Below are 461,373 nucleotides of genomic sequence, written 5' to 3' on the forward strand. Positions count from 1 at the left end.
AGCGGATAAACCTGCACGTCATCATTATGGTGGATAGGCTGTTGAAACGCAGCGGGTTTGTTGTTGATCAAGATCACATCCACCTCCGGATGGGGCACGCCACTGGCTTCGATGGCGTCTTTTACGGCCGGGGCACCCTTGAAAACATAGCTTATCGGCTGCTCCCTATCCCGCTTTTTCAGGAAGTCCTGTAGGGCTCCATGAAAGTTAAACTGAGCGGTATGCTGCTTTTCCTCCTGCATGTTTCCTCATACGGTGACTTATGCTGCTACTGCTGTACCAAGTATGGAATTACAGCAGCAGCGTTGATACAGCAAGCGACACCAAACCTTAAGCCGCTGGCTAGAAAGCTCTATTCAGGAGGAAAGATCAAGCAAAGAGCTTTGGAATTTGCTGCCACAGTGTATAGCCGCCGAGGTAGGCCATCACCAGCACCACCAGCACACCAAATACAGTAAGCAGCAGCGGGTGGCGGTAGTCTCCTACTATTTTTGGTTTATAAGCGGCAAACAGCATAGTACCCAACGACAGCGGCAGGATGAGCCCGTTTAACGCGCCGGCAAGTATAAGCAGGCGTACCGGCTGGCCGATGGTGATGAAAATAGCCGTGGAGACAAGTATAAACCCAATGATCACCCAATTCTCATGCTGCTGGATTTTGGGGCTGAACGACTTGAGAAACGAAACGGAAGTATAAGCCGACCCGATCACAGACGTGATGGCGGCAGACAGCATCACCACACCGAACAGCTTATAGCCTAAGTTTCCCGCAGCCTGTTGAAACACCGATGCAGGAGGATTGGCAGGATCAAGGGTCAAGCCTTTGCTCACGACACCCAGCGCCGCCAGAAACAGAAACACCCGGATAAGTGAGGCGACGCTGATGCCCATCACAGCACTTGTACTCACTTCAGACAAGGCATCCCGGCCCTTTATGCCCGCATCAAGCAGGCGGTGGCCTCCGGCAAACGTAATATAGCCGCCCACGGTGCCTCCAACAAGTGTAATTATCGCGATGACGTCTACTTCATCCGGCATAAACGTTTTGGCCACGGCCTCCCCCACTGGCGGTGCCGACGTGAAGGCCACGAACAAAATCAGCAGGATCATCAGGAAACCCATCACCTGCGCAAAGCGGTCCATCACCTTGCCTGCTTCCCGCATCAGGAATACCCCAATGGCCACGGCAGCGGCAATCATAGCGCCGGTTTCTGCCGAAATACCAAACAGCACATTCAGCCCCAGGCCTGCGCCGCCCACATTGCCGATATTAAAAGCCAAACCGCCCAAGACGATAAGTAGGGAGAGCAGCACACCCAGCCCCGGCAGCACAAGGTTGGCTATGTCCTGCGCCCGCCGCTCCGACACCGCAATCACGCGCCACACATTCAGCTGCACCCCAATGTCAAGTATAATCGAAAGCAGGATGACAAAACCAAAGCTGGCCATCAGTTGCTGCGTGAATACCGTGGTTTGGGTCAGGAAGCCGGGGCCAACGGCGGAGGTGGCCATCAGGAAGGCGGCGCCGAGCAGTACGCTCCAGTTTCTCTTTTGTTTTTTCATGCGATGCTACAGCGCGGTGATCCGGATTTTTTCTTCTTGAAGGACTTCTTGAATATGGCGGGCAAACTCCAGCGCATGGGCGCCATCGCCATGAATGCAAACAGTATTCGCCTGTATCTCCACCTCCGTTCCCTGCTGCGAGAGCACCTTGCCCTCTTTTACCATCCGCACCACCTGCCGCACCGCAACGTTATGGTCGGTGATCAACGCGTTCGGCTGGCGACGTGAGGTCAGGGTGCCATCCTGTTGGTAGGTGCGGTCGGCAAAGACCTCGTTCGCTGTGCTGATGCCAAGCTTTTTGCCAGCCTGTATCAGCTCGCTTCCGGCTAGCCCGTAAAGTATAAGCTCCGGCTCCACGCGGTAAACAGCTTCGGCAATGGCCTCGGCAAGTGCTGCGTTGGTGGCGGCCATGTTGTAGAGCGCCCCGTGCGGTTTCAGGTGATGCAGCCTGGCTCCCTCCGCTTTCGCAATGGCCGTTAAAGCCCCTAGTTGGTACACCACCAGGTCGTACACCTCTTCAGCGGAAACCGCCATTTCGCGGCGGCCGAAACCCGCCAAATCCGGCAGGCCCGGGTGCGCCCCGATAGCCACGTGCTGTGCCAGGGCCTCCCGCACCGTTCTTTTCATGGTGGCCGGATCCCCGCCGTGGTAGCCGCAGGCAATGTTGGCAGAGCTGATGTATTTCAGGAGTTCGCTGTCGTTGCCCATGCGCCAGGCGCCAAAACTCTCGCCCATGTCGCAGTTCAGGTCTACGGCGTAGTTGCTCATACTTTGTGTAGCTTGTGATAGATGGCTTGCTTGAGGCCGCTGATGTTTTGTTCCTGCTGGATGTACAGGCGCTGCGCCTCCTCCAGTGTCACTTCTTCGAAGCGGATAGTTTTGGTGGGCTGCACCTGCGCCAGTTGCGGCAGGTCGGCACTTATCACCTGCGCAATGTGGGGATAGCCGCCCGTAGTCTGAGAATCCGCCATTAAAACGATAGGACTTCCTTCTGCGGGTACCTGCACCGCCCCAAAGCTAACCGCAGTGGACAACAACTCCGCTTCCTGCTCTAAGGCCAGGATTGCTCCCTGCAGCCGCAAACCCATCCTATCCGACTGTATGGTGACACTGAACTTTTCATTCCAAATATAGTTCTGGCTGTTTTCCGTGAAAAGGGTGTATTCAGAGCCCCGCAGTGCCCGCAGCACCGGATTTGGCTTATAGGTTGGGAGTAGTTCCGGCTCTGGAAACCAGCTGGCCACCGTGAAAGCGGTCTGCTCATCGCGCAGCAGCAGCCTGCTTAGCACCAGCCTGTTTAGCTCGTTCGGCTCCCCGGCGTGCAGTACATCACCGCTCCGCAAGGCCCTGCCCTCCAGGCCGCCGATGCCGGCGCGCAGATAGGTTGCGCGGCTACCTATTACTTCCGGCACCGCCAGACCTCCTGCCACGGCTAAATAGGCATAATTTCCGACCAAGGGCTTTCCAAAGCTCAGCACGCTGCCTGCCTTTACCAGCACCGGCCGCCACAGGTATACCCGTTCTCCGTTTATACTTGCTGAGAGGTCAGCGCCGCCCAATGCTATCAGTGTCTCCTGCTCAAAAGCTAGCTCAGGCCCCTGCTGGGTGATCTCAAGTGCCGCGGCATTTTTCTCGTTCCCCAGCAGCAGGTTCGCCAGGCGCAGGGCAAGCTTATCCATGGCTCCTCCCACAATTACACCTTGCTTCTGGTAGCCATAGCGCCCCAGGTCCTGCACCGTTGTCAGTAGCCCCGGCTTATGAACTGTTATGCCCATGCCACCTCCTTTCGCTTCAGGAACTCTTCTTCAGAAATCGGCACAAAACGCACTTTATCGCCGGCCTGCAGGAGGCTGGGCATTTCCCGTTTTGCGTTGAAGAGCTGCACCGGTGTTTGCCCGATCAGCTGCCAGCCTCCGGGGGTGCTGATGGGATAAACCCCCGTCTGCTCGCCTGCAATGCCCACACTGCCTGCCGGGATGCTTTGCCGCGGCGTGGCTTTGCGAGGTGTGGCAATGCTTTTATCCATGCCGCCTAAGTATGGAAAGCCCGGAGCGAAGCCGATCATGTGCACCAGATACTCCTTGCTGCAGTGCCTGTCTACTACCTCGCCCATACTTAGCCCGCAGTGTGCGGCCACCGCCTCCAGATCGGGACCATAAGCTCCGCCATACACCACCGGAACCTCCACCAACTGCACGGCAGGTGTCTCCTTTTCTTCCAAATGAAACAAAAGCTGCTGCAGCTGTTGAACCACCTCGCTATAAGCATCTTTTTTTCCCTTCTGGCTTATCACCCAAGGGTCATAATACACGGTGATGGTGGTAAAGGCAGGCACATACTCCACCAGTCCCTCAAAGGGCTGTTCTTCTAAAAGCGCGGAAAAGGCACGGATGCTGGCGTGTGTGCCGGGGTCTATGGTGTGCCCGAACTGCAGCACAATGGCTGTATCGCCGAGCGGGCACAGCTGAAAAGGTAGTTTCTGAATCGCTTCCTGTGGCATAGGTAGGTTATACTTGCTGCTCCTGCCGCGGGTTCAGGTAGTAGGCTTTATTCTTGAAGGGCACCAGCGCCAGCACCACAGCCTGCTCATACAGTTCGCGCCGGTCCAGCGCATTTTGCGTAAGCAACCCAATGGCGCCTCCTTTTTGCTTGGAGTTGGAGTGGCCGAACACCTGGTCATCGGCATCGCCCAGCTCCAGCCCCTGCTCTACCAGCTCCTGCACCGCCTTGGGCAGGAAGAAAGCACCCGAGCGCGCTTTGCCCGTCTGCTCCCGATCCTGCACCACCACCCAGGCAAAAGCCGCGAGTTCGCCGTTAAACTTTTCGATGCCGCCTTCAATGCCAATCCAGAAATCAGCTTCCGGGTGTGACGCACGCGCATTTTCCACCCGGTTCAGTGCCCCATGCAGCGTCTCCTGATCCGACATAGGTTGGTCAGCCACGCCAGAAGGCACCGACACCGGCGTTGGCATGAAGGCATCCTCCGGAAACATTCGCTTCAGCCCATCCAGCGCAGCATTCACTTTCACCGGGTTTTTGGAGGCAACTACTACGTTGTATTTCATCTTTTAAGACCTTAGTATCTAGACGATAGATTTTAGATTAAACTGGCGCAGGCATTCGCTTTAGCTTATCAGGTAAAAAGTATAGCATACCGCCAGTGTGAGCATGCGCCATCACCTAAAGAAAAGAAAATATTCTGAACTAGCCTCGAACACCAGCGGCAGAAAGTATAGGTCCGCAAGTTTCGTCGGCTTATGCGTATATTTGAGAAGTATGAAAAAGACAAAAAGACACTTACTTATAGCCAGCATCGCCTTGCTGGGCGCTGGCAGCCTTGGCTCGTGCAGCAAACCGACAGCAACATCCAACTCCGCTTTGCCTGTTGAAGCCGGTGTATCTGCGGAGCTGGCCACGTATCGCAAGCAGGTGCTTAGCCAGATCGCCTACAACATCAGCTTGACTATTCCTGCATCGAAACAGGAGCCGATCCTAGGAAACGAAACCATTACATTCCGGCTGTCAGACAACAGCCAGCCGCTGCAGCTCGACTTTAAAGAGCAGCCCGATCATCTGAAACAAGTATGGGTGAACGGCAAAAAGATAGCGGCAAGTATAAACCAGGAGCATATTGTGCTTCCTGCAGAGCACCTGAAGAAAGGAGAAAATGAGGTAAAGGTGGAGTTTATTGCCGGCGACCTATCGCTGAACCGCAACCCCGATTACCTCTACACGCTGCTCGTGCCCGACCGTGCCCGCACCGTGCTGCCTGTGTTCGACCAGCCTAACCTGAAGGCCACCTTCAAACTTTCGCTGACAATGCCAAGGGAATGGAACGCGCTAGCGAATGGAATTTTGCAGGATTCAACAGTGTCGGGGCAAGCCAAGACCTATACATTTGCCACGTCCGACACCATTCCTACTTACCTTTTCTCTTTTGCTGCAGGCGAGTTCAAGCACCTGCAGCGCGACATGAAAGGGACGACCATGCACTTTTACCACCGCGAAACCGATACCTCTAAAATAAAGGAAAGCCTGGACCCGATCTTCAACATCCACCAGGAGGCCCTCACCTTCCTGGAAGATTATACCCAGATTCCGTACCCGTTTCAGAAGTTTGACTTTGTGGCAATTCCCGATTTCCAGTATGGCGGCATGGAACATGTGGGAGCAATACAGTATAAAGCCTCTAGTTTATTCCTGGATGAGGGCGCAACCAAAGACCAGAAAATCTCCCGCTCCAACCTGATTGCGCATGAAACGGCCCACATGTGGTTTGGGGATTTGGTAACGATGCAGTGGTTTAACGATGTGTGGATGAAGGAAGTATTTGCCAACTTTATGGCCGACAAAATCACGCAGGTGGCCCTCGAGGATTCCAATTTTGACATGAAGTTTCTGGTCGATCATTTCCCGGCCGCCTACAGCATCGACCGCACCACCGGGGCCAATCCTATCCGGCAGCCGCTCGACAACCTGAACAATGCCGGCTCGCTTTACGGCAGCATCATCTACCACAAAGCCCCGATTATGATGCGCCAGTTAGAGCGATTGATGGGCGAAGCAGAATTTAAAAAGGGCCTGCAGGAGTACCTGAAAACTTACGCCTTCCAAAACGCCACCTGGCCCGACCTAATCAAAATTCTGGATGCCCGCACCCCCGCTGACCTGCAGCAGTGGAACCAGGTGTGGGTTAACGAGCCGGGCCGCCCGATAATCAGCCACAACCTTGAAACCGACAATGGAAAAATAAAGGCACTGACGGTAAAGCAGCGAGGCGAAGATGGATCAGACAGAATATGGCCACAGTTCTTCGAGGTAGCGCTTGTTTACCCGAACCGAGTGGAGGAACTGACGGTGGACATGACCAAAAGCGAAGTGGCCGTGCCGGAAGCCGTGGGCAAGGAAGTGCCGCTGTATATACTTTTCAACTCCTCAGGCCAAGGCTACGGCGTGTTTCCGGTAGAGGACGATATGCTGCAGCACCTGTACAAACTGGAGAATCCGGTGCAGCGCGCCTCGGCCTACATCAACCTGTACGAGAACATGCTGAACGGGCGCGAGATCAGCCCTACCGAACTGCTAGCCTTTTACCAGCAGGGCCTCACAAAGGAGCAGGAAGAGCTGAACATCAAGCTCATCACCGGCCAAGTGGGCGACATCTTCTGGCAGTTGCTCACGCCGACTCAGCGCCAGGCGTATGCCGCTGAACTGGAGCAAAGCTTGTGGCAAGCTATGCAGCAGCAACAGGCTGCCAACGTGAAAAAGCTGCTCTTTAAAACCTACCAAAGTATAACTCTCACGCAGCAGGCACAGGACAGGCTGTACACCATCTGGAAGGAGCAGAAAGCCCCTGCCGGTGTAAAGCTGAATGAGGATGATTATACCTCGCTGGCCCTTGCGCTGGCCGTTCGCGATTACCGTAGCGATATCCTGCAGCAGCAATTAGCCCGCATCCAGAACCCCGACCGGAAAAAGCGGCTGGAGTTTATGATGCCGGCTTTGTCTTCTAAGGTACAGGAGCGGGATGCCTTTTTTGCCTCTTTAGCTGATGCCGAAAACCGCGAGAAAGAATCTTGGGTTGCCTCAGCTTTGGGCTATCTGCATCACCCACTGCGTGCACAGGCTTCGGGAAAATACCTACCCAAGAGCCTGGAACTGCTGGAGGAGATTCAGCAGACAGGCGATATATTCTTTCCTTTTAATTGGCTCAGCGCCACCCTCGGCTCTTACCAGTCGCCAGAGGCAGCCAAGGTAGTGCGCGATTTTCTCACAGCAAACCCCGACTACAACCCAAAGCTAAGAGCAAAGATCCTGCAGGCGGCAGATGGCTTGTTCCGTGCTGTGAAACTGGTGACGACACAGCAAACTGGCAGCTAGTTTATACTTGCAGTACATGCAAAAGGGGAAGCCAAATTGACTTCCCCTTTTGCATGTACATCCTATTCAAATTTGATTCCCATCCGCCTGGCTGCTTTGCACAGCAAATGATACTTGCTTCAAATAAGAATGAAGGGTTTTTTTAGCTGTATAAGTTGTTTCTCTTTCCTGTCATTTCGACGAAAGGAGAGATCTTTACATGATTCCAGATAGATTTCTCGCCTTGCTCGAAATGACATTGGTAAATACAGGTTGAAATTTACTTGATTGACGGATCGGCGTCAGAAGAAACCAAACTCATCTACAAAACAGAAAAGGCCCGGCAAAACCGGGCCTTTTCTGTTTTATATTAGTAGCTTTTATTGCTTGATAATGCGAACTGTCTGGCTGTTGTTCTGGCTGATTACCTTCAGGTAATACAGGCCTGCCTTCAGGCGGTTGCTGTTCAAGTCGAGCTTAAAGCTGCCGTCTTTAGTGCTGATCTGCTTGCTCAGTACCTCATTGCTGAAGTGGTCATAAAGCACTACCTGCACATCGCCATTCACCATACCTTCAATCTTCACCTCAGCGAAGTCCTTCAGTGGGTTCGGGTAAACAGTTATTGAGAATGGCATAGAAGGTGCCGGCTCCACGGCTTCCTCGCCGCAGGCTACTGTACCACAGCTACCAAGGGTTGCGCCAAGTTTCAGCATCGGTTCCACTGCCTGTACCGGCACACATAGCGTGCGTGCACTTTCCATGGAGCGTCCCGGAGGTCTGAAGCAAATTTCCACCATCGGAGTGCGTGCGTTTTTCGTGCAGACAACATTCACCACACAAACCTGTACTTCATCCGTTCCCGTGCGTCCGTTGCTGTCTGTTACCGTTACCGTGTAGGTTGTGGTTTCATCAGGGCATACTTGTATGCTCTGGCCGGTCTGGCCGTTGCTCCAGGTGTAGGTATACATGCCTGATCCATCAGTCGGCGTGCTGGCGGTAAGCGTAGCACAAGCCTGTGGTGCATAGCCAAAGTATACGGTCTGGTTGGTGCCGGCATCCACTACTAATGGCGCAGGTGCCGTTAACTCAAACCGCACCAGTACCGGCAGGTGGTCAGAGGTCGTGTTTCCGTAATTCTCGATGTAGGAGAAAGGAATTATAAGTCGCTCTGACCCTTCAATATACTCCTCATAAAGCTCGTCGCTGATGGTGATGTGGTCGATTACGTTCTCCTGTGTGATGTAAGAGCGCAGGCCCGCCTCGCTAAGCGAAAGAGTCACTACATCGTAATCTATATCCTGCACAAACAACTGGTATACAGTTTCGCCGCTGCCAATTGAGGCATCCACGTCATCGTTGTAATCACCCAGAAGTATGAGGTTTGCGTTGGCGTAGTGCGTGTCCAATGAGTCTTTCAGCACCTGCACATCGTAAGCACGGCGGGCCAGGTCGTTGTTGTTCGAGCCTGATTTTGCGTGGATGTTGATGAGCTGGATACGCTCCGTCACGCCGTTGATCGTCGCATCCACCGTAACCATGTAAGGCAGGCGGCCACTCGACCAGAACGAGGATGCCTCGCCAGACGGATAGTTATTGAGCAGGTCCGTCTGACCAGCGCGGGCGGCATCGTACAGTTCCTCAAACAGCACACGCTCATCCACCACAGTCACTACCTCGGTGTTATAGATAAAGCACAGCTTCTGCGCCGGGAAGTTCGGATCTTCTCCATTGAAGGAATAGGAATAACGATCAGAGCAGATCCGGGCGTAACCGGGAAGCATGTCCACGAGTTGCTGCAGCTGGTTCTCATCCGAAACTTCCTGCACTGCAATGATATCGGCACGGATGCTATCGAGCAATTCAGCGGCATTCTGCAGCTGCAGCAACTCATTGTTCGGGCCGAAATCTTTTTGCGTAGCGCCAAAGAACTCCATGTTCCAGCTCATCACATCCAGCGTCTGGGCAACCGGAATATCGCTTCCGGCTTGCACGTAGGCTTCTGTGCCTGGCAAATCAGCCATAAAGCGCGGCAACAGCTGCAGGCTTCCCCTGAAGCTGCTCACGATACCCGTTATGGTTACCGGCTCCTGTGGCTTCAGGCGGCCTACCAGGTCTTCCACATCGCCATCAATGCGGAGGGCTACAGTGCCTGTGCCGTCCGTTATCTCATAGTTGCTATCCGGGAAAAGCAGGCCTTCCGGGTCCGTAAATGAAATACCAGGTATGGTTACCAGCATGCCTTCATACTGGTTCAGGTCTGCAATGGTGGTTGTTATTGGTGCCAGCGTGGTGGTAGCCGGTCCGAAACTTTCGATGGAAGTGATGTTCACTAACTCCGGCATCTGGTTGAACAGCTCCACAGAGGCCGTGATCTGGATAGAATCGCCAATAGCAAAGGCTCCGTCTCCATGCACCTGCGGATCAAACACAGCGATACCCGCCGTGGCATCCTGCAGGTAAGCCGGGCCGCCAAACTGGTTGGTAGCCGTTAACACACCGCTTACTGTTACGACCGTACCAACAGGCAATGTTCTGGCTTCGGCTATACTTCCCTCTACCGGTACTTCCGGCTCTGGCTCCTGGGTGCTGCCGCCAAAGCTTTGGCCAGTGTTGATCAGGTTATAGGTGCTTGTAATCGGGCCACCCCAGGTAAAGTCGGCATAGCTGGTACCGGTACCGGTTAGCTGGAGCGAGTAGTTAAGCGGTGTGGAGCTGCTTTCCATTACACCGATATCTTCGCTGGTCACACCTGCTGCAAGACCATCGGTTGCCGTAAAAGAGCCCTCATAGCTAAGGAACTGTACTACTTCGCCATCTGGGTTGATCAAGGCAACACCATCAGGTGCGCCATTCTGCAAGCCGGTAATTGCGAAGAAAAGAGTGCCATAGCCATTATCCTGATTCGGAATGGTACCGCTAAGTTCTAGGGCGGAGTAAGCTGTGCCGCCATTGCCGTTGTAGAGTACCAACTGCCAGCCGCTTAAATCAGCGCCTGCATTGCCCGCTATTTCTACTCCCTCACCGGCATCTGCGCCGTCATTATCATAATGCAGCTCGTTGATGAACACCACATCCTGAAGCGGCAGAAATGTCTGTCCATTGTTTACTTCGTCATAAGTAGCAGTGCTGCTGGCAGCCCAGGTAAAGGCATCATAAGATGAGCCTGAGCCAGTCAGTTGCAGCGAGTAGCCGGTAGGAGAATCGCCTGCCTCTGCCACACCGATGTCTTCACTCATCATGCCATCGGCAGGGCCTCCCACAGCCGCAAAGGCTCCTTCATAGCTTAAAAACTGCACGACCTGGCCCTCAGAATTTACCAGCGCAATACCGTCCGGAGAACCGTTCTGCAATCCTGGAATTGGAAAAAATACTGTCCCGAAACCTGACTGCTGATTCGGAATAACACCACTCAGGCTTGTGGTGCTGTAGTTGGCGCCGCCGTTGCCATTATATCCCACGAGCTGCCAACCCTCCAGGTTAGTGCCGGCAAGACCTGCAATCTCAACGCCCTCTCCCGTATCCGTGCTGGCGTTATCGTAATGCAGCTCGTTGATGAAAACAAGCGTGATGGCTGGTTCAGGTTCAGGCTCTGGTTCAGGCTCCGGATCTGGAGTGCCCCCACCCAACGGAAATACCTGGTTGTTATTTATCTCGCCGAAAGTGCTGGTTGCTGCTTCCTGCCAAGTGAAATCTGCAGAGGCGTTCCCATCGTCAATGTTTCCCAGTTGCAGGGAATAACCGGCTGGCGTTGTACTGCTTTCGCTCACACCGATATCCTCGCTCGTCATGCCGCTGGCCGGCCCGTTAACTGCGGTAAGTGTGCCCTCGTAACTCAGGAACTGCACCACCTCGCCTGCTGCGTTTACCAAAGCAATGGCGTCTGGTGATCCATTCTGAATGCCTGGCGTGTTTACTGATAAAAACCCGTAAGAGATGGAAGATGCCGGAACCGCACCAGTTAAGGGTATGGTTTGGTAAGTTTCGTTATTGGAACCGTTGTAGAGTACAAGGCTCCAGCCAGTCAGATCGGTGCCGCTGGGAGCGGCAATTTCAACGGCTTCGCCGGAATCTGTACCGTCATTGTCGTAGTGGATTTCGTTGATGAATACTTGCTGAGCCATTGCTGCCGTAGAAAAGAACAAACAGACCAGAAAACTCAGCAGCCGAAGCGGGAGTAATTTTTTTTTCATGCGTAAGAGAGGTATAAGTATGAGTAAAAAAGAAATTACACGTCAGCTTACTACAACCCATCCACCTTCATCACTACCAACACGTTACGGCTATAGCACCCTTGCTTTTACTGCATCCCGGCACTTTAGTTCCCCCGAATCTATTTCCTTTATGTTAAGAAACGAGTCTTCAGTGTGGAGCATACTTTCCTGTATGCAAAAAGCCGCCTCTCCTTTGCAGGAGGGGCGGCTTTTTAGGCGGGTACATACCATTATTTTAAACCAGTATCCTTACCGGGTTTTCCAGCAGGTTCTTGAACGTCTGCAGGAAGGCTGATCCTACTGCGCCGTCTACTACACGGTGGTCGCACGACAGGGTTACCTTCATCACGTTGCCAATCTGGATATTACCGTTCTTCACCACCGGTGTCTGCTTGATGCCTCCAACTGCCATGATACAGGCATCTGGTGGGTTGATGATGGCTGTGAACTCTTCGATACCGAACATGCCCAGGTTGGAGATGGTGAAGGTGTTGCCTTCCCAATCCGACGGCTGCAGTTTCTTTGTTTTGGCTTTGCCACCCAGATCCTTCACCTCTGCGGAGATGGCAGAAAGTGACTTGAAATCAGCATTGCGTACCACCGGCACCAGTAGCCCTTCTTCTACCGCTACCGCCACACCGATGTTAATGTGCTTGTTGTAACGAATCTTATCGCCCAGCCACGAAGAGTTTACTGCTGGGTGCTGGCGCAGTGCCGCAGCCGCAGCCTTAATAACTAAGTCGTTGAACGATACCTTCACCGGTGAAACCTCGTTGATGCTGGCGCGGGCCTCAATGGCTTTGTCCATATCGATTTCCATGGTCAGGTAGAAGTGCGGCGCAGAGAATTTGCTCTCGGCCAGACGGCGGGCAATTACTTTGCGCATCTGCGATACTGCTACTTCTTCGTAGGCATCGGCTGGTGCACCCGGTATGGCAGCGGCAGGTGCCGAAGCAACCTGTGGCGCCGACGCCTGCTGTGGTGCTGCAGATGGGGTGAATTCTTCCACATCGCGCAACACAATACGACCACCCTCGCCCGATCCTTTGATCTGAGACAGGTTATAGCCTTTCTCCTGAGCCACGCGCTTGGCCAGTGGAGAAGCCTTTATACGGCCACCGTCAGCCCTGGTGTCTCCACCTGCATGCCCTGTGCTTTCAGCACCCGGCACTTTTGTTTCTTCTACTTTATCAGATGTGGCAGCGTCTACGCCTGCCTCTATGGCTTCATCCGTTTTGGCGTTCTCCTGCCGATCTTCCGTGTTAGAAGAGGCACCGCTCAGCAGGGCTTTGTAATCAGCGCCTTCCTCCCCAATGATGGCAATGATGGCATCCACTGCTACAGAATCACCCTCGTTAACGCCCAGGTATAACAGCGTTCCGTCCTCGTACGACTCCAGTTCCATGGTAGCCTTGTCGGTCTCCACTTCTGCCAGTATATCGCCTGATTTTACTTTATCGCCTTGTTTCTTCTGCCAGCTTACAAGCACACCCTCTGTCATGGTGTCGCTCATCTTGGGCATGCGGATCACGTTGGCCTTGATGTTGCTTGTATCGGCTACCTTGGCAGGAGCCTCCTCTTTGGAACCAACGGCTTTTGTTTCCTCTTTCTTTTCTTCTTTGGCTGCAGGCTTCTCTTCCGTTGCGGCAGGCTTTTCAGCACCGTTCTTCGCCCCATTCAGCAAGCCTGAGATATCCTCGCCTTCTTTTCCGATAATGGCGATCAGGGAATCAACCGGTACAGAATCTCCCTTCTTTGGACCAATGTACAGCAGTGTGCCATCCTCGTACGATTCCAGTTCCATGGTGGCCTTGTCGGTCTCCACTTCTGCCAGTATATCGCCAGCGCTAACTTTGTCGCCCTCTTTTTTCAACCAAGATGCAATCACCCCCTCTGTCATCGTGTCACTCATCTTGGGCATTCTTATAACTTCAGCCATAAATATCGTGTTGTTTGTTCGCCCAATAGGTCTTGTAATATCCGCCCAAAAATAGATGTAAAAACTTTTTATTCAAACTATGCAGGCACACAAATGATGCGTAATGGCGTGAAAGCAAATTTTAGCATGGTGCTGCGTCTGCACGTACCTGTTACTGGGCAAGTTACGAAATCGAGTGTAATTAATAAAGTTAACGGAGATTAGTTCTGTGTTACAGCACCATTTCCGGCTGCAGGTGCGCCACATCACAGTATTTGCGCACCGAAAACATACTTCCGGTGTAGTCAAGCTCATACAGGCAGAGGTTCTCGTGCCGGAAATTGTCCATGCAGCGCAGGGGGTAACGCAGCAGCTGGCAGAGCAAAATACGCATGGCGCGGCCGTGCATGCAGACCAGAATCGTCTCCTCCTCCGGCCGGCTCAGCATCAGATCCACAAACACACGCTGCCGGTCCGATACCATCTGCGGACTTTCCCCACCCTCTATCGGCTGGTCGGTGCCGCCCTTGGTCCAGGTTTCCAGCATGTTGTAGTAATAGGCATCTTCTTCGGGGGTAATGCGGGTGCCCTCGCGCGTGCCCCAGTTAATCTCGTTCAGGCCGGCGTGCTGCTCGTGCGGCAAGCCCAGATCCAGGAACTTTTGCACCGACTGTATGCTGCGCTGTAGCGTGGAGGTATAGACTTTATCAAAGGCCACGGCCTTATACTTGTCGAAAAACAGGGATGCCTGCCGTTGCCCCTCTGCGTTGAGGCTGGAATTTACGCCGCTGCCCTGCACAATGCTCTGCAGGTTATAGTCGGTCTGGCCGTGGCGGATGAGGTATACTTTCTTAATACTCAAAATTCTTCTACTTTTGCTTTCCTACGTAAATCAGCGCGCAAGTTAAGACATCACACCGAATGGATAAAAATACTGATACGGTAGACCGGGTAAATGAGTGGTGTAAAAATACCATGATCGAGTACCTGGGCATCGAAATACTAGAGGCTGGCCCTGATTTCCTTGCCGGCCGCATGCCGGTGGACCACCGCACGCACCAGCCCATGGGCCTGCTGCACGGCGGCGCCTCAGTGGTGCTGGCGGAGTCGCTGGCAAGTATGGGGGCGGCATTGCAAGTGGATTTAACTAAAAAAGCCTGCGTTGGTTTAGAGATAAACGCGAACCACCTGCGCAGCGTGAAGGAAGGATGGGTGTACGGCAAGGCTACGCCAATTCACGTGGGCCGCAGCACACAGGTATGGGAAACAAAGATCACGAACGAAGCCGGAGAACTCCTGTGCATCAGCCGTATGACCGTGGCCGTAATCGACAGAAAATAAAACAGGAGCCAACATGGCTCAGGAGAAGACACCATGGGTACACAAACCCGAACTTATAGGGTAGCACAGTTTTTTAGAGCAGCCATCGCCGGAGAAAAGGCGGTGGCTGTTTGGCGCCTGCCCAACACACCAGAAACACAGGCTTGTGTGCAATTGACTCACGGCTTTACCACCGGACAGCCGCAACTGGAGCGCAGCCCCTTTGGCTTCCTCTTCTGCCCTTTCCAGACAGCTGCCCAACATCAGAACATTTTCATCAAAGCCGATGTGCAATTGGTGGATGGCGAACTGAAGACTGCCGCCGATGTGCCCCCCCCAACTGCAGCCGATTTTCATACTTTGCTGAATGCTGAAAACCCTAACACCTGGCACAGAGGCGGTATAACCCAGGAGGCGCACTACCAGACAGAGCAGGGCTTTACCTCGGCCGTAGCCAAAGCAGTGAAAGCGATTCAGGCGGAGGAAATGGAAAAGGTGGTGCTCTCGCGCAACAAACTGGAGGCACTGCCGCAGAATTTTTGCCCGGTAACCGCCTTTGAGGCCATGGCACAGGCCTATCCCCGTGCTTTTGTCTCGCTGGTTTCTGTACCGGGTGTGGGCACCTGGATGGGCGCCTCGCCGGAGGTTTTGGTGAGCGTGAATGCGGAGCAGGTGTTTCATACTATCGCATTAGCTGGAACCCAGCCTGCCGTCGAGAAAGTGGGTGAGGCCATCTGGCGGCAAAAAGAGATTGAGGAGCAGGCGATGGTGGAGCGCTATATCCTGAGCTGCTTTAAGAAACTGCGCCTGCGCGAATATACTGAGGTTGGTCCCCGCACCATTATTGCCGGTAACCTAATGCACCTGCGCACCGATTTCAAAGTGGATCTGAAGGAGGTGCATTTCCCCACGTTGGGAACGGACATGCTGCAGTTGCTGCACCCCACCTCAGCGGTATGCGGCCTGCCGAAGGAGCCTGCGCACCAGTTTATACTTGCCCACGAAGGTTACGACCGCAGCTACTACAGCGGCTACCTCGGGCCCGTTGGCAGCGAAACCGGCTCGCACCTGTTCGTGAACCTGCGCTGCATGGAACTGCTGGATCAGGAGGCCATACTTTACGCCGGTGCCGGCATAACAGGCGAATCAGACCCGCAGAAAGAGTGGCAGGAAACGCAGCACAAAATGCAAACCATGCGGCAAGTGTTGGAAACTTTGAGTAACTGATTCTTGAATAATTGAATTCTATTATCAGTAACTATTCACGTATAAATTCAGTCATTCAATTATTCACGCATTCAAAAATCATAAAGTGATTCTTCAACCTGTTGTCAATATAGCCGAGATTTGTGCCCGCAAGGGAGTGGAGCAGGTGGTGCTGTCGCCTGGCTCCCGGTGTGCCCCGCTGACCATTGCGTTTGCCCGCCACCCCAAGCTTACCGTGCGCACGGTGAGTGACGAGCGCGCCGCGGCATTCATCGCACTTGGCATGGCACTGACAACAGGCAAGCCGACGGTGCTGGTGTGCACCTCCGGCACAGCGGCGTTGAACTACGCCCCCGCCGTAGCCGAGGCTTTTTTCCAGCAGGTGCCCTTGCTCCTTCTTACCGCCGACCGCCCACCTGAGTGGATAGACCAGTTAGATGGGCAGACGATCCGGCAGCAAAACGTGTACGGGCAGCACATCAAACAGAGCTATACTTTCCCGGTTGATTTTGCGCACCCGGACGCGGTGTGGCACAGTGAGCGGATGGTATCGGAGGCGCTGAACACGGCCAAGGCTTTTCCGGCTGGCCCGGTGCATATTAACGTGCCGCTGCGGGAGCCCTTCTACCCTGCTCCCGGCGAGGAACTGGTGTTTGAAAAGCAGGTAAAAATTATTGAGGAGGAGCAGCCGCTGTTTGACCTGAGCCAGATGCAGGCCCTGAAGCTGCAGTCGGGCATACTCAAGTATAACAAGGTGCTGGTGCTGGCCGGACAGGGGCAGCGGGACGAGGCGCTGCTGCAAAGTTTACGCGCTTTCGCCGACTCCACCGGTGCTGTGGTGGTGGGTGACAGCATCAGCAACGTGCATGAACTGGAGGGAGTAATCCGCCATCAGGATGTTTTTCTGGCGAACGAATCAAAGGAAAAGTTGGCACAGCTGCAGCCGGACCTGCTCATCACCTTTGGCAAGTCCATCATCTCCAAAGCACTTAAACTGTACCTGCGCCAGCACAAGCCGAAGGCGCAGTGGCACCTGCAGCCTGCAGGTCAGGTGGCCGACACTTTTCAGGCGCTGACCAAAATTATACGCTGCTCCCCCCGAAGCTTTTTTGCAAGTATGGCCGGGAGCACTAAAGTGGACCCCACCTTCTCGAAGGCCTGGAAAGGAGCCGACAGGGCTGCCGGCGAATTCCTGAAGACTTACGCAGCAAGCGCCCCTTATAGCGAATTGCCGCTGGTGGCGCGGTTGCTGCAGCAACTGCCCAAACTCAGCAACCTGCACCTGGCAAATTCCATGGCCGTGCGCTACGCCAACCTTGTCGGTTTGCAGCCCGAGCAACAGGTGGAGGTTTACGCCAACCGGGGCACCAGCGGCATCGACGGCAGCACCAGCACCGCCGTCGGCTGCGCTCTCACCAGCGCCGGCATCACCACGCTGCTCACCGGCGACCTGGCCTTTTTCTACGACCGCAACGGCTTGTGGCACAATTACCTGCCGCCAAACCTGCGGATCGTGCTGCTCAACAACCACGCCGGAGGCATTTTCCGGTTAATTGACGGACCGAAACAACAGCCGGAACTGGCGCCATACTTCGAGACAAAGCAAAATCTGGATGCACAGAACACTGCCAAAGATTTTGGAATGTACTATACCTCGGTGGAGACACTGGAGTCGTTGGAAGAGGTTTTGCCGCAATTTCTAGCTCCTAAGGCCGGGGCTGGCATTCTGGAGATTTTCACGGACAGCCCATCCAACGCCGAGGCTTTCGAAGCTTACCGCCAGGCGGTGAGGAAAATCAGGCTCTAAATTACTTATTGGTAAGTATAAAAAAGGAAACGCCTGCTGCTATACATAATAGTGGCAGGCGTTTTTTTCGTCATGTCCGTTTCAGGCTGGCCTGCTACAACTTATGTTACTTTTATTGGCCGTGGTTCAGGCAATAAGCGTATATTTATATAACAGCATGTTTTACCTAAACCTCCTGTGCCATGAACCTCTCACACGAAATCAGCCACTCCTCCGAACGTATTAACAGTGCCAACAACCCCTTGTGGATGGACGGCCTAAGAATCATACTTGGGCTTTTCCTGTTTGTGAAAGGCATTATGTTTCTGGAAAACTCCAGCGATGTGTTCTACATCTTCAGCCAAAGCCAGGACTTCATCAGCCTTAAAAAAGCCTCGATGATTACGAGCGGCGTGCACATTGTGGGCGGCTTGATGCTTGCTTTTGGTTGCCTTACCCGCCTGGCGGCACTTTGCCAGATGCCTGTTATTTTGGGAGCAATGCTTATCGTGAACCCGCAACGTGGCGCGACTGAAGGTAACGGTGCCCTCCTGCTGTCCATTCTTGTGTTTGGGCTACTGGTTTTCTTTATGATCGTTGGCCCCGGCCGCTATTCAGTTGATAACAAAGTCCTGCGACAGAAGCGCACCCCGGATCAGGCATAATGTACCTTTCTTACGCGCTCAAACACTTGTAAACGTGTGGTTTGTGTTTCTATCAATTCTAAGCTCAGGGTGATCTAGAATAGACTTGTATTCTTTCTCATAGTTATTGTCCGGTTTTATCTTAAAATCGTTTAAATAAGTATAAATCAGTTACTTACTTAAATTTTAATGCTATGAACCTGACACACGACATGCACCGCGTTGAGCACTGGGCGGATAAGCACCACCCGATCTGGATAGATTTCCTGCGCGTGGCGCTGGGAGTGTTCTTGTTTGCCAAAGGTTTTATATTTATCCAGGATACGGCGGCCCTACAGGCTATTCTCCGCAAAAGTGAATTTCCATGGGTATCTATGGGACTGGTACATTATGTTGCGTTTGCGCATTTGTTTGGCGGCCTGCTGGTGGCAGTGGGACTGATCACACGTGTCGCGACGTTGTTCCAGATCCCGATCTTGCTGGGTGCCGTTTTCTTCATCAACCCGGAGCGCGGCTTCTACTCTGAAAACACTGAACTGTGGTCCTCTATTATCGTGCTGGCGCTCCTGATTTTCTTCCTGATTTTTGGCTCCGGCCGCTTCTCCGTAGACCGCCTTATCCGAAAGCCAAAACGCGATTGGCTTTATTAGATGGAGAAATAGGGAATGAGGGATTTTGAAGCAGGTTATTGATTGTTCCAACTGCAGCAACTGTTTCAAGTACACTCACTTACCGCTATTGTCATTTCGAACACTCTTGAGGCGCGAGCCGAAGAGAGCGAGCGTAGCTTTGAGAAATCTATACAGAATTCCAGCTAGACTTATCACTGCGTTCGAAATGACAATAGCTGGAGTTTACGCTTTCCCCATCACCATACTTGTAAAGCACCAACCAGCCTATTCCTCATTATCCATTCCTCATTATCCATTATTCATTAATCATTTAAAAAACCGTTTGTTATACTGCCGCTTTGCTCCGATTTTTGCAGCAGAACGTAGGTACTTGATGTATAACAAACTTTAATCGAACACTCCTGCATTTCCGGCTACCAAGGCTGCGACATGTTAACTTATACTTGCATATGGCTGAACAGTACCTGACCCTTAACGGCAACAAGTTTTACTATGATGAAATAGCAGATTACTCCTTCCGCAACAGCATACCGCTGAATGGGTATGAGAGCAAAACGCTGGAGTTTTGCCGCAGCTGGCTAAACGGTGTGCAGGAGTTTCCTATCCAGACATCCGGCTCCACGGGCGTACCCAAAACCATTATACTTACCCGAAAGCAACTCGAAACAAGTGCCCGCCGCACCGTTAAGACGCTGAACTTAAAGGCTGGCGACTGTACGTTCATATGCCTCAACACCGAATACATTGCCGGCATGATGATGCTGGTGCGCGGGTTTCTGGCTAACCTTCAGATCATTATCGTGGAGCCCATCAGCAACCCGCTTACGCTGGTGAGCCCGGAGGAGAATATAGCTTTTGCCTCTTTTGTGCCGATGCAGCTGCACGCCATTCTGAGCGAAACACCGGAGCGCCTGGAGCAACTGAACAGCATGAAAGGGATACTGGTGGGCGGCGCCCCGCTTACACCCACACAGGAGCGGGAGTTGCAGCAGGTGTCAGCGCCTATTTTCCATACCTACGGCATGACCGAAACAGCCTCGCACATTGCGCTGCGCAAGCTTAACGGCCCCGATGCCGCCGCCTATTACAACGTACTGGACGATATAACGGTAGGGCTGGACAAGCGCGGCTGCCTGACTATCAAGGGAGACATCACCAACAATGAACTGCTGGTGACAAACGACATTGTGGAGTTGCTCACCCCTACCCGTTTCCGCTGGCTGGGCCGTGCCGACAACACCATCAACACGGGTGGCGTGAAGGTGCAGGTGGAGACGGTGGAACTGGCGATTTCAAAAGCCATGATCGGCATGGAAAACCCGCCCCGTTTCTTTATTGCCCCGCAACCCGACGAGGTACTGGGCGACAAGATTGTGCTTTTAGTGGAAGGCGCACCACTGCCGCCGGCGCAGGAACAGGAGTTGTTCGAGCGCATGCGCGACCTGCTCAGAAAGTTTGAGATCCCAAAGGAAGTATACTATGCGCCGGCTTTTTCACAAACAACCACAGGGAAGCTATCCAGGTTGAAAACACTGCAGAAAATGGGCCTGTACACCGATCCGACCAGATAAACGGAACGGCAGGCGCCCTGACGCGTAAGCATAATAAACAAAAACACTATACATGAACAGGAATATACTTACAGGTTTTTGCGCGGCACTTTTAGCAGTTGGATTCAGCAGTTGCGGCGGTGGCGGCGTATTCTCAGCCAAAGCCCCGGTAGCGTTAGAGCAGGCCTGGGCAACAGACAACACCCTCAGAACCCCGGAATCAGCGCAATACGATCCGCAGCGAGACGTAATCTATGTGAGTAACATCAACAAAACATCCCGCCCTCAGAAAGACGGCGACGGTTTTATTTCGAAGCTTAGTCCGGAAGGGGAAATACAGGAGCTTTATTGGGTGTCTGGCCTGAACGACCCGCTGGGAATGGCCCTGCACAACAACGTGCTCTATGTGGCCGATATTGACGAGGTGGTGGCTGTCTCCACGCAATCTGGCTCGGTTCTGGGCCGCTACAAGGCTGACAATGCCAGAATGCTGAACGATGTGGCCGTGGACAACAGGGGCAATGTGTATATAACGGATACGGAGGAAAAGCGCATTTACGTACTGCGCAACGGCCGCATCACACCTTGGGTTGAGGACACTAAAATAAGCAGGCCAAACGGCATTTTTGTGGACGGCAACCGCATGATCGTTGCGTTTTCCGGCAATGGAGACGTGAAGCTGGTGGACCCTGAAACAAAGAAATTCACGGAGTGGGTAGAGGGCATTCCGTCGGCGGATGGCATTGCGGCTGTGCCCGGCGGTGGCTATTTGATATCGAGCTGGAGCGGGGAGATTTTCTATATCGATGAAAAAGCGAAAAAGTGGAGCCTGCTCAATACCTCTGAACAGAAAATAAACTCGGCTGATATTAGTTATGCCGAACGCCCCGGCCTGTTGCTGGTGCCTACCTTCAACGATAACCGCGTGGTGGCTTACAGACTTAAAAACAGATAACTTCGTTTAGAAATTAAATAGCTTTAGAAAAGGCAGTTGTCGCGTAAACAGGACAGCTGCCTTTTACTTTTTAAAGTATAACAACGAGTGCCGATGAAAAAACTGCCTACACTTCATATCCTGAACGGTGACGCCTCTGTTGCTGCCTTTGAAAAAGCCGATTTGCCAGGCCAGGTGCTGGTGTGGCGTGAGGTGCTTTCAGAGGGGCCCGTTACCGCTACCCTGCCCGAACACGAGTTCTGGCAGCAAAGGCAGGCGTACATAACATCAGCCTACAGCGAGCCCGCAAATGCGTACCAGGAGAAGGTGCTGGATACGGTGGAGCGACTTAAAACAACCGGTAGCGCCTTTTTTGAAATTATACTTTGGTTTGACACGGACCTAATGTGCCAGGTAAACCTGCTGTACCTGCTGCAGCTCGTGGGAACACCCAAGGCCGGGGTGGTGTCTGTTTGCACCCCAGCCCCCGGCGAAAACGTTGGCCTGTTGCCCCCTGATAAACTACAGAAACTGATGGAAGAGCGCCAGGTGCTGCAGGCAGAAGAATTAAAACAAGCGCGCGCACTATGGCAGCTTTATACTTCTCCCGACCCGCTGGAATTGCAAGCTTACCTGCACCAAACCACCCTGGCGCTGCCCTACATGCGGCAGGCGCTGCAGTTGCACCTCCGCCGCTTCCCCGACTGCGCCGATGGGCTTAGTGAACATGAGCGGGCGCTGCTCCATTTTGTGCAGGCAGGCGCTAAAACAATTGAGGAGTTAATGCAGCAGTTCTGGCAACACGACCCCGGCTACGGCTTTGGCGACAGTCAACTGCACCAATTGCTCGATCGTCTGCAGCCAGACCTGATTCAAACCACCAACCCCCTTAAACTTAGTTTTTTCGGCGATAGGGTACTGCAGGGCCGCGCCATGTACAAACCCAAGCCACACTGGTTAGCCGCCGTGAAAGTTAACAGCAAGTATGGCTTCTGCTTCAACAGCGAAACAAATTCACTCCAAAAAAAACATTAAATTAAAAACTGGCCCCAAAAATGCAGTAGCAGGCATACATGCACCCTAAAACTAAAGGAGATAAGAGATGAAGAGAAAGCAAACCATCGCCATGGCCACCGCCATGCTAGCCTTTGCCACTGCAACCTTTGCCCAGACAACAGCCTTACCGAGCCAGCAAAAGGAGCACATTTTAGTTAGTGCCGATATCCCTGAGGAAAACACGGAAACACTTTCCGGCATCAACCTTAGCCCCACAAAAAAAGGCACTTTTCAGCTTGATTTCACACAGCAACTGGAAGAAAACGCTGTATTGAATATTACTAACACTGCTGGAAAGCTGGTATACCAAAAGCCTGTTAGCGTGGAAGGCAACCGCAATTCCTGGCGCTACCAATTGGGCAAACTGAAGCCCGATGTCTATTTAATCGAGGTCAAAACCAGCGACACCACGTACTGGACGAAATTCCGTGTAAGCAAGTAAATCATACGTCCTAAATCAGAACGCCTCAACAGTATATACTGTTAAGGCGTTCTGATTTACAGGTCAGTAATCCCTCACGAACTTGAAGGTAAAGTACAGGTTATACCAATAATTTGCTCAGGCGGAATCGTATTTTAGTTAATGCCTCTGCCATCTTTTAAAAACTTTATACTTGCTTTGCTGACCCTATTTCATCCAATAAGTCAATGACTTTGTCTGTCGTGGTGCCCAGTATCAGGTGGGCAAAAAAACCTCTGGCATGTGCCTGCCATGGATACGCAAACGGTCCCGAGGCATAGCCAAGCCCTGGCACCACTACCTCATCAAAAACAATGAACAGGCCTATACCGTAAAGTGGCCCTCGCCAAAACCCAAACCTTTCCAGGCGGTGCCTCCCTAAGGCGTACAGTGCTCCCGGCGCAACTCCCATTAAATAATGAATGCTCCTGCCAACCTTGTACTGCTGCTTCTGCGTCAGATTAATTTGCATAGCATCCGTTAGGTGCTTTCCCGCAGCGTTTGGTGCATACCTTCCGCCTTTCTGTGCAGTCCGCTCCTGTACCAAAGTAGCTGTAGACGCGTGACTGTACCAGTACCAGGTGAACCTGTCCATCAGCCATACCCCAACAGCTCCGGCCAATGCTCCTTTCAGGAGGCAACCTGCAATGCTATCCATAGGAAGTTCAGACTAATCGGTTTAAAAACAAGTTATAATTGTAAGCAGCTTATTTGGGCAAAGCACCATCCAGCACTTTCAGCACGCCATCAGTTACGACGCCAACCGCTAAATGACCGGCCAAACCCCTTGCATGTGCTTGCCAGGGGTATGCCATTGGGCCGGAGGCCAGACCCGCTGCAGGTCCAACAATCTCGTCCATCACCACAAATAAACCAAAGCCAAACAGAGACCCTCCGGCAGTGTCCAGGTTCTTCACCCTGTGCCGCATAACGGCATAAAGCATGGCAGGCGCTATTCCCAAAAAGTAGTGCACGCCCTGTGCGGCAGCTTCATACTGCTTGTGCGTTAGTTCTTTCCCCGTGGCATTCAAAATTTTATCAACGGCTACCTCCGAGACATACTTGCCATCTACCTGCGCCTCTTTTTCCCTCAGAAATGCCTTGCGGTCTTCGTTTCGGTACAGGTACCACGTGATGCGGTCCATTGCCCACACAGATATCGCTCCGGCAACGGCCCCTTTTATTAATTCTACTGCTACACTGTTTGCTCTTTTCTTCATACCCTTCGATCAAGTTTGTTTCATAATGTATAGTTATGCTACGGGACTGTGAAGCAGTTGTTTGAAGAAAGTGACTGATCAAGAGACGATAGTATAGCCCGTAGCGGTAGGAATGCCCACAGGAATCTTTGGCAGCAGCCAACTGCTAAATCAGGAACGAAGATTTCTTTTCATTTAGAAGATGCCTAGCATTCGAGTTTATACTTTTTGCCACTCCCGCACTACCTTATAAAGTAGGGCTGCTCCCAACTTAGCTGTCCTGTTGTCGGTGTCGAAAGCGGGATTCAGTTCAGCGATATCTAAGCTTAAAAGCTTGCCGCTCTGCGCCACATACTGCAGCAACTCCAGCACTACCTCCGGCTGCAGTCCAAGCGCGTTCACAGCACTCACACCCGGTGCATAAGCGCCGGCAAACACATCCAGGTCCACGGTGACATACACCTGATCTACTTCCTCTAAATACTCCTGTAGTTCCTGCTTTAGTTGCCCTACCCGATGTGCCTGCACATCCTTTGCGTAAGTATAACGCACCTGCAACTCATCTGCCGTCTGAAACAGGATACGCGTGTTAGCATGCTCCTGCAGCCCCAGCACTTTATACCTGAAGGGCTTTTCTTGCGCTTGCAGGGCATCTGCTATCTGCAAAAATGGTGTGCCGGAACTTGCCTGCTGCGCGTAACTGCGCAGGTCAAAATGCGCATCGAAGTTAAGGATACCCAGCTGCCGCTGTGCCGTAACTTGCTGCAAGCCCAGAAAATGACCGTAAGCAATTTCGTGGCCGCCGCCGAGCACCAACGGACGGTAGCCGTGTGTTAAGAGCAGCGCCACTTTCTTTCCCAGTTGTTCCTGCGCCTCCTCCAGGTTGCCGCCCGAGCAAAGCACATCGCCCGCATCGTACAGTTGCACAGAACCGTGCAGGTGATAGGCAAAAGATGCCATGGCAGCTCGGAGGGCAGCCGGACCGCCCCCGGCTCCAGGCCTCCCCTGGTTTCGCCGAACGCCCTCCTCGGAGCAGAAACCCAGGAAGGCAAAGGCAACGGCATCAGGCGCTGCTTCTGGCAAACCCTTAGACAGATCCAGTAGCTGCACGGCCTGGTGCCACCGTAGCCCTAGTTCGCCGTCATGCACATCTACACGGCCTTTCCAGAATTCTTTTGTTGCGGCTCTATACATGCTGACCTCGCTTCCAGATTTTAGCAGGCTTTAGCTTTCCCTGCAAGTATAAAATTTCTTTGTAGTTATTAGTCGGAAAGGCTATCATGTCCGCTAGCTTCCCTTTTGCCAGGCAGCCGCGGTCGGTTAGGTTCAGCGCAGCGGCGGCACGCGTGGTAACAGCTGCCAGCGTTTCGGCGGTGGACAGTTTTTCTGCGGCTCCAAGAATGGCGGCCTGCAGCAATAAGTCGCCCATGGGCGCAGAACCCGGGTTCCAGTCTGTTGCGATGGCCAGGCAGAGGCCGCCATCCAGCATCTTGCGGGCAGGCGCAAAGTGCATCCCCAAACCAAGTGAGGCACCCGGCAGTACGGTTGCCACAACACCCGCTTGCTTTAACAGGGCGATCTCCTCGTCGCCGCTTGCCTCCAGGTGGTCGGCGCTCACAGCACCTGCTTCGGCGGCTACTTTGCTGCCGCTGGTACTGAACTGGTCTGCATGCACTGTCACATCAAAACCAAGTGCTTTAGCCGCCAGCAGGTACTCCAGCGCTTCCGCTTCTTTGAAGGCCGTCTCCTCTACAAAAATATCCACCCGCGTAGCAAGACCTTGTTCCTGTAATTGCGGCAGCAGTTCCTTTAGCATTTCCTGCAGGTATAGGCTGCCATCGGAGTGCTCCGGGGGCAGCATGTGTGCCGCCAGGCAGGTTGGAATCAGGTCGAGGCGATGGTGCCTGTTCACCAGTTTTATAGCCTCCAGCATTTTCAGTTCCTCTTCCACCGTCAGCCCATAACCGCTTTTTACCTCGCAGGTGGTTACGCCTTCGTGCAGGTGCCGGTCGCAGCGCTGTTTTAGCAGGGTCACCAGTTCCACAAGGGTCGCTTCTCGGGTTTTGCGCACGCTGTCGAGAATACCGCCGCCGCTTCGGGCTATATCCAGGTATGATTTTCCGGCCACGCGGAGTGCGTAATCGTTGGCGCGGCTGCCACCGAAGCAGATGTGGGTATGGGCATCCACAAGCCCGGGAAGCAGCACCATTGGCTCCTGTATGAACTGCAGCTCATATTGCTGCTCCATGGCTTCGCGGTGCAGTTGCTCATAGCTGCCGACTCTCACTATTTTCTCCCCTTGCACCAGCACGCCTGCCCGCTCCAACACCTGCAGTTGCTCGTCTTTTAGAGCGCCTGCTTTCGGTAAGTCCGTCATCGGCAGGATTTGGCTGAAGGGGCCGATGAGGGTTGTGGTGGTTTTGTTCATAGTTTGTGGTGTTTGATGATTCGATTCGTAGCTTTTGTACTTCATACACAGCCATGCTTTCGCTATACTTGTACGCTTATTACCTAGCGTTTAAACATTATCCTTTCTGACGCAAGCGTCCGCTTGTGCCGTCGTCAGCTTCAGCTATACTTCCCTAGCCACAGCTTCCGCATCTGCAAACAAGCTATCCTTTCTAGCTGCGGCTGATCCTCCAGCTCCCAAATACCTATCGTTTCACCTTTGGCTTTGGAGCGCTCACGGCCGCGGGGCCTCGTCCTCGGGCATCGCGCTGGGACCTTTTCTTTGCTCGCTTCGCTTTGCAATCCCGCTCCCGCGGGACCGAAAAACTCCAAAGGCGCTCAACCCAAGGACTGGAATCGCTTCAGATAGCAAAGGCTCATGCAATGCAACAAAGGCCAAGTCCCCCTTTGAAGGGGGTAGGGGGATGTTTCACTCCTGCTGACGCTTTAGCCATTTTTATTCTGATTTACCTCTCTCACCCCTATTTGTCATCTTGGAAGGATCTCGGTGGAAGCGATATCAAGCCGCTACAACGGAGCTTGTACATGAGGCAAGCCAACAGCAGCACCCATCCCTACCCCTCCGAGGAGAGGAATTATTGACTGGAGTACTCACAACTCTTCCGTCCTTGAATAAGAGGCGACATCACAATTCTAGCCCAAATTCTCGCGCATTCTCCTGTGCTGTTTCATAGCCTGCATCAGCGTGCCGGAAAATGCCTATAGCCGGGTCGTTGTGCAGCACGCGGCGCAGGCAACGCTCGGCTCGGTCGGTGCCGTCTGCCAGAATAACCATACCAGCGTGCTGGGAGTAACCAATGCCTACGCCGCCGCCGTGATGGAACGATATCCACGTGGCCCCGCCGGCTGCATTCGACATCAGGTTGAGCAGCGGCCAATCCGAAATAGCGTCAGAGCCGTCTTTCATGCCTTCTGTTTCGCGGTATGGCGAGGCAACAGAGCCGCAGTCGAGGTGATCACGGCCGATTACAATCGGGGCTTTGACCTTGCCTTCGCGCACCAGTTGGTTAAAGAGCAGGCCCGCTTTCTCGCGTTCGCCCATGCCCAGCCAGCAAATGCGGCACGGCAACCCCTGAAACGCTACTTTCTCCTGTGCTTCATCCAGCCACTTGATCATATGCGTGTTCTCCGGGAACAGTTCTTTCAGCGCTTCATCGGTTACTCTAATATCTTCCGGATCGCCGGAAAGGGCAGCCCAACGGAAAGGGCCTTTGCCTTCGCAGAAAAGGGGACGAATATACTCCGGTACAAAGCCGGGAATTTGGAAGGCATCGGGCTCACCTCCCTGCTGCGCAAACTCACGCAGGTTGTTGCCATAGTCGAAGGTTTTGCTGCCGCGTCCCTGCAGTTCCAGCATAAAGCCCACGTGCCGCGCCATACTTCGCAGCGACAGTTCCTTATACTTCACCGGGTCCTGCTCCCGAAGCGCTTTTGCCTCTTCCAGGCTCAAGCCATTCGGCACGTAACCGTTCAGCGGATCGTGGGCAGAAGTCTGGTCCGTCAGTATCTCCGGCGTGATGTTATCTTGAATCAGACGCTCCAGCACGTCCCCGATATCGCCCACCAAACCAACTGAAACTGCCTCTCCCCGCTCCTTCGCTTCCAGCACCCAGGCCTTTGCCTCTTCATAATCATGCGTCATTTTGTCTATGTAGCGGGTTTCCAGACGCTTTTTTATGCGATCCGGGTCCACATCAACACCCAGAAAAGTAGCACCTGCCATGGTTGCCGCCAATGGCTGAGCGCCTCCCATGCCCCCCAGGCCACCGGTCACCAGCAGTTTGTGGCGCAGATCGCCCTCGAAGTACTTATCGCCGCAGGCAGCAAACGTCTCAAATGTGCCCTGCAGAATGCCCTGAGAGCCGATATAGATCCAGCTTCCTGCCGTCATCTGCCCGTACATGATCAGGCCACGCTTGCGCAGGTCGTTAAAATATTCCCAATTGGCCCAGTGCGGCACCAGGTTAGAATTTGCTATCAGCACGCGCGGCGCCTCAGGATGCGTGCGTACTTTGCCCACCGGCTTGCCCGACTGCACCAGCAAACTCTCATCCTCTTCCAGCTCCAGCAGTACCTCAATTATCTTTCGGGCATCTTCCGGCGTGCGGGCTGCCTGGCCGGTTCCACCGTACACCACCAAGTCAGCGGGCGCTTCGGCTACTTCATCAGTAAGGTTGTTGAGGAACATCCGCAAGGCCGCCTCTGTCTGCCAGTTTTTAGCGTGCAGTTCCGGCCCGCGTGGCGGAATGTAGGTGGGGTGATTGGCGTATTTCTGAATAAACTCCTGTGTGCTTAACTTTGCTGCAGGCGTTGATGTGGCTGTATTCATAGTTTTGGTTTGTTGAATCTCGATTTACTCAAGTATCCGAAAATTTTAGGAGAAAGTATAGTCAAAGCATGATAAATTGCCGCAAAAGCAACCTTTCACAATTCAATCTTCATGCTACTCCCCTCACTCCCACAGCTTCCGCAAATTTTCGGAAACATCGATATATACCTGTTCGACCAGCTCCTGAAGGGACGCATTCAACCGGGCATGAAGTTGCTGGACGCGGGCTGCGGCGGTGGAAGGAACATCCAGTACCTGCTGCAAGCAGGCGTGGAAGTATACGGAGCCGATGCATCTGAAAAAGCCATTGAAAAAGTCCGGGAATTGGCCGCCCGTGTTGCGCCAGAGGCACCGAAAGACAATTTTGTACTTGCAGACCTAGCCAGTTTGCCTTACCCGGCGGCTGCCTTTGACGTGGTTCTTTGCTCGGCTGTACTCCATTTTGCAGAAAATGAAGCCCACTTCAGGCAAATGCTGCAGGAGCTTTGGCGTGTGCTGAAACCGTGTGGCATGCTGTTCTGCCGCTTCAGCACTACCATTGGCATGGAAGGGAAACTACCTGCGGTAAGTCCTCAGAAATACCAGATGCCGCATGGGCCGGTGTGGTTTCTGGCCGATGAGGCCTTGCTGCGGGAGATGGTCTTATTATTGAATACCGAACTGTTGGAGCCATTGAAAACGGTGCTGGTAGAGCAGGAACGAAGTATGACTACGCTGGTGCTGGGTAAGGTATAAGGCTACACTTCCCCTTTGAAGAAGTTGACCTTCCTGCCCCGCACACCAGGTTTCACTTCAAACAGAGAACCGCTTAGCGGATATTGCTCCAACTGCGCTGCTGGCAGCCACTCCCGGGCAGTAGTAATGTAAAGCGTATCTAAGTTTAGGCCGCCGAAAGTGCAGGAAGTAACGTTTGTAGCGGGCACCTCAATTTTGTGCAGTTGCGCTCCTGTTCTCGGATCATAACAGGCCACGGCAGCGCCGCCGTGCAGGGCCACCCACAGGTTTCCGTCTGAATCGATCGTCATGCCGTCTGGTTTCCCCTCCTGCTCCGAAACATGTACCACTTCCCTTTTATTGCTGATCTCACCTGTGGCAACGTTGAAATCAAAGGCTTGAATGGTCTGCGTGGGGGTGTCGATAAAGTATAGAATCTTCGCGTCTGCAGACCAGGCGAGGCCGTTGGAGATGGTGAGGTGCTGGAGCAACCGGTTTACCTGCAGCTTCTCGTCCAGCCGGTACAACTCCGCTGCCCCGGTGCGCACATCCAGGGCCATGGTACCCACCCAAAAGCGCCCGGCTGGATCACATTTGCCATCATTCAGACGGATAGTGGCATCATTGAGCGGCTTAGCCATTTCTTTTAATTTGCCGGTGGCTGTTTCATAGGTGCAGATGCGGTTGTGGAGCGCCACCAGCAAACCGCCTCCGGCGATAGGCACGACGGCATTAATCCGCTCGGGCATCAGGTATACTTCCACTTCAGCTGTGTCGGGGTTATACTTGCGCAGCGCATGTCCCTCAATATCCACCCAATACAGCACCTGCTCCTCCGGGTGCCAGCAAGGTCCTTCGCCCAGCCGACTTTCGGTGCCGGGTATAGCGGTAGCTTTTAGAGTAAAGAGGTTCGAGGTGTCTGCCATACTTCAGATTTCTCTTATAAAGATGCTGCGAAACCACACGGCATCGCCATGGTCCTGCAGCGCAATTTTACCTGATTTAAACGTGCCGAAGTCTGGCATGTCTTTAAACTTACTGTTCCGGATCAATTCCTGCCATGCCTCATTCCAAAGCTGCAGGGTTAAGGTTTCTTCGCCGTTCAGGTATACTTGCAACTTGCCTGCTTCGCACCGTATTTCCAGCTGGTTCCACTCTCCGGCTGGATTCACGGATTCTTTGCTGCTGGAGAGCAGGTCGTACAAATCGCCGGCGCGGCGTTTGGGGATCATGGCATCGGCATGCAAAGCGTTGTCCAGGAGCTGAATTCCGGGCCCCGATTGCCAGCTTTTCTCATACTTACCCGGCTCCTCCTGCACATAAAACAAGAGGCCGCTGTTGCCGCCTCTTGCTATTTTCCATTCCAGCTTCAGATGGAAATCACCGTACGATGCATCCGTCACCAAGTCGCCGCCAATAGCACCGTCGCGCGCTATTGCACCTGAATTCAAGTATAGCGCACCGTCCTGCACCTGCCAGGCATCGCCCGCCTCGCTTTGCCCGTAACTGTGCCAGCCATGTGTACTTTTGCCGTCAAACAGCGGTTTCCATTCAACCTGTTGCGTCACTACTTTTTCTTTACATTCAGCACATACTTCGCCATCTCGCGGGCATCTTCGCGGCTAAGGTCCGGGTGTGGCGTCATCGGCACCTGTCCCCATACACCGGCACCGCCTTCAATAATTTTGCCTGCCAGGTAGTCCACATTTTTGTCGTTGAACTCATACTTTTCAGCCACCTCCACATAGGACGGACCAACAATACGCTGCTCCTCGTTGTGGCAGGAGAGACAGTCAGACATGGCAATTAGCCTTTCGCCCTTCGCAAAGGATGCACCTTCTGCTTTTACCTGGTCCCCTGCCTGGGTGCTATCCGGCACATCGTTTACGGCTGCATCCGCGCCGATTTTAGTTTGATCTACCGGGCTTTCACCGCCTTCTGCCTGGCTCTGTTCCTGATTGTAATATTGCTCGCCCTCCGACTCATTGCTACCGCCACAGGAGGCAAGTATAACGCAGCTGCCAAGGACAGTCAATAATTGGTTAACTTTCATGGTGTGTGATGTTGTTTCTGCAAAGCTATACCATTCGCAGTCTTTTTTGTTGCAGCCCTTGGGCGGGAGCGTAATCTTGGGTCCAGATTTACCCACTGTGGCATTGCTACAGCCTGACCGAGCCCATAGAGTCGCTAGCGCATCCCCGAACGAAAAGAAGCAGCAAAGGGAGGAGTGACAAATCCAGCTAAAAATCCCTATCTTACTACATCAATCAAACGCTACACTCAAAAATGACCGCATCTTTTACCAAGCTTCTCTGGCTGCTTCTGCTGCCCCTATTCCTAAGCAACTTAGCCCAGGCCCAGAGCCTTCCAAGCATTGCCTCCAAAACAGAGGGCATGCAGCGCTTCCCCGGTTACTTCACTTATTATGATGATGATGCGACAGGTAAAATCTGGCTGGAGATAGACAAACTGGAGCAGGAGTTCCTGTACGTCAACTCGCTGCCGGCCGGGCTCGGCTCCAACGATATTGGCCTGGACCGCGGGCAATTGGGCGACACCAAAGTGGTTTACTTCAGCAAGCAAGGGCCGAAGGTGATGCTGGTGCAGCCCAACCTCTCCTACCGTGCCTTGTCCCAAAACCAGAATGAACGGCGGGCCGTGGAGGATTCCTTCGCCAAGTCCATCATCTGGGGATTTAAGGCAGAGGCTGCTGACGGTAACCGCATACTGGTAGATGCTACAGACTTCCTGCTCCGCGATGCGCACGATGTAATCGGTAGCCTGAAACGCTCGAAGCAAGGAAGCTACCGCCTCGATGCCAGTCGTTCTGCCCTATACTTGCCCCGCACCAAGAGCTTCCCAAAAAATACTGAATTTGAGGCCACGCTTACTTTTACCGGTGGCGAAGATGCCGGACGCTTCGTGCGCGAGGTGGCCCCGGACGTGCAGGCACTCACGCTGCGCCAGCACCACTCCTTCATCCAGTTGCCCGACAGCAAGTATAAACCGCGCCCTTCAGATCCGCGTGCGGGCTATTTTGGCATCTCCTACTTCGACTATGCCACACCGGTAGGCGAAGACATCGAGAAACGCTTTATCGCGCGCCACCGCCTGCAGAAGAAAGACCCAAGAGCAAAGGTGTCTGAAGCCGTGAAGCCCATCATTTACTACGTCGATAACGGCGCACCTGAGCCCATCCGCACTGCGTTGGTAGAGGGCGGACGCTGGTGGAACCAAGCTTTTGAAGCGGCTGGCTACAAGGATGCTTTCCGTGTGGAGGTGCTGCCTGATACGGCTGATCCGATGGACGTGCGCTACAACATTATCCAGTGGGTGCACCGCAGCACGCGCGGCTGGTCTTACGGCGCTTCGGTGGTTGATCCGCGCACAGGCGAGATTATCAAGGGGCACGTTTCGCTGGGTTCTTTGCGCGTGCGCCAGGATTACATGATCGCAGAAGGCTTGCTGGCTCCTTACGAGGATGAAAAATCAGAGAACAAGGCGATGATGGACATGGCGCTGGCGCGCATCCGGCAGTTATCGGCGCACGAACTGGGCCATACCCTGGGTATTATGCACAACTACGCCGCCAACAACAACGCCTCCGTAATGGATTACCCGCACCCGCAGGTAAAGTTAGACCGAACCGGGAAAATTGACCTGAGCAAGGCGTATGATACCGGCATCGGCGCCTGGGACAAAGCTACCGTTACCTACGGCTATCAGGACTTTCCGGAAGGCACAGACGAAAAGAAAGCTCTTAACGAGATTTTAGCTAAAGGCCGTTCCGAGGGACTGCTGTTTATCGCCGACCGCGACGCCCGCTCTCCCGGTGGCGTGCACCCGACCGCCCACCTGTGGGACAACGGCAAAAACGCGACGGAAGAACTGCGAAATGTGCTGCAGGTACGAGACGAGGCTTTAGAAAACTTCTCGGAGAAAAACATCAAACCCGGTGCCGCCATGAGCACGCTGGAGGATATGCTGGTGCCTATTTATAATTATCACCGCTACCAGACCGAGGCCGTGGCAAAGCTAATTGGGGGTGTGAACTACTCCTATGCCGTGCGTGGCGACAAGCAGGTGGTAACCGAGGTAGTGGACAAGCGAGAACAGCAGAAAGCACTCACCGCCCTGCTGGAAACAATATCCCCGGAAGTGCTGACAGTTCCCGAGCGCATTATTGCCCTGATTCCGCCGCGCGCACCGGGCCTGCGCAACAGCCGCGAGCTTTTCGAGAAGCGCACTGGCCTCACCTTCGATCCGTTGGCCGCCGCTGAAGCTTCTGCCGATTTCACGCTGTCGTTTCTGCTGCACCCGGAGCGCGCCTCGCATTTGGTGGAACTTGGAGCCCGCAGTAATAGCCTAAGCCTGCAGGATGTAACTCAGCAGCTCATCACCAACACCTGGAAGAGCAACCGCAAGAAGGGTCTGGAGGAAATTGTGCAGCTGCAAACAGAGCAGGTGGTATTAACGCACCTGCTGGCGCTGGCGCACAACGAAAACGCTTCGTACCAGGCACGCGCCGTCGCCACCGCTACCTTGAAAGACCTGAAAGGCTACATCGAAAGCAAGCTGCGCAGCAAAAGTCAGGATGGCTACCAAGCCCACCTGACGCTCGCTTTGGCCCGCCTGAACAACCCGGTAGCTGAAGAGGTAAGCCCTAGCCGCGCTTTGGATTTGCCACCGGGTTCTCCGATTGGCAGTGGGGCTGTAATCGGGTGTGACTAAGTAGCTTTACCAAGTATAAAAGTCTCGTTCCTGCCGGATATAACCTGGCGTGGGCGAGACTTTTTTATAGGCGGGAATAAGTACGCCCAATTCAGCATCTACTCGATCCGTTCTAATGATCACCTCAGAAAAGAAGCTTAAAACTATGGGAGCTTTGATAAAACAAAACATTGGCTTCTCTCCCAAACATTCACCTCATTTAAGCTTAACTTAACCGTGGACTAAACCTTCGCCCCTGTTTTGCTTCTAAGGTGCAGTACCAACAATCCATTTAATCATTCCTTATCTAACAGACATGAAAAGAAAATTACACGCCTTTGTTTTCCTGCTCCTCCTGACAGGCACACTGGCACAGGCGCAGGTGAAAGATCCTGTGGTGGAAGGCATTGTGAAGGAGGCAACCGAGAACTCTCATCTAGAGGGACTGGCGCATGAACTGCTCGACGGCATCGGTCCGCGCCTGGTGGGCACCCCCGAGATGCAGAAAGCACACGATTGGGCAGTAGCCAAGTATAAAGATTGGGGGATCGAAGCAAAAAACGAGCAGTGGGGTGAGTGGCGTGGCTGGCAGCGCGGCACCACGCACGTAGACATGGTGCACCCACGGGTACAGTCGTTAGAGGCAACGCAGTTGGCCTGGAGCCCCGCCACCAAAGGCAAGGGCGTAACAGCTGAATTGATAACCCTGCCGGATGTAAAGGATTCGGCAGCTTTCCAGAAATGGCTGCCAAACGTAAAGGGCAAACTGGTGATGATCTCGATGCAGCAGCCTACCGGAAGGCCTGATTATAACTGGGAGGAGTTCGCCACGAAAGAATCGCTGGCCAAAATGAAAGAAGATCGCGATGCTCAGGCTGAGGCGTGGAATGAGCTGATGAAGAACACCGGCTATAACTCCCGCACCTTGCCGGCAGCGCTGGAGAAAGCGGGTGCAGCGGGTGTGGTCACCTCTAACTGGTCGCGTGGTTTTGGCGTGAACAAGATATTCGGAGCCTACACCAAGAAGATCCCATCGATCGATGTGGCCCTGGAAGACTACGGCATGCTGTACAGGCTGGTAGAGTCCGGCAGCAAACCGCAGATTCGCATTCAGGCCGAGTCGAAAAACCTCAAAAACGCTCCTGCCTTTAACACCATTGCTACGATTAAGGGTACTGAGAAGCCAGAGGAATACGTAATCCTGTCGGCCCACTTCGACTCCTGGGACGGCGGTACCGGCGCCACCGATAACGGCACCGGCACGATTGTGATGATGGAAGCCATGCGCATCCTCAAAAAGATGTACCCTAACCCCAAGCGCACGATCATCGCCGGCCACTGGGGCAGCGAAGAGCAGGGCTTGAACGGCTCCCGCGCCTTTGTGGCAGACCACCCGGAGATTGTGAAGAACGTGCAGGCAGTTTTTAACCAGGACAACGGCACGGGCAGGGTTGTGAATATTTCCGGCCAGGGATTCCTGCACGCTTACGACTACCTGGGCCGCTGGCTAAGTGCCGCTCCAAGGGAAATCACCAGCGGCATTGAAACGAACTTTCCAGGTTTCCCGGGTGGTGGCGGATCAGACCACGCCTCTTTTGTGGCTGCCGGTGCTCCGGCCTTTATGCTAAGCTCGCTTAACTGGTCGTACGGTACCTACACCTGGCACACCAACCGCGACACTTATGATAAAATAGTGTTTGATGATGTGCGCAGCAACGCCATTCTGGTGGCCATACTTGCCTACAAAGCAAGTGAAGACCCTGAACTGTCGAACCGCGAGCGCATTGTACTGCCTGTCGATTCCAGAACGGGAGAGCAACGCACCTGGCCTGCGCTAAGAGAGCCAACCCGCAAAGGCGGCTTGGATTAAGCTTCTGCAACTATAAACATGAACACAGACGAGGCTGCCCCGCAAAGGCAGCCTCGTCTGCTGAAAAAGGTGCCGAAAATCATTCTTAATGCTGATTTTACTCCTGTCCGTTGCCCTTGCTGTCTGCTACCTTTACCCTATAGCTTGGCGATGAATAAAGTCCTGCTACTTGTAAAACATAAAATCCAGCAGCCATGAAAACCATTCTCGTACCCATTGATTTTTCTGATAATTCCGGAAACGTGCTGGCGCATGCACTCGGCTTAGCCAGCATTGCAAACGCCGAAGTGATCCTCTTTCATGCCTTCTTCCCCGTTATCGCTCCACCCGCCGCCTATGATGCCCAGAGCGTAATCACTGCGCTGGAGCAGGGAAAGCAACTGGAACTGGAAGAGTTTGTTGCTCGGGCAAAAAAGGAAATCAAGCAACAGTATGGGAAGGCACCGGATGATGTTAAAGTTACCTGTGTGGCCACTATGGGCGGACCGTTTGAGCAGGTGCTGGCAGCCATTCAAAAATACAAGGCAGGCTTGGTGGTAATGGGAATGCAGGAAGGCGAAGCGGTAAGCCAGGCAATCCTGGGCAGCACCACCATCTCCGTGATGCTGGAGAGCCCGGTTCCTGTGCTGGCGATTCCCAAGGGCGTTCCGTTCAGAAAACCAACCTCGGTGGTGTTTGCGGCGGCACTGCACAAACTGCCCGCTCACGCAAACCTTCAGCTGCTGCGGGATTTCATACAGCTTTTTCAGGCAAAGCTCCAGGTGCTGCACCTGTACCGCACCAACGCGCACTACGATAAATTTAACGCCGCCACTTCGCTGGAGGTGCTACAGCGGAATTTTGAAGGAATTGACTATGACTTCTCCTTTGACCTGCGCCACAACATAGCCGCCGGCATTCGGGATTACATTCAGGAGGTGCAGGCAGAGCTGCTGGTCCTGATTCCGCAGAAACACAGCTTTGTTGAGCGGCTGCTGGACAGAAGTATAACCGGGCAGCTAACAGCCCACCCGCTGGTGCCCCTGCTCACCTTGCCTGCTGCTTCGCTGCATACCGCGGCAAGTGTAAACAGCGCAGCCGCTACGGTGTGATCTTATAAATTTAAAAAAGAGGAGGCAATGGTGACACTGACCCTTTTTTATACTTCAAAATTTCCTTTTACAGCAGGCACAGGTACATATGGGCTAACCTCCTATGCCTGCCTCCGTTTCCGCTGAAATAGGTTAATCACTCGCTTTCCCGTACTTTTGATGGAAGAAGCGGTGCCGGCACAATGTAATGCAAGGGTACTGTTTCAGGAGATGGTATCGTAAAGATCATTCTTCTGGCTCCCAAACATCAAACATATGGAACCGATCAGATTAAATAAATTCATTAGCGACGCGGGTATTTGCTCCCGTCGTGAGGCAGATAAGTTAATTGAGCATGGCCGCGTGACAGTTAACGGCAACAAGCCTGAGGTGGGCGCCAAGGTAACGGCCAAAGATAAGGTGCGCGTAGACGGAAACCTGGTGCAGGTGGATGCCGTGGAGCCGGTGTACCTGCTTTTGAACAAGCCCAAAGGCATCGAGACCACCACGGACACCTCGCAGCGCGACAACATCATCAGCTTTACCAATTACCCGGAGCGCCTCTTCCCTGTTGGCCGTCTCGACAAAGACTCTGAAGGCCTCATCATCCTCACCAACGATGGCGACATTGTAAACAAGATCCTGCGGGCGGGCAACAAGCACGAGAAGGAATATGTGGTAACGGTGAACAAGCCCATAGACGAGGACTTTGTGGAGAAGATGAGCGGCGGCGTGGCTATACTTGGCGTGAACACCCGCAAATGCTTTGTGGCTCAGGAAGGTCCTAACAAATTCCGCATTATACTTACCCAAGGCATGAACCGCCAGATTCGCCGGATGTGCGAAGCCCTGGGCTACGAAGTGCAGACGCTGCAGCGCACGCGCATCATGCACCTTTCGCTGAACAAAATTCCGCTCGGCCAGTGGCGCAACATGACGGAACGGGAGGTAGAGGAACTGCAGCGACTGGTGGCTGGCTCCACGAAAACAGAGGAAGGCTCCGCGGCCAAAAAACGTACTCCCGACACCCCAGCTCCGGTCAGAAGCAACAAACCCAAGCCAAAAACCGGCGGTGCTGCAGGCAGGCCAGCTCGTGCAGGCGGTGCGCCAAAAGGAGGCTCTAAAGGCGCAGGAGCTGGCAAACGGGAGAAACCAAAGGCAGGCTCTGCCAGTGCCAGGGGCTCCCGTGGCGCTTCGAAGGGAAGTATAGCCGGCGGCAGAGGAAAAGGTGCTTCTGGACGAAGTGGCACTGCTAAAGGCGGAAAAAGACGGTAGTTTTTCTCACAGAAGATTACCGTCTCAACCTGCGCCTGCAACCAGGCAAGTGCCGCCACCACAATAGGTAAAGCAATCCTTTTCCCGTAATTTTGCCGATTCACAAAGATCGGCGTAACAAAAGGCTACAGAACCAACTACACACCTGTAGTATCATGCCACTCAACACCATGGAACCAAAGCGATTAAATAAATTTATAAGCGATGCGGGCTTCTGCTCCAGGCGCGAGGCAGACCGCCTGATTGAGGAGGAGCGTGTTACCGTGAATGGAAAGCTAGCGGATGCCGGAGCCAAAGTAACCGCCACAGACAAAGTACGCATCGATGATCAGATCCTGAGGGTGCGGGAGGAGCTGCCGGTATTCCTTATTTTTAACAAACCTGCCAACATGTCTGCCAAAGCAGATCCATCGGTGCGCGACAACGTGGTGCGGGCCATCAACCACCCTGCCTCGCTACAGCCCATCGGCCACCTCGACCGGGATGCGGACGGCCTGCTCTTCCTGAGCAACGACAGTGACCTAGTGAGCCGCATGACAAAGTATGACAACAAGTATGAGCAGGAATTTCTGGTGACGGTGAACAAGCTGCTCACATCAGAGTTCCTGACCAAGCTTAGCGGCAGCGAAGACAATGCATCGGGCGAGAAAACGCAGAAGACGTTTATAGCCAAGGAAGGCTCCAACCGCTTCCGCATCATCCTGAAAGCCTCCACCAACCACAACATCAAACGCATGGTGGAAGAGCTGGGGTACCGCGTGGAGCACTTATCCCGCATACGCATTGAGAAGTTCACGCTTGCTAAGCTGCCTTCGGGCCACTGGCGCGCGCTGAACCCTGCCGAAGTAGAAAGCCTTGCAAGCATAGCTACGACTGCCCGAGCCAAAAGCAGGGAACGCAATTTGGAAGCAAAGAGCTCTTATACTTCCCGTGGTGCCTCCTCCGGCGCGCGTGTCGGCAAAAGCAGACCTACGGATGCTCCTTCCAAAGAAAGAGACGGAAAAAGCAGCCCCGCAGCGGCTTCATCATCCAGGGAGCGTGTGGGCAAGAGCAAGCCAGCCGGTACCGCAGCTAAAAGTAACACAGGCGGATTCTCCAGAAGCACCCCAGGTCCGAAAGGCGCGCCAAAAGGCAGTGGCCCTGCGAAAAGCGGCGCCCGCAGCAGCAGCAAAAGCCCCGAGAACAAAGGAGGCAGCAGAGGCGGATCGGCTCCGAAGGGTCCTTCTAAAAGAGGGCGCTAAGAAGTATAAAACAGTAAAAAAGGCACTGTGGCTGTAATAGCCGCAGTGCCTTTTTGTTTTCCCGGTTACTGGTTCAGACACTCGCTGGGCCTGCGGAAGCTGCGAGCCCTTTTGCCTGGGCAGCTTTACTGCCAGCTGCCCATTTTGCCTGCCTGGTAATCGCGGAAGGCATCATGTATTTCCTCTTCGGTATTCATCACAAATGGTCCGTGCGATACCACCGGCTCATTAAACGGTTGGGCATGGCCGAAGAGAATGTAGCTATTCTCCTGCGCCTCTACCTTTAGCTCATTTCCTTCGTTTTCAAACTCCACCAGCGTCAGCTTTTCTGCTGTCTCGCCGTTTACTTTTACCGCGCCGCGCACCACGTAGAAAAAGATATTACGCTCCGCGGCCACCGTGGTGGTAAAGCTGCCGCCCTGCTGCAGTTCGATGCTGGCCATGTGGATGTCGCTTAAAGATGGTATCGGTCCCTCGGTATCGCGCCACTTGCCGGAGATTACGTTCACTTTTACCTTGCCTTCATCCTCGGTTACGGTTGGGATCTGGTCTTTCTGCAAACCCACATACTTGGGCTGCGTCATTTTATACCTGGCGGGTAGGTTAAACCACAGCTGCAGAATCTCCAGTGGGCCTCCCTCCTTCTTAAACTTATCAGAAGACACTTCAGCATGGATTAAACCGCTGCCGGCCGTCATCCACTGCACGCCGCCTGCCTCAATCACATCTTTGCCGCCGCCAGTATCCTGGTGCATGATATCACCTTCCAGAATAAACGTCAGTGTCTCAAAGCCACGGTGCGGGTGCGGCCCGAAAGGCAGGCCGCGGTTGTTGCTCTTGTAAACCTGCGGACCATGGTGGTTCAGGAACAGGAACGGATCTATGTACTCCACCTCGCGCGTTGGCAGTGCCCGGTAAGTGACCAGGTCGTCCATCGGGGCGTAGGCTGCTTTATACTTTTTCTTGATCTTTCTCATAGCATCTTTATTCAATGTACATACACTAATTTAAACAATCCCTGGCACCTTTACAAGTATGGGTACTGGTTTTATACTTGCAAAGGGTGATTCTGAAAGTATAAAGCCATACGGCTTATTCTTTGTGCAGCAGGGTTTATGCCCCAAAAAGGTTTGAGGATAAGTAGCGGTCGCCGCGGTCGCAGATAATGCACACTACTACGCCCTCCTCTATTTCTTCTATCAGTTTGGTGGCTACGTGTACAGCGCCGCCGCTGCTCATGCCGGCAAAAACACCTTCTTCCTTTGCTAGCCGGTGCGTCATGGCGGTGGCTTCGGCCTGGCTCACATCAATGGTACGATCAACCCGTTCGGCTTCGAATATTTTGGGCAGGTACTCCTTCGGCCAGCGGCGGATGCCGGGAATCTGGGAGCCTTCCACAGGCTGTGCCCCGATGATCTGTATCTTATCGTTCTTGTCCTTCAGAAAGCGCGATACGCCCATAATGGTGCCCGTTGTACCCATCGACGAGACAAAATGCGTGACTTCTCCCGCTGTATCGCGCCATATCTCAGGCCCGGTGGTGCGTACGTGCGCCATGTAATTATCAGGGTTGCCAAACTGGTTCAGTACCAGGTAGCCGCCCTGCGCCACCTTCTCTGCCACCAGGTCTATTGCCCCTTCCATCGACCTTTCTGCGGGCGTAAGCGTAACCGTGGCACCGTAGGCCTCCATGGTCTGCACCCGTTCTTTCGTGGCGTTGGCAGGCATTACCAGTTCTATCTCCAGCCCGAAAAGGCGCGCAATCATGGCCAGGGCGATACCGGTGTTGCCGCTTGTTGCCTCAATCAGCTTCATGCCGGGCTTCAGGTCTCCCCTGTCCAGCACACCTTTAATCATACTATAGGCGGCACGGTCTTTTACGCTGCCACCGGGGTTGTTTCCCTCCAGTTTGCCATAGAGTTTTACGCCAGGTTTTGTATTTATGTGCGTCAGCTCCACCAAGGGGGTATTGCCGATAAAATCAAGTAAAGTAGCCATGCGGTGTGTCAGGTTATTCTCTTTTAAACTGCAAAAGTAAGCGATAGTTTTATTGCCTGCACAAAAGAGAAGATAAGCCTTGATTTACTTAACTATTGTATCGCTGGTCCTAATCCGGTACTTAACTAAAAGTCCCACCAGTTTTTAACACCTGGTGGGACTCTTTTTCTAGATAAATTAAGTTATTATTTCTGTAAGAGTTTTAAGAGCTCTTCTGCCACACCTGCTGAGGAAGCGGGATTCTGCCCTGTGATTAAGAGGCCATCGCGCACCACATGCGGCTGCCAATCGGCTACTTTAGAATAGTTACCCCCAAGTTCCTGCAGTTTCTCCTCAACCAAAAAAGGCACCACGTCCGTGAGCTTTACCGCCTCTTCCTCTGAGTTCGTAAAGCCCGTCACGTTCTTTCCCTTCACCAGCGGCTGCCCGTCCTGCCCTTTCACCTTTGCAAACACGGCGGGCGCATGGCAAACGGCTGCCACAGGCTTTTGCTGCCTGGCAAAGCTTTCAATCAAGTTAATGGAATCCTCGCTGTTGGTCAGGTCCCACAGTGGTCCATGGCCTCCGGGGTAGAAAACAGCATCAAAATCATCCGCCTTCACCTGGCTTAATTTAGTTGTGTTCATCAGTTTGTTCTGTAGTTCCTGATCTCCGTTGTAGCGGTCGGTGGCTTCTGTTTGGGCGCCTGGGGCCTCGCTGCTGGGATCAACTGGCGGAGCGCCTCCAGCAGGCGAAGCCAACGTCACGTTCACGCCCGCATCAGCCAGTACATAGTATGGCGCGGCAAATTCCTCTACCCAAAAACCAGTCTTTTTACCGGTATCTCCCAGTTCTGAGTGGGATGTCAAGACAAATAATACGTTCATAGCTTTTATATTTTTGTAGGTTATGATGCTTTCGTTTTCCGGGAAAACAATGGCAAGCATGCCTCACTTCTGTCTGCTTTCCCGGCAATCCTCTTTTAACCAACACAGACAGCAGAAGGTTTTGTCATTCCATCCTGTGCGGCTTAATGAGAACCAGGTACAAAGGGCTGGAAGACCTGCCCTCCAAGGACTCTCGCTCTGTACATCCTGCCGTTGATTTTGTACCTTTGCCCGCACAGCCATCACACGTTGGAACAGCCCATCCGCAAAATCATACACGTAGACATGGACGCATTTTTTGCCTCCGTAGAGCAGCGCGATAACCCCGAGCTGCGTGGGAAGCCTGTGGCGGTGGGTGGTTCCAAAGCGCGCGGTGTGGTGGCTGCGGCCAGTTACGAGGCCCGCAAGTATGGCGTGCATTCGGCCCTGGCCTCCAAAATAGCGGCACAGCGCTGCCCGCAGTTAATCTTCGTGAAGGCTCGTTTTGATGTCTACAGTGCCATCTCCCGGCAAATCCGCGACATCTTTTATTCTTATACCGACCTGGTGGAGCCGCTTTCGCTGGATGAGGCCTACCTGGATGTGACGGAAAACAAGATCGGCATGCCCTCGGCCAGCATCATTGCCAAAGAAATCAAAAAGCGCATTTTGGAGGAAACAGGCCTGACGGCATCGGCAGGCGTTTCTTACAATAAATTCTTGGCCAAGATCGCCTCCGACATGAACAAGCCGGACGGCTTTACGTTGATCACCCCGGACAAGGCCGAGGCGCTGGTGGCGGGATTGGAGATCGAGAAGTTTCATGGCATCGGCAAGGTGACGGCAGCCAAAATGCAAAGTATGGGCATTCTCACCGGGGCTGACCTGAAGCTGCGCTCGGAGGAGGACCTGGTGCGTCATTTCGGGAAAGTGGGCCGTTACTATTACCGCATTTCGCGTGCGCAGGACGACCGGAGCGTGCAGCCACACCGGGTACGCAAGTCCATCGGCTCAGAGCGTACTTTTGATGACGACCTGACAGAGGAAGATGACCTGCTGGAGCGGCTGCAATACCTGTCGGAGGAGGTGGCGCAGGACATGGCCCGGCTGCAGGCCTCGGCAAAAACTGTAACAGTCAAGATCAAGTACTTCGACTTCACCCAAAACACCCGCAGCAAAACGTACCTAAGCGATTTCAACTCGGCCAGCGCCATCTTCACCATCGCCCGCGAACTGCTGCGCACGCCCCAGCTTCCGGCTTATCCTGTGCGCCTGCTCGGCATTGCCGTCTCCAGCCTCACCTACCAGCACGACCGCCTGCAGGAAGGGTATCAGCTGACGCTGGAATTGTGAGTTTTGTGATGAAGGATAAAGGAGCTGTTTAGAAATGATGCTGCAGTATCCGTAGAAAATCAAACCCCATGCTACTTCTTTTACTTTCTGATTTTTGTCATCCTGAAAGAATCTTGTGGGCAAACAGCATTGGCTTAACCTCCTGGGGAGAAGAAACCAAGTTTCTTTAGAGAACAACAGTAGGTCTTTCGCTTTTGAATTTGATTTGAAACCACCTTGCTCCATTTAGCGGAGCTAGGTTTGGGTTCCTTAACTAAAGTATTAATTTCTAAGGATGAGAACACATTCAGTGCTTCTCTAGCTTGCCCACAAGATCCTTTCAGGATGACAAAATAGTTGAAGTTATTGGTGACCTCAAACTTATCCTCAATATATTGCCCTGTATCACCCCCTACCCGCCAACTGCGCCACCAACGTGGCGATCTCCTCTGGCTTTTCTTCCTGTAGAAAGTGCCTTGCCTCCAGTTGGTGTACCTGCATAGGCGTGGCAGTATTGATAATCTGGTTGCCGTAGTGGGCATAATCCAGCGCAGGGTCTTGCATGCCCCAGATAACCTGTATAGGGTACGGCACGTTTTCTACCGCCTGGTAGCACAGTCGCTTAAACTCTTCTGACTTCTGGAAATTACGCATGATCTTCAGGAAAGCGGCACCACCGTCTTCCCGCTTAAGCAAATCGACGTAAGCGTAGATTTCTTCCTTCGGAATCGGGTTCGCATTCACCACACCCATCTTCGAAAATAGCAGGTGCCAGCTCGGGTGAATGATCGTCTTCAGTTCGGCCTCGCCTAACACCGGCATCTCGAACGGGCGCATCGGCAACGGCTTTTTAAAAGTATCCACATCAATCCAGGTATTCAGAATGTTCAGCGAAAGAACCTTTTTCCGGTTCTCGGCAGCCATCGCAAAGCCGATGGGGCCGCCAATGTCGTGGATGAGCAGGTGGTAACGATCAATGCCCAGCACCTCAGCAGCGCGGGCGCAGAAACGGGCGAAGTTGTGAAAAGTGTAGTCGAAGTCTTCGGGGCGGTCAGACAAACCCAAACCGGGCAAATCAACACAGACACCGCGCATGCCTTTGGCGGCCAGCGAGGTGATCACGTTACGGTAGAGGAAAGAGGATGTGGGCACGCCGTGGATGCAGAAAACCACCTCCCCCTCTCCCTGGTCCAGCACAAAGGTCCTGATGCCATCTACGTCTATAAACTTGCCCGCTGCCTGATGGGCTGCGATTACCTGATCTACTGTTCTGCCTTCGCTCATACTTGTGCTTTTAATTGATGTTATTATCGCTTACGCATGCTACTGTTAAGTATGTTACCTCTTACTGAAAAGCAGCGACCAAAACACTAGCTACAAGTATAAACTTGCCTGTAGGAGCTACGCCTCTTCTTCCCGGGCCTTTTTATAGTCTATCACAGCGCCGATCAGCGAGGCATGCACAAACGTTTGAGGTATGTTGCCCAGAAACTCACCCGTCTCTGGGTCACCCTCTTCCGGCATCAGGCCCACATCGTTCATTAAGGCTAGCGCTGCCTCCATTATCTGCCCGAACCGCTCCCAATTGCGGCGCATCACGTAGTACTGAGCCACCCAGAACGTCCCGGCTAGGAATGCACCCTCCACGCTGGAGTCGAAATCCACGAGGTGGCGGCGAAACAGGTTGTGCTGGCAGTAGTCGCGCTCCAGCACTTTGATGGTTTGCAGTACTTCCGGTGCATCGGCATCGGTGTAGGCCCAGATGGGGAAAAGTATGGCACTGACATCCACTGCCTCCGAGCCCGGAAAAGCAGCATAGGCTCCCTCGGAAGTCAGACATTCCTGCGCCACAAAAGCTCTGATGTCGGTGGCCGCATTTTTCCATCGTTCCTGCTGGGCCTTGTCCTCACTGTGCTCGGAGATGTACTCCAGGCTCACAGCCACAATAACTTTGCTCGAAGTATAATGCTGCTTCTGCGTTTCCTCCCAAAGTCCGTGGTCCTGCTCGTACCAGTGGCTGGCAAGGTAATCTGCTAAATAGCACACCAGTTCCCAGTGCTCTTTGGTGTCGAAGGTGTTGTAGATAAGCTTTGCCGCGAGCAGCACGTTGCTGATGGCATCCAGTTGCAACTGGTTGTTGGCGTTGTTGCCAACACGGACCGGAAGGCTGTCAGCATAGCCGCGCAGGTGCTGCAGTTCCTCCTCGCCCGGAGCAGGTTGCTTTTTCAGGGTGAAGAAAGGCACCACCGGCTCCTTTACCTGGTGCATGGCATCGCAGATAAAACTAAGGAACTTGCGCTCTTCCTCCCCATCAGAGCCTGCGCGCGTGAGGGCGCTGGCAATCATGGCGGCATCGCGGAGCCATACGTAGCGGTAATCATAGTTGCGGTGGCTACCCTTTACCTCGGGCAGTGAAGTGGTGCCCGCCGCTATGATGCCACCATTTTCGGCAAAAGTCATCAGCCGAAGCACACGCAGCGAATTCCGTACTTCGTCCTCGTAAGGCCCGTGGTAGGTGATGTGGCTGGTTACCTCCTTCCACTTTTCCTTTGTGGCCTCATGCGCCTGCTGTAGCACCTCCCAGTTCATTTCCTGCTCCTGCTCACTTAGCACAAACCAGGATTTTTCACCTGCCGGAACATCACAAAATATAGTGTTTTCATTTAGCCGCAGCGGATGGGAGGCGTACAGGAAAAGGATGCCGTCTATACTTGCCACGCCTTCCTGCAGTTGCAGCTTGGGTTTCTGACGGGCAAAGTTCGGGCGTGGTGCTAAAATGATTTGCAGCTTTTCCGGGGCGGCTGAAAGGGTGCGGCAGATGCCGTTAAAGCTGGCCTGCATCGGCATCCAGTCCTCCACCTCCAGCTCTCCTGCAGCACCGCTCAGGGTAGTGCACAGCACGGTGCTGTCGCTGCGGTAACTGCGTTTGATAAAGCGAAGGGATGGTGCCCCTATTCGCCAGTGGCCGCCTTTCTCCATATCCAACAGACCAGCAAAAATAGCGGGGGCATCAAAAACGCTTGGGCAGTACCACACCACACGTGCAGATTTATCTATATAAGCGCAGGTGCGGCGATCGCCTATTACGGCCAAGTCTTTTATGTCGGGTGGTGCTATCTCCATAGGCTAGGCTCCCTGCCCCACATGTTGGCTTAGGGCGCCGTCCATGGTATAAGTGGCGCCAGAGCAGTAATCGGAATCCGGGGAGGCCAGAAACAGCGCTAGTTTTGCAATTTCCTCTGGTTGGGCAGCTCTTTTCATAGGTATACTTTGTACTTGCTTTTCACGCGCTTCCGGATCATCGATGGCCTCCTGGTTGAAAGGCGTCAGGACCATACCGGGTGCTAGGTTGTTCACATTAATCCCCTGGGCTGCCACCTCCAGGGCTAGCGTGCGGGACAGGTTCATTACAGCGCCTTTGGTGCAAGTGTAATCGGCGGCACCCTCCCGGGGCAGGCGCTGGTGCACGGAGGTAACGTTGATGATTTTCCCCTTGCCTCCCTGCTGCAGGCGATGTTGCACAAACCGGCGGGCACAGAAGAAGTAACCATTCACATTTACGGCAAACGCCCGCTGCCACTGTTCTGTGCTCATCTCAGCCACCTTAGTCTCTGCCTCTCCTACGGCTGCATTGTTCATTAAAATAAAAATGTCGCCGAATTGTTCGATCGCCCTGTCAAACATCTCCTCCACCTGCTGCTCATCGCTCATGTCCGCCTGTATCACAAGGCCCTGCTGGCCTGTCTGCATCACCTGCTGCAGGGTGTATTCAGCCCCATCCTCATCGTGCAGGTAGTTGATGATTACGTTAGCGCCATTTCGGGCAAATTCAATTGCCGTTGCCTGTCCTATACCTGAGTCTGACCCAGTAATTATGGCTGTCTTCCCTTCTAATTTCTTTTCCATGAGCTTGTTTTCCTAGCGGCTCAGCCTGACGATTTGCAAGGAGCCTGTCCTACTTACGGAATACAAAAAAAAGGGCTGCAGAATGTATTTAAAATAAGAATATTTATAACATACTTGATTTAACAAAGAAGAAAAGCGGGTTAGAGAAGATAAAAAACAGCAGGCTAAAAATATCATGAAGCTGTGCTGGAGCACTTTATGCCTTACAAAGACAGTAGCTTTGCGGGCAGGTACGGAAAGCTACTAAAGCTTAGCCCATTGTTTCACCAGTGGCAGTCCTTAAGGCTTCATCTAATTTCTCCTGCAACTGCGTCAGTGATTTTATGTGGTTTAGCTCCTGTGCCTCCAACAGCACCTCAACTCTGTTTTCGCCAGTTTGCAGGGCTATTAGCGGATAGGTGTTGCGTATGGGGGCAAACTTCCATTCGTTTTTGTAGACAAAGGACACTTCCAGCGGTAAAGCCTGAAGGTAGGCCGCCCACTCCTGCCGCATGGTAAGTTTGCCATAGGTGAGGGCACAAAGACTGCAGGCGTAGGTTTTAGGGGAAATGATTTTGTGCGCGAAGTCTGTTAGCTTGTTGAAGAAGCCTGTTTCGGCGTTGTAGACGAATACCAATTTCTGCTTTGCCTCGCTCATGCTTTTCGGTAGGATTGGAAAGAGTGGTAAAAAACAAGCAGGTAGCCGGTGGCCAGCATCATGTGCAGGAGCAGGAAAGCATACTCTCCCCGGGCAATACTCCACGCAGCCACGCCCAGGAACAACAGCCCTAGCAGTCCCTCCAGGTAAGTGGTAAACGGTACTTTCAGGCTGAGGTACATGTTCTTCTGCCACGGGTGCTGCCTGGCCTCCAGGTTAAACTTGGGCGTCCGGATGAAGGCGGATTTACGACCGCTCCAGCCCTCTAACACGGCAAGAGCATTGTGCAGCGCCAGCCCCATCGACACAGAAAGGAAAAGGGGGTAGTAGACTATAAAACTGAGCACACGTCCCACCAGCGAATTTGTTTGCAGCGCATTGGCCTGAAAGTACACCAAGCTTATTACCACAAAACTAAGCAGCATCCACTTCCCGACTTCAAACACCACATAGGGCAGCAAACCGTTTACCTGTGCCCAAACCAATGGGACACTTGCCAGCGAGGCCAGCAGCACGGCCACATACACTGAGCTATTAAGCAGGTGCGCCAGGGCGTGGTATTTTGCCTGCAAGGGCACACCGGATCGCAGCACGGTGGCCAAGTGCTTCACCGCCGATTCTGCCCCCCCTTTTGTCCAGCGGAACTGCTGCGACTTCAGCGCACTCATCACCGGCGGCAGTTCTGCCGGCGACGCTACATCTGGCAGGTAGGTAAAATCCCAGCCCCTGAGTTGGGCGCGGTAGCTAAGGTCCAGGTCTTCGGTGAGGGTGTCGTACTGCCAGTTGCCGGCATCCAGTATGGTGGCTTTTCGCCACACTCCGGCAGTTCCGTTAAAGTTAATGAAAGCGTGAAGGCTGTTGCGCCCCACCTGCTCCACATAGAAGTGCGCATCCAGTGCCAATGCCTGCAATTTGGTGAGGATGGAGTAGTCCCTGTTCAGGTGCGTCCAGCGGGTTTGCACCATGCCGGTTTTCCGGTTGGCGAAGTATGGGATGGTTTCTTTCAGGAAGGAGGGCGCGGGAACAAAATCGGCATCAAAAATGGCAATAAACTTTCCTTTCGCCAGTTCCAGCCCATACTTCAGGGCACCTGCTTTGTAGCCGCTGCGGTCGGGCCTGCGGATGTACTTAAATGAGAGTTGCGGGTACTGTTGTAGCTTCTGCTCAATGAGGGCGGAGGTTTCGTCGTCACTGTCGTCGAGCACCTGGATCTCCAGTTTTTCAGTGGGGTAATCGAGGGCTGCAACGGTTTCGAGCAGCCGCTCCACCACATACTTCTCGTTATACACCGGCAGTTGCACCGTTACCATTGGCCATACTTCGGGCGCAGGCGGCACGGGCTTTTTATCCTGCCTGAGGTAGCGCCGGAACCTGTACAGCAGATGCGCCTGCGCCAGACTGTACAGGAGTATGAACAGCATGGCACCGGCATATACCAGCACGCACAGGGTGATCAGAAACATCATTAATTCAATACCTTTATCGACTCGTTTCCTGTAAGTATGGGAATGTCGGTGATGCGGCCCTGCTCCGGGCCATTTTCCAGCTTTAATACGCCCCGTGGGCAAACAGAGGCACAAATACCGCAGCCCACGCAGGAAGCCCGCACGATGTTCTGCCCGCGCTGTGCATACCAGCGCACATCAATGCCCATCTCGCAGTAGGTAGAGCAGTTGCCGCAGGAGATGCACTGCCCGCCGTTGGTTGTGATGCGGAACCGTGACTTGAACCGCTGCACAATACCGATGTAGGCCGCCAGCGGACAGCCGTAGCGGCACCACACGCGGTTGCCCATCAGCGGGTAAAAGCCAACCCCGATCACACCGGCAAAGGCAGCACCGATGATAAAACCGTACCACTGGTGCAGCATGTCGGTGGATTGCTTCAACAAAGCAAAATTCATAAAGTAGTTGGCAATGGTCAGGGCCGTGATCAACGTGATGATCACAAGTATAGGATATACCATCCACCGCTCAATTTTCCAGGCTTTCAATGATTTGTCGGACAGGTGGCGGTACGGATCTCCGGCTGTTTCGGCCAGGCCGCCGCAGCCGCACACCCAACTGCAGTACCAGCGCTTGCCATACAGGTACGTAAACACCGGCACGCCCACCAGGGCCAGCACTGTTCCCCACACCAGCATAAAAATCCCGATTGACCCGCCGCCCAGCATACTTGCCACGCTGTAATCAAAATAGAAATCGTAGTCGAGCGGCCAGATATTCTTGAGGTCCTGCCAGGGGTTGTTGAGCATCACCAGTATTTCAGGAATGAGGAAGGCGAAACTCAGCTGGAAAAACATGACAGAGGAAGTGCGCACCAGCTGGTATTTGTTGCCCCTATACTTGCGAAACATGCGCACCCCCATCACCAGGATAGCCAGCGTATAGATGGTGCCGTAGAAAAACCACTGGCTAGCTGGCCCGCCGGACAAGGCGTAGCTCAGCGGATCGACTAGCATCGTCCAGTTTACGAGATACTCTGGATACCAGTAAAGCAGCACGTACAGCGCCGTCAGGTAAATGCCGATCGTAATGCCGATGATCCCCCTAGACTTGTTCGAGGAAAACATCACGCCGTTGTTTTTAACACCAGCCGGCTCGCCCCGGTGGCTCGGCAGGATATATACTAAGGCTCCCGCCGCCCCCACCACAATCGTCAGGAAAAGGAGGAGCAGCTTGTTATTTTCCACAAAGCCCTGGCTTGCCACTTTCGTGAGGGCAAAGGCATAGTCGTCCCAGATCACGCGGTCCCATTGCTGGCTGCGCTGCTGCTCTTCGTTGTAGTTGTCGAGGTACTGGTTAAAGTCGTTGGCAAAGGCGAAACTGGACGTATAGGTCTGGCCCAGCATAGGCTGTAGCTTCTCCCGCAGCACCTCCACATGCTCGGACTTCACCACATCCTGCAGTTGCTGTTCCGTGAGCTGAAACTGCCCCATAAAAAGCAGCACGTTCAGCAGCAGCAACGCAGCCAGAAAAACGCCCAACCCAATTTTTTGTATGCTTGTCATCTTGTGGTTCTACTCCCTAAAAATGCCAGCAGCCCTTTCTTCTTCTTTTTTGGCTGCAAGTTGGCTTCAAATTGCTGATTGTATGCCTGCAGTATGCTGTGCTCGTGTTTGTCGTAAAACTCCGGATCGAAGTTGGCGCGGCGCATGTCCTGCAGTACTTCCTCCACCGTCCAGTTCTCCCGCAAGGCTTTGTCAAAAAACTCGTGCCTCAGGCGCATTCCCAAAGCGTTGACACCATGCAGCCGCTTGTCATTGCCATTGAAAACTGCCCTGAAAGCTATATTGCCACCCGGATGCTCCCAATAAAAAGACTGTACCGGCTCCTCCCATCTATAAGGCACCATACCGTAGGTTTGGTACTCAATGTCGAGGAACTTGGCGGAGTTGAACCAGGGGCCGGGGTTATACTTTACCGGCTCCCGGGTCAGGTTATGCGCCAGCGTTTCGCCGTGCATGCGGCCGGTGTACCATACCTGCTCCACACTGCGCCTGTTCGGGAGCGGCACGCGGTACTCCACGCAATCCCCGATGGCAAACACGTTGGCAATGTTTGTGGCAAAATACTGATCCACCAGAATTCCCCTGTTCACTTCCAGCTGCGTTTCCTTTACCAAATTAATGTTCGGGTGCACCCCGACGCCCAGCCCTACAAACTGGCACGGAATCTCCTCGCCTGCCGTGGTGACCACCGCGCGTACGCGGCCCGATCCATCATCTAAAACCTCCTTCAACTCTGTCTCCACGCGCAGGTCGATGTGGTGCTCCCGCATGTGGCGCATCACCAGTTCTGACTCCTCCTTCGGAAGTATACTTCCCCAGAAGTGGCTTTCGCGCACCAGGAAAGTAACGGGTATGTTTCGGCTAAGCAGCATTTCGGCCAGTTCAATCCCAATTAAGCCTCCTCCCACCACTACGGCACGCTGGCAGTTAACTGTGCTGGCGTTCATCGTCTCCAGGTCCTGGTACGTGTACAGCCCCTGCACGCCCTGCAGCTCCTGTCCAGGCCAGTTAAACATGTTCGGTTTAGAGCCCAGGGCAAGTATGAGAATATCGTAGGCAAGCGGCTCCTGCTGTTGCAGTTGCAGCTGCTTTTGCTCAAAATTTATACTTGTTACCCAATCGTGCACCAGGCTCAGACGGTTTTTCTCCCAGAAGTTATCCTCGTAGGGCTTTGTGTGCGCATACTTCAGCTGCCCCATGAAAATATACATAAGCGCCGTGCGGGAGAAGAAATGCTCTGCTTCGCCGGAGATGATGGTGATGTGCGCCTGGCTGTCGCGCTTGCGGATATGGCGCGCGCAGGTGACGCCGGAGATGCCGTTGCCAATGATGACGATGCGGCGGCCCGGGGTTGTGGTGCAGAAATTACTCGTAGCGTCTGTCTCCTTCATGCCAAATAAATCACCTGTCGGGCCTCTTCTGGCAACAGGACATGTTGGAAGAAAGCCTTCATAAGTTAGTTAACCGTAAAGACCGGTACTTTCTCAAATTTACCTTTAATTAAAGAGGAATGTATGCTTTCCCGACAAAATCATGTTATTCCCCGTCCGATGGCCATCTGCGGAAGGTTCTTCCGATGTTTGCACAAACCTATAACTGTGGCAATTGTTCCCGCTGCACAACCTTCCGCCAAGTCAACCAAGCCCTGCTTGGTGAAAAATTCCGCTTGAAAATAAACTTACATGCAAGCTATAAGTATAGTATCTAACATTAACCCGTTAGAAAATGCAGGACGAAAGAAAAACAGCAGAAGAAGCTGCTTCAGTGGCGACAAGAGTAGCCGGTGCCATCGGCAAAGGATTGGTGGCAGGCCTGATCGGTACCGCCGTCATGACGATTGCTCAGATGGTGGAAATGGAAATGTCCGGGCGCGACGCCAGCAACACACCCTATAAGGCAGCCAAGAAGGTATTTGGCGTGAAAGCAAAAGACAAAGAATCCAAGAAAACGATTTCGAACCTGATGCACTTTGTCTACGGCTCCTCCTGGGGTATTCCGAGAGCCCTGATGGCAGAGTTCGGCACAAAGGGCACCACCGGCACTTTTATCCATTTTGCGGCAGTTTGGGGCACAGAACTGGTGTTGCTGCCATCGTTGCACGTGGCCAAGCCCGTAACCGAGTGGAAGCCAAAAGCCATCAGCGAAGATATCCTGTTTCATAGCATCTATGCCGTTGCCACGGGCCTTGCCGCCGATGCCCTTGTGGGAGGAACAGACGACGAAGAAGGGAAAATACAGACCGCTTCTGAAAGGTGGGAAATCCCTGAGTAGGCACCGCATTTCTGCTTTCAACAATACCCTTGTTCGACTACATAATTTGTAGTTCGAAGAAATTACTTCCCGCTACTGTCGTTTCAAACACAGTGAGAAATCTAACTGGAATAGGTAAAAGATCTCTCGTCGAGATGACAATAGCGGGAAAACAGTTTTACAGATAAGTTTACAGCTGTTTTCTAAGCGTATCTGTTCATCTGGATATGCTGTACCTCTTTCCCAGGCTCTACCAAATTCCAAGACAGCCTCCATCTTCCCGCACAGCAATGATATTACCTGCAAATTCTGTAATATGCACCTTTGTTGACGTTCACTTTATCGTTTAAGATGCGATACAAAGCCATACTTTGCCTGCTGTTACCTTTTGCCTTCGCGATGAATAAAACCAATGCCCAGGAGCAGAAACTAAGCCTGGTTACCTGGCAGCAGATAGCAGAAATGCCCGTGCCTGCCGCTGACCATACAATTCAATATGGACCCGATTCGCTGCAGTTTGGGGAGCTTCGCCTGCCGGAGGGTAAAGGTGATTTCCCGGTGGTGGTGGTGGTGCACGGCGGCTGCTGGCTGAATGCCTATAACCTGCAGTACATGAGCCACCTAAGCGAGGAACTCTCCAAAGCGGGCTTCGCCACCTGGAATATCGAGTTCAGGCGTGTAGGCGATGCAGGAGGTGCCTGGCCGGGCACGCTGCAGGATGTGGCGCTGGCAACAGACTACGTGCGCGAGCTGGCAAAAACATATCCAGTTGACGCAAAAAAGGTGGCTGTGATCGGACACTCTGCCGGCGGACACCTGGCCCTGTGGTTGGCAGCGCGCCATCAGTTACCGAAGTCAAGCCCGCTCTATGTCAAAAAGCCTTTAAAGCTGAAAGGCGTTGTTTCACTTGCTGGCATAACCGACTTAGCCACCTACAGTGCTCAGGAAGGCAGCTGCAACGCGGCGGTGGAGCAACTGATCGGTGGCGCTCCCGCTGCCTTTCCCGAACGCTACGCACAGGCCTCTCCCCTGCAGATGCTGCCCTTGCGGGTGCCAAGTATACTCGTGCAAGGCGAACAAGATCCTATCGTACCTGTGACACAAGCTACAAACTTTGAGCAGCAGGCTAAGACTGCCGGCGACAACACCAGCTCAATACTTTTACCGGATGCCGGTCACTTTGACCTCGTGGTGCCTGCCTCACCTGCCTGGCCGGCTGTGCTGCAGGCAGTACAGGACATACTCTAGCAAATCCAAGTACACGAATAAACCTTTACAAGTTATTCCGCTCTAAGCTGAATAAAATCTCAACTCCAACCTAACCCACCATGAAATCTAAATTAATAGCAGCAGGCCTTTGCCTTGCCCTGGCAACACCGGGTGCTTTTGCCCAGAAAGCCAACGTGCCGAAACCTGTCGCCAAATCGATGAGCAAAGTGAAGCCAGCCGACATAAAGGCGCACATTGCTTACCTGGCCGATGATAAATTGCTCGGTCGCCAGCCCGGCACGCCGGGTTACCAGATGGCCGTAGATTATGTAACGGACCAGTTCAAGGAATTGGGCGTAACCCCGGCAGGCGAGAACAACACGTACCTGCAGACGGTTCGCCTGCGCACCGCTACCACCAATCCGGATGTCTCCCTTCAGTTAAAATCAGACATGGGCGACGCAGTGCAATTAATTAGCGGGCAGGACTTCACTTTCTATCCTAATCCAGGTCAGGCTCAGGTAGCACTGAACGCTCCGCTTGTGTTTGCCGGTTACGGCATCAGCGCGCCGGACATGAACTACGACGACTACGCCAACATCGACGCCAAAGGCAAAATAGTGGTGGTGCTACGTGGCACCCCGGAAGGCTTCCCGGCCACCGTGGCCTCTTACAGCACGGACACGCAAACGTTGCTTAAAACCGCTGCCGAACATGGCGCCGTGGGTGTGATGATAGGTTCCACCAACCCAAGAGGTGGTGTTCCGAACTTCTCGAGGGGTGTGAGCAGCGTGATGGGAGCTGACGGGAAAGTGGCTACTTCGCGCAGTTACCACGAGGCCATTGATGTGCTGGGAATGATTAGCTATAACACGCTGCAAAAGTTGCTGGCTGGTGCCGGAACGGATGTGCAGCAGGTGGTTGCGTCTATCAGCGCCGGAAAACCCGCTTCTGCTCCGCTCCCTTTTAATGTAACGGGCAGCTACGGCAGCACCTATAAAGACTTTGAAAGCTACAACGTGGTGGGCAAGATTGAAGGATCTGACCCGAAGCTTAAAAATGAGTATGTGGTGCATAGCGCGCACCTCGACCACGTGGGCATTGGCCGCCCCATAGACGGTGACTCCATCTACAACGGTGCCCACGACAACGCCTCAGGTGTAGCCAGCCTGCTGGAAATTGCCAACGTATACTCTAGGCTCGACAAGAAGCCGAAGCGTTCTGTCCTGATTGTGATGGTTACGGCTGAGGAAATGGGCCTGCTGGGCTCTGCCTACTTCGCGAAGCACCCGACCGTGCCCGCAGCTCAGATTGTTGCAGACGTGAACACAGACATGCCGACGTTAATTGCGCCACTGCTGGCGGTGGTGCCGCTGGGTGCCGCGCATTCTTCTTTGGAGGATGAGGTGAAGCAGGCAAGCAAGTACCTGGGGCTGGACGTGGAGCAGGACCCGGAGCCGGATCAGAACCGCTTTGTCCGCAGCGACCAATACAGCTTTGTAACGCAGGGCGTGCCGGCGCTGCACATCAAGTATGGCAACAAAACCGCCGACGGTAAAAATAACCTGGACGAGCAGGTGAAAGTATGGCGCGAGAAATATTACCACAAGCCACAGGATGGGTTGGAGAATGGCATTTTTGATTTCGAAGCCGCTAAAAAGTACGTGCAACTTAACTTCCTGATCGGTTACCTGATCGCACAGGATGCTGAACGACCTAACTGGAACGAGGGCGATTTCTTCGGAACGCGCTTCGGGAAAGTGCAGTAACATAAGCAGGTATAAACCAAGTATAACAGGAGCCGGAAAGTTTGTTTTCCGGCTCCTGTTTTGTTTCAGGCCATACTTAATTCAGCCCCCGCAGGAGCTGCGTACGCTGCGAGATCAGAACAGGCTCCTACACATGGGTAAGTCCGCACAATCTATCTTTTATACTTTCCTCTCCTGCTTCTGGTATAGAAGTCTTAAGAGAGGAAACTCTCCTCCTTGGACAAGGAGGGGCTGGAGGTGGTTTAATACAGTATAACCTCCTGATTCCATACACTCATTACCATCGCCCTAAAAACAAAAAGCTTCCCTGCACTATCAGCACAGGGAAGCTTTTATGAAGTATAAAATGGCTTAGTAGCTCAGCGTGATTTTGTCTTTGTCGTTTTTGATGACGAAGCTTTGCACGTTGTAGCCCTCTTTCGGGTTGGCGCTTCCCTGTGGATCAAAGCGGGAGATCGGATCGATAAACGAAGCAAAGTCCTGCTGCGCCTTCTGGTTCTTCCCGTTCAGCTTTAATTTGGCTTTCGCGTCAAAGCCGTGCAACATCACCTTGATGTTCTTGAAGTTAGAGTTGTAGGAACCCTCTACTTTATCAAACGTGATGGCTTTGCGGCGTGCGTCGTAATTGATGGTCCGCTTGTAGTACTGACCGTTCTGATAGTCGTAGCTGGCACCATCGTCCTCGTAATACACAAACGAGTTATTCACGTCGCCTTTGTAGATGTGCACGGTCAGCGTGTCGGTTGGCTTCTCAGACGTGCTCTGCACCAACGACTGCATTGGAATAATGCTGCTTTCCTTCACATAAATAGGGAGCTTGTTGTAAGAAATCGGAATGATCTCCTCGCGGTTGCCTGTCTCCACCTCGCCGGTATACAGGTTGTACCACTTGCCCTGCGGGAAGTATACTTTACCGTAGTTTTTACCGCTCTCAAATGGCATGATCAGGAAAGACTCGCCGAACTGGTACTGGGTGTCGAACTCGCCGTTATACACCTTCGGATCGTGCGTGTAGTCGATGGCAAGCGTACGCATCAGCGGCAAGCCTGTTTCGGCGGCCAGGTAGAAGTTAGAGTAAATGTAAGGCAACAGCTTGTAGCGCAGGTTAATGAAGTTGCGCGCGATCTCGGTCACTTCCTCGCCGTATGCCCAAGGTTCCGACGATTTAGAGTTTACACCCGTGTGGTTACGGAAGTATGGCGTAAAGGCTCCCAGCTGAATCCAGCGGGCATACAGGCCAATAGAAGGGTTTCCGGTGAAACCACCAATATCCATGGCAGAGAACGGAATACCGCTTACGCCCATGCTGTTCAGCAAGCGAATGCCCAGCAGCATGTGGCTGTCCTCAGAGCGGTTATCACCCGTCCAAAGGGCTGTGTAACGCTGCGAACCGGCAAACCCGGCACGCGACAGCAGGAACGGGCGCTGCTTTGGCAGGTGCTGGCGGGCACCCTCGTAGCTGGCGCGGGCCATCTCCAGGCCGTACACGTTGCGGCCCTCTTTATGCGAAGTCAGGTGGCCGTCGTACTGAAACAGCACGTTGTTCGGCATTTTCTGACCCCAGGTAGCAATCTCGTTCATGTCGTTCCAGAAGCCGTCCACGCCCGTCTCGGCGAAGTACTTCAGCTCCTTTTTCCACCACTCACGGCCCTTCTCGCTTGTAAAGTCAGGGAAGTGCGTCCAACCCGGCCATACTTGCCCGGAGTAGTTCACGCCGTCCGGATACTTCAGGAAGATATCGTCTTTCAAGCCACGCTCATACGCGCCATAGCCTTTCTCTACTTTGATGCCCGGGTCCACAATCACCGTGGTTTTGAAGCCCATTTCCTCCAGCTTCTTGTTCATGGCGGCTGGATTTGGGAAACGGCTGTCATCCCAGGTAAAGAGTTTGTAGGCATCCATGTAGTGAATGTCCAGCGTAATGCCGTCGGCCGGAATCTTCTTCTCGCGCAGCGTCTGGGCAATGCGCATCACCTCTGTTTCCGGGTAGTAGGAATAGCGGTTCTGCTGGTAACCGAGACTCCACAGCGGTGGCAGATCCATGCGGCCGGTAATGTCTGTGTACGAGGTGATGATGTCCTCCAACTGGTCGTGGTAAATAAAGTAATAATCCATTTCGCCGCCCTGTGCCCCGAAAGACGAAAAGCGGTCGTTGCTGGCCCCGAAGTTAAAGTCGCTCTGATAGCTGTTGTCGAAGAAAATACCGTAATTCAGTCCACTGTGAATGCCAATATAAACAGGTATGGTGGCATAAAGCGGATCCTGGCCCGTGCTGTACCCGTACGCATCGGTGTTCCAGTTGGTATAGCCGCTGCCCCTGCGGTCGAGGCCGCCGGTTTTCTCGCCAAGGCCAATAAAGCGCTCACCCTCCTGCATTTCTTTGTAGGTGGTTACCTCCTCGCCAATCCAGGAAGTGGTTAATCCCTCTTCATCGCGGTTGATCACCTTTCCGTCTTTCGTCAGGAAGGCAATGGCAAAGGGATTCTTGCTAATGCGCGTCACCAGCGAGTCCGTGGTGATGGTGATGGCGTCGTTGTCCTGGGTAATGTTGGCTTTTGTCTGCTTTGGCTTGCCCACCACGGCATAGGAGAAGTTCTCGCCGAGCGGCTTTTTATCCATGCGCACATGCACCACACTTGGGCTGTATACCTGCACTTGCACGTGCTCATTCTCATCGGTAGTAATGTTTACCTGCTGTCCGTTGATGGTAACGTTGCTCACCTTGCCTATTCTGTTCACGGGGCCGTTGTTCTGCCCAAAAGAGGCAAAACTAAGCGCCGACAGTACCAGCAGGGAAGCAAGCGGTTTGAAGGATATGTTCATTATAAGGAATGTTGATTTATCTGAATGAAAGTCTCAAAAAAAGCCCGGCCGTGCCATACTGCCGGGCTCTTCAGAAGCTTTAAGTACTAAAACGCTTTATTTTTTGGTAACAGAGTACGTTACACTGTCATCATCATTTTCCAGGTCCAGCACAATATCATATGTACCGGGTGATGTAATGTTGATGTCGGCACCACCCTGGTTAAGCAGGTTGTTAGAAGTATCATCATCACCATAGTTTAACTCCCAGGCATCGTTAAACCTGAACTTAATTTTGCCTGCCTTCAGTGTAGTCGTCAGTTTCCAAACGCCTTCCGAGTTAATGTACTTCATGTTGGTGTCATTATCCCATCCACCTGGCGTGGCATCGCCTATCAATCCCCAGGAGTGCTTGGCAGCAGACCAGGTCATGTTGTTCAGATTAGCCGTAATCATGTAGGTATCCGGTGCAGGCACACTTAGGTTACCCCCTTTTTCGGCAAGTGTTCCAGGAGCGGCGCCCATGCCATAATCCATATCCCAGTTGCGCTGCGGCGTAATTTTAAACTCCAGGCCGCTTGCATCCATAAAGCTTACAATGCCCATGTAGATGCCGTTGCTCTCAACAGAAGCCAAAGCAGGCGCAGTTTCCGGGCTCCATCCCTGGTGTGCACCAGGCACAAACACATACGATGGCTCCACATAAGTAGAATAAGGCGTTACGTTGATGGTCGCGGCGTTAGAGTAAATAGGCTCCACCAGGTCAGAAACGGTGGCTTTGATGCGGATTTTAAGTTCATGCGCCTCTTCTGCTGTATACTTTAGTTTCGTTAGCAGCGTGTTCAGTTCCTCTACGGTAAATACCTTCTTCGGCTGATTGCCTGACTCCTGACTGAAAGAGCCCAGATCCATACTATAAGGCTTCACAAAGTTATCACCAGCGGTGTCTATCTGCAGCGAATATTTTACCGCGGCATTATAGCCGAAGTCTGCTTCGCCCCAGGTCAGGGTAACCGCCTCGTTGGCAGCCTCCTCCTCTGTTAGTACAAGCGTGTTGGTAGATGCCGAAAGGACAGGGGCTTCCCCTGTCTTCAGTATCGCCATGTCCTCGTCTTTCTCACAGCTCATCAGAGCCAGCGAAGCAACAAAAAAGATGAACGTTTTATTTAACCAGTTTTTCATAAAAACATGTTTTAGAAGTTTGATGGCACCACCTCCCGCAATCCTTTCAGGAGAGGCAGGAGGCGGTGTCCTTATTTTAGTAACCCGTGTTCTGCTTCAGGTTCGGATTCGCCGTCAGGTCAGAGGTTGGAATCGGGAAAAGCGTACGGTACGAGGCAACTGCCTGTCCTTCTTTCACGCCGCCTTTCCAGGCCCACAGGTAATCGGCCGTGGTGAACTGCTTGTAGCGGATAAGGTCCGTACGGCGGTGTCCTTCCCACTTCAGCTCACGGGCACGCTCATCAAGTATAAAGTCGAGGTTCAGCTGGCTTTGGGTGATGTTTCCGGAAGTTCCGTTGTAGGCGCGCTCACGCAGCTCGTTCACATAGGCCAGGGCCTGCGCCTCACTGCCACCGCTACCGCCACGCAGCACCGCTTCGGCATACATCAGGTACACATCGGCCAGTCGGAACATCGGAAAGTCCGTATCCGGGTGGTTTCCTGTTGGGTCTGAACCAACGGCACCGGTAGAGGTTATGTTTTTCCACTTCGTGATCGGGTAGCCGTCTGTGAAGGTAGACATGTTGTTGATCTCCAGGCTTTGACCCGCTGTGTAGAAGTTGGCCCGCTCGTCTGTGTTGCCCGATACATCGTCGAAAAGGGTTACTACCTCAGGTGTGGTACGCAAACCAGACCAGCCACCGTTGATGCCGAAATTAGCCGGGTTCATGGAGCCGCCCACCGGTGCATGCACCAGGTATGTCATACCACCCCAGGTAGTCGTGCGCAATCCATCGAACGTAATCGGGAAAATAATTTCGTTGGACTTGTAGTTATCCGCCAGGAAAAGGTGGTCATAATCCTCCTCCAGATCGAAACCAGCATCAATCACTTTCTTTGAATACGTGATGGCGTCGGTATAGCGTGGTGTACCGGTGTATACCTCTGCGTTCAAGTATAACTTGGCAAGCAGCGTCCAGGCAGCAGCCTGGTTGGCACGGCCATAGTTGGTCAGGTCACCGGGGGTGGCTGGGATCAACTCATCCTGTACGGCCAGCAACTCAGATTCTACAAAGGCGAAAAGGTCCTGCCGGTTGATTTGCTCAGGCAGTGCCGAACCCACCATATCTTCCTCTGTTGTGAAAGGAACGTTACCATACAAATCCAAGGCATGCCAGTAGCTCAGCGCACGAAGAAAGCGCGCCTCTGCACGGTAGAACTTTGCTTCCTCTAACTGTGCACCCGTTACCCCACGCTCGCTTAGTTTTGCATCGGTTGTCTCACGAATGAACTCGTTGGCCAGGGCTACCTGATAGAAGATTCGGTTGTAGATCTCGCGCAGGAACTCGTTGGCTGGCGTCCAATCCATCTGGTGCAAGTCTTGGATCGTTCCGTCATTCCAGGCAATAACCGCCTCATCGGTGGTTAATTCCTGAGCCTGCCAGTACTGGCGCAGGTAGTTGGAGGCACCCTCGTCACCGCCCAGAATGTCTGGCTTACCGGCAGGGCCTTGCTGTCCTGTCACTGCATACCCAGCGTAGAGCTTTGCTAAAACCAGTTTGTAGTTTGCAAAGTCTTTGTACACGTTGGACGACACCACATCATACTTAGGCTCTATATCCAGGCTCTGATCGCAGGATACGGCAAGTATGGAAATGACTCCTGCCAGTGCTATATTTTTTATGTATTTTATCTGCATGATTTTGCTTTTAAAGAATTAAAGTTCAACGCTTACCCCCAGCGTGAAAACACGCGGCCTTGGATAAAAGTTATTATCAATACCTCCCGCTATTTCAGGATCCAGGCCCCTGTACTCGGTGATCACAAAAGCATTCGACACGTTCGCGCTTACACGAAGTCCCATTCTATCGTTCATCACTCTGCCGAAGTTGTAGCTCAGGTTCATGTTCTCCATGCGCAGGAACGACGCATTCTCCACATAATAGTCAGAGAAGTACTGGTAGGTCTGGAAATTCGTCTCCAGCACGTTTGGCGATATGTTCGTCAGGTAGTTCGGGAAACGGAAGGCCTGGTAAGCTCCGTTGTTAGAGTACACGTTGTTATACATGTAATTACCCAGGCTGGCACGCGCCACCAGGCTGAAGTTCCAGTTGCCATACGTCAGGCTGGAGTTAAACCCCAGGTTTACGTTCGCCTCCGGATTCTTGTAGCGGTACTTGTCATTCTCATCAATCACGCCATTGCCATCCAGGTCCGCATATAATCCTTCGATAGGCTTTCCAGACTCATCATACACCTGCTTGTATACATAGTATGTGAATGGAGCATAACCTACTGTGTTTACCTGTATTCTGTTACCAGTACCGCCTGCGATAGTGCCTTCCATGTTGCCTATCGAACCCTCCACCTCTACATTAGAAAGCTTGGTGATTTCACGCGTGATGTAAGTGGCATTCACTCCCACATCCCACACCAGCTTCTCATTGTCAATAGCAGTAAAGCCTAATACAGCCTCAATACCCTCGGCTGTCAAATTGCCCACATTAGTAGGCAAACGGTTAACCAGGTTAGACCCAGCGGCGACATCTACCGTAGCTAACAAATCTTCTGTATCCTTCAGGAAATAGTCGAGGCTACCGGTGATTCTGTTGTTGAAGAATCCAAAGTCTAAACCTGCGTTGTACGTTTTTGTCTCCTCCCACTTAAGGCCTACATCATATCCTTCTGGCCGGAAGGTAGTGTAATAAATTGGTCTTCCCTGTGCATCAAATCCGAGTTGGTATTGTGCCGTGTTATCACCCAATGTATAACGCGCCAGGTAAGGGAATACACTTTCGCCAATGTCCTGCTGCCCTGTTACACCGTAGCCTACGCGAAGCTTTAAATCAGATACTGTGTTTGAGGCGCTAAGGAAGCCTTCCTCAGAGATTCTCCAGGCAAAGGCAAGTGCCGGGAACGTACCCCAGCGGTTGTCTTCGCTGAATCTGGAAGATCCGTCTGTACGCACCGTAGCAGTCAGCAGGTAACGGTCCATCAAAGAGTAGTTCACACGGCCGAAGTATGATTTTAAGCGGTAAGCTATCTGTCCCGGTCTTCCTGCTTCTGTGATCAGTGCGCCAGTGGCGTTCAACACAGGGAAAGCAGGATTGTTTGTCTCGAAATCCTGGAAAGAATAACCAGCCGTCAGGTCCACTCTGCTGCTGATAGAAGTAAGTTCTTTTACATAGTTCAGGTAAAAGTCCATCAGGTGGTTTCGCTTCGACTGCTCATACCTGGTCAGCCTGCCGCCTTCCACGGCATTCGGTGCAAACTCGGCAGGGAAAAAGGTTCTGCCGTTGCTGCTCGAAATGTCGTAGCCCAGGTTCAGGTTTGCCCGAAGGTCTGGCAGAAAATGAAATTTGTAATCGAACTGAGCGTTACCGATGCTGCGTTTTGCGAATCCCTCGTCATCACGCTGCTCCAGCATGCTAAGCGGGTTTCGGGTAGCCAGGGTGTTGTAGTTTCCGTTCGCATCCGTCCACTGGAAATAGCCGCCAAAGGCGTTTTCTGAATTGTATACAGGCTGTGTCGGGTCAAAGGCCACAGCGGCACCTATCGCGCCAAAGTCAGCAAAGAAGCTGTTGGTGATGGCTCCCTTCACGTTCAGATTCACCTTCAGGTGATCATTGAAAAGGCTTGGGCTAAGGCTTACGGAGCCTGACGCCCTGTTAAACTTTGACGTTTTCAGGATACCTTCCTGGCTCAGGTAACCCACCGATACGTGGTACGGCAGATTATTGTCTGCGCCTGTCAGGCTAAAGTTATTGTCGGTTGTTAATGCCTCCTGGAAGATCTGGTCCTGCCAGTTTGTATTGGCATCTCCCAAAAGCGCGATCTGCTCTGGCGTGCCCTGCTCGTTTACCACCTGGCGGTACTGGTCAGCCGAAAGCACGTCGTTCTGCTCCTTGATTTTTGCCACCGAGAACTGGGTGCTGAACTTCACCTGCTGCTTCTGCCCTGCTTTGCCTTTTTTGGTGGTGATAATGATAACACCGTTGGAAGCTCTGGAACCATAGATCGCCGCAGCCGAGGCATCCTTCAGGATGTTGAAGCTTTCGATGTCGTCCGGGTTGATGAAGCTAAGTGGATTTGCCGCACCGGCCACAGAAGTGTTCTCAATCGGAACCCCGTCAATCACGATAAGCGGGTCGTTGCTGGCAGAAAGCGAAGCGCCTCCACGGATACGGATGCGCGAGCCTGCGCCCGGCTCTCCGCCATTGGAGGTAACTTGCACACCTGCTACTTTACCTGTAATAAGCTGCGCCGCAGAGGTTACCTGGCCTTCTACAAACTCCTCAGAGCTTACCGAGGTTACCGAGCCTGTTACGTCGCTTTTCTTCTGCGTACCATAGCCCACTACCACCACTTCCTGCAGCGATCTGGTATCGGTTTGCAGCGCGATGTTAAAGACGGCCTGGTTGCCTACAGCTATTTCCTGCGTCTGAAAACCCAGGTAGTTGAACACTAGGGTTGAATTGGCGGGTACTGCCAGTGTAAAGTTACCGTTCAGGTCGGTAGAGGTGCCACGCGAAGTGCCCTTCACTACCACGGCCACGCCTGGCAAGGCGTTACCTGCACCATCTGTTACGGTGCCGCGCACAGTCTGATCCTGGCGGGAGGTAGAAGTTTTAGAAGGGGCTGCTTTCAGCGGAGCTACACCAGGCACTGCTGTCTCCTTTTTGATGATGATGTACACATCGTTCACCTTTTTGTAGGACAGGCCGCTTGGCGCAAGAATCTTCGTTAGCAGCACGTCCACATTTGGCTCGTTCTCCAGGTTCTCCGGCACCTGCAACTGCAGGTTCTTGGCCACCTGTGCTTTATACGAAAACTGGATGCCATACTTGCTGCGCAGGCCTACCAGTACGTCGTTGAGTGTTTTGGAGGTAGTGCTTTGGGCACGCACGCCTGCATGGGTAGCCATGGCCACCTGCGCGTTATAGTGATCCTGGGCATTCCCCGAAAAGCAAAGGAAACAGGCAGCCGCAATGAGGCTACTGGTCCTTTTTCGGTTTGTAGAATTTTTACGCATAGGTTGTTAGTTAGTGATCGTTAGGTCGTGTAATGCTTTTGTTGTGTAGTCCTTAGTTAATGGTAACAAGCTTATCCTCTTTGTTTATTTCCACCTGCAGGGTCTCTGACAAGGTGGACAGGATGTGCTCCGGTGAGTTCTTATCCAAATAAGCCGTAATTCGCTCGCTCTTCAGCGCTGCATTCTTAAACAGCACTTTGTAGCCGTAGCTGTGCTCCAGCACCTGCGCCACCTGTGCCAGGCTGATGTCCTCTAATATCAGCTTCTCGTTTTTCCAGGCTGTATAGAGGGCTGTGTTCACCTGCTTCTGCACAATGCCTGCAGCCTGGTCTGCCTCTACCAGATCGCCTGGAGCCATGATTAGCTCCTGTTGCTGCCCGTTCTGGGTTATGTTCAGTTGCACTTTTCCCGCTTCAAGCACCACCTGCTTTTTATTCTCTTTGTTCGACACGCTGAATTCGGTTCCCAGCACCTCCACTTCCAGTCCATCCTTTGTCTGTACCACAAAACGCTGGTTGTTTTGCTTGTGCGTTACCGAGAAATAAGCCTGCCCTTCCAACTGCACCACCCGGTCCTTGTCTGCCGACCAATTTACCGGGAGCGTCAGGGTGGAGTTAGCGTTGAGTATAACACTGGAGCTATCCGGCAAAAGCAGGAACATGCGTTCTTTGGCTTGGGTCATGTATACTTTAGTGGCCTGTTGCTGCCATTGCTGCACAAGCAAAACCCCGCTTACGAGCAGTAGGGCTGACACGGCCGCAGCAACCAACCAGGACATTTGCCTCCCGGAGTTTATCGGAATTACATTGTCTTCTTTGTCTTCAGCAGTGTCGCTGAAGGGCGTTTGTCCTACTTGTTTTTGCTCCAGGTCCAGCCACATCTCCTCCAGTTCCCAATCCGGAACCTCATCCACATCCATACTAAGGTGCTGCACCAAAACGTACGCCTCCTGCACCGCCTGCTGCATGTCAGGGTTTTGTAGCTGGAAATTTTGCCAGAAGGCTTTTCGCTCCGGTGTTGGCTGCTGTACCCATCGGATGAACTCTTCGTCTGCTGCAAAATCTGCGGCTTTGTAATTGATGTATCTCATTTAAATTTGTTTGAGGCTTTTGTTGCAGCCCTTTTGTGCTTACTCGTTATTGATAGCCGCAACATTCCTGGTTTATCCCTCCCCGCTTCCTTTTTTTTTCACGTACATTTTCCAGATCCTGCGGCAGCTGAACCGTGCAGGCAAGCCAGGTACAGAACTATAGAACCCTTAGTTTCCCAGTTTCACCAGCTTGTCAACCACGCGCTTCTCTCCTGCCGTTACCTCCAGGTAATACAATCCGTTCGGGATAGTGCCTAACTCCAGCGGCTGCTGCAGCACCTCACTTGTTTTGATAAAGTTGCGGCTGTGCACACGGCGGCCGGTCACATCCAGTACCTGCACCTGAATAGGGCCACGGTAGGCATTGTCCATACTTATGGTGACACTTTCAGGTGCAGGGTTCGGGTACAGGACGAGTCCCTGTCCTGCGGCAAAGTCATCCTCTACCGACAGCACCGTGCGCGACCAGGGGAGCAGGTTGGGCACCGATGCCTCCAGCGGTTGGGTGGAGAAGAGCCTGAACTCGCCCGGCTGCAGCACGATGGTTTCGTTTGGGTTGCTTACCTGCACTTCCTCTCCGCTGAAATAGTCGTACCAAGTGCCGGCTATGGGAAATTTGGTTGCCGGGCTTTGCTTCTTTACATCAAAGTTACCGATCAGGAAAACCTTCATGTCCGGGGTTACCAAAGTCAGGCGCTTTACAAGTTCACTGAAATCCAGGTTGTAGTCGTCGGTGGCAAACACTGGCAGTGTTGTTTTCAGGTGAATCAACTCTGAGTACACTTGGAAAAGCTTGGCGCGCTCCGGGTCGTTCTGGTACTCCCAGCGCAGCGGCTTATTTCCGGTGCGTCCGTTTTCATCAATAGAGACATCATAGCCCAGCTCCCCAAATTGCCAGATCATTTTTGGGCCCGGCACGCTTAAACCGAAGGCGGCTGCGAGTTTGGCTCGGTTGAGCGCCGTGGTAAGGGTACGGGTGTTGTAGCCGTTTGCAGATAAGCCATTCTGCTTCACATCGAACAGGATGCGCTCTTCATCGTGGCTTTCGATGTAGTTGATCAGGTGCGGTTGCGCCCAGCCACGCTGGCGGTAAGAAATCCAGTTGGGGTTCGCATTCTGTCCTTTGGCCAACTGCCGGAAATCATGGTTGGCATTTGCCCAGAATAGCATGCCGTAGCTTGCCAGCTCCTTCTCTTCCGCATTGTCGGCGAAGTGCTCCAGGATGACGTAGGCCGTCTCGTCCACCGCCCGAATTTCGTTGTAGATGCGTTTCCAGGTAGCCACGCGGCCGGCATCATACCTTCCCCAGGCATCCACATTACCACCGGAGTTGGTCTGGGTAAAACCTTTGGACAAGTCAAAGCGGAAGCCGTCCACATTGTACTCCTCCAGCCAATACTCCGTCACACGCTGCACCAGTTGTTTCGTGGCGGCTTTCTCGTGGTTAAAGTCAAAGAAAACACTGAAGGGATGGGTTGCCGTCTGGTTGAAGTAAGGGCTGTTGGCACTCGGCTTATCGCCGTCCCAGTACAGCTTCACGTAGGGGTTTTCATAGTCAGCCTGGTTCAGCACAATGTCAAGAATCACGGCGATGCCTGCCTTGTGGGCCGCATCGATAAAGGCCTTCAGCTCCTCTTCGGTACCATAGGCTTTGTCCGGCGCAAAAAAGAAAGTCGGGTTGTAGCCCCACGATTCATTGCCTGTAAACTCCATAATGGGCATCAGTTCGATAGCGTTAATGCCTAGGTTCTTCAGGTAGCTAAGCGTATCGGTGAGGGTTTTGTAATTACGGGTAGCCACAAAATCGCGCACCAGCAGCTCGTAGATAACCAGGTGATCAACGGCAGGTCGCTCGAAGTTTTTGATTTTCCAATCGTATGCCTGCTGCTGCGTCTGCAACAGCGACACAATGCCGTTGGCCTCGCTTGGGTAGGGTTTCAGGTTGGGATAGTTGGCAGCTGTAAGGAATTTATCATTTGCTGGGTCCAGTATCTTTTCGGTGTAGGGGTCTGCGACAGCGATCGCGCCATCCACCAGGTACTGGTACGCCACCTCCCGGCCAGCCGGTAAACCCGTCAGGCGCAGCCAATACCGCTCCCCGTCCGGCGTGCGGTTCATGAGGTACTCTTCCGCAGGCAGCCAATTGTTGAACTCACCGATCACGTACACATTCTCCTTGTGCGGCGCGTACAGCACCAGCGTCACCTCATCGGCATCAATGTAGTTGATACCATCCTTCAGGCCCGCAGGCAGCGCCGCCACACGCGGCTGAGGCTCCACCATGTAGTAGAAGGTGTCGGTGGCTACCTCAGTGGCCGTTCTTGCTTCCAATACCACCTGCTGGCGCTTTCCTGCCTCGGCGCCCACAGGTAAAGTATAACTTAGGCTTTGCGCATTGGCGGCACGCTGCAGTTCTGTACTGTTTCTGAGCAGGCGCAGCGTAGCAGGTGCCGAGGATGCTCCTGTTACCTGGATGCTGCTGTTTGCTTCTTTGAACAGGAAAGACTGAGTTGGTTGCTGAAAGCTTGCCGTGAGTTGATCAGGGTATACGCTGACAAAAAAGTCTTCTGTCTGGGCCGTTCCATTGGCGTTTTTAAGCAGCAGGCCCAGTTTGCGGATGGGGGTGCCTGCGGGCACGCCAAAGTATGTGCGGGGCACGAGCGTAATGCTCCATTTGCTGCCGCCGAGGTACGTCATGCGTCCGGGCGCAAAGGGAGCCGCAAAATTAGTCTGGCCGCTAGGCTGGTACTGAAAAGCGTCGCCTGTCTCGGAGGTGCCGGCTCCGGACCACAGGTATACTTCGTTCGGGGCAGTAAGCAATCCCTGGGACCTGGTGTCCTTTGCCTTGGAGATGTCGAAGACCAGCGTCACCTCCCGGTCTGCCGTGGGGAAGACCGGTGTGGTGGTTACTACCTGCGCTACCGAAAGCTTGGCCAGCAGGAGCAGAGAAAGAAAAAGAAAGGTACGCAGTTGAGTAAAAAGATTCATAGGCTGATACAGGTTATGCTTTTTCGAATTATGTTCTTCAAGTGTCGTTAATATTTACTGCCCCTTTCGCGCGGTATCAGGCAGTACAGCCACACCGTAAAGGGACATGTCTCGTTGGTTCCGGTTGTTGGTGGAGCCCTTATGTCCGCACGTGCTGCAGTTCCTGATCAAAATATATTTCATCATTTGTGATGAATTATATTTGTATATTAATATATTTACAACCCGGCTTTATACTTTGGCAATCAGCAGCGGGGGTTATTCTAAGTAGCAGCGCCCTACCAGAATTATCCCTTCAAACTGAAAATTATTTAGCCGCGGCATTCATGCGTTTGCCTTACGCTTCCCAACTCCAGCAAAAAACGGATTAAAAAAACTTGCAACCCTCTGTACATACCCCCACCACCCCTACTCAGTCGCTGGAGTTCTACCGTTCTATCGTAAGCAAGAACAAGGACCTTTTTTCAGTTATAGACAGGCATGGAAACTATGTGTTCGTAAGCGAGTCGGCGGAGACGATCTACGGCTACAAGCCTTCTGATATGGTGGGAAAAAGCAGTTTGTCCTTTATCCACCCGAACGACCAGCCGACGATTCTTGCCTGCATTGCGGCGGTGCTGGCCGGGGAGTCGCCACAGGTGCCGCCGTTTCGGTACCGCATCAAGAGCGGGGAATGGCGTTGGATACAGTCGGCAGCCACAAACATGCTGGCTGACCCGCATGTGCAGGGAATTCTGGTTAACTCGCGCGATGTGACAGAGGCTTTCCTACTTTCGAAGGAACGCGATTACCACCAGGCCTACTACAAGTCCCTGTTCTTTGAGCACCCTGATACCGTATTCACCCTGAGCAACGAAGGTCGTTTTCAGCGGGTGAACCAACATATACAGAAGCTCACCGGCTACAACGTCACCGATCTGGTGGATTCCCAGTTTGGGGAGATTGTGCACCCTGACAGCATCCCGGCTGCAAATGAAGCTTACAAACGCGTCATGCAGGGCGAGGCACACACCATGGAGATCCGCATCATCACTAAGCAACGGCAGGAAAAGCATATCAGCGTATCGGTGATGCCGGTATACTTCGGGGGCGTGATGAAGGGCATCCAGGGCATAGCACGGGACGTGACGCAGGCCACCCACACACAGCTGCTGATCAAAGAGCAGGCGCAGCAACTAAACAACATTCTGGAGAGTATTTCAGAGCCGTTTTATGTATTGAACAGCTCCTGGTGCTTTACCTTTGTGAGCGCCGCCTTTGCCTCTTTCATGCACAAAACGCGTGAGGAACTGGCCGGAAAGCCGATTTGGGAGCTATTCCCCGCGCTTGTGAACACCAAGCTGTTCAGAGCCTGCAACGAGGTATCGGAAAAACGCAACACCATCCGGTTCGAAGAAACCTACACCAAAACATACCTCCAGCCCTGCACCCTGCACTTCACGCTGTACCCGACCGTAGATGGCATTGCGGTGCATTTTGTGGACGTCACTGAATCATACAAGACACAACTGGAGTTGGAGAAACTGTCGTTGGTTGCCAGTAAGACCATCAACGGTGTAATCATTATGGGTCCTGACCGCAGGATAGACTGGGTAAACGACGGCTTTTGCCGCCTGACCGGCTACGATCGGCAGGAGGCAATTGGCCTGGTTCCCGGAGAGCTGCTGCGCGGCCCCGACACAGACCCTGCTGTATTGGAGCGCATCCGGCAGAAGTACAAAGCCCTGCAGCCGTTTTCGGAGGAGTTGCTCTGCTACAAGAAGAGTGGCGAGCGCATCTGGTTGTATATTGACATGACCCCTATCTTCAACGAGGCGGGGCAACTGGTAAACTTTGTCGCCATTAAGACGGATATCTCCGAGAAAAAGGAGGCAGAGGTGAAACAGCTCAAGCTTGCCGATGACCTTTTCAAGCAGAACCGGGACCTGCAGCAATTCACCTACATTATTTCGCACAACCTCCGTGCGCCCGTGGCAAATGCACTGGGGCTGGCACGGCTCGTAAACAAGCTCCCAAAGGCCGAACCGGCTTTCGATCATGCCCTGGACAAGCTCCATACTTCTGTTTTACAGCTGGACTCGGTGATTAAGGACATTAACAACCTGCTTTCCATCCGGGACTCGGGCCGTGTAACCCCGCGTGAGTTAGTAAACCTAAACCAGGTGTGCCGCGAGGTGCTGGAGAGCTTTGAGACCGAGATAACCCAATGCCGCGCCACCTTCACAATCGACATCAATCCGGGGCACAGCCTTTTCTCCATTAAGGCATACTTGTTCAGCATTCTGCACAACCTCATCTCCAATGCCTTGAAATACAGGTCTGAAGAGCGGCCACTGGAGGTACTAATCAAGGTAGAGCCTGATATGCGGGGCTATGTACTGACCGTTTGCGACAACGGGCTGGGGTTGGACATGCAATTGGTAAAGCACCAGCTATTTCAGCTCTACAAGCGCTTCCACCCCTTCATTCACGGCAAGGGAACCGGCTTGTTCCTTGTAAAAACACAGGTAGAGGCATTGGGAGGCAAGATAAAAGTAGACAGCATGCCAGACCAAGGCACCACCTTTAGCATTTACCTGGGCGCTAAATCATACAGCTAAACACTGCCCCGCACCAGTTTTTAACCAAACTGAATGCCCCTTCTGCGCAGCCACAAGGCACTTATACTGGTTAGCATTTTTTTATGATGCAGCACGTAAGGTAGCACTACTTGGAGGATACCACTAATTTATTAATTTTCGCTCAAGCAGAATATCCATATACTATAATATACTCAAATCCACTTCGAGGCAAAACGGCACCCCTTCCTTCTATCCCTACTATACTTAGGTAGCCCAATTTCATTTTACTTCCACACCAGATTGCACTTTTACAACAAAACACATTTCAGCGTCTGCAAACGCAGGAAACAAGTTTTAAAACGTATACAAGTTCAACAGGAATCCGGTACCTTTGTGCCCGTTCAGGTAAAGGTGAAGAAAGGGGAAATGAAGGATGCTGCTATGAGATCAAAACTTACCTGTAACGAGGTTCCTCTCCCGGTTCAACTACCCTGACTAACCCCGCAACAGCCACCAGAGGAAAGAAGAATCTTTTCCTGCCAGCGCTTGCCACTTATATCCAACGCACAAGTACCCTTAGATTAGTTTAGCGCCCACCATGTACAAGAAGGTTTTTATAATTGACGATGACGAGGTAAGCGTTTTTCTGACCGAGATGACTTTGGCAACTGAAAACTTTGCCCTCCGCTACGACACGTTTCTGAACCCGACCGATGCCTTGGAGCTGCTGCTGCCCTTGCTTACGGAAGAGAACCGAAGCTGCTTGCCAGATATCGTGTTTCTGGACTTGAACATGCCCTTTATGAGCGGCTGGGATTTCCTGGAAACGCTGCAACCTTACAGCCACCTGCTACAAGGCAACTGCAAAATCTATATCCTTTCTTCGTCGGTTGATGCCTATGAGATGGAGCGCGCAAAGAACTATAGCCTTCTGACCGGGTTTCTGCACAAGCCCATTTGCGAGAAAACCATACACCAGTTGACAGCTGGCCAGTAGAGGGCTGTTTATACTTGTTTCCTCCCGCTTCACAAAAACTTACTGGTGTGCTTTTACCGTAAGTTATACCTTTGCCTGCCGCCCGTTAGCGGCGTAAAAGAATACAGGAAGCGACAAGTATAAATGCCGGGATTCGCAGACATGTTCGCCCGCGTGGGCTTAACCCTCCAGATCGTGAAGACGGCGCTGGCCGCAGCGGTGTCCTGGATGCTGGCCACAGCCGTGCTGGATTCCGGCTTTCCATACTTCGCGCCGCTTGCCGCCATACTTACCGTGCAGGTAACAGTAGCTGACTCTGTCGAGAAAGCCACCCAGCGCATAATCGGCATTGTGGGCGGCGTGGCGGTCAGTTTGCTTATCGGGCACTGGCTCAGCATCAGCAGTTTCTCTATTTTCCTGGTGATACTGGTGGGCATGGCTATTTCCAAGGCGCTCCGCATGAATCCGCAGATCGTGTCGCAGGTGGCGGTGAGCTCTTTTCTGGTGCTGGCTTTCGGGATGAAGGAAGAAGGCTATGCGCTGGAGCGGGTGGTGGAAACCCTGATGGGCTCAGTGGTGGCAGTGCTGATCAACGCGCTGATTGTGCCGCAGAACGCGATTCCGGAAGTAGAGAAAAGTATCCTTACGATGGGCGAAAAGGCTACGGCTACCTTAAGCTTTCTCTCGCAACAGCTCCACCAGACAGAGAAAGGGCAACTGGTGGGCAGGCAGGAAACAGATGCACTCATTGCGGCACACGAGGCAAGTATAACGGCCCTGCAGCTTGCCGAGCAGAGCCTCAAGTATAACCCCTTTCTAACGCAAAAGCGCACGTACCTCAGCCGCCTGACCATCGTGGTGAAGCGGCTGGAGCACATCACCACCCAAATCCGGGGCATCCGCCGGGGTATAGCTGATCTCAACTCTGCGCGTATTTTTCAGCATGAACTGCAGGACACGCAGGCGCTGCAGGAAGCCGTGGCGGCAACTGCCAACTGCATCAACCTTTTCAGCCATGCCATGGTAACGCCCACCGAAGCGGAGCGCCAGGAACTGCTGGCAGCCATCAGAGAGGCGCAACTACTGCAGAACCGCTGCCTCGACACCCTCCGCAACATCAACTCCAACCGCACACTCCGCGATGTGGGCAGCATTCTCACCGACCTGAACCGCATCTTGAAAGAAGTAGAACGCTGATGCTGCCATACGTATACGTATACTTGCTTTGCAGCCACAACAAAGGCAGGCTGCAGCTGTTGCTATACCATTAATAAAAAACAGAATCAGAAATGTCACTACTATTTTCCCCGTTAACGCTCCGCGGCATCACGCTCCGGAACCGCATTGCCGTATCTCCGATGTGCATGTACAGCAGCCAGGATGGTTTTGCCACCGACTGGCACTTGGTGCACCTGGGCAGCCGTGCGGTGGGCGGTGCCGGATTGATCATTGCTGAGGCCACGGCCGTTGTGCCCGAGGGCCGCATCACGCCCCACGACCTGGGGCTTTGGAATGATGCACACATTGAGGGGCTGCAACGCATCACGAAATTCATAACCGAGCAGGGAGCCGTGCCGGGCGTGCAGTTGGCGCATGCCGGCCGGAAGGCCAGCCACCACAGGCCCTGGGACGGCGGCGGCGCTATTTCGCCGCAGGAGGAAAACGGCTGGCAAACAGTGGCTCCCAGTGCCGTACCGTTTGATGAGGGCGAACCTACCCCTACTGCGCTTTCCGAAGAAGGCATTCAGCAGGTGATCGCTGCCTTTGAAGCCTCAGCGAAGCGTGCCTTGGAAGCTGGCTTTAAGGTGATTGAAATACACGCCGCGCACGGATACCTGCTGCACGAGTTTTATTCGCCGCTCAGCAACCAGCGCACAGACAAGTATGGCGGCTCCTTTGAGAACCGCATCCGGCTCACGCTGGAAGTAACCGAGCGCCTGCGTAAGGTATGGCCGGAGGAGCTACCGATCATCGTGCGTATTTCCGCCACCGACTGGACAGAAGGCGGCTGGACGGGCGACGACTCCGTGGCCCTGGCCAAAGAGTTAAAAAAGCTGGGTGTGGATTTGGTTGACTGCTCTACGGGCGGCAATGTGCCCCGTGCTTCCATTCCGGTGGGGCCGGGATACCAGGTGCCCTTTGCTGAGCAGGTAAAGAAAGAGGCAGATGTTTTAACCGGAGCCGTAGGCATGATCACAGATACACAGCAGGCGGAGGAAATTCTGGCCAGCGGTCAGGCTGACATCGTACTGCTGGCCCGTGAGATGCTCCGCGACCCGTATTTTGCCCTGCATGTCGCTCATGAACTTGGTGCCGAGCAGGCGTGGCCGCCGCAGTACGAGCGGGCAAAACCGAGAAAATAATTAACACCCCGCGCCCCGACACGTAAGTGCTAGGGTATCAAATATGAAATCAAGATGAGCCAAAACATAATTCACGACGAAGAAGATCTCCGCTTTTACATCACGTTTGAGAGCGACGATGCGGAACTGACTTACACGTACCCGGAAACCGAGGTAATGGACTTTGACCATACTTTTGTTCCGGAGGACCAGCGCGGACAGGGAGTTGCCGATAAACTGGTGCACGAGGGGCTGGAGTTCGCTAAATCAAACAACTACAAGGTGATTGCCTCCTGTCCGGTGGTGGAAGCCTACATCAAGCGCCACAAGGAGTACCAGGACATGGTGCATCCGGTGTAGCAAAATCTGTTCCGCCTCTACAGTTAAAACAGAAAGTATAAATCAGCGTTGGTGTTACCAAGTATAAGTTCTGTGTAAGAAGCCGCAATCGCATCAACAACTTTGGTAAATCAACCGAAAAAGCTATCTTAGCTACTGCATCCTGCCCAGAAATTAATCGTCGGGGCAGGATGTTTTGTATCTGATTCACCCAAACACAACCCATGACTACACGCCACTTAATCAAATCGCTGGCTCTTGGTGCCGTACTTAGCCTTGGTGCCACAGCGGCACAGGCCCAGGAGTTCAGCCGCCAGGACACCCTGCGGGGCAGCATAACACCAGAGCGTGCCTGGTGGGACCTCACTTTTTACGACCTCGACCTTGCCGTCAACATCAAGGACAGCACCTTTTCAGGCAGCAACGTAATCCGTTATAAGGTGCTGGAGCCGAAGCAGCGCATGCAGGTAGATTTGCAGCCGCCGATGCGCATCGAGAAGGTAACACAGAATGGCAAAGAACTGAAGGTTGAGAATGATGGCAATGTGTGGTACGTGAACCTGCAGGAGCCGCAGAAAGTGGGCGAGGAAAAGGAGATAAAAGTATTTTACAGCGGCAAACCCCAGGTCAGCGAAAACCCACCCTGGAGCGGCGGCATTACGTGGCAGCGCGACCAGAACGGCCGACCGTTTATTGCCAGCTCTAATCAGGGCGACGGCGCCAGCCTCTGGTGGCCGAACAAAGACCATATGTACGATGAGCCCGATAGCATGCGCATGAGCGTGCGTGTTCCCAAGGGGCTGATGGACGTGAGCAACGGACGCCTGAAAAAGGTGCAGGAGCACGGCGACGGCAGCAAGACATTTACCTGGTATGTCACCAACCCCATCAACAACTATGGCGTGAATGTGAACATAGCCGATTATGTGCACTTCTCTGACAAGTATAAAGGCGAAAAGGGGGTGCTGGACCTGGAGTACTATGTGCTGCGCAACAACCTGGAGAAGGCAAAAGAGCAGTTTAAGCAGGTACCCCTGATGCTGCAGGCCTTTGAACACTGGTTTGGCCCCTACCCTTTTTATGAGGACAGCTACAAACTGGTGGAGGCGCCTTACCTGGGCATGGAGCATCAAAGCTCGGTAACCTACGGCAATGGTTACCAGAACGGCTACCTGGGGCGTGACCTAAGCGGCACGGGTTGGGGTAAGAAGTTTGACTTCATTATCATACATGAGTCCGGGCACGAGTGGTTCGCCAACAACATCACCTACAAGGACATTGCCGACATGTGGATTCACGAGAGCTTCACGAACTATTCCGAGTCCCTCTTTTTAGATTATCACTATGGCACCAAGGCGGCAAATGAGTACATCATCGGCCTGCGCAACCTTATTCAGAACGACAAACCGATCATCGGCAAGTATAACGTGAACCACTCGGGCTCAGGCGACATGTATCCGAAGGGGGCCAATATGCTGCACAACCTGCGCCAGATTGTGAACAACGATGAAAAGTGGCGCAGCATCCTGCGTGGCCTGAACAAGGATTTCTACCACCAGACCGTTGCCACACAGCAGATAGAGGAGTACCTGAGCCAGAAGATTGGCCGCAACCTCACCCCTGTTTTCGACCAGTACCTGCGTGATGTGCGCATTCCGGAACTACAGTATAAAATTAATGGTAAGGAGCTGCAGTACCGCTGGGCCAACACCGTAAGCAATTTCGACATGCCGGTGAAGGTAACTGTGGATGGCAGGGAGCAATGGCTGGAGCCAACCACCACCTGGAAAGAATTGAAAACGGCAAAGAAAAACCCGAAGGTGGAGGTAGACAAGAACTTCTATGTAACAGCGCAGAAAGTAACAACTTCCTAAGTATAAAACTAAGCATCAAGTATATGCACCGCCTTTACCACAAGGGCGGTGCTTTGCTTTTTAGGAATGAGAGTTGCAGGTGCTGCCCCAATTCAACATATTTATACTTTAACCCTCAATTTATACTTCGCTATGCTCCGGATTCTAACCTTCGCTATACTTCTGCTTTCCTGCTACACACCCACTTTACTTGCCCAGGATTCTTATACCCTGCTGAAACCGGACCGCGTTTTTGATGGCGAGAAGATGCAGGAGAACTGGCAGGTGCTGGTGAAGAATGACAAAATTGAAGCCGTAGGGCCGCAGCTGCAGGCACCGAGCAATACAAGGGTTCGCGACCTGAAAGGAATGACGCTGCTGCCAGGTTTGATAGAGGGCCACAGCCACCTGCTGCTGCACCCGTACAACGAAACGCCCTGGAACGACCAGGTGCTGCGCGAGTCCCGTGCGGAGCGAGTGGCCCGCGCCACCGTGCACGCAAACAAAACGTTACTTGCCGGCTTCACCACCGTGCGCGACCTGGGTTCTGAGGGAGCCGGTTTTGATGATGTGGGTCTGAAGCAGGCAATTGAAAAGGGTGCCATACCCGGACCGCGGATGCTTGTAGCCACCAAGGCGCTTGTGGCCACCGGCAGCTACGGCCCCAAAGAGCTTAGCTACGACATCGAAACGCCCATTGGCGCGGCAGAGGCCGATGGGCTGGAAGGTGTAACCCGCGAAGTACGCGACCAGATTGGCCACGGCGCGGATATCATCAAAGTATACGCCGACTACCGCTGGGGCCTTAACGGGGAGGCTGCTCCTACCTTTACCCTGGAAGAGCTTAAGAAAATAGTGGAGATTGCAAGCAGCAGCGGCCGCCCCGTGGTAGCCCATGCCGCTACGCCGGAGGGAATGCGGCGCGCCATACTTGCCGGCGTTGCCACCATAGAGCATGCCGATGGTGCCACGCCAGAAATTTACCGCCTCATGAAAAAGAACAACGTCGCCTTGTACCCAACGCTGGCCGCCGGCGATGCCATCTCTCAGTACCGGGGCTGGAACAAAGGCCAGGACCCGGAGCCAACACGAATCAAGGAGAAAAGAGACAGTTTTGCCGCAGCCCTGAAGTCAGGTGTCACGATTGGAATGGGTGGCGATGTGGGCGTGTTCCCCCATGGCGATAACGCGCGGGAGATGGAGCTGATGGTGGACTACGGCATGAAACCACTTCAGGTGCTACAAGCCGCCACCTCAGTAAACGCCGATGCTTTTGGCATTGCAGGCAAAGTAGGCCGCATCAAACCGGGCTTGCTGGCCGACCTAGTGGCCGTGCAGGGGAATCCTGTGGAGGATATCTCTAAAGTGCGGGAGGTACAACTGGTGATGAAGGGCGGCGAGGTCTACAAAGACTAAAGCGGCTCCGCCGGTGGCGGCTCCTGCCCTGTTTCGCCGCGGTAAAAGCGCGTGGCCGGATAGGCAAACTGAATGTCGGGGCTGGCCAGGAACTCGGTTAACACGTCTTCCCAGATCAGGTGGGTACTCTGACGCCGGCGCAGCACACTGCTCATGTAGCGCATCGTCAGCTCAATTCCGTTTTCCTGTACTTTGGTGTACAGGCGGGGCTGCAGGTCCTCGTAAAAGATCAGGTGCCGCTGCGACTGCCGCTTTACCTGCTGCCGGGCCGCCTCGGTGAGCTGCTCGGCATGCCGCTGCATAATGTCTCGAAGTATGGATTTGGCCTTTTGCCAGTTGCTCTCAAACGTAATGCGCACCGGTATCTCCTGCCATATAAATGGAAAGCCATAGTTATAGTTGGCCTGTGCCTCCGTAAATACCTTCAGGTTGGGGATATTCACCACACGGCCGGAAGCCTGGTCTGCCTCCACCCAACCCCGCACCTCGTTAAGAGTAAACTGAAAAAGCCGAATATCAATCACATCGCCAATGTGCTCCCCCACCTGAATGCGGTCGCCGACGTGGAAGGGCCGTTTCCAGATAAGGTACGCCCAGCCGGCCATGTTCAGCAGCGGCTCGCGCAGGGCCAGCACCAAACCGGCGGACAGCAGGCCCAGAAAGGTGGCGATAGACGCGAACCCATCAAACCAAATATAGGAAAGCAACAGCAGCGACAGCCCGGTAGCAACATAATTCGTGATTTTGCGCCACTCGTACTGCTTCCGCAGGTCGCTGTTTTGTTTAGTGACCAGGTACAGCAGCAGCCTGCTTAGCAGCCACAGCACCCCCACTACCACGAACGAATACAACACCTGCCTGTAAAAACCAGCAGTGAGGCCGGTTGCTTCGGCTAACCATTCTATACTTTTCGTCATCGGCGATACGCTTCTCTACCTGCTTACGTGCTGCATCCGCTAAAATGTTCCTGACTGATTTTTCCCGAGTAACAGAACCTGCACATCTTCTGCACCCGATTTCCGTATGCATACATACTAACTGTAGCACAACTATTTAGAACATCAGTTGGTATTTTATTCAAATAAGTGAGTACTAACTTATTTTATTTCAAACTTGTTTTTGTACCTTTATCCACCAAAATGTGCCGCAAGTTTGAAGCCTAAATCTGTGTTTTAACAGCTTTTATCGCCGAAAGCCTGACAAGAACCTGGTTCTTTATGGCATCGGAAAACAGACTTACATTGTTCCAAAGCAACCCGCTTATAACAGGAAACAAATTTAAGAGGTAGTTTTAAGTACAGCGTTAAAACTACTGGTGGCTTTGGTGCACTTTGGCTAGTGCTAAAAAGCAATTCCTTTATGCCTGGTGCCCTATGCGAAGCCGTTCGCTTCCCCTACAGGCAAGCGGGCACCGGAAGATGGGTTTTAAGTTGGTAAAGAAGTAGTCTGCATGGAAGATCTGGAAGTATGGCGACGGTTTAAAGCAGGAAGTGAGGCAGATTTTACGCTGCTCTACAAGCTTTATGCCCCTGTGATGCTGCGCTACGGCTGCAAGATGACGCACGACCGCGATTTAGCCAAAGACTGTGTGCAGCAGGTTTTCTTCCAGGTTTGGAAAAGCAGGGAGAACCTCTCTACCCCACCAAGTATAAAAAACTATCTTTTAAAGGCCCTCCGCTGTGAGTTGGGCAAAAAAGCCACTTTCAAAAGCAAGCATGAGCCTATTTCCGACGATGCAGTGCTGGGATCAGAGGCATCGTATGAAGCGACGCTTATAAAAGACCAGTCGTTCGAGTTCACCCAGAAAAAATTAACCCATCTGCTCACACTACTCCCCGAGCGGCAGCGCGAAGTTATTTTTCTGAAATATTACACTGGCCTGCAGTACGAGGAGATCGCGGATATCATGGAAATTGACCAGAAATCAGTGTACAAGCTTACGTACAAGGCCATCGATAAACTGCACCGGCTCTATAAAGAAAAGCCGCAGCCAGAGGCGCTTTCTCTCAGAGAGCGCATGAGCGGATTAGCCAGCACCTTCCAGCAAAAGGCCGGAGACATACCTACAAAAGTGGACGGTCTGCAAGTTTCTGGCAGCGGCACACTATTGCTGGGGCTAAAAAAACTGTAGCTTGTTTTGTTTTGACTCCATTCGTTTCACATGTATACCGCACCTTATTGATGAACAAGTATGTATACCGGCATCTCTCTGCTCTATGAAAGCAGGAAGCACCGGCTACTCATTGCGCAGGAAAACGTGTCGTAGCAGATTTCAGAACTCCACCATCTAAAAGGACAGTATAGCTGTGCTTGCCATAACTCATAGTTGCAGTTACTATGCTGCCCCTGGAGCTATCTAAGCGCCTCGAAAATATCAAATCACACCTACACCTGAACCTTAACCAATTTAAAACTTTCGTTAAACTCTATGGCCGGATCTATACAAACCGATGTAAATGCTGCAAAAGCCAGCCACGCCAATTCCGTAAATGAAAACTACAGGGGCCCGCTGGTAACGGTAACGCTGCTTTTCTTTATGTGGGGCTTCATCACCTGCTTAAATGATATCCTTATTCCCAAATTGCAGCAAGTGTTTACGCTGGAACTGTGGCAGGCTATGCTCATCCAGACGGCCTTTTTCGGGGCTTATTTTATCGTTTCGTTGCTGTACTTTGTGCTGTCCATTACCAAAGGCGACCCAATACGCCGCATTGGCTATAAAAACGGCATCATTATCGGGCTGGTAGTGGCGGCCATCGGTTGCGCTTTGTTCTACCCGGCGGCTGACCAGCTGAGCTATACCTTCTTTCTGGGCGCCTTGTTCGTGCTGGCTTCGGGCATCACGTTCCTGCAGATCGCGGCGAACCCCTACGTTACCATACTTGGCCCGGCCGAAGGCGCCGCCAGCCGACTGAACCTGACACAGGCCCTCAACTCCCTAGGCACTACAGTGGCCCCCATTATTGGCGGATACCTCATATTTGGCGCTGTGAACGCGCAGGACACGGGTGCCGACTCAGTTAAAATGCCTTACCTGGGCCTTGCTGCTGCCCTGCTCGCTATTGCCTTGCTCATAAAGATTGCGAAGCTGCCAAACATTCAGGGCGATGGCGATGGCGACGGTGACGCAAACCTCTCCCCGGACGCAGGCGCACTGCGCTACCGCCACCTCGTGCTGGGCATCATCTGTATTTTTGCCTATGTAGGTGGCGAAGTGGCCATCGGCAGTGCACTGATCAACTTCTTCAGATTACCTGAGATCGCCGGTCTGGATGAGACTCAGGCGGGCCACTTCCTTGCCTTTTACTGGGGTGGTGCCATGGTGGGTCGGTTCTTCGGCGCCGTAGCCCTGTCAAACATGCGCAATACGAGCTACAAGTACCTTATTATTGCCGGCATTGCGGCCGTGGTTTTTGTGCTGCTGTACACCATTTACGGTATGGATGAAGCGCTGATTGTACTGGGACTCATCGCGCTTAATTTTGTCGTGCTGATGCTGGGACGCTTTATTCCAAGCAAGACGCTCGGTTATTTTGCAGGCACTGTAGTAGTGCTGCTGCTGTTCACCATCTTTGCCGAGGGCGCTGTAGCCATGTGGGCTGTTATTGCCATCGGCCTTTTCAATTCCATTATGTTCCCTACTATCTTCACGCTGGCCGTTAAGGGCTTGGGCGTTCACACCAGTCAGGGCTCCTCGCTACTGGTGATGGCCATTGTAGGGGGCGCCATCGTGCCACCGCTGCAAGGACTTGTGGCTGACTTGTCGGGCAGCCTGCAACTCTCGTTCCTGGTGCCATTAATTTGCTACCTGTATATTCTATACTATGGCTTTGTTGGCTCAAAGGTAAAAGAAACTGCCATCTAAAGGTTCTACCATCATACATGAAGAAGCCGGACTATACCCTAGTCCGGCTTTTTTTATGCGTGTGCTGCGTAAGCCTGATTTGCCGCTAAGGATTTATACTTGTACTTGCCTCCGCTTCCGTAAGTATAAGCATTGAGCGGATACAGCTTCTTTGCTAATACCGAAGTATAAAATCCGTGAGGTTGTCGCTGCGGTCCAGGCCAAGTCGTTTGCGCAGGCGGTAACGGCTTATTTCTACCCCGCGGACCGATATACTGAGCAGTTGCGCAATTTCCTTTGTCGTCAGGTTCAGGCGCAGGTAGGTGCTAAGCTTTATTTCCTGGGGCGTCATGTCGGGGTACTGTTCCTGCAGCCGCTTTGTAAAGTCGCCGTGCACGTGGTTGAAGTGCAACTCAAACTGGTTCCAGTGGGCATCGCTGGTAATGTTCTGCTCAATATTGCGGATAATCTTTTTCAGTTCATCGCTATGCCCGTTTAGCTCGCCATCTTTCAGCATGCTCTGCAGTTCCTGCTTCACGCTGCTTAGTACCTCATTTTTATTGATGAGGTGTATGGTGGAAGAGGTAAGTTCACGGTTCATGTGGTCGATCTCCGACTGCTGCTTCTCATTGCGGAGCCGGTTTATCTCCTGCTCGCTCATCTCGGTTGCCAGGCGCGCCTCTGTTTCCTTCTGGTTCAGCTTTTGCTCCTGGGCAAGTATAATCTGGTTTTTCTCGCGCTTAAACCGCTTGTCAACCTGATAAAAGAAGGTGCCCAGCATAAAAAAACCGGCCATGATGTAAGCGGCAAAAGCCCAGCGGTTGCGGTAGAAAGGCGGCTCTACTTCAAATCTGAAACTCTCTGCCTCACTCACGGTTCCGTAAATGTTGCGCGCCTTTACATGAAATACATAGCGCCCCTCCGAGAGGTTGGTGTATTCCTTCTCTGTCTTCTCCGTCCATTCCGACCAGTTTTTATCGAAGCCCTCCAGGTAGTACTGGTATTCTGTTTTCTCCGGGCTCTCGTAATAGGAAGAAGAGTAGACAAAACGCAGGGAATTAAACTGGTACGGCAGCGTCAGGCCCTCTATCTCGGCTATCCTGCGCTTTGACAGGAGCAGCGAATCTGACTCCTGTGAGGTGTTGATCACTTTGGTCAGGTGGGTCCTGAAATCGGCCATGGCTTTTCCTTTGGCCGCGTTAAAATGTATAAACCCGTCTTTCGCACCGAACAGCACGTTGTTCAGGTCCAGCACCCGGATGTACTGCAGGTCATCGTTAAGCCTGGAGCGGATGTTGTTAAAAAGCCTGTCCTCAATAAGGGGTTTCCCGAACTTATCGAAGGTTATCTTTCCCACCCGCTCATCCGAGATAAAGTAGATGTTCCCCTGTATGTCCTCCTCCAGGTCGATGATGTGCTCCTCCTCATGAAAATAGCCTGATATTTCCTCGTCCCGCTGAAAATTGTCCGTGGCCGGGTTGTAACGGTACACGCCGTAAAGGGCCGGAAACACCAGCTCGTTGCGGATATGCTCCAAGCTTAGGAGCTGGTCTGATGGCAAGCCGTCTTTCGTGCTGTAAAAGCGCTTGGCAGCGATTTTCTCAAAAGCCGCATCAAACCTTATCCTGAAAATGCCTTTGTAACCGTGTGCAATCCAAAGCGTGCCTTCCCTGTCAAAACTTAGCACCCGCGACGATTCCTCAAAGCCCTTATACTTGCGTATCAATTCCATCTTGCCGTCTACCTCCCGCAAAAGGCTAATTCCGTTGTAGGAGCCAAGTATAAAATAGCCGGGCTTGCCCGGTATCTTCACGAAGTCCCAAGCTCCCTGGCCCGCAAACATTTCTGAGGCATAGTGATCGGCTACCACATAGGGCCCGTTATGGTGCCCCACGAGCAGTTTGTTTTTGTGGTTGCGCAACTGGTATACTTGCCCGGTACTGTTGGGCACGAGCGAAAAATCCATCCTGTCGCTTTGGGGCTGGGAAGCGAACAAGCCACTGTTTGTGCCCAGGTAGAGCCTGTCCTGGAAGTACAGCGCGGTATAGCCCGCCCCGGAAATTCCCTTCGTGCCATCTACGCGGCTGAAAGGTGAGCTAAGCTCCACCAGCGAAATGCCGTTGTTCAGCCCAAGCCACAGGTTCTCGTGCACATCCTGGTACAGGGTATGGATGGTGTTGTCAAAAAGCCCCTCCCTGCGCGACAGGTGCAGCAGCAGTTCCCCCTTTTTGTTCATCAGGTACAGCCCATTGTCCTGTGTCGCGATGGCAAACGTGCCATCTTTGAGCATAATTGCCTGATTAATGACCAGTTGGTTCAGGCCACTGCCTTCTGCCACGCTAAAAGGCCGCACCATGCTGCCATCGTACAGGAAAATCCCGTTTTGTGCCGTAAAGACCAAGATCAGGTTTCGGTCGTAAGGCAGGATGGAGGCAATGCGCTGCTGGGCAAACACTTCCCCGCCTGGCAGCAACCGAAGTTTTTGGCCATCCACCAGACTTAGCCCTACGTTCCACTCCAGCGTATAGAGGTTGTCGTGCAGCGGGAAAGACAGTTCCAGCGGGTTTGCCGGTTCTATTACCTGTATGGGTTTACCAGGTTGGTAGATGTAGATGTTCTTGAAGGTCAGGAAATAGATTTTCCCTTTGATTTCATAAATGCGCCATACTTCGTCGAAGTTCTGGTGCCGGAGAGGTATCTTGTCTTTAAGGGAAGTATACTCCAGATTGCCGGTGGCATTAGGCGAAAAGTAACCGAAATCAGCCTGGCTACCCACATATACTTTCTTGTCAGCGCTGGCATAAACTGAGCGTACTTTAGTACCGTTGTTGACGGGGTAAAGATTCCAGACAGCGCCATCAAACTCAAGCAAGCCAAAGTTATTCGCCACATAGACAACCTCACGATTATCCTGTATGATGCCCCAGCTCTGGATTCCCCCCTTAAAATCCTCAGTGCTGTAGTTCTTTACAAATGGATTCCCGAAGAAGGCAGGCTGTCCCATTCCCGTTACCGCGTAGCAGAAGCAGAGCAGAAGCAGCCAGAACCGATGCAAAGACAACAATTTTCTCATATACTGAACTATCGATTAGTTAAAGCTACAAAATTGTTGATGATGTATTAAAAAAATCCTTAGAAAAGTTTTATCAAGCCTGAACACACCGCATTTAAAGGCTGCTAGAGCCCTTTTTACCTCTTTGATGTAGTCATGATGTAGTGGGAAAACAAGGGTTGATGTAGTCGTGATGTAGTCTTTTTATTGCCTAAAGCAGGAAAAAACCTGTATTTGTACCCATGGAATTTGATAACTAATCACTCACTCACTTATGAAAAAACTATTACTCATCCTGCTACTCCACATCACCGGAATAGCATATGCCCAGAACACCATCACCGGGCGGGTAACCACTGCCGGGGAGGGTATACCGCTGCCCGGCGTAAGTGTGGTGGTAACGGGTACTTCTATCGGCACCACCACCGACGCGCAGGGTGCCTACTCGCTAACTGCCCCTGCCTCCGCATCAACACTAAGCTTTTCCTTTATCGGTTTTGTAAAGCAGGAGGTTCCTATCGGAAACCAGGCTACCATTAATGTGCAGTTGGCCGAAGATACCAAAGCCCTGCAGGAAGTAGTGGTAGTGGGCTACGGCACCCAGCTCCGGCGGGAGGTGACCACGGCCATTTCTTCCGTGAAGCCCGAGGAAATAACACAGACGCCTGTGCAACGGGTAGAGCAGGCGCTACAGGGGCGCGTGGCCGGTGTGCAGGTAACCAATATCTCCGGACAGCCTGGCGATGCGCCCACTGTGCGTATCCGCGGTATCGGCACTTCAGGCAGCGCCGCGCCGCTCTATATAGTGGATGGTTTTCCGGTGGGAGGCATTGACTACCTGAACCCGGCAGACATCGAGTCGATGGAGGTGCTGAAAGATGCGGCCTCTGCCGCCATTTATGGGGCACGCGGCGCAAACGGTGTGGTGCTAATCACAACCAGGAGCGGCTCCAGGGACGGTAAAATGCATGTCTCCTACGACGGCTACGTGGGTTTCCAGAACCCATGGCGCAGAATGGAACTGCTCAATGCCCGGGAGTATGCCGTGATGATGAATGAGGGAGCGGCAAACGCAGGAAACGCCTTACCCTACCCCGATGTAACTCAATTTGGAGAGGGCACGGACTGGCAGGAAGCGCTTTTCGAAAAGAATGCCCCGATAATGAACCACCAGATTTCAGTTAACGGCGGCACTGACAAGAATGCATATGCGGCAGCTTTTTCGCTTTTCGACCAGAATGGCATTGTGGGTGGCGACAAGTCAAACTTTAAGCGCTACACGGCCCGCATCAACTCCGATAACAAGGTGAAAGAATACCTGCGCGTGGGCACAAATCTGGCCTACTCCCATATCGACAGAAGAGCCATTGATCCAAACCAGGAATTCGGCGGACTGCTGAGCAACGCCATCAACCTGGACCCGCTCACGCCGATTATTGTCTCTGACCCGAATTTATTGAACATGTCTCCTTACAACAACCCCAATGTGGTGAGAGACGCTAACGGGAATCCTTACGGTATCTCCTCTGCCGTAGCACAGGAAATTGTGAACCCATTGGCGCGACTGGCCGTGCTGAATGGCCGCACAAGAGTAGACAAGCTGGTGGGTAACCTTTATGGAGAGGTTGACATTACGGAAGGATTATCTTTCCGCTCGACTTTCGGTTTGGACCTCGCCTTTGTCTCAACCAACAATTTCAACCCGCTCTACTACCTCAACCGCTCCACAGCCAACAACAACTCGCTTGTTTCGAAGGGCGTGGACCGCTACTACAACTGGCAGGCTGAGAACTACTTCAAGTATAACAAGACCTTCGGTGAGCATGATCTGGGCCTGACGGCTGGAACATCGGCGCTGCGCTTTAACTACGAAAGCCTGTTTGCGTCCAATACTGGTCTCGTGTCGAACGACCCGAACCTGGCTTACCTGAACACGGCCGTTGACCGCGGCGCAGCCATCGCGAATGGTGCTTTCAACGAGCGCGCTTTGCTTTCCTTCTACGGGAGGGCCACCTATGGCTATAAGGGCAAATACCTGTTTTCGGCAAGTATAAGACGCGACGGTTCCTCCCGCTTCGGGTCTAACAACCCCTATGCCACCTTCCCTTCCGTATCGGCAGGCTGGGTGATCTCGGATGAGGACTTCTTTCCTGAGTCTGACCTGCTCAATTTCGTGAAGCTGCGTGCTTCCTGGGGCCAGAACGGAAACGAGGAGATTGGCGGGGCCTACCCGTGGGCCTCTACAATCGGTGTGGGCAGAGGCTACAGTTTCTATAACCCCGGTGGCGTTGGCTACCAGAGTGGCGCTGCACCCGAGTATATCGCCAACCCAGACCTTAAATGGGAAGCATCCGAGCAGACGGATATCGGCCTGGACCTGGCACTCTTCAACAACAACCTAAGAGTAACGGCAGATTATTACATTAAGCGCACCAAAGGCCTCTTGCTTTACGCACCGATACCGGCCACACCGGGCAACAACCCGCCGCTGGTGAATGGTGGTGAGGTGGAGAACAAGGGCTTTGAGCTTGCCATCAATTACAGCAACGAGATTAACGACTTCGGATACGCTGTTGGCCTGAACGGAAGCATCAACAAAAATGAATTCCTGAGCATCAACAACGCAGAAGGCGTACTGCAGGGAGCGTCCATCTCTACCTACGGCACCGTGTCCCGAAGCGAAGTAGGCCAACCCATCGCCTACTTCTGGGGCTACCAGACCAATGGTATTTTCCAAACGCCTGAAGCGGTTGCGGCCCATGTAAACTCGGAGGGAGCCTTACTGCAACCGGCGGCACAGCCCGGTGATGTGCGTTTCGTGGATTTCAACAACGACGGCATCATCAACGACCAGGACCGCACCAGGATCGGCAACCCTACGCCTAAAGCGGTGCTGGGCTTCACGCTCGACCTGAACTACAAAGGCTTTGACATCAATGCTTTTGTGAATGGGGCCTTTGGCCATCAGATCTTCAACGGTACACGCCGCCACGACCTTTCCACCTCCAACATGCAGTCTATTTACCTAAACCGCTGGACAGGCGAGGGCAGCACCAACGAGTACCCGCGCTTTACCTGGAACGACGCCAACGGCAACTACAAGCGCATCTCAGACCTGTACATCGAGGATGGTGATTACGTGCGACTGAAGACGCTGCAACTGGGTTACAACTTTGCCCCTGCTATGCTGGAGACACTGCACCTGCAAAAAGTACGCTTGTACATAGCAGCTGACAACCTCGTGACCTTAACCGATTATACGGGCTTCGACCCTGAGATCGGAGCACGTGGTAGCCTGGATATCGGTATCGACCGGGGCATATATCCTCAGGCAAGAACTTTCAGACTAGGCGTTAACGCAACATTTTAAGAAGCCAAACCATGAAAAATATACTTAGAAATACTCCTAAACTGTTGCTGGCGGCCATACTTGTCTGTGGCTCCACCGGCTGCGAAGATTTCCTGGACCTACAGCCAAAGGACACCCGAACAGAGGATAACTTTTTCAGAACAGAGGCGGATGCAAGGGAAGCGCTCATCAGCGTGTATGATGTGCTGCAGTGGAACACCGTTATTGGCTTTCACCCTACTCCCATGCTGCTTGACATTGCCTCCGATGATGCCTTTGCTGGTGGTGGCAGCCGCACAGACGCGCCTAATATCATCGAAGTTGACAACCACAACATCCTTACCACCAACCCGGAGATACAGGGCCTTTGGAAGAAACACTTCTTTGGTATTTCTCGGGCAAACCTGCTGCTCTCCAAGATGGAAGGCATAGAAGCCAGCAAGGCTTCGAAGGCACGCATTATAGCAGAGGCGAAGTTTTTAAGAGCCCAATTTTACCTGGACCTGGTGCGCTTCTTTGGAAATGTGCCCCTGGTGCTGGAGCCCCTCGTAAGCGCTTCAGAGTTCAACCAGCCACAGGCAACGCCAAAAGCGGTGTACGACCAGATTGCCAAGGACCTGGAGGAAGCCATTCCGGACCTGCCAGAGGCAACGCTGGCGGCATCGCAGGGGCATGCCACGAAATGGGCTGCCAAAGCGCTCCTTGCCAAAGCTTTCCTTTTCTACAACGGCGTGTACGGACAGAACCTGCAGGCAGGTGACGTGACAGTGGATGCGAACCGTGCCCTGCAGCACCTGCAGGACGTGATCAACCAAAGCGGACACGGCCTGGTGCCAAATTATGCTGACATCTTCACGCCGGAAGGTGAATTTAGTGTGGAGTCTGTTTGGGAGATCGCTTATTCGGATGAGAATCCTTGGTTTGACTGGGGCTTTATACACGGAGGTGAAGGCAACATACAGCCGCAGATGCAGGGACCACGCCTGCAGGACCCGGCTGCCGAGCAGTACCTGAGCGGATGGAGCTTTGCCCCCGCCACTCAGTCGCTTTTCGAAGCATTCGAAGCAAACGACCCTCGCAAGGATGCCACCTTGCTTACCGTGTCGGAGCTGAACGGTGGACTGGACAGAGGCTATCAGCATACCGGCTACTTCAGCCAGAAGTATACTACCTCCAAGGCGTATGCACCCTCAGCAGGCCAGACAGAGCTGAACTGGGGCAACAATTACCGCGCTATCCGTTTTGCCGATGTACTGCTGATGGCCGCCGAACTAGGGTTAACTGCAGGAGGAGGCACGCCGCAAGTATGGCTTGACATGGTGCGCGACCGGGTGGACCTGCCAACTAAGCCAGCCACGCTGGAGAACATCTACCAGGAGCGGCGCGTGGAACTAGCCCTGGAGGGCCAGCGCTACTGGGACTTGCTGCGCCGGGGAATGAACGTGGCGGATCAGGCCATTTCCACCACGCAGCGCGGCCCGCTATATTCCGGTGATCCGGTGGACTACAACATCACCTTCAACCCCGCCCGAAACGGTTTCTTCCCGATACCGCAAAGTGAGCTGGACTTGTCGGCTGGGGTACTCAACCAGAACGACGGGTATTAATTCTTTAAAAGTATAACGGCATACAAGATGAAAAGACATATAAACTTTATAGCAACCCTGTTGCTGCTGGCCTTCACCTGGACGGGTTGTGAAACAGAAGACCCGGAGTTAGGTCCTGCCCCTACCGCAGAGCAGGTGCAGTTTACAGTGCAGCCGGATGCTGAGAATGAGAACATCGTGCACTTTGTTTCTACCTCGCCGGGCTTTAAGGCTGTGTGGGACTTTGGAAACGGTGCAACCGCCACTGGCAAAGAAGTAACAGGCACTTTCCCAATAAAAGGAGAGTACACTGTAACGCTTACGATCTTCACCGAAGGTGGCTTTGCCTCCAACAGCAAAACCATCACCATAGAGAACACTAACCCGCTGATGCTGAATCGCCCGGACTACAACTTCCTGACAGGTGGCGCAGACGCACTGGAGGGTAAAACTTGGGTGGTAGACAAAGAGGCTGCCGGGCACCTTGCGCTCGGCCCGGTGACAAGCGCTGCGCCGGAATGGTACAGGGCCGCGCCCAACGAAAAAGCGGGGGAAGGTCTTTACAACGATGAGATGACCTTTAACCTGAACGGGCTGGCGTACACCTACAACAACAAAGGCGATACGTTTTCAAACGGAGCAAACTTGGCAGGCTTAGGCGGCACTAATGGAGGCGATGCGACAGTGGCTTATACGCCACAGCAAAACCTGACCTGGAGCATTGTGGACGAAGGGGATCAGAAGTTCCTGATCATCTCTAACGGCGGCTTTATGGGCTACTATACGGGGGTGTCGCGCTACGAAATTCTGGCGCTTAGCGAAAACGAACTGTACGTCCGTCACCTTAGTGCAGCCGCAGGCGACCAGGCCTGGTACCAGCGCTTTGTGCCAAAAGGGTACAGCGTTCCAAAACCTGTCAAGCCTTATCAGGTGGCCGAGCTGCAGGATAACTTTGACGAGCCGGGAAATATTGTGTGGCAGACAGATCAGGTTATGTTCAACGAAAGCTACGACAACCCAGCGCCCGTTCCGATCAACACCTCAGCCAAGGTAGGGCAGTACATTAAAGGCAGTGGCCAGGCGCACGAGTTCGACAACCTGTACACCACCCTGCCCTACAAGATAGACCTGACCACCAAAAACAAAATCCGCCTGAAGGTATTTATGCCAACCTTTAACGACTACACCACAGAGGCTGGCGAGGACTGGGCGATCAAGAACCTGCTGAAGCAGGTGTCGGTGAAGCTGCAGGACTCTGAGGCTGCCCAACCCTGGGCAAACCAAGTAGAGGTAAAGCAGCAGGTAACTAAACTCGGGGAATGGGTGGAACTAACCTTCGATTTCAGTGGGGCAGCCGCACGAAAAGACCTTGATCGCGTGGTTATCCAGATTGGCGGCGAGGGCAACTTTATTCCGGGCATCTTTTACATCGACGACATCGCATTATACTAAGCACCCAAGGTACCAGGGCTCTCCGGCTAAACTGCCATGCGGCTGGGGAGCCCGTACCGCTGCTTACTCCTGCTTATGAATAAATTTTACAAAGCATTTCTCACGATTGTCACCTGCTGTGCTGCGTCTACTGTCTTTGGGCAGGCAACCGGTTATAACGAACTGGTGTGGAGCGATGAGTTTGAGGGCGAAGGCCTACCCAACCCAACCTACTGGGGCTACGATCTGGGCACCGGGCAAGGCGGCTGGGGAAACAACGAAGTGCAGTCTTACACCAACGAAACCGCCAATGTGCGCCGCACAGGTGGCAAACTGGTGATAGAAGCCATCAAGCAAAACGGCAACTGGACTTCTGCCCGTATCCATACCCAAGGCAAGTATAACTTTACCTACGGGCGCATTGAGTTCCGGGCAAAGCTGCCAAAAGGAGCCGGTACCTGGCCAGCCTTGTGGATGCTCGGAGAGGACATTAACACACTTGGCTGGCCTGCCGCTGGCGAGATAGACGTGATGGAGCATGTAGGAAGGGACGCGGGTAAGATTCATGCCACCCTGCACACGCCCTCCAGCTATGGCAATTCCCAGAATTCTGGTACCATCCTGGTGAATGACTACGCGGATACTTACCACGTGTATGCAGCTGAGTGGAGTGCGGACGCCTTCAAGTTTTATGTGGATGACAACCTGTTTTACACGTACGCCCCAGCCAACAAGAACAGCCAAACCTGGCCATTCAATGATCCTGCTTTCATCATCATTAACCTGGCCATGGGCGGCAACTTTGGCAGCGATCCGAGGTATGAAACGGGCGGCAAAAAGAACGGGATTGACCCTGCCCTGAACAGTGTGCGGTTTGAGGTGGATTATGTGCGGGTATACCAGCAGTTCCGGGAGTTGGAGCTAAGCGGGCCAACCGTAGTGGCCCCCAATGCACAGAACCTAAGTTTCAAAGCCAGTAAAGTCTCCGGCGCCACTTATACCTGGCAGGTGCCCGCGGGTGCAACCATTACAAGCGGTGCCAGCACATCAGAGGTCAAGGTGAACTGGGGAAATACAGGCGGTGTGGTTCGGGTGCAGATGCAGCTGGACGGACAGCAGTTTGTAAAGGAAATAACCGTCAACACCACCCAGGTTCCGCAAGGCGAAAGCTTCCTCATAGAGGATTTCAACGACCTCCCCACCTCCCAGCTTTCGAGCAGTGGCGGCACGTTTGATTTCGCACAGGAAGAAGGAGCACTGCTGGTAAACTATGCGGTAACAAACCCAAACGGCCTGCCGCAGATTAACTATACCCTGGCTTCTCCCCTTAACATGACGACACATCCTGTGCTGGCTGCCCGCATTAAAACGAACAACGAGAGCGGCTCTGTGGTGCTGCGCATTGACTTGAAGGATGTGGCAGGCAATATTTCGGGCACCAGCAAGGTGTTCACGCTCATGCCGCTCATCGATGACGGGGAGTTTTATACGTACTATTTCGACTACAGCAGCATTTTTGGAAATGGCGCAGGCCAGATAAACGCTGCCCAGGTGAAGGAAATCAGGCTGCTGGTGGACTACGGCATCTACGGCACTCCCGGCCAGGATACCTTCTGGATCGACAACTTTTCGGTGCTGCAACAGCTGCCTGCGGTGCCAAACCGCCCTTCGCACCTTCATATAGCCGCACATCCCAATGAAGCCAAAATCAGTTGGCAGGACAATGCAACAAACGAGGCTGGCTTTAAGATTTTCCGTGCCAACTCTAAAGCTGGTGCCTTCACTGAAATAGGCAGCGTGGCAGCCAACGTGCGGGAGTTCACAGTTGCTTCCGCAGGCCAGGATGAGGTGGTGTATAAAGTGCAGGCTTTCAACAACGCCGGCACCTCCGCTTACTCCAACGCGGCTTCTGCTGCCGATGCACCCCTGGGTATCCGCGACGCTTTTGATAACCCGCTGGTGCAAGTATACCCGAACCCCAGCTCCGGCAATTTTACAGTTCAGTTTCCTGCAGGTTTGCTGGTGCAGCAGGTGCAGTTGGTAGATGCCATTGGCAGGGCAACCAGGGTGCAGGTACACCAAGGCGGACCCGGAGAACTTTCGGTGGTGCCACCGCCCGGCATGGCGGCCGGCCTATACTTCTGCCGCCTTACAACGCGAGATGCTGTCATCATAAAACGCATCCTTATCCATTAAAAACAGACGAACAACGACGCCTTTTTCCATTGCCACACAGGCCATGGACAGGCTAACTTATACTTGATCATCATGAAAAAGACATTCATTCCGGTATTTATACTTGCAGTGGTAGGTGCCCTCGCAGTTCTTTCCTCGTTCCGAAAGGCGGAGCAGACAGACCCTACTGCCAAACGCATTGAAGCTTTGCTAGCCAAAATGACGCTGGAAGAAAAAGTTGGGCAGCTGAACTTTGTAGTGGGCGACCTTTTTAACACAGGCCCTACCGTCCGCACCTCGGAATCAGACAAATTCAATGAGGGAATAAAAAAAGGGGAGATTACGGGCATCTTCAACATACATGGTGCAGCCTATATCGGTAAATTGCAGAAGCTGGCGGTGGAGCAATCGCGGCTGGGCATTCCGCTTCTGATCGGCGCCGACGTGATCCATGGCTTCAAAACTGTTTTCCCGATTCCGCTGGCTGAGGCGGCCAGCTGGGATCTGGAGGCTATTGAGAAGGGCTCACGTGTTGCGGGCAGGGAGTCTGCCGCCTCCGGAATCAACCTCACGTTCGCCCCGATGGTGGATATTGCCCGGGACGCCCGCTGGGGTAGAATGGCAGAAGGCGCCGGTGAGGACCCTTACCTGGGATCGTTGATTGCAGCCGCCCGCGTGCGAGGCTTCCAGGGCAAGGACCTGTCTGACCCGCTAACAATTGCCGCCTGCGTAAAGCACTTTGTGGCCTACGGGGCAGCCGAGGGTGGCCGTGACTATAACACCGTTGACATATCGGATTACGAATTGCGCAACACCTACCTCCCTCCTTTCAAAGCCGCCATCGATGCTGGCGCAGCCTCCCTGATGAGTTCTTTCAACGAGCTGAACGGGATACCTGCCACTGCCAACATGAAGATTATGCGTGACATACTTCGGGATGAGTGGGGCTATAAGGGCGTGGTGATCTCTGACTGGCAAAACATCATGGAGATGACCGAGCACGGGTATACCCGCGATAACGCACACGCCGGTGAACTGGCCATCAAAGCAGGAACCGACATGGACATGATGGCAGAGATTTACCTGAAAGAACTTCCGAAGCTGGTAAAGGCCGGAAAGGTGGATGAGAAATTTCTGGACGAGTCGGTGCGACGGGTGCTTTGGCTTAAATTCAAGCTAGGCCTTTTCGAGGATCCGTACCGCTACAGCAATGTGAAAACCGAGAAAAAAGAAGTGCGCTCGAAGGAGAACTTGCAGGCAGCCTTCGAGGTGGCACAGCGCTCCATTGTGTTGCTTAAAAATGAGAACAACCTGCTGCCGCTGTCAAACAAAACACAGAAGATTGCTGTCATCGGCCAGCTGGCAGACAGCAAAGCCGACATGAACGGCACCTGGTCTTTCTTCGGTGAGGCACAGCACCCGGTAAGCTTTTTAGAGGGCATAAAGAAGTATGCGAAAGGCGCCGAGGTTACGTACGCACCGGGTTACGAACTTTACAACGATTCTAAAGCAGGGTTCGGCGCCGCAGTGGCTGCCGCGCAAAAGGCAGATGTGGTCATTATGGCCGTGGGTGAAAGCGCTGTGATGAATGGAGAGGGCGCCTCACGGGCCGATGTGGCGCTGCCGGGCGTGCAACTGGATCTGATGAAGGCCATACATGCCACAGGCAAACCGATTGTTGCCCTCGTGAGCAGCGGCCGCGCCCTGGAGTTAAGCTGGCTCGATGAGAACATCCAAAGTATACTTGCCACCTGGTCGCTTGGCTCTGAGGCTGGCAACGCGGTAGGCTCAGTGCTCTATGGCGCTTACAACCCTTCCGGCAAATTGCCGGTTTCGTTTCCGCGCGCTGTGGGCCAGCTGCCCATCTACTACAACCAGAAGAACACGGGCCGCCCATACACCGGCACGCACTCCGAGCCGGGTGAGGAGCGTGTGTACAAGTCGCGCTACCGCGATGTTCCCACCACGGCCCTTTACCCTTTCGGCTACGGCTTAAGCTACACCAACTTCAAGTACGACAATCTGAAGCTCAGCAAGCAAAGCTTCCGCCCGGGCGAACCGCTGCAGGTAAGTATAGAGGTGACGAACACAGGCAACCGTGCTGGTGAAGAGGTGGTGCAGCTCTATACCCGCGACCTTGTGGGCAGCATCACACGCCCGGTAAAAGAGCTGAAGAAGTTCCAGAAGCTTTCCTTCAAACCCGGTGAAAAGAAAACCGTCACTTTCAACATCACTGCAGAGGATCTGGCTTTCTGGCGTGCCGACCTGACCTACGGTTTCGAGCCCGGTGACTTTAAAGTTTTTGTAGGCCCTAACTCCCGCGATGTGCAGGAGGCGGCGTTCACGCTTGTAACGGAAGATACCCTATGAGCGGGCTTAACTTTATACTTCCGCTGGCGCTGCTATACTTCCACTCAGCAGTACAGGTGCAACAGAAACCACGCCTGCTCTGGAGCGATGAGTTCAACTACACCGGCGCCCCCGACTCCACCCGGTGGACCTACGACCTGGGCAATGGCTGCCCTAACCACTGCGGCTTTGGCAACGAGGAACTGCAGCACTACACCAACCAGCCGGAGAATGTGCATGTTGACGGTGAAAAACTGATCATCGAAGCCCATAAGGTTGCCGGCCAGGACAGTGCCTATACTTCCACCCGCATCAAAACAAAGGGCAAGGCAGCCTGGAAGTATGCGTATGTGGAGGTCCGGGCGAAACTGCCCAAAGGCCGCGGCACCTGGCCTGCCATTTGGATGCTCCCCGACACCTTACGCTACGGCGGGTGGCCGGCCAGCGGCGAAATAGACATCATGGAGCATGTCGGGTTTGATCCGGGGGTTGTCCATGGCACAGTGCATACCAGCAGCTTCAACCATAAAATCGGCACACAGGTAGGAAAGCAGCAAACGGTAAAAGACTTTTCGGATGCTTTTCACCGCTATGCCGTCAACTGGACCGAGGAGGAGATACAATTCATCATCGATGACAAAGTATACCACACCTTCAAAAACAACGGCAGCGGCTACAAAGACTGGCCCTTCGATCACCCGTTCCACCTGATTCTGAACATTGCGGTGGGTGGCGGCTGGGGCGGGCAAAAAGGCGTGGACCCCGCTATCTGGCCACAGCGCATGGAAGTGGATTATGTGCGGGTGTATGAGCCGCTCCGTACCAGGGCACAGAAGAAATTTATTTTACATAAAGGTTGATTAGTGAGTCGTCTGCTGCTTAGGGGCAGACCCGCCAAAAGCCGCACTCCCCCTGGGTTTGCGGCTTTTTCTTTTCTAAGGCACCTACCTTTAGCAGTGCTGTCTTTGTAAAAAAAACACCAGTTCATCCGTAAGTTTACAATTTCCATTATTAAACCGTATTTATTTTGCCAATAGATAAATTTATACTTGCATTATATATATGTATTATAAATATTTGCTTCGGGTTTTAAAATTATAGCAACACAAATAAATATTCATTAACAAAAACGCAATTCAAGTTATGTCTCCGAGAGCCAAAGCCTTTTCACGTATTCCGATGCTGCTGCTTTTGCTGGTAGTGGCTGCCACGTTTATCCTTCCTTCGGTGCCGCAGGTCGTGCAAACGGTAGAGCTTAATGCCGCTGATACGGCCTGGATGCTTTCTGCCACAGCCCTGGTGCTGCTCATGACACCCGGCCTGGCTTTCTTCTACGGTGGCATGGTGCGCAAAAAGAACGTGCTCTCCACCATGTTGCAAAGCTTTATCTGTATGGCCATCGTAACGGTGCTGTGGGTGGTATTCGGCTTCAGCCTGGCTTTCGGTGAATCCGTGGGAGGTATAGTGGGCAATCCGCTCACCTACTTCATGATGAACGGCATAATCGATGGTGCACCCTGGCCGGCTGCCCCAACCATTCCGCTGCTGCTGTTTGCCATGTTTCAACTTAAATTCGCCATCATCACCCCAGCACTTATTACGGGCGCCTTTGCCGAACGCATCCGGTTCATATCGTACACGCTGTTCCTCGTGCTCTTTTTCATCTTTATCTATGCGCCGCTGGCCCATGCCACCTGGCACCCGGATGGTATTCTCTTTAACCTGGGCGTGCTCGACTTTGCCGGGGGTACGGTGGTGCACATGTCGGCGGGTTGGGCTGCCCTGGCTTCAGCCATTTTCCTGAAGCGCCGCCATGAGGAGAGTCATGCACCCGCCCATATCCCCTATGTGATGCTGGGTACCGGCCTGCTTTGGTTCGGCTGGTTCGGCTTTAACGCTGGCTCGGCCATGGGAGCCAATCCGCTCGCCGTGGTGGCTCTGGCTACTACTACCACCGCCTCGGCAGCTGCCGCACTTGCCTGGATTTTCTTTGACGCTCTGCGCGGACGAAAGCCCTCTGCCATGGGCACCTGCATTGGTGCAGTGGTGGGCTTGGTGGCCATCACCCCGGCGGCAGGATTTGTCACCATTCCGCATTCCTTAACTATCGGCGTAGTGGCCGCCATCATAAGTAACCTGGTGATGGAATGGCGCACCACAAGCTCCAAGTTTGATGATACCTTAGACGTTTTCCCCTGCCATGGCGTGGGTGGCATGGTAGGCATGCTGCTGACCGGTGTATTCGCTAGCCAGGCTGTAAACCCAGCGATAGAATTGAGCAATGGCTTGATCTTCGGCGAATACAAACTGTTTCTGGTGCACGCTGCTGCCCTGGCGGGAGTCTCTGTTTTTGCCTTCGGTGGCTCCTGGCTCCTGCTAAGATTTACGGATATGATTACGCCGCTTCGGGTATCGCAGCAGGAGGAAGCCCTTGGGCTGGACTTAAGCCAGCACAACGAATCGCTTGAGGCCGAAGAGCCGGAGCGGGTGTACGCACCTGCCACTGCCTGACACAACTTAAACTTACACCAAGTATGAGGAGAAGTTTATCAGGAATATGTGCAATGCTATTTTATCTTTTGGCCATGATGCTGTGATATGTGCAGGCACACCGGCAAACAGCCGCAGCAAGCACTTATGACAAGAATCACTTTTAAAGGCGCAGGATTTGTCGATATTTGCATTACTCATCAAGTAGAAGGCAGTATGCTAGTAGAACAGATATATACCGGATGCCTGGCTCAGGGCGCTTATTACATCGAAAGCAACGGCGAAGCGGCCATCATCGATCCGCTGCGCGAGATAAAGCCGTACCTTGAAAAAGCAGCTCGTAACGGAGCGAAAATAAAGTATGTGCTCGAAACGCACTTCCACGCCGATTTTGTATCCGGCCACCTTGACCTTTCCCGGGCAACGGGTGCCCCCATTGTATTCGGCCCAAATGCCAGACCTACCTTTGAGGCACACATCGCCACAGACGGGGAAGAGCTAACTGTAGGAAACCTGAAGCTAAAAGTGCTGCACACACCAGGCCACACGATGGAATCCACCACGTATCTGCTGCAGGATGAGAATGGGAAAGACTACGCCATCTTCACCGGCGACACACTCTTTATCGGGGATGTGGGCCGCCCGGATCTGGCAGCAAAATCAGATCTGACACAGGAGCAACTGGCCGGACATCTTTTCAACTCGCTTCGAAATAAGATCATGCCCCTGGCTGATGAGGTAATCGTGTATCCGGCGCACGGTGCGGGATCTGCCTGCGGAAAAAACATGAGCAAGGAAACCAGCGACACTCTGGGCAATCAGAAGCAGACAAACTACGCGTTGCGCGCTGACATGACAAAGGAGGAGTTTGTAAAAGAGGTAACAGATGGCCTACTGCCTCCTCCAAACTACTTTCCCCTGAACGTGCAACTGAACCGCGAAGGCTACGAAAACATAGAATCGGTAATGCAACAGGGGCTTCAGGCGCTCTCGCCGGAGGCTTTTGAGGCAGCGGCAAACGAAACGGGTGCATTGGTGCTGGACACCCGCAAGCCCCAGGAATTTGCCAAGGGCTTCATTCCCAAAAGTATAAATATTGGCATCGACGGGGGCTTTGCCCCCTGGGCCGGGGCTTTGATTCCTGACATCAAGCAGCCAATCCTGTTCATTGCCGACCAAGGCCGCGAGGAAGAAGTGGTGATGCGCCTTGCCCGTGTGGGCTTCGATCATGCAATTGGTTACCTTAGCGGTGGCATGGAGGCATGGAAGACAGCCGGCAAGGAACTGGACACGATTACGTCTATTCCTGCGGCAACTTTGGCAGACCTTTTTGCGCAGGATAACAGCATTCGCATCATAGATGTGCGCAAGCCGGGCGAGTACCAGGCCGAGCACCTGGAGGCTGCCTCCAGCAAACCGCTTGACTTCCTGAACGAACACCTGGCAGAACTGCCGAAAGACGAGACGCTGTACATCCACTGCGCCGGCGGTTATCGCTCCATGATCGCCGCTTCCATACTAAAGGCACGCGGGTTTGATAAACTGGTGGATGTGATGGGAGGCTACGGCGCCATCAAAGAAACAAATCTGGCACGCACCAACACTGTTTGCCCCAGCACACTGAAGTAAGAGCATCACCCATAACAAGTATAAACATGAACGGGCGGTTACTTTTTAGTACCGCCCGTTCATGTTTATACTTGCCAGCGCTTACTGGTCCTGCACTTTATCCAGCGTTTTGCGCCTATCGTCCTTTATCTGCTTGAAATGGCTTGGCGTTAGCCCGGTTACTTTTTTAAACTGGCTGGAGAGGTGCGCCACGCTGCTGTAGCCCAGTTGGAAAGCGATTTCCTTCAGGTTCAGCTCATCATACACCAGCAGCTCCTTCGCTCTTTCGATACGCTGCAGAATAAGGTACTTTTCGATCGTGATGCCTTCGGAGGAAGAGAAGAGCGTACTGACGTAGTTGTAGTCCAGCCCAACCTTATCCGCAATATAGCTCGAGGTGTTAATGTGGCTATCCTGTTCCCCGGCCCTATGCACCAGCTCAATTATGGCCAGTTTCACCTTTTCGATTAGCTGCGTCTTTCGGTCATCGAGCAGCTCAAAACCGTTCACTTCCAGCACCTCGCGCACCCGCTCCAGGTCTACAGTTGCGTTGGTGGTGGATAGCTCAGCCTCCCCCAGCCCAACCTGCAGCACTGTATAACCCAGGTTCTCCAGTTCTTCGGCAACCACCCGCTTGCAGCGGTCGCATACCATATTCTTTATATTGATTTTGATTGTTGCCATACTTATACTTTTAATCTGCTAACCAAAGCTACGGGTTCTGCCACGTAAAACAAGAGACAGCTGCAAGAGGATTCCCCTCACCTGATACGCTCCTGAACGTAGAACATATATTCACCTCCTATAATGCGCTATATATGATTTTATACCTACTTTTGAGTTAAAGTTAGAGCTTATGGTACCTGAAGCGCCTGATTACATCGTCATCAAAATAAAGGAAGAAGACAAACTGCTCTCCAACGTGTGGCAGCGGAGCGTAACCAGCGAGGAATACAGAGCCGGCCTGTCTCTTGTTAAGCAATACCTCCTGCAGCACGACATTCACCTATGGCTGGCCGACTCCAGGAAACTGGCCAACGTAACTTTTGAGGACCAGCAGTGGCTCATTAAAAAATTGGTACCGGAGCTACTCACCAGCAAATTGCAGAAAATAGCGCGTGTGATGCATGCGGATGTGTTTACGTATATCTCGTTTGAGCAGCAGATGGAACGTGCCTACCAAAACCACCCAATTCTGGCAGAAACGGCACAGTTCACCTCTGTTGAGGCCGCCCTTAGCTGGCTATACCTGAAAGGGTAAGTTAATCCTCGATCAGAATCCCCATTTTACCCATGCGGTAATCGCGCATGGCCTGCATCACCTCTGTTTCGGTATTCATCACAAACGGTCCGTTTGCTGCCACTGGTTCCTGCAGTGGCTTGCCCGCCAGAAGCAGCGCACGCGTCTGCTCCTTTGCAGTTAGAGTCACACCGTCGCCGTCGTTTTGGAACACCACCTGGTGCAGGCCTTCCACCAGCCCAAAACCGGCTACCTGCACAGCACCATCCAGCAAGTATAAAAAGGCATTGTACTCCCCCGGAACGGGTATGGCTATACTTGCACCGGCTTCCAGGTCCAGGCGAAGCGCCAGCAAGGGTGTATAGGTTTTTATCGGACCTCTCACGCCCTGAAACTCACCGGCTACTATTTTTACCTGCACCCCTTCCGCATTGGCAGTGGGTGTATTTTCCGCGTGCAGCGGGAAGTAGGCCGGCTGGTCCATCTTGTGGGCGGCGGGAGTGTTTACCCATACCTGTATGATTTCCTGAACGCCTCCGTGGTCCAGAATATCATGGGGCGGCCGCTCGCTGTGCATGATACCGCGGCCAGCGTTCATCCATTGCGTGCCACCGGTATACACTGTACTGTTGTTGCCCCGGGAGTCGCGGTGATGCACGCCGCCCCGGTAAACGAAGGTAACCGGCGAAAAGCCACGGTGCGGATGTGGATCTACCCCTGTTCTGTGCGGCCCAACGCCTTCCGGAATTTGGGTGATGTGGTGGTGCAGCAACAGGAAAGGGTCAATCCGGTCAACCTGCTGCGTGGGAAAAGGCTGGCGTACCGGGATTCCCCCCATGTCCACGGTGTCGGCATACAGTATACGTGCAACCGTTCTGTTTTTCATACACAGTTTGTTAGGCGATGCGGTTGCTGGAAAAAGAGTTTCACACCCCATCCTTCGGATACAATGTGTACCCTGTATACGTCACCCGGAGCAGTCAGGCTAAGAAAGCAATTATCAACGCCTTTCCGTAGCAGCAGCTAGAGATGCAGGTCAGGAAATAAATCCGTTTTGCATGGCATACTTTACCAGGGCCGCCGTATTGCGGGTCTGCGTTTTCTCGAGCAGGTTCTGGCGGTGTGTTTCGATGGTGCGCTTGCTGGTAAATAGCTGCTCAGCAATGTCAGCGTTGGTGTAGCCTTCCGAGATAAGGTTCAGTACTTCCAGCTCTCTTTTCGAAAGCTCCTTCTGGGTACGCTCCTGGAAGGAACGGCCATCGCGAAAGGCAGGCACGAAGCTGGAACTATTTGCCTTGCGCAGCAAATCCATGGTGAGCATAGAACTAATGTAGGGGGTGCCCTTTGCCACCAATTTGACAGCCATTCTCAGTTCCTCTTTCCCTGCGCTCTTGGTGATATAGCCCAGTGCCCCCAACTCCATCATCTGGTGCACAGAACGCTCGTCCTCTAACATGGAAAGGATCAAAGGTTTCACCTCGGGATAGTGCTGTCTCAAGTAGCGCAGGCAATCAAAGCCATCCATTTCCGGCATGCTGATATCAAGCAGTACCACATCCGCCTGAGTATACGTAAGCAGTTCCACTAATTCGTTCCCTGTGGCGACCTCGCCGGCAATTACCAGTTCTTCGTCGTTCAGCAGCGCCTTTACTCCATCACGAATCAACTTATGGTCATCCGCCAGAATTAATCTAATCATCAATCTTCTATAGTCTTTTTGGTTGTTGCCCCTCCCGCTCAAGCCATGGCAAAACCGAAGGATTTTAGATAAACTTATTCCTGTTGCAGTTTCGCCGGCAGCTCTTTCGAGTAACGTATGAAAGCAGTGCTATTTTACCTCAGACTGCTTTAAAGGGAGACAGCTGCTTCCAACCTCTAACCCCACTACATGATTGAAACAGGATCAAATTTAGGACTATCAGCGCTTAATTAGAAGTCTGGAGTCAAAATCAGTATTAAAACAACAATTTTACGTATTTACCTTGAAAATAGGATTTATGAGCTTAGGTTTTTAGTGAAAAAAATCACGCATCCGGCTTTCCTTAGCTCCGGCACATACACTCAAGCTTGCCGGACAGCATATGCAGAACAGTCTTAACAGGAGCATACAGTGCAGGTTTCATATGATTCCCCCAGCTCCTTTCGCCTGCTAACCCGTACGGCGGATGCCGCTTAAGCCGCTCTGCATCCTATAGATTTGTGAGGGGCTCCCTTTCCTCAAGTATAACCATACTTCTTCAACTATACTTCAGTTTGCATCTGGCTGTTGGTTATACTTACAGGCACAAAAAAACCTGCCCGAAGGCAGGTTTTTAAATGAACTAGTTCGTGCTAAGCTTAGCGGTTACGATCTTCGTTGAAGTAGCCGCCCCGGTCTCGCCGGTTATTGTTGCGGCTGCCATAGCGGTTGCTTCCCATGCCATAATCGGAGGAGCCATAAGCGCTTCCCCTGCCGCCATAGCCGGAGTTGTCATTGTCACCGCCTCCGTAGCCGGAGGTGGATACATAACGATCCATGTTACCGTCTGTACCACTCATGGAGTCATAGTTCGAGGAGCCTCCAAAATCGCCATCGGAGCTGTAGTTGGAGCCACCGAACCGCGAGCCGCTGTAGCCACTCATTCTGCCGGATCCGTATCCCTGGTGCATTTGTGAGTTGCGTTCGCGCTGCATGTTGTTCATTCCTGAACCGTAACGGTCCGAATTTTGGTCAAAGCTGGAAATGCCGTAGCCCTGGCGAATATCGCCTAACCTTCCCTGCTGGCCGCGGGTGTTATCGCGGTAATTCCGCTCCATGTCGTAATCACGGCTACGGTAGTCCTGGAAGCGGTTGTTGTCATTGTTCAGCACGCCTCTTTCGCGAAAATCTTCCCTGCTTTCCTGAATCCAGCGGCGGTTATCCTGATCGCGGCCATAGTCATTGTCCCCGCGGCCATAATAGTTGTTTCTATAGGCGTTGCGGTCGTAATCCCTGTCCATGCGGTTTTCGTCGTTCTGCTGGTAATATCTGTTTCTTTCGTTCCTTTCCATAGTGTTTAGTGTTTTAGTGGTTTAAAATAGTATGTACTAATTGTAACGATGCTGTGCCGCTACGGTTACCCATAATAGCAAAGGCTTGCCATACAGCAAGCCTTTGACTGATATAACGTGCGCACGAACAACTAGCGTCGTCGCCCGTCGTTTTCGCTGTAGCGACTGATTGGCTCTGCCTTGTAGGGCGTGCCCTCGTTTGCACTTCCGTAGGTGCTGTTTTCACGATTTGTATCGCGGTTGTTGTAGCGGGTAGAGCCGTAGCCGGTTTTCCCATAGTTGCCGATGCTGTTATCGTACCCGCTCTTGTAACGGGGCAAACTACTGCTGCTGCGGCTGCCGTAGTTGTGGTTGATAAAGTCGGAATAAGACTGGCTGCCACCCTGTCTGCCATAGTTGTTGCGGCTGCCAGGGTTGCTGTTATCGCCATAGCCGTTTTGCACATTTTCAGCCTCGTTGCCGTTGCGCTGGCCAGCGTAGCCTCCGTGGCTGCGCGATGTTCCGTAACGGGAATGTCCGTAGCCAGACCCGCCGCCAAAAGGGCTGCCCCCCTCACCGTAGCGGGTGCCCCTGCTATAATCGCCGCGCGCACCTGCACCAAACGTAGAGTTGCTGTAGTTTCCGCGGCCATAGTCGCTGTTAATGCCCTGGCTTCCGTAATAGTCGTTGCCACGCATACTTGCAGTGTCGCGGCCGTAGCGGAAATTTCCCTGGCGGCTCCAGTTGTTACCCTGGTTTAAGGTTCTTGGATTCATTTCTCGCTCCTGTGCCCTACTGCCGAACGCTTCGTTGCGATCATTTTGATTGTTCGATTCCATAATGTTTTTGCTTAGGTTGAGTATCAATTGGGTGGCTTACCCTATTTAACGACTTCTTTTTAGGCTGGTTTTGATTTTACCTCCAATTATAGCTGCTTTTACACCTTAAAAGGATTCATTTATACTTTATTTCGATAATGATTGGCTAAAAGAGCGAAACCTTCCGTAAGAATTTAGATTATACGCACTGCATCCCAAAAATTTCCCTTAGCGTATTGCACTCCTTTTGTACTGATTGCCGGCTTAACAATATCTCCCTGGTTTCAGTATAGCTGCTGATAAAACATAGCAGCATGGCGCAACAGATTTACATTGGTACTTCGGGCTGGCATTACAACCACTGGAAAGGCAATTTTTACCCGAATGGCGTAAAGCAGAAAGGCTTCACCGAGTACTATACCCGCTTCTTTCAGACGGTAGAAGTCAACAACTCCTTTTACCGGCTACCTACACCCGAGACTTTTTCCAACTGGCGCGATGCAGTGGCTGACGAATTCATTTTTGCAGTAAAGGCCAGCCGCTACATCACTCACATGAAGAAGCTGAAGGACCCGCAGGAGGGCCTTGCCCGCCTGTTTGCCAGCATGAACGCGCTGGAGCACAAGCTTGGGCCGGTGCTTTTCCAACTCCCGCCCATGTGGCACCTCAACCTCGAGCGCCTGCGCGATTTCCTCTCCCTGCTGCCACCTTATTACCGGTATACGTTTGAGTTCAGGCACCCGAGTTGGTACACGGAAGAGGTGTTGGACCTGCTCCGAAAACATAATGCCGCCTTTTGCATTTATGAACTGGATGGACACATGTCGCCGCTTCACATTACGGCTGATTTTGTGTACGTGCGCCTCCACGGCCCCGCTGGCAAGTATGCCGGCTCGTACACGGAGGAGGCGCTGCAGTGGTGGGCGCAGCAGTGCAAAAACTGGCAGCAGCAGGGCTTGGATGTGTATGTATACTTCGATAACGACCAGTTGGGGTATGCGGCCTTCAATGCGCTTCGGCTACAGGAAATTGTCAGGTTGGCAGGGGCTTAAACTGGTGCGGAAATTGCACTAACCTGTCTCGGTAAATGTTGATTTATTATGTAAGCTGCCATTTGGAGGCTATCTTTACAACTACATATAATTGCAAAAAATAATTAAACAATGAAGCACATAACAACGGATATATGCATTGTGGGTGCCGGCCCGGTCGGTTTGTTTGCCGTGTTTGAGGCAGGCCTGCTCAAAATGCGTTGCCACGTGGTAGACGCGCTGCCTGCCGTTGGCGGTCAGCTTTCTGAAATATACCCTAAAAAACCGATATACGATATACCTGGCTTCCCTGACATTCTGGCCGGAGACCTGGTGAAGAACCTGGAGAAGCAGATTGCCCCCTTCCACCCTACCTTTACCTTGGGTGAGCGCGTGGAGGATCTGGAAAAACAAGAGGACGGCTCCTTTATCGTGCGTACAGTGGATGGCACCAAGATAGCCTGTAAAGTGGTGGTAATAGCCGGTGGCCTGGGTTCTTTTGAGCCGCGCAAGCCCGCTATAGAGAACCTGGAGAAGTATGAGGGTTTTGGCGTGACCTACATGGTGCGCGACCCGGAACACTTCCGTGGCAAGCGCGTGATCCTGGCCGGTGGCGGCGACTCTGCCCTGGACTGGGCCATTTACCTGGCCGACATCTGCGAAGAGCTGACACTGGTGCACCGTGGCACCACCTTCAGAGGAGCGCCTGAGTCGGCGGAGAAAGTGCTGAAGCTGGCCGAAGAAGGAAAAATACAGCTGATCCTCAAATCCAATATCACAGAGGTGCATGGTGAGAACGAGTTGAAGGCGGTAACGGTAATGGTAGACAATACTACGCCGCACCTGGTAGACGTGGATTACTTTATCCCGCTGTTCGGGCTGGTACCTAAGCTGGGACCGATTGAGAACTGGGGCCTGGAACTGGAGAAAAATGCCATCAAGGTGAACACAGAGGATTACTCCACCAACGTCCCCGGCATCTATGCTATCGGCGACATCAACACCTACCCGGGCAAGCTGAAGCTTATACTTTGCGGCTTCCACGAGTCTGCCCTGATGGCGCAAAGCGCCTACAACATCATTTACCCGGACAAGAAGTTCGTGTTGAAATACACCACGGTTAACGGTATTCAGGAGCTACAGCAATGAAAGACGCCATCAACATTTATGTAAAACAGGACAACGGGGAGCAAATTACGCTGGAGGCCCCCCTCGACATGAACCTCTCTGTGATGGAAGTACTGAAGGCGCATGAGTTCCCGATTCAGGCGGTATGTGGCGGTATGGCCATTTGCGCCACCTGCCATGTGGAGGTGCTGGAAAGCGGCGAACTGCCTGAGATGAACGACGATGAGGCCTACATGCTGGAGACCTTGCCGCATGCCACCGACAGCAGCCGGCTCTCCTGCCAGCTCCGCGTGAATGAGGAGATGGAAGGGCTGGTGGTACGAATTATGCCGGAGGCCTGACCAGAAGATAAGGATTCCTACTTTATACTTGTGCGAAAGTCGCTGCCATGGCAGCGACTTTCGCATTTTATACTTGCTGCCTTTTCCTGTGCTAAGGCTTTTTATAACTAACCACATGCACCAGCACGCTGTCCTGGGGCTCCGTATTGCTCCGGAAGTTTACCCAACCCTCGCGCTGCGACTCCTGCGGCGCAAACGGGAATCCCAATTCCGACTCCTCCAGCACCTCCCCGTTACGAAGCAGCCTCACCTCCACCTTTACTTCTTCGGCGGTTTCGCCGCCCTTGTTGTGCAGCACAATGCGGTAGCGGTTGGGGGCATTGTCACTTGGGTCATGGAACTTCTCTGCTGTTAGTTTTGGCGTGACGGGTTTGTGAATATACGCCTGATACCCCAGATAGGTCACAATGCTTAGCACCAGCACCAAACTGACACCGAAGACCACCCACTCCAGCCAGTTCTTCTGGTCTTTTATGTCCTTGTTCTTCTTTTCGTTTTCATCCATGTTTTGTTACTTAATCAGCAGGCGTCCTGCCGAGGCACCCAACGATGCCACCAGCCCCAGGGTAATGACTTGTGAAAAAGCTACCGCAAAACTAACACCGGCGAATCTGCCAAAGAACCAAAGCAGAAATGCCGATGAGACAAGCGCCATCAGGTAGCTGATACAGGTATCTATCGTCACCTCAAAGGCCAGTTCCTGCCTTGATACACCAGTGCTACTACCCTTAAATTCGCTGAAGTACACTATTACGATGCTCAGCAGCAAGGAAGCCACGGCCATGGCAAATATATGAATTGGAGAGGCTTCCAACGCAATTACGATCACCTCTTCCGTGGGTGCTATGTTGCCACCGATAATAATAGCACCGCAAACAGACAGCACCGCCACTGCCGCTCTTACCCGTTGTTTATCTGGAACGAATGCTGCCTCTGCCAGGTCTCTTTCATCCTCTTCCGCTTTATCCTCGCTCACGCCCCCCTCACCCAGTTGCGCTGTACCGATAGATACTCCGATCGAGACTGCCATTGCCTCTATGATTACCTTTCCCATAATCTCATCAATGGACATGTCCGCGAAATCAATGCGGCTGATCATGAACAGCACGCCAAAGGCAAGCAGCAGCCCAATGCCCATCTCCTCCACCGAGTCAACGAGTACGCTCTTCCACGATACATCGGGGCGCATGCCGGCGAAACGGTTATAGCCCAGCAGCAGCACGTAAGTGGCCACTACCAAAGCCAGTAGTTTAAGTGGTCCCGCACTGAAACCGGCCCACCATACCTCCATGGTGTACAGCATCGGAAAGCTGAAGAGCAAGCCACCTGTTATCCCCCGCGCATACTCCTTCAGCGACTGCCGAAGAGGCCGGTTATTCTGCGTCTGTTGTGTCTGAGTCTGATTATCGCGCACTAAAGCTACTTTTTTGGCTGTATACGGTGCCGGGTGTTTCGGGTGGACAAAATCTACATGCACCCTGTGTTTGTATTCCTGGTGAGCCTCCTGCTCTCTACACGCAGGGGCTGCATTAAAAATAACGGGAGGACGCTGCTGCCAACTCTACACGAGCTTCTGGTAAACAGCTACTCTATACTTGCCTCCGGGGTATTCTTTATAATATATTTTAAGATAGGACCTTTGAAATTTATTGCAATAACATTTTATTTATATATTAGAACATTAAAATAATAGATCCTGTGTTATCATAAACTAAAGAAAACAAACATGAAGAAGTTATTCGTATCTGCCCTTTTCGCCCTGTTAGGTACAGGTGCCTTTGCTCAAACCGCCCCGGGAACAGTTGTTGTGTCTGGCCAAGTGGGATTTGGTGTTTCATCAACGGATGGAGAAAACACTGGAAATTTTCCCAATACAACAGAGTTTAGTATTGGTCCGAGCATAGGTTATTTATTGAGTGATGGACTCGAACTGGGCCTAAACCTGCGGTATAGCCACTCAAAATATTCTTATGATAGAGAAGGAAATAACCTCTCAGTGGATTATGTAAACAACGGCTTCCGTTTTAGTCCCTACTTAAAAAAGTACTTTATGGTCTCAGACAAAGTAGCTTTTACTGGCAGTGCTTTCGCTGGCTATGAAATTTCTAATTCGAAGAGGGGATCTGATAGTGTTTTTATGACTGATTCAGAAACTAAATCTAATACGTTTGATATTGGAGTTGCACCCGGTATCGTATTCTTCCCAACTGAGAAAATTGGTATAAGTGGTTCATTAGGCAGGCTTAGCTACAGTACAATAAAGGCAAAGTCATCAGAAGGCGAAGTGTCAAATGAGAGAACAACAAATAACTTCGGATTTGACTTTAGCAGCAGTTTATACCTGGGCTTTAGCTACTACATCAGCCGCTAGGCATGCATCACAAGTATAAACAGAACGGCCTGCGCAAGTATGAATTGCGCAGGCCGTTCTGTTTGTACTTCGCCCAACTTACCAGCCACTGGCCAGCACGTCGGCAATGTGCATGGTTTTGATGTTTTTGTTCTGCTTCTGGATGTACGCTTCCAAGTGCATCAGGCAGCTGCTGTCGGTAGAGATGATGTACTCTGCCCCGGTGGCGATGGCATTGTCTACCTTCTGCTCGGCCATGGCAGTGGAGATCGCCTCAAACTTCACGGCAAAGGTACCCCCGAAACCGCAGCAGGTTTCCACGTCTTCCATCTCGATGAGCTCCAGCCCTCTTACATTGCCCAACAGTTCGCGCGGACCCGCCTTGATGCCGCACTCACGCAGCGCACTGCAGGAGTCGTGGTACGTATAGCGGCCCTGCAACGAGGCACCCTCAATGCGCGTTACGCCCAGCACATCAGTTAGAAACTCCGTCAGCTCATACACTTTCTTCTGCATGGCACGATACTTCACGAGTTTCGACGATTTCACGAAAATATCCTGGTAGGCGTTGCGCACCATGCCCACACACGATGCAGAGGGAGCCACAATGTAATGCGAGGTATCATTCGAGAAGTCATCCAAAAACTTATCGGCTACCTCGCGGGCCTCGTTAAAGAAACCGGCGTTGAAAGCAGGTTGTCCGCAGCAGGTTTGGTTCGGGTTGTAACGCACCTCACAGCCCACCTTCTCCAGCACCTTCACCATGTTCATGGCCGTATCGGGGAACAGCTGGTCCACGAAACACGGTATAAATATATCTACTATTGTTCTGCTTGCCATAGGTTATAAAAACACTGCACCGGACTCAGCCATGGCGGCTTGCAGGGCAGCTTTGTTCAGGCCCAAATTTACACCATTATTTTCGAAGTAGCCTACCATATTCTCCGTCGGCATATTGCCCACCAGCTCGTCCTTCGCCATGGGGCAGCCGCCATAGCCGCGCAGGGCACCATCATATCGGCGGCATCCTGCCTGATAGGCAGCGGCTATCTTCTCCTGCCAGGTAGTGGGCGTGGTATGCAGGTGCGCCCCAAACTCAATCTGCTGAAATGCCGGAATGAGGTTTGAGAACAGGTAGGTGATGTTTTCGGGAGTGGCCACACCGATTGTATCAGATAGCGACACGATCTTCACCTGTAATTGGTCGAGGTCCTGTACAAAACGGATCACCGTTTCCACGTTCCAGGGGTCGTTATAGGGGTTACCGAAGCCCATGGAGATGTAGGTCACCAGCGTTTTATCATGCTTATGGCAGATATCCTGAATCCGGGCCAGCTGCTCCATCGCCTCGGCGATGCTTTTGTTTGTGTTGCGCTGTTGAAACGTCTCCGACACCGACAGCGGGAAGCCCAGGTAATCGATCTGCTGGTGCTGTGCTGCGTCTCCCGCACCGCGGGTGTTCGCGATAATGGCCAGTAGTTTGGAGGTAGTGGTATCCAGCTCCAGCTTCTCCAGCACCTCGGCTGTGTCCTGCATCTGCGGAATTGCCTTCGGCGAAACAAAACTGCCGAAGTCGATGGTGTCGAACCCTACTTTCAGCAGTTGGTTGATGTAACGGATCTTTACCTCGGTTGGTATAAAATCTTTGATGCCTTGCATGGCATCGCGGGGGCACTCAATTATCTTCATAAAGAAACGGCTAAATATGAGGGCCTTGCCGGCCTCACCCAAAGATAAGGTTTACGCACGCGTGTTAAAAATATGGGTCTATACTTTTATATATAGGTAATTACATATAGCTTATTCACTCAAAGCAAACACCACCAGGCCAACCATGACAAAGCTCAGGAACAGTACCATACTTATTACCGGGGGCGCCTCTGGCATCGGGCTGCTGCTGGGCCAGCAGGGCCTGCTCCGCGGTGCCCGGCGCCTCATTATCTGGGACATTAACCCGCAAACGCTGCAACAGGTTACGCAGCAACTGACTGCGCAGGGCCACGAGGTGCATGCCTTCGTGGTGGATGTAGCCAGCCCGGATGCAGTGGAAGCGACAGCCCAGCAGGTGATTTCCACCATCGGGGTGCCGGATGTGCTTTTCAACAATGCGGGTATCGTGGTGGGCAAGCTGTTTGCAGAACACTCCTATGCCGAGATACAGCGCACCCTCGATATAAATGTACTCGGCGTGATGACGGTGGCCCGCGCTTTTCTGCCCGCCATGCTCCAGCGCGGCAGCGGCCACATTGTGAACATTGCCTCGGCGGCAGGCCTGATTCCGAACCCGCGCATGAGTGTGTACGCCGCCAGCAAATGGGCGGTGCTGGGCTGGTCGGAGAGCCTGAGGCTGGAACTGGAGGCGCTGCGGCAGGACCTGCACGTTACCACCGTTACCCCCAGTTACATCGACACGGGCATGTTCGCGGGCGTAAAAGCGCCCCTGCTCACGCCTATCCTCAAACCTGAGGCCATTACCGAAGCCATACTTGCCGCGGTGGAGAAAAACAAAGCTATCCTGCGGCGGCCCGCCCTCGTGCACCTGCTGCCCCTGCTGCGCGGCGTGCTGCCAGCCCGGCTCTTTGATACCATCGTAGGACGCGGATTTCGCGTATACACCTCTATGGACAAGTTTGCAGGGCGCCCGGCTACAACCGCTGTTCCAGCACAACCAGAAGAAGACACCACCAACACCTAAGCTATGGCAACACCAGCAACTATCACCGCCACTCCCGAGGCAGACCAACGCTCCGTTCAGAAACTGGTGCAGCGGCAGCGCGCCTTTTTCGCCAGCGGCAAAACTTTGGATGTGGAATTCCGGAGAGAACAGCTAAAGCGCCTGCAGCAGGCCATCCGGAAGCACGAGCAGGACCTGTTCGACGCCATGTACTCCGACTTTCGCAAACCAGAGATGGAGACTTACTCCACCGAAGTGGGTTTTGTGGAACTAGAGTTGAAGCTGACACTGAAGAACCTGACGAACTGGGCAAAGCCCCGAAAGGTGAGCGAGTCAATCATTAACTTTCCGGCCAGCAGCTATGTATATTCGGAGCCCTACGGCGTGGCCCTGATTATCGGTCCGTGGAACTATCCGTTTCAACTGCTGCTCAACCCGCTGATCGGGGCTATGGCTGCCGGCAACTGCGCCGTGGTGAAGCCATCCGAACTAACACCTGCCACCTCCGCTGTTGTTGCCCGGATGCTGCGTGAGAATTTTGAGGAGGACTATGTGGCGGTGGTGGAAGGAGGCGTGCAGACAACCCAGTACCTGCTGCAGCAGCGCTACGACTATATCTTTTTTACCGGAAGCACCCGTGTGGGTAAAATTGTGATGCGCGCCGCGGCCGAGAACCTGACGCCGGTTACGCTGGAGCTCGGCGGTAAAAGCCCCGCCATCGTGGCCGAGGATGCCGATCTGGGCCTTGCCGCCCGCCGCATTGCCTGGGGCAAGTACCTGAACGCCGGGCAAACCTGTGTGGCGCCGGATTACGTGCTGGTGGAGGAGCAGGTGAAAGAGGAGTTTGTGCACCTGCTGAGCCAGACCATTCAGGACTTTTACGGAGAAGACCCAGCCAAGAGCCCTGACTACGCCCGCATTGTGAACGACCAGCATTTCAGCAGGCTTAGCAAGCTGCTGCAGGACGGTGTTACCCGTACCGGAGGGCAAACAGATGGGAACTCCCGGTACATCGCACCTACCGTGCTGGACCAGGTGACATGGCAGCACCCCGTGATGCAGGATGAAATATTTGGTCCCATCCTCCCGGTTATTCCATTCAAAGGCATTGATGAGGCCGTGAAAATGGTGAACAACCATGAGAAGCCGCTTGCCTTGTACTTTTTCTCCTCAAGTAAAAGCAAGCAACAGCAGTTGCTGCAATATACCCACTTCGGCGGAGGCTGCATTAACGACACCATTTCGCACCTGATCAACCCCAACCTGCCCTTCGGTGGCGTGGGTGCCAGCGGCATGGGCAGCTACCACGGCAAAGGCAGCTTTGATGTGTTCTCGCACCAGAAAAGCGTGTTGCACCGCGGCACCTGGATTGACTTGCCCCTGCGCTACCCACCGTACAGGAACCGGCTGCCGATGCTACGAAAGCTCTTCAACTGGCTCTGATTTTCCGTTAAGTTTCTGAGTCAGCCGCCGCTGCAGCATGCATGTAAGTTGATAAGTTTACCCTATGTTTTAATTTTTGTTGAAACCCTACTTTATACTTGGCGGCAGCCCCGATCAGCCAATATTTCAGCTAATTTTTCCCGCTTGCGTTAAAGTTTAGCTATATTCACGTAATAAGCGCTTAACATGCACAGCTACGGCCCATCTTGCCGCATGCAGCAACTACACCTGACACCTTTATCCGTTCCATGGGTTTACTGCTTTTATACTTATTTATTGCCCTAGTATTTTCTTTCCTTTGCTCCATGCTGGAGGCTGTTCTGCTAAGCATAACGCCCGCCTATTCCAGCATCACCTCCCAAAAATCGCCCGAGCTGGGCAAAACGCTGGAGGAGTTCAAAGATAATATCGACCGGCCGCTGGCTGCCATCCTTACCCTGAACACCTTTGCCCATACCATCGGGGCAGCAGGCGTGGGCGCGCAGGCACAGCTGATCTGGGGCGATGAGTACCTGTCGCTTACCTCTGGGGTACTGACCATTATCATACTCATCTTTTCAGAGATAATCCCGAAAACAATCGGGGCCAACTACTGGCGGCAGCTCGCCCCCTTTACCGTGCGCACACTCAAGGTGCTGATCTACTCGCCGCTTTACCCAATCATTATCTTATCTCAGTTCATCACCAAGCGCCTTAAAAAAGACAAAGACCGCAGCGTACTTAGCCGCGCCGATTTTACAGCGATGGCGGAGTTGGGCATCAAGCAGGGAATTTTCAAGAAAGGTGAATCACAGATTATCAGAAACATCCTGCGCTTTAACAGCATCCTGGTGCGCCACATCATGACGCCCCGTACCGTGATCATCAGCGCACGGGAGGATATGTCGTTGTCTGATTTTTACCGCAATTTTCCGGACCTGCGCTTTTCCCGAATCCCCATTTACTCCGAGAACCTGGATGATGTGAAAGGCTATGTACTCAAGGAGGAGGTGCTGTCAGGCATCATCAACAACAAAGGGCACCTGCCCCTCAAATCCGTTGCCCGTAAAATTCAGGTGGTGCCCGAGCACATGGCCATTCCGACGCTGTTTAACCGCCTGTTGGAGCAGCAGGAGCAGATTGCGCTGGTGGTGGATGAGTATGGCGGCACGGCAGGCCTTATAAGTATGGAGGACATGATCGAGACGCTGCTGGGCATGGAGATAATAGACGAGCTCGACCAGGTGGCCGACCTGCAGAAATGGGCCCGCCAGAACTGGGAAAAACGCGCCCGCCGCCTCGGCTACACCCCAGAGTAAAGGCCGCTACCCGGCCTCAATTCCTAAGGCTATACTTATACATGGGTGTCTGTTTATACTTATACCCCGATGTCCTCGTTCCAGAGAGCCGGCTTTTCCTGTATAAACTTTTGCATCAGCTGGTAGCATTCGTCATTGTCTGCCACCTCCACGGTTACGCCGCGCGAGCGCAGCAGTTCTTCCTCGCCCATAAAAGTACGGTTCTCCCCAATCACCACTTTTGGTATGCCGTACAGCAGCATGGTGCCCGTGCACATGGGGCAGGGAGACAAAGTAGTATACAGTACGCACTCCTGGTACACCGAAGCTGGCTGGCGGCCTGCGTTCTCGAGCGCATCCATTTCGCCGTGTAGCACCACACTTCCCTCCTGCACGCGCTTGTTATGTCCACGGCCAATAATCTTGCCGTTGTGTACCAGCACTGATCCAATAGGAATGCCACCTTCTGAATAGCCCTGCTTTGCTTCGTCTAACGCTGCCTGTAAAAACTGATCCATAGTATAATATTTGTGTGAGAGCTTATACTTCAATTTGACGGGCTGTGTTCAATACAAGAATTTATACTTGCTATTTTATGATTTTGCAGTTACTGAACCTTATCTGCCAACTAATCACCCGCAGGTCTGTTCTGCAAGTGTAAAGCGGCGGCTTATCTAAAAACACGGCCTATGAAAATACTTTTAACAGGAGCCAATGGCTACATCGGCAAGCGGCTGCTGCCTTTGCTGGTAGAGCAGCAGCATGAGGTGGTGTGCATGGTGCGGGACATGCGCCGCTTTGCCCTGCCTGAACCGCTGAAGGAGAAGGTGCAGGTGGTGCAGGGCGACCTGCTGCTCCCGGAGGGGCTAAAGCAACTCCCCACAAATTTAGATGCTGCTTACTACCTGGTACACTCCATGGGCTCCAACCGGGATGACTTTTCTGAAGCGGAAAGAATCGGGGCAGAGAATTTTGTCGCCTACCTTAACACCACCTCCGCAAAGCAAATCATTTACCTGAGCGGCATCTCCAACGACGTGAAGCTTTCCAAGCACCTGGCCTCGCGCCTGTTCGTGGAAGAGGTGCTGGACAAGGCAAACGCCAGCCTCACTGTGCTGCGGGCGGCCATTATCATCGGTTCCGGCAGCGCCTCTTTCGAGATCATTCGTGACCTGGTGGACAAACTGCCTGTGATGGTGACGCCTAAATGGTTAAAGTCGAGGTGCCAGCCAATTGCCATCCGGGATGTGCTTTTCTATTTAGCCGAGGTGCTGGGCCGCAAAGACTGCTACAACCGGAACTTTGAGATCGGAGGTCCGGATGTGTTGACTTACCGGGAGATGCTGCTGAAGCTGGCCCAAATAAGAAACCTGAAGCGCTACATCCTTACCCTGCCGGTGCTCACACCGCGCCTCTCCTCCTATTGGCTATACTTTGTAACCAGCACCAACTACACCCTTGCCCGCAGTTTGGTAGACAGCCTGCGCAACGATGCTGTGGTGCAGGACCATGGCATCAAAGCCGTTATTCCGCACGAGTGCCTGCCTTACGAGCAGGCAGTGCGGCTGGCCTTTAGCAGAATCGAACAGAACTCGGTGCTGTCGAGTTGGACGGATGCATTGGTGAGTGGCACCATGCCGGTGAATTACATGAACTACATACAAGTGCCGGAGCACGGGCTGCTGACTGACAAAAAGCGGCTGAAGTTTGACCGTGACCCGGAAGAGGTGCTCGCCAACATCTGGCGCATTGGCGGGGAGCGCGGCTGGTACAAAACCGACTTTCTGTGGCGCATGCGCGGGCTGCTCGATAAAATGGTGGGCGGCGTTGGTTTGAGGCGTGGCCGCCGGAGCCCGAATGAGCTAAAGGCCGGCGACACCATTGACTTTTGGCGCGTGCTGGTGGCCGATAAGCAAAACAGGCGCCTGCTGCTGTACGCGGAAATGAAATTACCCGGAGAGGCCTGGCTGCAATTCAGGATCTGCCAGGAAGCAGACGGGAATTACCTGGAGCAGTTGGCGGCATACCGCCCCCACGGGTTGGTGGGCAGGCTGTATTGGTACTCCGTTCTGCCGTTCCACTTTGTTATTTTCGGGGGAATGATACAGAACATCATCAGTTATGGCAAAAGCAAGCCAGCAAACAGGCTCCTACAGGAAAGTCAAAAATCATAGTTATATACAAGTATTAGGTGCCATAGTGTAAAACCTAAGCCTTTCCCCCTAAGTATACTTCAATATCTTTTGCCAACTATGTTTATGGGCTGCAAAAGTATTTGCAAAAGGCTTACTTTTATTTCCTGACCTCTAAAATATGGCTAACTTTGCCTCGCTATAACGATACTTACTTGATGGAGGCTATCAAAGAAACGAACTTCTCCTTTGCCGGTCAAACCGGCTTCTACAAAGGGAAGGTGCGCGATGTTTACTATTTTGAGGATAAACTGGCCATTGTTGCCACAGACCGCATCAGTGCATTCGACGTGGTACTGCCACGTGCCATCCCCTACAAAGGGCAGGTACTGAACCAGATCGCCAGCATCAACCTGAAAGCCACTTCCGATATTGTGCCTAACTGGGTGATTGCCACCCCAGATCCCAACGTGACCATCGGCTTTAATTGCACTCCTTTCAAGGTGGAGATGGTGATTCGCGGGTACCTGGCAGGACACGCCTGGCGCGAGTACAAAGCCGGCAAGCGTACCGTTTGCGGTGTAGCCTTGCCTGATGGGCTGCGTGAAAACGATAAGCTGCCCGAGCCCATCATCACCCCGACCACCAAAGCCGATGAGGGCCACGACGAGGACATCTCGCGGGAAGAAATTTTGGCGAAAGGCCTTGTATCTCAGGAAGATTACCTTAAATTAGAAGGCTATACCAGGGCGCTTTTTGCCCGGGGAACAGAACTTGCGGCGCAAAGGGGGTTGATTTTAGTGGACACCAAGTATGAATTTGGTAAGTATAAAGACCAGATTTACCTGATTGACGAAATCCACACCCCCGACTCTTCCCGTTATTTTTACAGCGAAGGCTACGGGGAGCGCCAGCAGCAGGGCAAGCCGCAACGCCAGCTGTCGAAGGAGTTTGTACGGCAGTGGCTTATTGAGAATGGCTTTCAAGGCAAAGATGGGCAGCAGGTTCCGGAAATGACAGACAAAGTAGTGCAAGGAATATCCGAACGCTATATGGAGCTATATGAGGCCTTTACGGGTCAGAAACTTAAAAAAGAACCTTATAATAACGTGCTTCAACGCATTGAGCAGCACGTAAGTGACAATATTTTTACTGCCGAAAATTGAGTTAATTAAAGTAGTTTTTGGTACATTCGCATTATAATCCTTATTGGTAGACCATGAAGTACACGATTGATAAAAAAGAAAACTATACAATTATCACGATCGATGAGAAGAAGTTGGATACTTCAATCGCGCCGGACCTGAAGTCTGAGTTCGTGAAATTGAATGCTGAAGGGATCACCAACCTGATTCTTGACCTGAGCAATGTGAAGTACACTGACTCTTCCGGGTTGAGTTCTATCCTGATCGCAAACCGCCTGTGCAACTCTTCAAACGGCTTGCTTATACTTACAGGATTGCAGGACCACGTGATGAAATTGATCACGATCTCTAAGCTGGAGTCTGTACTCAACATCCTGCCTACAGTAGAAGAAGCAATTGACCGTGTGTTTCTGCACGAGATTGAGCAGGACCTTACTAACAAGGAAGACTAACCATACCTGCCCGTTGTGGATTTCGAACTCAGGATACTGGGCAGTTCGTCGGCCACACCTTCGGCAAACAGACACCATACCGCACAGGTACTGACCATAGGGAACCAGTACCACTTGCTAGATTGCGGTGAAGGCACGCAGATGCAGCTGATGCAATACAAGATAAAGTATCAGCGCATCTGCAATGTCTACATCAGTCACCTCCACGGCGACCATTATTTTGGACTGGCTGGCCTGCTTTCTACCATGCACCTGAAAGGCCGCCAACTTCCCCTCCACCTCTACGGCCCTCCCGGCCTTGCTGACATTCTAAGCCTGCAGCTGAAGTATTCTGGTACCAACCTCTGCTACAAGCTTGTTTTCCATGAGTTGGACACTACGGTTCACAAAAAGATATTCGAGGACAAGACTGTTTCGGTTTATACCATTCCGATGGAGCACCGCATTCCCTGCTGTGGCTTCCTGATCCGGGAAAAGCAGAAACCGCGTCCGCTCATCAAGGAAAAACTCCCCTCCTTCCTCACGCCGCCGCAACTCGTACGCCTGAAATGGGGCGAGGATATCCGCGACGAGCAAGGCAACGTGGTGCTGCATAATAAGGACGTAACGATGGAGCCCAAACGCAGCCGCAGCTACGCCTACTGCGCTGACAGCCGCTACAAGCCTGCATTGTTGCCATACCTGCGCCACGTGGACCTGCTTTATCATGAAGCCACCTTCACTGACGAGCTGCGCGAGCGTGCCGATTATACCTTTCATAGCACCGCTAAGCAAGCCGCCGAACTGGCCGCCGCTGCCGAGGTACGCCAACTGCTAATCGGGCACTTCTCGGTGCGCTACAAAGACCTGACGCCCCTGCTCGAAGAGGCCCGGGAGGTTTTTTCAAAAACAGAACTGGCCATCGAAGGCAGCATCTTTTGCATCCGGGAGTAGCCATACTTCCTGCACCCCTCTTGTTAGCCATACTTCAATACGCTATTTTCTGTGATACCGCCAGCCGCACCAGGTATACTTCATGTCTTTCGAGATGCGCTTCTATATATGCTGCAGCGTTAACAGGCACAGCCTGATTGTGCGGAAGAAGTTTGGATTCGCAACATCCATCTTGTAAACTTGTTGTGGCATAAAATCACACGTATGGCATCCATTCCTCACGCTGATAAAAAGCGGACGCAGCTGTTCCTGGTTCTTAGTGGCATCTTTATCTCTAACGCCTTGCTGGCTGAATTAATAGGCGTCAAGATTTTTTCCGGGGAGGCACTGTTCGGTTTGCCCGGTGCGCAGCTCCCCTTATTCGGTGGCACTCCGCTGGACTTTAACCTGACAGCGGGCGTGATCATCTGGCCGGTGGTCTTCGTGACAACCGACATCATTAATGAATATTTTGGTAAGGAAGGAGTAAAGAAAGTAAGCATCCTGACGGTGCTGCTTATACTTTACGCTTTTGTAGTGATCACCGCCGTGACAGGCTTGCCTCCTGCCCAGTTCTGGCTCGATGTGAACAGCACCGATGTGCAGGGAAACCCATTCGACATTAATTACGCCTATAACAGCGTGTACCGCCAGGGGCTTGGGATTATACTTGGCTCAGTCGTGGCCTTCCTGATTTCCCAGTTCCTCGATGCCACCGTGTTCCATTGGCTCCGCCGCTTCACCGGCAGCAGCAAGATCTGGCTCCGCGCCACCGGCTCCACCCTCGTCTCGCAGCTCATCGACTCGTTTGTGGTGCTCTTCATCGCCTTTTTCCTGTTCGGCAACTGGTCTATGGAGCAAGTGCTGGCCGTGTCGCTAATGAACTACATCTATAAGTTTGCCATCGCTATTTTGCTCACGCCGGTGCTTTATCTCGCCCATTTCCTCATCGACAAGTACCTGGGCGAAAAGCAGGCAGCGGAACTAATGGAAGAAGCGGTACTGGAAAAGTAATGGATTGCTTTATCAGCGGTTTTGCATCAGCTAGTCTCTCCTATCCTTGCATTAGTTTTACTGTCATTCAATACAATTGTCATCTCGACGATAGGAGAGATCTTTTTTAAGTTTCCGATAGATCTCTCACTCCGTTCGAGATGACAATTGTATATTAGTGCTTTAGTGAAGCTTCAAACTGCTGTTCGCTGTAATACCAAAGTATAAACATCAAAAAACATTTGCACAATTCGCAAAAGGAAGCTTACCTTTGCAACCTTGCAAAATAGCAAATGCCGCATCATTTAGCACATACACAAATCTTTATTACAGGATACGAACTACACGACCTGTAACAGTACCCCACTTCTGCATTTGGGGCTGCTGCAGCCCCTCCTTTTCTATTTTTTGGTTGATTATTTTTTAGACTGGAGGACAATTATGTTCAGAGGAGTCGCCTTGGTATTTCTTGGCGCGTGTAGTTTCGGTGTGCTATCTACGTTTGTAAAGCTAGCTTACAAGGAAGGTTTTGGCTTGGGTGAAGTAACGGGCACCCAGGTCTTTTTTGGGTTGATTATTCTTTGGACTATCGTGTTGTTGCGCAAGTTGCTTAGCAGCAAGGGCAACGGCACGTCGTTCAAGGAGGCCTTGAAACTGGTTGCCATGGGCACTGCCACCGGGCTTGTGAGTATTTTTTACTACAAGTGCGTGCAAACCGTTCCGGCATCCATCGCCATCCTGCTGCTGATGCAGTTTACCTGGATGAGCCTGTTGCTGGATGCTATTATCAAGCGAAAACTGCCCGGCTTGCTGCAGGTGGGCATGGTTATACTTATCATACTGGGCACTGCCCTGGCTGGCAGGCTTTTCTCCAGCGACATCCCAGATTTTGACCTGACCGGCATCCTGTTCGGCTTACTGGCCGCACTGTGCTACACGTTCTTCCTGATGGTTAACGGTGCTGTGGGCAACCACCTGCACCCGGCCACTAAAAGCGCCCTGCTGCTGACAGGTGCGTGCATCTTGGTTTTCAGTGTTTTCCCTCCTTTGTTTCTCGTGAACGGTGCGCTTTTTAACGGCCTGCTGAAATGGGGCATTTTGCTGGCCTTGTTTGGCACTGTGATACCGCCCCTGTTTTACGCCTACGGCATTCCGAAAACCGGCCTTGGGTTAAGCGCCATCGTGAGTGCAGCGGAGCTTCCAGTGGCCGTGCTCATGTCGAGTCTGGTGCTGCACGAGGAAGTATGGGCGATTCAGTGGCTGGGGGTGGGGCTGATCCTGCTGGCCATCGTGCTCTCCAATCTCGACTCCGTCAGAAAAAGAAAAAAACAAAAGGCGGCCACTGTCGCTTTATAAAGTATTGGTTGATTGATAGGATGGTTAGGTTCTGCCCGATGCAGCTACCTAACCATTTCTATTTTGAGAAAGCTTGATCTGCTCTATCCCCATACTTGAAGCCGAAATCTGAAAGAGCAACGGCAGAAGCCAATTTATACTTCCTGCTTTCGGGCAATTTCGCTTAATTTGCAACTGTAACAAGAACACCCTACCCTATGGCACGATATCTAACAGGAATCCAGAGCACGGGCCGACCGCACCTGGGCAACCTGCTGGGAGCAATTTTTCCTGCTATCAAGTTTTCCCAAGCCTCTGATGAAGCGGCTTTATACTTCATTGCGGACATGCACTCGCTCACTACCATCCGCGACGCTGAGGTGCTGCGGCACAACACCTACTCTGTGGCCGCTGCATGGCTTGCTTTTGGATTTGATACGGACAAACACATTTTCTACCGCCAGTCGGATGTGCCGATGGTGACTGAGCTTACCTGGTACCTGAACTGCTTCACGCCGTTCCCGATGCTGGCCAACGCCCACTCGTTTAAGGATAAGTCAAACAGGCGCGGACTAGCCGATGTGAACGCCGGACTCTTTACGTACCCGGTGCTGATGGCAGCCGACATCCTGCTGTACGACGCAAACTTTGTGCCCGTAGGAAAAGACCAGATCCAGCACCTGGAAATTACGCGTGACATTGCCAGCGCCTTCAACCATGTGTACGGCGACACTTTTGTGCTGCCCGAAGTGAAGGTAGACGAAACGGTGATGACGGTTCCGGGGTTGGATGGGGAGAAAATGAGTAAGTCTTACGGCAACATCATCGACATTTTTGAGGCTGACAAACCCTTGCGAAAAACCATCATGAGCATCGTGACGGACAGTACCGCGCTGGAAGAACCAAAGAACCCGGAAACCGATACTGTATTCAAACTGTTTAGCTTACTTGCCTCGCCCGAACAGATTGAAACCATGCGCATGAATTACATTACTGGTGGCTACGGCTACGGACACGCCAAGCAGGCGTTGTATGAGCTGATTATCACCAAGTTTGCCAAAGAGCGCGAGCTGTTTAACTACTACATGAACAACCTGCCTGAGCTGGACAAGAAACTGCTGGAAGGCGCTGCCAAGGCAAAGGCTATTGCCCAGCCGGTGCTGGAGCGCGTACGCCAGAAACTGGGTTACTAAGTATAAAATGGGGCTTTTACCTAATGCGGCAGCTGAGAGATCGGCTGCCGCTTTTTCTTTGATCATACTTGCCGCTACACTTTAAAGTATATTTTTTAAATTAAGCCTGCAACCATACTTCCCCGGCATGAACAGCAGACAAGCAGTGGCAGAAAGTCCAGCGGCAACGCACACGTACACAGCGCAACGCTACCTGTCGCTTGATGTGCTGCGGGGGCTGACGGTGGCCTTGATGGTGGTAGTGAACACCCCTGGCTCCTGGAGCACCATCTACGCGCCGCTGCGGCACGCGCCCTGGCACGGCTTTACCGTAACCGATCTGGTGTTCCCGGCATTTCTTTTTGCGGTGGGCAATGCCATGAGTTTCAGCATGCGCAAGTTCTCTATTCAACCCGACAGCGTTTTTCTGCAAAAGGTATTTAAGCGCGCGGCGCTGATCTTCTTGATTGGCGTGCTGCTCCGTTGCTTCCCCTTTGTGGCACATGCCGAAGGCGGCGGTTTGGAGCTGATCGATTTTTCTGCCGTGCGTATCATGGGGGTGCTGCAGCGCATTGCTCTCTGCTACCTGGTTGGCGCGCTGGTGGTGCATTACCTGAAAGTGAAAGGAGCCATCATCTTCAGTGCCGTGGTGCTGCTGGGCTATTGGGCGGCACTATACTTCTTTGGTGATCAGCCAGCCCCTTACAGCTTAGAAGGAAACGCGGCCCTGAAATTTGACCTGCTCTTCTTCTCCCCCGAAATCCTTTACAAGGGCTACGGTATTCCTTTCGACCCGGAGGGATTGCTTAGCACGCTGCCTGCAGCAGTAAACGTGGTAGCCGGATACCTGGCAGGCTTGTTCGTTCAGCAACGCGGAAACAACACGGGCACCGTCTGGAGGCTTTGTCTGACGGGGGCAGTGCTGGCGGCGGTTGCGCTCGTATGGGATGTTGTGTTTCCCATCAACAAAGCCCTCTGGACAAGCTCCTACGTAGTTTACTCTGTCGCCTTAGTTATACTTGTGCTGGCCATGCTGATGCTGGTGATAGAGGTGCTGAAGTATAAAAAGTGGGTTTACTTTTTTGAGGTGTTCGGCAAAAACCCGCTGTTCATTTTCTGCATGTCCATTCTGCTCGTCAAAACCCTTAGCTTTATCAAAGTGAGCGACGACACACGCCTGGACAGTTGGATTTACCAGAACTGGTTCCTTAGCTGGGGCCAGGGAGAATTTGCCTCCCTGATGTTTGCACTAGCCTACATGCTGCTGCTTTGGCTAATGGGCTACTGGATGGACCGCCGCAGAATCTACATCAGGGTATAAAATGCACTAAAGCAAAAAGGCCTGCCGGATGTTCCGACAGGCCTTTTTCATATATTACTTTACTAGGCTTACGATCCGTAATAACGGGTATAGTTCTCGTTATATTCGTTGTCGTCCAGCATGTTATCGTTGTTTGCATCCCACTGCCCAAATATGCCGTCAGAATACTCACGCTCGTCAATCATGTTGTCCTGGTTTCTGTCCCACTCGGTACGGAAGTTACTTTTGCCCATACCTGTTCTAAACTCATTCTGGTCCAGGTTGTTATCGCGGTTAGTATCCCAATCTTGCCAGTTCTGGTTTTCCATTCCGAAGTTGTTGGCAGATGTACGCCACTCGTTCTCATCCAACATGTTGTCGTCGTTTTCATCCCAGGTGCTGAAGAAGCTGTCGTTAAACTCGTTTTCGTCCAGCATGTTGTCATCGTTGGCATCCCAGCCACCAAAGCGTTGGGTTGAGGTGAAATTGCTGTTGAAGTTCTCGTTATCGTAGGTGGTACCCATTGCCTCATCCTCCACTTCTGTTTCAACTGCAGCAGCATCCGTTGTATCAAGCGTTGTATTTTCGCCACCACAGGCTACTAAACCAGCTAAAAGTGTAAAGCAAAGTCCGTTTCCGATGTATTTGAATAATTTAATTTCTCTCGTTTTCATAGTTTTAGTGTTTTTCGTTTACAAAATTATACATACTTGAATGTACGAGTGTAGCCCCTCCAAGGGTTATAAACTCTCCTCAGCAACAGCAAAGCAGCAGCTTTGGCAAACACCAAATCCAATAATATCAAATAGTCAAGCTGTTACAATTCAAGAAGAGGCACCTTTTAACACCCGCTACTGCCTTCAGCGGGTAAAGGGCGTAAAAAAAGCACCTACTGCTGCCGGGGCAACTGCAAGTGCAACCTTTATACTAGAGTAGCTGAATTGCTTATTCCTCCAGTATCACTAGATCGGCGGAGGCACGGTTAAGTGCAATTGGAATATCATTGATTACGGCCGTGCGTATGAGTGTCTGGATATCATGCTCGTGGCCGTGGGGCGTTTCGGCATCGATAAAGAAGATAATCTTCTGTACTTCGCCCTGTAGTATTTTAGCAGCCAACAGAATATCGCCGCCGCTGGGGCCATGCCCAAAAGGCTGCACATTCAGGTCGAGCATGTCGTTTAGCAGCTTTGAGGTGTTCGACGTACCAATGAGGTTATGCTCTGCCAGCACGTCACGGTGCATCTTGGCCCAGTTCAGCAATTCATTTTTACGTCCGTTGTGCGCTATGAGAGCAATGGTAGTTTTCATGTGGGTTGAGTTTTTAGATTGGCTCTGTTCTGAATGGCTCGCCTTAAATATACAGCTTTTTTATTACTGAGGGCATGGAACAAACTTAGAAGGTATTTTAAAGATGCCTTCACCTGGCTTAGCTGCACAGTATGATGGCTATACTTGTCTTCGCAGTAACGGTAGCCAGGTGGCAACCGCCGTCGTACTTTCTAAATTAAGGCCGCCATTTTACTTTCCATCCGGGAAAGAACATCCAGAAACTCCTCCGACCTGTTTTCCAACTCGCGGAAGCCTTCGTGGGCCTCCTCGATTTTGCCTCCCTGGTACAGGCTAACCAGGTGCCGCACCATGCCATCAATCTCCTGCTGCAGTTTTCCCAGCTTTTTCAGCTCCGGCACATCCTGGTAACGCACAAAACCGATCGTGCTGAACCAGGAAGACACAGGTCCTGCGCTGGAGAAAAAAGCACCGTCGTAGTTGCCGCCATAAAGCACTGACCTTACCTTCGATTTGAAAAGGATGTGCTTTATTCTCAACTGCTGGCAATCTATCTGGGCCTGGTTCATCTATTCCTTACCTGTCCGTATCCGTTCGTTAATTCAGGCGTTTTGCGTGTCCCTTTGGTTAAGCTGACGTCTCAGCAGTACCCGCTCAGTTACCTCGTAGCCGAACACAATAATGCCGGTAATTTTTCCCTCCTCGAGCAAAGGCTGATAGGTTGTGGTAAAGAACCGCTCCTCCTCTTTTCCTGTCGCCTCCCAATCCATCCAAACGGATATCTCGTCGGCTACAAAAGCTTTGCCCGTAGCATAAACATTATCGAGAATGGCAATGTAGCCTTGCTCTCCCACCTCAGGAACCGTCTCTGCCAGCGTACGGCCGATAAACTCCCGGTTAGGCCACAGCCGCTGAAAATGGGGGTTCACGAGCGTAAACCGATGCTCAGGGCCTTTCATGATGGCAAACACGGCAGGGGTCTGCATCACTATTCTTTCTAAAGTTAGGCGCTCAGCCTCGGCTTTCTGGTAGGCCGCAGCCACCTGATCAGAGAGTGCCGCCATCTGCTCGTTGGAGGCCAGCAATTCCGCTACCATCAACTTAGTGTCATGTATGTCGGCGGTGCTGCCAATCCGCATCACCAGCTTCTGCTTCTCATCCAGCATGGGCTGGCTCTTGATCAGGTGCCAACGGTAGCGCCCATCTTTTCCCTTTACCCGGGCCTCCACCTGGTACTCGCCGTTGTTTTGAAGCGCCACGTTCACCTGCCGCATCATCCCTTCCAGGTCATCCGGGTGAATCACTTTCTTCCAGGCATTGCCCAGCAACTCCTCAAAGGCAAGGCCGGTATAATTCAGCCATCGCTGATTCACAAAATTTACCTGCCCGGCACCATCGGCCGTGTGAATGAGTTGGGCCACCATGTCCGTCATAAACCGGAACTTATCTTCGCTTGCCTCTTGGGCGCGCTTAGCCAGTTCCCGCTCGGTTACATCATCTGTTTTCTGGATCAGGTATTTCACCTGCCCCTGCGCATCGAGCACCGGTGTATGCGATGCCTCCCAATACCGCTCCTCAAAGGAGCCGTCGGGCCGTTTAAGGTCATAGCGCAACAGTGCCAGATAATCAACCTTCTTTGTCTGCAGGGCCCTGTCCAGCGATTTCTTCACCGGGTTCTCTTCGTAGGGTATATCCTTTTCGGGAAATGCATCCAGTATAAATCTGAGCCCAACAATATCGTCCCGCTCGCGCATAGTCACGCGGAGGTAGGCATCTGTCGCAGCCAGTATGGTATAATCAGGTTCTGGTGCCAGTATGACCAAGGTATCTGGAACACTCGCGAACAGCTCTTCAAAATTCATAAGATTCAGGCTTGCGTACGAATAAGCGACGGTATTTGCGTTGATAGAAACCTTCGGGAAAACCCGAAAGATCAAACAAACACCAGCGCGTAAGTTGTGCTTGCAATAAGTGTGTAAAGGTACAGCAGATATTTTACTTTATGCCTGCCGCTTTTGTTTTGATGAAAGCCCCAACGCAATACATTCTCCGCGAAAGCAAGCATAAAAAAACCGTACGCACCCACACCAAAAGGTAAGGATGCGTACGGCAAGTATAGGGAGCGGCAAAAATCTTTCGCCGCCGGGATGATCCTGCTATAATAATTTACTCGGCGGTCCAAAGAACGCGCTCCTGGTCAGACAGGATAAGCAGGATTCGGGGCGGGTTGGCCACCAGCACCAGGCGCATCTCCACACCGGGGAAAGAGTCAGACTCCACCCACACGCCTTCCTTCTCATCTTCCTCTAGGGCAGCCTCAGGATCCAGGGTGCTGGCCAGGTAAGCGGTCGGCAGCAGGATGTCGGCATCAGACTTTATCTTGCCGTGCACATCCTCCAGCACATCCTCCAGCTCGTCGCCGTATTCTTCGTTAAAATCGTCTTCCAGGTCGTGCAGCTCTTCTTCTATGTCATCATAGCGTGCATCGTTGTAGTCAAGTTTGCCTAGCTCTTGCTTTTTCTCCAGGATGGCCACAATGGACTCGTTCAGGGCTTTTGCGTTCATGTTGTCTCGTTTTTTTACAAAGTTGACAACATGCCGTAGCAATTGCAAGTATTCGGATTGATAATTTGCCCGACCGGCGCTGCTTTTAATACTGGCAAAAAAACAGTATTTTTACCCTAACATCACCTAAAAACCACTCAAAACTATGGCAACAGATACCTTACAGGCCAAAGCAACGGCTACTGATATTCTCCCCCTCAACGGCACCGATCACATCGAGTTTTATGTGGGAAACGCTAAGCAGGCGGCTCACTTTTACCAGACCGCCTTCGGCTTTAAACTCGTAGCCTATGCCGGCCCGGAAACAGGCGTGCGCGACCGTGCCTCCTATGTGCTGCAGCAGGAGAAGATCCGCTTTGTGTTCACCACGGCTATCAGCCCTGATTCTGACATTGCGCGCCACGTGCACCAGCACGGCGACGGCGTGAAGGTGCTGGCCCTGTGGGTAGATGATGCCGAAGAAGCGTTCAGGGGAACAGTGGCGCGTGGCGCAAAGCCTGCCCTGGAGCCGAAGACTCTGACAGACGAGCACGGCGAGGTGAAGCTGGCCTCTATCCAAACCTACGGTGAAACCATCCATACCTTTGTGGAGCGCAAAAACTACAGCGGGCCGTTTATGCCCGGCTATGTTGCCCGCACCACCGAATTGGAGGTTCAGCCCGCCGGCCTGAAGTATGTAGACCACTGCGTGGGAAACGTGGAGTTGGGTAAGATGAACGAGTGGGTGAAGTTTTATGAGGATGTGATGGGCTTTAAGCTGCTGCTCACCTTTGACGACAACGACATCAGCACTGAGTACACGGCCCTCATGTCGAAGGTAGTGTCAAACGGCAACGGCTACATTAAATTCCCAATAAACGAGCCGGCTGAAGGCAAGAAAAAGTCGCAGATTGACGAATACCTGGAGTTTTACCGAGGGGCTGGTGTGCAGCACATCGCCGTCGCTACTAATGATATCCTGGAGACGGTAAGCAACCTGCGCAGCCGCGGTGTGGAGTTCCTGCGCGTGCCGGACACCTACTACGAGGACCTGCTTGACCGCGTGGGCCACATCGACGAGGACATGGAAGACCTAAAGCGCCTGAACCTGCTGGTAGACCGCGACGATGAAGGCTACCTGCTCCAGATTTTCACCAAACCCGTGGAGGACCGCCCGACAGTATTCTTTGAGATTATTCAGCGAAAGGGAGCTAAATCCTTTGGCAAGGGCAACTTTAAGGCGCTGTTTGAGGCCATAGAGCGCGAGCAGGCGCTGCGAGGCAACCTTTAGGCTAAAAATGGAGTATAGCCGCGTGTAATTGTGGCTTAAATCTATTTATTTTGATATTGTAATATTTCACACCAGTTCTTCCGCTGCACGGGTTGCAAAGCAAGGGCTGGTGTGATTTTTTGTCTTCTCTTCATTCCGATTTTATACTTTAAATCACCTGCCGCCACGGCAGCAACTTATACTATGATCGAAACATCCATCAAACAGAAAATTGACCAGTGGTTGTCCGGCAACTATGACGAGGCAACGAAAACAGAGATAAACGGCATGCTGGAGCGCGAGGAGCACGAGGCACTCTCGGATGCGTTTTACCGCGACCTGGAGTTTGGCACCGGCGGCCTGCGCGGCATTATGGGTGCAGGCAGCAACCGCATGAACCGCTACACGCTGGGCATGGCCACACAGGGCCTTTGCAACTACCTGAAGCAGAATTTTCCGGACCAGGAAATTAAAGTGGCGATTGCCCACGACAGCCGTAACAACTCACCAGAATTCGCGCGCATCTCTGCTGATATTTTCTCGGCCAACGGCATCACGGTATACTTGTTCGAGGAGCTCCGCCCTACTCCTGAGTTATCATTTGCGATTCGTTATTTAGGATGCCAAAGCGGTGTGGTGGTAACGGCATCACACAACCCAAAGGAGTATAACGGCTACAAAGTATACTGGAACGACGGCGCGCAGGTAACGGCGCCGCACGACAAGAACATCATCGGCGAGGTTGGCAAAATCACCTCCATTGACGAGGTAAAATTTCAGCCGGACGCCAGTAAGATTCACATGCTTGGCAAGGAGTTGGACGAGGCCTATATCGAGCAGGTGCTGCAGCTGTCCGTTTCAAAAGAAGCCATAAAAAACCAGCATGACCTGAAAATCGTGTACACGCCGCTACACGGTACGGGCATTACGTTGGTACCGGAAGTACTGCAGCGTTTCGGGTTTACGAACGTGCACATTGTGGAGGAGCAGGCAAAAGCCGATGGCAACTTCCCAACCGTGGTGTACCCGAACCCGGAAGAGAAAGAGGCCATGACGCTGGCCCTGAACAAAGCCAAAGAAATAGATGCGGACTTGGTACTGGCTACCGACCCGGACTCTGACCGCGTAGGCATTGCCGTGAAAAACCAGAATGGCGAATTTGTGCTGCTGAACGGCAACCAGACAGGTGCGCTGCTTATCAATTACCTGCTGCAGGCCTGGCAAAAAGCCGGCAAACTCACAGGCAAAGAGTTCGTGGTTAAAACCATTGTGACAACTGACCTGATAAAAGACATCGCCGATAGTTACGACGTGACCATGTATGAAACGCTGACTGGCTTTAAGTACATTGCAGAGGTAATCCGCGAGAAGGAAGGACAGGAAGTATACATTGGCGGTGGCGAGGAAAGCTACGGCTATATGATCGGTGATTTTGTGCGCGACAAGGACGGCATCTCAGCCTGCGCCCTGATTGCCGAAATGGCCGCCGTGGCCAAAGACAATGGCCAGAGCCTGTTCGAGATGATGGTGAGCATGTACGAGAAGTATAACTTCTACAAAGAAGAGCTGGTATCCATCACTAAAAAAGGACAGCGCGGCGCCGAGGAAATTCAGCAGATGATGGCCGAGATGCGCAGCAACCCGCCAAAGCAGATTGCAGGCTCTGACGTAGTGGAAGTACGCGACTACAAAATGAGCACCCGCAAACTGGTCATGACCGGTGAAGAGCAGAAGCTGACGCTGGAAAGCTCCAACGTACTGCAGTATGTGACGGAAGATGGCAGCAAAATATCTGCCCGCCCATCCGGCACCGAGCCAAAGATTAAATTCTACATGAGCGTGAACGAGCCGCTTGCCTCCGCAAGCAACTACGAAGCCACTGAACATAAGCTGGATCAGAAAGTACAGCAAATACTTGTCGACCTGAAACTGAAGTAAACTGGACACAAGTATCAGGACACAGGATTTTCTGATACTTTATATTCAGCAAAGTATGGCTTTACCTGTATGAGTGCCTAACACAGGTTTATATCTTTATAGATGGCTAAGCTGCTGGTTTATACTTCCGGCTGCTTAGCCATTTTTCTTAAGCTGATGTGTTCGGAATATCGGTTGCCTACGTAACCTCTTAACAGCATCGGCCACAATTGCGATTTAGCACATGAACAACCAATTCCAAAGTATAAAAGAAGTTATCCTGACCCGCCGCACCACCAAACCGCAGCAGATGAACGGGCAGGTTATTCCCGATGCACTTGTAGAGCAGTTGTTGCAGCTAGCCGACTGGGCTCCGACGCACGGACACACTGAGCCCTGGCGCTTTATCGTGTATGCCGGCGATAGCGTAAAAGAATTTTGCCGCCAGCACGCCGACCTTTACCAGCACAATTGCTCAGCAGACAAGTTTCAGCAGGCGAAGTATGAAAAGCTGCTGCACATGGGCGACACAGCCTCCCACATACTTGTTTCTTATATGCGCCGCGGCGATTTACCCAAGATTCCGGAACTGGAAGAAATTGCCGCCACTTCCTGCGCAATCCAGAACCTGCTTCTGGGTGCCAACGCTCTGGGAATGGCCAGCTACTGGGGCTCGGGCGGAATGGCATACCACCCGAGTATGAAAAAAATGCTGGGGCTGCGCGACGAGGATTTGGTGCTGGGAATTTTATACTTGGGCTACGCTGATAAATCCGCCGGGGAAGGAAAGCGGCAGGTCCCGCTGGCGCAGAAGGTGACCTGGCACAGGTAGAACGGCTGAAGTTGCAGCCCCCGTTTGCCCTGCCTTTTGTGCCTCCACCAAATGAAGCATCGCTCGTAGCAAGTATAAAAATAGCAAAATCACTATATTTGTAAAGCAACCTAATTCTGCCAAAAACGAAAAACGACTTAACGCTTTCACGAAAAAACAACCATACGCATGACAACGATAGACCAGTATAACTTTGCCAGCAAAAAGGCATTGGTGCGCGTAGACTTTAACGTACCGCTCAACGACGAGCACCAGATCACAGACGACACCCGTATCCGGGCTGCTGTGCCCACTGTTCGCAAGATTTTGGATGATGGCGGCGCCGTGATCCTGATGTCGCACCTGGGCCGCCCGAAGTTGGGGCCGGAGGAAAAATATTCGCTGCGCCACCTGGTGCCACACCTGGAGCAGGTGTTCAATACAAACGTGCTGTTCGCGCCTGATTGTATTGGCCCTGAAGCAGCCCAGATGGCACACGACCTGCAGCCAGGCCAGATCCTGTTGCTCGAAAACCTGCGCTTCCACAAAGCCGAGGAAAAAGGAGATCCTGACTTTGCCCGCGAACTGGCCCGCCTGGGCGATGTATACGTAAACGACGCCTTCGGCACCGCACACCGCGAGCATGCCTCCACAGCTGTAATCGCACAGTACTTCCCGAACGACAAGATGATGGGCTATGTGATGCAGTCGGAGTTGGATAATGCCCGCCGCGTACTGGGCAATGCCGAGCGCCCTTACACAGCCATCATGGGGGGCGCCAAAATTTCAGACAAAATCCTGATCATCGAGAAGCTGCTGGACCGCGTTGACAACCTGATCATCGGTGGGGGCATGTCTTATACCTTTGTGAAAGCAGATGGCGGTGACATCGGTTCTTCCTTGGTGGAGGAAGATAAACTGGACCTGGCACTACGCCTCATTGGTATGGCCAAAGAGAAAGGCGTAAATATCATGATTCCGGTTGACTCTGTGGTAGCTGATGGCTTCAGCAACGATGCCAACACCGACATTAGCCTAAGCCATCACATCAAGCCAATGTGGATGGGCCTGGACATAGGCCCAACTGCTCGGGAGCAGTATGCCGCCGTTATCGCTAATTCTAAAACCATATTATGGAACGGCCCGATGGGTGTGTTTGAGATGTCGAACTTTGCTGTGGGTACTGAGGCTGTGGCCGAAGCCGTGGTGGCAGCCACCGCTAACGGTGCTTATTCGCTGATAGGCGGTGGCGACTCTGCCGCAGCCGTAAACCAGATGGGCTACACCGACCGCGTATCCTATGTTTCTACGGGCGGTGGTGCCTTGCTGGAGTACATGGAAGGCAAAACTTTGCCGGGCGTGGCCGCCTTAGAGCGCCGCGATTACTAAGGCAACCGCATTAACAGAAAATTTATATTTAAATCCCCTGTCGCTGTAGAGCGGCAGGGGATTTTTGCTTACATTGTATTCATTTAATATTACTGGTCAATCAACCCCCGCTGTGAAAACCACCCATGTCTAAATCAATCTACTTTCTTTGGCAGGCAGCTGTCTGCCTACTGCTGCTGTTTGCCGGCTGCAGCCCCGAAACGAAGCAGGCTTCCTCCTCTGCCACAGCCAAAGTTGTTCCCTTCGAACTGCAGGAAGCAACTATTTCAGAGATTCATCAAGCTTTCAGGGAAGGCACCTGCAACTGCCAGCAACTCGTGGCGGCTTACCTCGAGCGCATCGAGAAGTATGACCAGCCCACAAAACTCAATGCCATTGTCGTTACCAACCCAGAGGCCATGGCACGTGCCCGGCAACTCGACGAGGAGTTTGCTTCTACCCGACGCCTGCAACCGCTGCACTGCATCCCGGTTATCGTGAAAGACAACTACAACACGGCAGGTCTGCAAACAGCTGCGGGCTCATTGGCCATGAAAGGCTATAAACCCGCCACCGATGCTTACCAGGTGCAGGAACTGAAAGAAGCAGGCGCTATCGTGTTGGCAAAATCAAACATGGCGGAGTGGGCCTTCAGCCCGATGGTTTCCATCAGTTCCATCGCCGGTGAAACGCTGAACCCGTACAATTTAGAACACGTGCCTGCAGGTTCCAGCGGAGGAACCGCGGCGGCCGTGGCAGCCAACTTCGGCACCGTTGGCCTGGGCACCGACACCGGCAACTCCATCCGCGGCCCATCTTCGCACAACGCCTTAGTCGGCTTTCGCACCACTATGGGCCTGACGAGCCGCGCCGGCATTGTGCCGCTCTACCTGCGCAACGATGTGGGTGGGCCGATGGCACGCACGGTGGAAGACGCTACGCGCGTGCTGGAAGTGATAGCCGGTTACGATCCGGCAGACCCGCTCACTCAGCACAGCCAGGGAAAAGTGCCGCAGAATTACCAGCAGTACCTGGATAAAGATGGTCTGAAAGGTGCCCGCATTGGCGTGTTGCGTATTCTAAGTGATAAAAACCCGGACCCGCAGGTGAAGGCGCTTTTTGAGCAGGCCATTGCAGATCTGAAAGCGTTGGGAGCAGAAGTAGTGGATGTGAGCGTACCTGATTTTGATGCTTTGAGCAAAGACCAGTGGTGTGATGTGTTTCAGGCCGACCTGAACGCTTACCTGGCAGCTCAGGGCGAATCTGTTCCGGTGAAGAACCTGGATGAAGTAGTAGCCTCCGGCAAGTATGCGCCCTACATTGAGGAGAACCTGAAGTACTTTCAGCAAAACCAGTTCACGGCAGAAGCAGGTTCTAATGCCTGCGGCGATGCCTATACTGACCCCAAACGAATAGCTTTTCGGGAGGCGGTGGAGAAAGCCATGGACAAGTATAACGTTGGAGCCCTTATCTACCCAACCTGGAATAACCCACCTGCCAAAGCCGGCGACTTTGAAGGCTACAAAGGCGATAACAGCCAGATCATAGCTCCGCATACAGGCCAACCTGCTTTTACTGTACCAATGGGCTTCACCTATGAAAACTTGCCGGCAGGGCTTCAGTTTCTGGGCCGCATGTACGATGAGCCCACGCTGATCAAGTACACGTACAGCTATGAGCAGGGTACGAGGCACCGGAAGCCTCCTGTGAAGTTTTCGAAGTAAACTGTTGGCTTCAATGTATGTTTAACCCTTCGAGGAGGTAAATGCTCTTTCGTACTACTGGCGCAAGTTTCTAAACTTGTGTCTTTTAGTGATGTCGGGTTTGTAACCCGACGGGCTCGAAGAGACCTATAATTGCGGCTGCAAAGTATAGAGTCTGACAAATAACCCCTCACCCTAGCCCTCTCCCCAAGGGGCGAGGGGACCTAGTAACTAGTGCTGATAATTCCCCTCCTCGGAGGGGCAGGGGTGGGTTCTTTCACTCTGAAAACATATTGACGTAAAACAGCTAAAGCAACAAAGTATGGCAGGAGAAACAAACTTAGCCGCGCTGCTCCGAACCATGGCGCCCGAACTGAACAGCGGCGACTTCGTTTTCTGTACCGTGCCTGACTTAGCAAGTATAGCAAAGGCTGACATCATCTGCCTTTTAAGGGAGAAAGAAGGTGCTACTCTTATTCTGGAGAAAGATAGAGCCGATGCGCTTGGCCTCTCCTACAGCTTTGTTGCTGCATGGATCACATTAAAAGTGCATTCTGCTTTAGAGGCCGTTGGTTTAACTGCTGCCTTTTCGAAAGCGCTTGCTGAAAACAGTATCAGCTGTAATGTTGTGGCGGGATATTACCACGACCATCTTTTCGTAGCAAAGGAGGATGCTACGAAGGCGATAAATGTGCTGCAGCGGCTTTCGCTTGAAAGTTAAAACTATTCTTAAAAAGAAGGGCCCCTATTTACAGAGGGGCCCTTCTTTTATCAGCTATCCTGTTTCTTATGCTTTCTTAGGATTCAGGATGTTCTCGATTCTTACAATGGCATCGTCGATATGATAACGCGACAAATCATTGTTGTAACGGCCTTGAACGCTTTTTAATTGGCGCTGCAGCTTCACCAATTCACCTCTGGCTATTGAGCGGATGTCTGACTGGCTGATTTCCACCGGCGTGTTATTTCCACGGGCAGGTCTGGAAGTTTCCTCGTTCAGCAGGTAGTTCATTCGGTCCAGGTAGGCCTTCTGCAAGTTACGGCGGAAGATGTCAATTTTAGCACCGCTGTATACTTCGCTCCAGATGCCGCGCTGTAGTTGGCGCACCATGTCCAGGGCATTGTAGTTCACCCCGTTTACCTCGTTCTCCATCAGGCGGGCCAATCTGTCTGATGAGAGCAGGTTGTTCAGGTGGCGGGCCTGCAGGCTGCGCACACTTTCCACGTACCGCGCATGGTGCACGTTACGCGTAATGTCCGTTTGGTGCAGCCACTCCGGCGATGTAAAGGCATTCTTCAATAGCCAGTCCAGCGACTCGGCCTGCTCCTTTGCCGACACTGGCGTAAAGATGTAGCCTTTCTGGCTTGGCTTCAGGCGGTTTTCATGCACGCCCCCCACATTCGTAACTACATGGCCGATGTAGCGGCTCCAAACACCAAACAACTCTCCATTCAGCTCTTCCAGGTCATCATACTCGTTTGTTTGGGCAGCCGTCCACTCGTATAGCTTCGGGGCCACGCGCTTCAGGTTAGCGAGGCCGTACGTACTGGCTTTCACCACATCGGCACCGATACCTTCGGTCTGGCTTTCCGGGTCGTAGCCACCGCTGCCGCTGCCAAACTGGTACATAGGGTTACCTGTTTTTTCATTTATCCACTTGTTCAGCGTAGGCACTTCTGCCTCGGCGCTATGCGCTTCCGGTAAGTAGCGGTAGCCCCAGTTAACGGAGTAATGATCGTAAGGGCCTAGCTGGCGAATGAAGCGGATATTTTCGTCATTTGGCTGCGCCACGTAGTTGTAGCGGGCATAATCCATGATGGTGGCGGCGATGCCATACTTCTGCGTGAACTCACCCGAGCGCAGGGAATCTGTTGGGTAAGCGGCGCTGGCCTTCATGTTGTGCGGCAAACCTAATGCGTGCCCCACTTCGTGTGTGATTACTTCCTTCATCATCTCCCCCAAGTCTTCCATCGGCGTGTCCAGTGTGCGGGCACTAGGGTTGGCTGCGCCTGTCTCCAGCAGGTAACGGTTGCGGTAAGAGCGCAGGTGGTTGTGGTACCAGACAATATCGCTTTCGATGATCTCACCGGAGCGCGGATCAGAAACACTTGGGCCCATGGCATTGCGGGTTGTGCTGGCCACATAGCGGATTACAGAGTAGCGCACGTCCTCCGGGCTGAAATCAGGATCTTCTTCGGCTGTTGGGGGATCTTTGGCAATAATAGCATTTTTAAAACCAGCCGTTTCAAAAGCCTCATTCCACTGTTCTACTCCGGCCTTGATGTAAGGGCGCAGTTTCTCAGGCGTGGCCGGATCGAGGTAGTACACAATCGGCTTCACCGGCTCCACCAGTTCGCCGCGCTTATATGCCTCCACGTCCTTGGGCACCAGCTGCCAGCGGCGGATATACGATTTCTCATCGGCTTTGTACGCCTCAGAGCCATAGTCAATCTGGTTGATGTTAAAGTAGCCCACGCGGTAATCGTTAATGCGGGGCTGCATCGGAACGGCAGGCAACAACACCATCGACTGGTTCATCATCAAACTGATAGAACCTGTGGCAGCGTTGGACGGCGGCTCAGCGGCATCGTAGGTAAAGTCCTGCTTCACCTCAATGTTCAGCGGAAAGCTTTTGGCGCTGTGTATAAAGCTGCGGCTCTCATCCAGCTTGCTTACTTTATATTCTTTGCGCATGTCAGCATCCAGCCCGCTGATGGCCTTCACATCGCTTTGCAGAAATTTAGTTACATCGATAACGTAAGCAGAAGAGTCGTTAGAGCGCGCGGCAATATCGAAGGCGTAGATGGTGGGCTGGTAATTGTTTGCCTGCACCGACAGGTTGATCGGCAGCGAATCGGCGGCCACGGCGTTGTAGGATTTGGTTTTAAGCAAGAGCTTATCGCCAAATTTCTGCCACTCCACCATCTGCTCATTTACAGAAGAGCCCGCATTCACGTAGCCTCCGCCTAAACCTGAAGGCAGGTTGGCAAAGCGGCTGATCCACAGGAAATCGCGCTGCAGCAGCGAATCAGGAATCTCGTAGTAGTATTTGTCCTTTACCTTATGAATGGTAAAAACACCTTGGTCTGATACAGCATCTTTGGTGATAACCTCGCTGTAGCTTTTGATTTCGGATTTAGAAGAAGGCTTGGCTTTTTCAGTTTTGGCCGTCTCCCCCTGCTGCTGCTGCGCCGCTTTAGAACTGGAGCAGGATGTTTGGGTGACACCCAAAAGCAACGCGAGCCCTAGGGCCGGGTAAATTTTTGGCATTGGTTAGAAAATTAGTAGAACGTAAGGGTAACAGCATAAGTGCGAAGGCATCTTATACTTGGCAGTTTAAATATAACCTTAAATCCATAAAGTTTTAAATTCTGGCGGAGCTGTTCGCTTATTTTCTGAACAGAATATCTGAAACAGCCCGTACAGCAGGCAAAAGAAAACCCATACGGCAAGTATGGGTTTGAAACTCGGGAGCAGAACATGTCGTTGCAGCCTGACTCAGACTGGGACTCCATGTCGCAGTACACGCGCTGTTACCAGCAGCTGCCCCACATGCCGCTGGGTATGCTCAGCCGCGTGCACCAGCAGCCCCAATACCGTCGACGGAAGCTGGGCACGGCCAACAACGCGTGATTCCTTTAGCGTATGCTCCGCCGTACTTCTAAGTTGTTCTAAGGCTTCATGGACCTGCGCATTGAAAGCCTCCACCAGAAAATTTACCGGGCGCTGCTGGTCTATGGCTTGTCCTTCTGCCTTCAGACTGGCTAATTGCGCCCTTGTCAGCGCCTCGCCACGGGCGTAGGTAAATAGCCGGTCGAGCACACCTTTCAGGTGCTGCAGATGGAAGCCAACAGATGCCACACCGGCAGGCTTTTCCCACAGCAGATCTTCCGGAAAACCCTGCAGCAGTTCGTTCACTTCTTCGCGGGCCTGCAGCAGGGCGTGCGCCACCGGTTGCAGCAGCGCCGGCATATCCGGCAGTGGCCCTGTTAGCCATACTTCGGGTTTAGTCGGTGTTGCCATTTGTCTCTAGCTTTTTGAGTTGAGGTTAGTCTAGGATTACCACAACTTTGCCTCTCGTTTTGCGCGTTTCCACCTGCTCGTGCGCCTTGGCCATCTCCTCAAACGGAAACGTGTGGGCCACATGCGACCGCAGGTGCCCCTGCCGCAGCAGATCGGCCAGTTGCGTCTGATCCTCGCCGCTGGAATGCACCAGGTAGCTTTTCGCTTCGATATTACGTTTCTTTGCCTCGGCCTGCACCGCTTCAGTAGCCCCGCCCAGAATAGAGACAATCGTCCCTCCTTCTCTTAATGTGGCCAGGGACCTGCGGGTATTTTCCTCTCCCAAAGAATCGAGCACAATATCGGCATCCATCACCACATCCTCCACATTATACTTGTGGTAATCGATCTGCTCGACTGCACCCATGTTGCGCAGGAACTCGTGGTTTTCTTCAGAAGCAGTACCAATCACAATGGCCTTGTAATAATTCGCAATCTGTACGGCATAATGCCCCACGCCACCTGCTGCAGCGTGAATCAGCACGCGTTGCCCTGCTTTTATACCTGCCTGATGCACCAGTACTTGCCAGGCCGTAAGGGCGGCTAATGTGGCCGCAGCTGCCTCTCCGTGCGAGATGTTCGCAGGCTTGTGCGCCAGATGCGATTCCGGAGCGGCGACATACTCAGCATAGGCCTTGCCGTGTCCCGGGAAGTTTACCATGCCGAACACCTCGTCGCCCACCTTGAAATATTTCACGTCATCGCCCACGGCCACCACCTCACCGGAAATATCCCACCCAACAATAATTGGGTTCTCCTCCTTCAAAGAATTGTAAAGTGCCTTGCCCTCCCGCACCTTGGTATCGACGGGGTTTATGCTGATGGCTCTTACTTTTACCAGCACCTCGTTTGGCTTGGGCGTTGGTGTGTCTATTTCCTGTAACTGTAGATTTTGCGGGGCACCGGGCTCTTGTAGTATGTATGCTTTCATAGTTTTTGAATTTGGAGTATGATAAATGCTACTTATTCAAACCCGGGCAAGTATAAAAAGTTGTGCCGGTACAAAAGAAAGCCTGACTCAACAGCTCTGCCGTAGCCTCTTCAGTTTCTTTCAACCAACTGCTATAGCCGTACTTATACTTGCTGCCTTAAATTTGATTTCTGTCCCGCCTGTGCAAATATTCCAGCACCTCTTCCGCATAAGCCAGGTCACCTTTTTGGTTGTATTTGTGGATACGCTCTATTTCCCCGGCTATCAGCCCTGCACGGGTATCTTCTACTTTTCCCTGCGAATGGTTTGCTTCCTGGCACCAGGGCAGTGGCTCCCCAGCCTGGCTGTGCAGGCGCAACGACGGGTAATGTGCGAAGGCAGCTGTAACGGCAGCCATAAAAGCACGGGGCTGCTGAAAAGGCGATGCCACTACAATAACCGTTTTATAAGCTTGTGCGATGGCATGTTTTGCCATCGCACAAGCTTCGATGCGGGTGTGCAGTATTTCTGTTTCAGGAGAAGGAACGGCCTCTATTTGCTCAGGTTTGATGCCGATTTTTGTTAGTTCCTGCTGCCAGCTCTCAAAGCCCGGATAGCCGCTTTTCGGTTCAGAATTCAGGAACATGACTTTCTTTGCCTGCCCCTGCTCCAGGAGCTTTTTGGCAGTAGCGAATACGGAGCGTTGGTTATCTTCAGTTTGCCCGAACAGGAAAACAGCATCCGCTGTTTCGGGCGGCAGGGTATCGGCTAGGCTACGGATTATAAGTTCTTCCAGCATAGCTCCACTTATACGCTTTTGTTTTTAAAGGGATAGCTACACGTGCGCCTAAAGCCATTAAGCTTTGAAAAATTTGCTACTTTAGCCTTAAAATTAAGCTGCTTATGAAAGTCTACTTCTCTTTTACCCTCCTGATGCTTTTCTCTATTGTAGCGCAGGCGCAAAACCTTGCCCAAGATTCAGCAGCGGTAGTGGCACCAGCGGCCTTGCAGCTAAAAGGTTACAACAACCGCGACATTGAGACATTCGCTAAAGCCTACAGCGACACGGTGAAAGTATACAGCAGCCCGGGCAAGCTAAGCTACCAGGGAAAGGAGGAGTTACGCAAACGCTACGGCAGCAAGTTTGCCAGCACCCCAGACCTGCACTGCGAACTCGTGAACCGGATCGTGTCGGGGAATGTGGTGATTGACCATGAGCGGGTACAGATAAGCAAAGACCGCCCACGCATGGAGGCTATTGCTGTTTACAGAGTGAAGGATGGGTTGATCTACGAAGTCACCTTTATTTCACCGAACAAGAACTAACGCGGCTAACGTTACCTGCGCCTTTTCTGCGTTGCCTGGTAACAACGGACTTACATTGTTATACATTCTGCTCCTGCGGTTTATTTCAGAAGCAACAGCTTTTCATTTGCCCGCATGCATAGCTGGCCGTATACTTTAGCAGCAATTTCCTACTTTTGTACCTATGGCAGAAGAACAGAAAAACAACCCGCTTCACGGTAAAACGCTCCAGTCGATATTGGAGCACCTGGTGGAGGTATATGGCTGGGAAGAACTAAGCTACAAGATTAACATCAACTGCTTTAAGAGTAACCCAAGTATAAAATCAAGCCTCACCTTTCTGCGCCGCACGCCCTGGGCCCGCGAGAAAGTAGAAAGCCTTTACCTGTACACTCTCCGCAAGTTTGGTTGAAGTTAGGTTTGAGATTTTCTATGAGTGCTTTTTTTACACACCAGCAGGAAGCAAAGGTGTTGTAATAGTTCAGTTGGCGAAGCGCATCCTGGGCTAGTGAGTGTTTTTAACTTCCGTGTTACCTCCCGCTACTACTGAGTAGCTTGTCTTGCTACTTTTTTACTGTTGGCACCAGCCAGGTTTACACTCACTACTGATTACAATAGCTTAACCGTTTTACGCCCTACACCAGCTTTACTTTTAAAGTATAAATTCTCATTTTGGCTATACCAGGATAAGTTATCATTCAACCTAACAAGCCATTATGCAGATAGAGCTACAAAAGAAACTTACTGCAGCAGCACCAGCAGAGGGGTCCTTTGCTCCTCTGCACATTAACCTTCTTCACCAGCAGCCATCAAGAATTTATTCCCACCGCAAGTTCTTTGCCGTTGCAACCGCGGTCCTTGCAGCATGCTTGCTTGTGTCGCTTCACTTAAACTTTGGTTGGCTAAATTTATCGCTTTCGCTGTTTGTCGCCCTGCAGGGGTATAATTTTTTCTGCTACCTATCCGGGAAAAGCCCCTTGTGGTTTATGTTAGGATCAAGCTATTTGATACTGAACAAAAAGGGAATAACATATAAGCAGCGCAAAGGGAAACACCATAAAATAGACTGGGAGGAAATTGATATGCTATACGTGCACCTGTTTTCTGCTGAACTGATCCTGAAAAACGACGGTACCCTGACAATTGACCTGGAGAGCCTGACAGATGAAAACCTGCAACTTGTTACATGCAGGCTACAGGAGGTAAAAGAGCAGTGGCAGATTTAAGAGAGTTGGTTTAACTTAACTCCAACTTCCCCGACTCCATACACCTGAACCTGCCCACATCCAGCAGTTCCCGAATCAGCTCGGTTACGGTTTCTGCATTCTTTGGATCAAACTGCTCCACCAGTTCCTTAGGCAAGTAGGACTTCACCTGCACTAACTGCAGCAGCTTTTCCCGCAGCGCCTCGTGCTCCTGGTTTTCGCGTGCCTTTTTCCGCTCTGCCAGGCAGTAATCACAAATGCGGCAGCTTATGTCCGTCACTTCCCCAAAGTACACAAGCAGTAATTGCGTACGGCAGCGGTTCGTTGCCTCCACATAGCGGCCCACTTCTTTGGCCTGTTGCACGGCTCTTTCCCGGAGCGTGTTCAGCTTTTTCGTGTCCAGCAGCAACCGGCTCACATCTTCTCTTGGAGCCGTGAAAGTGAGTTGCGGCGAGTCGTGCTGCGGCTCATAACTCAGTACCCCAAGCTTGTGCAGGTACTCCAGCTTTTTGCGCAACTCCTGCTCGTTTACCTGCAGCAACGAGGCCATCTTGCGCTCCTGCAGCTTCACGTAGTTCACAAACGCTTCTCCGCCATATAACCGAAGTATAAGTTGTATGAGTTTATCGTGCTCCGGGTTCTTTAGTTGAAAACTGTGTAGCTCGGTATTTTCCAGCAGCAGCAGCAACCGGGAGGGCATGAAGTAGCCTTCGTTCAGTTGCACGTACCCCTCGCCTTCCAGCCGCTTGATGGCGTGGTGCGCTTCCAGAGCCTTGAGCTTGTACTGCTTCGCGAAGACAGCCAGGTCAAAATCAAAGCTGCTGAACTGCCCGCTGCCCACCGCTAACTGAAAGTAATTTGCCAGGCACTGGTATACTCTTTTGATGTAGTCCACAGCCGGATGCGCCTCCTCCACCTTCCGTTGCAGTTCGGCCGCATCGTTCGGTCCGTAGAGGATGGTGGCGTAGGCATACTTCTCATCGCGGCCCGCACGGCCTGCTTCCTGGTAATAAGCCTCCAGGCTTTCGGGTAAATCCAGGTGCACCACCAACCGCACGTCCGGTTTATCGATGCCCATTCCGAAAGCGTTGGTCGCTACCATCACGCGCACTTTATCCTGCACCCACTGCGCCTGCGCAGCACTTCGCTCCTCAAACTTCAGCCCGGCATGGTAGGCAGCGGCAGAAATACGGCGGCTCTGGAGGAACCTGGCAATTTCCACCGTTTGCCGGCGGCTGCGCACATACACAATGCTCTGCCCCGGCATGCGCTGCAAAATCTCCAACAGTCGGCTTGTTTTATTTTCGGTGTACAGGCAGGAGTAGGAAAGATTGGAGCGGGCGAAGCTCTTCTGAAAGATGTTCGGTTTCGGGAAATTCAGCTTTTCCTGTATATCCTTTTTAACCTGCTCGGTGGCGGTGGCTGTCAGGGCAATGACAGGTACACCAGGCAGTGCCTCCCGCAACTCCGCCAGTTGCAGGTAAGGCGGCCGGAAATCATAGCCCCAGGCCGAGATGCAGTGTGCCTCATCCACAGCCAGCAGCGACACGTTCATACGCTTAACCCGCTCCTGGAACAAATCTGTAAGCAAACGCTCCGGCGATAGGTATAAAAACTTTACCTGACCGTACACGCAGTTGTCAAATGCAATATCTATTTCCCGGCGGCTCATACCAGAGTAAATAGCTATAGCCGGGATACCGCGTTTTTTCAGGTGCTCCACCTGGTCTTTCATCAGGGCGATGAGCGGCGTGATCACCAGGCAAATCCCCTCCTGCGCCAGTGCCGGCACCTGAAAGCACACCGACTTTCCGCCGCCAGTCGGTAAAAGCGCCAGCGTGTCCTGCCCCGCCAGCACCGACTGTACAATCTCCTCCTGCAGTGGCCGGAAACTGTCGTACCCCCAGTAGGTTTTTAGTATGTGGTGGATGTCTTGCAAAGAAGTATAGCTTCAGGTAGCGAAGATAATTCATCCCGAACAGAAGTCAGCAAGGGAGCCGTTTTAAAATCAACTCAAAGGCACTGGAAGTATGGCTTAGGAAGAACTGTAGTATAGCAAACGAGAGCAGATTTATACTTCCTCAACCAGCATAAAATTAACCTTCCGGAAAGGGCATAAAAAATCCCCGCCTCTTGCGAAGCGGGGACTATACGTTTTGTAAATGTTTCAATTACGCTGCGGCTGACTGTCCGTCCTCGCGGTCTTCGATCACCTTCTTCAGTTTCTCAATCGCCTGCGCGGCACGCTCCTCATCAAAGCGGTTAATGTTCAACAGCATTTTTGTCTTTTCCTGGCGCGTAATGGTCGGGTTGTTCAGCAGTCGAATAATCTCCTCTTTCTGCTTGGCAGAGGCATAACGCACGCTGGCAGATTGCTCTTCCTTCGGCGCCTCGGCTTCCGCAGTGTTTGACGATGATTTCATCGTCGCTTTCTTCTCCGTTGGCACCGCAGGTTTAGCCGCCTGATCGTTGCCACTGTAGTCCATTTCCTCTACCGGCGTTGGCTCGTAGCCAGCTGCCCTGATAATCCAGGCCAGAATGTTACGGTATGCCTTACCGATAGCGCGGGTCTGCGCCATACTTGCAATAGCGAATTCCTGGTAGTACTTCTTGCCCTGCTCACGGTTAGAGCAAATGGCAAAACCGGCACCCACCACTTGCTGGCTACGCAGATCAAGCAAATTCACTTTAGCCTGATACTTTATCTCCTCATCTGTGCTGATGTTCACCACATGCTCTACGACAGGCAGAATACCCAAGCGCGAGCCGGCATACTGCCAGCCTTCCACGTTCACGTACTCCTTGCCCTGAATATTCTGGTAAAGCTTGTTCTCTTTTATAAACTTTGCCAGATCAACAGCAAGGTGAAGCGTTTCATCAGATTTAGCAATATCATAGCTTTCGATCTTTGCTTTCTTCTGCACTTTTATCTCTTTAGTTGATTGATCCATACTTTATAGCTTTCATAGTTATTGTACAAAATATAAACACAGCTGTCCTATAAATGGTGCAAAAATTCAATAAAAATAATAAATTAATGTATCTGATAATCAGGTATTTATAAATTATTTTCAAAAATATTTTGATCACCAGTTTTCACAGCTGAAAAAGCTAAAAGTTGAGCAAAGGGTGAAGTATACTTACGAGAAAACAAGAAGAAAAGGTATGGATAAATACTAATACAAAAACAGAAGCAAAAAAGGCAATGGCCCGGAAGTGCATTCCTGGGCCATTGCCTTTTTGGTATAAGTATAAACTCTAAGGATTGATGCCATTACAGGCTACAGCACCTCAGAGCTTCTGTTTTCGTTGGCTTCCAGGTGACCGGAAACAATCTGGCCGTCCTTCATCACCAGCGTACGGTCTGCCATGGTGGCCAACTGCTCGTTGTGCGTCACGATCACGAAGGTCTGGTTAAACTCCGCGCGCAGGCGGAAAAAGATGTCGTGCAGTTCCTGTGCATTCTTGGAGTCGAGGTTACCGCTGGGCTCATCGGCAAATATCACCTTGGGCGAATTGATGAGGGCACGGGCCACGGCGGTACGCTGCTGCTCGCCACCCGAAAGTTCAGAAGGCTTGTGGCGCAGGCGATGCGACAGGTTCAGCATGTGCAGCAACTCCCCGGCCCTTTCGCGCACTTCCTTCTCTGGCTTGCCCGCCAGAAAGCCGGGCAGGCAGGCATTTTCCAGCGCGGAGAACTCGGGCAGCAGGTTATGGAACTGGAAGATAAAGCCAATGTGCCGGTTACGGAAGCGTGCCATCTCCGCCCCGCTCATCCTGGCAATGTTCTTATCATCAAAAATCACCTCACCGGTATCTGCCGTATCCAGCGTACCCAGTATGTGCAGCAGCGTGCTCTTGCCTGCACCCGATGCCCCCACAATCGAAACCACTTCCCCGGTGCCAATAGTCAGATCGATGCCTTTAAGCACATCCAACACACCGTATTTTTTATGAATGTTCTTTACCTGCAGCACTGTGTATGTTTTATCTAAAATTTGGCCCTGATAACTACTGTTAATCTTCCAAAGCTACAAATTTTCCTGATAGTTGGTAAGCCAGGGCAACTGGTACAGGCTATATTTATACCCTGCACAGGCTACGGCGCATCTGCAGGAGCGTTCGGTGCCGCACGCTCCAACACATCTTTCACATACAACTCGTTTATCACCACCATAAGCACGGCTAACAGCGGCGCGGCCAGCAACAAGCCCAGAGCGCCCTGCACCAGGCCTAACAACACCTGGAAGAAAAGCAGCAGGGCTGGCGGTAAGTCAACAGTTTTATGAAAGATGATGGGAGTGAGCATGTAACTCTCCACTAGCTGAATACCAGCATATAGCAGGAGGACATACAGTGCCATCTGCGGGCTGACTGTCAGGCCGATTAACACAGCAGGAACACCCGCTAGCAACGGCCCAACATTTGGCACAAAGGCAAAAAGAAAAGCAATAAGCGCCAGGGCAAAAGGCAGCGGCAGGCCCAGCAAACTATAGCCTACAGCCGTACTAACGCCCACTACAGCCATCGCCAGAAACATGGCAAGCAACCACAGCTTTAGCGAATGGTAGCACATGCCCAACACCTGCATTATTCTGGAGCGATGCCTAACGGCAAAAAGCTTGGTGAAGCCTACGGTATAAAGCTTGGGGTTTGCAGCAAGGAAAAGTGCTGTTACAATAACGATGAGGAGATCGGCCAGTATACTTAGCGTTGAGGAGAAGATGGTCGTTACCCTTGATAGTAACGCTTGTTGTTTGGGGAGCATCTGGCTCATGTCGTTGGGCACTTTTTCGATAACCTGCTGCCCCCAGCTATAGTCGCTCAACCAGTTTTCTACTTGCGATAACGCCTCCGGAAAACTCGTTTTAAATTCCTTTACCTGACCGCCCACTGTTGGCGCAACCAAATAAATCGCACCTCCAATTATGCCAAAGAAAAGCAACACGGCAAACAACAAAGCAAGGCCATCTTTTAAATGTAACTTTGCCTGCAGCATTTCTGCAATACCACTAAAAAGCACAGCCAGAAGTATACCGGCAAACACAAGCAGGAAGAAATAGCCGTGCCTGCCAAGCATGTAAAATCCTGCAGCAACCAGCAACACAACAGCAGCGGTAAGGGCAACGCGTTTTGAGTAAGTATAGATGTCCGTCATAGTTTACATGTAGGTATTGCTGCCTTGATGGCTATATAGCATAAGTATATTGGTTTACTTTGATTGCTGCATACGCGTTGCAAATAGGCTTATAGCCACCTCAGCACAGCACGTGTGGCAACGGGTGGCTGCCACACGCGTATGAATATTTTAAAAATTCATTACTTGAAATTAAAGCGATAAAGGCGTACTTTCGTGCGTCCAATAAAACTGAAAGCATGAACATACACGAATATCAGGCTAAAGAGATTTTAAAAGGCTATGGCGTACGCATCCAGGAAGGGATCGTGGCTGAGACGCCAGAGCAAGCCGTAGCGGCTGCAAAGAAACTCACCGAAGAGACGGGCACAGGCTGGCACGTAATCAAGGCGCAGATACATGCAGGTGGCCGTGGCAAGGGCGGGGGCGTAAAGCTGGCCAAAAACCTGGAGCAAGTTAAAGACATTGCTGACCAGATTCTAGGCATGACGCTTGTAACGCACCAGACAGGCCCTGAAGGCAAGCTGGTGAACAAAGTACTGGTGGCACAGGATGTTTACTACCCTGGCGATTCAGAGCCGAAAGAATTCTACCTGAGCATTCTGCTGGACCGCGCCAAGGGCCAGAACGTGATCATGGCCTCAACTGAAGGGGGTATGGACATTGAAGAAGTAGCTGAGAAAACACCAGAGAAGATCATCAAAGAGTGGATTGACCCGGCTGTAGGTTTGCAAGGTTTCCAGGCCCGCAAAATCGCTTTCGCGTTTGGTTTGCAGGGTGAAGCTTTCAAGGAGATGGTGAAGTTTGTAACTAACCTTTACAAGGCTTATGTTGAAACCGATTCCTCTATGTTCGAGATCAACCCGGTGCTGAAAACATCTGACAACAAAATACTGGCCGTTGACGCCAAAGTTGACCTGGATGACAACGCACTTTTCCGCCACAAAAACCTGGCTGACCTGCGTGATGTATCAGAGGAAGATCCGTTGGAAGTGGAAGCTGGCGAGTATAACCTGAACTACGTAAAGCTTGACGGTAACGTGGGCTGTATGGTGAACGGTGCTGGTTTGGCCATGGCAACCATGGACATTATCAAGCTTTCCGGTGGCGAGCCTGCCAACTTCCTGGACGTAGGCGGTAGCGCCAACGCGCAGACAGTGGAAGCTGGTTTCCGCATTATTTTGAAAGATCCGAACGTAAAGGCAATCCTGATCAACATTTTCGGCGGTATCGTACGTTGCGACCGTGTGGCAAATGGTGTAGTGGAGGCTTACAAGAACATCGGCGACATCCGTGTTCCGATCATCGTTCGTCTGCAGGGCACGAACGCTGAAGAAGGTGCGCGCATCATTGATGAGTCTGGCTTGAAAGTATACTCAGCTGTAGTGCTGAAAGAAGCTGCCGAGAAAGTGAAGCAGGTGCTTGCCGAGCAAAACGCCTAAATCATTATACTTATAAAACAGAAAGGGCTATCGATTTCGGTAGCCCTTTCTGTTTTAGGTAATTGTGTAGCTGAAGTATAGTTCTCGGCTACCCAACTTAAACTTTTTAGTTGATTAAACCACTTCCAGTTCTACCTCAATGTTTCCGCGTGTTCCGACAGAGTAAGGGCAAATCTGGTGCGCCTCGTCCACCATCTGCCTTGCTTTCTCACCGTCAACGCCTTTCAGGTCCACGCTTAGCTTCACGCCAAGTCCGTAGCCGCCATCATCGTTCTTTAGGAGATCCACGTGTGCCGTTACGGTAGATTCAGGATTAAGGCGCTCTTTATGCTTGCCTGCCACCACGAGCAGTGCGCTTTGGAAGCAAGCAGCATAGCCTGCCGCAAACAATTGCTCCGGGTTCGTTTTTTCATTGTTCCCACCCACTCCCACGGGCAAAGCCAGTTGCATATCAATTATGCCATCATCAGATTTTACCTGCCCTTGGCGGCCTCCTGTTGCAGTTACCACTGCCGTATACACTTTTTCCATAGCTATTTGCTTTTATTGTTTGACTCTCATATAGATACCTAAACTCCATAAGCAGGGGTAAAGTTTTAGAATAAAAGTTTGTGCGACTCCCTCTCAAAAAATCAGCTCGAATGTTTCGTATTCCGCGCATACTTGCTATTTTTGCAATCGTTCTGCACCCGTAGTTCAACTGGATAGAATATCGGATTTCGGCTCCGAGGGTTAGGGGTTCGAATCCTCTCGGGTGCACCACCAAGTATAAAAGCCTTGTAAGCCTACGTTTGCAGGGCTTTTTTTCGATCATCGGGATGTAGCGTAGCCTGGTATCGCGCCAGCATGGGGTGCTGGAGGTCGCAGGTTCGAATCCTGCCATTCCGACAATCAAAAAGGCCTGCTTTCTATAAAGCAGGCCTTTTCTGTTAATTGCTTCTTCGTAATCGGGCACCGCCGATATTCCTACTATGGAATTAGCTCTATTAATTTCTGTACGCCCTCACTGATGCGTTTCTGCAATTTGGCGGTATTATCGTCTGGCACCACACCCGCGGCGGCACCCTGCCAAACCATCTCATTCCGGGCATTATCTACCAGGTGCACCGACAGTGTACCCTGCTGGTAACGTCCTGTTTCCACCTCACGACTCCGCCAGGAATAGCGGCGCTGCCCCATGTAGAAAGGCGGATCGGTCTGTATGTTCGTCTCACGTGTCTGTACTTTCTCGGCCACCACAATGCCAAGGTTTATCTTCAAATCGGGGTTGGAGGAGGTACGCGTAAGGCCGCGCTGCTGCAGTTGCTGAGTTATTTCCTGCTTCAGGAAAGCAAGCTGAGGGCCATACGGTTCCAGGGCATCGCCACTGGCCTCCACCTGGTAGAAGTCAAACGTACTGTAGTTCCTCAGCTGGAAGCCTGCATCGGCCTCTGTATCCAGCACACGTATGGGCGAGCAGGCGGCTAGCGCGCTTGCAATTAACAGTAACGCAAAGTATAAGCTAAACGAACGTAACATAGCACATCGGTAAAATGGGGCAACATAGAGCCGTTAGTTGCTATACGCTGCAAAAGTACAGGCGTTTATGTTATGCCATCTGCCCCTAATGCAGTAGCGTTTGGTGATCAAAAGTAGGTGTGGCATTTCCGCTCATACTTGCCATTAACCTCCCTCCAAAGCTTTTGCAATTTGTGCTCCCCATAAGATCAGCACTGTGCACCTGTAAAGTTTTCTGTATTTGAAGCTTTATCCTTAAAGCCGCGGCTCTGGAAGCACCAAACGGATACAGGTGATTAAAATAAATTGGTGCCTGGTCTGCACCAGCGCCGCACGATTTCCGTATCAGCAAGCTTATGCGAACAAACTACAAGCATCATCCCTAGTTTCAGGTTTGATTCTGTATCTTTAGGTGCTAATTAATGTTATTCTCTAAAATCACACCTATCCCCGCCAACTGGTAAAGCCAATATGAACACTACTGCCCAACTATTACACGATTACAAAAAGAACATCCTGGAAAACTGGATGCAAAACCAGTTAGCAGATGCTGCCCTTCGCGACGACCTTATCTCGAATGATGAGATGCGCCGCCAGTCTGAAGAACTGCTGGAAGGGCTTGCACGTGCCGTTTCGAACGGAAATGTGGACAATGTATATGCTCCAGAGTTTGAGCAGGTAACTGATATCCTAACAGATATTTCCATCACCAGAGCCCGCCAGGGATTCAGCCCACGCGAAACCGGCATGTACGTACTGAGTCTGAAGCAGGCGCTGTACCAGGTGCTGGAAGAAAAGTATAAGTCGCAGCCAGAAGTGCTCTATAAAGAACTACTTGTTATTAATAACTTGCTGGACAAGCTGAGCATGGTGACGTTCGACACCTACATCAAAGGCCGTGAGGAGGTAATTCTGCGCCAAAACGATGAGATAAATGAAATATCCACTCCGGTAATCCGCGTGTGGGAAGGCATTCTGGCCCTGCCGATCATCGGTACACTGGACAGCGCCCGCACACAGATCGTGATGGAAAACCTGCTCCAGGAAATTGTGAATACCGGAAGCAGCATTGCCATACTTGACATTTCTGGCGTACCAGCTGTAGATTCTCTGGTGGCACAGCACCTGATCAAGACCGTTAGTGCCACACGCCTGATGGGTGCCGAGTGCATCATCAGTGGTATCCGGGCAGAAATTGCGCAGACAATCGTGCACCTGGGCATCGACCTTTCCAACATCAAGACAAAGGCAACACTAGCCAGTGCATTGCAACTTGCCTTTAGCATGCGCAAAGTGGAAGTAAGAAAAATAGCCAGTAACAACGGGTTCAACCAACCAAGATAAAGATTGCGATGGAAAGAATTCCAATATTAAAGATGGGCCCCTTTCTGTTGGTTACCATTCAAGTAGACCTTTACGACCGGCTTGCCCTCAACCTCGAAAACGACCTCATCTCCATGGTGAGCAAGACTGGGGCAAGGGGCGTGCTAATCGATATTTCAGTAGTAAGTATAGTTGACTCCTTTATGGGCCGCATTCTGGGCAACATTGCCTCCATGTCGCGTATAATGGATGCTGAAACGGTGGTGGTGGGCATGCAGCCTGCCGTGGCCATTACACTGGTAGAGCTTGGCCTTACGCTACAGGGCGTCCACACTGCACTGGATGTGGAGAAAGGCATGGAGCTGCTCCATGACAAGATCGGTTTAGGCCTGAATTCTGAGCAGGAAGAGGAGGGCTCGGATGATAGTGATGAGTAAAGATACGATGCCCATTTTGCGTGAGCAGGATGTGGTGCCGTTTCGAAACAGGGTGCGTGAGTACAGCACCAAAATAGGCATGAGCCTGGTAAACCAAACCAAACTTATAACAGCAGCCAGCGAACTGGTGCGAAACATGCTCAAGTATGCGGGAGGCGGACAAGTGAAACTGGAGATCATCAGTAAGAATGCCCAAACGGGAGTACGCCTTATTTTTGAAGACAAAGGGCCGGGTATAGCCGATATAAAGCTGGCTATGCAGGATGGGTTTACAACCGGAAAGAGCCTGGGCCTGGGCTTGCCCGGGGCAAAGCGCCTTGTAAACGAATTCGATATCGTGAGCAAGCTGAGTGAAGGCACCACCGTTACTATTACTCACTGGAAAAATGTACGTTAAGCAGCACCAGAAATACGCTGTGCCCGATAAGTCTTACGCCAGTATGGCCAAGCGTGATATCAGCCGCATGGCTGAGGCGCAGGGCTTTTCCGCCAGTGAGGTGGGCAAGGTGAACATCGTGGTGTCGGAGCTTACTTCGAACCTGATGAAGCATGTTCCCGAAGGGGGTGAATTGTTGGTGCGGCCGCTTGGAAAGGACGGACTGGAGATTATCTGCCTGGACAACGGGGAAGGCATGCGCGATCCATCCCGGATGCAGGAAGACGGCGTATCGACCTACGGCTCTGCTGGGGAAGGTTTAGGGGCCATCAAGAGGCAATCCGATGAATTCGATCTCTTCTCCCAGGCGGGCGTTGGCACCATCATCCTATCCAGAATATTCAAAGCCGGGAAGTACAATGCCCGGACAGCTCAGGACGCAAACCACGAACTGGGCTATGTACTGGTGGCGAAACCCCACGAAACACTGTGTGGCGACAACCTGGCTGTTATAGAGAAAGGACCCGAACTGTACCTGCTGGCCCTCGACGGCCTTGGCCACGGCGAGAATGCCTACGAAGCGGCTCAGCTGGCGGCAAAGGTGTTCAACACCTCCCCTATTCTGCCGCCCGACAAGTCGCTGCGCCACATTCACGAGCAGATCAGGCGAACACGCGGTGCGGTGGGCTTTGTGGCCAATATCAGCGGTGCCACCCAATCATTATCATACTGCGGCATTGGCAACATAGCCGGTAAGCTTTATTCGGCTGATGGCGTCTGGACCGGTTCCGGCTACAAGAACATCATCTCCTACAACGGTATACTTGGCCACAACATACCGAACACGACGAGCAACCAACAGCTGGAGTGGGGCAGGCAGAAATTACTTATCCTGCACTCTGATGGCATAAAGTCGAGATGGGAACTAACTAAATACCCGGCGCTTGTGCGGCACCATGCCGCTGTTATCGCGGCCTTGCTGTACAAAGAGTATAGCCGCCAAACGGATGATACCATGGTAGTAGTTTGTAAAGGTAAATTTTAGCAGCCCATGCAGCGCACCATACTTAAGATCAACATCAACAACGAGCTGGATGTAGTGCTGGCTTACAAGCGCGCCATGCAGCTGTCGGAGCGGCTCGGAATGCAGCAGGCCAACCAAACCAAGTTTGCCACGGCCGTGTCTGAGATCTGCCGCAACGTGGTGGAGCACGTGGGCAGCGGCGGCATTCAGTTCAGTATGCTGGACGAAGTCGGGGTAAATTACCTAGAGGCGCTCATTACGGACAGGGGCCGGGGCATCGGCAACCTTCCTTCCATACTTGCCAGCCACACCTTTATGAGTGGCAGCCGCGGCTCAGGCATCAGCAACTCCAGAAAGCTGGTGGATGTGTTTGATATACAAAGCGATTCGGAGAAAGGAACGCGGGTGATGCTGCGCAAAAAGCTGCCCTCGCTCGGAGCGGCCGTCTCAAAAGCAGTGCTGGACAACTGGACAACCGAATTTGAGGAGGATGCAGATATATCGCCCTACGCTGAGATAAAAAAGCAGAACATGCAACTGCTGGAGGTGATGGAAAAGCTGCACCTGCAGAACCTGGAGGCCGAGCAGCAACTGCTTGAGATCCGCCGCCTGAACGTGCAGTTGCAGCAGTCGAACCAGGACATCAGCCAGCTGCTGGAGGACCGCGACAGAAAGAACCGCATGCTCGAGGAAATCAACCAGAACCTGGATGCCTTTGCCCACACCGTGACACACGACCTGCGTGCGCCGCTGCAAAACATCGACGGCATCAGCACCGCCCTGGAAGCCTGCATCCAGACCAACCACCTGGATGAGGCCCAGGTAATGCTCCCGATGCTGCGCCACCAGACACAGAAAATGGACCGGCTCATTACCGGCATCTTGGCTTACTCGCTGGCGGGCCACCAAAGTATAGCCAAAAAGGTACTGGACCTACAGGTGCTGGTACCCCAAGTCATCAGCTCACTCGATGTACCTCCCTCCATCACCTTTGAGCTTGCGGACGAACTGCCCATACTTTACTCGCAGGAGATTTACCTGTACCAGGTATTCAGCAACCTGATTGGCAATGCCATCAAGTATTACGATAAACCTGACCAAGGCTTGATCCGGATCAGTTTTGAGTCAGGAAAGGAGTGGCTGCATTTTTCAGTGGAGGACAACGGCCCGGGAATACCACAGGAGGTGCAACATCAAATCTTCTTTATGTATGAAATAGGCAAAGCTATTCCGCGCGCTGACAGTTCAGGGCTTGGCTTGTCTATCATCCGGAAAATAATTGAGGAAAAGGGAGGCAAAGTATGGGTAGAATCATCGGGACGCGGAAGCCGCTTTTCCTTTACATGGCCCGCCCAGGAACTTGTGAACGAAGTATAAATAAATAAGGCGCTTCAGTACTGAAGCGCCTTATTTATTTATACTTGTGTACCCGTGGTATTCTATATTTGCTTTATCCGGAAGAACTCCTGCATCACCTCCCGCACATCGTGCTTGGTGAGCGACTTGGAAAAATGCTTCTTTACCTTTTTGTAGCTCTTTAGCTTCTCCAGGTCGTAGAAACTGGCGGAGGAGGTAAGCATCAGGATGATCACCAGATTCGCCTCATCTATTCCGCTTTTCTGGTACTGCTCCAGAAACGTGAAGCCGTCCATCACAGGCATTTTAATATCCAGGAAAATAATATCCGGCTGCTTATACGCTGGGTCTGGCTCAGGACCGTATGCCTTGGTTAGATAGTCTATCGCTTCCTTCCCGTTTTTGAGTATCCGAACCTCCTTGGATACCTGCATTTCGCGCAGAAGGCGCTGGTTCAGAAAGTTTGTGGTATCGTCATCGTCTACCAGCAGTACAAGGTCAAGCGGCGTGTTATAAGGCTGCATCAGTTTCTTCTCTTCTCATAGGTGTAGTTGCGCCAGCAATCAGTGGCATAAAGTTACAGATTTGGCAGTGCCCGTAAAAGACATGCAGTAAAATAAGTGTTTAAACTACTGCTTTTCTTTTGCAACTCCCTTGTATATCATATAAATCAGAACCTTTAGTTCCGTGCCGCCAGAATAAATCTGCACCAGGGCTAGAACGGCTTTCTTAAGAATAGCACTTTGCGCAAACCAGTGGGGTTCTACCATACGTGCATGGCCTGGGCATAGAACTATTTCATATTTCGTTTCCGGCGCACTCTTTTACATCCTTTTGCCGATTTTACAGTATTACCAGTAGGCGCCCGGCGCAACATGTGTTACCAACAAACGAACGATATGGATAGATACCCTTTGAAACCCGAGCATATGCGCGCACCTGAGCACCTGACAAAGGGCGAGGTGCAGAAGAGCCTGGATGAGTTGGATCATAAAATAAAGACGCTCAAGGGCAGGCTAAACGCCACCACTGCCGATTCCAGCAACAACTACCAGCAGCACATAGAGGCGCTGGAAAAGAAACGGGCGCTCATTGCCCAGAAAATCGGCGATTCTCAAAACGAATCGCAGCACTGGAAAGACCTGCACGACAACATCGGCAACCTGCACAACGATGCAGACAATATGCTGAAATAGAAAACGCCCCTGCAGCGCAAATACTGCAGGGGCGTTTTGCTTGATTATAAAGTATAAACTAGCCTTGCACCGGCTCACGGAAGCCAACCCAGGTAAAGCGCTTGATCACAAACTCAGGGTTGGTGAAAGAGGCATTGCCCGCCGGGTTTCCACCTGTTACGTGGAAGTCGGAGAAACTGGCGTTCTGGTTCACGTAAATGCCCCCCGTCAGGTTAAACGACACTGGCGTTCCCGCTAGGCTCATCTCATCCATTATCTTCTCCTTTATCTCCGAATCAGTAGTATAGGCGCCGCAGGAAATAGCACCATGGTTAGTGGCCATCTCTTTGGCAATCTCAATGGATTGGTCCGTGCTTTTTGTCTTGATGATCAGCACTACCGGGCCGAATAGCTCACGGCTGTAGCTCTCCTTGTCGGTGGCATCCACCTCGTAGATAACAGGCGTGCAGGTGCGGGCGTTGGCAAACACCGGATTTTCAAAATCGCAGGAGCTGAGCACCTCGCGGCTGTTCGCCGATTTAGCACCTTTTAAACGCTCCGTAGTTGCCGGGTTCTGGATGGCGCCAAGTATGTGCGGCGCTGCCTTCGGGTTGTTGACCAGCGCTGTTACGGCACCGGCAATTTTCTCCACCACTTCCTCATACGGCACCTGCTCGCCACCCACTTTCACGCCTGTTTCAGGCACGAAGAAGTTCTGCGGCGCCGTGCACATCTGCCCGGAGTATAAAGTAACAGAAAAGGCAAGATTCTGCGCTACCTTGTCCAGGTCATCCATAGAATCCAGGATGATGGAGTTAACGCCGGTTTTCTCGGTGAAGGTAACCTTGCCCGGAAGGCCCTCCACATAGTTGCCGAATTCGTTGCCACCTGTATAATCTATCAGCTTCACCTTCGGGTGCTCTGCCAGGTCCTTTGTGATCAGGCGGTCATCGGCATCCACCGCCAATTGGCAAATATTCGGGTTCAGGCCGTTTTCCTGCAGCACCTTCTGCACCTCAGCCACCACGATGGCAATTGGCAGCACGGCCTTCGGGTGTGGCTTGACGATAACCGGGTTGCCGGTTACAAGGCTGGCAAACATGCCCGGCACGGTGTTCCAGGTCGGGAAGGTAGAGCAGCCGATTACGAGCCCCACGCCTTTCGGCACAGCTCTCCAGCTTTTGTTCAGCTTCAGGTTATACTTGCCCATCGGCTTCTCCCACTCGGTGCTTTCCGGGAAGCGCGTCTGCTCCTCAAAGCCAGAGGCAATCGCTTCCAGCGCTCTGTCGGCAGCATGCGGTCCTGAGGCCTGAAACGACATCATGTAAGCTTGTCCCGTGGTGTGCATGGTGGCATAGGCGATTTCGAAGAAGCGCGTCTTCATCCGCTCCAGCGACTCCACCAGCAGGGAGGCACGGTCGGCCGGCGATACCTTTCGCCATTGGTGGTAGGCTTCGTCAGCACGGCTCACCAGCGTTTCGGGCGAGAAGAAAGGATACGTTACGCCCAACGGCTGCTGCTCATACGGCGACTCCTCCTGCCCTACCCAGCTTTCCGGGTTTTCCTGCAACAGCTCCTCAAACTTGCTGTTAAGGTGCGTTTTATATTTCTCGCGTCCCTCTTTGTCAGCATTCTCGCCATACACGTCAGGCTGTGGGTTTTCCGGGTATTGCGCGAAGAACGTACGCTCGTGCAATGCCTGCACCGCCTTATCGATTATCTCTTGATGCTTGTCCATCAAATTTAAGTTCATAGTTAGTTTTTTATGGATTTAAACACTTGATTTCAATTGCTTGCTTTAGGAAAGTTACGCAAAAATCATGAAACAGGAGAATGTAGGCTAAATTCCTGGTGCACCGCTAATCTTGCTATTGTATCCCATTCCTGAATAAAAACCATCACATAGCCCACGCCTTTGCTTAGTGCTGTATCCTAAGTACGGGGATGATTGGATACTTCATTGAGATTAGCGGTATATGTTTCCTGTTTAAGACGGGAGCAGCGGGAAATAAATTCTATTTTTACTATATTTTAAATTAGTTTTATACATGCAAGCCGCTATTACTTTTTAGTCTAAAGTTGATGTTCCTACTACCCCTCCTGCTCAAGCGAAGCGTATACTTTGCTGCCTTTTTCCTGCTGCTGACACCCATGCTACAGGCACAGGAATTCGGCAACAAGACGGTGCCCCACAAGGTGGTGTACAAGCTGAAGCAGGCGCAGCTACAGAGCGCACTACCAGCCAATGCACTTTCTATGACCCAGGCGCACCAACTGATAGGGGCAGAAAAGGTGCGGCAGAAGTTCCCGCACGCTACTGGAGTCCGGGTGCCGGAAAACGCCCGCTTGAAAAAACCAACCGTGGACTTAACGTTGATTTACGAACTTAGCTATAACGCTGCCTTTAGCTTTGAAGAAGTACAGACGGCGCTGCTGCGTACAGGGCAGGTGGACTATGTAGAACCGCTTTACATCCGGGAGCCGCTCCACCAGCCCAACGACCCAGCCTCCGACTCCACCAAAACGACACAGTTTTACCTGAAGCAGGTGCAGGCCTATGGCGGCTGGACCGTCGAAAAGGGAGATACAACTATGGTAATCGGCGTATTGGATACGGGTTTCCGGCTAACGCACCGGGACCTGCAAGCCAAGGTGAAGCATACTTATTCAGATCCAATAGATGGAATTGACAATGACGGCGACGGCTTTATTGACAACTTTACGGGTTGGGATTTCGGCGATGACGACAACAACGTGAGCTTTGCGGACAAGGCAAACGGATCGGCAGAACATGGTACGGCAGTAGCGGGCGTCGCCGCTGCCGCTACCAACAATGGCTCAGGTATGGCGGGCATGGGTTACAACGCCCTGTACATGCCGCTCAAAGTGTTTTCATCTAACCCGGGCGGATCTTTTGGCGGCTACGAGGCTATTGTGTATGCCGCCGACAAGGGGTGCAAGGTCATCAACATCTCTTGGGGCGGAACCGGTTCCTCTAAATATGAGCAAGACATTATCAACTATGCCGTGCTGGAAAAGGACGCGTTGGTGGTTGCAGCGGCTGGTAACACAAACGCCCATGTCTACATCTACCCCGCTGCTTACGATAACGTGCTGTCGGTGGGCGGCGCCAGCAGCACAGACCTGAAGTACAGGACGCACACCTACAACTACAACATCGATTTGATTTCGCCAAGTGCAGGCATCTACACCACAGGCATCAACTCCGACTCTGCGTACTTCGTCGTTGGCGGCACCTCCTTTGCTGCCCCAACTGTGGCTGGTGGCGCCGCACTGGTGCGCACGCACTTCCCTGAGTTGAACGCCCGGCAGGTGGCCGAGCGGCTGCGCGCCTCCACCGACAATATTTACACGCTGCCTGGCAACAAACCCTATTTCGAGATGCTCGGCACCGGGCGATTCAACCTGAAGAAGGCGCTGAAACTGCTGAACCTGAAATCAGTGCGCTGCCTGACTTTTGCTCCACGGCCAAAACAACGCATGGCAGCAGGCCAGAGCATAGTGATAGATGCGGACTTCGTCAATTTCCTGGCTCCGACCAGTGCCCTGCAAATTACGCTTACCTCCCTCTCCCCCTACGTCAGCATTGAGCAAGGCAGCTTAGCGCCCGGTCAGTTGGGAACCATGGCGGGTGCCGCGACAGGCGAGCGGCCCTTTGTCATCCACATTTCGGAGGATGCACCGATGAACCACACCGTGTACTTAAGGCTTGGCTATGCGGACGACGGCTATGCTGATTTTCAGCATTTCGAGTTACTCGTTAACCAAGGCTTCGCCACACTTACCGCTAACAACCTGCACCTGTCGCTAAACAGCGAGGGGAACCTGGGCTATGACCGCAACAGGAAGCTGGGCATAGGCGCAAAGTATAGAGGGCGCATGCCTGTTCTGTTTGAAAGCAGCCTGATGCTTGCCACCGAGGGCGGCTTGGTGGCTGACAACCTGCAAGATTCAAAAAAGAAGTATGACCAGGACTTTGTTCCGTTACAGCTGGCGCGGCTACATGAAAACACGCCTCTCGCCGAACAGGAAGTGCGCAGCCTGATGCAAACCAATTTAACAGGCTTTCCGAAGCTGGAGGTAAAAACGGTGGGGTATGCGTGGAGCAGCGCTCCGGATCAGGACTATGTGATTGTGGAATACCAGATCACAAACAAGTCAACCGACACAATACAGGAACTACACGCGGGGCTTTATGCCGATTGGAATATTTACAACTACTTCAAGAACGCCGTTGTCTGGAACGACTCCCTTCAAATGAGCTATGCCTTCAGCACGATAGCGTCATATCCCTATGCAGCTATTAAAATTCTAACGCCTGAGCAGCAGATTTTCCACGCCACGGCCGATGACACAGCCGAAAATGACTCGACGGTACTGAAGGATGGCAGCTACACGAACGCCGAGAAGTATAAACTGATCGCTAACGGAAAGCGCCGTTTAAGCGCCGGCGGGACTACCGGTGCCGATGTGGCGCATGTGTTCGGCGGCACCACCTTGAATGTGGCCCCAGACCAAACGAAAACCATTGCCTTTGCCATACTTGCCGGTGAGGACCTGAAGGCGTTAAAACTACACGCAGAGGCAGCACAGCAAAAATACAGAAGCATTAAATCCGGCGCCGCGCCAGCCGCCGCCACCTTCAACATTTGTGCTGCTGATACCGTGGAGATAGTCCCGGCAGGAGGGCGTAACTTTCACTTCTACGCCGATGCCGCTGGCAAGAACCTGCTCGCCACAGGATTCCGTTATACCGTAGCCGCTTCCGCTCAAAGCTCCACCATTTATGTAGCAAACGCAGATTCAGTTCTTACAAGTATAGCCGTACCGGTGGAGGTACAGGTTGAACCGGCTCCCAAAGCATCCTTTGCTGCACCCTATGCCCAAACTAACACAGCCCTGCAGCTAACAGACAAAAGCGCCTATGCCACCGCCTGGGAGTGGGACTTCGGAGACGGCGGCACCTCAACGGACCAGCACCCCATACATACGTTCCGAAAGCCCGGCAGCTACAACGTGAAGCTGACGGTAACCGACAAGCTCAACTGCCAGCGCCATACCTTAACCCAGACGCTCCAGGTTTTTGCTACGGCACCGAACCTGTACCCCAACCCGGTAAAGGACTACCTGGCGCTCGCACTGACAGAACCGCTTACGCCAGCCACAACTCCGGTTCTTACCCTGCGGGATGTTACGGGCAAAGTGGTAGCCGCCCCATTTTCTTCCGCCGACGAGTTCCATGTCTATTACGACCTAAGGGCGCTGTCGCCCGGTGTATACCATGTACACGTTACGTACTTGGGCACATCCTACACCAGGCGGGTGCTTGTGCGGCGCTAGCTCTCAAAGCACAAATTTTATAGTGGCACAGCAGAAAAGGTTTATCAGATGATAAGACCTTTATGCTGTGCCACTGCGATATTCCTATAGTTGCTTTCTAAACTTCAGGGTGCTTTAACAGACAGCAAACCAAATTACCTTAACGCGTCTTGCTTTCCCTCTCCTTCTAGGTTCAGCTCAATGCGGACAAGAAACCCAAGGATGGCTAAGCTACTCAAGCCGATGCCCTTACGTGCATTTTACACCTATAGTTAATATTTAATATTTTATTGTAAAAAAGAAACATTATTTATAAAACACCAGTTGAAGCTAAAGTAGAAAAAGAGCCCGGAGGCGCTCCCCATACTTGTTTGGGTAACACACGCGCCTGTCCCTTCTTTTTTTCACCTTAACCTAAAGTATTGAACCTATAGTCTAACTTCTAAGCTACATCCAGCAGATGCCTACCCTATCTCCGCTGCAAAGGTGCAGCCTATGCCTCCTGCTTATGTGCCTGTTGCACATACCCTTATTATATGCACAGCGGCCCGAAGCAGACTTCGGTACAAAAACAATTCCTAATAAGGTAGTGTACAGGCTAAAACCGCAGCAGCCACGGCTCATGCGCAGCGGCCAGGAAAACGGCATGCGGCAGGCACTGCAGCGGATAGGAGCTGAGCAGGTTCAGCCAAAATTTCCGGCCATAGCCGCTAAACAAGCCATTGCCACCGCCCGACAGGCAGCCCCCTCCGCCGATCTTTCCTTGATATATGAACTAAAGTATGGCACAGCCCATACCTTCGAAGAAGTGAAAACAGCCCTGATGGCTACAGGACAGGTGGCATACGTGGAGCCGCTCTATATCCGGGAACCGTTCCACCAGCCCAACGATCCGGCCTCCGACTCCACCAAAACGACACAGTATTACCTGAAGCAGGTGCAGGCCTATGGCGGCTGGGCCGCAGAGAAGGGAGACACAACCATGGTGATCGGTATACTGGATACCGGTGTGCGGCTCACGCACCAGGACCTGCAATCCAAAGTGAAGTATAACTATGCCGACCCGGTGGATGGGATTGACAACGACGGCAACGGCCTGATTGATGATTTTGCAGGTTGGGATTTTGCCGACAAAGACAACAACGTTGCCGATGATTCTCCCTGGACCGGCCACGGCACAGCTGTAGCCGGCGTGGCTGCCGCAGCCACTAACAACGGCACGGGCATGGCGGGCATGGGCTACAATGCCAGGTTTATGCCGCTCAAGATATTTTCCTCTCACCCAAATGGCCCTTTTGGCGGCTACGAAGCCATTGTGTATGCGGCTGACAATGGCTGCAAAGTCATAAACCTCTCCTGGGGCGGCACAAGTTACTCGCAGTTTGAGCAGGACGTGATCAATTACGCGGTACTGGAGAAAGACGTGCTCATTATCGCCTCGGCCGGTAACACCAATGCCGATCTTGACTTCTATCCTGCCTCCTATGAAAATGTTGTGTCGGTGGGCGGCGCAAACAACAAGGATGTTAAGTACAAGGACCACACTTACAGTTATAAAATTGACCTCATCTCCCCCAGCATAAACATCTACGCCCCATCTGCTGCCGGCGACACCAAGTATGGCAATGTGGGCGGCACCTCCTTTTCGGCCCCTACAGTGGCAGGTGGCGCGGCCCTGGTACGCCATCATTTCCCTGACCTGAACGCCCGGCAGGTAGCTGAGCGGCTGCGCTCCAGCACCGACAATATCTATACATTAGAAGGAAACAAGCCTTACCTGGAGATGTTGGGAACAGGACGCTTCAACCTGAAAAAGGCACTGACAACACCAGACCTGAAGTCGATAAGGTGTACAAAACTTGCCCCAGTTGCCAAGCAGAACCTGGCGGCCGGTAAAACGATTCGCTTTGCTGCGGAATTTATAAATTTACTCGCCCCAACCACAGCGCTGGAAGTAACACTCACCTCGCTGTCTCCTTACGTCACGGTGAAGCAGAGCGACGTAAACCTCGGAAGTATAGGCACAATGGTCAGTGCTTCGACCGAGGGGAAGCCTTTTGTGTTGAAGATTGAGGACAACGCGCCGATATTCCATAAGGTTTACCTGCGCCTGGGCTTTAAAGACGGAGACTATGAGAGCTTTCAGCACTTTGAACTGGTTATCAATCCTGATTTTGCCACGCTTAATGCCAACAATTTGCGCCTGACTCTGAACAGCCTTGGTAACATTGGCTATAATGGCCTTAAGATGCAGCAGGGTGTGGGGGTAACGTACGGAGAGGGTGCCTCGATGCTGTTTGAGGGTGGCTTGATGGTGGCAACGGAAGCCGGTGTGGTGGCAGATAACCTGCACAACGCGGATTGGCAGAACGATAATAATTTCACGCCGCTGCACCTCACGAGCCAGCATTTTGAAACACCTCAGGCCGACCAGGAAATCCGTAGCCTGATGGAAACGAAAGTGACAGGACACCCGCTGGTAGAGGTGAAAACAGTCGGGTTTGCCTGGGCAGATGCAGCCAACCAGGACTATGTGATCATTGAGTACCAGATCACCAACCGCTCCTCCGACACTATACAGCAACTGCACACCGGCCTCTTCGCGGATTGGGATATTGGCAGGTACACCAGAAACATTGCCGCTTGGGACAGCCAGCTGCAACTGGGCTACGTCTATAACCCGGAGGTACAACTCCCCTACGCCGGCATAAAATTATTAACTCCGGAACAGCAGGTTATCTACCACGCCATCGATAACATTGGCGGAAACGATTCTACAGTGTCGGTGGATGATGGTTTTACGAACGAGGAGAAGTACAAAATCATCTCCAACGGCACCAGCCGTCTGCGGGCCGGTGGTAAAACGGGTAACAACGTATCGCATGTGGTGGGCGGAACAAGTATAAACCTTGCGCCGGGCCAGGTGAAGACCATCGCCTTTGCCGTGCTGGCCGGCCACAACCTGGAGGCGCTGCAGCAGCACGCACAGGCCGCACAGCAGAAATACATCAGCATCAGGACCGGCCCGCTGCCGGTAGCCACGGCTTTTGAGGCATGTCTATCAGGCCCCGCAGTGGTGGCCCCTGAAGGAGGCAGCAACTTTAACTTTTATGCCGACGCTGACGCGAAAAACTTTCTCGGAACCGGAAAGTATTTCACCATACCTTCCACCGCCCAAAATACAACCATCTACGCGGCCAACGCAGACTCCATGTTTTCAAGTATGGCCGTGCCGATGGAAATCCAGGTGATACCAGCTCCCAAAGCGGATTTTAGTTTTCTGACAGAGTATCCGCAGGTAAACGCTGTTGTGCAGCTGAAAGACCGAAGCCAGGATGCTACCGCCTGGGAATGGGATTTTGGCGACGGTACCACGTCCACGGCCCAGCACCCACAGCATGCATTCCAAAAGCCTGGTAGCTATAATGTGAAGCTGACGGTAACAGATAAGCTCAACTGCCAGCGCCACACCATCAGCCAGACAATTGCGGTTTTCGATACTGCTCCGAAGCTCTACCCTAACCCGGTACGTGACTACCTGGCTATCACCCTCACCCGCCCGCTCACCGCTGATGCCAGTACGGCGCCAATGCTACAGCTCACCGATGTGACTGGCAAGGCAGTCTCCGTGACGTTCTTATCCGCCGACAACACCAATTTCAAATATGACCTGAGTACTTTGGCACCCGGCGTGTACTTTGCCCGTATTACGTACCTGGGTAAAACATTTGTGGAACGGGTGCTTGTGCAGTAGTGGTGAAACAGATTTGTAGCCTTGCTCTTATAAGGAGCGCTAAGAGGTTCCTCCGAACGTGTTTTTGCGGGGATATCACAAGTATAAAACAGAAAGGCCTCACCGTTTGGTGAGGCCTTTCTGTTTTATTTCCTGGAGCGCTGGTGCTTACGCGCCTGCGTTCTGCTTCTGCTGCAAACGGATCAGGTTCAGTGCAGATCCGGCTTTAAACCACTCGATCTGTCCTTGGTTGTACGTATGGTTTACCATGAAGCTGTCCTGGCTTCCGTCGGAGTGGTGCAACACCACTTTCAGCGGCTTGCCTTCCTGGAAATCCTCCAGGCCAAGGATGTCGATTGTATCGGTTTCTTCGATCAGGTCGTAGTCTGCTTTGTTGGCAAACGTAAGACCCAGCATGCCCTGCTTTTTCAGGTTTGTTTCGTGGATACGCGCGAACGACTTCACGATAACGGCACGAACGCCTAGGTGCCGTGGCTCCATGGCCGCGTGCTCACGGGAAGATCCCTCGCCATAGTTTTCGTCACCCACCACCACTGTACCGATACCGGCAGCCTTGTACGTACGGGCAGTAGCTGGTACAGTATCGTAGCCACGCGTCATGTCGTTGTACACGTTGTTAGACTCACCGTTGAAGGCATTAATGGCACCGATCAACATGTTGTTAGAGATGTTGTCGAGGTGACCACGGTACTTCAACCACGGGCCAGCCATGGAGATGTGGTCTGTCGTACACTTGCCCTGCGCCTTGATCAAAAGCTTCAAACCTTTCAGGTCTGTGCCTTCCCATGGCTTAAAGCCTTCCAACAGTTGCAGACGGTCCGAAGCCGGGTCAACCACAACTTCTACTGTGCTGCCATCTTCGGCTGGTGCAGTATAGCCTGCGTCTTCCACGGCAAAACCGTTGAGCGGCATCTCTACACCTCTTGGCTCATCAAGTTTCACCTGCTGGCCATCTCTATTTGTCAGGGTGTCAACAAGTGGATTGAATGTCAGGTCACCGGCAATGGCGAACGCCGTTACAATCTCTGGCGAAGCCACGAACGCGTGCGTGTTCGGGTTACCGTCGTTACGCTTGGCAAAGTTACGGTTAAAGGAAGTGATGATCGAGTTCTTACGGGTAGGATCGTCAGTATGGCGTGCCCATTGGCCGATGCACGGACCGCAAGCGTTTGCCAGTACCACGCCACCCATTTCTGCGAACGTATCCAACAGGCCATCGCGGGCAGTTGTGTAACGCACCAGCTCAGAACCAGGGGTGATGGTGAACTCGGCCTTTGCCTCCAGGTTCTTCTCCACCGCCTGTGCAGCGATAGAGGCAGAACGTGTGATGTCTTCATAAGAAGAGTTAGTGCATGAGCCGATCAAACCCACCTCCAGTTTCGCTGGCCAGTTGTGCTCCTGCACTACAGCGGCAAATTGAGAGATTGGCCATGCTGCATCCGGTGTAAAAGGACCGTTTACGTGTGGCTCCAGCGTAGTCAGATCAATCTCGATTAGTTGATCGTAGTAGGCAGCCGGGTCAGCTAAAACCTCGTCATCAGCACGAAGTACGTGTGCCACTTCATCAGCCAACTGCACAATCTCCTCACGGTTAGTACCGTTCAGGTACACGCGCATTTTCTCATCGTAAGCGAATACGGATGTGGTAGCACCAATCTCCGCACCCATGTTACATATAGTGGACTTACCTGTACAAGACAAGTTCTCAGCTCCTTCGCCGAAATATTCTACAATGGCACCGGTACCGCCTTTCACAGTAAGTATACCAGCCACTTTCAGGATAACGTCTTTCGGTGCAGTCCAGCCGCTCATCTTGCCTGTCAGCTTCACACCGATTACTTTCGGGAACTTCAATTCCCAAGGCATACCGGCCATCACGTCCACGGCGTCAGCACCACCAACACCAATGGCGATCATACCCAAACCACCGGCGTTCGGTGTGTGGGAGTCTGTACCGATCATCATACCACCCGGGAAAGCATAGTTCTCCAGTACTACCTGGTGAATGATACCTGCGCCCGGCTTCCAGAAGCCAAGGCCATACTTGTTCGATACAGAAGCCAGGAAGTCATAAACTTCTTTGTTCTCGTCGTAGGCGTCCTGCAAGTCAGAGTCTGCACCCACACGTGCCTGGATCAGGTGGTCGCAATGTACTGTGGAGGGCACTGCTACCTGCGGCTTTCCAGCCTGCATGAACTGAAGCAGGGCCATCTGTGCCGTAGCATCCTGCATGGCCACTCTGTCGGGCGCAAAATCCACGTAAGACTTGCCACGCTCAAATCCCTGCTTTGCTGCACCATCGTACAAGTGTGCGTAGAGAATTTTCTCTGTCAGGGTAAGCGGACGGCCTACTGCCTGGCGGGCAGCATTTACGCGCTCTTCCATGCCGGCATATACTGCCCTGATCATTTCTAAATCAAATGCCATAGTTTGCTATTATTAGTGTTTTATACTCTATTTATTTAAGTCTACAAATGTACGAAATCTATATATCTCTAAAAACATTAGCACATATGAATATAGGTCGGTACATTAATATGCATGCAGAAGTGGCGGTACGAGGAATTTAAAGACATTAGCGCTACTTTTGCATCGCAATATTTCAAAAGGTTTACCACATGAAACATCACTTTATTAATACCCATACAAGCCTCTTTTTGTTATTAGTATTGATCATTACACAATTGGCAAGCTCTTGTTCTTCTATGGAATCTACCGAAAACACCATCCAAACCGGCACCTGGCGCGTTGCTCTGCAGCACGCCGAAGGAAAAGAAATCCCTTTCACCATGGAAGCCGAAGCGCAGGACGGGAAAACTGTTTTGTACCTGGTTAACGGGGAGGAGCGCATTCTGGTGGATGACGTGCAGCAGCAGGGAGACTCTGTGAAAATAGGACTGCATATTTTTGATGCCGACCTGATCGCTAAAGTAGACGGAGATAAAATGGCCGGTCGCTTTGTGAAAAACGACACGCCAGAGCCGTACAGCGTGCCTTTCACCGCGGAGCACGGCAGCAAGCATCGCTTTACCACTGACCCGGCTCCCGCCACTTTCGATTTCGGTGGCAAATGGGAAGTCGTTTTCTCTGACCGCGAGGGCGGCAGCTACAAGGCCATTGGTGTGTTTGAGCAGCAAGGCAACCAAGCTACCGGCACCTTTCTGACCGAAACCGGCGATTACCGTTACCTAGAGGGGCAAGTGGCCGGAAACGAGCTGAAACTTTCTACTTTTGATGGCAACCACGCTTACCTCTTCACTTCCAAGCCAAACGGCGACAGCACCCTAACCGGTGATTTCTACTCTGGCATGAAAGGCTACGAGAGCTGGACGGCCAAACGCAACCCCAATGCTCAGCTAGCCAGTGCCGACACGCTGACGTACCTGAACCCTGGCTTCGAGACACTGTCCTTCACGTTCCCGAATCTGGAGGGCAAGAACGTTTCACTATCGGATGAGAAGTATAAAGGCAAGGTAGTGGTGGTGCAGCTACTGGGCTCGTGGTGCCCGAACTGCCTCGACGAGACACAGTTCCTGATCCCTTACTACAACGAGAACAAGGACCGCGGCATGGAGGTAATCGGACTTGGCTTTGAGCGCAGCGCCGAGTTTGAGAAAGCCGCCGCCCGCCTGCAGAAAATGAAAGACCGACTCGGCATTAACTATGATTTGCTGGTTGCCGGCACATCAGACAAGGAAGCCGCCGCGAAAGCCCTTCCAGCCCTTAACCATGTGCTCTCTTTCCCAACAACAATCTTCATCGGGAGAGACGGCAAGGTGCGCAAGATCCACACAGGCTTTTCCGGACCAGGTACCGGCAAATACTACGAGGAATTTGTGGCTGATTTCAACAAGACAATGGATGAACTGCTGGCGGAAAATAGATAGCTAAATTTAGATCAGCATGAAGTACAACCTCCCCCTCCTAAAAACAGGAGGGGGTTCTTTTTTTATGCATCTATGGTCTAATTTATACTTTCTGATACCCCTCTCCTGTTTTTGAGCCACAGCTAGTGTAGGATTAAAACGGCTTACGCAGCCGCACAATCCGAAAAGCACCTCCCAGGGCAGCTGGCTCGTTTAGCTCCTGCTGTAGCGAAGTATGGCTGATGATGCTGCCCATACTTCGGTTGATGTCGGAGAAGAGGGTGCTGGCAACCTGGTTGAGCAGGCGGCGCAGTGCGGACGGCTTCTGTCCGTCGGGCAGGAATTTATCAAACACCATCACGGTGCCGCCTGGCTTCAGCACCCGCTCCACTTCCTTTATACAAGCCACTGGGTCCGGAATAACGGCAAGTATGAGGTGAAGCATGACAGCGTCGAAAGCGGCATCAGCGAAAGTCATTTTCTGCCCGTTCATCACCTTTGCATCCACAGGTATTTGTAGCTTCTCCGCCCGCTGCTTCAGCTTGAAAATCATACCTGGAGTGATGTCATTAGCCGTGAGGTTGGTGCAGCCTTGCAGGTAGGGCAGATCGAGGCCGGTGCCGGCACCAAGTATAAGTATAGCATCCTCCGGCTTTGCACCCAACAGCTGCACTGAGCGCTTTCGATATTTCCGGAAGATACGGTCGGCCACAAAATCGTAAATGGGCAGGTATAAGGTATACCGCAGGCGGTTCCAGGTGTTGGTGTTGAGGCTCATTTTTTCATAGGTTTGTTTGCGTATGCAATACTACCTATCATCCGGTGTACCTCTGTTACAGAATTTTGGCGGATGCTTACAGAAATTTAAGATTGATGTTTCATCCACCTTACACGTTGCGGACACAGAAACAATTAATAATCAACAAGCAGCAATTTACTTCTCGCGCTCAATTGTGTAGGCAATCAGCTCCTCAAGCGAGCGACGGGATGGCGTATCGGGGAAAGTATGAAGTATGGCCAGTGCCTCTGCATGATAGTGATTCATCAGTTGCACCGTGTAGGCAATGCCACCGGACTTCTTCACGAAGTCAATCACCTGTTGCACCCGCTTGCTTTCGCCGTTGTTGTTTTTGACGTTATAGATCACCTTTCGCTTCGTCAGCCAGTCAGCCTCGCGCAGGGCGTGGATCAGCGGCAGCGTCATCTTCTTTTCTTTGATATCGATGCCCACCGGTTTGCCGATTTCGGCCGTGCCGTAATCGAACAAGTCATCTTTTATCTGAAAGGCGATGCCTACTTTCTCACCGAAGAGGCGGGCTTTTTCCACATCCTCTTTACAGGCGCCGGCAGAGGCGGCTCCAACGGCGCAGCAGGAAGCAATCAGCGAAGCCGTTTTCTGGCGGATAATATCGAAATACACGCTTTCGTCGATGTCCAGCTTGCGTGCTTTTTCTATCTGTAGCAGCTCGCCTTCGCTCATCTCCTTCACCGCATTCGATACAATCTTGAGCAGTTCGTAGTCGTCGTTTTGGAGGGAGAGCAGCAGGCCTTTGGAGAGCAGGTAATCGCCCACAAGCACGGCAATTTTGTTTTTCCAGAGGGCGTTAACGGAGAAAAAGCCACGGCGGTAGTTGGCGTCGTCCACCACGTCGTCGTGCACCAGCGTGGCCGTGTGCAGCAACTCAATCAGGGCGGCGCCGCGGTAGGTGGCTTCTGTTATACTTTGGTTGAAGAGTTTGGCGGAGAAGAACACGAACATCGGCCGCATCTGTTTTCCCTTGCGCTTGACGATGTAGCTCATAATCCGATCCAGAAGCAGTACGCGGGTCTTCATAGAGGCCCTGAACTTCTTTTCGAACTGCTGCATCTCGGGCGCAATAGGCGCCTGTATTTCTTTTAGGCTTATGCTCATGTGTTACGTCCGCAATATTACTGCCTCCCAGAGTGGTTTCCAAACCTGCACCCGCAAAACATTCCCGGCGCCGGCAATTGATTAACCCGTTTCGCTGCGAATGGTTAAGTTTAAGCCTGGAGTTAATCTGAGGCTGTGATTTTCCGGGGGTTATACTTGTGCGGGCGCTGCATGTTTTACTGAAGCGTTTTTAAAGAAGGAGACTATCGATGTTAAAAAATGTAGTCTTGAAAAATAACACGCATGATTTGACACTCCGGTTTCTATACTTCGTCATCCTGAACAAAAGAATCCCGTATCTTAGGCTACCTAATGCTATCACTCAAACTACCCGGGGCACCGGAATCGGGTAGATCAAAATAAACATCAGAATGAAAGTTGATTTTGTAGTATACCCCGACCACGGACGCGCCTTCACGGCGGATGCAACTTACTGGCCAGACGACACACCCAAACCCATCGTTATTTTTGCCCACGGGTTCAAAGGCTTCAAAGACTGGGGCCATTTTAACCTGTTGGCTACCTACTTCGCGGAGCAGGGTTTCGTGTTCCTGAAATTCAATTTTGCCTATAACGGCACCACGGTTGAGGATGCCTCCGACATGCACGACATGGAGGCCTTTGGGCAAAACAACTTTAGCCTGGAGCTGGACGATATGCAGGCCCTGATCGAGCTGCTGCACACAGACAACCCACCCATTCAAAAAAAGGAATTGGATTTAAGCCGCATCTACCTGATCGGGCACAGCCGTGGCGGAGGCGCCGTGATTTTAAAAGCCGCTGAAGAACCACGTGTAAAAGCTGTGGCTACCTGGTCGGCTGTAAGCGATTACGACAGCCGCTGGGATGAGCTGCAGATGGAGCAGTGGAAGGAGAGTGGTGTGCAGTACGTGCTGAATGGCCGCACCGGGCAGCAAATGCCGCTCTACTACCAGCTAGTGGAAGATTATTACCAGAACCAGCACCGCCTCGACATTCCAACGGTGATAAAAAAGATGCAACAACCGCTGCTTCTGCTGCACGGCGAACAGGACGAAACCCTGCCCGTCCAGATGGCCCACGACCTGAAAAGCTGGAAACCTGATGCGGAACTGCACCTCATACCGGAGGCAAATCACTCTTTTGGCGGGCAGCACCCTTACCCGGAACAGGAGCTGCCTGAGGCAGCACGGGCTGCTGCGAATCTAAGTATAGCTTTCTTTCGCAAACATGCCTAAGCTATACTTGCTTCTTGGCGGCAACCTCGGCGAGCGCACCTCCTACCTGCAACAGGCCCGGGAAAGTATAGCCGCACAGGTTGGAGGCATTCAGCACTGCTCAAAAATTTACGAAACTGCCGCTTGGGGAAAAACAGATCAGCCCAGCTTCCTGAACCAGGTACTGGAGGTGAAAACTACGCTTGCCCCGGAGCAGGTACTGCAACATATAAACAATATTGAACAGGAGCTAGGGCGCGTACGGCTGGAGCACTGGGGCAGCCGCGTCATCGACATCGATATTCTTTTCTATGATTCCCTCGTGCTGCAAACACAGCGCCTCACCATTCCCCACCCGCAACTGCACAAGCGTAGATTCACCCTACTGCCCCTGGCTGAAATTGCGCCCGAGCTGGTGCACCCGGTGCTAGAGACAAGTATAAAGCAACTGCTGCAGGAGTGTTCAGACACGCTGGAGGTGTGGGAATACAAAGTATAGCGTCTCGCGCTGAGTCTCAACAAAGTTCTTTCGAATCATTGCTAAAATATTCTCCAAAACGCACCTACTTGAAAACTGAAAAAGAGAAAATGCATTCAGGGGAGCTCTATGATGCTCTCGACAAACAGCTTTCGAAAGAAAGATTACAGGCCCGGCTACTTTTGAAGGCGCTGAACGACAGCCGCGAAGACCAGGAAACGGAACGCGCTAAATTACTGAAAGAGCTTATTCCCAATGCCGGAGAAGGGCTGTGGATTCAACCTCCTTTTTACTGTGACTACGGCACCAACATCCAAATTGGCGAGAGAGTGTTCTTTAACTTCAACTGCGTTGTACTTGACGTGATGCAGGTAACTATTGGCAGCAGATCACTATTTGGGCCAAACGTACAGATTTACACCGCCACGCATTCCATGGATTATAAAGAAAGAGCATCAGGGCTAGAGTATGCAAAACCCATCACCATTGGCGAAGATGTATGGATAGGCGGCAGCGTGGTTATCTGTCCCGGCGTTACCATCGGCGACCGCAGCGTAATAGGCGCCGGCAGCGTCGTCGCCAAAGATATTCCTGCCAATGTTTTTGCAGCTGGTAATCCTTGCCGAGTTATTCGTGATTTAGCTAGAGAATGATAAGGAGAATCGTTGGTAGCACACATCTAAAAATAGTATTGCGTAGCAAAGCTGAAGGCTATACCTAAATTCAACATAAGGATTAAACAACCGCTTGCTCCTCCGTCACTTGTTTTAATGTGCGAGTTGATTCCCTCCTGCCCCGAAGTATAAAGTATACGGCTGGCAGCATTAGCGCCGTGATAAGCAGGCTTACATAATTATACAGCGGCGCTTCCTGCACGTTTTCCAGTTGCCACATGCCTTGTCCGTCGAAGCCATACATTACCCTGTACATCATGTTGCCTCCCCAGTGCAGGCCCAGCGACATCCAGATAGCGCCGGTTTTATGAACAGTGTAAGCGAAAGCAAGACCAAGTATGGTAGAGAATGTTAGGTTCAGAAAATCAAAGCCAGCATGAATGGAATCATCGAGGGCGTAAAGTACAGTGGCCGCGAAAACGTACCAGGCCAGCAGCTGCCGCCGCTGAAAATACGCAAACCAGTAGCCACGAATGGTAATATCGTTTAGAATAGAGGAAAAGAACATGGCCAAAAGCGCCTGCCCCAGCATAGGAAGTACAAACGATGGTTCGGCCATGCCCGCCACATCGAACTTGCCGAACTCATAAAAAACCAGGTACTTCAGCGCGTATACTGAAGAACCTAACACGAAGCCGATTCCCAGGTGTCGCAGCCATCCCCGCTGCCGCTGCATTCCAAGCGCATTCAAGCCCTCCAGCCTCAGCAGGTACTTGCTCACCAGAAACGCCAGTATAAAAAAGCAAGCCCAGTAGGCAAACCATGCCGGTACATTGCCCGCATCAAACATGTCTGTCGTAAGGTTTACGTACAGGCTCAGCAGCAAAAAGTACCCGATCCAAATTGTCGTGGCAGGTCTTCTCTCCATTGTATAGGTGATAGAGTACAGGCTTTAAAAATAGTAAATTTCGTGTTTTTTTTTAGCCCTGAACATATCATAAATGCCCTCCCCGGCACCAGGCCAGAGAGGGCATTTACACGCTGAGTTTGCGTTGGAGCTTACTCCGCAGAGCTTACTTCCGCGGTGCGTTCAATTTTCTTCACGAGCCCCTGCAACACCTTCCCCGGTCCGCACTCTACAAAATGAGTGGCGCCATCCGTCACCATCTGCTGCACTGACTGAGTCCAGCGCACGGGCGCCGTGAGTTGCCGAATCAGGTTTTGCTTGATCTCTTCCGGATCCGTGTGCGGTTTGGCGTCTACGTTCTGATAGATTGGGCAGATACCCTGGCTAAAGGTGGTTTCCTTGATGGCCTGGGCTAGTTCTACCTCAGCCGGCTTCATGAGCGGGGAGTGGAACGCACCTCCTACCGGCAGTGGCAAGGCACGCTTGGCTCCGGCTTCCTTCATTTTCTCACAGGCAATCTCAATGCCTCTGTTTGAACCGGAAATCACCAGCTGGCCCGGACAGTTGTAATTGGCTGCCACTACTACTTCGCCTTCCACAGCCGCACACACCTCCTCCACCTTCGCATCCTCCAGCCCAAGTATGGCAGCCATAGTAGATGGGTTTGCCTCGCAGGCAGCCTGCATTGCCAGCGCGCGCTTAAATACCAGGCGCAGTCCATCCTCAAAACTTAGCACCTTGCTGGCAACCAAGGCAGAGAATTCGCCCAGAGAGTGGCCAGCCACCATGTCCGGGGCAAAGTCTTTGGCTACGGCAGCCTGCGCTACCGAATGCAGAAAAATTGCAGGTTGGGTTACTCTTGTCTGCTTCAGCTCCTCGTCGGTGCCGCTAAACATAATCTGGGTGATGTCGAAGCCAAGTATCTCGTTCGCCTTGTCAAAGAGCTGCTTTGCTTCTTCGTGCTGCTCGTACAGGTCTTTGCCCATCCCTACAAACTGTGATCCCTGGCCAGGGAAAATGTATGCCTTCATTCGTTATCCGTTTATCGTTATTTGTCTTTCTTTTTCAAGACACTGGATTTCAGACACAAGACGCCAGACTTGGTAATAATGACAGTGGTGGTATACCAGGTATACCTGATGCTATCAACTCATACTTAATCTAACGATTCGAGACTGACACCCAGCGGCCTTCTAACCTACAAACCGGGCCCGTTGTGCAGGGCTTGGCAGCAGGCAGCTTTCTGTGCGGCCGGCTATCCTGTAGCGGTTTCTGGCTACAAAGCGGTACACAAAATCGCGGAAAGATAAAGGAATAATGCGAAAAACTGAAAGTATGGACAGCGGAAAATTAAGGTACCCGGCAATGCGCAAGGCCGCCTCAGACTCAGCGTAAAGCCTGCCCTTTTCATAAAACAAGATAGAATCCGGCAGCACCTCAGGCAGTTGCTGGCCGGGCACAAGCGCCTCCAGCATACCTGACTGCAAGGCCGCAAAGTATAAATCCTGCTTTTTATTGTGCCTCAGAACCAACTGCACGGTGCCCTGACAAAAGCCGCAGGTGCCATCGTAAAACACAATGGCCTTGTGCTCCAGTTGCTCTAAATCTGCTGGTTCCATCATCTTACAATTTCTACCCAACCTTTGTAGGTGGCGCGCGCCTGCGAAGGATCTAATCTAAAGAACTCCACTTCGGCCTCGTAATAGTAGGTGCCATCAGACAGGCGGTTTCCATCCTTGTCCACTCCGGGCCAGTTAATGTTGCTGTCATTGCCCTCGTATACTTGCACGCCCCAGCGGTTAAACACCTTAAACTTCAGGCTCTTGATAAACGCTCGGTTCTTAGGGCGGAACACATCGTTTAAATTGTCCCCATTCGGCGTGATGATGTTCGGAAGTATAAAGGAGATACAGTTGTCTTTGCACACTTCGTTGCTGAACACGCTTTCGCGGCCTGTCACATCCGTAGCAGTTACCACATAGCAGCCCGCAAAAGACTGCAAGCCAGTATGGGTATAGGTAGTGGCCGAGGTGGTATCCAATTTTGTAAACTCGTCCTCCAGCGTCGGCTTAAAGTAGATGGTGTAATAGGCAATGTCCTGCGTACAATCCGGCGAGGCATCTGGCACCCATGTTAGCACGTTCTGGAAAGGCGGCTCTGTTGGGTTCTGGTTAAACACCGCACAGTTCAGTTGGTCTATACTTAGCACCGGCGGACAGATCAGCTTCGGCAGCGCCACGCAAACCTGCTGGCTGTTGTTCAGCAATGGCTCCGGCAGACCTTCAATCTCATAGCTGCCGCGCGTCTGCACGTAGTAGCAGTAGTCTTCACCCCGCACCAGTTCTTCGCCACCAAAAGCACCTTGGTCGGTATAGGAGCCACTGCCACCTGTTGCCGTTACACTGTCTATCAGGGTAAAGGTATTGTCTATGCGGCGGTAAATCAGGTGCGTGTAAACGCTGTTATCCCACGGCACATCGTAATTCCAGGTGAGCGTAAACTGCTTCGCATCGCCCGTTGCCGGAGCGGCGGCCGTCAGGTACACGCTGCTGGCCTCGGTACTGTCACGCAGCGAGGTAGGCTGTGCGCCCGCCGATGGGGCCTGGTAGAACTCCAGTCGGTAGCGGTATGCATTCGCAACGGTGTTCAACCCTCTGTCCACAAAGGTAGTATCAGCCATGTTTCGGGTTCTCTTCACTTCCGTGAACGTGCCGCCCGGCTCCATTCCCACAGCACGGTACAAGCGGTACTCCAGCGGCGGTGTCAGATCCTCCACCTCTATGGGTTGTGTCCATTTCACGGTTATCTGGCCGTTGGTTTCATCGGTCTCATCCACCGTCACATTGGTCAGGTACGGGATGTCCTGATTGATGACAATACAAACCTCGTTCGAGGCAAGGCTTTCGCCGAAGCCACGCGCAGGGAAGGTTGCGTAAATAATGTAGCAGTACTCCACACCAGCCTCCAGGCCGGCACCACCGTTATTATCGAAGAAGGTCACATCACCGGCATCTACTTCACCAATCAGCACATAACCCGTGGAGGCGGGCACACCCGTCTGGCACTCATCCGGCACAAAGTTGCTCGGCCCTTCGCGGCGGTAAATCCGAATCTTGTCGGCGTTCTCGCACAGGTAAGGGTCCCAGGTCAGGGTTACGTTCCGGTCAGCGTTTTGAGGTTCGTTCAGCACGGGCGGCGGACCTATCACCCGTATGTTCCACGCCTGCACATCCGCCAGTCGCTCGGCGCCATCAGCACGGATGTCCTCTGCACGGAACACCACCTGGTACGGGCTCTCGCGCACGTCGTTGCAGGTAGTAGCCCACTGGAAGGTGCCAGTGGTTAGGCCAGGTGACTGCTGGATGTTAGTTAGCGTAGCCGGGTTATTCACTCTGGCAGGGGGTACAATGCCACCTCCCGCTATTGTCAGGTTAATTAGGTCGCCGTCAGGGTCTGTTGCCCTGATCACTGAGCGTAATACTGTTCCTGCCACCACGCAGGTATCACGTAACTCAATTCGCGGCGGTTTGTTTTTCGTGTCCTCCACCGTAATGCGCATATCGCGTATTACCTCACCTATCTTCACGTAGCCGCCATTGGCCCCTCTGCGCCACTCCTCCACCACAAAGGCAATGTTATACTTACCCGCCACGCAGGGGGCATTCCATTCAATCTGCCCTGTCAGCACATCCATGGTAAAATAGGCAGGAGCGCTGCCATCTGCCGTGGTGCACTGAAACGTGTTTGAGGGAAGGGAGTAGCCTGGCACCACCGTAATGTCGCCACTTGGATTGGCGCGGTGCTGCGGGGCAATCAGCTTAAACGAAAGGCTGTCGCCGTCGGCATCGTATGCGCCGGGGTTGTGGGTGAAGCGCTGGAAAAGTACGGCGTCATCAATTGGCTGCACCGTAAGCACAGGCGTGCTGTTGAGGGCGCGCAGGGAGTTGATATTGATAGTGGTGGCGATGAAGAACGAGCGCTGGTCAGACGGGGCTGCCATGTTCAGAATGTTGTTGTCGCGGTTCTCCCCTACCCAGTAGGTAGTGAATTGCCCATCGGAAGGGTACGTGTACTCCCACTCAAATATTTCCTCATCCGTCTCAGGGCTTATCTGCCTTACACTTTTCCGGGGCACTTCCAGCGTAACACCACCCGCGCCAGTATTAATAATTGCCACCAGATCCTCCGCTGTAGAGTTCCGGTTGGTGTAAATGGTCATCCTGAAGAAAAACCGTCGGGGATTTGGGTTGGCCGTTGTATCCTTTCTGGCAGTTATGTCCCCCGCTCTGATGTGTGTGGCCTGCACCTCGTTAAAGGACCCGGCCAGCAGCAAAAGTAACACCCACAACAGACTACCACTCAGCAGGTAATTTAGGCGTAAACGGTTCGGCATATATCGTAAGGATTAGGCAATAACAGGTATATATATAGTAAACTTAAGAAAAGCAGCTTTATTATCAACAATTAGAGATATTGTTGGTTTATATTATATAGGTTTTAGTGGTACGCAGGGCAATTTAGATTGATTCAAAATATGATATTAATATTGGTTTATATAACACCTGCTTGTACCTTTGAGTATTAAAAAGCTTCTTAATTTAACCTATAACTAATACAAATGAATTGGTTTACTAAAACGTTTTCCAGTACAATTGGGCGCAAGATCATCATGTCGGTCACGGGTCTTTTTCTGTGCTCTTTCCTGGTGGTACACCTTATCGGTAACCTGCAGCTATTTAATGACGACGGTGGTGCGGCCTTCAACCTTTACTCGCACTTCATGGCAAATAACATCGTTATCCGCATCATGGAGATCGTGTTGGTGCTTGGCTTCCTTTTCCATATCTACGACGCCATCATGCTGACACGCAGAAACAAGGCTGCACGCCCCATTGATTATGCGGAAACGCGTCCTCAGGAAAACAGCACCTGGTCTTCCCGCAACATGGGCCTGCTGGGCACTGTAATTCTTGTTTTCCTGATCATCCACCTCTGGAACTTCTTTGTTCCTGCACGCTTCGGCGGTTTGGAGGGAGTCGTGATTGAGGAGGTGGAATATGATAACCTTTACCTGAAAGTAGTGCAATCTTTCCAGGTGTGGTGGTATGTGTTGATTTATGTTATTTCCATGATCGCGCTTGCCTATCATCTGATTCACGGCTTTCAAAGTGCCTTCCAGACCCTTGGCCTGGACCATAAGAAGTATACGCCGTTCATTCAGAGCTTCGGATATGCTTTCTCAGTTTTAGTGTGCCTGGGCTTTGCGGCCATTCCACTATACTTCTTCTTTAAATTCTAACTGTCTATTATTCTACTATGATATTAGATTCTAAGATCCCGGAAGGCCCGATAGCCGAGAAGTGGGACAAGCATAAATTTAATGTGAAGCTGGTAAACCCGGCAAACAAACGTAAATACGATATTATTGTAGTTGGTACGGGGCTGGCAGGCGCGTCTGCCGCAGCAACCTTTGGTGAGCTTGGCTATAACGTGAAAGCGTTCTGCTTCCAGGATTCACCGCGCCGTGCGCACTCTATTGCGGCTCAGGGTGGTATCAACGCAGCAAAAAACTACCAGAACGACGGTGACTCTATCTACCGCCTGTTCTACGACACAGTAAAGGGTGGTGACTACCGCTCCCGCGAGGCAAACGTGTACCGCCTTGCCCAAGTATCGGTTAACATCATTGACCAGTGCGTGGCCCAGGGTGTTCCTTTTGCACGTGATTACGGCGGGTTGCTTGCCAACCGCTCCTTCGGTGGTGCCCAGGTGTCGCGTACGTTCTACGCACGTGGCCAAACCGGACAGCAGCTGCTGCTAGGTGCCTACTCTGCCCTGAACCGCCAGATAGCCTACGGAAAGGTGAAGATGTTCCCTCGTACCGAAATGCTCGATCTTGTTGTGATCGACGGACAGGCACGTGGTATTGTGGTGCGCAACCTGATCACGGGTAAGATTGAATCGCACAGCGCACATGCGGTTGTGTTGGCCACAGGCGGATACGGCAACGTGTTCTTCCTATCTACCAATGCGATGGGTTCTAATGCCACAGCGGCCTGGAGAGCACACAAAAAAGGTGCTTTGTTCGCGAACCCTTGCTTCACCCAGATTCACCCAACTTGTATCCCTGTTTCGGGTGGTTACCAGTCTAAGCTGACGCTGATGTCTGAGTCGCTGCGTAACGACGGACGTGTGTGGGTGCCGAAGACGGTAGAGATAGCAGAGCGCTTAAGAAAAGGCGAGATTACTGTCAATGACATTTCAGAGGCTGACCGCGATTACTACCTGGAGCGCAAATACCCTGCGTTCGGTAACCTGGTGCCGCGCGACGTGGCTTCCCGTAACGCCAAATTGGTGTGCGACGAAGGCCGCGGCGTAGGATCATCCGGACTGGCTGTGTACCTCGACTTTGCCGACGCCATCAAGCGTGACGGACAGCCGGCAATCGCCGCCAAGTATGGCAACCTGTTTGAGATGTATGCCAAGATCACGGACGAGAATCCGTACGAAAGGCCAATGCGCATCTACCCTGCCGTACACTACACCATGGGTGGCCTGTGGGTAGACTACAACCTGATGACAAACATCCCTGGCCTGTACGCCGCCGGAGAGTGTAACTTCTCTGACCACGGTGCAAACCGCTTGGGTGCATCTGCCCTGATGCAGGGTCTGGCCGACGGTTACTTCGTGCTGCCTTACACCATTGGTGATTACCTGGCTAAAATGCCTTCTACAAAAGTTGCGACGGACCATCCGGCGTTCCTTGAGGCAGAGCAGGCGGTTATTGCAAAAAACAACCAGCTGCTTTCTATCAATGGTACCCGCACCGTGGATGAGTTCCACAAGGAGCTTGGCCTGATAATGTGGGAGCATTGCGGTATGGCCCGCAACGAAGAAGGCCTGCGCCTTGCCAAGCAGGAGATTCGCAGAATACGCGACGAGTTCTGGCGTGATGTGAAAGTGACCGGTATCGGTGAAGAGCTGAACCAGACACTGGAGCGTGCTAACCGTGTGGCTGACTTCCTGGAGCTTGCAGAGCTGATGGTGGACGATGCACAGAACAGAAGAGAATCGTGTGGCGGACACTTCCGCGAGGAGTCGCAAACGCCGGAAAACGAGGCACTGCGCGACGACGAGAACTACGCATATGTGGCAGCCTGGGAGTTTACGGGTGTCGGAAACGACCCTATTCTTCACAGAGAAGAGCTCGAGTTTGAAAATGTCAAACTGACGCAGCGTAGCTACAAGTAAATTGATAATGAATAGTTATGAATGGATAATTATACCTCATTCGTAATTTTTAATTCGTAATTCATAATTAAAATAAGATGGCTGGTAGTAATCCAAATGCTAAACCGATGGACCTGATTCTGAAGGTTTGGCGCCAAAAAAATAGAGAGACGGCAGGTCAGTTAGTCACTTACCCGGTAAAGGGAGTATCTCCGGATATGTCTTTCCTGGAGATGCTGGACGTGCTTAACGAAGACCTGCAGATCAAAGGGGAAGAGCCGATTGCCTTCGACCACGACTGCCGCGAGGGTATCTGTGGTATGTGCAGCCTGTTCATCAACGGCCGTCCACATGGCCCTGAGCGCGGCACCACCACTTGCCAGCTGCACATGCGCCACTTCAATGATGGCGATACCATTACCATTGAACCATGGAGAGCAGCTGCTTTCCCGATTCATAAGGACCTGGTGGTAGACCGCTCCGCGTTCGACCGCATTCAACAGGCTGGTGGCTACATCTCCGTAAATACGGGTGGTGTACCGGATGCCAACGAGATCCCGATCCCGAAGACCATCGCGGATAAGGCTTTCGATGCGGCAACCTGTATTCAGTGCGGTGCCTGCGTAGCGGCCTGTAAGAACGCCTCTGCCATGCTTTTCGTGAGTGCCAAGGTATCGCAGCTTGCCCTGTTGCCGCAAGGTAAAACAGAGCGCAAAACACGTGTGGAAAACATGGTGGCTCAAATGGATATCGAAGGATTTGGTTCGTGCACCAACACAGGCGCCTGTGCCGCAGAGTGTCCGGTGGGTATCTCGATGGAAAACATCAACATGCTCCGAAGAGAATACATTTCTGCCAAGGCTACTTCCGAGAACTTGTAAGTATAAGTTTAGCAAATTTAAAAGGCAGGGCAGCTGGTGTTGCCCTGCCTTTTTTGCTTTTATAAGTATAGACTTACGGCAGCCGGACTTAAAATCGCGTTACGTATAACCAAGTATAGACAAAGCTGTTTAGCTACAAACTAAGCGCACATTATGATCACATTGATATCGGGCACGAACAGGCCCTCTTCCAGATCCATCGCCATGGTAAACCTATATGCTGCGCATCTTCAGGAGCGGGGCGTTGCGTACCAGGTATTGGATCTGGCAGAATTACCGGATGACTTTATCGTGTCGGCACTTTACAAAAATACGGGCAAGAGCGAGGCCTTTAACAGGCTAAGCAGCATGATCAGCGAAACGGATAAGTTTGTATTCGTGGTACCGGAATATAATGCATCTTTCCCCGGCGTGCTGAAGGCGTTTATTGATGGCCTCGCCTACCCCTGCACCTTCAAGGACAAGAAGGGCGGGCTGATAGGTTTATCCTCGGGCATGCAGGGTAGCGGCCTGGCCCTTAGCCACCTCACCGACATACTGCATTACCTGGGCATGAACGTAATGCCTCTTAAGCTTAAATTCGCCCACATCGATAAGCACTTCGATGGCAAAAGTATCTCTAACAAACTGTACCAGGAATTGCTGGAGCAGCATGTGGAGGAGTTCATCAAGTATTAAACTACCATACTTGCGGGGGTTGGTATAGTACAGCAAGTATAAGTATAAAGCGTTTGGGCGTAGAGCAAGTATAAAACAAGTATAAAAAGAGAGGGGCTGCCAAGTATGGCAGCCCCTCTCTTTTTATACTTCAAGCGAATTGCTTAGTCTACATTGTCGTGCAGAAAGCGGTTATCGCCTAGGATCTCATTGTCATCGTTCAGGTTGAAGCGAGAAATGTTGCGCTCTGATGAATGGGCCACTCTGTCCAGCGCCACGTTGCGACGAAGGTAAGCCGGCGTATCCAGCTTCTCTTTGATTGCTTCCGTGGTGATCTCTGAACTAAGCATACGCAGGCGCTCACGGCGCTCTTCCGCACGGCGCTGCATCAGCTCACGCTCATCAGCCAGGCGCTGTGCAGCTTCGCGCTCACGCATGGCCTGCTCGTTCTCACGGGCGTAGTCGTTGTTCTGGAATGTATCGTTAAATGAGTTGTTGCTGTTTCCCTCCAGTTCAAAAACAATGCGCTGCGGCTGCTGTGGCTGCTCCACAGGGCGGCGCGCGGCGTTGTTGTCTGTTCCCTGCTGGTGCTGCTGTGGCTGTTGCGCAGGCGCCTGAGGCGCTGCTACAGGTGCCGGGGCAACCGGCTTCGAAACGAAAGCCGCCACCTCCTGCACCGGCTCTGGCGCAGGCTGCTCAACTACTTCAATTTTTTTTTGGCTGTTCAGGTCAAAAACCGTTTTTTTCGGCTCTATGATTGCCTCTGCATCTCTTGCGAAGCCAGTAGCGATTACGGTTACACGGATGCTCTGACCTAGCGTGGAGTCGATTCCATGGCCAAAGATAACCTCAGCTTCCTGACCAGCTTTGTCCTGGATGTATTCTGTGATTTCAGTTAACTCATCCATCTCCAGTTCAGCCTGCTCGCCAGACATAATGGAAAGAAGGATCTTCTGAGCGCCATGAATATCAGTATTGTTGAGCAGTGGCGAAGAAAGCGCCTCTTCAGCGGCGCGCAGGGCACGGCCCTCACCTTCTGTTGTTGCAGAACCCATCACTGCAGCGCCAGAGTCTTTCATCACTGTTTTCACGTCTTCAAAGTCAACGTTTACCTCAGCTGTCACCGTAATGATTTCAGCGATAGATTTGGCGGCAGTTGTCAATACGTTATCAGCTTTCGCGAACGCCTCACGGATAGTCAGGTTTCCGAACATCTCACGAAGCTTGTCATTCAGGATCACCAGGATCGTATCGCAGTTTTCGCTCAGGTCCTTCACCCCGTTTTCGGCGGCAATTTGCTTCTTCTTGCCTTCAAAGGCGAAAGGAGCGGTTACAATGCCTACTGTCAGGATACCCAGTTCCTTGGCTACACGGGCAATTACAGGAGCCGCACCAGTTCCGGTACCACCACCCATTCCGGCCGTGATGAACACCATCTTAGTATCGTTGCTCAGCATCTCTCTGATCTCTTCCTTGCTTTCCAGCGCAGCCTGCTTTCCTTTTTCAGGGTTTGCACCGGCACCAAGGCCCTCTGTCAGGTTTTCGCCAATCTGCAAACGGTTAGGCACACCACTGCTTTTCAGGGCTTGTACATCCGTGTTGCAAATGATGAATTCAACATCCTTGATCCCCTGGTTATACATGTGGTTGACGGCATTGCTACCACCTCCACCTACACCAATAACCTTTATGATAGACTTGTTGCTGGCTGGCAAGTCAAATGTGTAAGCTGATGTCATACTGATTTCTCCTGCTCTAATGATGGGTTAATAACTTTGTTTGTTGTCTATGTCGTCTGATAAGAAGCCTTTCAGCTTCTGCAGCAATCCCCCGCCGCTGCTTGAACCAGAACTTTTTTGTTGCTGCTCCACCGGCTTTGAGAAGACCTGCTCCTCTACGTCCGAATGGCGCTCTACACGCTGGTCCAGCGGCTGGTATCCTGCCAGAACAAGACCTACGCTTGTGGCGTACATCGGGCTCTTTACAGATTCCACTTTGGAGCGGCCCAGGTGCTCGTTTGGATAGCCGATGCGGGTGTCCATGCCTGTAATGTACTCTACCAACTGCACTAAGTTCTGCAACTGGGCTCCCCCGCCCGTAATCACGATACCGCCTGCCAGGCTATTCGCATAGCCTGAACGCACGATCTCGGCGTAAACCAATTCCACAATCTCCTCCATTCTGGCCTCAATGATATAAGCCAGGTTCTTCAGCGATATTTCCTTTGGTGTCCGGTCGCGGAGGCCGGGTATAGAGACAATCTCATTCTCAGATGCCTCGTCGGCTATGGCTTTCCCGAACTTCACTTTCAGCTGCTCGGCCTGGTTTTGCATCACCAGGCAGCCCTGCTTGATATCGGAAGTAATAATGTTTCCTCCAAAAGGAAGAACTGCCGTATGGCGGATGATATTGTCTTTAAAGATGGCTAAGTCTGTCGTGCCTCCGCCGATATCCACCAGTGCAACACCGGCTTCCTTCTCTTCCTCACTTAAAACAGACATGCTTGATGCCAGTGGCTCCAGTATAAGTTGCTCTACCTCAAGGCCTGCACGCAAAATGCACTTGTTGATGTTGTTGATCGCATTTGACTGCGCTGTGATGATGTGGAAGTTTCCTTCCAACCGTACGCCTGTCATGCCAACAGGATCCACAATTCCTTCCTCGTAATCCACCTTATACTCCTGAGGCATCACATGGATGATCTCGCTGCCTGGCGGTGTCACCAGCCGGTACATGTCGTTGGTGAGGCGGTTTACATCCTCCACCGTTATCTCATGATCCGTTACCTGGCGCGTGATGCTGCCGTTGTGCTGCAGGCTCTTGATGTGCTGCCCGGCAATACCCACGTTCACCACGCCGATGTTGATGCCCGATTGTCCTTCCGCCTGGCGGATCGCCTTTTTAATGGCCTCGACAGTCTTATCAATATTGCTCACCATGCCGCGTACCACCCCCTCTGACACGGCTTTACCCATGCCCAATATCTCTAACTTGCCAAACTCATTCTTCCGACCTACAAGTGCGCAAACCTTGGTTGTCCCGATGTCCAAGCCTACTACTATTTTGTCGTTCTGCATATTGTTGTTTGTGTCTGTTATTCGCAAATAATCTGATCTTCGTACTCTACGTTAACCCGCTTGTAGCGCTCCCAACCCATGGTGGGGAGCACCTCTTTGTAGAGGATGGCTAACTTTTTAAACTTCTCCTCCACCTGCACCGGCTTTCCAAACTCTATGGTATGGTCGCCGAGTTGGGGCAGGAAGAAAACCTTGCCACTGCCGTCGATGTGCATCTGCACAAGTTGGGCTTTCCAGAACTCATCCCGCTCCACGAACTGTAGCAGGTCAAGGTAAGACTGCCCCAGGGAATCCCTGAAAAAGCCTTTGTCAGATGGTTTGATTAGTGCTGACTTGGTTATTGGTATTACACGAGCGGTATATCTATCGGAGAGCGGAAGTAAGTTTCCCTCTGCATCGATGTAAACATCTTGATCTGATCGTATAATTCTGGCAATAGGCCTGTTCTGTTTTACACTTACCTGAATATTTCCATCTAAGCCCCTGTACACCTCCGCATCTTTTACAAACTTATGCGCTTCAATGCGTTTCTCAAGGTTTTTCAGGTTGATGAATTGGTTTGAAAGGCCTTCAATTTTCCGCTCTCCCTCGCGGGTTAGCAGGTCCCTTACTTCCTTATCACCAATAAAGTAATTATTGTACTCATTATCAATATTTATTGAAACTTTTTCACAAGTTTTTACATTTTGTCTCGACGATGCAAAACCTGCCAAAGCCCCTATTGATATAAGGCTACAACCTGCAAAAATTAGAGATTTTATTCTACTATTCAAGCCCATCTCTGTTATTTTCTAAAATATTTTTAATAGGCCTAACCAGCGTATCAATGTCACCGGCGCCAAGCGTCGCTAAAACATCGAAATCTGGCTCCAATCGCAGTTTTTCCACTACTTCCTCTTTTCGCATCAGCCTTTTAACCGGGCAATTTACCTGGCTCAGAATGATGTCGGAAGTCACGCCCGGAATCGGTTTTTCACGCGCCGGGTAAATGTCGAGCAGCACCAGCTCGTCCGCCTTGCTCAGGCTCTCCGCAAACTCGCTTGCGAAATCCTTTGTGCGGCTGAAAAGGTGGGGCTGAAATATCACTTTAATTCTCTTGCTCGGGTATAGTGCCCGCAGTGAATTCATGAACGCATCAATCTCTTTGGGGTGATGCGCGTAGTCGTCAATATAAACTTTTCCGTTGCCTTCGTACACAAACTCGAAGCGGCGCTTCACACCGGTAAAGGCCTCGACTCCCGCTCTGATTTTAGCTGCCGGCACCTCCAGAACCTCGGCAGCAAGTATGGCCGCGAGCGTGTTCTCCGCATTGTGAAAACCGGGTACGCCAAGCTTCATACTTTGTATGTTACCGTAAGGGCTCTGCACATCAAACTCAAACCAACGCCCGTTAATATTCAGGTTCTCTACATGGGCCGCTCCATTGTCTAAACTATACTTCACCACCTGCACTCCCTCCTGTACTTTTTCTGTCAGGCGAGAATCCACTGAGGCATGTATAAACAGGAATCCACCCGGCTTTACCTGGCTAATGAACCGCTGGAAAGTCCGGATCAGTTCCTCGCCGTCGCCATAAATATCTAAGTGGTCTGGGTCTGCGGAAGTTACAATTGCCACATCCGGAAACAAGGTTAGGAAAGAGCGGTCGTACTCATCAGCTTCCACCACTACCACCTCTTTCGCCGCCGAGCCGTTTCCGATCAGCAGGTTGGAATTGAGGTTGGTGGAAATGCCACCCAGAAACGCCGAACAGTCCACCCCTGCGTGGTGCAGCAGGTGCGCCACAATGCTGGAAGTGGTCGTTTTGCCATGCGTTCCGGCCACCGCCACCGTATAGGCCGAGCCGGTAATAATGCCCAGTACCTCCGATCGCTTTTTGATGGTGTATTGCTGTTCCTTCAGGTAATTCCACTCGTTGTGCTCGGCAGGTATGGCTGGCGTAAGCACGACCAACGTTTCCTCCTTATGCTGCAGTAATTCCTGCGGCAGGTTGTTTATATCGTCCTCGTAATGCACAACTATTCCCTCCTGCTCCAGGGCCTCGGTCAGTGCGGTGCGGGTTTTATCGTATCCCCACACCGGAAAGCCCTTGGCTTTGAACCAGCGTGCTATGGCGCTCATGCCGATACCGCCAATGCCCAAAAAGTAGATATAGCTGTAGTCCTCGAGTTTCACTTGATTAACTTTAACAGTTCCGTTACAATATCTGAGGCCGCATTTGGGCGGGCCATCTTCCGTATGTTTTGCTGCAAGCGCTGCTGCTCCTGCTCATCTTTCGCCAACTGCAGCGCTGTGGGCACCAGTTTCTCGTTTGCCTCCACGTCTCGCACAAGTATAGCGGCCTGCTGTTGCACCAATGCCATCGCGTTCTTTGTCTGATGGTCTTCGGCCACGTTGGGTGAAGGCACCAGCACAGCGGGTTTCCCGGCCAGGCAAAGCTCTGAGATCGAAAGTGCACCGGCTCTGGAGATAACCACATCCGCCGCGGCATAGGCCAAATCCATTTGCCTGATAAAATCAAACGCCCGGATTCCCTGCTGCTTATACTTGCTCTCCAGTTCCTGTGCCTGGGGGTAAAAAGCCTTTCCGGTTTGCCAGATCAGCTGATAACCCGCGGCGGCTATACTTTCCAGGCCAGCGGCCATACTTAAGTTGATCGTTCTGGCACCCAGGCTTCCGCCAATCACCAGTATTGTTTTCTTCTCTGCACTTAGGCCAAAGTGCTGCAGTGCCTCTTGTCTTTTTCCTGCCAAGTTCATGATGTCCGCACGCACCGGGTTTCCGGTGAGCACCAACTTATCAGCCGGAAAAAAAGCCTCCATGTTCGGGTAGGCCACACATACTTTCTGCACCCGCTTGGCCAGCACTTTATTCGTGATACCGGCATAGGAATTCTGCTCCTGTATCAGCGCCGGAATACCTTTAGAAGTGGCAGCATACAATAGCGGCCCGCTGGCATAGCCTCCCACGCCAACCACGGCATCCGGCTTGAACTCTTTGATGATTTTGTGCGACGCACGCACGCTTGAAATCACTTTGAACGGGAAAGACAGGTTGTCCAGTGTCAGGCGGCGCTGCAGACCGCTGATCCAAAGACCAACGATTTTATAGCCTGCCTCCGGCACCCGCGTCATTTCCATTCGCCCCTGGGCTCCCACAAAAAGTATTTCAGTAGCAGGATTCACCGTGCGCAGTTCATTCGCAATCGCCACAGCCGGGTATATGTGCCCGCCCGTGCCGCCGCCACTGATTATCACGCGATATGGTTGACCCTGCTTAGGCATTTACCTGTGTTTTCAAAGTTGAATTTACAGCTGTGGCATTGCGCTTTTCTTCCATGTCAGTTCGGCTCACGCTAAGTATAATGCCGATGGAAATGCCTGTAAAGATCAGCGAAGTTCCTCCCATACTTAAGAGCGGCAGCGGCAAACCCGTAATGGGCCCTAAACCAACGGCCACCGCCATGTTCACCATCCCTTGCATCACCAGACTAAAACAAACACCGGCAGACAACAAGCTGGCAAAGGCGCCATTGCTCTTTGTCACCGTTACCAACCCGCGATACAGAAAAGCCAGGTACAGGAAAAGCACCACGACTCCGCCCACCAAACCATACTCCTCCAGGATGATGGCATAGATAAAGTCAGAGTATGGGTGCGGCAGAATATCGCGCTGGTCGCTGTTGCCTGGGCCTTTGCCCAACACACCGCCCGTTGCGATGGCAATATAGGATTGCTCTAACTGGAACGGAACCTCCGACGGGTCCATGAAATCTTCGAAGCGGCTAACGGCGGTGTCCATTCGCTGGCCCAAAGCCAGGGCTGTGGTGCCCACCACCCCAACTACCAGCACCATCACAGCCAGTTGTTTCAGGGGAACTCGGCCGATAAACATCAGCAGCACACAGGTAATGAACAACAGTACTGCTGTAGACGTGTTGGTCAGCGCAATCAGGCCACAGATGAAACCGGTCCAGAGTACCATCGGTAACAGGGCGCTTTTCCAGTTATCCACCCCATCCTGCCTTTTGGAAAGCATACTAGCCAGGTAAGAGATCAGGGCCAATTTTGCCAAATCCGAAGGCTGGAACGTTTGGTTGATTACCGGGATAGTGATCCAGCGGGATGCCTCGTTGATGTTAGAGCCGTAGAAAAAGGTAAAGATCAAAAGCGGAGCCGATACAATCAGCGCCACCAGCGACAGGCGCGAGTAATAGCGGTAAGGCACTTTGTGTGCAATCCACATAAAACCAAGGCCGACCAGGATCAGGGATGTGTGCTTAAACAGGAAATACTCCGTATTCCCCTCCATCATCTTGTATGCCAGCGTACCTGTGGCAGAGTAAACCACCGCCACGCTGATCAGCGAGAACGCGATTACGATACCCCACAATACGGGGTCGCCTTTCAGGTTTTTCTGTAACCACTGCTTTATCATACCTTTGGCTTTAACTTGAATTCTTTATTTCTTCAGCACTATCTTCTCCACAGCCTCTATAAAGCGCTGTCCACGGTGTTCGTAATTGTTAAAAAGATCGAAGCTGGCGCAAGCCGGCGACAGCAACACCACATCGCCGGGTTCAGAAAGCGACCGGCTCAGGCGCACCGCATACTCGATGGATGTTGTTTCGGCTACAATCGGCACTACCCGGCCAAAAGCCTCCTGCAGCTTCTTGTTGTCCTCGCCCAGGCAAATCAGCACCTTCACTTTTTCGCGGGCCAAATCGACTAGCGTACTGTAGTCGTTGCCTTTGTCCACGCCGCCGGCAATCCAGACAATCGGCTGCTTGATACCTTCCAATGCGTACCACACGGCCTCCACGTTGGTGGCTTTGGAGTCGTTGATGTAGGTTACCTCTTTCGCCTCTCCAACCAACTGCATCCGGTGCTCAGCATTCTCAAAAGTGGCCAATGCCTGCTCAATAACTGCATCTTCCACGCCCAGCAGTTTGGCTACCGCTACGGCCGCCATGGTATTGTACTGGTTGTGCATGCCTATCAGCGGCGAGTTGAACGTGTCTATACTTGCCTCGTAAAACTTCTCGTTTACTTTAATCTCGTCGCCTTCAAAGTACACCTTTGCACTTTCAGCTCCCTTCAATGAAAACGGCACAGCGGTGCCGGCAAAGTCTGACGCATTAAATGTCCTGGCTATATTCTCGTCATCTGCGTTAAACAGGAAAAAATCTGCGCCGGTCATATTCTGCGCCACACGCAGTTTAGAGTCCGCATATTTCTCCATGCTGTATTCGTAGCGGTCGAGGTGATCGGGCGTGATGTTTGTGAGCACCGCGATGTGCGCCTTGAACTGGTACATATTGTCCAGTTGAAAGCTGCTCAGCTCCACCACGTAGTAGTCATACTTGTTCTCGATCACCTTTTCGGCCAGACTCTCTCCTATGTTTCCCGCCAAGCCTACATTCAGGCCTGCGCTTTTCAGCAGGTGGTAAGTTAGCAGCGTTGTCGTAGTTTTGCCGTTGGTGCCCGTGATGCAGATAAACTTCGCAACGGTGTACCGGCCTGCAAACTCAATCTCCGAAATAACAGGAATCCCTTTTTCAACGGCCTCTTTTATAATCGGCGCCTTATCCGGAATACCCGGGCTTTTGATGATCTGATCGGCGGCAAGTATGCGCTCAGTGGAATGTGTCCCCTCTTCGAACGGAATATTTTCCGCAGTCAACCGCTCTTTATACTGCTGCTTTATTTCTCCTTTATCAGACACAAACACCTCGAGCCCCTTTGCCTTTGCCAGCAAAGCGGCTCCTACACCACTCTCTCCTGCTCCTAGTATCGCTAGTTTCATAGTTCGTTGTTCGTGTTTCGTTAGGTCCTACTTATCTTAATTTTAAAGTTGCCAGGGTGAGAATGGCGAGCATGATGCCCACAATCCAGAAGCGCCCAACAATTTTCGACTCGTGGTAGCCTAGCTTCTGGTAGTGGTGGTGCAGCGGCGACATCTGAAAAATGCGCCTGCCCTCGCCATACTTCTTCCGGGTATACTTAAAGTAGCTCACCTGCAGCATCACCGACAGGCTCTCCACCAGGAAAATGCCGCACAGAATTGGGATAAGCAGCTCCTTGCGCACGATCAGGGCCAACACCGCGATGATGCCCCCGATGGCCAAACTGCCTGTATCGCCCATGAATACCTGCGCCGGATAGGTGTTATACCACAGGAAACCCACGCATGCCCCCACAAAGGCAAGGCAGAAAATAGCCAACTCACCAGAGTTAGGGATAAACATAATGTCGAGGTAATCAGCAAAAATGGTGTTACCAGACACGTAAGTAAAAATAGCCAGCGTTGTGCCGATAATGGCAGACGTACCTGCCGCTAATCCATCAATACCGTCTGTCAGGTTTGCGCCGTTTGATACCGCCGTGATTACCAGGATCACGAATGGAATGTAGAGGTAGCAGGACCAGTTCTGGAATAGCGGACCAGCAAAAGCAAACAGGTTGCAGTAGTCCAGTTCGTTGTTCTTCCGGAAAGGAATGGTAGTGATCATACTGTGCACGTCTAAAAATCTGCCCGAGGCATTAACCGCTGAGGTAGAGCCATCACTGAACAGGTACTGGCGCACCACCACATCCTCGTTGAAGTATAGCGTCAGCCCCACGATTAAACCTAACCCTACCTGGCCTAAAATTTTGAAGCGCCCGGCAAGACCTTCCTTATTTTTCTTGAAAACCTTGATGTAGTCATCCAGAAAGCCAATCGTGCCCAGCCATACAGTAGAGAACAGCATCAGCTGGATGTAAATATTGTCGAGTCGGGCAAACAGCAACACCGGCACAAGTATGGCCATCAGGATAATGAGACCGCCCATGGTTGGCGTGCCTTTCTTCTGCATCTGGCCTTCCAGCCCCAGGTCGCGAATGGACTCGCCTACCTGCTTGCGCTGTAAAACCTTTATCAATCTGCCGCCAAAAATCATCGCTATCAACAGCGAAACGAGAGTCGCCATACCTGCCCGGAAAGAGATGTATTGGAATACACCCGCTCCAAAAAGATCGAATTCGCGGTCGAGGTATGTAAAGAGGTGGTAAAGCATCTAAATGGTGTTCGGTAATTCTTTGGCTAAATTTTAAGTTGATTAGAGTGGCTACTTTCCAAGTTGCTGAAACATCTCCCGCAAGACCTGCTTGTCGTCAAAATCATGCTTCACACCTTTTACCTCCTGGTAAGTTTCGTGCCCCTTGCCCGCCACAAGTATGATATCGTTCGGCTCAGCCAGCATGCAAGCAGTTTTAATTGCCTCCCGGCGATCGAGTACCGACAACGTCTTTTTAAAATCCAGTGGCTTTACGCCTTTCTGCATATCCTCTAAGATCGCCTGCGGCTCTTCGAAGCGCGGATTATCGGAGGTAAGTATAACTTTATCGCTTAGGCGGCAGGCAATATCTGCCATCAATGGACGCTTGGCTGCGTCGCGGTTGCCACCACAGCCCACCAGCGTAATCACTTTCTGGTTCGGGTTACGGATTTGCTGGATCGTATTCAGCACATTCTCCAGCGCATCAGGCGTGTGCGCATAATCCACGATACCCGTTATAAGCGCATCCGAAACTAGGTAATCAAAGCGGCCTGCAGCTGAATCGAGGCTGGAAAGCACCGTTAGCGCTTCAATCTTGTCTTCGCCCAGCAAAACGGCCACGCCATAGGCGCCCAGCAGGTTGTAAGCGTTAAAGGCACCGATCAGTTTACACCAAATCTCCTGTCCGTCCACCTCCAGGTGCAAGCCCTGAATGGTGTTGTCGATGATTCGCGCCTTAAAGTCCACCACCTTGCGCAAGGCATAGTAATGCACAGCTGCTTTCGTGTTCTGCACCATTACCGGTCCGCGCTTGTCGTCCGCATTAATTAGGGCAAAAGCGCTTTTCGGAAGCATGTCAAAGAATGACTTCTTCGCTTTGATATACTCATCAAAACTGCCGTGGTAATCCAGGTGGTCGTGTGTGATATTAGTAAACACCCCGCCGGCAAACGTTAGACCTGCCACCCGCTGCTGCACCATCGCATGCGAGCTCACCTCCATAAAGCAATGCGTGCAACCTGCTTTCACCATCTGCGCCAGCAGCTCATTCAGTCGCACAGCATCCGGTGTGGTGTGTGTGGAAGGAATAATTTCCTCGTCAATCTGGTTCTGCACCGTGGAAAGCAGGCCTACATGGTAGCCCAACTCACGAAACAGCTTGTGCAGGAGCGTAACAGAAGTAGTTTTGCCATTTGTGCCGGTTACGCCCACTAACTGAAGCTTCTTGGACGGGTGCCCGTAGAAAGCCGAAGCCATCTGGCCAAGCGCCTCTCCTGAATTCTTTACCTGCACATAGGTAATGCCCGGCTGCAGTTGCGCCGGAAGCTCTTCACATACGATCGCTACGGCCTTTGCTTCTTCGGCTTTTGGAATAAACTCATGGCCGTCTGCCTGCACGCCGCGCATCGCCACAAAAAGTACTCCCTCGCCTACCTTCCTCGAATCAAACGTAATGGACTGCACCTGCACCTCCAGGATTCCCTGGCTGCTGAGTACCTGTACCCCTTTAAGTATATCCTGTAGCTGCTGCATTAGCTCAGTGTAATCGTTATCGTTTTTTCCTCGTTTATCTCAGTGCCAGGTTCCAGCGACTGCTCTTTCACGCGTTTGCCGGCACCAGACACTTTCACCTTCAGGTGTTGGTTACCCAGGATGTACAGCGCATCGCGAAGCGTCATACCCTGTACATCAGGCACGGTGTTCTTCATCACTGGTGTAGCTTCAAAGCCCAGGGAGCGACGCAGCGGCACCACTTTCACCCACTCGTCATCCAGGTTTCCGTTTCTGGTGCTTACCCCAATGGTGTTGCAAATTGTTCTGAGGTCGTCGAAGCTGCCTGCCTCCACCTGCGGTATACTTTCCCTGTTCGGCACCACGCGCTCGTGCATGGGCTTGTGCATGGCCAGGTCGCGTGCGTAGGCTTTATCAGCCAGTTCCTTAAACACCGGTGCTGCCACATCACCACCATACACGTTCACGCCACGCGGACTGTCGATGATCACAATGCAGGAATATTTCGGGTTATCAGCTGGAAAGTAACCAGCAAACGAAGTGGAGTACTCCTTCACGTAGCGGCCATTTTTCACCTTTCGGGCTGTGCCTGTTTTACCGGCAATCTTATAGTCGGCGCTAAGCACGTTCTTTGCCGTACCGTTCGCCACTACACCCTCCAGCATCATGCGCAGCTTTTTCAGCGTTGCCTCCGAGCATATCTGGTCGTCCAGCACACGGGTGGAGTAGGAATGGAGTACTTCATCAGCCTTTCGGATTTCCTTTACAATTATAGGCTGGATCTTCACTCCGTTGTTTGCCACCGCATTGTAAAAAGCCAGCGTTTGCAGGGGAGACAGCTTTAGCTCGTAGCCAATGGACATGGACGTTAGCGTGGTGCCATACCAGTTCTTGTCGCGCGGGTCCTTCATGTAAGGCCGCGCCTCCCCTTCCATCTGGAAGCCGAGGGTGCTGTTCAGGCCAAACTTATTCAGGTAATCTATATATGCTTGCTGATCATTGCTGAAATGGGCCTCCATCAGTTTGGCAACACCCACATTAGATGACTTCTCAAACACCTGCTGCACCGTCAATTTGCCATAGCCGTTTATCTTGGCATCCGTCATCACTGTATTCTTGATGCGGTAGCGGCCATCGCCGGTATCAATTGTATCCGTTAGCTTTACCTCAGGTGCGTGCTCAAACAAAGCCATCATCGAGGCGAGTTTGAACGTGGAGCCGGGCTCGGTACGTCCCTGGTTTCCTACCGCGTAGTTATAGTCCTCAATATAGCCGCCGGTGGTCTTGCCCAGGTTTGCGATCGCTTTGATCTCGCCTGTTTTGACCTCCATCAATATCACGCAACCATACTCGGCATTCGTTCTCTCCAGCGCCTTATAAAGGGCATTCTCTGCCACGTCCTGCAGGTTGATGTCCAGGGTGGTTTTGATGTCATAGCCGTGCTGCGGTTTCACCTCGGTGCCGTCGTAGATCGGTTTGCTGCCGCCCGCAATGCGCTCAAACAAGGCCTCACCGTCTGCGCCTGTTAAATCACCGTTAAAGCTAAACTCCAAACCAGCACCATTTTTATCTTCGTTGATAAAGCCGATCGTACGGTCGGCCAGCAGGCCGAACGGCTTGAAGCGCTTCTCTACTTTCTCGAAAATTACACCGCCTTTGTTCTTTCCGTCGCGGAACACGGGCCACTTGGCCATCAGTTTCTTGTCCTGGTAGTTGATCTGGCGGCTGTTTAGCCTGATGTACCTTCTGCCGGCATGGCGGGCGTTCTTAATCTTGCGGCGGTAATAGTCCTCTGACCTGTCGCCGTAGAATTGCGCAAGCAACATAGCCAGCGAGTCAACGCCGTTGTTAAACACTTCTGCCTTTGCCACAGTGGGATCAAATGCGACACGGTAAAAAGGCAGGGAGGTAGCCAGAATGCTACCGTTGTCGGAAAAGATATTGCCGCGCGTGGCGTGCACCGGCTTGTAGAAAATGCGGCGCTCTTTGGAGATGCTCTTCCACTTTTCGCCATCCAGGTACTGAATCGCGATAACTTTATACACGATGGCACACGCAAAAAGGCATACCAACAGGAATGCCAAACGAACGCGGACAACTATGGATTTCTTAATATTCATCTGGAGACACAATCACTTGGTAAGGTGGTGTTGAGCTTTCTTCCAGGCCAAGCGGCGCCACGTTGCGCGCCACCTCCGACTGTTTACTAGCCTCCATATAATCAGACTTGAGCGTAGAATAGTCGGCCCGCAGGTCTTCCACCTCCACTTTTACTTTATCGATCTTGCGAATGGTTTTCTCGGCGAAGTGCGTGTTGCCGATGTAGAAAAGCGTAATGCCCGTCAGAAAGAGGATGCGCGGCATAAAACGCAGCGGCACACCTTCCTCAAACAAGGCATCGACATTTGTATACTTGTCCAGCAGTGCGAAAAGACTGAACCCTCTTTTCTTTTTCTGCGGCTCCTGTACCACCTCTGGCTTCACCCGCTCCGCATTAAATCGGGGCGAGTCTGATTTCTTCACCAATACATTTGAAGCCATACTCAATTTCCTTTAGCTAGTAATTCATTTTACTTTTCTACCCTTCGTCCCTCTTCTCAGCTACCCTTAGTTTGGCACTTCTGGAGCGGCTGTTCTGCAGCAGCTCCTGCTCTGGCGGCGTGATCGGCTTGCGATGCACGGCCTCCAGCGGTTTTATCTCGTTTCCGAAAAGGTCTTTTTCCACCTCCCCGAAAAATCTGCCTTTGGCAATGTAGTTCTTCACCAACCTGTCTTCCAGCGAGTGGTAAGAGATCACCGAGAGCCTTCCACCCGGCTTCAGCACTTGCGTTGCCTGCTCCAGCATCTCCTCCAGGGCCTTCATTTCGTCGTTCACTTCTATGCGCAGCGCCTGAAACACCTGCGCCAGGTACTTATTCTCTTTCCCCTTCGGTGTGCAGGAACTGATGGCCTGCTTAAAGTCACTTATTGTCTGCAGCGACTGCCTGTTGCGTTTCTCCACCACGGTGCGGGCCAGTGTTTTAGCGTTTTTCACCTCCCCGTAAATGCCGAAGATGCGGTGCAGCTGCTCCTCCGAGTAAGTCTCCAGCACCTCACTTGCCGTGATACCTGCTTCAAAGTCCATCCGCATGTCCAGAGGACCATCAAAGCGGGTCGAAAAACCCCGCTCCGGCACATCGAACTGATGCGATGAAACACCCAGGTCAGCCAGCAAGCCATCCACCTGCTTTACCCCGTACAGGCGCAGGTACTTTTTAAGGTCGCGGAAGTTGGCGCGCACAAACTGAAAGGTTGGCCCCTCCAGCTTCTTCGACTGCTCTTCTGCATCCTTGTCCTGGTCAAAACTATAAAGCTTACCCGTTGTAAGCTTCTGCAGGATGTGCAATGAGTGGCCCCCGCCACCAAACGTCACATCCACGTATATTCCGTCCGGCTTAATAGCCAACGCTTCTACCGACTCCTCCAGTAATACCGGGCGATGATACTCCATTACACAAGCGGCTCCTCGGCCGGTTTATCACCCAAAAACTTTTGGGCAAGCTGTGAGAAATTCTGCTGGTCTTTGATCAGGAATTCCTCGTAACTATCAGGATTCCAGATCTCCACGCGGTTACCAAGCCCCACCACAATCGCTTCCTTCTCCAGGTTGGCAAACCTACCCATAGACTTCGGAACGATGAAACGACCAGCACCATCCAACTCAATCTCGGTGTTGCCCCGAAAGAAGTTCCGCTGAAAATGACGGTACTCCTCGTTGAATTCGTTCAGGCCGGCCACCTTGTCGTAAATCACTTTCCATTCTGCCTTTGGGTACAAAACCAGGCAAGGTTCAAACCCTCTCATCAGCACCACATGATTGCCCGACGCCTCCGGCAGATTGGCTTTTATCTTTGCAGGTAAAACCAACCTTCCTTTCGGATCGATCTTGCATTCATACTCGCCAGAGAGAAAGTTCATAGGCAGCCAGGGTTTAGCCCATATAGACTTAGGACTATACAAATGTAGCGATTCAGCAAAACTACACAACCACTATCTACCACTTTTTACCACTTTGTGGATAAATTATGGTAATCCACACCACTTATCCACATTATCCACACCACCTCCCCTTTATTTTGGGTATAACTTTATTTGCAGCAGACGCTGCTTTTAGCTAAAATACGAGCACATACTAAATTAACTTATTGATTACCAATAGATTATTTATTAAGTATAGTAAAATTACTATTTTATATAGCTATTACACTTAATCCTGAAATGCATCTGTAAAAGTGGGGGAAAGTGGCATAGATTTACCACGGGTGGAGCAAAGTGGTAGAAGATTTCGTATATTTGCAGTGTGAGATACACCCACAGACATATCGCTGTTTTACTCCTTGCTTTCAGTGTATTGCTGGGCTCGGTGGGTGTTGCGCTCAGTGAAACAATCTGCCGTATGGCTGGCACGGATACTCGTATCGCAGCCAGTGCAGATGCGTGCTGCAGCAAGCCAAGGCAAGCCGAGGAAAAAGACAGCTGCTGCGAAAAGGAAGTGTCGTATGACAAACTGGAGCCTGTGGCAGCCCAGAAACAGCATACCCTGCTGGTGCCGGTGTTTTTCCTGACTCCTTTAAAGCCGCTGCTACCACAGCAGATAATCGCCGCCGAAGCCAAAGTTTATACTTATACCGACTCTTCTCCGCCGCTCCACGGCCGAAATTTGCTGCACCGTATCCAGGTGCTGATTGTCTGATCCTGCCATTTATTCTGTATAGCGCTAAAATTCAGTTAGCGTTGTGAATCAATTCCAGCAGTATTCAACAATCAACATAACATGTCTATCATACAAAAAGGTAAATTCTGGCACCTGACTTTGGCCCTGCTTGCCATACTTAGCCTGCCTTCCCAAGCCACAGCTCAGCGCCTGCAGGGCAAGGTGGTCGATAAAAACAACACTTCCCAGCCACTTATAGGTGCGAACGTAGTATGGCTGGGCACCGACAAAGGCACTGCTACAGACGCCTCCGGCAGTTTCTCCCTGGCACTGGCTGATGCCGTGTCTCCTACTATTGTGGTGACATACATTGGCTATACCCCTGACACGATAGCCGTGCAGGGCAAGAGCACCGTTACTGTGGCACTTGGTTCGGCCAGCGGCCTGAAGGAAGTGGTGGTAGAGGGCCAGGTGGAGCGGCATTCCGCGCTAACATCTACCCAGACGGAAATCATTACTGTTCGGGACCTGGAGAAATCAGCCTGCTGCAACCTGGCGGAGAGCTTTGAGACGAACGCCTCTGTGGAAGTTTCTACCACCGATGCCGTTTCCGGTGCCAAGCAGATACAGATGCTGGGGCTGGACGGTGCTTATACTTTACTCACTACGGACAACGTGCCGGCGTTGCGCGGCCTCGCCACGCCTTACCGCCTAAATTACCTTTCGGGCACCTTCATCGGCTCTATTGACATCATTAAGGGAATGGGCTCGGTGCTGAACGGCTATGAGTCTATCTCGGGGCAGGTGAACGTGAGCCTGCGGGACCCCGCCAAAACCGAGCGCCTGTACCTGAACCTGTATGGCAACCACCTGGGCCGGTACGACGCTAACCTGAACCTATCCACCAACCTAGGCAGCAAGTGGAGCACATTGCTGATGCTGCACACCGACCAGCTGCACCACCGCGTGGACCGTAACAACGACGGGTTCATGGACCTGGCGGTAGGCTCGCAGTATAACGTATACAACAAGTGGAAATATGAGCACGGCGACTGGGTATCGGAGTTCGGAATTAATGCCTTGACCGAGGAGAAAATAGGTGGTCAGTTAAAGTATAGCGAAAACCAATCTATCGCGGCGCAGCCATACTACGGCACCGAGTCGGATGTTGACAGGCTGTCTGGTTTTAACAAGACTTCCTACACTTTCCCGGGCAAGCCTTACCAGAGTATAGGGCTCATCACGTCGGCCACACACCATGCGTTTACCTCGCAGTATGGCTGGCGCGCCTATAACGGGGAGCAGAACAGTGCCAATGCTCGGCTGATTTTCCAGTCCATTATTGGGGACACCCGCCACACGTATAAAACTGGGCTCAGCTATACATTAGAGGATTATTCCGAGAGCCTGTCCGATTCTGCCTTCAGCAGAACGGAGCGCATACCGGGTGCCTTTGCAGAGTATATATACAACAATGCCGCCGACTTAACAGTGGTGGCAGGCGCCCGTGTGGATTACCACAACCTTTATGGCACCGTCTTCACGCCAAGGCTTAACATCAAGTATGATTTCTCCCCCACCTCCATTGCCCGTATCGCGGCAGGCCGTGGCTTTCGAGTGGCGAATCCCATTGCAGAGAACACCGCTGCCTTGGTGAGCTCCCGCCGCATACGTGTGGAAGAGGCGCTAGACCCGGAGGAGGCCTGGAGCGTTGGCGGGTCGTTTACGCACTACTTCAAACTGGCCAACCGCCCCGGCTCTTTTGTAACGGATTTTTACCATACCAGCTTCACAAACCAGGTGGTGACGGACATGTACAGTTCCCCGGGGCAGGTCCTTTTTTACAACCTGAAAGGCCGCTCGTTCTCCAACAGCTTTCAGGCGGAGGTGCAGTATGAGATTCTGCGGGGCTTTGATGCCAAGGCGGCTTACAAGTACTACGATGTAAGGACCAGCTACAAAGGCGACCTGCTGCAGAAACCGATGATCCCGGAGCACCGCTTTTTTGTGAACCTAGGCTTTGCTACACCTTTTGATAAATGGCGCGCTGACCTGACCACCCAGTTCTTTGGCCTGATGCCACTGGCCACGCTGGAGCATCAACCGGCGCCGACAGAAATGCAGGAGCGCACCTCTGACCGCTTTATGACGGTGAACTCACAGGTGACGCGGGCGTTTAAGCGTTGGGATGTGTACCTTGGCGTGGAGAATCTGCTAAATTATCGCCAGCCTAACCCAATTATCGGTGCGGATGAGCCTTTTGGCAACAATTTTGATGCTAGCATGGTATGGGGTCCGATTACGGGCCGCACGGTGTATGCCGGCCTTCGTTACAGAATTGATTAATCAATAATATTTAGAAAATATCATCCTCTTAAACACAGAAAAATGAACAAATTCAAAGCACTTCTTTTCTCCATAGTTTTAGCTTTTATGAGCTTTGGCGTGCAGGCCCAGCAGGGAAACAAAGAAACGGTAAAGATCAAAACATCTGCCGTTTGCGACATGTGCAAAGCCACCCTGGAGAAAGCCATGGCGTATGAGAAAGGTGTTAAATCATCCAGCCTCGACGTGAAATCTAAAGTATTGACGGTGGTGTTTGATAGCCGCAAGACAAATGCAGCGAACATTGCCAAGGCTGTGACGGAGACAGGGTATGATGCCGATGACAAGCCGGCACAGGAAAGAGCGTACAACCGCCTGGACGACTGCTGCAAGAAAGAGGCAGGCGACCATTAGACAACACAGGCATTAAAAACAGGAACGGGGAGCTGCAAGCAGCTCCCCGTTCCTGTTTTTAATGCCTGTGTGAAAGCTATTTAGAAGCTGAAACCCAGGTGTATGCCAATGGATAGCACTGCTGTGCCTTTTGTGTAGTAGAAGTAGCCAACACGGCCACCCGCCACCCCATTTCGTAAAATACTGAAGTCGTTTTCAATAAAAGCATCAACACCAATATCAGTGGTCTTAATGTGTGTCACGGAGCCATCCTGCGTTCCCTGGTCTTCCGGGTCAGAGCTAATTTCCGAACGGTGCCGCACCGCCGGCCCCACCCCTAACCTGAAGGCAACGGACTCATTCTGCATTAGGTCGAACGTGCCCTCCACGGAGGCCATGTAGAATGCATTCTGTACCGTGTAAATCTGCATTGCCTCGTCGTAGTTCTTTGCTGAAAGCAAACCTAGGTTTACCCCCACGCCAAAGCGCTTGCCCACGTAGTGGTGCAGCGTATTTTGAAACAGAAGCCCCTGGCTATCAGAGTCAGAAAGAAAAACATAGTTAATACCAGCTCTTAGTGAGCCAGGGTTACTGCTTCCTCCTATCTGGGCCTGCAGCACAGGCGCCTGAAGGCATAAGAGTACAAAAAGAATAGCAGAGGCGAGTAAAGGCTTCATAAAGATTAGGGAAGATATATATAGTACGACGGGTTTAAACCCTATAGCATACGCACAGCACCCATCGGCTGTTACACTTCTTTCTTATCATTGCCCTTATACTTAGCCCTTATACTTGGCGGGGCAACTTCAGGTCTTTGCTTTATACAGCTGCCACCAAGGCAGATAGGGCTTGTCGTGGTGCTCGTAGTGATAGCCAAAAAAATAACAACTGATAAACGCCCAGAGGTGGTTCTTGGCTTGCGTGCCCGATTTGTGCCTGTTGTCCGCAGGATGTTCTCCGCGGTGCGGCAGGAAGGTGCCGAAGTAAAAAAGCTGGAAAGTGGCAAGTATGGCCGGCAGCATCCAGAATAGAATCACGTTCCACAGCGGGAAATACAGCTTCAGCACATTAAACGTAATGGCCATCAGCGCAATTTGCCACCAGGTAATGTACTGCTTCAGAAAGCTAAGGTACCAGGGCCAGAAGCTGCCTGAGTGGTAATCGGGATCCTTGTCGGTGGCTACGTGGCGGTGGTGCTGGTGGTGCTTGGGCAGCAGGCGCGGATACCAGTTGTAGGCAAACAGAAATGCTGTCACCGTGCCGATAGCTTTGTTCAATTTCGGCTTTCCGGGCGCTACAACACCGTGCATGGCGTCATGGGCGGTAATAAAGAGGCCGGTGTAGAGGTGGGTTTGCACCAGTATAAACAGGTACGTCAGCGGAGAGGAGAAGTCAAACGAGCTCTGCAGCAGGTACGCCAGCAAAGCAAACCAAGCTACCAGAATAACTGCGGCTACGGCTACTCCCCTGTAATCACTGCTCCTTTTTATGGCCATGCATGAAACACTACTGGTGGTGGTACTTCTTAACGTGAACGCGCTGGTTAAAATTCACCTTTCAGCAAAGCATCGCGCACCTGCTCCATCAGCCACATAGGTGTGGAGGTAGCCCCACAGATGCCAATGCTGTCGCCGGGGCTAAACCAGTCCGGCTGCAGTTGCTCTGCCTTGGAAATAAAGAAGGTGTTCGGATTCGTGTCTTTGCACACGTGGTACAGCACTTTGCCGTTGCTGGACTTGGTACCCGATACAAAAACTACCTTTGTAAACTTAGAGGCAAACTTACGAAGTTCCTTGTCACGGTTCGATACCTGCCGGCAAATAGTATCGTTGGCGTTCACCTGATAGCCTAATTCCTCCAGCTGTCCCTTTATACTGTAGAAGCTGTGCGTGCTTTTGGTTGTCTGGCTGTAGAGCGTAATGTTAGCCGGAAGCTCGTGCCGCAGCAACTCTTCCATACTTTCAAACACCACGGCCTCGTTACTGGTCTGGCCAAGCAAACCCATAACCTCTGCGTGGCCGTGCTTGCCATAGATAAAAATCTTATCTTTTTTGTCATAGGATGATTTAATGCGGTTCTGAAGCTTCAGCACCACCGGGCAGGAGGCATCTACTAATGTTAGATTGTTCTTCAAAGCTGCCTGGTACGTTTCCGGTGGCTCGCCGTGGGCACGGATAAGCACAGTTTCGTCCTGTAGTTCCCGAAATTGCTCGTGATTTATGATGCGCAGGCCCTGCTGCTGCAGGCGTTCCACCTCCTCGTCGTTGTGCACGATATCGCCCAGGCAATATAGGTACCCGCGCTCCGCCAGGATGTCCTCGGCCATCTGGATGGCATAGACTACTCCGAAGCAGAAACCAGAGTTGGAATCGATTGTGACGCTGAGGGTTTCCATATACCTATTATACAACTACCCGGGAATATTGTTTAGCCGACTTTCGCGCTTTAATCCCCTCATACACAGAAATAGTGAGCAGCAGCATCAGCATGGAATACATGGAGTCTTCCACCGGTATAGATACAATCCGCAGCCCCAGGTTGTAGCTGTCGTTGTACCACACAATGGGCAGGTATGTCAGCACGCCGTTCACGAGCAGGAATGGCACCAGGTGCACCAGGTACGCCAGGTAAAAGCGGCCCAGGTGGCGGGTGCCGAACAGGCGCAGATGCACCAGGTGCAGCAGGGCAAGCAGCATGAAGGTGATAGAGGTATAAAGCGCTGAGATGTTGAAAACGGCGATCAGCGGAAGTATAATGATCAGTGCCACGGCAATGCTTTTGGCATAGGGCTGCAGCAGGTCTTTGCTGATATAGGCATTCAGCACCTCGTAGATGAATACGCAGGCATAGGGCACGGTAATAAAGAAAAGAATCTCCTCAAGGGGCAGGTTAAAGAAGTAGATGCCTGTCAGGTACTCCTCGTTAAAGCCCCACACGCCCATGGAAGTGAACAGCGCATCCCAAACTATAAAGAAAACAGCGTTGGCAAGTATGGCCGGAAAAAGGGCGCCCCAATTTTTATAAAAGGCCACTTTCTTATCGAAAGACAACAGGAAGGGGAAAAGAATGGTGAAGATATTCAGGTACAGGTACAGATACATGAAGCAGGATTATAAAAAGGGTGTATGTGCTATCAGCGAAATCATCAAGAAGCAATCCCTTTAGAAAACCGAAAGCACCAAACACTGCCGTTTAACTCCTCTCCCGCAGATCAAATGTCGATGCGCTGCAATACCTTCTTCTCCGCAGGCGTAGTGTGTTCTTTCGAAATCATGAAATCAAGTATGGTGCGTGCCAGCTCCGTTGGCATACCTGATTTTGGGTGCTCTTTTAATGCCTCAATTACTATTTTTTTGTCTTTCTCGATATTCGGGCTTAGGTTCAGGTAACGCGGCACATAATACTCCACCGTAAACCTGAGGAAGCGTATTTCCGGATTATCCGCGTCCTTCTCCACCGCTTTCTCAAAAATGGCCGCCGCAGACTTCACCTGCTTTAGCTTGCTGTAAGGGTTCCAGACATACTTGGCCATCACAGCCTCCGACGCTGCTTTGTAAGCCAGCACCGAGGCATCTTCGCCTTTGTAGGCCATCATCTTCTTGTTGAAGCGCGAGGCCACGTCAGCGTCCAGGCTGGCTGCCCGATACTCCTCCCTCAGCACCGTCAGCTTGTAACTGGAGGGGTTGTCGGCAAGGGCTATCTGAACTATAAAAAGTAAAAAAAGAAACGGTAATTTATTCAGCATTTAGATTGCATTAAGTCTGTACTTGACGTACGAACCCAACAATAGTGCCAGCTTCGTATTATCAGGTACTCTTACGCGCTCTTCCAGAATATGGGTTGCAGGCAGTGCCTGTATCTTCCGGAAAAGTTTAAGATAGTAAACGTATGCCAGGTACACCCCCATCCGCGCCGTGCGCGGAAGCGCCATAATGCCGGCGTAGGCCTCGTCAAAATCTTTCCGGATGTCTGCCTCTATCTCCTCTTTGCACTGGTTGCTAAACTTCTGGTACTCCACTTTCGGAAAGTACACCCGTCCGCGCTCCTTAAAATCGCTTTTCATGTCGCGCAGGAAGTTTACTTTCTGGAACGCCGCGCCCAAACTGCAGGCAGGCTTCTTCAGGCGCTCAAACATTTCATTGTCTCCCTCGCAGAACACCTTCAGGCACATCAGGCCCACTACCTCGGCAGAGCCGTAGATATATTCCTCGTAAAGGGAGCGGTCGTAAACTTGATCATCTAGATCCATCTCCATACTTTTCAGGAAGGCCTGGATGTAAGATTTGTCTATTTTATACTTGTTTACCACACACTGAAAAGCGTGCAGCACCGGATTCAGGCTTAACTGCTGGTCAATGGCTTCGTAGGTTTGCTTCTCGAAGTCCTGGAGCAGTTTGCGCTTGTCATGGCCATGGAAAGTATCCACAATCTCATCGGCGCAACGCACAAACCCATAGATGGCGTAAATGGGCAGGTGGAATTTTTTATGCAGCGTTTTGATACCCAGCGTGAACGAGGTGCTGTAGGCCTGGGTAATTACTTTGCTGCACTGCATACAGGTATCTTCGAAAAGCTGCTCCATTCACTTGCTGTTTAAAATCTTTTATACGGTGACAACGGCGGGCAAGGCAAACTCCTTCGCCACTTCCTTGGCCACCACCTGCCCCGAGATAAGCGAGGGCGGCACACCCGGGCCCGGCACCGTTAGCTGCCCGGTATAAAACAGGTTCTTTACTTTTTTGCTCTTCAGGCTTGGCTTAAGTATGGCGGTTTGCAGCAGCGTGTTGGCCAGGCCGTAAGCATTGCCCTTGAAGGCGTTGTAATCTTTTATAAAGTCGCGGTGGGCGTAACTTCGCTTGTACACAATGGCACTCCGGATTTCCTGCTTCGTAAGCCGCTCCAGGCGGTCCATCACCAGGTTAAAATATTTCTCGCGCAGTTCCTCAGTATCCTCCAAGCCAGGGGCCACTGGTATAAGTATAAACAGGTTCTCGCAGCCTTCCGGTGCCACAGCAGGATCCGTAACGGAAGGCGCCGAAACATAGAACAGCGGCTTTGTCGGCCACTTCGGGTTTGTGTAGATCTCCTCGGCATGCGGCCCGAAATCCTCATCAAAGAAAAGGTTGTGGTGCTGCAGGTTCTGCAGCCGCTTGCTCACGCCCAGGTAAAACAGCAAAGACGACGGCGCCATCACGCGGTCTTCCCAGTAGGCATCGGTGTAGCTTCGGCTGGTTTCGGGCAGCAGTTCCTTCTCCACATGATGATAATCGGCACTGGCCACCACCACATCGGCCTGGAAGGCATCGGTAGAAGTCTGCACCCGGTGCACAACTTGTTTCTCCACCTGCAACTGCTGCACATCCTGGTTATAGCGGAACTTTACGCCCTTTTCGGTAGCGAGCTTTACCATGCCCTCCACTATCTTGTGCATGCCGCCCATCGGGTACCATGTTCCAAGGCTGATATCGGCATAGTTCATGAGGCTGTAGAGGGCGGGGGTATTTTGCGGCAAGGCGCCCAGAAACAAAATCGGAAACTCCATCAGCTTGATGATCTTATCATGCCGAAAGAAACGACGGATATGTTTGTGGAACGACTGAAAAACATCCATCCGGATCACATCCAGCAGCAGGCGCGGGCTCATGAACTCGGTTAGGGAGCGGCCTGGCTTGTACACCAGTTGGTTGATACCCACCTCATACTTGTATGCGGCCTGCTCCAGGAACTTGTCGAGCTGCTCGGCGCTTCCCTTCTCCATACTTTCGAAAAGAGCATGCATTTGCGGCATTTGAGCTGGGATGTTTACAAAATCATTTTCGCCGAAAATAACGGCGTAGGAAGGATCCAGCCTCTTGAGATCATAGTAATCAGAGGTGCTTTTGCCGAATTTATTGAAGTATGACTCGAACACGTCGGGCATCCAGTACCAGCTTGGGCCCATATCAAAGGTAAACCCATCTGCTGAGAAGCTTCTGGCCCTGCCGCCGGGGCTGTCGTTCTTCTCCAGTACGGTTACCTCATACCCTTGGTCGGCCAGGCTGGTGGCAGCGGCTAAGCCGGAGAAACCAGACCCGATCACAATCACGCGTGTTCCTATCATACTACAAGATACTCTTTTAAACGTCTTGTTGGTACACCTTCAGCGCCTGCTTCAGCTCTTTACGGGCAATGTGTATGCGGTTTTTCACGGTACCGATAGGAATACTTAGTTTATCGGCAATCTCCAGGTACTTGTAGCCTACATAGTACATCATGAAAGGCGTGCGGTGCTCCTCGCTTAAGTTGGCGATGGCTTTGTTTATATCATTCATGACGAAGGTTGCCGTGCCTTTGTTCTGAGTTACATAGCTTTCGTCAGTGTTCAGGTACTGCAGGTACTCGGAGCTGTCAACTTTACTGCTGCGCTTGGTAACCTTGTTGTAGTTGTTGATGAAGGTATTGCGCATGATGGTGTACAACCATGCTTTCAGGTTGGTGCCGGCCTTGAACTTGTCGCGGTTAGTCAATGCCTTCAGCATTGTTTCCTGCACCAGGTCCTTGGCATCGTCCGTGTCGCGCGTGAGGTTCATGGCAACCGGCCGGAGCGACTGTGCCACATTTTGTACGAGATTGTTGAATTCTATTGCAGTCATCTTGTTTAATGTATCAAGGTGTAACCATAAACAAATATACGATGTCTACTGAAATAAAAACAGTTTTGTCTAACTTATTTTGTAAATACCTTAAACATTATCGATAAACAACCTATCAAAGCCTGTGTATGTACACTTTATTATGGTAAACGACAAAACGAGTCCGGGCCCCTGCCGCTTTCGAAACAAACGAAAACAGCCGGAGCCCGGATTGGGTGCTGAAATAATTTTTTACCCTTTAAAAAGGGCGATAAAATCAGCCATGCAGGGGATGCGTACAACATTCTGCGGCAGAATCAACCCCTCCTGATGCACCTGATAGCCATACACATAGATGGTACTTCGGGTAAATCTGTCGGATAGCTTATTGATGTAACCCTGCACCTGGTCGCGCTCCGGCGATGTGGTGAAGGCCGTGCAGATGTGCGCAGTTTTGAATTGTTCGTGCGTAAGCTCCAGATCCTTGAAAGGCAGGTTTTGCCCCAGGTAAATTACCCGCTGCCTGTTAGCCCGAAGAATGTAGTTCATGTACAGCAGCGCCAGCTCGTGCAGTTCGTTCTCTGGCAAGTATAAAATGAAGGTGTCGGCGTTGTCTTTCCAGCGCGCCGGCTGCCCGTCGATGGCCACCAACAGCTTTTGCCGGATCAGGTTGCTTACAAAGTGCTCGTGGGCAGGCGTGATGTTGCCTGTTTGCCAAAGGATACCAATCTTGTTCAGGAAAGGATACACGACGTCCTGCATCGTGTTCAGGAAGCCCATTTGGATGGTGGCGGTGGAAAGGGCCTTGTCGAACTTTTCCTCGCTCATATCGATCATGGCTGATACCAGTGCGCTTACCTGGTGCGAGCACACACAGGGTTCATCGCAGAGCTGCTGCACCTTCTGCTGTATCTGCTCCGAATCCATCTGCGCTATCTTCGATATCTTATAGCCCCTGTCGTTGAGCAGCGAGATATTAAGCAGCGACTTCAGGTCTTCATCATCGTAGAAGCGAATGTTGGTGTCAGTCCGTTTGGGGTTCAGGATGCTGTAACGCTGTTCCCATATCCGGATGGTATGCGCCTTGATACCTGATAAATGTTCGAGTTCCTTAATAGTGTACTGAGCCACGTTTCTCCTGTTCCTGTTTGTTCACAATTTCATAGGCTGACCGGAAGTAGCGCGGAGCCACCCACAGCATACCAAACGATTCGGAACCATGCTTGCCCTGCTCCTTGTGGTGCACCTTGTGCGCCATGTTTAAAGCTTTGAGGTAAACATTAGACGTTTTGCCAAACAACCTGATGCGCCGATGTATAAAAATATCGTGTATCAGGAAGTAAGCCACACCATACAGCGTAATGCCCGCTCCTATCCAGAACCTGTAATCTATGGGGTCGGTGCCGAATATAAAAAACAGCATCGACAAAAAGCCATAGTAGGCAAAAAACAGGTCATTTAACTCAAAAGCGTGATTGTGCCTGGTGTGGTGTGACTTGTGGAGAAACCAGAGAAAACCGTGCAGCACATACTTGTGCATTACCCACGCCACTCCTTCCATGGCCACAAACGTCAAAAGCATAATTCCGATGCCTGTCAGCATACTCACAGAACAGTAAGTTTAACCAATAGTTTTGAATAGTAAACAAAGTTTACCACTTTATCTGCTCCTTGTTCAGGAAAGCGGCAATACCGCGCTGGCAATCCTCACTGCTGCGGGCCACGGCATTCATCTCGGCGGCGTACTGCAACCCTTCCTCCAGGCTCATTCCCTGCACCCGGGCAATCATCTCCTTCGTAGCCTCCATCGACTGCTTTGAGTTTTCGGCGCAGAGTTTTTGGGCAAAGGCAAAAACGCGCGACTCCAGTTCCTCGGCAGGCACCACCCAGTTCACCAGGCCAATCTCCTCAGCCTCGGTAGCCGAAATCAAATCGCCGGTTAGCAGGAGTTGTTTGGCTTTGGCCTCACCTATTTTGCGCAGCAGGAACACTTTCACGATGGCCGGAATAAAGCCGATCTTTACTTCGGTATAGCCGAACTTCGCCTCCGGCACCGTAAATCCGAAATCACAAATGGCAGCCAGCCCGCAGCCGCCCGCAATGGCGTGGCCGTGTATCTGGGCAATCACTACTTTTTTGAGGGTATAGATCATCCGGAACAACTCCATCAGGTGGGTGGAGTCCAGCAGGTTCTCGTGGTAGTCATTTTCCTGCAGGCGCTGCAGGTACTCCAGGTCGGCGCCGGCGCAAAACACCTTGCCCGCCGCACGGAGCACAATCACCTTGCTTGCCTCGTCTTCCTCGGCAAAGGCAAAGGCGCGCTTCAACTCGGTTACAACTTCAAAATTCAGTGCATTTCTTTTTTCTGGGCGCGACAGGGTGATAAAGCCCACTCTGTCTTTTACCTCATAGTTTACAAATTCCAGTGTTTGCTGTGCAGCAGTGTTGGACACGTCAGTCATGGTAGCTCGTCTTTATATCTTTCGGAAATAATTAGCCTGGAAAACAAATATACGCAAGTATGGGCGCAAAGCTTTCTTTACTCCCTCTTAATACGGCTATTCCCCAAACGCGCACGCACGCAGCTCTTTTAAAAGTATAACCAGGCACATTCCGTCAGTATCAACCTTTTACCAGACGAAACGTTTAAAAATATATTTGCTAACGAACGTTAGGTTGCATATATTTGTTAGATATATATGGAGGTACTATTGAGCAGAAAAGAACAGATAGAGAAAACAGCCACGGCGCTTTTTAAGTCAAAGGGTTTTTCAGCTACTTCCATGCGTGACCTGGCGAATGCGCTGGGTATTGAGGCCGCCAGTATTTACTCCCACATCAAATCGAAAGAGGAAATACTGCAGCGGGTTTGCTTTAAGATGGCGCAGGAGTTTTTTGAGGCCATTGATGCCGCCGAAGCGAATGCGGGCACTGCTACAGACCGACTGAAACGTGCCATTGCCGCCCACGTGCAGGTGCTCACTCAGAACACAGAGGCCTCTGCCGTGTTCCTGCACGAGTGGCGCCACCTGAGTGAGCCGATGCTGGCAACTTTCCTTTCGCTGCGCGACAAGTATGAGGCCCGCTTTCGGAACATCATCAGCACGGGCATCAGCAGCGGCGAGTTTAGTGTGCCGGACGAGAAATTTGCCGTGCTCACGATACTGTCGGGGCTAAACTGGATTCATACCTGGTACAAGCCGGAAGGCAAAATGACACCGGCTGAGATTGCCGAAAACCTGACACAAATGCTACTAAATGGCCTGACGACAAAAAAGCAGGCTTTGTACGATACACACGCTCACCTTAATACACCTAACTAGTCTACCTTTATCAGCTGGGCCGGAAACGGCTCAGCAACCTTTTATTCTTGAACCTTTAAACTATAGATATTATGTACGGAGGAGGAAACGTTTTCGAGGCTACTAAATTCGACGACCTGCAGACAGAAGACCCTGCAAAAATGGCCGAGTTCGAAGCCCGCATCGCGCGCGGTGAGAAGATCGAGCCGAACGACTGGATGCCAAGTTTGTACCGCAAGCAGCTGATCCGCATGATCGAGCAGCATGCGCATTCTGAAATTATCGGTGCCCTGCCAGAAGGCACCTGGATTACGCGTGCCCCCGGCTTCCGCCGCAAAATGGCGCAGATGGCTAAGGTGCAAGACGAGGTAGGACACGCGCAGTTGCTTTACTCTGCCGCTGAAACACTCGGCAAGTCGCGTGAGCAAATGCTTACGGACCTGATCAATGGCAAGTCGAAGTACTCCAACGTGTTCAACTACCCAGCCTATACTTGGGCAGATTCCAATATTATCTCCTGGTTGATTGACGCGGGTGCGATTGTGAACCAGATGGCGAATGCCAAAGGCTCTTATGGTCCTTACTCCCGCGCACTGGAGCGTATTTGTGCCGAAGAGGCTTTCCACCTGAAGTATGGCCACGATGCCGTGGTACATATGGCAACAGGATCTCCGAAGCAGCGCGAAATGATTCAGGCAGCGCTTAACCGCTGGTGGCCTCCGATCATGACCTTCTTCGGTCCGTCCGATAAAATGAGTACGCATACTGAAACGCTCATGCGCTGGAAGGTAAAAATGGCTTCCAACGACGAATGCCGTCAGCAGTTCCTAGACATGTACGTGCCGAAGATCTGGGAGCTTGGATTAACCCTTCCTGATCCGAACCTGAAGAAGAATGCTGCCACCGGCGAGTGGGAGTTTACAGAGCCGGATTGGGATGAGTTTAAGCGCGTGATCAATGGCGATGGCCCGTGTAACGCCGAGCGCCTTGCTGTACGCCGTACTGCTGAAGAGCGCGGTGCCTGGGTACGCCACGCCCTGCTCAACCCAAAAGCGAAATACGTGAAGCCGCTAGCTTAGCGGCAATTATAAAATTAGAAATCTTGAATTATGAATGGCAGTATGAGAAAAGCCCTTGTGCAGTTTCTCATACATCATTTATAATTCATCATTCATAATTCAGAAAGATGAGCTTAAAGTCCCTTGACCCGAGAGTAACACGGTTAAACCTGCCCGAGGGCGAGGTGCCGCCGATGGAGGAAAAGTCCGAACTAGACCAGTTTGAAACGTACGAGGTGTTCCATCAGAAGAAGGACGGTGCCGCCCACACCTATGTTGGACCGGTGCATGCCCCGAACGAAGATGTGGCTTTCCTTTTTGCCAAAGAGCAGTATAGCCGCCGCTTTGCGTGTGTTGGCCTCTGGATTGCCCGCACCGAGAACATACAGGTAACGCCTTATGGCAACGATGGTGAAATCGTGTATGACATGCTGCGTGTGGAGGAGCCTGCCCAGAGAAGCGAGCAACCTGAGCCTTACGAGATTTTCCACCTGAAAAAGCGCGGCAAAGCGCATGCCCACGCCGGCCGTGTGATGGCAACTTCGTACATAGAAGCGTTACAGGAGGCAAAGCAGCAATTCGGCGACAAAGGCCCAATCGTGAATGTGTGGGTAGTGAAGTCAAGCGATGTGCTGCAGTCGGCCGAGGAAGACAAGGACATGTGGACGACGGTGCCGGACAAAAAATACCGCGAGGCCATTGCCTATAAGGTAATGGACAAGATCACAAAGTATAAAGAAGCCCATAAAAATACACCTGCCTAATGAACGAGCAAGCGATAAAAGACCTGTTATACAAACTGGCCGACGACCAGCTTATACTTGGCCACCGCAACTCCGAATGGACCGGCTTTGGCCCTATCCTGGAGGAGGACATTGCTTTCTCTTCCATGGCGCAGGACAAGATCGGCCACAGCCTGGCCTTTTACACCTTGCTGCACGAGCTTGGCGAAGCAGACCCTGATACAGTTGCTTTTACCCGCAACGCCAATCAGTTCCACAACAGCCAACTGGTGGAGTTGCCGAACGGTGAGTATGACTTCAGCCTGATCCGACATTTCCTGTACGACAACGCCGAGATCATCCGGTTTGAGATGCTGTCGCAGTCTGCGTATGAGCCGATTGCCAAGGTGGCCATGAAACTGAAGGGCGAGGTAAAATACCACGTGCTGCACGCCAACACCTGGATCAAGAACCTTGGATCATCCACAGAAGAGGCAGTGCTTCGCCTGCAGTCTTCCCTAAATGAGGCGCTGCCCTATGCTTTGGGTATGTTTGAAGTATCCAAGTATGAGCAGGAGTTGATTGATGCTGGAGTGTATGCAGGCGAGGAAGCCGTAAAAGCTGAGTGGCTGCAGCGCATCCAGACAGTGCTTGACAAAACTGAGCTAACGCTGCCTGATCTAGCGAGTATAACTCCCAAATTCGGCGGACGCTACGGGGAGCACACTGAGCACCTGCAGCCACTGGTAGAGGAAATGTCAGAAGTTTTCAAGATCGACCCAACGGCTGAGTGGTAGTTTTTGATGCGTAGCACGACATACGTATCAAGTAGCACGATTTTATCGTGTAATTAAACACTCCTATCATATTCATTAAATCGTGGTACGTGCGTCGTGCTACTTGATACGATCACTAAAAATGGAGCTAACCAAAGAACACATACTAACGCTGCTTGAGGAGGTAAAAGACCCCGAGATTCCGGTGCTCTCGCTGGTGGACCTGGGGGTGATAACGGGTGTGGAGATTTCGGAAGACGAGCACGTAACGGTGAACATGACGCCCACCTTTGCCGGTTGCCCTGCCATGGATTACATGAAGAAGGATGTGGAGCGCACCCTCGACAAGCACGGCATCAGTAAGCACACGGTGATTATGTCGTTTGATAAACCCTGGGACAGCAACAAAATTTCAGACAAGGGACGGCAGCACCTGAAGGAGTTCGGCTTAGCTCCGCCCCCCAAGTATAACATGGTGCTGGACCTGGATATTCTGGAATACGCCACCTGCCCCTACTGCAACAGCGACAACACGAGCATGCGCACACCATTTGGACCTACCCTTTGCCGCTCCATGCACTACTGCAACGATTGCCGCCAAATGTTCGAACAGTTCAAGCCGCTGTAGCAACAGCATCAAGTATAAAAGAGGAGCGCCTGCTATAGTGTTATAGCAGGCGCTCCTCTTTTATACTTAGTTTAATCTTATATCTGCGCCATTTCCTCTTTCACAAAATCAACAAGACTTTTGATGTAGTCCGTGCTGAAGTCGAATTTAATGCCAGCTGCCTCGTATACTTCACCAATGGATACGGTATAGCCCAGGCTCAGGGCACGCTTATAAGCAGCCAACCCTTCAGCTGGATTCTCTTTGTAGTTCTTCCAGACAGCTATCGCACCAAGCTGCGCCATGGCGTACTCAATGTAATAGAATGGCACCTCGTAAATGTGCAGCTGCTTTTGCCACATGAAAGGCTTATACTTCTCCAGCCCTTCCCAACTCACCTCTTTGTGGTTGAAGGTGTTGAAGATGGTTACCCACTCCTGGTGGCGCTCCTCTTGCGTCTGCTCCGGGTGCTCGTACAGCCAATGCTGAAACTTATCGACGGTGGCTACCCATGGAAAAGTTTCCAGCACACTTTCCATGTGCGTTTTTTTCGCACGCTTCAGCTCGTCCTCATCCTCGAAGAAGGTATCCCAGTAATCCATCGAGATCAGCTCCATCGACATGGAGGCCAATTCGGCCACTTCTGACGGTGGGTGCTTAAAGGCGTTCAATCTCAAGTCGCGGGTCAGAAAGGAATGTACCGCGTGGCCGCCTTCATGCAGCATCGTGATCACGTCGCGCAGGCTGGAGGTGGCGTTCATAAAGATAAACGGCACGCCCACCTCATCCAGTGGGTAGTTATAGCCGCCAGGTGCCTTGCCCTTTCTGGATTCCAGATCCAGGTGACCCATGGCACGCATCGTGGCCAGACAATCGCCTAGAAAAGTATCCAGTTTATAGAACACCTGCACCGTCTTCTCCATCAGCTCCTCGCCTGTCTGGAACGGCTCCAGCGGTTTTCGTCCTGTCGGGTCCACATCTAGGTCCCAGGGCCGGAGCTCGTCAACACCTAACTGTTCTTTGCGCTCCTGATCAATTTTGGTGAGCAGTGGCACAATCGTCTCCTCAATAGAATCATGGAAGTCGAAGCAGTCTTGTGGAGTATAGTCGAAGCGCCCCATGGCGGCAAACATGTAATCACGAAAGTTTTCAAAGCCAGCATTCTTGGCCACCTGGTGGCGCAGCTTCAGCAGCTCGTCAAACAGGTCGTCCAACTTCTGGTGGTCTTCGAACCGCCGCTCCTGCACCGCACGCCACGCTTCTTCGCGCTGGGCTCTGTCTGTGCGTTTCAGGCGATCGGCAGCACGTTGCAGCGTTACCTCTTCCCCATCCAACGTCACCGTCATGGCGCCCGTAATGGCGGCATATTGCTGTTGTTTTGTGCTGATTTCAGTCTGCAGCGGGATATTCTCTTCCCGGAAAATTTCCAATGCGCGTTCCACCCCGCGCAAATAGATTCTATACTTTTCCTTGTCCAGCGCTTCCCTGTATGTCGAGTTGATCAGCTTCAGATTAAGCTCATGATCGAGCGGTGCAATATTGGGCTCTATCTCTGAAATAAAATACTGAAAAGCCTGTGTGGTTTCCTCATTCTGAGTGTCACAAGTCATGCGGATATAGCGCCACCCCAAGTCCTCTGAAAGCACGCTTTCCAGTTCACTTCGGTCTTGCATCCACTTTTCGAGTTCCTCTACGCTGTTCACCCCACGCGCCTGAAGTTCCTCGAAGTATGGCTTGATAGTTTCCCATTTGTCTACCCTGAAATCCTCCGAAAGGTAGGCCCGTGGTTTACGCCTGGGAATGATTAGGTTTGTTGTTTGTTGCGTTGTCATTTTGGCGAGAGTGTTTTAGAAGTACAATATAGCTAGTTCTTATGAAAGTACAAAAAAAGAGCAGCGCCATAAGAAAAATCCTCTGGCGCTGCCCTTATATACGTTTCAAAACCCCTATCCGATCTCTATCACCACATTTCCCGTTAAGGGATGCCCCACGCAGTTGAGCACATAGCCCTCTTCCATTTCTGCGTCTGACAGTCCTTCTCGCTCATCCAGGTGCACTTTGCCGCTAAGGCACTTGCCACGGCAGGCGGTACAAAGGCCAGCCTGGCACGAGTACGGCAGGTCTATATCCTGCTCCAGCGCCGCCTCCAGTATGGTCTGGTCTGGCTCCACCGCGAAGCTGTACTCCGCGCCCTCGTAAATGACCGTTACCGTTTGTGTGGTGATCTCCCCGTCATCGTCTGTAGAAGCAACATCGCCATGCTGTGCCTGCTGTTGCTGTTCTACTAGTTTGTTGCTCACAAAGCTTTCCCGGAAGATACGGTCAGCGGCCACGTGCAGCACATTAAGCGCATGGCGCACCTCCTCCATCATTCCCTCCGGGCCGCACATAAAGTATACCGCGTCCTGCAGCTTCGTCAGCTTCAGGCGTTCCATTATCTTGAGGATCAGGCTCTGGTTCAGGCGGCCGCGGTGGTCGCAGTCGTGGGTGGGCTGGCTGTACACGTACTCAATCTGCAGGCGCCCTTCGTACTGCCGCTGCAGTTCTTCCAACTGCTCTCTGAAAATAACCGATTCCTCGTTACGGTTACCGTACACCAGCGTCACCTTACTGTTAGGCTCCTCGCGCAGCACTGCTTTCAGGATAGACATCAGTGGGGTAATTCCACTTCCTGCCCCAAACAGCAATACATGCCGCTGGTTATCCGGAGCGCAGGTCAGGCAGAAATTTCCGAGTGGCTCCATCACCTTGAGCTCCTGCCCCACCTCCAGGTTATCGAGCAGGTAGTTCGACATCATGCCACCGTCTACGCGCTTTACGGTAACAGACAGGCGCGGCGCCTCATGCGGCGTACTGCTCAGGGAGTAAGAACGGCGAATTTCCTTTCCCTCCACAGGCAGTATCAGGGTAAGAAACTGTCCGGGCTTGTAATCTATGGGCTTTTTATCTGGATGTTCGAAATGAATGGTGGCGGCATCGGCCGTTTCTTTGGTGATTTCTACAACCTTTAAATGAAGGTATGGGCTACTCATGCTGTTATATTTTTTCGCTGCTATATTGCTTTAAAACTAATTCCAGGCCCGAAAGTTACGATATTCCTGTTTGTACCGGGAATAATAAATCACAATTATGGTACTAAACCATGTACATACGTGTAAAATATTTTGAATATTAGTTGTAAAATATATAAAAAAAAAGCCGCAACTTTACAGCATGTAACTCAGGCAAGCAGGCCCTCAAGCTTAATTACCCGTGTTCCCTTACCGTACTCCCACTAAATGAAAACAAAATGCTGTACAAACTGACCCTAAAAAACTGTGAAAAAACAGTAGTTGTAGACGACACAACCTACGACTACATTCAGAACAACGCCTATCTGCAACAGATAGAGTTTCTGAAGCACCTGCGCATCCACTCCAACGGCTACGCCTTCTTCCAAAAGAACTGGCCGCTTAAGAATGGCAAGTACCGCAACGAGACGATTTACCTGCACAAGATGATCGGCGAGCAATTGCTGGAGCGGCCGGAAAGCGAACTGAAGCTTTACGTGCACTTCAAAAACGGCAATAAGCTGGATTGCCGCCGCGAGAACTTGGAGTGGGCACCGCTTTGTAAAATCGTGCGCAATACCTCTAAAACAGAAAACAAGCTGGGCGTTCGCGGTGTGCACAAGGAGGCGCAGAAATACCGCGCCATCATCCACCACAACAAGCAGCGCATTAACCTGGGCACCTTCGAAACCCTGCAGGAGGCCGCCCTTGCCTACAACAAGAAGTCGGAGGAGCTGTTTGGCAAAACAAAGAGCCTGAAGACCTACAATAAGGCATTGGAAGAGGAAGCGACTGCGCCAATCAGCTAATTTCTGCTTATACTTGCACTGGCCGCCATATAAAGCGGCCAATGCAAGCTTATGGAAAACTCGCAAGATCTTAGTGCCCTGCTAAGCAGGCACAGCCATGCCTTCGCCCCGGTGCTGGATGCTGACCTGAATTCAGACCAGGTGTGTGTGCTGGATTTCTCAGCCAATAACACGCTGCTTCAGAACACGAACCTACAAAACACCTCTGAATTTGATGCGGCTGTGCAGCAGTTGCTGCGGCAGCAGAACGCCTCTATCGGCGTAGGCGGCTATCTGGAGGATCGTTTTATTTACCGCCGCAGCGCTCATTTTGATGTGGCAGCCGAGAGCCGTAACCTGCACCTGGGTGTGGATGTGTGGCTGGAGGCGGGCACAGCAGTATTTGCGCCGCTGGATGGCACCGTGCACAGCTTTCAGGATAATGACAACTTCGGCGACTACGGACCGACTATAATACTGCAGCACAAACTGGAGGAGGTAACTTTTTATACCTTATACGGCCACCTGAGCCGCACCTCGCTGGAGGGGCTGCAGGATGGAAAAGCTCTCAAAAAGGGCGAAAAAATTGCAGAAGTTGGACCTTTCCCCGAAAACGGCAACTGGCCGCCGCACCTGCACTTCCAGGTTATCCGCGACATGGAGGGCAGGTATGGCGACTTCCCAGGAGTTGCCGCCTCCAGCGATCGTGCTAAGTATAAAGCGCTTTGTCCCGACGCCAACCTGATCCTCAAAAGCCGTCATCTTTCAAAATAGCGCTAAAAAGTGTAGCTTTGTTTTAATGCCTTTATGCAGGCGCTGCTTTAACCGGCAGCGCCTTTATTTTTAAAATCAAACCACAAGTTAACATGACGCCCGACATTGACACCTACCGCGACATGGTCGTAAACTTTGCGATTGTGTACGGCATGCGCCTGCTGGTGGCCCTCGTAATCCTGGTAATCGGCATCTGGGTTATGAAGCGCCTGAACCGGTTTATACAAGCTGTGATGCTCCGTAGAGGAGTAGACGAATCGCTGCGGCCTTTCCTGACCAGTATTTTCAGCGTAATGCTTTGGGTACTCCTGATCGTGATGGTGATTTCGCAGCTGGGGGTCGAGATGACGTCCTTTATCGCCATACTTGGTTCTGCGGGTTTAGCCATTGGCCTCGCATTGCAGGGCAGCCTTTCCAACTTTGCCGGCGGGGTGCTTATACTTACCATCAAGCCGTTTAGGGTGGGTGATTACATCGAGGCACAGGGCCAGGGCGGTACCGTGCACATCATCAACATCTTTAACACGGTGCTTAAAACGGCTGATAACAAAACCATCTATCTGCCCAACGGACCGCTGGCCTCAACGGTGGTTGTCAACTACTCGGTGGAGCCTACGCGGCGTGTGGAGCTGATCTTTAACGTTTCGGTGCACAACGATATCGGAAAAGTACGCCAGCTGATTCAGGAGCTCATCAGCCAGGATGAGCGGGTGCTGCCTGAGCCGGAGCCGGCCATTGTCGTCACCAATTTCGCAGAGCACGCCATCACCATCAGTACCCGCATCTGGTGCAACCGCCCTGATTACTGGAGCCTTTTCTGGGACATGACTGAACGGGCCAAAGCGACTTTCGAGCAGCACAACATCGCCTTGCCCGTACCGAAGCGCGAGGTGCTCTCCTACCCCGAAAGCGGCCAGCAAGCAGCGGCCTTACCAGTTTAAGTATAAACTACATCAACTAAAAAGAGCGACTTCCGAATAGAGGCCGCTCTTTTTAGTTATTAGCGCAAAATGCTTAGTCGAACTTGATGGCTTTTACAGGCTTGATGCGGGCAATCATGGCGGCCGGGATAAGTATAGCCAGCATGGTCAGCACAATTGTCAGCACGTTTAGGATAATAATAACGCCGATATTCCAGCTGATCGGCACGCGGTCCATATAATAGTTTTCAGGATCGAGCGGTATCAGCTCAAAATAATACTGCAGTGCGCAGAAACCCAGGCCAATGATGTTTCCCCACACCATACCCTTTATTGTCAGGTTCAGCCCTCTGAAATAGAATACCTGCCGTATCTGGGCATCGGTCGCTCCTACGGCCTTCAGCACCCCAATCATGTTTATTCTTTCAATGATCATGATGAACACGGTTGATACCATGTTGAACGTGGCCACGAAAATAATGAGCACCAGAAAGATAATAACGTTTTTGCGGAGCAGCTTCAGCCAGTCGAACAGCTGCGCGTGGCTGTCCGTGATTTTCTCGAGCTGCAGGTCATACAGCATCTGCTCAAAAACCTGGTCGGCCGCCTGGTCAATCTGATCAAAGTCATTCAGCACAATCTCCACGCCGCCCACCAGGCTATCAGGCCAGCCGTTCAGCTCCCGTATCAGCTGCAGATCGCCGAGCACAAACACTTCGTCAAACTCTTCTAAGCCAGTATTGTAAATTCCCTTCACCTTCAGCTTCCGGGCTCGTGGCGGGTTCTGGATAAAATAAAAGATCGCCTCATCCCCCACCTCCAGCTTAAGCTGGCTGGCAATTTTCTGGCTTAACAGCACCTCCTTCGAAGAAGTGGAATCGTTGAACGTGATCAGCTCCCCCGCCTCCAGGTTATTTTGCATCGAGCTTAGGTCATAGTCCTGCTCCACTCCTTTCAGCACCACGCCCAGCACTTCCTCATCGGTTTTAATGATGGCTGTTTTGCGCGCAAAAGCCTGCACCTGCTTGATGCTCTGGATGGAATCCGTAATGCCAATGTTGCGGCTGATGGGCGAGCCTTCGTATGAATTGTTCGTATCATACTTGCTAACCTGCAGGTGCGCCCCAAAGCTGAAGATTTTATCGCGAATCTCGTTTCGGAAGCCCTCCAGTATGGCAAACGACACAATCATGATGGCGATGCCGGTGGCTATACTTATTATTGCTATTTTTGTAACAGACTGGGTGAAAGAGCCAGCCTGTACTTCTGATATTTTATCAGATATGTATTTGGAGATGTTCACTCGCTTCGATTGAATCTTTATCAGCTTTAAAGATAGGTATGAATTTTGACTTATACCTCACAAAAACTATGATACAGCCTTTCTCACTTCTACTCACATCGCTGCTTCTCTCGCTGGGTGGCTGCAGCACCAACCAGGCCCCCGCTACAAGTCAGGAGCCGGCCCAAATGGCCGCACCTGCCCCTGAGCTGGTTTCGGAACCGGTGGCCGAGCCACTGAAAACGGGTGCCGAGCGCATGGAGTTGTACTTGCCAAAGCTGCAGGGTAAGCGCGTGGGACTTGTGGTGAACCAGACTTCTACCATCGGCAACACGCATTTGGTGGATACCCTGATTAGCCGTGGCGTAGACGTGAACATTATTTTTGCGCCTGAGCACGGCTTCCGGGGTGAGGCCGATGCGGGCGCACATATCAAAGATGCGAAGGACCCTAAAACTGGTTTGCCCATTATCTCCCTCTACGGCACCAACAAAAAACCGCTCCCTGAGCAGATAAAAAACCTGGATGTGCTGCTGTTTGACATTCAGGATGTGGGCACGCGCTTCTATACCTACATCAGCACCATGCATTACGTAATGGAGGCTGCGGCCGAAAACGGCAAAGAGGTGTTTATACTTGACAGGCCAAACCCGAACGGGCATTATGTGGCCGGGCCTGTGCTGGAGAAAGAGCAGAAGTCGTTTGTGGGCATGCACCCCATTCCGATTGTGCACGGCCTGACGGTGGGTGAACTGGCCATGATGATTAACGGGGAGAAGTGGCTGGAGGGACAGCGCCAGGCAAACCTGACGGTGGTGCCGATGACGGGCTACACGCACAACACCGCCTATGACCTTCCGGTAAAGCCGTCGCCCAACCTCCCGAACGCACAGGCGATTGCGCTGTATCCATCCCTGTGTCTTTTTGAAGGCACGAACGTGAGCGTGGGCCGCGGTACAGACGCTCCTTTTCAGCTAATCGGCAGCCCGAACTATACGAACAAGGATTTCTCGTTTACACCGCAAAGCACGCCGGGCGCTTCCAGTCCGCCGCACAAGGGCGTTACCTGCTACGGCATGGACTTACGGGCTCCTGCCGATGCGCAGCCCTTCACCCTGGCGTACCTGCTGGAAATGTACCAGAACTCATCCGACAAAGAGAAGTTCTTTAACTCGAACAACTTCTTCGACAGGTTGGCGGGCACCAGCAAATTGCAGCAGCAAATTAAAGCCGGTAAAACAGAGGCCGAGATTGTGGCCAGCTGGGAGCCGGCTTTGTCCAAGTATAAAACATCCCGTAAGCAGTACCTGCTTTACCCTGATTTTAACTAAGCATGACCCAAGAATTGCGCATTGTGTTTATGGGTACGCCGGATTTTGCCGTGCCTACCTTGCAGACACTCGTGGAACACAAGTATAATGTAGTAGCTGTTATCACGGCACCGGATAAACCCGCTGGCCGTGGGCAGAAAATAAACCAGTCTCCGGTGAAGGAGTATGCGGTGGCACAGGGAATTCCGGTGCTGCAGCCTACCAATCTTAAATCAGAGGTATTCCTGGAGGAGCTGCGCAGCTACAGAGCAAACCTGCAGATCATCGTGGCTTTCCGGATGCTGCCTGAGGTGGTGTGGTCGATGCCGGAGTTGGGGTCATTTAACATTCATGGCTCACTGCTGCCAAAGTACCGCGGTGCAGCCCCTATTAACTGGGCCATCATCAACGGCGAGAGGGAAACAGGCGTTACTTCATTTTTCTTGAAGCACGAGATTGATACTGGAGATTTGATCTTTCAGGAGCGCATGCCCATACTGGAGGAGGATGACTTTGGCAGCGTGTATGAGAAGCTGAAGTATAAAGGCGCGGAACTGGCGCTCCGCACCGTGCAGGCAATCGAGCGCAGTGAGGTGCAGACACAGCCGCAGGTGGTGGACACCGAGACAAAACATGCGCCGAAAATCTTCAAAGAAACCTGCGAGATCAACTGGAACCAGCCGGCACAGCAAGTGCGCAATTTTATCCGTGGGTTAAGCCCTTACCCTGCTGCCTGGGCGAAACTGGGAGGCAAGACTTTTAAGATATTTAAAGTTGAGGCGCTGAAAGACGCAGCCTATACCTCCGCGCCCGGCCAGATGCATACCGACAACAAGACCTTTCTGCATGTGCAAACGGCAGACGGAGCCATCGCCATACTTGACCTGCAGATGGAAGGGAAAAAACGCATGCCGGTGCAGGACCTGCTGCGTGGGTTTAGCTTTGAAATTGCACAAGTATGATCGCACTCGTAGTAGCCGCCGCTGAAAACAACGTGATCGGCAAAGACAATGACCTGATCTGGTACCTGCCCGCTGACCTGAAGCACTTTAAAAGCATCACCATGGGCCACCCGATGCTGATGGGCCGCAAAACGTATGAGTCCATTGGAAAGCCGCTGCCCGGCCGCACCTCCATCATCATCACCTCCCAAAAGGATTTTAAAGCGGAAGGGTGTGTGGTGGTGCACTCACTGGAGGAGGCCCTAGAGAAAGGGCGTGAACTGGATGATGACTTATGTATTATTGGCGGAGCAAATGTGTACCAGCAGGCGCTTCCGCTTGCTGATAAAGTATACCTCACACGAGTACACCATTCATTCGACGGCGATGTATTTTTCCCGGAATTATCTCCTGCTGAGTGGCAGGTGGTGGAGGAGGAGCACCATGAGCCGGATGAGAAAAACAAGTACAGCTATACCTTTCAGACGCTGACACGAAAGTAAATCAAGTATAAAAGAGGCGGGCCGCTACAGTGTAGCGGCCCGCCTCTTTTATACTTGCCTGATTCCTTAACGCAGGATGTACAGCTTGCCATACCCGTTTTTGAAGGCTTTGTCTCCAAATGTTATCCGGTGCTTCATCTCCTCCTGGCCTTTGCTCATGATCACGCGGTAGAGGTAAACGCCGTTTGCCAGCTTGTCGCCATACATGTCAGTGCCATCCCAGGCATACTCAGTTTTATTGTTGCCGATGCGTAGCGGGCCGAGTTCTTCCTTCATGATCTCCTTCACTACCTTCCCCGTCACCGTCAGAATCTGGATCTTCATGTGCTCCGGAATTGTGCTGCCGGTCAGGGTGAAGATAAAGTTCGTTTTGGTGGAGAACGGGTTCGGGAACGGGTAAAAGTTCGTCACGCTCGATTCACTGATCACCTCAAAGCCGATGCGGTAAGGCGTTACGCCAGATTCTTTCCCTACTGCATCCTTTGCCCGCACTTCCAGCCTATATTTACCATCCTCAAGCTTATTAGGCTTGTACTCCAGCTTGAAGTCGCTTTTTTCGGTTGCTGGCACGTACTTCACCTCCTGCGGATTGTTCATCAGGTTTATTTCCGTGGCAACCTCAAATTCATTCACCATCACCACCGACATCTGCGACGGGTCCTTCAGGAACACATAATCGTTCTCGTCTTTCACCACAACACTAATCAGCGGGCTTGGCGACACAATATCGCCATCCAGAATCTGGATACCGTCAAAGGCAACATTCATGATCGGGTGCAGTTTCGACTTCACATTAAAGCTCACCTCGTAGATGTTGTTGCCATACTCCTGCTCAGGCAGGATACGCGGGTTCACGTACAAGCTGACTTTGTAATTTCCTTCAAATTGCTTTGTATTGAGCATATGGCTGAACATAACTGTTTCCTCTGGGCCTGCAGGCTTAATTTTAAAAGTAGAGGTAGTAGGTTGCAGTCCATCGCCAGACAAAGTTACCTCTACCGTCAGCGAGTCAGAGAAAGCAGTAGAAGTCAGGTTCTGGAAGGCCATCGGTATCGTCAAACTTCCCCGACCGGCTATCGGACTTAGATCATCGGTACCGGCTTTCACCAGGTCTGGGCGAATTACACCCTCTGGCGCGGCCTCATACAGCACAAACCACTCCTTCAGTTGCGGCGCTGTCCGTGCAGTTGAATCCGATAGAAAAGCAGATAACTTTAGGTTTGGATAGGCTGTGGCATCAATGTTCGATATATCCAGCGACTTCGCCTGCACCCGCTCCTGCAGCACTGTTTCTGCGCCGGTAGCGTCCACACCGATTAGGCTCAGTTTATACTTGTCATCACCGCCCTTATACTTTTCAATATTGTGGTGCAGCGACCCCCATTTCAAAGCCGGACCGATAGTGGTAGAGGTAATGGTACCTGCCTGGCGTGTGGATTCCAGCGTTACGTTCAGTTCTATACTTTGTGCTTTAGCAGGTGTCCCCCCTTCTCTTTCGGCCTCTTCCTTCGAATACGTAATCTCCTGAGCTGTTCCAGGAGCCGCTCCCTTACGGCCTACAATGGCGAAGGGATCACCGGTTTTCAGATCATTAATCAGCACGGATCCGATGCTTCTGAAAACTTCTTTCGCCTCTTCGGTAAAAGTGCTAAAAGGAACATTCTGCATACCTAACACTGCCACATGATAACCTTCAGGCACTACATCCATAAATTGCTTGAGCTTTGCAAGATTGGCAGTAACTACCTCTCCCCTTGAATTCAACAATGGACCCGTATCGAAAAGAAAGTTAACGTCATTACAAGTTGTTTGTCCCGGCAGATTAGTCACAGGTTCCAGGGTGACGTTATTGAAAACGAACATGTAAAAACGTGGCTGACTATTCCACCTACCGCAGTAGAACCCTAATTGCTGTGCACCATCTATAAAGAAACCATAGGGCGGATCTATAAAGCCTACACTTCCGCCTGCTGTTTTAAGATCTAGGAACTTTCGAACAGTACTGAACTTCCATTTACCGTTATCCTGGTCAAGCGAATCAACACCTACCAATTTCGCTTCTTTGAACTGCCCTTTATGGCTCTGCGACCAGCCAGAAGTTACTTCAGGTATATGCCTGAATGAGCTATTTACCCACACCGTGTCCTCTTCAGCACTATAGCTATCAAAGCGTGCACGCCAATAATATACGATGCTGTCTCTCGAACTATTATTATTGATTAGGTCTACATCCCAGGAGGCGAAAGCAGCCGAAGCGCTCTTGCTGTTTTTAACCCAAGGGCTATCAAACGTGCTTGTTGTATCTAACTCAAAGTAAACGGCTCTATCCTCTTTCTCAACATTGGCCTGTACCGTTAAGGCTGCCCTTTGCTTGCCAACTATACTATACTTTAAGGGATATACAACTGACAGACCACTTGAAGAGAGGTAGTGTTGAAATATACTTGTGTTATTATCTTCGTTCAGCTCATCAATTACTTTATCGCTGTCTACGGTTACCTCAAAGATGTTGATACCTAAGGCAGAAACACCCTTGTTAGGCAAGGTTAATTCGACTTGCTTGCTTCTGTAAACAGAGCCTATTTTAAAGTTTTGTGTCGGGCTGACAGTATTATCGGGGAACGTCCTTTTGACTGAAACACTAATAGAGTCTGTTATTGCCTTACCAAGATTCTCAACATTAAAAGACAGCTTAAGCGAGTCTGACGATACAGTTGCAAGGTCTCCAGTGCTGTTCCTTAATTTGAGACTATTATTAGTAACAAGGTAATCAGGCTTGCTTGGGTTGTACAGGTGTACGGCTGGATCACCTTGTAATGCAATTTCCAAAACCAAGGCTACTTCTGTGTTATTTAAATAGCCTTGTGCCATTCTATTTATTACCTCGCGCTGCACCATGCCAAGGGTTTGTCCATAGTATTTTTCACTGCTCAAGCCGATAGAGTAAAAATTAGAAGCATATATGTGCAGCTTATCCGGATAACCAGCACCAACATGCGCAATCATGGCAATAGCACCCTTTTTAGGTGTATTTAGCCAGTCTTCTCCGAATGAGGTATAATTATTTATATAGGCATTCCCGACGTTACACCCATTCATTAATATTACAGGATACTTACCTTCATTACTGTAATTGCTAAGTGCACTGGACACGTAGCCGATGTTGAGGTCTGTATAGGTAGGTGAACTGTGCCCAAAAAAAGTCAGAAGTGACAACCCGGAGTTTACTTCTTTCGAAACATCCAACTCTTCTATAACCTCGCTAAGGTTTTGCCGGGTTTTCTCGGTTACGTTAGCACCCAAAAAAGGACCTTCAGCTATTCGGGTATAAGTGTCTATGTAATTTGAAATATCTCTTATTTCTCTTGCTGTTTTTCCTCCACCTAGATGTAACACATTTTTACGCCAAGGAATACCTGCAGGAGTTGCCTCATAGACTTTAAGTTTATCTAAATAATTGATAATTTCTAAAGCACTCTTGGAAGATACCCGTCCTGTTGCCATTTTGGGAGTATAGTCATTACTTCTGAAATCTACAGAGAACAGAATATCAGAAGCAGGAAACCCTCCTGTAGGAACGATATCCTGAGCTCTGGAAGCAACATTTCTGTAATTTACCTTATCTGCCTCCACTCCTTTGCCGAGCAACAGCAAGTGCTTTTCACGTGCAGATGTGCTCATATAAGAGCAAAACTTTTTGATGCTATTGGAGGAGAACTCGCCGTAGTGAAATTGATTGACAAGATCATCCACGAAAACCAGAAGGGTATCGTATCCTCCTCCGGCTGCTGAACCTCTGTAAGCCGCATATGCTGCAGGGGCTGCAAGATTGCTTGTCCCAACCTTCTGCATCAACACCTTATTTGAAACAATCAGGTAGTTATGTTCTTCCGGTTTAATGTTTCTAAACTTGATTCCCTTGGTACTACCAGCAGGTATGAGTGCTGCGGCGGTGTTAGCCAAAAGCACTTTGCGGCTTATACTTGTTCCATCGATCACAAACCCTTTTCTGCCATCTGCCGCATGGCCTTCAATTCTTCTTACCTCCCCCTTCTCAGTTACATCATAGGCCACTACAGTGGATGGAGCTCCCGCTAACTCATAGTAATATGCTGCCTTTGTTAAGGAGTCAGTATAAATAGTCATACTACCACCTATAAAAACACTCTTCTGTGGATACAGAAGTTGCGCATAAGCAAGGCCAACTGCCCCTGTAGAACCGCTCACGGCTTTTGGGACAAGCTGCAGCGTTAGCGTATTGTTGGTTCTGTTGACGTCTGTTATGGCTATTGGCTGAGTGGCTTTGGCAAAACTATAGCTCCCATATGAAAGGTTGTTTATGTTTCTGGAAAAGGTGCCATTAATTAAATTGATATCAACATTATGCGCTTTACTGTCTGGACCAACTATAGCATAAGTTAGAATGGGTACAGGCCCTGTTGTCTCTACATTTGATACACCTGATACTATAAAGTTTTGAGAGTTAGTAGATGGAGATGAGGAATAGCCCTCGCCAGCATCCATCCATGGCATCCAGTTTTGTTCGTATTGCCTGCCTTGGCTGTATCTGTTTGCCTGCACCAGCAAAGCCTTCTGCAAATGATAAGGCTCGGGGGTGCGTCCAGCCACGGCAGGGTTCACTTCGCGCATGCGCTTGTTGTTGCCTGTTGTGTTAATAGTCAGAAAATAGGCGGCGGTGTCGGTGTACATGCTGTGGAGCTGGTGCACCTGGTGCGCCGGATTTTTATACAGCTCCTGGTCCAGCACACCGTCGTTACGCTCCCCGAAAAACTCTACAAAATCCTGCGGGTCCAGGCGTCCGTCAGACTCACCGGCCACGTAAATGGCTACCTCCTTGCCGCGGCGAAACAACTGCAGGTGCTGCGGATTCGCTCCCGCTATGCCCAGGCTGCTCAGGTACGCATGGTCGAGCTTGTAAAGGCCCGTTTCCGTTACCTTCAGTTTATAGTAGGTCTTAGAGTAGTCAATCCACTCGTTGCCGTACAATTCCTGGGCCTGCGCCGCGCCTGCGGTAAGGCAGGAAATGCAAACTAGAAGCAGGAATAAAAATCTTTTCATACGTGTTGCTGTTTTCTGTGCAATGTTGTTGAGCGCGTTCATCTTAATCGAAGGCGTAACCGAAGGAGATGATGACGGACGAGGTGTTAGAGCCTCCTATCGCATTACTCTCGCTGTTACTGATCCGGGACATGGCCAAATCAAGGCTCAGCCCTTTATTTAAAATACCCACTCCAAAGTTCGGCTGTATGCGCTTGGTGGTCCCACCGTCAAAATTGGTTGTTTCCTGATAGTTGTTCAGGCCTCCTCTTATAAAAACAGAATTCGCGTAAGCCAGTTCCAAACCGAAATGCGGGTCCACTGAAACAACATCGGAACTTAGCAGCACATTGCGCCTGCCATCGAAGGTAAAGTCGAAATCAGTGGCAACCAGGGCGGATAGCTTATCGGTTAGCTGCCATGACTTCCCTACCCCAAGTATAATTCGTGGTAGGGTAAGCTCAGCTGTGTTTTCGGGAAGATCGTTGCCGGTTTGCAGGTAAGCCTCCTCCAGTTCCTCTACATTATGGGTCCAGGCAGTGAAAGTGGTCGAGATGTCTTTGGCCATTACCCCAAATTGCCAGGTGCCGCGCTGAAGCTGCGCCCCCACATCAATGCCAAAACCATAGGCATCTGCAAAATCACCTACGTTGCGATAAATCACCTTGGCGGTTGCTCCCAGTTGTAGTCCTTTGATCAGGTTGCTGCGGCGCGCGTAGGAAACCAGCATGGCGTAGTCAGCCACCGAGAAAAATTTAATGCTATCGTATTGTATGTAGCCATACTCGTTCTGCAGGCGGCGGGTATCGGCAATATCATCTACACCTACACGAATAATGGAGACGGCGAGCGCGCTGCTGGAGTCTATAGGCATGGCGAAGCTTCCGAAATCGTTTTTGGCGATGCCCGCGAAAAGCTCGGAGTGCATCAGGCTAACATTATACTTGTGCGGCAGGCGCAGCAAACCGGCCGGGTTCCAGTAACCGGCAGTGGCATCGCTTGCCAGGCTTGCCTGCACATTTCCCATACCCAGTGCACGGCCTCCCACCCCTATGTTCAGGAACTCGTTGCTATACTTCGGAGTGGCCACCTGGGCAGATGCTGCCGACCAAGTAAACAGGAAAAGTAATGCCAGCAGGCTACGAAGGGTAAATTTGCTCATATGTGGCCGTAGTATTAATTTATAGCACAAAAAAATAAATTCTCCAGTATCCCCACAGCGCCAGCTACACCCCTGCCAGTGAGCAATTTGCCCTCCTAACACAGAAAAAGCCTTTTTAGTTGATTTTAGGATTCTATTATTTTTTCATCAAAAATACTCATTTCTACTATTAATGCTCCATGCCCATAACTATTAAATGCATTAGTCGTAAATATTTCTAAACAGTACCTTGCTTTACATAGTACCTTATCATATCTTTACCTCAACATTATAAAGGAATCATCATGAAAGTAGAAAACACACAAGTGCAGATGAGGAAGGGAATTCTCGAATTCTGCATACTGGAGATTATCTCTCGTGGTGAAGTCTATGCGTCCGATATGTTGGAGGAGCTTACAGCGGCCAAAATGATCGTTGTGGAGGGTACGCTCTACCCCCTGCTCACCCGCCTAAAGAATGCTGCGCTTCTGGAGTACAACTGGGTAGAATCTACCTCGGGGCCTCCACGCAAGTACTACAGACTCACCGAGACCGGCCGCGAATTTCTCGAACAGCTCCGGGCAACCTGGCGCGAATTAGTTGACTCCACCGAACACATTATCCGAAATCAGAAAGCTCAGTAATTATGAAAAAGAATATAAGTATAAACCTACAAGGCATCATCTTCCAGATAGAGGAGGATGGATATGAGCAGCTTAGCCGCTACCTCGCCTCTATTAGAACATACTTTTCTAATTATGAGGGCCATGAGGAGATTGTGTCAGACATCGAGGCGCGCGTAGCCGAGATATTCGCTGCACGTATTTCGCCTGCCAAGCAAGTAATAACGCAGGAGGATGTTGCCTACCTGATGACCCGCATGGGCAACGTGACGGACTTTGAAGTGGAGGAACCGCTGGAGGCAGAACCTATTGGGGCTACTGCTGGAGCAGGTTACGAGGGTACTTATACCCACACAGCCGCCGCCCCTAAAAGTCTGTACCGCGACGTGAACCGCAAAGTAATTGCCGGCGTGTCGGCTGGCTTAGCCAACTATTTAAGCATAGATCCGCTCTGGATCAGGCTTTTCTTCGTGCTGCTGGTGCTGCTGGGCATTGTTTCAGCGGGCGTATCGGCGGCCACGGGCATCATCATCTACATTGTGCTCTGGATTGCCATGCCGGAGAACGCACAGTTGCCGGAGACGCAGGTGCGCAAGCTTTTCCGCGACCCGGAAGACAAGAAGCTGGCTGGCGTTTCGAGCGGCATCGCCAAGTACTTTGGGGTGGATGTGGCTGTGATACGCGTATTGTTCCTGATCTCCATCTTCCTGGGCGGCTTTGGCATCATCGCCTACATTGTGCTCTGGATTGCCATGCCGGAAGCCGTTACCCTTACGGAGCGCATGCAAATGCAGGGCGATCCGGTAACGCTGGCGGGCATTGAGCGCACGCTAAAGGATAACCTGAATATGAAGGACAGCAACGGCGAGGAAAGCACGCTGGCTAAAATAATCCTGTTGCCTATCCGGCTGATTTCCCAGATCATTAACTGGGCCGGAAAAGCACTAGGTCCCATACTTGCCTTCCTGCTGACGTTGATCCGGGTGGCAGCAGGCGTGATACTGCTGGTTGTTTCCACAGGACTCACCATAGGCCTCATTTCTGCGCTCTTCTTTTCACTCGGCATGATCGAGGAGTCACAGAGTTTTGGATTTACTTCAGGTGACTTTCCTGCGGCTGTGTTTATTGAAGGTTTTCCCAGATACGGATTGGTGGCAGGCTTTTTTGTAGGGCTGATTCCGCTCCTACTCCTGATCGTACTGGGAATAAGCCTGCTGCTGAAGCGCACTTTCCTAAAAGCAATTGTGGGCTGGTCGCTGTTCGGCGTGTGGCTGGTGGCCCTGTTCATCATGATCGCCTCCATTGCCGCTTACAGCAACAACTTCCGCCGCACGGGCGAGGTGGTAACAACCAAAACAGTGCCTGTAGCAGACATTGGAACGCTTACGCTGGATGCCTATGATGTAAACGACGACTGGGAGGACGTGTACATTGAAGTACAGGAAAGCAATGGACCGGATGTGCAGGTGCTACAGCGCGCTGAGGCCAAGGGCAGAACAGAGGAAGATGCCAAGCAAAACGCCCGCATGATCTCTTACCGCGTGCTGCTGCAGGACTCAACACTGCGTTTCGACAACAGCATGGAGTTTAAGGAAGGTGCCGTGTTCCGCGACCAGGAACTTAGCCTGGTGCTGAAACTACCGAAAGACAAGCCGCTGCGCCTCACCCGCGATTTCATTTACCTACTGCCTGGCGCTGCCCTGGAAGGCGACTATAACTATGATACCATAGAGCGCAATACCTGGCAGGTAAACGGTAATCGCCTGACATGCCTGACCTGTGCCACAGACAGCCTAAGTACCGAAGGTGAAAACAAGTATGAGGAACGTGATGACTTCAACATTGAAATGGATGTGGATGACGAAAATGCTTCGCTCGATATAAGTGGCAGCGCGCTGCTGAAAGATAATGAGTACAGCTCCAATCGCCGCACCATGGACTTCCGCAACTTCAGCAAAATCAGCATCAGCGGCCCTTACCACCTGCAACTGAAGCAGGGCAACTACAGCGTGGTGGTACGTGCTGGTAATGATGAGTTTAAGCGGATGAATTTTGAGTTGAACGGAGACAAGTTGGAGATTAGCACGCAGGAGAAGTATTTTCGCCTGTTCGATGACCGGGAGCCGGTGTTGATTCAGATCACGGCCCCGAACATCAGCAACATCGACCTGAGTGGCGCCATCAAAGCAGACATCGTGAGCCTGGAGGGCGAGAGCCTGCGCATGAACTTCTCCGGAGCCATTCAAACAGTAGCGAACCTGAACGTGCGCAACCTGCAGGTTGATGCCTCCGGTGCCACCATAAGCAAGTTCACGGGCAAGGCGAACAGGTTTGAGCTGGATGCCACCGGCGCCAGCGGGGTGGACGCCGGCAACCTAGAGGCTGCCTACGTGGATGTGGATGTGACAGGAGCCGGCGTGGCAGAAGTATACGCCACCTCCACCCTGCGCGCCGATGCCACCGGCACCAGCCGTATTGTGTACCGCGGCAACCCCACCGACACCATTATTGACAGTTCCGGCCCAAGCAGCGTAACCCGTAAAAGGGCCAGGTAACACAGTGGCTGGCCGTGCTGTTAAGTCCGGCCAGCCCTATATCCCAACCGCCATCAGTACAAAATAAAACTACCCCTTTTGCCACAAGACCGCTTCCTCACTATGAAAAAAACATGGTTCTTTCTTCTTCCCATTCTCTTCGTATTCGCTTGCAACAGTATAAATAAAAGTGACAGCAGCACTCCACCCTTACCGCCGGAGCCTACCACTAAAACACAAATTCTGCTGCTGGGTTCGCTACACTTTAATCAGTTTCAGGATGAGAGCAGCCCTGCCAGCAATTTTCTGGGGCAAAAGCGGCAGCAGGAAATAGACGAGGTGAACCAACTGCTGGAAAAATACCAGCCAGACATGGTTATGATTGAACGCGCCCCTGCTGAGCAGGCGAAGTATGACAGCCTGTTCCAATTGTTTAAAGCAGGCAAGTTGGATTTGAACGAATTGGAAGGTGGCACAGGCGAAGTGTACCAGTTTGCCTTTAAGCTGGCCAGGAACCTGCGGCACGGAACGGTCTATTGCGTAGATTATGACCAGAGCACCTCGCAGGGCCTGTTGAGCACCGGCGACAATATCGAATTATTTGAGGCCGGGCTCCAGAACTTCAGGAATGTATCCAGAGGCGTTACGGCAGATTTTATGGATGGCAACTTGACTTTCCGGAAATTTTTCATCTTCCTAAACAAGCCAGAAATCATTCAACTGTCGCATCAGCAGTTCTACAACTTGCCCGCTTACGTGCAAAATGGCTCTTTCAGAAGCTACGAAGGTCTGGATAGAAATGCCATTGACACAACACAGATTGGGGCAGAGTTTATCTCCTTGTTCTACGAGCGCAACCTAAAGATTTACTCCAACATCCTGAACACCCAACTAAAGCACAAAGGCAAACGGATATTGCTCATTATGGGGCAGACGCACATTGGTGTGCTGCAGGATATTATCGAAAACAACCCTGCCTATGAGATAGTACCTGCTAACAATTACCTTAGCAGCAGTATATACTAAAAACCTATACTTGTCCGTTCTTTAGGCAAGTATTAGAGCAATTGTTTAGTTGTTTGATGAGTGCCTGTGGCGAAGCCCTAGTTCCGCTCCTCTTTCCAGGAGGAAGGCAAAGGCTTCGTCATACTCGTTTTTAACCTTCCCCTCCAGTATCGCTTCCGTTAGGATGTGCTTCAAATCACCTACAGTTTTGGATGGCTTCAGATCAAACGTCTCCATAATCACCTCACCCGTAATCACTGGCTGGAAGTTGCGCAGTTTGTCACTCTCCTCCACCTCCACCAGGCGTTTCTCCACCTTATCAAAATTCTGCAGGTAGCGCTTTACCTTGTTATCGTTTTTGGAGGTGATGTCGGCGCGGCATAGTTTCATGAGCGCATCCACATCATCGCCGGCCTCGAACAGCAGCCGGCGGATAGCTGAATCGGTTACGGTTTCCTTTACCAGCGCAATGGGGCGCAGGTGCAGTTTCACCAGCTTCTGCACAAACTTCATGTGCTCGTTCAGCGGCAGTTTCAGGTCGCGGAAAAGCTTGGGCACCATGCGGGCACCGCGGTCCTCGTGGCCATGGAACGTCCAGCCAACTTTGGGCGAGTAGCGCTTGGTATCTGGCTTGGCAATGTCATGCATGATAGCCGACCAGCGCAGCCACAGATCATCCGACACCTGCGCCACATTGTCCAGCACCTGCAACGTATGGTAGAAGTTGTCTTTGTGCGAATTGCCGTCCTTGGTTTCCACGCCCTGCAGCTCTACCATTTTAGGGAAGATGAGGTGCAGCAACCCAGAGGCAAACAGCAACTTAAAACCGTAGCTCGGCACCGGCGAAAGCACGATTTTGTTCAGCTCATCCGTAATCCGCTCCTGCGACACAATCTTGATGCGCTCTTTGTGCTCGATAATGGCATCAAAAGTATCGGGGTCGATATCAAAGGTTAGCTGGGAAGCGAAACGGATGGCGCGCATCATGCGCAGCGGATCGTCAGAGAAGGTAATGCCTGGCTTAAGGGGTGTACGGATGATGCGGCGGCGCATGTCTTTCACCCCATCAAATTCATCTATCAGCGCCCCGTAGTTCTCTTTGTTCAGGCTGATGCCGAGGGCGTTGATGGTGAAATCGCGGCGGTGCAGGTCATCGTCCAGCGTGCCCTGAGCCACTTCCGGCTTCCGCGAGTGCTCGCGATAGCTTTCTTTCCGGGCGCCCACAAACTCTACCTCCCACTCATCGGCACGCAGCATGGCCGTACCGAAGTTTTTAAAAATAGAGACCTTTGGCTTGTGCTTCAGCTTTTGGGCCACGGTGGCAGCCAGCGCAATGCCATCGCCCACGCACACCACGTCAATGTCTTTGGAAGGCCGTTTCAGTACCAGATCCCGCACGAAGCCCCCGATTACGTAAGCATCCACGCCCAGTTCTGCGGCCGCTTCGGATACAACATCAAATATGGGGTGGTTTGGTAAAGTTACGTGCTCCATGCTCTGAAAAATCAAAAACCCCGGGACGCAGTGGCGCTTCCCGAGGTGCAAAAATAGGTATATCCTGCCCAATAATGAAAGTTAAGGCCAACAGCGCCTGCTATACTTTGTGTTGCAGCAGTTTATGCTTGTGGCGCAGGAAGCGGTCGGCTATACTTGCAGGCATGCCTTTCATACTTGCTAAAGCTAATCGCGCAGTACCGTCTGCTGCCCATCAGGCGATAACTTAACAATGCGGGACGGTTGAGAGGCCATTTCATCGTCGCGGCGCCAGTTCACCACAAAGTCTACCCGCTCCTTAATTACCTCGCTTACATCGGCAAAGGTTTTAGGAGCCGGTTCGCCGCTGATGTTAGCCGACGTGGAAACAAGCGGCCTGCCAGAGTGCCGGATGAGGCGGTGGCAAAACTCGTCGTCCGTAATGCGAATGGCCACGGTACCGTCTTCTGCAATTATTTCCTTTGGGAGGTTCTGCGGTTCGGAAAGCACGTAGGTGGTAGGCCGTTCCTGCTGCGCCACCAGCTCATCGAAGTTCTCGGGCAGCTGCTTTACGTAGCGCATCAGCATTTGCTTGTCTGCCACCAGCAAAATCATCGACTTTGACTCTTCCCGCTCCTTTATCTTGTATATCTTGCGTACAGCCTGCGCGTTCTCGGCATCACAACCAATGCCCCAAACAGTGTCGGTGGGGTAAAGTATTACATTGCCCACCAGCAACTCATCATCTGCCGCCTGTATCTGTCTTAAGAACTGGTTCATTTTTTAATTGTCAAATTGTTTGATTGTTGCTTGTTAACTGCTCGTTGTTGTAAGTATGGTTCCTGATACTGACATCAACAATTTAACTATTCAGCAATTTACTTAATTTCCTGCGTTAGCTCAATCAGCACGCCTGTGGCACTTTTTGGGTGAACAAAACAGACCAATTTGTTGTCAGCCCCTTTCTTAGGCTGCTCGTTGAGCAGCGTAAAACCCTCGCTTTTTAAGCGTGCCATCTCGGCAAGTATATCATCTACCTCAAAGGCGATGTGGTGAATACCCTCTCCCCGTTTCTCAATAAACTTGCTGATTGCACTATCCGGGGTCAGGCCCTCGAGCAACTCAATTTTAGTTGACCCTACTCTGAAAAAGGAAGTATTTACGCCCTCTGAGGCCACATGCTCAGTCTTATAAGGCTCCACGCCAAGTAACCTGAAGTATAAGCCATTGGCCTCGCTAAAATTTTTGACGGCAATCCCTATATGCTCTACGTTTTTCATTTCGGTTTTGAATTAGTCTAAGTAAGGTTTTTTTGTTAATTTTGTATCGACAACAAAACTAATACTTTCTTCAAACTGTTATTAAAACAGCACTACATAAAGAAACTTAGAGTTATATGCTATCATTACCTATATACCTGGATAACAATGCCACTACGCCGTTAGACCCGCGCGTTCTGGAAGCCATGATGCCTTACATGACAAACCTGTTTGGCAACGCTGCTTCCCGTAACCACGCTTTCGGCTGGCAGGCAGAAGAGGCTGTTGATTATGCTCGTGAGCAGATCGCGTCGCTTATCAACTGTTCTCCAAAAGAAATTATCTTTACCTCTGGCGCCACAGAGTCAGACAACCTTGCCTTGAAAGGTGTGTACGAGATGTATGCTTCCAAAGGCAATCATATCATTACGGTTACCACAGAGCACAAAGCGGTGCTGGACCCTGCCAAGCACATCGAGAAGATGGGCGGTCAGGTAACGTACCTGCAGGTAAACGACAAAGGTCTTATCGACCTGAAGGAACTTGAAGCGGCTATCACTGACAAGACTATTTTGATCTCTGTGATGTACGCCAACAACGAGATTGGTGTTATCCAGCCTATCCGTGAGATTTCGGCCATCGCTAAAAAGCACGGCGTGCTGTTCTTTACAGATGCCACACAGGCGGTAGGTAAAATTCCGGTGGATGTAGAGGCTGACGGGATTGACCTGATGGCTTTCTCTGCGCACAAAATGTATGGTCCTAAGGGTGTAGGTGCGCTGTACGTACGCCGCAAGAACCCACGTGTAAAAGTTACTGCCCAGATGGACGGTGGCGGTCATGAGCGCGGCATGCGCTCAGGTACACTGAACGTACCGGGTATTGTAGGCCTTGGCAAAGCTGCCGAGGTGGCAAAGCAGGATATGGAATCTGATAATGCCCGTATCTCTGCTATGCGTGACAGATTGGAGCGTGAACTGACTACCATTGAGGAGTCTTACATCAACGGTTCAACAGAGCACCGTCTGCCACACGTATCGAACATCTCTTTCAAGTATGTAGAAGGTGAAGGTTTGATGATGGGTGTGAAAGACCTGGCTGTATCTTCCGGATCTGCCTGTACTTCAGCCTCTTTGGAGCCATCTTACGTACTAAAAGCATTGGGCCTGAGCGATGATCTGGCACACTCTTCCCTGCGTTTCGGCCTGAGCCGCTTCACAAAGGAAGAAGAAATAGACTACGCCATCAACCACGTGAAAGAGGCAGTTTCCAAACTTCGTGAACTCTCTCCACTGTGGGAGATGTTTAAAGAAGGAATCGACCTGAACTCTATTGAGTGGGCAGAACACTAAGAAATAAATGATGAATTAGGAATTATGAATTATGAATGGCTTCTGAAATGAGACATCATAATTTATAATTCCTAATTCAATTCATAATTAATAATTCATCATTCGTAATTAAATATAGCTATGGCTTATTCAGATAAAGTAATTGATCATTATACCAACCCACGTAACGTTGGTACATTAGACAAAGCAAAAACAAACGTAGGTACCGGCCTTGTAGGCGCTCCTGAGTGTGGTGACGTGATGCGTCTTCAGATTGAGGTGGACGAAAACCAGGTAATCACTGACGCGAAATTCAAGACTTTCGGTTGTGGTTCTGCTATCGCCTCTTCTTCGCTGGCTACTGAGTGGCTAAAGGGTAAGACGGTAGATGAGGCTTTGGCAATCGACAACATGGCGATTGTAGAAGAACTGGCGTTGCCTCCGGTGAAGATTCACTGCTCCGTACTTGCTGAAGATGCCATCAAAACGGCCATCAACGATTACAGAGTAAAGAACGGCCTTCCAGAATTGGAGATGGCTAAATCTCATCACTAAGAAACCCCGGACTCAATGGAGTCAACTGCAGATGTACATGTAGAGAGTGCACGCATTCAAAAGCAGATTGAGAACCACTTAGGCATAAGCGGTAGCAGTCTGCTTTTTGAATTCAGGCAGCTCGATAACAAGCTGCGCCTCGACCTGATCACGGTGAATCCGCGCCACCAGCAGTCTTTCCTGCTGCACTCGGAGGTGGGTTATGACAAGCTGGAAGTGCTGCGAAAAATGCTGACGTACGTGCAGAACTATCGCGACATGGAGAGCTCATACACCGTGCAGTGGATGGCCCGCGACGACAAGGAGTTGAACACTTCTTACTTCCGGTCCCGTAATATGTATGAGGCGCTTGATAAATTATACTATGGCCGAGACATGAACACCATCACCGTTTTTAGCGTGGTGCTTAATCCTGTCTCTTAAATTAACATGATTATGATCACAGTATCAGACAAAGCAAAAGAGAAAGTAGTAAAGCTGAAGCAGGATGCCCAGCTGGACGACTCCTACCGCTTGCGTGCTTCTGTTGCGGGTGGTGGCTGCTCGGGCCTGTCTTACAACCTCGACTTTGATGACGAGGTGAAGCCGATGGACCAGGAGTTTGAGGACAAAGGCGTGAAAGTAGTGGTGGACATGAAAAGCTTCCTATACTTAGCCGGAACAGAGCTCGACTTTTCGGACGGATTGAACGGCAAAGGCTTCTACTTCAACAATCCGAATGCTACCCGTACCTGCGGCTGCGGTGACAGCTTCTCCGTATAAGGGCATCAGACATTTCACAAGTATAAAAAAGGCTCTGCTACACCAGCAGAGCCTTTTTTATACTTGTGATTTATACTTGCAGCACCCATAGACAAGGGTAGTTGCATGTCCTAAGTAGATTTCGCAGCAGAATCAGAAGACCTCGCAGCGTCCGCAGGTCCTGAGAGTGTCTGGAGAACCAGCGACACAGCTATCAGCAAGTATAGACTTACTTTATGCTATCGCTTCAAGAACCGGCTGGTATGGCGGTTCCCTTCCGCATCCAGCAGCACCAGCACATACGTGCCGTGGCGTAGGTTGCGTACATCAAGCGTATGCTGCAGCGGGTTACCATCGAGCTTCTGATCCAGCACCTGCCGCCCCATCTGATCGATGACGAACATTTGCTGCAGCTTTACAGGACCAGAGACATGCAACTCCTGAGTCGCTACCGTAGGATAAATGCTCAGTTTCTGCGCCACCAAGCGTTGTAGCGACACCACACTGGAGTAAGTATAGCTACCATCCACATCCACCTGTTTCAGGCGATAATAAGATGTACCCGGAAGAGGCATTTGATCTACAAAGGCATAATTCGAAAGTTGTACTGAATTCCCCTTTCCCGCAACCTTTCCTATATTTTCGAAAGCAAAGCCATCGGCACTTCGCTCGGCTACAAAATGGCTGTTGTTCTCTTCGCTGGCTGTCTGCCACCTCAGTTCCACTTGCTCTCCTTTTGTACTTGCTTTAAAGTATACCAGTTCCACTGGCAACGGCACGATAGGTGCCTCAGGCTCCAAATGCCAGGTGATAGATACGTCATCGATAGCCAGGCCATGGTCGGCCTCCAGGTCATCGGCGTCTTTCCAGCGCAGCATCAGGTAGTAGCCTGCAGGAATATCGAGTGGCAGGGAAGTCTGCAGCAGTTGCCGGTTCTCAGGTAAGTTACCGTTATGTGGCCCTCCTGCCATAAAATATTTAGGCCCGTAAAACTTCATTTCCGGCACCTCCACCCAGCCCTCCGTTGCCTTTGGACCAGGCTTGAAGCCATTTTTCGAGCTGCTGATGGCGTAGTAAAAAGAAACAATATGTTGCCCCGCCGTGCTGTTGGAGGTGCGCCACTGTTCCCCAACGTAGCTTAAGTCCACCGCCTGAATTGCTCTGTCTGTTGTGTTTTGCAGCAGCAAGGTATAGGTAAACTCGCCTGCATTGAGAGAACTGATGGAACCTAATGACCTGTCACTAGAGCCTATTGAACCATAGTTGTAGAGTCCACCTCCGTTGCTGTTTCCATAATTTGCTGTCAGCGTAGAAGCAGCCTTACTGCGGTGCACAGACCAGCCCGGAATATATTCGCTGCCACTCTCCCATACTTCCACACCCGAAACAGGCAAGGCATCAAAATTTTGAGTATAGGTTGTGCGGGAGGTATCCATCGGCACCTGAGCGCGGGCAGCAACAAAAAGGAACATGGAAAGAATAAGGCACAATAGAATCTTACGCCTGAAGGAAGTAAACCTTGTTTTCATTAACTGAATTATAAAGTTGTATAAGCACCTGTTCCTTACCCCTTAAGAAGAAGGAATAGCTGATGCCCCAACTAAACCCACTCTACTATAGTTCAATTAATTATTATTTACTTTATAAATAAGATAAACAACACAAGCTGCCTGAATTTCTGTCATGAAATGTGTTCCCTAATATCCACCAGTTGATAAAGGCTAACAAAACTACTGCATATACAGCACCATAGAACCACACTATGACAGTATAAAAATTATCGATTTGAACTATATGTACAATAGCTATACTTTTGACGCATTGAAAAACAAATCACTCCCTTTACAATGACCCACAAAGAAAAACACACCCGCATCACGACTGCCTCAGGCAAGCCGGTCTACGATTATGAAGACAGTCAGACAGCAGGCCCACGCGGCCCTGTTTTACTCCAGGATTACTTTCTGCACGAGAAACTGGCGCACTTTAACCGAGAGCGTATCCCGGAGCGCGTGGTGCATGCAAAGGGCTCTGGCGCCTATGGCACTTTCACTGTTACCCACGACATCACAAAGTATACCCGCGCAAAAGTTTTCAGTGAGATCGGGAAAGAAACCCGCACATTCCTACGGTTTTCAACAGTTGGTGGAGAGAAAGGCAGTGCCGACAGTGAGCGTGACCCTCGTGGCTTTGCCCTTAAATTTTATACAGAAGATGGCAATTGGGATCTCGTAGGCAACAATACGCCAGTGTTTTTCATCAAAGACCCGAAGAAATTTCCAGACTTTATTCATACACAAAAGCGCGACCCGTACACCAACACGAAAAGCGCCACCATGGTGTGGGACTTCTGGAGCCTGAGCCCGGAGAGCCTGCACCAGATCATGATCCTGATGAGCGACCGCGGCACCCCTTTATCTTACCGCCACATGCACGGTTTTGGTAGCCACACGTTCTCGTTTATCAATGCAGAAAACGAGCGTTTCTACGTAAAATTCCATTTCAAAACACAGCAAGGGATCAAGAACTTCACCGACGAAGAAGCTACCCGCATGAAGGGCATTGACCCGGATCAGGCACAGCGCGATCTGGTAGAAGCCATCGACAGAGGCGACTTCCCACGTTGGACGCTGAAGGTACAGATTATGACCATGGAAGAGGCAGCCACCTATAAGTGGAACCCGTTTGATGTGACTAAAACGTGGTCGCAGAAAGACTTCCCGCTAATAGAAGTGGGTGTGTTGGAACTTAACGAAAACCCGGATAACTATTTTGCACACGTAGAGCAGGCAGCTTTTGCGCCGGCTCACATTGTGGACGGCATCTCCTTCTCTCCGGACAAAATGCTGCAGGGCCGTATTCTTGGATACCCCGATGCGCAGCGTTACCGATTGGGTGCCAATTATGAGCAGATTCCGGTGAACAGGTGCCCTTTTGCAACTAATAATTACCAGCGCGACGGTGCGATGCGCGTGGACGGCAACGGCGGCAACAAACCAAATTACTTCCCGAACAGCTTTGATGACTCTTTTGCCGATGAAAAGTACAGAGAGCCAGCCGAACCACTAGGCCAGCATGTGGTAGCCGATTGGTACGACCGCAACGGCGTAGGGGAAAACGACCATTACACGCAACCGGGCGACCTGTTCCGACTCATGACGCCTGAGGCCCAGCGCTCCACGATCAGCAACATTGTGGGTGCCATGAGCGGCATCAGTGGTCCGAAGCGGACAGAGATCATCAACCGCCAGCTGTGCCACTTCTTCCGCGCTGACATGGGCCTGGGAATGGCTATCGCACAGGGCCTGGGAATAGACATTTCTCAGCATGCGGGTGCCCTGCAGCCACACTAGCAAAGCAGTATTATCTGACAGAAGTATAAGAAGCGCCGGCTGAGCCGGCGCTTCTTTTTTTTGCCCATGCTTGTACTTTATACTTACCGGTTGAGGTTACCTCTTGCAGCAACAGGAGCTGACGGCTATACTTAGCCTTTATTGCCGCGCCTCCTTCCTTCAAGCTGCATCTCCTGCTTAATCTCCATAACACAGGAACTATATTCAAAACCAGATTGTATTTCTTCTATATACATGAATAAATGTTCATGTACTTATTCTTTATACTTATTGAACTCATGGATACCTTAAAAGTAAGGGTTGATCAGAAGAAGCTGGAAAGAGCCGCTTATGTGCTGAAGTGCGTCGCCCACCCTGTGCGCATCAGCATCATCGACCTGCTGGAGCAGCGCGACAGGCTGACGGTGAGCCAACTGCAGGAAGTGCTGCAAATAGAGCAATCGCTGCTTTCGCACCACCTCACCAACATGCGCGACAAAGGTGTGCTGGATACGCAGCGGGAAGGCAAGAATGTGTACTACTTTCTCACCAGCAGCACCATTACCGATATACTGGGATGCATTAACGGCTGCAAAAAATTTTAAGACGCCAGTATCAATGCTCAAACAAGTATAGCCCCCTGATTTCAGCAACTCTCTTTAATTCTTTATACCTTCACTCCCAAAGCTTCAGAACATGAAATCATACTTGATCGTCCTACTTGCTGCCGGCCTTTTCAGCTGCACCAGCACACCTCCCCAAGCCCCTGCCGAAGTACAGCAAATGACGGCGCAGACATTCCGGGAGCAAAACATGAACAGCAAAACAGTGCTGGTTGACGTTCGGACGCCGGAGGAGTTTGCCACCGGCCACCTGGAGGGCGCATTGAACTCTGATTTCCGAGGTGGAGCCTTTGCCACCGAAATGCAGAACTGGGACAAAGACAAAACCTATTACCTGTACTGCGCCTCCGGCAACCGCAGCGGCAAAGCAGCCGAACTGATGAAGGAAGCCGGCTTCCGTAACATCGTGAACGTGGGTGCCTTTCAGGATTTAAAAGAAGCAGGCTTGCCAACTGAAACAGGCAACCAGTAGCCGTTACAGGTAGAGCAGCAGTCTATACTTGTTTTTTTCTATCTGTCGAACGAAGAGAGAATACTAGCTGGTATCCTAAAATATAGTTCCTCTCGTCGAGATGACAATTATTAGATGATGAGAAGTACCGGCGGTAACATGCGATTCCAACCTTATTTCAAGCGCAGCCTCAAGGCTTAGCAACTTCACCCTCCAAACTTCTTTCCAAAACTTCTTGCGATATCCCTATATCCTGATGTATCTTGAAGTGGAATTGGAGAAGAAGAACCATGCGCGTACTACACACCTCTGACTGGCACCTGGGCCAGCGCCTCGTCAACCTCGAACGGACAGAAGAACACCAGCACTTTCTGGATTGGCTGCTGCAAACCATTGTGCAGGAGCAGGTGGAGGTACTGCTTATGTCGGGAGATGTGTTCGACAACGGCGCCCCCTCCAACACAGCGCTCAAGCTATACTACGATTTCCTGCGGCGGGTCTGCGCTACCTGCTGCCGCCACATTATCATCACCGGGGGCAACCATGATTCGGTATCCACGCTCAATGCTCCCCGCGAACTGCTGGAGTGCTTTAATATTTACGTCATCGGTGGCGCCTCCCAAAACCCGCTGGATGAGCTGATTGAGCTAAAAAACGATCAAGGCGAGCTACAGTTGGTGGTTTGTGCCGTCCCTTTCCTTCGCGACCGCGACATTCGTTTGTCGGTGCCCGGCGAAAGCTTTGAGGAGCGCGAGCAGCGAATCAAACAGGGAATTGCCGCCCATTACGCCGCGTTTGTGCCGCACATCAAGCCACACAAAGAAAAAGGATTACCGGTGGTAGCCATGGGCCATTTGTTTGCCGCCGGCGGCTCTGCCTCCGAAAGCGAGAAAGAGATTCACGTGGGCAACCTTGGCCAGATTGGCGCCGACCAGTTTCCGCAGGAGTTCGATTATGTGGCGCTGGGGCATTTGCACCGCCCGCAGCAAGTCAACAACAGGCACCATATTCGCTACTCGGGCTCTCCTATTCCGCTTAGCTTTAGCGAGGTAAAGGACAAAAAGGTACTGTTTATACTTGATTTTGAAGGCGGAAAGCTGGCGAACCTAAACGAGGTAGAGATTCCCTGCTGCCGCAAGCTGGTGCGTTTCATAGGATCGTTGGAGAAAGTAAAACAGCAACTGGCCGTTTACGACAACAGTGCTCACACCTTGACAGCCTGGGCCGAGATACAGCTGGAACTAAACGCGCCCCTCCCCGACATGCACCAGCAACTGGAAGAGGTGCTGCACCTGAAAAGCGGAGAGCTGCAACTGCTCATCCACCGTCCGCCGCTGATCAAAAGCGCCACACAAACGCTGGAGCAACAGGTGCAGGAAGAAGTGGACCTGCATACCCTGCGCGAAAAAGACGTGTTCCTGAAGCGCTGCGAAAGTGCCTTTCCCGATAGTGACCACTCAGAGCTGATGACTACTTTTTCTGAATTGCTGGAACTGATGGGGCAACAGGAAACTGAAAGCTAAAGAGCTGAGAAGACCTCGCAGCGTCCGAAGGTCCTGCGAGTGCCTTACCCGATAAAAGCAGTAGCCGTTCGTCGCTATTGTAATCCCTGTGCGGATAATATTACCCTTTGCAATACAAATTAAAAATCACCCATGAAGATCCTTTCCGTACGCTTCCAGAACCTGAACTCTCTAAAAGGGGAACATGAGATTCGCTTCGACCAGAGCCCTCTGGCGGAGGCGGGGCTGTTTGCCATTACGGGTCCCACAGGCGCTGGAAAAACCACTGTACTGGATGCAATCACGGTAGGGCTTTATGGACTGGTGCACCGCCACAGCAACGATAAGCCCCTGGAACTGATGACGCGGCACACCGCCGAAAGCTATGCAGAGGTGGAGTTTGAAGCCAATGGCAAGCGCTTCCGCTCGAAATGGCACCTGCGACGCAGCCGGGGCAAAGCCGACGGCAACATACAGCCGGTGCACATGGAGCTGTACAGCTTTGAGGAGGATAGCCTCTTTGACCTGAAACCAAGCCAGGTGCCGGACAAGGTAGCCGAGCTGTGCGGTCTGGACTACAATCAGTTTCTGCGCTCCGTAATGCTGTCGCAGGGTGACTTTGCACGCTTTCTGAAAGCAAACCCGAATGAGCGCAGCAGTTTGCTCGAGAAGATCACCGACACCGGCATTTATTCTGAGATATCAAAGTATGCCTACGAGAAAACGAAACTTGAGCGGCAGAAACGAGAGGAACTGGAACGCCGCCTGCAAAATACGCAACTGTTGCCCGAGGAACAGCGGCAGGCCTACGAGCAAAGTATAAAGGAGCTTGCCGGCCAGGAAACCATACTTCAAAAAGACATTATTGGGTTGCAGGAAAAGGTGCAGTGGCTGCAACTGCTGGCCCAGCTACAGGCAAAGCAGCAGGAGCATCAAACTGGGCTGCACCTGCAGGAGCAAAAGCTGGAGCAACTGCAACCTGATTTCCAGAAGCTGCACCAGCACGAGCAGGCGCATCAGTTCGTGGGCGAGCTGGCAGAAATCCGCAGTGCCAACAGCAAGGTAGTAGAAGTACAGGAGCAGCTGCAAACGCTCCTCAAGCGGCTCCCATCGCTGGAGGCGGAGCTGGAAGCTGCCGGTAAAGTGGCTATAGAAGCCACCAAAGCGCACCGCCAGCAGGAAGAGGCGCTGCAGAAGCTGGAGCCGCAGCTCGCGCAGGTAGTTAAATTAGACCATCAGCTGGCCAGCGTATCAGAGGCTTACCACAAAAATAAAAAGCATTATGTTTCGCTTGATGCCCAGCTTAAGCAGGAGAAAGCGCAGCTGCAAACACGCCAAGAGGAACTGGAAAAGCTCACTAAGGAGGCGACAAGTATAAAAAGCTGGCTGGAGCAGAACGCAAAGCTGCAAGACCTGAAGGAGCACCTCCCCGAGTTCAAAGCCACTCTCCGCGACCTGCAGGAAGTAGCGCAGCGCATCAAACGAAACCAGCAGGAGCAGCAGGAACTGCAACACCAGAGCCAGCAGGATGCTGAACTGGCAACGAAGCTGCAGCAGGAACAGGCACAGCAGGAAACCCAGCAAAAGCAGCTCCAGCAGCAAAAAGAAGCTACGCTTGAAAAGCTGCAGGCCATACTTGCCACAAAGAGCATGGACGAGCTGGAGCAGGCGGCGCAGGCACAACCGGCTGTGGTGGCAAAGTATGAGCGCCTGCTGGAACTGGCACGGCAGCACGCCACGCATCAGCAGAAACTACAAAGTATAAACCAGCAACTCGCGCAGCAGCAACAGCAGATAGCGGAGGCTACCACTCAGCTTGCGGATGCCCAGAACAAGTATAGCCAGGCACAGGAGCACCTGCGGGCGCTTGAGAAACTTGTGCAGCTGCAACAGCAGATTCAGCAGTATGAGGAGGCGCGCCATACCCTGCACGAAGACGAACCCTGCCCGCTTTGCGGTTCCAGGCAACACCCGTTTGCCGAGAATGGCTATATGTTTGACCTGCCAGAGGAAGTAAAAAAGCGCGATGCGCAACAGGTACTGGTAAAGGAACTGGAAGAAAGTATAACCAAATTGCAGCTGCAGCTTGGGGCGTTGGACCAGTCCGGAAAATTAGCGTTAGCAGGCAAAACAGAAGTTGAAACCGAAGCAGCGCGCATGCGCCTGGCTTACGGACAGGTGCTGGAGGGGCTGCCAACTAGTATTTCGATAAACGAAACAGAAAAACTGAATCAGCTGCTGCTGGCACAGCAACAGTCGGCAAATGACCTGCAGCAGCAGCTGGCACGGTCGCGCGCGTTTAGCCGCGAGCTGGAAAGTATAAACCAGGCGTTGCAGAAACTACGGGAGGCACAGGTGCAGGCCCAGGCAAAGTACAACCAGCTGCAACAGTCGCAGAAAATGCTGCAGACGCAGCTGTACAAGCTACAGGCCTTACTCGTAGACGCGCAGGAACAGCAGCAGGACTTAACCGAAACAGCCGTTTCCTTTGCCGCCAGCTTTGGCCAAACCTTCGATGCAGCAACCCAGCAGCAACTGCAGCAAACACTGGAGCAGCAGGCCCTAACCTACGGCGAAAAGGAAAAGGAATTGGTAGCAATGCGTGAAAACTATCTGGCGCTGAAGGAGCAGGTAAAGAGCCTCATTGCGCGGGTACAGGAAAAGGAAACTGACCTGCAGGAGCGGCAACTGGCGCTGAAACAGGAGCACGAGCAGCTGACAGGCCTGAAAGCAGGCCGGCAGGCCCTGTTTGGTGATAAAGATCCCGAGAAGGAGCGCCTGCAGGCCCAGCACGAGCTTAAAGCGCGCGCTGCACAGGCCGAGGAGGCCCGCCGTACGCAGCAGCAGAAGCAGCAGGAACTGCAGGAAATCCGCCGCAACCAATCCGATTGCCAAAACAGGCAGCAGCAAAGCCAGTCGGTGCTGGATGCCTTGCGGGAAGGACTGCTGCGCGTGTTGCAGCAAAAGGGAATCGACACCATCGAAACCCTAAGCCAAATGCTGCTGAACCGCGACGAGGCTGACCGCCTGGCAAACCTGAAGGCTCAAACAGAGAAGCACCTGACCGAACTGCGCAAAACACTCAGCAACGTGCAGCAGGAGCTGAAGCAAACCCAGGCCAAGGCCCTCACCAGCGAACCACTGGAAGCACTGCAGCAGCAGCAACAGGAGAAAACGCACCGGCAGCGCGAACTAATTGCACAGCGTGCCCGCCACGAGCAACTGCTGGACCAGGATGCCGCCCAGCGGGAGAAGAACAAGGAGCTGGCCGGGCAGCTTGCCACACAACAGCAGGTATACTACCGCTGGTCGCAGCTTTCTGACCTGATCGGATCTGCCGACGGCAACAAGTTCAGCCGCTTTGCGCAGGGACTTACGCTGGCAAGGCTGGTGGAGCTTGCCAACCGCCACCTGCAGAAGCTTAATGACCGCTACCGCATTCTCAAAAGCTCAGAAGAAGACCTGGAGTTGCTGATTGTGGACGTATACCAGGCAGAAGCCGTACGGCCCATGAACACCTTATCGGGTGGGGAGAGCTTTTTGGTGAGCCTCTCGCTGGCGCTTGGCCTCTCTGACCTTGCCGGCCGCCGGACACAAATCAATTCGCTCTTTATTGATGAAGGCTTCGGCACGTTGGATGCAGAGACCTTGGATGCCGCCATCACCACACTGGAAAACCTGCAGGCCAGCGGCAAGATGATCGGCATTATCTCCCACGTGGAGGCCCTGAAGGAACGCATCGGCACACAAATCAGGATACAGCGACAGGCAGGCGGTGTCAGCACGGTGCAGGTAACCGGATCATAGCAGCATGCCATAAAGCTACAGAACGTCCGATGCAAAATTCCCTCCGACGTTTTTTTAGAAAATGCCTTAAACAGCATTCAGCCATTATTTATATTATAAAATATAGCTGATCGCGATAATATATTATAAATACTATGCAATATTTCAGAATCGCATTACATTTGTGGGTAATGTATTCTGGATGAAATCATTTCTACTCGTAGGATTCCTTTTATTGTGGTTCACAGCCTATCCTCAGTCTGAAAAAATCACGAAACTTCAATCACAGCTAAATGCAACTTCTGATCCCAATCAGCAGGTGCTGCTCCTTTGTGAGCTAAGCAAGCAGCACTGGAACAAATCGTTTACCTCGTCGCTGGCTTATGCCAACAAGGCCATTAAACTCGCGCAGAAAATAGACGATAAAAAAGGACTGGCTTTGGCCTATAACAACATCGGTGTGGCCTACGACATGTACGGCGACTACAGCAAGGCCTCCTCTTATTACTTTAAGTCTCTCCGCATTCGGGAAGCCATTGGCGACTCGGCCGGTCTTAGCGCCTCCTACAATAACATTGCCTCGGTGTATGCCATACAGTCGAATTATGCAAAGTCTATTGAGCTGTATAATAAATCGATGAATATTGCCCTTGCGCTACAGGATACGCCTGCCGTGGCAATGGCACTGGGTAACCTGGGCAGCGTATACCAGCAGCAGCAGCAACTCGATAAGGCGCTTGATTATATCCTGCGCGGCCTGGAGCTGGAGAAAAACAACCACAACATCCCCGGTGTGCTGATTAGCCTGAACAATATCGGACTTATCTATTCTGAAAAGGGAGAATGGGAGAAGGCGCTGCCTTATCACAACAAAGCCATGAAGATTGCGCGGGAGAACGGTGATATTGTGGATGAAGCCTACTCGCTCAATGCCCTGGCAGAGGCTTACATGGCCGGAAACAGATCAGACCTGGCCCTACCCTATGCCCTGGAGAATTTGCAACTGGTTCAAAAGCTAAACTCAAAAGACGAGATACAGATAGCTGCAGAGCAGCTTAATAAGCTATACGTGAACCTGGGCGACTACAGAAACGCGCATAAATATCTCACCCTCCAGAACCAGTACGAAGACAGCGTACAGCTGGCAGAGGTTAAGACGCAGCTTATCGGGCTGCAGCTAAGGTATGAGAAGGAGAAGGCCGAGCAGGAGAATTTACTGCTCAAGGCCGAGGCTTCACTGCAGCAGCAGGCCCTGCAGCGCCGGAATGCCATACAACTCATAACAGTGGTCGCGCTGCTCACAGTCTGCGTGGTGGCTTTCGGGTTCTTTAAAGGGCGCCAGCGCCTGCACCGGGTAAACGCCCTGCTGCTGCAAAGCAACACCGATATTCAGCGCCACAGCGATACGCTAACGCTGCAGAAAGAGCAGCTGGCAAACCAGGCTGCCTTGCTCAGCAGCCAGAAAGAGGAACTGGAGCGGCTTAACTCCATCAAAGACCGGCTATTTTCGGTTATCGCCCACGACCTGAAAGGCCCGTTGGTATCGCTGAAAGGCCTGCTGCACCTGGCTGCCAAGGGCACAGTGCCTCAGGAGAAGATGAAGCATTTCATGGCTTCGCTGGAGGCAAGCCAACAGAACTCGCTTTGGCTGCTGGATAACCTGCTGCTCTGGGCCAAGGCTCAGATGAGTGGCCTGCTGGTCCGGCCGGAGGAAATTGACATTCTGGACCTCATCAAACAAAACCTGCTTTTGCTGGCCCCGCAAGTCGACCAGAAGCAGGTAAGTGTGACGTGCTCACTGGAGCCGGGCCTTGTGCTGCAAGCCGACAGGGAAATGACCAACCTGGTGGTGCGCAACCTTGTGTCCAATGCCATCAAGTTCTGCAAGCGCGGCGACACCATCAGTATTTCCGGCTACCGCGAAGGAACCTGTATTTCCCTGGCCGTTACCGACACGGGGATCGGCATGGCACCGGAGCGTTTGCCTAACCTGTTCAGCGGCGGTAACGCAAGCAGCCGCGGCACTGCCAACGAGAAAGGTAGTGGCCTGGGCCTGCCGCTTTGCAAGTATTTTGTAGAGCAGAACCACGGCAGCATTCAGGTGGAGAGCGTTCCTGGCGAAGGAAGCACCTTTACCGTGAAGTTGCCTGCCGCCTCTCCTAAACAGCAGGCTTCGGAACATACTGCGCAACAAGAGGCGCTTGCTATCTAACAATCAGCAGCGTACTGTAATTGGGCTATGTCTACCATACTTCGGCCTCTCCTACTGCTGAACCTGTTCTGCTACTGCCCCTTGTTTTTTCACTTATTCCCTAATTCTGCCCGGCTTTTTTAACCCCAGCCCAGGGTTATGAAACTCCACTTGGCCTGGCTATTGTTCCTGGTAAAGTATAACCTTATTTTTGTGTAAGGCTTCCGCCATTTGGCTGCACGAACTTCACCACTGTTTCCTCATTATGAAAAAATACATTTATCTGTTTCTGGCAATATCCCAGTTTACCGCCTGCCAGAGCGACCACCAGGAGGGGCAGGAGCAGTTCCGTGAGCGGCAGGAAGCCATACTGGAGCGTGCCCAAGAACAGGAAGCAGCTACCGAACCGGCGGCTGAAGAAGAAGTCTTGATCCTGGAGGAAACCGAAGGCGCACCTGCCTCCGTAGCCACGCCCGCTCCCTCCACTACTGCCGGTGACAAGGTGGTAGCCATAAAGGATGGCGATACGGTAGTGCTGTTGCGCAACGGCAAAGAGGAGACGGTTCGCCTGTATGGCGTGGACACCCCGGAGAAAACACAGGCTTTCGGGCAAAAGGCAAAGCAATATGCTTCAGACCTTGCTTTCGGCAAGCAAGTGCGCCTGATTGTGAACAACACCGACCGGTATGGCCGCACAGTGGGCACTATTATACTTCCGGATGGCCGCAGCCTGAACGAGGAACTGGTAAAAGACGGTTATGCCTGGCACTACAAAGCCTACTCGAACGACAAGAACCTGGCAAACGCTGAGGCTGATGCCCGGCGCTTCAAACGCGGCCTGTGGCAGGACCCGAACCCTGTTGCCCCCTGGGATTACCGCAAAGAGAAGCGCGGAGGTGCCACCGCAGAAAGCACCGCCTCGGCTCCCGTTCCGGCAGGCGCCACCAAGCGGGTGGTATACCTCTGCAACAGTACAGGCTCCAATGTTTATCACCTCACCGCCGACTGTTACGTACTTAAGCGCTGCAAAGAGGAAGTGATCAGAACCACTGAAGCCGTTGCCATTCGCACCCACGACCGCCGCGTGGATAAAGTTTGCAGCCGTTAAGCAGGAGTTTTATACTTTTGCCAACGAAAAGGCTATTATCAACTCTATGCATCAAATCATTTTAAAGTTATTCTCCAAGCTCATGAAAGTAGCTCTGTTTGCGTTGCTAGCCTTTGCGGCAGTAGCTTGCCAGCCGGAAAAGGAAAACAGCGAAGCAATTGCCGCAACAGCGACAGAAGAAGCGGCAGTTCCGGCCACAGCCGCAGTCGCTGAAAAGCGCCCTGCCCCGGTTTTCTTCTTTGTGCCCCAGGAACTTGTCGACAAGCGCGTGTGGATTTGTGATAACGAAGTATCCGATATCTTTCACCTCCAGCACGATTGCCCGATCCTGGTGCAGTGCAAAGGCAACGGCACCTTCAGAAACCTGAAACTGCCGCGGGCCATCGAAGAGTTTGGCCGCTACAACTGCCAGGAGTGCAGCAAAGAACTGGACGTGATCTTTGATGAGGACGCCGTACGCGTACTCGGTCAGTAACAGAAGAGGCTCCCTTTACAGGAGCCTCTTTTATTTAGCATCTGCCTTCATTTTTCGCCGTGCAATACCAGCAGCGGCACTTCCGCCTGGTACGTCATGCGCTCGGCCAGGCTCTGGGAGAACAGGTTGCGCAGGAAGCCTTTCTTTTTCCGCACAATCGCGATTACATCTGCCCCAGTCTGCTTGTAGTATTTTTTCAACCCCTCGTCACGGTGCCTGCCTGTAATCTCCTGAAACGAGAGCGGAACGTTCGGAAAGAGAGAATGAAGCTCTTCCCAAAAACTCTCCGCTTCTTCGCTGTCTGTTTTCTCATTCTCCTTCACCACATGCACCACATCTAACTTAGCTCCGAAAAAACTGCCCAACTCCACCACTTGACGGAGTGCGTGCCGGTCTTCCTTGCTGTAGTCGGAGGCATAGATAATGTGATCAAATTTTGGGTCAGGCGCGGTTTTCGGGATGGAAAGCACAGGGCACTTCACCTCCTCTATCACCGATTCAGTGTTGCTGCCAATCAGCAGTTCCTCCACGGTGTTGTCGCAGCCGGTGGTACCCATTACCACCAGGTCGTAGGCTTCTTCAGAAGTCAGGTGTTGCGCGATATCCGTCAACAGGGCCTCCTTCACCAGGTAGTCGCAGGTAAACCCGCCGTCTCGGTTGGCGCCGTGTTTTTCCTCCAGGTGCATCACCATCGCTTTTAGCTTTTCGGCCGCATCGCGTGTCTGCTCCCCCAGCAGTTCGCTTGCAACCAATGCTGTTTCCGATGTGTCAACTATGGGCAGGTGCACGACATGCAGCAGCGTAAGGTGGCAACTGGCGTGCTGCGCCATGTATACCGCATACTCCACTGCCTTCGCCGAGGTACCCGAAAAGTCGGTTGGACAGATTATCTTTCTCATTATGCTTCATTTGTTGGTTGTCTTGCGTGTGGAACAGCATCTATATTACTATTCCGCTATGTATACGGCAAGCAGCAAAAGAGATAGAGAAATTGTCTTACAATTTGCGCATTTTTTTCTTTGCCAACTGCTTTGCATATACCTGGTTATCAGCAACAACAAGCACCTGATTACAGACGGGAAACACAGCTGCTTACCCGGCACAGTGTCAGTTCTCCTGCAGCACACGCGAAGCACTTTTGGGATAGGCAAGTGTATGCCTAATGCCTGTAACGGGCAGAGGCACTGGCAGAATCATTCATTCAGCGCCTTTACCTCTTTCCAGCTCCAGTTATACTTCGGGGCGATGCTGCGGTATGCCTGCTTAAAATAAAACACTACCTCCTGTTTCAGCTCCTGAAGTGGAATGGAGGACGTAAAAATCTTTCTTTCGGTAGGGCTCTCATACGTTTCGCTGCGGGTAAGGGTATCTCCATTCAGGCGTAGCAGGGGCCCTGTTTCCGTGATGGCATCAGCGGTCCAGGGGTGGCCTGAGGTTTCCAGCTCGTTCAGGCGAGTAGCCAAGGGTGCCAGGCTGAGGCGGGGCAATGTGGGCCGTGAGGCGATATCAACCCAGGTGGTGTATTTATACTCCAGCTCATACTTGTTACCCCCGAAGCAGGAAAGCACGATGTCAAACCCGTGGGTGCGGCTGAATAGTGCATAATAATGCACAGGATGGGGTGTCTCTATTATTACAAGCCCTAGTTCCGGATGACGCGTGATGCGTGTTTCGGGCTTATACATGTCGCGGTAGCCCAGCAGCACACTCGCTACCTCATCCTCCCAGGCACCCTTTTCCCAATCAGGGTTGCGAAGCACGGCCTCGAACTCGCGCAGAAAGTAACGGAACTTCTGTACGCATTGCGCCGCCTCCTTCTCCTCCATCTCGTCGGCTTCGAAGGGCTTATAGAAAAGTGCCCGCTCCCTGGCGTTAATCCAGCACACCAGCTTCAGCGCCTCACCAGCCAGGGGGTGATTCAGGTCCAGCTCCCTGAAATCGCCAATGAGGGCCATTTGCCGCAGCAACTCCTCATTTTCCAACGCCAGTTCCGGGTACAGCAGTGCCCATACTCCCACAAAACCGTCAATGTCGAAGTGGTTGGCCGTAACGTAAGGTAACTCCAGTTCCGGCAGGTTCAGGCGCAACGCATTTAATACAATCGCCGCACTCGTATCGGCTTTTATCGCATCGGGCGTGGGGGTGCCTTTCCAGTGAGAAAGGATGATGCCGTTGGCGTGGGCGCTGTCCACTACAATGGCCCGCTGGTTCTTGACTTCTGAAAACGGAATGAATCTTCTCTGCTGCATAACCCAAAGTTGCAGATACAGGCAGCAACCTGCAAGTTTTATACGTTCTGAAAATGCTTTCAGTAGCAAGACGAAAGCTATGGGCTCTAAAAGTACGTGTTTGCCGTATTGGCAATGGACTATAGCAGCTGTGGCTACCAGCCTTATCTGGGTATAAGTATGGACAAGGCGCCGCAAATGCACCCTTTCCGGATTCTCGTATATACTTCTTAACTTTCCACCCGAAACAAAAAAACATCCATGGCGCTCCAGCAAATCTACCGCACCTCCCTTACACTTCTCACGGATCTGTATCAACTCACGATGGCCTACGGCTACTGGAAAAATGGTATGTCCGAGCGGGAGGCGGTATTTCACCTATACTTCCGGAAGCACCCGTTTGAGGGCGGCTATACGGTGGCAGCCGGACTCGAGCATGCAGTGGAGTACCTGCAGCAGCTGAAGTTTACGGAAGAGGATTGCTCTTATTTGCGCAGTTTGAAAGGGAGCCAGAACCAACCCTTGTTTGAGGAGGCCTTCCTCGACTACCTCCGCCACCTGGAGTTCACCTGCGATGTGGATGCCGTTCCGGAAGGCACCTTGGTGTTTCCGAGCGAGCCCCTTGTGCGGGTGCGGGGACCGCTATTGCAGGCACAGCTCATCGAAACGCCCTTGCTCAACATCATTAACTTTGAGACACTGATTGCCACCAAGGCTGCGCGCATCAAAGAGGCAACCAAAGGCGACCAGGTGATAGAGTTCGGGATGCGCCGGGCACAGGGTATCGATGGAGCACTGTCGGCGGCCCGCGCGGCTTACCTTGGCGGGGCCGATGCGACTTCTAACCTGTTGGCGGGACAGCTGTACAACATTCCGGTTCGGGGCACGCACGCGCACAGCTGGGTACAGGCGTTCGATTCAGAAGCAGAAGCCTTTGAAGCCTATGGCGCTGCTTTTCCGAAAGACTCTGTTTTTTTAGTGGATACTTACGATACTTTGGAAGGCGTAAAGCAAGCAATTGAGGTAGCGAAAAAGCTGCAGCCAAGAGGGTTTGTGTTCGGTGGCATCCGCCTCGACTCCGGCGACCTGACCTACCTTAGCCAGCAGGCACGCATTCTGCTGGATGAGGCCGGATTTAACAGCACCAGCATCGTAGCCAGCAACGACCTGGACGAGCACCTGATTACACACCTGAAACAGGAGGGTGCCCAGATAAATGTGTGGGGAGTAGGCACCAAGATGATCACCGCCTACGACCAGCCTGCGCTGGGCGGCGTTTACAAACTTGCTGCCATTAAAAATAAGGCGGGCGAATGGGAGTACAAGATCAAGCTATCGGAGCAGCTCGTGAAAACTTCAAACCCGGGCATGCTACAAGTGCGGCGCTATTTCAGCCAAGGGCGTTACCTGGCCGACATGATCTACAATGAGCTGGAGCCTATACCCGAGCAGGAGCAGCTAGTGCACCCGCTGGACAGCACCCGACGGAAGATCATAGAACCGGGCACCAAATCAAAAGAGCTGCTGGTGCCGATTTTCAGGGAAGGCACGCTAGTTTATGAATTGCCCAGCTTAGCAAGTATAAAAATGCATACAAAACAAGAGCTAAGTCAGCTGCACGAGAGCATTCGCCGCTACGTGAACCCGCATAATTACCCCGCTGGCCTGGAGGAGAACCTGCATCAGCAAAAAATGGATATGATCCTGAAGTTAAGAAGCACGAAAAGCGTAGGCGAAGTATAGAGGCTTGTATTTGCGGCCCTTTATTTATACTTGATTTATTGCGCTTTCTGCAAATGTAGGCTGCGCATTCGAGCAGCATCATTGAACCGGCGCGGTAACCAGCACATTACCGGCGCTTTTTGCCGCGCCGGTTCGATAATTTCTCGATGCGCTTACTTCTCACCCAGTTCAGGTATTTCTGGAGCGGCTCCGCCTGTTTTAGGGCGGGTATGCTGTTGTAAAGCAGCGCCAGCTCCTTGTTATCGAAGGTGAGGTGCAGTGTGCTGTGGCAGGGCTGGCACAAATCGGCCACAGCCCCGTAGCGGCCTCCCTCCTCCCGTGGCACCAGGTGGTGGCGGGACAAACTTAGCACCTCCCGTTCACAAAGTTCACACACCAGCGTTTCCTGCTTTCTGGCCATCTGCTAAATTTATAATCCCAATCTTTTACCAATCTAAAAACAAAAGCTTTTTAGAGAAGGTTTAATACATTTTGACTCTAAACTGAGGCATGGGCGCGGCTTTTTTCTATTGAAAAACCCTAGCTTGAATCCTTAGTTCTTTCGATAGCATACATGAAAGTCGCTCCACAAGATTCACCGGGAAGCCTGGTGCCCAAGCAGGAAATACGCGAGGGCCTGCTCATCTTTATACTTGCCGCCATCCAGTTCACGCACATGGTCGATTTTGTGATCATGATGCCGCTGGGGCCACAGCTTATGCGGGTATTCAGCATCTCTCCCCGGGAGTTTGGGCTGCTGGTGTCGGCCTACACGTTCAGCGCCGCCATAGCCGGTTTCCTAAGCGCCCTCTTCATCGACCGTTTCGACCGCAAAAGCGCAATTCTGGCGCTATACTTCGGATTTGCCCTAGGCACGCTGGTCTGCGCCATGGCGCCTACATTTGGGCTGCTGCTGGCCGCGCGGGTGGTGGCCGGCGCTTTTGGCGGTGTGCTGGGGGCACTGGTGCTGGCAGTGATCGGTGATGCCATACCTGAGCAACGGCGCGGCGCCGCAACGGGCAAGGTGATGGCGGCCTTCTCCGTCGCCTCCATTGTGGGAATTCCGATAGGCCTGTACCTGGCTAGTGAGCTAAGCTGGCATATGCCTTTTTACCTGTTGGCGGGGTTGAGTATACTTATACTTGTGGTGGCCCTGAAGGCGCTGCCGGTTATGCGCGGACACCTTTCCAGCGCGGTGCAGCACAAGCCTTTCGCGGTGCTGGGGGCGGTGGCAAGGCAGCGCAACCTGCAGTGGGCCATGGCGCTGATGTCTACCCTCACCATGGCCGGTTTTTTTGTCGTGCCTTTCATCAGTCCTTATATGGTCGCCAACGTCAACTTCACAGAGACTGACCTGAGCTACATCTACCTTTTCGGGGGACTGGCAACAGCTTTTACCTCGCAGTGGGCAGGGCGGCTGGCCGACAAGTATGGCAAACAGCGTATTTTCGCTGCAGCAGCCCTGTTCTCCATGCTTCCCATTCTGGCTATCACCAACCTGCCCCCGGTGTCGCATGCGGTGGCGCTCGTTATTACCACCATCTTCTTTATCTTCTTTGGCGCCCGCTTTGTCCCAGCCATGTCGCTGATCACCTCCAGCGTGGAACCTAAACTACGGGGAAGCTTCATGAGCATCAACTCATCCGTGCAGCAGCTAAGCGCCGGGCTTGCCTCCTTTGCAGCAGGCTTTATCGTGCAGGAAAGCGCATCCGGGAAGTTGCTGAATTATGGTTGGGTGGGCATTATCTCCTGTGCCATCACACTGGCAGCCATTTGGGTAGTGGGCCACATCAGGCAAGTCGGGTAAGTATGAAGCCCACTACACAGGAAAGCCGCGGCAGTTGTCGCGGCTTTCCTGTGTAGTGTTAAGAAAGGTAATGCATTACTTCCAATCGGGCATGATGGCGTTGGAGAAGAGCTTTACACGGTTTTTGCCGTCTGCAGCATCCATCATATATACATCATAGAACCCCATTCCATCGTTGGGGGCATTCACGAATATGATTTTATCACCGGTTGGGGAATAGCGCGGGTACAGGTCGTTGGTACCGGCGGGCTTGTTTACCGATAGATCCACCAGGCCGGTGCCATCTATGTTCTTGCGGAAGATATGTGCGTCCAGTTGGCGGCCCTCGGCATTCTCATAGCCAGACACGTCGCGGGTATAAAGTATACTTCTGCCATCAATCGAAAAGATCGGACTTTCCACGCGGCCAGGTAGGTTCTCCACCAGCAACTGCAGGTCTGAGCCGTCTGCATTCATGAGATAGATCTCAGAGTCATTGATGTTCGTACCGATGGTCTGTGCCGCGATTCTGTTGCCACGGTCTGTCCAGTCGAGCATACGGAAGTGGCGATCCGCCGGAGCCTTGGCCACCAGTGTTAACCCAGATCCATCGCGCTCAATACGGTACAGATTGTCGTAATTCGGGTAAATAAGCTGCCCACCGTCCGGAGCCCAGGCAAAGCCGATCCCGGGGTTGTGATAGCCCGCAATCGGCACCGTTGTTACCTGAAACTTGTTAGAGCCGTCGCGGCTCATGGTGAAAATCTGCGGCTCAATCAGCGCGTTGGAAGAGTAAGCCACCACATCGCGTTTGGGATTCAGGAGTGGCCACCATTCGCGGCTGAAGTCAGCGGTAAGGCGGAAGGTTCCTGCTGTAGAGCCGTCGGAACTGAACACATCGTAGTTTCCGTCAACGGAGCGGGCAAACAGGTAGCGCGCATTGGGCAGCGCAGTCGTCGAGAAGCTCCACACGGGGCTGTTGGTGGTTGCGTCTGATTTGTTTTTTACCACAACCTGCCAGAAGTAGGTGGTGCCGTGCATCAGGTTTTCAGCAACTACCGTGGTGTCGGTTATGGCTTCAGCTATCTTTTTTTTTTGGTTGCTGCCCGACTCGTAAAGGTACACATCATACGTGAGGGTGTCTTTGCTGGAGGAGGTTGGGCCCTGCCATTTTAGGGTGACGCTGTTGGAGATTCCGATGGTATTGTCTTCCGGTGAAGGCGAAGACGGAACACCGGGTGCCCCGTTACCGGTGGTGGATTCTGTGAGTTGGAGGATAACTGCTGTTTCCTTGTCGTTTTTGACGGCCACCGACACAGACTCTGGTTTATAGCCTGCCTTTTTGGCCATGATGTTGTACGCTCCTCCTTCGATATCAGGAATCCTGAAACGGCCATCGGCATCAGTAACAATGGCACTGGTGGCAGGAGCAGTTGAAATACTGACCGAAGCCAGGGGTTCGCCACTGCTGGCATCCAGTACCTGCCCGCTGAGAGATCCTTCTCCTTCGGGCTCCACCAGGTTTTCTTCGTTACAGCCAAACATGCCCACCAGGAGCATCAGAAAAATAACAAGCTTAAGGGTAGAAGCTGTCTTCAACATGTAGTAAAGGGTTAAAGTATAAATACTTTCAGATTTTGGAACAGAAACTAAAAACACCGGTCGGATCAAGGACAGGTGCTACTGGTCAAAAAGGTGTTTGTTCTAATAAAATGGTATTCGCCTATACCTGCTGGTAAAAGGATAGAACTTCTGTCGCGGTTTTTGCTGGATGAACGGTAACTTCATTAACGAATGGTGCCAATGCCACCGTTTTCAATAACCACACGCATTCCCTGGCCCTGCTGGGTAACCTGGTAAGGCAAGGTATTGGCCCCGTTCTCTACCTGTATCAGTTCGTTTCCTCTACCTTGTTGCGTAATAATGAGCTGCTGCCCATTAGCATTAATTTCCTGTACCACCCGGTTGTCTACTCCCTGCTGGCTTACAGCGCTTACGTTGTTGTTTCCCACAAAACTCCCTTCATAAGTGTTGCCCTGCCCGTTCTGTACCAGATTCAGTCTGTTGCCATCTCCATCCTGGTTCACCATCATGCTGTTTGCGTTTCCGGTTTGCACAAGGAGCACCACATTGGTAGCCTGCTGTATGATGGCCGCACTTTGCTGGCTGGCTGCTGCCACCTGCTGCCGGATAAACTGGTTTTCATTTACCTGCTGTAGCAACAGATCGCCCGGTTTAACCTCCTGTGCAAGCGCCATTGACAGGCCAAGGAAGCAAAAGACAGAAAGTATAAGGCACTTTTTCATAGTATAATTTTTACAATAGTAATTTACGCATTCCAATAGCACCAGCCAAGTACATACTTGCTTATTTAACTTCTTAAGGAGTTTAACGCAAACAGCGTAATCCAGTTCGTATACTTTCGTCAAAAAGAAAAAGACTGCAGGATAACTACTTTTTGTATTCAGTATCAATGGCATAGATGCTATTGGCTGCCTGCAACGCTCCCGAAATACAAGGGCAACTAAACGCGATGTATAAACCAGCCTGCCTTACAGATACGAAAAATCTCTGGAGACCTTATTGGCCTCCAGAGATCGTATCTTCAAATGTGACTACTGGTTTATTGTAGCCATATTGTTTGTACCTACCTGCAGTACGCCAGCCGTGTTGCCGATGCCTGTCTGGTTGATCATGGTGGTATTATGCTGCCCCACCTGGGATGAACCGGCCACGTTATACCAGCCTTCCTGGTTGATCATAGCCATGTTATACATTCCCACCTGTGCCGCAGTAGCAATATTACCTTCTCCATTCTGAGTAATATAAGCGTTGTTGTAACGGCCAGATAGCTGCAATACCGCTGCCACATTGCTCATACCGCTCTGGGTTACCCACGCATTGTTGTCATACTCACCTGCCTGGGCAACGATTGCAGTATTATATTCTCCGCTTTGTGCCACTTCAGCGTTATTAGCCTCGCTGCCGTTCTGTGAAACCATGGCCATGTTGCCAGTACCAGCCTGCACAACCATCGCCGCGTTGTTCATACCGCCAGCCTGGGCTACATCAGCAGTGTTAGACCAGCCGCGCTGCTCAGACATAGCCATGTTGCCAGTACCCCCATCTTGCATCAGCTGCGATGTATTGTTTTCGCCGTCCTGCTCCGAAGAGGCACTGTTCATCATGCCGCTTTCCTGGCGCACATAGGCTTCGTTGCGCATACCATCTTGGTCAATCGCCGCTGAGTTCATCGAGCCATTGTACTGGCCAATGTCACCCTCGTTGTCGTGCCCTTTCTGATACAGGTCAGCTTCGTTACGCATGCCGCCCATCTGCACTACATATGCGTCATTGCGGTCTCCACCCTCCTGCTTTATCCAGATATCATTATCCATTCCGCCTTCCTGTATCGCATCAGCCTCGTTGTTTCGGCCTACCTGGTGCACTGAGGCATCATGCATTCTTCCGCCAGACTGCAACACAGCAGCGTCGTTGTCCGCCCCCAGCTGCACTACGCGCAGATCGTTGTCGTAGCCACCGTACTGGGCAGTAGTTGCATCGTTGTTTGTGCCGCGCTGCTGTATCATGGCATTATTGCGCTCCCCGTTGTTCTGCATCACGGTAGCATCATGCTCAGAGCCCACCTGCTGGATCTCTACCATGTTCGTCATGCCAGCATTTTGGGTAGTGGTGGCTGTGTTGTTAGACCCGTTTTGGAAGGTAGAGGCTACATTACCTGTCTGTGCATACGCAGAGCCTACTGTGAACATCAGTGCTGCCGTAGCTGCATAAATAAGTTTTTGCTTCATGGTTTTATAATATATAAAATTTAAGATGGTTTGTCTTAGCATTATACCATAACAGGTAAAAAGTGTTACATATAACCTCTATATTATTTAATTTTTTTTATTTTTTATATTTCTAAACCCATATATCAAGCTCTAAACATGGATAACAAAAAAAGCGGCAGACCGGAAAATATTCCCGAACTGCCGCTGTAAGTCAAAAATAGGAAGATTGATCTTCTATTCGTAAAGGTTAATGTAGTAGTTCACCCCAATCTTGGCACCCCAAAAATAATCGTTAAACCTGCCTCTCTCCACTTCGTCTATGGCATCGTTCAGCATATAGGAACTGAACACGTTGGCATCTACTCCCAGGCGCCTTGTAGCCATAAACTCTATTCCAAGCCCACCCTTCACATAGCTGTCCAGGTTACTAACCGACAGGTTACCCAAGGCATCGCCGATATCATTGCCCGAGAAAAGTGCCCCGGCCCCTACCTGCAGGTAGGGCGTGTGCGCCAGCATCGGGAAGAGGCTGTAATTCAGATCCAGCTCTCCGTACACGATCCTGCGCACAAAATTTACCTGTGTGGACAGCTCACCTGTTCCAAACCGTGCATCCAGCGACAGGTTGCTTCGCGTACTGAACCGGATACCGGCCTCGGCCATTGGGGTGATCCTGGGGTCTGCATAATCCCCGTTATACCGCAAAGCCCCACCGGCAAGGCTAATACCCAGCATGCCACGGCGCTGTGCCATTAACTGGCCGTGTATATCAGAGCTTTGTGCATCCTGCTTTTCCTGCAGGTAATCTTTTACAGCCTGACTCTCCAGCGCTTCCTTGTTTTGCGGGCGCCAGTACCCGGCCAGCATGCCCTCTATAATCATACTTTGAACAGCTTTATCGATGGCCTCTTTCACGGCCATGTCGGAAGGCTCGTTGTAGGTAAAGCCTGTTTCCGCCTCTAACAGGCGCTTGAACTTTACATACCGAAAAACACCAAAGTCCATCGACTGCGACAGGATTGTTTTGGAAGTATAAACCGTCTTAAGTATTTCACCGGTGCTGGTGGAGATGGCCCGTAGATACACAGTCACCTTGTCTTCGCGGTACTGCCCCGAGCCACCGGCACCGAAGTAGCGCAGGCCTGCGCCACCCGTCACCACATTGGCTTCGTAGGAAATGATGCCGCCCTCCAGAATTATTCCGGCAAAGAGCAGCGACGGCAACAGGGGCTCTGGCTTGCCGGTTATCTGCTCGGCCTCTGCACGCGTGGAACGAATGATCTTACGCTCGTTGAGCAGGTTGCCCAGGTTCTCCCGCTCAATGGCCGTAAACCAACCGGACTCCTCGAGGGAATTGAGCAAAATGGTGGTGGCACCCTGTGTAACGGCCGTAGACCAGCTGGCTCCCGTAGCCGATGGTTTGTACTGCCCGGTCTGGTCGCGGAACTTATAAACGGCGGCCACTACCTTTTGCTGAGGCGGGGGCAGGTTCACAAGCGCCTCGTTGGCAGGTGTCGGTGCTCCCACGGCAGCCCGTGAGGTTTTCATGGGTTGGTTGAAGTATGGGGCACAACCGGTGGCAAACAGCAACAGCAAGAGCACAGAAAGTACCCGCAGGGCAAGAGATAAGCTTATTTGCATGTAATAAGGGTGTTAGAAAGGATAAGGAGTGATGGCGCAGGCGGGGTTGAAGTATACACCCTAGTAGTATGGAACGGTAACCGTGGTTTGGTTGCCTGTACCAATGTCCACAATCTGGATCACAACGCCGTTTGTGCCTTCCGTTACCTCAATGGAGTAGTTGCCAATCGTGTAGCTTCCCGGCTCCAGTCCTCCCTCTCCAAACTGGCTGGTGACCAACTGCCGCGAAAGCTGGTTCAGAATCTGCCGCTCCAGGCTCTGCTTGAAGTCATCCAAAGGATCCTGGCTGCCAAAGGCGGAAGTGGTGGCGTTTGGGTCCTTCAGTTTGTCCTGCGACTGAGCAGAGCTTTGCAGCCATTGGTAATTGAAGCTTTCGCCGCCGAAAGCCGGATTTACCGGCCTATAGACGAGATCCTGCGCCTGCACAACGCCAGGGGCAGCAAGTATGATAAAAAAAAGGGTGAACGTGAGAAAAGCTTTTTTCATATAGCATGGGTTATAAGCTGTAGACAGTATATGTACTTTGCATCAGAAGAGCTCCCGCGCCTTTTTCCCCTCTGCTTCCAGCTGCCGTTGCAACTGATCCTGCAGCAGAAACTCATAGGCATGGCCCGCGGCGTAAGTGGCAATCTCCTCAATTATATCATACCTGGGCTGTAGCTGCTGCTCCAGGATGGTCTGGTCGTTCACCGTTACCTGGATCAACGCTCCCAAACCCCGGGCAGGAAACTCTTTTATTTGAATGGTGAAGTTCTGTGCCATTGGCGGCGCCTCCCATTGGCGGTGGAACACATCGTAAAAGTCACGCCCCATCTTGGTGATGGTCTCATCCACAACGAGCCCGTCTATTTCCAACTGGGCTGAGTTGCGGATGTTCTGCTCATACGTACGCTGCAAAGTATTCTCTTCCTGGCGAAGGGAGTCCTGAGGAACCGTCTGTTGTTGCGCCTCGGCACGGTGCAGTACCAGCGAGAGGCCTATCACAAGGCTTAGCCATAGCAGCGTAAGACGTGTTTCCATCATCAGTCTGGTCCTTGTATGATTATGAAAGAAGAAATATACTTTTCACTATACCTTCACCAATTGAAAAGGTTCTCTTAAATATTCATAATTTTAATTATAAAAGCAACATACTGCCCGCTTCCCCATAAAAAAAGCCCTGACTTGATTAAAGCCAGGGCCTCCTGATGCAAGTATATGTAACCCATTTATTTACAAGGCATTTCTATCTTTATAGCGGGAGAGAAGTACGACCTGCCCCCTTTCAGCGCCTGCAGGGCCTGCCTAAGCTCCTCCGGCTCTGAGTTTTTGAGCAGATAGCCTTTCACGCCCTCCTCCAGCAGGCTTTCCACCAGCGCCTCGTCTCCGTAGGTAGACATGATCAAAATATTGACGTGCGGGTACTTGGAAAGCAGATAGCGCGAAGTATCCACGCCGTCCATTTCTGGCATTTCCAGGTCCAGCATGATGACATCGGGCAAGTTGCTCTCCACCAGCTCGAGCAGCTCGGCTCCATTGCTGGCATCGGCTACTAGCGTGATCTCCGGAAAGGCCTTGAGTAGTTCCAGCACCCCCTTCCGAAACAGATTATGATCGTCGGCAAGTGCCAGCGTAAGTGGCTGATAAGTCATACAGGTTGATTTTGTTGTGTGTGCGTGGTGTGTGCTATGCGTTTGCAACTGGTAAAGTTATTTCGGCCTTTGTGCCCTTACCAGGAGCCGAGGTTATGGTAATGTCCCCCCCCATCAAAGCGGCACGGCTCTGCAGGCTCATAATACCAAGGCCCCCCTCTGTATTTTGCCTGTTCTGCAAAGAGCCAAGGTCAAAACCTTTGCCGTTGTCCATGTAGATCAGTTCTGTTCTGTCTTCCCCAAAGAACAGGTCCAGTGTCACTTCGCTCGCCTGAGCGTGCTTTAGCGTGTTGTTGAGCAACTCCTGCACCATACGAAAAAGCAGCAGTTCATGTTTCGCTTGCAATCTCCTATTTTTTTCATTGTATTTTACAGTGATACGCAGCAAACCTGTGCTCATAAAAGACCGCCGAAGGGCCTCCAATGCCTGCGCCAGCCCCATTTTCTCCAACACCACAGGCATCAGGTCGTGCGAGATGCGGCGCACGCTGGACAGCACATCGTCGAGTTGCTGTTTGATGTTGTATCCTGCCGTGAGCAAACCCTCGTCTTTTACAGCGGCGTTATTGATGAGCTGGTGCAGGTTTAGCTTCACCAGCGCCAGCATAGCCCCTACCTCATCGTGCAGGTCGCGGGCCACCCGGCGGCGCTCTTCCTCCTGTGCCTGAAAAGTCGCCTCCAGCAGCTGCCGCTGCTTCAGGTCGTGCAGGTAGCGTACCTGGTCCTGGTGCTGCAGCATACGCCGCTGGTAAAGCAGCACAAACACAATAATCCCCACGGCCAGAATCAGCAGCACGGGTGTGATAAGTATAAAGGGCTCCAGTGTTTTCATGCTACGCGCGTTCGTCTAAGCACCAGCAGCAACCCAATCCGGAACAGGATGTTCAACACAAGTATAACCGTGATGCACATACGCGCCGTGTCGTAGGAATCTGCCAGGGCTCTGTTAAACATGGCGTACGACATGGAGGTCCCGGCCTGGTAGATCAGTAAGCAGCAGCTCAGCACGAAAACCGGGTCACGGTCCAAGTAAATATAGGCGAAGCTATGCACTGTCTGGTAGAAGTATAGTACTGCCAAGCTGATAAGCAGCACGCTTTCGATCACGTGCGGCACGGAGTTCATCTGGGTAACTTCCTGCCCGAGCATGGAGTTCAGCACACTGTAAAGCACAAAACCCACCGCCGCCACTACCACGCCGCGCTTAAAGAGTTTCCTGGAGAAACTAATATAATAAATGACCGCCAGCAAAGCGAACTCGAGCGGTGTGTACAGGTGATCAATCCACAGGTTGTTATTCGTACCCAGGTAAGCCGTTAGCTCGGCGGCAAACTCTGCCAGGGCAATCAGAATACTGTAGGAGAACACCAGCCAGAAGAGCAAACTGCTCCTCTTGTTTAACAACAGCACGCCCCCCACTACCGGAATTGCAGAACTTAAGGAGGATAGTGCTAACAGCCAGGGGTAATATACTTCTAAAAATACTTCCATTAATCGTTTAAGCCGCTCTCCACGCAATCAGGAGGGCATATTCTCGATCTGTCCGCTATGATTCCGTTCTCAATGTCTTCCCCCTCCGCGGTAGCACCAACAAGTATAAGTTGCTTTTGCCCGTTATTGTCTTCTGCATAATACATGCGGATGCCCACGCAGTTTTCCTGCTCCAGTATCTGATTTAAAATATTCCTGCCGAAGAAATGAGCTTTCGCTATCTCACCCTCTGCCGAATCTATGCGCTTGTTACGGTAGTTTCTGGTCCACTCTGCTGCCTGGCTTAGCGCAATTGCCTCGCCTTCAGATCCGTCGTATTTTGCCATCTTGTACTAGGTTAAAGGTTGAAGATCTAAATATAGGGAATTGTAAATCTATACAACGTTAATTAGAAACTATAAATTTTATAACTCCATCCGCCTCTGCAGAAACAGGCTACTTAAGAGCTGCTTCGAAGTACAAGAGCGTACTGCCCAGGCTAAGTGCCGCATTAACCGGGCAGGAAAATAACCGTATTTTATGAGAGACTAAAAGCACGATCTGCCATGGCTAAGAAATCTTTTCAGGAGGTTGTAAGTAACCCGGACATGCCCGTACTGGTTGATTTTTACGCGGACTGGTGTGGCCCCTGCAAGGCCATGAGCCCGGTGGTGCAGCAGGTGGCCAGCGAGTTTAACGGAAAGGTGAAGGTGATCAAGGTGAACATCGACACAAACCAGGCCGCCGCCTCACAGTACCGGGTGCAGGGCGTGCCCACGTTTATCCTCTTCAACAAGGGCCAGCAAGTATGGCGGCAGTCCGGAGCCATGCCCGCGCAGCACCTGACAAAGGTGATTCAACAGTTCGTCTGATCTCTGATCAAAGGGTAATCAAGAATGAATAATGATCAATGAAAAGGAAGTATGATCAGCTTGCTCAAGTTTGGTTGATTAGCTGGTTAAATGCTATACGCCTTCCTGTTATTGCTCATACCTACTCCATTATTAATTAATCATTACTCATTATTGATTAATCTAAGCTGCAGGCTGAATATTGTTTCGCCGGGCTGGGTATGCACGCGGATGGTACCGCCGTGTTGCTGCATGATTTGCCTCGATAAGCTCAGGCCAATGCCGGAGCCTTGTTTTTTGGTGGTGTAGAAAGGGATGAAGATTTTATCCAGCACATCCTCAGGAATGCCGGGGCCGTTATCCGCCACGTCGATGCGCAGCCTTTGGCGCTCTCCCTCCGGCACGAAAGCCACCACTTCCACCTGCGGGTCCGTACACTCCTGGCAGGCCTCCATGCTGTTCTTGATCAGATTGATGAGCACCTGCTCCAGTTGCTCCGGGTCAGCCATCACCTCTACCTTCTCATCCGGCAGGTACATTTTCAGGCTAACGGACTGGTGCTTCAGTTCCTGCTGCAGCAACTGGTGTACCTGGCGCAGCAACCCGCTTATCCTCACCGGCCGCAGCTCCGAGGTGGGCAGGCGCATTAACCGGCGGTAGTTCTTCACAAAGTTCAGCATGCCGGAGCTGCGCTTCTCCACGGTCTGCAGGCCCGCCTGCATGTCCTCCAGCACCTCAGAGTCTATCTTTTGGCCCGCCTGCTGTTTTGCGATTACCTCCTGTTGCAGCAATCCCGAAACGGTAGCGGTCAGGGAAATTACCGGCGTAATGGAGTTCATAATCTCATGCGTCAGCACCCGGATCACCTTCTGCCAGGTCTGCAGTTCCTGTTCCTCCAGCTCAGACTGTATGTTCTGCAGCGTCACGATCTTCAGCGGAATGCCCTGCAGCAGCAGCTCCGAAGCGTGCAGGCTAAGCAGCAGCTGCTCCTGTTTCAGCTGCACCGTCACCAGCCGCTTTTCCTGGTGAGCTATACTGTAAAGTGCCTGCACCAACTCTGGGCTTAGCCGCTCCAGAGAGTCTATATGGCGCAGGTGGGGCACGTGCAGGAGGTTCTTGGTTACTTCGTTCACCAGCTGCACCTCCCCATCCTCATCAAACGAAAGGATGCCCACGCCCACCTGTTCCACAATGGTCTGCAGGTAATGGTAGTGCGCCTGTTTCTCGGTTTTCACCTTCAGAAAGGCATCGGAGATGTCGTTGAAGCTCGCATACAGTTCCTGGTAGGAGGCGTTGGCTCTTTCGGCTGAAAAGCGCTGTGTGAAATCTGAGTGGCGCATAGCCTCCAGAAAGCTGCTGATGTCGCGGTTGGTGCGCTCCACGAAGTGGATCATGTCGTAGAGCTGGAAAAGAATAAGCAGCAGCAGGCAGAGCGCCGTCATGTACCAATCGGTGCGGTACAGCACCAGCAGCATCACCAGTGCCACCCCGATCAGCAGCAGCAGGCGCAGCAACAGTTTTACCCGAAAGCCACTATAAACCATGTTTCTCTATTCTGCGGTAGAGGGCGGTGCGGGTAATGCCGAGGTCTTTGGCGGCATGGGTGATGTTGCCGCTATGCTTCACCAGGGCCTTTTGTACCATCATCTTCTCGAGCGTATCCAGCGTATAGTCCGCGTCGGCTATACCTTGGCTCTCCTGCCGCTGCTGCTCCCTGTCCTCGTCTGGCGCAAAGTAAAAGTCATCCGGGCTCAGTGTGTTGCCATCGCAAAGTATAACGGCTCGTTCCATGGCATGGTCGAGTTCCCTGATGTTGCCGGGCCAGCGGTAAGCGGAAAGGCGCTGCATGGTATCGGCGTTTAGCTTCAGTCCCGCCCGATCATACTTCTGGCGGTACACCTGCAAAAAATGCTCGGCCAGCAGCTTGATGTCCTCACGGCGCTCGCGCAGCGGCGGAAGGTTTATCTCCACGGTGTTGATGCGGTACAGCAAGTCCTGCCTGAAGGAGCCCTCGCGCACCATCTGGTACAGCGGCATGTTGGTGGCACAGATAAGCCGGATGTCGATGGGCCGCGGTTTGTTGGTGCCGAGGCGAATTACCTGGCGGCTTTGCAGTACGGTGAGCAACTTGGCCTGCAGCGCAAGCGACAGGTTTCCGAGCTCATCTAGAAATAAAGAGCCTCCCGTGGCTGCCTCCAGGCGTCCGGCCCTGTCTTCCTTGGCATCGGTAAAAGAACCTTTGGCGTGGCCGAAAAGCTCACTCTCAAACAAAGTCTCGCTCACGGCGCCCAAGTCCACTTTCTCAAATACATTGCCCGCTCTTTTTGATTTACGGTGCAGGGCGCGTGCCGCTACTTCCTTTCCGGTTCCATTCTCACCAAGTATAAGCACGTTCGCATCGGTTCCGGCCACTTTATCAATGGTTTGGTACACGCGCTGCATGGCTGGCGACACCCCAATAAAGCCATCATAGTGATAGGCGGTGTTGTTCTGCTCGGCGGCCTCGGCACTGCGCTTTACGCTGGCGCTGCCGTGCTGGCAGGCAGTTTTGAGCACGGCCACCAGCTTCTCGTTTTGCCAGGGCTTGAGCACGAAGTCTGTGGCACCCTCTTTCAGGGCACGCACGGCCATCTCAATGTCGCCGTAGGCCGTCATCAGAATCACGGTGGTTTTCGGGGAGAGCTGCTGGATCTGCTTCAACCAGTGGAAACCCTCTTTGCTAGAGGTGGCGCCGGTGCTATAGTTCATGTCCAGCAACACCACATCAAAGCCGTGCTCCTGCATAAGGGCCGGAATCTGGTACGGGTCTGAGGTTGTTTTAACGACGGCAAAGTGCTGCTTCAGCAAGAGCTTTCCGGCCAGCAGAATGTCTTCCTCGTCATCAACTACCAAAACTTTGCAAGCGGTTTTACTCATAGGTACTGCGATAGAAGTTTCGAAACAGAATGTAAAATCAGCCTTACGGACCACCAGACCACACAGCTACATTATAAACAACAGTAGGTATTCACAGCCAAAGTGTTGCTTTGCTTCAAGCCAATGTTACACGGTGTATAAGTAAAAGTATATCATTTTACGGTAAGAAACCACCCTGCAGCGGCAAGTATACCTTAAAAGCCCCTCCACGCGATGGCGCAAATCTTACCTGTTGCCGGTAGCTGTTCGGTACAGGACACCCAAGTGTACGGAACCGAACACTATAGACATAGCCATTCACCTATACATTAACATAAAGTTTTGTTAATCAAATAGTTATACATAGTGGCACATTTATTGGCATACTGCTTCCGAAAACACAGAAGTACAACACACTCCTACCTTACTATGGACCGCGTAATTGAAAAAAAGAAGTTTACCACAAAGAAAATCGTCCTGATTGCAGCTGGCGCGCTGGTGTTGGTGCTGGTGCTCTACAACCTGCTCTTTGCCGAGCACAGCTCCAAACTGAACGTAGACAGCGAGCGCGTGACAATCGGGCAGGTGCAGCAGGGAAACTTCCAGGAATTCATTGCCATCGACGGCTCAGTTGATCCGCTGAAAAGCTTTTACCTGGATATTACCGAGGGTGGCCGCGTGGAGAAGATCTATACCGACGATGGCCGCATGGTGGAAAAGGGAGACACGATCCTGAAGCTCTCCAACACCACGCTTCAAATTGACTTCATGACGCGCGAAACCCAGCTTTACGATTTGATGAACGAGCGCCAAAACTCAGAGATCACCATGAAGCAGGACCTGATCCGGAAAGAAAATGAGTTGGCAGAAATAGAGTACAACCTGGCCCTGGCCGAGCGCAAGTATGAGCGCAACAAAATGCTGATCGCCGAGAAGGTAATTTCGCAGGAGGAGTTTGAAGCCGCACGCGACGAGTATAATTACCTGAAAAAGCGCAAGATGCTGGCCGGGCGCTCTGTAAAGCAGGACGCTAAACTGATGGATGACCGCCTGAACCAACTCGATGAGTCAATCCGCCGCATGGAGGCCAACATCGGCATGGCTCGCAGCACGCTTAACAACCTGTATGTCACGGCACCCTTCACAGGCCAGCTTTCTACGCTGAAAGCCGAGGTAGGCGAATCGAAGGCTCCGGGAGAGAACATTGGCCAGATAGACGATCTGAACGGCTATAAGATCAAGGCGAACATCGACGAACACTATATCTCCAGAGTTTACCCGGGCCTTACCGGCAACTTCGACTTCAACGGCAAAACTTACAAGGTAGAGATCGCCAAGGTATTCCCGGAAGTACAGAACAACACCTTCCAGGTAGACCTGCAGTTTGCCGAGGGAACGCCGGAGGGCATCCGCCGCGGCCAGACGCTGCAGCTGAAGCTGAATTTGAACGACGGCGGTAAAGCGGTACTGCTGCCACGCGGCGGCTTCTACCAAAGCACCGGCGGCAACTGGGTATTTGTGGTGAACGATGCCGGCACTTACGCCGAAAAACGCAACATCAAGCTGGGCCGCCAGAACCCGAACCATTATGAGGTATTGGATGGCCTGCAGCCCGGCGAGAAAGTGGTGCTCTCGTCGTACGACAGCTACGGCGACATTGACCGCTTGGAGTTGAAATAGGTTAAATGGCTAAATTGGTAATTGGCTTATTATCAAAATCATAAATGTTTGAGAACAGCAATTTAACAATACAACAATTAGACAATCAACACCTCCATTAGTACAAAATAAAACTATAAAATATCTACAACAGCAAGCCATATGAACATGCAAGAATTAGTAATCGACACGCAGAATCTGCAGAAGAAGTACATTACTGACACAGTGGAGACAACAGCGCTGGCTGGTGTCGACCTGAAGATCAAGCGGGGCGAATTTGTGGCCATCATGGGCCCGTCCGGCTGCGGCAAGTCTACGCTGCTTAACATACTTGGCTTGCTGGACAGCCCCTCTGCCGGCAGCTTTAAGTTTTTGAACCAGGAAGTGGCCAATGTGTCGGAGCGCCAGCGCGCCAAGCTGCGCAAAGAGAACCTGGGCTTCGTGTTCCAGAGCTTTAACCTGATTGATGAGCTGACTGTGGAGGAAAACATTGCCCTGCCGCTTGCTTACTTGGGCGTTTCCAAGTCTGAGACAAGCAAAAAAACACAGGAAGCCATGGAGCGCATGGGCATCGCCCACCGCCGCAACCACTTTCCGCAGCAGCTATCCGGTGGTCAGCAGCAGCGTGTGGCCATTGCCCGTGCCACGGTATCCAACCCAGCCCTTATACTTGCCGACGAACCAACTGGTAACCTCGACTCGGTGCACGGCCGTGAGGTGATGCAGTTGCTGTCGGAACTGAACGAGGCAGGAACGACTGTGGTAATGGTAACGCACTCCCCTACTGATGCTGAATACGCGCACCGTATCGTGAATCTGTTTGACGGCCAGATCGTGACAGAGAACCTGAACGTGAAGCGCCATGCTGCAGAACTACTTTAAAGTAGCACTGCGCCACCTGACGCGCAACAAAGTATACTCGGCCATCAACATCGGCGGGCTGGCGGTCGGTATTGCGGCGTGCATTCTCATCTTTCTTTTTGTGAAGGATGAGCTGAGCTACGACCGCTACCATGCCAAAGCCGACCGCGTGTACCGGGTTACCCGCGATTTTGTGTCGGGCAATGGCTCCGTAAGCCTGCACCTGGCCCGCGTGGCGCCTCCGGTGGGTCCGCTACTGCAGCAGGACTTTCCGCAGATAGAGGCTGTTGCCCGCATGGTGACGTTTGGGATTCTGTTTGAGGATAAAGAGACGCAGCGAACCTATAGCGAAGACAACGTATACTTTGCCGAGCCTGCCGTTTTCGAAATGTTCGACATTGAACTGGTGAACGGGAACAGGGAGAAGGCCCTGCGGGAGCCCTTTACCATTCTGCTTAGCCAGGAAATGGCAGAGAAGTATTACCCGGGCGAAAACCCGGTAGGCAAGGTGCTGCACTTCGGTGAAAACTCCAGCCTGAGGGTGGAGGGTGTGTTTAAGCCTTTCCCGGCCAACTCGCACCTGCACCCCGATTTTCTTGGCTCTTTTATCACCCTGAATGATACCACGGTATACGGTGCGGAACAGTTGAAAACAAACTGGGGAAACAACTCCTTCCCTACCTACGTGCTGCTGGAGTCTGAGAAAGATGCGGCACAGCTGGAGGCGCAGTTTCCGGCTTTCCTGGACAAGCATTTGGCTGGCACAGATCATGCGGACGGGGCAAAACCAAGCGATTTCACGAACCTGTACCTGCAAAAGCTCACTGACATCCACCTCAAATCCAACCTGGACTCAGAGCTGGAGGTGAACGGCGACATGGACAGCATCATGATTTTGTCGGCAGTGGCCCTGATCATCCTGCTGATTGCCTGCATCAACTACATCAACCTAAGTACGGCACGCGCCACCACCCGCGCAAAGGAAGTAGGCGTTCGGAAAGTGATCGGCGCAGCAAGGCAAAACCTGGTGCTGCAGTTTCTGCTGGAGTCTGTGCTTACCGTTAGCATCGCCACGCTGCTGGCGCTGGGTTTGGTGGAGCTCTGCCTGCCCTGGCTCAACACCTTTACCGACAAAGCGCTGGACTTTAACCTGCTTTCAGATAACTGGCTTCTGGCGCTGGTATTCCTGCTGCCCCTGCTGGTAGGCATTCTGGCTGGCTTGTACCCTGCGCTATACTTGTCGCATTTTCAGGCGGCTACGGTGCTGAAAGGCGCCCTTAGCAACAGCTCCAAGAACCCGATGCTACGCAAGACGCTGGTGGTGGTGCAGTTCTCTGTATCCATTATCCTGATCATCGCCACGGGCATCATCTTTCAGCAGCTGATGTACATCCAGAACAAGGACCTGGGTTTTGACAAGGATCAGCTGGTGATTTTACCGGACAACAGTGAGATGCGCCCACAGTTTGAGGCTTTTAAGGCGGAGCTACTGAAGTCTTCCGCTATAGAGGGCGTGGGCCGTTCGCAGCTGATCCCGACAGAGCAACTGCTGAATTCAGCCGGCGCTCAGGTGGCCAAAGGCGACAGCATGGCACCCACCACAGCCAGCATCAAGTTTGTGACGGTGGATCATGATATGTTCGATGTGTACAACATTAAACTTGTGGCAGGCCGCAACTTTAGCCGCGAGTACAGGAGTGATGACACGGCAGCCTATGTGCTGAACGAGGCGGCAGTGCGCATGATCGGCTGGAGTGATCCGCAGCAGGCTATTAACCAGCGCTTTACCTACGGCGGTAACAATGGCCGCATTATCGGGGTGGTGAACGACATCAACTTCGAATCGCTGCACAAGGAGATTGCTCCGATGGTGTTCATGATCCGTGGGTGGGGCAACTATCAGAACATCTCCATCAAGATCGGTGGGGACACGCCACAGGCACTGGCGCACATTGAGGAAACCTGGAACAAGTTTCTGCCTAACTATCCTTTTGAGTATGAATTCATGGACCAGCTGTACGGGCAAACCTATGAGGCCGAGCAAAAGAAAGGGCAAATATTCACCCTCTTTTCCTGCATGGCTATCCTGATCGCGTGCTTAGGTTTGTTTGGGCTTGCCTCCTACACCACGGTGCAGCGCCGAAAGGAAATAGGCATCCGCAAAGTATTCGGTGCGCCGGTTGCCAGCATTGTTGCCTTAATCTCGAAGGACTTTATGAAGCTGGTGCTGGTGGCGAACATACTTGCCTGGCCCATTGCCTGGTACGCCATGCGCTCGTGGTTGGATGACTTTGCCTACCGCATCAACATCGGCACGGACATTTTTATACTTGCGGGCATCGTGGCCTTCATTATCGCTATGGCAACGATCAGTTACCAGGCGATCAGAGCCGCAACCTCTGATCCTGTCAAGTCGATCAGAACAGAATAAATTAGGTGATTTATACTTCGCTGCCGGGGGTTGGCTGTTCCTCCGGCAGTATTTACCACTACCCATTCTCTATAAAACTATGAAAAAGATATACATGCTTGCCTTGTTGCTCTGCAGCCTCTGCCCCGGGGCAAACGCGCAGACACCCGATGATGAGAAAGCTATCCGGCAGGCCATCCAAAACTATGTAGACAGTTTTTATCAGGCTGATACTACCAAAGTATACGCCAGTGTGCACCCGGAGCTTGCCAAAAGAGGCTACTACAAAAGAGACAACAGCTACCGGGAAGCCAAAATGACTTTTGAGCAGATGGTACAGCTTTCTGCCCGCTGGAACAGGACAAACCCGGTACCGGCAGATGCGCCAAAGGAGATCACCATCTTTGAGGTGAAGGACAAGATCGCATCGGCAAAGGTGAAAGCCATGTGGGGCACCGACTACTTCCACCTGGCCAAGAACGATGGGCAGTGGAAAGTGGTGAACGTGCTCTGGCAGGACTAGCAGCATTTCCCAGAAGAAGGCAGGCGTTTGTTTGCCTTTGTTTTACTCATTCAAAAAGCAGCGCAGCATCAGAAACGCATCATACTTGTACAATGCTACAGAACTATTTCAAAATCACCATCCGTAATCTAATGCGGAACAAAGTGTACTCGGCCATCAACATTGTAGGCCTTGCCATTGGTGTAGCCTCCTGCCTGCTCATCTTTCTGTACGTGCAGGACGAGCTGAGCTACGAGAGCCATTTTGACAAGGCTGATCGTATTGTGCGGATAGCCGGGGAGATTGAGCACGAAGGGCAGGTAAACAAATTCGCTCTGTCGGCACCCGTACTTGCCCCGAACCTACTGAAGAATTTCCCAGAACTGGAGCATGTTACCCAGCTCCTATCAGCCGGCAAGCAAACCATCTGGTACAAAGACAAAAGCTTTACAGAGGATAAACTCATTTTTGCCGACAGCTCCTTTTTTGATGTTTTCAGTTACGAGTTGGTGGCGGGCAACCCGGCAAGTGCCTTAGACGAGCCGCAGACGATGGTGGTGAGTGAGGAAATGGCACAGAAGTACTTTGGCGGAGCAGAGGAGGCCATGGGGAAAGTGCTGAAGTTTAGCCGCGACCCCTACAGGGTGACGGGTGTATTCCGAAACGAGGGCCACTCTCACATTCAGGCCAGCGGCTTTCTGGCGCGCAGCACCTTTGATAAGCAGCGCCAGGACGTGCTGGATGGCAACAACCATTGGTTTAACATGAGCCGTTATACCTATGCACTTCTAAGCAACGAAGCCCAAATTCAGCCGCTGCAGGAAAAGCTACACACATTTGCCGAAACGGATGTGACGCCCTGGATCAAGGAAAACAACCTGAGCGCCTCCATGAAGTTTGTTCTGCAGCCACTGAAGAGCATCCACTTTAACACCACCTACGAGGCAGACCTCTCCCCTGCCGGAAACATCACCTACATCTATATTTTTGCTGCCGTAGCCGTTTTTCTGCTGCTCATAGCAAGTATAAATTACATGAACCTGGCCACGGCACGCTCGGCCAAACGCGCCAAAGAGGTGGGCCTTAGAAAAGTAGTGGGCGCTTATCGCTCCCAGATCATCAGCCAGTTTATCGGCGAATCGCTGCTGATTACGTTGCTGGCTGTCATACTTGCGCTGGCGCTGACGCAAATCATGATTCCGGTTTTCAACTCACTCACGGACAAACAGTTTGATTCAGCCTTCTTCCTCCAAACGGAAGTGTTGCTGGCGCTACTAGCCATTGTGGTTTTCATTGGGGTAGTGGCCGGAAGTTACCCCGCTATCTTCCTTTCAGGCTTTAAACCCATTGATGTGCTGAAGACGGATAAAGCACCGAAAGGCGGCAGTGCCACGCTGAGAAAGACACTGGTGGTCCTCCAGTTTGCCATTTCACTGATCATGATTGTCGGAACGATTGTCGTCTTCAGCCAAATGCATTTCCTGAAAAACCGCGACCTGGGATTCAACAAGGAGCAGGTACTCGTTATTGATATTCCAACCGGCGACTCCACGCTGGTAAAGCAACTACCCAGCATCAAGAACGAGCTACTGCGCAACCCCAGCATTGAGCATGTCTCCAACTCGGATGATATTCCGGCGGAGTCGCTTAGCAACCTGCTTGTGTTTGCCGAGAAAGACGGACAGACGCTGCAAAACACCATGAACGTGATGTTTGTGGATTACGACTTTCTTGATGCCATGGGCATTGAGCTGCAGCAGGGCCGCAACTACTCCAAAGACTTCGGCACCGACCTGAAGGGAGCGCTGCTCATCAACGAGGCTGCCGCTAAAAAGATGGAATGGCAGGAGCCGCTGGGCAAGCGCCTGGAGGTGATCGACTGGGATGCAAAAGTGATCGGTGTTGTAAAGGATTTCCATACGACGTCGCTGCACTCCAATGTGGAGCCGCTTATACTTGCGCTCCGGCCCTCCTCTCCCGGTTATTTGCTGGTGCGCATCAAACCACAGGACATGGCCTCCACCATCAGCTTTATCGAAAGCAAGTGGCGCGCCTTTGATCCGAAGCACCCCATGGAGTATTTCTTTATGGATGATCACTTTGATGCGCAGTACCGTGCCGAGGAGAAAATGCTGACGGTGTTTGGTTACTTTGCAGGGCTGACCATACTTATCGCCTGCCTCGGCCTGTTTGGATTGGCCTCTTACACGGCGGAGCAGCGCACAAAGGAAATTGGCATCCGCAAGGTGCTCGGCTCCTCGAACGGCAGCATTGTGATGCTGCTTTCCAAAGACTTTGCCCTGCTGGTTCTCATTGCCATTGTGCTGGCCAGCCCCGTCGCCTGGTACGGCATGCACAAGTGGCTGCAGGACTTTGCCTACCGCATCGACTTAAGCTGGTGGATGTTTGCCTTAGCGGCAGTGGCAGCACTGGTTATCGCCCTGGCCACCGTCAGTTTCCAGGCCTTGAAAGCTGCGCTGCTTGATCCGGTAAAGGCCATGAGAACCTGATAGAAAAGAGATATCTACTGTGCAAGTATAGCCGGGAGGCAGGAACATCCGATAAAATACGCTGTCTGCTTCGGCAGCTCTTACTTCTGGCACGCTGTAACCTAACGCATCAACCAAATTAATATGCTTAAGAACTATTTCCTGCTGTTCTTCCGGAACATGGCCCGCAACAAAGTCTACGCTGGCATAAACATCATCGGTCTGGCCATTGGCATCGCCTCGTGCATCCTGATTTACCTTTTTGTGCAGCATGAGTTAAGCTTCGATAAGGCCTTTACCAAGCACGAGCGGATCTATCGGGTGGTGAACGACCTGATTGTGGAGGATGAGGTGGAGAAAGCATCCATCACGCACGCGGCCCTGGCCCCTACACTGGCCGATGACTTTCCGGAGATTGAGGCCTCTACCCGCATGATTAACCGGAACAAGCAGGTGCTTCGCCTCGATGACAAGGCCATTGCCATCGAAAATACGTTCTGGGCTGACAGTAACTACTTCGATCTGTTCGATTACAAGCTACTGGAAGGCAACGCCAAAACGGCGCTGATGGAGCCAAACACCATGGTTATCACCAAGGAAGTGGCCGGGAAATTTTTCGACAATCCGATGGATGCCATGTTCAGCACGCTGCGCATCGGCTCCCAATCCTACAAGGTAACCGGCATTTTTGAACCGGTGGATGCGGCCCACATGCGGCCAAACGTGCTTACCTCCTTCAGCACCATTCCGGGGGAAGTACGCCAGAATATGCGCACCAACTGGTTTGGCACCAACAGCTATACCTACCTGCTGCTCCGTAGCCCAGGCGACGCGGCAGGGCTACAGGCCAAGCTGCCTGACTTTGTGGCACGCCGCATCACGCCCGCCCGCGGCAATACCACAGAGCGAGTGGAGTTGCACCTGCAGGCCCTCGCCGATATTCACCTCGAAACCGATTACCTGTGGGAGCCCTTTCCGGTTGGCAACAAGTCCTACATTTACATCTTCTCGCTGGTGGGCATCCTGATTTTGCTCATAGCAAGTATAAATTACATGAACCTGGCCACCGCCCGCTCGGCCAAACGCGCCAAGGAGGTGGGCTTACGCAAAGTGGTGGGTGCTAACCGGCCGCAGCTTATCCTGCAGTTCCTCAGCGAGTCGGTTATGCTTACGCTGTTTGCCGTGGTTATTGCCCTGGTGCTGGTGGAGCTGATGCTGCCCACCTTCAACAGCCTGGCTGAAAAGCAGATCTCCTCCACTTATTTCCTGGATGCCAGCTTTATACTTGTGCTGGTAAGTATAGCCGTGTTTATCGGTTTGGTGGCCGGCAGCTACCCGGCCTTCGTGCTGTCGCACTTTAAGCCGGTGGATATACTTAAATCTGACAAGACACCGAGCAGCGGCGGCGCCATGCTGCGCAAGGGGTTGGTGGTACTGCAGTTCACTATTTCGCTGGTGATGATTATCGGCACGGTGGTGGTGTACAGCCAGATGCATTACCTGAAAAACCAGGACCTTGGCTTCACCAAAGAGCAGGTGCTGGTGATAGATATTCCCAGCGGCGATACAGCTATCGTAAACAAAATGCCCGTGATCAAGGCCGAGTTGCTGCGCAACGCCAATATCACCAACGCCGCCACCACCGGCATGGTACCCGGCGAGGAAACCAGCGTGATCATTTTTGCCGTGGAGCGCAACAAGGCCATGGCCGAGAAAACCATGAACACGATCTGGGTTGACTACGACTTCTTCGAGCTGATGGACATTCCCTTAAAAAAGGGCCGCAACTTCTCCGAAGAGATGCGCACCGACCTCGACAACGGATTTATACTGAACGAGGCCGCTGCCAAAGCGCTTGGCTGGGATGCCGACCCCATTGGAAAGCGCATTGGCTTCTCAGACACAACCTCCGGCAAGGTGATTGGCGTGGTGAAGGATTTCAATTACAAGTCGCTGCACAGCGCGGTGGAGCCTTTGGTTATTTTGCTGGCACCGCAGAACAACGGCTCCCTGATGGCCCGCATTTCCCCGGGTAACTTCAGCGAGACCATGGCACACGTGGAAAGCACCTGGCAGCGCTTTGCCCCCACGCACCCGATGGATTACTCCTTCCTGGACCAGAGCTTTAACGAGCAGTACCGCGCCGAGGAAAAGATGCTGGCTATTTTCGGGTACTTCGCCCTGCTCACCATCATCATCGCCTGCATGGGCCTGTTTGGGCTGGCTTCCTTTATGGCCGAGCAGCGCACCAAGGAGATCGGCATTCGCAAGGTGCTGGGCAGCTCGGTGTCGCAGATTGTGCTGTTGCTCACCAAAGACTTTGCACTGCTGGTGGTGCTTGCCATTATACTTGCCTGCCCTATTGCGTGGTATGGCATGCAACAGTGGCTGCAGGATTTTGCCTACCGAACGCCTGTCAGCATCTGGATATTTGTGTACTCGGGCCTGGTGGCGCTGGCGCTGGCGGTGCTCACGGTAAGCTTCAAGGCTGCCCGCGCCGCCATGTCTGATCCGGTTTCTGCCCTGCGGACTGAATAAAGAAATGTTTGTTGTTTGTGTTTATAAGGTGACGCCTCAGTCAGGGCGCTGCAAATTAAGTCCTGCTGAGGCAACCTTCACTGCCTGTTCTTCATCTGTATTTTACCTAATAGCCTGAATTATGAAAAAGACATCCTACACCTTGCTAGCCGCCGCCGTACTTGGCACCATCAGTTTCTGGCCCGACACGGCTGCCACAGCGTTTCCTGCCGCAGAATTGGCGTATGGGCAGGCGCAGCAGGACACCATCAAGACAAAGAAAAGCAGCAACCGCGTCCACATCGTGACGGGGAACGACGACAAGGGCAAGCACAGCTACATCAACATTTACAACGGCCGCAACGAGAGCATCACCTACAAAGGCGACGTTACACTGACGGATGACTTTACAAGTATAAAAAGCATTTCTCCCGGAGGTTATCTCAACTACTCCCTTTCGGTGGATGGCGATAAAAAAGAACTGGAACTGAAAAGCGACGCTCAGGGTAAGCTTACGCGGAGGTATCTGGTAGATGGAAAAGAGGTAGCCTTCGCCCCTGCAGGGGAGCAGTGGCTGCAGGAAATGATGCCCGGCCTGATCGCCAAGACTGGCATTGGCCTGGAGGCAAGGGTGAAGGACATCTACCAGAAGCAAGGCGCTAAGGGCGTGCTGGCAGAGGCCGGCAAGGTGGAGGGCGAGCATGGGAAGCTGAAGATGGTTTCTTACCTCTTGCAGCAACCCAACCTGAAGCCAGCAGATATGACCCTTGCCCTGCAACGCGCGGGAGACTATACGTCATCCGACTATGAGCTGAGCAAGCTGCTGCGCAATGTGCCCGCATCTTACCTCGGAAAACAGGAGTTGGCCAACGCTTACCTTAGTGCCGCCGGCAAGGTGTCATCGGATTACGAGAAGAGCAAGGTACTCGCGCATTTGCTGGACACGCCAAACCTAAGCAAGCAGACCACTGACCAAGCCCTTAAAGTTATCGGCACCGTGTCATCAGACTACGAAAAAGGTAAGCTGGTACAGAAATTCATCAGCAACAAAGAACTGCTCAAAAACAGCTACCAGGGCACCTTCGGCCTAATCGGCAATTTTTCTTCTGACTACGAGAAGAGCAAATCCATCCAAAGTATACTTAAACAGCACGCGCTTTCTGCCGCGCAATTCCAGGAGTTGCTGCCGGTGGTTCGAAACATCAGCTCTGATTACGAAAAGAGCAAAGTGCTGCGCGCAATGGCGCCAAAGCTTCCCGGGGATGCCACGGCGCTGCGCCAGGACTATGAAAAAGTAGCCAAAACCATCAGCTCCGACTATGAATACCGCAAGGCGATGGAGGCACTGGATTAGGTTCATCTACAAATTGGGCGGGGTGGTCGAAAACAAATGCATCCGTGCATCGAATCAGCTACATTAGAGTAAAGCAAACCATTGCTTGTATCGCAGGCACACGCAGTGATTCTTCAGAAGCGGTAATAGCATTTGTCAGGTAAATTTGTCTTTATATGCGCAGGCACACGTTTTCCTTCTTCCGTCGTCATCGCGCCTACGGCACCTTGTTCCTGCGGCTCGCCATCGGGGTGTTCATCATCTATGGCGTGCAGGACAACGTGTTTAGCTGGGAGCGGATGCTGGAGTTCCGGGATTTCCTGGCAGCGCGCGGGGTGCCGTATCCGCTGGTGGCTGCCCATGTGTCGGTGTACGTGCAGTTCATCTGCGGTATTCTGTTGCTTTTGGGCGCAGCCGTACGCTGGGTTGGCCTGCTGCTGATCCTCAATTTTACAGCGGCAATTCTGATTGCGCATCTCGGGCAGTCGTTTCCGCAGTATTATCCTGCGGCGCAGTTGATAGCTGTGGGCTTTTTTTTCATGTTTCACGGAGCAGGGCCGGTGTCGGTGGATGCTTTCCTGGACCAAAAACGAGCGCAAAGTATGGATCGTACGTTATCAGTTAATGTATGACTCTATCCTTTATGCAACATACTATGTCGATTAGAAAAACACTTCTGCTTCTAAGCCTGGGGCTTAGCCTAACTTTATCAGGGAACCTTGCCGCGCAGCAGGCCGCCGCTTCCAAGTATGGCGTCACCATCGACCTGACCACCGTGCGCGACGACATGGTGCAGGTAACGGTGCAGGCACCTGCCATCACGCAAAATGAGGCGGTGTACATCATGCCCAAAATCGTACCCGGCACGTATTCTGTTTCTGATTTCGGTAAGTTCGTTTCTGATTTCAAAGCCTTCAGCAAAGACGGGAAGCCCCTGCCGGTCGAGAAGCTGGATACCAACCGCTGGCGCATCGGCAACGCCCGCCAACTGGACCGCGTCACGTACTGGGTGGACGACACCTTTGACACGCCCAAGCGCGAGGACGTTCTGTTTGAGCCGGGCGGCACCAACATTGAGGAGGGCAAAAACTTCCTGATCAACACGTTTGGCTTTGTGGGGTACTTTGATGGCCTGAAACAAGTGCCGTACGAACTCACCATCAAAAAACCGGAGGGCTTTTACGGCTCTACGCCGCTCAAGGCAACTGCCTCCACCGACAGCACCGACAAGTATGAATTGCCCAACTACGTTGACCTGGCTGACTCGCCCCTAATGTACAACCGCCCGGACACGACCGTGCTCCGGGTAGGCGAGGCGGAGGTGCTGGTGTCGGTTTACTCCCCATCCGGCCGCGTAACCTCACAGCCCGTTGCCGCCACGGTGAAAAACATACTCGAGGCGCAGCGCAGCTACCTGGGCGGCACTTTGCCCGTCGACAAGTATGCGTTCCTGATCTATGTACCTGAGCGCGTAGGCAAGTCCGGTTCCTTTGGCGCACTGGAGCACTCCTACTCCTCGGTTTACTTTCTTCCGGAGATGCCGGAGGAGCAGTTCAGCAGCACCATCCGCGATGTGGCCGCCCATGAGTTTTTCCATATCGTGACACCGCTCAGCATACACTCCGAGGAGATCGGCAACTTCGACTTCATCAACCCGAAAATGTCGAAGCACCTCTGGCTTTATGAGGGGGTAACCGAGTACTTTGCCTCGCATGTGCAGGCGTACGAGGAGCTCTACGACCTGGAGACTTACCTGGGAAAGCTGCGCGAGTACATCGTGACGGCCAAGGAGTATTACAACGACACACTGCCCTTTACCGTGATGAGTGCCGGGGTGCTGGACAAGTATGAGAACGAGTACGGCAATGTGTACCAGAAAGGCGCCCTGATCGGACTGGCCCTGGATGTGCGCCTGCGCGAACTGAGCGGCGGCAAGTATGGCCTGCGCGATTTGATGCGCGATCTCTCCAAAACGTACGGCAAGGAGAATTCATTTAAAGACGAGGAGCTGTTCGACAAAATAGCCGAGTTGACATACCCCGAGATACGCCAGTTTTTCACCCGCTATGTGGAGGGCTCGGAGCCGCTGCCGCTGGAGGAGATTTTCCGAAAGGTCGGCATTCTGTATGAGCCGGTGGCTACCCAGCAAATCATTTCGTACGGGGGCTTTTTACCCGGCTTTGATGAGGCAACCGGCAAGCTGACGGTAGCCGAAACGGCGGATATGGATGCCTTTGGCAAAGAAATGGGATTTAAGGCCGGAGACGTGCTGCTGAAATTCAATGGCACCGACATTACTCCCCAGAACATACGCGACCTGATTGCCGTGGAGCTGCAGAGTATAAAACCCGGAGAGAAGATATCCTTCACGGTAGGCCGCAAAAACAGCAATGGCAAGCTAAAGGAGAAGAAATTAAAAGGCCGTGCTACAGCCGTAAAACGGGCACAACAGCATGTGCTGGTGCCTGACCCCGCCGCCACACCGGAGCAGTTGCAACTGCGCAACGCCTGGCTCGGCAACGGATAGCCAAAACAGGAACATTGCCACTAGTATAAAATAAACCTATGAAAAAGTTTACCTCCAAAGCCCTGCTCCAAAAGCTGGGAGGGCTAACCGTATGCCTAAGTGTAGCGATGGCCACACAGGCGCAGCAGGCCATTACGCTTGAAGAAAGCATTGAACTGGCCCGGGTGCACAACGTGGCCCTGCGGCAGGCGCGCTACAACAGCACCAAGTCCGATATTGAAGTGCGCCGCAGCAAGTACAGCTACCTTCCCTCTATTTCGGCCAACGCCGATGTGAGCCGCAGCAACGGCTTGTTTTTTGATAACGTGGCGGGCGAGGTGAAGCGCGGCACCACCAGCACCTCGCAGCCTTACCTGGTGGGGGAAGTGGTTCTGTTTGATGGCTTCACGAAACTGCATGAACTGAAGCAGGCAAAGCAGCAGGCAGCGGCAAGCACTTATGCGGTGCAGCAGGCAGAGATAGACCTTGAAACCAATATTACCGCCTACTACCTGCAGGCGCTGGTGGACCGGGAGAACATCCGTATTGCCGAGGGCCGGATCACACTGCTGGAAGGCCAACTGGAGAAGATCGAGAAGCTGGAGCGTGCCGGTGTACGCGCCCTCGATGAAGTATACCAGATTAAGGCGCAGCTGGCGACAGAGAAACTCAACCTCATCACACACCAGAACAACTACCGCCGCGACAAGCTGCAGCTGGTGCAGGAAATGAACGTTGAAGGCAATCCGGAGTACACGCTACAGGTGCCGGAAACACCTATGGCCCTCAGTATGGCCCTGCCGACAGAGGAGGAGGTGCTGCAGCGGTCGTTGGGCTACTCGCCCCAGGTAAAGGCCTCTGCCGCCTCCCTGGCTGCGGCTAAAAGCAACCTGAAGATCGCGCGGAGCAACTTCTCTCCCACCCTTGCGCTGCAGGGCGTGTATAGCTCCAACTACTCCAGCAACTTTTATGCAGACCCGGAGAACGGCAATTTCGAAACCATGAAATATACCGACCAACTGGACCTGAACCGTCGCAAGTTTGTCAGCCTGAGCCTAATTATTCCGGTATTCAATGGCCTTAGCAGGCACTTCGACTCCCAGACGGCCCGCCTGGACCTGCGCAACGCCGAGCTGGACTACGCTGCCAGCCAGAACCAACTGCGGCAGACCGTGCAGCAGGCTTACCAGGATGTGCTGGCGGCGCGCGAGAAGTATACTACCGTTACAGCCAACCTGGAGTATACACAGCGGGCCTTTGAGTCTGCCAGGCGCCGCTACGAACTGGGCAATATCGACTTCTTCTCTTATATGGAGTCGCTGAACAACATGAACAAATCTCAGGCGGAGCTGCTGCAGAGCCAGTGTGAGTTCTACTTCCGCATGCGGATTCTGGAGCTGTACATGGGGTAAGACCCGCCCGGGTGCTGAGGGCATTTGTATTCTTGCGCTGAAGCCGTTGCCTGTTTGGCAACGGCTTTGCTTTTACCTGCAGCAACCATCAAGAGCTAAACTATTTGCTGCTGCTGCAGGTTAATCCACTACACCAACTAATTGTTTCTCATTGCGTTTCAATTTGTGTAATTTTGGTTAAACACTGAGCAGCTTAACATTACCTGAATGCGGTTTACATACCCATCGTTTTTATATATTATAGCCTTACTTTTCCTTTCACTGCCTGCGCTGGCGCAAACCCACCTGTTGCAGGGGTACGTGCGGGCAGCGGGCAGCGGAGAGTATCTGGTAGGTGCCACCGTATCGGTTCCGGGGCTGCAGCGCGGTACCGTTACCGACGAGCAGGGCTTTTATTCGCTTAACCTTCCGAACGGGGAGCACGTGCTGCAGGCTACCTATATTGGCTTCACTCCTTCGTCCCAAACAATAACAGTAGCCGGTAAGGCCCAGCGCCTCAATATTGCGCTGGAAGCCGCCAGCAACCAGATCAGCGAAGTGCAGGTAGAATCAGCCTCGCTGCGGCAGAGGCTGAACGATACCCGCATGAGCGTGGACATACTTTCGAGCCGCGATGCTAAGCTGCTGCCTTCGCTGTTCGGGGAAGTCGACCTGATTAAAACGTTGCAACTGAAGCCGGGTGTGCAGTCGAGTGGCGAGGGCACCGCTGGCCTGTATGTGCGCGGCGGCGGCCCTGACCAGAACCTGGTGCTTCTTGATGATGCGGTTATTTACAATGCCTCGCACCTTTTTGGGTTTTTCAGTGTGTTTAACCCCGATGCCGTTAAAAGCGTGGAACTCTACAAAGGCGGTTTCCCGGCACAGTTTGGGGGCAGGTTGTCGTCGGTGGTGGATGTGAAGCAGAACGAGGGCAGCGATCAGCAGCTCAGCGCCCGGGGCGGCCTCGGCCTGATTGCCTCCCGCCTCACAGTGGAAGGTCCCATTCAAAAAGACAAATCAAGTTTCATTTTATCAGGGCGGCGCACGTACGTAGATATTTTTACCCGCCAGCTTAACCGCCTGAACGAGAACAACGACGACTACAACCCCATCCCGGACTATTACTTTTACGACCTGAACGGCAAACTGAATTTTAAGCTGGGGAAGAAAGACGAGCTAAGCCTGAGTGGCTACTACGGACGCGACTTCTTCGGCTTCAAGGACAGTGATTTTGTTTTCGGCTTTGACTGGGGCAACACCATGGCCAACCTGCGCTGGCGACACAAATTCAGCAACAACCTGTATGCCACCACCTCGATGAGTACCACTGGCTACAAGTATAACATCAACAACCGAATTGATATTTTCAGCATCAAGCTTACCTCTGATATAAAGGACTACACTCTCAAAACCGACTTCGACTGGTTTCTGGGCAAAGGGCACAGCCTGAAGTTCGGAGCCCTGGCTACCCGCCACTACTTTACCGTGGGCCGGCTCAACTTTACCTCCGAGGACAACAGCCAGAACTTTAGCTCCGGCAACGAGTTTGAGGCAAGTGAGTTCGGCGCTTACGTTTCCGACGATTACACTATCAATGCGCTGCTATCTGTTAACTATGGCCTGCGGGTATCTGCCTTTAACAGCGGCGGCAAAACCTATAGCGCCCTGGAGCCGCGCGCGTCAGCCAAGTATAACCTGAACGAGAGCACCTCGGTAAAGGCAAGCTATGCCAGCATGATGCAGTACGTGCACCTGGTGGCTAACTCCGGCGCCTCGCTTCCCACCGATATCTGGTACCCCTCCACCTCCTTTGTAAAACCACAGCGCTCGCAGCAGGTGGCACTGGGCCTGAACAAGCTTTTGGGCAAAGGCAGGTACCTGCTCACCAACGAAGTATACTACAAGTGGATGCGTAACCAGATTGACTTCCGCGACGGCGCCAATTTGTTCGTGAACGACAGCCTTGAAAATGAGTTCCTCTTTGGCCGGGGTGAGAGCTATGGAAACGAGATTTACCTGGAGCGGGTAAAGGGCAAAACCACCGGGTGGCTAGGCTACACACTCTCCTGGACCTACCGCCAGTTCGAGGAGATAAACGAAGGCAGGCGCTTTCCCACGCGCTACGACCGGCGCCACGACATCAGCCTGGTGGTGCTGCACCAGCTGAACAAGCGCCTGAGTCTGACGGGCTCCTTCGTGTTTGGAACGGGCCAGGCCATTTCGTTGCCCGTGGCCCGGTTCCCCCTGCAGGATGTGGAGGGCAAGAACCCCACCATCATTCCCGTTTACGAAGACAGGAACACGTTCCGGCTGGCGCCCTACCACCGCCTGGATTTGGGCGCTGTGCTAAAACTGAAGCCGAAACGCGGCGAGGCAGACCTGACCTTCAGCGTGTACAACGTGTACAACCGCCGTAACCCGTACTTTGTGTACTTCGAGCAAATTAAGGACAAGACAATTGATGAGACGGTGGGCTTCCAGGCAAAGCAGGTTTCTTTGTTTCCGGCTATCCCGTCCGTCACCTATAATTTTAAATTCTGATGAACTTCGCCAAATCATTATTATACTTCATGCTGCCGCTTCTGGCCTTGCTGAGCAGCTCCTGCGATATGGAAAAGGACATTGAGGTGGATTTGCCTGCGCACAAGCCACAGTTGGTGGTGGAGTGTTACCTGGAACCCGGCAAACCCATCCGCGCGCTGGTGCTGGAGACTGCCGGCTACCTCGACCCCATTGCACTGCCGTTGGTACCGGAGGCTGAGGTAATAGTAACCACGCACACCGGCCAACGCATTAAATTGTCTAACAGGCCCACACAGAACAAAGAGTCAGGCCGCTACTTTACCCACACCTCCGGTGAGATAATGGAGGGCAAGCCAGGGGATGTTTACAGCATCGAGGTGACTGACGGAAAAGGACGCCGGGTAACAGGCTTTACGACGATCCTGGGACAGGTGCCCATTGCCAAAGTGGCTTGGAATTTTAATGACAAAGACGAGGCGTACCTGCTCACCTCCTTTCAGGACAACGGCAACACCGCCAACTGGTACCGCTACATGACGCACCGGGACAGCCTAAACCATGGGGCACAGCGCGATTTCGCCACCTCTGATGAGCTAACGAACGGCATTCGCGTATCCTATGGCTCCGGGTACGACTATAAGGAAGGCGATACCCTGATCGTCACCTTGTTTCATATCGAAAAGCAGTACTATGAGTTTCTTTCCTCCACTGACGCTGCGAAAGATGCCAACGGAAACCCGTTTGCCCAGCCTGCCAAGATTAACTCGTCAGTAACAGGCGGCATCGGTATTTTCACCAACCTCGCTTACGACCGCAAAACAGTTATCATCACAAAGTAGGCAAATCAGGAGCTGCTTCAAGAGCTATTCTCTTCGAAATAAGTATAAGTATAGCCGGTGCAGACTGATGCAGCGGTTCAAGGCATGGCGGCTCCTTAAACAGGGAGCCGTTTTCTGTTTCAAGCCAAGCTATAATTCTGGGTTTCCCTTTAATCTAGCCCCCTCTCAAAAAATTAAAACTTGCATTATGGAGGCTATAACGAAGCACTGCTCAGACTGCATAAACAAACAGAATACAAAAATTTATAATCAAATTTAAATAACATATATTTAACTAATGCTATAACAACTCCCTCATGCTGCAGCTATGAAGACTCCTTACTTGTTTATGGGCGCTCCTCCCTTCACACCGCCCCCTTCTATTGTAGACACAATGAGGCACCTCTGGAGTTTTGCCTTGCACCCCAAACAGGTACAGCGCGAGCATAACGTGCTGGAGGTAAAGCTGCCGCTCATTTTCCAAATCCTGCTGATTCAGTTGGTGGTACTAACCTTGTTGTTGGTGCTGCTGAGCCTGGTGTACAAAACAATTGGCTTCCAGTTGCAGCACCTGGGCGAAGCATGGACTTACTTAGAGGGAAAACCGTTTGTACTGCTATTTATAACACTTATACTTCTGGCGCCCATACAGGAGGAAATCGTATTCAGGTTGCCGCTGCTGTACTCCGGCGGGTTTGTACTAACGGCGCTGGCTGTTTTTGCTTTTCACTACGGCCCTGTACTGGCTACGGCAGCCGGATTGGCACTGCCGCAGGCGCTCCTGCTTTTAGCCGTACTGATTGGTGCAGTGCTGTTGTTCATCAAAAAGCCAGTCTGGAGAGAGAACCTGCGGAAACTATGGCAATACCATTTTGGCCTGGTTTTCTATTTCTTTACGCTGCTCTTTGCCCTGATGCATTTGCTGAATTACCGAAATGTGGATTTTCCTGCTTACCTGCTCCCAATGCTGGTGCTACCACAATTGGTTGGCGGCATATTTCTAGGTTACACGCGCCTGCGCCTGGGGCTAGGCTGGTCTATTGTGCAGCACATGTTCAACAACGCGCTCATTCTCTTTCTCATTTACGGCTATCTTGCCTCAAATTGATCACCCCTACTATATGATACGACTTATACTTGCTGCAGCGCTGCTTGCCCTGGCAGCCGTTCCTGCTTTTGCCCAGGTGAATGTGTCCTATCACCAATCCAGCATTCCGTTTGTGGCTGTGGGATATGAGTTTGATCGACTAGCCCCGGAGATACGGCTAAGCACCGATGTTTACACCGATGACAGCTTCAGTGTGGAGGCGGTACTGCCCTACAAGTTTCTGCGGCGGGAGGATTACTTTCTCGATGCCGGGCTTGGCGCACGCATTGGTGATTTTGACGGAGTGGTAGTCCCGGTGGGCCTGAGCGTTTACCCGTTCGAGAAAAAGCAGTTTGGCTTTCATACTGAAGTGGCCCTGCTGAGCAATGTTGGAGGTGATCTTAATCCAATTTTGCGCGGCAGTTGGGGTATCACGTTTCGTTTTGCGGAGCGAGCTGCAGAATAACTAAAAGCAGCGGCCGCACCTGAAACAAGTGCGGCCGCTGCTTTTATAATTTGTTCAATTATTCTAGCTGCGACGAATTAACTCAGCTATGAGGGCTGTCATGCGGGGTTCCGCGATGGCGGCGGCCTCCAGAATATCGGCCAATTTTACTTTCTTCAGGCGGTCCGGTGTACACATATCGGTGATCACTGAAACAGCGAAAACCGGCATGCCCATGTGGCGGGCGGCAATCACCTCCGGCACTGTGGACATTCCCACGGCATCCGCCCCGATCACGCGCAGATAGCGGTACTCTGCCGGCGTCTCCAGCATCGGGCCAGGAACGCTCACATAAACCCCCTCCTGCAGTGTAATACCTAAATCATCGCCAATTACCATTGCCTCGCGCACCATGTGCTCATCATACACGTCGCTCATGTCGGGGAAGCGCAGGCCCAGCTCATCCAGGTTTTTGCCGATGAGCGGGTTGCTTGGCTGCAGGTTTATATGATCTGTGATGATCATCAGCTCGCTCGTAGTAAAGTCAGGATTCAGGCCGCCTGCCGCGTTAGAAACGAACAGCTTTTGCACTCCCAACAGCCTCATCACGCGCACCGGGAAAACAACCTGCTCCATACTATAGCCTTCGTAGTAATGGAAGCGCCCCTGCATCACCACCACCCTGCGGCCGGCCAGCAAGCCGAAAATTAGTTTGCCGGAATGGCTTTCCACTGTGGAAACCGGGAAGTACGGTATTTCATCATAAGAGATAGTATGGTTAACCTCCAGCTCGTTTACAAGCGCACCCAATCCGGTGCCAAGTATGATCCCGAATTCCGGGGCGAAGTTTTCAATGCGCTGCTGTATGTAGTCGGTAGCTTCCTGTAGTTGTAAGATCATGGTGTGGATCAATTTTGAATAACTGGATAACTGAATTTTGAATGAGTGAATGTGTGACTGAGTGAATTAGAAAAGGTTCGCTAACATAGCCAAACTGTTGAGCCATAGCAAAAGCTGCATAATTCGTAATTCTCTACGTGTAAAGTTGCGAAAAATAGCTTTGCGATAAAACAAAACCGCTTTCAGGTGCCATACCCAAAAGCGGTTCATTGTATCTGCAGACTTCTGAGTGATTGATTTATTCACTCAATCACTCATCCACTCATTCAAAATCCAACCACTACTGCACTACGAGGTCGTACGGCATGCGCGCCTGCGCGCCTGTAATGTGGGCAGCTTTCTGGTACAGTTTGTAGAACGGATAAAGCTCTCCCATTTCGGCTTTGATGGCCTGCTCCTTTGCCTGGGCACTCATCCCGCCGAAGAACTCTTCCATAAACGACTTGCGCGCCGGCAGTGTCTTCAGGCGGTAATCATCTTCCACACCGGCTTTCTTAGCCGCTATGGCAATGGCTTCCTCCAGCCCGCCGAACACATCCACCAGGTTTCGCTCTTTTGCCTCGGCTCCCGACCAAACACGGCCGGAGGCATACTCCTTCAGCTGGTCCTGACTCATGTCGCGGCCCTGGGCGGCTTTGCTGGTAAAGGTGTCGTAGATCTGGTTGATCTGGTTTTGCATGATCTCCTTCTCCTGCTCAGTCATCGGGCGGGTGATGGTGGGCATGTCGGCAAACTTACCGGTGCTTACGTGGTCTACTGTCACGCCCAGCTTTTCGTTCAGGAAGCCCTGTATATTCGGGATAACGCCAAATACACCAATACTGCCTGTAATAGTGTTCGGGTGCGCCACAATGGTATCGCAGCCCATGGCCATGTAATAGCCCCCGGATGCGGCCAGGTCGGACATGGAGGCAATGATCGGTTTTACTTTTTTAGTTAGTTGCACCTCCCGCCAGATAATATCAGAGGCCAGCGCGCTTCCGCCCGGCGAGCTGATGCGCAATACCACTGCCTTCACATTCTCATCCAGGCGCGCTTTTCGGATAGCCTCCGCAAAACGGGTTCCGCCAATGTTATCATCGGCGCCTTCGCCGTCCACAATGTCGCCTTCGGCGTAAATTACGGCGATGCGGTTTTTTGAGGAGCCCGTTTCTTCGCCGCCCCTTACTTTTTTATACTTCGAGAACTCGATCAGTTCCAGGTCGTCCTTCTCCTCAACGCCTATACGCTCGCGGATGTAGGAAAGCGCCTCATCATAGTAGCCCACATCGGTAATCAGCTTATACTTCAGAGCATCCTTGGGGTCGCGCACCAACAGGTTATCCTGCACCTCCTTTAGTGCGGCTAACTGAATACCGCGTGCCTTGGCGATCTGCTGTAGCTGGTAATTGTTGATGGAGTTCAGAAAAGAGTTTAGCTGCTCGCGGTTCGCCTCGCTGGCTTTCTCCAGGAAGAACGGCTCCACGGCACTCTTGTAAGTACCCACTTTAAAGATCTGGGCCTCGATGTTCAGTTTGTCCAGCAGGCGCTTGAAAAAAATCAGCTCCGAACTCATGCCGTTGAACTCTATCGTGCCCATCGGGTTCAGGTAAATCTTATCTGCCACCGAAGCCAGGTAGTAGGCTTTCTCGGTAGATAGGTCGGTGTAGGAAACCACAAACTTGCCTGACTTTTTAAAATCGATCAGCTCGTTTCGGATCTCCTCCAGCTTGCCCATACCGGCATCCACGAAAGTCATGTTCAGGAAAATACCCTCAATGTTCTCGTCGTTTTTAGCGCGGCGAATAGAAGCTTTGATCTGGTCTAGGCCATCTGTACTGGAAAGACCGCCAAAAGAAAACCCGAGTTCTGCCAGCGGGTTCTGTGGGTCGCGCTCTGTAATGGGCCTGTCAAACTTAAGCTCCAGCACCGAGTTCTCGGCTACTTTCACCTCATCATCAGAACCTGCGCTTGCAGCAATACCGATCAGAATCAGGATGCTGAGAAAGGAGAATACGAGCAGGCCAAGGATAGTGGCCAATACGTATTTCAGAAAATTTAGCATGTGTTATGTTGGTTAGAATAATGCGTGGAATCAGGAACCTGCACAGGCTCCATACTTTCAATAAACAAATTTAATGCGTAAAGTTCAACTACTTCTCCCCTTCTCGACCAACCCCTGCTTTTCCTATACTAATATGTGAGAGTGCTGAGTTCTGAGTCTCGAGTTCTGAGTCAAACAGCTTTGAATTCAAACTTAAGCTTTCATTTAAATTGATTTCAATGAGCCACAGGCACATCATAAAATTAAAAATAACTCAGAACTACCAACTCAGAACTAATAGTTGTATTTCTTGCCCCACTGCGACTGCAGCTGTTTGCGCATCTCGTTTTCGCGAGCGGTATTGCCGGGCTGGAAAAGCGCACTGTGGCTTAGCTCCTGCGGCATAAACTCCTGCTGCACAAAGTTGCCCTCATAGTCATGCGCATACTTGTAGTTATTGCCGTAGCCAATCTCCTTCATCAGCTTGGTGGGCGCGTTGCGGATGTGCAGCGGCACCGGCAGGTTTCCCGTTTGCTGCACCACCGCCCGCGCCTGCTTAATGGCTTTGTAGGACGCGTTGCTTTTAGGCGAGGTGGCCAGGTAAATAGTGCACTGTGAAAGTATGATTTCCGCCTCAGGATACCCGATCATCTGCACCGCCTGAAAACAGTTGGTCGCCATCAGCAGCGCGTTCGCATTAGCGAGGCCAATGTCTTCCGAAGAAGCGATCAGCAGCCGGCGGGCGATAAACTTCGGGTCTTCGCCGCCCTCTATCATGCGGGCCAGCCAGTAAACGGCCGCATTCGGATCAGAGCCGCGGATGGATTTGATGTAGGCGGATACCAGGTCGTAATGCATCTCCCCGGACTTGTCGTACATCACAATATTCTGCTGGGCCACCTGCTGCACCAGGTCATTTTTCACCACCACCTCATCGCCTTTTACGCCTTCGGCCACAATCTCCAGCAGGTTGAGCAGCTTGCGCGCATCGCCGCCCGATATGGTGAGCAGCGCCTCGTACTCCTCTACCCGCACGTTGCGGTGGCGCAACCACTCGTCCTGCTCCAGCGCCTTGTCCACCAGTTCAATCAGCTCGTCTTTGGTCAGGTGCTTGAGGATGTATACCTGGCAGCGCGACAGCAGAGCCGATATCACCTCAAACGAGGGATTTTCGGTCGTGGCGCCCACCAAAGTTACCGTGCCCTTTTCCACGGCACCCAGTAGCGCATCCTGCTGGGATTTGTTGAAGCGGTGTATCTCATCGATAAACAGTACAGTGCCCTGCCGCTTTTTGGCCTGCTCTATCACCTCCCGGATGTCTTTCACGCCTGAGTTGATAGCGCTAAGGGCCACAAAAGGCACTTTCATCTGGTTGGCAATGATGTTGGCCAGCGTTGTTTTGCCCACGCCGGGCGGTCCCCACAGAATCATACTTGGTATTACACCGCCTTCTATGTAGCGCCGCAAAATACCGGTAGGCCCCACCAGGTGCTTCTGTCCGTAATACTGATCTAAATTATGCGGCCGCATGCGCTCGGCCAGGGGTATGTTCGGGTGATTCATGTGCTCTTTTTATACTTGCTCCGGAACAGGAGTATGGCAAAGCTACGAATTTGAGAGGAAAGAGGTAAGCCGGTATTTACCGTCTGGTATCACCATCCAAATCCGTGTGATCTGTCGGTTCAATCTCATTCTCCCGTTGCAGTTGTCGTTCCACGTGCTCACTGTCTTCGCGCAGGGCGGGCTCTTCCATCGGGCTTTCCGATGGCCGCTCGTCGCCGAACAGGATGCCCCACTGCTTAAAGCTCTCAGTTCTGTCAAAGATGATTTTGAGTACCGCAATAATCGGCAGCGACAGGAACATACCAATAACACCCGCAATCTCGCCGGCTACAATTACCCCCACAATACTTGCCAACGCATTAATTCGTACCTTCGAGCCTACAATGCGCGGCATCAGGATGTTGTTGTCCAGAAACTGCACAGCCGCTATCACACCCAGCACCGTTACAATAGGCCACAACTCCGACGAGGAGGCAAGCGTGATCAGCACGCCGATGATATTGCCCAGCAAGGCGCCCACGTATGGGATCAGGTTCAGGAAAGCGAAGATCACCCCGATCAGGATCGCGTGCTTTATGCCAACAATCATGAGGATGCCGCCCAGCAGAATGGTGATGTACGTGATCTGGATCAGCAGGCCAAACAGGTAACTTTTGATGATGGTTTCCATTTCACGCATGGCGCCCTCCACTTTCTCGTGCTTGTCGTTGGAAAACCAAAAAAACACGAAGCGCAACAGGAGGTTCTTATAGAACAGCAGCAGAAAAATGTAGATCGGCAGCAAGCCTATGAAAACGAAGATTCCCGTGATGGAAAGTGCGGCACCGCTCAGCATGTTCCCGGCATAGCTTAGAATCCGGCTGCTTTGCTCGCTTATAAAGCTTGTCTGCTCCTCTGTGGAGAGCGGTGAAATATCTTCGACCCAGGCACTCAGCGTGCGGAGGTGGTTTGTTACGTTCTTTTGGATGGTAGGAAAATCAGATGCCAGGCTGCTGATCTGGTAGGAGAAAAACCAAACAATACCGGCCATCAGCAGGACCAGCACCAGCAGACTGATGCCAATGGAAACTGCTTCGGGAAGATTCTTGCTTCTAAAGAAACGGTATATCGGCAGCAGCATGATGCTTAAAAAGAAAGCCATCAGCAGCGGGGCCAGAATGCCTTTTCCCAACACAATGAGCCATCCCAGGAAAAAGAGCCCCATGACTTCAATCGATCTCCGGACAGTCAGCGGTAAATTATTCGTCATATAATCATTTCATGTTGTTTGATTTGCCTATATACGGTGCAGCAGCAAAATCACCTCCTGTCACCTGAAAAAATATGGCGGCACAGGCCGGGGCAATTCAAAACACTTAAGATTGACTACACCTCTTTCAAACAGAAACACGCTACCTTTGTGCCATGAGTAAGCAAGTACAGGTGCACGCGGCCCTCTTTCTGGTGGCGTTGATTTATGGCAGCAATTACAGTATAGCTAAAGAGGTGATGCCGTTTTACGTCGGCCCATTCGGCTTGATTGTGATCCGGGTAGTGTCAGCGGCACTGTTCTTTGGCATATTCGCCCGCTTTGTTTCGAAAGAGAAGATTGTGGGATGGGCAGACAACCTGCGGGTTATACTTTGCGGCGTAACGGGCGTGGCCGTAAACCAGCTTTGCTTTTTCGGCGGCCTGAACCTGACAGCGCCCATTAATGCGGCCCTACTGATGGTGATTGTGCCGGTGGTGGTGCTGGTATTCTCGGCCATACTGCTGCGCGAGCGCATCGGCACGCGCAAAGTAACGGGCATTGCTGTGGCCTGCCTCGGTGCCTTTCTGCTCATTTATACGTCGCGCGGAGAGAGTGCCACCGGCAACCTCTGGGGCGATTTGCTTATTGTGCTCAACGCCACCTCCTTCGGCTTATACCTGGTGCTGGTAAAACCGCTGATGCAGAAGTATAAAGCCATTACCATTGTGAGCCGCATCTTTACTGTGGGTGCCGTCATCGTCATTCCCTTTGGGTTCAGCCAATTGCTTACCCCCGACTACACTGCCTTCCCGACCTCTATCTGGGTGGCTATTGTGTTCATGGTGTTTGCCGTGACGATTGTGGCCTACTTGCTCAACACCTGGGCACTGCGCTACGCCAATCCTTCGTTGGTGGGCGCTTATATTTACCTGCAGCCGGTAATGGCCATACTTATCGCAGTGAGTGTTGGCAAAGATGAGTTTACGTGGCAGAAAGGGCTGTACGCGTTGCTGATTTTCACGGGGGTGTACCTGGTAAGCCGAACGCGGCAGAAAGCGGCGGCAGCAGTAGAATAGTTGCTGTTTTAACTGTAGCTGCGTAGCGCCAGACGCTCGCAGGAGCTGCGCACGCTGCGAGCGTCTTACCCGTTTAGCAATGGTGCCTGCCCTAAAGACCTCACGGTGTCCGAAGGTCCCGCGAGCGTCTGCCGGATCAGCTGCTCTAACCTTCATCCTGTGAATCATTTGAAATCCAGCAAATCCTGATTCAGACAAACAAAAAAAGTCCTGCCGGTTTAGCACCGGCAGGACTTCTTATTTATACTTAGGGTAGGGCTAGGCGTTTGACTTGGCAAAACGATTGCGGTTCTCGCTGCGTGGCGCACCGCTTCGGTTGTCCTGGCTGCTGCCGCCTCCGTTACGTGGGCCACCAGCTGGTCTGCTGCTGCCTCCGCCACTGGAAGGACGTCTTCCGCCGCCGCCTCTTTTCTGCTGCTTCTGCTGCTTTATCGTGCTGGCTGCTTCGGCAAAATCCTTCGCTGTTAGCGGGAACGGATGGTTGTCGATAACCGGAACAGACTTAGAGATCAGCTTTTGAATGCTGGCCAAGTATGGCGTCTCCTCTGCATCGCAGAAAGAAAGCGCAACACCACTGGCACCGGCTCTACCCGTACGACCAATGCGGTGCACGTAGGTTTCCGGCTCGTTCGGCAACTCAAAGTTAATCACGTGCGATAGTTCATCCACGTCAATTCCGCGTGCGGCAATATCCGTGGCAACCAATACACGTGTCTGGCTTTTCTTGAAGTTATCCAAGGCACGCACACGCGCATTCTGCGACTTGTTACCGTGAATAGCCTCTGCCTGCACACCTGCTTTGCTGATATCGCGGGCTACTCTGTCGGCGCCATGCTTGGTGCGGGTAAATACCAGCGCACGGTCAATAGAGCCGTCTTTCAGCAAGTGAAGCAACAGGTTTTTCTTGTCGTTCTTCTTCACGTAGTACACCGCCTGCTTGATGGTGTTCACCGTAGACGAAATCGGCGTTACCTCCACCTGCGAAGGATTCACCAGGATAGTGTTCGCCAACTTGATGATTTCCGGGGCCATGGTAGCCGAGAAGAACAGCGACTGCTTTTTCTCTGGCAACACCTTCAGCACTTTGCGTACATCGTTCACAAAACCCATGTCCAGCATGCGGTCCGCCTCATCCAGCACAAACATTTCAATGCTGTTCAGGTGCACGTACTTCTGCGCCATCAGGTCGAGCAAACGTCCTGGTGTAGCCACCAGAATATCGATGCCTGCCTTCAGTGCCGTTGTTTGCGGGTGCTGCGATACGCCTCCGAAAACAACAGTGCTTTTCAGGCCTGTGTGCTTTCCGTAAGAAGTAAGGCTCTCGCCAATCTGCAAGGCCAGCTCACGCGTCGGCGTCAGGATCAGGGCTTTTATCTTGCGGGGGCCTCTCTGGTCGCTGTTCTGCTGCTGCTCGTGCAGCAATTGCAGAATCGGAATAGAAAAAGCCGCCGTTTTGCCTGTACCCGTCTGAGCACAACCTAACAGGTCTTTCTTCTGAAGTATAAGCGGAATGGACTTTTGCTGGATTGGTGTTGGGTTGGTGTATCCTTCTGTTTTAAGAGCTTTTAGGATTGGCTCAATCAAATTAAGATCTTCGAATGTCATTCAATGGTTTTTCAAATAAAAACCGCGCAACACCTTGTGCGTTGCTTCTGCGGTAAGGTGGCCGGAATCTGATATGTTGATGTCTTTAGTGGAGAATCCTACCGACATCCTGGGCCATTCCCGACCTGTATTATTGCTATCAACCTAAATAAGGCAAGTATAGTTCTTTAGTGTTGATAAGAATGCAAGTTGCAAAGATAGCGTTATTCTATGTTGCATCCTAACCGGTCGAATTTAAGCCTTAGCCTACCCGGAGCGAGCTCATGGAAATAGCGCCCAGCTGCAATTTGTCGTTGTAAAACTGCACCGGCTCCTGCTCCTGGCGCAAGCCCAGAGTATACAGCAGCGGGAGGTAATGCTCCGGCGTTGGAATGGCCATGGAGGCCGATTTGGCCAACTGCTCATATTTGATGAGCGGCTCCGCATCACCTGTTATAATCTGCTGCTTTACCCGGTTGTTCACCTCCTCGGCCCAATCGAAAGCCACGTCCGGGTTCTGCCAGTTGAGCAGGCGCAGGTTGTGCACTATGTTGCCGCTGCCTACCACCAGCACCCCTTTCTGCCGCAGCTTGCCCAGCTCCTGTGCCAGCTCATAATGCCACTGGGGCGGTTTGGTATAGTCGAGGCTAAGTTGCAGCACCGGCACATCGGCGGCAGGGTAAATGTGCTTCAGGATGCTCCAGGTGCCGTGGTCCAGTCCCCACTCGTGGTCGAGGTGCAGTTCGGCTTTCTTTACCAGCTGCCGCACCTCGGCGGCAAACGCAGGACTGCCCGGGGCATTGTACTGCACGTCAAAAAGCGCCTGCGGAAAGCCGTAGAAGTCGTGAATGGTGCGCGGCTGCTCCATGGCGGTTACAGCAGTCCCTTTCGTTTGCCAATGTGCCGACACTACAAGTATAGCCTTCGGTTTCGGAACACCGTCTGCCATACTTGCCCACCCACGGGTAAACTCGTTTTCCTCCACCGCATTCATCGGGCTGCCGTGGCCTACAAAGAGCACAGGCATGCGGTACTCCTGCTTGGGTAGCTGGTTTAGGCTTTTTAACAAATCCATATTTATACTTGCGCCACTTTTTCTTCCTGCACAATATGCTGCACTATTTTCACGGCGTGCTCCCGTGAGTTCTCAATAAACCACACATGCGTGTCCATCCCGCCGCAAATTACGCCGGCCAAATACACGTTGGGTAGGTTTGTCTCCATCGTTTCGGGGTGGTACTGCGGGTGCCGCTTATCGTCTTCTGTAAGCTTGATGCCTATTCTCTCCAGAAAACTGAAGTCGGGCTGGTAACCGGTCATGGCAATAACAAAATCATTCTCCAGGGTGAGCTTGCCCTCCGGCGTCTGAATATCAACCTCCCGCTCCCGCACCTCTGTCAGGCTTGCGTTGAAGTATGTCTTTATCTCCCCGGCCTTGATGCGGTTTTCCAGATCCGGCTTGGTCCAGTACTTTATACTTCCCAGTTCTGGCTGGCGAATCACCATGGTTACGTCGGCTCCCTTGCGCCATGTTTCCAAGGCTGCGTCGGCGGCTGAGTTGTTGGCGCCGACTACCACTACTTTCTGGCGGTAATAGTAATGCGGGTCGAAGTAGTAGTGGCGTACCTTCGGCTGGTTCTCGCCGGGCACGTGCAGCAGGTTCGGAATGCCGTAAAACCCGACAGCCACCACCACATGGCGGGCCACATAGCTGCCTTTGTTCGTGCTGATGTGGTACTGCTCTCCTATCGGCTCCAGGTGCTGCACCTCCTCAAACAGGTTAATGTTCAACTCAAACTTATCGGCCACGCGACGGTAATACTCCATGGCTTCGGCACGGGTAGGTTTAGCGTGAATAGAGGGGAACGGAATGCCGCCGATCTCCAACCTGTCTGCGGTGGAGAAGAACGTCATGTTTAGGGGATAGTTGTAAATGGAGTTCACGAGGCAGCCTTTCTCCACGATGAGGTAGCTTAGCCCCGCTTTCCGGGCCTCCAGCCCTGCCGCCAGCCCAATGGGGCCGGCACCAATAATGAGTATGTCGTATGTTGTATCCAAGTGTATTCTTTTGTCGGTTCGCGTATTTAAGCGCACCTGTTATAACACCAAGTAGGACAACAAAGTTTTGCGGGTGCGCCTGCGCGGCTACAGCTCCATTTTCATGACGTACATGCCGCGGTATTCCGGCTTCATCTGCTCAAAGTCGAGGCGATGGGTGCCGCACTTCTCAAAGCCGTTCTTCTCATAAAAATCCACGGAGCGGCTGCTGTCCATCGCTTTCAGCCAGATCACTTTCTTGCCGTGTTCTGCCGCGATGGCTTTGGTTAATTTCACCGCTTCGGCGCCAATGCCCTTTCCTGATGCTGCTTTTGTGAGGTAGATGCGTTCGAGTTCCAGCGCCTCGGCTGCCGGATACTCGGCAAACGCCTTGTGCAGGTTCAGCTTCAGGAAGCCCACCAGCTCCTCTTCCGCGTGAATTAGGTAGAAAGCCGCGTTCGGGTCAGCGAGCTCTGCTTTCAGGGCTTCATCTTTAAAACTGCGGTCAATGTACCACATGCCGCCGTCGTACCACAAGTATAGATAGTGGTCGCCGTAGGAATTGATGGCAATGTCCTGCAGCGTGTGGAGGTCTGCGGGGGTACAGGGGGTGAATTGTGCGTGAGGCATTGAAACCTGTTAGGAGTTTGTGAAGACCAAAGCCTATATAAGCGGCAAATCCGCCATTTGTTTTGGCTCTTATAAAACCTTTACATATAGGTGGGACTTATGCCTGGAGGCAGTCCCATATCCCGTTGTCAGCAGGAAGCTACACCAGTTCCGGGTCCTGCAGAATTTCCTGTAGTAGTTCTTCCTCCACAGGCTTTACCAAAAACTGCACCACGTTCTGAAATTCCTTAGACCGCTGTCTGTCCAGTTCACTTGTAGAGGACGTGAGGATGTATACCTTCTGCTGCATGTTACGCTCCTGCATCCGCTCCAGAAAGCTCCAGCCATCCATTATCGGCATGTTCAGATCCAGGAACACCACATCGGGGCTGAGCTCGTCCAGCGACTCAAAAGCCTGCTGCGGGTCCGTGAAATCGTGCACGGTAAAAGCAGGGTTTACATTTTTGATAGAAGTGACCATAATGAAGTTAAATATCTCCATGTCATCCACTAAAACAATCTTTTTCATCTGTCTCTTCCTATACTTGTAGTTCTGTTACCTGTAGTTTAATCAAATCTGAGGTAGACTTTTCAATTACCTCCTTCAGCGCTCCATCCAGGTCCTGTGCCGACGACCGGAGCCTTGGCATGATATCGGCTGTGACCTGCTCCGCCGACCAGGGCCGCATGTCCAGCAGGTTTATCAGGCCCAGCACACGCGACAGCGGCTCCCGCACCTTGTGGGCGTTCAGCACCGATATCTCCAGCAAGCGCTCATTTTTGGAAGCGATCTCTTTGGTGCGCTCCACAATCACCCCCTTCTGGTATTCCATAATGGAGGAGATCACACTGTTCTGTTCGTTAATGGTGGTCAGCGCCTGCTCCAGCCTGCTGTTGTTGCTGTCAAGCTCCTGCAGTAGGCACAGCTCAAATAGCTTAGCCTCCAGGTTTTCGGCCACCAGTTTCAGAAACGTAATATCTTTCCGGGTGAAGGCCCTGTTGCCGGCCGAAAGCACCGATACCGTAATGTGCCGGTCCGCGTCGATCTGAATCACCCATCCCCACAACTCTGCCTGCTCCTCTGCAGACAGCCTGTAACTCTCCGGTAAGTCCAGCTCCGTTATACTTGTCCAATGCCTGGGTACCCGCTGCTCCAGCAGTTCCTCCTCATAAGGAAGGTACGCCGGCACGTTGGCAATTTCAATGTTTGCCCCTCCGGCCGATACCTGCAGGTGAAGGAAAGTGTTGCCCCGTTGGTAACTTGCCCGGAAGGTATGAAAGTTGAAAAGGTACTTCAGGTTTATCCGGAAACAAGCGGTTACAGCCTGTAAGTCGCGGCAGCGGATCAGATTGTTAGAGAAGCGTGAAAATGCCTCGTAGGTGATCCTAAAAACCTGATTATCAACAGTCATGGCCGCCGTACCGCTTAAAATTCCGCCTCTGCCAGCTCGTTGTCCAGTTTGATGCCGGACACGGTGGCGATGGTATTGAGCATGTTCACCAGGTCGGCCTGCGCCATCAGTTCCTGCACTTCCTCATCTGTGAAGCCTTCTTTTCTCAGGTCCTCGAAATCCTCATCTGTCAGGCTCTCGGTGTGCAGCGCTGCCTTTGTAACCAGGCGAATAGCGGTTTTGTAGCTGCTTGGCAAAAGCGACGACTCCAGCTCAGTGGCTCTGTAGTTCTCTTCCGTGCTGATGAGCTGGCTCATGCTGTCGGCGAAAATACCGTGTGCCTTGGCGCAGTAGTCGCAGCCGCGCAGGTTGGATACATTGTAAATAATCAGTTGCTTCAGCACGTTCGGCACCTGTCCGTCAATAAGGGTGGCCTTCAGCTTTGCCCAGTTTCCACGCAACAAGGTGGCGTTCTGGCCCTGGCATTTAAACCAGTTCAGCACAAACGGCAGTTGCAGCGTCTTCATGGCGTCATCGTATATAGCCTTTACTTCAGGGCTCGCCTCTTGGTACTCTACTAGGCGATAGCGGCTCTGCGTTGGAACAGTAATCGTAGAAATCATTATATATAAATTTGAAGATATAAAATTAAAAATAATTCCGACGTGTGCTGTGTTATCCTCGAAATATTTTATTCATCTTCAATTCCCTAAAAGCAAAAGCGGCAGGAGGATCTCCCCCTGCCGCTTTTGCTTTTACTATATTTCTCTTTTAACCTATCGCCTCGTTCAAATCCGGCAGCCTGCCGAAACGGCGCAAGGTGGCAATGTGCGAATTCACCGCCTGCCCAAAGGTTTCGTTTTCCATGTACGGAATACCGTACTCTGCCGCCGTTTCGCGCACAATGGAGGAAATAGCCGGATAATGCACGTGGCACACCCGCGGGAAAAGGTGGTGCTCGATCTGGAAATTCAGACCGCCCACGTACCATGATATCCACTTGTTGTTACGCGAGAAATTGACAGTGGTATTCAGCTGGTGAATTGCCCAGTCGTTCTCGATGTTGCCGTGCTCATCGGGCCGTGGGTGGCTGGTGCCCTCCACGGTGTGCGCCAGCTGAAACACCACGGTAAGTATAATACCGGCCACAAAGTGCATCAGCAAAAAGCCTAACAGCACCTGCACGAAGGGGATACCGAAGAACAAAGGCGGCACTGCCAGCAGTGTGAACAGGTAAATCACCTTCATCGAGACGATCTTCAGCAGCAGCGTTCTGTTTTTAGCATCAGAGTTGGCGTTCACGCCGTTTTTCTTGAACAGGGCGTACTGCACAAAGTCTTTGGCCACTACCCAGTAGAGCGTCAGCAAGCCATAAAAAGCAAAAGCGTACAGCCACTGCAGTTTATGAAAGAACTTCACCTTGGAGTGCGGGTTGAAGCGCAGCACCAGGCGGTCCTGAATGTCTTCGTCCATCTCCACCACGTTGGTGTAAGTATGGTGGAGTACATTGTGCTGCAATTTCCAGTTAAAGGCTGAGCCACCCACCAGGTTCAGGGTAAAGCCCATCATGTCATTCACTTTTTTATTGGTAGAGTAGGCGCCATGGTTAGCGTCGTGCATTACGCTCATACCAATGCCTGCCACTGACAGGCCCATGATGAACCACAACCCCATACTTACCCAAAGGGCAGGCTGCAGGGCGAGCAACAAAATAAAAGGCATTATATAGCCCAGCAACAGCACCACGCTCTTTACCACCATGGTAGTATTGGCCGTTTTTGCGATGTTGTTCTCGATGAAGTATGTATCAACGCGCTTGCGCAAAGTGGCAAAAAACAGGTTTTTGTCCTTGCTCACGAATTTTACTTTGGTTTTTACATTCATAGTTTTGGGTGCTAGCAATTTAGATGTTAAAGGCGAGGGTATGCCCGGAGGAAGCTGAAAGGGAGTGCGAGATATTTAGTAAAACAAGCAAAAAAACACACTTTAAGTTCCTCTTGCCCCTGTCGCCTCTGCTCCAGAACTACCCGGAGCTTTCCTTAAAAAGCTGATTATCCTCAATTTTGGCTAAATATAAGTATAAAGCATGAGTGCAGCAGCAACAGCAGGAGCAGCAGAAAAAAAATTAGCAAAGCCGATAGAGCACAGTTACCCTGGAAGCCTGGATTAGGCTTCTCTTAGTTATACTGTTGTAGCCCAAAGGGTAAAGCAGTACAGAGGCATGAATAAAAAGGAAGGGGTTGGCCAAACAGCTTGGCCAACCCCTTCCTTTTATTTAGTTACACCTTATTTATAGGTGTATTACCTCATCATAAGCAGCTGCAGTGGCCTCCATCACGGCCTCGCTCATAGTTGGGTGCGGGTGCACCGACTTAATGATTTCGTGTCCGGTAGTTTCCAGTTTACGGGCCACCACAATCTCCGCGATCATTTCGGTAACGTTGGCACCAATCATGTGCGCGCCCAGGAACTCGCCATACTTGGCATCAAAGATCACCTTCACGAAGCCCTCTTTCACACCACCTGCACTGGCTTTACCAGAAGCAGAGAATGGGAATTTGCCCACTTTGATGTCCAGCCCTTGCTCACGGGCGGCTTTCTCAGTCAGACCCACAGAGGCGATTTCAGGAGAGCAGTACGTACAGCCCGGAATGTTGCCGTAGTTCAATGGCTCCGGGTTTTGACCCGCAATTTTCTCCACACAAATAATTCCTTCCGCAGAGGCCACGTGTGCCAGTGCCGGCCCCGGAACAATATCGCCGATAGCATAGATGCCGTCCACGTTCGTTTTGTAGAAGTCGTCCACCACAATGCGACCTTTCTCCACCTTAATGCCGAGCTCTTCGAGACCAATGTTCTCCAGGTTTGTCTGGATACCCACAGCAGAAAGCACCACCTCAGCCTCCAGCGTCTCTTCGCCTTTCGCCGTTTTTACTTTCACTTTGCAAATGTCGCCTTTTGTGTCCACAGACTCCACAGAAGACTCCGTCATGATGTTGATGCCCGCCTTCTTGAAAGACTTGGCTAATTGACGCGATACTTCTTCGTCCTCCACAGGCACAATGTTCGGCATATACTCCACCACGGTTACCTTGGTACCCATGGCGTTGTAGAAGTAGGCAAACTCCACCCCGATGGCACCGGAACCAACTACTACCATACTTTCAGGGCGCTTCTCCAGCACCATAGCCTGGCGGTAGCCGATGATCTTCTTGCCGTCGATGGGCAGGTTTGGCAACTCGCGTGAACGCGCACCTGTTGCCAGAATGATGTTCGTCGCTTCTACCGTTTCCTTTTTGCCCTCAGCATTGGTTACCTCAATTTTGCCTTTGGCCACCACTTTGCCCGTTCCCATAATCGCGTCGATCTTGTTTTTGCGGAACAGGAACTGTATGCCTTTGCTCATGCCGTCGGCCACGCCGCGGCTACGCTGAATCACCTTATCAAAATCAACCGAAGCGTCGCCTACAGTAATGCCATAGTCAGCAGCGTGGTTAATGTACTCAAACACAGTTGCGCTTTTCAGCAATGCTTTCGTGGGAATACAGCCCCAGTTCAGGCAGATACCACCCAGCGACTCGCGCTCGATCACACCTACTTTCAAACCAAGCTGCGACGCACGAATAGCGGCCACATAACCACCCGGGCCACTACCCAGCACTACTAAATCGTATTTTGATGCCATAGTCTCTTTTTTATAGTTGATAGACAAAATTAAACGATAATCCCCATACTGCAAAACCGCCTTGCTCCTGCTGTGCTTTTTGGCAAAATGGGTGGAATCTGTTAAGGTGATACGGCGAAAGCGCCAGAAGAAAGGAGAAAATGCGTAGCAGCGGCACAAGAAGCAATGGTTTATACTTTCCTTCACTTGAATTTGACGAATTTATACTTGGAGGAAAGCGGGGTATACCATTGTCAGACGCTCGCAGGAGCTGCGCACGCTGCGAGGTCTTTGCGCAAGTCCCCTCGCCTCTTGGGGAGAGGGTGAGGGGCAGCATCTGCTGAATACTATTCGCTTCCATTCCCTATCAGCCTCAAAGAACAAAAGACGCCACAACAGCGCCTTTCATTCAAATCAAATAATCACAAATAAGTTTTTATGCGCCAGCGGGCTTTTTCTCTTTGCCCTTTGCCAGCAGGTCCTGCTTTGCATTTTTAAGGTCGATGGCCTGCATGCGGCGAACGGTTTCGTCTTTGATAACAGCAAACGCATCCATATGTTTCTTGCTTACGGGGTCGGCGGCGGGCAGTTTTACGCTAAGCGCATCTACCTGGCGGCCGTTTTTCCAGAAGCGGTAACACAGGTGCGGTCCCGTTGCCAGTCCGGTGCTGCCTACATACCCGATGGTCTGGCCCATTTTCACGCGGGCTCCTTTGCGGATGCCTTTAGCGAATTTAGACATGTGCAGGTACTGCGTGGTATAGGTCTTGTTGTGCTGTACTTTCACAAAGTAGCCATTGCCGCGGGTGTAATGAGCATCCACCACCACGCCATTGCCAACCGTACGGATGGGTGTGCCACGCGGCGCGGCGAAGTCAGTACCCAAATGGGCTTTATAGCGCTTTTGCACCGGGTGGAAGCGGCGCTTCGAAAAGCGCGAGCTGACACGGCTATACTCCAGCGGCTCTTTCAGGAAAGCACGCTTCAGGCTCTGCCCCTTCTCATCAAAGTAGTCCATGCCTTCGCCGGTATCAAACCCGATGGCATAAATCGGCTCTCCCTCATGCTCAAAAAAGGCTGATTTCAGTTCCCCGAATCCGATGGTCTCGCCATTCACCACTTTCTCCTCATAAATAAGCTTAAACTGGTCGCCGGGCTGTATGCGGTTCAGGTCGAGGCGCCAAGCGTAGATATCGGCAAACTTGTTCACGAGCTGCGGTGAGCCACCGGCATCCACAATGCTTTCGAAAAGGGAGCTTTTGATCTCGCCGGCCAGCACACGCTCCAGCACCTGCACCTCGCGCTTGTGCAATACCACGTTCAGGCTATCACGCAGGTCGAAGATGACGTACTCTACCTGGCTTGGCTCATAAATAAAGAACTCGGCTGTCTGTGCGGAGTCGCGCTTGTGCAGAATAGTGTAGTTGCGGCCAGAGGCGATGCGGCGCACGTTAAAAATGTCTTTGGATTTTTGCGCCAGATTGTAAGCAGTGGTCGGATCGATGTTGTACTGGGCCAGGATCTGCGAAAGGACTTCCCCGCGCTCCACTTCGCCCTCCACAATCTCCAGCGAGTCTGTTTTGATGCCGTAGACGATGGGTGCCGGTACTTTTTTTATGGGGATAACTCTCTCCGGCGCGGCGGCGGCTTTCACTTTCTCCAGGGCCAGCAGGTCCTCTGGTTTAAAGTCGAGCGTTTGGGCAGCGGTGATGCACACCAGCAGCAAAAACGCAATCAGGATGGCAAATCCTTTACTGCTATTCAACATGGGCTAAAAGTTCCTTTGTTCACAAATCGGCACGAAAATAGGCTTTAACCGATGAAAAAAAAAGTTTAATCGCACACAATAATCAGATTACAAATAGGTTATCCCTAATTTTCATAAACCATATATAGTAATCTTTACTTTAAAAGCCATACTTTCAACTTCCATTGCACCTTTACCACATGGAGGACAAGGGCCTCAGAAACAGCTGTTTTTAAAAGCTCGGGAAGCAAGTTTTCAGGTGAGGGCAGATTATGAAAATCTTTTTTAACTTTGGCTCCTATGAAAGCATTAGAAGGAAAAGTAGCCCTGATAACGGGGGCATCGAAAGGAATAGGCCGTGCCATCGCACAGAAATTTGTGGAGATGGGCGCACAGGTGGCGTTCACGTACCTGTCGAGCGTTGAAAAAGGACAGCAACTGGAGCAGGAGCTTGCCGCCGATGGCGGTAAAGTGAAAGGCTACCGCTCGGATGCCTCTGACTACACCCAGGCAGAGCAACTGGTGGAGGACGTGGTAAAGGAGTTCGGCAAGCTGGATGTGGTGGTGAACAACGCCGGCATCACGCGCGACGGCCTGCTGATGCGCATGAACGAGGAGCAGTGGGACGCCGTGATGAACGTGAACCTAAAATCTGTCTTCTCCGTGACCAAAGCAGCCACCAAGCACATGATGCGCGCTAAGAGCGGCTCCATCATCAACATCACCTCGGTAGTAGGCATCAAGGGCAACGCAGGCCAGGCCAACTATGCGGCCTCCAAGGCGGGCATTATCGGCTTTACCAAGTCTGTAGCGCTGGAACTCGGTTCCCGCAACATCCGCAGCAATGCCATTGCCCCGGGCTTTATCGAAACCGAAATGACAGGTGAACTCGACCAGAAAGTAGTGGACGAGTGGCGCAAGGCGATTCCGCTGCGTCGCGGCGGCTCCCCTGAGGATGTGGCCAACGCAGCCGTGTTCCTGGCCTCCGACCAATCGGCCTACATCTCTGGCCAGGTGCTGCAGGTAGACGGCGGCATGCTTACCTAAAGAATTATGAATGCTGAATTATGAAGTATAAATTGATTTTTCTTACATAATCTGAAATTCATAATTCAGCATTCATAATTCATCATTCTTCAAAAAGGCCAATGCTGCTGCGTTTACGTTAGTAGCATTGGCCTTTTTGTTTTAACTTTAGTTTCAAGATTAACTGGCACAAGCAACAGTTCGTTAAATGTCGTGCCGTGAAGGGTGAGTATTTTCCCACTCATTCATAATTCATAATTTCTAATTCAGCATTCATTGAACAGCTTTCGACTGATAACCACCGCCTCTCCCTGGCTTATACTTGCCTGCCTGGCAGCGGGCGCCTTGTACGCCTGGATGCTCTATAGTAAGAAGGCTCCCTGGCCGAAACCGCTCAACTATGCGTTGGCAGCCCTGCGCTTTGTGGTGGTGAGCGTGCTCTGCTTTCTGCTGATGGGGCCGCTGGTGCGGTATGCCTCCAATACCACGGTGGCACCTACCATTGTGTTTGCGGTGGACAATTCACAGTCGGTGGAGCTGTTTTCGGACTCTGCCCAACTACGGGCGGTGCAGCAGGGTTTGCAGCAGGTGCGCGAGCGGCTGGAGGAGCAAGGCTACCAGACGGCCATTCAGACCTTAGGCGAAGGACAGGCCGCACCAAGTATAAATGAAGTAACGTACGGCGCCGAAACTACCAACCTAAGCCAGTTGCTCCAGCAGGTACAGGAGGCGCATGACGAGCAGAACCTGGCCGGCGTGGTGCTACTTTCGGATGGCATCGTGAACCAGGGCACCTCCCCTACCTATTCTAACTACAACTATACTTTATACCCTGTTGCCGTGGGCGATACGGTGCCGAAGCAGGATGTGCTGGTGGCTTCGCTGCGCTACAATAAGGTTAACTACAGCGGCAACCGCTTCCCCATAGAGGTGGAGTTGCAGCAGCAGGGCCTCGACGGGCGAAGGGCTACGGTTATACTTCAGGAAAACGGTAAAACCATCGCCAGTAAAAATGTGCTGCTAAGCAAGGAGAAGCCGATACAGCAGGTGCCGTTTCAGGTGCTGGCAAGTGGGTTGGGCAAGCGCCATTACGTAGTGCAGGTGCAGCCGGTGGAAGGGGAATTTACTACGCTAAACAATACCAAGCATGCTTACATTGATGTGGTGAAGGGAAAAATCAAGGTGCTTGTAGCCGCTGCTGCCCCACACCCGGACATCAAAGCCATTCGCACAGCCATAGAGACCAACGAGAACTACGAGACAACGCTTTTTATTCCGGGCCTGAACGAACTGAAGCAGCAGGATTATGACATCGCCATACTTCACCAGTTACCCGGACGTGTGGCTGGTGGTGAGGCAGCCCTGAATCTGGTGCGCCGGAAAAACCTGCCTGCGCTTTACATCCTGGGGCCGCAGTCTGACATGGCGAATTTTAACCGCCTGAACGCTGGCGTTAACGTGATCAGCACCGGACAGACGGACGAGGTTACCGCTGTGCCGAACTCCAGCTTCAACAACTTTCAGTTTCCAGAGAATGCCGCAGACAGGCTAGAGAACTTTCCCCCGGCGCGTGTACCTTTCGGGGATATTCGCCTTGCCCGCAACACCGAAGTTATACTTTACCAGCAGGTAGGTCGGGTGCGCACCACCAAGCCGCTGCTGACGGTGCAGACATCCGGCAATAAACGCGATGCCGTGCTCCTGGCTTCTAACACCTGGCAGTGGCGCCTGCAGGAAGCTGCCAATAACGAGCAGCCGCAGGTGTACGATCAGCTGATGACGAACCTGGTGCAGCTCCTAAGTGCTCCGCGCAACAAGAAGCGCCTGAACGTGTACCCGGTACAGACCGAATATACCAGCTCCGACGCAATCCATTTTAATGCCGAAGCCTATAACGAGGCGCTGGAACCGATTTACGGGCAGAACATTACCCTGAAAGTAAGTGGCGAGGAAGGCGAGCCGAAGACATTCACCTTTGCCAACGGCGAGGACCAGCGCGGGGTGAACATCGGCACCCTGCCCGGCGGGCGCTATACGTACACAGCCAGCGCCAGCATAAACGGCTCGCAGCAGCAGGACAAGGGAGAGTTTGTGGTGGAAGAGCTGCAGCTAGAGGCACTCAATGCTGTGGCCGACCATAGCCTGCTTTTCCAACTGGCCAACAACACTGGCTCCAGGCTATACTACCCACAACAGCTGCAGCAGCTGGAGCAGGACATTCTCCAGGCTAATCACAAGCCCGTTATCTACAGCCAGGAAGAATTGAATGACATAGTCGACTTTAAATGGCTGTTCTTCCTGTTGCTCGGCCTGATTTGCGCGGAGTGGTTCGTGCGCAAGTATAACGGCAGTTATTAGAGTTTCCTGATATAAGTATAGATAGGTTTCCGGCGCAAATGTGCGCTTGTGCCGAAGTGGTGGAACAACGTTACTAATGCTTATTGTCCCACTTCTGTCATTTCGGGAGCAGCGGGAAATCGATCCGGAATATTGAAAGGATCTCTCCTTTCGTCGAGATGACAATGAAAGGAAAAGGCTCTGCAAAGTGAAACTTACTCACTTTGGCTCCTTTCTTAACTGTGCCCGTAATACAGAAAGAACTGGAGCAAGCGTATTTTTGCTGGCGCAAGGCACAAGCGTACACTTTCGCCAGTGCGTAACCATGTTCCCAACGCTTGCCCTTAAGTATAAATTTATCATACACCCACGGCACCTTCTACCCAAACTATGATCTCTCCCACCGTCCTCACCACCGACCGCCTGCAGCTCCGTGAGCTGACGCCGGAGATATTTAACCAGCTCTTTGTAACCCGAACCAAGGCACAGATTATGGACTACCTGGGGCTGAAGTCGGATGAGGAATTTGCAGACATGGAGGAGCGCTACGTAAAAGGTCTTACCACGTATTACACCACGTTCAAGGGCTTCCATTTGATAGACCCGGAAACACAGCAGGTAATCGGCAACTGCGACTTTCATACGTGGGTAAGGAGCCACCGGCGTGCGGAAATCGGCTACAACCTGTTTGATGACACGTATAAAAACAAGGGGCTGATGAAGGAAGCCTTGGCGCGTATACTTACCTTTGGCTTCGAAGAGATGGAGCTTTACCGCGTGGAGGCGCTCATTGCTACCTACAATATACCATCGCTGCAGTTGGTGCAGCACTTCGGTTTTAAGCGCGAGGGCCTGCTGCGCAACCATTACAATGTAAAAGGCGTGCTGGAAGACTCTGTTGCATTCTCGCTCCTGAAGCCGGAGTTTGAAGATTGGCAGGCAAAGCAACCTGCATAGGGTTCTTCACTTTTTATACTTTAAATCGACAGAAATTGAAATACATCATCATCAACAAACCCTTCGAAGTACTCACGCAATTTACGGACGAGGCAGGCCGTGCCACCTTGAAAGATTTTGTGGAGGTGCCGGGCGTTTACCCCGTTGGCCGCCTCGATTACGACAGCGAAGGCCTCGTGCTGCTCACCGACGACAAAACAATGCAGCACCGCCTCTCGGACCCAAAGTTTAAAGTGGAGAAAACATATTGGGTGCAGGTAGATGGTGTGCCAACCGACGAGGCCCTGACACGGCTGCGGCTGGGCGTGAAGATAAAGGAAACCAAAACCACTCCTGCCAAGGTGCGCCTCCTGGAGGAAGACCCGCAGGTTTGGGAGCGCTCCACGCCTATCCGCTTTCGGAAGAACATCCCCACTTCGTGGCTGGAAATCAAAATTTCACAAGGCATGAACCGCCAGGTGCGCCGCATGACCGCTGCCGTTGGTTACCCAACGCTCCGCCTGATCCGACCAAGTATAGGCCAGCTTGGCTTAGGCAATTTACAGCCCGGCGAGTACCGCGAACTGACTCCTGAGGAAGTAGAACAACTGAAAGGCCTTGCTGCCAAAGCCGGCACCGGCGGTGGCCACAGTGGCTTTAAGCCCAGAGGCACCGGCACCGCAGCAAACAAAGGCAAGCGCCCAGGAGGCAAGGGTGGTTTTAGGAAGCAGATTAATTAGCCAGTTTGAGGAGGAGGTGTATTTCTACTAATGAATAAACCCACCCCTACCCCTCCTAGGAGGGGAATAGTCAGCAGAAGTATGAACATCCCCCTACCCCCTTCAAAGGGTGACTTAGCCTTTGTTGCATAGCTACGGCTTTTGCATATACCCCCCTATGGTCCCCTCAAGGGGACAGTTCTACCAGTTGCATTAGCTACAGCAGTGGCTATCTGACTGATTCCAGTCCTTGGGTTGAGCGCCTTGCAATTGATGCGGTGCCCGTAAGGGCAGCCCGCAGCGGAGCGAGGAGCAGCTTCAATTGCACAGCGCGATGCCCGAGGACGAGGCCCCGCGGCCGTGAGCGCTCCACAGCAGGAAGTGAAACAGTGGGTTAGTGAGAGCTGGAGGATGTACGGTACCTAGGAAGTATAGCTTGGTTGAAAATGCGAAAGCAGTGGCTATGCAAGTGTGGCTGAAGCAGTTAAAGGCACAAGCGGACGCTTGCGCCAGGAAGTGTGACAAGTATAGCCACTATGCAAGTATGGCTGACACAAGTGTAGCCGCCGCTACACAAGTATTGCTTTTCAAGCCAGTCGAGGTACAAATTCAACATCATACCAGGACACAAGCGCCAGAGAGAGGGAGCATCGGCCAAAAGCCTCATCAGCTAAGATCCTTTCAGGAAGACAAACGAAATTGAACTAGAAAAAACAGCATCCTGCCCCCTCCCAACAAGCATCATTTTAACAAAACTTTAACTTCAAATTCATTTAGCGAAAGCAACCATTTGCCAAATTTGGTCATCTCTTAAAGCGTAACCACTTAAAGCAATGCGCCATGTATACATCTACCACCTCTAAAGCTCCTGTTCTGGAATCGCTCCTTGATTTGCGCAGTGAAATCAGGTTGAAGATGCAGCACGAAGAACAGTCTTTTCACCTGCCCGAGGCCACTAAGATTGAGGTGTTACGGCTCAGGCTGGCTACTAATATTAAAATGCATCAGGTGCTGTACCCTCTTAGCCTCTTTTCAGCCATTGTATTCATCGCTATCAGCCTTGGCTTTGTGCTACAGGCCTATACTTTTAATTGGTGGGCAAGCGCTTTGCCTGGCGTGCTGACTTTTGTGCTCACCCTGCAATCACTTTTGCTAAGGCAGCGCATTACGCACCAGCAAAACATGCTCTTTCTGTTGCAACTGGATGAGCATCTGGCACAGGCAGAACGGGACGCCATGTTCAGCCATGCCCTGAGCTAGACTGCAACGGCCCGGCCATACCTTTTAACAATTCCAGTCCTTGCTCAAACGGCCCAAAGCCGGAGGCGCTGTTAATATGCCCGGCCATCCCGATATTCACGTAGCGACAGCCCCATGCCTCGGCTAATTCCTGTGCCCGTATCGGTTTAATGTAGGGGTCGTTGTTGCTGGTGATAAGGATGCTCGGGAAAGGCAACCGCTCCATCGGAATAGGCGCAAAGCCCGTGCTGCCCTCCGGAAAAGAAGCTTGTTCTGTGTCTGCGGGTGCAACCAATAAGGCACCTTTGATCTTTTGCTTATACTGCTGCGCCCAGAAAGCCACGGCGACACAAGCCAGGCTATGCGCCACCAGCACCACCTGCCCCGGCTCGTTTTCCTGCACAGCAGCATGTAGCGTCGCTACCCACTCCTGCCGGTCCGGTGCTTCCCAATCTCGTTGCTGCACACGTTTGAATTGCGGATACTGCTGCTGCCAGAGGGTCTGCCAGTGTTGCGGACCAGAGTCTCCTAAACCGGGTACAAGTATAACGGTACTGTGTTGCATGTTTTTCTGATTTGCTATCGGGCTTTTATACGCGAATGCGCTGCTTCGGCTCTCTTTTGTTCCAACGTGCTGCCTCACCTACTTTAAAACATGAACAGCTGCGAGCATTTCTTTGCAAGTAAAGGACGAAAAATCTACCTTGTTTAGACATTGCCCCTACTGAACTATGAAAACTGATCCATTAGCACTGCAACTACCCGTTGCCCAGGATTTATACTTGCGCAAAGCTTCTCCTGCCGATGCCACAGCACTTTATGATATCATTGACCGCGACAGAGAATACCTGCGTGAGTGGCTCCCTTTCATTGATTTCAGCCAGTCGGCAGCGGATACAGAGGCTTTTCTCACCTACGTATCAACTAACAAGTCTGAACTGGTCTTCAACATTGTACATGAGGAGAAGGTGGCCGGGCTGATCGGGTTGAAAGGCATTGATACCCTGAACAAGAAGCTGGAGATTGGCTATTGGCTGGCGCAGGACAAGCAAGGCAAGGACATTATGCGCCGGTGCTGCCATACGTTGCTACGGTTTGTTTTCGAGAAGCTTCAGATGAACCGGGTAGAGCTGCGCGTGGGCGTTGGCAACATGCGCAGCAGCCGAATCCCAGAAAAATTAGGCTTTACGTTTGAAGGAATACAGCGCCAGGGCGAACTGCTCAACGGCTCCTTCCATGATCTGCAGGTATACAGTCTGCTTCGCAGTGAGTTTAAACGCTGATCTTTCCCTAATTTCGCCAACATTATTCCCAGAAAAAGATATATTTGAAGAACATACTAGAAGGCTTCAACTCAAAAGACTTCCTCCGTACTTGTACTAAGATCAATCCTCACATGAAAAATTTAAAACTTGCTTTGGTTGCGCTGGCATGCGGTTCCATTTTTACAGCTTCGGCGCAAGACCTGAGCAGCATCACGCAGGACAAAGCCACCCGCATCGTCTCCACGTTAAGCGCCGACGACATGGCGGGCCGCGCCTCCTTTACCCCGGGCATTGAGAAGGCGGCGCAGTTCATTCAAAGCGAGTTCCAGCGCATTGGCCTGCAGCCTGTGCCCGGTGAGGACGACCTGCTGCAAACTTTTGCCATGTACCGCGTGAAGCCGGAGGAAAAGGAGGCAAAGATCAACGGGCAGAAAGTTCAGCCGGGCGACATGTTTGCCATCACCGATAAGAAGGAGCTGGAGTGGAAGCAAAAAGGCAAGCAGAAGGTGGTATCCATTGGAGAGAACGACGATTTCCGGGCTGCCCTGGGTGAGCTGAATAAGGAGCAGCAGGATGTGCTGGTACTGGTGCACCCGAAGCACGAGGAGATTTTCAGGCGTTACCAGCACTACATGGGCGAGGGCAGCGTGAAGCAACAGCTGGATGATAACAGCAGCAGCAAAGTGTTTGTGCTCACAGCTCAGGAAAACGCTAAGAAGTATAAACTGGAGGTGGAGAACAAGATCGAAAAACTGCAACTCACCAACGTGGCAGGCATGATCGAGGGCAAGCGCAAAAACGAGTATGTGGTGTTTTCCGGCCACTACGACCACATCGGCATCCAAAAAGCAGTGGACGGCGACAGCATCGCCAACGGTGCCGACGATGACGCAGCCGGAACAACGGCCATGATGCTGCTGGCCGACTATTACAAGCAGCAGCCACAGCCGGAGCGTTCGCTCATTTTCGTAGCTTTTGCCGCCGAGGAGATTGGCGGTTTTGGATCCAAATACTTCTCCCAGCAGCTAAACCCGGACGAGATCGTAGCTATGTTCAACATTGAGATGGTGGGTAAGCCCTCTAAGTTTGGTCCGAACAGCGCCTACCTCACCGGCTTCGAGCGTTCTGACTTAGGCACGCTGATGCAGAAACGCCTGGAAAGCACCACCTACAGCATCCACCCCGACCCGTACCCGGAGCAGAACCTGTTCTACCGCTCCGACAACGCCACGCTGGCCCGCCTCGGCGTACCTGCCCATACCATCTCGTCGGTGCAGATAGACCAGGATAAAACCTACCACACCGTAAACGACGAGCTGGAGCAGCTGGACATGGCGCACCTCACCAACATGATCAAAGCCATCGCCCTGGCCTCGCAGGGAGTAGTGAACGGAGAAGATACACCAACCAGGGTTGATAAATCGCAGGTGCGGTAATTAACAGCTACTCCTGCTAGCTGGCTGTAATGGGCGGCTAGCAGGAGTAGTATTCATGCTATACTATAGTTAGGCGGCACTTTGTAATCATTGTTCATATTAACATTGAAATAGAGTACCTGAAATAATTTTATTAGAGCGGGTTATATCTCTTAAAAATCATTTTGCCATACTTACAGCATTAACTTAAACCTAAAATAAAGGAATTCGCATGGTAGAGTATAATAAAGCAATACTAGAAAAGGCGAACGAAGCTATTACTGAGGGTGACAATGAAGGATTTCTGTCTTTCTGCACCGACGACACAGAATGGACTTTTGTAGGTGACCAGACCTTACGAGGGAAGGAAGCTGTTCGACGGTACATGGCCACGGCGTACATAGAACCACCGAAGTTTATGGTTGAAAATTTAATCTCTGAAGGTGATTTTGTTACAGCCCTCGGCAAAATCAGATTAAAAAACAGTGACGGGAAAATGGCTGACTACTCATACTGTGACGTCTGGCGATTTCGCGACGGTAAGATGGCTGAATTAAAGGCTTTCGTTATCAAGACTGACTAAAAGTGCAAACCACCATCGTTACAATGATCATTGGGAGAAATCACCCCTAATAGTGACTAGCTACATATTAGAAAAGTAACGCCTAACAACACCTAAAAAGCGTTCAAAACGCTTTTTAGCCAAGTACGTTGGCAGTAATACATTTATGATGGGCATAAGACACTTTATATTTGCCTTGATTCTTTTACTAAGAGTTGGCACCACCTATGGGCAAAAAAAGTTCAAAGTGGTAGTAAAAGAAACTGGCGGTTGGCAAGAACTATTTTCGTTGGTAGATGAAAATGGAAAACTCATACGCAAGCTTGACCCTAAGAAATATTTTGTGTGTTTCAACCCTGATGAGTATGTCTATTTTGCAATCTTCGGTCTAAGAGCAGGTTTAGATGATGGCCCTGGCTGGACAGCAATCAACGCTGAGGAAAAAGTATTGTTTAACGTCTACAATGCAAGTTCAGGGGAGCCATCCCCTGACTACCTTGTCGATAACAAAATCAGAATAGTAGATAACGATAATTTAATCGGCTATGCTGACCTTAAAGGTGAAATTATCATTGAACCCCAATTTGAAGTCGCAACCTCTTTTCATAAAGGAAAAGCAATAGTAGGCAAGAATTGCAAAAAAGTGCCGTCGGACAAACATGCAAATGAATCAGACTGCAATCATTCCTCCATTATTTGTGATAAGTATGGTTACATCAACGATAAAGGCACTTTAATAAAAATCGGGGCCTATACTTTTGAGCAGATTATGCATGAAATAGGCTGGAAAATGCCTGATGAATAGAAGTACTATGGCCAATGCTTTATAAACTTCATCTCGGCCTACGGCCTTCACCGTGTTTTATACTAAAACATTATACTTAATAACATCGGCGCATCAATCATTAACTGACACCCACTACCTTCTCCCCATCCCTCCATCTTTATTTGCAACAGTGTTTAAACAATAAACGCTATACCTTTGTTACCTCATCTCTAAAGAGAAGCAACATGAGTGAAAATAAGCAAAAGAGATTAGCCGACATCCCGGTTTCAGTCCTCGACTTAGTACATATTCTGGATGGCAAAACAGCGGCAGATTCCTACCCAAAAAGTTTGGAACTGGCGCAGCATGTGGAGAAGCTGGGCTACACGCGGTTTTGGATGGCGGAACACCACAACATGCAGGGCATTGCCAGTTCGGCTACTTCGGTGCTGATCGGCTACATTGCCGGCGGCACCTCCACCATCCGGGTGGGTTCCGGTGGCATCATGCTCCCGAACCATGCGCCGCTGGTGGTGGCAGAGCAGTTCGGCACACTGGCCTCGCTGTACCCGGGCCGGATAGACCTTGGCCTGGGCCGCGCGCCGGGCACCGACCAACGCACTGCCATGGCCCTGCGCCGTAACATTGGCAGTGCCGGAGAGGATTTCCCGACAAACGTGCAGGAACTTCAGACTTACCTGTCCTCCGAAAACAAAAATTCACCTGTCCGGGCAGTACCGGGTGAAGGACTCGATATCCCGATCTGGCTGCTGGGCTCCAGCACCTTTGGGGCACAACTGGCCGCCATACTTGGTTTGCCTTATGCCTTTGCCAGCCACTTTGCACCAGCCAGTCTGCACGCAGCCCTGAAAGTATACCGCGACAACTTCCAGCCTTCCGAGCAGCTACAGGAGCCGCACGCCATGGCCTGTGTAAATGTGATTGCGGCAGACACGGATGCCGAGGCGCTCCGCCAGTCCACCTCCCTGTACCGGGCTTTTCTGAACGTGATCAGGGGAACGGGACATCCTTTGCAGCCGCCGGTGGATAGCATGAATGGCCTCTGGGATGCCTCGGAGCGTTACGCGGTGAGCCAGATGCTGCGCTATTCGTTTGTGGGCAGCCCGGCCACGGTGCAGGAGGAAATTCAGGCTTTTGTAGACGAGACACAGGTTGACGAGATCATGGTGGCCTCCACCATGTATGACCACACCGCCAGGCTCCGATCCTATGAAATTTTGGCCGACCTGTTTAAAAAAGTTGAGCGCAAAACAGCTACCCAGGAGGTTTAAAGGAGCTTAATCTTTAAACAGTCCCGGCAGCGAGCGGGCGCAGGTAGAAGCAGGAACCGGAATTTTGGTTATCTTGTTGTCTCATTCACGGCTCTATACCTGGTTTGATGGCTTTTCATTTGGAGGCATCAGCAACCAGACAGGCAGTTACCCGGGAATTAATTTTGCAACATACATCCAGACGAATATGAAATTTATCTCAAGCCTTGTTCTTTCCGCTTCGGCTTTGTTTCTGCTAAGCTGCTCTGGCGGCGAGAACACCAAGTATAACGATGGTGTTACAGCAAGTCCGCCGCCTGCAACAGCCACCACACCTGCTACGCCAGGCCAGCCGCTTAACATGCCGCAAACGCAGACTTCCAGCACTGCCACGGCAGGAGCCGTAAACCCGGCACACGGCGAGCCCAACCACCGCTGCGATATTCCGGTGGGAGCACCTTTGAGCACCCCCGTGCAGCCCAGCCTGAACCCGGTTGTGCCCGGACAGACGGTGCCTCAGTTTAACCCACAGGCAGGTGCCACAGCACCGGGCATGAACCCGCCGCACGGGCAGCCCGGCCACGATTGCGCTATTCCGGTTGGGGCTCCTCTCAACAAGTAATTTCAAGTTGAGGGTTGGCAGCAGTCCATCAGAACAAATACAAGTACGGCAGGCGCAGGCATAAACAGCCTGTGTCTGCCGTATTTCATTTTTATAGAATATACAATTTTTTACGACCTTTGTAGCTGCCTAAAGTATAAACACCCTTGTCTGAGCTGCTGAATTTCAATTACCCGCCTGAGCCGGCCACGGACCGCGTCACCTTGTTTGCCGATGTGATCCTGCCCCTGCCCCTCCCGAAGCTGTACACTTACCGCATACCCTTTGAGATGAACGACGAGGTGATGGTGGGTGTGCGGGTGATTGTGCAGTTTGGTGGCAAGCGGGTACTCAGTTGCATCGTAGCCGACATCCACGAAAATGCCCCTGCTGATTACCAGGCCAAGTATATCCTGGATGTGCTGGATGACAAGCCCATCGTAACAGCGCCTCAGCTAAAGCTATTTAAGTGGATCGCCGATTACTACATGTGCACGCTGGGCGAGGTGATCAACGCGGCGTTGCCGGCTGCCCTGAAGCTGAGCAGCGAATCGCGGATACAGCTGCACCCGCACTACAACCCCGAGGAGGACGAGCTTATACTTGCTGCCCAGGAAGAGAAAATCATTTTTGCGCTGCAGAACAACCAGGCCCTCACTTTTACCGAGGTCAGCACGCTGCTGCAGGGCAAGCCCTACCACAAGTACATCAAATCGCTGATCCAGAAAGAGGCGATCATCATATTTGAACAGGTAAGCGAAAAGTTCTCACCCAAAGTGGTGAAGAAAGTGCGCCTTACGGAGCACTTTGTGCAGGAAGAAGGCATGCTGGAGGAGCTTTTCAACCAGCTCACGCCGCAGCCCAAGCAGCTCGACGTGCTGCTGAACTACCTGCAGCTCGTGCCCGTGCACCAGGACATCCACCTGAACTACAAAGGCATCGAAAAAGGCGCTCTTGTCAACAACCCGCACCTGTCCGCTTCCTCCATTAACACGCTGATCAAAAAAGGCGTGCTGGAGCAGTTCGACCAGGTGGTGTCGCGCTTCCCGATGGACAAGGAACCGCAGCAGCTGCCCATGGCACTGTCGGAGCACCAGTTGCAGGCGAAGGACGAGATCCTGGGCTTGTTCAAGGAGAAAGACACGGTGCTGCTGCATGGCGTAACGGGCAGCGGCAAAACCGAAGTATACATCGACCTGATCAAGCACGCCCTGGAAGGCGGCGGCCAGGTTTTATACTTGTTGCCAGAAATTGCTTTGACTGCCCAAATCGTGACGCGCCTGATGAAGGTATTTGGTGATAAACTGGGCGTGTACCATTCCAAGTTCTCCGATAACGAGCGCGCCGAAGTATGGCAGGGCATTTTGGCCGGCCGCTTCCAGGTGGTAGTGGGCGTGCGCTCTTCTGTTTTCCTGCCCTTTCACGATTTGTCGCTGGTGATTATTGACGAGGAACACGAGGCCAGCTACAAGCAGTACGACCCGGCTCCGCGCTACAACGCCCGCGAGACGGCGCTGGTGATGGCAAACCTGCAGGGCACCAAAACCCTGCTCGGCTCGGCCACCCCTTCCATCGAAAGCTACTACAACTGCAAGACCGGCCGCTGGGGTTTGGTAAGTATGACCAAGCGTTTCGGGCAGGCCCAGCTACCGGAAATAGAGCTGATTAACGTGCGCGACGAGCAGCATCGCAAAAACATGCACAGCCACTTCTCCGGCAAGTTGCTCGGTGCCATCGAAGCACGGCTGCAGCGCAACGAGCAGGTAATCCTGTTCCAGAACCGCCGTGGCTACGCGCCGTTCATCTCCTGCGACGAATGCTCCTGGATTCCGAAGTGCAAGTTCTGCGCCGTGAGTTTGTCGTACCACAAGTATAACAACGAGCTGCGCTGCCACTACTGCGGCTACCACGAGCGTATGCCGCACGACTGCCCGGCCTGCGGTGCCACCTCCCTTAAAAGTATGGGCTTCGGTACCGAGAAGGTGGAGGACGAGCTGAAGCTGATGCTACCCAACGCCGAGGTGCAGCGCATGGACCTGGACACCACCAAGAAAAAAAACAGCTATCAGCAGATCATTTCCGATTTCGAGTCGGGCCGCACCAACGTGCTGGTGGGTACGCAAATGGTAACCAAGGGCCTAGACTTTGAAAACGTGAGTCTGGTGGGTATCCTGAATGCGGATACCATCATTAACTTTCCGGATTACCGGGCGCACGAGCGGGCGTACCAGCTGTTTGTGCAGGTAAGCGGTCGTGCCGGGCGCAAGAGCAAGCCAGGTGCCGTGCTTATCCAAACCCGCGACCCGAAGCAGCCCATTTTCACTAAAGTTAGCAACAACGATTACCAGAGCCTTTACGACCATGAAATTGAGGAGCGTCTGCGTTTTGGTTACCCGCCGTTTACGCGCATGATCCGCCTCACTGTCAAGCACAACGACGAGCCTACCGCTGAAAATGCGGCCATTGTGCTGGCTAAGGACCTTACTGACAGGTTAGGAAAGCCGCAGGTGCTGGGTCCGGAGGTGCCCTACATTTTCAAGATCCGGAACCTGTTTCTGCAGGAAATCCACATTAAGCTGCCCCGCGAAACAACCAACCTGAAGGCTGCCAAACACCAGGTGGCGCAGGCTGTCTTCAATTTAAGGTTACTCCCTGATTTTAAGAGTGTGCGGGTGGTGGTGGATGTGGACCCGATGTAGGCTTGATCTGCATAGTAAGGGAGGTTTGCGAATTTAGCTTTCAGCAGTCATTATCTTCTCACTAGTGTCATCTCGACGACAGGAGAGATCTTTTCTGTATTCCAGATAGATTTCTCACTGGGTTCGAAATAACAGAATGGAATATGAGATGGGTGAAAAGAATGTCTACACCACCACATTTCTCACATCGTACTTCACCGCTTAATGCTAAAACCAGGAATTTATAAGTAAGATTGAATCAAGTGGCTTCTGTAGCTTTCAGGAGAGATAGAGGAATAAATACCGCTATTGAGGTTAAGCGAAAAAATATTTCAGCTAAGTATAAACCAAACGCGAACTCTGCCGTAAACAAGGATACCTTTGGCTAAAAGTTGAGAACCTGAAAGTCCGATTGTTCAGAAGGAACAATACAGATTTTCAGGTTTTCCCTTTTTATACCCCTCCCTACTGCGGTTTATCCTTCCGAAAAAGTATGAACAGGTAAATAGAACCGAACACCAGGAAAACTACCAGAATAAAAACGTCCAACGACTCGTATTCCCCGGTCCAGATGCGGTAAGCGTTGAGGCCTGCAAAAAAGAAACAGGCAATGGTCATGACAATGCGGAATGTTCTGCGGCTCTGCATGAAAACTTAATTAGGAGGTGTATCCTCTTTGAAGAACAGGAAAGTATAAACCACGCCAAGCATCACGAAAGCGCCCAGCATAAACAAATCAAATGCACGGTAGTTAGCCGGACCATTCAGTAACCGCACCAGCTTAAAAACAGCATACCCAAAGCAGACGACTGCCAGCAGCAGCCTAAGTTTCTTCCTGTTCGTCATTATTTCATTTACAAGATGTTATAAAGTAAAAGATGTTGCTCACACCTTCTTTTTGCGGTTCGGTATGTGCAAGTTGTACTGCTTAAAAAATACACTGCCGTAAAGACTATCACATCATATACAAAAGCACCCAAACCGTTATCAGCACTGTGCCCACTATGTTCAGGAAAAAGCCTGTTCGCACCATCGAGCTAATGGAAATCTGTTTGCTCCCGTACACTATGGCATTGGGAGGTGTGGCTACCGGTAACATAAATGCCATACTGCACGCCACTACCACACCCAGCACCGGGTAAAGCAGCGGCAAACGTAGCCCTTGCAGCACACCAATGATAATAGGAACAAACGTAATAGCAATGGCTGTGTTAGAACTTATTTCGGTGAGCATCAGCACCAGGAACACCAGCGAAAACACCAGCAGCACCTGCGCCTCCGGATCAGTATAATTGGTGATGCTGCGGCCGATAACGTCAGCCAGGCCAGAAGTTACTACCAACTGCCCCAAGGCCATGCCACCGCCGAAAAGCAGGATGGTGTCCCAGTCTATTTTCACCAGGTCCTCTGATGTAAGGGTGCCAGCACCGTTGTTTTCCTGCCCCGGCGGTATCAGAAACAGCAGTAGCGCCGCCAGCACAGCCACCGTGCTTTCAGAAAAATAAGTGCCCATAAACGTATAGGCACGCCCCATGCCCAGCAGGTTAAAAACACCCGGTGCCAGCCACAGGACAACGGCCAGCACAAACACAGCCATTGTTATCTTTTCTCCCTGCCTGAGTTGGTTACGCTGCTGCTGGTGCTCCGCTACATAGGCCTTTACCACCTGCTGGCTGTAATTGCTTTTTTTCAGGAAATAGCGCATGTAAAGCAGCAGCACCCCATACATGCTCAGCGAGATAGGAAGCGCCAGGTACATCCACTGCAGAAAATCGATGCTTACACCCTGCTGCGCCAGGTAATTCACACCGATCAGGTTGGGTGGAGAACCGATTATGGTGCTGATGCCTCCAATGGAGGCGCTGTAGGCAATACCGAGCAGGAAGTATACGGCCGTGCTTTTTCCATGCGCGTCGGGTGGGCAAACGAGTTGCGTCACGCCGAGCATCAGGGGCAACAGCATCGCCACCGTTACCGAATTGCTGACCCACATGGAAAGGGAGAACGAGATAAAGGAAAAGCCCATGAATAGCCGAAACAGGCTCTTCTGAAAATAAGGCTGTGAAAGTATAAACAAGGCAATCCGCTTGTCCAGGCCGTGGCGTGTCATAGAGCGGGCCAGCAGAAAGCTCCCGATAAAAAGCAGGATGATCGGGTGGCCCAGGTTCTGAAACGCTGTTTCTATCTCGGCAATGCCCATTAGCACGGCCAGCAACACCCCCAGAAAAGCCGTCATGGAAAGCGGTATCACCTCCGTCATCCAGAACACCAGGCAAAAGGCCATAATGGTGGCTACCAGGCGCGGCTCATAGACAAGGGCGGGCGTGATAAACCATACGGCCAACGCCAGCAAAGGAGCAACCAGTAAGCCTGTGTTTCTGCGTGACAGCTCCATAGCGTAATAGAAGTATAACAGTGCCTGATTTCTAAATATAGGTAATTACAGATATGCCTCCAAAACAAAAGCTGCTGCAGGCACTTTACCTACAGCAGCTTTTGTTTGTGCTTTCAAAGGGTTACACCAGGTAACGCTCCCGCATGATTTTCTGGTGGTGCACCTCGTGGCCAAGTATAACGAAGCCCAGTGCCCGCACGCTCACCTCCAGGCCGCTGGCTACGCCCCGCTGGTTCAGCGCCTCCGCATCAAAGCTTTTGAACAGCTCAATGGTGGCCGTTCGTAGCGAAGTATACTCGGCTATGATGGAGTTAATGTCACGGGCGTCGGCTTTGGCTGCCTGGGTGTAGGCGCCTTCGTCGAAGCCGGGCAGTTCGGTTTTGTCCTGCCGGGCAAAGCGCAGGGCGCGGTACGTGAAGATGCGCTCGGCATCAATCATGTGCACCAGCAGTTCTTTGATGCTCCACTTGCCGGGGGCGTAACGGTAGTGCAACTGCTCTTCCGACAGGCCCTGTACCAGGCCTGTAATGAACAGATAACTCGCCGTCAGGCCCTCCAGTAGGTTTTCGGTTTTGGCCTGTTGCACATAATTAGCTATTAAGCCACTGTACTCCTCAGGTGCCGGGTAGGTGATAGGTTGTTGCGTCTGCATAGATTTATACTTATAAGTATAGCTGCTGGCAAGGTACGGATTTATACTTTAGCAAGGATGCCCCGAACAAAAAAGCCCCTTCGCCAGAGCAGGCGAAGGGGCTTTTTTTATACTTATACAGGTTACTGCCCTACCACAAAAACGGCGTTGCCGAACAGCAGTTTTCCACCCTGCCAGAAGCCCCGGAACAGCGGGTTATCCGCCATGTAAATCACCTGGCCGCGGCCCAGTTCCTGTGTTCCCAGCACTAGCGCATCCTGCAGATCCTCTTTCGCATCCTGCCCCACAAAACCTGTTACGTAGTTGTCTTTCTTCAGAACCCCTACATTCCAGCCCTCCTTCAGGTAGCTGTACGCCTCCAGGTTGCGGATCAGGGCAAAGTAGTTGTCGCCGTAGCCGTAGGCCAGCGGGTGGGTCTTGTCCAGGTTCACCCTGAAGATACTTCCCTGCACCTCGCTGCCCAGTGCTTCCCGCTCCCGGTCGGCGTAGGTGCGCAGGTTCTCGTACGGGTTCTCTTTTTTGTCTTTAGCATCCTCCTTCTCTTTGCTGTCCTCTCCGTTCTTCTTTTGTAGCTCAAAGCCTTTTTTACCGACCAAGAAGCCTGCTGCACTTTCCATGGCAATCAGCTTGCCGCCGCCGCGCACCCAGTTCTGCACCTTCTCCAGCGTCGCCTCATCCAGCACGTCGCCATAAGATCCGGTAGGCAAAATCAGCACATCAAACTCCTGTAGCGGCACCCGGCTAAAATAGGCCGTATTCAGCACCGTAACCGGGTAGCCGATCTGCTGCTCAAAGAAGTGCCATACTTCCCCAAAACCGTAAGGCGATACGCCCTCACCCGACATCAGCGCTACTTTCGGCATTTTGAGGTAACGCACGCTATTCGATCCGAAATCGGCCCCACTAGTTACAAAGCCCGTATTTGTTGCCCCCAGCTGCACATTGTATTGAGTTGCCAGCGCACGCACGGTGACATCAAACTTTTCGCCCAGGCGCTCGTTACCGGTGCGGGTAATGATGAGTGTACCCGGCTGATAGGTGTTGTCGTTTATGGTAAAGGCTTTCTCGGCCATCCGCACTTTCACGTTCTGCTCCATCAGCTCAGTCATGAACTTCAGGTCCTGCACACTTGTCCAGGGAGCAAGGTACGCGTAGGGCTTTTCGATGCTGATGGCTGCCGGAGCGGCCGCAGCCGGCTTGTTGCTGTTCATGTCTACCTTCCCTTTCACCGCGTATGCCTCCAGGTTGTAGGCGTAGGGCAGCGCCCAGGAGGTGATGTCGTAAGTCAGGGAGTCCTCCAGGGTGGTGTTTGGCTCAAACAGCACCTTTACCAGGGTAGATTTTGGCTGATACATGCTGATCACCACGTCCTGCGGTGCAAGCTTCACACTTTCGGTTTTGCCATTGCGGTAGTTGTAACCGCGCACCGAGCCGCTCTTGCTGGCGTAGCCGTACTGAATGCCCTGCTGTTCTAGGTAATCCGTCAGCAGTTTCAGGTTGCTCGCATTGCGGCTATCGCCTTTGATCACGAAGGACTTGAAATCCCCTCCCGGATTTTTCAGGTTATCGTCATAATACTTCTCAAACTCCCGCTTTATCTGGTCTGCCTTCTCAGAGGTTGCCTGCATGGTGGCCTTACTCGCCGCCACATGGTGGGCAATTCTGTCGGTTAAGGTAAGCGTATCGCCATCCTCCTTCTTGTAGGCCAGCCCCGCACGTCCCGAACCGCCTTGCTCGTAGGTCATGCCGATAGCCCCGTTGTAGGTAGGCCAGGTATCGCCGTAGCTCGGATAAAGCAAATCAAAGCTTTCCCGGGTAAAGTATAGCCAGTTGTTTTTATCGAAGTACTGGCGGTTATACTCGCCGATGGTATTCTGAAACTGACGCTGCCACGGCGTAATGCTCTCGTGAAACGGTTTGGCAGCCGGTGAGAAATAATAAGGTGACTCCGGACCCATCTCGTGAAAGTCGGCGTGCACCTGCGGCAGCCAGTTGTTGTACACATCCAACCGCTGCTTCGACTCAATTTGTGTTTGCCAGGCCCAGTCGCGGTTCAGGTCGAAGTAATAATGGTTCGGCCTGCCGCCTGGCCATGGCTCCCAATGCTCCCAGGCGTAGGGCGAGGCGTTTCCACCACGGTTAGAGGCCTGCTTGTACCACTGCACATAGCGCTCGCGGCCGTCAGGATTCACCACCGGGTCCACGATGGCAATTGTGTTCTGCAGCCACTCCTTACTTTGTGCGTTCGAAGGGTCAACGAGGTCATACAGCACCTGCATCACCGCTTCAGAACTTACCGATTCATTGCCGTGCACGTTGTAGCTGAGCCAGGCAATGGCCGGTTGGTTTCCCTGTACCGGGCCGTCCTGCAGGTTGGCCTGCCGGAGGTTGTTTTCCCGGATCTGCTCCAGGCGCGGCAGGTTATCGTCAGAGGCCACATAAGCCAGTACCAACGGGCGGTTCTCATAGGTGCGGCCGTATTCCTGCACCTTTATACGGTTGGGAGCCTGTGCAGCAAGGTAGTTCACATAGTCGAGGATGCGGCTGTGGGGCGTAAACTGCTCGCCGAGCTTATAGCCCAGGAACTGCTCCGGCGACTGCAGGCGCTCCTGCGCTAGTGACACTTGTGCCCACAGCAGCAACATTGTAAAAGCGAACAGGCGCTTCAAAGGGTTTATCATGGTCTTCTTTCTAATGATTAGTTTTCGCGTTGGGGTAGAAAAAGAATACAATCTGCGCAAAAAACGTGAATCTGGCAAGTATAGCCTTCTGCATATCGTGTTGCGGCGTGCTAAGGTTACTGCAGTGTTATGTTTTAATTCAAACAAAAAGTTGTTTAAACAAATAAATAAAAAGGTGTACCTTTGTACCAGAAATCAATTTTGGGTTTCTGCATCGCCTTTAGGGAGCTTATAAGGGAAGAAAGCTTAACGCAGCATTAGACTTCCTCAACAGCGGGTAACGGTGTATTATACCTGCTGAAGCCAATAGCCCCTCCCGGCGATTTACGGATAGCAACTAAACTAACTAAACTTCAATCAGACCCGGCGCTTTGCACCGGGTTCTGTTTTTTTAGGCACTTTTGTGTATATTCTCCCTCCTGCTCCCCGTATGCAACCTTATGCAACAAACAGCCATGTTGATCTTCCTTCTGTTGTACCGTGGACTAATGGGCCTTTTGGGCCTGATACTGCTGTTCCTGCTGTCGGCTTTTGTTGGAAGCAGCCTCACCGTTAACAGCAGCTATGCACAGGCCAAGCGACAGGGAAATGAAGTGGAAATCTTTGTTACCTCCAATGGCGTGCACACCAGTCTGGTGCTGCCCGTGTCCACCCCCTACATCGACTGGCGCGAGAAGCTGCCGCTGCACCAATTCGCCCAGGTAGATAGCAGCTACAGGTACCTGGCCTTTGGCTGGGGCGACCGCAGGTTCTTTATGCAAACACCGGAGTGGAGCGATCTGAAACCAGGTGTGGCGCTGCAAGCTGCCTTCTGGCCTACCCCCACCGCCATGCATGTGCGCTACATCCGCTCCAGGCTAATCCCTAACAGGCAGCAACAGCCTATACTTGTTTCGCCGGAAGAGTACCGCCGCCTTATCCAGTTTATCGAAGCCTCATTTGTACAGCAAGACACCGTTTACGCGCACATCCCAGAATCCGGCTACACAAAGTACGACACTTTTTATGAGGCGCACGGCAAATACTACCTGCTCAAAAACTGCAACAACTGGGTAAACGAGGGATTGAAAAGCATGGGCCACAAGGCCGCGTGGTGGGCGCCGCTCCCGTTCTCGGTTATGCGCCACCTGCGTTAACAGAAAGAGCCCCGAACAATGCCGGAGCTCTTTCTGTTGATTTCACTTTATACTTGTTAGCGCATCGGCACTTCCAGCAGCAGCAGTTCTGCATTGCCAGCTGCTTTGATGCTGAAACTGTCCGTATCGCTGATTCCCATGCCGTCGCGCTTGCTGAGCATTTCGCCGTCAATCGTTACTTCACCCTCCAGCACAAAGGCGTACACGCCGTTGCCTGATTTGTGCAGCTTGTAGTTCTCCGCGAAACCGCTTTCTAGGCTGCCGAGGGTAAACCAGGCATCCTGGTTAATCCACACGGCGCCACCTTCTTTATCGGGGGCCACGACGGTTTGCAGTTTATTCTTGCGGTCTTCCGGGTTAAAGGCCTTTTGCTCGTAGCGCGGAGTGATGTCCTGCTCTTTTGGGAATACCCAGATCTGCAGGAAGTTCACCTCATCGGTTTTGGAGCCGTTAAACTCTGAATGCGTGAGGCCGCTGCCAGCCGACATAATCTGCACTTCGTTTGTGCGGATTACCTCCTTTGTGCCGGTGCTGTCCTGGTGCGCCAACGACCCCTTCAGCGGGATGGAAATAATCTCCATGTTGTCGTGCGGGTGCGCGCCGAAGCCCATTCCCGGTGCCACCACGTCGTCGTTCAGCACGCGCAACAGGCCAAAGCCCATCCGCTCAGGGTTATGGTAACGGGCAAAGCTGAAGGTGTGGTGTGAGTCGAGCCAGCCGTGGTTGGCATGCCCACGGGTATCGGCTTTATGTATGATTTTCTTGCTCATAGTTCTGTGTTTTGAGTATTATTGCTGATTCCATTCTCCCTTGAACGCTAGCTCACTTAGCGGCTTGCGCTGACGCGGTGCCAACTCACGGGTTTTCAGTCCTTCAGGCAAAGACTCCGGATCGCCGGCATAACCTACCGCGCCCATCGCCACGGGTTCAAAACCTTCCGGAATTCCCAGCACCACTTGTGCGCGGGCAGCATCGTAACCGCCCATTAGGTGCACGTGCAGGCCCATATCTGTTGCCTGAAGCAGGATGTTGCCGGTAGCAAGACCTACATCATGCAAGGCAACGCTGTTTAGCTTGCCGTTGAAGTCGTAGTTCTTCTTGGCCACCGTAATAAATAAGGCTGATGCGTTTTTGGCCCAGCTGTTGCCCTCTACCAGGCAGCTAAACAATTTATCAAAGGCCTCCCGGTTCTCTTTGGTGGCATAGATAAAGCGCCAGGGCTGCTCGTTCATGGCCGAAGGTGCCCACCGGGCTGCCTCGAACAGCGTCTCCATCTGCTCCTCGCTTACCGATTCGTTTGTGAAGGCGCGAGGGCTCCAGCGGCTCTCAATAAGTTGGTGCACTGCGATTTTATTTTCTGTGGATGTTGCCATACAATATTTTAGCTATTGGGTATTTTGTTCAATTTATCTTAACTCCTGCCACCCTGAAATTGTTATTGTAGCACCGGATATACAAATTTAATGTACATACATTTAATGTACAAACATTTCATTAGAAAAGTTTCGCTACGGTGAAATTTTAAGATCCAGATTGTGGCCAGGCGCCCTTCGCGGCATATAAAAAGTAGAATAGTGAAAATTATCCGGCTAAATTAGTCCATTTATATAATCTAATACATATATTAGTGACTTCATCTGATTCGCACCTCAACCGCTACGGTACTTTAGAATATCCCCGCACATGAAAACAGCCAGCATTGCCGCCTACAACGGCTCATCGAATGAAAACCTTTTCGGCGTATCGGCACAGGTTACCGCCGCGCTCCAGGAAGCCCTGCCGCAAATCTACGCTTACCCTATGCCGGATGCCGCTCCCCTGCGAGCCGCAGTGGCCGACCATGTTGGTGTTAATCCGGAGCAGCTTGTAGTGGGCAGCGGATCAGCTGAGCTTATCTCGCTGCTGGTGCGCAGCTATTGCCAGCCTTTTAGCCAGTGCAACGTGGTGTCGGTGGCGCCAACGTACCCGCTGTACCAGATGGAGGCTGAGGCGCTTGGCGTACAGTTTAAGCAGGCCCCGCTCAACAGCAGGTATGCCTACGATTTACCTGGCATGCTGCGGCAGATTGACGCTGAAACGCGTATTCTCTTTTTATCAAACCCGAACAACCCAACAGGCGGCTACCTGACTAAAACGGAGCTGGAGTGGCTGCTAAGGGAGGTGCCACCACACGTGCTGCTGGTGATGGATGAGGCCTACCTGGAGTACGTGTCTGCCCCCGATTATGCCAATGCCCTGCCCTACCTGCCGCAACACGAAAACCTGGTGGTGCTCCGAACTTTCTCCAAAGCCTACGGATTAGCCTCGCTGCGTGTAGGCTACCTGATTGCTCAGCAGCAGGTGGTGTGCAGGATTATGGCCGTGAAGCAGCCGTTTAACGTGAACCAGTTGGCGCAGATCGCTGCCCACGCCGCCCTTTACGACCAGAAGCACCTGCACCACACGCTCGAGCAAACGCACATAGGCAAAGGTCATTTACAGCATTTGATGCAATTGGAGGGCGTGCAGTGGTGGCCATCGGAAGGCAACTTTCTGTTTGTGGATGCCGGACTGCCTGCCCGGCAACTGGCTGAGCCACTCCTGGAAAACGGCATCCAGGTGCGCTACACCGACAGCAACTATAATTTCCGGATCACGGTTGGCACACCGGCGCACCAGCAGCACCTGCGCGAGCAGCTCCATGCCATCCTCTCCCCTGAGAGCATATGGCCCAATAAAGTGCTCGCCCAGATTCTTAAAACAGGCTATACGCTTTCGAAAACAGACGATGTGTTTCAGGCCCTGGCTACTGTGTCTGAACTAGCTGAAACGGCCAATAACATTGGCACGGCTGCCGAACGCATTGCCCTGGCCTTTGCGCGCGCCTTCAGCAGTTGCCTCGGCCCGGAGGGGAACCAACATACCGGCAACCTGTACAGCAGCACTTTTGGCGAAACGGATATGATCTCGGCTTTTAACGTGCTGGTAAAATCAACGCCACTCGTTACGTTCGGCCACCACTTTGGCAACCTGGCCATTGCCGAGACCACTGCTGGAGCTTCCGAAATCCATATCCTGGACCTGGGCATTGGCGGTGGGTTGCAGTGGCTGCACCTACTGGAGCTATTTGCCGCGCGTGGAGAAAGCGCCCCGAAGATTCGCATTACGGGGGTAGATATTCCTTCTGCTGTTGGCGCACCAGATAAAAAACTGCAGCAAACAGGCAAAATGCTAACACAGCATGCAGAAAAGCTTGGCCTTCGGTTTAGTTATACGGCCATTGCCCAGCGGCTGGAGGTAGTGAACCTGCGTAAGATTTATACCGCCGAAAACGAGGTGCTGGTGGTAAACTCTGCCTTCACGCTGCACCACCTGCCCGACCATCTGCTGGGGCCTGTGGACTACCGCGACAGAATACTGCAACAGATTAAAGCGTTACAGCCCGCCATACTTACGCTCACCGAGCCAGACTCTGAGCACAACAAGCTGCGCTTCCTGCCACGCCTGCGGGAGTCGCTGCGCCATTACTACACCGTTTTTGATGCCCTGGACACACTGCTCCCCCGACTAATGCCTGAGCGCCAGATCATTGAGCAGGAGTTTTTCGGGCGCGAGATCATCAACGTTATTTCCTGTGAGAAACTGCAGCGCGTGGAGCGCCACGAGCGCCACGAAGCCTGGATGCACCGCCTCATCCGAAACGGCTTCGCCCCGGCGCCCATCAAAGACTCTGCAATCCAGATAAAAGAGAATTTGAAGCTGCACGTAAACTTTTCAGTACAACCGAACGGCGCTGGTAATACCTTGCGCTGGAAAGAGACTCCGGTTGTCGCCGCTACGGCATGGGTATAGGGTTGGGCTTAATCTTTAAATAGTTGAAGGTGGTGGAAAAACCCACCCCTGCCCCTCAAAGGAGGGGCAGGGGTGGGTTGAGCGCAATCGCTTTATTTTCCTTGCTCGGCCTAAAACAGAAAGAGACGCTTATTAGCGTCTCTTTCTGTTTTAAACTATACCAGTTGAAAAACTATACAAGCAGCAAGTTTGTAACTTGTGGCTACATGCAGCAGGTTTGCAACCTGGGTAGACCAGGGTAATTTATACTTGCGCAAGTTGAAAGCCTTATCCTGTTTCATAACTTTTTCAGATTCGGCGCTTTTCGATGCACAGAACCGAAAGGGGGGCAGCAAATTATCCCCTTGAGGAGATTACAGGGGTGTAAAGCGTCTATTTAGTAGCCAAAGTAATATTCTGCAGGTTTAAACACCCCTGTGGTCCCCTCAAGGGGACAATCTCTTCACCACCTCAAGTGCCTCTCTAACAAAATATGCTTTTACAGAAAAGCTACAAAACAGGATAAGGTTGCAAGCTTGCGATAAACCTAAGCCAGCCATACTTTACTACAGCCCTAACTTCCTCAGCACGAGAAGGCACAAGGCTACAGATCCGGTTACGTGGATCTCGCCGTTCAGCAGCATCTCCTCCACTTTATGGATGGGAATCTTCAATACCTCAATATTCTCGGTCTCGTCCAGATCCTGGCTAGCTACCTGTTTCACGTTGCGGGCCAGGTAGTAGAAAATTTTGTTTGTGTCTTTGGTGGGGTTGTCAATCGCTTCCAGCATCAGCTCCATGTCATCGGAAGTGTAGCCGGTTTCCTCCAGCAGTTCACGCTTGGCGGCCTCCAGCGGATCATCCTCTTCCTCATCGACCACGCCACCGGGCAGCTCCAGAAAAATGCCCGCTGCCGCATGCTTGTACTGCCGCACAAAGATTACGTGGTTGTCTTCGGTAAGCGGAAAGGTTAAGGCTACGTTGGGGCGGACACTCACATAGTAGTCATCCAGTTTCAGGCCGTTCGGCAACTCAACTTCGTCGCGGCGCAGCTTGTACCACTTCTCATCAAACACCATCTCCGATTTGAGTATTTTCCAGGGCTGTGGCGAGTTCATCTCTTTTGTCATGATTGCAGTTTATACTTTGTCAGCGTAAAAAAAGCCATGCGTTCGCATAGCTTTTTTAGTGTATCGCCTATACTTCGGTTTTTGTATCAATTCTTCAGGCGCAGGGGCAGCACTACTTTTGCTTTCCGTTCTGGCCCACCATGTATTCGTTCTTCTCAGCTACTTTCTGCTGCACGGCCTCCTGCCAATCCTGGCCGGTGGCTGACAGGTATTCGGAGGCATTCCATTGCTGGTGCTGCTTCAGCTGCTCATCAACCTCCAGCAAGTATAGCTCGTGTCCTGGGCGTGCCTTTACACGGAAACCGCAGGAGCGCATCATGGCCTCGATAGCCGCATGGTTCGGAGCCCACCAGTTGGTAATGTCACCGGCCATGCGTTTTTCTATGAACGCCATTTTGGGCCATCCCTCTTCCAGCATGCGCTGGCGGTCGTTTATGCCGAAGTCGTCGGGGGTTTCCGTTACCTGATCGCCAGGCATGCTAAGCGTCTGGAATACCATCTGGCCGCGGCACTTCTGCGAAAGGATATCGAGGGAAAGCAGTGGGTAGCGCAGGTGGTAAAGCACACCCATGTACCAGATCAGGTCGAACTGACGGTCGAGGCGTGCCACATCATACACCTGGAGCTGCTGCAGCTCGATTTTATCTTCCAACCCAAATTGCCTGGCAGCCCATGCCGCTTGGCGCAGGTAGTGCGGGTCCACATCAATGCCTAACACGTTGGCACCGCGCTTGGCCAGTTCTATACTATAGAAGCCCGCGTTGCAACCAATATCCAGCACATTTTTCCCAGACAGGTCAGCGGGGATGTGGGGCTCTAATTCTTTCCATTTGAAATTCGGGAAATCACCCAGAAAATGGTTGGGTGCGGTTTGCTCCCCGCCCGGCAAATGTAAGTTGTGGAACCATGGTCCTAGCTGCTCTATCTCCTGCTGCATACTTAATTTTGGATGTATGATTGTGTGAATGTTGGGTTGATAGACGATAGACCCGCCAAAAAGGTTAGCAACTGCTACTCTGTATATTTGATCACGTTTGCCTTCACCACCAGGCTGCCTGAATTTACTTCCGTACGGTCTACGCCCAGATCGGTAAAGATAATGGCGTCACCGCCAGCCTGTTTGGCCCGTTCCACCATCTGTGCCCGTACCTGTTCCGGTATGTCGCTGGAGAGCTCGTCGTTCGTCATCTTGCCGATAACTTTGTAGTCGCGCTTCACATCCTTCACATCGTAAAACACCTCTATGTCGGTGCTGGGTGGGTAGCTTTCGCCTAGGTAATGGATGGTTGGCCCGCACGAAGTGAAGAGAAACATAAGCGACAGCATCAGGGACAGGTAAATTAATCTGGACTTTTTCATAGTGTAGTAGGTTTGGTTATACACCTAAATATACACTTTTCCCTATTCAGTAACAGCAACCGAAAAAAAATCCCTTTGCTCTTTCTGCACTGCGTTGCGGCGCTGAAAGAGCAAAGGGATTTCTGATCCCTTATGTAATAAGGCCGGTTGCTTTGCCTAAGCCACCGACATCAGCTCCTCGGCATAGCTTACCAGTTCCTGCGCACGGTGCGCGGCAGTGTGGTGGCTCAGCACCTTCCGGCGAGCCCGTTCGCCAATCAGTTTGCGCTCCGACCGGCATATCTCGCGCAGGTAGTGCAGGGTATCTTTGGCCGAGTAAGAAACAAGGATCTCCGTCTCAAAGTCAAAAAAGGTGTCTAGGCCGTCCCAGTAATCTGAGATAATCGGTGTGGCGCAGGCAGCCGCTTCGAACAAACGCACACTTGGCGCATAACCTGCCTTGATCATATCAGCACGCGTAATATTTTGGGTGAAGCGCTGGCTGTTGTAGAACTTTCGATGCTCGGCTGGCGGCAAATGGTGGATGTGCTGCACATTGGCAGGCCAATCTATACTTTCCGGGTACTGCGGCCCCGCCACCACAAAGCGGCCGGTTTTCCATTCGCGTGCGGCATCCAGCATCAGTTTCTCGAGCGGCGGCTGGCGGTCGTCGGAGTAGGTGCCGAGGTAGCCTAAGTCCCACTGGCACTCCACCAGTTCAGGGTAGTATAGCTCGGGGTCTACGGAGCAGTACAGGGGCCTTGCCTTTGGTGAGCCATACTTCTGCTCCAGCAAACCCAGCGTCGGGCCACCGGTAAACGACAAGTACAAATCATACTTCGGGATGAGGTCCGGGTGCAGGTACTCGTAATCTTTGCGCTCCAGTTTGGCAAGTGTTACCGGTGTGTCGATGTCGTAGAAGGCTTTGATGCCGCGGGCTGATTTGATTACCCACTTCCCTACCGGCACGCCCTCCGGCACATACGAGCCCACGATTACCATGTCCGCTTCGCGCACCTGCTCGGTGAAGCGCTGCTGCAGATCATCCAGGGAAGCATAAAGTTCGGTCTGGCAGTACTCAGGGTGCGGCAGGTCTCGCTGGTTGGCGTACCAGGGCACATCCCGCTCCAGGAAAAGCACCTCGTGGCCCTGATTGTTCAGTTCTCTGACTAAACCTCTGAAGGTGGTGGCGTGGCCATTGCCCCAGCTTGATGTGATGGATAATCCCAGAATTACGATGTTCATGCCAATGCTTCTTTTGTCTGTTTCACTTTTGTGTACAAAAGCGTTTCGAGTTGCTCCGCACGGTGGCTGTAGGTGTGTGCGGACAGTACTTTTTTGTAGGCGGCTTCGCCTATTGCTTTTGCACGTTCCTCCGTCAGATCAGCCATGATGGCGGCTACCTCGCCCCCGTCTTTTGCCACCAGGATTTCCTTGTCTGGCTCAAAGAAGAAGTCGATCCCTTCCCAGTAATCGGTGATGATGCAGGCACCGGCACCTGCCGCTTCAAATACACGCGTGGCAGGCGAGAAGCCATAGCGGGCCATACTTTCGCGGCTGATGTTGAGCACCGCTTTTGGCGTGCAGTTAAAGGCGTTGTGGTCTTTTGTATAAACGTGCCCGACATACTTCACGTTGTCGGTCATCTGCTTGTCGCCCCAGCCGCTGCCCCCGATCATAAAGGTCTTGTTCAGCTCCAGCGCAGCAGGCTTCAAAAAGAATTCATCCACACGCGCCTCACGGTCGGGCAATCGATTGCCCAGGAATGCCAGATCGCAAGCAAAACGAGCGTCTGGTTCTACCGGATAGTGTGTAGCCGTATCTAAAGCGTTATAAATCGGCACGCATTTTTTCGCACCCAGGGCTTGGTAGGCATTCACCACTGGGTCGCCACCGCCGTAGGTCAGCACCATGTCGTATTGTGGGATGAGTTGCAGAAACTGATCTTTCGGGTCGTTGTGCACACGGTCTAGTGTAGCGGGCGCATCCACATCCCAGAACACCACCAGGCGCTCGTCTGTCTGAAGCTGCAGCACCTCACGCTCCAGCAGTTCATCAAACACTCCTACACCGCTGGCTTTTACAACTATATCGGCTTCGGCAGCGGCTTCCAAACATTTGTGAGCGGCCTCTTCGGTAGCTTCGTATACCACCACTTTAGCCCAGTCCGGGTCGTCCATGTCGCGGTTTTCCTGGCGCTGGTAGGCGTCTGGCTCGTAGAAAGTCACCTGATGGCCGCGCTCACTCAAGGATCTGATAATGCCTCTATAGTAGGTAGCTGCACCGTTCCAATAAGCAGACACCAGGCTGGAGCCGAAAAAGGCGATGTTGAGTTTCTTATTTTTCATGCAGCACTTGTTCTTTTTGGGTGAGATAGATTTTTGAAGTATCAATGCCCAGTTCCTCACATACTTTCTCCAACTCATTTACACGGTGGGCACAGGTATGACGGCTCTTAATGGTAGCTAAACCATGCTCGGCCACCTCCTTTGCTTTGAATGGATTGTTCAGGATGCTTTTCAGCTGCTCTTTCATCTCCTCGCCGTTGCGGGCCACCAGAAAATCCTCTCCCGGTGTGAATAGGTTTTCGGCATCATCCCAAGGCGAGGAAATCAGTGGAATGCCGCAGGCCAAGGCTTCAAACGGACGGATAGTCGGGATACCCGGCAGCGCCTCCACGTAAGGTCGGCGGGGCACGTGCACGGTTACTTTATACTTGGCAAACTCTTCGGCTGCTTTGTAGTTCGGCAACCAGCCGCCATACTCTATTCCGGCCTCGGCCAGCGATTTGCGCGCATGGTCCGGGTAACGCACGCCGTATATTTTGGCTTTCAGGCCCAGCTCTTTCACCGGGTTAATCAGGAACTCGTGCAGCTCTGCCGTACGCTCTTCATCCCCCCAGTTTCCTATCCAGATGAGGTCACCCTCCAATTCTTTTCGCTCGTGCGGATAGAAAACAGAAGTATCGGCAGCCTCATGCCAGGTCCAGGCTTTCTGGGTCCAGCCTTCCTGCAAGTATAAATCGCGGATTACCTGCCCGAACGCCAGCACACCGTCGTAATGCGTCAGGTCGTACTTGGCCATGCTTTCGCGCTCTGTTACAGCGCGGTGGTGGGTATCGTGGAACAGCAGTTTATACTTGCCGCCGTTTGCCCGATGTTCCCCCACGCGCTTCACCAGCTCGTGCTCGCTCCACTCGTGCACCAGCACCAGGTCAGCATCTTCGAGTACAGCGTCGAGGTTTATACTTTCTAAAGTATAGAAATTGGTTTTGATGTTAGGATAATACTCCTGTAGCTCGTCCAGCTTCTCTCTTCCGTAGCCTTCCACCAGGTTTTGTAAGCTCCAGCCGTTTTCCGGCTCGTACACCTGCACCTGGTGCCCACGCTCCTCCAGTTCCCGCACCACGCCACGCAGAAAATGCGCATTGCCATGGTTCCAGTCAGAAAGTATGGAGTGGTAGAAAAGGGTGATGTTCATAGTTGAATTTTGAATGACTGAGTGATTGAATTTTAATTTTGAATGAGTGGATGAGTGATTGAGTGAATTTTATACTTGGTCCTTCTCCCTTTTGTCATCCTGGAAGGATCTTGTTAAAAGAGGGCCCCTACCCCCGCAAGTAGAAATTGCCTTTGCGCTTTGCACCCAAGACCTTTACAAGATGACAGGAAAGAGATTCAGTTATTCAAAAGTCAATTATTCAAAATTGATATTCACTCAATCGCTCATTCACCAATTACACCGTAACCGCCTGCTTCAGCAGCTGACGGTAGATGTGATCGTAGTCCTGGCCCATCGGGTCGGCGGTGTAGCCGTGTGAGCGTTTAATGGCGCGCATGGCCATGATGTTGCGGGCAAATTCGTCCTCAATCAGGTTGTTGATGGTGTCGCGTAGTTCATCGGCGTTGTTGGGATCGACATACTTGGCAGCATTGCCCCAAATCTCCGCCTGGCTATCTGTTTTACCCACTACCAACGCGCAACCCGACATAGCCGCTTCCAGGATCGTCAACCCGAATGGCTCATACTTGGCAGGCAGGGCATAGATAGATGCTCTTGATAGCAAGTCCGATACTTCCTTCTCCGAGAGTTGCCCCAGGAAGTGCACATTCTCCAGTTCTACTTCTTTGCCCGTGGCAGGATGCTTGGCATCGCCAGCGATGTACACCGGCCACTGCAGGTCAGAGGCAATGTGCGCGAGCATCGAGATGTTCTTTGCCTCATCCCAGACACGGCCCATGCTGAACACAAACGGCTCCTTCTTACCGAACTGGAAACCGTGCTGCCCGCGGCCGTTGTAAACGACGGAGCTGTGCTGGAAGGGTCCGTACAGCTGCTCTGCCTGGTGCAGCATCGCCTGTGTTGGCGCCACCACCATGTTAGCAGATTGCAAACCATTGGTCACCATCTCCTTATACTTATTCCACTCTTTCGGAGCTTCCTCATCCTTCACGGCTTTCCACCACGAGAGTACGCACGAGTGCACCACCACCAGCTTCGGCACCCCGAAATCCAGCGCGCCGTGCACCATGCCGTTTAAATGCACCAGGTCCGGCTGCACCTCATCCTTGAGTTTCAGCAGCCACTGGCCTGCCTCCTCTACGTCTTCCCAGGCATTCTCCATCCACTCCAGTTTATAAGTGCTTTCGTAAATGGTTAGGTTGTCGATGTCGTCAGCCTGCCTGCGCTGCTCCTCGCTTAGCGGCGCGCCCATGGTGGCCAGGGCTACTTCCGTTTTGAAAGGCGCCAGCGCTCTTACCAGCTCCAGTGTGTAATTCCAAACACCACCTACGGTGTCTGCTGTCATTAAAATCTTTGAAGGATGATGCGCTTCCATGTTTTTTATCTCCCGTATATCTTGTCTAAAACTTCTGCTACTTTCACAAATTCATCTGCCTCTTCACTGAAGCCCTCTCCCCTGGCTACCCGTTCTGCCCAAGCTACGCCAGCACGTCCCATCCAATCATCCGGTGGCGTACATAGCTGCTCAGTTTTGGTGCCGTAGTAGCGTTCTGCTACAAAGTCGTAGAAAGATCCGTTCACGTTTTTAAAGGCGACACCGCCGTTGGTGCCATAGAAGGTGGCGCTGATGATAGCTTCCTGGCCAGCCGGCAGGTTCCACGAGCAGCTTAGCTGCATATGCGTGTTGCCATCCAGTTCGATGTTAGCAGCGGCATAATCCTCTACTTTGCCATCTGCCATGTTAATCGGCTTTCCTTTGGAGAACAAGTGACTTTGCACGTGCTTCACCTTCGGGAAATTCATCGACCACATCGCCAGGTCTACCAGGTGCACACCAAGGTCGATCACACAGCCGCCTCCCGAAAGCTTAGGTTCGTAGAACCAGGCTTTATCCGGTCCATAGGCATTGTGGAACACCAGCTCAATAGCATAGATTTGCCCCAGCTCGCCGCTCTGCACTACTTTGTGTACTTGCTGCATCGCTTCTGTGAAGCGGTATGACAGGTCTACCCCCAGGAGCTTATTCTGGCTGCGGGCGGCCTCTACCACACGTTTTGTCTCTTCTTTGTTGCGGCCCAGTGGCTTTTGGCAGAAGACAGCCTTTCCGGCTCTTAGCGCCAGCTCACTCTGCTCGGCATGGAAGGCGCTTGGCGTGGCAATCACGATTCCGTCTACCTCCGGCTTGCGCAGCATACTTTCCAGCGAGCCTACTTGCTTTGCTTCCGGCGCACTTTTCAGCGCCTCTTCAGCATTCTGTTCGGTGGTATCGGCAATGTACAACACCTCCCCGGCCTCGTGCCTGGCAATTACCTCCATACGGTTGCGGCCTATCCAGCCAACCCCCAGGAAACCAAGTTTTGGCTTAGATCCGGAAGAAGAAGAAGCTGCTTTTGTTTGCTCTTTATCGAGTAAGGTTTCCTGCATAGCTAATAGGTTATAAGGGCTTTCACAAAACCGTCGGGGCGGTTTGTCAGGTTATCGAATGCGTTATCTATGTTATCTAAAGTGTAGGTGTGCGTGTAGAGTTTATCCGGGTTGATTACGCCCTCTTCTACGGCCGAAACAGCTGCTTTTATACCTTCTATGTACATTTGAGGGTCGCGCTCATGGGCGTTGATCACATCCAGCCCGCGCCAGTTCCAGAGTTGTACGTTTACCTGCCGCATGCCATCCTGATGGAAGCCAGCGATGATCAGCCTGCCGCGCTCTGCCGACAGCTCCCCTGCCAGGTTCAGCGGCCATTCTTTACCGGTGCACTCTATTACGCGCTCGCAAAAGTTTCCGTTGGTCAGTTCCTTAACTTTTTCGATGATTTTGTAGTGGTCATCCATGGCGATGATTTCATCAGCCCCACACTCCTTCGCTACCTCCAAAGAGAACTCCCGTTGCGATATGGCTATCACCCTTGCGCCTGCATTTTTAGCAAGTTGCACCAGCAATGCCCCCAGAAACCCGATACCAAGTATGGCTACGGTTTGTCCGGCTTTTATCTCACTGCGCTTGAAGATGTTCATGGCGCAGCCAAGCGGCTCACCCGGAAATGGCTTGTCGGCCAAAGCCTCCGGCAGTTTCACCACCTTGTCGGCATCCGCCAAATCATACTGGGCATAGGCGTTGTAAGAGAGCGCTGCCACACGGTCACCAACCGCTACGTTGGCCACGCCTTCTCCTATAGCATCCACTACACCCCAGCCCTCGTGGCCCGGGTTTCCAGCAGTTACCGGATAGTTGAACCACTCGCGCCCCTCCCATACAGGAATGTTAGAGGCGCACAGGCCACAGCCCTGCAGTTGAAGGCGCACCTGCCCGGCTTGTGGCTCGGGCAAAGCAGCTTCCTGTACTTCTACTTTCTTTGGAGCCGTGATCACAGCGGCTTTCATGGTGGTAGTCAGGGTGTCAGCTACCACATTGTTGTCTTTTGTTAGCGTGTCTTGCATGGATTAAGCTACAGCTACTTTTTTAACAGGTTCTTCTTCTGGTTCCAGTACGGTCTGAAGTATGGCAGGCACTTCGTAGCCGCGGTTTTCGCACAGCCACTGATAGAGTTTGGCCACACCCTCCTGCACGTTGTGCTTCGGATACCAGCCTGTTGCCTTCTGAAACTTGCGTGTATCAGACACATAATAATGCTGATCGCCCGGGCGCCATGGGCCAAACTTGAGCGGAATTTCTTCGCCACGGTAATGGCCGATGGTCTTGAGCAGTTCCAGCAGGCTGACCGTGTTTTCCGGTCCGCCGCCAATGTTGAAGGCTTGCCCGGTAATGGTATCCATGTGCTCCTGTGCAAGTATAAAGGCATCCACCAGATCCTCCACAAAGAGGATGTCGCGCACCTGCTTGCCGTCGCCATAGATGTTTATGTTCTCGTCCTGAATGGCTTTGATAGCGAAGTGTGCCACCCAGCCTTGGTCTTCGTTTCCGTACTGATGCGGACCGTAGATACAGCTCATGCGGAACACCGTCATCGGCAGGTTATACGTGCGGGCATAGTCGATCACGTACTGATCGGCGGCGCCTTTCGAGCAACCGTAAGGGCTGTGAAAATCAAGGTGGCGCTTTTCTGAGATGCCGTTTTTCTTGATCACCTCGTTTTCCGGATAGTAGCGTGAGCCGTTAGAGATAAACTTCAGGTCCTCCAGCCCACCGTATACTTTGTTGGTAGAAGTGAACACCATCGGCGGTGGATTGTCCTGCTCCCGTATCGCCTCCAGCACGTTGATGATACCGCGGGCGTTTATCTCGAAATCGTTGATCGGCAGGTCAAGCGAAGTGGTCACGGCTACCTGTGCAGCAAAGTGAAATACCTGTTCAGCCCGCTTCATCACTTTGCGCACCGACTGCAGGTCACGAATATCGCCCACGTACACCTCCAACTTATCGCCGTAGGTCTCGTGCAGCCAGTGCAGGTTCTGCTCCACACCGTCGCGGCCGAGGCTATCGAATACCATCACCCGCTTGCCCTGCTCCAGCAGGCGCTTGGCCAGATTGGTACCCACAAAACCAGCTCCACCGGTTATCAGGGCGTAAGGCTCGCTGCTGTCCTCCACGGTACGTTTGATGTAGCTTAGCTCACTTAGCTTTTTAAGGCCGTGCTTTGCCCAAAGCCTGTACAGCAGCTTGGTAGTACCGTCAGATCTTCTTAACCCAAAATGGTACTCGCGGTCGTCCAGGTGAAAGCCCGCCACAGTCGGCAAACTTGCATCCAGGTCCTTTACTGCGTACCAGTAAACCCGCGTGGCATCCGCCTGCAAGGCTAGCTTAAACTCCTGCAACTGCTTGTACTCGTCGTGCTGCCAGGTAGAAAAACCTGCTTCGGTAATCCAAAGTTCTGCCGTGCAGTTGTTGCGCTCCATCACCTCGCGCACCGATCGGATCGTGTCGTCCCATCCGTCCCACATCTGGTCGAACACGTGCGGAAATCCGTGGATGCCCACAGCATCGATATACTGCATCACGCCCCGGTCGTACATGGTTTGCAGCCAATTTGGGTCTACCGGGCTCATGCCGCCCAGCAGGGTTTTCTTACCCAACTTTTTGCACCAGTACGCAGCACCGCCAATCATTTCGGCAAACTTAAACCAGCCGTAGTCGTGCGTAAAATCATACTCTACGGTGTTGTTCGGCTCGTTCCACAGCTCCACCCATTCAAAGTGCTGCCCGTGGGCGGCAATGAATATATCCAGGAAATCGGCGTAGGCCTTTTTGTCTTTCGGTGGGGAGGAGGTGCGCGGCCTTTCCGCTATACTGGGTGGCGTGTACAGGAAGCAGGGAAGTATGTTTACCTCCTTGGCCAGCGTGGGAATCAGCCAATCGTACCAGCCCTTGCCCTCCGGCGTGTAGTAGTCGGCCCAGGACACACCGGTGCGCAGCTCTGTCACGCCCAGTTCCTTCAGGTCGGCAAGTGTTTCCTGCACATGCGTATACTCACCCGGCCGAAACCACTCTACCATGCCCACCACAGGAAGCGAGACGCTGTTAGTTGTATCTTTGTCTTCAATATTCATGTCTTTCAAATCCATTTGGTTGATGTAAACGAACGGGTGCTTATACCGTTAATCCACGGGCGGCCAGTTCGGCACTGGCTTCGTTTACGCGGTCGTACGCGATCTGGCCTTCCAGCCAGTTTGCCAGCTCTTCCAACCCGGCGTTGAACTCTACCTGAGGATAGAAACCCAGTACTTCTTTAGCCAGCGAAATATCGGCATAGCAATGGCGGATATCACCCACTCTGTACTTGCCTGTAATTTCGGGCGTCAGATCTGTTTTGCCCATCACGGCGGCCAGCCGTTCGCCAATCTCCCGGATGGTGTAGTTGTTGCCGCTGCCCACGTTAAACACTTTGCCCGTGGCCTCGTCTTTCTCCATGGCCAGTCGGCAAGCCAACGCTACATCGCGTACGTGCACAAAGTCGCGCTGTTGGTAACCGTCTTCGAAAATCATGGGAGAATTGTTATTTAAAAGACGCGAAGCAAAGATGGCCAGCACCCCGGTGTACGGGTTAGAAAGTGACTGACGGGTGCCATACACGTTAAAGAAGCGCATCGCCACAGTTGGGATGTTGTAGGCACGGCCCACCATCAGGCAAAGGCGCTCCTGGTCATACTTAGAAAGTGCGTAAACCGAGGACAAAGACGGCATTTTGGATTCAGAGGTGGGAACAGGCTCCAGTTTCTCGCCCTTTTCATTATACAGTTCCCAATCAGCGGCCTTAAGTTGCTCCAGCGGGCGCTCCTGCGCAATGGATAGTTCGCCGTTCGGTGCTTTGTACAGGCCTTCGCCGTAAATGCTCATGCTGCTGGCTACCACCAGCTTTTTCACAGGGTTCTTGATCAGCGCCTCCAGCAGTACCGTGGTGCCGATGTTATTCACATCCGTGTACTCCCGCAGCTCATACATGCTTTGGCCTACGCCCACCATGGCTGCAAAGTGGAACACATAATTAACGCCTTCCAGCGCACGCGCCACATCCTCCGGGTTGCGCACATCCCCTATCATCAACTCCACATCCTCGTGCAGGTATTCCGGGCGTGTGCAGTCTTTGCCGTGCACCTGCTCGCTTAGGTTGTCCAGCGCTCTCACGGCATAGCCCTGCTGCAGCAGTTCATCGGCCAGGTGCGAACCGATAAAACCAGCACCTCCGGTTATTAATACTCTGTTCTTCATAGTTGTCTGTTTAATGTAATGATGTTTGGTTTGATGAATAAAAAAACGCTTCCGGGTGCTGAAGCTAGAACCCTTGGGCCGTTGGCCGAAGGGTGATGTGGTTAATGGATACTCCGGGTGGCTGCATCAGCGCAAAAAGCACGGCATCTGCCACCTGGCCGGCTGTTAAGGCGCCGTAGCCTATGCTCTCGGCTGTCTGGGAACCGGAGAGGGTATTCTTAAAAAAGGCAGTATCGGTAACACCAGGGGCAACTACCGTTACCCGGATGGTGGGCAGCACTTCGTGCCGCAGCGTCTCTGCCACAATCTCAAGCGCCGTTTTGGTTGCCGCGTACACGCCGCCGTAGGGGTAGGCCTGCCCTGCCGAAACAGACGACACGATGACCACATCCCCATACCCTGCCTCCAGCATGGCCGGGACAAAGGCACGTATCAGGCGCAGCGTGCCCATCAGGTTGGTGTTGATCACGTGCTGCCACTTATCGGGGTCGCCCTCCGTCAATTTTTCGTGTACGCCCAGGCCGGCGCTGCAAACCAGGATGTCGGGTGACCCTACCTGTTGCTGTACGTCCGTAAAGAGACCGTCAATGGCTGAGGCATCCGTCACATCGCAGGTAAAGAAGTGGGTGCTCTTTCGCGATTGTTCCGGTGCGTGCAGGTCGGCAATGGCGGTAATCACCTGGGCAGCAGCGAGCTTCTCCGCAACAGCACTGCCGATGCCAGAGCCTCCTCCACTGATCAAAGCTTTTCTACCTACCAACTCTTGCACGCCTTCGACTATAATCTTATCCTTTTATAGAAATTTGCCTATAAATAAATTGTTAGATAGAACGTAGGACAGGCTGTTAGGGTTGTAGATGCTGCTGGATTGCTATATAAAACTCATCTAATCTATGTTTTACCACTCAATTTAATTTTATACTTGCACCAACCATTGCCATTCTGTTAAGTGCGGTCTCAAGTATAGAACGAGCTTCGCCGGTTCTCGCCAACACCCGAACAGTAGCATAGCTGTGGGTAGAGCAGGATCCTTAAAAAGGTGATATGGATGTATTAAATAAAAAATTACTTCACACGTAAGCGCTTAGGATGAAATCAAGTATAAACCAGCAGCTTGAGAACGAGCGGGTCCTGCTCCGGCGCTATCAGCCCTCTGACCTGGAACAGCTACGTACTATTGTGTTTGAGGAGGAGATTTGGCGCTTTATGCCCACCCGCATCAGTAATGTGCAGGAACTGCAGGCCTGGGCGCAAATTGTGGAGCAGGGCCATGCCGCCGGCACCCGTTATACGTTCATGATCATCGACAAGGCAAGCGGCAAACTTGCTGGCAGCACCAGCTATGGTAACATCTCTGCAGTCGATAAGCGCCTGGAAATTGGCTGGACATGGCTTAGCCGCGAACACCGTAGCACCGGGCTGAACCGCCATTGCAAATTCCTGCTGCTGCGCCACGCCTTTGAAGAACTGGGGATGGAGCGGGTAGAGCTGAAGACCGACGTCCTGAACAAGCGTTCCCGCAGCGCCATGCTTAAGATCGGCGCAACCGAGGAAGGCGTGCTGCGCAGCCATACCCAGATGCACGACGGCCGCCGCCGCGACACGATCTATTATAGTATCCTGCTGCCGGAGTGGCCAAGTATAAAGGCGCGCGTGTTCGGTGACCTCTACGCTGCCCAGGCGCCAGACTAGGAGAAACCCAGGCGGCCACTTGCGTATACTGGAGGAAAATCAAATAAGCTATCTCCAACTTTGGCTACAGACACCGCTAAGCTTCAGCAGATTTTCCTTATCCGGCACGCACGGCCCACTGTTTCGCGCAAAGGGCTTTTTAGCGCCTCCGACGCCAGTACCTATATCTCGGACTACGACACGGCTCAGGTGGAGGAATTCGTGCTGCAGCACGAGGCCATCCCCTACCGGCAAATAAAGAAAGTGTACTGCAGCACCCTCGTCCGTTCCCAACTCACAGCCCGTGCTATTTTCGGGGAGGAGGTAGCGCTGGTGCAGGAACCTGTTTTCCGGGAGTTCGAGCGCCGCATCTTCTCCCTGCCGCTGGTGCGCCTCCCTATAAAGGTGTGGTTGCTAAGCGCTCGCCTGCTTTGGTTTATGGGCCTGAACAGCCAGGGCATCGAAACGTTCAGGGAAGCCCGCGCCCGCGCCCGCCAGGCTGCGGACATACTAGCCCAGGATGCCGCAGCGCACCAGACAACTGTATTGGTGGCACATGGCCTGCTCAACGGGTTCATACGCCGCGAGCTGCGCCGGATGGGTTGGCAGACAGGTATAAAGGGGGGAAATGATTTTCTGGCAGTTCACGTACTCCACAGGAAAGGTTAAAAGGTGCAACATCAACCCTGAAACTGCTGTATAAGTATCAACGCAAAATGTAACCGTACAACTCTATGTACTTAATAATGTCTGCTGCCTGAGCAGCACACTAAAAAATCTTGCTAACAAAAAATTATACTTTTTGTTATGTAATTATTTAAGACCCTACGACAGTGCATGTTAGCACTTCTAAAGAAAGGTAGCCATGCATACAACTTTGCATTTAGTGCCAATCCTACATAAATTGCATTTCGGCGTCCTATGAGAATTACCGAACGCTGCTATTAAAACAGCCTGTTAAGCAGGTTACCGACTTCTATTTTTTACCGATCTATTATTTAACAAAACTCATTATGAAGAAAAATGTACTACTGAGTTTTCTGATGATCTTCGCGGTGCTTTCCAGCGCGTGGGCTCAGACTCAAGCCGTTTCGGGTAGGGTTACCTCTGCCGCGGACGGATCAGCACTGCCAGGAGTAACGGTGCTGGAGCAAGGCACTACCAACGGCGTCACTACGGGCGCTAACGGCGAATACCAACTGAGCGTGCGCCCTAACGCCACGCTGGTGTTCCGCTTTATAGGCATGACCACCCAGCAGGTTCCGGTAGACGGCCGTTCAACTGTAAACGTGCAACTGGCAACCGACCAGAAACTATTGGAAGAAGTAGTGGTGGTAGGTTACGGTACCCAGGAGCGCCGCGAGTTAACGGGTGCCACCGCCCAGGTTACCTCTGAAGACGTAGCCAACCTACCGATCGTAGGTGTGGACCAGGCGATACAGGGCCGTGCTGCCGGTGTGCAGATATCGCAGAACTCTGGTACGCCAGGCGGCGGTATCACAGTGCGTGTGCGTGGCGCTACATCCATCTCTGCCAGCAACCAGCCGCTTTACGTGGTAGACGGCGTTCCGCTTACTACCGGCGACTTTTCCCAGCTTGGCTACGGTGGCCAGTCTGTGAATGCGGTCTCTGACATCAACCCGAACGACATTGCCTCTATTGACATTCTAAAGGACGCTTCCGCCGCGGCTATCTATGGTTCTCGTGCAGCAAACGGTGTGGTGATCATCACGACAAAGCGTGGCTCTGCCAACAAGACACAGGTAAACCTGAACGCTTATGCCGGTACTCAGAGCTTCTGGAAGGAGCCTGATCTGCTGAATGCACAGGAGTATACCAACATCATGATGGAAGCGTTTGTGAACGACGGCTTTTTGTCGCCGTTGCCTGAGGGCGAGCAGTACACCCCAGCAGATTTCCTGGACTTTTACTACGGAGAGGACTTTGAACCGGCCGACACAGATTGGATGGACCGGATTACGCGCGATGCTTCTATCAAGAACTACGAGCTTTCTGTGAGCGGCGGCGATGAGAAGACCCGCTACTACGTATCCGGTAACTACTTTGATCAGGAGGGTGTGGTAATCGGCAGCCGCTACCAGCGCTATTCTACACGCCTTAACCTGGACCACCAGGCAAACGATAAGTTCTCTTTCGGTGCAAGTGTACAGCTAAGCCGCTCAGACAACAACCGTATCATAAGCGACAACACCATCACTGGTCCGTTTGCGAACGCCCTGGCAGCATCGCCTCTTTTCCCTGTTTTCACAAACGCGGAAGGCACTGAGTACTCCTACCCTAACTTCTACTACACCAACCCGGTGGCAGAAGGAACAGAGAACGACGATGAGACGGTGAACCTGCGTGCCTTGGGTAACATCACGGCTAAGTATATGATTACGCCAGGTCTTGACTTCCAGGTGCGCGGCGGTTATGACGCCCTGAACGTGGAGGAGAGACGCTACAGCCCGGCCAGCTTCCCGGGTTCTTTCTATGAGCCGCAGGGCGGACAGGCCGTAAATGCCACCACCACCGTGACAAAGCGCTTGCTGGAGGCAACTTTGTCCTACAACAAGCTTTACAACGATGCGCACAACGTATCATCGGTGATAGGAGCCAGCAACGAGAACAACCTAATCAAGTCAGCCAGTGTAACGGGCGAGGGCTTTGCCGGTGAGCAGTTCCGCTACGTATCCAGCGCCGCCATTGTGAATGCCGGCAGCAACTCTGAAGTGGAGTCTTCCCTGGTTTCCTTCTTCGGACGTGTGAACTACTCCTACATGGATAAATACCTGTTGGGCGTTAACTTCCGTGCCGATGGTTCCAGCCGTTTCGGGGAGAACAACCGCTTCGGTTACTTCCCTTCTGTTTCTGCAGGATGGAGAGTGCTGGAGGAAAGCTTTATGTCAGACATTAACCTGCTAAGCGAACTGAAGCTGCGCGCCTCTTACGGCGTAACGGGTAACCAGGCGTTTGGAGATTTCAGGTTCCTGGGGCTGTACTCCGGCGGAAGCAACTACTTGGACAGACCGGGCCTTGCCCAGACACAGCTGGCTAACCCTGACCTGAAGTGGGAAGAGACAAAGCAGTTTAACGTGGGTACCGATATTGGCTTCCTGAACGGCCGTATCAACCTTGCCTTCGATTATTATATCAAAAACACTGACGACCTGCTGTTCGCCCGCCCGCTTCCTTCGCAGAGTGGTTTCAGCTCTGTGCAGTTTAACGTGGGTGGCACCAAAAACACTGGTGTTGAGTTTGCCCTGAACACGGTGAACATCACAAATCCAGGCAATGGCTTTAACTGGACAACAGACTTCAACATCTCGCACAACAAAAACGAGGTGACTGAGCTGTATGAAGGCCAGGATATTTTCTACGGCTTTGGAGGCAACTCTCTCCTGCTGCGCGAAGGCGAGCCTATCGGAACATTCTACGGCTTTATTTCAGACGGTATCTTCAGCACACAGGATGAAGTGCCAGCCGAAAGAGCTGTGGACAGAGACGGAGACGGCAACCTGGACACACAGGCCGGTGACGTGAATTTCCGTGACCTGAACGGTGACAACATTATCACAGACGAAGACCTGACTATTATAGGAAATGCCCAGCCAGATGTAGTGGGTGGTTTCACCAACACCTTCCGTTATGGCGGTTTCGACCTTAGCGTGTTTATGCAGTTCTCTTACGGCAACGAGATTGCCAACCCTGCCCGTGAGTACCAGATGCACCTGGGCGCTTACGATGACAACATGGTAGCCGACGTGCTGGACAGATGGAGACAGCCGGGTGACGTGACCGATGTGCCACGCGCTACTTACCTGGATGAGAACCAGAACAACCGTGGCAACCAGTCGCGCTTTGTGTACGATGGCTCTTACATGCGTGTGAAGAACGTGGTATTGGGTTACAGCCTTCCTAAAACTTTCGTTGAGCGTTACAGCCTGCGCAATGTGCGCCTGTATGCACAGGCCCAGAACCTGTTCACTTTCACCGACTACCCTGGATTTGACCCGGAAGTAAACTACGCCGGTACTTCAAACACTACCCTGGGTGTTGATTTTTACACGATACCGCAGTCAAGAACCTTCACTGTTGGCATTAACTTAGGACTATAATTGCTTAGAGAATCATGAGAAAGTATAAATATATAATAGCAGCGGTGGCCCTGGGTATGTTTACCCTCAGCAGTTGCGAAGATGCATTGGACGTAGACCCAACCACCGAGATTCCGGGTGAGACGGCCGTTAATGACCTGACTTCCCTGGAGAGGGCCGCCTACGGCGCCTACAGTGCCCTACAGCCTACAGATTACTACGGATTGCGTTACCTGGTTTACCAGGATGTGTATGCTGACAACCTGGCCCATGCTGGTACTTTCAGTACCGATAGGGAAGTATCAAACCGTAACATCAACCAGTCTAACCTGCAGATCGCGGAGACGTGGGCGAGCATTTACCTGGTGATTAACAGAGCCAACACGGTAATAGAGCAAGCCAACGAATTGGTGGCCAACGATGTGGTTGCACAGGAAGACGCAGACCTTATTCTGGGTCAGATGTATTTCCTGCGAGGTTTGGCATACTTTGATTTGGTGAAGGTGTTTGGCGGGGTTCCGCTGGAGCTTACAGCTGTACGGGACCTGACTGACATTGACTTTAAGGCCCGCTCCAGCCAGGAGGAGGTATACCAGTCTATCATCAGCGACCTGCAGCAGGCAGAAGCATTGCTTCCACCTGAAACAGGCACACCGACCACAGCCTCTGGCCTGGCTGCATCTGCCCTGTTGGCACGCGTATACCTGCAGCAGGGCAACAACGCCCAAGCTGCCGCCAAAGCGACCGAAGTGATAGAAAGCGGCCAGTACAACCTGGTAAGCGACTTTGAGGACGTTTTCCTGCTGGAAAGCAACAACGAGATTATCTTCAGCATTGAGTACACCACCAACGATCAGAACGGCCTGGGCAGCGCTACAAACCTGAGCACCCCTGGACAGAAGTTCGTGGTGCGCCAGGACCTGTTTGACGCGCTGCAGGAATCTGGAGCAAGAGGTGACGAGCGCTTTGCAGCCACAGCGCAAGCCGTAGGCCAGGGCAACCTGAAGTTGCTCAAGTATGAGGACGACGTGAACAACTCTGACGACGTGATCGTGCTGCGCCTGGCTGAGATGTACCTCATCCGTGCAGAGGCACTAGCCCGCCAAGGCACACTGACCGGACTGGCCGCACCTCAGGTACTTTCCGACATCAACCAAATCAGGACAAGAGCCGGGTTGAGCCGCCTGCTAACGTTAACGAATTCGGCAGCCCTGAACGAGATTCTGGAGCAACGCCGCCTGGAGTTTGTTGGCGAAGGCCTGCGTTTTATGGACCTGAAGCGCTACAACAGAACGTGTGAGGAAATTGGCTTCTGCGAGGCAACCGGGGCAGCTTACCGAAACCTGTGGCCTATTCCGCTGCAGGAACTGGAGCTAAACCCTAGCCTGGTGAAGAACCCTGGGTACTAACCTCTATTTTCACAGCATAAAAAACGGCTTCTGCAGATGCGGGAGCCGTTTTTTTATATCCTTTTCAAAATAAACTAAACAATTAGTTGTAAAACTAAGTAAATAGTTATACATTTAGATACTGAACTACAGCCGCTTATACTTATGATGAAGGAACTGACGAAAGCCGAAGAGGAAATCATGCAGGTGCTCTGGAAGCTGGAACAGGCTTTTGTGAAGGACATTCTGGAAGAACTGCCTGAACCGAAGCCCGCCTACAATACTGTCTCCACGATAGTGCGCATTCTGGAAACCAAAGGGTTTGTAGGGCACGAGGCCTTCGGAAAATCACACAAGTACCACCCGCTGGTGGCGCAGGACAAGTATAAAAGCTTTTTCCTGAAGAACTTTATGAGCGGCTACTTCGGCGGCTCTTTTGAGCGGCTGGTCTCTTTCTTTGCCAAAGATAACAACCTGGATGTGAAGGAGCTGGACGAGCTGATGCGCCATGTAAAACAAGACCTGGACCAAAACGAGGAAACCGATGGAAGCAATTCTTAACTACGCACTCAAAGCCGGTATCGGGATACTGGTGCTGTACCTCTTCTACTTCGCCCTGCTGCGGGGCCAGAACAACTTCAGGTTTAACCGCCTGTACCTGCTGCTCGCTCCTCCCCTCGCCCTGCTGCTGCCTTTGTTAAGCTGGCCCGCTTTTATGGCTCCCGAGGCAGCCGTAACTCAGGCGCTGCAAGCCATTCAGCTGCAGGAGGTAACGGTAACGGCCTTTCGCCCTAAGGCAACAGAAGCAGCCTTAGTTTCACTCTCATGGCCTGCTATACTTACTTGTATCTATAGTATAGGTATTCTGCTGGTGCTCGGCAACCTGGTGCGGCAGCTGTGGCAATTAAGGCAGGTAAAGAAAATGGCTGCACCTGCCATGGCTGCCGGCGAGGCGCAGGTATATCAACTATCGGGCTCCTACCCCAGCTTTGCCTTTGGCAGGAGCGTCTTCATCAGTCAGCGGGATAACCTGAATGCGGCAGAGCAAGAGCAGGTGCTGGCGCACGAACTGGCGCATGTGCGCTTCGGCCATACCTGGGATGTGCTGTTTTACGAGGTGCTGACGGCGCTGCTGTGGTTTCACCCGGCCGTTTGGCTGATGAAGCAGGAACTGCGTGATGTGCACGAGTACCAGGCCGATGCCACCGTGGTGGCGTGTTTTCAGGCGCAGAAGTATACTTCGCTGCTCTCGCGGGAGGCGCTGCTGAGTATGGGACTGCCGGTGGGCAGCCATTTCACCAAGCCGCAGGTACTGAAGCGTTTGCACATGCTACAGCAGTTTGGCCGTAAACCGGGCTGGGGCAAGCCGCTGCTCACGCTGCCGCTTCTTGTTGTGCTGCTGTTCTCGCTTACCGGGCAGCAGGTGGTTACCGGCGTTGCAAACCCTTTTACCCCACCGGTTCAGGCAGCACTGCCAGTAAGCAACTTGCCTGATAAGGGGCAGCCGAAGGAGCAGGTTGCCATGCTGGCCCCTGCAGCGGAAACGCCTCCATCAAAAGCTGAGGCTAAACCGGCTGCGCCAGCACCGGACAAAACGGTGGAGGAGCCAGTGCTGGAGGAGGAAAAGACAGCGGAGGTGCCGGTTCAGGAAAATAAGCCCGAAGACGACAACATACATAACCTGCTGGAGGTGAAACCTTACACGTACGTGGAGCAGATGCCCACCTTCAATGGGGGCGAAGGCGAGATGCTGCGCTTCCTGGCGAAGAATATCCGTTATCCGCTAGGGGCACAGCAAGCCGGGGTGGAAGGCCTGGTGGTGCTGAGCTTCGTGGTGGGCCAGAACGGCCGCCTGAGTGATTTCCAAATTGTAAAGAAGCTTAGCGCGGACACTGATGAAGAGGCACTCCGCGTGGTGAAACTCATGGACGGCAAATGGCAGGCGGGCAGGCAAAACGGGAAGGTGGTTCCGGTTCGCTATACTTTGCCAGTCCGGTTCGCCATCAAATAAATCATACTTAAACTAGCCAAATATTAATTTTTCAGCCTGTTTCGGCTGATACAGGATACCTATTGCCTTTCTCCAAGTATAAAAACAAACAACAAGATGATGAAAAACAGAACAAAAAACCTGACCGCCGCCCTGCTGCTAAGTATGGCAACCTTCGCCACCGCACCAGTTGCCTTGGCACAGTCCACGCAAAAACCTTATACCTATGTAGAGCAGATGCCCGTGTTCAAAGGCGGTGAAGGCGAGATGCTGAAGTTCCTGGGACAAAATATTCAGTACCCAAAAGATGCGCAGCAGGCGGGAGTGGAAGGCCTGGTGGTGCTAAGCTTTGTGGTGGGCGCTGACGGCTCAGTCTCAAATGTAGCAGTAGTTAAATCGCTGATCGAGAGCACGAATGCCGAGGCCGTGCGTGTGGTAAAGATGACGGATGGCAAATGGACACCAGGCAGGCAGAACGGAAAAGCTGTGCCGGTGCGCTACACGTTGCCTGTACGCTTTGCAGTGCGAGATGAGCAGAAAACAACCACGCCAGACCAAAAACCAGAGTACAAAGGTGGCCAGGAGGCGCTTTTCAAAGCCATCGGCCAAAATATGGTGTTGCCCGAAGAGGCTAAAAAAGAACACCTGAACGCGCGGGTGGTGGTAAAGTTTACGGTGGAGCCAAACGGAAGCGTATCCAACATCAAACTGGCTGACACCAAGTTGAAGAAAACCATTGGCCCGGACGATAAGTTGGATTACATGGATGCCTCCTCCTTCAACCTCCAGAACAAAACCATACTTGCCCGCCTGGCAGAGGTGGCCGCCGCCGCCGTGCAAAAAACATCGGGCCAATGGCAGCCAGCCACCAAAAACGGCCAGCCCGTTGCAGCCGAAGTATACTTGCCGGTGCAGTTTCTGGGCTCAGAGGTGGAGCGGGGTAGTGCACTCCCTGAAACCAAGGCAGCACCTGTGCAGGACGTTAAAGCGAACCTTGTTGGCATGAATGACCTTGTGCCGCTCTTCAAGCTAGACAAGAAACCAACTTTTAAAGAGGGCGAAATGGCAGCTAAGAAATTCTATGCGAAGAACCTTCGCTACCCCGATACGGAAGCGGAAGGCGACGTGACAGCTTCCTTTCTCGTTTTTGAAGACGGAACGATTGGCAAAGCCTCCATCGGCACAAGTATGGGAACTGCCCTTAAAGAGGAGGTGCTGCGCGTGGTGGAGCTAAGCAAGGGCAAGTGGCAGCCGGGCTACAAAGACGGCAAGGCCGTAAAAACGGTAAATATGCTGGTAGTACGGTTTGTAAATGAAAGCAGTGTAAAGAAGGAACCAAAAAAAGAGAGATTACCGGCAGATGTGGTGGTGACGAAATTCAAGTAAAGAGAGTATCATTTATATAAATTTTACTATCTTAAGTACTTTAACCACCATACCCACTGTTCCTATGAAAACGAAACGCCATTTGTCTCTCCTGGCAGGCATAACCCTGCTTGGTTCAACTGCCCTCCTTTCCCCAAATGCACGGGCACAAACTGCCGCCCCTACGGCAGACGAAAACGTGCTTTCATACGTGGAGCAGATGCCTGCCTTTGATGGTGGTGAAGCAGCGAAGATGAATTTTATCTACAGCCAATTGCAGTACCCCGAAGAGGCCAAAGGATTAGGTGAAGCAGGTTTAGTGGTGGTGTCCTTTGTTGTGGAGACCGACGGCTCTGTCTCTAACCTCAGCACAGAAAAAAGCCTATCAAAAAGCACCGATGCTGAGGCCTTACGGGTTGCCGCGTTAACAGCAGGAAAATGGACAACCGGCAGGCACCGAGGCAAGCCGGTGCGGGTAAAAACGCTTCTTCCCATCAGGTTTAGTTTAAATGAAAACGGAGATCAGGCGGTTCTGAGCCGTATGCCTGCGTTCAAAGGCGGACAGGAAGCAATGATCCGCACCATTTACCAACACCTGACGTTGCCTGAAGGAGCAAAAAAAGAAGGTGTTGCGGCGCGTCTGCAGGTTAAGTTTACCGTGGAGCAGGACGGTAGCATTGCCAACGTTGCCATTGCCGACACCAAGCTAAAGCAGGTGGTAGCCAACGGCAGTAAGCTGGATTATAACGATGCTTCAAGCTTCAAATTAAAGGATAAGGCTGTACTGGCACAACTTGGTGAGGCAGCAGCCAAGGCTATAAAGCAAACCAGCGGCATGTGGAACCCAGGCTTACGGAACGGCAAACCCGTTGCTGCCGAAGTAACGCTGCCTATACTTATTTCAGGCGGGCCTAATGCAGACCAACTGTCCCAGATAATGCTTCTTTCTTACCAGCCGAATGCCTACGACAGCAAAAGCACGTATGCGGCAGATGAAGTGGATGCTGCTCCGGCATTGAAAAACGAGCCGCTGCGCAAGTTCCTGGCACAGCACCTCCGCTACCCTGACACTGATTTCGAAGGTACCGTACGCGTCGCCTTTATCGTGACTCAGGATGGCAAGGCCATCGGTCCGATGACGGATGTACAGGAAATACAACCAGCAGTGGCCGACGAGATAAAAAGGGTATTTAAATTAGCTGAGGGTAACTGGGCACCAGCCACAAAGAACGCAAAGCCGGTTACGGCACTGGAGGAAATCACCATCGCGTTCTCCTCAACTAAGGCAAATAACAAGGCTGCATCTAAGAAAACAGAAACTGCCGATGTGGTGGTGACGAGGTAAGCGAAAGAGAGTTGTAAATATCAGGAATGCATAAGTTACCATAGTGGCATGCTGATCACTCTTCATTTACACTTTGATAACTATATGTCATTTCGAACGCAGAGAGAAATCTATCTAGAATTCCGGATAGATCTCTCTCTGCGTTCGAGATGACAATAGCATGGTGGATTTTTAAAATTCCTATACAGTAATAGTTTACCTGTTCCTTAAGCTGTTTACATGGCTTCTCACAACTACTTTACTTACATCACCACCAACCCACGCAAAACCACCTTGTATGTTGGCGTCACTAATGATATAATCCGCCGCTTAGATGAACATTTTAAGAACTGTGGTAATCCTTCCTCTTTTGCTGGCAAATATTACTGCTACAACCTTGTGTACTATGAGCGCCACTCTCAAATCAATCATGCCGTAGAACGCGAGAAGGAAATTAAGAAATGGAGCAGAAGTAAAAAAGAAGCATTAATCTATAGTATGAACCCCTTCTGGCAGTTCCTGAACCTGAAAGTACAGGATGAGTGACTGCATTATCTGTCATCTCGAACGCAGTGAGAGATCTATCTGAAATGCTAATGTCATCTCTATACCTACGCTGCCTCTTCTTCGGCTCTCGCCTCAAGAGTGTCCGAAATGACACCTTTTGTAGATCAAACAAGAACGAACAGCCAAAAACAGAGCGCCCTGCAGTACAACTAACTGCAGGGCGCTCTGTTTTCAAAATATATTTTAAAAACTCCACTCCTCGTTTATCTGCCCGATGGCATGGAACGCCGTCATATCAAACTGGCAGGGAACAATGGAAATGTAATTATTCACCAGCGCCCACTCGTCGGTGTCCTCCCCTTTGTCATTGTTCACGAAGCTGCCCGTCATCCAGTAATACTTGCGGTTGTGCGGGTCCAGGCGCTCGTCAAACTCCTCCTGCCATTTGGCATGTGCCTGCCGGCAAATCTTGATGCCTTTGATCGGTTCGCTGCTCTTCTTCGGGAAGTTTACATTCAGTGCGGTGTTGTCTGGTATGCGGTGCGCGATGGCCTGGCGGATGATTTTCTCCACAAACTCCTCTGTGTGCGAAAAATCAGCTTCATGGCCGTAGTCGCAGAGCGAGAAGCCGATGGCGGGCAAGCCCTCAATGGCCGCCTCAATGGCCGCCGACATGGTGCCTGAATATAACACGCTGATGCTGGAGTTAGAGCCGTGGTTTATGCCGCTTACCACAAGGTCAGCCTGGCGGTCGCGCAGGACGTGGTGCTTGGCCAGTTTCACGCAGTCGGCTGGGGTGCCGGAGCACTCGTAGGCTTCTACGCCTAAATCCTCCAGGGCAATCGATCTATCTAAACGCAAAGTGTTGCCGATGGTAATGGCATGTCCCATTCCGGACTGTGGGCTGTTGGGCGCCACCACTACTACCTCGCCTACCTTCATGGCTACCTTTACAAGTGTGCGAATGCCCGGGGCTGTAATGCCGTCGTCGTTGGAAACAAGAATAAGTGGTCTGGCCATTTTGTTATTTAAAGTTGATGTAAGACAAAATAAACGAATTTGTTTTTCGTGCTAATATACTACAACCCGAACCTGCACTACAAGGTTTAGATTAACAAGCATTCTAAAACTATGAACATCATACGCAATATATTTTACGCCATCCTGCTGGGGGTAAGTATGGCTGCCTGCCTCTCGCAGCAGGACGAAGCCACCACCGCCTCTGGGGTGACTGAACCGACAGAAAAAGCTACTCCCGGTAACAACAGCAATGCAAGCGCCGCCATACCGGCACCCGCCAATTTCAAAATAAAAGGCAAGCAAGTGGGTACCGTGAAAATAGGAATGCTTGTAACCGAGCTGCGCAATAATGTACCAGCCGGCATGGCCATCACCGACACCACTCTTACACAAGAAGGGCAGCAAAGTACTGCCTACATCCTTCGCCCGGAGGGCAGCGACAAAGGCTTGCTGGTGGAGCAGCGTTGCCAGCAGGAGTGCCAGGTGTGGCGCATCAGCGTACTTAGCCAGAACTATAAAACGGCGAAAGGCCTGGGTGTCGGATCCAAGTATGGTGAGCTGCAAAATGCTTACAAGATCAGTTCTGTTTCTTTTGAGGAAGGCAATGTAGTGGCTGTTGCTCCTGAGGCGGGTATGAGCTTTATCATGGATCACGGCCAGCTGGCTGACCAGCAACTGAACAACATCAGCGCTACTACTTTGCCCGCGAATACGGTTGTGAAAAAGGTGCTCGTATATTAGCCTGTTGCGATACTTGTAGCTTCTTCGTATACTTGTCCTTATGGCTATACTTCGCGCAGGTTACAAATGGAGACATATTGGTTTGCTGCTGCTCCGGGTGGGCATTGGCATCATGTTTATACTACATGGCTGGCCTAAACTGGCAGCCGGACCTGAGCGCTGGGAGATGATCGGGCAGAGTACTCAGGTACTAGGTATTGACTTTGCGCCTGTTTTCTGGGGCTTTATGGCCGGTTTTGCCGAAGTGGTAGGTGGCTTTTGTATTCTGCTTGGTTTCCTGTTTCGCCCTGCCTGTATGTTGCTTGTGATCACGATGCTGGTGGCTACCGCCAAGCACGCCGCTGCCGGCGATGGCTTCGGCGGCTTCTCGCACGCACTGGAGGCGGCCATACTTTTCTTCTCGCTCCTGTTTATCGGCCCCGGCAAGTATAGCCTCGACAATTCCATATTTCCAACGGATAAGAAACGAAGCAAGGCGGGTTATTATAAGTAGCCAATGCTTTCGCAACTTCATCCAAGCCATCCTTTCTAGCTGCCGCTGATCCTCCAGCTCTCAAATACCTACCGTTTCACCTCTGCCTTTGGAGCGCTCAAGGCTGGGGTAGGGGCCCTATATAAGCGAGGCCCCGTCCTCAGGTATCGCACTGGGACCTTTTCTTTGCTCGCTTCGCTTTGCAATCCCGCATCCCGCGGGACCGAAAAACCCCATAGGCGCTCAATCCAAGGACTGGTATCAGTTCAGCCAGCCACAGCCTATGCTATGCAACAAGTATAACTGCGTAAAAAAGGCAGAGTTGTCCCCGTGAGGACAAGCAAGAACGAGAGTTCGTAGCTTGCGAGCGCAGCTCACAGGGGTGTTAACTCCTGCTGAATATTCTTGTACTCTATGCGGTGATGGGTGGGCTGTGTTAAATTATTGAAGTACAGCCCTTATACTTCAGCAATAGCAGTTACAGATTCCCCTCCTTAGACAAGGAGGGGCTAGGGGTGGTTTAATCACTCCTCTGCCTCTGCTGCAGAAACCATGTAAAGCCCTGCTGCAGCCAAAGCACCTCTCCCACAGCAGGAATTCCACGCTAAAATCGCTATTATTACAGTCTCATTGAAACTGTAATTCAACTATGCTAACCACCCTCCTACTTGCCGCCCTCCTAAGTATAGGCGGCCCTGACCAGGGAAAACCAGACCTGAAAACACCCTACGAGAAAGGCAACGGCAACCAGACCGCCACCTACGACGAAGCCATCCAGTGGTACCAGAAGCTCGACGAGGCATACGAGGAAGTGAAGATGATGCCCTACGGAACGACAGACGTGGGCAGGCCGCTGCACCTGGTGGTAGTGTCTACCGATAAGGACTTTGACCCCTCCTCCCTGCACCAGAAAGACAAGCGTATCCTGCTTATTCAGAACGGCATTCACCCGGGTGAGCCCGAGGGGGTGGATGCCACCATGATGCTGGCCCGCGATTACCTGCAGGACAAAAAGCTGCGCAGGCAGTTGGATAACACCGTGCTGCTCATCATTCCGATGTACAACATCGGCGGCGCCCTGAACCGCAACAGCCATACCCGCACGAACCAGAACGGCCCCGAGAGCTACGGCTTCCGCGGCAACGCCCGCAACCTCGACCTGAACCGCGACTTTATCAAAACCGATTCGCGCAACGCGCAAACCTTTCATGCCATCTTCAGGGAGTGGGACCCGGATGTGTTTATGGACAATCATACGTCAAACGGGGCCGATTACCAGCACGTGATGACGCTCATCGCTACACAGCACAACAAACTGAACCCAACACTTGCCAAGTACCTGAACGGCAAAATGGTGCCTGCGCTGTATGAGGGCATGCAAAGAGACAAGTTCCCGATGGTGCCTTACATGAACCACGCCGGCGACACACCGGACGAGGGCATTATTGGCTTTATGGAATCGCCAAGATATGCCACGGGCTACACCGCGCTTTACAACACCATCGGTTTTGTGCCCGAAACGCACATGCTCAAGCCTTTCGACCAGCGCGTAAAAGCAACTTACAAGCTGATGGAGAACATGATTGAGACAGTGAACCGCGATGCAAAGGAAATAGGCACGCTGCGTGCCAAAGCAAAGCAGGAGACGCTGGCGCAGCAGAAATTCCCGCTCGACTGGAAGCTGGACACCACCAAAGTAAGGCAGATTCCTTTTCTGGGGTACAAAGCCAAGTATAAAACAAGCGAGGTGAGCGGCCAGGAGCGCCTGTACTACGACCGCAAGTCGCCGTATAAAAAGATGATCAACTACTACGATGAGTTCAGCCCAACCGTGACGGTGCAGAAGCCTGTGGCCTACATCATTCCGCAAGCCTGGCGCGAGGTAATCGACCGCCTGAAGACCGACAAGGTGCAAATGCAGCAGCTGAAAAAAGACACCACCATCACCCTGGACACCTATTACATTGCAGACTACAAAACCGGCCAGCGCCCTTATGAGGGGCACTACCTGCACTCGGATGTGAAGGTGGAAACGAAACGCATACCGCGCCAGTTCTTTAAAGGTGATTACGTAGTGTACCTGAACCAGCCGGCTAACCGCTTCCTGGTGGAGGTGCTGGAGCCGCAGGCGGTGGACTCTTATTTCAACTGGAACTTCTTCGACAGCATACTTATGCAGAAAGAGTATTTCTCGAGCTACGTGTTTGAAGACCTGGCTGCCGAGTACCTGAAGAAGGACCCCGAGCTGCGCAAGCGCTTGGAGGAGCGAAAAAAGCAGGACCCTGACTTTGCTAAAAATGCCCGTGCCCAGCTTGACTTTGTGTACCGTAACACGCCGCACTACGAGTACACACACACCATGTATCCCGTAGGCCGGCTGATGCAGGACGTCAAGCTTCCGCTATAAGTATAAAAGCCACCCAATGGGGTGGCTTTTTCTTTTCTATCAAGGCTGATGTATACGTAGCGCTTCAGTCGGAATTAACTTTAACCCTTACTCCTTTTTCTGCAGCATAGAGGCGGTGTAGGGGTTGGAGAGCAGCTCGCCGAACACTTCCCAGCGCTTCTCCGGGTTGTCTGCCGTGCCGCCTTGGGCTTCCACATACTCCCGCACCAGCTGCTGCCCCAGGTTGTAGTTGATCACGTAGCTGCGGTAACGGTCCATAAAGCGGGTGCGCTGCAGGGCCTTGTCTTTTTCATAGAAGTTATACTTCACAAGCCAGTCTGCGGCTTCTTCGCGGCTGATCTTTCCGTCCAGGTATAAACGCGCGGCCTCGTTGCCGGCAAAGTTGAGCTTGTTGATCTTGCCCAGGATCTTGTAGTACCGTTCCGCCTCTGCCGGGTTCAGGCTGGCGAGCGGAAAGAGCACCTGCTTTTCGAACGCCAGGCGCTCTTTGGCCGGGAAAGCCACTTCCACGCCGTAGTTGGCGCTTCCCTCCGCAATCAGCGACTGCGGGCAAAAAAGCGGGTAAACAGAATATTCTTTCCAGCCTTTTTCATTTACCAGGTGCTGCTCCAGCAGGGTGTTGAAGACGTGGTGGCCCGGGTAACCCTCGTGGCCGGCCAGATCGATGGCTCGTTCAATATAAATCGGAAAGTCTGTATTAATCTGGATCAGGCTATAGCCATTGCCTTGGAAATAGTTGTAACCCGACCACGGCTTGTCCGTCACGAACTCCACCTTGAAGCTCTCATTGGCAGGCAGCTCGTAGTGCGCCTTGGTTCTGTTCCTGGCTTCGGTAATGGCTGCCTGAAAAACCGTGTCCAGCTTTGCTTTTGGAATCTCGAATTTAGCCTGGTAAGCACTCCAACGATCAGAGATGCTTCCTGTGCCTGGTAGTTCCTGGTCGATGGCCGCCAGCAGCGAGTCGAAGTAGGCCTGCTCGTAATGAGGCGGCACGGCATCATAAAGGAGATTCGCTTCCTCATCGAAGGCATACTTCTTGCCCTGCATCATCTCTACTTTGGTGATAGCGGCCAGCACCTGCTTCTGAAACATTGTCAGCCGCTGCTTCTCCGGTTCAGAGAGCGTTTCTATAGGCTGCGCCCGCAGGTTCTCCTGAATCAGGTGCAGTTCCGCCAGCAGTTGTTTGGCTGGCAGCGAGTCTGCTGGTGCACCCGTGGGCTTCCACTCTTCCGGACCGTAATAGGCATCCACCACATCGCTGTCGTACTGCCCCATCTGCAGGATCGTTTTCACATAGCGCTCCGCCAGTTCATTCATTGGCAAGGCAGCCTGCTCTGGCTCTTTGGTTGATGTACAGGCCCAGACGGAAACGGCCAGCAGCAGTAAAAGTGCTTTTCTCATAGGGTTCTATTGTTGATGGAATGAAAGCAACAAGATACAGCTTTGGGACAAGTATAAATAGCAAAGGGCTTGCAGCAAAGGTGAGAACTGCTGCCGGTGCCTTTTGCGCAGGCGTCCCATACCTGGCGGTTTATTTCCCTGGTGATACACAAGTACCAAATCATTCAAAACTTTGGTCCCTGCGCTTGGGTACAATAGGGTAATCAGCTTACAAGGACCAAACCTATGAAAACACAGCACATCACCCCTTACTTACTAAAGCCAAATGGCAAAATCCCGAACAACCAGCAACTGCCCTTGCTGGTGTACCAGCAGGTGTTTGAGGCGAAGGAAGACCTGGTAAGCCAGTTTAAGGAGGCATTTGAGCAGCACAACTGGCGCGGCACCTGGGCAGACAGTGTTTTTGACTATCACCATTACCACAGCACTTCACACGAAGCTTTGGGCGTGGCGGCAGGATCGGCCTTGCTTATACTTGGTGGGCCTGATGCGCAGGAAATAGAAGTGAGAGCCGGCGACATGCTGGTACTACCGGCGGGTACAGGACACTGCCTCGAGTCGTCCTCGGCCGATTTTAAAGTAGTTGGCGCTTACCCTGAAGGCCAGGCGAGCTACGACATCTGCACTGAGGAAGATGACCCCAAGGAAAAGAAAAAGAATATTCGCAAAGTGCCCTTACCAGAAACCGATCCTGTTGCAGGTGCTAACGGACCGCTGCTGGAGCACTGGCGCCCCTTCTAAACTGGCTGCCATAACTGGTGCCTCCTGAACATAAGCCGTATGGCAGGGTTAGTACCATGAGAGGCAACAGCTAAAGCTCCTCCCTCCTGATCAAATACAGGTAATCAACATAGATTAACTCAAACAAGCTAAAAGGCAAACGATGAAGATATTGATAGCAGGTGCTCATGGCACCACCGGAAAACAAATAGTCGAGATATTATCCAGAACAGACCAGCACGAATCGTTCGCTATGATACGAAAAGAGGAGCAGGCGGATGAAATGAAGCAACTTGGCGCAGACCATGTGGTGGTGGCAGACCTGGAGGGCGATGTGTCAGATTCGGTGAAAGGAATGGATGCCGTTATATTTGCCGCCGGCTCAAAAGGGAAAAACGTAGTGGGCGTGGATCAGAAAGGCGCCGAAAAACTGGTAGACGCCGCAAAGGCCGAAGGAATCTCGCACTTCGTGATGCTAAGCGCATTTGGCGCTGACAATCCCAAAGGTGAGTTGAAGGGTTATCTGATCGCCAAATCTAAGGCAGACCAGCACCTGGTGGATAGCGGCCTGACCTATACTATTGTGCGCCCCGGCAGCCTCGGGAACGGAGCGCCCACTGGACAGGTTAGAACGGCAACAAATTTCGACAGTCACGGCGAAGGCTCCATACCACGCGCCGATGTGGCTCATGTACTGATAAAGGCGCTGGAGGTAGAGAACGTGAAGAACAAGACATTCGAACTACTGTCAGGAAACGTGCCGATACAGCAAGCGCTTCAGCAAGTATAAATTTCACCTGTGCATTAAGCCAGCGCAGCCGGTATGCCAGACATGCCGGCTGCGCTGGCTTATACTTGTTTGCGGTAAATATAGCAGCCAATCTTCTCCGGATGGTCCTGCACCTGGTCGGTTGCTTTTGCGTGGCGCAGCATCCAGAGCACCAGCAAATCGCCGGAGGCAGCCAGGCTAAAGAATAAACCGAACAGGAACAGCATGAGGTGCCCTATAAGCAGGCCTGCCAGCGCTGGCAACAGCCCCATCACCAGTCCCGGCATAAGGCCGCCCAGCACATACGGCCGCAGTGGCAATACCTCTTTGCAGTGGCAATAAGGCGCCAGGTGCCGCCAATGCACGCCATACGCGATCGACTTAAAGCCGCGTTTGCAGAAGCTTGCCCACGTAAGGCCGTGCAGCAGTTCGTGCACCACCGCCCCCACTACAAAAACCAGCACCAACACCAGCGGAAAAAGTAATGAACGCAAGCCGTTGTCTCTAAAGAATTGCTCCAGCGCGTACAGGCTGAATTGCTCCGGCCACAGCAGCACATACGGCGTGATGTACAGAACCAGGATAGGCAGCACAAAGGCAAGCGCCCGCGCGTTGGCTTCCCCAGCGCTTACAGCCAGCTCCACTTTCTCGTACTGCTCCTCCTGCATCAGCCCTTATTTTTTCACCAGTTCCTGCAGTTGGGAAAGGCTATTGATTTCCTGCACCTCGGCCTGCACGGCACCAAAACCGTACCCTGCAAGTATAAACGGCACCCCGGCCTGCACGCTGGCCTCGTAGTCGCCCTGGGTATCGCCGATGTACACGGGGCGCTGCAGGTTATTGCGCTGCACAATAGCTTTGATATTCTCTCCTTTCGGCAACCGCTTATCGCCAAAGCACGCGATATCGGTGAAGTATGATTTCAGGTTGTTAAACTGCAGGAAAGTTTCGATGTAGCCGCTCTGGCAATTGCTCACAATAAAGAGTTTATACTTCGGTTGTAGTTGCTGCAGCGTCTCCTCCAGTTGCGGATAGAGCTGCCCGCCCTGCTTTTGCAGGTACTCCAGTTCCAGTTTGCCGCTTTGCGTCCGGAGTTGCTCCCGCTGCGCATTGTTCAGGTTCGGGAAAAGCTTGTCGTAGATCGCGTCATAGGGCATGCCGGCCGTTTTGCGGATTTCCTCCTGGGTTACCCTTTTTTCCACAAAGTCAAACTGGGTTGCGGCCGCATTCCAGGCATCGGCAATGGTTTGGGTGGAGTCCCAGAGCGTGCCGTCCAGGTCAAAGATTATACTGTCGAAGTTCGTTTGTTGCATCATGTATAAATGTATTCTGCCGAAGTATGGAACCGTAGGCAGGTGGAAAAAGGAGAAGCCTGTGCAGGAAGCTGCTGTGCTAAAGTTAGGAAAACCAGCCTCAGGTATAAAACGGCTTTTACCAAACCCATACAGTAGGCGGAAATAAAGGTTTTCCTAAACAGCCTGATAAGTGTTTTTCACACCCAGTTCTGCTTCCTGAACAATCTGGTTGAGCCAACGGTGATACGCCTTCGCAGCACCTTTGTCAGGGTTGTGTTTCAGGTTTGCCTGTGCTTCCAAAGCCAGACTCTGTGCCTGTGCAAAGGTAGCCTCTTTTAACGCGATGGCCGCCTCAGCACGCAAAAACATATCCCTGGTGAGGAATGGCGAAGGGACCGCCTTTGCATAGTGTTCTTTTGCCAGTTCCAGATCGCCGTTCATCGCCTCGAAAAATGCCAGTTCCAGCCAAACGCTCCCCTGAGCCATGGCCGGCAATTGCGCGACAGCCGCCGCGTATACCCGCAGGTGGTGCCTGGCCTTAGCTAGCTGGTTACGCTGCAGGTTTAGATTGTAAAGGTACGCATGGCAGTAGTTTATGAAGATGCTCTCTACCGGCAGGGCTGCCGCCTCTTCCAGCAAGGCTTCGTCCAGTTCCTCGGGAGGCGCTCCCCCCATTGATGCAGCCATCACCGACAAGATAGCTGAATCGAGAAAAGCCTGATCACCGCCACGCAATACGTTAAGAATCCGCGCTCCGTCGGTATAGAACCCGCCAGATTTGTTTGGTATGATGTTTATCAGGAAAAGCAGTAGCGAGATAACCCCGCACAGCAGCGCGAATGTCGCCAAAGTGTACGTTACGGGCGTTGCCTTGCCTATCTCAGACCAAGACAGGAAGTAGGGCACGAGCAGCGTGCCACCAAGTATAAAGTTGGCAGCAGGACCTCCAAAGGCATACCAGGCAAACCTGCGGGTAAGCTCATTTCTGTTCAGCCCGCTTGGAGGCAGGCACAGCGCCAGTCCCAGGAAGCTTTTGGCGTTGTTGGCAATCAATTTAAACTTCAGGCGCTCATCCTCTTTGTAAAAATGGAAAATCATAACGGTGTAGGACCGAAACCTGAAGCCCAGAAGCAACCCCGCGGCCACGTGCCCTAACTCGTGCAGGGCCACGGGAAGTATGAAGGCAATGGGTAGCCAGAGCACAATGCATAGCTTGTAAGGCAGCGGCAGGCTCTTTTCATCCGAGGCGAAGAAATCGGCAATAAAAGCACCACAGAAAAAGCCTGCGGCCATACCTGAAAGCAGCAACAGCAGGAAAACAAGCCACTTAGAACTTTTAACAGCAGGTACAGGAAAGCTCATTTTTCAGAAGGTATGTGGAACAAATCCCAATATAGGAAATTGCGCCTGGGAAGAAAAGCTCTGACCGCTGCCGTTGTTTCTAAGGATTGTCTGCGCCCTTGGCCTGCGCCGCCGCGACCAGAGAGTTATAGTAATTCACAATGGCCACAACCTGGTGGGGCTTTTCATAGCTCAGCCGGTGTTCCTTCACATACTCTTTCACAGCCTTCGACTGCCTGCCAAAGAGCCTGTGCAAATCCTTGCGCACGTTTCGCAGGGTCACAATCTCGTCGTTCGGCAGCAGCACATAGTATAGTTCCTCAATCTGGTTCAGCCAAAGCGGGTTCTGCGCATAATAGCTTGGTTCGTAGTAGCCCTGTGCCATATAAGAAGCGTCGCGCATGTTTCTTTCGTGCACGTAACTCTCCCGCGTTATCAGGGTGATGGGCCCCTGGTTAAGCTGCTCAAAGAAGGTGGGTTTCTTGAAGTTGGTGTAGTCACGGCCCTGGTCCCACATAAGCGACCGGAAAGTATACGCCCGTCCACTGGGCTGCTCCTGTGCTATAAAATATTGCACGTTAACCGGGGAGAACGAGTGCAGGTTGCCTTCCTCGCTCTGCACATTGATGATCTCCTGCACCCGGTGAAAGGAAATGGAGCCGTAAATGGTGTCGCCAGTGGTTAATACAATTTTGCCTGCCGGCCACTCCTGCACATCAATGGCGGGCCTGAACTGAGCCTGTGCACGTAACGGATAGAGGGCGAAGCTAAACAGCGAGAGGGAAAGCAGGTAAAGTTTGACAGCATTAATTTTCATAGTCTTCTATAGTAAAGCAGTACAAAAAAAGGTTCGCAGCTGGTGAACCGGCACCAGTTACACTTGTATAACAGCAGGTTATATATTTTGTATGCCTTTCCAGAAGAAAAAGTTGTCTTCCCTCCTAAGTCATTTCGCCTGAAGACAAAAAAACCTGCACAGGCAGGCTTATTTGCCTCCCCATGCAGGTTTGTAAAGTATAAAACCGCTGTTATTTGTTTATTGTCGCGCTTTTTAGAATCTCATGCCCCAACTTGTCGCGCTTGGTGGTCAGGTACCTTTGGTTGTGCTCGTTTGGCTTCATCTCAATTGCCACGCGCTCCACTACCTGCAGGCCATAGCCCATGAGGCCCGTGCGTTTACGCGGGTTATTGGAGATCAAACGCATTTTAGTTACGCCCAAGTCACGCAGGATCTGCGCCCCCACGCCGTAGTCGCGCTCATCCATGCCAAAGCCAAGCTCCAGGTTTGCCTCCACCGTATCCAGCCCCTGCTCCTGCAGTTTGTAGGCCTTCAGTTTGTTGAGCAGCCCAATGCCACGGCCTTCCTGGTTCATGTATACCACCACGCCCTTGCCTTCCTGCTCCACCATGCGCATGGCCTCATGCAACTGTGGGCCGCAATCACAACGGCAGGAGCCAAATATATCACCCGTCACGCAGGAGGAGTGCACGCGCACCAGCACAGGCTCATCTTCCTCCCAGGTTCCCTTTACCAGGGCAAGGTGCTTCACACCGTTGCTGCGCTGCGTAAAGGCATACAGGTCGAAATTGCCGAAATCAGTAGGGAGCTGCACCACAATGTCGCGGTCTATCAGGCTTTCCTGCTGCAGGCGGTACGCGATCAGATCCTTGATAGAGATCAGCTTCAGGTTGAAACGATCGGCCACTTTTACCAGGTCCGGCAGGCGTGCCATGCTGCCATCCTCGTTCATAATCTCCACCAGCACACCAGCGGGCGCTAACCCAGCCAGTCTTGCCAGGTCAACAGATGCCTCCGTGTGCCCGGCCCGGCGCAGCACGCCTTCTTTCTTAGCCTTCAGCGGGAAAATATGCCCTGGTTTTCCCAGCGAGTGCGGGTCTGTGTTTGGGTCAACAAGGGCCTGGATGGTTTTGGCTCTGTCGGAGGCGGAAATACCGGTGGTACAGCCAAAGCCAATCAGGTCGACGGATACAGTGAATGGTGTAGCGTGCAGCGCCGTGTTGCGGCCCACCATCAGTTCCAGCCCCAGTTCATCACAGCGCTCTTCAGTTAAAGGCGTGCATATAAGGCCACGGCCATGCGTAGCCATAAAATTCACTATTTCGGGTGTGATTTTCTCGGCAGCGCAAACAAAGTCACCTTCGTTTTCGCGGTCGTCATCGTCCACCACAATCACTACCTTGCCTTGGCGAATGTCTTCGATAGCCGACGCTATGCTATCCAGTGGCCTGATGTCACCCGTTATATTGGTTTCCATACTTTCTACGTTGTGCCCTTACTGCACATGCAGCGGCAGGCTGTTTATCTTCTGTAAAGCGCCGCAAAATTACAAAGTTTACAGCGCAATGCCTTTTTTATTTACATAACAGTTTTAGGGGCAGATTAGTTGAAGCGGTTCAGCCTTATCCACCTGCTGTTCCTTTTTGTATATTGCAACACTACACCTGCTGTTTATGATGTGCTCTGTAATTGTTGCCAACTACAATCATGCTGATGTTATACTTGTCGCCCTGAAAACAATTGAGGCGCAGACGTACCCGGATTGGGAGGTTATAATTGTGGATGATGCTTCTACCGACAACTCCAAAGAAGCCATTGATGCATTTGTAGCGGCATCGCGATACAAGGAGAGGTATAAAGTAGTTTACCTTAGCGAGAACATGGGGGTAGGTCATGCCAAGTGGACGGCTGCTGCCAACAGTACAGGAGAGGTGATTGCTATCTGTGACCCCGACGACGCCATACATCCAGAGGCAGTCGCAAAAGTAATGCAGGCGCATGCAAGGCACCCGGAGGCAAGCCTTGTTTACACGAACTACTACCACTGCGATGTACAGCTGATACCCCGGCGCATCAGGGAGAACGCTGGTTCTATCACTTATTCTGACGTGCTCGAAGACAAGGTTTCTGCTTTTGTGTCTTTCAAAAGTGCCGCTTACAGCAAAACGGCCGGGTTCGATTCTTTTTTCAGGCTTGCTGAAGACAAGGACCTTTTCTATAAACTCGAAGAAGTGGGTGACATTGTCTACCTCGACGAACCCCTATACTATTATCGTATTTGGCCCAGAGGCATTTCTCAGGGATTTGGTGCATATGTTAGATCACGGGACTTCAGGCTGTTAGCCATTGAAAATGCCGTAGCTAGACGAAAAGTTAGCGGCATCAAGCAAATTCCCTCAAAAGAACTACAGCGTTTAAAGGCAGAGATACACCTGCTACAGGCCGAGGGCATCCTTTATTCTGAGCAACCGCTAGGGCGCAAATTCTTAAAGCACTTGTATGAGGCTACACTTTTGAACCCTACAGGAAGTATAAAGCGCAAAATAAAAGCAGCGTTGGCGTTAAGCAGAGTTAAGCGGAAGGTGTTGCGGCTCTTGAAGAAGGCATAGCTTACCTGTTCACCACAATTCCCAGCATATTGCCCAACTGGCTGTAAAAAGTATTCAGGGAGATGATTAAGTTCAGCACCCTGTCTACCTCGGTTGGGTCCGTAACCAATCGCAGCTTCTCGCGCTGTGCTTTGAGGAGTATTTCAGCATTTCGCCATTTTAACCGCAGCACGGCTCTTTCCGCGCCATAGGCTAGCAGGTCGCTTTCCTTTGGAACAAAAATGTGGTGGGTTTCCCAGTTGTGGCTCAGCTCGTAAGGCTCCGAGAGCAGGGAAATGGCCTCGGACCGGATTTCCTCTTTTGGATAGTTGATGAAATCATCTGCCGTCGGTAGCTCATTGTTGTTAAGCTTTGCTCTTACTATCTCGATAATCTGAATGTAGAGCGGCGTCACGAACTCGATATCATCCAACTGCTCCAGCATGTAACTGCTCGTGGTTAAGCCCTCTTCCAGTACTGAATCCGGGTAATGCAGAATCATCCGCACAATCTCCCGCTCGTAGCGCTGCAGGACCTCCTGGTCTGTAGCAGGCTTTTCCGGCTCTGGCTCAGGTGCTGAGGGTGGCGCAAAGGCTGATTCATCCGGGCCTCCAGACCGCTGCTGCCTGCCCTGCAACTGCGATTTGTTGTACTCAGATATGAGCACCTGTTCGTCGATGTCGAAGATGATGCTGCAGCTGCGGAAAAACACGGATCGCTTGATGGCATCCGGAATCTTCCCGATAGAGGCCACCACTTCTTTTATCGCCTCCGCTTTCTTTACCGGGTTACCGGCGGCTTCTTCGGCATAAAGGCTGGTTTTAAAAGAGATAAAATCCTGTGCGTGCTCCTTCAGGTAACTTTTAAAGGCCGCGTCTCCTACTTTATGGATGTAAGAGTCCGGGTCCTCGCCTTCCGGAAACGTCACCACGTTCACGTTCAGGCCAAGCTCCAAAATCAGGTCAATTCCACGCAAAGAGGCTTTTATACCCGCCGCGTCGCCATCGTACAGCACGGTGATGTTCTCCGTGTAACGCGCAATCAGCTTTATCTGCCCTTCGGTGAGCGAAGTACCGGAAGAAGCCACCACATTTTCGATTCCGCCCTGGTGCAGTGAGAGCACATCAAGGTAGCCTTCTACCATGTAGCACATGTCCTGCATCCGGATGGCCTGCTTCGCCTGGAACAAGCCGTACAGCACATTGCTCTTGTGGTAAATATCCGACTCCGGAGAGTTTAGGTATTTAGGGCTTTTCTTGTCGTTTGATTTAAGCGTACGGGCACCAAAACCTACCACGCGCCCCGAACCGTTATGGATCGGGAACATAACGCGGCCGCGGAAGCGGTCATACTTCTTGCCATCTTCCCTGGCAATGGTCAGGCCGGTAGCCTCCAGGTACTTTTGCTGGTAGCCTGCCTTCAGCGCGCTGTCGGTCAAATCCGTCCATTCATCCAGGCTATAGCCCAATTCATACTTGCGGATGGTGCTGCTGCTAAGGCCACGCTGCTTGAGGTACGATTGCCCAATGCTGCCCTGCTCTTGGTCCGTAAGCCGCAGCTGAAAATGCTTCGCGGCGAAATCAGAGACGATGAAAAGGCTGTCGCGCTCGCTCTGCTCCCGGGCATACTCAGGATCCTGCGTCTCCTCCGGCACCTCAATGTTGTACTTCTTGGCCAGGAACTTGATAGCTTCGGGAAAGCTGGTGCCCTCCACATCCATGATGAACTGCACCGAGTTGCCCGCCTTACCGCAGCCGAAGCACTTGTAGATGCCCTTAGCCGGCGAAACAGAAAAGGACGGGGATTTTTCGTGGTGAAACGGGCAGCAGGCCCACATGTTCTGCCCCTTCTTCTTCAGCGACACAAAGTCCCCTACCACCTCCGTAATATCGGCTTGGGCAAGCACCTGGTCAACTGTTTCTTTTGGGATAAGGGACATAAGCAAAAGTATAAGCGGATGACAAAGATAAGGGTTCCACTGAATTTTGAATGAGCGAATGAGTGGATGAGTAAATTTTATACTTGGATTTTCTCCCACCCTGTCATCCTACAAGGATCATGTTGAAGAGTTCCTGCTGCTTTGGCGCTTTGCCACCAAGATTTTTCCAAGATGACAGGAAACATATTCCGTCATTCAAAATTCACTCATTCAAAATTAGAATATTCACTCATTCAGAATTTCCTCATAAAGCCTCCGGTTCTCCGCATCAAAGCAAACAAACACCACCTCTTTTATACCTATATTCTGTTCCGTCAAGTATGATTGTACGGCTGCCACAGCCACTTTTGCGGCTTTGTCTTTGGGGTAGCCGTACACGCCCGTGCTGATATTCGGAAAGGCTATACTTGCCACACCGTTTTCTTCCGCCAACTGAAGGCTGTTGCGGTAACAGTTGGCCAGCAGTTCCGGCTCGCCTTTGCTGCCGCCGCTCCATACTGGCCCGACGGTGTGAATGACATACTTGGCCGGCAGGTTCCCGGCGGTTGTGATCACCGCTTCTCCGGTGGGGCAACCGCCCTGCCGCGCCCTGATCTGCCTGCACTCCTCCAGAATGGCTGGTCCTCCGGCACGGTGAATGGCGCCGTCCACGCCTCCTCCTCCAAGTAAACTGGAGTTAGCAGCGTTTACCACGGCATCTGTCTGCACTTTAGTGATATCGCCTTGTTGAACCTTGACTGTCGTTTCTGCCATGTTGCTCCTTTTGAATTTAGGTACGCACAAAGTATAAAAAGGGACAAACTATTATGTGGCGCCGCTTGTTGAAAGGATAGCGCTGCATCGTTTTATGCCGAACAATTTGTTTGTATCTTTGCAGGGCAATTCGCGAGCTAACACACTATGGCAATCACAAAAGAAGATATATTAAAAGCCCTCAGCTATGTGGAGGAGCCGGATCTTGGAAAAGACCTGGTAACCCTGAACATGATTGAGGACGTGCAGGTAAACGGCAAGGACGTAAGCTTTACGGTTATACTTACCACCCCGGCCTGCCCCCTGAAAGACCTGATCCGCAACGCCTGCATTACCGCCATCCATACCATGGTTGATAAAGAGGCAGACGTAACCGTGAACATGACGTCGCGCGTTACCTCCGGCCGTGGCGACACCTCGGAAGTGCTTCGTGGCGTGAAGAACATTATCGCCATTGCCTCAGGCAAAGGTGGCGTGGGTAAGTCCACGGTGACAACGAACCTGGCTATTGCGCTGGCGCAAAGCGGGGCAAGGGTTGGTTTAATTGATGCCGATATCTCCGGCCCTTCTATCCCGACCATGTTTGGGGTGGAGCAGGAGCGCCCAAGTATGGTGCAGGGCGACCATGGCAAAAACTACATCATGCCGGTAGAAAGGTATGGCGTCAAAATGATGTCTATTGGCTTCCTGACACCGGCCGACGGCGCCGTGGTGTGGAGAGGACCGATGGCCAGTTCAGCGCTGCGTCAGTTTATTTCAGATGTGGAATGGGGCGAACTGGACTACCTGCTGCTCGACCTGCCGCCGGGAACATCAGACATTCACCTGACCATGGTGCAGGCGCTGCCCGTAACTGGAGCCGTGATCGTGACAACGCCGCAGAAAGTGGCTTTGGCCGATGCCGTACGGGGCTTGCAGATGTTCCGCCAGCCACAGATTAACGTGCCTGTTTTGGGTGTTGTAGAAAATATGGCTTACTTTACACCTGCCGAGTTACCTGAAAACAAATATTACATTTTCGGGGAAGGTGGCGGAAAGGCGCTGGCAGAGAAGTATGAGGTGGCATTATTAGGCCAGGTACCGCTTGTGCAGAGCATCCGCGAAAACGGTGATTCCGGTACACCGGAAGTATTGCAGAACGATTCTCCTGCAAGTGGTGTTTTCAAAGAGTTGGCCCAGTCTGTTGCACAGCAAGTATCGCTTCGCAATGCCACTTGGGGCAAGACAAAACCAGTAGAAATCAAAAGTTAAAGAAATGGCAGTCACAAACGTAGATCAAGACTTCTTGCTTCGCATCGAATCAGCCCTCGACCAGATCAGACCTTACCTGGAGGCAGACGGCGGCAACGTGCGGGTGCTGGAGGTAACAGACGAAATGATTCTGAAACTGGAACTGCTGGGTGCCTGCGGCTCCTGCCCCATGTCTACCATGACCTTGAAGGCTGGAGTAGAACAGGCAGTGTTGAAGGCTGTGCCTGAGATAAAAGCCGTAGAGGCCGTGAATGTGATGCCGACGGAAGTATAGAATAAGTATTCATAAAATAAAAAAGGTGTGGTTACGTTCGCGTAGCCACACCTTTTTTATTTCTCCTTCAGCCGATGCTGCTTCGCTCGGCCTTTGCGCAGGACTGCTTCTAAATAATACCGCCTCAGAGAAAACCGGCTTTATAAAGCGGGCAAAAAAGCTATATTTGTGTAGCTAAATTCCTGCACCGAACTATGATCAAAGCCAATGACCCCGCCCTTCATTCCTGGATTGAGATTGACGCCAGCAGCGATTTCCCGATTCAGAATCTTCCATTCGGCATTTTCAGCACCCCAGAGCGTGATCCACGCGTGGGTGTGGCCATCGGCAACTATATTCTGGATTTGTGTGTGTTGGGGCGTCGGGATTTCTTTAATCTGATCGACATGGACCCAAACGTGTTTCACCGCCCTTGCCTGAACGACTTCATTGCCCTTGGCAGACCCGTTTGGCGGGCCGTCCGGAACCGTGTTTCCGAGCTGCTGCGCAATGATAATGAGGAAATAAGCGGCGATAGTGATCTAATCCGGGAATGCCTGGTGCTGCAGCGGGACGCAGAAGTGCACATGCCCGTGAAAGTAGGCAACTACACTGACTTCTACAGCAGTATGGAGCATGCCCGCAATGTGGGCTCCATGTTTCGTGATCCAGAGAATGCGCTCCTGCCGAACTGGAAACACATTCCGATCGGCTATCACGGCCGCGCCTCCTCCATTGTCCCTTCCGGCACGCCTATTTACCGTCCGAAAGGGCAAACAAAGGCAGTCGATGCGGATGCTCCTGTTTTTGGTCCCAGCCGAATGCTCGATTTTGAGTTGGAGGTTGCCTTCATCACAGGCAGAGAAACGCAGCTTGGGCAAAGTATTTCTCCTAACGAAGCAGATGAGTACATCTTCGGGCTGGTGCTGCTTAATGACTGGTCGGCCCGCGATATTCAAACATGGGAGTACGTGCCACTGGGACCGTTTTTGGCTAAGAGCTTTGCCTCGTCCTTATCACCCTGGGTGGTAACGCTGGATGCACTGGAGCCATTTAAAGTGAAGGGCCCGGTGCAGGACCCGCAGCCACTCCCCTACCTTGAGTTTACCGGCCACCACCACTACGATATTAACTTGGAGGTGCTGCTGCAGCCCGAGGGAGCCGCAGAAAACAGCATCTGTCAAACGAACTACCGGCACCTGTACTGGAACATGAACCAGCAACTGGCGCACCAGACCAGCAACGGCTGCAACCTGCAGGTGGGCGACCTTTATGCTTCCGGCACCATCAGCGGTCCGGACAAAGGCTCCTACGGCTCCATGCTGGAACTTACCTGGCGTGGCACAAACCCGTTGCAGCTAACGGATGGGACTAGCCGCGGGTTTATACAGGATGGTGACACGGTGATCATGCGCGCGCATGGCGAACGCAACGGTATCCGGATCGGTTTTGGAGAGGTGAGAACGCAGGTGCTTCCGGCATTTTAAAGGTTATCCGGAACTAGTTATTCTTTTTTTGCGAAGAGGTAGAAACCCGTTGCAGGCAAACCTTGTGCTAAAGAAATTTGAAGTGAGTTTCAATGATGCAAGTCCTGCCATAGCAGCTTTCACTCCGTTTTTGGAAAATCACAAATTATAAAAAGCTTTCCCACCAGCACACGCTTTATGAGCATCAGAACAATCAACCCAAAAGAAGCGACTACGGCAGAAGTGTACGGCTTGCTTTCCGGCGCTGTGGCACCGCGCCCCATTGCTTTCGCCAGCACTGTTAATGCCGCCGGAGACGTGAACCTGAGTCCTTTCAGCTTCTTTAACATGTTCAGCTCAAACCCGCCTGTGCTTATCTTCTCTCCCCTCAGCCGCATCCGCGACAATTCCTCCAAACATACCCTGGAAAATGTACTGGAGACGCGGGAGGTGGTCATCAACATTGCCAACTATGCTATCGTGGAGCAGATGTCCTTGGCGAGCACTGAGTATGAGCAGGGCATAAACGAATTTATCAAAGCCGGATTGACACCGGAGGCGTCGGTACTGGTGAAGCCCCCGCGCGTGCAGGAGGCTCCTGTAGCGTTGGAATGCAAAGTAACCGACGTGATTAAACTGGGGCCCGAAGGAGGCGCAGGAAACCTGGTGATTTGTGAGGTGCTGCTGCTGCACATAGCGGAAAGTATACTTGACGGCACAGGGAAGATCGATCCCTATAAACTGGATGCGGTAGCCCGCATGGGCGGCGATTACTACATCCGTGCCAATGGCGACAGCATTTTTGAACTGCCCAAGCCTATTCGCAACAAAGGCATGGGCATTGATCAGCTGCCGGGCTTTATCCGAAACAGCAGCTTGCTAACAGGTAATAATTTGGCGCGCCTGGCAAATACAGAGGCCATGCCATCAGCAGCAGAAGTCGAAGCCTTTAAATCAGATCCCCTGGTTAGCTATACCCTGAACAAGTATAAAGCAGAACCTGAGAAGCTGCAAATCGAGATGGAAATACTTGGCAAGAAACTTTTAGAGGCAAACCAGGTAAACGATGCCTGGAAAGTGTTACTGCTAGGCAGGTAAGTAAGCAAAAGCTAAAAAGGCAAAGGCCACTCCATGGAGTGGCCTTTGCCTTTTTAGCTTAAAATCTTAGTTATTCAACTGCAGGTCCAGTTCTTCGAATCGGGAGTTCTTACTGATGTATTCCGGCACGATCTGCTTCATCTTCCGCACCACCTGCCGCTCATCCTTGTTCTTGTTCAGCATCATGAGCTCGTCAATATCGCTCACCACGTCGTCATACTTGTACACGCGTACTTTCGAAATTTTGATCTTGCTGTGATGGGTAGGGATGGTCTGCTCCTCCTCATTCAGCAGCTCCTCATACAGCTTCTCACCTGGCCGTAAACCGGTAAAGGAGATGGGAATATCCACATCCGGCAGTAAACCAGCCAGACGGATCATCTTTTTGGCAAGGTCCACGATCTTCACAGGCTCGCCCATATCGAAGATAAAGATTTCGCCTCCCCTGCCCATCGTACCAGCCTCCAGCACCAGCTGCACCGCCTCAGGTATGGTCATGAAATAGCGGGTGATATCCGGGTGCGTCACCGTCAGTGGCCCGCCTTTCTCGATCTGCTGTCTGAAACGCGGAATTACTGAGCCATTAGAACCCAATACATTGCCGAATCGGGTGGTTATAAATTTGGTCTGTATTGGCTGTGTATAGGGATGGCTGTTTCCGTTTACTTTCTTCTGGTTAAGGCCGTTCAACGACTGAATGTAAATCTCAGCAATGCGCTTGGAAGTACCCATGATGTTGGTTGGGTTCACTGCCTTGTCCGTGGAGATCATCACAAACTTCTCTACCTCAAAGGCCATTGAAAGGTCTGCCAGATTCTTTGTACCAAGCACATTGGTAAGTATAGCTTCGCAGGGGTTGTTTTCCATCATCGGCACATGCTTGTAAGCGGCCGCATGATAAACAATATCTGGCTGATACTCTTTGAACATCGAGTACATGCGCGTGGAGTTGGTGATGTCCCCGATATACAAGGCTATTTTTGCCTCGGGAAACTGCTCCTCCATTTCCAGTTGCAGTTCATGCAGCGGCGATTCCGCCTGATCACAAACAATAACGATTTCTGGCTTATAGCTCAATACCTGGCGTACGATCTCTGAGCCTATGGAGCCGGCACCGCCCGTTACCAGCACACGCTTGCCGCGCAGATCGCTTGAGATACGGCCATTCTCTATCACAATTGGCGGGCGCTGCAGCAAGTCTTCGATCTTGAGGTCCTTCATCTGGTTCAGGCTCAACTGACCCGACATCCACTGCTCAGTAGGCGGCACGGTCTGTACCTTGATGCCCAACTCCACACAAGTCTCGATGAAGAGTTTCAGGTTATCAGCTTTCAGGTCTTCAGAAAAAACAACCAGTTTGTCTATCTGCTGCTTTCGCTGCAGCTTTGTAATAGCACTGGTGTGGTAAACCCGCTTTTGGTGAATATCCTTATTTGTCTTGCTCGGATTATCATCGATGAAACCGGAAATATCAAACTTGCCCATGCCGCCGGCCTCCAAGGCCTGCTTCAGGATGATAGAAAAGCCGTTAGCACCATATATCAGCACCCTTTCACGCTCTCCTACATTGCTGCGTTTGATAAAGATAAAAAGGGCCTTTGCTCCCATGCGCACCACGGTAAGCAAGGTAGAGGATATAAAAAAGCTGATGAGCAGCACCAGGTAAATATTAACCGAGTCGATGCCATACATGGGGGCTATCCAAAGGCCAATGAGCGCCCCATAAATAAGGCTGGCAACGAACACTGCCGAGAAAATACGGTAAATGTCGTAAATACTCGAATACCGGATCAGGCCCGTATGCACCCGCATGTTGTAGAAGGTGATTAAAGACACGAGTCCAAAAAGCCCGACATAAATCAGGAAATGGCCACGCATAATCTCCTCAAACTCAAACTGCTTGATTACAAAAAAAGAAAGAGCAAAAGACCAGCTCATGATCAGCTGGTCAATTAAAAGCACTATCCATTTAGGAAGCGACTTATTAAGTAATATTTTCATATACCAGTTCTATACAGTTTATAAAACCCACCTATGCCAGCGCAATAGAATGAATTTAAAACTGTAATTCTTTGTAAACCTATTCTTCCACTCTGTGAACTTTACTAATTTCAAAGTTAACAATATTCCCACAAAAGATGATGAACTTCACCTTATTATAGTTTTATATATGCGCAAACATATGCAATTTAGTTAATATCAACGCAACGGCTTAAGTTTAGTTATACCTGCATACATAGTCTTGGCTTTTGCGGCCAGGTAAATTGTAAATGACCGGTGCACAAGTAATTAACATATGTAGGCATAACATGGCACTCCTAGACATTTCAGGAAGCGTATTGATTCCCACTGTCACTTCTAAATATTCAACCTATTAAATTTGTGCTATATTCTGCGCAACGGCCGCACCTGTTCTTAAATAGGAAAAGGGCTTGGCACCACACCTCTATGTTGCAACAGACACTTACGCCGACTTACTAAACGAATAAAACCTACCTCGATAGTATAATTCAGAATTATGAAAGAATTAAATCTTTCTGATGGATAGGTTTGGGGAATAGAGAGAGGGCTTCTGTCTCAATGACTGGATATCAGCATCCCAACTTTTGTAAAGCCAGCAGGTGTAAACATCCCCCTACTCCCTTCAAAGGGGACGCACAAAATCCGTAAATCGTAAACTCTATTTTACATTTCCAGAAAAAGTCCCTCTTTAAAGGGGACAGGGGGTGGCTTTTTCTAAATCAAAACCGTCATTTATTCCTAATCAAATTTTAAGACAGCCGTAGAGCCATACTTTGCTCCCACTTAAACTGCAAAAAGAACTTAAAACATGAGGCCCCTGCTACGCAAACGTAGCAGGGGCCTCATGTTTTACATTGACTGCTGGCTATACAGTTTGCAACAGCTGCTCCATTTGGGCTACCACTTTCTCCAGGTCTTCATCTGAAAGGTTTGAACCGGAGGGCAGACACAAGCCGGTTTCGAACAGACGCTCACTAGTTCCGTCGCCATAGAAAGGAGTGCCTTCAAAGACAGGCTGCAGGTGCATCGGCTTCCACAGCGGCCTCGATTCGATGTTCACTTTTTCCAGGTGCAACCGCAGTGCTTCCCGGTCAACACCATTTTCGCTATCAACTAGTATCGTACTGAGCCACCTGTTGGAGTAATAATCCTTATTCGGCTCTTTGCAAAAAGTTATGGGAGCAAAATCAGCTAGCTTTTCCTGGTAGAATTCATAATTGCTGCGGCGCTTCGCTACGCGCTGCTCCAGTACTTCCATCTGTCCACGGCCAATACCTGCACATATATTACTCATGCGGTAGTTATAACCGATCTCTGAGTGCTGGTAATGCGGTGCTGCATCGCGGGCCTGAGTTGCCAGGAAGCGTGACTTCTTTATCCATTCCTCATTTTTTGAAACCAGTGCCCCGCCGCCCGATGTGGTGATAATTTTGTTTCCATTGAACGATAGGATGCTCATGGCGCCGAATGTGCCAAGCTTACGTCCTTTATAAGACGAACCCAGCGCCTCCGCCGCATCTTCCACCACCGGAATCCCATACTTATCGGCAATCTCCATGATGCGGTCCATCTGAGCGGGCATACCATACAGGTGCACCACAATAATGGCCTTCGGCTTTTTACCGTTCTCAATCCGATCAAGTATAGCTGCCTCCAAGTAGCGCGGCGACATGTTCCAGGTCTGCGCCTCGCTATCCACAAAAACAGGCGTAGCGCCTTGGTACGCAATTGGGTTGGCCGAGGCAGAGAAGGTCATGGTCTGGCAGATCACCTCATCCCCAGCCTGCACACCAAGTATGATCAGGGCTAAATGCAAGGCAGCTGTTCCAGAGCTTAAGGCGGCAACGTGCACATCCTCGCCTAAATAAACTGCCAGATCCCTCTCAAAACCATCCACATTTGGTCCGAGTGGCGCAATCCAATTCGTATCAAAAGCCTCTTTTACAAAGTTGAACTCGTTATCGCCCATATGGGGCGAAGAGAGCCATATTTTTTCATTCATATTAACAATGTTTTATAATCTTGCTTGGGTTGCCTACGGCTACGACATTATCAGGCAGGTCGCGTATAACCACGGCTCCTGCTCCTATCCGGCACCACTTTCCAATCTTTACACCCGGAATCACCACGGCTCCTGCTCCAACCCAGGTACCTTCGCCCACTGACACATTTCCGCAAAGTATGGCACCCGGCGAAATGTGAGCAAAATCGCCAACTACGCAGTCATGGTCTACTTTAGCGCCTGTATTAATAATGGCATGTTTCCCTACTTCAACATCTGCCTGCAGAATGGCTCCCTGCATCACCACCGTTCCAGCTCCAATACGTGCAGACGGTGACAAGATAGCAGTTTTATCTATAGCCTGCTTGAATTCCACCTTTAAAGACCTTGCAATTCTTTTCCGAATGCTGTTGTTGCCGATACTGATCAGGAGCGGTGCATGTAGCTGCTTTTCAGCTGTAAGCTTACCAAGCACTTGGATACCGCCAAGCATTTTCAAGTCTGGGTTGTCGTCAAACAGCCCCTCCACTGCCACACCTGTTCCTTGTAGGATGTCAATGATCACTTTAGCATGGCCGCTTGCTCCGTATAAGTACATCTGAAGGTAGTTTAGAGTTATAAGTTGAAAAGCTTGATCTTGGCGTGGCCTAATTGATCAGACGCTCGCAGGAGCTGCGCACCCTGCGAGGTATTCTCCGGCTGTAAAATTCCCATCCTTAGAAAAGGAGGGGTTAGGGGTGGTTGGATCTTTCGGTCAGATAAAACAACAATATTATGTAAATTAATTGCGGGCAGTCAACAACAGCATCTCCTTACCGCTCATTCCCCTGAAACTTTGGCATCGTGGCCACTCCTTCTGCACTTATTCCTTCTGAAATAAATATCTTCTTGATTGTCATGAAGATAATCTTCAAATCCAGCAGGAAAGAAATGTGATCTACGTACCACACATCATAGGCAAATTTGGCATTCCAACTGATGGCATTGCGGCCATTTACCTGTGCCCATCCTGTTATACCCGGCCTCACCTCATGTCGCCTGTTTTGCTCGGCATTATAGAGCGGCAGGTACTCCACCAACAATGGCCGCGGACCAATTAACGACATATCCCCTATGATCACATTCAGCAACTGGGGCACCTCGTCTAGCGAAGTCTTCCGCACAAACTTTCCCACCGGCGTCAGGCGCACCTCATCAGGCAGCAAGTTACCCTGCGCGTCTTTCTGGTCGTTCATTGTTTTATACTTGATAACGCGAAAAATCTTCCCATGCTTGCCCGGTCGTGGCTGCAAAAAGAAAGGCTTTCCATCATTGGCTATGGCCAACAGCAACGTCACTACCAGGAAAACAGGCAACAGCACGATAAAAGCCGCCACGCTAAGTACGAAATCAAATGCGCGCTTAAAGAAATTACGATACAGCCACTTCATGCTTTTCCAATTGTTCCTGATATTCCTGATACAACAGCTCCCAAAAATGTTGCTGGTCATAACGCGCCACAATCATTTTTCGAGCGTTTGATTTAAGATGTGCATACAGTTGCTTGTCCTCCACCAGCCGCTCCATCGCCTTCTGTAGCTTTACTGTGTTCTTGGGAGGTATAATCAAGCCATTTTCGCCATCTGCAATAATCTCGTTGCAGCCATTGATGTCTGTAACAACACTAGGCAGATTAAAACAACCCGCCTGCATCGGCACATTCGGAAAACCTTCTCGGTAAGACGGAAAAGCCAATGCCTGACTTATGGCAAGGTAAGGCCGCACGTCATTTTGGTAGCCAACTGAAAGAATGGCAGAATTCTGGGCAATTTCCTGCAGCGTCTCCTCCGGCAGCGGATCCAGGTCCTGCTCCAGAGGTCCTACTAGTAGAAGCTTAAGATGAGAATGCTTTACCTGCAAGGCTTTAAAAGCTGCGATTAACTCCTTCACGCCCTTATCTTTCACCAGTCGTCCAACAAAGACAAAAACAAAATCTTCCGGTTGTAAATTTAGCTCCTGCCGTAATACCAGCAGCTTTTCATATTCCAGCGCATCTATGCTGAAGAAGCCAGTGTTGATACCATTACTGCTGCCATTGCCAATTACTTTAACCTTGTCAGAGCCACAGAAGCCACTTTCCAGTATGAATTCCTTCAGATTGATGGAGTTAGGATATACTTTAGTGGCACAGGCATAGGTAATTTTCTCTACCAGTTCCAGCACACGGCGCGTCGTTCCGGTTGCCTCCATCAATGGAAGCCCAGCCACCGTATGTAGTCTTATTGGCACACCGGCCAACTTTCCGCCTAACATACCTACAATGCCCGCCTTTGGTGTATGTGAATGAATAATTTGCGGCTTGTGTTTCTTGCACAGTTTGTAAAAGGCCCAAAGCGACTTCAGGTCCTGTACCGGGGTAACTTTCCGCGTCATGGGCACCACTACCAGCGGGCTCTTCTGTTCCCTTTTGGCTGCCTCCGCCTCGGGTCCATCTGCCGAGAGCATTAGTGGCTCAAAGCCCCTCGAGCGCATGAAGGGCAGCTGCCCCGAAATGAGCTTTTGCAAGGAAAGCGGCACGGTGGTAATACGGAAGAGTTTAATCATATTGTTACTCCTCCCCAGCCCTCCCCTAATAACAGTGGAGGGTGGAGAATATCATTTTGTGCAAAGTTAAGGAATTAGCAGCGAATGTATTAAAATTACCTACGAATCGTTGCCACATGCTACAAACCTCCTATCTGGCATATAACCTAGTTACCTCAACAAACATTGTCACCTCGACGAAAGGAGATATTTATCCGAAATAAGGTAAATACCTCTCCTTCCATTGAGAAGTGCTTATACTTTGGCTTAGAACAGCTGAAGGCTACACTCGTGGTACCAGCTTGCCACGGGCCACTGGAGCTAGAAACTCCACCTTCACCCAACGTCCCGAATCTGAAGATTCGCGCCAGCAATATAAAATGATACCTTTTGCCTATTTACCAGATAAACTACAATGCCAGCTCCCCCACCTCCACATATTCCTGAATCTCCTGCATCGTCATACTCACCATTCCATACTGCTCCTGCAGCTTCTTATAATGATTGATGATCACCTTTAGGTCAGCCATACTCTGCTCCGGGAAATCCCCAAAGTTATGTGGGTGCCACCACAAATGATAGCATTCCTTTCGCTTGGCAGCTTCCGTCATCTCCTTCAGGATGCGCTTTAGCCGAAGCTCATTTAAGAATGGCTTATTTCCAACTGGCCTTAGAAATCGGCTGGCAGGTATGGACAACGGCATACCCTTTTCTCTGGATAGGGAAGAAAGCGGAAAAGATGTTCGCTGGCCTAATGAGAAATACCCATCCCCTGTTCGGAAGATTTTGTTCAGCAATTTGTCTTGCACTGTATCCTTCCAGAACCAGTCTTTGGGATTAGAACGCACGCTGGTTATACCTTCCTCCAAACAAACCTTAAGATACTCTTCATTATACTGGTTACGCGGAAAAACTAGTGAACGCATCGGAGCATTTAAACGCGCAGCAATCTGCTTTGCAGCTTGTAGATCGCTGCGGAATTGAACAATCGTCTGCCCTTCCTCTTTGCAGTAGTAATGGCAGAAGGTATGGGTTGCCAGCTCCTGGTGAGGAGCTTCTGCCACTTGTTTTACAAGCTCCGGAGCAAAAAAGAAAGGCTGTAACTCCTGCTGCCCATGAAGTGCTTTCTGACTGTAGGCGGAAAGACGACGGTTTATGTAAGTTGGCTTTTCTAGTGGCGCCAGTTCCTGCCACTCCTCCCAATCCTGCGCAAAAAGCATTCCCACCGTTGCCCACGTAACATGCACCTCTTCCTGTGCAAATAGCTCCAGCAGTTGTGGTATGACATTCCGGGTGTTGCTAAAGTATTGCTGCTTCTCCTCTAGCGGTACTTTATCAAATACTCCCCAGTACAGCTCAAAGTCCAGGGAAATGTTAAATACGGGAATATTTTGTATCATTATACTACTCGTAAACGCTTTTGTGTGATAATTTTAGCTGCTTCTTCTTCTATTGATCCAGAACTTTTACGCTGCTTAAATTCCATGAAAGCGAGGATAACGAAGAAAAGAAAGTACATCACCTGACTTTTCTGTCGGATAACAATGCCTAAGTTTGCCATCACGAAAGATAGGGCAATAGAAGAAGAGATAAATATCACCAGACTCATCTTAACCATAGAAGATGACTTCTTCAGGAAGGGAATAAAACCTTTATCCACTAGTTTCCACGTCAACAATAGGTATAATAGGTTCTCAAGAGAAATATATAAAGCAAGTGCTCCAGAAGCATCAAAGAAAAGAGGCCTAAACCAGAAAGTGAATAGCTTTAGAGGGAGCGGATAGCTAGTCATGTCCACTCCCGAGCCTGCTTTAGCCAGATCTTCTGCACGGTCAGCGGCGAAACTATCAAAACTCTCCAAAGGATTTTCCACACTAATGTTTGCTACTGCTAAAATCTCTTCATACGACAAGGCTAAAGTACCAGCAAAGGCTAAATAAACAAAAATTTTTTGATAAAGCGGAACTCTTTCCTGACCGGTAAAAAAACCTACAACGGCACCAACTCCAAGAAAAAGGAACATATGTGGCCTTATACTATATACTATGAAGGACCCTAAAATCAAGGACAATGCCCGTTGCTTTGGAAATCGCATTGCATAAGTAAATAATCCAATTCCTAAAAAGATTATAGAACCCTTACCTAAGGAGGCTGTCCAAAAATGCATATTCGGAAGAAAGAGCAACAATACAACTAAGTCAAAGTCATAAAATTTAATATTTGATCTTATATTTTCCTTAAAAAAAATATAGAAATATATAAATCCTAAGTAGCCGAACCAAGAGAACAAAACATTTGCGGTTTCATAAGAGAATCCCAGGCCATTAATGAAAGGGGAAGCAATGAATTCAATAAATTTTGTATCTGTACCATAGGAAATAAAAACACTATTATATGAAACAGTATATTTATAGTATCTTATTGAATCTGAAGGATTATAAGATGCATAGAGGTAGTAAATAAACCAGAATAACAAATGAAAAAAATAAAGTTTGTTCAGCAGTTCTATAGAAATAAAAGAATACTTTTTTTTAAAGTATCCTAGTATTGGCTGATTTATTGCAAATAATACAAGTATTAGAATTATGGCACCTATCATTTTCTAAGCTGATTTAATATCCCCAATTAGCCTTTCTTACTTCAACATGCTACCATTTCAGCTTTGTACCAACAATAGCCATTATATCTCATTCTTGAGTAGCATCAGGCATTTATCTCAAGTGCTAAAGTTTATAATAATGGTAATTAACCCACCCCTAGCCCCTCCAAGGAGGGGAATCTATACTAATTGCTTATTTATTCTGCTTCTAGTATAGGTAAGCCGTGGCTTATTCAGCAAACAGGCCTAAATAAAATCTATGTGTGATATACTGAAAGCCGTTTTTTTCAAAAATCAATAAAGCAGGAATTATTCTTACTTCTTCTGGTTCTTATTCCAAATTTCCAATGTTAAAAGGCTAAAAAGAATCTTTGCTCTCTTATCTCTTGACATAGTAACTTTATCTTCAAGCAGCTTCATAACTAGTATTGGATCCAGTACTTCTTTGTAAATACAATCGCTGCTGCTAAGGTAATCTCGTAAAATGGGCTGCAAATCGTTTTCTATCATGTTTATGATAGGCACTTCGAATCCTTTCTTTGGAAGTTTTTCATTTCCGTTTGGGAGGTAGCGTGTGGCCAGTCTTCGCAACAGGTACTTCGTTGTACCACCCCTTACCTTCAGGTTGTCTGGCAGACTAGGAGCAAATTCCATAATCTCTTTAGATAAAAAAGGAGACCTGCCTTCCAGCGAACTTTGCATGGAACTAATATCTATCTTCTTCAATAGAATATACGGCAAAATACTCTGGAAATCAGTGAGCATGATCTTATTTAGCCCAGAGATGTTCCTCTTGAAATTGCTTTCAACCTGCTGCTCGAACATTTCCGCTGGTTGTAAATTAAAGGCGCTTTTATAATCAAACAACATATCCGTACTTGCACTAAGATACTGCTCATAGCTATTTAAGCTACTTAACTTTACAAGGCGGTACAGATAGTTGTACAGGTTCATTTTAGAAGCTGGAGCGGGAAGTAGTGGTGCCATGGCTTTAGAAGCACCTTTTACTAGACCGTTTCTAAAAATTGGGTGTGCAAAAGGAACGTACCTTCTGTAGCCTCCAAAAAGCTCATCTCCTCCGTCACCGTTAATAATGACTGTTACATGCTTCTTTGCCTCTTTGGCCACGTAAAAAGATGGTATCTGCGAGTCATCCATAAAAGGCTCGCCATAGGCGCTCACAATCTTCTCAAAATCAGCTGTCAGCTGATCATAAGACACCTCCAGTTCCTGATGATTCGTTCCAAGATGATTTGCTACCTGTCGAGCAACGGCTGATTCATCATACTCTCCTGCAAATTTTACGGTAAACGTTCTTAAATCAGGTTTTATTTGCGTAGCCATAGCAGCCATAATGCCACTATCGATACCACCACTAAGAAAGCAGCCTACTTCCAAATCACTACTCTCCACCCGTCTTTTCACTGCCACCTTTAGCTTCTGGTCTACCAACTCTAACGCCTCCTGCTCTGAAATATTAAGCGTCTGTTCATAGAATGGCTCAATTGACCACCACTGTTGCTGCTCTGAGATGGTGAGTTGCTGCACATCAATTTGCGTGAGGTGGCCGGGCTTTAATTCATGTATCCCCTTATAAGCTGTTTCCGCGCCATACACCATCCCTGTTTGCAGGTATTCTGCGATAGCTGGAAGGTGAACTGCCGGCCTCAATATTTTTTGCAGCAGGTTCTGTTCGCTGCCAAAATAGATTCCATCTGATGCCACAGAAAAGTATAGCGGTTTTTTACCTGCCCTATCCCTCATGAGCCATACTTTCCCTTGTTGCTTATCATACAAGGCAATGGCAAACATGCCATCCATGTGTTGTAACATGTCAAGCCCAAGCTGCCTGTACAGGAGCAGTACTGTTTCGGTATCAGAACGCGTTTTGCCTGTGAGGTTAAACTTCTCCCGCAGTTCTTGGTGATTGTAGATTTCACCGTTGAAAATAATAGCGAAATCCGCATCATCCATTGGCTGTGATCCGCCTTCTATATCTACTATGCTTAACCTTGCATGAAAAAGGTGCACATGTGGTGCATAGGTTTTGTGAACCTGACCATCCGGGCCCCGGTGGCACAGCATTTCAACTGCTACCTGCATGTCTCGCTCTCTTAAAGCGCCTACTTTCCCAAAAATTCCGCACATATTAAAATAGCTCCAGGTCGCCCAGGTTGAATGACCAATTATCTATGTTTTGAACAGAAGCTATAAGCTCTGCATTATTAACTTCTCGCACCGTGATTTCGGGAGCATACTTTTTTAAGGAGAAAGCTCTATAGGCTAACTGCTGCCATACGCTCAGCTCCTGCCCCGGAATAAAGCTGATGACAGGAGTCCCTAACTTACCTGCAAGTTTGTGATACGCCTGCAAGGCTACCTTTTTCTCTGGCAAACCATCAGACCAGAGTTCATCACATATCCGTAACTCATGAAACTTACCTCTATTTTTCAGGTGGAAGAAGAGCATAAGTGTTTTTCCGCTGTACTTATAGATAAAAGATCCATAAGGAATTTCCGGGATACTTTGGTAACGCCACTTGTAATACAGAAGCGAGTGATTTGTATGAACCTGTCCATTCGAAGTGGCAGGTTTAAATGGCAATGTCAGAAAGTCTACCTGTTGTAGCTCATTCTGAAAAGCGATAAACTTTTGCTCAGCGTTAGCACTAAAAGCAAATGCCACACTGCCCATTACGGCAGGCTTTCCTAAAACACTCCAGCCCATTTTCAGGTAGCCGGGTTTAGACTGACTATTGGGTGTGTTGTAAATGAAACAGGAAGATTCTGTACGTTTTAGCTCTTCAATCAATGCTTTTGTGAGCTTGGAGAAGATTCCCTTGCCGCGATAATCAGGGTGTGTCGCGGTATCAACCGCTCTGAAGGCTGGAAGTACATGCTCTTTGTATGCCCATTGCCATCGCATAAATGCGCGTAAGCCAATGAGTTTATCCTCATCAAAAGCTAACAGAACAGGAGATGCACCAAATGGATTATCTATATGCTTCCACCTCCAGAAAGAGGCAACAGGCGCTCCCCCCTCAGTACCCAATGAAAGTTCAAAAAGCTCAAGTATAGCCGGAATATCCTCCTCTATTGCTACTCGTATATTATACTCTATCCTTTGCATATTGCCTGTACACGTCTTCCAACTCCTGCACCATTTTTTTCATGCTAAAATGCTGCACAATTCTTTCCCGAGCTTTAATAGCAAGGTCAACGCGCATATCTTTGTTTTCAATCAACAAAGTTACATCTTTTTCCAGGCTATCCACATCACCAGCCTGACTTAGCAACCCCGACACTCCATTTTCTATCACTTCCGGAATCCCACCCACACTTGTTGCTACCACGGCACACCCCATACTCATGGCTTCCAGCAAGGCAATAGGTAGTCCCTCAAAGTCAGAGGTCATCAGGTAGATATCTGTTATGTTAAAGTAAGGTTTTACATTCTGCTGCAAGCCTGCAAAATATATGTTACCTACTGTGAGCAAGGGTTTAGAAAGTTCAAGTATCTTCTCTTTCTCAGGCCCGTCACCTACTAAAACAAAGCTAACATTCTTAAATTTGGCTGAAACGCCCTTTGCTATCTTGATAAAATTATCCAGTCTCTTTTGTTCCCGAAATACAGCTGCTGTGGTCACCACGATGTGTTCTTCCGGAATGTTTAGCTCCCGGCGCAGGTCCTGCTTTTCGTTATTACGCGTAAAAGCAACTGTATCCACACCATTCAGAATCAGTTTTAGCTTAGCGTCGCTAACAAACTTCCTTAAAGCCTGCTCAGCATCTCCGGAAACCGGAATGATCAGCTGGTTAAGCTGCATGGTAAGCCTACTGGCAATCTTGGTAAGGCTGTGGTAACGCGAGAAATTGTTATGTTCAGTATACACAACAGGTACATTAGCCGCTTTAGCAGCTATCCTGCCAGCAATTCCTGCCCAAGGCAAATGACAATGAATTAATTGTATGCGGTGCTGCCGTATGTATTGAATCAGCGCAGGAACTTTCTGAAATATCTGTATATTATTGGAGGCTTCTAAGCAGGTCACTTTACCACTGTGTATTTCAATGGCTTCCACCATTTGGTTCTTCCAGGGGAGGAAAAAGATATAATGAAATTCAAATTTATGTTTATCGTGGTATTTAAGTGTTTCTGGTAGCAACATTTCTGCACCTCCTCTACCTAGAGACTTTATAATGTGAAGAATTTTTACCTTTTCCAACATGAGGATCAATGGTTTTTCCTAATTTTTTGGTTACTCCATGAACAGTTCCTCGAAGAAACCATTCTAGTTTTTCAGCTTTATTATTTTCTTTGATAATGATTGCTCCAAGTAGCTTTGACCAGTTCTTAATTAATTTGTACATTCTAAAGGCTGTGAAGTCCTTGACATATAATAGCACATAAAGCATGTTCCTAACTTGATAATAATAAAGCCAAGCCTTTTTCTTGCTAGATTTAGATGTGAAGTGGACCACTTTCGCTTTAGGAACCCATTTAATTTTACAATCTAACTTATCACCTATCCGATGCTGTATGTATTCCGTATCTTCACTCCAAAAAAACAGATCTCTATTAGGTAATCCTGCTTGATGAGCAATTTTAACAGGTAGCAGAAATCCTGACCAGCCCGGAAACCACAGTGTCTGACAGGCTTTATTCCTAATATAAGGGTATACTAGCTTATTTTCTTCCGCAGCATTAACTAATTGCTCTAAACAATCATTCGCAGGGAAAACATCATCATCCATCAACCACAAATAATCATATCCATCTTTTTCAAGATAAAATTTGATCGCTTCATGAAACCCTCCAGCTGGACCAGTATTTTCTGGTAAGTGAACTTGAGGAAAATCATGTGAAAGTAGAAACTCTTTTGTTCCATCGGTTGAATTATTATCAACAACTACAATATCATAATTTTTGTATGTTTGCTTCGATATCTTATCTAAACAAATCTGCAAAAAATCAAGTCTGTTAAAAGTCACAATTGCTACTCCGATTTTCTCCATTATCTAGAATTAAATGAATTTACTATTTTAATCATAAATTTTATTTAAATTTTCTGTATCTAGCAAGCTTATTTATTCGCTAACATGTCTTTAGCACCCATATTAAAAAACATATTAGCTAATTCTAAATAAAAGCCAATCAATTATTCCATGATGAATTAGAGATTAAGTTAAGTTCTGAAACTTTTAGTTCAAGATTATAAATAATATATGACCCACTATAATAATTTGTGATATAGATTTATAAATAGTCGTGCAATATCCTGATTCATATAGCGCTCTTTAACGCGTGAGGAAGCATTCGAAACTATACGACCAGTATTTTGGCTGTTCTCTAAAAGACTACTAACTGCATCAGCAAATCCTGCCTCATCTCCTTTATCAACTAACCATCCTGTTTCGTCGCTAATTACTACCTCCCCAACCCCTCCTACTTTGGTTGCTACAACTGGAGTTTCATACAGCATTGCTTCCAGAATAACGCCAGGTAACCCTTCTATAATGCTAGGCAGTAATAAAGCATCTCCGTGGGCAGTATAGTCTAATGGGTTTTGAACAAACCCAGTAAATGTAACTTTATCTTTAAGACCTAAATCTTTAACCAATGCTTCAATTTCCGACTTCAATGGTCCGTCTCCAACTAGCCACAGGTGTGTGCTCGGTATTACTGTGACGATTTTCTTAAAAATCCGAAGAAGTCCTTTGTGGTTTTTTTCAAAGGAGAACCCACCTACATGTACTAAGTTTACACAACCATTCGGCCAAGCTGGAAATGGATTACTTGTTGCGGCTTTTTCTTCTAGTCCTATTGGAATGGTGATAATCCTTTCTACTAGCTTTGGAAACAGCCTAACAAGGTCTTGCTTGGAATGTTCACTTACAGACGCGATAGCGTCTACTTGACTCAATAAAAATCCCGTATAAAATTTCTGGAGCGGGTTTCTTAAATAAGAACTTAAGGTACTCGCATTACGAAAGACAATGGGTTGGCGCCATCTATATAGTAACTTTGAAAAAACGGCATATTTTAATGTATCACCAGCATTTGCCTGAATAACATCAGGATTTTCCTCCGTTATAATATTAGCTAAAGAACGCCATCCTTTTTTATCCCACAATCGGGTACTAGCGTTTGCTTTAACAGGAACATAGCTCCTATTGAACTTGTTGGCATCACCACTGTCAAACAATGCAAATAATTTTGATGAATGCCCTTGTTGTTCCAGATTGTCGGATAATTGCGCGGCAAACGTTTCAGCTCCTCTTGGTTGAGGTTTTTGTATTAACTGCAGTATCTTCATAGGAGTTTTCAGTGCTTCACAAAAGCAACTAAAGGCATATAACTTGAGTGATAAATTTAGGTGGAGTAGAAACATCCAAATTTCTAATGCAACTGTGCACTTAGGTTCTTGTAGAGCTCCAGCATTTGATGATGAACTGAATCTAAATTGAAATTAGCTTCAAAATTTTCACGACTTCCTTTTGCATAAGTTTGGCACAACTCAGGAGAATTATAGAAGAGCAAGATCTTCTCAACAATAGAATCTACATTATCTGAATCAAAAAACGCAGCATTTTTTCCTTCAACTACTACTTCCCGAAGTACATCAATATCGTTGCAAACAACAGGAAGACCTGCAGCTTGTGCTTCAATTACAGCTCCACCTAAGCCTTCATAATAGGATGAAAAAGCGAATATGTCACAGCTACTTAGTATTTCAGGTACATTATGTCGATATCCTGCAAGGCATACGGTAGATTCTAAATTATTTTGCTCAATAAAAGCTTTCATTGCTGCTGTACAGCTACCATCTCTTCCTAATACTAGTAGCTTTATATTCTTATACCCCCTCGCCAGAAGGGTGTTCATAGCCTTTATTAATTGTATCTGTCCTTTTTGGAACTCGTGCCTGCCTGTATTAACGATCACAAAGTCAGACTCCTCAAATCCAAACTCAGCCATTGCCACCTTCTCAGCTTTTTGCTCTGCATTTCTTCCCCTATAGATAACAGTTATTTGGTCAGATGGCAGGTTTAACTGCTGTATATAATGCTGTTTTACTGCTCGTGTGATGCTATGAAAATGATCTACATACTGCTTAGCTGTCAGCTTATCAATCATCTTGTAATAATGTAATCCTAACTTGTTAACTCTTGGATCTAAAAATCTGTGACTGGCATATGTAGTGTTTACTAAACTTTCTAAATGTGTAAATTTCACCTTCAACTTGCATAGCCTAACTCTTATATTAGACCGAAAAAGAACTGAATGAACAACTGTAAAATTTGAGCCCTTTATATGATCAGCTATAAAATTAACTTGATTGACGAACTGAAGAGTATTTATAAAATGAATAGTATACCCTTTAGAAATCATATCCTGCTGTACACCAATATCTCTTTTATCTAAACAAATAATCTCGAATGGGACCTTCTCGTGGACTAAAAATTCACATAGTACCTGGGTTGATTTTTCCGCACCTCCAGAACCTAGTGAATCAATGACTATCAAAATTTTTAATCTACTCATCTTTTGTGGTAAAGGCTATAAGGCTACAGCCATAGGATTTATAAACTGTTTATTTTGCACACTTTTATATTAACAACAAAAGGGGATAACGACAGTGCAGTACGTTTTAGAAGATATTGGCTGAAAAAATGTCGGCATATTAAAACAGGAGTAGCAGGTACTTAAGTTTGTAGCCTATTAGATTAGTTATGTAATTAAATGAACTCATATTTGTCTATATATTTAAAGTAAAAGCTATAGAAACTTTAACCACTGCACAATCATATAATTTGGAGGAGCTTATTTCCTTTGGGCACAAAGTTAGCTAAAGAACTTCTTCATTCGAATTATCTAGGCATTAAAACCACCCCCTAACTTCAATTCAGATGAGTAGACAAATAATTTACTAAATTTGTCAATTAATTTTACTCTATAATGAAGCGAATTGTTAATCTCCTTAAAAAAATACCTAGAGGCATCTACTTGAAATCAGAAATGATAATTCATTGGTGGCTGTTTAAGATTTCAAAAAATTGGGTTATACTGGACCGCATCAGCTTGGGGCTAAGGCCTGCAATTTGGAAACTAATTGGATGCCACATAGGAAAAAACGTAGCCATTGGCTATGATGTATATTTTGACGTACACAATGCTTCTTTAATCTACATCGAAGATAGTGTCTGGGTAGCCAGTAGATGCCTTATTCTTTGTCACAAACGGGATCTGACAAATTACCATAAGTACGATGATTACAACAGTCTTGGTTATAATAAACTCCCGGTAACCCTCAAAAAGGGTTGTGTAGTTGGAATGGGATCTATTGTTATGCCTGGAGTAACGATTGGTGAAGGTGCTATTATAGGCGCAGGCTCACTTGTTGTGAATGACATTCCTGCTTGGACTATAGCTGTAGGTAATCCTGCAAAAGTTGTGAAGGTGCTAGAAGAACGAAAAAGCTAAACAGGCATCCATTGACTCACTTTATATTATATTACGCCACTAACTATTGTACTTAATCCCCCCATCAACTCAACTTCAAGTATAGTTAGTAAATAAAAATTTCATAACGTACGAAAACAATACTCTATATGCACAATAGCATTATGCATATAGTTTACTAGTTATGCATATCCTTAAATTTATACATAGAACTAGAGAGTTTATTCAGTTTTGTTAATACACCTGATTTGTATCAATCTATTATATTTCCTTTTCTAGCTAGCATATGCGGTGAAAAGCTTTATTTTTTTGTAGCTACGACCTTACTCTGCTTACTATCCTATAAATATCTTTTCTGAAAGGCAGAAGTTTTGAATGCCAACCGCTGAGAATAAAGCGCAACTTATTAATACTTGTCTGGTCTGTTACACTTAACCTTGAAATGCGGTAAGGATTACTAATGTTACTTCGTAACTTGTGGTCAAACAGAAACATAGCTTTCACGCCCTCCTCTATTGCAATTCTTTCTGCGAGCTCGCTCGAGTTACCATTTGGGTAAGCAAAATATTCATACCCAGCTAGCCCATGCTTCTGAAAGAAAGCTTTAGAATTATGAAATTCCTGCTTCAGTTCTTCAGCAGTACACTTATCAAACATGGGATGCGTATGGGAATGATTCGCTATGATAACTCCAGCTTCTTGCATTTCTCTTAGCTGATCAGTTGTTAGCTGCACTTGCTCAAGCGCCGGTTTGTCTGATTTTTCCCTAAGTTTCTTTAGATACTCAACTCTCTCATTGTTTGTCCAACCTTTAACTTGCCAAACTTTCTTTTCTCCTTCAGTGTCCCCGAGAAGATACACAAGTTCATCCCACCAAAAAGGTTTGTTCGTATCAATTAGCTCAGTTATGATAAATAAAACAGCAGGTATTCTGCTCTGCTTTAGCAGAGGGAACATATAGCTATAAAAAGAGACGTCCCCATCATCGACGGTGACAGCTACTTTTTCTTTTTGAAACAACTCAAAATGCTTCAACAGATTGTTCTTCTGCTTAATCTTGTGGTAAGTAACTATTTTACGAGAGGACAGTATCTCATCAATTTTATTCATTCTGAACTATTATCAGTTAGTTTAAACAAGATTACATAATACGGTACTTTGTAAAACTTGAAGGGGTGTTAAATATTTTTGATATATCCTCCACTACCCTTCATGCTCACAACTTTAGCAGGATTACCTACTACAACCGCATGATCGGGGACATCAAAATTAACAAATGATAACGGTGCTATCAGCACATCATTTCCTATCCTAATATTTCCCACAACTACAGCGTTCGCTCCAATCCAAACTCTATCTCCTATTATAGGGCTGCCTTTCTTAGCTCCCCTGCTCACATGCCCGATTGTTACTCCTTGCGCAACATTACAGTTCTCGCCTAGTATAGCATGCTGGTTTATTACTATCGACCCATAGTGTCCTAAAAACAGGCCGCTTCCAACCTTACAAGTATGAGGTATTTGAAACCCATACTTAACCTGCATTCTACTAAAGAAAAATCTGGCTATAAAACCGAGGGGGTGTAAAGGGCTATAAAAATTACACATCCTGAAAAGGTACATAAACTTAACTCCCGGTCCTGCAAAAAGCTTTGATATGAAATTCGCTTTTTCTCCTTTCTTTCTATATCTGTAATAGTCGGAACTAAACTTATTTTTTGTCAATGATTAAGTTTTATTAGGTTTGAACGGCTCTAAATATTAGAGTCAGCTGTGTAAAAGCTTCTATTAGTAGATTACAAGTTGATTAACATAATAAAAACTGATAGCCTTCTTTATACAGATAGTTTATAAAGCTCGACTTTCATTTTTAGAAAGTATGTGTTTTACTACATATGGATGTGAGAGTTCATCAGGTGTCCCAGAAGGTTTTATGTACTTCTCTCTATATTCATTGTAATTAGGAGCAGTATTCAAGTTTAAGTATGTTACATCAAAGCTTTCCATTTTGATTATTGGCGCATCTAACATACTTGAAACTAGCTTTATTGCATCTATGATTCTCTCTCTTCTAGCAAATAATACGCTTTCTATTAATAGAACAGGCTTATTATAGATAGTAGCAAAATTAACTGCTGCACTATAATGAGTTACTACTAGGTAAGAGCTTCTCACCAGAGCCACGCTTTTACCTATAACAAATTGTTTTCCAGGGAACCTTTGAGCATAATTAGGGTATTTCTCTGATTCAGGATGACCTGCAATAACAACCGTTTTATTATATTTCTCTGATATATTATTTAAGAATGTATTCAGGCTTTTGTAGTAGCTCTCTATATTCTCATGCTCTTCCTTTACATCTTTGAAATCTGGATGATAAAAGATCATTTGATCCAAGAAAACAATAGCATCCTCTAAAGCTGAATCTACCTGCACTTTTTTATTGATAAGATGGATGTTGTAATCATCAGCATGAGTTAAGATAACTTTCTCTTTAGGAAAATTATGTGGTATTAATTTCCTATTTGAAACCATCAAATAGTCAGGTTCATAAGCTTTTAGTTTTGTAGCTTTACCATATTTTCTAATAATTTTTTGAATTGCATACATGAATAAATTACTAAATGGCTTATAAAGCTTAAAGAATAATACTGTTCCAAAAATAGACGCTAATATATTTTGCTGTGTTCCTGTTACTAAGCTAACTTTATTTGTTAGTCGCCCAACCCACACAATATCTTTTCTACTTTTTACTACTTTGAAAAGGATAGGGTAGTAGTACATTAATCCTAATTGGGAAAAAAGTATTGGCTCATCTTCTAATTCACCAATTTTTGTCTTAAGATGTTTTAGGTTTTGAATGATAGTTAAGTACTGAGTGGCTTCAGGCGCCACATTTATATCGATATTAGCAACACCAAATAAGCTGCCTAAAAACCAAACTTCTACTTTATGCCCAAGCGCCTCTAACTGCTTAATTTGATATGTCTCAATCATACTGTTACGAAGAAGACGCAACTCAAGGAAAACTATTTTGCCCATACGGTCAATAATTAAAACATACTTTTAATTAGCAAAAAGTATATTTTCGAAACTAAATGAAGTGTTAAGTCTAAAAATTTACAGGAATAAGCAGGAGATTTATACCTATAAACTATTCATTTCAACAAGGCTATTGAACTTAGTTGAGGACTGTCTTAGTTCATCAAATGTACCTATACTCTCTACTGTCCCATCTTTAAGATATATAATTTTATCAGCATCCTTAACAGTTGATAATCTATGAGCAATTATTATTATCGTATACTTTCCTTTTAGCAAACTAATATTTTCTTGTATACTTTTCTCAGTTTCTGAGTCTAATGCAGAAGTCGCCTCATCTAGAAACAGAAAATCCACCTCTTTATATAACTCCCGTGCTATAGATAGCCTCTGCTTTTGTCCTCCGCTTATCATTACTCCGTTATGTCCTAGCGGTGCATTAAGCTTTTCAGGCTGTTCCATTACAAAATCAAATATTGCTGCCAACTTCAAAGCATTCTCAAATCGGCCAATGTTAGATTCATTTGGTTTATCCCAAAAAGTTACATTATTAAAAATTGTATCATTAAATATAACTGGCTCCTGAGTAATGTATCCTATTCTTTTCTGAAGAGTAGCCATATTAAGTCCATTTACATCTGTACCGTCAATATGATACATTCCATATTTTACTCTCAGCAAACCGCACAGAATATTCATTAATGTAGTTTTGCCGGAGCCACTTTCCCCTACTATTGCTACTGTTTCATTCTTTTTGATAATCAATGAAATATTTTTTAACACATGCTCCTGCTTGTAAAAGAAATCTAAATCATTTAGCTCTATTTTATTTTCAAATGAACGTAATTCAATACTTCCATTACTCTCCTGATGAGCAGCTAAATCACCCGTGAATTCAGTCATGTTATCCAGAGATCCTGAAACAGACAAGAAAGTATTCCAGTGAGTTTGTACTGCCATAAGAAAAGTTAAGGCACGGTAAAAAAAGAGCAAGCTTAAAATAATCAAACCTAAGCTACCTCCTAGAACCTTCATCTGGATAAGTATAACTGAAACTACAACGAGCATTATAACTGGCTCACGCATAGCAACAAGCACAGCAGCCAAAAATCCAAGCCTTCTTTGAGTCTCTTCTATATAGTTTATCGAATTCTTTAGCTTTTCACTGAAGACTCTGACTAAGCCCGATGCTTTCAAATATTTAAAGTTAGCTACTTTTTGAATCAAGAGTCCCTGAAAAGCATGCGATTCTTTAGTTAAAAGCTTAGACTGAACCTTAGTACTTTTATAGAATCTGTCAAACACTATATTAGTAAGCGCCCCTCCAAACATAACTAAAAGCGCAAACTGGGCATTTGACATAAAAGCCAACACCATATATACTGCTACCAGCGCTCCATTCTGAAATGCACTAAAATATGATCGGTAAGCTTGCATTACCCTCTCAACTTCACCGCTTATTGTGTTCTGAATTCTTCCTGCATCACTGTCAACGAATGAGTTATAACTGTATCCAGAAAGTAAATCAATATTAGAGAACCTGATTTTCCTAATAAATATCTGTTGTAAGATTACTTTATAGTAACCTTCAAAAAATTTCACCACTCCCTTTAGCGTGAAGAAAGTTAATAGTATTACTAAGACAGTCTGTAATGTGAGGAGAATACCTAATGCCTCTAACCCTTCCACTAGAAAAGCCAAATTGCCCATTTGTTCAGGATTAACATTTTCTCCTTCTCCACCAACCATCTGTAGTAGCGGAATAAACATTGCTAAGCCAAATCCATCTAAGACTCCTACTAAAAGGCTTAACCCTAAAGAAACAAAAATTCTATAGCCTAAATGCTTATGGAAGTAAGTGAAGCTACCGAAGTACTTTTGTATTATTATTTTCAACTTGTTCACGCGCTACTTTAAAATCACCTGAGTACATCTATTAAACCTTATAATGGTACAGTTATCATCAAAAATACTATAAACTGTACCCTCTCACTGCCTGATAATGTTGGAATTATGAAATTACCAAATTCTTAATAACCATGTGTCAACATATAGCTATTGTTCTGTATCTACCTAATTATAACTTTAAATTTAAACCTATAACCACATCATACATTAGAAATATAAACTATATTAGAATATATATATTCAAATACATTTTTATTCCCTTCTGCATTCAAATGGTATCCATCCTTTAGGAAAAGATTATTCTCACCTGATTGTAAAGGATCAATCAAGGAAATAAATTCATATTCATTTTTAAGTCTTTCAAAAACCGAATTGTAGATCTTGACCTGCTCAGTTATTCTAGGATTCTTAATTATCATGTTTTGGCTAGGCTGAGCTATCTTGATGACAAATACTCCACCTACTTTCAGTGTAGCACATCTATCAAAATAATTACGCAGGTTTGCTTCAAATTTGGCAGGCGATACATCTGCATGTATAGCTTTTCTTCTACCATATTTACTAATTAAAATCCATATCTTAGAAGATAAGGATTTTGGGAACACATTTATGGCTCTAACAAATATTGAATCCCTCTTTAAAAACCGGGGAGCACAGTCTACAATGCCTATTTGAAGTATGACTATGTTAGGAGTATATAGTTCTAAGTAGTCACCTCTGGTAGGGCTCACTAGCGCATCTGTGTTTATGCCCCTGACAAATTGCGGGATAACGAAAAAATCAGGAAAAGATTCCACTAGCTTATAGTACCAGGTGTCTTCAAATTTCACGTCATCTCGTGGCAGACCAAGAGAATCCCCAACACATAAAATTCTATTTTTACTCAGTTCCAAACTATAGTTATTTTAACATTGTACTGTAAATACTTTTTGAATTATGAACGTGCTCCTGATAAGATACTAATCTTGATGTATCGTTTTTCACAAAAGCTGTTACCTGCTTATATACTCCAGGCTTATATTTTTTATCGATAGTATCATCAAATTCATAAGCCTCAACAGAAATACTCCCCAACGCTTGTATATTAAGCCCCTCTAAAGGTTTAAGGTAAATTCTTCTTTTGCGTGTCAGCAGCTCTAGTGACCACCTACCTGCGCTTTCCCAATTGGCTGCATAGGAGAATAGCACCCCTTTTTCAGTTATTCCTGCTCCAACAAAGTTAGATGGAGAATGCCACGAGATGTTACCTGCCTGCGCGTAAGCTTGCCATTGCTCAGGTTTGCCTGCCAGAAAGAACGCCAGGTCAACTACATGAGTAGAGTTTGCAAAGAACCAATTCTCTTTCACACCAGCAGCTTTCTCAAGTGGTTCAATCCGGTGAGCCCATTCCGTAAACTCAAACTGCATGCTCATAAGCCCTCCATCTTCCTCTATAAGCTTTTCTGCTTCCAACACCGATGTATAGTACCTCCTATTGTATGCTATGTAAATTTCACTAGCATAACTTTTAATTTCTTCTTCGTGCGCTATCAACTCTTCAATACTTATTGCTGCGGGTTTTTCCACCAATATTTTACGAACTCCCGCATTTAACAAGAGCAATAGTGTCTTCATTAAAGACTCTGTACCTGTCGCGATTATAGCCTGCGTATTAGGAGCAACATTCCCTTCTGCAATGTACATCTCTATACCGCCAGTTACAGGAGAGACTCCTGTTGCTTGCTCAAACTTCTCTGCAGAACTCTGCCCCCTGCCAACTACACTGAAGGTTACTTTCATATCCTGCAATACTTCGGCATAGGCTACGGCCATAGGACCTGTCCCAATTATTAGTGTTTCCATATTGGTAATCGGTGTTTTGTGATTAGGTAATTGGGCACGTGTCTGTAAGCTGCCCCGACAATTGCTGATACTTTTCTAGTAATACTTCAAGGTATGGAACATGCGCTTGATACGCCTCTTCGTATGTAGGTAAGTCACAAGTTCCTTTTTTGAAAAGTTGTTCTGCCAGCCTTGTTGTAAGAGTGCTTTGATATTCTACTGTATATTCTGAAACCACTGCTTTGTTTTCATGATTGAAGCTCACTACCTCGTTGCCTGCTCCCTCAGTAACAATCCATCTATATTTATCTGCTGAGATACTGGTGGTTAATATACCTGGAGTTCCCCTATCAGAAGTGATTGTAAATAAGCTCCCATTCTCTAGAGTGCCCTTGATGGTTCCAACAAATTCAATGTGCCCAGATCGTTTACTATCTAAAACTTCGTTCTCTACCCACACCGCATCCAGTGTATCCACCGATGAACCGGATAAGTATGAGACTAGGTCAATAAAATGTATTCCATTACAGGCTAAACCCCAGTTCATGCCATAGGTATGAAGGGTTATACTAGTACCTACACTCTGTATCTCTTGTTTGATTTGCTGAAAGTGCCTCATCATTCTTCTTGGATGATTCACCCAAGTGGCGACTCCCTTGTCTAACAGCATTGCTCTAACCTCATCATAGGATTTCTGTTTTTGAAACAGCACCTTTTCCAAGATTAAAAATTTAACAGCATGATCTTCAAGTAGCTTTGTTACTACACTTTCTCTAACACCTGCATTTGTAGCAATGATCGCTATATCTATATTGTTAGGCAGCTTATCCCAGTTAGATACAAAATATACCTTGTGCATATGTTCAACCTCTCCAGACCGTTGCTGTGCTATTCTCAATGACTCCACTGATGGGTCAATCACAAATATATTTTGGGGTTTGTTGTACTTTAAAAGCCCTTGCAGATGCCTGCTACCAAGTTGTCCTGCACCAACTATTAGATTGTTTTTCATATTATTTGAGATCCTTAATGAGTAGCTCTGCTAGGTTAAAATCTACCAGATCATCGATGTCAACAGAAGAAGCTTTATTCATTAAATATTTTTGTTTCTTTAGTCCTGATAGCCCTACTTCTTTAAATTTTGAGACTTTTATAATATAGATCGCTCCGTTCAGCTCATATACCGTTGGACAGTCTTGTCTTCTCGTGAATTTTCCCTCTTTTGAACTCTCGAGATAACCATCAACCCCTTCCTCAAATAGAACATAATATGGGTTTGCATCTGTTTCTTTAACCGAAACTATTATTTCTGTTGTATCATTTATCAAGCCCATTGCTTCTTTGAGATGGCTTGCAGTCCTAAGAGGTGAGGTTGGCTGTAGCAGGACTATATAATCGTACACATTACCCAAACTTTCATAAAAAGCAAGGGCATGCATCAGGACCTGCTCAGAAGTTGCGCTATCTGTGCTTAACTCTGGAGGCCTGATAAAAGGCACTGACAATCCGTACGCACGAACTACTTCTGCTATTTGTAGATCATCTGTAGAAACACATATATTTAAATCTTCACTTACTCCTCTTGCTGCATCTACAGTGTATAAAATGAGAGGTTTCTCGTTGAGAAGCTTAATATTTTTACCTGGCAACCCTTTAGATCCTCCTCTTGCAGGTATTAGGTACAAAATTTTCATCTAGAATTTTATATGGTGTATGTCTTCCTGAGCTTTTTGGAAATCTTCAGGCTTGCCAATATCTAACCAGTACCCTCTCAATGGATAGGAGTTTACCTTCATGCCCTTCTTAATCAACAGCTCCATTAAATCAGTCGTATTATAGAAGCTATCTCTAGGGATATACTCAAGAACTTCTTTCTTAAGTAGGTATATCCCACCATTTGAGTAATATGTATAGGAAGGTTTCTCCTTAAAACTCTTGATGTTGTTATCTTCCGTTTCTAATACTGCGTAGGGCACTTTTACTGTATAAGGAATAGTGACTACAGAAATAGCTGCATCTTTTTTAATGAAGTCAATAAAAAAGTCTTCATAATCAAGGTTGGTAAGCAGATCAGAGTTGGAAACCAAAATATAGTCATGTTGAAGATCCTTAATTTTGCTAACAGCACCTAGAGTACCAAGTGGCGCATCTTCCCAAACGTATTTTATATTTATATACTTAGAGCTGCCATCAGCAAAGTATTCCTCCAGTTGTTCCCCTAAGTATCTCACAGATATCCATATATCGTCAATACCGAAGCTAACTAACCGGTCTATATTATGCTCTATGATGGGTTTATCTCCAATCTTAAGCAAAGGTTTAGGTGTCGTATCTGTATGAGGGCGTAACCGTTCTCCTCTTCCTCCCGCCATTAAGATAGCATCAATGGGCAGGTAGGATTTTAAAAATCTAAAGTTTATAATATTAGCTATCCTTCCTTCCTTGCAAAGGACTGGTATTATTTTATAATTATTTTTACGATAGGTTATAACTTCATCAATCGTATAGTTGCCTCGCTGTACAAACTTAGGGTTCGGCTGCGTAAAGCTGTCAACTAAGTCTTCTAATGTCAACCCCTTCAAGAAGCCGCGGCGTATATCTCCGTCAGTTAAGGAGCCAAGTAGTCTTTCCTTCTCATCCACAACAAAAAGTATTGCATCGAGTGCCAGCTCATTTAACTGAACTAAAGCCTCTTTTAAAGTCGACTGGCTCTTTATGATATGCTTTCGGTAATCGATCATGCTTATTTATCAATGTATTTTATTAGCTGGAAAGCCTCCGCATAATGCACTCCAACACTAGCCCCTCTAAAATGAGCCAGTGCTTTTATATTTTCTAATGATCGAGGAAAAGGGTGCTCGCCTAGCTCTGACTCATAAATCTTCATAATCTCAAGCTTCTGCTCCAAGTGCTCTGAAATATCTATGAAGTAGTTTGGCAAGAATGCTTTTTCTGGAAGCACTGGAGCAAACTCTGTCTCAGAGATACATTCATACATAAGCACACGCTTAATAAATGGATAACGGAATGATTTAGTGCAGGCCATCACAGCATCAAAAATAACTCTATGATCAGAGTGCGCGTCAGACCTGTTCAAAGAGTAGATGATTTCAGGCTTAACCTCTTGGAAAATAGCGGATATTTCAGGTACCATTTTAATCAAGCTAGAGCTTGACAGCGTCATTGTAGGGTAATCGAGTTTGAATGTCTGCTTGACACCTAGCAGGTCTGCAACCCTTACAATTTCTTCCTGCCTTGTTCTAACCCTACTCTCCGAAAAACCATCCTTTTCGAATATATTGGTAACGATCAACCAATATATTTCATCCCCATTTTTCTTATGCTTGAGTAAAGCACCGCCTACACCAAGAACTTCATCATCCGGATGAGCAGAAATAACTATTACTCTCATTTTAGTAAGTTATATTTTTATAAATTAATGTGTCATTCACTTCAAGTTCTGCTAATATCTTAACGATCTTTTCTGAAGCATTACCGTCTCCATATGGGTTGTACTTGGTGGCTACACCTGCAAGAAACTCATCATCAGTAAGCACTTTGTCTATAGCTCTTGATATTTCACTTTCTTCATTATTCACAAAAATAACATTACTTCCGCATGCTCTACCACGTTGTCTACTTCCTATGTTTATTGCTGGTAAACCCAAAGACGGTGCCTCAAGCAAGCCTGAACTAGAATTGCCTAAAAGGCAAGTAGCATGCCTTAACAGGTTTACATAAGTAATTCTGTCCAAATTTTGAAAAAGCATAAACTGCTCAGGATACTTAGCTGAATAATCTTTATAAGCTTCAACAATTGCGTAGTTTCCAGGATCAGAATTTGGATAATTAATAAAGCACTTAACTCCTGATTTTTGTATTGCTATTAGCGTTTCTTGTATGTGCTTTTCTTGGTCCTCTACTTCTGTAATAATTGAATGTTGGATAAGCACAAAATAGGCCTCATCGACAACATTAAAATCTAGTCGCTTACTTAGCTCTTCTTTAGAGACGTAAGGAGTATTTACAAATCTATCTAAGGCAGGATTTCCTACAACATTAATCCTCCACTCATCCTCACCCAATCTAATCAGATTCTCTTTATGAGCCTCAAGTGATGGAAAATGTAAATGTGCAAACTTGCTTGCTGCATATCTTACAGAATTATCAATATTGCCATCTTTGGCAATATCTCCTCCAAAGAAATGTGCAACTGCTATATTTAGAAAGGCTGCGGTCATCGTGACAGAAATAGCTTCTTCTCTATCACCTGCAACTAAAATAATATCTGGCTTTACCCTGAGAAAAGTTTGCGCTAGAGCAGGAATTTGATACCCAATTGAGGAAATTCTTCCAACTTTACTATTTGTGTCTAGTAAGTTGAAGATATAATCTTCAATCTTGAACCCATCATTTTCAACATAGCGGGCAGTATATCCGAAGTTATCAGATAAATGAGGTCCGGTTACGACAATACTAAAGTCAAATCGATTATCGTTTGCTAGCTTCTCATAAACAGAAACTAATAAATCATATTCAGATCGAGCACCAGTGACAGCTAATACCTTTTTCCTACGTTCCATTTTTAATATATATCTGAATCCCCCATAGAAAATTGCCAGTTATGGATCGTTTCAAAATGCTTTTCTTTCGACTCTAAGCTTCTAATTCCAAAGTATGTAATAGGTTTTTCCATAGTAAAGCCTAATTTCTCAGCCATAATATACTTAGGGTCATTTTGAGACAGCCAAAGATTAACTGAAGTAATCATTGTTGTATTCTTAGCTTCATAGTAGCTAAGAACTTTAGATACTAAACTTCTTATTAGTTCTACATCAGTAGGCACACAGAGTTCAACAATGTCAATTTCAGTAACTTTATCTAAGCTAGTGGAGGTTAAAAAAGTTTTTGCTACAGCATAGTACCTTTCATCTTCAACATCAACTTCGAAAATTATATATTTATTGGATGGATTGTTAACGTACCTCCACTCTAAATATTCTTTTGTCCTATTTACTGATACTACGTCTTTCCTCAGATTGGACAAAAAACTACTGTAGTGTGAAGTAGTAAAATTTTCTATTACTTCTATATTTTCATCACTTCCTCTCCTAAAACTTTCTACTTCAAGTTTCAATGTTGGTATAGCAGCAAGATCTTTCCATTTTAAATTTTTTATGAATCCATAATGAGAGTTCCTATTAGGAAAACCCCATACAGCAGTCACATTAAATTTCTCCTGTATTGTCTTATAAAGGCTTTCTGCTAAAGTTGTAAATATACCTCTTCCCGCATAGTCTGGATGTGTCATGGTTGTCATAGAGAGTGAAGTCAAGCTTACATCTCCATTCACAATAAGCTCTACAGGGGAAACCGCATAATGTCCAGCAAGCGTTTCACCATCCCACATGAGCTTAATCATAGGTTTGCTAACAGGATTATTCAAAAACCGCCACCTCCAGTATTCGACTGACATCTCCTGATTAAAGGCGAGTTTGAATAATTCCAGAATTTTAGGCTCATCACCTATTTTGTAATCAGTAACTTCCATAGCTTATTGTATATGTGACCAATCAAGTATTTCTCCCGCTTGTAATGGTTTGACAACTTTTCTACCTACTACTCTCGGAATATACATTGAAGAAATTCCACTACCAGGCCTTTTCACTTCTAAGTCAGACAAACCAATTTCATCGCCTACTTCTAAGTTGACCTTAACATGTAAACTTTTCCTTGCCAAATCCTTATTCTTCAACTCCGAAGATGTGGGCTCTTTCCTTCCATCACCATTAATAGCTTTTTCAATATTTCTAATTGCTGACACCATCGCCTTCAACTCATCCGGTTCAAGTGACGCTTTGTGATCTGGACCTGGAAGATCTCTATCAAGAGTAAAATGTTTTTCTATAACTTTTGCACCCAAAGCTACGGCCGCAACTGGTACTTCAATTCCCAAAGTATGGTCAGAATATCCGATATTAACTTTGAAGGCTTGCTGTATTGTTAGCATCGCATTTAAATTAACATCTTCATACTTTGTAGGATAGTCTGTGTTACAGTGCAAGACGGTGACCTTATCTAGATCTACTCCTTCCCCTTTTAGAACACTTAAGGCCTCCTCTATTTCACCTAAAGTTGCCATACCTGTTGATATAACTATAGGTTTGCGCTTTCGGGCAATGTGCTGGAGGTAAGGGAAATTTGTTATTTCACCAGAAGGTATTTTATAAAGATCTATTCCAAGTTGTTCCAAGAAATCTATGCTATCTTCATCAAAACCGGTTGATAAAAATTTAACTCCTTTTTGTTTTGCATATTTCAGCAACTCAACATGCATACTTTCTGTTAACTCCAGCTTTTTTAGCATGTTATACTGAGAATTCTCAATGCTATTACCACCTAGATTCTTCAATTGGTAATCAGCCTGCTTCGCTTCTTTGCTTACAAGTTTATCAGCCTTAAAAGTCTGAAACTTCACGTAGTCAACCCCAGCGTCAGCAGCAACATCAATAAGTTGTTTGGCTAACTGAATATCACCATTGTGATTTACACCAGCTTCGGCTATTATTACTGTTTTATTCATTTTTTCAACTCTACGGCAGGATTCCCTACCAAAATTAAATTATCTGGCACATCTTTCACCACCACTGCACCAGCTCCGATTATAACATTTTTCCCGATAGATGTCCCTTGTTTTACCACAGCATTTGCTCCTATAAAACTTCCTTCGCCAACACTTACATTACCAGCCAGCACGGCGCCAGGGGCAATATGTGCATAATCCCCAACTAAGCATTCATGCTCAACAACTGCACTTGTATTTATTATAGCCCCCATACCTATACTTGCCATTGGGTTAACTATTGCTCCTCCGGAGATAAAACTTCCATTGCCTACAGTAGAAAGCTTTGAAACTGATGCAGTAGGATGAATGACTGATATGCTGTGCATTCCCTGCTCAGTAAGATGTTTTGTAAGATTTCTCCGAGCGGAGTTGTTCCCTATACTCACAATAAAGCTTGCTTCTAAAGCGGCGAGTTTAGATAAAGTTGTTGCCTCCTGCTCATCTCCCAGATATACCAGATTGAAAGGGTTACATTTAGCCTCTACTTTGTCACAATATCCAACTATTTCGCCTCCCAGCATTTTTACAGTGTCTGCAATAACAAACGCATGACCAGAGTATCCGATGAGAACTATCCGCTGCATTGCTATAATCTAACGCTACTCGGAATATTTACTAACCGCTCTTCGATCCACGTACTCACACTTACATCGCCATGCAAATTATCCTGGAACATTGGCAGTTTGTGCATCAGAGTCCATGCAGGGCGCACCATAACGCCATTGCTGTTTGCCTCGGTTAAGAAAGCGTCTCTTGCTTCCTTACTTTCTAATAAAAGCACATTCAGCCAATAGTTTGCTTTTGCATCTGACTCCTCTGTCACAAATTCCACTCCCTCAACTCCTTCAAAGAAGAGCTTATACTTGGTAGCCAATTCCCGCTTATTTTCTAAAAAAGCACCTAGTTGCTCAAGTTGAGCACAGGCTAGTGCGGCATTCAGGTTTGGCATGCGATAATTATAACCTATATGGTCGTGGTTAAACTCCCATGCATGAGGAACCTTCGCTTGTGTTGTCAGGTGCTTTGCAAGCTTAGCTATAGCTTCGTTATTTGTTACCAGTGCACCTCCACCGCCACAGGTAACAGTTTTATTGCCGTTAAAGCTAAACGTTCCGACTAAACCAGTGGTACCAGTATGTTTGGTTTTATGATAGCTACCCAAGGATTCAGCAGCATCTTCGACGAGTGGAATATGCCACTCATCACATATTGCGGCTATTTTGTCTATATCACACGGAAAGCCAAAGCTGTGCATGGGCACGCAAGCAGCTATTCGTTTTCCCGTCTTCCTGTTGAAGGTAGCATTATTTTCCTTTCGCCCATTTTCCTGCAAGAAAGCTTCTAAACTAGCGGCAGATAGCCCTAAGTTATTTCTATCGATATCTAGGAATACAGGTGAAGCTCCTAAGTAGCTAATAGCGTTGGCCGTAGCAATAAAGGTTAAGTCTTGTGAGATAACTTCATCTCCTTGGGTGACACCTGCAACGATTAGAGCCATGTGCAAGGCTGCTGTTCCGTTGACAGTTGCCACAGCATACTTTGCCCCGGTTATTTTCTGCATCATCTCCTCAAAGCGATTAACATATGCCCCTACTGAAGACACGAATGTTGAATCGATTGCATCAACAACATACTTTCTTTCATTCCCGACAAAGCGCGGCTCATGTAGGGGAATAAAATTTTGCCCAGGAAACAGCTCCTTGATATAGCTGATTATATTACTGTACTTACTTGATGACGTCATAGTAATACTACAGTTTATATATTATAGATGTCTGCTTTGTACTGACGCAAGTTTTCCTTATTACGGAACCACTCAATCGTTTCGGCAAGACCTTCTTCCAAGGTATACTTCAAGCTCCAGTTCGTATTGCTCTTAATTTTAGCATTGGCGCCATACAAGCGGAATACTTCACTTTTTTCAGGTCTAAGGCGCACTTCATCCTGAATTATTCTAGCTTGTGGATTGATTTGATTGATCAGGCTCTGTGCTAAATCTCCAACAGAGATTTCAGACTCAGTTGCAATATTACAATCCTCGCCAATCAAGCTATCTGATTTCGCTATTTCAACAAATCCATTGGCTGTATCTTTCACAAACAGAAGATCACGTGTAGGCGTAAGATCGCCAAGTTTGATCTCTGTCTTTCCTTGTAACAACTGCGTGATGATAGTAGGAATTACCGCTCTAGCCGACTGACGCGGCCCATAAGTGTTGAACGGCCTTACAATAGTTAGAGGCAGGTTGAAACTCCTGTAAAAGGAATCGGCAATACAGTCTGCTCCGATCTTAGAGGCTGAGTACGGTGATTGAGGCTGCCTAGGGTGCTTCTCGTCGATTGGAATATATTGTGCAGTACCGTAGACCTCTGAGGTAGATGTTACCAGAACTCGTTCTACGCCCAGATCTTTGGCTGCCTGAACAATGTTTAGTGTACCTTTCACATTGGTGTCAATGTAGCTGTCTGGTGAGTGATAGCTAAAAGGAATGGCAATCAAAGCGGCCAGGTGGAAAACAACCTCTATGTCTTTCATTGCTGTACGAACCCCATTAGGATCACGTACATCTCCAGCAAAAATTTCAATTTGGGATAGTTTCTCCTTAGGAAGTGAATCAAGCCAGCCCCAGCTATTGAATGAATTGTAATAGACAAATGCTCTTACACTACAGCCTTCCTCTAATAATCGCTCTACTAAGTGGCTTCCAATAAAACCGTCTGCTCCCGTAACCAAAACTTTTTTATTGCTTATTTCCATTTCTTATTGTTATATATGCGTCTGTTCAAGCAGCCAGTTAGGTAATATCAAAGCTTCAAAACCAATGCACCTTTTAAAATAAAGTTAAAGAACCATCACCGGATTTGGCAACAAAATAACAGTACTGGCAAACCGCAAAGGTACCTTTAACATCTGAGATATTTAGATATTACTGTAAAAATATCGTGGAATTAGCAATTTAGTAATAGCTTGTAGAGGTGTATTACACAGATAAAGCCGATGAATGTTGAGTTCTGTCAAATATTGCTTTTAGAAACTGTAACTCCTTTAGCATAAGACTACGGTGCTTAAAAAACAATTACTTAGAGTTCTGACTCCTATCTGCAGTTATCAGCCCCTTTTATCGTATGCCAAAATTCTTAACAATGTGAGCATTGGTAAGGCTGCCTTTGTAGATGTAGACTCCGCTGCAGTAGTACTCCTTCATGATAGCCTCATAACGTCGACATACTTAGTGGAGTCTTCGGTAAAGATGTTGCCATTTGCCTGTGAAGTACGTGTGATATCACTTGGGTGAAGTACGTGTGATATCACTAGGGGTACACGATAGTGAATAATGTTATACATATAATAAACAGGCGCTAATACTATGGAGTCTCAGAAGTTCCTAAGCAATTTAGAGTCTATACATGTATTAATAATACTTGAGTCCGGACCGGTTTGCTACCAAACTCTCCCATACCACACATATAACCTGCCCCTGATAAACTTCCGAAGTACCAGTCACCAAATAGGCTTTCTCATTTTTCCTGTTACCGCTATGAGAAGCAATAGGCTAGACGCCTACTGCTTTAGTTTCTCATTCAGTAGTTCAGAGTCTTAGGCTTTGCAACCAATAATTTTGTGGCGCTACTTCTAATTCTATTGAAAAACAAACTACATCTAGTTCACCTGTGAGACTGTTTTTGCGCATCCAAATGTTTAAATTATTTCTAGTAAAAATACCCAAAAGTAGGTATAGGTTTGATCAATTTAAATTTAGATTATTGTATAAAATTTATAATTAATTAAATCCATAAAGAATAATTTCTTTTGCACACTCAGTTACTTCTTTATTAGTTTTATCAATATTAAGCTTTTAGCTAAACAGCTGCTGCTCTTCTTCTAGGTCCCAGCTTTTGCATGGGTATTCTTATGCTTTTAAATCTATTTCATCTTTAACTCTATTACGCTTATGATGCACTTATACCACCTCCAGAATTTATATACAGTGTACAAAAGCAGGTACACCCGTTGGAAAATCAGCCTTTGGGGAATAGCTTTGCTGATTTTAGTTCAATCCACTTATAACATAGCACATGCACAGACGGAAGGGTTATTTGACACCTACACTGTGGTGCCGAATGCGACATTAATATCTGCCGGCTGCGTCCAAATCACCAAAATTAGAGAGTATAAGCAAGCTGGATCTGCTTGGAACAACACTGCTATAAATTTAAATAATAGCTTTGACTTCACTTTCGAAACTCAGCAGTGTGGAGGAGCTGATGGCATGCTCTTCATACTTCAAAATGATGGGTTATCTGCACTAGGGGGGAGAGTGGATCTTGCTACTCAGGAGGCGCTAGGAGGTGATTTAGGTTACTACTTTTCGCCGGATGGAACGTTCGACCAATCATTGGGAGTAGAGCTTGACATCTGGAATAATGGCGGTTGGAATATCACAAACGGGTATTGGGATAAGTCGGGAAGCCACATGGCTTTAGTTAAAAACGGCTCTCCCAGGCCTCTTCCTCTAACTTCTACAACTGTGGCTTATGCTGAAGTGGATCCGAAGCTTTCTACACCCACGGCATGCCCTAGTCGTTTGCTTAGAGTTACCTGGAACAGTGCTACAAAAGTAATGGAAGTTTATTTAGATGGAATTCTAAGGTTCTCTTATGTAGATGATGTTGTTGCTAAAATATTCGGGGGTAATCCAATCGTGTACTTTGGCTTTGCGGGTGCTACCGGGGCTTCTACATCCACACAGACTTTCTGCAATAGAGGCCTATATTATAAGTCAGTAGCGATTACAGAATTAAGTTCCCGCTCCTACTGCGCAGGTGCTACAATAGAAGTTCCTGTTACAACCACAGGATCATTTGGTTCAGACAATCTGTTTACTGCCCAACTATCTGATGCTGCTGGTTCCTTTACAACTCCTATAACATTGGGGCAACTCAATAGTGCTTCTCCGGGAATAATTCAAGGTATTGTCCCACAAGGAACGCCAGCCGGAACAGGGTATAAAGTTAGGGTAGTTAGCTCTGAGCTTTCCAGCGAAGGCATCGTTTATGAGCATAACTTAACTATAAACGGTTTGTCAACAGTAGCCGCCATAAGTGGTGATGGTGCTGTATGCGTTGGCTATACAATGAGACTAAGCAATGAAACGGCAGGTGGTAAATGGAGCAGCGATGATTTGTCGATAGCAACAGTCAATGAAATAACGGGTGAGGTTACTGGTGTGTCTGCTGGTAATGTGAACATCAACTACACTGTATCAAACAGCAGCAACACAGGCTGTGAAACCAGTGTAAGTAAAGCAATAGCTGTACAGACTTTGGATGAGGGTAAGATTATGGCATTTGATAAAAGCAATGCCCCTGCCACAACAGTTGCCATTGGTACCGCCATAGCACCGTCTAGTTCTCAATATAGTTTGGCTAATTCAAACGCAACATCCTTCGAATGGGCAGTGACTTACTCTGAGAACGGCAATCCTATAAGCATAACTGCTAAAGGAGGCTCCGTAACTCCATCTGGGAGTTCTTCTGCCGGAACTGTGACTGTGATATGGCCCACAGATGAAGCCAGGATATATAAGATTACAGCAACTTATAGGAACTCCTGCATCAAGACAACCGAGATACTTGTTGCGGTATATGACCCTAATGGTGGCTTTGTAACAGGTGGAGGTTGGTTTGATTCGCCAAGCGGCGCCTATACACCAGGGAACACTACAGATGAAGATCTTATTGGGAATGCTAATTTTGCCTTCGTCTCTAAGTATAGAAAGGGAAGTTCCACTCCTGAAGGAAACACTGAGTTTCAATTTAATGCAGGAAACCTTAGGTTCAAGAGCAGCGCCTATGCCAAAGAGTCGTTGGTGGTGGGTGGCGCCAAAGCCAAATATAGTGGAAAAGGCACCGTAGCCAGCGAGCCAGGCATTGAATATTATTTCTTTGTGTCAGTTATAGATGGCGATATCAACAACACGGGTAAAGATAGGTTTAGAATCAAAATCTGGAGAATGGTAGATAATGGAGAAGTAGTTCTTTACGATAATAATTCAGGGGCTGGAACTGATGAGGACCCTTCTATTGAAAGAACAGCAATTGGTGGCGGCTCCATTATGATTCATGAGGTTAAGAAGGTAAGTACTGGCGTTGTTGCTAAGAACCTTTCGATTAGCGGAAGTGCACTTCCAGAGGCAGCAGGACTCCACAACTATCCTAACCCATCTGTTGGTGCAACTACTATTGCTTTCACTGTTGAAAAGGAGGAGAACTTTACACTAGAGGTGTATGACATGAGAGGATCACTAGTGAGAAAAATTGCAACTGGAAAAGCAGAAGCAGGTAAGTATTATGAGTATGAGTTCAATTCTTCTAAAATGGCAGACGGTGTTTATCTTGCCAGATTGGTTACAAGCTCAAGAACCCAAAGTCATAAAATGATTATCAAGAACTAAGTATAATAAAGCTAACACACCCACTTTACAAGGCTGCCTCTGTGCTCTGCTTCTTATGTGGAGGGTGTGTTAGCTTTATAAACAAGGGGTTAGTTAATTGTTCGAGGGCCGCAAGCATGTTCTTAAAGTTATAAAAAATAAACCAATACACAGAAGCACCCGGCAACCCTATAGACATTATACAGGTGTCATGAGAAATCTAGCGCACTAAAGCCTACGTTTTTAACCCTAGAGAATTGAAAAGCTTATCCCATTTCTTCATTACTTCTCCAATTTCGAACCTTTTAACATTAAGCCTTCCTCTTTGCCCCATCTCCATTCGCATAATTGGTTTCTCAATCAAGCTACAAATAGCCTCGGCAAAAGAAGCTTTATCATTGAGCTTGATAAGAAAGCCATCTCCTTCATCATGTATTATATTCCTAGGCCCATATGGGGAATCATAACTAACTACAGGTAATTCATTCCGCATAGCTTCCAATATTGCCATGGAAAAACTTTCTGTTCTTGAAGTTAGAGCAAATATAGAAGCCTTGGCCAACTCTAGTTCTACCTCGTTTGTGATACCAGTTAAATAGACAGCATCTTCTAAAGCTAGCTCAGTTATTTTATTCTTCAATTTCAGTAACTGAGATCCTTCTCCAACTATCTTTAATTTCCATTCAGGATGAACTTTATATACCTCGAAAAAGATTTCAATCAAATGATCATACTGTTTTATAGGCGTAAGCCTTCCAATTGAAATAATAACTTTTTCCCGGCTTTGAAAGAAACTACTTTCAGTTGCTTCTAATTTTATTGGGTTGGGTATTTCTACACTTTTGCCTTCTGGCCCAAACTTAATTTCATCTTTGTTAAGTGCTACATATGCATCATAGAATGTCAAAAAACACCTTTTGAAATTTTCATATATACTCCTAATGGATAGGGATACAGGAGTACATAAAGGTTCATATTTCGACAGATGCTCTTCTTTTATAGACTTCGTGGCTTTTCGTAAGAACGGAAACAAAAAGTACTCCAAGCCGCAATTGGCAACAAGCACCACATCAGGCTTAGAATTGTTGATAAACTGGAACAGCCTTATGAAGTGGAGCGGCAGTAATGACAAATTATAAAACGACCTTAAAGATCCCTTCGACTTATAAGGTATATCTAAATCAATTAATTTTACTGTTCTTTCGAGGGTATAAAAGGGTGCCCTTCCTCTTTGAGCGTAAGTAGCAATTTCAACCAAATACCCTCTTTGAACCCACGCATTAGCCTTATCAGTTAGCACCCGCTCCAAACCTCCCGCAACGGCAATTTGATTTGTGTAATACACTATTTTCATGAGTGTATAAGGTTTTGGAAGTTATTTTTGCAAAATGCTTTTTGAAGGACTATTTAATCAACAATAAAAATCTATAGTTCATGCCTCACTAATACATGAACCTGCAAGCACACCTGTGTATAATACTCTTAGCAGATTTCCTTCCCAGTTGCATTGATAAAGATAAGTATAGCAGCAGAGATCTAAAAGTAAGATCTTTCGTATTATAACTCCTAATTCCGCACCGCAATCATAAGCCCCAACTCCTTGTACCGCATACCAAATTTCTTAGCAATATGGCCGTTGGTGAGGCTGCCTTTGTAGATGTAGACGCCGCTGCGGTAGTGCTCGTTCATGAACAGTACTTCGTTGATGCCACCATACTTGGAGTACTCGGTGAAGATGGGGGTAAAGATGTTACTAAGGGCCTGTGAGGCCGTACGGGGCACCCTGGATGGGATGTTGGGTACGCAGTAGTGGATGATGTCATACTTGCGGTAGGTGGGGCGGGAATGCGAGGTGATTTCTGATGTCTCGAAACAACCGCCTTGGTCAATGCATACGTCGATGATGATGGAGCCGGGGCTCATCTGGGCCACTACGCCTTCTTCCACCACGCACGTAATCTGCCCTTCCTCCGAAACAAAAGCGCCTATCACCACATCGGCCTGCTTAATTTCACTGTACATCACTGCTTTGTCAAGAGTGGACGTGAAAATCTGAGAGCCGACGTTGTGCTTCAGGCGACGCAGTTTATAGATGTGGTTGTCAAAAACACGTACCTCTGCTCCCATACCCAAGGCTGCCCGGGCGGCATATTCGGCCACAGTGCCAGCGCCAAGTATAACTACTTTGGTAGGAGCCACACCCGTGATACCTCCAAGTATAATTCCTTTGCCTTCGTTGCTGCTGCTCAAGTATTCTGCGGCTACCAGCATCACAGTACTACCGGCAATTTCGCTCATAGCACGCACTACTGGCTTCGCCTCGGATTTGTCGCGCAGCAGCTCGAACGAGATGGCGTTAATCTTTTTGCGCAGCAGCGCGTTGATGTAGTCGGATGTCAGGTTGCCAAAGTGAAGGGCGGAAATCAGCGTCTGGCCGGGGCGCAGGTACTCGATCTCGTCGTAGGTGGGTGGAGCGATCTTCAGGATAATGTCAGCCTCGTATACTTCGTCGGTGGCGTACACTATTTTGGCGCCTGCCTCGGAATATTCGTGGTCGGAGTATTTAGAGGGACTGCCGGCTCCTGTCTCTATGCGGATCCGATGGCCTTGGTCGGTGAGTTGCTTTACAGCGTCAGGTGTGAGACCTATACGGTTCTCCTGGAACGACGACTCCTTCGGGATGCCAATAAATAAGTTGCGGCGCCTGTCTTCCACCGCCAGCATTGACTCTTTGGGATACAGCGCCTGGCTTGTGGCTATCTTTCCTAACTCTACGGCAAACTTCTCCGTCATACTTCGTTTGTTACAAACTATCCAATATTATTATACTGCTCCATCCGGCATAGCAGACATTCAACTGCGTAAAGTCCCCCTTCGAAGGGGGCAGGGGGATGATTACACCTGCGAATCAGCTACAAAAGCTCTAATCGTGCGCTCCACGTTTGACAAATCCTTCATTACCTCCTCATCTGTAAAACGCAGTACTGTAAACCCTAAGTTAGACAGTACTTCATCCCGTTCCTGGTCTTCTACTGTTTTGAAATTATGTGAATAGCCATCTACCTCTATTATCAGCTTCAACTCTTTACACATAAAATCGGCTATATAATTCCCGATTGGTCGCTGACGTAGAAAACCATATCCAGTCTTTCCTTTGCTCAATACTTCGCACCACAACCTGATCCCTGCTTTGGTAGCGTCAGAACGAAGACTTCTGGCAAAAGGCTTTAGGTGCTTGTTGTAAAAATTATTTTGCTCCATTGCGAAAGACAAGCCTAAGTTTTCATCCCCCTACCCCTTTCAAAGGGGGACTTTCTTCTTATATTAATTCTATACTTTGCTTATCCTCACCGTTCTCTCCACGCCGTCCTCTCCTACTTCCAGCTCCAACAAAAGGTAATGTTCAGGCAGCAGGTTTGGGATCATTGAGGGCCATTCGATCAGGCATAGCTTACCAGATTCTAAATACTCGAGCACGCCAATGTCGAGCGCCTCGCGTTCTTCCTGTATCCTATAAAAATCGAAATGGTAAATAAGTTTCCCGGCGGCGCCTTCGTACTCGTTTACAAGGGCAAAGGTAGGGCTGCTGACGTTCTCCTGCACGCCCAACTGCCGGCAAAGTTCTTTGATTAGCGTTGTTTTTCCAGCGCCCATCTGCCCTTCAAACAATATGACAGGTGCTGTGACAGCCTCCCTTAGAAGCACAGAAGCCGCCGCTGGCAAATCTTCCAACGACGACATCTTGATTTGTGCTCGTTCAACTCCTGTGCTATACATTCTTCGGTGTTAGCGTTATAAACGGTATGATCACTTCCTCCAGCGATATCCCCCCATGCTGGAAGGTATCTTTGTAGTAGTTCACATAATAGTTAAAGTTATTCGGATAGGCGAAGAAGTAGTCCTCTATCGCAAATACAAACGTAGTGGAAACGTTGGCTTTAGGCAAGAAAAATCGCTCAGGTTTCGGCACCGTGAACACATCTTTGTCGGTATAGCCCAGGTTCTTGCCGTGCTTGTAGCGCAGGTTGGTGTTGGTGTTGCGGTCTCCGATGATTTTAAAGGGCTTTTTCACACGTATGGTACCGTGATCGGTGGTGATGATGAGCTTGCCTTTTTTATCCGCAATGGCCTTCAGCGTATCAAACAAAGGCGAGTGCAGGAACCACGATTTGGTAATAGAGCGGTACGCTGATTCGTCCGGGGCCAACTCGCGCACCATATTGCTGTCGGTACGGGCATGGGAGAGCATGTCCACGAAGTTATACACGATCACGTTCAGCTTGTTGTTGTCGAGGTTGCTGAACTTGCCGAGCAGGTCCCTTCCGGCGGCCACATTCGTAATTTTATGGTAACTGTGCTTGTCGGCCACCTTGTTCTGCTGAAACTGAATGTCCAGAAAATCGGCTTCGTGCAGGTTCTTGCCTTCTTCCTCGTCATCGCCTACCCACATGTTCGGGTATTTTTTGGCAATTTCAGTTGGCAGCATCCCCGAGAAAATAGCGTTTCGGGCATAAGCCGTGGTGGTGGGAAGTATGGAATAGAACATTTCCTCCGAATCCACGGTGAAGTAGTCCAATATGAGCGGCTCCAATACCTTCCACTGATCGTAGCGCAGGTTGTCGATCAGCAGGAAGTATACGGGGCGCTCTGTTTCCTTCATGATCGGGAACACACGCTTCTTAAACAGCTGGTGCGACATCAGCGGCGCATCCTCGTCCTCGTCGTTTATCCAATCCTCGTAGTTGTCCATGATAAAACGAGCAAAGTTGGAGTTCGCCTCGTCTTTCTGCATGTTGATGACGTCGGCCATACTTTTGTTTTCCGTCTCGTCGATCTCCAGCTCCCAGTACACCAGCTTCTTATAGATATCGGCCCACTCCACCGAGCTTAGGCGCTCGCCAAACGACATGCCCAGCTGCCGGAAGTCACGCTGATAGCTCATATTCGTTTTCTCGCTCACGAGGCGCTTGTTGTCGAGCAACTTCTTTACGGACAGCAATATCTGGTTCGGGTTGAGCGGCTTGATGAGGTAATCGGAGATGCGGGAGCCAATGGCTTCCTCCATAATGTGCTCCTCCTCGCTCTTGGTGATCATGATGACAGGTACGGTGGGGCGTATGTTCTTCAGCTCTGTGAGTGTCTCCAACCCGCTTATTCCGGGCATGTTCTCGTCCAGAAACACGATGTCGAAAATCTTGTCTTTGAACTCCTCAATGGCGTCTGATCCGCTGTTTACTGGGGTAATGTCGTAGCCGCGGTCTTCCAGGAAAAGGATGTGCGGCTTGAGCAGGTCGATCTCATCATCGGCCCATAAAATATTGTATCTTTGCATAGTTTTATACTTAGTTAGCGTAGTTATACACGTTGTAATTCTCTAATAAGTTAGAAGCCGAAGCGTTAAAAGGTTTTTGCAGGTTTAAAGCTGCCGTTTCCTCCATTGCTGCAGAGCGAATAGTGTCATTCTAAAATATATTTCGCTCCTGAACGGCAAACAGTGTGCCTGAAAATTTATCCCTGCTTCAGATTTATACTTACCATACGAAACCCTATTGTTCAGTGAACAAGAAAAAAATATTCAACGACCCTGTCTACGGGTTCATCACGGCCCCAACAGAGCTTACCTTTGATATCATCGAGCACCCTTACTTCCAGCGCCTGCGCCGTATCAAGCAGCTTGGCCTGACGGAAATGGTGTACCCGGGGGCACTGCATACCCGCTTCCACCATGCGTTGGGAGCCATGCACCTGATGGACACGGCCCTGCAAACGCTGCGCAGTAAAAATAACGAAATTAACGATACCGAATTTGAGGCATCGCTTGTCTCTATCCTTTTGCACGATATCGGCCATGGCCCCTTCTCCCATGCCCTGGAGACGGCCATCTTCAAAAATGTACACCACGAGCACCTCTCGCTGCACATCATGCACATGCTTAACGCGCATTTTGACGGAAGATTGAGCCTGGCCATCGATATCTTCAAAGATAACTACGAGCGTCGTTTCTTTCACCAGCTTGTTTCGAGCCAATTGGACGTGGACCGCCTCGACTACCTGAACCGCGACAGCTTCTACACAGGTGTTTACGAGGGCAAGATAGGTGCTGACCGCATCATCAAGATGCTGGATGTGGCCAACGACAAACTGGTGGTGGAAGAAAAGGCCATTTATAGTATAGAGAATTTCCTGGTGAGCCGCCGCCTGATGTACTGGCAGGTATACCTGCACAAAACCGTGATCAGTGCCGAACACATGGTGCTGCGCGTGGTGCAGCGGGCACGGGAGCTGATGCAGAACGGTGTAGACGTACCCGCCAGCCCCTGCCTGCAGTTCTTCCTGGCCTCAGACCTGACGATGGATGATTTTAAAAACGACAAGCGCATACTGGAGCGCTTCGTGTCGCTCGATGACCACGACGTATGGAGCGGCATTAAATTGTGGGCCACGCACCCCGATTTCATACTTTCGTACCTGGCCCAAAGTATCCTGAACCGTAAACTCTTCAAAGTATACATTTCCAGTAACTCCATTGAAGAGGACATGCTGCTGGGCATCAGCGAGCTCGTGCAGGAGAAGTATAAAATATCCGAAGAGGACGTGAAATACCTTATGATCTCGGGCAAAATCAGCAACAACGCTTACGATGTGGAGGGCCAGACCATCGACATGCTCACTAAAACAGGCTACGTGGTGGATGTAGCCGAAGCCTCTGACCTGCCCAACATCCGGGCTCTGAGCTATAAAGTGGAGAAGCACTTCGTTTGTTACCCGAAGGAAGTGGCGCATTAAGGTTACCCCTCCCCAGCCCTCCCCTAAAAACAGGGGAGGGAATTAGGCTGAAGCTCCGTCAGCGGTGGCTATTTGACTGGGGAATTATCAGCAAGAGTAAAACATCCCCTGCCCCCTTCAAAGGGGGACTTGGCATAAGTTGCGGCTAGTTGAACTGATTCCAGTCCTTGGGTGGGGGTAGGGGCCCTCGAAAAAGAGCGACTTTGGAGTTTTTCGGTCCCGCGGGAGCGGGATTGCGAAGCGCAGCGAGCAAAGAAAAGGTCCTAGCGCAATGCCCTTACCGAGGGCCCCTACCCCAGCCGTGAGCGCTCCAAAGTTAGAGGTGAAACAGTAGGTTTCTGGGAGCTGGAGGATAAGCAGCAGCTAGAAGGGATAGCTTAGGTTCAAGTTGCACCTAGCCTAAGCAGTTAAAGGCACAAGCGGACGCTTGCGCCATAGGCCAAACATCCCGCCCATCCATTCACCCCACAAATCCTGATTCAGACAATTTCTGGCTCCTCTCAGCCAAACTATATTCTAAAAATGGATGTGACGGGCGGCAAGATTTTGTTAAGTTTGCACCCCCATAGCATTAGCGTTTTTAAGTTTTTGCTCTAATTTTACAAAATGGAATTTACTGTTCAACAGATAGCTGAACTGCTTCAGGGCACGGTAGAGGGAGATAGTTCTGTCAAGGTCAGCACTTTAGCAAAAATTGAAGAAGCCCAGGCTGGCGCTCTTGCGTTTCTATCGAACCCGAAGTACGAGGCATATCTATACAGCACCAGTGCCAGCGCGGTAATCGTTTCTGACAAACTGGAGCTTAAAAAAGCGACTGCTGCCACGCTCATCCGCGTATCAGATCCCTATTCCAGCTTTTCTACCCTATTACATTACTACCACACCGCCCTACTAGCCTCTAAAACGGGCGTAGAAGAACCTTGCTTCATGGGCCAGGGCAGCCAGATAGGCGAAAACCATTACCGTGGCGCCTTCTCCTACATCGGTGCGAACTGCAAGATTGGGGCAAATGTGCGCATTTTCCCGCAGGTATACATTGGCGACAATGTGCAGATAGGCGACAACACCACCATTTTTGCCGGCGTTAAACTATACACCAACACCGTTGTGGGAAGCAATTGCACCATCCACTCCGGTGCTGTGCTTGGCAGCGACGGCTTTGGCTGGGCGCCACAGCCGGATGGCACGTACAAAGCAGTTCCGCAGATCGGCAACGTTATTCTGGAGGACGATATTTCTATTGGGGCCAATACCGCCATCGACTGCGCCACCATGGGCTCTACGCTTATCCGAAAAGGAACGAAGATCGACAACCTGGTGCAGATCGCGCACAACGTGGAGATCGGTTCTGATACCGTTGTGGCCTCGCAAACAGGCATTTCAGGCTCCACCAGGGTCGGGAACAACTGCGTTATTGCAGGCCAGGTGGGCATTGTAGGGCATATTACCATCGCCAACAAAACCACAGTCGGGGCGCAATCCGGCGTTTCTAAATCCATCAAGCAGGAAGGTACCATCATACAGGGCTCTCCCGCATTCGATTACAAGCAGAACCTACGGGCTATGACGGTTTTCCGAAAACTACCTGATCTTCAGCGCGAAATCGAGCTGTTAAAGGAGAAGGTATAGCGCTACGGGCAGCAAAGTGGAATCCATTAGTTTCTGGATAAAAATTGGCAATAGCTTATATAATATCTTAAGTTTGCAGGGCAAGGGCACCACCCAAGGCATGCTGCAACAATTACAACGGCAGCTCTTTAGCTGCCGCTCCTGTTATTCAAAGGCGAGTATTAAATACGACTACAGATACGTTAATGAACGATAAACAGCACACCATTACAGCTCCGGTAACTGTATCGGGCATTGGGTTGCACACCGGCGTGGTGTCTAATATGACGTTTAAACCGGCAGCCATCAACCACGGGTATAAATTTCAGCGCATTGACTTGCCGGGGCAGCCTATCGTGGCCGCCGATGTGGAGAATGTGGTGGACCTTTCGCGTGGCACGACCATTGAGCAAAATGGTGCCCGCGTAAATACCGTGGAGCATACGCTGGCTGCGCTGGTGGGCCTGCAGATCGATAACGTGCTGATTGAGCTGGATGGTCCTGAGCCTCCGATTATGGACGGTTCGTCCATTGAGTTCGTGAAAGCCCTGCAGAGCATTGGCCTTCAGGAGCAGAACGCTCTCCGCAACTACTTTGAGATTCCCAAAGGCCTTAGTTATATTGATGAGGCACGCGGTGTGGAGATCGCTGCCCTGCCGCTGGACGACTACCGCCTGACGGTAATGGTGGATTATAACTCCCCTGTGTTGGGTAGCCAGCACGCCTCTATCACCGACATCAACCAGTTTGAAAAGGAGATTGCCTCCTGCCGTACGTTTGTGTTTTTGCATGAGCTGGAAATGCTCTACAAGCAGAACCTGATCAAAGGCGGCGACCTGGACAATGCCATCGTGATTGTGGACCGTGTGGTGCAGGACGACGAACTGACGCACCTGTCGGCTTTGCTGAAGAAGCAGAAAGTGGAGGTGAAGAAAGAAGGCATCCTTAACAATACCGAGCTGCGCTTCAAGAACGAACCTGCCCGGCACAAGCTGCTCGACCTGATAGGTGATTTAGCTTTGATTGGCCGCCCGATCAAAGGCCAGATCCTGGCTGCACGCCCGGGCCACGCAGCGAACATTGCTTTCGCCAGAAAGGTGAAAAAGATGATTCATGAGGCTTCTATCAAAAACGTGCCGACGTACGACCCGAAGAAAAAACCGGTGATGGATATCAATCAGATCGCAGCTACCCTGCCGCATCGCTATCCGTTCCTGCTGATAGATAAGATCATCCACCTAGACGAAACCACGGTTACGGGCGTTAAGAACATAACCATGAACGAGCCATTCTTCCAGGGCCACTTCCCGGGCAACCCCGTGCTGCCGGGCGTGATACAGATAGAGGCAATGGCTCAGACAGGCGGTATCCTGGTGCTGAACACCGTAGAAAATCCCGACGATTACTGGACATACTTCCTGGGCATAGATAAGTGCCGCTTTAAGCGCAAAGTGGTTCCGGGTGATACCATAATTTTTAAATGTGAGTTGCTGGCCCCCGTGAAACGCGGCATTGCCAAGATGAGCGGCCAGGCCTTTGTAGCCGGCCAACTGGTAATGGAAGCAGAAATGTCGGCAAGTATAGTAAAGAAAGACGCATGAATCAGCCATTAGCATACGTACACCCAGAGGCTAAAATTGCACAAAATGTAGTGATAGAGCCGTTTGCCACCATTCACAAGAACGTGGAAATCGGCGAAGGCACCTGGATTGGCTCTAATGCCGTGATCATGGAAGGCGCACGCATCGGCAAGAACTGCAAGATCTTCCCGGGTGCGGTGATTTCTTCAATTCCCCAGGATCTGAAGTTTGCCGGTGAGGTAACAACCGCGTTTATTGGTGATAACACTGTGATACGCGAGTTTGTAACCGTAAGCCGCGGCACCATCGACAAGATGCGCACTGTGGTGGGCAGCAACTGCCTGGTGATGGCTTATGCACACGTAGCACACGACTGCACTATAGGTGACAGCTGCATCATTGGCAATGCCGTGCAGATGGCCGGCCATGTGGATGTGGGTGATTTTGCCATTATCAGTGCCACCAGCGCCATTCACCAGTTCGTGAAGGTTGGCTCGCATTCATTTATCTCCGGTGGTTCGCTGGTGTTGAAGGATGTTCCTCCGTTTGTGAAGGCTGCGCGTGAGCCACTTTCCTATGCGGGCATCAACTCCATTGGCTTGCGCCGCAGAGGGTACGTGAGCGAGCAGATCAACGACATTCAGCACGTGTACCGCCTGCTGTTCCTGAACGGCCTGAACAATAGCCAAGCCCTCGACAAGATTGAAGTGGAGCTTTCACCGAGCCGTGAGCGCGACGAGATCATCAACTTCGTTCGTAACTCCGGCCGCGGCATTATAAAAGGGTACTTCGCAAAAGATGCAAATTAACCTAACAGGCTTAGGTAAACGCTACAACTACGAGTGGATTTTCCGGAACCTGACTTACACCTTCAAGTCAGGCACCTCTTATGCCATATTGGGGCATAACGGTTCCGGGAAATCCACTCTTCTAACTATTATTGCCGGGCACAACCTGTCCAGCGAAGGAGAGCTTTCTTACGCCGTAAACGGCAAAACCATTCCACCCGAAGCGGCATACCGCCACTTGTCGCTGACGGCTCCCTACCTGGAACTGATCGAGGAATTTACCTTGCTGGAGATGCTGGACTTTCATACCCGCTTCAAGCCACTGCGCCAGAACCTCTCCACCGAAGCACTCATCGACCGCATGGGCCTTCTGAAATCGAAGCACAAGTATGTAAAGGATTTCTCGTCGGGCATGAAACAGCGCCTGAAGCTTGGGCTGGCTATTTACTCGGACACTTTCCTCCTGCTGCTCGATGAACCCACCACCAACCTGGATCAGGAAGGCGTGGCCTGGTATCAGGAGCATGTGGCGGAAAACAAGGCAGGTCGGCTGATCATCGTCGGCTCCAACATCCAGCACGAGTATGGCTTCTGCGATGAGCAACTGCGCATCTCTGACTATCACGTTGTTCGTTGATCGTTTTTCGTTGCTCGCTTTTCGTATTTCGGGCTATAATAGAATTGATATTTGGCGAAGTGTTCCCCTTTGCTATACTTATACTTCCTTACAGCAAAATTTCAACTTGTGGTAAACAGGAGGCCAGTTTTAAACTGGAGGAAGTATAAACCAGCTTCTGTTGATGTGGCTCGCTGTTGATACACGTTCCCTTGGCTTCGCCCCGAAACACAAAACACGAAAAACGAACGTCAAAAACACTACCAATTTAGCCCGAAGCTGCCTAACTTTGTAAACACACAAAACGCATACTATGGGACGCGCATTTGAATTTAGAAAAGCCCGTAAGTTTAAACGCTGGGATAAAATGTCGAAGGCCTTTACGCGCATCGGCAAAGAGATTGTAATGGCCGTAAAGGAAAGCGGCCCTAGCCCTGATACCAATTCTCGCCTGCGTACGGCCATCCAGAACGCCAAAGGCGTGAACATGCCGAAGGACCGTATTGAGGCGGCCATCAAGCGTGCATCCTCCAAAGAAGAGAAAGATTACGAGGAGATTGTATACGAAGGGTACGCACCGCATGGCATCGCCGTGGTAATTGAATGTGCCACCGATAACCTGAACCGCACCGTAGCCAACGTACGCATGCACTTCTCGAAGGGCGGCGGTTCACTGGGCAAAACCGGCTCGCTCGATTTCATGTTTGACCGCAAAGGCATCTTCAAAATACCGGCGGAGGGCGTGAACCTGGAAGAGCTGGAGTTAGAATTAATTGACTTTGGCGCAGAGGAAATTTACGAGCACGAAGGCGAGATCATCATTGAGACACCTTTCACCGAGTTCGGTAACATGCAGAAGGGCCTGGAGGAAAAGGGTATTGAGGTAGCCAGCGCCGATGTGCAGCGCATTCCTACTACGCGAACCGAATTGACGGAAGAGCAGGAAGAGGAAGTGCTGGGCCTGATTGAACGCTTTGAGGAAGACGACGACGTGCAGGCGGTTTACCACAACATGGCTTAATAATAGAAACAACTCATTTAGTGGCTGCTCATGGCGAAAGTTTGGGCAGCCATTTTTTTTAAAGCTCCCGCAGCTTTTACAACCATATTCTACACTTTATGCTCCTATACATACTCTTTGTAGCTGGTTTTGTACTTCTGATTAAGGGTGCCGATGTATTGGTAGATGGTGCCTCCTCTATCGCCAAACGCTATGGCCTACCCGACATGGTGGTGGGGCTTACGATTGTCTCTTTCGGTACCTCCATGCCGGAGCTGATCGTGAACGTGCTGGCCAGTATACAGGGGCAGCCGGAGTTAGCCATCGGCAACGTGTTTGGCAGCAATGTCGCCAACCTGCTGCTTATACTTGGAGTAACGGCCATCATTTGTCCGCTGCCCATCAAGCGCAACACCATACTTACCGAGATTCCCTTTTCGCTGATCGCTACCCTTTTGGTTGGGTTCCTAGCAAACGCCACGCTGTTTCAGAGCAAAGAAGGCCTGTCAATCGGCCGCCTGGATGGAGCTATCCTGCTGTTCTTTTTCTTCCTGTTTATGGTGTATATCTACAACATCGCCAAGACAAACAAAGACGAGGTACTGCCGGAAACCGATACGCCAATTATGCCCATCGGTAAGTCTGTATTTTACGTGCTGCTGGGCATGGGAGGCTTGTTTTTAGGAGGCAAATGGGTGGTGGATGGCGCCGTAAGTATAGCGCAATACTTTGGCCTGAGTGAATCCTTTATTGGTTTAACGGTGGTGGCCATTGGTACTTCGCTGCCTGAACTCGTTACCTCTGCCATGGCGGCTTACCGCCGCAACATCGACATAGCGGTAGGTAATGTGGTGGGCTCCAACATCTTTAACCTGCTCTGGATCCTGGGCATCAGCGCAATCATAAACCCGCTGCCTTTTGACGTGATGAGCAACTCAGACATCGTAATGATGATTCTTGCCAGCACGCTCCTGATTCTGGCCATGCCAATCGGCAAACGCAACGCCATCGACCGCTGGAACGGTGTGTTCTTCCTGATCGTTTACGTGGCCTACATCGTGTACCTGGTAATGCGGGGATAAGTTTTGGAGTTCTGAGTTACGAATTTTGATAAAATGACTCATACTTGTAGCTCTGAACTCGTGACTCAGAACTAACTACTGAGCGCCTCCGGCGCTTAATAATTCCAGGGATAGAGGTCTGGTTCTTTGCTGCGGCTCTTCATGCGGAGCGGATGTACGGCTTCAGTGTCTTCAAAATAGATGAAGGCGTCGTAGCGCTCAGGAATGATGGTGGGCACGTAGTTGCCGAACATTTCTATCTTCGGGTCATACACCACTCCGATGGCCCGGTGCCCGATGCGCCGTTGCAGTTCGGGCACGTTTTGCAGATCCCTTGAAAGTATGATTTTGTCGTCGGTGCTAATGTTGTGCAGCATGGCTTCCCAGCTTCCCTCGCGGGCAGGCGGCACATCCATTTTCTGCATCGGAGCACCCCAGGAACTGCCGGCAATCACGGTGCCCTGGTAGCCCCCGAATCCCACCAATTTGACGTTTTCGCGGCCATATTGCTCGCGTGCCAGTTGCCCGATGTTATACATGCCGTGGTCGCCCATTTCGGTGTAGCGGGCATCACCAATGTGAGTGTTGTGCTCCCAAACAATGGCCTTGGAGTCGGGTCCGTGGAATTCCAGCAGTCGGTCCAGCGTCTCCATCATGTGGCCGTCGCGCACGTTCCACGATTCCCCGCTGCCCTGTACCATGGCCCGGTAATACTTCTCTGCATTGGCTGCTACCAGGGCATTCTGCTTCGTGTTGAATTCCTGTTCGGGGTCATCCGAAAAAATACGCTGCTGCTGTACTTTCTGCAGCATCTCAATCACCTCCTGCTCGCAGTCGGTCGGCACGAAGGCCGTGGCCTGGGCATACTTCTGCGGGTCGCGGCTAAAGGGCTCGAAGCAGCTGATGGCGTTGCGTGTCGCCTCGGCTGCCTGCCCGTCGGTTTGCTCCAGGTACTTCACAATCTGGTCCAGCGACTCCCACAGGCTGTACACATCAAGCCCATAAAAACCGGCCTTCTCGCCTACTTTGTGCTGGTTATTATACTCGCGCAGCCACTCTACCAACGCGGCCACTTCCCAATTCGCCCACATCCAGGTAGGCCAACGGCGGTACACCTGCAGCACATCGGCAATCTTGCTGGCGGGTTGGTAGCCTTTTATCAGGCGGTTTACAGCGTACGATTCCGGCCAGTCGCCCTCCACGGCAATAAAGTTGAAGCCTTTCTCCTGGATCAGGCGGCGTGAGATGGCGGTGCGCCAGGTGTAGTACTCTGAGGTTCCGTGCGAGGCTTCGCCTAGCATCACCACCCGGGCGTCCCCAATCTCATTTATCAAAACGTCCAGATCCTTCTCTTTGGTAAGTGCGGTATAGTGGAAAGGTTTGTTTGCCATAGTTTTGTGCGTAAAGTATAAAGCGGCGCGTTACTCTAAAATTTGCTGTATTGTACTTTCATTGAACGCTTTATGTTCCACAAAAAAACACCCGCCCCATACTTGGATGGAGCGGGTGGTACTAGCGGTACAAGTATAAATTAGGGTTAACAGCCTGCTATTGCTGGGCAAACACGCGGCGCAGCAGGTCAGTGGTGCGGGCCAGCGGGTTTTCGCGTATCTTCTCCTCCTCCTGGGCTACCAGCACAAACAGGCCATCAATGGCTTTCTGCGTCGCATAGTCGTCCAGGTCCGGGTTTACTTTCTGAGTAAGCGGAATTTTGTTGTACTGGTTCACGATATCAGTGTAGTAGCGGGTGGCATTCGTCTTCTCCAGCGACTTCACCATGATCGGGTTGAAGGCCGTGTAAAGCTGATCTGATGTGGTACGCTTCAGGTATTGCGTGGCAGCGTCCCTGTCGCCACGAAGTATGGCCCAGGCATCCTGAATGGTCATTTGCTTGATGGCACTTACGAAAATCGGAATGGCGCTCTTTGCCGCATCCTCGGCACCGCGGTTCAGGGTCAGCACAAACTTATCCACCTGATCGCCCAGACCAACCTGGCGCAGGGTGTTCTCCACACGCTGCACATCCTCAGGAAAAGGAATTTTGATAAGCGGGTTGCCGAAATAGCCGTTGGTCTGCGAGGCTTGTCCCGCACCGTTGTTGATGCCTACCTCCAGCGCCTGCTTCAGGCCGGATGCCACCTCGCCCTGTGTCAGGGTGCCGGCACCACCAGCGGCAATCACACCATCCATCGTGCGTTGAATATCCGTTACAGAACAAGCCGAGGCACTAAGTGCCACTGCAATCAGCGAAGTGTAAAGTAATTTCTTCATGTATTCTTTTTGTTAATTTACAGTTGATGCTAACACAGGCAAAGGTCTTAAATCTTGTGTCTTGCTACTTGCGTCTCTTTTAAGCAACATCTTTGCCTTTATCAGGTTTAACAGACCAATGCACAAATCAGACCAAAATATATATGAAAGCAGTTATTGCTGAGATCATCACCATCGGAGACGAGATCCTGTACGGCCAGATAGTGGACACCAACTCGGCCTGGATGGGCACAGAACTGACAAAAATAGGCGTTCGGGTAAAGCAGATCACCTCTATCTCGGATAGCGAGGAGCACATTGTGCAGGCCCTGGATGATGCCAAAACCAGAGCCGACATTATAATTATGACAGGCGGCCTCGGCCCCACCAAAGACGACCTGACAAAAACGGTGCTTACCTCCTACTTCCATACTTCTCTGCAGCTGCATGAGCCATCGCTGGCCGATGTGACGGAGCTGTTCAAGGCACGCGGAAAGGACATAACGGAGCTAAACCGGCAGCAGGCGTTTCTGCCGGAAGCCTGCACGCCTGTGCGCAACGTGCTTGGCACCGCGCCGGGCATGTGGTTTGAGCAGGACGGAAAGGTGTTTGTGTCGATGCCAGGGGTGCCGTTTGAGATGAAGCGCATGATGACTGACATCGTGCTGCCACAGCTGCAGGCATACTTCCAAACGCCGCAGATCATGCATAAAGTGGTGCAGACGATCGGCCTGCCGGAATCTATACTTGCCGAGCGCCTCGAGAACTGGGAAACAAATCTGCCCCCGCACCTCAAGTTGGCGTACCTGCCCCACCTCGGCAACGTGCGCTTGCGCCTCACCGGCCAAGGTACCGACAAGGAGCAACTGGAGCAGGAGCTGCAGCAGGAGGTGGATAAACTTGAAGAAATCATCCCAAACCACATTTTTGCGTATGGCGAGGTGAAGCTGGAGGAGGCTGTGGGACGGATGTTAAAAGAAAAGGGCCTGACCATTGCCACGGCTGAGAGCTGCACGGGTGGCTTCCTGGCGCACAAGCTCACCAGCATCAGCGGCAGTTCGGCTTACTACCAGGGCAGCGTTATTGCCTACCACAACGAGGTGAAAACGCGGGAGTTGCACGTGAAACCGGAAACCCTGCAGCAGTATGGCGCCGTAAGCGAGGCAACCGTGCGCGAAATGGCCGAAAACGTGCGCAGAAAATTTAGCACAAGTATAGGCGTAGCTACCAGCGGTATTGCCGGCCCGGACGGCGGAACATCCGAAAAGCCCGTAGGAACCATTTGGATTGCATATGCCGATGAGAAGCAGACGGTGGCCAAGCTGCTGCACTTTAACAAAGACCGGCTGCTGAACATCGAGTACACCACTATGGCGGTGCTGAACCTGGTGCGGCAAAGTTTGAACGCAACGGTTGAGGAATAGGCTAAAATCCTTAACTTTGTTTGCAAATTTGAAAAGACACAAGTATCAGGATACAAGATACAAGACGTACATAAAGTATTGTAGCGCCTGGTAAAGCTGTGAAATCGCGCTGCCCTTTGTCAGATTTATTCTGACCTATACTTATAGCTGGAATCAAGAAACGATCAACGAAAAACGAATAACGACATATATGGCACTTGTAGAAATGGTGATGCCCAAGATGGGCGAGAGTATCATGGAAGGTACCGTTCTGAAATGGCTCAAAAGCGTGGGTGACACGATAGAGCAGGATGAGTCGGTGCTGGAAGTAGCAACCGATAAAGTGGACACGGAGGTACCCGCCCTGCAGGGTGGCGTGCTGAAGGAGATACTGGTACAGGAGGGTGACGTGGTGGCCGTAGGCGCCCCAATCGCTATCATCTCCACCGATGGGGAAGACACAGGTTCTGCTGCCCCTGCTGCTTCTACTGAAACTCCCGCTGCCGCGCCTCAGGCTGCTCCGCAGCAAACGGAAGCCGCCGCTGCGCCTGCTCAGGCATCTGCCAAGCTAGACCAGCCGGCCACCGGCCGTTTCTACTCGCCATTAGTATTGAATATTGCGCGCGAAGAAGGCATTTCGATGCAGGAATTAGAGTTTGTGCCAGGTACTGGTAGCGAAGGCCGTGTGTCGAAGAAAGACATTATCTCCTACCTCGAGAGCCGCAAGAGTGGTGGCGCACAAGCTGCGGCAATCAGCACTTCCGCCCAACAGGCACAGGCGCCACAGCAAGCTGCTACTTCGGCTCCGGCCGCACAGCCGCAGGCTGCTCCTCAGGTGAAACCAGCCGCTTCGTATGGTGGCAATGTGGAACTGATCGAGATGGACCGCATGCGCAAAATGATTGCCGACCGCATGGTGGACAGCAAGCGCATTTCTCCGCACGTTACCTCGTTTGTAGAGGCCGATGTAACGAACCTGGTGAACTGGCGCAACAAGTGGAAGAACGAGTACAAGAAGCGCGAGGGTGAGAACCTCACCTTCACGCCGATCTTCATCGACGCCATTGCCAAGGCCATCAAAGATTACCCAATGATCAACGTGTCCGTTGACGGTGGTACCATCATCCGCCACAAAGACATTAACATTGGTATGGCCGTAGCGCTTCCAAGTGGAAACCTGATCGTGCCGAACATCAAGAATGCAGACCAGCTGAACCTGAATGGCCTGACCAAGAAGGTGAATGACCTGGCTAACCGTGGCCGCATGAACAAGCTGACGCCGGACGACCTGGCAGGCGGTACGTACACCGTTTCGAACGTAGGCTCTTTTGGCAACGTAATGGGCACGCCGATCATCATGCAGCCTCAGGTAGCAATTATGGCCGTTGGTGCCATCAAGAAAAAGCCAGCCGTGATTGAGACACCGGAGGGTGACCTGATTGGTGTTCGCCACTTCATGTACCTGTCCCACTCCTACGACCACCGCGTGGTAGATGGCTCGCTGGGTGGCATGTTCGTGCGCCGTGTGGCTGATTACCTCGAGAACTTTGATGTGAACCAGACAATCTAGTTCTCTGACAAAAGAATTTTAGACATAGGATAAAGGACTTCCTTTTATCTCGTAGCAAAAGCCTGCCTCGCTTAGAGACAGGCTTTTGTTTTGCCCTTCGCTGAACTGAAAGAAAATTTTCACATCTTCACATTTGCAAACCTTCACCTAATAAAGATGAAAACCACCCTACCCTGGATCGTAGCCGCCCTGTTCCTGTTTCTGGCGCTATACTTTTACTGGCAGAAAAATGAGGCTGAGAGTCAGCTGGCGCTGGCGGATAATCCGATAGCTGAGGTCGATCGGGAACTGGAGGATCAAACTGATACCATGGACTTAGGGGAAGACACCATTCTGCCCCCGGACACGACAGACCTGGTGCCGCCGGGCGGAGCCGCCTTTGTAGATGAACTGGGCAGTCTTAGCCAAAGCGATGTGCAGCGCCTGCAGCAAAAAGGGCTGGAGAGCCCGGAAGCAAACCTGAAAAACGACCTCAACAGCAAGCAACGTCAACTGATTCCTGCTGAAGGTACGATGGGTGGCACCATGGCGATCCGCGACAGTCGCATCCTCAACGACCGCTACGCCATGGCCTATTATGAGGATGGCCACTCCGGCGGTTATATGCTCCTGAAGTATACGGTAAGCAACGGCACCATCAACTGGACAGTAGTGGACAACTCGAAGCTTTAAACTTTAGCATAATAGTTGAGTAGAGGAAGTATGAACAAAATCGCCGCCCTATGATGCTACTGCACACGTTTATTTCCCTGCTGCTCTCGCTTATACTTGTTGCTGATAATCCGCTTAAACTACAGCAGGACCTGCAGCGGAACCTGCAGCAATTACAGCAAAGCAACAGCCACTTCATAAGCGACAACAGCCTGCTGGACCCGTCGATACAAACGGTGGCAAACGACCTGCAGCTTTTTGGGCTGGTAGCAAACATCAACCTGGAAAATGCCATCCATAGCCAGCAACAGCAGGGACCGCACCAGGTGCAGCAATGGACCTTCACCGACGGGGCTATCCGCCAGATTACCCAAATTGAAAGCAACATTGTACTTGATACTGTGGTGACGCAGCGCTACCTCAACGGCCGCGCACCTACCCAGCAGCGCATCAATAACAAGTTTACGTTTCGCACCTATGTTGTTTCCACCGATGAGGCGCCAAGTAAGTTGTACTACCTGACCGAAGAAGAGCAGGGCTTGCTGGCCTATACTTCCGGCGAGAAACAAGTGCAGATCACCTATACTTCCCCAAAGCAGGGCCTAAGCGACATACTGCCCAGATATCAGCGGGAGGTGAAGCAATTGGTAGAATTTCTGGTTCAGCGGTAATCCTGTTTATACTTTCAAACTAAATTTACAAGTATAGAAAACGCCTGCCACACTAATGCGGCAGGCGTTTTCTATAATTGGAGTAAAGGCATTTCTTTTAACTCGCTTGCTGCTGTTGCTCCCCATTTCCTGCGATTCGTACCGGAATATCTTTTTGATAGTCGTATAGTTTGATCTCCTGTATGTTGGCAGGCAGTCCGAATCCGTTGTCGAGCAGTGCCTTGGTTACCTCCTGCATAATTTTTCCTTTCAGTAGCACCGTCCCCTTTTTATAATCATCGGTTTCGGTCCAGAAGAACACGCGCAGGTTCACCGTGTTGGTTCCCAGTTCGTCTACAGTGGCATAAGGTGGATCTTTCTCCAGCACGCCCTCCACGCCTAAAGCCGTTCGCTCGATCAGGTCGATGGCATCCTGTATGGGGTTATTGTAGTCGATGCCTACCACAAAATCCATCCGGATGAGCCCGTTGTGGGTGAGGTTTGTAACGGATGAGGTAAGCAGTTTTCCATTTGGAATATAGATATCGCGGCTGTCGAAGGTGCGCAGGTGCGTGGTGCGCAGATCCAATGCCATAACCTTGCCCACCATCTCCTCCACTTCAATAGAGTCTCCCACCTCAAACGGACGGTTAAAAGCCAGTATCAGGCCGGCCAGGAAGTTCTCAGCAATATCTTTAAATGCAAAGCCCAGCACTACCGCCGATACACCGGCACTTGCCAGTATGCCACCCGCCACGCCGCTTAGCCCCAGGGTCTGTAGCACCAGCAGCAAGCCGATGATGACAATGGCCCATTTGGATACCAGCGCTATGTACTTCGTGGTGATTTCGTCGTGCGATTTGCCACTTAGCTTCCCTACAATTATACTTCGAATTTTGTTGGCCAGCCACAGCGCAATGAACAGGATGAGGAACGCAAAGAGAATATTGGGAAGCAGGAAAAGGAATTTTTCCCAATATGTTTCTAACACCGCAGACAAGCCGGAGGCGGAATCACTAATATCAAAATTGTCGTTTTCTTGCATAGCTTTTAGTATAATGATGCAGCAGCTGTTCCTGGTTAGTATAGCTACAAACGGAATCAGTAGCGGGCAGTTTCAGGAGACAGGTTACGTGCCACCCTTGGGGCGCCGCTTTCTTTTGTAACAGCAAACGCGCCCAGGTGTTGTACATCAGCTGAATTTATACTTGTACTGGGCGCTTCTCCCGTTTTACCCGCCAGGAAAAGCTAGTGACAGGCTGCTGCAGTAAATCTGTCGTACTCGCGGCGGCTGTGTTAGGGCAAGTCAGCCAAAAGGCAACATCCCCTGTCCTATCCTGCCATATTGACATAAATAGAGGAGCATTTTCCCCTTGGCACATCCCTTGATAAAAGAGAAGTATCAAACAGGATTTTAAAACAAGAACTATAAATAAAACTATAGAATGGGAAAGATAATTGGTATTGACTTAGGAACAACGAACTCATGCGTGGCCGTAATGGAAGGTAATGAGCCGGTTGTAATTCCTAACAGCGAAGGCCGCCGCACAACTCCGTCTATCGTTGCTTTTTTGGATAACGGAAACGGCGAGCGTAAAGTAGGTGATCCGGCCAAGCGCCAGGCGATCACAAACCCACAGAACACGATAGCTTCTATCAAGCGCTTCATGGGCCACAGCTACAATGAAGTAAGCGAAGAGTCGAAGCAGGTGTCTTACAACGTGGGTCAGGGCAGCAACAACACCGTACGCGTAAAGATTGGCGACAGAGACTATACACCACAGGAGATCTCTGCCATGGTGCTTCAGAAAATGAAGGCGACGGCAGAAGAGTACCTGGGCACAACGGTAACTGAAGCGGTTATTACGGTACCAGCTTACTTCAACGATGCACAGCGCCAGGCTACGAAAGAAGCCGGTCAGATTGCAGGCCTTGAAGTGAAGCGTATCATCAACGAGCCAACAGCAGCAGCGCTTGCCTATGGTTTGGATAAGAAGAGCGTAGACCAGAAGATTGCGGTGTTCGACCTTGGTGGTGGTACGTTCGATATTTCCATACTTGAACTGGGTGATGGTGTATTCGAAGTGCTTTCTACAAACGGTGACACGCACCTGGGTGGTGACGACTTTGACGCCGTGATCATCAACTGGTTGGCTGAAGAGTTTAAGAACGACGAAGGCATTGACCTGCGCAGAGACCCAATGGCCCTGCAGCGTTTGAAAGAAGCTGCTGAAAAGGCGAAGATCGAGCTTTCATCTTCTCAGGAGACAGAGATCAACCTGCCATACATTATGCCGGTTGACGGTGTGCCGAAACACCTGGTGCGCAAGTTAACACGTGCTAAGTTCGAGCAGCTGTCTGATGACCTGATCCGCCGCTCTATGGAGCCATGCCGTCAGGCCCTGAAAGATGCCGGTCTTTCTACTTCCGACATCAACGAGGTGATTCTGGTAGGTGGTTCTACCCGTATTCCGAAAGTGCAGGAAGAAGTGGAGAAGTTCTTCGGCAAGAAGCCTTCAAAAGGTGTAAACCCGGATGAGGTAGTGGCCATTGGTGCCGCGATTCAGGGTGGTGTGTTAACGGGTGAGGTTAAAGACGTGCTCCTGCTGGACGTAACGCCACTTTCACTTGGTATCGAGACAATGGGCGGTGTATTTACCAAACTGATCGAGTCTAACACCACAATTCCAACGAAGAAGTCGGAGACATTCTCCACTGCGTCTGACAACCAGCCGTCGGTAGAGATTCACGTATTGCAGGGTGAGCGCCCAATGGCGAAGGATAACCGTACCATCGGCCGCTTCCACCTGTCTGATATTCCACCAGCACCGCGCGGTGTGCCTCAGATCGAAGTGATTTTTGACATCGATGCGAATGGTATTTTGCACGTAACGGCGAAAGACAAGGCCACTGGCAAAGAGCAGAAGATCCGTATTGAGGCTTCTTCTGGCCTGAGCGAGCAGGAAATCGAGAAAATGCGCCAGGAGGCAGCAGCTAACGCAGAAGCTGACAAGAAGGCGAAGGAAGAAATCGAGAAGCTGAACACAGCTGACTCCATGGTATTCCAGACAGAGAAGCAGCTGAAAGAGTATGGCGACAAACTTTCTGCAGGCAACAAGTCGAACATTGAGTCTGCCCTGGGCCAGCTGAAAACAGCACACGGCGCCAAGGACATCGCTGGTATCGATGCCGCACTGGAAGCCTTGAACAACGCCTGGAGCGCAGCTTCGCAGGAAATGTATGCCGCTACGCAAGGTGATGGCCAGGGTGCCCCAGGTGCTGATGGCAATGGCCAGGCGAATGCAGGTGCCAACGCCGGTGGCGCAGCCAATGATGGCGGTGTAACCGACGTGGACTACGAAGAAGTAGACGGCAGCACAAGCAAGTAATTTAACAACCTGATTCATATAGAAAAGCCCCGCTGGTTTCAGCGGGGCTTTTTTGTTGCTACACCTGTAGAACATAGTTAGCAGTGCACTATAATTATTTCTATATTCGCACCTTTGAATTTATACCCCTTTTTTCTTCATCTTTCTACCATTTCTTATCGAGTACAAGCTAATGAAACACTTTTACTTTACCATTACATTACTTTTTGTTTGCAGCCTGGCCTTTGCCCAAAAGAACTTCCAGAGCGGCTACATTATCCAAAATGGCGATACCCTTCGGGGCTTTATGGATTATCGGGGAGACGTGCGCAATTCGCAGGAAGCCATTTTTAAGCAGAACGAAAGCGCAGCCGCGCAAACTTTTACGCCCGATCAACTGCAGGGCTATGGATTTGATAAGGAGCAGAAAATGTTTGAGTCGCACCTGGTGCCTGCCACTACGGAAGGAGCCGCGCCGCAACGGCTGTTCCTGAACGTTATAGCTAAAGGCAAAGCCAGCCTCTATTACTACCGCGACGCTTTTCAGAAGGAAAACTACTATTTAGCAAAGGACAATGGCGAACTGTTGGCGCTGAAACAGCAAATTCGCTTCGAAACAGATCCGGCTACTGGCAGGAAGCGCAAGGTAACTGACAAAAAATTCTTAAATGTGTTGACTGTTGCCTTAGCAGACTGTCCTAGTATGTCGCGCCAGCAGTTACTGAACGCTAACCTTGCTCATAAATCTTTAATAGGCATTGTAGCGAAGTATAACCAATGTGTCGCACCATCCGAGGTAGCGTATGCTCAGCAAAACAAAAAGTCTGTCATTACCGTTGCGCCTGCCTTTGTCTATGCCCTGTCAAATGTATCTATCTCAGGAGACAGTAAATTAGCAGCACGAGATTTTGAGAACAGCACGGCGCATTACGGAGGTGGTATTAGCGTTAATTTCACCTTGCCTAACCTAAACGAGAAGCTGTCTGTTCAAACAGATTTATTGTATGCTCCCCATAAGTTTTACTCCTATCAATATGAAGAAAACTGGGCGGGAAGAAAAACATCCAGCGAGGCAACGTTTGATTTAGCTTATCTTAAACTTCCCGCGCAACTGCGTTATACTTTCCCAAAAGGTAAAATTCGCCCTTTCTTGAATGCAGGCCCCGTTTTTAGCTACTTAATTAGGTTCAAGGATACAAACATCATTAACAGCTCCTTTTCATCCACAAGCTATACAGAAGAAACAACAGCATTGCCCGAAGATGGTAGCAAGCCTTACTCATTTGGACTAACTTCCGGTGTGGGTTTATCATACATGTTGAATGGAAAAATACTTTCTTTAGAGGCGAGATATGAGGTAACGGAGGGATTCTCTGGAGTAAGCGACGCTGAAACAAAATTACAAAGTACCTATATCATGCTGAGCTACGGCTTTTAAGAATAAAGTACAGTCAATAAAAAAGCCCCGCTGGTTTCAGCGGGGCTTTTCTGTTCTAGGTGAAAATTTAGCAGCAACTGCTTTTTACAGTTGTTCCCACTTTCCTTCACAGTTAACGAGCGGTCTTTCATCTTGTACCAGAAAGAAATTCACAACTATTGAATCTCCTGCTTCTGCAACAAATGGTTCGGTTTCAACTGGTAAATAACCCTAAGAAATAGCTTTTGATTGGCTCCTCACATCAAATGGCTTAACCTTAAACAAGTAAGCGTCAGAACCAGTTTGCTGCGAATAACAGCCAAGTCTCACTATTGAAATCAGCGAAGATTCATCCGATCTTCGTGTAGTTACTACTCCAGTAATTACGGCGCTGTCAGCTGCTTGCAGGCTCTTGCTTTTATACTTTTCAAATGTGTAGCCTCCATTGTTATAAGTAGGCTTCACCACAGTTTCTAAGCTAGAACATCCACTCAATGCAAGAATTAGCAGCAATACATAGTTTGAGACAGCTTTCATAACTTGTTATTGTTTATCATTCGCATCCGGCACCGTTTTCGTTCTGAAACTGGATATTACCATCTGTATCTTCTCCTGTTTACTCAAAGGCACATACCTTTCAGAAATTCGTCAGTTGGCTTGCCGTTAATCTGAACCGCCTTATTAGCTGCATACCCGTCTGTATGCTCCTGTATTACTCCTACTTCAGGAATCCAATATACAGTTGATGCGTGTTTGCCCTGTTGCGCTACAATTTCATACTTGAAAAAGCAGCCAATTTTATCTTTTGATCTGACATAGGTTCGGTTTCCATAGGCCTTGGCCGGATCAATCTTTAGGCTGCCATCCGGTAATTTCTTCATCGCCCCACTCCTATCCGGAGAATCCTGTAGGTTGGTATACAGCACTTTTTCTCCGTTTGCATTGGCCTTAAAGAGCTTTGAGCCTTCCGAAATATAAACAGCAACGTCGCTAATCCTATAGCAGTAGGGAGTACCATCTGTCTGATATTTAACAAATGATTCATTTACATCCGTTAGCTGGAGCAGCATTGTGTTTGAAAGGCTGTACAAGGAATCTATACTTATGCATTTAATAGAATCAATGACACTATTCCGACTAACAGCTTTACCTTTCAGCTCAATTATTTTGTCAGGCACGTGCAGGAACAGCGAGGAGGTAGTCCGTTCAGAACTGGAGTTGCCATTGACATAGTCAATCAGAAAATAATTGTTATCTCTCTGATAGGCTACATCATTTGTTGGCTGAGCGATGGAGTAGCAGCCACATAGAAGTAGAAAGAATATGCTAATTATGGCTATCCGCATACTAATCCAGATCCCGATCCCCGCGCTTCAATTCATCCACCGAGCGCATCACCTTATCTTTCAGGCTGCTTTTATACTTCTCAATTCTATCCGCCACGGCAGCATTGGTAGTGCCGATGATCTGGGCGGCAAGTATACCGGCGTTCAGGGCGCCATCCAGCGCCACGGTGGCTACCGGTACACCACCCGGCATCTGAAGTATGGACAGCACTGAATCCCAGCCATCGATAGAGTTACTCGACTTAACCGGCACACCGATAACGGGAAGTGTGGTTAAGGAGGCAACCATGCCGGGCAAATGCGCTGCGCCGCCGGCTCCAGCTATAATTACTTTCAAGCCGCGCTTACGTGCATTTTCGGCATACTCAAACATGCGGTGCGGCGTGCGGTGCGCTGATACAATTGTCAGCTCGTGGTGCACGCCCAGCAGTTCGAGTATCTCGGCGGCGGCATCCATTACGCGCAAATCCGATTGGCTGCCCATGATAATGCCGACTAAGGGTTGTTGTGAGGTGGTTTCTCCGGCCATTTTTATGCTTTTACTTTAATTACGTTCTTGATTTGAGCGGCACGCTGCTGTGCCTCCTCTATATTTTCCCCAAGTATGGTGATGTGTCCCATTTTGCGGGCGGGGCGGGTATACTTCTTTCCGTAAAGGTGAATGTACACACCTGGCACCGCCAGGGCCTCCTGTAGTCCCTCGTAAGCGGCCTCGCCATCAAAACCGGGTTCCCCCAGCAGGTTCAGCATCACGGCGGCACTTTGAATATCAGTCGCGCCAAGTGGCAGGTTCAGTATGGCGCGCAGGTGCTGCTCGTACTGCGAAGTATAGTTGGCCTTGATGGTGTGATGGCCGCTGTTGTGCGGGCGCGGGGCCACTTCATTCACCAGTATCTGCCCGTCCTTTGTCTGGAACATCTCCACGGCAAGTATACCCACCATGTCAAACGCCTCAATTACGCGGGTGGCAATTTCGATGGCGTGGCGCTGCAGTTTATACGGTACATTGGCCGGCGCGAAAAGTGAATCAACCAGGTTATGCTCCGGGTGAAAGCTTAACTCCACCACCGGGAAAGCCGTTACTTCGCCGTTGGCATTGCGGGCTACAATCACGGAGATCTCCTTCTCAAAGTCCACCAGTTTCTCCAGCACTGTTGGCTCCTCAAAGGCTTTGCTCAAATCGGCTTCGCTTGTCAAACGGGTTACCCCTCTCCCATCATAGCCTTCGCGGCGGAGTTTCTGGAAAGCAGGCAGAAAGTCAAGCTGCTGCTGAAGCTCCTGTTTGTCTTTCAGAAGTATAAAATCGGATGTCGGGATGTTGTGCTGGCGGTAAAACTCCTTCTGCAGTCCTTTGTCCTGAATGGTGCGCACGGTTTTGGCATCCGGGTATACTTTCACGCCCTCCTGCTCCAGTTTCTCCAGCGCATCGGCATTCACGTGCTCTATCTCGATTGTCAGAATGTCGCAGTTCTTGCCGAATTCATATACCGTATCGAAATCGCGGAAGCTGCCTACGTAAAACTCGTGGCAAATGTCTTTGCAGGGTGCGTTTTCGTCGGGGTCCAGCACCAGGGTATAGAGGTTAAAATCGAGCCCGGCCTGCATGAGCATGCGCCCCAACTGGCCGCCGCCAAGTATACCTAGCTTTACTTCTCCTTTCATATTTGTAACGGTTTGGGTTGATCTTCCTTCAAAAATAAGCATTCTATCCGGAGCCGGACGAAAACCTTTAAAACAATATTCGCCGTATAGCCCCTTATTTTTGAATTGCATCAGCAAAGACCTATATTTAAAGCTACGCCACATTTGGGTTTGATTTATACTTATGGAAATTATACTTGCCACGCTTTCTGCCCTTTTCTCAGTTGTTAATCCCTTCGGCGCCATGCCCGTTTTCCTTACCCTCACCCAGGACGACACCGAAGAACAGCGCAACCAGCAGGCCCTGAAAGCATGCTTGTACATGGTCGGTATTCTGGCGATTTTTTTTCTGGCAGGGCAGTATGTGCTTAACTTCTTCGGTATCCGTATTCACGATTTGCGCATTGCCGGTGGCCTGATGATCATGCGCTCGGGCTTTGAGTTGCTGGCACCGGGAGCGAACAAAAAGAAAATAGCCCCCGATGTGGTGGAGGAAGGCCAGTTGAAGGACGACATTTCCTTCACCCCCCTGGCCATGCCGATGCTTTCCGGTCCCGGAGCCATCGCGGTAAGTATAGGTTTGTTCACCACCTCTCTTTCTTATATGGACATGATAATGATCCTGATCGGTATCCTGCTTTTGGCCATTTCCGCGTATATCATACTTCGCTTCTCGTACCAACTCACTCGTTTCATGGGCAAAGCCGGACTAGCCGCACTCTCGCGTATTATGGGCTTTATCGTGCTTTCCATTGGCGTTAACTTTATCGTGTCGGCCCTCACGGCACTGTTCTTTACAGAGCGGTAACTGTCAGGAAATCCAGCGTAGCATTAATCCAGACATCTCACAGGTCTTGCACTTTAGCAGGCTAAGCCACCTTGTGTCCTTCTAAGGCAGATAGCCTCGCACAACATGCTTCTAGGGCAGGTATAACTTGAGGTGGATTTGCTGCTGCTACTGAATTGTTTCCATTCATCGGCTATTCCCGTGGCTGGGTAGCGAGCCTGTACAGGAGGGCGAAAACATCTCCTAATTCCAGCCGATAGAAAATTAATTATACTACAACATCTCCCTAACACTCCCATAACCTCCTCTTTCTACTTTTGCTGCCGACTTAAAACACCTTATGGAGATTATCCTGGCTACATTTTCGGCACTGTTCACCGTAGTAAATCCTTTTGGCGCAATGCCGGTTTTCCTGACATTAACGCAGGACGATTCTCCGTCCTTCAGAAATCAGCAAGCACTGAGAGCCTGCATCTACATGGCGCTGTTGCTCACAGTTTTCTTTTTAGCTGGCCAGTATGTGCTTAACTTTTTCGGGATCAGGATACATGATATTCGTATTGCAGGTGGTTTGATGATTGTGCGGGCAGGGTTTGGCTTACTCACCAGCAAAGCGCACAGGGGTAAAAAAGTATCGAAAGGAGTGCTACAGGAGGGGTTAGAGAAAGACGATATTTCTTTTACACCCCTGGCCATGCCCATGTTATCAGGTCCTGGCTCTATTGCAGTAAGTATAGGCATGTTCACGCCAGCCCTCTCCTATCAGGATATTGGTTTGACGGTGGCAGCAATCGCCTTGGTGGCAGCAATAACCTTTGTCATACTTATTTTTTCGCACCAGCTGATCAATTACATGGGCAAAGCAGGCTTATCGGCTTTATCACGGATTATGGGGTTTATCGTACTTTCCATTGGTGTTAACTTTATCTCCACCGGCATACTGGCCTTGTTAGGCAGGTAACCATAATGCTTAGGTTTCCGGTTACCATCGGCTCAGGATAATCCGTATATTTGCACCATGCAACTGAAGAACGACTTGCTTTTAAGAGCTGCGAGAGGTGAGGCTGTAGAGCGCACTCCTGTGTGGCTTATGCGCCAGGCTGGCCGCATTTTACCTGAATACCGTGCTGTACGCGAGAGCCTTAGCGGTTTTAAGGAGCTGGTGGAAACGCCTGAGCTTGCTGCTGAGGTCACCATCCAACCTGTAGATCTGCTGGATGTGGACGCCGCCATCATTTTCTCCGACATCCTGGTGGTGCCGGAGGCCATGGGCTGCACCTATGAGATGATAGAGAAGCGCGGACCTATTTTCCCAAACACCATCCGCACCGAGGCTGACCTGAAGCGACTTCGCGTGGCCGACCCGCACGAGCACCTGCATTATGTGCTCGATGCTATCAAGGTAACCAAGAAGGCATTAAACGGCCGTGTACCCTTAATCGGTTTTGCCGGGGCTCCCTGGACAATCCTGGCGTACATGGTGGAGGGCAGCGGCTCCAAAACGTTCTCTGTTGCCCGCGGCATGCTGTACACCAACCCTAGAATGGCGCACCAGCTGCTGCGCATGATCACCGATACCACCATTGCCTATCTGCAGGCCCAGGTGGAGGCGGGTGCCAACCTCATTCAGGTGTTCGACTCGTGGGCAGGCATCCTTTCGCCGGCGCTTTACCGCGAATTCGCCCTGCCCTACATCTCTGAAATCTGCAATGCCATCCGCAATGTGCCGGTAACGGTGTTTGCCAAGGGTGCTTTCTTTGCGATGGAAGATTTCAGCAAGCTCAACTGCGAAACCATTGGCCTGGACTGGAATACTGATATAAACTGGGCGCGACAGCAGGTTGGCCCAAATAAAACCCTGCAGGGTAACATGGACCCTTGCCTGCTGTACAGTTCATTCGATAACATTGAGCGGGAGACAATAAAAATGCTGAAGGAGTTCGGCCCCGAGCGCCACATCGCCAACCTGGGCCACGGCGTTTACCCCGACACAGACCCGGAGAAAGTGAAGTGCTTTATCCAGACTGTAAAAGCATACGGCGGTACAATTAACAGTTAACACTTATCACCTCATTATAAAAAAGGGCCTGCTATCAAGTATAGCAGGCCCTTTTTTACTTAATCAGCATACGTATAGCTCATACTGATAAATGATAATTGATAACTGATTATCCTACAGCCAGGTGCGTTGCCGGGTATTTGTAGGCAATAGACGCTGCCCGCGTACTTAAGGCGAGCGCCAGTGTCAGCGTTCCCACCCTGCCCAGGTACATGGAGGCGATAATTACAAACTTGCCCGCATCCGACAAACCAGCCGTAATGCCGGTGCTAAGGCCTACGGTAGCGAAAGCCGAAACCTGCTCAAAAGCGAGATCCAGAACCTCAAACTGTGCATCGGTAATGGTGAGCGTGAACAGGAACAGCATGTTGAACCCTACTGCGAAGGCAAAAACCGTAAAGGCCTTGTAAGCCACAGAATGCGGAATGGTACGATGCCCGATCTCCATGTTCCGCTTGTTTCGGATAGTGGTTACAACCGCGTACAAAATCACCACAAAGGTTGTGGTTTTGATGCCGCCGCCCGTAGATCCGGGTGAGGCCCCGATGAACATCAGGAAGATAAACATCAGCAGCGTGGGCGTGGTAAGGGCCGAGACATCAACGGTGTTGAAGCCTGCGGTGCGTGTGGTAACAGACTGAAAAAACGAGGCAATCACGGCTTCCGCAAAATTCATATGCGACAGCGTGTTAAAGTACTCCAGCAGAAAAAACCCGACGGTGCCGATGGTTATAAGTATAGCAGTTGTATACACGACCACACGCGTCATCATTTTCCAGTTCTTCCAGGGAGCCGCCATCCGCCTGCGCATGGCCGACGGTGAAAAGAGATCCAGAATGGTCGGAAATCCCAGGCCTCCCAGAATAATGAGCACTGTAACCGCAAGGTGCAGCAAATAGGAAAAACGAACAGGCTGGGTGTACAACCCTTCCGGGAAAAGCGAGAAACCTGCGTTACAGAAAGCCGAAACAGAGTGAAAAACGGAGAAGAAGATTTTACTACCAAGGCTGGTGAACTGCATCTCCGGCTCCCACATAAAGAATATCACCACAGCACCCACGCCCTCGATAAAAAGCGTCAGAAAAATGAGTTTACGCAACAGCCCTTTGGTGGAAAACAGCGATTCGCTTTCCAGCAGTTCATACATGGCCACGTGCTGCTTAATGCCCACTCCCTGCTTCATTAAAGAGGCAAAGAACGTGGCAAAGGTAAGTATACCCAAACCGCCCATCTGGATCAAGAGCAGCAGCACCACTTGCCCGGCAAAGGTAAAGTACGTGCCGGGGTCTACCACGGCCAGGCCCGTTACGCAGGAGGCGCTCGTAGACATAAACAGCGCATCAATGAAGCGCATACCATCCGGTGCGTTCGTCATTTTGGGGAGCATGAACAGCCCCGAGCCAAGCAGCACCAGAAACACAAAGCTTAGCAGGAACGTAATGGAGGGCTTTAGCTGAACCGTACGCAGGTGAATTTTGGTTTCCAGCAACTCCACAATCAGGAACACCAGCATGTACAGCGATACCAGCACCCGGTAAATCTCCACCGACAGCGGAATGCCTATTCCCTCAAATATATTGTAGATGATAGGGTAGCCCAGAATATAGGTGCAGAATTGGTTGACGAAGACAACGCCCATCAACAGGCCCTCAAACCATGTACGCCGCAGGAACTTCTTCCGCTCAAATGTGTACAGGATGCGCAGGAAGTAGATGAGCACGAAAATTGCCAGGATGGCGTCAACGGCATAGAACAGCTGGCGCAGTATGGCGGGGTCTTCCACCACTCCATGGGCATACAAAACCAGCCCGACCGCCAGGATAGTTAGCACGTAAGTGGACCGGCGCATAATTTTATACGCCACCAGCTTACTGTCGTACAGGATACGGTTAAGCGATTCTGTGTTCATATGTTTCGAATAGCCTCACCTGATGTGCCTCTTCCAGTAACCGCGTCTTATCAATGGGTACCACGCCTACCTGTTCGCACACCAACCCGCCGCCCAGGTTGCTTAGGCCAGCCATAAAAGGCAACGATGTTCTAAGGGCCATGCACAGTGCGGCTATACTTATCACCGTGTCACCAGCACCGGAAACGTCTGAAATGGCACGGCGGTGTGCGCCGATGTAGGTCTTCTCCTCACCATCAGCCACAAATACGCCCCGCTCCGACAGCGTTACAAGCACCTGCTTTACCTGAAGCCGCTCCTGCAGTTCTTCCACGGCATCCTCAAAGGCCGGCAGGTTCTCATCTGCGAAGTCTACTTTCAGGCCCTCTTTCAGCTCCTTTAAGTTTGGCTTGAAAAGGGTACAACCGACATAGCTTAGGAAATTTTTCTTTTTAGGGTCTATCACGCTTGGAACACCCCGTTCGTTGGCCAGTTGCAGGAAGCGCTGAATGTTTTCTTCCGAAAAAACACCTTTGTCATAATCCTCAAAAATGACCACATCGGCTTTTGCCAGCAGCTGCACAAAGCGCTCCTCCAGATGGCGCTCCTCATACTCCGTCAGGTTATGCTCTATTTCAGAGTCAACACGCAGGAGCTGCTGAGCACCAGCTATGATGCGGTGTTTGATGGTGGTAACCCGCTCCGGGCTCTGTACAATCCCTGTAGTTGGAAGCGCGCGCTCCTCCATCAGCCGTAGATAATCCGCGCCATCCTGATCGTCGCCGATAACGGAGCAGAGCAGCGGCGTAGCCCCCATGGCCTGCACGTTCAGGGCCACGTTGGCAGCACCGCCCAGGCGTTTCTCCCGCTTCACAACATTTACAATGGGTACCGGAGCCTCCGGGGAAATCCGAGTTGACTTGCCCCACAGGTAAGAATCGATCATCACATCGCCCACCACCAGCACTTTCAGGTTGTTGAAGGCCTGGAATATGGCCTCTAAACTTCTCTGTTGCTCCATTACTGCAGTTTTTCTAGGCTTTGCCTGATGCGGCGTAATGCTTCCGTCAGTTTTTCGTCGGAAGCGGCAAAAGAAAAGCGGATGCACTGCGGTGCACCAAAGGCGTCTCCGCTAACAAGGGCCACATGGGCATCTGTTAGTATAAAGAGGCTAAGGTCGCGGGAGTCTTTTATGATTTTGCCTTCGTATTGCTTGCCGAAATAATAACTCACATCCGGAAAAATATAAAAAGCGCCGTCCGGCAGGTAGGTCTTGAATCCGGTGATATCATTCATCAGGTGCAGCACCAGGTCACGGCGGCGGCGGTAGGCCTCAGTCATTTCCCGCGCACTTGCGTTCCCTCCTTTCAGGGCGGCAACTGCCGCTTTCTGGGAGATGGAGCTGGTGCCGGAGGTAATCTGACTTTGCATTTTATCGCAGGCAGCGGCAATTTCCTTGCTGGCCGCCAGATAGCCCACGCGCCAGCCCGTCATGGCATAGCCTTTCGAGAAGCCGTTCACCGTAATCACGCGCTCCCGGATGGAGTCAATGCTGGCCAGGCTAAAGTGCTTGCCACCAAAGTTGATGTACTCGTAAATCTCGTCTGCGATGATGTATACCTGCGGGTGCTTCTCCAGCACACGCGCAATGGCTCTAAGTTCCTCTTCTGTAAACACGGCACCGGTGGGGTTGCAGGGCGAAGAGTACATCACCAGTTTTGTGTCAGAGGTGATGGCTTCCTCCAGCTGCGCGGCTGTTACTTTATAGTCGTTGTCGAGGCGGCCCATTATCGGAACCGGTATTCCCTCGGCCAGCTTTACAATCTCCTCATACGACACCCAAAAAGGGGAAAAGATAATTACCTCGTCACCAGGGTTGGTAAGGCAGAGCACGGCATTGGCTATACTTTGCTTTGCCCCCGTGGATACAACGATGTTCTCAGGCGCGAAATCCAGGTTGTTGTCACGCTTAAACTTCTGCACAATCTCCTGGCGCAGTTCCGGATATCCGGCAACGGGCGTATAGAAGGTAAAGCCATCGTCAATTGCCTGCTTGGCCGCATCCTTAATGTACTGGGGCGTCTGAAAATCAGGTTCACCAAAGCTCAGGTTGATCATATCAAATCCCTGGGCAGCCAATTCGCGTGATTTCTTGGCCATGGCAATCGTCTGAGATTCGGCGAGTGCCAGTATTCTATCGGAAAGTATGGCTTTCGCCTCTTCTGTTTCTTGCATAAGCAGTGCGTTAAGCTCGCAATTTACTTATAATGCCACAGACTTTCCAGCGATTGCCCTCATAATCCAAATCAGTTTGACAAAACCTCGGTAGGAGCAAGAAAAACGGCGGGAAGCAAGTATAGAGACGTAAAGGAGCGTAACACTACCAGAGGTTTTGCGGACAGAGCACTCCGGCTTTGTTAAAGATGCGCATGCCCAGCACCACCTCATGGTTGCCGCTGCCCATTCCATTAATGGCAGGAACTCCCTGGTCGTAGGCGTAGCCCAAGTCAAACACCTCGCTGATGGTGACACCCGCCAATACGGCGAACTTGCTCGTTTGCCGGTACGTGCCGCCTATCCACACCCTGTTGTCATACACCGCGCGAAGGCTGAAATCCACGGAACCTGGAAGCGGCTGCTGCCACATCACCATCATGGAAGGAATCAGGTCTACCCTGTCTACCACGTTGAAGCGGTAGGCGCCTGTCAGAAAGTAGTGCTCGTACAGCAGGCTCCGCTCCTCTACCGAGTTATCGAAGTTAATTGAGTTTGCCAGCAGTTGTGCGGCAGAGGACCCGATGTAGAAATTGTCGCTGTACAGCCAGAGGCCGACTGAAAGGTTAGGTTTCACCATATTCCAGTCTGAATTGGCAGCATCGGCCTTGTTTGCGAACGTGAGCTCGTAGGAGCGCAGTTTCTGCTGAATCAGCCCTGCGCTAACCCCGCCCGACAGCCTTACGTTGCGGGAAAGGCCGATGTGGTAGGCGTAGGCAAGGCTTGCCTCTGTCCGGGCAAATGCACCATAGCGGTCGTGCACTGCCAGAATTCCGATGCCGTGGTGCGGCCGGAACTGCTCACTGATGCGCCCTGAGTTGTTTCCGGCCCCAAAGGAGGGCATGGATTTGCCGGACCTTTTCATACCTCCCCTGGACGTGTTGCCGAGTGGCGCATGCGCGCTGACGTAGTATGTTGTAGGCGCCCCCTCGATACCCGACATTTGCGATCTGCTTCCAAGCTTCACATCGGCATACTTCTCTATACCGGCTATGGCAGGGTTAAGCAGGTAATTGTTGATGGTATACTGGCTATACTGTGGCTTTTGTTGGCCAAGCACCAGGAAAGGGACAAAGGCAACGCTAATAAAGAGTAAAAGCTGTTTCATAGGCACGAAATCTCTGCAGTTCTTCTAATTAACAATATTCAGGTAGCCGGTAAACTTGCTCTTGCCGGGTATGGTGATCAGGTAAAAGTAGGTACTGACGGGCAGCGGCGCATTCCGGTATGTTCCGTTCCACTCGCCCCGGTAGTTGGTTCGCTCATACACTAGGGTTCCCCAGCGGTTGTATATCTCCACCTTCGCATCCGGGAAATACTCAATGTTTTCGATCTCCCAGGTATCATTTACCCCGTCGCCATTCGGTGAGAAAGCATTGGGAATGACGAGTAACTGGCGCACGGTTACCACCACGCTGGTGGTATCCTGACAGCCCTCCTCGTTTTTCACGGTCAGCGTGTAGCGGGTAGTTTGCTCAGGAGTTGCAGTAGGGGTGGCACTTGTCGGGTTATCCAACCCAAGGGCAGGGCTCCAGCTATAGTTTGCCCCGCCGCTGCCAAGAAGCCGTGTGCTCTCCCCTGACTGTATTTCGATATCCTGCACACTGGCAACAGCCTGCGGCACAGGGAACACCAAAGCCTGCACAGGCACCCGGCTGCTCTCACAGCCATTCCGCACCAGCGACACATAGTAAGTTCTGGAGTTCTGCAAAGCAGGGGTTGTGAAAGTGGCATCTGTAGCACCCGCAAGCGCTGTGGCCGTGGTGGCGTTATCGTACCAGCGGTATTCGCCGTTAGCTCCCCCTCTGGCCGTAAGCGTTAAGCTACCAGGGCCGCATACACTCATATCCTGTACCTGAGGTGCCGCGGGAGCGGGCTTTACGTTCACTTTTATTTTGTTTGAGGACAGGGTAGAGCCGCAATCATTCTGTACTGTCAGGGCGTACTCGCCGCTTTGGTTTACATCCAGGGTGTTTGCCCCACCGCTAATTTCCTGTCCGTTGCGCAGCCAGGTGTAGCTCAGGTTACTGTTTGCTGTTACACTTAATTTGACGCTGCCTCCTTCACAGAACTCTAAAGCACCGCTTGCCTTAATTTCCGGTGCCGCAGGTTTTGTATTGATATTTGCCTGCACCCGCACCCGCTCACTCTCGCATTCCCCATTCGTGATGGCCACATAGTACGAAGTTGACTCTGACAGGACAGGCGTAGTGAAGACCGCTTCATTTCCGACAGGAGTTCCACCGCTGGCACTTGTGTACCACCGGTACATGCCAGGGCTACCACCTGAGGCAGTAAGGGTTAATGCTGACTTAGTACACCCCGTTACATTTTGTGCTACTGGCTTCACCGGCAGATTAAGTAGCTCCACGCGCTGCCCGTTGCTGCTGCTGCTGTAGGTGCCGCACAGGTTGGTTATCTGCGCCGTATAGGTACCGGCTTCTTTGGCCACAAGCGTACGGGTGTTCCCGGCGATGGGATTTCCGTTTCTGAACCAGGCATAAGTCACATCCTTATACTCAGGCACCGACAGTGTTACGCTTCCCCCGGTGCAAAACACCAGTGAGCCCGCAGCCTGCACCTCAAAAGAAGCAATGGGCTCTAATATTTTAAACTCCACCCTGTTGGAGCTTGTAACCAAACCACAAAAGTTAGATAGCTCTACCGTATACACACCTGCTTCTGTAGCTGTAAACTCATTGGACTCGCTGCTTACAGGTATGCCGTCTTTCTTCCATACATAGGATGCCCCCTCCTGCTCAGGTATAGATAACTTCAGGCTTCCCTGCTGGCATACAATCAGAGGATCGGTATACTCTATTTTGGGTCTGTTGAGCTTAGTCGCAACCGATACCTCCAGATCATCCGACTTACCGGTGCAGCCATTGACATCCACCACCTCCACGCTATAAATTCCTGATTGAGACACGGTAATGGAGCGTGTGGTAGCGCCTGTGCTCCATTTATAGCTTCTACCTTCCGTTGCAGTCAGCAAAACGCTTCCGCCGGCACACAGTGTGGTTGGGCCGTTGGTTGTGATGGTTGGTTTAGTAGGAGAAGTACAAAGGGGATTAGTTTGTGCGGATAAATTTACTGCTTCACGACCATACGCAACTGGTGCAGTAAGTAGTGGAAACAGCACAAGAACAAAAAGCAGTAAATATATTGGCCAGCGTGTTAGGCTGTCTGGGCCTAAGGGTGAGGCTTGCATAGACGCTTAATATGTGTGGTACAGATTGTACGTTTTACTTGATAGAATATGATTTGTTACATATTAAGCTATAAATTTCAATGTTTAAACTAATTTAAAGCTAATTATAGTTTCACCTTGCAAGTAAATAATAGCTTAAGCAGCAGAGGGATGAGCAGGAATTATCAGCCAGAAGGGCATAAAAAAAGGCTGCAGTGGATTTCTGCAGCCTTAAACTAGTTTCTCGTGATTTTATACTTTACCGTAAGCCGTTCGTTCTACAATACTGCGGCCCAGCGTAATCTCATCTGTGTACTCTAGTTCGCCGCCCACCGGCACGCCCCGTGCAATGGTAGTAATGCGCAGGTCAAAGTCACGGAGTTTGCGGGTGAGGTAGAAAGCGGTGGTATCGCCCTCCATGGTGGGGCTAATGGCCAGCAGAATTTCCCGCACTTCGGACTTTGGCAGTCGCTCCAGCAGCGAATCAATGTGCAGGTCGGATGGGCCGATGCCTTCTATCGGAGAGATAACGCCTCCCAGCACATGGTACAGGCCCTTGTATTGCGAAGTGTTTTCAATCGCGATCACATCCCGTATGTCACTTACCACGCACAGTACAGCCTTGTCGCGCAGCGGATTGGCGCATATATCGCAAACGTCGGTATCGGAGATGTTGTGGCACTGCTTACAGTGCTTTACCTCGGTGCGCATTTTCACCAGTGCATTGGCCAGCGAGAACGACTCCTCAGACTCCTCCTTTAGCAGGTGCAGCGCCAGGCGGAGTGCGGTTTTTCTTCCTATGCCGGGCAGCTTCGCAAGCTCTTCCACAGCATTTTCAATCAGTTTCGACGGAAAATTAATCAATCTCTCTTCTCCTCCCCTATTCTATGTCAGCTGAAAGGTCCTTGTCGTGCAGGGCGATGCACATGCCCGAAAGCTCTTCGAAAGAGCCTACTTTCACCGTGCACTTCCCCTTGTAATGAATCAGCATCGTACACTGCTCTGCCTGCTCCGCCGTGTGCTTGCATACTTTCATCAGCGTGTCGATTACGTGGTCAAAAGTGTTCACGTCGTCGTTGTACACCACCAGGTTGCGCATGTCGGTGGTTTCCTCGAGCAACGCAACGTCAAGCTCTTCTTTATGAATAATATCTGTCTCCCAATTCATAGTGCAAAATTACTAAATTATAAGCAGTAATGGAAGCCGCGGCCTAAGTATAAACGGCTTCTGCCCCGGCTGCTTTACACTTCCGAGGCATAGGTTTTAACAAAGCGCGGCACGGTATGATTCCTGTAACTTTGCTATACTTTGATGTCTTCAGGGCAACTCAGATTGTTTAACCCGAGGCAGCAGCACGTAATTTTCTCATAATTCTTTGTACGACAAAGCTTCCCTGATGCATCGGGCTTAATATAGCCACTGGCAGCACAACCCGTTATTTTCCGGCAAGTAGCCAAGTTCTGAAAATGCGCTGATCACCTTAAAAAAGCCACGTAAAGACCGGCTATAGGTAAATAAGAGGCTGCTTTGCATGCTCAAGACAGCGCCATGCGTTGACAAAAAGCTACAAATTACTTACTTTTGTACCAGGCAGCCTATACGGCTGGCCTGGCATACTTTTTCGTTGCTTTTCCGTAAGGCTATAATTTACCACCATTCGGAATTCTCATTGACGCATAAAGCCAGCCCCCCTCTGCCCCTCCCGGCAAGCAGAGCGGTCAGTAAAAAAAAATTGTCGGACAGCAACAATGACTTAACCTATTGGTTATGCCAGCCTACTGAAGCGCGCCTGAAGGCGGTGGAGGCACTGCGGTACCAATACAGTCTATTAGTACAAATGGAGCTGACACACGATTTTCAAGAGTTCGTACAAAAGCTGAACGCCCGTGGGGCAGAGTACATCATAGCTGGTGGCTTTGCCGTGGCGGTGTATGGCTATCCGCGCTACACAGGCGATATCGATATCTGGATTAACCCCACTTCTGAAAATGCTGGGAAAGTACTGCAGGTGCTGCAGGACATGGGCTATTCCGACAAGGAAGTGAACCTGGAGGACCTCACTACCACGGATGTGGTGGTGCAACTGGGATTCCCGCCTAACCGCATTGACCTGGCCACCGGCCTGACAGGCATTACGTTTGACGCCTGCTGGAAGAACAGAGCCACCATGCCCTTTGGGGGCGAAATGGCGAATTTCATCAGCCTGAAAGATCTCAAAAAGAACAAAAAGGCTACTGCCCGCCAGCAGGACCTGCTGGACCTCCAAAACCTGCCCGAGTAAGCATGCCAGCCATATCAGCGGCTTTTCGGCAGGCGGTAATGAGCCTGGGCGACAAAGAAAAGGAAGCCATTATACTTAAAGCTGCTCGCCGCGACGCCGAGTTATACGACATCCTGGCATATGAACTGCTGGAAGAAGTGACGCTGGAGAAGGTGTATGAGGACGCCGCCGACAAGATTCACGCCCTGCTGATTAACGCCAGCGGCCGCAGCCTTAGCAAGGCACTGGTGAAAGCGCTACGCAAGGCAATAAAAGAGATTGCCCGTTTCAAGCGCATTACCAAAGACCCTAAAACCGAGATCGACCTGCACGTGTACACGCTGCGCCTGATCTTCGATAACTTCACCGGCCAGTTCGATAGCTTTTACAAAGGCTTTTTCACGGCCACTGCCCGCTTGCTGCTCCGCACCATTCAGCTTATCCGCAAGAACCTGCACGAAGATTATTATGTGGAGTATAAAACAGATCTGGATGACTTCCTGCAGCAGATCCACAGCCGCCCCAAGTACCTGACCGTGGCCCTGCCCCAGGAG

387 protein-coding genes and 2 tRNA genes (2 of these 389 cut by a window edge) are annotated in these 461,373 nt (G+C 51.0%); 181 read left to right on the plus strand and 208 right to left on the minus strand.

The genetic code is table 11. From position 1 onward, the window contains the following. The 6 genes from A0W33_RS01380 to yjjX form a co-directional block, all read right to left on the minus strand. Positions 1–242 carry the 5' end (the start) of a Mut7-C RNAse domain-containing protein gene (locus A0W33_RS01380; RefSeq protein WP_068836503.1) on the minus strand. Its footprint begins 523 nt before the window's first position, so 242 of the gene's 765 nt are visible here — the first part of the coding sequence; its start codon is at positions 240–242; the stop codon falls past the left edge of the window. A 127-nt stretch (positions 243–369) separates the two neighbouring features. Then, positions 370–1,563: an NRAMP family divalent metal transporter gene (locus A0W33_RS01385; protein WP_068836504.1), complete on the minus strand. Its 1,194-nt coding sequence runs from the start codon at positions 1,561–1,563 to the stop codon at positions 370–372. A gap of 6 nt (positions 1,564–1,569) precedes the next feature. Next, positions 1,570–2,331 carry a LamB/YcsF family protein gene (locus A0W33_RS01390; RefSeq protein WP_068836505.1) on the minus strand — a complete coding sequence of 254 codons (762 nt, stop codon included), beginning with the start codon at positions 2,329–2,331 and terminating at the stop codon, positions 1,570–1,572. After that, on the minus strand, positions 2,328–3,338 hold the full coding sequence (locus A0W33_RS01395; RefSeq protein WP_068836506.1) for a 5-oxoprolinase subunit C family protein: 1,011 nt from the start codon (positions 3,336–3,338) through the stop codon (positions 2,328–2,330). The genes A0W33_RS01390 and A0W33_RS01395 overlap by 4 nt, the downstream gene beginning before the upstream one ends. Further along, positions 3,329–4,063, minus strand: coding sequence for a 5-oxoprolinase subunit PxpB (pxpB, locus tag A0W33_RS01400; protein WP_068836507.1), 735 nt, complete (start codon positions 4,061–4,063; stop codon positions 3,329–3,331). Before pxpB ends, A0W33_RS01395 begins: the two co-directional genes overlap by 10 nt. Positions 4,064–4,070: 7 nt before the next feature. Beyond that, entirely contained in the window at positions 4,071–4,628 is a 558-nt protein-coding gene (gene yjjX, locus A0W33_RS01405; protein WP_068836508.1) for an inosine/xanthosine triphosphatase, read from the minus strand. A gap of 211 nt (positions 4,629–4,839) precedes the next feature. Here yjjX and A0W33_RS01410 point away from each other — a divergent pair, with 211 nt between their 5' ends. After that, positions 4,840–7,443: a M1 family metallopeptidase gene (locus A0W33_RS01410; protein ID WP_068836509.1), complete on the plus strand. Its 2,604-nt coding sequence runs from the start codon at positions 4,840–4,842 to the stop codon at positions 7,441–7,443. A gap of 359 nt (positions 7,444–7,802) precedes the next feature. Here A0W33_RS01410 and A0W33_RS01415 read toward each other — a convergent pair whose 3' ends face one another. From A0W33_RS01415 to A0W33_RS01425, 3 genes are all read right to left on the minus strand, one after another. Beyond that, positions 7,803–11,612 carry a DUF5689 domain-containing protein gene (locus A0W33_RS01415; RefSeq protein WP_068836510.1) on the minus strand — a complete coding sequence of 1,270 codons (3,810 nt, stop codon included), beginning with the start codon at positions 11,610–11,612 and terminating at the stop codon, positions 7,803–7,805. A gap of 256 nt (positions 11,613–11,868) precedes the next feature. Then, positions 11,869–13,572, minus strand: a complete 1,704-nt coding sequence (locus A0W33_RS01420) for a pyruvate dehydrogenase complex dihydrolipoamide acetyltransferase (protein WP_068836511.1) — start codon at positions 13,570–13,572, stop codon at positions 11,869–11,871. A gap of 211 nt (positions 13,573–13,783) precedes the next feature. Continuing rightward, positions 13,784–14,413: a histidine phosphatase family protein gene (locus A0W33_RS01425; protein WP_068836512.1), complete on the minus strand. Its 630-nt coding sequence runs from the start codon at positions 14,411–14,413 to the stop codon at positions 13,784–13,786. Between the two features lie 59 nt (positions 14,414–14,472). On the opposite strand from A0W33_RS01425, the gene A0W33_RS01430 reads away from it, so the two are divergent. The 9 genes from A0W33_RS01430 (at position 14,473) to A0W33_RS01470 (ending at position 23,121) form a co-directional block, all read left to right on the plus strand. Beyond that, entirely contained in the window at positions 14,473–14,892 is a 420-nt protein-coding gene (locus A0W33_RS01430) for a hotdog fold thioesterase (RefSeq protein WP_068836513.1), read from the plus strand. Between the two features lie 33 nt (positions 14,893–14,925). Then, a complete protein-coding gene (locus A0W33_RS01435) occupies positions 14,926–16,098 on the plus strand; it encodes a chorismate-binding protein (protein ID WP_068836514.1) in 1,173 nt (390 codons plus the stop codon). A gap of 85 nt (positions 16,099–16,183) precedes the next feature. After that, positions 16,184–17,884, plus strand: coding sequence for a 2-succinyl-5-enolpyruvyl-6-hydroxy-3-cyclohexene-1-carboxylic-acid synthase (gene menD, locus A0W33_RS01440; protein WP_068836515.1), 1,701 nt, complete (start codon positions 16,184–16,186; stop codon positions 17,882–17,884). Between the two features lie 182 nt (positions 17,885–18,066). Further along, entirely contained in the window at positions 18,067–18,528 is a 462-nt protein-coding gene (locus A0W33_RS01445; RefSeq protein ID WP_068836516.1) for a DoxX family protein, read from the plus strand. Positions 18,529–18,701: 173 nt separating this feature from the next. Continuing rightward, complete coding sequence (locus A0W33_RS01450; protein ID WP_068836517.1) at positions 18,702–19,157, plus strand: DoxX family protein; 456 nt, start codon at positions 18,702–18,704, stop codon at positions 19,155–19,157. A gap of 431 nt (positions 19,158–19,588) precedes the next feature. Further along, on the plus strand, positions 19,589–20,710 hold the full coding sequence (locus A0W33_RS01455; protein WP_068836518.1) for an AMP-binding protein: 1,122 nt from the start codon (positions 19,589–19,591) through the stop codon (positions 20,708–20,710). 52 nt (positions 20,711–20,762) lie between these two features. After that, a complete protein-coding gene (locus A0W33_RS01460) occupies positions 20,763–21,644 on the plus strand; it encodes an SMP-30/gluconolactonase/LRE family protein (protein WP_068836519.1) in 882 nt (293 codons plus the stop codon). 93 nt (positions 21,645–21,737) lie between these two features. Further along, the gene (locus A0W33_RS01465; RefSeq protein ID WP_068836520.1) at positions 21,738–22,658 is read left to right on the plus strand and encodes a DUF1835 domain-containing protein; all 921 of its coding nucleotides are present in this window, start codon (positions 21,738–21,740) and stop codon (positions 22,656–22,658) included. A gap of 67 nt (positions 22,659–22,725) precedes the next feature. Continuing rightward, on the plus strand, positions 22,726–23,121 hold the full coding sequence (locus A0W33_RS01470) for a T9SS type A sorting domain-containing protein (protein ID WP_068836521.1): 396 nt from the start codon (positions 22,726–22,728) through the stop codon (positions 23,119–23,121). Positions 23,122–23,287: 166 nt separating this feature from the next. Here A0W33_RS01470 and A0W33_RS01475 read toward each other — a convergent pair whose 3' ends face one another. From A0W33_RS01475 to hutU, 5 genes are all read right to left on the minus strand, one after another. Next, the gene (locus tag A0W33_RS01475) at positions 23,288–23,797 is read right to left on the minus strand and encodes a DUF1440 domain-containing protein (RefSeq protein WP_068836522.1); all 510 of its coding nucleotides are present in this window, start codon (positions 23,795–23,797) and stop codon (positions 23,288–23,290) included. A gap of 49 nt (positions 23,798–23,846) precedes the next feature. Then, entirely contained in the window at positions 23,847–24,359 is a 513-nt protein-coding gene (locus A0W33_RS01480; protein ID WP_068836523.1) for a DUF1440 domain-containing protein, read from the minus strand. A gap of 198 nt (positions 24,360–24,557) precedes the next feature. Next, positions 24,558–25,532 carry a formimidoylglutamase gene (gene hutG / locus A0W33_RS01485; protein ID WP_068836524.1) on the minus strand — a complete coding sequence of 325 codons (975 nt, stop codon included), beginning with the start codon at positions 25,530–25,532 and terminating at the stop codon, positions 24,558–24,560. Next, on the minus strand, positions 25,525–26,766 hold the full coding sequence (hutI, locus tag A0W33_RS01490; protein ID WP_068836525.1) for an imidazolonepropionase: 1,242 nt from the start codon (positions 26,764–26,766) through the stop codon (positions 25,525–25,527). The genes hutG and hutI overlap by 8 nt, the downstream gene beginning before the upstream one ends. Positions 26,767–27,432: 666 nt before the next feature. After that, the gene (gene hutU / locus A0W33_RS01500; RefSeq protein ID WP_068836527.1) at positions 27,433–29,136 is read right to left on the minus strand and encodes a urocanate hydratase; all 1,704 of its coding nucleotides are present in this window, start codon (positions 29,134–29,136) and stop codon (positions 27,433–27,435) included. Positions 29,137–29,247: 111 nt separating this feature from the next. Here hutU and A0W33_RS01505 point away from each other — a divergent pair, with 111 nt between their 5' ends. Then, a complete protein-coding gene (locus A0W33_RS01505) occupies positions 29,248–29,871 on the plus strand; it encodes a class I SAM-dependent methyltransferase (RefSeq protein ID WP_068836528.1) in 624 nt (207 codons plus the stop codon). Between the two features lie 2 nt (positions 29,872–29,873). On the opposite strand, the gene A0W33_RS01510 is transcribed toward A0W33_RS01505, so the two are convergent. From A0W33_RS01510 to A0W33_RS20815, 3 genes are read right to left on the minus strand one after another with little or no spacing between them, the layout of a single operon-like run. Beyond that, positions 29,874–30,776, minus strand: coding sequence for an SMP-30/gluconolactonase/LRE family protein (locus A0W33_RS01510; RefSeq protein WP_068836529.1), 903 nt, complete (start codon positions 30,774–30,776; stop codon positions 29,874–29,876). A gap of 3 nt (positions 30,777–30,779) precedes the next feature. Beyond that, positions 30,780–31,418 (minus strand): 3-keto-disaccharide hydrolase, encoded by a 639-nt coding sequence (locus A0W33_RS01515; protein WP_068836530.1) that lies wholly within the window; start codon positions 31,416–31,418, stop codon positions 30,780–30,782. Then, complete coding sequence (locus A0W33_RS20815; RefSeq protein ID WP_068839866.1) at positions 31,418–31,903, minus strand: c-type cytochrome; 486 nt, start codon at positions 31,901–31,903, stop codon at positions 31,418–31,420. The genes A0W33_RS01515 and A0W33_RS20815 overlap by 1 nt, the downstream gene beginning before the upstream one ends. Positions 31,904–32,136: 233 nt before the next feature. On the opposite strand from A0W33_RS20815, the gene A0W33_RS01525 reads away from it, so the two are divergent. From A0W33_RS01525 to A0W33_RS01550, 5 genes are all read left to right on the plus strand, one after another. Beyond that, positions 32,137–34,581, plus strand: coding sequence for a zinc-dependent metalloprotease (locus tag A0W33_RS01525; RefSeq protein ID WP_068836531.1), 2,445 nt, complete (start codon positions 32,137–32,139; stop codon positions 34,579–34,581). A gap of 295 nt (positions 34,582–34,876) precedes the next feature. Beyond that, entirely contained in the window at positions 34,877–36,430 is a 1,554-nt protein-coding gene (locus A0W33_RS01530; RefSeq protein ID WP_068836532.1) for a M20/M25/M40 family metallo-hydrolase, read from the plus strand. Between the two features lie 194 nt (positions 36,431–36,624). Further along, positions 36,625–37,521 carry a universal stress protein gene (locus tag A0W33_RS01540; protein ID WP_068836534.1) on the plus strand — a complete coding sequence of 299 codons (897 nt, stop codon included), beginning with the start codon at positions 36,625–36,627 and terminating at the stop codon, positions 37,519–37,521. Positions 37,522–37,776: 255 nt separating this feature from the next. Beyond that, positions 37,777–38,775 carry a 23S rRNA pseudouridine(2604) synthase RluF gene (gene rluF, locus A0W33_RS01545; protein WP_068836535.1) on the plus strand — a complete coding sequence of 333 codons (999 nt, stop codon included), beginning with the start codon at positions 37,777–37,779 and terminating at the stop codon, positions 38,773–38,775. Positions 38,776–38,930: 155 nt separating this feature from the next. Continuing rightward, positions 38,931–40,016, plus strand: a complete 1,086-nt coding sequence (locus A0W33_RS01550) for a pseudouridine synthase (protein WP_068836536.1) — start codon at positions 38,931–38,933, stop codon at positions 40,014–40,016. A gap of 125 nt (positions 40,017–40,141) precedes the next feature. Here A0W33_RS01550 and A0W33_RS01555 read toward each other — a convergent pair whose 3' ends face one another. From A0W33_RS01555 to A0W33_RS01565, 3 genes are all read right to left on the minus strand, one after another. Then, positions 40,142–40,993, minus strand: coding sequence for a pirin family protein (locus tag A0W33_RS01555; RefSeq protein ID WP_068836537.1), 852 nt, complete (start codon positions 40,991–40,993; stop codon positions 40,142–40,144). 136 nt (positions 40,994–41,129) lie between these two features. Then, complete coding sequence (gene cysM / locus A0W33_RS01560) at positions 41,130–42,014, minus strand: cysteine synthase CysM (RefSeq protein ID WP_068836538.1); 885 nt, start codon at positions 42,012–42,014, stop codon at positions 41,130–41,132. A gap of 185 nt (positions 42,015–42,199) precedes the next feature. Then, the gene (locus tag A0W33_RS01565; protein WP_068839867.1) at positions 42,200–42,880 is read right to left on the minus strand and encodes a type 1 glutamine amidotransferase domain-containing protein; all 681 of its coding nucleotides are present in this window, start codon (positions 42,878–42,880) and stop codon (positions 42,200–42,202) included. 249 nt (positions 42,881–43,129) lie between these two features. Between A0W33_RS01565 and dinB the strand changes: the two genes are divergently transcribed. Then, a complete protein-coding gene (gene dinB / locus A0W33_RS01570; protein WP_216637170.1) occupies positions 43,130–44,212 on the plus strand; it encodes a DNA polymerase IV in 1,083 nt (360 codons plus the stop codon). Between the two features lie 384 nt (positions 44,213–44,596). Here dinB and A0W33_RS01575 read toward each other — a convergent pair whose 3' ends face one another. The 7 genes from A0W33_RS01575 to A0W33_RS01605 all read right to left on the minus strand — a co-directional run bounded on the left by A0W33_RS01575 (position 44,597) and on the right by A0W33_RS01605 (position 53,135). Beyond that, entirely contained in the window at positions 44,597–45,475 is an 879-nt protein-coding gene (locus A0W33_RS01575; RefSeq protein WP_068836539.1) for an alpha/beta fold hydrolase, read from the minus strand. A 117-nt stretch (positions 45,476–45,592) separates the two neighbouring features. Further along, a complete protein-coding gene (locus A0W33_RS01580; protein ID WP_068836540.1) occupies positions 45,593–47,314 on the minus strand; it encodes a glycoside hydrolase family 15 protein in 1,722 nt (573 codons plus the stop codon). 3 nt (positions 47,315–47,317) lie between these two features. Further along, positions 47,318–48,097 carry a glucose 1-dehydrogenase gene (locus tag A0W33_RS01585; protein ID WP_068836541.1) on the minus strand — a complete coding sequence of 260 codons (780 nt, stop codon included), beginning with the start codon at positions 48,095–48,097 and terminating at the stop codon, positions 47,318–47,320. 250 nt (positions 48,098–48,347) lie between these two features. After that, complete coding sequence (locus A0W33_RS01590; RefSeq protein WP_068836542.1) at positions 48,348–48,734, minus strand: hypothetical protein; 387 nt, start codon at positions 48,732–48,734, stop codon at positions 48,348–48,350. Then, positions 48,731–50,200: a cellulose synthase family protein gene (locus A0W33_RS01595; RefSeq protein WP_308428439.1), complete on the minus strand. Its 1,470-nt coding sequence runs from the start codon at positions 50,198–50,200 to the stop codon at positions 48,731–48,733. The genes A0W33_RS01590 and A0W33_RS01595 overlap by 4 nt, the downstream gene beginning before the upstream one ends. Then, entirely contained in the window at positions 50,200–51,744 is a 1,545-nt protein-coding gene (locus A0W33_RS01600) for a 4Fe-4S binding protein (protein WP_068836543.1), read from the minus strand. The genes A0W33_RS01595 and A0W33_RS01600 overlap by 1 nt, the downstream gene beginning before the upstream one ends. Further along, a complete protein-coding gene (locus tag A0W33_RS01605; protein ID WP_068836544.1) occupies positions 51,741–53,135 on the minus strand; it encodes an NAD(P)/FAD-dependent oxidoreductase in 1,395 nt (464 codons plus the stop codon). The genes A0W33_RS01600 and A0W33_RS01605 overlap by 4 nt, the downstream gene beginning before the upstream one ends. A gap of 334 nt (positions 53,136–53,469) precedes the next feature. Here A0W33_RS01605 and A0W33_RS01610 point away from each other — a divergent pair, with 334 nt between their 5' ends. The 3 genes from A0W33_RS01610 (at position 53,470) to A0W33_RS01620 (ending at position 56,972) form a co-directional block, all read left to right on the plus strand. After that, entirely contained in the window at positions 53,470–54,015 is a 546-nt protein-coding gene (locus A0W33_RS01610; RefSeq protein WP_068836545.1) for a hypothetical protein, read from the plus strand. A gap of 330 nt (positions 54,016–54,345) precedes the next feature. Further along, on the plus strand, positions 54,346–55,242 hold the full coding sequence (locus A0W33_RS01615; RefSeq protein ID WP_229801997.1) for an alpha/beta hydrolase family protein: 897 nt from the start codon (positions 54,346–54,348) through the stop codon (positions 55,240–55,242). 80 nt (positions 55,243–55,322) lie between these two features. Beyond that, positions 55,323–56,972, plus strand: coding sequence for a M28 family peptidase (locus tag A0W33_RS01620; RefSeq protein ID WP_068836547.1), 1,650 nt, complete (start codon positions 55,323–55,325; stop codon positions 56,970–56,972). 351 nt (positions 56,973–57,323) lie between these two features. Here A0W33_RS01620 and A0W33_RS01625 read toward each other — a convergent pair whose 3' ends face one another. The 6 genes from A0W33_RS01625 to A0W33_RS01650 all read right to left on the minus strand — a co-directional run bounded on the left by A0W33_RS01625 (position 57,324) and on the right by A0W33_RS01650 (position 70,045). Further along, the gene (locus A0W33_RS01625) at positions 57,324–59,795 is read right to left on the minus strand and encodes a glycoside hydrolase family 31 protein (RefSeq protein ID WP_068836548.1); all 2,472 of its coding nucleotides are present in this window, start codon (positions 59,793–59,795) and stop codon (positions 57,324–57,326) included. Between the two features lie 96 nt (positions 59,796–59,891). Then, positions 59,892–60,956, minus strand: a complete 1,065-nt coding sequence (locus A0W33_RS01630; protein ID WP_068836549.1) for a SusE domain-containing protein — start codon at positions 60,954–60,956, stop codon at positions 59,892–59,894. 76 nt (positions 60,957–61,032) lie between these two features. After that, the gene (locus tag A0W33_RS01635) at positions 61,033–62,634 is read right to left on the minus strand and encodes a RagB/SusD family nutrient uptake outer membrane protein (RefSeq protein ID WP_082815096.1); all 1,602 of its coding nucleotides are present in this window, start codon (positions 62,632–62,634) and stop codon (positions 61,033–61,035) included. Between the two features lie 18 nt (positions 62,635–62,652). Then, complete coding sequence (locus tag A0W33_RS01640) at positions 62,653–65,967, minus strand: SusC/RagA family TonB-linked outer membrane protein (RefSeq protein ID WP_244888612.1); 3,315 nt, start codon at positions 65,965–65,967, stop codon at positions 62,653–62,655. Positions 65,968–66,019: 52 nt separating this feature from the next. Beyond that, entirely contained in the window at positions 66,020–67,057 is a 1,038-nt protein-coding gene (locus A0W33_RS01645; protein ID WP_068836551.1) for a FecR family protein, read from the minus strand. Positions 67,058–67,225: 168 nt separating this feature from the next. After that, the gene (locus tag A0W33_RS01650) at positions 67,226–70,045 is read right to left on the minus strand and encodes an alpha-amylase family glycosyl hydrolase (RefSeq protein ID WP_068836552.1); all 2,820 of its coding nucleotides are present in this window, start codon (positions 70,043–70,045) and stop codon (positions 67,226–67,228) included. A gap of 377 nt (positions 70,046–70,422) precedes the next feature. Between A0W33_RS01650 and A0W33_RS01655 the strand changes: the two genes are divergently transcribed. The 7 genes from A0W33_RS01655 to A0W33_RS01690 all read left to right on the plus strand — a co-directional run bounded on the left by A0W33_RS01655 (position 70,423) and on the right by A0W33_RS01690 (position 79,532). Beyond that, positions 70,423–72,645: a PAS domain-containing sensor histidine kinase gene (locus A0W33_RS01655; RefSeq protein ID WP_068836553.1), complete on the plus strand. Its 2,223-nt coding sequence runs from the start codon at positions 70,423–70,425 to the stop codon at positions 72,643–72,645. Positions 72,646–73,204: 559 nt separating this feature from the next. After that, positions 73,205–73,603 (plus strand): response regulator, encoded by a 399-nt coding sequence (locus A0W33_RS01665; protein WP_068836555.1) that lies wholly within the window; start codon positions 73,205–73,207, stop codon positions 73,601–73,603. A gap of 123 nt (positions 73,604–73,726) precedes the next feature. After that, a complete protein-coding gene (locus A0W33_RS01670; RefSeq protein ID WP_068836556.1) occupies positions 73,727–74,779 on the plus strand; it encodes an FUSC family protein in 1,053 nt (350 codons plus the stop codon). 92 nt (positions 74,780–74,871) lie between these two features. Then, on the plus strand, positions 74,872–75,945 hold the full coding sequence (gene namA, locus A0W33_RS01675) for an NADPH dehydrogenase NamA (RefSeq protein ID WP_071890013.1): 1,074 nt from the start codon (positions 74,872–74,874) through the stop codon (positions 75,943–75,945). Between the two features lie 54 nt (positions 75,946–75,999). Further along, a complete protein-coding gene (locus A0W33_RS01680) occupies positions 76,000–76,284 on the plus strand; it encodes a GNAT family N-acetyltransferase (protein WP_068836557.1) in 285 nt (94 codons plus the stop codon). A 203-nt stretch (positions 76,285–76,487) separates the two neighbouring features. Continuing rightward, positions 76,488–78,137, plus strand: coding sequence for a M1 family metallopeptidase (locus A0W33_RS01685; protein ID WP_068836558.1), 1,650 nt, complete (start codon positions 76,488–76,490; stop codon positions 78,135–78,137). A gap of 132 nt (positions 78,138–78,269) precedes the next feature. Next, on the plus strand, positions 78,270–79,532 hold the full coding sequence (locus A0W33_RS01690) for a metal-dependent hydrolase family protein (RefSeq protein WP_068836559.1): 1,263 nt from the start codon (positions 78,270–78,272) through the stop codon (positions 79,530–79,532). Here the strand turns inward: A0W33_RS01690 and A0W33_RS01695 are convergent. Then, complete coding sequence (locus A0W33_RS01695; RefSeq protein ID WP_068836560.1) at positions 79,529–80,449, minus strand: mechanosensitive ion channel family protein; 921 nt, start codon at positions 80,447–80,449, stop codon at positions 79,529–79,531. The two genes, A0W33_RS01690 and A0W33_RS01695, sit on opposite strands and share 4 nt — an antisense overlap. A 533-nt stretch (positions 80,450–80,982) precedes the next feature. Here A0W33_RS01695 and A0W33_RS01700 point away from each other — a divergent pair. Together A0W33_RS01700 and A0W33_RS01705 are read left to right on the plus strand one after the other, a co-directional pair. Next, positions 80,983–81,663, plus strand: coding sequence for an RNA polymerase sigma factor (locus tag A0W33_RS01700; RefSeq protein ID WP_068836561.1), 681 nt, complete (start codon positions 80,983–80,985; stop codon positions 81,661–81,663). 297 nt (positions 81,664–81,960) lie between these two features. After that, positions 81,961–83,397: a sugar MFS transporter gene (locus tag A0W33_RS01705; protein ID WP_068836562.1), complete on the plus strand. Its 1,437-nt coding sequence runs from the start codon at positions 81,961–81,963 to the stop codon at positions 83,395–83,397. A gap of 154 nt (positions 83,398–83,551) precedes the next feature. On the opposite strand, the gene A0W33_RS01710 is transcribed toward A0W33_RS01705, so the two are convergent. Further along, on the minus strand, positions 83,552–86,449 hold the full coding sequence (locus tag A0W33_RS01710) for a triple tyrosine motif-containing protein (protein ID WP_082815097.1): 2,898 nt from the start codon (positions 86,447–86,449) through the stop codon (positions 83,552–83,554). Between the two features lie 253 nt (positions 86,450–86,702). Between A0W33_RS01710 and A0W33_RS01715 the strand changes: the two genes are divergently transcribed. From A0W33_RS01715 to A0W33_RS01750, 8 genes are all read left to right on the plus strand, one after another. Continuing rightward, complete coding sequence (locus A0W33_RS01715) at positions 86,703–89,798, plus strand: SusC/RagA family TonB-linked outer membrane protein (RefSeq protein ID WP_068836563.1); 3,096 nt, start codon at positions 86,703–86,705, stop codon at positions 89,796–89,798. A gap of 11 nt (positions 89,799–89,809) precedes the next feature. After that, complete coding sequence (locus A0W33_RS01720) at positions 89,810–91,384, plus strand: RagB/SusD family nutrient uptake outer membrane protein (protein ID WP_068836564.1); 1,575 nt, start codon at positions 89,810–89,812, stop codon at positions 91,382–91,384. A gap of 27 nt (positions 91,385–91,411) precedes the next feature. Beyond that, positions 91,412–92,815, plus strand: coding sequence for a PKD domain-containing protein (locus A0W33_RS01725; RefSeq protein ID WP_068836565.1), 1,404 nt, complete (start codon positions 91,412–91,414; stop codon positions 92,813–92,815). Between the two features lie 75 nt (positions 92,816–92,890). After that, complete coding sequence (locus A0W33_RS01730; RefSeq protein WP_172798075.1) at positions 92,891–94,990, plus strand: family 16 glycosylhydrolase; 2,100 nt, start codon at positions 92,891–92,893, stop codon at positions 94,988–94,990. A 72-nt stretch (positions 94,991–95,062) separates the two neighbouring features. Beyond that, complete coding sequence (gene bglX, locus A0W33_RS01735; protein ID WP_068836567.1) at positions 95,063–97,339, plus strand: beta-glucosidase BglX; 2,277 nt, start codon at positions 95,063–95,065, stop codon at positions 97,337–97,339. Next, complete coding sequence (locus A0W33_RS01740) at positions 97,336–98,178, plus strand: glycoside hydrolase family 16 protein (protein WP_068836568.1); 843 nt, start codon at positions 97,336–97,338, stop codon at positions 98,176–98,178. The genes bglX and A0W33_RS01740 overlap by 4 nt, the downstream gene beginning before the upstream one ends. 283 nt (positions 98,179–98,461) lie before the next feature. Continuing rightward, the gene (locus tag A0W33_RS01745; RefSeq protein WP_068836569.1) at positions 98,462–99,829 is read left to right on the plus strand and encodes an ammonium transporter; all 1,368 of its coding nucleotides are present in this window, start codon (positions 98,462–98,464) and stop codon (positions 99,827–99,829) included. A 195-nt stretch (positions 99,830–100,024) separates the two neighbouring features. Then, on the plus strand, positions 100,025–101,437 hold the full coding sequence (locus tag A0W33_RS01750; RefSeq protein ID WP_068836570.1) for an MBL fold metallo-hydrolase: 1,413 nt from the start codon (positions 100,025–100,027) through the stop codon (positions 101,435–101,437). 81 nt (positions 101,438–101,518) lie between these two features. Here A0W33_RS01750 and A0W33_RS01755 read toward each other — a convergent pair whose 3' ends face one another. Further along, complete coding sequence (locus A0W33_RS01755; protein ID WP_068836571.1) at positions 101,519–102,100, minus strand: AraC family transcriptional regulator; 582 nt, start codon at positions 102,098–102,100, stop codon at positions 101,519–101,521. A gap of 172 nt (positions 102,101–102,272) precedes the next feature. On the opposite strand from A0W33_RS01755, the gene A0W33_RS01760 reads away from it, so the two are divergent. Beyond that, complete coding sequence (locus A0W33_RS01760; RefSeq protein ID WP_068836572.1) at positions 102,273–102,677, plus strand: hypothetical protein; 405 nt, start codon at positions 102,273–102,275, stop codon at positions 102,675–102,677. A gap of 1 nt (position 102,678) precedes the next feature. On the opposite strand, the gene A0W33_RS01765 is transcribed toward A0W33_RS01760, so the two are convergent. From A0W33_RS01765 to A0W33_RS01780, 4 genes are all read right to left on the minus strand, one after another. Continuing rightward, entirely contained in the window at positions 102,679–103,542 is an 864-nt protein-coding gene (locus tag A0W33_RS01765) for a pirin family protein (RefSeq protein ID WP_068836573.1), read from the minus strand. A gap of 150 nt (positions 103,543–103,692) precedes the next feature. Continuing rightward, positions 103,693–104,355 (minus strand): response regulator, encoded by a 663-nt coding sequence (locus A0W33_RS01770; protein WP_068836574.1) that lies wholly within the window; start codon positions 104,353–104,355, stop codon positions 103,693–103,695. Between the two features lie 638 nt (positions 104,356–104,993). Beyond that, positions 104,994–105,686 carry a hypothetical protein gene (locus A0W33_RS01775; RefSeq protein ID WP_068836575.1) on the minus strand — a complete coding sequence of 231 codons (693 nt, stop codon included), beginning with the start codon at positions 105,684–105,686 and terminating at the stop codon, positions 104,994–104,996. A 131-nt stretch (positions 105,687–105,817) separates the two neighbouring features. Next, positions 105,818–106,504, minus strand: coding sequence for a hypothetical protein (locus A0W33_RS01780; RefSeq protein ID WP_068836576.1), 687 nt, complete (start codon positions 106,502–106,504; stop codon positions 105,818–105,820). A 293-nt stretch (positions 106,505–106,797) separates the two neighbouring features. Between A0W33_RS01780 and A0W33_RS01785 the strand changes: the two genes are divergently transcribed. The 3 genes from A0W33_RS01785 to A0W33_RS01795 all read left to right on the plus strand — a co-directional run bounded on the left by A0W33_RS01785 (position 106,798) and on the right by A0W33_RS01795 (position 108,983). Next, a complete protein-coding gene (locus A0W33_RS01785) occupies positions 106,798–107,535 on the plus strand; it encodes a DUF72 domain-containing protein (RefSeq protein ID WP_068836577.1) in 738 nt (245 codons plus the stop codon). A gap of 111 nt (positions 107,536–107,646) precedes the next feature. Then, on the plus strand, positions 107,647–108,663 hold the full coding sequence (locus A0W33_RS01790) for an NAD(P)/FAD-dependent oxidoreductase (RefSeq protein ID WP_068836578.1): 1,017 nt from the start codon (positions 107,647–107,649) through the stop codon (positions 108,661–108,663). Then, the gene (locus A0W33_RS01795) at positions 108,660–108,983 is read left to right on the plus strand and encodes a 2Fe-2S iron-sulfur cluster-binding protein (RefSeq protein WP_068836579.1); all 324 of its coding nucleotides are present in this window, start codon (positions 108,660–108,662) and stop codon (positions 108,981–108,983) included. The genes A0W33_RS01790 and A0W33_RS01795 overlap by 4 nt, the downstream gene beginning before the upstream one ends. Positions 108,984–109,074: 91 nt before the next feature. Here A0W33_RS01795 and A0W33_RS01800 read toward each other — a convergent pair whose 3' ends face one another. Further along, positions 109,075–109,488 carry a hypothetical protein gene (locus tag A0W33_RS01800; protein ID WP_068836580.1) on the minus strand — a complete coding sequence of 138 codons (414 nt, stop codon included), beginning with the start codon at positions 109,486–109,488 and terminating at the stop codon, positions 109,075–109,077. 6 nt (positions 109,489–109,494) lie between these two features. Next, positions 109,495–110,397 carry a TIGR02587 family membrane protein gene (locus A0W33_RS01805; protein ID WP_068839873.1) on the minus strand — a complete coding sequence of 301 codons (903 nt, stop codon included), beginning with the start codon at positions 110,395–110,397 and terminating at the stop codon, positions 109,495–109,497. Between the two features lie 312 nt (positions 110,398–110,709). Here A0W33_RS01805 and A0W33_RS01810 point away from each other — a divergent pair, with 312 nt between their 5' ends. Then, on the plus strand, positions 110,710–111,354 hold the full coding sequence (locus A0W33_RS01810; RefSeq protein ID WP_068836581.1) for an outer membrane beta-barrel protein: 645 nt from the start codon (positions 110,710–110,712) through the stop codon (positions 111,352–111,354). 78 nt (positions 111,355–111,432) lie between these two features. Here the strand turns inward: A0W33_RS01810 and A0W33_RS01815 are convergent, their stop codons facing one another. After that, the gene (locus A0W33_RS01815; RefSeq protein WP_068836582.1) at positions 111,433–112,173 is read right to left on the minus strand and encodes a (Fe-S)-binding protein; all 741 of its coding nucleotides are present in this window, start codon (positions 112,171–112,173) and stop codon (positions 111,433–111,435) included. Between the two features lie 3 nt (positions 112,174–112,176). Continuing rightward, the gene (locus tag A0W33_RS01820) at positions 112,177–113,022 is read right to left on the minus strand and encodes a hydroxymethylglutaryl-CoA lyase (protein ID WP_068839874.1); all 846 of its coding nucleotides are present in this window, start codon (positions 113,020–113,022) and stop codon (positions 112,177–112,179) included. 145 nt (positions 113,023–113,167) lie between these two features. Between A0W33_RS01820 and A0W33_RS01825 the strand changes: the two genes are divergently transcribed. The 3 genes from A0W33_RS01825 (at position 113,168) to A0W33_RS01835 (ending at position 116,748) form a co-directional block, all read left to right on the plus strand. Then, a complete protein-coding gene (locus A0W33_RS01825) occupies positions 113,168–114,028 on the plus strand; it encodes an SDR family NAD(P)-dependent oxidoreductase (RefSeq protein WP_068836583.1) in 861 nt (286 codons plus the stop codon). A 3-nt stretch (positions 114,029–114,031) separates the two neighbouring features. Beyond that, positions 114,032–115,450, plus strand: a complete 1,419-nt coding sequence (locus A0W33_RS01830; RefSeq protein ID WP_068836584.1) for an aldehyde dehydrogenase — start codon at positions 114,032–114,034, stop codon at positions 115,448–115,450. Between the two features lie 248 nt (positions 115,451–115,698). Continuing rightward, positions 115,699–116,748, plus strand: coding sequence for a CNNM domain-containing protein (locus A0W33_RS01835; protein ID WP_068836585.1), 1,050 nt, complete (start codon positions 115,699–115,701; stop codon positions 116,746–116,748). A gap of 59 nt (positions 116,749–116,807) precedes the next feature. On the opposite strand, the gene A0W33_RS01840 is transcribed toward A0W33_RS01835, so the two are convergent. Next, positions 116,808–117,245 carry a nucleoside deaminase gene (locus A0W33_RS01840; RefSeq protein WP_068836586.1) on the minus strand — a complete coding sequence of 146 codons (438 nt, stop codon included), beginning with the start codon at positions 117,243–117,245 and terminating at the stop codon, positions 116,808–116,810. A gap of 171 nt (positions 117,246–117,416) precedes the next feature. On the opposite strand from A0W33_RS01840, the gene A0W33_RS01845 reads away from it, so the two are divergent. The 8 genes from A0W33_RS01845 (at position 117,417) to A0W33_RS01880 (ending at position 126,189) form a co-directional block, all read left to right on the plus strand. Then, positions 117,417–118,901: an SDR family oxidoreductase gene (locus tag A0W33_RS01845; protein ID WP_068836587.1), complete on the plus strand. Its 1,485-nt coding sequence runs from the start codon at positions 117,417–117,419 to the stop codon at positions 118,899–118,901. A 176-nt stretch (positions 118,902–119,077) separates the two neighbouring features. Next, a complete protein-coding gene (locus A0W33_RS01850) occupies positions 119,078–120,025 on the plus strand; it encodes a phosphoribosylaminoimidazolesuccinocarboxamide synthase (protein WP_068839875.1) in 948 nt (315 codons plus the stop codon). Between the two features lie 53 nt (positions 120,026–120,078). Beyond that, positions 120,079–120,456 (plus strand): STAS domain-containing protein, encoded by a 378-nt coding sequence (locus A0W33_RS01855; RefSeq protein ID WP_068836588.1) that lies wholly within the window; start codon positions 120,079–120,081, stop codon positions 120,454–120,456. 15 nt (positions 120,457–120,471) lie between these two features. Continuing rightward, positions 120,472–121,389, plus strand: a complete 918-nt coding sequence (locus A0W33_RS01860) for a ribonuclease Z (protein ID WP_068836589.1) — start codon at positions 120,472–120,474, stop codon at positions 121,387–121,389. A gap of 204 nt (positions 121,390–121,593) precedes the next feature. Beyond that, entirely contained in the window at positions 121,594–122,382 is a 789-nt protein-coding gene (locus tag A0W33_RS01865; protein ID WP_068836590.1) for a queuosine precursor transporter, read from the plus strand. Between the two features lie 420 nt (positions 122,383–122,802). Continuing rightward, entirely contained in the window at positions 122,803–123,717 is a 915-nt protein-coding gene (locus A0W33_RS01870) for an EamA family transporter (RefSeq protein ID WP_068836591.1), read from the plus strand. Between the two features lie 197 nt (positions 123,718–123,914). After that, a complete protein-coding gene (gene trpS, locus A0W33_RS01875; RefSeq protein ID WP_068836592.1) occupies positions 123,915–124,889 on the plus strand; it encodes a tryptophan--tRNA ligase in 975 nt (324 codons plus the stop codon). Positions 124,890–125,016: 127 nt separating this feature from the next. Next, complete coding sequence (locus A0W33_RS01880) at positions 125,017–126,189, plus strand: acyltransferase family protein (protein WP_068836593.1); 1,173 nt, start codon at positions 125,017–125,019, stop codon at positions 126,187–126,189. A gap of 68 nt (positions 126,190–126,257) precedes the next feature. On the opposite strand, the gene A0W33_RS01885 is transcribed toward A0W33_RS01880, so the two are convergent. The 5 genes from A0W33_RS01885 to A0W33_RS01910 all read right to left on the minus strand — a co-directional run bounded on the left by A0W33_RS01885 (position 126,258) and on the right by A0W33_RS01910 (position 130,023). Then, positions 126,258–126,842, minus strand: a complete 585-nt coding sequence (locus A0W33_RS01885) for an EF-hand domain-containing protein (protein WP_068836594.1) — start codon at positions 126,840–126,842, stop codon at positions 126,258–126,260. A gap of 271 nt (positions 126,843–127,113) precedes the next feature. Continuing rightward, positions 127,114–127,479, minus strand: a complete 366-nt coding sequence (locus tag A0W33_RS01890) for a methylglyoxal synthase (protein WP_082815098.1) — start codon at positions 127,477–127,479, stop codon at positions 127,114–127,116. A 191-nt stretch (positions 127,480–127,670) separates the two neighbouring features. Continuing rightward, positions 127,671–128,027: a histidine kinase gene (locus A0W33_RS01895; RefSeq protein WP_068836595.1), complete on the minus strand. Its 357-nt coding sequence runs from the start codon at positions 128,025–128,027 to the stop codon at positions 127,671–127,673. A 33-nt stretch (positions 128,028–128,060) separates the two neighbouring features. Continuing rightward, entirely contained in the window at positions 128,061–129,320 is a 1,260-nt protein-coding gene (locus A0W33_RS01900) for a PAS domain-containing protein (protein WP_068836596.1), read from the minus strand. A gap of 304 nt (positions 129,321–129,624) precedes the next feature. Further along, positions 129,625–130,023: a hypothetical protein gene (locus A0W33_RS01910; RefSeq protein WP_068836598.1), complete on the minus strand. Its 399-nt coding sequence runs from the start codon at positions 130,021–130,023 to the stop codon at positions 129,625–129,627. A 145-nt stretch (positions 130,024–130,168) separates the two neighbouring features. Here A0W33_RS01910 and hppD point away from each other — a divergent pair, with 145 nt between their 5' ends. The 6 genes from hppD to A0W33_RS01940 all read left to right on the plus strand — a co-directional run bounded on the left by hppD (position 130,169) and on the right by A0W33_RS01940 (position 137,792). Continuing rightward, positions 130,169–131,293: a 4-hydroxyphenylpyruvate dioxygenase gene (hppD, locus tag A0W33_RS01915; RefSeq protein WP_068836599.1), complete on the plus strand. Its 1,125-nt coding sequence runs from the start codon at positions 130,169–130,171 to the stop codon at positions 131,291–131,293. Positions 131,294–131,476: 183 nt separating this feature from the next. Next, positions 131,477–133,210: a phospho-sugar mutase gene (locus A0W33_RS01920; RefSeq protein ID WP_068836600.1), complete on the plus strand. Its 1,734-nt coding sequence runs from the start codon at positions 131,477–131,479 to the stop codon at positions 133,208–133,210. A gap of 223 nt (positions 133,211–133,433) precedes the next feature. Next, entirely contained in the window at positions 133,434–134,021 is a 588-nt protein-coding gene (locus tag A0W33_RS01925) for a nitroreductase family protein (protein ID WP_068836601.1), read from the plus strand. 168 nt (positions 134,022–134,189) lie between these two features. After that, on the plus strand, positions 134,190–135,389 hold the full coding sequence (locus tag A0W33_RS01930; RefSeq protein WP_068836602.1) for a phosphoglycerate kinase: 1,200 nt from the start codon (positions 134,190–134,192) through the stop codon (positions 135,387–135,389). Between the two features lie 125 nt (positions 135,390–135,514). Then, a complete protein-coding gene (locus A0W33_RS01935; protein ID WP_068836603.1) occupies positions 135,515–137,092 on the plus strand; it encodes an amidase family protein in 1,578 nt (525 codons plus the stop codon). 301 nt (positions 137,093–137,393) lie between these two features. Next, a complete protein-coding gene (locus A0W33_RS01940) occupies positions 137,394–137,792 on the plus strand; it encodes an ACT domain-containing protein (protein WP_068836604.1) in 399 nt (132 codons plus the stop codon). A gap of 66 nt (positions 137,793–137,858) precedes the next feature. Here the strand turns inward: A0W33_RS01940 and A0W33_RS01945 are convergent, their stop codons facing one another. The 4 genes from A0W33_RS01945 to A0W33_RS01960 all read right to left on the minus strand — a co-directional run bounded on the left by A0W33_RS01945 (position 137,859) and on the right by A0W33_RS01960 (position 142,843). After that, on the minus strand, positions 137,859–140,342 hold the full coding sequence (locus tag A0W33_RS01945; RefSeq protein WP_068836605.1) for a zinc-dependent metalloprotease: 2,484 nt from the start codon (positions 140,340–140,342) through the stop codon (positions 137,859–137,861). Between the two features lie 228 nt (positions 140,343–140,570). Further along, positions 140,571–141,095, minus strand: coding sequence for a DinB family protein (locus tag A0W33_RS01950; RefSeq protein ID WP_068836606.1), 525 nt, complete (start codon positions 141,093–141,095; stop codon positions 140,571–140,573). 25 nt (positions 141,096–141,120) lie between these two features. Further along, the gene (locus A0W33_RS01955; protein ID WP_068836607.1) at positions 141,121–142,065 is read right to left on the minus strand and encodes an NADP-dependent oxidoreductase; all 945 of its coding nucleotides are present in this window, start codon (positions 142,063–142,065) and stop codon (positions 141,121–141,123) included. Between the two features lie 157 nt (positions 142,066–142,222). After that, positions 142,223–142,843 (minus strand): YdcF family protein, encoded by a 621-nt coding sequence (locus A0W33_RS01960; RefSeq protein ID WP_068836608.1) that lies wholly within the window; start codon positions 142,841–142,843, stop codon positions 142,223–142,225. A 104-nt stretch (positions 142,844–142,947) separates the two neighbouring features. Here A0W33_RS01960 and A0W33_RS01965 point away from each other — a divergent pair, with 104 nt between their 5' ends. From A0W33_RS01965 to A0W33_RS01975, 3 genes are all read left to right on the plus strand, one after another. Beyond that, a complete protein-coding gene (locus A0W33_RS01965; protein ID WP_068836609.1) occupies positions 142,948–143,370 on the plus strand; it encodes a nuclear transport factor 2 family protein in 423 nt (140 codons plus the stop codon). Between the two features lie 163 nt (positions 143,371–143,533). Then, positions 143,534–143,761, plus strand: coding sequence for a VF530 family protein (locus tag A0W33_RS01970; RefSeq protein WP_068836610.1), 228 nt, complete (start codon positions 143,534–143,536; stop codon positions 143,759–143,761). 304 nt (positions 143,762–144,065) lie between these two features. Further along, the gene (locus A0W33_RS01975; protein ID WP_068836611.1) at positions 144,066–144,575 is read left to right on the plus strand and encodes a hypothetical protein; all 510 of its coding nucleotides are present in this window, start codon (positions 144,066–144,068) and stop codon (positions 144,573–144,575) included. A gap of 10 nt (positions 144,576–144,585) precedes the next feature. On the opposite strand, the gene A0W33_RS01980 is transcribed toward A0W33_RS01975, so the two are convergent. The 4 genes from A0W33_RS01980 to A0W33_RS01995 form a co-directional block, all read right to left on the minus strand. Further along, positions 144,586–146,493, minus strand: coding sequence for a RecQ family ATP-dependent DNA helicase (locus tag A0W33_RS01980; RefSeq protein ID WP_068836612.1), 1,908 nt, complete (start codon positions 146,491–146,493; stop codon positions 144,586–144,588). Positions 146,494–146,725: 232 nt separating this feature from the next. Further along, positions 146,726–147,505, minus strand: a complete 780-nt coding sequence (locus A0W33_RS01985) for a hypothetical protein (RefSeq protein ID WP_068836613.1) — start codon at positions 147,503–147,505, stop codon at positions 146,726–146,728. Positions 147,506–147,835: 330 nt separating this feature from the next. Then, on the minus strand, positions 147,836–148,531 hold the full coding sequence (locus A0W33_RS01990; protein WP_068836614.1) for an ABC transporter ATP-binding protein: 696 nt from the start codon (positions 148,529–148,531) through the stop codon (positions 147,836–147,838). A gap of 122 nt (positions 148,532–148,653) precedes the next feature. After that, entirely contained in the window at positions 148,654–149,712 is a 1,059-nt protein-coding gene (locus A0W33_RS01995; protein WP_068836615.1) for an AI-2E family transporter, read from the minus strand. 218 nt (positions 149,713–149,930) lie between these two features. Between A0W33_RS01995 and sucC the strand changes: the two genes are divergently transcribed. Next, positions 149,931–151,133 carry an ADP-forming succinate--CoA ligase subunit beta gene (gene sucC / locus A0W33_RS02000; protein WP_068836616.1) on the plus strand — a complete coding sequence of 401 codons (1,203 nt, stop codon included), beginning with the start codon at positions 149,931–149,933 and terminating at the stop codon, positions 151,131–151,133. Between the two features lie 114 nt (positions 151,134–151,247). On the opposite strand, the gene A0W33_RS02005 is transcribed toward sucC, so the two are convergent. Beyond that, positions 151,248–151,664 (minus strand): organic hydroperoxide resistance protein, encoded by a 417-nt coding sequence (locus A0W33_RS02005; RefSeq protein ID WP_068836617.1) that lies wholly within the window; start codon positions 151,662–151,664, stop codon positions 151,248–151,250. A 154-nt stretch (positions 151,665–151,818) separates the two neighbouring features. Between A0W33_RS02005 and A0W33_RS02010 the strand changes: the two genes are divergently transcribed. Continuing rightward, positions 151,819–151,895 (plus strand) — tRNA-Arg (locus tag A0W33_RS02010). Positions 151,896–151,947: 52 nt separating this feature from the next. Beyond that, a tRNA-Pro gene (locus tag A0W33_RS02015) sits at positions 151,948–152,021 on the plus strand. A gap of 81 nt (positions 152,022–152,102) precedes the next feature. Here the strand turns inward: A0W33_RS02015 and A0W33_RS02020 are convergent. Continuing rightward, entirely contained in the window at positions 152,103–152,651 is a 549-nt protein-coding gene (locus A0W33_RS02020) for a DUF4136 domain-containing protein (protein WP_068836618.1), read from the minus strand. A gap of 450 nt (positions 152,652–153,101) precedes the next feature. Between A0W33_RS02020 and A0W33_RS02025 the strand changes: the two genes are divergently transcribed. From A0W33_RS02025 to A0W33_RS02045, 5 genes are read left to right on the plus strand one after another with little or no spacing between them, the layout of a single operon-like run. Further along, positions 153,102–153,974 (plus strand): STAS domain-containing protein, encoded by an 873-nt coding sequence (locus A0W33_RS02025; RefSeq protein ID WP_068836619.1) that lies wholly within the window; start codon positions 153,102–153,104, stop codon positions 153,972–153,974. 8 nt (positions 153,975–153,982) lie between these two features. Further along, on the plus strand, positions 153,983–154,390 hold the full coding sequence (locus tag A0W33_RS02030) for an STAS domain-containing protein (protein WP_068836620.1): 408 nt from the start codon (positions 153,983–153,985) through the stop codon (positions 154,388–154,390). Beyond that, positions 154,383–154,787: an anti-sigma regulatory factor gene (locus A0W33_RS02035; protein WP_068836621.1), complete on the plus strand. Its 405-nt coding sequence runs from the start codon at positions 154,383–154,385 to the stop codon at positions 154,785–154,787. Before A0W33_RS02030 ends, A0W33_RS02035 begins: the two co-directional genes overlap by 8 nt. After that, positions 154,777–155,811, plus strand: a complete 1,035-nt coding sequence (locus A0W33_RS02040) for an ATP-binding protein (RefSeq protein ID WP_068836622.1) — start codon at positions 154,777–154,779, stop codon at positions 155,809–155,811. The genes A0W33_RS02035 and A0W33_RS02040 overlap by 11 nt, the downstream gene beginning before the upstream one ends. Positions 155,812–155,817: 6 nt before the next feature. Next, positions 155,818–157,167 (plus strand): sensor histidine kinase, encoded by a 1,350-nt coding sequence (locus A0W33_RS02045; RefSeq protein WP_068836623.1) that lies wholly within the window; start codon positions 155,818–155,820, stop codon positions 157,165–157,167. 62 nt (positions 157,168–157,229) lie between these two features. Here the strand turns inward: A0W33_RS02045 and A0W33_RS02050 are convergent, their stop codons facing one another. Further along, on the minus strand, positions 157,230–157,670 hold the full coding sequence (locus A0W33_RS02050) for a response regulator (RefSeq protein ID WP_068836624.1): 441 nt from the start codon (positions 157,668–157,670) through the stop codon (positions 157,230–157,232). Between the two features lie 375 nt (positions 157,671–158,045). Between A0W33_RS02050 and A0W33_RS02055 the strand changes: the two genes are divergently transcribed. Continuing rightward, the gene (locus tag A0W33_RS02055; RefSeq protein WP_068836625.1) at positions 158,046–158,342 is read left to right on the plus strand and encodes a sll1863 family stress response protein; all 297 of its coding nucleotides are present in this window, start codon (positions 158,046–158,048) and stop codon (positions 158,340–158,342) included. A 58-nt stretch (positions 158,343–158,400) separates the two neighbouring features. Here A0W33_RS02055 and paaN read toward each other — a convergent pair whose 3' ends face one another. Further along, positions 158,401–160,074 (minus strand): phenylacetic acid degradation protein PaaN, encoded by a 1,674-nt coding sequence (paaN, locus tag A0W33_RS02060; protein WP_068836626.1) that lies wholly within the window; start codon positions 160,072–160,074, stop codon positions 158,401–158,403. A gap of 329 nt (positions 160,075–160,403) precedes the next feature. Here paaN and A0W33_RS02065 point away from each other — a divergent pair, with 329 nt between their 5' ends. Further along, positions 160,404–163,682, plus strand: coding sequence for a S8 family serine peptidase (locus A0W33_RS02065; RefSeq protein ID WP_082815099.1), 3,279 nt, complete (start codon positions 160,404–160,406; stop codon positions 163,680–163,682). 568 nt (positions 163,683–164,250) lie between these two features. Next, on the plus strand, positions 164,251–167,415 hold the full coding sequence (locus A0W33_RS21300) for a S8 family serine peptidase (RefSeq protein ID WP_172798076.1): 3,165 nt from the start codon (positions 164,251–164,253) through the stop codon (positions 167,413–167,415). A gap of 147 nt (positions 167,416–167,562) precedes the next feature. Here the strand turns inward: A0W33_RS21300 and A0W33_RS02075 are convergent, their stop codons facing one another. Then, positions 167,563–169,842, minus strand: coding sequence for an aconitate hydratase (locus A0W33_RS02075; RefSeq protein WP_068836627.1), 2,280 nt, complete (start codon positions 169,840–169,842; stop codon positions 167,563–167,565). A 278-nt stretch (positions 169,843–170,120) separates the two neighbouring features. Here A0W33_RS02075 and A0W33_RS02080 point away from each other — a divergent pair, with 278 nt between their 5' ends. Continuing rightward, positions 170,121–171,302: a peroxiredoxin family protein gene (locus A0W33_RS02080; protein WP_082815101.1), complete on the plus strand. Its 1,182-nt coding sequence runs from the start codon at positions 170,121–170,123 to the stop codon at positions 171,300–171,302. 133 nt (positions 171,303–171,435) lie between these two features. Here A0W33_RS02080 and A0W33_RS02085 read toward each other — a convergent pair whose 3' ends face one another. Together A0W33_RS02085 and A0W33_RS02090 are read right to left on the minus strand one after the other, a co-directional pair. Beyond that, positions 171,436–172,059, minus strand: coding sequence for a class I SAM-dependent methyltransferase (locus tag A0W33_RS02085; protein ID WP_068836629.1), 624 nt, complete (start codon positions 172,057–172,059; stop codon positions 171,436–171,438). A 156-nt stretch (positions 172,060–172,215) separates the two neighbouring features. Continuing rightward, complete coding sequence (locus A0W33_RS02090) at positions 172,216–173,193, minus strand: polyprenyl synthetase family protein (RefSeq protein WP_068836630.1); 978 nt, start codon at positions 173,191–173,193, stop codon at positions 172,216–172,218. A 371-nt stretch (positions 173,194–173,564) separates the two neighbouring features. On the opposite strand from A0W33_RS02090, the gene A0W33_RS02095 reads away from it, so the two are divergent. The 3 genes from A0W33_RS02095 to A0W33_RS02105 all read left to right on the plus strand — a co-directional run bounded on the left by A0W33_RS02095 (position 173,565) and on the right by A0W33_RS02105 (position 175,520). Next, positions 173,565–174,410, plus strand: a complete 846-nt coding sequence (locus A0W33_RS02095) for an alpha/beta hydrolase family protein (RefSeq protein ID WP_068836631.1) — start codon at positions 173,565–173,567, stop codon at positions 174,408–174,410. After that, positions 174,403–174,888, plus strand: a complete 486-nt coding sequence (gene folK, locus A0W33_RS02100; protein WP_068836632.1) for a 2-amino-4-hydroxy-6-hydroxymethyldihydropteridine diphosphokinase — start codon at positions 174,403–174,405, stop codon at positions 174,886–174,888. The genes A0W33_RS02095 and folK overlap by 8 nt, the downstream gene beginning before the upstream one ends. Positions 174,889–174,956: 68 nt before the next feature. Then, complete coding sequence (locus A0W33_RS02105) at positions 174,957–175,520, plus strand: sugar O-acetyltransferase (protein WP_068836633.1); 564 nt, start codon at positions 174,957–174,959, stop codon at positions 175,518–175,520. A gap of 82 nt (positions 175,521–175,602) precedes the next feature. Here A0W33_RS02105 and A0W33_RS02110 read toward each other — a convergent pair whose 3' ends face one another. The 4 genes from A0W33_RS02110 to A0W33_RS02125 all read right to left on the minus strand — a co-directional run bounded on the left by A0W33_RS02110 (position 175,603) and on the right by A0W33_RS02125 (position 180,781). Next, on the minus strand, positions 175,603–176,409 hold the full coding sequence (locus A0W33_RS02110; RefSeq protein WP_068836634.1) for a CPBP family intramembrane glutamic endopeptidase: 807 nt from the start codon (positions 176,407–176,409) through the stop codon (positions 175,603–175,605). 131 nt (positions 176,410–176,540) lie between these two features. Then, complete coding sequence (fabD, locus tag A0W33_RS02115; RefSeq protein WP_068836635.1) at positions 176,541–177,419, minus strand: ACP S-malonyltransferase; 879 nt, start codon at positions 177,417–177,419, stop codon at positions 176,541–176,543. Positions 177,420–177,581: 162 nt separating this feature from the next. Then, positions 177,582–178,010 (minus strand): thiol-disulfide oxidoreductase DCC family protein, encoded by a 429-nt coding sequence (locus tag A0W33_RS02120; RefSeq protein ID WP_229801990.1) that lies wholly within the window; start codon positions 178,008–178,010, stop codon positions 177,582–177,584. Further along, entirely contained in the window at positions 178,007–180,781 is a 2,775-nt protein-coding gene (locus tag A0W33_RS02125; protein ID WP_229801988.1) for a T9SS type B sorting domain-containing protein, read from the minus strand. The genes A0W33_RS02120 and A0W33_RS02125 overlap by 4 nt, the downstream gene beginning before the upstream one ends. Positions 180,782–181,006: 225 nt before the next feature. On the opposite strand from A0W33_RS02125, the gene A0W33_RS02130 reads away from it, so the two are divergent. The 4 genes from A0W33_RS02130 (at position 181,007) to A0W33_RS02145 (ending at position 185,177) form a co-directional block, all read left to right on the plus strand. Then, positions 181,007–181,687, plus strand: coding sequence for a succinate dehydrogenase cytochrome b subunit (locus A0W33_RS02130; RefSeq protein ID WP_068836636.1), 681 nt, complete (start codon positions 181,007–181,009; stop codon positions 181,685–181,687). A 17-nt stretch (positions 181,688–181,704) separates the two neighbouring features. Next, positions 181,705–183,639: a fumarate reductase/succinate dehydrogenase flavoprotein subunit gene (locus A0W33_RS02135; protein ID WP_068836637.1), complete on the plus strand. Its 1,935-nt coding sequence runs from the start codon at positions 181,705–181,707 to the stop codon at positions 183,637–183,639. A gap of 107 nt (positions 183,640–183,746) precedes the next feature. After that, positions 183,747–184,499, plus strand: coding sequence for a succinate dehydrogenase/fumarate reductase iron-sulfur subunit (locus A0W33_RS02140; protein ID WP_068836638.1), 753 nt, complete (start codon positions 183,747–183,749; stop codon positions 184,497–184,499). A gap of 153 nt (positions 184,500–184,652) precedes the next feature. Then, complete coding sequence (locus A0W33_RS02145; RefSeq protein WP_068836639.1) at positions 184,653–185,177, plus strand: NADPH-dependent FMN reductase; 525 nt, start codon at positions 184,653–184,655, stop codon at positions 185,175–185,177. 143 nt (positions 185,178–185,320) lie between these two features. Here A0W33_RS02145 and ftsZ read toward each other — a convergent pair whose 3' ends face one another. Genes ftsZ through mraZ form a run of 13 tightly spaced genes read right to left on the minus strand, consistent with a single transcriptional unit; the run spans position 185,321 to position 200,741 of the window. After that, the gene (gene ftsZ, locus A0W33_RS02150; RefSeq protein WP_068836640.1) at positions 185,321–186,895 is read right to left on the minus strand and encodes a cell division protein FtsZ; all 1,575 of its coding nucleotides are present in this window, start codon (positions 186,893–186,895) and stop codon (positions 185,321–185,323) included. 27 nt (positions 186,896–186,922) lie between these two features. Then, positions 186,923–188,233: a cell division protein FtsA gene (gene ftsA, locus A0W33_RS02155; RefSeq protein WP_068836641.1), complete on the minus strand. Its 1,311-nt coding sequence runs from the start codon at positions 188,231–188,233 to the stop codon at positions 186,923–186,925. 17 nt (positions 188,234–188,250) lie between these two features. Continuing rightward, positions 188,251–189,012: a cell division protein FtsQ/DivIB gene (locus A0W33_RS02160; RefSeq protein ID WP_068836642.1), complete on the minus strand. Its 762-nt coding sequence runs from the start codon at positions 189,010–189,012 to the stop codon at positions 188,251–188,253. Then, a complete protein-coding gene (gene murC / locus A0W33_RS02165) occupies positions 188,999–190,408 on the minus strand; it encodes a UDP-N-acetylmuramate--L-alanine ligase (RefSeq protein WP_068836643.1) in 1,410 nt (469 codons plus the stop codon). Before murC ends, A0W33_RS02160 begins: the two co-directional genes overlap by 14 nt. Further along, complete coding sequence (murG, locus tag A0W33_RS02170) at positions 190,405–191,517, minus strand: undecaprenyldiphospho-muramoylpentapeptide beta-N-acetylglucosaminyltransferase (protein WP_068836644.1); 1,113 nt, start codon at positions 191,515–191,517, stop codon at positions 190,405–190,407. Before murG ends, murC begins: the two co-directional genes overlap by 4 nt. Beyond that, positions 191,510–192,670 carry an FtsW/RodA/SpoVE family cell cycle protein gene (locus A0W33_RS02175; protein ID WP_068836645.1) on the minus strand — a complete coding sequence of 387 codons (1,161 nt, stop codon included), beginning with the start codon at positions 192,668–192,670 and terminating at the stop codon, positions 191,510–191,512. The genes murG and A0W33_RS02175 overlap by 8 nt, the downstream gene beginning before the upstream one ends. 24 nt (positions 192,671–192,694) lie before the next feature. Next, positions 192,695–194,038, minus strand: coding sequence for a UDP-N-acetylmuramoyl-L-alanine--D-glutamate ligase (murD, locus tag A0W33_RS02180; RefSeq protein WP_068836646.1), 1,344 nt, complete (start codon positions 194,036–194,038; stop codon positions 192,695–192,697). A 31-nt stretch (positions 194,039–194,069) separates the two neighbouring features. Further along, complete coding sequence (mraY, locus tag A0W33_RS02185; RefSeq protein WP_068836647.1) at positions 194,070–195,290, minus strand: phospho-N-acetylmuramoyl-pentapeptide-transferase; 1,221 nt, start codon at positions 195,288–195,290, stop codon at positions 194,070–194,072. A gap of 51 nt (positions 195,291–195,341) precedes the next feature. Beyond that, a complete protein-coding gene (locus A0W33_RS02190) occupies positions 195,342–196,805 on the minus strand; it encodes a UDP-N-acetylmuramoyl-L-alanyl-D-glutamate--2,6-diaminopimelate ligase (RefSeq protein ID WP_068836648.1) in 1,464 nt (487 codons plus the stop codon). Continuing rightward, positions 196,805–198,904: a penicillin-binding protein gene (locus A0W33_RS02195; protein ID WP_068836649.1), complete on the minus strand. Its 2,100-nt coding sequence runs from the start codon at positions 198,902–198,904 to the stop codon at positions 196,805–196,807. Before A0W33_RS02195 ends, A0W33_RS02190 begins: the two co-directional genes overlap by 1 nt. Beyond that, positions 198,894–199,325, minus strand: coding sequence for an FtsL-like putative cell division protein (locus A0W33_RS02200; RefSeq protein ID WP_068836650.1), 432 nt, complete (start codon positions 199,323–199,325; stop codon positions 198,894–198,896). Before A0W33_RS02200 ends, A0W33_RS02195 begins: the two co-directional genes overlap by 11 nt. Positions 199,326–199,362: 37 nt before the next feature. Continuing rightward, positions 199,363–200,274 carry a 16S rRNA (cytosine(1402)-N(4))-methyltransferase RsmH gene (gene rsmH, locus A0W33_RS02205; RefSeq protein ID WP_068836651.1) on the minus strand — a complete coding sequence of 304 codons (912 nt, stop codon included), beginning with the start codon at positions 200,272–200,274 and terminating at the stop codon, positions 199,363–199,365. Further along, positions 200,274–200,741 carry a division/cell wall cluster transcriptional repressor MraZ gene (gene mraZ, locus A0W33_RS02210; RefSeq protein ID WP_068836652.1) on the minus strand — a complete coding sequence of 156 codons (468 nt, stop codon included), beginning with the start codon at positions 200,739–200,741 and terminating at the stop codon, positions 200,274–200,276. Before mraZ ends, rsmH begins: the two co-directional genes overlap by 1 nt. A 382-nt stretch (positions 200,742–201,123) precedes the next feature. On the opposite strand from mraZ, the gene A0W33_RS02215 reads away from it, so the two are divergent. The 3 genes from A0W33_RS02215 (at position 201,124) to A0W33_RS02225 (ending at position 204,216) form a co-directional block, all read left to right on the plus strand. Then, positions 201,124–201,516 (plus strand): HYC_CC_PP family protein, encoded by a 393-nt coding sequence (locus A0W33_RS02215; protein ID WP_438804758.1) that lies wholly within the window; start codon positions 201,124–201,126, stop codon positions 201,514–201,516. An 81-nt stretch (positions 201,517–201,597) separates the two neighbouring features. Beyond that, positions 201,598–203,823, plus strand: coding sequence for a TonB-dependent receptor (locus tag A0W33_RS02220; RefSeq protein ID WP_068836654.1), 2,226 nt, complete (start codon positions 201,598–201,600; stop codon positions 203,821–203,823). Between the two features lie 42 nt (positions 203,824–203,865). Continuing rightward, complete coding sequence (locus tag A0W33_RS02225; protein WP_068836655.1) at positions 203,866–204,216, plus strand: heavy-metal-associated domain-containing protein; 351 nt, start codon at positions 203,866–203,868, stop codon at positions 204,214–204,216. An 80-nt stretch (positions 204,217–204,296) separates the two neighbouring features. On the opposite strand, the gene A0W33_RS02230 is transcribed toward A0W33_RS02225, so the two are convergent. The 11 genes from A0W33_RS02230 to A0W33_RS02280 form a co-directional block, all read right to left on the minus strand. Further along, positions 204,297–204,872, minus strand: a complete 576-nt coding sequence (locus tag A0W33_RS02230) for a hypothetical protein (RefSeq protein WP_068836656.1) — start codon at positions 204,870–204,872, stop codon at positions 204,297–204,299. A 129-nt stretch (positions 204,873–205,001) separates the two neighbouring features. Next, positions 205,002–205,691 (minus strand): fatty acid desaturase, encoded by a 690-nt coding sequence (locus A0W33_RS02235; RefSeq protein WP_068836657.1) that lies wholly within the window; start codon positions 205,689–205,691, stop codon positions 205,002–205,004. 47 nt (positions 205,692–205,738) lie between these two features. Continuing rightward, positions 205,739–206,590, minus strand: a complete 852-nt coding sequence (locus A0W33_RS02240) for a 4-hydroxy-3-methylbut-2-enyl diphosphate reductase (protein WP_068836658.1) — start codon at positions 206,588–206,590, stop codon at positions 205,739–205,741. A gap of 7 nt (positions 206,591–206,597) precedes the next feature. After that, positions 206,598–207,296, minus strand: a complete 699-nt coding sequence (locus A0W33_RS02245; RefSeq protein ID WP_068836659.1) for a lycopene cyclase domain-containing protein — start codon at positions 207,294–207,296, stop codon at positions 206,598–206,600. Positions 207,297–207,406: 110 nt separating this feature from the next. After that, positions 207,407–207,940: a hypothetical protein gene (locus A0W33_RS02250; RefSeq protein WP_068836660.1), complete on the minus strand. Its 534-nt coding sequence runs from the start codon at positions 207,938–207,940 to the stop codon at positions 207,407–207,409. Beyond that, on the minus strand, positions 207,941–208,777 hold the full coding sequence (locus A0W33_RS02255) for a phytoene/squalene synthase family protein (RefSeq protein ID WP_068836661.1): 837 nt from the start codon (positions 208,775–208,777) through the stop codon (positions 207,941–207,943). Between the two features lie 21 nt (positions 208,778–208,798). Beyond that, positions 208,799–210,295: a phytoene desaturase family protein gene (locus A0W33_RS02260; protein ID WP_068836662.1), complete on the minus strand. Its 1,497-nt coding sequence runs from the start codon at positions 210,293–210,295 to the stop codon at positions 208,799–208,801. Positions 210,296–210,311: 16 nt separating this feature from the next. Then, positions 210,312–210,827, minus strand: a complete 516-nt coding sequence (locus tag A0W33_RS02265; protein WP_068836663.1) for an RNA polymerase sigma factor — start codon at positions 210,825–210,827, stop codon at positions 210,312–210,314. 231 nt (positions 210,828–211,058) lie between these two features. Further along, positions 211,059–211,937 (minus strand): MerR family transcriptional regulator, encoded by an 879-nt coding sequence (locus A0W33_RS02270; RefSeq protein WP_068836664.1) that lies wholly within the window; start codon positions 211,935–211,937, stop codon positions 211,059–211,061. Further along, positions 211,918–212,409: a sterol desaturase family protein gene (locus A0W33_RS02275; protein WP_068836665.1), complete on the minus strand. Its 492-nt coding sequence runs from the start codon at positions 212,407–212,409 to the stop codon at positions 211,918–211,920. Before A0W33_RS02275 ends, A0W33_RS02270 begins: the two co-directional genes overlap by 20 nt. A gap of 49 nt (positions 212,410–212,458) precedes the next feature. Next, positions 212,459–213,268: an enoyl-CoA hydratase/isomerase family protein gene (locus A0W33_RS02280; protein WP_068836666.1), complete on the minus strand. Its 810-nt coding sequence runs from the start codon at positions 213,266–213,268 to the stop codon at positions 212,459–212,461. A gap of 237 nt (positions 213,269–213,505) precedes the next feature. On the opposite strand from A0W33_RS02280, the gene A0W33_RS02285 reads away from it, so the two are divergent. The 5 genes from A0W33_RS02285 (at position 213,506) to paaD (ending at position 217,292) form a co-directional block, all read left to right on the plus strand. Next, positions 213,506–214,129 (plus strand): TetR/AcrR family transcriptional regulator, encoded by a 624-nt coding sequence (locus A0W33_RS02285; protein ID WP_068836667.1) that lies wholly within the window; start codon positions 213,506–213,508, stop codon positions 214,127–214,129. A 71-nt stretch (positions 214,130–214,200) separates the two neighbouring features. Beyond that, the gene (gene paaA / locus A0W33_RS02290; RefSeq protein ID WP_068836668.1) at positions 214,201–215,187 is read left to right on the plus strand and encodes a 1,2-phenylacetyl-CoA epoxidase subunit PaaA; all 987 of its coding nucleotides are present in this window, start codon (positions 214,201–214,203) and stop codon (positions 215,185–215,187) included. Between the two features lie 107 nt (positions 215,188–215,294). Continuing rightward, the gene (locus A0W33_RS02295; RefSeq protein ID WP_068836669.1) at positions 215,295–215,930 is read left to right on the plus strand and encodes a phenylacetic acid degradation b; all 636 of its coding nucleotides are present in this window, start codon (positions 215,295–215,297) and stop codon (positions 215,928–215,930) included. Then, positions 215,930–216,685 carry a 1,2-phenylacetyl-CoA epoxidase subunit PaaC gene (gene paaC / locus A0W33_RS02300; protein ID WP_068836670.1) on the plus strand — a complete coding sequence of 252 codons (756 nt, stop codon included), beginning with the start codon at positions 215,930–215,932 and terminating at the stop codon, positions 216,683–216,685. The genes A0W33_RS02295 and paaC overlap by 1 nt, the downstream gene beginning before the upstream one ends. Positions 216,686–216,806: 121 nt before the next feature. After that, positions 216,807–217,292 (plus strand): 1,2-phenylacetyl-CoA epoxidase subunit PaaD, encoded by a 486-nt coding sequence (gene paaD, locus A0W33_RS02305; protein ID WP_068836671.1) that lies wholly within the window; start codon positions 216,807–216,809, stop codon positions 217,290–217,292. Between the two features lie 77 nt (positions 217,293–217,369). Here paaD and A0W33_RS02310 read toward each other — a convergent pair whose 3' ends face one another. Next, positions 217,370–219,103 carry a M3 family oligoendopeptidase gene (locus tag A0W33_RS02310; RefSeq protein WP_068836672.1) on the minus strand — a complete coding sequence of 578 codons (1,734 nt, stop codon included), beginning with the start codon at positions 219,101–219,103 and terminating at the stop codon, positions 217,370–217,372. 114 nt (positions 219,104–219,217) lie between these two features. Then, positions 219,218–220,303, minus strand: coding sequence for a ferredoxin--NADP reductase (locus tag A0W33_RS02315; RefSeq protein ID WP_068836673.1), 1,086 nt, complete (start codon positions 220,301–220,303; stop codon positions 219,218–219,220). Positions 220,304–220,560: 257 nt separating this feature from the next. On the opposite strand from A0W33_RS02315, the gene A0W33_RS02320 reads away from it, so the two are divergent. From A0W33_RS02320 to A0W33_RS02330, 3 genes are all read left to right on the plus strand, one after another. After that, positions 220,561–221,130 carry an HNH endonuclease gene (locus tag A0W33_RS02320; protein WP_068836674.1) on the plus strand — a complete coding sequence of 190 codons (570 nt, stop codon included), beginning with the start codon at positions 220,561–220,563 and terminating at the stop codon, positions 221,128–221,130. A gap of 51 nt (positions 221,131–221,181) precedes the next feature. Beyond that, a complete protein-coding gene (locus tag A0W33_RS02325; RefSeq protein ID WP_068836675.1) occupies positions 221,182–221,883 on the plus strand; it encodes a peptidoglycan DD-metalloendopeptidase family protein in 702 nt (233 codons plus the stop codon). Between the two features lie 92 nt (positions 221,884–221,975). Next, on the plus strand, positions 221,976–222,824 hold the full coding sequence (locus A0W33_RS02330; RefSeq protein ID WP_068836676.1) for a mechanosensitive ion channel family protein: 849 nt from the start codon (positions 221,976–221,978) through the stop codon (positions 222,822–222,824). A 73-nt stretch (positions 222,825–222,897) separates the two neighbouring features. On the opposite strand, the gene A0W33_RS02335 is transcribed toward A0W33_RS02330, so the two are convergent. Then, the gene (locus A0W33_RS02335) at positions 222,898–224,106 is read right to left on the minus strand and encodes an ABC transporter permease (RefSeq protein WP_068836677.1); all 1,209 of its coding nucleotides are present in this window, start codon (positions 224,104–224,106) and stop codon (positions 222,898–222,900) included. A gap of 68 nt (positions 224,107–224,174) precedes the next feature. On the opposite strand from A0W33_RS02335, the gene A0W33_RS02340 reads away from it, so the two are divergent. The 3 genes from A0W33_RS02340 to A0W33_RS02350 are packed head-to-tail and all read left to right on the plus strand — an operon-like array spanning position 224,175 to position 226,839. After that, the gene (locus tag A0W33_RS02340; RefSeq protein ID WP_068839880.1) at positions 224,175–225,416 is read left to right on the plus strand and encodes an exo-beta-N-acetylmuramidase NamZ family protein; all 1,242 of its coding nucleotides are present in this window, start codon (positions 224,175–224,177) and stop codon (positions 225,414–225,416) included. Between the two features lie 2 nt (positions 225,417–225,418). Then, positions 225,419–226,357, plus strand: coding sequence for a methionyl-tRNA formyltransferase (gene fmt, locus A0W33_RS02345; protein WP_068836678.1), 939 nt, complete (start codon positions 225,419–225,421; stop codon positions 226,355–226,357). Further along, entirely contained in the window at positions 226,354–226,839 is a 486-nt protein-coding gene (locus A0W33_RS02350) for a dihydrofolate reductase (RefSeq protein WP_068836679.1), read from the plus strand. The genes fmt and A0W33_RS02350 overlap by 4 nt, the downstream gene beginning before the upstream one ends. 66 nt (positions 226,840–226,905) lie before the next feature. Here the strand turns inward: A0W33_RS02350 and porU2 are convergent, their stop codons facing one another. After that, positions 226,906–231,918: a putative type IX secretion system sortase PorU2 gene (gene porU2, locus A0W33_RS02355; RefSeq protein WP_068839881.1), complete on the minus strand. Its 5,013-nt coding sequence runs from the start codon at positions 231,916–231,918 to the stop codon at positions 226,906–226,908. A gap of 43 nt (positions 231,919–231,961) precedes the next feature. Continuing rightward, positions 231,962–233,059 carry a putative type IX sorting system protein PorV2 gene (locus A0W33_RS02360; RefSeq protein ID WP_068836680.1) on the minus strand — a complete coding sequence of 366 codons (1,098 nt, stop codon included), beginning with the start codon at positions 233,057–233,059 and terminating at the stop codon, positions 231,962–231,964. A gap of 284 nt (positions 233,060–233,343) precedes the next feature. Between A0W33_RS02360 and A0W33_RS02365 the strand changes: the two genes are divergently transcribed. From A0W33_RS02365 to A0W33_RS02375, 3 genes are all read left to right on the plus strand, one after another. Then, positions 233,344–233,682, plus strand: a complete 339-nt coding sequence (locus tag A0W33_RS02365) for a PadR family transcriptional regulator (protein WP_068836681.1) — start codon at positions 233,344–233,346, stop codon at positions 233,680–233,682. Positions 233,683–233,684: 2 nt separating this feature from the next. After that, a complete protein-coding gene (locus A0W33_RS02370; protein ID WP_068836682.1) occupies positions 233,685–236,216 on the plus strand; it encodes a PspC domain-containing protein in 2,532 nt (843 codons plus the stop codon). Between the two features lie 102 nt (positions 236,217–236,318). Continuing rightward, positions 236,319–237,221: a DUF5694 domain-containing protein gene (locus A0W33_RS02375; protein ID WP_082815103.1), complete on the plus strand. Its 903-nt coding sequence runs from the start codon at positions 236,319–236,321 to the stop codon at positions 237,219–237,221. Positions 237,222–237,266: 45 nt separating this feature from the next. On the opposite strand, the gene A0W33_RS02380 is transcribed toward A0W33_RS02375, so the two are convergent. The 3 genes from A0W33_RS02380 to mce form a co-directional block, all read right to left on the minus strand. Then, positions 237,267–238,694, minus strand: a complete 1,428-nt coding sequence (locus tag A0W33_RS02380) for a CCA tRNA nucleotidyltransferase (RefSeq protein WP_068839883.1) — start codon at positions 238,692–238,694, stop codon at positions 237,267–237,269. Positions 238,695–238,880: 186 nt separating this feature from the next. Beyond that, complete coding sequence (locus A0W33_RS02385; protein WP_068836683.1) at positions 238,881–239,453, minus strand: L-threonylcarbamoyladenylate synthase; 573 nt, start codon at positions 239,451–239,453, stop codon at positions 238,881–238,883. 98 nt (positions 239,454–239,551) lie between these two features. Continuing rightward, positions 239,552–239,953 (minus strand): methylmalonyl-CoA epimerase, encoded by a 402-nt coding sequence (gene mce / locus A0W33_RS02390; RefSeq protein WP_068836684.1) that lies wholly within the window; start codon positions 239,951–239,953, stop codon positions 239,552–239,554. 116 nt (positions 239,954–240,069) lie between these two features. Between mce and A0W33_RS02395 the strand changes: the two genes are divergently transcribed. The 4 genes from A0W33_RS02395 to A0W33_RS02410 all read left to right on the plus strand — a co-directional run bounded on the left by A0W33_RS02395 (position 240,070) and on the right by A0W33_RS02410 (position 242,580). Continuing rightward, on the plus strand, positions 240,070–241,284 hold the full coding sequence (locus A0W33_RS02395) for an IscS subfamily cysteine desulfurase (RefSeq protein WP_068836685.1): 1,215 nt from the start codon (positions 240,070–240,072) through the stop codon (positions 241,282–241,284). A 120-nt stretch (positions 241,285–241,404) separates the two neighbouring features. Beyond that, positions 241,405–241,818, plus strand: coding sequence for a Fe-S cluster assembly scaffold IscU (gene iscU / locus A0W33_RS02400; RefSeq protein ID WP_068836686.1), 414 nt, complete (start codon positions 241,405–241,407; stop codon positions 241,816–241,818). Positions 241,819–241,833: 15 nt separating this feature from the next. Further along, a complete protein-coding gene (locus tag A0W33_RS02405; RefSeq protein WP_068836687.1) occupies positions 241,834–242,241 on the plus strand; it encodes a hypothetical protein in 408 nt (135 codons plus the stop codon). Positions 242,242–242,253: 12 nt separating this feature from the next. Beyond that, positions 242,254–242,580 carry a HesB/IscA family protein gene (locus tag A0W33_RS02410; protein ID WP_068839884.1) on the plus strand — a complete coding sequence of 109 codons (327 nt, stop codon included), beginning with the start codon at positions 242,254–242,256 and terminating at the stop codon, positions 242,578–242,580. 218 nt (positions 242,581–242,798) lie between these two features. On the opposite strand, the gene A0W33_RS02415 is transcribed toward A0W33_RS02410, so the two are convergent. After that, the gene (locus A0W33_RS02415) at positions 242,799–244,088 is read right to left on the minus strand and encodes a T9SS type A sorting domain-containing protein (RefSeq protein WP_229801983.1); all 1,290 of its coding nucleotides are present in this window, start codon (positions 244,086–244,088) and stop codon (positions 242,799–242,801) included. Between the two features lie 318 nt (positions 244,089–244,406). Between A0W33_RS02415 and A0W33_RS02420 the strand changes: the two genes are divergently transcribed. The 8 genes from A0W33_RS02420 (at position 244,407) to A0W33_RS02455 (ending at position 256,027) form a co-directional block, all read left to right on the plus strand. Then, a complete protein-coding gene (locus A0W33_RS02420) occupies positions 244,407–245,912 on the plus strand; it encodes a catalase (RefSeq protein WP_068836688.1) in 1,506 nt (501 codons plus the stop codon). 278 nt (positions 245,913–246,190) lie between these two features. After that, complete coding sequence (locus A0W33_RS02425) at positions 246,191–246,496, plus strand: ArsR/SmtB family transcription factor (protein ID WP_068839886.1); 306 nt, start codon at positions 246,191–246,193, stop codon at positions 246,494–246,496. A 91-nt stretch (positions 246,497–246,587) separates the two neighbouring features. Continuing rightward, positions 246,588–246,986, plus strand: a complete 399-nt coding sequence (locus A0W33_RS02430; protein ID WP_068836689.1) for a rhodanese-like domain-containing protein — start codon at positions 246,588–246,590, stop codon at positions 246,984–246,986. Positions 246,987–247,255: 269 nt separating this feature from the next. After that, the gene (locus tag A0W33_RS02435; protein WP_068836690.1) at positions 247,256–248,488 is read left to right on the plus strand and encodes an exonuclease SbcCD subunit D C-terminal domain-containing protein; all 1,233 of its coding nucleotides are present in this window, start codon (positions 247,256–247,258) and stop codon (positions 248,486–248,488) included. Positions 248,489–248,620: 132 nt separating this feature from the next. After that, entirely contained in the window at positions 248,621–252,274 is a 3,654-nt protein-coding gene (locus A0W33_RS02440; RefSeq protein ID WP_068836691.1) for an AAA family ATPase, read from the plus strand. Between the two features lie 181 nt (positions 252,275–252,455). Continuing rightward, complete coding sequence (locus A0W33_RS02445) at positions 252,456–254,465, plus strand: tetratricopeptide repeat-containing sensor histidine kinase (protein WP_082815104.1); 2,010 nt, start codon at positions 252,456–252,458, stop codon at positions 254,463–254,465. Between the two features lie 244 nt (positions 254,466–254,709). Beyond that, positions 254,710–255,552 (plus strand): thermonuclease family protein, encoded by an 843-nt coding sequence (locus A0W33_RS02450; protein WP_068836693.1) that lies wholly within the window; start codon positions 254,710–254,712, stop codon positions 255,550–255,552. Positions 255,553–255,634: 82 nt separating this feature from the next. Further along, entirely contained in the window at positions 255,635–256,027 is a 393-nt protein-coding gene (locus tag A0W33_RS02455; protein WP_083429684.1) for a hypothetical protein, read from the plus strand. 47 nt (positions 256,028–256,074) lie between these two features. Here the strand turns inward: A0W33_RS02455 and A0W33_RS02460 are convergent, their stop codons facing one another. Both A0W33_RS02460 and A0W33_RS02465 read right to left on the minus strand, forming a co-directional pair. Continuing rightward, positions 256,075–256,926, minus strand: coding sequence for a universal stress protein (locus A0W33_RS02460; RefSeq protein WP_068836695.1), 852 nt, complete (start codon positions 256,924–256,926; stop codon positions 256,075–256,077). A gap of 294 nt (positions 256,927–257,220) precedes the next feature. Beyond that, positions 257,221–258,276, minus strand: a complete 1,056-nt coding sequence (locus A0W33_RS02465) for a DUF6687 family protein (RefSeq protein ID WP_068836696.1) — start codon at positions 258,274–258,276, stop codon at positions 257,221–257,223. A gap of 240 nt (positions 258,277–258,516) precedes the next feature. Here A0W33_RS02465 and A0W33_RS02470 point away from each other — a divergent pair, with 240 nt between their 5' ends. Further along, positions 258,517–259,998, plus strand: coding sequence for a nicotinate phosphoribosyltransferase (locus A0W33_RS02470; RefSeq protein ID WP_068836697.1), 1,482 nt, complete (start codon positions 258,517–258,519; stop codon positions 259,996–259,998). 106 nt (positions 259,999–260,104) lie between these two features. Here the strand turns inward: A0W33_RS02470 and A0W33_RS02475 are convergent, their stop codons facing one another. Beyond that, positions 260,105–260,398, minus strand: a complete 294-nt coding sequence (locus tag A0W33_RS02475; RefSeq protein WP_068836698.1) for a restriction endonuclease — start codon at positions 260,396–260,398, stop codon at positions 260,105–260,107. Between the two features lie 153 nt (positions 260,399–260,551). On the opposite strand from A0W33_RS02475, the gene A0W33_RS02480 reads away from it, so the two are divergent. Continuing rightward, a complete protein-coding gene (locus tag A0W33_RS02480; protein ID WP_068836699.1) occupies positions 260,552–261,784 on the plus strand; it encodes an MFS transporter in 1,233 nt (410 codons plus the stop codon). A gap of 75 nt (positions 261,785–261,859) precedes the next feature. Here the strand turns inward: A0W33_RS02480 and A0W33_RS02485 are convergent, their stop codons facing one another. The 10 genes from A0W33_RS02485 to A0W33_RS02530 all read right to left on the minus strand — a co-directional run bounded on the left by A0W33_RS02485 (position 261,860) and on the right by A0W33_RS02530 (position 270,646). Then, on the minus strand, positions 261,860–263,365 hold the full coding sequence (locus A0W33_RS02485) for a carboxypeptidase-like regulatory domain-containing protein (RefSeq protein ID WP_068836700.1): 1,506 nt from the start codon (positions 263,363–263,365) through the stop codon (positions 261,860–261,862). A gap of 185 nt (positions 263,366–263,550) precedes the next feature. Further along, on the minus strand, positions 263,551–264,069 hold the full coding sequence (locus A0W33_RS02490; RefSeq protein ID WP_139237111.1) for a hypothetical protein: 519 nt from the start codon (positions 264,067–264,069) through the stop codon (positions 263,551–263,553). Positions 264,070–264,378: 309 nt separating this feature from the next. Next, positions 264,379–265,575: a hypothetical protein gene (locus tag A0W33_RS02495; protein ID WP_172798077.1), complete on the minus strand. Its 1,197-nt coding sequence runs from the start codon at positions 265,573–265,575 to the stop codon at positions 264,379–264,381. 216 nt (positions 265,576–265,791) lie between these two features. Then, positions 265,792–267,198: a CsgG/HfaB family protein gene (locus tag A0W33_RS02500; RefSeq protein WP_068836703.1), complete on the minus strand. Its 1,407-nt coding sequence runs from the start codon at positions 267,196–267,198 to the stop codon at positions 265,792–265,794. Positions 267,199–267,258: 60 nt separating this feature from the next. Continuing rightward, positions 267,259–267,684, minus strand: coding sequence for a curli production assembly/transport component CsgF (locus tag A0W33_RS02505; RefSeq protein WP_068836704.1), 426 nt, complete (start codon positions 267,682–267,684; stop codon positions 267,259–267,261). A 42-nt stretch (positions 267,685–267,726) separates the two neighbouring features. Next, complete coding sequence (locus tag A0W33_RS02510) at positions 267,727–268,221, minus strand: CsgE family curli-type amyloid fiber assembly protein (protein ID WP_068836705.1); 495 nt, start codon at positions 268,219–268,221, stop codon at positions 267,727–267,729. A gap of 185 nt (positions 268,222–268,406) precedes the next feature. Next, positions 268,407–268,829, minus strand: a complete 423-nt coding sequence (locus tag A0W33_RS02515; protein WP_068836706.1) for a response regulator — start codon at positions 268,827–268,829, stop codon at positions 268,407–268,409. Positions 268,830–268,863: 34 nt separating this feature from the next. Beyond that, complete coding sequence (locus tag A0W33_RS02520; RefSeq protein ID WP_068836707.1) at positions 268,864–269,661, minus strand: sensor histidine kinase; 798 nt, start codon at positions 269,659–269,661, stop codon at positions 268,864–268,866. Beyond that, entirely contained in the window at positions 269,658–270,320 is a 663-nt protein-coding gene (locus A0W33_RS02525) for a hypothetical protein (RefSeq protein ID WP_068836708.1), read from the minus strand. The genes A0W33_RS02520 and A0W33_RS02525 overlap by 4 nt, the downstream gene beginning before the upstream one ends. Further along, a complete protein-coding gene (locus A0W33_RS02530; protein ID WP_068836709.1) occupies positions 270,320–270,646 on the minus strand; it encodes a hypothetical protein in 327 nt (108 codons plus the stop codon). The genes A0W33_RS02525 and A0W33_RS02530 overlap by 1 nt, the downstream gene beginning before the upstream one ends. A 219-nt stretch (positions 270,647–270,865) precedes the next feature. On the opposite strand from A0W33_RS02530, the gene trxA reads away from it, so the two are divergent. After that, positions 270,866–271,171, plus strand: a complete 306-nt coding sequence (gene trxA, locus A0W33_RS02535) for a thioredoxin (protein ID WP_068836710.1) — start codon at positions 270,866–270,868, stop codon at positions 271,169–271,171. 143 nt (positions 271,172–271,314) lie between these two features. Here the strand turns inward: trxA and A0W33_RS02540 are convergent, their stop codons facing one another. Both A0W33_RS02540 and A0W33_RS02545 read right to left on the minus strand, forming a co-directional pair. Further along, positions 271,315–272,694: a sensor histidine kinase gene (locus A0W33_RS02540; protein ID WP_068836711.1), complete on the minus strand. Its 1,380-nt coding sequence runs from the start codon at positions 272,692–272,694 to the stop codon at positions 271,315–271,317. Further along, complete coding sequence (locus tag A0W33_RS02545; protein ID WP_068836712.1) at positions 272,684–274,066, minus strand: sigma-54-dependent transcriptional regulator; 1,383 nt, start codon at positions 274,064–274,066, stop codon at positions 272,684–272,686. Before A0W33_RS02545 ends, A0W33_RS02540 begins: the two co-directional genes overlap by 11 nt. A 408-nt stretch (positions 274,067–274,474) precedes the next feature. On the opposite strand from A0W33_RS02545, the gene A0W33_RS02550 reads away from it, so the two are divergent. The 14 genes from A0W33_RS02550 (at position 274,475) to A0W33_RS02615 (ending at position 294,607) form a co-directional block, all read left to right on the plus strand. Next, positions 274,475–275,725 (plus strand): efflux RND transporter periplasmic adaptor subunit, encoded by a 1,251-nt coding sequence (locus A0W33_RS02550; protein WP_068836713.1) that lies wholly within the window; start codon positions 274,475–274,477, stop codon positions 275,723–275,725. Between the two features lie 147 nt (positions 275,726–275,872). Then, positions 275,873–276,586, plus strand: coding sequence for an ABC transporter ATP-binding protein (locus A0W33_RS02555; protein ID WP_394331608.1), 714 nt, complete (start codon positions 275,873–275,875; stop codon positions 276,584–276,586). Beyond that, positions 276,567–278,996 carry an ABC transporter permease gene (locus tag A0W33_RS02560; RefSeq protein WP_068836715.1) on the plus strand — a complete coding sequence of 810 codons (2,430 nt, stop codon included), beginning with the start codon at positions 276,567–276,569 and terminating at the stop codon, positions 278,994–278,996. Before A0W33_RS02555 ends, A0W33_RS02560 begins: the two co-directional genes overlap by 20 nt. 79 nt (positions 278,997–279,075) lie before the next feature. Then, positions 279,076–279,498, plus strand: a complete 423-nt coding sequence (locus A0W33_RS02565; RefSeq protein WP_068836716.1) for a nuclear transport factor 2 family protein — start codon at positions 279,076–279,078, stop codon at positions 279,496–279,498. A gap of 92 nt (positions 279,499–279,590) precedes the next feature. Then, positions 279,591–281,987 carry an ABC transporter permease gene (locus A0W33_RS02570; protein ID WP_068836717.1) on the plus strand — a complete coding sequence of 799 codons (2,397 nt, stop codon included), beginning with the start codon at positions 279,591–279,593 and terminating at the stop codon, positions 281,985–281,987. A gap of 123 nt (positions 281,988–282,110) precedes the next feature. Then, positions 282,111–284,504 carry an ABC transporter permease gene (locus A0W33_RS02575; protein WP_068836718.1) on the plus strand — a complete coding sequence of 798 codons (2,394 nt, stop codon included), beginning with the start codon at positions 282,111–282,113 and terminating at the stop codon, positions 284,502–284,504. 121 nt (positions 284,505–284,625) lie between these two features. After that, positions 284,626–285,837: a hypothetical protein gene (locus A0W33_RS02580; protein ID WP_068836719.1), complete on the plus strand. Its 1,212-nt coding sequence runs from the start codon at positions 284,626–284,628 to the stop codon at positions 285,835–285,837. Positions 285,838–285,992: 155 nt separating this feature from the next. After that, the gene (locus A0W33_RS02585; RefSeq protein ID WP_068836720.1) at positions 285,993–286,448 is read left to right on the plus strand and encodes a DoxX family protein; all 456 of its coding nucleotides are present in this window, start codon (positions 285,993–285,995) and stop codon (positions 286,446–286,448) included. Between the two features lie 23 nt (positions 286,449–286,471). After that, the gene (locus tag A0W33_RS02590) at positions 286,472–288,343 is read left to right on the plus strand and encodes a M61 family metallopeptidase (protein WP_082815105.1); all 1,872 of its coding nucleotides are present in this window, start codon (positions 286,472–286,474) and stop codon (positions 288,341–288,343) included. A gap of 38 nt (positions 288,344–288,381) precedes the next feature. Continuing rightward, on the plus strand, positions 288,382–289,734 hold the full coding sequence (locus A0W33_RS02595; protein ID WP_068836721.1) for a TolC family protein: 1,353 nt from the start codon (positions 288,382–288,384) through the stop codon (positions 289,732–289,734). A gap of 207 nt (positions 289,735–289,941) precedes the next feature. Next, the gene (locus A0W33_RS02600) at positions 289,942–292,254 is read left to right on the plus strand and encodes a TonB-dependent receptor (protein ID WP_068836722.1); all 2,313 of its coding nucleotides are present in this window, start codon (positions 289,942–289,944) and stop codon (positions 292,252–292,254) included. Further along, positions 292,254–293,075, plus strand: a complete 822-nt coding sequence (locus tag A0W33_RS02605; protein ID WP_068836723.1) for a DUF4249 domain-containing protein — start codon at positions 292,254–292,256, stop codon at positions 293,073–293,075. The genes A0W33_RS02600 and A0W33_RS02605 overlap by 1 nt, the downstream gene beginning before the upstream one ends. Positions 293,076–293,382: 307 nt before the next feature. Next, positions 293,383–294,162 (plus strand): type II CAAX prenyl endopeptidase Rce1 family protein, encoded by a 780-nt coding sequence (locus A0W33_RS02610; RefSeq protein ID WP_082815106.1) that lies wholly within the window; start codon positions 293,383–293,385, stop codon positions 294,160–294,162. Positions 294,163–294,175: 13 nt separating this feature from the next. Further along, positions 294,176–294,607 carry a hypothetical protein gene (locus A0W33_RS02615; protein ID WP_068836725.1) on the plus strand — a complete coding sequence of 144 codons (432 nt, stop codon included), beginning with the start codon at positions 294,176–294,178 and terminating at the stop codon, positions 294,605–294,607. A 63-nt stretch (positions 294,608–294,670) separates the two neighbouring features. On the opposite strand, the gene A0W33_RS02620 is transcribed toward A0W33_RS02615, so the two are convergent. The 4 genes from A0W33_RS02620 to A0W33_RS02635 form a co-directional block, all read right to left on the minus strand. After that, entirely contained in the window at positions 294,671–295,486 is an 816-nt protein-coding gene (locus A0W33_RS02620) for a purine-nucleoside phosphorylase (protein ID WP_068836726.1), read from the minus strand. 280 nt (positions 295,487–295,766) lie between these two features. After that, a complete protein-coding gene (gene sppA / locus A0W33_RS02625) occupies positions 295,767–297,530 on the minus strand; it encodes a signal peptide peptidase SppA (protein ID WP_068836727.1) in 1,764 nt (587 codons plus the stop codon). Positions 297,531–297,803: 273 nt separating this feature from the next. Continuing rightward, on the minus strand, positions 297,804–299,072 hold the full coding sequence (locus A0W33_RS02630; RefSeq protein ID WP_068836728.1) for a replication-associated recombination protein A: 1,269 nt from the start codon (positions 299,070–299,072) through the stop codon (positions 297,804–297,806). A gap of 76 nt (positions 299,073–299,148) precedes the next feature. Continuing rightward, complete coding sequence (locus tag A0W33_RS02635) at positions 299,149–300,321, minus strand: AI-2E family transporter (RefSeq protein WP_068836729.1); 1,173 nt, start codon at positions 300,319–300,321, stop codon at positions 299,149–299,151. A 155-nt stretch (positions 300,322–300,476) separates the two neighbouring features. Here A0W33_RS02635 and A0W33_RS02640 point away from each other — a divergent pair, with 155 nt between their 5' ends. Then, complete coding sequence (locus A0W33_RS02640) at positions 300,477–301,379, plus strand: DMT family transporter (RefSeq protein ID WP_068836730.1); 903 nt, start codon at positions 300,477–300,479, stop codon at positions 301,377–301,379. Positions 301,380–301,637: 258 nt separating this feature from the next. Here A0W33_RS02640 and A0W33_RS02645 read toward each other — a convergent pair whose 3' ends face one another. From A0W33_RS02645 to A0W33_RS02690, 10 genes are all read right to left on the minus strand, one after another. Next, positions 301,638–302,984: a DEAD/DEAH box helicase gene (locus A0W33_RS02645; RefSeq protein WP_068836731.1), complete on the minus strand. Its 1,347-nt coding sequence runs from the start codon at positions 302,982–302,984 to the stop codon at positions 301,638–301,640. A 241-nt stretch (positions 302,985–303,225) separates the two neighbouring features. Continuing rightward, a complete protein-coding gene (gene ygiD, locus A0W33_RS02650; protein WP_172798078.1) occupies positions 303,226–304,038 on the minus strand; it encodes a 4,5-DOPA-extradiol-dioxygenase in 813 nt (270 codons plus the stop codon). Between the two features lie 2 nt (positions 304,039–304,040). Beyond that, positions 304,041–305,027, minus strand: a complete 987-nt coding sequence (locus A0W33_RS02655) for a YpdA family putative bacillithiol disulfide reductase (RefSeq protein ID WP_394331611.1) — start codon at positions 305,025–305,027, stop codon at positions 304,041–304,043. Positions 305,028–305,108: 81 nt separating this feature from the next. Next, a complete protein-coding gene (locus tag A0W33_RS02660; RefSeq protein WP_068836734.1) occupies positions 305,109–305,630 on the minus strand; it encodes a GNAT family N-acetyltransferase in 522 nt (173 codons plus the stop codon). A 139-nt stretch (positions 305,631–305,769) separates the two neighbouring features. Continuing rightward, positions 305,770–306,138 (minus strand): response regulator, encoded by a 369-nt coding sequence (locus tag A0W33_RS02665; RefSeq protein ID WP_068836735.1) that lies wholly within the window; start codon positions 306,136–306,138, stop codon positions 305,770–305,772. 10 nt (positions 306,139–306,148) lie between these two features. Further along, the gene (locus tag A0W33_RS02670; protein ID WP_068836736.1) at positions 306,149–307,021 is read right to left on the minus strand and encodes a hypothetical protein; all 873 of its coding nucleotides are present in this window, start codon (positions 307,019–307,021) and stop codon (positions 306,149–306,151) included. 14 nt (positions 307,022–307,035) lie between these two features. Then, complete coding sequence (locus A0W33_RS02675; protein ID WP_068836737.1) at positions 307,036–307,623, minus strand: carboxymuconolactone decarboxylase family protein; 588 nt, start codon at positions 307,621–307,623, stop codon at positions 307,036–307,038. Positions 307,624–307,771: 148 nt separating this feature from the next. Beyond that, complete coding sequence (locus A0W33_RS02680) at positions 307,772–308,884, minus strand: fatty acid desaturase family protein (protein ID WP_068836738.1); 1,113 nt, start codon at positions 308,882–308,884, stop codon at positions 307,772–307,774. A 406-nt stretch (positions 308,885–309,290) separates the two neighbouring features. After that, a complete protein-coding gene (lpdA, locus tag A0W33_RS02685; protein ID WP_068839888.1) occupies positions 309,291–310,685 on the minus strand; it encodes a dihydrolipoyl dehydrogenase in 1,395 nt (464 codons plus the stop codon). A 415-nt stretch (positions 310,686–311,100) separates the two neighbouring features. Next, on the minus strand, positions 311,101–312,432 hold the full coding sequence (locus tag A0W33_RS02690; RefSeq protein WP_068836739.1) for a peptidoglycan DD-metalloendopeptidase family protein: 1,332 nt from the start codon (positions 312,430–312,432) through the stop codon (positions 311,101–311,103). Between the two features lie 279 nt (positions 312,433–312,711). Here A0W33_RS02690 and fabG point away from each other — a divergent pair, with 279 nt between their 5' ends. The 5 genes from fabG (at position 312,712) to A0W33_RS02720 (ending at position 318,689) form a co-directional block, all read left to right on the plus strand. Next, on the plus strand, positions 312,712–313,458 hold the full coding sequence (gene fabG, locus A0W33_RS02695; protein WP_068836740.1) for a 3-oxoacyl-[acyl-carrier-protein] reductase: 747 nt from the start codon (positions 312,712–312,714) through the stop codon (positions 313,456–313,458). A 255-nt stretch (positions 313,459–313,713) separates the two neighbouring features. After that, positions 313,714–315,795, plus strand: coding sequence for a vWA domain-containing protein (locus A0W33_RS02700; protein ID WP_068836741.1), 2,082 nt, complete (start codon positions 313,714–313,716; stop codon positions 315,793–315,795). Between the two features lie 369 nt (positions 315,796–316,164). Next, the gene (locus tag A0W33_RS02705) at positions 316,165–316,731 is read left to right on the plus strand and encodes a GNAT family N-acetyltransferase (RefSeq protein ID WP_068836742.1); all 567 of its coding nucleotides are present in this window, start codon (positions 316,165–316,167) and stop codon (positions 316,729–316,731) included. A 35-nt stretch (positions 316,732–316,766) separates the two neighbouring features. Next, positions 316,767–317,450 (plus strand): pseudouridine synthase, encoded by a 684-nt coding sequence (locus tag A0W33_RS02710; RefSeq protein WP_068836743.1) that lies wholly within the window; start codon positions 316,767–316,769, stop codon positions 317,448–317,450. An 819-nt stretch (positions 317,451–318,269) separates the two neighbouring features. After that, positions 318,270–318,689 carry a hypothetical protein gene (locus tag A0W33_RS02720; RefSeq protein WP_068836745.1) on the plus strand — a complete coding sequence of 140 codons (420 nt, stop codon included), beginning with the start codon at positions 318,270–318,272 and terminating at the stop codon, positions 318,687–318,689. Here A0W33_RS02720 and A0W33_RS02725 read toward each other — a convergent pair. Then, a complete protein-coding gene (locus A0W33_RS02725) occupies positions 318,670–319,233 on the minus strand; it encodes an RBBP9/YdeN family alpha/beta hydrolase (RefSeq protein ID WP_068839889.1) in 564 nt (187 codons plus the stop codon). The genes A0W33_RS02720 and A0W33_RS02725 overlap by 20 nt on opposite strands. Positions 319,234–319,399: 166 nt before the next feature. Between A0W33_RS02725 and A0W33_RS02730 the strand changes: the two genes are divergently transcribed. From A0W33_RS02730 to priA, 7 genes are all read left to right on the plus strand, one after another. Next, complete coding sequence (locus tag A0W33_RS02730; RefSeq protein ID WP_068836746.1) at positions 319,400–319,951, plus strand: GNAT family N-acetyltransferase; 552 nt, start codon at positions 319,400–319,402, stop codon at positions 319,949–319,951. A 113-nt stretch (positions 319,952–320,064) separates the two neighbouring features. Beyond that, complete coding sequence (locus A0W33_RS02735; RefSeq protein WP_068836747.1) at positions 320,065–321,369, plus strand: M20/M25/M40 family metallo-hydrolase; 1,305 nt, start codon at positions 320,065–320,067, stop codon at positions 321,367–321,369. A gap of 211 nt (positions 321,370–321,580) precedes the next feature. After that, a complete protein-coding gene (locus A0W33_RS02740; RefSeq protein ID WP_068836748.1) occupies positions 321,581–321,931 on the plus strand; it encodes a nuclear transport factor 2 family protein in 351 nt (116 codons plus the stop codon). A gap of 145 nt (positions 321,932–322,076) precedes the next feature. Then, positions 322,077–322,715: a WG repeat-containing protein gene (locus A0W33_RS02745; protein ID WP_068836749.1), complete on the plus strand. Its 639-nt coding sequence runs from the start codon at positions 322,077–322,079 to the stop codon at positions 322,713–322,715. Between the two features lie 206 nt (positions 322,716–322,921). Next, a complete protein-coding gene (locus A0W33_RS02750) occupies positions 322,922–323,968 on the plus strand; it encodes an LLM class flavin-dependent oxidoreductase (RefSeq protein WP_068836750.1) in 1,047 nt (348 codons plus the stop codon). Positions 323,969–324,155: 187 nt separating this feature from the next. Continuing rightward, positions 324,156–324,569 (plus strand): hypothetical protein, encoded by a 414-nt coding sequence (locus A0W33_RS02755; RefSeq protein ID WP_068836751.1) that lies wholly within the window; start codon positions 324,156–324,158, stop codon positions 324,567–324,569. Between the two features lie 146 nt (positions 324,570–324,715). Continuing rightward, entirely contained in the window at positions 324,716–327,247 is a 2,532-nt protein-coding gene (gene priA, locus A0W33_RS02760) for a replication restart helicase PriA (protein ID WP_068836752.1), read from the plus strand. 444 nt (positions 327,248–327,691) lie between these two features. On the opposite strand, the gene A0W33_RS02765 is transcribed toward priA, so the two are convergent. The 5 genes from A0W33_RS02765 to A0W33_RS02785 all read right to left on the minus strand — a co-directional run bounded on the left by A0W33_RS02765 (position 327,692) and on the right by A0W33_RS02785 (position 332,954). After that, positions 327,692–327,874: a hypothetical protein gene (locus A0W33_RS02765; RefSeq protein WP_068836753.1), complete on the minus strand. Its 183-nt coding sequence runs from the start codon at positions 327,872–327,874 to the stop codon at positions 327,692–327,694. A 6-nt stretch (positions 327,875–327,880) separates the two neighbouring features. Continuing rightward, a complete protein-coding gene (locus A0W33_RS02770; protein ID WP_068836754.1) occupies positions 327,881–328,072 on the minus strand; it encodes a hypothetical protein in 192 nt (63 codons plus the stop codon). A 109-nt stretch (positions 328,073–328,181) separates the two neighbouring features. Then, positions 328,182–329,621, minus strand: a complete 1,440-nt coding sequence (locus A0W33_RS02775; protein WP_068836755.1) for an SLC13 family permease — start codon at positions 329,619–329,621, stop codon at positions 328,182–328,184. Positions 329,622–329,742: 121 nt separating this feature from the next. Beyond that, on the minus strand, positions 329,743–330,273 hold the full coding sequence (locus A0W33_RS02780) for a DinB family protein (protein ID WP_068836756.1): 531 nt from the start codon (positions 330,271–330,273) through the stop codon (positions 329,743–329,745). Positions 330,274–330,395: 122 nt separating this feature from the next. Beyond that, the gene (locus A0W33_RS02785) at positions 330,396–332,954 is read right to left on the minus strand and encodes a M14 family zinc carboxypeptidase (RefSeq protein ID WP_082815107.1); all 2,559 of its coding nucleotides are present in this window, start codon (positions 332,952–332,954) and stop codon (positions 330,396–330,398) included. Between the two features lie 455 nt (positions 332,955–333,409). Between A0W33_RS02785 and A0W33_RS02795 the strand changes: the two genes are divergently transcribed. After that, positions 333,410–334,090, plus strand: coding sequence for a TIGR02117 family protein (locus tag A0W33_RS02795; RefSeq protein WP_074937169.1), 681 nt, complete (start codon positions 333,410–333,412; stop codon positions 334,088–334,090). A gap of 56 nt (positions 334,091–334,146) precedes the next feature. Here the strand turns inward: A0W33_RS02795 and A0W33_RS02800 are convergent, their stop codons facing one another. Both A0W33_RS02800 and A0W33_RS02805 read right to left on the minus strand, forming a co-directional pair. Continuing rightward, the gene (locus A0W33_RS02800; protein WP_068836759.1) at positions 334,147–334,860 is read right to left on the minus strand and encodes a pirin family protein; all 714 of its coding nucleotides are present in this window, start codon (positions 334,858–334,860) and stop codon (positions 334,147–334,149) included. An 18-nt stretch (positions 334,861–334,878) separates the two neighbouring features. After that, positions 334,879–335,463, minus strand: a complete 585-nt coding sequence (locus tag A0W33_RS02805; RefSeq protein ID WP_068836760.1) for a nitroreductase family protein — start codon at positions 335,461–335,463, stop codon at positions 334,879–334,881. A 310-nt stretch (positions 335,464–335,773) separates the two neighbouring features. Between A0W33_RS02805 and hisC the strand changes: the two genes are divergently transcribed. Further along, on the plus strand, positions 335,774–337,921 hold the full coding sequence (gene hisC / locus A0W33_RS02810; protein WP_068836761.1) for a histidinol-phosphate transaminase: 2,148 nt from the start codon (positions 335,774–335,776) through the stop codon (positions 337,919–337,921). A gap of 545 nt (positions 337,922–338,466) precedes the next feature. Here the strand turns inward: hisC and A0W33_RS02815 are convergent. The 12 genes from A0W33_RS02815 to A0W33_RS02870 all read right to left on the minus strand — a co-directional run bounded on the left by A0W33_RS02815 (position 338,467) and on the right by A0W33_RS02870 (position 351,235). Continuing rightward, positions 338,467–339,030, minus strand: coding sequence for an NUDIX hydrolase (locus A0W33_RS02815; protein ID WP_082815109.1), 564 nt, complete (start codon positions 339,028–339,030; stop codon positions 338,467–338,469). A gap of 112 nt (positions 339,031–339,142) precedes the next feature. Continuing rightward, entirely contained in the window at positions 339,143–339,967 is an 825-nt protein-coding gene (locus tag A0W33_RS02820) for a TIGR04290 family methyltransferase (RefSeq protein WP_068836762.1), read from the minus strand. A gap of 74 nt (positions 339,968–340,041) precedes the next feature. Next, on the minus strand, positions 340,042–340,389 hold the full coding sequence (locus A0W33_RS02825) for a hypothetical protein (RefSeq protein ID WP_068836763.1): 348 nt from the start codon (positions 340,387–340,389) through the stop codon (positions 340,042–340,044). A gap of 156 nt (positions 340,390–340,545) precedes the next feature. After that, positions 340,546–341,613: a CgeB family protein gene (locus A0W33_RS02830; protein ID WP_068836764.1), complete on the minus strand. Its 1,068-nt coding sequence runs from the start codon at positions 341,611–341,613 to the stop codon at positions 340,546–340,548. Continuing rightward, positions 341,610–342,716 carry a CgeB family protein gene (locus tag A0W33_RS02835; RefSeq protein ID WP_068836765.1) on the minus strand — a complete coding sequence of 369 codons (1,107 nt, stop codon included), beginning with the start codon at positions 342,714–342,716 and terminating at the stop codon, positions 341,610–341,612. Before A0W33_RS02835 ends, A0W33_RS02830 begins: the two co-directional genes overlap by 4 nt. Next, positions 342,706–343,848, minus strand: a complete 1,143-nt coding sequence (locus A0W33_RS02840) for a CgeB family protein (RefSeq protein WP_068836766.1) — start codon at positions 343,846–343,848, stop codon at positions 342,706–342,708. The genes A0W33_RS02835 and A0W33_RS02840 overlap by 11 nt, the downstream gene beginning before the upstream one ends. Positions 343,849–344,104: 256 nt before the next feature. Next, entirely contained in the window at positions 344,105–345,175 is a 1,071-nt protein-coding gene (locus A0W33_RS02845; RefSeq protein ID WP_068836767.1) for a glycosyltransferase, read from the minus strand. A 35-nt stretch (positions 345,176–345,210) separates the two neighbouring features. Further along, on the minus strand, positions 345,211–346,254 hold the full coding sequence (locus tag A0W33_RS02850; protein WP_068836768.1) for a Gfo/Idh/MocA family protein: 1,044 nt from the start codon (positions 346,252–346,254) through the stop codon (positions 345,211–345,213). 2 nt (positions 346,255–346,256) lie between these two features. Next, on the minus strand, positions 346,257–347,267 hold the full coding sequence (locus A0W33_RS02855; RefSeq protein WP_068836769.1) for an MDR/zinc-dependent alcohol dehydrogenase-like family protein: 1,011 nt from the start codon (positions 347,265–347,267) through the stop codon (positions 346,257–346,259). A 3-nt stretch (positions 347,268–347,270) separates the two neighbouring features. After that, positions 347,271–349,349, minus strand: coding sequence for an SDR family NAD(P)-dependent oxidoreductase (locus A0W33_RS02860; protein ID WP_244888613.1), 2,079 nt, complete (start codon positions 349,347–349,349; stop codon positions 347,271–347,273). 25 nt (positions 349,350–349,374) lie between these two features. Next, positions 349,375–350,493 carry an NAD-dependent epimerase/dehydratase family protein gene (locus A0W33_RS02865; RefSeq protein ID WP_068836770.1) on the minus strand — a complete coding sequence of 373 codons (1,119 nt, stop codon included), beginning with the start codon at positions 350,491–350,493 and terminating at the stop codon, positions 349,375–349,377. A 64-nt stretch (positions 350,494–350,557) separates the two neighbouring features. Beyond that, positions 350,558–351,235, minus strand: coding sequence for an SDR family oxidoreductase (locus A0W33_RS02870; RefSeq protein ID WP_172798079.1), 678 nt, complete (start codon positions 351,233–351,235; stop codon positions 350,558–350,560). Positions 351,236–351,582: 347 nt separating this feature from the next. On the opposite strand from A0W33_RS02870, the gene A0W33_RS02875 reads away from it, so the two are divergent. From A0W33_RS02875 to A0W33_RS02915, 9 genes are all read left to right on the plus strand, one after another. Beyond that, positions 351,583–352,185, plus strand: a complete 603-nt coding sequence (locus A0W33_RS02875; RefSeq protein WP_068836772.1) for a GNAT family N-acetyltransferase — start codon at positions 351,583–351,585, stop codon at positions 352,183–352,185. A 60-nt stretch (positions 352,186–352,245) separates the two neighbouring features. After that, positions 352,246–352,833, plus strand: a complete 588-nt coding sequence (locus tag A0W33_RS02880) for a phosphoglycerate mutase family protein (protein WP_068836773.1) — start codon at positions 352,246–352,248, stop codon at positions 352,831–352,833. Positions 352,834–353,177: 344 nt separating this feature from the next. Then, positions 353,178–356,282 carry a SusC/RagA family TonB-linked outer membrane protein gene (locus tag A0W33_RS02885; RefSeq protein WP_068836774.1) on the plus strand — a complete coding sequence of 1,035 codons (3,105 nt, stop codon included), beginning with the start codon at positions 353,178–353,180 and terminating at the stop codon, positions 356,280–356,282. A gap of 14 nt (positions 356,283–356,296) precedes the next feature. Then, positions 356,297–357,670 (plus strand): RagB/SusD family nutrient uptake outer membrane protein, encoded by a 1,374-nt coding sequence (locus tag A0W33_RS02890; RefSeq protein WP_068836775.1) that lies wholly within the window; start codon positions 356,297–356,299, stop codon positions 357,668–357,670. Positions 357,671–357,817: 147 nt separating this feature from the next. Further along, positions 357,818–358,210: a BlaI/MecI/CopY family transcriptional regulator gene (locus A0W33_RS02895; RefSeq protein WP_068839893.1), complete on the plus strand. Its 393-nt coding sequence runs from the start codon at positions 357,818–357,820 to the stop codon at positions 358,208–358,210. Next, positions 358,194–359,660: a M56 family metallopeptidase gene (locus A0W33_RS02900; protein ID WP_068836776.1), complete on the plus strand. Its 1,467-nt coding sequence runs from the start codon at positions 358,194–358,196 to the stop codon at positions 359,658–359,660. Before A0W33_RS02895 ends, A0W33_RS02900 begins: the two co-directional genes overlap by 17 nt. A gap of 96 nt (positions 359,661–359,756) precedes the next feature. Then, entirely contained in the window at positions 359,757–361,025 is a 1,269-nt protein-coding gene (locus A0W33_RS21045) for a TonB family protein (RefSeq protein WP_068836777.1), read from the plus strand. A 64-nt stretch (positions 361,026–361,089) separates the two neighbouring features. After that, entirely contained in the window at positions 361,090–362,349 is a 1,260-nt protein-coding gene (locus A0W33_RS02910; protein ID WP_068836778.1) for a TonB family protein, read from the plus strand. 219 nt (positions 362,350–362,568) lie between these two features. Then, the gene (locus A0W33_RS02915; RefSeq protein ID WP_068836779.1) at positions 362,569–362,874 is read left to right on the plus strand and encodes a GIY-YIG nuclease family protein; all 306 of its coding nucleotides are present in this window, start codon (positions 362,569–362,571) and stop codon (positions 362,872–362,874) included. Between the two features lie 204 nt (positions 362,875–363,078). Here the strand turns inward: A0W33_RS02915 and surE are convergent, their stop codons facing one another. Continuing rightward, the gene (gene surE, locus A0W33_RS02920; RefSeq protein WP_068836780.1) at positions 363,079–363,855 is read right to left on the minus strand and encodes a 5'/3'-nucleotidase SurE; all 777 of its coding nucleotides are present in this window, start codon (positions 363,853–363,855) and stop codon (positions 363,079–363,081) included. A gap of 111 nt (positions 363,856–363,966) precedes the next feature. On the opposite strand from surE, the gene A0W33_RS02925 reads away from it, so the two are divergent. The 3 genes from A0W33_RS02925 (at position 363,967) to A0W33_RS02935 (ending at position 367,475) form a co-directional block, all read left to right on the plus strand. Further along, complete coding sequence (locus A0W33_RS02925; protein WP_229801982.1) at positions 363,967–364,596, plus strand: mechanosensitive ion channel protein MscS; 630 nt, start codon at positions 363,967–363,969, stop codon at positions 364,594–364,596. A gap of 40 nt (positions 364,597–364,636) precedes the next feature. Continuing rightward, positions 364,637–365,089, plus strand: coding sequence for a DoxX family protein (locus tag A0W33_RS02930; RefSeq protein WP_068836781.1), 453 nt, complete (start codon positions 364,637–364,639; stop codon positions 365,087–365,089). 628 nt (positions 365,090–365,717) lie between these two features. Beyond that, positions 365,718–367,475, plus strand: coding sequence for a M14 family metallopeptidase (locus tag A0W33_RS02935; protein WP_068836782.1), 1,758 nt, complete (start codon positions 365,718–365,720; stop codon positions 367,473–367,475). An 87-nt stretch (positions 367,476–367,562) separates the two neighbouring features. Here the strand turns inward: A0W33_RS02935 and A0W33_RS02940 are convergent, their stop codons facing one another. Further along, complete coding sequence (locus A0W33_RS02940; RefSeq protein WP_068836783.1) at positions 367,563–368,876, minus strand: hypothetical protein; 1,314 nt, start codon at positions 368,874–368,876, stop codon at positions 367,563–367,565. A gap of 225 nt (positions 368,877–369,101) precedes the next feature. Between A0W33_RS02940 and A0W33_RS02945 the strand changes: the two genes are divergently transcribed. After that, positions 369,102–369,617 (plus strand): cupin domain-containing protein, encoded by a 516-nt coding sequence (locus A0W33_RS02945; RefSeq protein ID WP_068836784.1) that lies wholly within the window; start codon positions 369,102–369,104, stop codon positions 369,615–369,617. A gap of 142 nt (positions 369,618–369,759) precedes the next feature. Next, entirely contained in the window at positions 369,760–370,386 is a 627-nt protein-coding gene (locus A0W33_RS02950) for an SDR family oxidoreductase (protein ID WP_068836785.1), read from the plus strand. A gap of 59 nt (positions 370,387–370,445) precedes the next feature. Here the strand turns inward: A0W33_RS02950 and A0W33_RS02955 are convergent, their stop codons facing one another. From A0W33_RS02955 to A0W33_RS02975, 5 genes are all read right to left on the minus strand, one after another. After that, positions 370,446–371,033, minus strand: coding sequence for a DUF3267 domain-containing protein (locus tag A0W33_RS02955; RefSeq protein ID WP_068836786.1), 588 nt, complete (start codon positions 371,031–371,033; stop codon positions 370,446–370,448). A gap of 6 nt (positions 371,034–371,039) precedes the next feature. Then, positions 371,040–371,681: an HAD family hydrolase gene (locus A0W33_RS02960; RefSeq protein WP_068836787.1), complete on the minus strand. Its 642-nt coding sequence runs from the start codon at positions 371,679–371,681 to the stop codon at positions 371,040–371,042. A gap of 153 nt (positions 371,682–371,834) precedes the next feature. Then, positions 371,835–373,022 (minus strand): M50 family metallopeptidase, encoded by a 1,188-nt coding sequence (locus A0W33_RS02965; RefSeq protein WP_068836788.1) that lies wholly within the window; start codon positions 373,020–373,022, stop codon positions 371,835–371,837. Between the two features lie 79 nt (positions 373,023–373,101). Beyond that, positions 373,102–373,818, minus strand: coding sequence for a hypothetical protein (locus A0W33_RS02970; RefSeq protein WP_068836789.1), 717 nt, complete (start codon positions 373,816–373,818; stop codon positions 373,102–373,104). A 211-nt stretch (positions 373,819–374,029) separates the two neighbouring features. Beyond that, complete coding sequence (locus A0W33_RS02975; RefSeq protein WP_068836790.1) at positions 374,030–375,277, minus strand: bifunctional 3,4-dihydroxy-2-butanone-4-phosphate synthase/GTP cyclohydrolase II; 1,248 nt, start codon at positions 375,275–375,277, stop codon at positions 374,030–374,032. Positions 375,278–375,473: 196 nt separating this feature from the next. On the opposite strand from A0W33_RS02975, the gene A0W33_RS02980 reads away from it, so the two are divergent. Continuing rightward, positions 375,474–376,409 carry a glycosyltransferase family 2 protein gene (locus A0W33_RS02980; RefSeq protein WP_068836791.1) on the plus strand — a complete coding sequence of 312 codons (936 nt, stop codon included), beginning with the start codon at positions 375,474–375,476 and terminating at the stop codon, positions 376,407–376,409. Between the two features lies 1 nt (position 376,410). Here A0W33_RS02980 and dnaG read toward each other — a convergent pair whose 3' ends face one another. Together dnaG and A0W33_RS02990 are read right to left on the minus strand one after the other, a co-directional pair. After that, the gene (gene dnaG, locus A0W33_RS02985) at positions 376,411–378,327 is read right to left on the minus strand and encodes a DNA primase (RefSeq protein ID WP_068836792.1); all 1,917 of its coding nucleotides are present in this window, start codon (positions 378,325–378,327) and stop codon (positions 376,411–376,413) included. A 225-nt stretch (positions 378,328–378,552) separates the two neighbouring features. Next, positions 378,553–379,080, minus strand: coding sequence for an O-acetyl-ADP-ribose deacetylase (locus A0W33_RS02990; RefSeq protein ID WP_068836793.1), 528 nt, complete (start codon positions 379,078–379,080; stop codon positions 378,553–378,555). Positions 379,081–379,227: 147 nt separating this feature from the next. Here A0W33_RS02990 and A0W33_RS02995 point away from each other — a divergent pair, with 147 nt between their 5' ends. The 4 genes from A0W33_RS02995 (at position 379,228) to A0W33_RS03010 (ending at position 383,148) form a co-directional block, all read left to right on the plus strand. Next, on the plus strand, positions 379,228–380,331 hold the full coding sequence (locus A0W33_RS02995; protein ID WP_068836794.1) for an Mrp/NBP35 family ATP-binding protein: 1,104 nt from the start codon (positions 379,228–379,230) through the stop codon (positions 380,329–380,331). 4 nt (positions 380,332–380,335) lie between these two features. Further along, a complete protein-coding gene (locus A0W33_RS03000) occupies positions 380,336–380,605 on the plus strand; it encodes a NifU family protein (RefSeq protein WP_068836795.1) in 270 nt (89 codons plus the stop codon). Positions 380,606–380,799: 194 nt separating this feature from the next. Next, positions 380,800–382,071 carry a fumarylacetoacetase gene (fahA, locus tag A0W33_RS03005; RefSeq protein WP_068836796.1) on the plus strand — a complete coding sequence of 424 codons (1,272 nt, stop codon included), beginning with the start codon at positions 380,800–380,802 and terminating at the stop codon, positions 382,069–382,071. Between the two features lie 177 nt (positions 382,072–382,248). Continuing rightward, the gene (locus tag A0W33_RS03010; RefSeq protein ID WP_068836797.1) at positions 382,249–383,148 is read left to right on the plus strand and encodes a flavin reductase family protein; all 900 of its coding nucleotides are present in this window, start codon (positions 382,249–382,251) and stop codon (positions 383,146–383,148) included. Between the two features lie 66 nt (positions 383,149–383,214). Here the strand turns inward: A0W33_RS03010 and A0W33_RS03015 are convergent, their stop codons facing one another. From A0W33_RS03015 to A0W33_RS03075, 13 genes are all read right to left on the minus strand, one after another. Beyond that, positions 383,215–385,149: a nucleoside-diphosphate sugar epimerase/dehydratase gene (locus A0W33_RS03015; protein WP_068836798.1), complete on the minus strand. Its 1,935-nt coding sequence runs from the start codon at positions 385,147–385,149 to the stop codon at positions 383,215–383,217. Positions 385,150–386,035: 886 nt separating this feature from the next. Continuing rightward, the gene (locus A0W33_RS03020) at positions 386,036–387,172 is read right to left on the minus strand and encodes a DegT/DnrJ/EryC1/StrS family aminotransferase (RefSeq protein WP_068836799.1); all 1,137 of its coding nucleotides are present in this window, start codon (positions 387,170–387,172) and stop codon (positions 386,036–386,038) included. A gap of 1 nt (position 387,173) precedes the next feature. Then, positions 387,174–387,770 (minus strand): acetyltransferase, encoded by a 597-nt coding sequence (locus A0W33_RS03025; RefSeq protein ID WP_068836800.1) that lies wholly within the window; start codon positions 387,768–387,770, stop codon positions 387,174–387,176. A gap of 214 nt (positions 387,771–387,984) precedes the next feature. Beyond that, positions 387,985–388,602, minus strand: coding sequence for a sugar transferase (locus A0W33_RS03030; protein WP_308428435.1), 618 nt, complete (start codon positions 388,600–388,602; stop codon positions 387,985–387,987). After that, the gene (locus tag A0W33_RS03035; RefSeq protein ID WP_068836801.1) at positions 388,583–389,755 is read right to left on the minus strand and encodes a glycosyltransferase family 4 protein; all 1,173 of its coding nucleotides are present in this window, start codon (positions 389,753–389,755) and stop codon (positions 388,583–388,585) included. The genes A0W33_RS03030 and A0W33_RS03035 overlap by 20 nt, the downstream gene beginning before the upstream one ends. Positions 389,756–390,144: 389 nt before the next feature. Further along, positions 390,145–391,134, minus strand: coding sequence for a polysaccharide deacetylase family protein (locus A0W33_RS03040; RefSeq protein WP_068836802.1), 990 nt, complete (start codon positions 391,132–391,134; stop codon positions 390,145–390,147). Then, positions 391,134–392,333 carry a hypothetical protein gene (locus A0W33_RS03045; protein WP_068836803.1) on the minus strand — a complete coding sequence of 400 codons (1,200 nt, stop codon included), beginning with the start codon at positions 392,331–392,333 and terminating at the stop codon, positions 391,134–391,136. Before A0W33_RS03045 ends, A0W33_RS03040 begins: the two co-directional genes overlap by 1 nt. 315 nt (positions 392,334–392,648) lie before the next feature. Continuing rightward, positions 392,649–394,481, minus strand: coding sequence for an asparagine synthase (glutamine-hydrolyzing) (gene asnB, locus A0W33_RS03050; protein ID WP_068836804.1), 1,833 nt, complete (start codon positions 394,479–394,481; stop codon positions 392,649–392,651). Between the two features lies 1 nt (position 394,482). Then, the gene (locus tag A0W33_RS03055; RefSeq protein ID WP_068836805.1) at positions 394,483–395,463 is read right to left on the minus strand and encodes a GNAT family N-acetyltransferase; all 981 of its coding nucleotides are present in this window, start codon (positions 395,461–395,463) and stop codon (positions 394,483–394,485) included. Next, the gene (locus A0W33_RS03060; RefSeq protein WP_082815111.1) at positions 395,444–396,562 is read right to left on the minus strand and encodes a glycosyltransferase; all 1,119 of its coding nucleotides are present in this window, start codon (positions 396,560–396,562) and stop codon (positions 395,444–395,446) included. The genes A0W33_RS03055 and A0W33_RS03060 overlap by 20 nt, the downstream gene beginning before the upstream one ends. Next, positions 396,516–397,349 (minus strand): glycosyltransferase, encoded by an 834-nt coding sequence (locus tag A0W33_RS03065; RefSeq protein WP_068836807.1) that lies wholly within the window; start codon positions 397,347–397,349, stop codon positions 396,516–396,518. Before A0W33_RS03065 ends, A0W33_RS03060 begins: the two co-directional genes overlap by 47 nt. 218 nt (positions 397,350–397,567) lie before the next feature. Further along, positions 397,568–398,650, minus strand: coding sequence for a glycosyltransferase (locus A0W33_RS03070; protein ID WP_068836808.1), 1,083 nt, complete (start codon positions 398,648–398,650; stop codon positions 397,568–397,570). An 83-nt stretch (positions 398,651–398,733) separates the two neighbouring features. Continuing rightward, positions 398,734–399,879 carry a glycosyltransferase family 4 protein gene (locus A0W33_RS03075; RefSeq protein WP_068836809.1) on the minus strand — a complete coding sequence of 382 codons (1,146 nt, stop codon included), beginning with the start codon at positions 399,877–399,879 and terminating at the stop codon, positions 398,734–398,736. A 414-nt stretch (positions 399,880–400,293) separates the two neighbouring features. On the opposite strand from A0W33_RS03075, the gene A0W33_RS03080 reads away from it, so the two are divergent. Continuing rightward, positions 400,294–400,818: an acyltransferase gene (locus A0W33_RS03080; protein WP_082815113.1), complete on the plus strand. Its 525-nt coding sequence runs from the start codon at positions 400,294–400,296 to the stop codon at positions 400,816–400,818. A gap of 294 nt (positions 400,819–401,112) precedes the next feature. Here A0W33_RS03080 and A0W33_RS03085 read toward each other — a convergent pair whose 3' ends face one another. From A0W33_RS03085 to A0W33_RS03160, 16 genes are all read right to left on the minus strand, one after another. After that, a complete protein-coding gene (locus A0W33_RS03085) occupies positions 401,113–401,907 on the minus strand; it encodes a polysaccharide deacetylase family protein (protein ID WP_068836810.1) in 795 nt (264 codons plus the stop codon). A gap of 68 nt (positions 401,908–401,975) precedes the next feature. Then, positions 401,976–402,521: a serine O-acetyltransferase gene (locus A0W33_RS03090; protein WP_068836811.1), complete on the minus strand. Its 546-nt coding sequence runs from the start codon at positions 402,519–402,521 to the stop codon at positions 401,976–401,978. A gap of 123 nt (positions 402,522–402,644) precedes the next feature. Next, positions 402,645–403,793, minus strand: coding sequence for a hypothetical protein (locus A0W33_RS03095; protein ID WP_139237112.1), 1,149 nt, complete (start codon positions 403,791–403,793; stop codon positions 402,645–402,647). A gap of 150 nt (positions 403,794–403,943) precedes the next feature. Next, a complete protein-coding gene (locus A0W33_RS03100; protein WP_074937172.1) occupies positions 403,944–405,743 on the minus strand; it encodes an ABC transporter ATP-binding protein in 1,800 nt (599 codons plus the stop codon). Positions 405,744–405,946: 203 nt separating this feature from the next. Beyond that, a complete protein-coding gene (locus tag A0W33_RS03105; protein ID WP_068836813.1) occupies positions 405,947–406,639 on the minus strand; it encodes an SGNH/GDSL hydrolase family protein in 693 nt (230 codons plus the stop codon). A gap of 7 nt (positions 406,640–406,646) precedes the next feature. Continuing rightward, positions 406,647–407,588 carry a Gfo/Idh/MocA family oxidoreductase gene (locus tag A0W33_RS03110; protein WP_068836814.1) on the minus strand — a complete coding sequence of 314 codons (942 nt, stop codon included), beginning with the start codon at positions 407,586–407,588 and terminating at the stop codon, positions 406,647–406,649. A gap of 22 nt (positions 407,589–407,610) precedes the next feature. Next, positions 407,611–408,579 carry a Gfo/Idh/MocA family oxidoreductase gene (locus A0W33_RS03115; protein ID WP_068836815.1) on the minus strand — a complete coding sequence of 323 codons (969 nt, stop codon included), beginning with the start codon at positions 408,577–408,579 and terminating at the stop codon, positions 407,611–407,613. A gap of 1 nt (position 408,580) precedes the next feature. Next, positions 408,581–409,261, minus strand: coding sequence for an acylneuraminate cytidylyltransferase family protein (locus A0W33_RS03120; RefSeq protein WP_068836816.1), 681 nt, complete (start codon positions 409,259–409,261; stop codon positions 408,581–408,583). Then, entirely contained in the window at positions 409,262–410,308 is a 1,047-nt protein-coding gene (locus A0W33_RS03125; protein ID WP_068836817.1) for a nucleotidyltransferase family protein, read from the minus strand. Positions 410,309–410,310: 2 nt separating this feature from the next. Next, a complete protein-coding gene (locus tag A0W33_RS03130; protein WP_068836818.1) occupies positions 410,311–410,979 on the minus strand; it encodes a PIG-L deacetylase family protein in 669 nt (222 codons plus the stop codon). 1 nt (position 410,980) lies between these two features. Beyond that, positions 410,981–412,150, minus strand: coding sequence for a UDP-N-acetylglucosamine 2-epimerase (gene neuC / locus A0W33_RS03135; protein WP_068836819.1), 1,170 nt, complete (start codon positions 412,148–412,150; stop codon positions 410,981–410,983). A gap of 2 nt (positions 412,151–412,152) precedes the next feature. Further along, positions 412,153–413,118 (minus strand): GNAT family N-acetyltransferase, encoded by a 966-nt coding sequence (locus A0W33_RS03140; protein WP_068836820.1) that lies wholly within the window; start codon positions 413,116–413,118, stop codon positions 412,153–412,155. 3 nt (positions 413,119–413,121) lie between these two features. Then, complete coding sequence (gene neuB, locus A0W33_RS03145; RefSeq protein ID WP_068836821.1) at positions 413,122–414,150, minus strand: N-acetylneuraminate synthase; 1,029 nt, start codon at positions 414,148–414,150, stop codon at positions 413,122–413,124. Further along, positions 414,147–414,776 carry an acetyltransferase gene (locus A0W33_RS03150; RefSeq protein WP_068836822.1) on the minus strand — a complete coding sequence of 210 codons (630 nt, stop codon included), beginning with the start codon at positions 414,774–414,776 and terminating at the stop codon, positions 414,147–414,149. Before A0W33_RS03150 ends, neuB begins: the two co-directional genes overlap by 4 nt. 2 nt (positions 414,777–414,778) lie before the next feature. Further along, positions 414,779–415,936 (minus strand): LegC family aminotransferase, encoded by a 1,158-nt coding sequence (locus tag A0W33_RS03155; RefSeq protein ID WP_068836823.1) that lies wholly within the window; start codon positions 415,934–415,936, stop codon positions 414,779–414,781. 14 nt (positions 415,937–415,950) lie between these two features. Next, on the minus strand, positions 415,951–416,949 hold the full coding sequence (locus tag A0W33_RS03160; RefSeq protein WP_068836824.1) for an NAD-dependent 4,6-dehydratase LegB: 999 nt from the start codon (positions 416,947–416,949) through the stop codon (positions 415,951–415,953). 1,195 nt (positions 416,950–418,144) lie between these two features. Here A0W33_RS03160 and A0W33_RS03165 point away from each other — a divergent pair. After that, positions 418,145–420,646 carry a lectin-like domain-containing protein gene (locus tag A0W33_RS03165; protein ID WP_068836825.1) on the plus strand — a complete coding sequence of 834 codons (2,502 nt, stop codon included), beginning with the start codon at positions 418,145–418,147 and terminating at the stop codon, positions 420,644–420,646. Positions 420,647–420,860: 214 nt separating this feature from the next. On the opposite strand, the gene A0W33_RS03170 is transcribed toward A0W33_RS03165, so the two are convergent. The 5 genes from A0W33_RS03170 to porX all read right to left on the minus strand — a co-directional run bounded on the left by A0W33_RS03170 (position 420,861) and on the right by porX (position 425,957). Beyond that, positions 420,861–421,979: a glycosyltransferase family 4 protein gene (locus A0W33_RS03170; RefSeq protein ID WP_068836826.1), complete on the minus strand. Its 1,119-nt coding sequence runs from the start codon at positions 421,977–421,979 to the stop codon at positions 420,861–420,863. A gap of 212 nt (positions 421,980–422,191) precedes the next feature. Next, complete coding sequence (locus tag A0W33_RS03175; protein WP_068836827.1) at positions 422,192–423,418, minus strand: alanine dehydrogenase; 1,227 nt, start codon at positions 423,416–423,418, stop codon at positions 422,192–422,194. 102 nt (positions 423,419–423,520) lie between these two features. Further along, positions 423,521–423,886: an endonuclease domain-containing protein gene (locus A0W33_RS03180; RefSeq protein WP_068836828.1), complete on the minus strand. Its 366-nt coding sequence runs from the start codon at positions 423,884–423,886 to the stop codon at positions 423,521–423,523. A 69-nt stretch (positions 423,887–423,955) separates the two neighbouring features. Beyond that, a complete protein-coding gene (tsaE, locus tag A0W33_RS03185) occupies positions 423,956–424,366 on the minus strand; it encodes a tRNA (adenosine(37)-N6)-threonylcarbamoyltransferase complex ATPase subunit type 1 TsaE (RefSeq protein ID WP_068839898.1) in 411 nt (136 codons plus the stop codon). 28 nt (positions 424,367–424,394) lie between these two features. Beyond that, positions 424,395–425,957 carry a T9SS response regulator signal transducer PorX gene (gene porX / locus A0W33_RS03190; protein ID WP_068836829.1) on the minus strand — a complete coding sequence of 521 codons (1,563 nt, stop codon included), beginning with the start codon at positions 425,955–425,957 and terminating at the stop codon, positions 424,395–424,397. Positions 425,958–426,181: 224 nt separating this feature from the next. Between porX and A0W33_RS03195 the strand changes: the two genes are divergently transcribed. From A0W33_RS03195 to A0W33_RS03225, 7 genes are all read left to right on the plus strand, one after another. Continuing rightward, the gene (locus A0W33_RS03195; RefSeq protein ID WP_068836830.1) at positions 426,182–427,411 is read left to right on the plus strand and encodes an HD domain-containing protein; all 1,230 of its coding nucleotides are present in this window, start codon (positions 426,182–426,184) and stop codon (positions 427,409–427,411) included. Positions 427,412–428,017: 606 nt separating this feature from the next. After that, positions 428,018–429,040 (plus strand): UDP-3-O-(3-hydroxymyristoyl)glucosamine N-acyltransferase, encoded by a 1,023-nt coding sequence (lpxD, locus tag A0W33_RS03200; protein ID WP_068836831.1) that lies wholly within the window; start codon positions 428,018–428,020, stop codon positions 429,038–429,040. Positions 429,041–429,225: 185 nt separating this feature from the next. After that, positions 429,226–430,620, plus strand: a complete 1,395-nt coding sequence (locus A0W33_RS03205; protein WP_068836832.1) for a bifunctional UDP-3-O-[3-hydroxymyristoyl] N-acetylglucosamine deacetylase/3-hydroxyacyl-ACP dehydratase — start codon at positions 429,226–429,228, stop codon at positions 430,618–430,620. Continuing rightward, a complete protein-coding gene (lpxA, locus tag A0W33_RS03210; RefSeq protein ID WP_068836833.1) occupies positions 430,617–431,408 on the plus strand; it encodes an acyl-ACP--UDP-N-acetylglucosamine O-acyltransferase in 792 nt (263 codons plus the stop codon). The genes A0W33_RS03205 and lpxA overlap by 4 nt, the downstream gene beginning before the upstream one ends. After that, positions 431,398–432,024: an ABC transporter ATP-binding protein gene (locus tag A0W33_RS03215; protein ID WP_068836834.1), complete on the plus strand. Its 627-nt coding sequence runs from the start codon at positions 431,398–431,400 to the stop codon at positions 432,022–432,024. The genes lpxA and A0W33_RS03215 overlap by 11 nt, the downstream gene beginning before the upstream one ends. Positions 432,025–432,316: 292 nt before the next feature. After that, positions 432,317–433,024: a YebC/PmpR family DNA-binding transcriptional regulator gene (locus A0W33_RS03220; RefSeq protein ID WP_068836835.1), complete on the plus strand. Its 708-nt coding sequence runs from the start codon at positions 432,317–432,319 to the stop codon at positions 433,022–433,024. A gap of 98 nt (positions 433,025–433,122) precedes the next feature. Beyond that, the gene (locus tag A0W33_RS03225) at positions 433,123–434,085 is read left to right on the plus strand and encodes a calcium/sodium antiporter (RefSeq protein WP_068836836.1); all 963 of its coding nucleotides are present in this window, start codon (positions 433,123–433,125) and stop codon (positions 434,083–434,085) included. A 95-nt stretch (positions 434,086–434,180) separates the two neighbouring features. On the opposite strand, the gene A0W33_RS03230 is transcribed toward A0W33_RS03225, so the two are convergent. After that, a complete protein-coding gene (locus A0W33_RS03230) occupies positions 434,181–435,455 on the minus strand; it encodes an erythromycin esterase family protein (protein WP_068836837.1) in 1,275 nt (424 codons plus the stop codon). A gap of 157 nt (positions 435,456–435,612) precedes the next feature. Beyond that, the gene (locus A0W33_RS03235; RefSeq protein WP_068836838.1) at positions 435,613–436,335 is read right to left on the minus strand and encodes a DUF4197 domain-containing protein; all 723 of its coding nucleotides are present in this window, start codon (positions 436,333–436,335) and stop codon (positions 435,613–435,615) included. Positions 436,336–436,478: 143 nt separating this feature from the next. Between A0W33_RS03235 and A0W33_RS03240 the strand changes: the two genes are divergently transcribed. The 4 genes from A0W33_RS03240 (at position 436,479) to A0W33_RS03255 (ending at position 440,609) form a co-directional block, all read left to right on the plus strand. Further along, positions 436,479–437,738: a competence/damage-inducible protein A gene (locus A0W33_RS03240; RefSeq protein ID WP_068836839.1), complete on the plus strand. Its 1,260-nt coding sequence runs from the start codon at positions 436,479–436,481 to the stop codon at positions 437,736–437,738. A 190-nt stretch (positions 437,739–437,928) separates the two neighbouring features. Then, a complete protein-coding gene (locus A0W33_RS03245; RefSeq protein WP_068836840.1) occupies positions 437,929–439,287 on the plus strand; it encodes a dihydrolipoamide acetyltransferase family protein in 1,359 nt (452 codons plus the stop codon). A gap of 156 nt (positions 439,288–439,443) precedes the next feature. Then, entirely contained in the window at positions 439,444–439,959 is a 516-nt protein-coding gene (locus tag A0W33_RS03250) for a hypothetical protein (protein WP_068839899.1), read from the plus strand. 50 nt (positions 439,960–440,009) lie between these two features. After that, positions 440,010–440,609 carry a hypothetical protein gene (locus A0W33_RS03255; protein WP_068836841.1) on the plus strand — a complete coding sequence of 200 codons (600 nt, stop codon included), beginning with the start codon at positions 440,010–440,012 and terminating at the stop codon, positions 440,607–440,609. Positions 440,610–440,706: 97 nt separating this feature from the next. On the opposite strand, the gene A0W33_RS03260 is transcribed toward A0W33_RS03255, so the two are convergent. Continuing rightward, a complete protein-coding gene (locus A0W33_RS03260) occupies positions 440,707–441,633 on the minus strand; it encodes a mechanosensitive ion channel family protein (RefSeq protein ID WP_068836842.1) in 927 nt (308 codons plus the stop codon). Positions 441,634–442,033: 400 nt separating this feature from the next. On the opposite strand from A0W33_RS03260, the gene dnaK reads away from it, so the two are divergent. Both dnaK and A0W33_RS03270 read left to right on the plus strand, forming a co-directional pair. Next, entirely contained in the window at positions 442,034–443,977 is a 1,944-nt protein-coding gene (gene dnaK / locus A0W33_RS03265) for a molecular chaperone DnaK (RefSeq protein ID WP_068836843.1), read from the plus strand. Positions 443,978–444,281: 304 nt separating this feature from the next. Continuing rightward, positions 444,282–445,394: a porin family protein gene (locus A0W33_RS03270; protein ID WP_172798080.1), complete on the plus strand. Its 1,113-nt coding sequence runs from the start codon at positions 444,282–444,284 to the stop codon at positions 445,392–445,394. A gap of 210 nt (positions 445,395–445,604) precedes the next feature. Here A0W33_RS03270 and A0W33_RS20820 read toward each other — a convergent pair whose 3' ends face one another. The 4 genes from A0W33_RS20820 to A0W33_RS03285 form a co-directional block, all read right to left on the minus strand. Further along, positions 445,605–445,910 (minus strand): hypothetical protein, encoded by a 306-nt coding sequence (locus A0W33_RS20820; RefSeq protein ID WP_139237113.1) that lies wholly within the window; start codon positions 445,908–445,910, stop codon positions 445,605–445,607. An 83-nt stretch (positions 445,911–445,993) separates the two neighbouring features. After that, positions 445,994–446,551, minus strand: coding sequence for a hypothetical protein (locus tag A0W33_RS03275; RefSeq protein WP_216637171.1), 558 nt, complete (start codon positions 446,549–446,551; stop codon positions 445,994–445,996). A gap of 169 nt (positions 446,552–446,720) precedes the next feature. After that, entirely contained in the window at positions 446,721–447,248 is a 528-nt protein-coding gene (gene purE, locus A0W33_RS03280; RefSeq protein WP_068836846.1) for a 5-(carboxyamino)imidazole ribonucleotide mutase, read from the minus strand. Between the two features lie 2 nt (positions 447,249–447,250). Beyond that, positions 447,251–448,381 (minus strand): 5-(carboxyamino)imidazole ribonucleotide synthase, encoded by a 1,131-nt coding sequence (locus A0W33_RS03285; RefSeq protein WP_068836847.1) that lies wholly within the window; start codon positions 448,379–448,381, stop codon positions 447,251–447,253. Between the two features lie 163 nt (positions 448,382–448,544). On the opposite strand from A0W33_RS03285, the gene A0W33_RS03290 reads away from it, so the two are divergent. From A0W33_RS03290 to hemE, 3 genes are all read left to right on the plus strand, one after another. Continuing rightward, entirely contained in the window at positions 448,545–449,168 is a 624-nt protein-coding gene (locus A0W33_RS03290) for a MarC family NAAT transporter (protein ID WP_068836848.1), read from the plus strand. Positions 449,169–449,487: 319 nt separating this feature from the next. Continuing rightward, the gene (locus A0W33_RS03295; RefSeq protein ID WP_068836849.1) at positions 449,488–450,108 is read left to right on the plus strand and encodes a MarC family protein; all 621 of its coding nucleotides are present in this window, start codon (positions 449,488–449,490) and stop codon (positions 450,106–450,108) included. A gap of 57 nt (positions 450,109–450,165) precedes the next feature. Then, a complete protein-coding gene (gene hemE / locus A0W33_RS03300; protein WP_068836850.1) occupies positions 450,166–451,206 on the plus strand; it encodes a uroporphyrinogen decarboxylase in 1,041 nt (346 codons plus the stop codon). A 109-nt stretch (positions 451,207–451,315) separates the two neighbouring features. Here the strand turns inward: hemE and A0W33_RS03305 are convergent, their stop codons facing one another. The 7 genes from A0W33_RS03305 to A0W33_RS03335 all read right to left on the minus strand — a co-directional run bounded on the left by A0W33_RS03305 (position 451,316) and on the right by A0W33_RS03335 (position 459,726). Then, positions 451,316–453,115, minus strand: coding sequence for a TrkH family potassium uptake protein (locus tag A0W33_RS03305; RefSeq protein WP_068836851.1), 1,800 nt, complete (start codon positions 453,113–453,115; stop codon positions 451,316–451,318). Beyond that, on the minus strand, positions 453,096–454,115 hold the full coding sequence (locus tag A0W33_RS03310; protein ID WP_068836852.1) for a bifunctional heptose 7-phosphate kinase/heptose 1-phosphate adenyltransferase: 1,020 nt from the start codon (positions 454,113–454,115) through the stop codon (positions 453,096–453,098). Before A0W33_RS03310 ends, A0W33_RS03305 begins: the two co-directional genes overlap by 20 nt. Next, positions 454,115–455,329 carry a pyridoxal phosphate-dependent aminotransferase gene (locus tag A0W33_RS03315; RefSeq protein ID WP_068836853.1) on the minus strand — a complete coding sequence of 405 codons (1,215 nt, stop codon included), beginning with the start codon at positions 455,327–455,329 and terminating at the stop codon, positions 454,115–454,117. The genes A0W33_RS03310 and A0W33_RS03315 overlap by 1 nt, the downstream gene beginning before the upstream one ends. 145 nt (positions 455,330–455,474) lie before the next feature. Further along, positions 455,475–456,476 carry a PorP/SprF family type IX secretion system membrane protein gene (locus A0W33_RS03320; RefSeq protein ID WP_068836854.1) on the minus strand — a complete coding sequence of 334 codons (1,002 nt, stop codon included), beginning with the start codon at positions 456,474–456,476 and terminating at the stop codon, positions 455,475–455,477. Between the two features lie 24 nt (positions 456,477–456,500). Next, complete coding sequence (locus tag A0W33_RS03325; protein ID WP_172798081.1) at positions 456,501–458,363, minus strand: gliding motility-associated C-terminal domain-containing protein; 1,863 nt, start codon at positions 458,361–458,363, stop codon at positions 456,501–456,503. A gap of 447 nt (positions 458,364–458,810) precedes the next feature. After that, positions 458,811–459,419: a recombination mediator RecR gene (gene recR, locus A0W33_RS03330; protein WP_068839900.1), complete on the minus strand. Its 609-nt coding sequence runs from the start codon at positions 459,417–459,419 to the stop codon at positions 458,811–458,813. A 19-nt stretch (positions 459,420–459,438) separates the two neighbouring features. Further along, positions 459,439–459,726 carry an ATP-dependent Clp protease adaptor ClpS gene (locus A0W33_RS03335; protein ID WP_068836856.1) on the minus strand — a complete coding sequence of 96 codons (288 nt, stop codon included), beginning with the start codon at positions 459,724–459,726 and terminating at the stop codon, positions 459,439–459,441. A gap of 670 nt (positions 459,727–460,396) precedes the next feature. Between A0W33_RS03335 and A0W33_RS03340 the strand changes: the two genes are divergently transcribed. Both A0W33_RS03340 and A0W33_RS03345 read left to right on the plus strand, forming a co-directional pair. Continuing rightward, the gene (locus A0W33_RS03340; protein WP_068836857.1) at positions 460,397–460,840 is read left to right on the plus strand and encodes a nucleotidyltransferase family protein; all 444 of its coding nucleotides are present in this window, start codon (positions 460,397–460,399) and stop codon (positions 460,838–460,840) included. A gap of 2 nt (positions 460,841–460,842) precedes the next feature. Further along, positions 460,843–461,373 carry the 5' portion of a hypothetical protein gene (locus A0W33_RS03345; RefSeq protein WP_068836858.1) on the plus strand. The gene runs 15 nt beyond the window's last position, so the window shows 531 of its 546 coding nt (coding positions 1–531); the start codon lies at positions 460,843–460,845; its stop codon lies beyond the right edge, outside the window.

It is taken from the genome of Pontibacter akesuensis, from assembly GCF_001611675.1.
GTDB classification, from domain to species: domain Bacteria; phylum Bacteroidota; class Bacteroidia; order Cytophagales; family Hymenobacteraceae; genus Pontibacter; species Pontibacter akesuensis.

Excerpts from the sequence above, each read along its gene's own strand:
- A0W33_RS01385 (WP_068836504.1), bottom strand. The coding sequence starts at position 1,563 with ATGAAAAAACAAAAGAGAAACTGGAGCGTACTGCTCGGCGCCGCCTTC.
- A0W33_RS01390 (WP_068836505.1), bottom strand. The coding sequence starts at position 2,331 with ATGAGCAACTACGCCGTAGACCTGAACTGCGACATGGGCGAGAGTTTT.
- A0W33_RS01395 (WP_068836506.1), bottom strand. The coding sequence starts at position 3,338 with ATGGGCATAACAGTTCATAAGCCGGGGCTACTGACAACGGTGCAGGAC.
- pxpB (WP_068836507.1), bottom strand. The coding sequence starts at position 4,063 with ATGCCACAGGAAGCGATTCAGAAACTACCTTTTCAGCTGTGCCCGCTC.
- yjjX (WP_068836508.1), bottom strand. The coding sequence starts at position 4,628 with ATGAAATACAACGTAGTAGTTGCCTCCAAAAACCCGGTGAAAGTGAAT.
- A0W33_RS01410 (WP_068836509.1), top strand. The coding sequence starts at position 4,840 with ATGAAAAAGACAAAAAGACACTTACTTATAGCCAGCATCGCCTTGCTG.
- A0W33_RS01415 (WP_068836510.1), bottom strand. The coding sequence starts at position 11,612 with ATGAAAAAAAAATTACTCCCGCTTCGGCTGCTGAGTTTTCTGGTCTGT.
- A0W33_RS01420 (WP_068836511.1), bottom strand. The coding sequence starts at position 13,572 with ATGGCTGAAGTTATAAGAATGCCCAAGATGAGTGACACGATGACAGAG.
- A0W33_RS01430 (WP_068836513.1), top strand. The coding sequence starts at position 14,473 with ATGGATAAAAATACTGATACGGTAGACCGGGTAAATGAGTGGTGTAAA.
- A0W33_RS01435 (WP_068836514.1), top strand. The coding sequence starts at position 14,926 with ATGGGTACACAAACCCGAACTTATAGGGTAGCACAGTTTTTTAGAGCA.
- A0W33_RS01445 (WP_068836516.1), top strand. The coding sequence starts at position 18,067 with ATGAACCTCTCACACGAAATCAGCCACTCCTCCGAACGTATTAACAGT.
- A0W33_RS01450 (WP_068836517.1), top strand. The coding sequence starts at position 18,702 with ATGAACCTGACACACGACATGCACCGCGTTGAGCACTGGGCGGATAAG.
- A0W33_RS01455 (WP_068836518.1), top strand. The coding sequence starts at position 19,589 with ATGGCTGAACAGTACCTGACCCTTAACGGCAACAAGTTTTACTATGAT.
- A0W33_RS01460 (WP_068836519.1), top strand. The coding sequence starts at position 20,763 with ATGAACAGGAATATACTTACAGGTTTTTGCGCGGCACTTTTAGCAGTT.
- A0W33_RS01465 (WP_068836520.1), top strand. The coding sequence starts at position 21,738 with ATGAAAAAACTGCCTACACTTCATATCCTGAACGGTGACGCCTCTGTT.
- A0W33_RS01470 (WP_068836521.1), top strand. The coding sequence starts at position 22,726 with ATGAAGAGAAAGCAAACCATCGCCATGGCCACCGCCATGCTAGCCTTT.
- A0W33_RS01475 (WP_068836522.1), bottom strand. The coding sequence starts at position 23,797 with ATGGATAGCATTGCAGGTTGCCTCCTGAAAGGAGCATTGGCCGGAGCT.
- A0W33_RS01480 (WP_068836523.1), bottom strand. The coding sequence starts at position 24,359 with ATGAAGAAAAGAGCAAACAGTGTAGCAGTAGAATTAATAAAAGGGGCC.
- hutG (WP_068836524.1), bottom strand. The coding sequence starts at position 25,532 with ATGTATAGAGCCGCAACAAAAGAATTCTGGAAAGGCCGTGTAGATGTG.
- hutI (WP_068836525.1), bottom strand. The coding sequence starts at position 26,766 with ATGAACAAAACCACCACAACCCTCATCGGCCCCTTCAGCCAAATCCTG.
- hutU (WP_068836527.1), bottom strand. The coding sequence starts at position 29,136 with ATGAATACAGCCACATCAACGCCTGCAGCAAAGTTAAGCACACAGGAG.
- A0W33_RS01505 (WP_068836528.1), top strand. The coding sequence starts at position 29,248 with ATGCTACTCCCCTCACTCCCACAGCTTCCGCAAATTTTCGGAAACATC.
- A0W33_RS01510 (WP_068836529.1), bottom strand. The coding sequence starts at position 30,776 with ATGGCAGACACCTCGAACCTCTTTACTCTAAAAGCTACCGCTATACCC.
- A0W33_RS20815 (WP_068839866.1), bottom strand. The coding sequence starts at position 31,903 with ATGAAAGTTAACCAATTATTGACTGTCCTTGGCAGCTGCGTTATACTT.
- A0W33_RS01525 (WP_068836531.1), top strand. The coding sequence starts at position 32,137 with ATGACCGCATCTTTTACCAAGCTTCTCTGGCTGCTTCTGCTGCCCCTA.
- A0W33_RS01530 (WP_068836532.1), top strand. The coding sequence starts at position 34,877 with ATGAAAAGAAAATTACACGCCTTTGTTTTCCTGCTCCTCCTGACAGGC.
- A0W33_RS01540 (WP_068836534.1), top strand. The coding sequence starts at position 36,625 with ATGAAAACCATTCTCGTACCCATTGATTTTTCTGATAATTCCGGAAAC.
- rluF (WP_068836535.1), top strand. The coding sequence starts at position 37,777 with ATGGAACCGATCAGATTAAATAAATTCATTAGCGACGCGGGTATTTGC.
- A0W33_RS01550 (WP_068836536.1), top strand. The coding sequence starts at position 38,931 with ATGCCACTCAACACCATGGAACCAAAGCGATTAAATAAATTTATAAGC.
- A0W33_RS01555 (WP_068836537.1), bottom strand. The coding sequence starts at position 40,993 with ATGAGAAAGATCAAGAAAAAGTATAAAGCAGCCTACGCCCCGATGGAC.
- cysM (WP_068836538.1), bottom strand. The coding sequence starts at position 42,014 with ATGGCTACTTTACTTGATTTTATCGGCAATACCCCCTTGGTGGAGCTG.
- A0W33_RS01565 (WP_068839867.1), bottom strand. The coding sequence starts at position 42,880 with ATGAACGTATTATTTGTCTTGACATCCCACTCAGAACTGGGAGATACC.
- A0W33_RS01575 (WP_068836539.1), bottom strand. The coding sequence starts at position 45,475 with ATGAGCGAAGGCAGAACAGTAGATCAGGTAATCGCAGCCCATCAGGCA.
- A0W33_RS01580 (WP_068836540.1), bottom strand. The coding sequence starts at position 47,314 with ATGGAGATAGCACCACCCGACATAAAAGACTTGGCCGTAATAGGCGAT.
- A0W33_RS01585 (WP_068836541.1), bottom strand. The coding sequence starts at position 48,097 with ATGGAAAAGAAATTAGAAGGGAAGACAGCCATAATTACTGGGTCAGAC.
- A0W33_RS01590 (WP_068836542.1), bottom strand. The coding sequence starts at position 48,734 with ATGAGCGAGGCAAAGCAGAAATTGGTATTCGTCTACAACGCCGAAACA.
- A0W33_RS01595 (WP_308428439.1), bottom strand. The coding sequence starts at position 50,200 with ATGATGTTTCTGATCACCCTGTGCGTGCTGGTATATGCCGGTGCCATG.
- A0W33_RS01600 (WP_068836543.1), bottom strand. The coding sequence starts at position 51,744 with ATGACAAGCATACAAAAAATTGGGTTGGGCGTTTTTCTGGCTGCGTTG.
- A0W33_RS01605 (WP_068836544.1), bottom strand. The coding sequence starts at position 53,135 with ATGAAGGAGACAGACGCTACGAGTAATTTCTGCACCACAACCCCGGGC.
- A0W33_RS01610 (WP_068836545.1), top strand. The coding sequence starts at position 53,470 with ATGCAGGACGAAAGAAAAACAGCAGAAGAAGCTGCTTCAGTGGCGACA.
- A0W33_RS01615 (WP_229801997.1), top strand. The coding sequence starts at position 54,346 with ATGCGATACAAAGCCATACTTTGCCTGCTGTTACCTTTTGCCTTCGCG.
- A0W33_RS01620 (WP_068836547.1), top strand. The coding sequence starts at position 55,323 with ATGAAATCTAAATTAATAGCAGCAGGCCTTTGCCTTGCCCTGGCAACA.
- A0W33_RS01625 (WP_068836548.1), bottom strand. The coding sequence starts at position 59,795 with ATGAACATATCCTTCAAACCGCTTGCTTCCCTGCTGGTACTGTCGGCG.
- A0W33_RS01630 (WP_068836549.1), bottom strand. The coding sequence starts at position 60,956 with ATGAAAAACTGGTTAAATAAAACGTTCATCTTTTTTGTTGCTTCGCTG.
- A0W33_RS01635 (WP_082815096.1), bottom strand. The coding sequence starts at position 62,634 with ATGCAGATAAAATACATAAAAAATATAGCACTGGCAGGAGTCATTTCC.
- A0W33_RS01640 (WP_244888612.1), bottom strand. The coding sequence starts at position 65,967 with ATGCGTAAAAATTCTACAAACCGAAAAAGGACCAGTAGCCTCATTGCG.
- A0W33_RS01645 (WP_068836551.1), bottom strand. The coding sequence starts at position 67,057 with ATGAGATACATCAATTACAAAGCCGCAGATTTTGCAGCAGACGAAGAG.
- A0W33_RS01650 (WP_068836552.1), bottom strand. The coding sequence starts at position 70,045 with ATGAATCTTTTTACTCAACTGCGTACCTTTCTTTTTCTTTCTCTGCTC.
- A0W33_RS01665 (WP_068836555.1), top strand. The coding sequence starts at position 73,205 with ATGTACAAGAAGGTTTTTATAATTGACGATGACGAGGTAAGCGTTTTT.
- A0W33_RS01670 (WP_068836556.1), top strand. The coding sequence starts at position 73,727 with ATGCCGGGATTCGCAGACATGTTCGCCCGCGTGGGCTTAACCCTCCAG.
- namA (WP_071890013.1), top strand. The coding sequence starts at position 74,872 with ATGTCACTACTATTTTCCCCGTTAACGCTCCGCGGCATCACGCTCCGG.
- A0W33_RS01680 (WP_068836557.1), top strand. The coding sequence starts at position 76,000 with ATGAGCCAAAACATAATTCACGACGAAGAAGATCTCCGCTTTTACATC.
- A0W33_RS01685 (WP_068836558.1), top strand. The coding sequence starts at position 76,488 with ATGACTACACGCCACTTAATCAAATCGCTGGCTCTTGGTGCCGTACTT.
- A0W33_RS01690 (WP_068836559.1), top strand. The coding sequence starts at position 78,270 with ATGCTCCGGATTCTAACCTTCGCTATACTTCTGCTTTCCTGCTACACA.
- A0W33_RS01695 (WP_068836560.1), bottom strand. The coding sequence starts at position 80,449 with ATGACGAAAAGTATAGAATGGTTAGCCGAAGCAACCGGCCTCACTGCT.
- A0W33_RS01700 (WP_068836561.1), top strand. The coding sequence starts at position 80,983 with ATGGAAGATCTGGAAGTATGGCGACGGTTTAAAGCAGGAAGTGAGGCA.
- A0W33_RS01705 (WP_068836562.1), top strand. The coding sequence starts at position 81,961 with ATGGCCGGATCTATACAAACCGATGTAAATGCTGCAAAAGCCAGCCAC.
- A0W33_RS01710 (WP_082815097.1), bottom strand. The coding sequence starts at position 86,449 with ATGAGAAAATTGTTGTCTTTGCATCGGTTCTGGCTGCTTCTGCTCTGC.
- A0W33_RS01715 (WP_068836563.1), top strand. The coding sequence starts at position 86,703 with ATGAAAAAACTATTACTCATCCTGCTACTCCACATCACCGGAATAGCA.
- A0W33_RS01720 (WP_068836564.1), top strand. The coding sequence starts at position 89,810 with ATGAAAAATATACTTAGAAATACTCCTAAACTGTTGCTGGCGGCCATA.
- A0W33_RS01725 (WP_068836565.1), top strand. The coding sequence starts at position 91,412 with ATGAAAAGACATATAAACTTTATAGCAACCCTGTTGCTGCTGGCCTTC.
- A0W33_RS01730 (WP_172798075.1), top strand. The coding sequence starts at position 92,891 with ATGAATAAATTTTACAAAGCATTTCTCACGATTGTCACCTGCTGTGCT.
- bglX (WP_068836567.1), top strand. The coding sequence starts at position 95,063 with ATGAAAAAGACATTCATTCCGGTATTTATACTTGCAGTGGTAGGTGCC.
- A0W33_RS01740 (WP_068836568.1), top strand. The coding sequence starts at position 97,336 with ATGAGCGGGCTTAACTTTATACTTCCGCTGGCGCTGCTATACTTCCAC.
- A0W33_RS01745 (WP_068836569.1), top strand. The coding sequence starts at position 98,462 with ATGTCTCCGAGAGCCAAAGCCTTTTCACGTATTCCGATGCTGCTGCTT.
- A0W33_RS01750 (WP_068836570.1), top strand. The coding sequence starts at position 100,025 with ATGCTAGTAGAACAGATATATACCGGATGCCTGGCTCAGGGCGCTTAT.
- A0W33_RS01755 (WP_068836571.1), bottom strand. The coding sequence starts at position 102,100 with ATGGCAACAATCAAAATCAATATAAAGAATATGGTATGCGACCGCTGC.
- A0W33_RS01760 (WP_068836572.1), top strand. The coding sequence starts at position 102,273 with ATGGTACCTGAAGCGCCTGATTACATCGTCATCAAAATAAAGGAAGAA.
- A0W33_RS01765 (WP_068836573.1), bottom strand. The coding sequence starts at position 103,542 with ATGAAAAACAGAACGGTTGCACGTATACTGTATGCCGACACCGTGGAC.
- A0W33_RS01770 (WP_068836574.1), bottom strand. The coding sequence starts at position 104,355 with ATGATTAGATTAATTCTGGCGGATGACCATAAGTTGATTCGTGATGGA.
- A0W33_RS01775 (WP_068836575.1), bottom strand. The coding sequence starts at position 105,686 with ATGGAAAGGAACGAAAGAAACAGATATTACCAGCAGAACGACGAAAAC.
- A0W33_RS01780 (WP_068836576.1), bottom strand. The coding sequence starts at position 106,504 with ATGGAATCGAACAATCAAAATGATCGCAACGAAGCGTTCGGCAGTAGG.
- A0W33_RS01785 (WP_068836577.1), top strand. The coding sequence starts at position 106,798 with ATGGCGCAACAGATTTACATTGGTACTTCGGGCTGGCATTACAACCAC.
- A0W33_RS01790 (WP_068836578.1), top strand. The coding sequence starts at position 107,647 with ATGAAGCACATAACAACGGATATATGCATTGTGGGTGCCGGCCCGGTC.
- A0W33_RS01795 (WP_068836579.1), top strand. The coding sequence starts at position 108,660 with ATGAAAGACGCCATCAACATTTATGTAAAACAGGACAACGGGGAGCAA.
- A0W33_RS01800 (WP_068836580.1), bottom strand. The coding sequence starts at position 109,488 with ATGGATGAAAACGAAAAGAAGAACAAGGACATAAAAGACCAGAAGAAC.
- A0W33_RS01810 (WP_068836581.1), top strand. The coding sequence starts at position 110,710 with ATGAAGAAGTTATTCGTATCTGCCCTTTTCGCCCTGTTAGGTACAGGT.
- A0W33_RS01815 (WP_068836582.1), bottom strand. The coding sequence starts at position 112,173 with ATGGCAAGCAGAACAATAGTAGATATATTTATACCGTGTTTCGTGGAC.
- A0W33_RS01820 (WP_068839874.1), bottom strand. The coding sequence starts at position 113,022 with ATGAAGATAATTGAGTGCCCCCGCGATGCCATGCAAGGCATCAAAGAT.
- A0W33_RS01825 (WP_068836583.1), top strand. The coding sequence starts at position 113,168 with ATGACAAAGCTCAGGAACAGTACCATACTTATTACCGGGGGCGCCTCT.
- A0W33_RS01830 (WP_068836584.1), top strand. The coding sequence starts at position 114,032 with ATGGCAACACCAGCAACTATCACCGCCACTCCCGAGGCAGACCAACGC.
- A0W33_RS01835 (WP_068836585.1), top strand. The coding sequence starts at position 115,699 with ATGGGTTTACTGCTTTTATACTTATTTATTGCCCTAGTATTTTCTTTC.
- A0W33_RS01840 (WP_068836586.1), bottom strand. The coding sequence starts at position 117,245 with ATGGATCAGTTTTTACAGGCAGCGTTAGACGAAGCAAAGCAGGGCTAT.
- A0W33_RS01845 (WP_068836587.1), top strand. The coding sequence starts at position 117,417 with ATGAAAATACTTTTAACAGGAGCCAATGGCTACATCGGCAAGCGGCTG.
- A0W33_RS01850 (WP_068839875.1), top strand. The coding sequence starts at position 119,078 with ATGGAGGCTATCAAAGAAACGAACTTCTCCTTTGCCGGTCAAACCGGC.
- A0W33_RS01855 (WP_068836588.1), top strand. The coding sequence starts at position 120,079 with ATGAAGTACACGATTGATAAAAAAGAAAACTATACAATTATCACGATC.
- A0W33_RS01865 (WP_068836590.1), top strand. The coding sequence starts at position 121,594 with ATGGCATCCATTCCTCACGCTGATAAAAAGCGGACGCAGCTGTTCCTG.
- A0W33_RS01870 (WP_068836591.1), top strand. The coding sequence starts at position 122,803 with ATGTTCAGAGGAGTCGCCTTGGTATTTCTTGGCGCGTGTAGTTTCGGT.
- trpS (WP_068836592.1), top strand. The coding sequence starts at position 123,915 with ATGGCACGATATCTAACAGGAATCCAGAGCACGGGCCGACCGCACCTG.
- A0W33_RS01880 (WP_068836593.1), top strand. The coding sequence starts at position 125,017 with ATGAACAGCAGACAAGCAGTGGCAGAAAGTCCAGCGGCAACGCACACG.
- A0W33_RS01885 (WP_068836594.1), bottom strand. The coding sequence starts at position 126,842 with ATGAAAACGAGAGAAATTAAATTATTCAAATACATCGGAAACGGACTT.
- A0W33_RS01890 (WP_082815098.1), bottom strand. The coding sequence starts at position 127,479 with ATGAAAACTACCATTGCTCTCATAGCGCACAACGGACGTAAAAATGAA.
- A0W33_RS01895 (WP_068836595.1), bottom strand. The coding sequence starts at position 128,027 with ATGAACCAGGCCCAGATAGATTGCCAGCAGTTGAGAATAAAGCACATC.
- A0W33_RS01900 (WP_068836596.1), bottom strand. The coding sequence starts at position 129,320 with ATGAATTTTGAAGAGCTGTTCGCGAGTGTTCCAGATACCTTGGTCATA.
- A0W33_RS01910 (WP_068836598.1), bottom strand. The coding sequence starts at position 130,023 with ATGAACGCAAAAGCCCTGAACGAGTCCATTGTGGCCATCCTGGAGAAA.
- hppD (WP_068836599.1), top strand. The coding sequence starts at position 130,169 with ATGGCAACAGATACCTTACAGGCCAAAGCAACGGCTACTGATATTCTC.
- A0W33_RS01920 (WP_068836600.1), top strand. The coding sequence starts at position 131,477 with ATGATCGAAACATCCATCAAACAGAAAATTGACCAGTGGTTGTCCGGC.
- A0W33_RS01925 (WP_068836601.1), top strand. The coding sequence starts at position 133,434 with ATGAACAACCAATTCCAAAGTATAAAAGAAGTTATCCTGACCCGCCGC.
- A0W33_RS01930 (WP_068836602.1), top strand. The coding sequence starts at position 134,190 with ATGACAACGATAGACCAGTATAACTTTGCCAGCAAAAAGGCATTGGTG.
- A0W33_RS01935 (WP_068836603.1), top strand. The coding sequence starts at position 135,515 with ATGTCTAAATCAATCTACTTTCTTTGGCAGGCAGCTGTCTGCCTACTG.
- A0W33_RS01940 (WP_068836604.1), top strand. The coding sequence starts at position 137,394 with ATGGCAGGAGAAACAAACTTAGCCGCGCTGCTCCGAACCATGGCGCCC.
- A0W33_RS01945 (WP_068836605.1), bottom strand. The coding sequence starts at position 140,342 with ATGCCAAAAATTTACCCGGCCCTAGGGCTCGCGTTGCTTTTGGGTGTC.
- A0W33_RS01950 (WP_068836606.1), bottom strand. The coding sequence starts at position 141,095 with ATGGCAACACCGACTAAACCCGAAGTATGGCTAACAGGGCCACTGCCG.
- A0W33_RS01955 (WP_068836607.1), bottom strand. The coding sequence starts at position 142,065 with ATGAAAGCATACATACTACAAGAGCCCGGTGCCCCGCAAAATCTACAG.
- A0W33_RS01960 (WP_068836608.1), bottom strand. The coding sequence starts at position 142,843 with ATGCTGGAAGAACTTATAATCCGTAGCCTAGCCGATACCCTGCCGCCC.
- A0W33_RS01965 (WP_068836609.1), top strand. The coding sequence starts at position 142,948 with ATGAAAGTCTACTTCTCTTTTACCCTCCTGATGCTTTTCTCTATTGTA.
- A0W33_RS01970 (WP_068836610.1), top strand. The coding sequence starts at position 143,534 with ATGGCAGAAGAACAGAAAAACAACCCGCTTCACGGTAAAACGCTCCAG.
- A0W33_RS01975 (WP_068836611.1), top strand. The coding sequence starts at position 144,066 with ATGCAGATAGAGCTACAAAAGAAACTTACTGCAGCAGCACCAGCAGAG.
- A0W33_RS01985 (WP_068836613.1), bottom strand. The coding sequence starts at position 147,505 with ATGGATCAATCAACTAAAGAGATAAAAGTGCAGAAGAAAGCAAAGATC.
- A0W33_RS01995 (WP_068836615.1), bottom strand. The coding sequence starts at position 149,712 with ATGACGGACATCTATACTTACTCAAAACGCGTTGCCCTTACCGCTGCT.
- sucC (WP_068836616.1), top strand. The coding sequence starts at position 149,931 with ATGAACATACACGAATATCAGGCTAAAGAGATTTTAAAAGGCTATGGC.
- A0W33_RS02005 (WP_068836617.1), bottom strand. The coding sequence starts at position 151,664 with ATGGAAAAAGTGTATACGGCAGTGGTAACTGCAACAGGAGGCCGCCAA.
- A0W33_RS02020 (WP_068836618.1), bottom strand. The coding sequence starts at position 152,651 with ATGTTACGTTCGTTTAGCTTATACTTTGCGTTACTGTTAATTGCAAGC.
- A0W33_RS02025 (WP_068836619.1), top strand. The coding sequence starts at position 153,102 with ATGAACACTACTGCCCAACTATTACACGATTACAAAAAGAACATCCTG.
- A0W33_RS02030 (WP_068836620.1), top strand. The coding sequence starts at position 153,983 with ATGGAAAGAATTCCAATATTAAAGATGGGCCCCTTTCTGTTGGTTACC.
- A0W33_RS02035 (WP_068836621.1), top strand. The coding sequence starts at position 154,383 with ATGAGTAAAGATACGATGCCCATTTTGCGTGAGCAGGATGTGGTGCCG.
- A0W33_RS02040 (WP_068836622.1), top strand. The coding sequence starts at position 154,777 with ATGTACGTTAAGCAGCACCAGAAATACGCTGTGCCCGATAAGTCTTAC.
- A0W33_RS02045 (WP_068836623.1), top strand. The coding sequence starts at position 155,818 with ATGCAGCGCACCATACTTAAGATCAACATCAACAACGAGCTGGATGTA.
- A0W33_RS02050 (WP_068836624.1), bottom strand. The coding sequence starts at position 157,670 with ATGCAGCCTTATAACACGCCGCTTGACCTTGTACTGCTGGTAGACGAT.
- A0W33_RS02055 (WP_068836625.1), top strand. The coding sequence starts at position 158,046 with ATGGATAGATACCCTTTGAAACCCGAGCATATGCGCGCACCTGAGCAC.
- paaN (WP_068836626.1), bottom strand. The coding sequence starts at position 160,074 with ATGAACTTAAATTTGATGGACAAGCATCAAGAGATAATCGATAAGGCG.
- A0W33_RS02065 (WP_082815099.1), top strand. The coding sequence starts at position 160,404 with ATGTTCCTACTACCCCTCCTGCTCAAGCGAAGCGTATACTTTGCTGCC.
- A0W33_RS02075 (WP_068836627.1), bottom strand. The coding sequence starts at position 169,842 with ATGGCATTTGATTTAGAAATGATCAGGGCAGTATATGCCGGCATGGAA.
- A0W33_RS02080 (WP_082815101.1), top strand. The coding sequence starts at position 170,121 with ATGGAATCTACCGAAAACACCATCCAAACCGGCACCTGGCGCGTTGCT.
- A0W33_RS02085 (WP_068836629.1), bottom strand. The coding sequence starts at position 172,059 with ATGAGCCTCAACACCAACACCTGGAACCGCCTGCGGTATACCTTATAC.
- A0W33_RS02090 (WP_068836630.1), bottom strand. The coding sequence starts at position 173,193 with ATGAGCATAAGCCTAAAAGAAATACAGGCGCCTATTGCGCCCGAGATG.
- A0W33_RS02095 (WP_068836631.1), top strand. The coding sequence starts at position 173,565 with ATGAAAGTTGATTTTGTAGTATACCCCGACCACGGACGCGCCTTCACG.
- folK (WP_068836632.1), top strand. The coding sequence starts at position 174,403 with ATGCCTAAGCTATACTTGCTTCTTGGCGGCAACCTCGGCGAGCGCACC.
- A0W33_RS02110 (WP_068836634.1), bottom strand. The coding sequence starts at position 176,409 with ATGGAGAGAAGACCTGCCACGACAATTTGGATCGGGTACTTTTTGCTG.
- fabD (WP_068836635.1), bottom strand. The coding sequence starts at position 177,419 with ATGAAGGCATACATTTTCCCTGGCCAGGGATCACAGTTTGTAGGGATG.
- A0W33_RS02120 (WP_229801990.1), bottom strand. The coding sequence starts at position 178,010 with ATGATGGAACCAGCAGATTTAGAGCAACTGGAGCACAAGGCCATTGTG.
- A0W33_RS02125 (WP_229801988.1), bottom strand. The coding sequence starts at position 180,781 with ATGCCGAACCGTTTACGCCTAAATTACCTGCTGAGTGGTAGTCTGTTG.
- A0W33_RS02130 (WP_068836636.1), top strand. The coding sequence starts at position 181,007 with ATGAATTGGTTTACTAAAACGTTTTCCAGTACAATTGGGCGCAAGATC.
- A0W33_RS02135 (WP_068836637.1), top strand. The coding sequence starts at position 181,705 with ATGATATTAGATTCTAAGATCCCGGAAGGCCCGATAGCCGAGAAGTGG.
- A0W33_RS02140 (WP_068836638.1), top strand. The coding sequence starts at position 183,747 with ATGGACCTGATTCTGAAGGTTTGGCGCCAAAAAAATAGAGAGACGGCA.
- A0W33_RS02145 (WP_068836639.1), top strand. The coding sequence starts at position 184,653 with ATGATCACATTGATATCGGGCACGAACAGGCCCTCTTCCAGATCCATC.
- ftsZ (WP_068836640.1), bottom strand. The coding sequence starts at position 186,895 with ATGACATCAGCTTACACATTTGACTTGCCAGCCAGCAACAAGTCTATC.
- ftsA (WP_068836641.1), bottom strand. The coding sequence starts at position 188,233 with ATGCAGAACGACAAAATAGTAGTAGGCTTGGACATCGGGACAACCAAG.
- A0W33_RS02160 (WP_068836642.1), bottom strand. The coding sequence starts at position 189,012 with ATGGGCTTGAATAGTAGAATAAAATCTCTAATTTTTGCAGGTTGTAGC.
- murG (WP_068836644.1), bottom strand. The coding sequence starts at position 191,517 with ATGCCTAAGCAGGGTCAACCATATCGCGTGATAATCAGTGGCGGCGGC.
- A0W33_RS02175 (WP_068836645.1), bottom strand. The coding sequence starts at position 192,670 with ATGATAAAGCAGTGGTTACAGAAAAACCTGAAAGGCGACCCCGTATTG.
- murD (WP_068836646.1), bottom strand. The coding sequence starts at position 194,038 with ATGAAACTAGCGATACTAGGAGCAGGAGAGAGTGGTGTAGGAGCCGCT.
- mraY (WP_068836647.1), bottom strand. The coding sequence starts at position 195,290 with ATGCTTTACCACCTCTTTACATACCTCGACCGCGAATTCGATCTTTTT.
- A0W33_RS02190 (WP_068836648.1), bottom strand. The coding sequence starts at position 196,805 with ATGCAGCAGCTACAGGATATACTTAAAGGGGTACAGGTACTCAGCAGC.
- A0W33_RS02195 (WP_068836649.1), bottom strand. The coding sequence starts at position 198,904 with ATGAATATTAAGAAATCCATAGTTGTCCGCGTTCGTTTGGCATTCCTG.
- A0W33_RS02200 (WP_068836650.1), bottom strand. The coding sequence starts at position 199,325 with ATGGCTTCAAATGTATTGGTGAAGAAATCAGACTCGCCCCGATTTAAT.
- rsmH (WP_068836651.1), bottom strand. The coding sequence starts at position 200,274 with ATGGAGTATCATCGCCCGGTATTACTGGAGGAGTCGGTAGAAGCGTTG.
- mraZ (WP_068836652.1), bottom strand. The coding sequence starts at position 200,741 with ATGAACTTTCTCTCTGGCGAGTATGAATGCAAGATCGATCCGAAAGGA.
- A0W33_RS02220 (WP_068836654.1), top strand. The coding sequence starts at position 201,598 with ATGTCTATCATACAAAAAGGTAAATTCTGGCACCTGACTTTGGCCCTG.
- A0W33_RS02225 (WP_068836655.1), top strand. The coding sequence starts at position 203,866 with ATGAACAAATTCAAAGCACTTCTTTTCTCCATAGTTTTAGCTTTTATG.
- A0W33_RS02230 (WP_068836656.1), bottom strand. The coding sequence starts at position 204,872 with ATGAAGCCTTTACTCGCCTCTGCTATTCTTTTTGTACTCTTATGCCTT.
- A0W33_RS02235 (WP_068836657.1), bottom strand. The coding sequence starts at position 205,691 with ATGGCCATAAAAAGGAGCAGTGATTACAGGGGAGTAGCCGTAGCCGCA.
- A0W33_RS02240 (WP_068836658.1), bottom strand. The coding sequence starts at position 206,590 with ATGGAAACCCTCAGCGTCACAATCGATTCCAACTCTGGTTTCTGCTTC.
- A0W33_RS02245 (WP_068836659.1), bottom strand. The coding sequence starts at position 207,296 with ATGTATCTGTACCTGTACCTGAATATCTTCACCATTCTTTTCCCCTTC.
- A0W33_RS02250 (WP_068836660.1), bottom strand. The coding sequence starts at position 207,940 with ATGCTGAATAAATTACCGTTTCTTTTTTTACTTTTTATAGTTCAGATA.
- A0W33_RS02255 (WP_068836661.1), bottom strand. The coding sequence starts at position 208,777 with ATGGAGCAGCTTTTCGAAGATACCTGTATGCAGTGCAGCAAAGTAATT.
- A0W33_RS02260 (WP_068836662.1), bottom strand. The coding sequence starts at position 210,295 with ATGATAGGAACACGCGTGATTGTGATCGGGTCTGGTTTCTCCGGCTTA.
- A0W33_RS02265 (WP_068836663.1), bottom strand. The coding sequence starts at position 210,827 with ATGACTGCAATAGAATTCAACAATCTCGTACAAAATGTGGCACAGTCG.
- A0W33_RS02275 (WP_068836665.1), bottom strand. The coding sequence starts at position 212,409 with ATGCTGACAGGCATCGGAATTATGCTTTTGACGTTTGTGGCCATGGAA.
- A0W33_RS02280 (WP_068836666.1), bottom strand. The coding sequence starts at position 213,268 with ATGACTGACGTGTCCAACACTGCTGCACAGCAAACACTGGAATTTGTA.
- A0W33_RS02285 (WP_068836667.1), top strand. The coding sequence starts at position 213,506 with ATGGAGGTACTATTGAGCAGAAAAGAACAGATAGAGAAAACAGCCACG.
- paaA (WP_068836668.1), top strand. The coding sequence starts at position 214,201 with ATGTACGGAGGAGGAAACGTTTTCGAGGCTACTAAATTCGACGACCTG.
- A0W33_RS02295 (WP_068836669.1), top strand. The coding sequence starts at position 215,295 with ATGAGCTTAAAGTCCCTTGACCCGAGAGTAACACGGTTAAACCTGCCC.
- paaC (WP_068836670.1), top strand. The coding sequence starts at position 215,930 with ATGAACGAGCAAGCGATAAAAGACCTGTTATACAAACTGGCCGACGAC.
- paaD (WP_068836671.1), top strand. The coding sequence starts at position 216,807 with ATGGAGCTAACCAAAGAACACATACTAACGCTGCTTGAGGAGGTAAAA.
- A0W33_RS02310 (WP_068836672.1), bottom strand. The coding sequence starts at position 219,103 with ATGACAACGCAACAAACAACAAACCTAATCATTCCCAGGCGTAAACCA.
- A0W33_RS02315 (WP_068836673.1), bottom strand. The coding sequence starts at position 220,303 with ATGAGTAGCCCATACCTTCATTTAAAGGTTGTAGAAATCACCAAAGAA.
- A0W33_RS02320 (WP_068836674.1), top strand. The coding sequence starts at position 220,561 with ATGCTGTACAAACTGACCCTAAAAAACTGTGAAAAAACAGTAGTTGTA.
- A0W33_RS02325 (WP_068836675.1), top strand. The coding sequence starts at position 221,182 with ATGGAAAACTCGCAAGATCTTAGTGCCCTGCTAAGCAGGCACAGCCAT.
- A0W33_RS02330 (WP_068836676.1), top strand. The coding sequence starts at position 221,976 with ATGACGCCCGACATTGACACCTACCGCGACATGGTCGTAAACTTTGCG.
- A0W33_RS02340 (WP_068839880.1), top strand. The coding sequence starts at position 224,175 with ATGATACAGCCTTTCTCACTTCTACTCACATCGCTGCTTCTCTCGCTG.
- fmt (WP_068836678.1), top strand. The coding sequence starts at position 225,419 with ATGACCCAAGAATTGCGCATTGTGTTTATGGGTACGCCGGATTTTGCC.
- A0W33_RS02350 (WP_068836679.1), top strand. The coding sequence starts at position 226,354 with ATGATCGCACTCGTAGTAGCCGCCGCTGAAAACAACGTGATCGGCAAA.
- porU2 (WP_068839881.1), bottom strand. The coding sequence starts at position 231,918 with ATGAAAAGATTTTTATTCCTGCTTCTAGTTTGCATTTCCTGCCTTACC.
- A0W33_RS02360 (WP_068836680.1), bottom strand. The coding sequence starts at position 233,059 with ATGAGCAAATTTACCCTTCGTAGCCTGCTGGCATTACTTTTCCTGTTT.
- A0W33_RS02365 (WP_068836681.1), top strand. The coding sequence starts at position 233,344 with ATGAAAGTAGAAAACACACAAGTGCAGATGAGGAAGGGAATTCTCGAA.
- A0W33_RS02370 (WP_068836682.1), top strand. The coding sequence starts at position 233,685 with ATGAAAAAGAATATAAGTATAAACCTACAAGGCATCATCTTCCAGATA.
- A0W33_RS02375 (WP_082815103.1), top strand. The coding sequence starts at position 236,319 with ATGAAAAAAACATGGTTCTTTCTTCTTCCCATTCTCTTCGTATTCGCT.
- A0W33_RS02380 (WP_068839883.1), bottom strand. The coding sequence starts at position 238,694 with ATGGAGCACGTAACTTTACCAAACCACCCCATATTTGATGTTGTATCC.
- A0W33_RS02385 (WP_068836683.1), bottom strand. The coding sequence starts at position 239,453 with ATGAACCAGTTCTTAAGACAGATACAGGCGGCAGATGATGAGTTGCTG.
- mce (WP_068836684.1), bottom strand. The coding sequence starts at position 239,953 with ATGAAAAACGTAGAGCATATAGGGATTGCCGTCAAAAATTTTAGCGAG.
- A0W33_RS02395 (WP_068836685.1), top strand. The coding sequence starts at position 240,070 with ATGCTATCATTACCTATATACCTGGATAACAATGCCACTACGCCGTTA.
- iscU (WP_068836686.1), top strand. The coding sequence starts at position 241,405 with ATGGCTTATTCAGATAAAGTAATTGATCATTATACCAACCCACGTAAC.
- A0W33_RS02405 (WP_068836687.1), top strand. The coding sequence starts at position 241,834 with ATGGAGTCAACTGCAGATGTACATGTAGAGAGTGCACGCATTCAAAAG.
- A0W33_RS02410 (WP_068839884.1), top strand. The coding sequence starts at position 242,254 with ATGATCACAGTATCAGACAAAGCAAAAGAGAAAGTAGTAAAGCTGAAG.
- A0W33_RS02415 (WP_229801983.1), bottom strand. The coding sequence starts at position 244,088 with ATGAAAACAAGGTTTACTTCCTTCAGGCGTAAGATTCTATTGTGCCTT.
- A0W33_RS02420 (WP_068836688.1), top strand. The coding sequence starts at position 244,407 with ATGACCCACAAAGAAAAACACACCCGCATCACGACTGCCTCAGGCAAG.
- A0W33_RS02425 (WP_068839886.1), top strand. The coding sequence starts at position 246,191 with ATGGATACCTTAAAAGTAAGGGTTGATCAGAAGAAGCTGGAAAGAGCC.
- A0W33_RS02430 (WP_068836689.1), top strand. The coding sequence starts at position 246,588 with ATGAAATCATACTTGATCGTCCTACTTGCTGCCGGCCTTTTCAGCTGC.
- A0W33_RS02435 (WP_068836690.1), top strand. The coding sequence starts at position 247,256 with ATGCGCGTACTACACACCTCTGACTGGCACCTGGGCCAGCGCCTCGTC.
- A0W33_RS02440 (WP_068836691.1), top strand. The coding sequence starts at position 248,621 with ATGAAGATCCTTTCCGTACGCTTCCAGAACCTGAACTCTCTAAAAGGG.
- A0W33_RS02445 (WP_082815104.1), top strand. The coding sequence starts at position 252,456 with ATGAAATCATTTCTACTCGTAGGATTCCTTTTATTGTGGTTCACAGCC.
- A0W33_RS02450 (WP_068836693.1), top strand. The coding sequence starts at position 254,710 with ATGAAAAAATACATTTATCTGTTTCTGGCAATATCCCAGTTTACCGCC.
- A0W33_RS02455 (WP_083429684.1), top strand. The coding sequence starts at position 255,635 with ATGAAAGTAGCTCTGTTTGCGTTGCTAGCCTTTGCGGCAGTAGCTTGC.
- A0W33_RS02460 (WP_068836695.1), bottom strand. The coding sequence starts at position 256,926 with ATGAGAAAGATAATCTGTCCAACCGACTTTTCGGGTACCTCGGCGAAG.
- A0W33_RS02465 (WP_068836696.1), bottom strand. The coding sequence starts at position 258,276 with ATGCAGCAGAGAAGATTCATTCCGTTTTCAGAAGTCAAGAACCAGCGG.
- A0W33_RS02470 (WP_068836697.1), top strand. The coding sequence starts at position 258,517 with ATGGCGCTCCAGCAAATCTACCGCACCTCCCTTACACTTCTCACGGAT.
- A0W33_RS02475 (WP_068836698.1), bottom strand. The coding sequence starts at position 260,398 with ATGGCCAGAAAGCAGGAAACGCTGGTGTGTGAACTTTGTGAACGGGAG.
- A0W33_RS02480 (WP_068836699.1), top strand. The coding sequence starts at position 260,552 with ATGAAAGTCGCTCCACAAGATTCACCGGGAAGCCTGGTGCCCAAGCAG.
- A0W33_RS02485 (WP_068836700.1), bottom strand. The coding sequence starts at position 263,365 with ATGTTGAAGACAGCTTCTACCCTTAAGCTTGTTATTTTTCTGATGCTC.
- A0W33_RS02490 (WP_139237111.1), bottom strand. The coding sequence starts at position 264,069 with ATGAAAAAGTGCCTTATACTTTCTGTCTTTTGCTTCCTTGGCCTGTCA.
- A0W33_RS02495 (WP_172798077.1), bottom strand. The coding sequence starts at position 265,575 with ATGAAGCAAAAACTTATTTATGCAGCTACGGCAGCACTGATGTTCACA.
- A0W33_RS02500 (WP_068836703.1), bottom strand. The coding sequence starts at position 267,198 with ATGCAAATAAGCTTATCTCTTGCCCTGCGGGTACTTTCTGTGCTCTTG.
- A0W33_RS02505 (WP_068836704.1), bottom strand. The coding sequence starts at position 267,684 with ATGAAAAAAGCTTTTCTCACGTTCACCCTTTTTTTTATCATACTTGCT.
- A0W33_RS02510 (WP_068836705.1), bottom strand. The coding sequence starts at position 268,221 with ATGATGGAAACACGTCTTACGCTGCTATGGCTAAGCCTTGTGATAGGC.
- A0W33_RS02515 (WP_068836706.1), bottom strand. The coding sequence starts at position 268,829 with ATGACTTATCAGCCACTTACGCTGGCACTTGCCGACGATCATAATCTG.
- A0W33_RS02520 (WP_068836707.1), bottom strand. The coding sequence starts at position 269,661 with ATGAAAACACTGGAGCCCTTTATACTTATCACACCCGTGCTGCTGATT.
- A0W33_RS02525 (WP_068836708.1), bottom strand. The coding sequence starts at position 270,320 with ATGGAAGTATTTTTAGAAGTATATTACCCCTGGCTGTTAGCACTATCC.
- A0W33_RS02530 (WP_068836709.1), bottom strand. The coding sequence starts at position 270,646 with ATGGCAAAATACGACGGATCTGAAGGCGAGGCAATTGCGCTAAGCCAG.
- trxA (WP_068836710.1), top strand. The coding sequence starts at position 270,866 with ATGGCTAAGAAATCTTTTCAGGAGGTTGTAAGTAACCCGGACATGCCC.
- A0W33_RS02540 (WP_068836711.1), bottom strand. The coding sequence starts at position 272,694 with ATGGTTTATAGTGGCTTTCGGGTAAAACTGTTGCTGCGCCTGCTGCTG.
- A0W33_RS02545 (WP_068836712.1), bottom strand. The coding sequence starts at position 274,066 with ATGAGTAAAACCGCTTGCAAAGTTTTGGTAGTTGATGACGAGGAAGAC.
- A0W33_RS02550 (WP_068836713.1), top strand. The coding sequence starts at position 274,475 with ATGGACCGCGTAATTGAAAAAAAGAAGTTTACCACAAAGAAAATCGTC.
- A0W33_RS02555 (WP_394331608.1), top strand. The coding sequence starts at position 275,873 with ATGCAAGAATTAGTAATCGACACGCAGAATCTGCAGAAGAAGTACATT.
- A0W33_RS02560 (WP_068836715.1), top strand. The coding sequence starts at position 276,567 with ATGCTGCAGAACTACTTTAAAGTAGCACTGCGCCACCTGACGCGCAAC.
- A0W33_RS02565 (WP_068836716.1), top strand. The coding sequence starts at position 279,076 with ATGAAAAAGATATACATGCTTGCCTTGTTGCTCTGCAGCCTCTGCCCC.
- A0W33_RS02570 (WP_068836717.1), top strand. The coding sequence starts at position 279,591 with ATGCTACAGAACTATTTCAAAATCACCATCCGTAATCTAATGCGGAAC.
- A0W33_RS02575 (WP_068836718.1), top strand. The coding sequence starts at position 282,111 with ATGCTTAAGAACTATTTCCTGCTGTTCTTCCGGAACATGGCCCGCAAC.
- A0W33_RS02580 (WP_068836719.1), top strand. The coding sequence starts at position 284,626 with ATGAAAAAGACATCCTACACCTTGCTAGCCGCCGCCGTACTTGGCACC.
- A0W33_RS02585 (WP_068836720.1), top strand. The coding sequence starts at position 285,993 with ATGCGCAGGCACACGTTTTCCTTCTTCCGTCGTCATCGCGCCTACGGC.
- A0W33_RS02590 (WP_082815105.1), top strand. The coding sequence starts at position 286,472 with ATGTCGATTAGAAAAACACTTCTGCTTCTAAGCCTGGGGCTTAGCCTA.
- A0W33_RS02595 (WP_068836721.1), top strand. The coding sequence starts at position 288,382 with ATGAAAAAGTTTACCTCCAAAGCCCTGCTCCAAAAGCTGGGAGGGCTA.
- A0W33_RS02600 (WP_068836722.1), top strand. The coding sequence starts at position 289,942 with ATGCGGTTTACATACCCATCGTTTTTATATATTATAGCCTTACTTTTC.
- A0W33_RS02605 (WP_068836723.1), top strand. The coding sequence starts at position 292,254 with ATGAACTTCGCCAAATCATTATTATACTTCATGCTGCCGCTTCTGGCC.
- A0W33_RS02610 (WP_082815106.1), top strand. The coding sequence starts at position 293,383 with ATGAAGACTCCTTACTTGTTTATGGGCGCTCCTCCCTTCACACCGCCC.
- A0W33_RS02615 (WP_068836725.1), top strand. The coding sequence starts at position 294,176 with ATGATACGACTTATACTTGCTGCAGCGCTGCTTGCCCTGGCAGCCGTT.
- A0W33_RS02620 (WP_068836726.1), bottom strand. The coding sequence starts at position 295,486 with ATGATCTTACAACTACAGGAAGCTACCGACTACATACAGCAGCGCATT.
- sppA (WP_068836727.1), bottom strand. The coding sequence starts at position 297,530 with ATGCTAAATTTTCTGAAATACGTATTGGCCACTATCCTTGGCCTGCTC.
- A0W33_RS02630 (WP_068836728.1), bottom strand. The coding sequence starts at position 299,072 with ATGAATCACCCGAACATACCCCTGGCCGAGCGCATGCGGCCGCATAAT.
- A0W33_RS02635 (WP_068836729.1), bottom strand. The coding sequence starts at position 300,321 with ATGACGAATAATTTACCGCTGACTGTCCGGAGATCGATTGAAGTCATG.
- A0W33_RS02640 (WP_068836730.1), top strand. The coding sequence starts at position 300,477 with ATGAGTAAGCAAGTACAGGTGCACGCGGCCCTCTTTCTGGTGGCGTTG.
- A0W33_RS02645 (WP_068836731.1), bottom strand. The coding sequence starts at position 302,984 with ATGACATTCGAAGATCTTAATTTGATTGAGCCAATCCTAAAAGCTCTT.
- ygiD (WP_172798078.1), bottom strand. The coding sequence starts at position 304,038 with ATGGATTTGTTAAAAAGCCTAAACCAGCTACCCAAGCAGGAGTACCGC.
- A0W33_RS02660 (WP_068836734.1), bottom strand. The coding sequence starts at position 305,630 with ATGCCTCACGCACAATTCACCCCCTGTACCCCCGCAGACCTCCACACG.
- A0W33_RS02665 (WP_068836735.1), bottom strand. The coding sequence starts at position 306,138 with ATGAAAAAGATTGTTTTAGTGGATGACATGGAGATATTTAACTTCATT.
- A0W33_RS02670 (WP_068836736.1), bottom strand. The coding sequence starts at position 307,021 with ATGACTGTTGATAATCAGGTTTTTAGGATCACCTACGAGGCATTTTCA.
- A0W33_RS02675 (WP_068836737.1), bottom strand. The coding sequence starts at position 307,623 with ATGATTTCTACGATTACTGTTCCAACGCAGAGCCGCTATCGCCTAGTA.
- A0W33_RS02680 (WP_068836738.1), bottom strand. The coding sequence starts at position 308,884 with ATGAATGTAAAAACCAAAGTAAAATTCGTGAGCAAGGACAAAAACCTG.
- lpdA (WP_068839888.1), bottom strand. The coding sequence starts at position 310,685 with ATGGCATCAAAATACGATTTAGTAGTGCTGGGTAGTGGCCCGGGTGGT.
- A0W33_RS02690 (WP_068836739.1), bottom strand. The coding sequence starts at position 312,432 with ATGTTGAATAGCAGTAAAGGATTTGCCATCCTGATTGCGTTTTTGCTG.
- fabG (WP_068836740.1), top strand. The coding sequence starts at position 312,712 with ATGAAAGCATTAGAAGGAAAAGTAGCCCTGATAACGGGGGCATCGAAA.
- A0W33_RS02705 (WP_068836742.1), top strand. The coding sequence starts at position 316,165 with ATGATCTCTCCCACCGTCCTCACCACCGACCGCCTGCAGCTCCGTGAG.
- A0W33_RS02720 (WP_068836745.1), top strand. The coding sequence starts at position 318,270 with ATGTATACATCTACCACCTCTAAAGCTCCTGTTCTGGAATCGCTCCTT.
- A0W33_RS02725 (WP_068839889.1), bottom strand. The coding sequence starts at position 319,233 with ATGCAACACAGTACCGTTATACTTGTACCCGGTTTAGGAGACTCTGGT.
- A0W33_RS02730 (WP_068836746.1), top strand. The coding sequence starts at position 319,400 with ATGAAAACTGATCCATTAGCACTGCAACTACCCGTTGCCCAGGATTTA.
- A0W33_RS02735 (WP_068836747.1), top strand. The coding sequence starts at position 320,065 with ATGAAAAATTTAAAACTTGCTTTGGTTGCGCTGGCATGCGGTTCCATT.
- A0W33_RS02740 (WP_068836748.1), top strand. The coding sequence starts at position 321,581 with ATGGTAGAGTATAATAAAGCAATACTAGAAAAGGCGAACGAAGCTATT.
- A0W33_RS02745 (WP_068836749.1), top strand. The coding sequence starts at position 322,077 with ATGATGGGCATAAGACACTTTATATTTGCCTTGATTCTTTTACTAAGA.
- A0W33_RS02750 (WP_068836750.1), top strand. The coding sequence starts at position 322,922 with ATGAGTGAAAATAAGCAAAAGAGATTAGCCGACATCCCGGTTTCAGTC.
- A0W33_RS02755 (WP_068836751.1), top strand. The coding sequence starts at position 324,156 with ATGAAATTTATCTCAAGCCTTGTTCTTTCCGCTTCGGCTTTGTTTCTG.
- A0W33_RS02765 (WP_068836753.1), bottom strand. The coding sequence starts at position 327,874 with ATGCAGAGCCGCAGAACATTCCGCATTGTCATGACCATTGCCTGTTTC.
- A0W33_RS02770 (WP_068836754.1), bottom strand. The coding sequence starts at position 328,072 with ATGACGAACAGGAAGAAACTTAGGCTGCTGCTGGCAGTCGTCTGCTTT.
- A0W33_RS02775 (WP_068836755.1), bottom strand. The coding sequence starts at position 329,621 with ATGGAGCTGTCACGCAGAAACACAGGCTTACTGGTTGCTCCTTTGCTG.
- A0W33_RS02780 (WP_068836756.1), bottom strand. The coding sequence starts at position 330,273 with ATGCAGACGCAACAACCTATCACCTACCCGGCACCTGAGGAGTACAGT.
- A0W33_RS02785 (WP_082815107.1), bottom strand. The coding sequence starts at position 332,954 with ATGATAAACCCTTTGAAGCGCCTGTTCGCTTTTACAATGTTGCTGCTG.
- A0W33_RS02795 (WP_074937169.1), top strand. The coding sequence starts at position 333,410 with ATGTTGATCTTCCTTCTGTTGTACCGTGGACTAATGGGCCTTTTGGGC.
- A0W33_RS02800 (WP_068836759.1), bottom strand. The coding sequence starts at position 334,860 with ATGAGCAAGAAAATCATACATAAAGCCGATACCCGTGGGCATGCCAAC.
- A0W33_RS02805 (WP_068836760.1), bottom strand. The coding sequence starts at position 335,463 with ATGGCAACATCCACAGAAAATAAAATCGCAGTGCACCAACTTATTGAG.
- hisC (WP_068836761.1), top strand. The coding sequence starts at position 335,774 with ATGAAAACAGCCAGCATTGCCGCCTACAACGGCTCATCGAATGAAAAC.
- A0W33_RS02815 (WP_082815109.1), bottom strand. The coding sequence starts at position 339,030 with ATGACAAAAGAGATGAACTCGCCACAGCCCTGGAAAATACTCAAATCG.
- A0W33_RS02820 (WP_068836762.1), bottom strand. The coding sequence starts at position 339,967 with ATGCAGCAGGAGATAGAGCAGCTAGGACCATGGTTCCACAACTTACAT.
- A0W33_RS02825 (WP_068836763.1), bottom strand. The coding sequence starts at position 340,389 with ATGAAAAAGTCCAGATTAATTTACCTGTCCCTGATGCTGTCGCTTATG.
- A0W33_RS02830 (WP_068836764.1), bottom strand. The coding sequence starts at position 341,613 with ATGAACATCGTAATTCTGGGATTATCCATCACATCAAGCTGGGGCAAT.
- A0W33_RS02835 (WP_068836765.1), bottom strand. The coding sequence starts at position 342,716 with ATGAAAAATAAGAAACTCAACATCGCCTTTTTCGGCTCCAGCCTGGTG.
- A0W33_RS02840 (WP_068836766.1), bottom strand. The coding sequence starts at position 343,848 with ATGAACATCACCCTTTTCTACCACTCCATACTTTCTGACTGGAACCAT.
- A0W33_RS02845 (WP_068836767.1), bottom strand. The coding sequence starts at position 345,175 with ATGACAGCAGACACCGTAGGTGGTGTTTGGAATTACACACTGGAGCTG.
- A0W33_RS02850 (WP_068836768.1), bottom strand. The coding sequence starts at position 346,254 with ATGCAGGAAACCTTACTCGATAAAGAGCAAACAAAAGCAGCTTCTTCT.
- A0W33_RS02855 (WP_068836769.1), bottom strand. The coding sequence starts at position 347,267 with ATGCAAGACACGCTAACAAAAGACAACAATGTGGTAGCTGACACCCTG.
- A0W33_RS02860 (WP_244888613.1), bottom strand. The coding sequence starts at position 349,349 with ATGGATTTGAAAGACATGAATATTGAAGACAAAGATACAACTAACAGC.
- A0W33_RS02865 (WP_068836770.1), bottom strand. The coding sequence starts at position 350,493 with ATGAAGAACAGAGTATTAATAACCGGAGGTGCTGGTTTTATCGGTTCG.
- A0W33_RS02875 (WP_068836772.1), top strand. The coding sequence starts at position 351,583 with ATGAAATCAAGTATAAACCAGCAGCTTGAGAACGAGCGGGTCCTGCTC.
- A0W33_RS02885 (WP_068836774.1), top strand. The coding sequence starts at position 353,178 with ATGAAGAAAAATGTACTACTGAGTTTTCTGATGATCTTCGCGGTGCTT.
- A0W33_RS02890 (WP_068836775.1), top strand. The coding sequence starts at position 356,297 with ATGAGAAAGTATAAATATATAATAGCAGCGGTGGCCCTGGGTATGTTT.
- A0W33_RS02895 (WP_068839893.1), top strand. The coding sequence starts at position 357,818 with ATGAAGGAACTGACGAAAGCCGAAGAGGAAATCATGCAGGTGCTCTGG.
- A0W33_RS02900 (WP_068836776.1), top strand. The coding sequence starts at position 358,194 with ATGGAAGCAATTCTTAACTACGCACTCAAAGCCGGTATCGGGATACTG.
- A0W33_RS21045 (WP_068836777.1), top strand. The coding sequence starts at position 359,757 with ATGATGAAAAACAGAACAAAAAACCTGACCGCCGCCCTGCTGCTAAGT.
- A0W33_RS02910 (WP_068836778.1), top strand. The coding sequence starts at position 361,090 with ATGAAAACGAAACGCCATTTGTCTCTCCTGGCAGGCATAACCCTGCTT.
- A0W33_RS02915 (WP_068836779.1), top strand. The coding sequence starts at position 362,569 with ATGGCTTCTCACAACTACTTTACTTACATCACCACCAACCCACGCAAA.
- surE (WP_068836780.1), bottom strand. The coding sequence starts at position 363,855 with ATGGCCAGACCACTTATTCTTGTTTCCAACGACGACGGCATTACAGCC.
- A0W33_RS02925 (WP_229801982.1), top strand. The coding sequence starts at position 363,967 with ATGAACATCATACGCAATATATTTTACGCCATCCTGCTGGGGGTAAGT.
- A0W33_RS02930 (WP_068836781.1), top strand. The coding sequence starts at position 364,637 with ATGGCTATACTTCGCGCAGGTTACAAATGGAGACATATTGGTTTGCTG.
- A0W33_RS02935 (WP_068836782.1), top strand. The coding sequence starts at position 365,718 with ATGCTAACCACCCTCCTACTTGCCGCCCTCCTAAGTATAGGCGGCCCT.
- A0W33_RS02940 (WP_068836783.1), bottom strand. The coding sequence starts at position 368,876 with ATGAGAAAAGCACTTTTACTGCTGCTGGCCGTTTCCGTCTGGGCCTGT.
- A0W33_RS02945 (WP_068836784.1), top strand. The coding sequence starts at position 369,102 with ATGAAAACACAGCACATCACCCCTTACTTACTAAAGCCAAATGGCAAA.
- A0W33_RS02950 (WP_068836785.1), top strand. The coding sequence starts at position 369,760 with ATGAAGATATTGATAGCAGGTGCTCATGGCACCACCGGAAAACAAATA.
- A0W33_RS02955 (WP_068836786.1), bottom strand. The coding sequence starts at position 371,033 with ATGCAGGAGGAGCAGTACGAGAAAGTGGAGCTGGCTGTAAGCGCTGGG.
- A0W33_RS02960 (WP_068836787.1), bottom strand. The coding sequence starts at position 371,681 with ATGATGCAACAAACGAACTTCGACAGTATAATCTTTGACCTGGACGGC.
- A0W33_RS02965 (WP_068836788.1), bottom strand. The coding sequence starts at position 373,022 with ATGAGCTTTCCTGTACCTGCTGTTAAAAGTTCTAAGTGGCTTGTTTTC.
- A0W33_RS02970 (WP_068836789.1), bottom strand. The coding sequence starts at position 373,818 with ATGAAAATTAATGCTGTCAAACTTTACCTGCTTTCCCTCTCGCTGTTT.
- A0W33_RS02975 (WP_068836790.1), bottom strand. The coding sequence starts at position 375,277 with ATGGAAACCAATATAACGGGTGACATCAGGCCACTGGATAGCATAGCG.
- A0W33_RS02980 (WP_068836791.1), top strand. The coding sequence starts at position 375,474 with ATGATGTGCTCTGTAATTGTTGCCAACTACAATCATGCTGATGTTATA.
- dnaG (WP_068836792.1), bottom strand. The coding sequence starts at position 378,327 with ATGTCCCTTATCCCAAAAGAAACAGTTGACCAGGTGCTTGCCCAAGCC.
- A0W33_RS02990 (WP_068836793.1), bottom strand. The coding sequence starts at position 379,080 with ATGGCAGAAACGACAGTCAAGGTTCAACAAGGCGATATCACTAAAGTG.
- A0W33_RS02995 (WP_068836794.1), top strand. The coding sequence starts at position 379,228 with ATGGCAATCACAAAAGAAGATATATTAAAAGCCCTCAGCTATGTGGAG.
- A0W33_RS03000 (WP_068836795.1), top strand. The coding sequence starts at position 380,336 with ATGGCAGTCACAAACGTAGATCAAGACTTCTTGCTTCGCATCGAATCA.
- fahA (WP_068836796.1), top strand. The coding sequence starts at position 380,800 with ATGATCAAAGCCAATGACCCCGCCCTTCATTCCTGGATTGAGATTGAC.
- A0W33_RS03010 (WP_068836797.1), top strand. The coding sequence starts at position 382,249 with ATGAGCATCAGAACAATCAACCCAAAAGAAGCGACTACGGCAGAAGTG.
- A0W33_RS03015 (WP_068836798.1), bottom strand. The coding sequence starts at position 385,149 with ATGAAAATATTACTTAATAAGTCGCTTCCTAAATGGATAGTGCTTTTA.
- A0W33_RS03020 (WP_068836799.1), bottom strand. The coding sequence starts at position 387,172 with ATGAATGAAAAAATATGGCTCTCTTCGCCCCATATGGGCGATAACGAG.
- A0W33_RS03025 (WP_068836800.1), bottom strand. The coding sequence starts at position 387,770 with ATGTACTTATACGGAGCAAGCGGCCATGCTAAAGTGATCATTGACATC.
- A0W33_RS03030 (WP_308428435.1), bottom strand. The coding sequence starts at position 388,602 with ATGAAGTGGCTGTATCGTAATTTCTTTAAGCGCGCATTTGATTTCGTA.
- A0W33_RS03035 (WP_068836801.1), bottom strand. The coding sequence starts at position 389,755 with ATGATTAAACTCTTCCGTATTACCACCGTGCCGCTTTCCTTGCAAAAG.
- A0W33_RS03040 (WP_068836802.1), bottom strand. The coding sequence starts at position 391,134 with ATGATACAAAATATTCCCGTATTTAACATTTCCCTGGACTTTGAGCTG.
- A0W33_RS03045 (WP_068836803.1), bottom strand. The coding sequence starts at position 392,333 with ATGATAGGTGCCATAATTCTAATACTTGTATTATTTGCAATAAATCAG.
- asnB (WP_068836804.1), bottom strand. The coding sequence starts at position 394,481 with ATGTGCGGAATTTTTGGGAAAGTAGGCGCTTTAAGAGAGCGAGACATG.
- A0W33_RS03055 (WP_068836805.1), bottom strand. The coding sequence starts at position 395,463 with ATGCAAAGGATAGAGTATAATATACGAGTAGCAATAGAGGAGGATATT.
- A0W33_RS03060 (WP_082815111.1), bottom strand. The coding sequence starts at position 396,562 with ATGTTGGAAAAGGTAAAAATTCTTCACATTATAAAGTCTCTAGGTAGA.
- A0W33_RS03065 (WP_068836807.1), bottom strand. The coding sequence starts at position 397,349 with ATGGAGAAAATCGGAGTAGCAATTGTGACTTTTAACAGACTTGATTTT.
- A0W33_RS03070 (WP_068836808.1), bottom strand. The coding sequence starts at position 398,650 with ATGAAGATACTGCAGTTAATACAAAAACCTCAACCAAGAGGAGCTGAA.
- A0W33_RS03075 (WP_068836809.1), bottom strand. The coding sequence starts at position 399,879 with ATGAGTAGATTAAAAATTTTGATAGTCATTGATTCACTAGGTTCTGGA.
- A0W33_RS03080 (WP_082815113.1), top strand. The coding sequence starts at position 400,294 with ATGAAGCGAATTGTTAATCTCCTTAAAAAAATACCTAGAGGCATCTAC.
- A0W33_RS03085 (WP_068836810.1), bottom strand. The coding sequence starts at position 401,907 with ATGAATAAAATTGATGAGATACTGTCCTCTCGTAAAATAGTTACTTAC.
- A0W33_RS03095 (WP_139237112.1), bottom strand. The coding sequence starts at position 403,793 with ATGATTGAGACATATCAAATTAAGCAGTTAGAGGCGCTTGGGCATAAA.
- A0W33_RS03110 (WP_068836814.1), bottom strand. The coding sequence starts at position 407,588 with ATGGAAACACTAATAATTGGGACAGGTCCTATGGCCGTAGCCTATGCC.
- A0W33_RS03115 (WP_068836815.1), bottom strand. The coding sequence starts at position 408,579 with ATGAAAAACAATCTAATAGTTGGTGCAGGACAACTTGGTAGCAGGCAT.
- A0W33_RS03120 (WP_068836816.1), bottom strand. The coding sequence starts at position 409,261 with ATGAAAATTTTGTACCTAATACCTGCAAGAGGAGGATCTAAAGGGTTG.
- A0W33_RS03125 (WP_068836817.1), bottom strand. The coding sequence starts at position 410,308 with ATGATCGATTACCGAAAGCATATCATAAAGAGCCAGTCGACTTTAAAA.
- A0W33_RS03130 (WP_068836818.1), bottom strand. The coding sequence starts at position 410,979 with ATGAGAGTAATAGTTATTTCTGCTCATCCGGATGATGAAGTTCTTGGT.
- neuC (WP_068836819.1), bottom strand. The coding sequence starts at position 412,150 with ATGGAACGTAGGAAAAAGGTATTAGCTGTCACTGGTGCTCGATCTGAA.
- A0W33_RS03140 (WP_068836820.1), bottom strand. The coding sequence starts at position 413,118 with ATGGAAGTTACTGATTACAAAATAGGTGATGAGCCTAAAATTCTGGAA.
- neuB (WP_068836821.1), bottom strand. The coding sequence starts at position 414,150 with ATGAATAAAACAGTAATAATAGCCGAAGCTGGTGTAAATCACAATGGT.
- A0W33_RS03150 (WP_068836822.1), bottom strand. The coding sequence starts at position 414,776 with ATGCAGCGGATAGTTCTCATCGGATACTCTGGTCATGCGTTTGTTATT.
- A0W33_RS03155 (WP_068836823.1), bottom strand. The coding sequence starts at position 415,936 with ATGACGTCATCAAGTAAGTACAGTAATATAATCAGCTATATCAAGGAG.
- A0W33_RS03160 (WP_068836824.1), bottom strand. The coding sequence starts at position 416,949 with ATGGAAATAAGCAATAAAAAAGTTTTGGTTACGGGAGCAGACGGTTTT.
- A0W33_RS03165 (WP_068836825.1), top strand. The coding sequence starts at position 418,145 with ATGATGCACTTATACCACCTCCAGAATTTATATACAGTGTACAAAAGC.
- A0W33_RS03170 (WP_068836826.1), bottom strand. The coding sequence starts at position 421,979 with ATGAAAATAGTGTATTACACAAATCAAATTGCCGTTGCGGGAGGTTTG.
- A0W33_RS03175 (WP_068836827.1), bottom strand. The coding sequence starts at position 423,418 with ATGACGGAGAAGTTTGCCGTAGAGTTAGGAAAGATAGCCACAAGCCAG.
- A0W33_RS03180 (WP_068836828.1), bottom strand. The coding sequence starts at position 423,886 with ATGGAGCAAAATAATTTTTACAACAAGCACCTAAAGCCTTTTGCCAGA.
- tsaE (WP_068839898.1), bottom strand. The coding sequence starts at position 424,366 with ATGTCGTCGTTGGAAGATTTGCCAGCGGCGGCTTCTGTGCTTCTAAGG.
- porX (WP_068836829.1), bottom strand. The coding sequence starts at position 425,957 with ATGCAAAGATACAATATTTTATGGGCCGATGATGAGATCGACCTGCTC.
- lpxD (WP_068836831.1), top strand. The coding sequence starts at position 428,018 with ATGGAATTTACTGTTCAACAGATAGCTGAACTGCTTCAGGGCACGGTA.
- A0W33_RS03205 (WP_068836832.1), top strand. The coding sequence starts at position 429,226 with ATGAACGATAAACAGCACACCATTACAGCTCCGGTAACTGTATCGGGC.
- lpxA (WP_068836833.1), top strand. The coding sequence starts at position 430,617 with ATGAATCAGCCATTAGCATACGTACACCCAGAGGCTAAAATTGCACAA.
- A0W33_RS03215 (WP_068836834.1), top strand. The coding sequence starts at position 431,398 with ATGCAAATTAACCTAACAGGCTTAGGTAAACGCTACAACTACGAGTGG.
- A0W33_RS03220 (WP_068836835.1), top strand. The coding sequence starts at position 432,317 with ATGGGACGCGCATTTGAATTTAGAAAAGCCCGTAAGTTTAAACGCTGG.
- A0W33_RS03225 (WP_068836836.1), top strand. The coding sequence starts at position 433,123 with ATGCTCCTATACATACTCTTTGTAGCTGGTTTTGTACTTCTGATTAAG.
- A0W33_RS03230 (WP_068836837.1), bottom strand. The coding sequence starts at position 435,455 with ATGGCAAACAAACCTTTCCACTATACCGCACTTACCAAAGAGAAGGAT.
- A0W33_RS03235 (WP_068836838.1), bottom strand. The coding sequence starts at position 436,335 with ATGAAGAAATTACTTTACACTTCGCTGATTGCAGTGGCACTTAGTGCC.
- A0W33_RS03240 (WP_068836839.1), top strand. The coding sequence starts at position 436,479 with ATGAAAGCAGTTATTGCTGAGATCATCACCATCGGAGACGAGATCCTG.
- A0W33_RS03245 (WP_068836840.1), top strand. The coding sequence starts at position 437,929 with ATGGCACTTGTAGAAATGGTGATGCCCAAGATGGGCGAGAGTATCATG.
- A0W33_RS03250 (WP_068839899.1), top strand. The coding sequence starts at position 439,444 with ATGAAAACCACCCTACCCTGGATCGTAGCCGCCCTGTTCCTGTTTCTG.
- A0W33_RS03255 (WP_068836841.1), top strand. The coding sequence starts at position 440,010 with ATGATGCTACTGCACACGTTTATTTCCCTGCTGCTCTCGCTTATACTT.
- A0W33_RS03260 (WP_068836842.1), bottom strand. The coding sequence starts at position 441,633 with ATGCAAGAAAACGACAATTTTGATATTAGTGATTCCGCCTCCGGCTTG.
- dnaK (WP_068836843.1), top strand. The coding sequence starts at position 442,034 with ATGGGAAAGATAATTGGTATTGACTTAGGAACAACGAACTCATGCGTG.
- A0W33_RS20820 (WP_139237113.1), bottom strand. The coding sequence starts at position 445,910 with ATGAAAGCTGTCTCAAACTATGTATTGCTGCTAATTCTTGCATTGAGT.
- purE (WP_068836846.1), bottom strand. The coding sequence starts at position 447,248 with ATGGCCGGAGAAACCACCTCACAACAACCCTTAGTCGGCATTATCATG.
- A0W33_RS03285 (WP_068836847.1), bottom strand. The coding sequence starts at position 448,381 with ATGAAAGGAGAAGTAAAGCTAGGTATACTTGGCGGCGGCCAGTTGGGG.
- A0W33_RS03290 (WP_068836848.1), top strand. The coding sequence starts at position 448,545 with ATGGAAATTATACTTGCCACGCTTTCTGCCCTTTTCTCAGTTGTTAAT.
- A0W33_RS03295 (WP_068836849.1), top strand. The coding sequence starts at position 449,488 with ATGGAGATTATCCTGGCTACATTTTCGGCACTGTTCACCGTAGTAAAT.
- hemE (WP_068836850.1), top strand. The coding sequence starts at position 450,166 with ATGCAACTGAAGAACGACTTGCTTTTAAGAGCTGCGAGAGGTGAGGCT.
- A0W33_RS03305 (WP_068836851.1), bottom strand. The coding sequence starts at position 453,115 with ATGAACACAGAATCGCTTAACCGTATCCTGTACGACAGTAAGCTGGTG.
- A0W33_RS03310 (WP_068836852.1), bottom strand. The coding sequence starts at position 454,115 with ATGGAGCAACAGAGAAGTTTAGAGGCCATATTCCAGGCCTTCAACAAC.
- A0W33_RS03315 (WP_068836853.1), bottom strand. The coding sequence starts at position 455,329 with ATGCAAGAAACAGAAGAGGCGAAAGCCATACTTTCCGATAGAATACTG.
- A0W33_RS03320 (WP_068836854.1), bottom strand. The coding sequence starts at position 456,476 with ATGAAACAGCTTTTACTCTTTATTAGCGTTGCCTTTGTCCCTTTCCTG.
- A0W33_RS03335 (WP_068836856.1), bottom strand. The coding sequence starts at position 459,726 with ATGAATTGGGAGACAGATATTATTCATAAAGAAGAGCTTGACGTTGCG.
- A0W33_RS03340 (WP_068836857.1), top strand. The coding sequence starts at position 460,397 with ATGGAGCTGACACACGATTTTCAAGAGTTCGTACAAAAGCTGAACGCC.